The sequence below is a fragment of the Pantoea stewartii genome (genome assembly GCF_011044475.1).
Lineage (GTDB): Bacteria > Pseudomonadota > Gammaproteobacteria > Enterobacterales > Enterobacteriaceae > Pantoea > Pantoea stewartii.
The window spans coordinates 1,842,000-2,303,372 of the sequence record NZ_CP049115.1 but is presented as its reverse complement, the minus strand read 5'-3'; the positions used below and the strand labels follow the sequence as shown (position 1 = coordinate 2,303,372).

The 461,373-nt window shown below is 54.6% G+C and carries 427 protein-coding genes, 12 tRNA genes, 3 rRNA genes, 2 other RNA genes, 4 pseudogenes, 1 riboswitch and 1 other annotated feature (2 of these 450 running past the window's edge); of the genes and pseudogenes, 266 read left to right on the top strand and 182 right to left on the bottom strand.

Annotation, left to right across the window (positions count from 1 at the left end):
- The 3 genes from G5574_RS10910 to G5574_RS10900 all read left to right on the top strand — a co-directional run.
- On the top strand, positions 1-853 hold the 3' portion of the coding sequence (locus G5574_RS10910; RefSeq protein WP_033740001.1) for a DgaE family pyridoxal phosphate-dependent ammonia lyase. The gene continues 263 nt to the left of window position 1, outside the view; 853 of the gene's 1,116 nt are visible here — the last part of the coding sequence; the start codon falls outside the window, past its left edge; its stop codon occupies positions 851-853.
- Positions 853-1,593 carry a 2-dehydro-3-deoxy-phosphogluconate aldolase gene (dagF, locus tag G5574_RS10905; RefSeq protein WP_033740000.1) on the top strand — a complete coding sequence of 247 codons (741 nt, stop codon included), beginning with the start codon at positions 853-855 and terminating at the stop codon, positions 1,591-1,593. Before G5574_RS10910 ends, dagF begins: the two co-directional genes overlap by 1 nt.
- 118 nt (positions 1,594-1,711) lie before the next feature.
- On the top strand, positions 1,712-3,625 hold the full coding sequence (locus G5574_RS10900) for a BglG family transcription antiterminator (protein WP_058702673.1): 1,914 nt from the start codon (positions 1,712-1,714) through the stop codon (positions 3,623-3,625).
- 38 nt (positions 3,626-3,663) lie between these two features.
- Here G5574_RS10900 and G5574_RS10895 read toward each other — a convergent pair whose 3' ends face one another.
- Positions 3,664-4,563 (bottom strand): LysR family transcriptional regulator, encoded by a 900-nt coding sequence (locus G5574_RS10895; protein ID WP_164482608.1) that lies wholly within the window; start codon positions 4,561-4,563, stop codon positions 3,664-3,666.
- Between the two features lie 129 nt (positions 4,564-4,692).
- Here G5574_RS10895 and G5574_RS10890 point away from each other — a divergent pair, with 129 nt between their 5' ends.
- Positions 4,693-5,397 carry a pirin family protein gene (locus G5574_RS10890; protein ID WP_164482607.1) on the top strand — a complete coding sequence of 235 codons (705 nt, stop codon included), beginning with the start codon at positions 4,693-4,695 and terminating at the stop codon, positions 5,395-5,397.
- Positions 5,398-5,600: 203 nt separating this feature from the next.
- On the opposite strand, the gene dolP is transcribed toward G5574_RS10890, so the two are convergent.
- From dolP to G5574_RS10870, 4 genes are read right to left on the bottom strand one after another with little or no spacing between them, the layout of a single operon-like run.
- A complete protein-coding gene (gene dolP / locus G5574_RS10885) occupies positions 5,601-6,173 on the bottom strand; it encodes a division/outer membrane stress-associated lipid-binding lipoprotein (protein WP_006118323.1) in 573 nt (190 codons plus the stop codon).
- A gap of 14 nt (positions 6,174-6,187) precedes the next feature.
- Positions 6,188-6,775 (bottom strand): DnaA initiator-associating protein DiaA, encoded by a 588-nt coding sequence (gene diaA, locus G5574_RS10880; protein ID WP_006118322.1) that lies wholly within the window; start codon positions 6,773-6,775, stop codon positions 6,188-6,190.
- 14 nt (positions 6,776-6,789) lie between these two features.
- Positions 6,790-7,185, bottom strand: a complete 396-nt coding sequence (locus G5574_RS10875) for a YraN family protein (protein ID WP_006118321.1) — start codon at positions 7,183-7,185, stop codon at positions 6,790-6,792.
- Positions 7,143-9,182: a penicillin-binding protein activator gene (locus G5574_RS10870; RefSeq protein WP_039341869.1), complete on the bottom strand. Its 2,040-nt coding sequence runs from the start codon at positions 9,180-9,182 to the stop codon at positions 7,143-7,145. The genes G5574_RS10875 and G5574_RS10870 overlap by 43 nt, the downstream gene beginning before the upstream one ends.
- Positions 9,183-9,244: 62 nt before the next feature.
- Between G5574_RS10870 and rsmI the strand changes: the two genes are divergently transcribed.
- The 5 genes from rsmI (at position 9,245) to tdcC (ending at position 14,526) form a co-directional block, all read left to right on the top strand.
- Positions 9,245-10,105: a 16S rRNA (cytidine(1402)-2'-O)-methyltransferase gene (rsmI, locus tag G5574_RS10865; protein WP_006118319.1), complete on the top strand. Its 861-nt coding sequence runs from the start codon at positions 9,245-9,247 to the stop codon at positions 10,103-10,105.
- A gap of 54 nt (positions 10,106-10,159) precedes the next feature.
- Positions 10,160-10,535: RNase P RNA component class A (rnpB, locus tag G5574_RS10860), an RNA gene on the top strand.
- Between the two features lie 463 nt (positions 10,536-10,998).
- Positions 10,999-12,609 (top strand): OpgD/OpgG family glucan biosynthesis protein, encoded by a 1,611-nt coding sequence (locus G5574_RS10855; protein ID WP_033739994.1) that lies wholly within the window; start codon positions 10,999-11,001, stop codon positions 12,607-12,609.
- A 431-nt stretch (positions 12,610-13,040) separates the two neighbouring features.
- On the top strand, positions 13,041-13,187 hold the full coding sequence (locus G5574_RS10850; protein WP_155550063.1) for a hypothetical protein: 147 nt from the start codon (positions 13,041-13,043) through the stop codon (positions 13,185-13,187).
- A gap of 10 nt (positions 13,188-13,197) precedes the next feature.
- The gene (gene tdcC / locus G5574_RS10845) at positions 13,198-14,526 is read left to right on the top strand and encodes a threonine/serine transporter TdcC (protein ID WP_039341878.1); all 1,329 of its coding nucleotides are present in this window, start codon (positions 13,198-13,200) and stop codon (positions 14,524-14,526) included.
- A gap of 58 nt (positions 14,527-14,584) precedes the next feature.
- Here tdcC and G5574_RS10840 read toward each other — a convergent pair whose 3' ends face one another.
- The gene (locus G5574_RS10840; protein WP_164482606.1) at positions 14,585-15,559 is read right to left on the bottom strand and encodes a glutathione S-transferase family protein; all 975 of its coding nucleotides are present in this window, start codon (positions 15,557-15,559) and stop codon (positions 14,585-14,587) included.
- Positions 15,560-15,814: 255 nt separating this feature from the next.
- Between G5574_RS10840 and G5574_RS10835 the strand changes: the two genes are divergently transcribed.
- Complete coding sequence (locus G5574_RS10835; RefSeq protein ID WP_054633049.1) at positions 15,815-16,735, top strand: formyltransferase family protein; 921 nt, start codon at positions 15,815-15,817, stop codon at positions 16,733-16,735.
- A 26-nt stretch (positions 16,736-16,761) separates the two neighbouring features.
- Here the strand turns inward: G5574_RS10835 and G5574_RS10830 are convergent, their stop codons facing one another.
- From G5574_RS10830 to G5574_RS10780, 11 genes are all read right to left on the bottom strand, one after another.
- A complete protein-coding gene (locus tag G5574_RS10830) occupies positions 16,762-17,454 on the bottom strand; it encodes a VIT1/CCC1 transporter family protein (protein ID WP_006118313.1) in 693 nt (230 codons plus the stop codon).
- Positions 17,427-18,050: a cytochrome b/b6 domain-containing protein gene (locus tag G5574_RS10825; RefSeq protein WP_039341887.1), complete on the bottom strand. Its 624-nt coding sequence runs from the start codon at positions 18,048-18,050 to the stop codon at positions 17,427-17,429. Before G5574_RS10825 ends, G5574_RS10830 begins: the two co-directional genes overlap by 28 nt.
- A 174-nt stretch (positions 18,051-18,224) precedes the next feature.
- The gene (locus tag G5574_RS10820; protein ID WP_033739992.1) at positions 18,225-18,635 is read right to left on the bottom strand and encodes a DoxX family protein; all 411 of its coding nucleotides are present in this window, start codon (positions 18,633-18,635) and stop codon (positions 18,225-18,227) included.
- Between the two features lie 202 nt (positions 18,636-18,837).
- Complete coding sequence (locus tag G5574_RS10815) at positions 18,838-19,122, bottom strand: YqjK-like family protein (RefSeq protein WP_006118310.1); 285 nt, start codon at positions 19,120-19,122, stop codon at positions 18,838-18,840.
- On the bottom strand, positions 19,122-19,517 hold the full coding sequence (locus tag G5574_RS10810; RefSeq protein WP_006118309.1) for a phage holin family protein: 396 nt from the start codon (positions 19,515-19,517) through the stop codon (positions 19,122-19,124). Before G5574_RS10810 ends, G5574_RS10815 begins: the two co-directional genes overlap by 1 nt.
- Positions 19,518-19,519: 2 nt before the next feature.
- On the bottom strand, positions 19,520-19,825 hold the full coding sequence (locus tag G5574_RS10805) for an ElaB/YgaM/YqjD family protein (RefSeq protein ID WP_006118308.1): 306 nt from the start codon (positions 19,823-19,825) through the stop codon (positions 19,520-19,522).
- Between the two features lie 35 nt (positions 19,826-19,860).
- Complete coding sequence (locus G5574_RS10800) at positions 19,861-20,235, bottom strand: DUF1090 domain-containing protein (RefSeq protein WP_033739991.1); 375 nt, start codon at positions 20,233-20,235, stop codon at positions 19,861-19,863.
- Positions 20,236-20,419: 184 nt separating this feature from the next.
- Complete coding sequence (gene mzrA, locus G5574_RS10795; RefSeq protein ID WP_006118306.1) at positions 20,420-20,767, bottom strand: EnvZ/OmpR regulon moderator MzrA; 348 nt, start codon at positions 20,765-20,767, stop codon at positions 20,420-20,422.
- Positions 20,764-21,438, bottom strand: a complete 675-nt coding sequence (locus G5574_RS10790; RefSeq protein ID WP_006118305.1) for a DedA family protein — start codon at positions 21,436-21,438, stop codon at positions 20,764-20,766. The genes mzrA and G5574_RS10790 overlap by 4 nt, the downstream gene beginning before the upstream one ends.
- A gap of 313 nt (positions 21,439-21,751) precedes the next feature.
- Positions 21,752-22,528, bottom strand: coding sequence for a transcriptional regulator ExuR (gene exuR / locus G5574_RS10785; RefSeq protein ID WP_006118304.1), 777 nt, complete (start codon positions 22,526-22,528; stop codon positions 21,752-21,754).
- An 87-nt stretch (positions 22,529-22,615) separates the two neighbouring features.
- The gene (locus G5574_RS10780; RefSeq protein WP_164482605.1) at positions 22,616-23,920 is read right to left on the bottom strand and encodes an MFS transporter; all 1,305 of its coding nucleotides are present in this window, start codon (positions 23,918-23,920) and stop codon (positions 22,616-22,618) included.
- 399 nt (positions 23,921-24,319) lie between these two features.
- On the opposite strand from G5574_RS10780, the gene uxaC reads away from it, so the two are divergent.
- Genes uxaC through G5574_RS10765 form a run of 3 tightly spaced genes read left to right on the top strand, consistent with a single transcriptional unit; the run spans position 24,320 to position 28,679 of the window.
- Positions 24,320-25,735, top strand: a complete 1,416-nt coding sequence (uxaC, locus tag G5574_RS10775; RefSeq protein ID WP_033739988.1) for a glucuronate isomerase — start codon at positions 24,320-24,322, stop codon at positions 25,733-25,735.
- Positions 25,736-25,737: 2 nt separating this feature from the next.
- The gene (locus G5574_RS10770; protein ID WP_164483227.1) at positions 25,738-27,189 is read left to right on the top strand and encodes a tagaturonate reductase; all 1,452 of its coding nucleotides are present in this window, start codon (positions 25,738-25,740) and stop codon (positions 27,187-27,189) included.
- Positions 27,189-28,679 carry a UxaA family hydrolase gene (locus tag G5574_RS10765; RefSeq protein ID WP_164483228.1) on the top strand — a complete coding sequence of 497 codons (1,491 nt, stop codon included), beginning with the start codon at positions 27,189-27,191 and terminating at the stop codon, positions 28,677-28,679. The genes G5574_RS10770 and G5574_RS10765 overlap by 1 nt, the downstream gene beginning before the upstream one ends.
- Positions 28,680-28,734: 55 nt before the next feature.
- Here the strand turns inward: G5574_RS10765 and G5574_RS10760 are convergent, their stop codons facing one another.
- Together G5574_RS10760 and G5574_RS10755 are read right to left on the bottom strand one after the other, a co-directional pair.
- A complete protein-coding gene (locus tag G5574_RS10760) occupies positions 28,735-29,706 on the bottom strand; it encodes a TerC family protein (protein WP_164482604.1) in 972 nt (323 codons plus the stop codon).
- Positions 29,707-29,965: 259 nt separating this feature from the next.
- Positions 29,966-30,946 carry a Gfo/Idh/MocA family protein gene (locus tag G5574_RS10755; RefSeq protein ID WP_162285863.1) on the bottom strand — a complete coding sequence of 327 codons (981 nt, stop codon included), beginning with the start codon at positions 30,944-30,946 and terminating at the stop codon, positions 29,966-29,968.
- A 134-nt stretch (positions 30,947-31,080) separates the two neighbouring features.
- Between G5574_RS10755 and G5574_RS10750 the strand changes: the two genes are divergently transcribed.
- Positions 31,081-32,769, top strand: coding sequence for a chloride channel protein (locus tag G5574_RS10750; RefSeq protein WP_164482603.1), 1,689 nt, complete (start codon positions 31,081-31,083; stop codon positions 32,767-32,769).
- Here the strand turns inward: G5574_RS10750 and G5574_RS10745 are convergent.
- Positions 32,766-33,269 (bottom strand): M48 metallopeptidase family protein, encoded by a 504-nt coding sequence (locus G5574_RS10745; RefSeq protein WP_006118297.1) that lies wholly within the window; start codon positions 33,267-33,269, stop codon positions 32,766-32,768. The genes G5574_RS10750 and G5574_RS10745 overlap by 4 nt on opposite strands.
- A gap of 82 nt (positions 33,270-33,351) precedes the next feature.
- On the opposite strand from G5574_RS10745, the gene rlmG reads away from it, so the two are divergent.
- A complete protein-coding gene (rlmG, locus tag G5574_RS10740; RefSeq protein WP_164482602.1) occupies positions 33,352-34,470 on the top strand; it encodes a 23S rRNA (guanine(1835)-N(2))-methyltransferase RlmG in 1,119 nt (372 codons plus the stop codon).
- On the opposite strand, the gene G5574_RS10735 is transcribed toward rlmG, so the two are convergent.
- Positions 34,471-36,492, bottom strand: coding sequence for an NADPH-dependent 2,4-dienoyl-CoA reductase (locus G5574_RS10735; protein ID WP_110268779.1), 2,022 nt, complete (start codon positions 36,490-36,492; stop codon positions 34,471-34,473).
- A 169-nt stretch (positions 36,493-36,661) separates the two neighbouring features.
- Positions 36,662-37,369, bottom strand: coding sequence for a purine nucleoside phosphorylase YfiH/LACC1 family protein (locus G5574_RS10730; RefSeq protein ID WP_164482601.1), 708 nt, complete (start codon positions 37,367-37,369; stop codon positions 36,662-36,664).
- A 109-nt stretch (positions 37,370-37,478) separates the two neighbouring features.
- Between G5574_RS10730 and G5574_RS10725 the strand changes: the two genes are divergently transcribed.
- From G5574_RS10725 to G5574_RS10710, 4 genes are all read left to right on the top strand, one after another.
- Positions 37,479-38,288, top strand: a complete 810-nt coding sequence (locus G5574_RS10725; protein WP_039341918.1) for a 5'-nucleotidase, lipoprotein e(P4) family — start codon at positions 37,479-37,481, stop codon at positions 38,286-38,288.
- A 571-nt stretch (positions 38,289-38,859) separates the two neighbouring features.
- Positions 38,860-39,492: a carbonic anhydrase gene (locus tag G5574_RS10720; RefSeq protein ID WP_039341920.1), complete on the top strand. Its 633-nt coding sequence runs from the start codon at positions 38,860-38,862 to the stop codon at positions 39,490-39,492.
- On the top strand, positions 39,489-40,964 hold the full coding sequence (locus tag G5574_RS10715; RefSeq protein ID WP_006118229.1) for a SulP family inorganic anion transporter: 1,476 nt from the start codon (positions 39,489-39,491) through the stop codon (positions 40,962-40,964). The genes G5574_RS10720 and G5574_RS10715 overlap by 4 nt, the downstream gene beginning before the upstream one ends.
- 263 nt (positions 40,965-41,227) lie before the next feature.
- Positions 41,228-42,652 (top strand): GGDEF domain-containing protein, encoded by a 1,425-nt coding sequence (locus G5574_RS10710; protein ID WP_033739966.1) that lies wholly within the window; start codon positions 41,228-41,230, stop codon positions 42,650-42,652.
- A gap of 19 nt (positions 42,653-42,671) precedes the next feature.
- Here G5574_RS10710 and ddlA read toward each other — a convergent pair whose 3' ends face one another.
- Positions 42,672-43,769: a D-alanine--D-alanine ligase gene (gene ddlA / locus G5574_RS10705; protein ID WP_164482600.1), complete on the bottom strand. Its 1,098-nt coding sequence runs from the start codon at positions 43,767-43,769 to the stop codon at positions 42,672-42,674.
- Between the two features lie 522 nt (positions 43,770-44,291).
- On the opposite strand from ddlA, the gene G5574_RS10700 reads away from it, so the two are divergent.
- Entirely contained in the window at positions 44,292-45,869 is a 1,578-nt protein-coding gene (locus G5574_RS10700; RefSeq protein ID WP_164483226.1) for a sensor domain-containing diguanylate cyclase, read from the top strand.
- Between the two features lie 27 nt (positions 45,870-45,896).
- On the opposite strand, the gene G5574_RS10695 is transcribed toward G5574_RS10700, so the two are convergent.
- Positions 45,897-47,678 (bottom strand): GGDEF and EAL domain-containing protein, encoded by a 1,782-nt coding sequence (locus tag G5574_RS10695; protein WP_164482599.1) that lies wholly within the window; start codon positions 47,676-47,678, stop codon positions 45,897-45,899.
- Between the two features lie 294 nt (positions 47,679-47,972).
- Between G5574_RS10695 and G5574_RS10690 the strand changes: the two genes are divergently transcribed.
- From G5574_RS10690 to G5574_RS10680, 3 genes are all read left to right on the top strand, one after another.
- Positions 47,973-49,490 carry a methyl-accepting chemotaxis protein gene (locus G5574_RS10690; protein ID WP_483406939.1) on the top strand — a complete coding sequence of 506 codons (1,518 nt, stop codon included), beginning with the start codon at positions 47,973-47,975 and terminating at the stop codon, positions 49,488-49,490.
- Between the two features lie 393 nt (positions 49,491-49,883).
- Positions 49,884-50,123, top strand: coding sequence for a hypothetical protein (locus G5574_RS10685; RefSeq protein WP_033739962.1), 240 nt, complete (start codon positions 49,884-49,886; stop codon positions 50,121-50,123).
- Positions 50,124-50,454: 331 nt separating this feature from the next.
- Positions 50,455-52,554, top strand: coding sequence for a sensor domain-containing phosphodiesterase (locus tag G5574_RS10680; RefSeq protein ID WP_164483225.1), 2,100 nt, complete (start codon positions 50,455-50,457; stop codon positions 52,552-52,554).
- A gap of 607 nt (positions 52,555-53,161) precedes the next feature.
- Here G5574_RS10680 and G5574_RS10675 read toward each other — a convergent pair.
- A complete protein-coding gene (locus G5574_RS10675) occupies positions 53,162-53,404 on the bottom strand; it encodes a biofilm development regulator YmgB/AriR family protein (RefSeq protein WP_033739960.1) in 243 nt (80 codons plus the stop codon).
- Between the two features lie 743 nt (positions 53,405-54,147).
- Here G5574_RS10675 and G5574_RS10670 point away from each other — a divergent pair.
- The 4 genes from G5574_RS10670 to G5574_RS10655 all read left to right on the top strand — a co-directional run bounded on the left by G5574_RS10670 (position 54,148) and on the right by G5574_RS10655 (position 55,778).
- Positions 54,148-54,453, top strand: coding sequence for a hypothetical protein (locus G5574_RS10670; protein WP_164482598.1), 306 nt, complete (start codon positions 54,148-54,150; stop codon positions 54,451-54,453).
- A 277-nt stretch (positions 54,454-54,730) separates the two neighbouring features.
- Positions 54,731-54,970 carry a regulatory protein YcgZ gene (ycgZ, locus tag G5574_RS10665; RefSeq protein WP_033739954.1) on the top strand — a complete coding sequence of 80 codons (240 nt, stop codon included), beginning with the start codon at positions 54,731-54,733 and terminating at the stop codon, positions 54,968-54,970.
- 134 nt (positions 54,971-55,104) lie between these two features.
- A complete protein-coding gene (locus G5574_RS10660; protein ID WP_033739952.1) occupies positions 55,105-55,374 on the top strand; it encodes a hypothetical protein in 270 nt (89 codons plus the stop codon).
- A 131-nt stretch (positions 55,375-55,505) separates the two neighbouring features.
- Positions 55,506-55,778: a biofilm development regulator YmgB/AriR family protein gene (locus G5574_RS10655; RefSeq protein ID WP_054633066.1), complete on the top strand. Its 273-nt coding sequence runs from the start codon at positions 55,506-55,508 to the stop codon at positions 55,776-55,778.
- Positions 55,779-55,883: 105 nt separating this feature from the next.
- Here G5574_RS10655 and G5574_RS10650 read toward each other — a convergent pair whose 3' ends face one another.
- The 3 genes from G5574_RS10650 to G5574_RS10640 all read right to left on the bottom strand — a co-directional run bounded on the left by G5574_RS10650 (position 55,884) and on the right by G5574_RS10640 (position 58,672).
- The gene (locus G5574_RS10650; protein ID WP_033739941.1) at positions 55,884-56,081 is read right to left on the bottom strand and encodes a hypothetical protein; all 198 of its coding nucleotides are present in this window, start codon (positions 56,079-56,081) and stop codon (positions 55,884-55,886) included.
- Positions 56,082-56,206: 125 nt separating this feature from the next.
- On the bottom strand, positions 56,207-56,464 hold the full coding sequence (locus tag G5574_RS10645; RefSeq protein WP_033739939.1) for a hypothetical protein: 258 nt from the start codon (positions 56,462-56,464) through the stop codon (positions 56,207-56,209).
- 279 nt (positions 56,465-56,743) lie between these two features.
- Positions 56,744-58,672, bottom strand: coding sequence for a methyl-accepting chemotaxis protein (locus G5574_RS10640; RefSeq protein WP_058708651.1), 1,929 nt, complete (start codon positions 58,670-58,672; stop codon positions 56,744-56,746).
- Between the two features lie 911 nt (positions 58,673-59,583).
- Here G5574_RS10640 and G5574_RS10635 point away from each other — a divergent pair.
- Positions 59,584-61,128 (top strand): methyl-accepting chemotaxis protein, encoded by a 1,545-nt coding sequence (locus G5574_RS10635; protein ID WP_006118226.1) that lies wholly within the window; start codon positions 59,584-59,586, stop codon positions 61,126-61,128.
- 90 nt (positions 61,129-61,218) lie between these two features.
- Here the strand turns inward: G5574_RS10635 and G5574_RS10630 are convergent, their stop codons facing one another.
- Positions 61,219-61,803 (bottom strand): phage repressor protein CI, encoded by a 585-nt coding sequence (locus tag G5574_RS10630; RefSeq protein ID WP_006118225.1) that lies wholly within the window; start codon positions 61,801-61,803, stop codon positions 61,219-61,221.
- Between the two features lie 426 nt (positions 61,804-62,229).
- On the opposite strand from G5574_RS10630, the gene G5574_RS10625 reads away from it, so the two are divergent.
- The 17 genes from G5574_RS10625 (at position 62,230) to G5574_RS24015 (ending at position 73,307) form a co-directional block, all read left to right on the top strand.
- The gene (locus G5574_RS10625) at positions 62,230-62,598 is read left to right on the top strand and encodes a hypothetical protein (RefSeq protein WP_033739936.1); all 369 of its coding nucleotides are present in this window, start codon (positions 62,230-62,232) and stop codon (positions 62,596-62,598) included.
- 66 nt (positions 62,599-62,664) lie between these two features.
- Complete coding sequence (locus tag G5574_RS10620) at positions 62,665-62,883, top strand: DUF2732 family protein (RefSeq protein ID WP_006118223.1); 219 nt, start codon at positions 62,665-62,667, stop codon at positions 62,881-62,883.
- On the top strand, positions 62,883-63,110 hold the full coding sequence (locus tag G5574_RS10615; RefSeq protein ID WP_006118222.1) for a TraR/DksA C4-type zinc finger protein: 228 nt from the start codon (positions 62,883-62,885) through the stop codon (positions 63,108-63,110). The genes G5574_RS10620 and G5574_RS10615 overlap by 1 nt, the downstream gene beginning before the upstream one ends.
- Positions 63,107-65,188: a replication endonuclease gene (locus G5574_RS10610; protein WP_244964685.1), complete on the top strand. Its 2,082-nt coding sequence runs from the start codon at positions 63,107-63,109 to the stop codon at positions 65,186-65,188. Before G5574_RS10615 ends, G5574_RS10610 begins: the two co-directional genes overlap by 4 nt.
- Positions 65,189-65,526: 338 nt before the next feature.
- Positions 65,527-65,937: a hypothetical protein gene (locus G5574_RS10605; RefSeq protein ID WP_033739934.1), complete on the top strand. Its 411-nt coding sequence runs from the start codon at positions 65,527-65,529 to the stop codon at positions 65,935-65,937.
- Positions 65,938-66,795: 858 nt separating this feature from the next.
- Positions 66,796-66,963: a hypothetical protein gene (locus tag G5574_RS10600; RefSeq protein WP_226374750.1), complete on the top strand. Its 168-nt coding sequence runs from the start codon at positions 66,796-66,798 to the stop codon at positions 66,961-66,963.
- Positions 66,964-67,561: 598 nt separating this feature from the next.
- Positions 67,562-67,765: a tail protein X gene (locus G5574_RS10595; RefSeq protein ID WP_033739932.1), complete on the top strand. Its 204-nt coding sequence runs from the start codon at positions 67,562-67,564 to the stop codon at positions 67,763-67,765.
- A 5-nt stretch (positions 67,766-67,770) separates the two neighbouring features.
- The gene (locus G5574_RS10590) at positions 67,771-67,995 is read left to right on the top strand and encodes an HP1 family phage holin (RefSeq protein WP_033739930.1); all 225 of its coding nucleotides are present in this window, start codon (positions 67,771-67,773) and stop codon (positions 67,993-67,995) included.
- Positions 67,979-68,488, top strand: a complete 510-nt coding sequence (locus G5574_RS10585) for a lysozyme (protein WP_033739928.1) — start codon at positions 67,979-67,981, stop codon at positions 68,486-68,488. The genes G5574_RS10590 and G5574_RS10585 overlap by 17 nt, the downstream gene beginning before the upstream one ends.
- Positions 68,485-68,919 (top strand): Rz-like lysis system protein LysB, encoded by a 435-nt coding sequence (gene lysB, locus G5574_RS23705; RefSeq protein ID WP_033739927.1) that lies wholly within the window; start codon positions 68,485-68,487, stop codon positions 68,917-68,919. The genes G5574_RS10585 and lysB overlap by 4 nt, the downstream gene beginning before the upstream one ends.
- Positions 68,801-69,076 carry an Rz1-like lysis system protein LysC gene (lysC, locus tag G5574_RS23565; protein WP_226374589.1) on the top strand — a complete coding sequence of 92 codons (276 nt, stop codon included), beginning with the start codon at positions 68,801-68,803 and terminating at the stop codon, positions 69,074-69,076. Before lysB ends, lysC begins: the two co-directional genes overlap by 119 nt.
- Entirely contained in the window at positions 69,006-69,476 is a 471-nt protein-coding gene (locus G5574_RS10575) for a phage tail protein (protein WP_133745575.1), read from the top strand. Before lysC ends, G5574_RS10575 begins: the two co-directional genes overlap by 71 nt.
- A 91-nt stretch (positions 69,477-69,567) precedes the next feature.
- The gene (locus G5574_RS10570; protein ID WP_033739923.1) at positions 69,568-70,152 is read left to right on the top strand and encodes a phage baseplate assembly protein V; all 585 of its coding nucleotides are present in this window, start codon (positions 69,568-69,570) and stop codon (positions 70,150-70,152) included.
- A complete protein-coding gene (locus G5574_RS10565; RefSeq protein ID WP_058708656.1) occupies positions 70,149-70,499 on the top strand; it encodes a GPW/gp25 family protein in 351 nt (116 codons plus the stop codon). The genes G5574_RS10570 and G5574_RS10565 overlap by 4 nt, the downstream gene beginning before the upstream one ends.
- A 3-nt stretch (positions 70,500-70,502) precedes the next feature.
- Entirely contained in the window at positions 70,503-71,411 is a 909-nt protein-coding gene (locus G5574_RS10560) for a baseplate assembly protein (RefSeq protein ID WP_033739920.1), read from the top strand.
- Positions 71,404-72,012 carry a phage tail protein I gene (locus G5574_RS10555; RefSeq protein ID WP_164482597.1) on the top strand — a complete coding sequence of 203 codons (609 nt, stop codon included), beginning with the start codon at positions 71,404-71,406 and terminating at the stop codon, positions 72,010-72,012. The genes G5574_RS10560 and G5574_RS10555 overlap by 8 nt, the downstream gene beginning before the upstream one ends.
- The gene (locus tag G5574_RS24015) at positions 72,009-73,307 is read left to right on the top strand and encodes a phage tail protein (RefSeq protein ID WP_425325402.1); all 1,299 of its coding nucleotides are present in this window, start codon (positions 72,009-72,011) and stop codon (positions 73,305-73,307) included. Before G5574_RS10555 ends, G5574_RS24015 begins: the two co-directional genes overlap by 4 nt.
- 282 nt (positions 73,308-73,589) lie before the next feature.
- Here G5574_RS24015 and G5574_RS10545 read toward each other — a convergent pair whose 3' ends face one another.
- The 3 genes from G5574_RS10545 to G5574_RS10535 all read right to left on the bottom strand — a co-directional run bounded on the left by G5574_RS10545 (position 73,590) and on the right by G5574_RS10535 (position 75,088).
- Positions 73,590-73,766, bottom strand: a complete 177-nt coding sequence (locus G5574_RS10545) for a hypothetical protein (protein ID WP_164482596.1) — start codon at positions 73,764-73,766, stop codon at positions 73,590-73,592.
- Positions 73,767-74,086: 320 nt separating this feature from the next.
- Positions 74,087-74,572 (bottom strand): tail fiber assembly protein, encoded by a 486-nt coding sequence (locus tag G5574_RS10540; protein WP_164482595.1) that lies wholly within the window; start codon positions 74,570-74,572, stop codon positions 74,087-74,089.
- A gap of 42 nt (positions 74,573-74,614) precedes the next feature.
- Complete coding sequence (locus G5574_RS10535) at positions 74,615-75,088, bottom strand: hypothetical protein (RefSeq protein ID WP_164482594.1); 474 nt, start codon at positions 75,086-75,088, stop codon at positions 74,615-74,617.
- 61 nt (positions 75,089-75,149) lie between these two features.
- On the opposite strand from G5574_RS10535, the gene G5574_RS10530 reads away from it, so the two are divergent.
- The 10 genes from G5574_RS10530 to G5574_RS10485 all read left to right on the top strand — a co-directional run bounded on the left by G5574_RS10530 (position 75,150) and on the right by G5574_RS10485 (position 82,539).
- Positions 75,150-75,728, top strand: coding sequence for a recombinase family protein (locus G5574_RS10530; protein WP_033739914.1), 579 nt, complete (start codon positions 75,150-75,152; stop codon positions 75,726-75,728).
- Positions 75,729-75,740: 12 nt separating this feature from the next.
- A complete protein-coding gene (locus G5574_RS10525; RefSeq protein WP_164482593.1) occupies positions 75,741-76,034 on the top strand; it encodes a YciI family protein in 294 nt (97 codons plus the stop codon).
- Between the two features lie 101 nt (positions 76,035-76,135).
- Complete coding sequence (locus G5574_RS10520; RefSeq protein ID WP_039341968.1) at positions 76,136-77,305, top strand: phage tail sheath protein; 1,170 nt, start codon at positions 76,136-76,138, stop codon at positions 77,303-77,305.
- A gap of 12 nt (positions 77,306-77,317) precedes the next feature.
- Complete coding sequence (locus tag G5574_RS10515; RefSeq protein ID WP_033739911.1) at positions 77,318-77,830, top strand: phage major tail tube protein; 513 nt, start codon at positions 77,318-77,320, stop codon at positions 77,828-77,830.
- Positions 77,831-77,884: 54 nt separating this feature from the next.
- Positions 77,885-78,181: a phage tail assembly protein gene (locus G5574_RS10510; RefSeq protein WP_033739909.1), complete on the top strand. Its 297-nt coding sequence runs from the start codon at positions 77,885-77,887 to the stop codon at positions 78,179-78,181.
- Positions 78,182-78,213: 32 nt separating this feature from the next.
- Positions 78,214-78,336 (top strand): GpE family phage tail protein, encoded by a 123-nt coding sequence (locus G5574_RS10505; protein ID WP_013027268.1) that lies wholly within the window; start codon positions 78,214-78,216, stop codon positions 78,334-78,336.
- Complete coding sequence (locus tag G5574_RS10500; RefSeq protein ID WP_164482592.1) at positions 78,329-80,575, top strand: phage tail tape measure protein; 2,247 nt, start codon at positions 78,329-78,331, stop codon at positions 80,573-80,575. The genes G5574_RS10505 and G5574_RS10500 overlap by 8 nt, the downstream gene beginning before the upstream one ends.
- A gap of 6 nt (positions 80,576-80,581) precedes the next feature.
- Positions 80,582-81,085 (top strand): phage tail protein, encoded by a 504-nt coding sequence (locus tag G5574_RS10495; protein ID WP_164482591.1) that lies wholly within the window; start codon positions 80,582-80,584, stop codon positions 81,083-81,085.
- A gap of 1 nt (position 81,086) precedes the next feature.
- Positions 81,087-82,244 (top strand): contractile injection system protein, VgrG/Pvc8 family, encoded by a 1,158-nt coding sequence (locus G5574_RS10490; RefSeq protein WP_164482590.1) that lies wholly within the window; start codon positions 81,087-81,089, stop codon positions 82,242-82,244.
- Between the two features lie 73 nt (positions 82,245-82,317).
- A complete protein-coding gene (locus tag G5574_RS10485; RefSeq protein ID WP_033739904.1) occupies positions 82,318-82,539 on the top strand; it encodes an ogr/Delta-like zinc finger family protein in 222 nt (73 codons plus the stop codon).
- 374 nt (positions 82,540-82,913) lie between these two features.
- On the opposite strand, the gene G5574_RS10480 is transcribed toward G5574_RS10485, so the two are convergent.
- A complete protein-coding gene (locus G5574_RS10480) occupies positions 82,914-83,444 on the bottom strand; it encodes a hypothetical protein (RefSeq protein WP_164482589.1) in 531 nt (176 codons plus the stop codon).
- Positions 83,445-83,582: 138 nt separating this feature from the next.
- Here G5574_RS10480 and G5574_RS10475 point away from each other — a divergent pair, with 138 nt between their 5' ends.
- From G5574_RS10475 to G5574_RS10460, 3 genes and pseudogenes are all read left to right on the top strand, one after another.
- On the top strand, positions 83,583-83,774 hold the full coding sequence (locus tag G5574_RS10475; RefSeq protein ID WP_039341980.1) for a toxin-antitoxin system HicB family antitoxin: 192 nt from the start codon (positions 83,583-83,585) through the stop codon (positions 83,772-83,774).
- Positions 83,775-84,323: 549 nt separating this feature from the next.
- Positions 84,324-84,611 (top strand): annotated as a pseudogene (locus G5574_RS24010) (DUF1493 family protein); the annotation flags it as partial.
- Positions 84,612-85,125: 514 nt separating this feature from the next.
- Positions 85,126-85,317 (top strand): tail fiber assembly protein, encoded by a 192-nt coding sequence (locus G5574_RS10460; RefSeq protein ID WP_072209571.1) that lies wholly within the window; start codon positions 85,126-85,128, stop codon positions 85,315-85,317.
- On the opposite strand, the gene G5574_RS10455 is transcribed toward G5574_RS10460, so the two are convergent.
- Together G5574_RS10455 and G5574_RS10450 are read right to left on the bottom strand one after the other, a co-directional pair.
- Positions 85,314-85,754: a WapI family immunity protein gene (locus tag G5574_RS10455; RefSeq protein ID WP_110268417.1), complete on the bottom strand. Its 441-nt coding sequence runs from the start codon at positions 85,752-85,754 to the stop codon at positions 85,314-85,316. The two genes, G5574_RS10460 and G5574_RS10455, sit on opposite strands and share 4 nt — an antisense overlap.
- Before the next feature lie 20 nt (positions 85,755-85,774).
- Complete coding sequence (locus G5574_RS10450; protein WP_244964684.1) at positions 85,775-86,473, bottom strand: hypothetical protein; 699 nt, start codon at positions 86,471-86,473, stop codon at positions 85,775-85,777.
- 128 nt (positions 86,474-86,601) lie between these two features.
- Here G5574_RS10450 and G5574_RS24005 point away from each other — a divergent pair.
- A pseudogene (locus G5574_RS24005) lies at positions 86,602-86,997 on the top strand (phage tail protein); the annotation flags it as partial.
- 262 nt (positions 86,998-87,259) lie between these two features.
- Here G5574_RS24005 and G5574_RS10440 read toward each other — a convergent pair.
- Positions 87,260-87,335, bottom strand: a tRNA-Ile gene (locus G5574_RS10440).
- 303 nt (positions 87,336-87,638) lie between these two features.
- Here G5574_RS10440 and mug point away from each other — a divergent pair.
- Positions 87,639-88,154, top strand: coding sequence for a G/U mismatch-specific DNA glycosylase (gene mug / locus G5574_RS10435; protein WP_164482587.1), 516 nt, complete (start codon positions 87,639-87,641; stop codon positions 88,152-88,154).
- A 72-nt stretch (positions 88,155-88,226) separates the two neighbouring features.
- Here the strand turns inward: mug and rpoD are convergent, their stop codons facing one another.
- The 3 genes from rpoD to rpsU all read right to left on the bottom strand — a co-directional run bounded on the left by rpoD (position 88,227) and on the right by rpsU (position 92,700).
- Positions 88,227-90,071, bottom strand: a complete 1,845-nt coding sequence (rpoD, locus tag G5574_RS10430; protein ID WP_028723590.1) for an RNA polymerase sigma factor RpoD — start codon at positions 90,069-90,071, stop codon at positions 88,227-88,229.
- Positions 90,072-90,622: 551 nt separating this feature from the next.
- Positions 90,623-92,368 (bottom strand): DNA primase, encoded by a 1,746-nt coding sequence (gene dnaG, locus G5574_RS10425; protein ID WP_164482586.1) that lies wholly within the window; start codon positions 92,366-92,368, stop codon positions 90,623-90,625.
- A gap of 116 nt (positions 92,369-92,484) precedes the next feature.
- The gene (gene rpsU, locus G5574_RS10420; protein WP_001144069.1) at positions 92,485-92,700 is read right to left on the bottom strand and encodes a 30S ribosomal protein S21; all 216 of its coding nucleotides are present in this window, start codon (positions 92,698-92,700) and stop codon (positions 92,485-92,487) included.
- Positions 92,701-92,978: 278 nt separating this feature from the next.
- Here rpsU and tsaD point away from each other — a divergent pair, with 278 nt between their 5' ends.
- A complete protein-coding gene (gene tsaD, locus G5574_RS10415; protein ID WP_006118207.1) occupies positions 92,979-93,992 on the top strand; it encodes a tRNA (adenosine(37)-N6)-threonylcarbamoyltransferase complex transferase subunit TsaD in 1,014 nt (337 codons plus the stop codon).
- Positions 93,993-94,026: 34 nt separating this feature from the next.
- On the opposite strand, the gene plsY is transcribed toward tsaD, so the two are convergent.
- Complete coding sequence (gene plsY, locus G5574_RS10410) at positions 94,027-94,626, bottom strand: glycerol-3-phosphate 1-O-acyltransferase PlsY (protein ID WP_006118206.1); 600 nt, start codon at positions 94,624-94,626, stop codon at positions 94,027-94,029.
- Positions 94,627-94,734: 108 nt separating this feature from the next.
- Between plsY and folB the strand changes: the two genes are divergently transcribed.
- On the top strand, positions 94,735-95,094 hold the full coding sequence (folB, locus tag G5574_RS10405) for a bifunctional dihydroneopterin aldolase/7,8-dihydroneopterin epimerase (RefSeq protein ID WP_006118205.1): 360 nt from the start codon (positions 94,735-94,737) through the stop codon (positions 95,092-95,094).
- Between the two features lie 193 nt (positions 95,095-95,287).
- Entirely contained in the window at positions 95,288-96,106 is an 819-nt protein-coding gene (bacA, locus tag G5574_RS10400; RefSeq protein WP_054633121.1) for an undecaprenyl-diphosphate phosphatase, read from the top strand.
- Between the two features lie 28 nt (positions 96,107-96,134).
- On the opposite strand, the gene G5574_RS10395 is transcribed toward bacA, so the two are convergent.
- On the bottom strand, positions 96,135-97,352 hold the full coding sequence (locus tag G5574_RS10395) for a multifunctional CCA addition/repair protein (protein WP_164482585.1): 1,218 nt from the start codon (positions 97,350-97,352) through the stop codon (positions 96,135-96,137).
- A gap of 159 nt (positions 97,353-97,511) precedes the next feature.
- On the bottom strand, positions 97,512-98,132 hold the full coding sequence (locus G5574_RS10390) for a TIGR04211 family SH3 domain-containing protein (protein WP_006118202.1): 621 nt from the start codon (positions 98,130-98,132) through the stop codon (positions 97,512-97,514).
- Positions 98,133-98,396: 264 nt separating this feature from the next.
- Here G5574_RS10390 and G5574_RS10385 point away from each other — a divergent pair, with 264 nt between their 5' ends.
- From G5574_RS10385 to hldE, 3 genes are all read left to right on the top strand, one after another.
- Positions 98,397-99,707: a CYTH domain-containing protein gene (locus G5574_RS10385; RefSeq protein ID WP_164482584.1), complete on the top strand. Its 1,311-nt coding sequence runs from the start codon at positions 98,397-98,399 to the stop codon at positions 99,705-99,707.
- A gap of 29 nt (positions 99,708-99,736) precedes the next feature.
- Positions 99,737-102,589, top strand: a complete 2,853-nt coding sequence (gene glnE / locus G5574_RS10380) for a bifunctional [glutamate--ammonia ligase]-adenylyl-L-tyrosine phosphorylase/[glutamate--ammonia-ligase] adenylyltransferase (protein ID WP_033739826.1) — start codon at positions 99,737-99,739, stop codon at positions 102,587-102,589.
- A gap of 61 nt (positions 102,590-102,650) precedes the next feature.
- A complete protein-coding gene (gene hldE / locus G5574_RS10375) occupies positions 102,651-104,075 on the top strand; it encodes a bifunctional D-glycero-beta-D-manno-heptose-7-phosphate kinase/D-glycero-beta-D-manno-heptose 1-phosphate adenylyltransferase HldE (protein WP_033739825.1) in 1,425 nt (474 codons plus the stop codon).
- Between the two features lie 38 nt (positions 104,076-104,113).
- On the opposite strand, the gene ubiK is transcribed toward hldE, so the two are convergent.
- Positions 104,114-104,452, bottom strand: coding sequence for a ubiquinone biosynthesis accessory factor UbiK (ubiK, locus tag G5574_RS10370; protein ID WP_006118198.1), 339 nt, complete (start codon positions 104,450-104,452; stop codon positions 104,114-104,116).
- Positions 104,453-104,623: 171 nt separating this feature from the next.
- Positions 104,624-104,772: riboswitch (FMN riboswitch) on the top strand.
- Between the two features lie 110 nt (positions 104,773-104,882).
- On the opposite strand from ubiK, the gene ribB reads away from it, so the two are divergent.
- Together ribB and ygiD are read left to right on the top strand one after the other, a co-directional pair.
- The gene (ribB, locus tag G5574_RS10365) at positions 104,883-105,539 is read left to right on the top strand and encodes a 3,4-dihydroxy-2-butanone-4-phosphate synthase (protein WP_006118197.1); all 657 of its coding nucleotides are present in this window, start codon (positions 104,883-104,885) and stop codon (positions 105,537-105,539) included.
- 182 nt (positions 105,540-105,721) lie between these two features.
- Positions 105,722-106,504, top strand: coding sequence for a 4,5-DOPA-extradiol-dioxygenase (gene ygiD, locus G5574_RS10360; protein WP_054687032.1), 783 nt, complete (start codon positions 105,722-105,724; stop codon positions 106,502-106,504).
- 40 nt (positions 106,505-106,544) lie between these two features.
- Here ygiD and G5574_RS10355 read toward each other — a convergent pair whose 3' ends face one another.
- The 3 genes from G5574_RS10355 to tolC form a co-directional block, all read right to left on the bottom strand.
- Positions 106,545-107,705 (bottom strand): glutathionylspermidine synthase family protein, encoded by a 1,161-nt coding sequence (locus G5574_RS10355; RefSeq protein WP_164482583.1) that lies wholly within the window; start codon positions 107,703-107,705, stop codon positions 106,545-106,547.
- 8 nt (positions 107,706-107,713) lie between these two features.
- Positions 107,714-108,382, bottom strand: coding sequence for a DUF1190 family protein (locus tag G5574_RS10350; protein WP_164482582.1), 669 nt, complete (start codon positions 108,380-108,382; stop codon positions 107,714-107,716).
- 142 nt (positions 108,383-108,524) lie between these two features.
- Positions 108,525-109,997, bottom strand: coding sequence for an outer membrane channel protein TolC (gene tolC / locus G5574_RS10345; protein ID WP_006118193.1), 1,473 nt, complete (start codon positions 109,995-109,997; stop codon positions 108,525-108,527).
- Between the two features lie 211 nt (positions 109,998-110,208).
- Between tolC and nudF the strand changes: the two genes are divergently transcribed.
- From nudF to parE, 5 genes are read left to right on the top strand one after another with little or no spacing between them, the layout of a single operon-like run.
- Positions 110,209-110,844, top strand: coding sequence for an ADP-ribose diphosphatase (nudF, locus tag G5574_RS10340; RefSeq protein ID WP_033739821.1), 636 nt, complete (start codon positions 110,209-110,211; stop codon positions 110,842-110,844).
- Positions 110,841-111,266: a DUF1249 family protein gene (locus G5574_RS10335; RefSeq protein ID WP_006118191.1), complete on the top strand. Its 426-nt coding sequence runs from the start codon at positions 110,841-110,843 to the stop codon at positions 111,264-111,266. The genes nudF and G5574_RS10335 overlap by 4 nt, the downstream gene beginning before the upstream one ends.
- A 42-nt stretch (positions 111,267-111,308) precedes the next feature.
- Positions 111,309-112,136: a 3',5'-cyclic-AMP phosphodiesterase gene (gene cpdA, locus G5574_RS10330; RefSeq protein WP_006118190.1), complete on the top strand. Its 828-nt coding sequence runs from the start codon at positions 111,309-111,311 to the stop codon at positions 112,134-112,136.
- A gap of 3 nt (positions 112,137-112,139) precedes the next feature.
- Positions 112,140-112,721 (top strand): esterase YqiA, encoded by a 582-nt coding sequence (yqiA, locus tag G5574_RS10325; protein WP_033739817.1) that lies wholly within the window; start codon positions 112,140-112,142, stop codon positions 112,719-112,721.
- A gap of 48 nt (positions 112,722-112,769) precedes the next feature.
- Complete coding sequence (parE, locus tag G5574_RS10320) at positions 112,770-114,665, top strand: DNA topoisomerase IV subunit B (RefSeq protein ID WP_006118187.1); 1,896 nt, start codon at positions 112,770-112,772, stop codon at positions 114,663-114,665.
- Between the two features lie 65 nt (positions 114,666-114,730).
- Here parE and G5574_RS10315 read toward each other — a convergent pair whose 3' ends face one another.
- A complete protein-coding gene (locus G5574_RS10315; RefSeq protein ID WP_033739815.1) occupies positions 114,731-115,039 on the bottom strand; it encodes a putative quinol monooxygenase in 309 nt (102 codons plus the stop codon).
- A gap of 31 nt (positions 115,040-115,070) precedes the next feature.
- Positions 115,071-115,652 carry an NAD(P)H-dependent oxidoreductase gene (locus tag G5574_RS10310; protein ID WP_033739814.1) on the bottom strand — a complete coding sequence of 194 codons (582 nt, stop codon included), beginning with the start codon at positions 115,650-115,652 and terminating at the stop codon, positions 115,071-115,073.
- A gap of 175 nt (positions 115,653-115,827) precedes the next feature.
- Between G5574_RS10310 and G5574_RS10305 the strand changes: the two genes are divergently transcribed.
- Positions 115,828-116,577, top strand: coding sequence for a transporter substrate-binding domain-containing protein (locus G5574_RS10305; RefSeq protein ID WP_006118186.1), 750 nt, complete (start codon positions 115,828-115,830; stop codon positions 116,575-116,577).
- A 295-nt stretch (positions 116,578-116,872) separates the two neighbouring features.
- Here G5574_RS10305 and G5574_RS10300 read toward each other — a convergent pair whose 3' ends face one another.
- The 6 genes from G5574_RS10300 to G5574_RS10275 all read right to left on the bottom strand — a co-directional run bounded on the left by G5574_RS10300 (position 116,873) and on the right by G5574_RS10275 (position 122,170).
- Positions 116,873-117,733 carry a ketose-bisphosphate aldolase gene (locus G5574_RS10300; RefSeq protein ID WP_006118185.1) on the bottom strand — a complete coding sequence of 287 codons (861 nt, stop codon included), beginning with the start codon at positions 117,731-117,733 and terminating at the stop codon, positions 116,873-116,875.
- A gap of 86 nt (positions 117,734-117,819) precedes the next feature.
- Positions 117,820-118,671: a class II fructose-bisphosphate aldolase gene (locus G5574_RS10295; RefSeq protein WP_033739812.1), complete on the bottom strand. Its 852-nt coding sequence runs from the start codon at positions 118,669-118,671 to the stop codon at positions 117,820-117,822.
- Positions 118,672-118,680: 9 nt separating this feature from the next.
- On the bottom strand, positions 118,681-119,772 hold the full coding sequence (locus G5574_RS10290; RefSeq protein WP_164482581.1) for a PTS fructose transporter subunit IIC: 1,092 nt from the start codon (positions 119,770-119,772) through the stop codon (positions 118,681-118,683).
- A gap of 11 nt (positions 119,773-119,783) precedes the next feature.
- Complete coding sequence (locus G5574_RS10285) at positions 119,784-120,098, bottom strand: PTS fructose transporter subunit IIB (RefSeq protein WP_006118182.1); 315 nt, start codon at positions 120,096-120,098, stop codon at positions 119,784-119,786.
- A gap of 20 nt (positions 120,099-120,118) precedes the next feature.
- Positions 120,119-120,589: a PTS sugar transporter subunit IIA gene (locus tag G5574_RS10280; RefSeq protein WP_164482580.1), complete on the bottom strand. Its 471-nt coding sequence runs from the start codon at positions 120,587-120,589 to the stop codon at positions 120,119-120,121.
- 18 nt (positions 120,590-120,607) lie between these two features.
- Positions 120,608-122,170, bottom strand: coding sequence for a BglG family transcription antiterminator (locus tag G5574_RS10275; protein ID WP_164482579.1), 1,563 nt, complete (start codon positions 122,168-122,170; stop codon positions 120,608-120,610).
- 392 nt (positions 122,171-122,562) lie between these two features.
- Between G5574_RS10275 and parC the strand changes: the two genes are divergently transcribed.
- From parC to ftsP, 3 genes are all read left to right on the top strand, one after another.
- Positions 122,563-124,836 carry a DNA topoisomerase IV subunit A gene (parC, locus tag G5574_RS10270; RefSeq protein WP_033739803.1) on the top strand — a complete coding sequence of 758 codons (2,274 nt, stop codon included), beginning with the start codon at positions 122,563-122,565 and terminating at the stop codon, positions 124,834-124,836.
- A gap of 45 nt (positions 124,837-124,881) precedes the next feature.
- Positions 124,882-125,619, top strand: a complete 738-nt coding sequence (locus G5574_RS10265) for a 1-acylglycerol-3-phosphate O-acyltransferase (protein ID WP_039342149.1) — start codon at positions 124,882-124,884, stop codon at positions 125,617-125,619.
- A 146-nt stretch (positions 125,620-125,765) separates the two neighbouring features.
- Positions 125,766-127,196 (top strand): cell division protein FtsP, encoded by a 1,431-nt coding sequence (gene ftsP / locus G5574_RS10260; RefSeq protein WP_164482578.1) that lies wholly within the window; start codon positions 125,766-125,768, stop codon positions 127,194-127,196.
- Positions 127,197-127,240: 44 nt separating this feature from the next.
- Here the strand turns inward: ftsP and G5574_RS10255 are convergent, their stop codons facing one another.
- Positions 127,241-128,173, bottom strand: a complete 933-nt coding sequence (locus tag G5574_RS10255) for a flagellin N-terminal helical domain-containing protein (protein ID WP_033739799.1) — start codon at positions 128,171-128,173, stop codon at positions 127,241-127,243.
- A gap of 478 nt (positions 128,174-128,651) precedes the next feature.
- On the bottom strand, positions 128,652-129,479 hold the full coding sequence (gene dkgA / locus G5574_RS10250) for a 2,5-didehydrogluconate reductase DkgA (protein ID WP_006118176.1): 828 nt from the start codon (positions 129,477-129,479) through the stop codon (positions 128,652-128,654).
- Positions 129,480-129,672: 193 nt separating this feature from the next.
- On the opposite strand from dkgA, the gene G5574_RS10245 reads away from it, so the two are divergent.
- Positions 129,673-130,581, top strand: coding sequence for an AraC family transcriptional regulator (locus tag G5574_RS10245; protein WP_033739797.1), 909 nt, complete (start codon positions 129,673-129,675; stop codon positions 130,579-130,581).
- A gap of 11 nt (positions 130,582-130,592) precedes the next feature.
- Here the strand turns inward: G5574_RS10245 and G5574_RS10240 are convergent, their stop codons facing one another.
- The 3 genes from G5574_RS10240 to G5574_RS10230 form a co-directional block, all read right to left on the bottom strand.
- A complete protein-coding gene (locus tag G5574_RS10240; RefSeq protein WP_006118175.1) occupies positions 130,593-131,252 on the bottom strand; it encodes a DedA family protein in 660 nt (219 codons plus the stop codon).
- A 218-nt stretch (positions 131,253-131,470) separates the two neighbouring features.
- Positions 131,471-132,661 (bottom strand): cystathionine beta-lyase, encoded by a 1,191-nt coding sequence (metC, locus tag G5574_RS10235; protein WP_164482577.1) that lies wholly within the window; start codon positions 132,659-132,661, stop codon positions 131,471-131,473.
- A 78-nt stretch (positions 132,662-132,739) separates the two neighbouring features.
- On the bottom strand, positions 132,740-133,546 hold the full coding sequence (locus G5574_RS10230) for an IclR family transcriptional regulator domain-containing protein (protein WP_039342159.1): 807 nt from the start codon (positions 133,544-133,546) through the stop codon (positions 132,740-132,742).
- Between the two features lie 186 nt (positions 133,547-133,732).
- Here G5574_RS10230 and G5574_RS10225 point away from each other — a divergent pair, with 186 nt between their 5' ends.
- Genes G5574_RS10225 through pcaDC form a run of 5 tightly spaced genes read left to right on the top strand, consistent with a single transcriptional unit; the run spans position 133,733 to position 138,785 of the window.
- The gene (locus G5574_RS10225; RefSeq protein ID WP_164482576.1) at positions 133,733-134,422 is read left to right on the top strand and encodes a 3-oxoacid CoA-transferase subunit A; all 690 of its coding nucleotides are present in this window, start codon (positions 133,733-133,735) and stop codon (positions 134,420-134,422) included.
- Between the two features lie 10 nt (positions 134,423-134,432).
- Positions 134,433-135,089, top strand: a complete 657-nt coding sequence (locus tag G5574_RS10220; RefSeq protein WP_033739788.1) for a 3-oxoacid CoA-transferase subunit B — start codon at positions 134,433-134,435, stop codon at positions 135,087-135,089.
- A 10-nt stretch (positions 135,090-135,099) separates the two neighbouring features.
- Positions 135,100-136,302: a 3-oxoadipyl-CoA thiolase gene (gene pcaF / locus G5574_RS10215; protein WP_164482575.1), complete on the top strand. Its 1,203-nt coding sequence runs from the start codon at positions 135,100-135,102 to the stop codon at positions 136,300-136,302.
- Positions 136,303-136,305: 3 nt separating this feature from the next.
- Positions 136,306-137,646 (top strand): 3-carboxy-cis,cis-muconate cycloisomerase, encoded by a 1,341-nt coding sequence (locus G5574_RS10210; protein ID WP_039342170.1) that lies wholly within the window; start codon positions 136,306-136,308, stop codon positions 137,644-137,646.
- Positions 137,643-138,785 carry a bifunctional 3-oxoadipate enol-lactonase/4-carboxymuconolactone decarboxylase PcaDC gene (gene pcaDC / locus G5574_RS23695; protein ID WP_033739784.1) on the top strand — a complete coding sequence of 381 codons (1,143 nt, stop codon included), beginning with the start codon at positions 137,643-137,645 and terminating at the stop codon, positions 138,783-138,785. The genes G5574_RS10210 and pcaDC overlap by 4 nt, the downstream gene beginning before the upstream one ends.
- Before the next feature lie 9 nt (positions 138,786-138,794).
- On the opposite strand, the gene G5574_RS10200 is transcribed toward pcaDC, so the two are convergent.
- From G5574_RS10200 to pcaH, 3 genes are read right to left on the bottom strand one after another with little or no spacing between them, the layout of a single operon-like run.
- On the bottom strand, positions 138,795-139,727 hold the full coding sequence (locus tag G5574_RS10200) for a LysR substrate-binding domain-containing protein (protein ID WP_164482574.1): 933 nt from the start codon (positions 139,725-139,727) through the stop codon (positions 138,795-138,797).
- 60 nt (positions 139,728-139,787) lie between these two features.
- Positions 139,788-140,408: a protocatechuate 3,4-dioxygenase subunit alpha gene (gene pcaG / locus G5574_RS10195; RefSeq protein ID WP_033739781.1), complete on the bottom strand. Its 621-nt coding sequence runs from the start codon at positions 140,406-140,408 to the stop codon at positions 139,788-139,790.
- The gene (gene pcaH, locus G5574_RS10190) at positions 140,405-141,145 is read right to left on the bottom strand and encodes a protocatechuate 3,4-dioxygenase subunit beta (protein WP_033739780.1); all 741 of its coding nucleotides are present in this window, start codon (positions 141,143-141,145) and stop codon (positions 140,405-140,407) included. Before pcaH ends, pcaG begins: the two co-directional genes overlap by 4 nt.
- Positions 141,146-141,378: 233 nt before the next feature.
- On the opposite strand from pcaH, the gene G5574_RS10185 reads away from it, so the two are divergent.
- Both G5574_RS10185 and G5574_RS10180 read left to right on the top strand, forming a co-directional pair.
- A complete protein-coding gene (locus tag G5574_RS10185) occupies positions 141,379-143,271 on the top strand; it encodes a bifunctional sugar phosphate isomerase/epimerase/4-hydroxyphenylpyruvate dioxygenase family protein (RefSeq protein ID WP_162285896.1) in 1,893 nt (630 codons plus the stop codon).
- A 279-nt stretch (positions 143,272-143,550) separates the two neighbouring features.
- A complete protein-coding gene (locus G5574_RS10180; protein ID WP_039342179.1) occupies positions 143,551-144,927 on the top strand; it encodes an MFS transporter in 1,377 nt (458 codons plus the stop codon).
- Between the two features lie 15 nt (positions 144,928-144,942).
- On the opposite strand, the gene G5574_RS10175 is transcribed toward G5574_RS10180, so the two are convergent.
- On the bottom strand, positions 144,943-145,458 hold the full coding sequence (locus G5574_RS10175; RefSeq protein ID WP_226375065.1) for a hypothetical protein: 516 nt from the start codon (positions 145,456-145,458) through the stop codon (positions 144,943-144,945).
- Between the two features lie 695 nt (positions 145,459-146,153).
- Between G5574_RS10175 and exbB the strand changes: the two genes are divergently transcribed.
- Positions 146,154-146,879, top strand: coding sequence for a tol-pal system-associated acyl-CoA thioesterase (exbB, locus tag G5574_RS10170; protein WP_172677633.1), 726 nt, complete (start codon positions 146,154-146,156; stop codon positions 146,877-146,879).
- Between the two features lie 5 nt (positions 146,880-146,884).
- Positions 146,885-147,307 carry a TonB system transport protein ExbD gene (gene exbD, locus G5574_RS10165; protein WP_006118163.1) on the top strand — a complete coding sequence of 141 codons (423 nt, stop codon included), beginning with the start codon at positions 146,885-146,887 and terminating at the stop codon, positions 147,305-147,307.
- A 128-nt stretch (positions 147,308-147,435) separates the two neighbouring features.
- On the opposite strand, the gene G5574_RS23880 is transcribed toward exbD, so the two are convergent.
- Positions 147,436-147,570 (bottom strand): hypothetical protein, encoded by a 135-nt coding sequence (locus G5574_RS23880; protein WP_280530487.1) that lies wholly within the window; start codon positions 147,568-147,570, stop codon positions 147,436-147,438.
- A gap of 52 nt (positions 147,571-147,622) precedes the next feature.
- Here G5574_RS23880 and tcuC point away from each other — a divergent pair, with 52 nt between their 5' ends.
- On the top strand, positions 147,623-148,945 hold the full coding sequence (gene tcuC / locus G5574_RS10160; protein WP_006118162.1) for an MFS transporter: 1,323 nt from the start codon (positions 147,623-147,625) through the stop codon (positions 148,943-148,945).
- On the opposite strand, the gene G5574_RS10155 is transcribed toward tcuC, so the two are convergent.
- The 5 genes from G5574_RS10155 to G5574_RS10135 are packed head-to-tail and all read right to left on the bottom strand — an operon-like array spanning position 148,942 to position 154,196.
- Positions 148,942-149,916 carry a Csu type fimbrial protein gene (locus tag G5574_RS10155; protein ID WP_033739775.1) on the bottom strand — a complete coding sequence of 325 codons (975 nt, stop codon included), beginning with the start codon at positions 149,914-149,916 and terminating at the stop codon, positions 148,942-148,944. The two genes, tcuC and G5574_RS10155, sit on opposite strands and share 4 nt — an antisense overlap.
- Complete coding sequence (locus G5574_RS10150; protein ID WP_039342188.1) at positions 149,913-152,360, bottom strand: fimbria/pilus outer membrane usher protein; 2,448 nt, start codon at positions 152,358-152,360, stop codon at positions 149,913-149,915. The genes G5574_RS10155 and G5574_RS10150 overlap by 4 nt, the downstream gene beginning before the upstream one ends.
- 6 nt (positions 152,361-152,366) lie before the next feature.
- On the bottom strand, positions 152,367-153,065 hold the full coding sequence (locus tag G5574_RS10145) for a fimbrial biogenesis chaperone (protein ID WP_006118160.1): 699 nt from the start codon (positions 153,063-153,065) through the stop codon (positions 152,367-152,369).
- Between the two features lie 18 nt (positions 153,066-153,083).
- Positions 153,084-153,605: a Csu type fimbrial protein gene (locus G5574_RS10140; RefSeq protein ID WP_006118159.1), complete on the bottom strand. Its 522-nt coding sequence runs from the start codon at positions 153,603-153,605 to the stop codon at positions 153,084-153,086.
- Positions 153,606-153,629: 24 nt separating this feature from the next.
- Positions 153,630-154,196 carry a spore coat protein U domain-containing protein gene (locus G5574_RS10135; protein WP_006118158.1) on the bottom strand — a complete coding sequence of 189 codons (567 nt, stop codon included), beginning with the start codon at positions 154,194-154,196 and terminating at the stop codon, positions 153,630-153,632.
- Positions 154,197-154,248: 52 nt separating this feature from the next.
- On the opposite strand from G5574_RS10135, the gene G5574_RS10130 reads away from it, so the two are divergent.
- The 3 genes from G5574_RS10130 to G5574_RS10120 all read left to right on the top strand — a co-directional run bounded on the left by G5574_RS10130 (position 154,249) and on the right by G5574_RS10120 (position 158,409).
- Positions 154,249-154,587 carry a hypothetical protein gene (locus G5574_RS10130; RefSeq protein WP_044241456.1) on the top strand — a complete coding sequence of 113 codons (339 nt, stop codon included), beginning with the start codon at positions 154,249-154,251 and terminating at the stop codon, positions 154,585-154,587.
- Between the two features lie 246 nt (positions 154,588-154,833).
- A complete protein-coding gene (locus G5574_RS10125; RefSeq protein WP_006118157.1) occupies positions 154,834-156,930 on the top strand; it encodes a putative bifunctional diguanylate cyclase/phosphodiesterase in 2,097 nt (698 codons plus the stop codon).
- A 72-nt stretch (positions 156,931-157,002) separates the two neighbouring features.
- On the top strand, positions 157,003-158,409 hold the full coding sequence (locus G5574_RS10120) for an aminotransferase-like domain-containing protein (protein ID WP_110268435.1): 1,407 nt from the start codon (positions 157,003-157,005) through the stop codon (positions 158,407-158,409).
- Here G5574_RS10120 and G5574_RS10115 read toward each other — a convergent pair.
- The 3 genes from G5574_RS10115 to G5574_RS10105 all read right to left on the bottom strand — a co-directional run bounded on the left by G5574_RS10115 (position 158,406) and on the right by G5574_RS10105 (position 160,452).
- Positions 158,406-158,888 (bottom strand): YlaC family protein, encoded by a 483-nt coding sequence (locus G5574_RS10115; RefSeq protein ID WP_006118156.1) that lies wholly within the window; start codon positions 158,886-158,888, stop codon positions 158,406-158,408. The two genes, G5574_RS10120 and G5574_RS10115, sit on opposite strands and share 4 nt — an antisense overlap.
- Before the next feature lie 78 nt (positions 158,889-158,966).
- The gene (locus G5574_RS10110) at positions 158,967-160,127 is read right to left on the bottom strand and encodes an amidohydrolase (protein ID WP_164482573.1); all 1,161 of its coding nucleotides are present in this window, start codon (positions 160,125-160,127) and stop codon (positions 158,967-158,969) included.
- Positions 160,128-160,182: 55 nt separating this feature from the next.
- The gene (locus tag G5574_RS10105) at positions 160,183-160,452 is read right to left on the bottom strand and encodes a hypothetical protein (RefSeq protein WP_039342199.1); all 270 of its coding nucleotides are present in this window, start codon (positions 160,450-160,452) and stop codon (positions 160,183-160,185) included.
- Between the two features lie 303 nt (positions 160,453-160,755).
- Between G5574_RS10105 and G5574_RS10100 the strand changes: the two genes are divergently transcribed.
- The 14 genes from G5574_RS10100 (at position 160,756) to G5574_RS10035 (ending at position 176,380) form a co-directional block, all read left to right on the top strand.
- On the top strand, positions 160,756-161,757 hold the full coding sequence (locus G5574_RS10100; protein WP_164482572.1) for an LLM class flavin-dependent oxidoreductase: 1,002 nt from the start codon (positions 160,756-160,758) through the stop codon (positions 161,755-161,757).
- 15 nt (positions 161,758-161,772) lie between these two features.
- Entirely contained in the window at positions 161,773-162,927 is a 1,155-nt protein-coding gene (locus G5574_RS10095) for an amidohydrolase (RefSeq protein WP_174250617.1), read from the top strand.
- A 77-nt stretch (positions 162,928-163,004) separates the two neighbouring features.
- Positions 163,005-164,318 (top strand): LLM class flavin-dependent oxidoreductase, encoded by a 1,314-nt coding sequence (locus G5574_RS10090; RefSeq protein WP_164482570.1) that lies wholly within the window; start codon positions 163,005-163,007, stop codon positions 164,316-164,318.
- A gap of 11 nt (positions 164,319-164,329) precedes the next feature.
- Positions 164,330-165,268 carry an ABC transporter substrate-binding protein gene (locus G5574_RS10085; RefSeq protein ID WP_039342211.1) on the top strand — a complete coding sequence of 313 codons (939 nt, stop codon included), beginning with the start codon at positions 164,330-164,332 and terminating at the stop codon, positions 165,266-165,268.
- Positions 165,269-165,278: 10 nt separating this feature from the next.
- A complete protein-coding gene (locus G5574_RS10080) occupies positions 165,279-165,791 on the top strand; it encodes a GNAT family N-acetyltransferase (protein WP_164482569.1) in 513 nt (170 codons plus the stop codon).
- Between the two features lie 9 nt (positions 165,792-165,800).
- Complete coding sequence (locus tag G5574_RS10075) at positions 165,801-166,727, top strand: amino acid ABC transporter permease (RefSeq protein WP_033739759.1); 927 nt, start codon at positions 165,801-165,803, stop codon at positions 166,725-166,727.
- Positions 166,711-167,505 (top strand): amino acid ABC transporter ATP-binding protein, encoded by a 795-nt coding sequence (locus G5574_RS10070; protein WP_033739758.1) that lies wholly within the window; start codon positions 166,711-166,713, stop codon positions 167,503-167,505. The genes G5574_RS10075 and G5574_RS10070 overlap by 17 nt, the downstream gene beginning before the upstream one ends.
- Positions 167,506-167,514: 9 nt before the next feature.
- Positions 167,515-168,414 carry an ABC transporter substrate-binding protein gene (locus G5574_RS10065; protein WP_164482568.1) on the top strand — a complete coding sequence of 300 codons (900 nt, stop codon included), beginning with the start codon at positions 167,515-167,517 and terminating at the stop codon, positions 168,412-168,414.
- A 375-nt stretch (positions 168,415-168,789) separates the two neighbouring features.
- The gene (locus tag G5574_RS10060) at positions 168,790-169,392 is read left to right on the top strand and encodes a cupin domain-containing protein (protein WP_110268393.1); all 603 of its coding nucleotides are present in this window, start codon (positions 168,790-168,792) and stop codon (positions 169,390-169,392) included.
- A gap of 301 nt (positions 169,393-169,693) precedes the next feature.
- Entirely contained in the window at positions 169,694-171,400 is a 1,707-nt protein-coding gene (gene olsF / locus G5574_RS10055) for a bifunctional ornithine lipid synthase OlsF (RefSeq protein WP_033739756.1), read from the top strand.
- Positions 171,401-171,474: 74 nt separating this feature from the next.
- On the top strand, positions 171,475-172,542 hold the full coding sequence (locus G5574_RS10050) for an ABC transporter ATP-binding protein (protein ID WP_164482567.1): 1,068 nt from the start codon (positions 171,475-171,477) through the stop codon (positions 172,540-172,542).
- 15 nt (positions 172,543-172,557) lie between these two features.
- Positions 172,558-173,559, top strand: coding sequence for an ABC transporter substrate-binding protein (locus G5574_RS10045; protein ID WP_164482566.1), 1,002 nt, complete (start codon positions 172,558-172,560; stop codon positions 173,557-173,559).
- Between the two features lie 2 nt (positions 173,560-173,561).
- Positions 173,562-175,304: an ABC transporter permease gene (locus G5574_RS10040; protein WP_164482565.1), complete on the top strand. Its 1,743-nt coding sequence runs from the start codon at positions 173,562-173,564 to the stop codon at positions 175,302-175,304.
- Positions 175,292-176,380, top strand: a complete 1,089-nt coding sequence (locus G5574_RS10035) for an MBL fold metallo-hydrolase (protein WP_033739751.1) — start codon at positions 175,292-175,294, stop codon at positions 176,378-176,380. The genes G5574_RS10040 and G5574_RS10035 overlap by 13 nt, the downstream gene beginning before the upstream one ends.
- Positions 176,381-176,397: 17 nt before the next feature.
- Here G5574_RS10035 and G5574_RS10030 read toward each other — a convergent pair whose 3' ends face one another.
- Entirely contained in the window at positions 176,398-177,462 is a 1,065-nt protein-coding gene (locus tag G5574_RS10030; RefSeq protein ID WP_039342364.1) for a LacI family DNA-binding transcriptional regulator, read from the bottom strand.
- Positions 177,463-177,679: 217 nt separating this feature from the next.
- Here G5574_RS10030 and G5574_RS10025 point away from each other — a divergent pair, with 217 nt between their 5' ends.
- Together G5574_RS10025 and G5574_RS10020 are read left to right on the top strand one after the other, a co-directional pair.
- Positions 177,680-178,987, top strand: a complete 1,308-nt coding sequence (locus G5574_RS10025) for an MFS transporter (RefSeq protein ID WP_033739750.1) — start codon at positions 177,680-177,682, stop codon at positions 178,985-178,987.
- A 10-nt stretch (positions 178,988-178,997) separates the two neighbouring features.
- Complete coding sequence (locus G5574_RS10020) at positions 178,998-181,361, top strand: glycoside hydrolase family 31 protein (RefSeq protein ID WP_164482564.1); 2,364 nt, start codon at positions 178,998-179,000, stop codon at positions 181,359-181,361.
- 70 nt (positions 181,362-181,431) lie between these two features.
- On the opposite strand, the gene ftnA is transcribed toward G5574_RS10020, so the two are convergent.
- A complete protein-coding gene (gene ftnA / locus G5574_RS10015) occupies positions 181,432-181,938 on the bottom strand; it encodes a non-heme ferritin (RefSeq protein WP_006117595.1) in 507 nt (168 codons plus the stop codon).
- A 423-nt stretch (positions 181,939-182,361) separates the two neighbouring features.
- On the opposite strand from ftnA, the gene G5574_RS10010 reads away from it, so the two are divergent.
- The 11 genes from G5574_RS10010 (at position 182,362) to mrdA (ending at position 194,638) form a co-directional block, all read left to right on the top strand.
- Positions 182,362-182,961: a pentapeptide repeat-containing protein gene (locus G5574_RS10010; protein WP_164483222.1), complete on the top strand. Its 600-nt coding sequence runs from the start codon at positions 182,362-182,364 to the stop codon at positions 182,959-182,961.
- Positions 182,962-183,308: 347 nt separating this feature from the next.
- Positions 183,309-184,895, top strand: a complete 1,587-nt coding sequence (gene prfC / locus G5574_RS10005; RefSeq protein WP_039342235.1) for a peptide chain release factor 3 — start codon at positions 183,309-183,311, stop codon at positions 184,893-184,895.
- Positions 184,896-185,150: 255 nt separating this feature from the next.
- A complete protein-coding gene (gene osmY / locus G5574_RS10000; protein ID WP_006117598.1) occupies positions 185,151-185,765 on the top strand; it encodes a molecular chaperone OsmY in 615 nt (204 codons plus the stop codon).
- Positions 185,766-185,864: 99 nt separating this feature from the next.
- Positions 185,865-186,026: a DUF1328 domain-containing protein gene (locus tag G5574_RS09995; RefSeq protein WP_003848537.1), complete on the top strand. Its 162-nt coding sequence runs from the start codon at positions 185,865-185,867 to the stop codon at positions 186,024-186,026.
- Between the two features lie 239 nt (positions 186,027-186,265).
- Positions 186,266-187,315: a patatin-like phospholipase family protein gene (locus tag G5574_RS09990; RefSeq protein ID WP_164482563.1), complete on the top strand. Its 1,050-nt coding sequence runs from the start codon at positions 186,266-186,268 to the stop codon at positions 187,313-187,315.
- On the top strand, positions 187,312-188,085 hold the full coding sequence (locus G5574_RS09985; protein ID WP_164482562.1) for a TatD family hydrolase: 774 nt from the start codon (positions 187,312-187,314) through the stop codon (positions 188,083-188,085). The genes G5574_RS09990 and G5574_RS09985 overlap by 4 nt, the downstream gene beginning before the upstream one ends.
- Before the next feature lie 231 nt (positions 188,086-188,316).
- A complete protein-coding gene (deoC, locus tag G5574_RS09980) occupies positions 188,317-189,096 on the top strand; it encodes a deoxyribose-phosphate aldolase (RefSeq protein WP_033739743.1) in 780 nt (259 codons plus the stop codon).
- Positions 189,097-189,155: 59 nt separating this feature from the next.
- Positions 189,156-190,484, top strand: a complete 1,329-nt coding sequence (deoA, locus tag G5574_RS09975; RefSeq protein WP_164482561.1) for a thymidine phosphorylase — start codon at positions 189,156-189,158, stop codon at positions 190,482-190,484.
- Positions 190,485-190,578: 94 nt separating this feature from the next.
- Positions 190,579-191,802 carry a phosphopentomutase gene (gene deoB / locus G5574_RS09970; protein ID WP_110268390.1) on the top strand — a complete coding sequence of 408 codons (1,224 nt, stop codon included), beginning with the start codon at positions 190,579-190,581 and terminating at the stop codon, positions 191,800-191,802.
- Between the two features lie 33 nt (positions 191,803-191,835).
- Positions 191,836-192,549 carry a purine-nucleoside phosphorylase gene (gene deoD, locus G5574_RS09965; RefSeq protein WP_054633162.1) on the top strand — a complete coding sequence of 238 codons (714 nt, stop codon included), beginning with the start codon at positions 191,836-191,838 and terminating at the stop codon, positions 192,547-192,549.
- 205 nt (positions 192,550-192,754) lie between these two features.
- Positions 192,755-194,638 (top strand): penicillin-binding protein 2, encoded by a 1,884-nt coding sequence (gene mrdA, locus G5574_RS09960; protein WP_039342248.1) that lies wholly within the window; start codon positions 192,755-192,757, stop codon positions 194,636-194,638.
- Here mrdA and G5574_RS09955 read toward each other — a convergent pair.
- From G5574_RS09955 to G5574_RS09940, 4 genes are read right to left on the bottom strand one after another with little or no spacing between them, the layout of a single operon-like run.
- On the bottom strand, positions 194,635-195,345 hold the full coding sequence (locus G5574_RS09955) for a GGDEF domain-containing protein (RefSeq protein WP_033739733.1): 711 nt from the start codon (positions 195,343-195,345) through the stop codon (positions 194,635-194,637). The genes mrdA and G5574_RS09955 overlap by 4 nt on opposite strands.
- A complete protein-coding gene (locus G5574_RS09950) occupies positions 195,342-195,746 on the bottom strand; it encodes a DUF1987 domain-containing protein (protein ID WP_033739731.1) in 405 nt (134 codons plus the stop codon). Before G5574_RS09950 ends, G5574_RS09955 begins: the two co-directional genes overlap by 4 nt.
- Positions 195,739-196,305: a SiaB family protein kinase gene (locus tag G5574_RS09945; RefSeq protein WP_006118245.1), complete on the bottom strand. Its 567-nt coding sequence runs from the start codon at positions 196,303-196,305 to the stop codon at positions 195,739-195,741. The genes G5574_RS09950 and G5574_RS09945 overlap by 8 nt, the downstream gene beginning before the upstream one ends.
- A 16-nt stretch (positions 196,306-196,321) precedes the next feature.
- A complete protein-coding gene (locus G5574_RS09940; RefSeq protein WP_006118246.1) occupies positions 196,322-197,551 on the bottom strand; it encodes a SpoIIE family protein phosphatase in 1,230 nt (409 codons plus the stop codon).
- A gap of 295 nt (positions 197,552-197,846) precedes the next feature.
- On the opposite strand from G5574_RS09940, the gene G5574_RS09935 reads away from it, so the two are divergent.
- Positions 197,847-197,922, top strand: a tRNA-Phe gene (locus G5574_RS09935).
- A 425-nt stretch (positions 197,923-198,347) separates the two neighbouring features.
- Here G5574_RS09935 and G5574_RS09930 read toward each other — a convergent pair.
- From G5574_RS09930 to G5574_RS09920, 3 genes are all read right to left on the bottom strand, one after another.
- Entirely contained in the window at positions 198,348-199,658 is a 1,311-nt protein-coding gene (locus G5574_RS09930) for a glycosyl hydrolase family 28-related protein (RefSeq protein ID WP_164482560.1), read from the bottom strand.
- A 963-nt stretch (positions 199,659-200,621) separates the two neighbouring features.
- Positions 200,622-201,896, bottom strand: a complete 1,275-nt coding sequence (locus tag G5574_RS09925; RefSeq protein WP_164482559.1) for an MFS transporter — start codon at positions 201,894-201,896, stop codon at positions 200,622-200,624.
- Positions 201,893-203,314, bottom strand: a complete 1,422-nt coding sequence (locus G5574_RS09920; RefSeq protein WP_164482558.1) for a M20 family metallopeptidase — start codon at positions 203,312-203,314, stop codon at positions 201,893-201,895. Before G5574_RS09920 ends, G5574_RS09925 begins: the two co-directional genes overlap by 4 nt.
- 145 nt (positions 203,315-203,459) lie before the next feature.
- Here G5574_RS09920 and G5574_RS09915 point away from each other — a divergent pair, with 145 nt between their 5' ends.
- Positions 203,460-204,374, top strand: a complete 915-nt coding sequence (locus tag G5574_RS09915) for a LysR family transcriptional regulator (protein ID WP_164482557.1) — start codon at positions 203,460-203,462, stop codon at positions 204,372-204,374.
- On the opposite strand, the gene G5574_RS09910 is transcribed toward G5574_RS09915, so the two are convergent.
- Together G5574_RS09910 and G5574_RS09905 are read right to left on the bottom strand one after the other, a co-directional pair.
- Positions 204,321-205,211, bottom strand: a complete 891-nt coding sequence (locus G5574_RS09910) for an EamA family transporter (protein ID WP_164482556.1) — start codon at positions 205,209-205,211, stop codon at positions 204,321-204,323. The genes G5574_RS09915 and G5574_RS09910 overlap by 54 nt on opposite strands.
- The gene (locus tag G5574_RS09905) at positions 205,208-206,341 is read right to left on the bottom strand and encodes an MFS transporter (RefSeq protein WP_164482555.1); all 1,134 of its coding nucleotides are present in this window, start codon (positions 206,339-206,341) and stop codon (positions 205,208-205,210) included. The genes G5574_RS09910 and G5574_RS09905 overlap by 4 nt, the downstream gene beginning before the upstream one ends.
- A 209-nt stretch (positions 206,342-206,550) precedes the next feature.
- Here G5574_RS09905 and G5574_RS09900 point away from each other — a divergent pair, with 209 nt between their 5' ends.
- Complete coding sequence (locus G5574_RS09900) at positions 206,551-207,015, top strand: winged helix-turn-helix transcriptional regulator (RefSeq protein ID WP_164482554.1); 465 nt, start codon at positions 206,551-206,553, stop codon at positions 207,013-207,015.
- A 288-nt stretch (positions 207,016-207,303) separates the two neighbouring features.
- Positions 207,304-207,666 carry a hypothetical protein gene (locus G5574_RS09895; protein ID WP_164482553.1) on the top strand — a complete coding sequence of 121 codons (363 nt, stop codon included), beginning with the start codon at positions 207,304-207,306 and terminating at the stop codon, positions 207,664-207,666.
- A gap of 131 nt (positions 207,667-207,797) precedes the next feature.
- On the opposite strand, the gene G5574_RS09890 is transcribed toward G5574_RS09895, so the two are convergent.
- Positions 207,798-209,006, bottom strand: a complete 1,209-nt coding sequence (locus G5574_RS09890; RefSeq protein WP_164482552.1) for an aldose 1-epimerase family protein — start codon at positions 209,004-209,006, stop codon at positions 207,798-207,800.
- 294 nt (positions 209,007-209,300) lie between these two features.
- Positions 209,301-210,053: a DUF1868 domain-containing protein gene (locus G5574_RS09885; protein ID WP_226374735.1), complete on the bottom strand. Its 753-nt coding sequence runs from the start codon at positions 210,051-210,053 to the stop codon at positions 209,301-209,303.
- Between the two features lie 320 nt (positions 210,054-210,373).
- On the opposite strand from G5574_RS09885, the gene G5574_RS23875 reads away from it, so the two are divergent.
- On the top strand, positions 210,374-210,508 hold the full coding sequence (locus G5574_RS23875) for a hypothetical protein (RefSeq protein ID WP_263757544.1): 135 nt from the start codon (positions 210,374-210,376) through the stop codon (positions 210,506-210,508).
- 11 nt (positions 210,509-210,519) lie between these two features.
- Here the strand turns inward: G5574_RS23875 and G5574_RS09880 are convergent, their stop codons facing one another.
- The 6 genes from G5574_RS09880 to G5574_RS09855 all read right to left on the bottom strand — a co-directional run bounded on the left by G5574_RS09880 (position 210,520) and on the right by G5574_RS09855 (position 217,774).
- Positions 210,520-211,806 (bottom strand): methyl-accepting chemotaxis protein, encoded by a 1,287-nt coding sequence (locus G5574_RS09880; RefSeq protein WP_110268380.1) that lies wholly within the window; start codon positions 211,804-211,806, stop codon positions 210,520-210,522.
- A 761-nt stretch (positions 211,807-212,567) separates the two neighbouring features.
- Positions 212,568-213,863 (bottom strand): methyl-accepting chemotaxis protein, encoded by a 1,296-nt coding sequence (locus G5574_RS09875; protein ID WP_039342283.1) that lies wholly within the window; start codon positions 213,861-213,863, stop codon positions 212,568-212,570.
- A 288-nt stretch (positions 213,864-214,151) separates the two neighbouring features.
- Positions 214,152-214,547 (bottom strand): acyl-CoA thioesterase, encoded by a 396-nt coding sequence (locus G5574_RS09870; protein WP_006118258.1) that lies wholly within the window; start codon positions 214,545-214,547, stop codon positions 214,152-214,154.
- A 187-nt stretch (positions 214,548-214,734) separates the two neighbouring features.
- Positions 214,735-216,312 (bottom strand): methyl-accepting chemotaxis protein, encoded by a 1,578-nt coding sequence (locus tag G5574_RS09865; RefSeq protein WP_039342287.1) that lies wholly within the window; start codon positions 216,310-216,312, stop codon positions 214,735-214,737.
- 441 nt (positions 216,313-216,753) lie between these two features.
- Positions 216,754-217,419 (bottom strand): YfdX family protein, encoded by a 666-nt coding sequence (locus G5574_RS09860; protein ID WP_033739721.1) that lies wholly within the window; start codon positions 217,417-217,419, stop codon positions 216,754-216,756.
- A gap of 112 nt (positions 217,420-217,531) precedes the next feature.
- A complete protein-coding gene (locus G5574_RS09855; RefSeq protein ID WP_033739719.1) occupies positions 217,532-217,774 on the bottom strand; it encodes a hypothetical protein in 243 nt (80 codons plus the stop codon).
- A 442-nt stretch (positions 217,775-218,216) separates the two neighbouring features.
- Here G5574_RS09855 and G5574_RS09850 point away from each other — a divergent pair, with 442 nt between their 5' ends.
- The 5 genes from G5574_RS09850 (at position 218,217) to G5574_RS09830 (ending at position 222,392) form a co-directional block, all read left to right on the top strand.
- Entirely contained in the window at positions 218,217-219,155 is a 939-nt protein-coding gene (locus G5574_RS09850; RefSeq protein WP_039342291.1) for a sensor domain-containing diguanylate cyclase, read from the top strand.
- Positions 219,156-219,295: 140 nt separating this feature from the next.
- Positions 219,296-220,126, top strand: a complete 831-nt coding sequence (locus G5574_RS09845) for an alpha/beta fold hydrolase (protein ID WP_006118263.1) — start codon at positions 219,296-219,298, stop codon at positions 220,124-220,126.
- Positions 220,127-220,722: 596 nt separating this feature from the next.
- The gene (locus G5574_RS09840; RefSeq protein ID WP_006118264.1) at positions 220,723-220,887 is read left to right on the top strand and encodes a con-10 family general stress protein; all 165 of its coding nucleotides are present in this window, start codon (positions 220,723-220,725) and stop codon (positions 220,885-220,887) included.
- Positions 220,888-221,391: 504 nt separating this feature from the next.
- Positions 221,392-221,889, top strand: a complete 498-nt coding sequence (locus G5574_RS09835) for a YciE/YciF ferroxidase family protein (RefSeq protein ID WP_006118265.1) — start codon at positions 221,392-221,394, stop codon at positions 221,887-221,889.
- Positions 221,886-222,392: a ferritin-like domain-containing protein gene (locus G5574_RS09830; RefSeq protein WP_033739715.1), complete on the top strand. Its 507-nt coding sequence runs from the start codon at positions 221,886-221,888 to the stop codon at positions 222,390-222,392. The genes G5574_RS09835 and G5574_RS09830 overlap by 4 nt, the downstream gene beginning before the upstream one ends.
- Before the next feature lie 70 nt (positions 222,393-222,462).
- On the opposite strand, the gene G5574_RS09825 is transcribed toward G5574_RS09830, so the two are convergent.
- A complete protein-coding gene (locus G5574_RS09825; protein ID WP_050504863.1) occupies positions 222,463-224,121 on the bottom strand; it encodes an alpha,alpha-trehalase in 1,659 nt (552 codons plus the stop codon).
- A gap of 317 nt (positions 224,122-224,438) precedes the next feature.
- On the opposite strand from G5574_RS09825, the gene G5574_RS09820 reads away from it, so the two are divergent.
- Complete coding sequence (locus G5574_RS09820) at positions 224,439-224,945, top strand: GNAT family N-acetyltransferase (RefSeq protein ID WP_058702258.1); 507 nt, start codon at positions 224,439-224,441, stop codon at positions 224,943-224,945.
- Positions 224,946-224,994: 49 nt separating this feature from the next.
- On the opposite strand, the gene G5574_RS09815 is transcribed toward G5574_RS09820, so the two are convergent.
- From G5574_RS09815 to G5574_RS09800, 4 genes are all read right to left on the bottom strand, one after another.
- Complete coding sequence (locus G5574_RS09815) at positions 224,995-225,705, bottom strand: ArsR/SmtB family transcription factor (protein ID WP_164482551.1); 711 nt, start codon at positions 225,703-225,705, stop codon at positions 224,995-224,997.
- A 5-nt stretch (positions 225,706-225,710) separates the two neighbouring features.
- Positions 225,711-226,094: an amino acid-binding protein gene (locus G5574_RS09810; protein ID WP_006118271.1), complete on the bottom strand. Its 384-nt coding sequence runs from the start codon at positions 226,092-226,094 to the stop codon at positions 225,711-225,713.
- On the bottom strand, positions 226,087-226,410 hold the full coding sequence (locus G5574_RS09805; protein ID WP_006118272.1) for an antibiotic biosynthesis monooxygenase family protein: 324 nt from the start codon (positions 226,408-226,410) through the stop codon (positions 226,087-226,089). The genes G5574_RS09810 and G5574_RS09805 overlap by 8 nt, the downstream gene beginning before the upstream one ends.
- A gap of 171 nt (positions 226,411-226,581) precedes the next feature.
- Positions 226,582-227,439: an SDR family oxidoreductase gene (locus tag G5574_RS09800; protein WP_164482550.1), complete on the bottom strand. Its 858-nt coding sequence runs from the start codon at positions 227,437-227,439 to the stop codon at positions 226,582-226,584.
- A 103-nt stretch (positions 227,440-227,542) separates the two neighbouring features.
- Here G5574_RS09800 and G5574_RS09795 point away from each other — a divergent pair, with 103 nt between their 5' ends.
- From G5574_RS09795 to G5574_RS09760, 8 genes are all read left to right on the top strand, one after another.
- A complete protein-coding gene (locus tag G5574_RS09795) occupies positions 227,543-227,926 on the top strand; it encodes a winged helix-turn-helix transcriptional regulator (RefSeq protein WP_033739707.1) in 384 nt (127 codons plus the stop codon).
- Between the two features lie 769 nt (positions 227,927-228,695).
- Complete coding sequence (locus G5574_RS09790) at positions 228,696-230,108, top strand: cytochrome ubiquinol oxidase subunit I (protein WP_033739705.1); 1,413 nt, start codon at positions 228,696-228,698, stop codon at positions 230,106-230,108.
- 1 nt (position 230,109) lies between these two features.
- The gene (gene cydB / locus G5574_RS09785; protein ID WP_033739704.1) at positions 230,110-231,114 is read left to right on the top strand and encodes a cytochrome d ubiquinol oxidase subunit II; all 1,005 of its coding nucleotides are present in this window, start codon (positions 230,110-230,112) and stop codon (positions 231,112-231,114) included.
- A gap of 1 nt (position 231,115) precedes the next feature.
- Complete coding sequence (locus G5574_RS09780) at positions 231,116-231,283, top strand: DUF2474 domain-containing protein (RefSeq protein WP_006118277.1); 168 nt, start codon at positions 231,116-231,118, stop codon at positions 231,281-231,283.
- A gap of 223 nt (positions 231,284-231,506) precedes the next feature.
- The gene (locus G5574_RS09775; RefSeq protein ID WP_164482549.1) at positions 231,507-232,373 is read left to right on the top strand and encodes a helix-turn-helix domain-containing protein; all 867 of its coding nucleotides are present in this window, start codon (positions 231,507-231,509) and stop codon (positions 232,371-232,373) included.
- Positions 232,374-232,539: 166 nt separating this feature from the next.
- On the top strand, positions 232,540-232,734 hold the full coding sequence (locus G5574_RS09770; protein WP_006118279.1) for a hypothetical protein: 195 nt from the start codon (positions 232,540-232,542) through the stop codon (positions 232,732-232,734).
- Positions 232,735-232,946: 212 nt separating this feature from the next.
- Positions 232,947-233,729, top strand: a complete 783-nt coding sequence (locus tag G5574_RS09765; RefSeq protein ID WP_044241494.1) for a siderophore-interacting protein — start codon at positions 232,947-232,949, stop codon at positions 233,727-233,729.
- A gap of 79 nt (positions 233,730-233,808) precedes the next feature.
- Positions 233,809-234,342 (top strand): PadR family transcriptional regulator, encoded by a 534-nt coding sequence (locus tag G5574_RS09760; protein ID WP_164482548.1) that lies wholly within the window; start codon positions 233,809-233,811, stop codon positions 234,340-234,342.
- 16 nt (positions 234,343-234,358) lie between these two features.
- Here G5574_RS09760 and G5574_RS09755 read toward each other — a convergent pair whose 3' ends face one another.
- Positions 234,359-234,652 carry an Rdx family protein gene (locus tag G5574_RS09755; protein WP_006118282.1) on the bottom strand — a complete coding sequence of 98 codons (294 nt, stop codon included), beginning with the start codon at positions 234,650-234,652 and terminating at the stop codon, positions 234,359-234,361.
- A 257-nt stretch (positions 234,653-234,909) separates the two neighbouring features.
- Between G5574_RS09755 and G5574_RS09750 the strand changes: the two genes are divergently transcribed.
- Positions 234,910-235,425, top strand: a complete 516-nt coding sequence (locus G5574_RS09750; RefSeq protein WP_054687184.1) for a CinA family protein — start codon at positions 234,910-234,912, stop codon at positions 235,423-235,425.
- Here the strand turns inward: G5574_RS09750 and acuI are convergent.
- Entirely contained in the window at positions 235,422-236,405 is a 984-nt protein-coding gene (gene acuI, locus G5574_RS09745) for an acrylyl-CoA reductase (NADPH) (RefSeq protein ID WP_039342315.1), read from the bottom strand. The genes G5574_RS09750 and acuI overlap by 4 nt on opposite strands.
- 581 nt (positions 236,406-236,986) lie before the next feature.
- Here acuI and G5574_RS09740 point away from each other — a divergent pair.
- On the top strand, positions 236,987-239,137 hold the full coding sequence (locus tag G5574_RS09740; protein WP_039342318.1) for an ornithine decarboxylase: 2,151 nt from the start codon (positions 236,987-236,989) through the stop codon (positions 239,135-239,137).
- A gap of 822 nt (positions 239,138-239,959) precedes the next feature.
- Here the strand turns inward: G5574_RS09740 and mltC are convergent.
- The 5 genes from mltC to melA all read right to left on the bottom strand — a co-directional run bounded on the left by mltC (position 239,960) and on the right by melA (position 245,549).
- Positions 239,960-241,039 (bottom strand): membrane-bound lytic murein transglycosylase MltC, encoded by a 1,080-nt coding sequence (gene mltC, locus G5574_RS09735; protein WP_033739669.1) that lies wholly within the window; start codon positions 241,037-241,039, stop codon positions 239,960-239,962.
- A 52-nt stretch (positions 241,040-241,091) separates the two neighbouring features.
- Positions 241,092-241,364 (bottom strand): oxidative damage protection protein, encoded by a 273-nt coding sequence (locus G5574_RS09730; protein ID WP_006120869.1) that lies wholly within the window; start codon positions 241,362-241,364, stop codon positions 241,092-241,094.
- Positions 241,364-242,449: an A/G-specific adenine glycosylase gene (gene mutY / locus G5574_RS09725; protein ID WP_164482547.1), complete on the bottom strand. Its 1,086-nt coding sequence runs from the start codon at positions 242,447-242,449 to the stop codon at positions 241,364-241,366. The genes G5574_RS09730 and mutY overlap by 1 nt, the downstream gene beginning before the upstream one ends.
- Before the next feature lie 248 nt (positions 242,450-242,697).
- Positions 242,698-244,110, bottom strand: a complete 1,413-nt coding sequence (gene melB, locus G5574_RS09720) for a melibiose:sodium transporter MelB (RefSeq protein ID WP_133745647.1) — start codon at positions 244,108-244,110, stop codon at positions 242,698-242,700.
- A gap of 83 nt (positions 244,111-244,193) precedes the next feature.
- The gene (gene melA / locus G5574_RS09715) at positions 244,194-245,549 is read right to left on the bottom strand and encodes an alpha-glucosidase/alpha-galactosidase (protein WP_110268370.1); all 1,356 of its coding nucleotides are present in this window, start codon (positions 245,547-245,549) and stop codon (positions 244,194-244,196) included.
- Positions 245,550-245,801: 252 nt separating this feature from the next.
- Here melA and melR point away from each other — a divergent pair, with 252 nt between their 5' ends.
- The 4 genes from melR (at position 245,802) to G5574_RS09695 (ending at position 248,717) form a co-directional block, all read left to right on the top strand.
- Complete coding sequence (gene melR, locus G5574_RS09710) at positions 245,802-246,737, top strand: transcriptional regulator MelR (protein WP_006120865.1); 936 nt, start codon at positions 245,802-245,804, stop codon at positions 246,735-246,737.
- A gap of 175 nt (positions 246,738-246,912) precedes the next feature.
- On the top strand, positions 246,913-247,632 hold the full coding sequence (gene trmB / locus G5574_RS09705; RefSeq protein WP_033739664.1) for a tRNA (guanosine(46)-N7)-methyltransferase TrmB: 720 nt from the start codon (positions 246,913-246,915) through the stop codon (positions 247,630-247,632).
- A complete protein-coding gene (locus tag G5574_RS09700) occupies positions 247,632-247,958 on the top strand; it encodes a YggL family protein (protein WP_006120863.1) in 327 nt (108 codons plus the stop codon). Before trmB ends, G5574_RS09700 begins: the two co-directional genes overlap by 1 nt.
- A 42-nt stretch (positions 247,959-248,000) precedes the next feature.
- Complete coding sequence (locus tag G5574_RS09695) at positions 248,001-248,717, top strand: YggN family protein (protein ID WP_006120862.1); 717 nt, start codon at positions 248,001-248,003, stop codon at positions 248,715-248,717.
- A 56-nt stretch (positions 248,718-248,773) separates the two neighbouring features.
- Here G5574_RS09695 and G5574_RS09690 read toward each other — a convergent pair whose 3' ends face one another.
- From G5574_RS09690 to G5574_RS09680, 3 genes are read right to left on the bottom strand one after another with little or no spacing between them, the layout of a single operon-like run.
- Positions 248,774-250,150 carry a PTS ascorbate transporter subunit IIC gene (locus G5574_RS09690; RefSeq protein ID WP_033739662.1) on the bottom strand — a complete coding sequence of 459 codons (1,377 nt, stop codon included), beginning with the start codon at positions 250,148-250,150 and terminating at the stop codon, positions 248,774-248,776.
- 44 nt (positions 250,151-250,194) lie between these two features.
- Entirely contained in the window at positions 250,195-250,464 is a 270-nt protein-coding gene (locus G5574_RS09685; RefSeq protein WP_006120860.1) for a PTS sugar transporter subunit IIB, read from the bottom strand.
- A 25-nt stretch (positions 250,465-250,489) separates the two neighbouring features.
- Positions 250,490-250,951 carry a PTS sugar transporter subunit IIA gene (locus G5574_RS09680; RefSeq protein WP_054633250.1) on the bottom strand — a complete coding sequence of 154 codons (462 nt, stop codon included), beginning with the start codon at positions 250,949-250,951 and terminating at the stop codon, positions 250,490-250,492.
- A gap of 456 nt (positions 250,952-251,407) precedes the next feature.
- On the opposite strand from G5574_RS09680, the gene G5574_RS09675 reads away from it, so the two are divergent.
- Positions 251,408-252,142, top strand: a complete 735-nt coding sequence (locus tag G5574_RS09675; protein WP_039339294.1) for a GntR family transcriptional regulator — start codon at positions 251,408-251,410, stop codon at positions 252,140-252,142.
- A gap of 52 nt (positions 252,143-252,194) precedes the next feature.
- On the opposite strand, the gene hemW is transcribed toward G5574_RS09675, so the two are convergent.
- From hemW to G5574_RS09655, 4 genes are read right to left on the bottom strand one after another with little or no spacing between them, the layout of a single operon-like run.
- The gene (hemW, locus tag G5574_RS09670) at positions 252,195-253,334 is read right to left on the bottom strand and encodes a radical SAM family heme chaperone HemW (protein WP_033739660.1); all 1,140 of its coding nucleotides are present in this window, start codon (positions 253,332-253,334) and stop codon (positions 252,195-252,197) included.
- Complete coding sequence (locus tag G5574_RS09665; RefSeq protein ID WP_133745648.1) at positions 253,327-253,920, bottom strand: XTP/dITP diphosphatase; 594 nt, start codon at positions 253,918-253,920, stop codon at positions 253,327-253,329. The genes hemW and G5574_RS09665 overlap by 8 nt, the downstream gene beginning before the upstream one ends.
- A 21-nt stretch (positions 253,921-253,941) precedes the next feature.
- Positions 253,942-254,496: a YggT family protein gene (locus G5574_RS09660; protein ID WP_006120855.1), complete on the bottom strand. Its 555-nt coding sequence runs from the start codon at positions 254,494-254,496 to the stop codon at positions 253,942-253,944.
- Positions 254,497-254,508: 12 nt separating this feature from the next.
- The gene (locus G5574_RS09655) at positions 254,509-255,216 is read right to left on the bottom strand and encodes a YggS family pyridoxal phosphate-dependent enzyme (protein ID WP_164482546.1); all 708 of its coding nucleotides are present in this window, start codon (positions 255,214-255,216) and stop codon (positions 254,509-254,511) included.
- Between the two features lie 15 nt (positions 255,217-255,231).
- On the opposite strand from G5574_RS09655, the gene G5574_RS09650 reads away from it, so the two are divergent.
- A complete protein-coding gene (locus tag G5574_RS09650; protein WP_164482545.1) occupies positions 255,232-256,227 on the top strand; it encodes a type IV pilus twitching motility protein PilT in 996 nt (331 codons plus the stop codon).
- Here G5574_RS09650 and ruvX read toward each other — a convergent pair.
- The 9 genes and pseudogenes from ruvX to metK form a co-directional block, all read right to left on the bottom strand.
- Positions 256,224-256,640 carry a Holliday junction resolvase RuvX gene (gene ruvX / locus G5574_RS09645; RefSeq protein ID WP_006120852.1) on the bottom strand — a complete coding sequence of 139 codons (417 nt, stop codon included), beginning with the start codon at positions 256,638-256,640 and terminating at the stop codon, positions 256,224-256,226. The genes G5574_RS09650 and ruvX overlap by 4 nt on opposite strands.
- Positions 256,640-257,203, bottom strand: a complete 564-nt coding sequence (locus G5574_RS09640) for a YqgE/AlgH family protein (RefSeq protein WP_033739653.1) — start codon at positions 257,201-257,203, stop codon at positions 256,640-256,642. The genes ruvX and G5574_RS09640 overlap by 1 nt, the downstream gene beginning before the upstream one ends.
- 79 nt (positions 257,204-257,282) lie before the next feature.
- On the bottom strand, positions 257,283-258,233 hold the full coding sequence (gene gshB, locus G5574_RS09635; RefSeq protein WP_033739652.1) for a glutathione synthase: 951 nt from the start codon (positions 258,231-258,233) through the stop codon (positions 257,283-257,285).
- Between the two features lie 112 nt (positions 258,234-258,345).
- Entirely contained in the window at positions 258,346-259,077 is a 732-nt protein-coding gene (gene rsmE, locus G5574_RS09630; protein WP_006120849.1) for a 16S rRNA (uracil(1498)-N(3))-methyltransferase, read from the bottom strand.
- A 74-nt stretch (positions 259,078-259,151) separates the two neighbouring features.
- Positions 259,152-259,859: a deoxyribonuclease I gene (gene endA / locus G5574_RS09625; protein ID WP_039339282.1), complete on the bottom strand. Its 708-nt coding sequence runs from the start codon at positions 259,857-259,859 to the stop codon at positions 259,152-259,154.
- 75 nt (positions 259,860-259,934) lie between these two features.
- Positions 259,935-260,447, bottom strand: a complete 513-nt coding sequence (locus G5574_RS09620; protein WP_006120847.1) for a SprT family zinc-dependent metalloprotease — start codon at positions 260,445-260,447, stop codon at positions 259,935-259,937.
- 95 nt (positions 260,448-260,542) lie between these two features.
- Positions 260,543-262,477, bottom strand: a pseudogene (locus G5574_RS09615) (methyl-accepting chemotaxis protein).
- Between the two features lie 234 nt (positions 262,478-262,711).
- Positions 262,712-264,103: a sugar porter family MFS transporter gene (locus G5574_RS09610; protein WP_006120845.1), complete on the bottom strand. Its 1,392-nt coding sequence runs from the start codon at positions 264,101-264,103 to the stop codon at positions 262,712-262,714.
- A gap of 444 nt (positions 264,104-264,547) precedes the next feature.
- Complete coding sequence (metK, locus tag G5574_RS09605) at positions 264,548-265,699, bottom strand: methionine adenosyltransferase (protein ID WP_110268365.1); 1,152 nt, start codon at positions 265,697-265,699, stop codon at positions 264,548-264,550.
- Positions 265,700-266,500: 801 nt separating this feature from the next.
- On the opposite strand from metK, the gene speA reads away from it, so the two are divergent.
- Positions 266,501-268,480 carry a biosynthetic arginine decarboxylase gene (gene speA, locus G5574_RS09600; RefSeq protein WP_033739647.1) on the top strand — a complete coding sequence of 660 codons (1,980 nt, stop codon included), beginning with the start codon at positions 266,501-266,503 and terminating at the stop codon, positions 268,478-268,480.
- A gap of 159 nt (positions 268,481-268,639) precedes the next feature.
- On the top strand, positions 268,640-269,560 hold the full coding sequence (gene speB / locus G5574_RS09595) for an agmatinase (protein WP_033739645.1): 921 nt from the start codon (positions 268,640-268,642) through the stop codon (positions 269,558-269,560).
- Positions 269,561-269,602: 42 nt separating this feature from the next.
- Here the strand turns inward: speB and loiP are convergent, their stop codons facing one another.
- A complete protein-coding gene (loiP, locus tag G5574_RS09590; protein ID WP_006120841.1) occupies positions 269,603-270,358 on the bottom strand; it encodes a metalloprotease LoiP in 756 nt (251 codons plus the stop codon).
- Positions 270,359-270,627: 269 nt separating this feature from the next.
- On the opposite strand from loiP, the gene tkt reads away from it, so the two are divergent.
- From tkt to G5574_RS09555, 7 genes are all read left to right on the top strand, one after another.
- Positions 270,628-272,622: a transketolase gene (tkt, locus tag G5574_RS09585; protein ID WP_054633204.1), complete on the top strand. Its 1,995-nt coding sequence runs from the start codon at positions 270,628-270,630 to the stop codon at positions 272,620-272,622.
- A 308-nt stretch (positions 272,623-272,930) separates the two neighbouring features.
- On the top strand, positions 272,931-273,950 hold the full coding sequence (gene epd / locus G5574_RS09580; protein ID WP_033739643.1) for an erythrose-4-phosphate dehydrogenase: 1,020 nt from the start codon (positions 272,931-272,933) through the stop codon (positions 273,948-273,950).
- Between the two features lie 51 nt (positions 273,951-274,001).
- On the top strand, positions 274,002-275,165 hold the full coding sequence (pgk, locus tag G5574_RS09575; protein ID WP_033739641.1) for a phosphoglycerate kinase: 1,164 nt from the start codon (positions 274,002-274,004) through the stop codon (positions 275,163-275,165).
- 109 nt (positions 275,166-275,274) lie between these two features.
- Positions 275,275-276,354, top strand: a complete 1,080-nt coding sequence (fbaA, locus tag G5574_RS09570; RefSeq protein WP_039339288.1) for a class II fructose-bisphosphate aldolase — start codon at positions 275,275-275,277, stop codon at positions 276,352-276,354.
- Between the two features lie 362 nt (positions 276,355-276,716).
- Positions 276,717-277,592, top strand: coding sequence for a small-conductance mechanosensitive channel MscS (mscS, locus tag G5574_RS09565; RefSeq protein WP_164482544.1), 876 nt, complete (start codon positions 276,717-276,719; stop codon positions 277,590-277,592).
- A gap of 122 nt (positions 277,593-277,714) precedes the next feature.
- Positions 277,715-278,338 carry an arginine exporter ArgO gene (gene argO, locus G5574_RS09560; RefSeq protein ID WP_164482543.1) on the top strand — a complete coding sequence of 208 codons (624 nt, stop codon included), beginning with the start codon at positions 277,715-277,717 and terminating at the stop codon, positions 278,336-278,338.
- A gap of 141 nt (positions 278,339-278,479) precedes the next feature.
- A complete protein-coding gene (locus G5574_RS09555; RefSeq protein ID WP_006120834.1) occupies positions 278,480-279,211 on the top strand; it encodes an oxidative stress defense protein in 732 nt (243 codons plus the stop codon).
- Positions 279,212-279,667: 456 nt separating this feature from the next.
- Here G5574_RS09555 and G5574_RS09550 read toward each other — a convergent pair whose 3' ends face one another.
- Entirely contained in the window at positions 279,668-280,570 is a 903-nt protein-coding gene (locus tag G5574_RS09550; RefSeq protein WP_006120833.1) for a LysR family transcriptional regulator ArgP, read from the bottom strand.
- A gap of 181 nt (positions 280,571-280,751) precedes the next feature.
- On the opposite strand from G5574_RS09550, the gene rpiA reads away from it, so the two are divergent.
- Both rpiA and serA read left to right on the top strand, forming a co-directional pair.
- Positions 280,752-281,411, top strand: a complete 660-nt coding sequence (rpiA, locus tag G5574_RS09545) for a ribose-5-phosphate isomerase RpiA (RefSeq protein ID WP_164482542.1) — start codon at positions 280,752-280,754, stop codon at positions 281,409-281,411.
- Between the two features lie 279 nt (positions 281,412-281,690).
- On the top strand, positions 281,691-282,929 hold the full coding sequence (gene serA, locus G5574_RS09540; RefSeq protein ID WP_006120831.1) for a phosphoglycerate dehydrogenase: 1,239 nt from the start codon (positions 281,691-281,693) through the stop codon (positions 282,927-282,929).
- Between the two features lie 42 nt (positions 282,930-282,971).
- Here serA and G5574_RS09535 read toward each other — a convergent pair whose 3' ends face one another.
- From G5574_RS09535 to zapA, 3 genes are all read right to left on the bottom strand, one after another.
- Positions 282,972-283,568, bottom strand: a complete 597-nt coding sequence (locus tag G5574_RS09535) for a 5-formyltetrahydrofolate cyclo-ligase (protein WP_033739632.1) — start codon at positions 283,566-283,568, stop codon at positions 282,972-282,974.
- Positions 283,569-283,645: 77 nt separating this feature from the next.
- A non-coding RNA gene (gene ssrS / locus G5574_RS09530) (6S RNA) lies at positions 283,646-283,829 on the bottom strand.
- A gap of 39 nt (positions 283,830-283,868) precedes the next feature.
- Entirely contained in the window at positions 283,869-284,198 is a 330-nt protein-coding gene (gene zapA / locus G5574_RS09525; protein ID WP_006120829.1) for a cell division protein ZapA, read from the bottom strand.
- A 170-nt stretch (positions 284,199-284,368) separates the two neighbouring features.
- Between zapA and G5574_RS09520 the strand changes: the two genes are divergently transcribed.
- From G5574_RS09520 to G5574_RS09485, 8 genes are all read left to right on the top strand, one after another.
- Complete coding sequence (locus tag G5574_RS09520; RefSeq protein ID WP_006120828.1) at positions 284,369-284,947, top strand: YecA/YgfB family protein; 579 nt, start codon at positions 284,369-284,371, stop codon at positions 284,945-284,947.
- 33 nt (positions 284,948-284,980) lie between these two features.
- Positions 284,981-286,303 (top strand): Xaa-Pro aminopeptidase, encoded by a 1,323-nt coding sequence (pepP, locus tag G5574_RS09515; protein ID WP_080752861.1) that lies wholly within the window; start codon positions 284,981-284,983, stop codon positions 286,301-286,303.
- The gene (gene ubiH, locus G5574_RS09510) at positions 286,300-287,478 is read left to right on the top strand and encodes a 2-octaprenyl-6-methoxyphenyl hydroxylase (RefSeq protein ID WP_054633206.1); all 1,179 of its coding nucleotides are present in this window, start codon (positions 286,300-286,302) and stop codon (positions 287,476-287,478) included. The genes pepP and ubiH overlap by 4 nt, the downstream gene beginning before the upstream one ends.
- Positions 287,479-287,491: 13 nt before the next feature.
- A complete protein-coding gene (gene ubiI, locus G5574_RS09505) occupies positions 287,492-288,694 on the top strand; it encodes an FAD-dependent 2-octaprenylphenol hydroxylase (protein ID WP_006120825.1) in 1,203 nt (400 codons plus the stop codon).
- Between the two features lie 431 nt (positions 288,695-289,125).
- A complete protein-coding gene (gene gcvT / locus G5574_RS09500) occupies positions 289,126-290,223 on the top strand; it encodes a glycine cleavage system aminomethyltransferase GcvT (protein ID WP_164482541.1) in 1,098 nt (365 codons plus the stop codon).
- A gap of 24 nt (positions 290,224-290,247) precedes the next feature.
- The gene (gcvH, locus tag G5574_RS09495; RefSeq protein ID WP_033739626.1) at positions 290,248-290,634 is read left to right on the top strand and encodes a glycine cleavage system protein GcvH; all 387 of its coding nucleotides are present in this window, start codon (positions 290,248-290,250) and stop codon (positions 290,632-290,634) included.
- 81 nt (positions 290,635-290,715) lie between these two features.
- A complete protein-coding gene (gcvP, locus tag G5574_RS09490; protein ID WP_164482540.1) occupies positions 290,716-293,589 on the top strand; it encodes an aminomethyl-transferring glycine dehydrogenase in 2,874 nt (957 codons plus the stop codon).
- A 59-nt stretch (positions 293,590-293,648) separates the two neighbouring features.
- Entirely contained in the window at positions 293,649-294,392 is a 744-nt protein-coding gene (locus tag G5574_RS09485) for an SDR family oxidoreductase (RefSeq protein WP_164482539.1), read from the top strand.
- A gap of 34 nt (positions 294,393-294,426) precedes the next feature.
- Here the strand turns inward: G5574_RS09485 and G5574_RS09480 are convergent, their stop codons facing one another.
- Both G5574_RS09480 and G5574_RS09475 read right to left on the bottom strand, forming a co-directional pair.
- Positions 294,427-295,854: a 6-phospho-beta-glucosidase gene (locus G5574_RS09480; protein ID WP_164482538.1), complete on the bottom strand. Its 1,428-nt coding sequence runs from the start codon at positions 295,852-295,854 to the stop codon at positions 294,427-294,429.
- Between the two features lie 114 nt (positions 295,855-295,968).
- The gene (locus tag G5574_RS09475; RefSeq protein WP_033739684.1) at positions 295,969-296,688 is read right to left on the bottom strand and encodes a MurR/RpiR family transcriptional regulator; all 720 of its coding nucleotides are present in this window, start codon (positions 296,686-296,688) and stop codon (positions 295,969-295,971) included.
- 163 nt (positions 296,689-296,851) lie between these two features.
- On the opposite strand from G5574_RS09475, the gene trhA reads away from it, so the two are divergent.
- The gene (gene trhA, locus G5574_RS09470; protein ID WP_033739618.1) at positions 296,852-297,505 is read left to right on the top strand and encodes a PAQR family membrane homeostasis protein TrhA; all 654 of its coding nucleotides are present in this window, start codon (positions 296,852-296,854) and stop codon (positions 297,503-297,505) included.
- A gap of 32 nt (positions 297,506-297,537) precedes the next feature.
- Here the strand turns inward: trhA and ygfZ are convergent, their stop codons facing one another.
- Entirely contained in the window at positions 297,538-298,524 is a 987-nt protein-coding gene (gene ygfZ / locus G5574_RS09465) for a tRNA-modifying protein YgfZ (protein WP_162285990.1), read from the bottom strand.
- 224 nt (positions 298,525-298,748) lie between these two features.
- Between ygfZ and sdhE the strand changes: the two genes are divergently transcribed.
- Both sdhE and G5574_RS09455 read left to right on the top strand, forming a co-directional pair.
- Positions 298,749-299,015: an FAD assembly factor SdhE gene (gene sdhE, locus G5574_RS09460; RefSeq protein WP_006120816.1), complete on the top strand. Its 267-nt coding sequence runs from the start codon at positions 298,749-298,751 to the stop codon at positions 299,013-299,015.
- Positions 298,990-299,406 carry a protein YgfX gene (locus G5574_RS09455; RefSeq protein ID WP_033739615.1) on the top strand — a complete coding sequence of 139 codons (417 nt, stop codon included), beginning with the start codon at positions 298,990-298,992 and terminating at the stop codon, positions 299,404-299,406. The genes sdhE and G5574_RS09455 overlap by 26 nt, the downstream gene beginning before the upstream one ends.
- A gap of 10 nt (positions 299,407-299,416) precedes the next feature.
- Here the strand turns inward: G5574_RS09455 and fldB are convergent, their stop codons facing one another.
- On the bottom strand, positions 299,417-299,935 hold the full coding sequence (fldB, locus tag G5574_RS09450) for a flavodoxin FldB (RefSeq protein WP_006120814.1): 519 nt from the start codon (positions 299,933-299,935) through the stop codon (positions 299,417-299,419).
- Between the two features lie 102 nt (positions 299,936-300,037).
- Here fldB and xerD point away from each other — a divergent pair, with 102 nt between their 5' ends.
- The 6 genes from xerD (at position 300,038) to G5574_RS09420 (ending at position 306,844) form a co-directional block, all read left to right on the top strand.
- Positions 300,038-300,931, top strand: a complete 894-nt coding sequence (xerD, locus tag G5574_RS09445) for a site-specific tyrosine recombinase XerD (protein WP_033739613.1) — start codon at positions 300,038-300,040, stop codon at positions 300,929-300,931.
- Between the two features lie 21 nt (positions 300,932-300,952).
- Positions 300,953-301,666 (top strand): bifunctional protein-disulfide isomerase/oxidoreductase DsbC, encoded by a 714-nt coding sequence (dsbC, locus tag G5574_RS09440; RefSeq protein ID WP_039338429.1) that lies wholly within the window; start codon positions 300,953-300,955, stop codon positions 301,664-301,666.
- A gap of 3 nt (positions 301,667-301,669) precedes the next feature.
- A complete protein-coding gene (gene recJ, locus G5574_RS09435; RefSeq protein ID WP_039338426.1) occupies positions 301,670-303,409 on the top strand; it encodes a single-stranded-DNA-specific exonuclease RecJ in 1,740 nt (579 codons plus the stop codon).
- 190 nt (positions 303,410-303,599) lie between these two features.
- Positions 303,600-304,698, top strand: a protein-coding gene (gene prfB, locus G5574_RS09430) for a peptide chain release factor 2 (protein WP_100208631.1) whose coding sequence is annotated in 2 segments (ribosomal slippage) — positions 303,600-303,674 and positions 303,676-304,698 — 1,098 coding nt in all. Because the reading frame shifts where the segments join, the coding sequence is not laid out codon by codon here.
- Between the two features lie 9 nt (positions 304,699-304,707).
- On the top strand, positions 304,708-306,228 hold the full coding sequence (gene lysS / locus G5574_RS09425) for a lysine--tRNA ligase (RefSeq protein ID WP_033739607.1): 1,521 nt from the start codon (positions 304,708-304,710) through the stop codon (positions 306,226-306,228).
- 124 nt (positions 306,229-306,352) lie between these two features.
- On the top strand, positions 306,353-306,844 hold the full coding sequence (locus tag G5574_RS09420; protein ID WP_039338424.1) for a cupin domain-containing protein: 492 nt from the start codon (positions 306,353-306,355) through the stop codon (positions 306,842-306,844).
- Here the strand turns inward: G5574_RS09420 and G5574_RS09415 are convergent.
- On the bottom strand, positions 306,841-307,467 hold the full coding sequence (locus G5574_RS09415) for a hypothetical protein (protein ID WP_006120808.1): 627 nt from the start codon (positions 307,465-307,467) through the stop codon (positions 306,841-306,843). The genes G5574_RS09420 and G5574_RS09415 overlap by 4 nt on opposite strands.
- 368 nt (positions 307,468-307,835) lie before the next feature.
- On the opposite strand from G5574_RS09415, the gene G5574_RS09410 reads away from it, so the two are divergent.
- Positions 307,836-308,999, top strand: coding sequence for an MFS transporter (locus G5574_RS09410; RefSeq protein WP_006120807.1), 1,164 nt, complete (start codon positions 307,836-307,838; stop codon positions 308,997-308,999).
- Here the strand turns inward: G5574_RS09410 and G5574_RS09405 are convergent.
- Positions 308,996-309,916, bottom strand: a complete 921-nt coding sequence (locus tag G5574_RS09405; protein WP_006120806.1) for a LysR family transcriptional regulator — start codon at positions 309,914-309,916, stop codon at positions 308,996-308,998. The genes G5574_RS09410 and G5574_RS09405 overlap by 4 nt on opposite strands.
- Before the next feature lie 101 nt (positions 309,917-310,017).
- On the opposite strand from G5574_RS09405, the gene lysA reads away from it, so the two are divergent.
- Positions 310,018-311,274: a diaminopimelate decarboxylase gene (gene lysA / locus G5574_RS09400; RefSeq protein ID WP_039338421.1), complete on the top strand. Its 1,257-nt coding sequence runs from the start codon at positions 310,018-310,020 to the stop codon at positions 311,272-311,274.
- Between the two features lie 51 nt (positions 311,275-311,325).
- Here lysA and G5574_RS09395 read toward each other — a convergent pair whose 3' ends face one another.
- From G5574_RS09395 to mutH, 4 genes are all read right to left on the bottom strand, one after another.
- The gene (locus G5574_RS09395) at positions 311,326-312,366 is read right to left on the bottom strand and encodes an NADP(H)-dependent aldo-keto reductase (protein WP_006120804.1); all 1,041 of its coding nucleotides are present in this window, start codon (positions 312,364-312,366) and stop codon (positions 311,326-311,328) included.
- Between the two features lie 139 nt (positions 312,367-312,505).
- Positions 312,506-312,724: a YgdI/YgdR family lipoprotein gene (locus tag G5574_RS09390; protein WP_006120803.1), complete on the bottom strand. Its 219-nt coding sequence runs from the start codon at positions 312,722-312,724 to the stop codon at positions 312,506-312,508.
- 119 nt (positions 312,725-312,843) lie between these two features.
- Positions 312,844-313,554 carry a TerC family protein gene (locus G5574_RS09385; protein ID WP_006120802.1) on the bottom strand — a complete coding sequence of 237 codons (711 nt, stop codon included), beginning with the start codon at positions 313,552-313,554 and terminating at the stop codon, positions 312,844-312,846.
- A 98-nt stretch (positions 313,555-313,652) separates the two neighbouring features.
- Positions 313,653-314,330 (bottom strand): DNA mismatch repair endonuclease MutH, encoded by a 678-nt coding sequence (gene mutH / locus G5574_RS09380; RefSeq protein WP_006120801.1) that lies wholly within the window; start codon positions 314,328-314,330, stop codon positions 313,653-313,655.
- A gap of 685 nt (positions 314,331-315,015) precedes the next feature.
- Between mutH and rppH the strand changes: the two genes are divergently transcribed.
- From rppH to recD, 12 genes are all read left to right on the top strand, one after another.
- The gene (gene rppH / locus G5574_RS09375; RefSeq protein ID WP_006120800.1) at positions 315,016-315,543 is read left to right on the top strand and encodes an RNA pyrophosphohydrolase; all 528 of its coding nucleotides are present in this window, start codon (positions 315,016-315,018) and stop codon (positions 315,541-315,543) included.
- Positions 315,544-315,555: 12 nt separating this feature from the next.
- On the top strand, positions 315,556-317,802 hold the full coding sequence (gene ptsP, locus G5574_RS09370) for a phosphoenolpyruvate--protein phosphotransferase (protein ID WP_006120799.1): 2,247 nt from the start codon (positions 315,556-315,558) through the stop codon (positions 317,800-317,802).
- A 108-nt stretch (positions 317,803-317,910) separates the two neighbouring features.
- Positions 317,911-318,792: a prolipoprotein diacylglyceryl transferase gene (lgt, locus tag G5574_RS09365; RefSeq protein ID WP_033739682.1), complete on the top strand. Its 882-nt coding sequence runs from the start codon at positions 317,911-317,913 to the stop codon at positions 318,790-318,792.
- Positions 318,789-319,583 carry a thymidylate synthase gene (gene thyA, locus G5574_RS09360; RefSeq protein ID WP_164482537.1) on the top strand — a complete coding sequence of 265 codons (795 nt, stop codon included), beginning with the start codon at positions 318,789-318,791 and terminating at the stop codon, positions 319,581-319,583. The genes lgt and thyA overlap by 4 nt, the downstream gene beginning before the upstream one ends.
- A 190-nt stretch (positions 319,584-319,773) precedes the next feature.
- Entirely contained in the window at positions 319,774-320,244 is a 471-nt protein-coding gene (locus G5574_RS09355; protein ID WP_033739681.1) for a prepilin peptidase-dependent protein, read from the top strand.
- On the top strand, positions 320,241-320,768 hold the full coding sequence (locus G5574_RS09350) for a prepilin peptidase-dependent protein (protein WP_174250598.1): 528 nt from the start codon (positions 320,241-320,243) through the stop codon (positions 320,766-320,768). The genes G5574_RS09355 and G5574_RS09350 overlap by 4 nt, the downstream gene beginning before the upstream one ends.
- Entirely contained in the window at positions 320,765-321,169 is a 405-nt protein-coding gene (locus G5574_RS09345; RefSeq protein WP_164482536.1) for a DUF2509 family protein, read from the top strand. The genes G5574_RS09350 and G5574_RS09345 overlap by 4 nt, the downstream gene beginning before the upstream one ends.
- Positions 321,129-321,455 carry a prepilin-type N-terminal cleavage/methylation domain-containing protein gene (locus tag G5574_RS09340; RefSeq protein ID WP_174250597.1) on the top strand — a complete coding sequence of 109 codons (327 nt, stop codon included), beginning with the start codon at positions 321,129-321,131 and terminating at the stop codon, positions 321,453-321,455. The genes G5574_RS09345 and G5574_RS09340 overlap by 41 nt, the downstream gene beginning before the upstream one ends.
- 103 nt (positions 321,456-321,558) lie before the next feature.
- The gene (recC, locus tag G5574_RS09335) at positions 321,559-324,936 is read left to right on the top strand and encodes an exodeoxyribonuclease V subunit gamma (RefSeq protein ID WP_054687109.1); all 3,378 of its coding nucleotides are present in this window, start codon (positions 321,559-321,561) and stop codon (positions 324,934-324,936) included.
- Positions 324,937-325,035: 99 nt separating this feature from the next.
- Positions 325,036-327,924, top strand: coding sequence for a pitrilysin (gene ptrA, locus G5574_RS09330; RefSeq protein WP_039338410.1), 2,889 nt, complete (start codon positions 325,036-325,038; stop codon positions 327,922-327,924).
- Positions 327,921-331,460 carry an exodeoxyribonuclease V subunit beta gene (recB, locus tag G5574_RS09325; RefSeq protein ID WP_164482535.1) on the top strand — a complete coding sequence of 1,180 codons (3,540 nt, stop codon included), beginning with the start codon at positions 327,921-327,923 and terminating at the stop codon, positions 331,458-331,460. The genes ptrA and recB overlap by 4 nt, the downstream gene beginning before the upstream one ends.
- A complete protein-coding gene (gene recD / locus G5574_RS09320; RefSeq protein ID WP_164482534.1) occupies positions 331,457-333,310 on the top strand; it encodes an exodeoxyribonuclease V subunit alpha in 1,854 nt (617 codons plus the stop codon). Before recB ends, recD begins: the two co-directional genes overlap by 4 nt.
- A gap of 34 nt (positions 333,311-333,344) precedes the next feature.
- Here the strand turns inward: recD and argA are convergent, their stop codons facing one another.
- Positions 333,345-334,673 (bottom strand): amino-acid N-acetyltransferase, encoded by a 1,329-nt coding sequence (argA, locus tag G5574_RS09315; protein ID WP_006120790.1) that lies wholly within the window; start codon positions 334,671-334,673, stop codon positions 333,345-333,347.
- Between the two features lie 233 nt (positions 334,674-334,906).
- Between argA and amiC the strand changes: the two genes are divergently transcribed.
- Positions 334,907-336,151, top strand: a complete 1,245-nt coding sequence (gene amiC, locus G5574_RS09310) for an N-acetylmuramoyl-L-alanine amidase AmiC (protein WP_033739588.1) — start codon at positions 334,907-334,909, stop codon at positions 336,149-336,151.
- A gap of 117 nt (positions 336,152-336,268) precedes the next feature.
- Here the strand turns inward: amiC and dsdA are convergent, their stop codons facing one another.
- The 4 genes from dsdA to G5574_RS09290 form a co-directional block, all read right to left on the bottom strand.
- On the bottom strand, positions 336,269-337,597 hold the full coding sequence (dsdA, locus tag G5574_RS09305) for a D-serine ammonia-lyase (protein WP_164482533.1): 1,329 nt from the start codon (positions 337,595-337,597) through the stop codon (positions 336,269-336,271).
- A 176-nt stretch (positions 337,598-337,773) separates the two neighbouring features.
- A tRNA-Met gene (locus G5574_RS09300) sits at positions 337,774-337,850 on the bottom strand.
- Positions 337,851-337,911: 61 nt separating this feature from the next.
- Positions 337,912-337,988: transfer RNA gene (locus tag G5574_RS09295), tRNA-Met, on the bottom strand.
- 62 nt (positions 337,989-338,050) lie between these two features.
- Positions 338,051-338,127 (bottom strand) — tRNA-Met (locus tag G5574_RS09290).
- Positions 338,128-338,331: 204 nt separating this feature from the next.
- Here G5574_RS09290 and mltA point away from each other — a divergent pair.
- Positions 338,332-339,480 (top strand): murein transglycosylase A, encoded by a 1,149-nt coding sequence (gene mltA / locus G5574_RS09285; RefSeq protein WP_039338403.1) that lies wholly within the window; start codon positions 338,332-338,334, stop codon positions 339,478-339,480.
- A 49-nt stretch (positions 339,481-339,529) separates the two neighbouring features.
- Positions 339,530-340,330, top strand: coding sequence for a tRNA cyclic N6-threonylcarbamoyladenosine(37) synthase TcdA (tcdA, locus tag G5574_RS09280; protein WP_164482532.1), 801 nt, complete (start codon positions 339,530-339,532; stop codon positions 340,328-340,330).
- 106 nt (positions 340,331-340,436) lie between these two features.
- On the opposite strand, the gene csdE is transcribed toward tcdA, so the two are convergent.
- Entirely contained in the window at positions 340,437-340,886 is a 450-nt protein-coding gene (gene csdE, locus G5574_RS09275; RefSeq protein WP_164482531.1) for a cysteine desulfurase sulfur acceptor subunit CsdE, read from the bottom strand.
- 2 nt (positions 340,887-340,888) lie between these two features.
- The gene (gene csdA, locus G5574_RS09270; protein WP_164482530.1) at positions 340,889-342,097 is read right to left on the bottom strand and encodes a cysteine desulfurase CsdA; all 1,209 of its coding nucleotides are present in this window, start codon (positions 342,095-342,097) and stop codon (positions 340,889-340,891) included.
- Positions 342,098-342,304: 207 nt separating this feature from the next.
- Here csdA and G5574_RS09265 point away from each other — a divergent pair, with 207 nt between their 5' ends.
- From G5574_RS09265 to rlmM, 4 genes are all read left to right on the top strand, one after another.
- A complete protein-coding gene (locus G5574_RS09265) occupies positions 342,305-342,526 on the top strand; it encodes a YgdI/YgdR family lipoprotein (protein ID WP_006120783.1) in 222 nt (73 codons plus the stop codon).
- 336 nt (positions 342,527-342,862) lie between these two features.
- On the top strand, positions 342,863-343,780 hold the full coding sequence (locus tag G5574_RS09260) for a transcriptional regulator GcvA (RefSeq protein ID WP_006120782.1): 918 nt from the start codon (positions 342,863-342,865) through the stop codon (positions 343,778-343,780).
- Positions 343,781-343,830: 50 nt separating this feature from the next.
- Positions 343,831-344,226 carry a DUF423 domain-containing protein gene (locus tag G5574_RS09255; RefSeq protein ID WP_014605150.1) on the top strand — a complete coding sequence of 132 codons (396 nt, stop codon included), beginning with the start codon at positions 343,831-343,833 and terminating at the stop codon, positions 344,224-344,226.
- Complete coding sequence (rlmM, locus tag G5574_RS09250) at positions 344,219-345,319, top strand: 23S rRNA (cytidine(2498)-2'-O)-methyltransferase RlmM (protein WP_164482529.1); 1,101 nt, start codon at positions 344,219-344,221, stop codon at positions 345,317-345,319. The genes G5574_RS09255 and rlmM overlap by 8 nt, the downstream gene beginning before the upstream one ends.
- Positions 345,320-345,358: 39 nt before the next feature.
- Here rlmM and xni read toward each other — a convergent pair whose 3' ends face one another.
- The 3 genes from xni to queF form a co-directional block, all read right to left on the bottom strand.
- A complete protein-coding gene (gene xni, locus G5574_RS09245; RefSeq protein ID WP_006120779.1) occupies positions 345,359-346,117 on the bottom strand; it encodes a flap endonuclease Xni in 759 nt (252 codons plus the stop codon).
- Positions 346,118-346,150: 33 nt separating this feature from the next.
- Positions 346,151-347,515, bottom strand: a complete 1,365-nt coding sequence (gene ppnN, locus G5574_RS09240; RefSeq protein ID WP_006120778.1) for a nucleotide 5'-monophosphate nucleosidase PpnN — start codon at positions 347,513-347,515, stop codon at positions 346,151-346,153.
- Between the two features lie 169 nt (positions 347,516-347,684).
- A complete protein-coding gene (gene queF, locus G5574_RS09235; protein ID WP_033739575.1) occupies positions 347,685-348,530 on the bottom strand; it encodes an NADPH-dependent 7-cyano-7-deazaguanine reductase QueF in 846 nt (281 codons plus the stop codon).
- A 61-nt stretch (positions 348,531-348,591) separates the two neighbouring features.
- Between queF and syd the strand changes: the two genes are divergently transcribed.
- From syd to G5574_RS09215, 4 genes are all read left to right on the top strand, one after another.
- Complete coding sequence (syd, locus tag G5574_RS09230) at positions 348,592-349,140, top strand: SecY-interacting protein (protein WP_006120776.1); 549 nt, start codon at positions 348,592-348,594, stop codon at positions 349,138-349,140.
- Positions 349,141-349,717: 577 nt separating this feature from the next.
- On the top strand, positions 349,718-350,047 hold the full coding sequence (locus G5574_RS09225) for a YqcC family protein (RefSeq protein WP_006120775.1): 330 nt from the start codon (positions 349,718-349,720) through the stop codon (positions 350,045-350,047).
- Entirely contained in the window at positions 350,047-350,826 is a 780-nt protein-coding gene (gene truC, locus G5574_RS09220) for a tRNA pseudouridine(65) synthase TruC (RefSeq protein ID WP_054633223.1), read from the top strand. Before G5574_RS09225 ends, truC begins: the two co-directional genes overlap by 1 nt.
- Before the next feature lie 12 nt (positions 350,827-350,838).
- The gene (locus G5574_RS09215; protein ID WP_033739574.1) at positions 350,839-351,285 is read left to right on the top strand and encodes a flavodoxin; all 447 of its coding nucleotides are present in this window, start codon (positions 350,839-350,841) and stop codon (positions 351,283-351,285) included.
- Positions 351,286-351,372: 87 nt separating this feature from the next.
- Here the strand turns inward: G5574_RS09215 and garD are convergent, their stop codons facing one another.
- Positions 351,373-352,932: a galactarate dehydratase gene (garD, locus tag G5574_RS09210; protein ID WP_058708952.1), complete on the bottom strand. Its 1,560-nt coding sequence runs from the start codon at positions 352,930-352,932 to the stop codon at positions 351,373-351,375.
- A 510-nt stretch (positions 352,933-353,442) separates the two neighbouring features.
- On the opposite strand from garD, the gene G5574_RS09205 reads away from it, so the two are divergent.
- From G5574_RS09205 to G5574_RS09180, 6 genes are all read left to right on the top strand, one after another.
- Positions 353,443-354,786, top strand: coding sequence for an MFS transporter (locus tag G5574_RS09205; protein WP_164482528.1), 1,344 nt, complete (start codon positions 353,443-353,445; stop codon positions 354,784-354,786).
- Positions 354,787-354,795: 9 nt separating this feature from the next.
- On the top strand, positions 354,796-356,142 hold the full coding sequence (locus G5574_RS09200) for an enolase C-terminal domain-like protein (protein ID WP_054687115.1): 1,347 nt from the start codon (positions 354,796-354,798) through the stop codon (positions 356,140-356,142).
- A gap of 10 nt (positions 356,143-356,152) precedes the next feature.
- A complete protein-coding gene (gudD, locus tag G5574_RS09195; protein WP_033739568.1) occupies positions 356,153-357,484 on the top strand; it encodes a glucarate dehydratase in 1,332 nt (443 codons plus the stop codon).
- Positions 357,485-357,530: 46 nt separating this feature from the next.
- Positions 357,531-358,301: a 2-dehydro-3-deoxyglucarate aldolase gene (gene garL, locus G5574_RS09190; RefSeq protein ID WP_033739566.1), complete on the top strand. Its 771-nt coding sequence runs from the start codon at positions 357,531-357,533 to the stop codon at positions 358,299-358,301.
- An 18-nt stretch (positions 358,302-358,319) separates the two neighbouring features.
- Positions 358,320-359,204 (top strand): 2-hydroxy-3-oxopropionate reductase, encoded by an 885-nt coding sequence (gene garR / locus G5574_RS09185; RefSeq protein WP_162286004.1) that lies wholly within the window; start codon positions 358,320-358,322, stop codon positions 359,202-359,204.
- Between the two features lie 73 nt (positions 359,205-359,277).
- Positions 359,278-360,414, top strand: a complete 1,137-nt coding sequence (locus tag G5574_RS09180) for a glycerate kinase (RefSeq protein WP_006120767.1) — start codon at positions 359,278-359,280, stop codon at positions 360,412-360,414.
- Positions 360,415-360,466: 52 nt separating this feature from the next.
- Here the strand turns inward: G5574_RS09180 and barA are convergent, their stop codons facing one another.
- Positions 360,467-363,196, bottom strand: coding sequence for a two-component sensor histidine kinase BarA (gene barA, locus G5574_RS09175; RefSeq protein ID WP_039338376.1), 2,730 nt, complete (start codon positions 363,194-363,196; stop codon positions 360,467-360,469).
- An 87-nt stretch (positions 363,197-363,283) separates the two neighbouring features.
- On the opposite strand from barA, the gene rlmD reads away from it, so the two are divergent.
- The 7 genes from rlmD to queE all read left to right on the top strand — a co-directional run bounded on the left by rlmD (position 363,284) and on the right by queE (position 373,124).
- Positions 363,284-364,603 carry a 23S rRNA (uracil(1939)-C(5))-methyltransferase RlmD gene (gene rlmD / locus G5574_RS09170; protein WP_164482527.1) on the top strand — a complete coding sequence of 440 codons (1,320 nt, stop codon included), beginning with the start codon at positions 363,284-363,286 and terminating at the stop codon, positions 364,601-364,603.
- 32 nt (positions 364,604-364,635) lie between these two features.
- The gene (gene relA / locus G5574_RS09165) at positions 364,636-366,867 is read left to right on the top strand and encodes a GTP diphosphokinase (protein WP_006120764.1); all 2,232 of its coding nucleotides are present in this window, start codon (positions 364,636-364,638) and stop codon (positions 366,865-366,867) included.
- An 89-nt stretch (positions 366,868-366,956) separates the two neighbouring features.
- Positions 366,957-367,745: a nucleoside triphosphate pyrophosphohydrolase gene (gene mazG, locus G5574_RS09160; RefSeq protein ID WP_033739678.1), complete on the top strand. Its 789-nt coding sequence runs from the start codon at positions 366,957-366,959 to the stop codon at positions 367,743-367,745.
- 229 nt (positions 367,746-367,974) lie between these two features.
- Positions 367,975-369,612 carry a glutamine hydrolyzing CTP synthase gene (pyrG, locus tag G5574_RS09155; protein ID WP_006120762.1) on the top strand — a complete coding sequence of 546 codons (1,638 nt, stop codon included), beginning with the start codon at positions 367,975-367,977 and terminating at the stop codon, positions 369,610-369,612.
- Positions 369,613-369,688: 76 nt separating this feature from the next.
- Positions 369,689-370,984 carry a phosphopyruvate hydratase gene (eno, locus tag G5574_RS09150; RefSeq protein ID WP_006120761.1) on the top strand — a complete coding sequence of 432 codons (1,296 nt, stop codon included), beginning with the start codon at positions 369,689-369,691 and terminating at the stop codon, positions 370,982-370,984.
- Between the two features lie 227 nt (positions 370,985-371,211).
- Positions 371,212-372,327, top strand: coding sequence for an endonuclease/exonuclease/phosphatase family protein (locus G5574_RS09145; RefSeq protein WP_164482526.1), 1,116 nt, complete (start codon positions 371,212-371,214; stop codon positions 372,325-372,327).
- A gap of 125 nt (positions 372,328-372,452) precedes the next feature.
- Positions 372,453-373,124, top strand: coding sequence for a 7-carboxy-7-deazaguanine synthase QueE (gene queE / locus G5574_RS09140; protein WP_006120759.1), 672 nt, complete (start codon positions 372,453-372,455; stop codon positions 373,122-373,124).
- A gap of 33 nt (positions 373,125-373,157) precedes the next feature.
- On the opposite strand, the gene G5574_RS09135 is transcribed toward queE, so the two are convergent.
- The 3 genes from G5574_RS09135 to G5574_RS09125 all read right to left on the bottom strand — a co-directional run bounded on the left by G5574_RS09135 (position 373,158) and on the right by G5574_RS09125 (position 375,237).
- A complete protein-coding gene (locus G5574_RS09135) occupies positions 373,158-373,757 on the bottom strand; it encodes an inorganic diphosphatase (RefSeq protein WP_039338364.1) in 600 nt (199 codons plus the stop codon).
- Between the two features lie 159 nt (positions 373,758-373,916).
- Positions 373,917-374,276 carry a 6-carboxytetrahydropterin synthase QueD gene (gene queD, locus G5574_RS09130; protein WP_006120757.1) on the bottom strand — a complete coding sequence of 120 codons (360 nt, stop codon included), beginning with the start codon at positions 374,274-374,276 and terminating at the stop codon, positions 373,917-373,919.
- 133 nt (positions 374,277-374,409) lie between these two features.
- Positions 374,410-375,237 (bottom strand): arylamine N-acetyltransferase family protein, encoded by an 828-nt coding sequence (locus G5574_RS09125; protein ID WP_058702184.1) that lies wholly within the window; start codon positions 375,235-375,237, stop codon positions 374,410-374,412.
- Between the two features lie 276 nt (positions 375,238-375,513).
- On the opposite strand from G5574_RS09125, the gene cysJ reads away from it, so the two are divergent.
- The 3 genes from cysJ to G5574_RS09110 are packed head-to-tail and all read left to right on the top strand — an operon-like array spanning position 375,514 to position 379,765.
- The gene (gene cysJ, locus G5574_RS09120) at positions 375,514-377,316 is read left to right on the top strand and encodes an NADPH-dependent assimilatory sulfite reductase flavoprotein subunit (protein ID WP_164482525.1); all 1,803 of its coding nucleotides are present in this window, start codon (positions 375,514-375,516) and stop codon (positions 377,314-377,316) included.
- A complete protein-coding gene (gene cysI, locus G5574_RS09115; RefSeq protein ID WP_164482524.1) occupies positions 377,316-379,037 on the top strand; it encodes an assimilatory sulfite reductase (NADPH) hemoprotein subunit in 1,722 nt (573 codons plus the stop codon). The genes cysJ and cysI overlap by 1 nt, the downstream gene beginning before the upstream one ends.
- Complete coding sequence (locus tag G5574_RS09110; protein WP_006120753.1) at positions 379,034-379,765, top strand: phosphoadenylyl-sulfate reductase; 732 nt, start codon at positions 379,034-379,036, stop codon at positions 379,763-379,765. Before cysI ends, G5574_RS09110 begins: the two co-directional genes overlap by 4 nt.
- Before the next feature lie 91 nt (positions 379,766-379,856).
- On the opposite strand, the gene G5574_RS09105 is transcribed toward G5574_RS09110, so the two are convergent.
- The 6 genes from G5574_RS09105 to G5574_RS09080 form a co-directional block, all read right to left on the bottom strand.
- On the bottom strand, positions 379,857-381,128 hold the full coding sequence (locus G5574_RS09105; protein WP_164482523.1) for an alanine racemase: 1,272 nt from the start codon (positions 381,126-381,128) through the stop codon (positions 379,857-379,859).
- Positions 381,129-381,137: 9 nt separating this feature from the next.
- A complete protein-coding gene (locus tag G5574_RS09100) occupies positions 381,138-381,875 on the bottom strand; it encodes an amino acid ABC transporter ATP-binding protein (RefSeq protein WP_033739676.1) in 738 nt (245 codons plus the stop codon).
- Positions 381,875-382,516, bottom strand: coding sequence for an amino acid ABC transporter permease (locus tag G5574_RS09095; RefSeq protein WP_006120747.1), 642 nt, complete (start codon positions 382,514-382,516; stop codon positions 381,875-381,877). Before G5574_RS09095 ends, G5574_RS09100 begins: the two co-directional genes overlap by 1 nt.
- Positions 382,513-383,250 (bottom strand): amino acid ABC transporter permease, encoded by a 738-nt coding sequence (locus G5574_RS09090; protein WP_164482522.1) that lies wholly within the window; start codon positions 383,248-383,250, stop codon positions 382,513-382,515. The genes G5574_RS09095 and G5574_RS09090 overlap by 4 nt, the downstream gene beginning before the upstream one ends.
- Positions 383,251-383,298: 48 nt before the next feature.
- The gene (locus tag G5574_RS09085; RefSeq protein ID WP_039338353.1) at positions 383,299-384,141 is read right to left on the bottom strand and encodes an ABC transporter substrate-binding protein; all 843 of its coding nucleotides are present in this window, start codon (positions 384,139-384,141) and stop codon (positions 383,299-383,301) included.
- Positions 384,142-384,264: 123 nt separating this feature from the next.
- The gene (locus G5574_RS09080) at positions 384,265-384,657 is read right to left on the bottom strand and encodes a RidA family protein (protein WP_033739549.1); all 393 of its coding nucleotides are present in this window, start codon (positions 384,655-384,657) and stop codon (positions 384,265-384,267) included.
- 362 nt (positions 384,658-385,019) lie between these two features.
- Here G5574_RS09080 and G5574_RS09075 point away from each other — a divergent pair, with 362 nt between their 5' ends.
- Positions 385,020-385,772 carry an IclR family transcriptional regulator gene (locus tag G5574_RS09075; RefSeq protein ID WP_033739547.1) on the top strand — a complete coding sequence of 251 codons (753 nt, stop codon included), beginning with the start codon at positions 385,020-385,022 and terminating at the stop codon, positions 385,770-385,772.
- 43 nt (positions 385,773-385,815) lie between these two features.
- Here G5574_RS09075 and G5574_RS09070 read toward each other — a convergent pair whose 3' ends face one another.
- On the bottom strand, positions 385,816-386,100 hold the full coding sequence (locus G5574_RS09070; protein ID WP_033739545.1) for a YciI family protein: 285 nt from the start codon (positions 386,098-386,100) through the stop codon (positions 385,816-385,818).
- A gap of 9 nt (positions 386,101-386,109) precedes the next feature.
- Positions 386,110-387,120 carry an aminopeptidase gene (locus G5574_RS09065; protein ID WP_006120741.1) on the bottom strand — a complete coding sequence of 337 codons (1,011 nt, stop codon included), beginning with the start codon at positions 387,118-387,120 and terminating at the stop codon, positions 386,110-386,112.
- Positions 387,121-387,371: 251 nt separating this feature from the next.
- On the opposite strand from G5574_RS09065, the gene cysG reads away from it, so the two are divergent.
- The 13 genes and pseudogenes from cysG (at position 387,372) to rpoS (ending at position 398,834) form a co-directional block, all read left to right on the top strand.
- Positions 387,372-388,787: a siroheme synthase CysG gene (cysG, locus tag G5574_RS09060; protein ID WP_033739542.1), complete on the top strand. Its 1,416-nt coding sequence runs from the start codon at positions 387,372-387,374 to the stop codon at positions 388,785-388,787.
- An 11-nt stretch (positions 388,788-388,798) separates the two neighbouring features.
- Positions 388,799-389,707, top strand: a complete 909-nt coding sequence (gene cysD / locus G5574_RS09055) for a sulfate adenylyltransferase subunit CysD (RefSeq protein WP_006120739.1) — start codon at positions 388,799-388,801, stop codon at positions 389,705-389,707.
- An 11-nt stretch (positions 389,708-389,718) separates the two neighbouring features.
- Positions 389,719-391,146 carry a sulfate adenylyltransferase subunit CysN gene (gene cysN, locus G5574_RS09050; protein WP_164482521.1) on the top strand — a complete coding sequence of 476 codons (1,428 nt, stop codon included), beginning with the start codon at positions 389,719-389,721 and terminating at the stop codon, positions 391,144-391,146.
- Positions 391,146-391,751: an adenylyl-sulfate kinase gene (gene cysC, locus G5574_RS09045; RefSeq protein WP_033739539.1), complete on the top strand. Its 606-nt coding sequence runs from the start codon at positions 391,146-391,148 to the stop codon at positions 391,749-391,751. The genes cysN and cysC overlap by 1 nt, the downstream gene beginning before the upstream one ends.
- A gap of 55 nt (positions 391,752-391,806) precedes the next feature.
- Positions 391,807-392,127, top strand: a complete 321-nt coding sequence (locus G5574_RS09040; protein WP_006120736.1) for a DUF3561 family protein — start codon at positions 391,807-391,809, stop codon at positions 392,125-392,127.
- A gap of 169 nt (positions 392,128-392,296) precedes the next feature.
- Complete coding sequence (ftsB, locus tag G5574_RS09035) at positions 392,297-392,614, top strand: cell division protein FtsB (protein ID WP_006120735.1); 318 nt, start codon at positions 392,297-392,299, stop codon at positions 392,612-392,614.
- A gap of 3 nt (positions 392,615-392,617) precedes the next feature.
- A complete protein-coding gene (gene ispD / locus G5574_RS09030) occupies positions 392,618-393,334 on the top strand; it encodes a 2-C-methyl-D-erythritol 4-phosphate cytidylyltransferase (RefSeq protein ID WP_006120734.1) in 717 nt (238 codons plus the stop codon).
- Entirely contained in the window at positions 393,334-393,816 is a 483-nt protein-coding gene (gene ispF, locus G5574_RS09025; protein ID WP_006120733.1) for a 2-C-methyl-D-erythritol 2,4-cyclodiphosphate synthase, read from the top strand. Before ispD ends, ispF begins: the two co-directional genes overlap by 1 nt.
- A pseudogene (gene truD / locus G5574_RS09020) lies at positions 393,813-394,852 on the top strand (tRNA pseudouridine(13) synthase TruD). The gene ispF and the pseudogene truD overlap by 4 nt, the downstream one beginning before the upstream one ends.
- A 267-nt stretch (positions 394,853-395,119) precedes the next feature.
- Positions 395,120-395,881 carry a 5'/3'-nucleotidase SurE gene (gene surE, locus G5574_RS09015; RefSeq protein ID WP_006120731.1) on the top strand — a complete coding sequence of 254 codons (762 nt, stop codon included), beginning with the start codon at positions 395,120-395,122 and terminating at the stop codon, positions 395,879-395,881.
- On the top strand, positions 395,875-396,501 hold the full coding sequence (locus tag G5574_RS09010) for a protein-L-isoaspartate(D-aspartate) O-methyltransferase (protein WP_006120730.1): 627 nt from the start codon (positions 395,875-395,877) through the stop codon (positions 396,499-396,501). Before surE ends, G5574_RS09010 begins: the two co-directional genes overlap by 7 nt.
- Before the next feature lie 164 nt (positions 396,502-396,665).
- Positions 396,666-397,790: a murein hydrolase activator NlpD gene (nlpD, locus tag G5574_RS09005; RefSeq protein WP_033739535.1), complete on the top strand. Its 1,125-nt coding sequence runs from the start codon at positions 396,666-396,668 to the stop codon at positions 397,788-397,790.
- Between the two features lie 51 nt (positions 397,791-397,841).
- On the top strand, positions 397,842-398,834 hold the full coding sequence (gene rpoS, locus G5574_RS09000; protein WP_164482520.1) for an RNA polymerase sigma factor RpoS: 993 nt from the start codon (positions 397,842-397,844) through the stop codon (positions 398,832-398,834).
- A gap of 69 nt (positions 398,835-398,903) precedes the next feature.
- On the opposite strand, the gene G5574_RS08995 is transcribed toward rpoS, so the two are convergent.
- The 3 genes from G5574_RS08995 to mutS all read right to left on the bottom strand — a co-directional run bounded on the left by G5574_RS08995 (position 398,904) and on the right by mutS (position 402,946).
- On the bottom strand, positions 398,904-399,635 hold the full coding sequence (locus G5574_RS08995; protein WP_033739532.1) for a 2-phosphosulfolactate phosphatase: 732 nt from the start codon (positions 399,633-399,635) through the stop codon (positions 398,904-398,906).
- A gap of 48 nt (positions 399,636-399,683) precedes the next feature.
- Positions 399,684-400,157 (bottom strand): helix-turn-helix domain-containing protein, encoded by a 474-nt coding sequence (locus G5574_RS08990; protein ID WP_164482519.1) that lies wholly within the window; start codon positions 400,155-400,157, stop codon positions 399,684-399,686.
- A gap of 227 nt (positions 400,158-400,384) precedes the next feature.
- Positions 400,385-402,946, bottom strand: a complete 2,562-nt coding sequence (gene mutS, locus G5574_RS08985) for a DNA mismatch repair protein MutS (protein ID WP_172913447.1) — start codon at positions 402,944-402,946, stop codon at positions 400,385-400,387.
- 335 nt (positions 402,947-403,281) lie between these two features.
- Here mutS and mltB point away from each other — a divergent pair, with 335 nt between their 5' ends.
- The 17 genes from mltB (at position 403,282) to luxS (ending at position 416,450) form a co-directional block, all read left to right on the top strand.
- Positions 403,282-404,370 carry a lytic murein transglycosylase B gene (mltB, locus tag G5574_RS08980; protein ID WP_039338335.1) on the top strand — a complete coding sequence of 363 codons (1,089 nt, stop codon included), beginning with the start codon at positions 403,282-403,284 and terminating at the stop codon, positions 404,368-404,370.
- Between the two features lie 75 nt (positions 404,371-404,445).
- Complete coding sequence (locus G5574_RS08975; RefSeq protein WP_164482518.1) at positions 404,446-404,781, top strand: zinc ribbon domain-containing protein YjdM; 336 nt, start codon at positions 404,446-404,448, stop codon at positions 404,779-404,781.
- Positions 404,782-404,975: 194 nt separating this feature from the next.
- Positions 404,976-405,752: a trans-aconitate 2-methyltransferase gene (gene tam / locus G5574_RS08970; RefSeq protein WP_033739528.1), complete on the top strand. Its 777-nt coding sequence runs from the start codon at positions 404,976-404,978 to the stop codon at positions 405,750-405,752.
- A 105-nt stretch (positions 405,753-405,857) separates the two neighbouring features.
- Positions 405,858-406,352, top strand: coding sequence for a nicotinamide-nucleotide amidase (gene pncC, locus G5574_RS08965; protein ID WP_006120722.1), 495 nt, complete (start codon positions 405,858-405,860; stop codon positions 406,350-406,352).
- Between the two features lie 95 nt (positions 406,353-406,447).
- Positions 406,448-407,518 carry a recombinase RecA gene (gene recA, locus G5574_RS08960; RefSeq protein WP_006120721.1) on the top strand — a complete coding sequence of 357 codons (1,071 nt, stop codon included), beginning with the start codon at positions 406,448-406,450 and terminating at the stop codon, positions 407,516-407,518.
- Positions 407,519-407,632: 114 nt separating this feature from the next.
- Entirely contained in the window at positions 407,633-408,145 is a 513-nt protein-coding gene (locus G5574_RS08955; RefSeq protein ID WP_080752857.1) for a regulatory protein RecX, read from the top strand.
- A gap of 131 nt (positions 408,146-408,276) precedes the next feature.
- Positions 408,277-410,904, top strand: coding sequence for an alanine--tRNA ligase (gene alaS, locus G5574_RS08950; RefSeq protein ID WP_039338333.1), 2,628 nt, complete (start codon positions 408,277-408,279; stop codon positions 410,902-410,904).
- A 249-nt stretch (positions 410,905-411,153) separates the two neighbouring features.
- On the top strand, positions 411,154-411,339 hold the full coding sequence (gene csrA, locus G5574_RS08945; protein ID WP_006120718.1) for a carbon storage regulator CsrA: 186 nt from the start codon (positions 411,154-411,156) through the stop codon (positions 411,337-411,339).
- A gap of 284 nt (positions 411,340-411,623) precedes the next feature.
- Positions 411,624-411,716: transfer RNA gene (locus tag G5574_RS08940), tRNA-Ser, on the top strand.
- Between the two features lie 8 nt (positions 411,717-411,724).
- A tRNA-Arg gene (locus G5574_RS08935) sits at positions 411,725-411,801 on the top strand.
- Between the two features lie 135 nt (positions 411,802-411,936).
- A tRNA-Arg gene (locus G5574_RS08930) sits at positions 411,937-412,013 on the top strand.
- A gap of 188 nt (positions 412,014-412,201) precedes the next feature.
- Positions 412,202-412,278: transfer RNA gene (locus G5574_RS08925), tRNA-Arg, on the top strand.
- Between the two features lie 187 nt (positions 412,279-412,465).
- A tRNA-Arg gene (locus G5574_RS08920) sits at positions 412,466-412,542 on the top strand.
- A 613-nt stretch (positions 412,543-413,155) separates the two neighbouring features.
- The gene (gene yqaB / locus G5574_RS08915; RefSeq protein WP_044242548.1) at positions 413,156-413,722 is read left to right on the top strand and encodes a fructose-1-phosphate/6-phosphogluconate phosphatase; all 567 of its coding nucleotides are present in this window, start codon (positions 413,156-413,158) and stop codon (positions 413,720-413,722) included.
- A complete protein-coding gene (locus G5574_RS08910; protein WP_006120716.1) occupies positions 413,719-414,147 on the top strand; it encodes a YqaA family protein in 429 nt (142 codons plus the stop codon). The genes yqaB and G5574_RS08910 overlap by 4 nt, the downstream gene beginning before the upstream one ends.
- 31 nt (positions 414,148-414,178) lie before the next feature.
- Positions 414,179-415,783, top strand: a complete 1,605-nt coding sequence (gene gshA / locus G5574_RS08905) for a glutamate--cysteine ligase (RefSeq protein ID WP_058702176.1) — start codon at positions 414,179-414,181, stop codon at positions 415,781-415,783.
- 151 nt (positions 415,784-415,934) lie between these two features.
- A complete protein-coding gene (luxS, locus tag G5574_RS08900; protein ID WP_006120714.1) occupies positions 415,935-416,450 on the top strand; it encodes an S-ribosylhomocysteine lyase in 516 nt (171 codons plus the stop codon).
- 126 nt (positions 416,451-416,576) lie between these two features.
- Here the strand turns inward: luxS and G5574_RS08895 are convergent, their stop codons facing one another.
- Both G5574_RS08895 and G5574_RS08890 read right to left on the bottom strand, forming a co-directional pair.
- The gene (locus G5574_RS08895; protein ID WP_033739517.1) at positions 416,577-417,863 is read right to left on the bottom strand and encodes an HlyC/CorC family transporter; all 1,287 of its coding nucleotides are present in this window, start codon (positions 417,861-417,863) and stop codon (positions 416,577-416,579) included.
- Between the two features lie 18 nt (positions 417,864-417,881).
- Positions 417,882-418,679, bottom strand: coding sequence for a cytochrome C assembly family protein (locus G5574_RS08890; protein WP_006120712.1), 798 nt, complete (start codon positions 418,677-418,679; stop codon positions 417,882-417,884).
- Positions 418,680-418,846: 167 nt separating this feature from the next.
- Here G5574_RS08890 and ffh point away from each other — a divergent pair, with 167 nt between their 5' ends.
- The 6 genes from ffh (at position 418,847) to G5574_RS08860 (ending at position 423,306) form a co-directional block, all read left to right on the top strand.
- Positions 418,847-420,208, top strand: a complete 1,362-nt coding sequence (gene ffh / locus G5574_RS08885) for a signal recognition particle protein (protein WP_006120711.1) — start codon at positions 418,847-418,849, stop codon at positions 420,206-420,208.
- Between the two features lie 142 nt (positions 420,209-420,350).
- A complete protein-coding gene (gene rpsP / locus G5574_RS08880) occupies positions 420,351-420,599 on the top strand; it encodes a 30S ribosomal protein S16 (protein WP_033739514.1) in 249 nt (82 codons plus the stop codon).
- 18 nt (positions 420,600-420,617) lie between these two features.
- Positions 420,618-421,166, top strand: a complete 549-nt coding sequence (rimM, locus tag G5574_RS08875) for a ribosome maturation factor RimM (protein ID WP_006120709.1) — start codon at positions 420,618-420,620, stop codon at positions 421,164-421,166.
- A 35-nt stretch (positions 421,167-421,201) separates the two neighbouring features.
- Positions 421,202-421,963: a tRNA (guanosine(37)-N1)-methyltransferase TrmD gene (gene trmD / locus G5574_RS08870; RefSeq protein WP_050504850.1), complete on the top strand. Its 762-nt coding sequence runs from the start codon at positions 421,202-421,204 to the stop codon at positions 421,961-421,963.
- A 42-nt stretch (positions 421,964-422,005) separates the two neighbouring features.
- The gene (rplS, locus tag G5574_RS08865) at positions 422,006-422,353 is read left to right on the top strand and encodes a 50S ribosomal protein L19 (RefSeq protein WP_006120707.1); all 348 of its coding nucleotides are present in this window, start codon (positions 422,006-422,008) and stop codon (positions 422,351-422,353) included.
- Positions 422,354-422,751: 398 nt separating this feature from the next.
- Complete coding sequence (locus G5574_RS08860; RefSeq protein ID WP_033739511.1) at positions 422,752-423,306, top strand: hypothetical protein; 555 nt, start codon at positions 422,752-422,754, stop codon at positions 423,304-423,306.
- 21 nt (positions 423,307-423,327) lie between these two features.
- On the opposite strand, the gene G5574_RS08855 is transcribed toward G5574_RS08860, so the two are convergent.
- Positions 423,328-423,855, bottom strand: a complete 528-nt coding sequence (locus G5574_RS08855; RefSeq protein ID WP_033739509.1) for a GNAT family N-acetyltransferase — start codon at positions 423,853-423,855, stop codon at positions 423,328-423,330.
- A 285-nt stretch (positions 423,856-424,140) separates the two neighbouring features.
- Between G5574_RS08855 and G5574_RS08850 the strand changes: the two genes are divergently transcribed.
- A complete protein-coding gene (locus G5574_RS08850; protein ID WP_033739508.1) occupies positions 424,141-425,220 on the top strand; it encodes a 3-deoxy-7-phosphoheptulonate synthase in 1,080 nt (359 codons plus the stop codon).
- A 6-nt stretch (positions 425,221-425,226) separates the two neighbouring features.
- Positions 425,227-426,348: a bifunctional chorismate mutase/prephenate dehydrogenase gene (tyrA, locus tag G5574_RS08845; protein ID WP_164482517.1), complete on the top strand. Its 1,122-nt coding sequence runs from the start codon at positions 425,227-425,229 to the stop codon at positions 426,346-426,348.
- Between the two features lie 36 nt (positions 426,349-426,384).
- Here the strand turns inward: tyrA and pheA are convergent, their stop codons facing one another.
- The 4 genes from pheA to bamD form a co-directional block, all read right to left on the bottom strand.
- On the bottom strand, positions 426,385-427,548 hold the full coding sequence (gene pheA, locus G5574_RS08840; protein WP_033739505.1) for a bifunctional chorismate mutase/prephenate dehydratase: 1,164 nt from the start codon (positions 427,546-427,548) through the stop codon (positions 426,385-426,387).
- Between the two features lie 22 nt (positions 427,549-427,570).
- Positions 427,571-427,694: a sequence feature (Phe leader region), on the bottom strand.
- Entirely contained in the window at positions 427,646-427,693 is a 48-nt protein-coding gene (locus tag G5574_RS23555; protein WP_193750318.1) for a hypothetical protein, read from the bottom strand. It overlaps the preceding feature by 48 nt.
- Before the next feature lie 99 nt (positions 427,695-427,793).
- The gene (raiA, locus tag G5574_RS08835; RefSeq protein ID WP_006120701.1) at positions 427,794-428,126 is read right to left on the bottom strand and encodes a ribosome-associated translation inhibitor RaiA; all 333 of its coding nucleotides are present in this window, start codon (positions 428,124-428,126) and stop codon (positions 427,794-427,796) included.
- 276 nt (positions 428,127-428,402) lie between these two features.
- Positions 428,403-429,134, bottom strand: coding sequence for an outer membrane protein assembly factor BamD (bamD, locus tag G5574_RS08830; RefSeq protein ID WP_006120700.1), 732 nt, complete (start codon positions 429,132-429,134; stop codon positions 428,403-428,405).
- A gap of 129 nt (positions 429,135-429,263) precedes the next feature.
- Here bamD and rluD point away from each other — a divergent pair, with 129 nt between their 5' ends.
- The 8 genes from rluD to rrf all read left to right on the top strand — a co-directional run bounded on the left by rluD (position 429,264) and on the right by rrf (position 439,502).
- Entirely contained in the window at positions 429,264-430,244 is a 981-nt protein-coding gene (rluD, locus tag G5574_RS08825; RefSeq protein ID WP_006120699.1) for a 23S rRNA pseudouridine(1911/1915/1917) synthase RluD, read from the top strand.
- Positions 430,241-430,972, top strand: a complete 732-nt coding sequence (gene yfiH, locus G5574_RS08820; RefSeq protein WP_164482516.1) for a purine nucleoside phosphorylase YfiH — start codon at positions 430,241-430,243, stop codon at positions 430,970-430,972. The genes rluD and yfiH overlap by 4 nt, the downstream gene beginning before the upstream one ends.
- Positions 430,973-431,097: 125 nt before the next feature.
- A complete protein-coding gene (gene clpB, locus G5574_RS08815; protein WP_033739502.1) occupies positions 431,098-433,671 on the top strand; it encodes an ATP-dependent chaperone ClpB in 2,574 nt (857 codons plus the stop codon).
- 477 nt (positions 433,672-434,148) lie between these two features.
- Positions 434,149-435,682, top strand: a 16S ribosomal RNA gene (locus G5574_RS08810).
- A 73-nt stretch (positions 435,683-435,755) separates the two neighbouring features.
- Positions 435,756-435,832, top strand: a tRNA-Ile gene (locus tag G5574_RS08805).
- Positions 435,833-435,974: 142 nt separating this feature from the next.
- A tRNA-Ala gene (locus G5574_RS08800) sits at positions 435,975-436,050 on the top strand.
- A gap of 340 nt (positions 436,051-436,390) precedes the next feature.
- Positions 436,391-439,283: ribosomal RNA gene (locus G5574_RS08795) — 23S ribosomal RNA — on the top strand.
- A gap of 103 nt (positions 439,284-439,386) precedes the next feature.
- Positions 439,387-439,502: ribosomal RNA gene (rrf, locus tag G5574_RS08790) — 5S ribosomal RNA — on the top strand.
- The 16S, 23S and 5S rRNA genes sit together here with 2 tRNA genes alongside, the layout of an rRNA operon.
- 237 nt (positions 439,503-439,739) lie before the next feature.
- Here rrf and G5574_RS08785 read toward each other — a convergent pair.
- Positions 439,740-440,201 (bottom strand): Lrp/AsnC family transcriptional regulator, encoded by a 462-nt coding sequence (locus G5574_RS08785; RefSeq protein ID WP_244964683.1) that lies wholly within the window; start codon positions 440,199-440,201, stop codon positions 439,740-439,742.
- Between the two features lie 132 nt (positions 440,202-440,333).
- Here G5574_RS08785 and G5574_RS08780 point away from each other — a divergent pair, with 132 nt between their 5' ends.
- Complete coding sequence (locus G5574_RS08780) at positions 440,334-441,374, top strand: zinc-dependent alcohol dehydrogenase family protein (RefSeq protein ID WP_058702295.1); 1,041 nt, start codon at positions 440,334-440,336, stop codon at positions 441,372-441,374.
- A gap of 222 nt (positions 441,375-441,596) precedes the next feature.
- Entirely contained in the window at positions 441,597-442,892 is a 1,296-nt protein-coding gene (locus G5574_RS08775) for an MFS family transporter (RefSeq protein WP_039340130.1), read from the top strand.
- Positions 442,893-442,933: 41 nt separating this feature from the next.
- Here G5574_RS08775 and pssA read toward each other — a convergent pair whose 3' ends face one another.
- The 4 genes from pssA to trxC form a co-directional block, all read right to left on the bottom strand.
- Complete coding sequence (gene pssA / locus G5574_RS08770) at positions 442,934-444,289, bottom strand: CDP-diacylglycerol--serine O-phosphatidyltransferase (protein ID WP_164482514.1); 1,356 nt, start codon at positions 444,287-444,289, stop codon at positions 442,934-442,936.
- A gap of 99 nt (positions 444,290-444,388) precedes the next feature.
- Positions 444,389-447,064, bottom strand: a complete 2,676-nt coding sequence (locus tag G5574_RS08765) for a bifunctional acetate--CoA ligase family protein/GNAT family N-acetyltransferase (RefSeq protein WP_164482513.1) — start codon at positions 447,062-447,064, stop codon at positions 444,389-444,391.
- A gap of 140 nt (positions 447,065-447,204) precedes the next feature.
- On the bottom strand, positions 447,205-447,885 hold the full coding sequence (locus G5574_RS08760) for a tRNA-uridine aminocarboxypropyltransferase (protein ID WP_033739452.1): 681 nt from the start codon (positions 447,883-447,885) through the stop codon (positions 447,205-447,207).
- 82 nt (positions 447,886-447,967) lie between these two features.
- Complete coding sequence (gene trxC / locus G5574_RS08755; RefSeq protein WP_039340125.1) at positions 447,968-448,387, bottom strand: thioredoxin TrxC; 420 nt, start codon at positions 448,385-448,387, stop codon at positions 447,968-447,970.
- Between the two features lie 160 nt (positions 448,388-448,547).
- Between trxC and G5574_RS08750 the strand changes: the two genes are divergently transcribed.
- The gene (locus tag G5574_RS08750; protein WP_006120689.1) at positions 448,548-449,663 is read left to right on the top strand and encodes a tRNA/rRNA methyltransferase; all 1,116 of its coding nucleotides are present in this window, start codon (positions 448,548-448,550) and stop codon (positions 449,661-449,663) included.
- Between the two features lie 66 nt (positions 449,664-449,729).
- Here G5574_RS08750 and G5574_RS08745 read toward each other — a convergent pair whose 3' ends face one another.
- On the bottom strand, positions 449,730-450,122 hold the full coding sequence (locus G5574_RS08745; protein WP_058709006.1) for a winged helix-turn-helix transcriptional regulator: 393 nt from the start codon (positions 450,120-450,122) through the stop codon (positions 449,730-449,732).
- Positions 450,123-450,233: 111 nt separating this feature from the next.
- Here G5574_RS08745 and G5574_RS08740 point away from each other — a divergent pair, with 111 nt between their 5' ends.
- Positions 450,234-451,283 carry an NAD(P)-dependent alcohol dehydrogenase gene (locus tag G5574_RS08740; RefSeq protein ID WP_033739450.1) on the top strand — a complete coding sequence of 350 codons (1,050 nt, stop codon included), beginning with the start codon at positions 450,234-450,236 and terminating at the stop codon, positions 451,281-451,283.
- Positions 451,284-451,341: 58 nt separating this feature from the next.
- Here G5574_RS08740 and emrB read toward each other — a convergent pair whose 3' ends face one another.
- The 9 genes from emrB to G5574_RS08695 all read right to left on the bottom strand — a co-directional run bounded on the left by emrB (position 451,342) and on the right by G5574_RS08695 (position 461,020).
- Positions 451,342-452,877, bottom strand: a complete 1,536-nt coding sequence (gene emrB / locus G5574_RS08735) for a multidrug efflux MFS transporter permease subunit EmrB (protein ID WP_039340119.1) — start codon at positions 452,875-452,877, stop codon at positions 451,342-451,344.
- Positions 452,878-452,893: 16 nt separating this feature from the next.
- Entirely contained in the window at positions 452,894-454,066 is a 1,173-nt protein-coding gene (gene emrA / locus G5574_RS08730; RefSeq protein WP_033739448.1) for a multidrug efflux MFS transporter periplasmic adaptor subunit EmrA, read from the bottom strand.
- A 148-nt stretch (positions 454,067-454,214) separates the two neighbouring features.
- Positions 454,215-454,745, bottom strand: coding sequence for a transcriptional repressor MprA (gene mprA / locus G5574_RS08725; protein WP_033739447.1), 531 nt, complete (start codon positions 454,743-454,745; stop codon positions 454,215-454,217).
- A 270-nt stretch (positions 454,746-455,015) separates the two neighbouring features.
- The gene (locus tag G5574_RS08720; RefSeq protein WP_164482512.1) at positions 455,016-456,215 is read right to left on the bottom strand and encodes an MFS transporter; all 1,200 of its coding nucleotides are present in this window, start codon (positions 456,213-456,215) and stop codon (positions 455,016-455,018) included.
- Between the two features lie 456 nt (positions 456,216-456,671).
- Complete coding sequence (gene nrdF / locus G5574_RS08715) at positions 456,672-457,631, bottom strand: class 1b ribonucleoside-diphosphate reductase subunit beta (protein WP_164482511.1); 960 nt, start codon at positions 457,629-457,631, stop codon at positions 456,672-456,674.
- Between the two features lie 10 nt (positions 457,632-457,641).
- A complete protein-coding gene (nrdE, locus tag G5574_RS08710; RefSeq protein ID WP_072021703.1) occupies positions 457,642-459,780 on the bottom strand; it encodes a class 1b ribonucleoside-diphosphate reductase subunit alpha in 2,139 nt (712 codons plus the stop codon).
- Positions 459,759-460,163, bottom strand: coding sequence for a class Ib ribonucleoside-diphosphate reductase assembly flavoprotein NrdI (nrdI, locus tag G5574_RS08705; protein WP_006120681.1), 405 nt, complete (start codon positions 460,161-460,163; stop codon positions 459,759-459,761). The genes nrdE and nrdI overlap by 22 nt, the downstream gene beginning before the upstream one ends.
- A gap of 4 nt (positions 460,164-460,167) precedes the next feature.
- Entirely contained in the window at positions 460,168-460,410 is a 243-nt protein-coding gene (locus tag G5574_RS08700) for a redoxin NrdH (protein ID WP_006120680.1), read from the bottom strand.
- 292 nt (positions 460,411-460,702) lie between these two features.
- Positions 460,703-461,020, bottom strand: coding sequence for a DUF883 family protein (locus G5574_RS08695; protein ID WP_033739441.1), 318 nt, complete (start codon positions 461,018-461,020; stop codon positions 460,703-460,705).
- A gap of 151 nt (positions 461,021-461,171) precedes the next feature.
- Here G5574_RS08695 and G5574_RS08690 point away from each other — a divergent pair, with 151 nt between their 5' ends.
- Positions 461,172-461,373 carry the 5' portion of a DUF2002 family protein gene (locus G5574_RS08690; RefSeq protein WP_164482510.1) on the top strand. The gene runs 134 nt beyond the window's last position, so 202 of the gene's 336 nt are visible here — the first part of the coding sequence; the start codon lies at positions 461,172-461,174; its stop codon lies off the right edge, out of view.

Here is a 461,373-nt window from a genome sequence, read left to right as displayed (position 1 = left end):
TGACTGGTTGCTGGATAATTTACACAGTGCACCGCTGACCGTGCCGCGCGACATCGTGGTGCCAAAAGGGCATAACGTGAACTACGGTGCGCCGGTGGGCAGCATGATCGCGCTGGGTGGGGGCCGGACGGTTGAAGCGGGTTACAGTAATGAATGCTCGGCTCAGCAGCTTTCCGCCGCGGTGACCGATCAGACGGCCGCCATTCTCTACGTGAAGTCACATCACTGCGTACAAAAGAGCCACCTGAGCGTTGCACAGGCCGCAGAAGTCGCGCGTAAGCATGGTGTGCCACTGATTGTGGATGCCGCCGCCGAAGAGGACTTGCAGTGTTACTACCAGGCCGGTGCCGATCTGGTGATCTACAGCGGCGCCAAAGCGATTGAAGGCCCAACCAGCGGCCTGGTTATCGGTAAGCACCAGCTTGTTGAATGGGTAAAGCGCCAGAGCAACGGCATTGGCCGCACCATGAAAGTGGGCAAAGAGGGGATTCTGGGGCTGACGCAGGCCATTGAGTCCTATCTGACCCAGCCGAAAGTGACTGGCGCACAGATGGTAGAAAAAATGACGCCCTTTATTAACAACCTCAATGGGCTGGACGGCGTAACTGCGCGCGTCGTCTGGGATGCGGCCGGACGCGATATTGCACGCGCCGAAATACACTTTGATGAAGCCAAAATTGCGCGTCAAACCGGCGATCTGGTTCAGGCATTGAAAAACGGTGATATCGCCATTTACTTCCGTGGCTACAAAGCGAATGAAGGCATTATCGAAGCCGACGTGCGTAGCGTCAGCGCTGAGCAGCTGCATATCATTTTTACCCGTATTCAGGCGCTGATAACCGGAGAACACTAATGACGCTTACCCCTGATTTTTATCAAGACCGGCTGTGCCTCAACGTGCTGGCCGGCTCAAAAGAAAATGCGCGCGCTATCTGGCAGGCGGCAGAAGGGCACGTTCTGGTCGGTGTGCTATCGAAGAATTACGCCAGTCATGACGCCGCAATCGCGGATATGCGCGACTATGCTGCGCTGATCAATAATGCGCTCTCGATTGGCCTGGGCGCGGGCGATCCCCGGCAGTCACGCATGGTCAGCGAGCTGGCCGCTGAGCTACAGCCTCAGCATGTTAACCAGGTCTTTACCGGCGTTGGCACCAGCCGGGCGCTGCTTGGCCAGTCGCAAACGGTGGTGAACGGCTTGATCTCGCCGACGGGGACGCCAGGAAAAGTAAAAATTTCGACCGGTCCGCTCAGCTCACAGCGCAACGACGGCATCGTGCCCATTGACACCGCCATCGCCATGCTGATCGATATGGGCGGCAGCTCGGTAAAATATTTCCCCATGGGCGGTCTGGACAGGGTGGAAGAATACCGCGCCGTGGCGGAGGCCTGTGCACAGCAGGATTTTTGGCTGGAGCCGACAGGCGGGATCGATCTGGCAAATTTTAGCGAGATCGTAAAAATTGCGCTGGATGCGGGCGTCAGCAAGGTGATCCCGCATATTTACAGTTCGATCATTGATCAGGCCAGCGGTGAAACCCGCGTGGATGACGTCAAACAGCTTCTGGCAATGAGCAAGTCCTTGCTGGCCTGACGTAGGTTGTGCGCTGGCGCAGAAAACTGTGGCCGGCGTGCCCTTTCCTGGACGTACAGCCGCGTTTCCTGCACTCTGTTAGTGTTGCTCTTTTCTCCATTCAGTCAGGTAAACCGACGTGAGATTTCCTAATCAGCGCCTTGCGCAACTGTTTGACGCTTTGAAAAACGAAACCTTGCCTCAGGACGAGCTGGCCCGGCGCTTTGCCGTGTCAACGCGTACCGTACGCACGGATATCACCGCCCTGAATGCCTTACTGGAAAAGCACGGCGCGCAGTTTGTGTTGAATCGCGGGGCCGGTTATCAGCTTAAAATTGCCGACGCGCAGCGTTTTACTATTCTCCAGCAGCAAACGCGTGCCCCTCTCCGGGTGCCGCGTACCTCTCAGGAGCGGATCCGTTATCTGCTGGTGCGCTTCCTGACCGCCGCCTATTCGCTGAAACTGGAAGCGCTGGCAGAAGAATGGTTTGTCAGCCGCGCGACCTTGCAGAATGACATGGCCGACGTACGTGAATGGCTCGGACGCTACCAACTCAGCATTGAAAGCAAACCGCACCACGGCATGAAACTGTTTGGCAGCGAGGTGGCGATCCGCACCTGCTTAACCGATCTGTTGATCGAGATCGATCAGTCGCAGCCAGACAGCCCGCTGATCACGCCGGAATCCCTGGAAGGTGGCCTGCTGGAAAGTCTGGAACCGTGCCTGCAACGCTGTTTTGCCCAGCACCATATCCGTCTCAGTGACGAAGGTGAACGCTATTTACAGTTTTACTGTGCGGTGGCGGTCCGGCGCATCAGCGAAGGTTATCCGGTTAACGATCCCGCGGACACGGAACAGATGGACGATGCGATACGCGACGCGGCACAAACCCTGATTCATTCGCTGCTGCCGCTTATCGGCAAGCCCGTTTCGCCGGCGGAGGAGAGCTGGCTACAGGTTAATATCGCTGCCCGGCGCATTCAGGACAGCGCACCCAGCACGATCAATGCGGATGACGCGGATGCGCTGGTCGACTATCTGCTCAGCTTTATTAACACACACTACTATTACGATCTGCAGAACGATCCTCAGTTGCGTGCCGATCTGCTCACCCATATTAAAACCATGATCACGCGGGTGCGTTATCAGATCCATATTCCCAATCCCCTGTTAAGTAATATCAAGCAGCACTATCCGATGGCCTATGACGTAACGCTGGCGGCGGTTTCCAGTTGGGGCAAATATTCGCCTTACGTCATCAGTGAGAATGAAATTGGCTTCCTGGTGCTGCATATTGGCGTCGGGCTGGAGCGCCATTACAACGTGGGCTATCAACGTCGCCCTCAGGTGCTACTGGTGTGCGACAGCGGGAATTCCACGCTGCGCATGATTGAAGCGATGCTGCTGCGAAACTATCCCCAGTTGCAGGTAACCCAGTGCCTGTCTCAGCGCGAATACGAAGCGCGTCAACGTATTGAAGAAGACTTTGTCATCTCTACCGCGCGGGTCAGCGAAAAAGAAAAACCGGTGGTGGTGGTGGCGCCGTTCCCGACCGAATTCCAGCTGGAGCAGATTGGTAAGCTGGTGCTGGTGGATCGTACCCGCCCCTATATGTTGGAGAAATTTTTTGATGCCCGGCATTTTCGGATTGTTGATGCGCCCATGAGCCAGTCGGATCTGTTCCGGTTATTGTGCGATCAGCTTGAGGATGAAGGGGTGGTGGATGAGGCTTTCTTTGCATCCGTGGAGGAACGCGAAGCCATTGTCAGTACCATGCTGGGCGAGGGCATTGCGCTACCGCACTCGCTGGGGCTCATGGCCCGGGAAACGGTCGTCTACACCGTGCTGGCTCCACAGGGTATTCCGTGGGGCGACGATACGGCTTACGTGATTTTTCTGCTGGCAATCAGTAAAAGCGAGTATGAAGAAGCCATGGCAATTTATGACCTTTTCGTCACGTTTATGCGTGAGCGGGCGATGACGCGCCTGCGCGACAGCACTGACTTCAGCAGTTTTAAAACCGTGGCGCTGGACTGCCTGAGTCGGCTGTAAGTAGGGGCAAGGTGGGCTGGATAGCGTCCAGCCCGTTATCAGTGTTTCTTTGCTAACAGGCGGGGGATTTCGCGCAGGCACCAGGCTTTCGCTTCGCCCATACTGTCACGACGCCAGGCCATGATGATGTCCACCTCGCGAGAATATTCCGGGCTGACGACCCGTAACCGCCCCTCCGCGATATCCTGCTCTACCATGTTATAGGGCATGGTCGCCACGCCTAAACCGGCCAGAAGCGCACGCCGCTTATCGTCCATTGTACTGACGGTCAGACGTTGCTGTTTATCCAGCAGCTGTACGGTCAACACCGGCCTTTCGCGTGCGGTATCGGCCACGGCAATCCCCCGATATTTTACCCGGGTAATCTCTGAAAGCGGCTCGGGTTCGTTATGAATAGGATGGTCAGGGCTGGCGACATAAACGCTGACGATGCTGTAGAGTTTGCGGGTATTGATCTCAGTTGAGGCGCGAAAGTGCATATCCGGTGCGATAACGATATCTGCCCGTCCCTGTTCCAGCCTTTCCCAGGCACCTGCCAGCACTTCTGTCATAATGGATATCTGGGTGTTAGCCTTGTCAGCCAGCTTTGTAACCAGCGGGAACAGCGCATCGGTAGGGACAAGGGCTTCGGTCACGATGGTCAACTGCGTTTCCCAACCGCGCGCCAGCGCTTCGGCATCGGTCGTGAGTTTGTCAGCGGCTTCCAGCAACACCCGACCGCGCTCAAGCAGCATGCGTCCGACATTCGTAAACTTTGTGCGATGGCCAGAGCGGTCAAACAGCACCACATCCAGCTCCTCTTCCAGTTTCTGCATGGTGTAACTGAGTGCCGAGGGCACGCGCCCTAACTCATCGGCGGCGGCGGCAAAACTGCCCCGGCGATCGATAGCATCCATCACACGTAAAGCTTCAAGGGTTAACGCACGGTCTTTTGCCATCCTGGTTCTCTGTCAGGAAATTTGAATATGCCCGGCAGATTAACTGGCTAACAATCCGGCGTCCAGACTTTTACCATAAGGGAATCATACCCGTCGTCGATTCTTGCCGACGGATGCAGGAGGTAAACAATGATAACCACACGCAGTGCATCCGATTGTGGTCAGGCTGATTATGGCTGGCTACAGGCACGCTATAGTTTCTCTTTTGGCCACTATTTCGATCCCAAATTAATGGGTTATGCCGCTTTACGTGTTTTGAACCAGGAAGTGCTGGCACCCGGCGCGGCGTTTCAGCCGCGCACCTATCCTCAGGTGGACGTGTTGAATATTGTCCTGCAGGGTGAAGCGGAGTACCGCGACAGCGAAGGCAATCACATTACCGTCGGTGAAGGTGAGGCACTGCTGCTCTCTGCCCAGCCGGGCGTGAGCTACAGTGAACTGAATCCCAGTAAAGAGCGCTCACTGACCCGCATGCAGCTCTGGCTGGCGGCCTGCCCGGAACGGGAAAACCCGCGTATGCAGAAAATCAGCCTGACCGCAGGAACGTGCTCGCAACTGGTGGCTTCGCCGGATGGCCGCGACAACAGCTTGCAACTGCGTCAGCAGGTCTGGATCCACCAGCTTGAGCTGGCGGCTGGCGAGCAGCATCTGGTGCCGCTGCATGGCGCGCGCGCCTATCTGCAGTCGATCCATGGTTCGCTTGAAGCCTCTGCAGGGGCATCACATCAGGAAACGCTCGGCTGTGGTGATGGCGCGTTTTTGCAGGAAGAGCAGCAACTGTGGCTGGCTGCCCTCACACCGACGCGGGCGCTGGTAATCGATATCCCTGTCTGACGCGCTTCTGCTGGCGTGGCGTTGTGGCGGTATCACAACAGTGGATATCCGCGCAGAGACGGATAGCCGACAGCGAAGGGCGAAGTGGTTTGCGTCAGCCTGGTCATGGGATCAGACGCCAGAAACGAGAAAAGCCGTCCCTGAAAGGGGACGGCTTTTTTATTCGCGCTATTCAGGCAGGCAAGACCACCCCGACCTCCGCGTTATTTCACCATGGTAAAGGCCGTGGTGACGTGTTTCACCCCGCTTACCCGGCTGGCAATATCCGCAGCGGCTTTCGCTTCTTCCGGCGTGACCAGACCCAACAGGAACACCTCACCGTTTTCAGTGGTCACCTTCACGCTTGATGATTTCACCTGATCGCTGCCCAGCAGCTGCGAGCGGATCTTCGTGGTGATCCAGGTGTCAGCGGAGGACGTACCCAGGCTGACTTTCGGCCCAATCCGAATCTCGTTATAAACTTCGGTGGCACCGTCAACGCCCATGGCGATCTGTTTCGCGCGGTTAGCGACTTCCTGATTCGGTGCCTGGCCGGTCAACAGAACCTTGCCCTGGTAGGCGGTGGCAATGACGCGGGCATCGGTTTTGATTTGCTGATCTTTAGCCAGCGCATTGCTGACGCGTAACTCCAGCGTGCCATCATCAACCTGCGTGCCCACAGAGCGGGGATCGGTGGCGGTTTTGGTCGCGACAGCGGCACTACCGGCCACCACCGCGACGCAGCCTTGCAGCAGCATGGCGGTTAAAACAATGGCTACAGCGTTCAATGCTTTCATGGGTGCTCCTTCCGTCATTCCTGGTGGGGAAACAAGGTGTTATCAATCAGATCGCACAAACAGTTGAGTGTTAACATATGCATCTCCTGAATGCGAGCACTGCGATGTGAAGGAATACGAATTTCCACATCCTGCGGTCCCAGCAATCCGGCTAATTCTCCCCCATCATAACCGGTAAGCGCAACGATCGTCATATCGCGCGTGACGGCGGCCTCGACAGCCTTGACGATGTCACGCGTATTGCCGCGGGTCGAGATGGCGAGCAGCACATCACCGTTTTGCCCGAGGGCGCGCACCTGCTTGGCATAAATCTCATCATGCAGGCGGTCATTACTGATCGCAGTCAGCATGACGTTATCCGCACTTAAAGCCAGCGCAGGCAGGCTGGGGCGTTCGGTTTCAAAACGATTGATCATGCTGGCGGCAAAATGCTGTGCGTTGGCGGATGATGCGCCGTTACCGCAACTCAGTATCTTGTTACCGTTGAGAAGGGACTGCACCATGGTCATTGCTGCACGTGAGATGGCATCAGGTAATGCCTCAGCCGCAGCGATTTGAGTTTGGATACTTTCAGTAAAACACGCTTTAATTCTTTCCTGCACACGACCACCTGGTTCTAAACGTCTGCATTAAAGGCATTGGGCAACCATTCGAGCGCCGGGCCTGTAATGGCGATGATGTCGAAACGGCAATTCACTGTTTCAAAACTGCCGCCGCGTTGCGCCAGCCAGAGAGAGGCAGCACGCAGCAGCTTGTGTTGTTTCTGTCGGGTAATGCTGGCCAGACTGCCGCCGAATCGTGCGTTACGGCGGTAACGCACTTCGACAAACACCCAGCATTGGTTGTCTCGCATTATCAGGTCAAGTTCACCTGCGCGATAGTACACATTGCTGGCGACCCATGTTAACCCCGCCCGCTCAAGATAGCGGCGGGCGCGTTGTTCATATTCGGCACCTGTACGGCGGCGGTTTAGCTGGCCGGTACGATATTGCCCTGACGATACTGGTTCCATGTCAACTTCCTGTTGATCACGCAATCAGGCGTCGCGCTGAGCTTGCCGGTATTGCCATCAAGAGAGAAGCCAGGCACCTGACGCATCTGATTGAAGTGGTTAGCCAGCGTCCAGGCATCCATCCCCATGGCATACAGGCGCACCAGTGAATAATCGTTGTTAAACGACCGGGCGGCCTGCTGCATCAGGCCTGGATTGGCGCCGGACAGCAGAGGGATATCGCTGTACTGCAGGCCTTCCATTTCCAGACGGAAATCCGGGCCTGCGCCAGCCTGAGCACTACGGGAACTGGCGTAGAGCGCGACATTACTGCGGCTGCCGGTGCGCATGCTGATCATCGGTTTAATCAGCTGCAGTTCATCCTGCGTCGACACGATATAGGCCGCATCTACCGCACCCGATTCGCTGGCTGCCGGTGCGCTGGTTTGAGGGGCCGGTATAGTCAGCCCTGCAACGGACACGTTCTGCGGTTGGGACGCAGAAGGGATAACCACCGGCGTCCCGCTCATGCTGATTCCTGCACCGCTGTTGATGCCCTGCTTAAGCTCTGAAACCGAACCGAAACGCTGCTGGAGCACGGTGCCACCGCCCAGTGACTGCCACTCTTTCGCAAAGGCCGTTGCGACGCGATCGCCCAGGCCATTACGCGGGAGCAACAGCAGCGGCTGGCGCTTACCCTGATCCCAGATATGGTGAGCCGCATCGCGCGCTTCATCTTCTGGCGACAGCGCAAAGTAGCACATATTGGGATGGTTCTGGATGTGTTCCGGCTCATTCAGGGCCAGAACGTTCAACGGTGTCTGGCTGTTGGCGACGGTTTCGACGTTGTTTTTCAACAGCGGGCCGACGACCAGTGTCGCGCCATCCTGTTGCGCCTGCTGCATCACCTGGGCGATGGGCTGGCTGCTGGTGTCATAGACTTTAACCTGCGCATTACTGGCCGGTTGCGCCGATGGCTGTTGCTGCTGTTGAGGCTGCTGGGCGGTCGTGGCAGGTTGCTGCGCCGTGCCCGTCTGCGTTGTTGCCGTAGGCGCGGCTGAGGGGCTGACAACCGCGTTGGCATCAGCAGGCTGCTGCTGATTCATCGCGATGGGATCCTGTGCGCTGCCCGGCGTTGCCTGAGGTGCCGCCGGGATAACACCGTTCTTCGCGTCGTTGAAGCCTTTCTGGATGGCGCTGGCAAACATCTGAGCCTGACCGTTGAGTGGCAGCAGCAGCGCGATGGTGCTGGTGGACGCTTTGGTGAAGTTCTGCACCTGGCTCAGCTGCGTCGGCAAGGTTTTGGACGCGGGATTGTCAGGATAGCGCGTCTGCCAGTCTTTAATGGCCGACTTAAGCATGTTGGCATCCTGCGCATTGGCGTGCCAGGCGGTCAGCAGATCCAGCCAGCCCTGCAGAATGTTTTCATCGGCATTGATGACCAGCGCGTTCATGTCTTGCTGTGACAGTTGCGTCAGTGCCTGCCAGGTTGCATCAATGTTCTTCTGACGTGCGTCACCCTTCAGCAACGGTTCCTGGGCAATGTAGGCACGGAGCAGGGCCAGAGAGGTTTTCCCCTGTGCGCTGGCGATCTGCAAATCGTAGTAGCGCGCCAGTTGATCCTGAGACAATTCACTGGTTTTCACCTGGCTCAACAGTTGCTGCGCGTCAGCCACTTTTTGCTGTCCAATCAGCGACTGGGCTTTCAGCAAGCGTAATTCCTGTTGCTGTGTTGAGGACAGTTGATTAGGCAGTTCGCCAATCGCCTGGTCGGCCTGAGGATATTTTCCCTCTTTTAACAAGGCGCGGATTGCGAGTAATTGCCAGTCGGTCTTGCTATCATCGCTGCTTTGCTGCACCTGTTGCAGATAGTAAGCAGAATTATTGGTGGCTGGCCCCTGAATGTCTACGGACTGGCTTTTGGGACCCTGGCCACTACACGCGGCTAAAATCAGACCAGCAAGAAGGACAGGCACAAAGCGTCCTGCTTTATGACGAACGATTTTTGAAGGAAGCATACTGTATCCAGTGATGTTTTTTTCAAGATGCTCAATATTAAATCGGCAATTCGGATGAAACAATGAAACAACTCGATCGGGCAGACATTTCCGCCAGCACGCTTTACATCGTGCCAACCCCAATAGGTAATTTGGCTGACATTACCCAGCGGGCGCTAGCGGTACTTTCCAGCGTCGATCTGGTCGCAGCGGAAGATACACGTCATACCGGACTGTTGCTACAACATTTCGCCATCAATGCGCGACTCTTCGCACTTCATGACCACAACGAACAGCAGAAAGCAGACATCCTGCTCGCCAGGCTGCAACAGGGAGAAAGCATAGCTCTGGTTTCTGATGCTGGCACGCCGTTGATCAACGATCCCGGTTACCACCTGGTTCGCCGCTGCCGGGAGGCCGGTATTCGCATCGTTCCTTTACCGGGTGCCTGTGCAGCGATTACAGCATTAAGCGCAGCGGGATTGCCGTCTGATCGTTTCTGTTACGAAGGGTTTCTGCCAGCCAAAACCAAGGCACGCTGTGATGCGCTGCGGGCCCTTGCCGACGAGCCACGCACCTTAATTTTTTATGAGTCGACTCACCGTCTGTTAGACAGCCTGCAGGACATGGTGACCGAGCTGGGTGCCGATCGTTATGTCGTGCTGGCGCGCGAGCTGACTAAAACCTGGGAAAATCTCAATGGTGCGCCCGTGGCGGAACTGCTGGCCTGGGTCAAAGAGGATGAAAATCGCCGCAAAGGTGAGATGGTGCTGATTGTGGAAGGCCACCAGCCTGATGAAGAGGCTTTGCCAGCGGAGGCCTTGCGCACACTGGCCCTGTTACAGCAGGAATTGCCTCTAAAGAAAGCGGCCGCCCTGACAGCGGAGATCCATGGGGTGAAAAAGAACGCCCTCTATAAATATGCGCTGGATCAGCAGGCGTAAGCATCCTGTTTTGCCTGCGTGACAGCGCCGGCTAAACGCTCTATAATGCGCGCCGAAGCTGACCAGACAGTCGCCGCTTTGTCGTCGTCCCTCTCTGAGGGAGACGGGCAAAGGGGAGGAAAGTCCGGGCTCCATAGGGCAGGGTGCCAGGTAACGCCTGGGGGGGAAACCCACGACCAGTGCAACAGAGAGCAAACCGCCGATGGCCCAGCAATGGGATCAGGTAAGGGTGAAAGGGTGCGGTAAGAGCGCACCGCGCGGCTGGTAACAGTCCGTGGCACGGTAAACTCCACCCGGAGCAAGGCCAAATAGGGGTTCACATGGTACGGCCCGTACTGAACCCGGGTAGGCTGCTTGAGCCAGTAAGCGATTACTGGCCTAGATGAATGACTGTCCACGACAGAACCCGGCTTATCGGTCAGTTTCGACTTATTCATGCAAACCCCGCGCAAGCGGGGTTTTTGCTTTATGGCGCAGCTATGCAGGCTTTGCTGTCTCCATCAGGCACAGGGGAAAGACGCGCACGACGTTGCCACGGGAGCCACTGTTACCAGGCGCGAGTCATACAGGATGGTTTCACGATGCCGTGGTAAAAAAATGCGGCAGGGCGGTTCTGTGCGGGCGTCCGGGCGAAAGAAGGCCATTATACCCTTTGATCGGGGAAGATAAGCGGCCGGTTGCCAGAGGGCGTGTTTCTCAGGCAAATCCCATGCAATTTCTCGCCAATGCCCTATACGCTCATCCGATGTGTTACATGATGGCTTGCCATCTGTTTGGGAGGCAACGATTTCTCTCGTCTATAGTTGAAGGCAGCTCGCCAGACGTCACTGATTTTATGTTTTGCCCCATTGGGCACGCATTCATTGAATGAAGATTAAAAAAACAGGTGGATCATGGTTACAAGAAGGGATTTATTAACGTATTCCGGGGCGTTTGCTGCCTTATCTGCTTTAGGCATTTCTCCCGGCGCGATGGCAGCAGGTGTGCTCAAACTGGGTAACAGCGAAACATTTAATTTTCAGACATTGATTGCCCGGGCTAAAGCGCTGGCAGCCAAACCTTACGAAAAACCCACCGAATTCGATCCGTCATTGTTGTCCAACATCACCTATGACGCCTACATGAAGACCGTGTACAAACCGGAATATGCCCTGTTCAAAAATGCCGGGCGGTTTCCTGTCACCTTTTTCATGGTTAACGGCCTGCACCGCATGCCGGTGAAAATGCACGTAGTGGAAAATAACGCCGCGCGCGAAATCATTCAAAATATTGATTACTTCACCACGACGGATAAAAGCGTCAGGTTGCCGGCGCTGGAAGGAAACGTATTTTCAGGTTTCAGAGTGCTGGCAAGCCAGGACGCGTTAAAAACCAATCCCCAAAATGACTGGATTTCCTTCATGGGGGCGTCCTATTTCCGCGCTATTGGTGAATTAGGGCAGTTTGGTTTGTCCGCTCGCGGTATTGCTCTGAATACCGTCCAGCCCGGTGTGGATGAAGAGTTTCCTGATTTCACGGATTTCTGGTTCGAAGCGCCGAAAGATGACAGCAAAAACCTCACGGTCTATGCCCTGCTCAACGGGCCGAGCATAACGGGTGCCTACAAGTTTATCCTGCATCGTGGCAAAGGCGTGGTGCAGGACGTGGAATGCACGCTTTTCCTGCGTAAGGATATTCAGCGTTTCGGCATCGCGCCTCTGACGTCCATGTACTGGTTCTCAAAAACGGTCAAGGGGGCTGCGACAGACTGGCGTCCCGAAGTGCATGACTCCGATGGTCTGGCAATGTGGACCGGCAGCGGTGAACATCTCTGGCGACCGCTGAACAATCCGTTGCGTGTGGTCACCTCAAGCTTCCACGACGAGAATCCGCGAGGCTTTGGATTACTGCAGAAAGACAGGAATTTCGACAGCTACCTGGATGCTGCGCACTACGAGCGTCGCCCGGACCTGTGGGTCGAACCGCTAGGGAAATGGGGCAAAGGATCGGTACAACTGGTGGAAATACCGACCGATGACGAAATCTACGACAATATCGTCGCCATGTGGGTGCCGGATGCGCCAGCCAAAGCGGGTGATGAACATCATTTCCATTACCGGCTGCACTGGCTGTCCGATGAACCTTATCCCTCAACGTTGGCGCGCTGTGGTGCAACCCGACTGGGACGCGGCGGCGTGCCGGGATCTGACCGTCCGCATGACAGTCGTAAATTCACCGTTGAATTCCACGGTGGCAACCTGAATCACCTGCCGTCAGGCGTTGCGCCGGAAGCCGTGCTGTCCGCGTCGCGCGGGACGTTTGAGAACGTGCTGGTCTCTAAGCTGCCTGATGACTCCGGCAACTGGCTGGCGCAGTTTGATTTGGTGGCGGGGGACGGTGACCCGGTGGAGCTGAAGCTTTATCTGAAAGCGCAGGAAAACGTGGTATCTGAAACCTGGTGTTATCAGTACCATCCGTTTAACTCCCCCGCGAAGCCCTGGCCGGTCGCCTGCGACAAGAAGTAATGTCCTCATCACGCCCACTCACCCAGTGGGCGTTTTTTTCGCGCACTCATCCCCTGTTTTTATCCCTGCTGGCAAGAAAATGCCCAGTATTGCCGGGCAGGGCGCCATCGGTCTGGCGATGCCTGACGAACTTTTCGGTGTCGGTTTCGCCATGGACGGAGGGCCGGTAGGGTGGCTGCCCTGAGATCAAGGAATCCAGCGTTTACCGTCAACGGTGCGCAATCTGTTGATCCTGACGGTATGGCAGCCTCCATTTTTGCTGGTACCATGACGCCCCATTGTTGTACTCGGGTACCCTTGCGGATGGCCGCGATGTCGCCTGTTCGGGTGAACTCACCTTCGCGGTTATGAACGAACAGGTCGATCAGAAGGGGTGACTAAGTGAAGGCGACATTCGTAAGTGTTTGATTGAAAAGACTCAGCGAAACCAGATGGTTACGGAAAGCGTCAGTGCGTTAGCCTGCGCTGCGTCGCTCAGCGGCAACGTGGACCATGACATTCAGGGGCGGAAAACCGTTTACACGCTCTCTGGCGGCAATATTGATTTGTCCCGGGTTTCGGGTCTCGCTGACGCATAAAGGATAAGTTATGAGTAATTCTGAAAATATTCTCAACCGGGAAAAAGCGTCGATCTGGCGTCAGTCCGATACCACATGGACACTGGGGCTTTTTGGTACCGCCATTGGAGCCGGGGTCCTTTTCTTTCCTATCAGAGCGGGCTATGGCGGCCTGATCCCCATTCTGATTATGTTAGTGCTGGCGTATCCGATTGCCTTTTTCTGCCACAGGGCACTGGCTCGCCTGTGCCTGTCCGGCAGTAACGTATCGGGCAATATTACCGACACCGTAGAAGAACACTTCGGTAAAACCGGCGGCGTGGTCATCACCTTCCTCTACTTTTTTGCCATTTGCCCGCTGTTATGGATTTATGGCGTCACCATCACCAACACGTTTATGGCGTTCTGGCAATATCAGCTACTGTTGCCCGCCCTTAATCGTGGCGTCGTCGCGCTGTGTCTGCTGCTGCTGATGGCGTTTGTGATTGGGTTTGGTAAAGATCTGATGGTCAAAGTGATGAGCTGGCTGGTGTTTCCGTTTATTGCCAGTCTGGTGCTGATTTCACTGTCGCTCATCCCGTACTGGAATCGCGCCGTTATCGATCAGGTTCACCTGAACGATCTGGCCTTTACCGGGCATGATGGCATTCTCGTCACGGTATGGCTTGGCATTTCTATCATGGTGTTCTCGTTTAACTTCTCGCCCATTGTGTCTTCTTTCGTGGTGTCGAAACGGGAGGAGTACGAGCCGGAAATGGGCCGGACCTACACAGAAAACAAGTGCAGTCAGATTATCTCCCGCGCCAGCATCCTGATGGTGGCAGTGGTCATGTTCTTTGCCTTTAGCTGTCTGTTTACCTTGTCGCCGCAGGACATGGCGGATGCCAGGGCACAAAATATTCCTGTGCTGTCTTATCTGGCGAATCACTTCTCCAGTATGGCGGGTGAAAAGTCTACCTTTTCCACGGTGCTGGAATACAGCGCGTCGGTCATCGCCCTGGTCGCGATTTTTAAATCCTTCTTTGGCCACTATCTGGGCACGCTGGAAGGGCTGAATGGGTTAATCATCAAGTTCCGCTACCACGGTGATAAAGACGCCGTGTCCCATCGTAAGCTGAACACCGTAAGTATGGTCTTTATTATGGGGTCCACCTGGCTGGTGGCGTATCTCAATCCCAATATTCTTGACCTGATCGAGGCGATGGGTGCGCCCATTATCGCCTCGCTGCTGTGCCTGTTACCGATGTTTGCTATCCGCAGGGTTCCGGCGCTGGCGAAATATAAAGGCCGTGCTGACAACGTTTTCGTGAGCGCGATTGGCGTGCTGACGATTTTGAATATTGCGTATAAGTTTTTCTGACGGGCCGCGCAGCCGTTTTGACCTGACATGTCCCCCATGTCAGGTCTGCGTCATCCTGTTAACCGCGACCGTGAGGTTCATCCCAGTCGAACGCCGGGCCGACAGAGATTACGCCGTGCGGGTTGATGGTTTTATGGCTGCAGTAGTAGTGATGGCGAATATGGGCCAGATTCACGGTCTCAGCAATGCCAGGCATCTGGTAAATATCCCGCAGGAAACCGCTCAGATTCAGGTAGTCACTGATACGGTGACGGTCACATTTAAAGTGGGTGACGTAGACCGGATCGAAGCGCACCAGCGTAGTCCATAAACGTAAATCCGCTTCGGTCAACGTGTCGCCGGTCAGATAACGGTGCTGGCCCAGGATCTGTTCCAGACGGGACAGCGACTGAAAGAGTGCCGTAACCGCTTCATCATAAGCCGCCTGTGACGTGGCAAACCCCGCCTTATACACGCCATTATTGACCGTGTCGTAAATCCAGCCGTTGAGGTCATCAATCTTGTCGCGCAGTGCCGGCGGATAATAGTCGCCCGCACGTGCGCCCACGCCGTCGAAGGCGCTGTTAAACATGCGAATGATATCGGCAGATTCATTACTGACGATGGTATTCTGCTGCTTATCCCATAACACGGGCACGGTCACCCGACCGGTGTAGTCCTTATCCGCGTGCAGATAGAGCTGATAAAGAAATTCATTTTGATGCAGCTTGTCACCGGTTGCCGCCGGGAAGCTGTCATCGAAGGTCCAGCCATTTTCCAGCATCAGCGGATGCACGACTGACACATCGATCATGTTCTCCAGCCCTTTTAACTGACGCATCAGCAAGGTACGGTGTGCCCAGGGACAGGCAAGCGATACATAAAGATGATAGCGATCGCGCTCTGCCGCAAACCCGGCGTTGCCACTCGGGCCGGCGCTGCCATCCGGCGTGACCCAACTGCGCCATGCGGATTCCGAGCGCTTAAAACGCCCGCCGGTTGATTTTGTGTCATACCAGGTGTCATGCCAGACACCATCAATTAACTGGCCCATCTTGTCTCCACTCTCTGTCGTGCAATGAAATGTTCTCGTCTGATTAACCATAGGTGGTGATGCGCGACTGCGACAGCGTTGTGCGCGCATGGCGTCAGACATTTTGTGCCATCGTCTCAACGGCCTCTCACTGAGAGAAGGGTTGATGACGTAAACCGGTAACGATTCCTTTATGATGTCGGACATTCTGCCTGCCCCAGGCATCTCATTCCACCAGCCTGTCCGTGCGGAGAGGCGGAGAAAAAGGAAAGTGCAATGAAAGCCGTCGTCTTTGGATACCATGAAATGGCCTGTACCGGATTACAGGCGCTGCTGGATGCCGGATTCAGTATCAGTGCGTTGTTTACCCATGCCGATCCCGGCAACGCCACACCATTTTATGGTTCCGTTGCTGAGCTGGCGCGTCGTCACGCTATTCCGGTATTCATCACCGAGGAGGTGAATACCGCCGAGTGGCAGGCCCGTATTGCCAGTTTCGACGCGGACTACCTGTTCTGCTTCTCCTACCGTCAGGTCCTGAGCGAGGCCATCCTGTCTTCGGTAACAAAAGGCGCCTATAACGTTCATGCCGCGCTGCTGCCAGCCTACCGTGGCCGCGCCCATCTCAACTGGGTCATTATCAAGGGCGAAACCCGTACAGGCGTTACGCTGCACCGCATGATTAAACGGCCAGATGCCGGTCCCATACTGGCGCAGCAGGCGGTGGATATTCTGCCGGAAGATAATGCTCTGGCCTTGCATACGCGCTTAGTGGCAACGACGGGCAAGATGTTGCCGGGCTGGCTTAAGGCGCTGGTGGCGGGCGAGCTGACAGAAACACCGCAGGATGAACGGGCCGCCAGCTGCTGGGGCAGCCGCAAACCCGAGGACGGCGAGATCCACTGGCAGGACAGTGCCGTCAATATCCACAATCTGGTTCGGGCGCTGGACTTTCCCTGGCCGGGGGCGTTCAGCTTTACCCGCACGCAAAGGTTTACCGTCTGGCAAACCCGGGTGATGAACGGCGATAACAGCGGGCGTGCGGGTGAGGTTGTATCACTATCGCCCCTGATCATTCGCTGTGGACAAGGGCAACTCGAAATCCTGCAAGGGCAGGGCCCGGACGGTGAATCTGTTTCAGGCCGGGTTCTGGCCAGTCAGCTTGGGCTGGTGGTGGGCCAGCCCGTGAATGCCTGATGGGGCTCGTGGACGGCCTTATGCGGCTAGCCCAGTACCTGACCCGTAAGGTAGCCGACGGTCGCCGAAAAGCTCATTGCCAGCAGGCTCCAGAAGCAGATGCGCATGATACTTTTGCGTACGGGCGCATCGCCCGCTTTAGCTGCCAGGGCACCCAGTAGTGCCAGCGCCAGCAGGGCCGACAATGCAATCGCGGGCAGGGCGAAGGGCCCGGTAATGAGCAGGGCGACAGCAAACGGCAGCACGCTGCCGGAGGCAAAGCTGATAGCGGAAAACAGCGCGGCCTGAAGAGGTTTCGCGCTGCTGAAGTCGGTAATGCCCAGCTCGTCCCGGGCATGTGCGGCCAGGGCATCATGGGCCATCAGTTGCTCTGCTACCTGATGAGCCAGGTCAGCAGACAGCCCGCGCGCCTGGTAAATCGCCGTCAGTTCAACGGTTTCCGCCGCAAAGTCAGCCTCCAGCTCGGCTTTTTCTTGCTGCAGAGAGGCCTGTTCGCTATCTGACTGTGAAGACACGGAGACATATTCTCCCGTGGCCATCGACATCGCGCCGCCGACGATTCCCGCCAGCCCGGCGAGCAACACCGTGTGGGGGGCACTACTGGCTGACACCACGCCTGCCAGCAGGCTCGCGGTTGAGACAATCCCGTCATTAGCCCCCAGAACGGCCGCGCGCAGCCAGCCTGCGTGTTCTATTTTATGCGTTTCACTGTGTTGCATTCGTTATCCCTGTGATCAGCGACCCGACGGGTACGCTTATTTTCATAGTGCGAAAGCAGAATATGCAGCACGCCCATTGCACCGTGGCTGTAGAAATAGATTTCGACAAACGTGGTCAGGAACCTGTGCCAGTGCAGCACTGCATGCGTCAGACCCGGCGACGCGAACGATGTGCTGTTAAGTAAAAACCATAGCGCGCCTGAGCAGGCCACCACAAGCAACGCGCTAACGCCCAGCCCCTGTACGGTGGCAGCGATGCCGCCACTGTGCGCGTCGGGTAATTTCATGCGCGCCAGACAGGCGAGATCGTCCCGAATACCGCGGAAATCCAGCGTCAGCCACGAAAAGTACCAGTGTAAGCCGCGCTGCATGCGCATCCAGATCAGCATAGCGAATCCGGCGACAATCAGTAACAGGCCAGACAGGATATGAAACCAGGTGATCACCGTTTCCAGACTGTGCCCGCCCAGCGCTTCACGTTCGGTGAAACCGGAATTGATGATCTGGGAAAGGATGAGGACGGCAACGAAGAGATGGAGCCGTCGAAAAAAAGGCGCATCGTGATGAGGGAGCCACTGCCTGTAAGACATGTTCATAGCAATCCTGAAATGAAAAGAACAGGACACTATATTTTCATGCGTAGATTAGGCTTACCTTAAGCGTTTCTCCGCGGTACCGGAGAAGCGGCGAGACGGCAGGCAGCAAAAAAGCAAAACGCACCGGAAAAAGCAGCCGGTGCGTTCAGCTAAAGCGGGATTGCTGGCGGTGAATTAGCGCGCCAGAACACCCTGTGGCTTTTTACTGATCAGGCGATCGATGCTGTACGCGCCCGGTCCAACCAGACCCAACACCAGGAAACCGCCAGCGATAGACAGGTTTTTCATAAACATCAGCTGGTTCACGCCTTCGGCAAAGTTACTGTGAAACAGGAAGGCGGTCAGAATCGTGAAGCCCGCGGTGAACAGCGCGGTGAAACGGGTCAGGAAGCCAAACATGATCGCCAGACCGCCGCCAAACTCCAGCAGGATAACCAGTGGCAACATGAAGCCGGGGACGCCCATCGCTTCCATGTAGTGCTGTGTACCTGCATAACCGGTAATTTTGCCCCAGCCTGCGGTGATAAACAGAATGGTCATCAGGATACGGGCGGCCAACAAACCACTGTCTTCGAATTTTTTCATCATCTACTCCAACGCTATAAGTTTGCAAGGCAGGAATGCCCGCAGTGAATATTCCCGTTGGCCGCCTGATAGCAAACCGCTGGGCTGATAGCTGGAGATGATAGTCGCGAGGCGTGACAGTTGTAAGCGATATAAACTGTCGATGTTGTTCAGTAAATCTGACAAAAGAAAAAGCCAGTCGCAATGGACTGGCCTGGTGATGTCAGCGCGGGGGGAAGGTTGACTTAACCATGCGCCAGGTGCTCCACAGGCCAAAGCCGCGCTTGGCCCAGCGCAACAGGCGGTTGGGACTGCGGATGGAGTAAATCGCTAACGCGCTGCTGCCAATGGCCAGATAGCGTTTAAGGCTCAAAAAGGTAAACCAGCCACGGTCGTAAGGTGCCGTGATTTCGAGCCAGCCACGCCGCGCCGCGCTGAGATCAAGGCGCTGTTGCTGAACCTGTTTAAGCAACTCTTCTATACGCGCTTCACGTTCGCGGCGGCTCATTAGCGGTTATCCTCAAGCAAATCACGATCGTTGGCCAGCTCTTTACGCGTATGACGCAGCAGCGTCGACTGGCGTGATTTACGCAGTGTCCAGAGCCCAAAAATCAACGCCAGCAGGAACAGTACGCCGGTGGTGATGGCTATCGCCATAAGACGGTACTGCGCATCGACTGCCCAGATAATCAGCACCATCAGGCTCATCAGGCCAAAAGCAGTAAAAAGCATCGTCAGGCCAAGCATCAACAACATCTGTATCAGATTGGCCTTTTCTTCTTCCAGCTCTGCCACTGCCAGACGAACGCGTGTTTCGACCATACTGACCAGCGTCGTAACGATACGCTGACCAATCGTGATCACCCCTTTAGCTGGTCCGTGGTTCTGCTGTGAATCGGTCATGGTTAACGACGCGAGATCAGCATACCGATAGCGACACCGATCGCCGCGCCAATACCGACACCATGCCACGGGTTATCACGTACATAACCGTCTGCTTTTTGTGCCGCTTCGCGCGTAGTGGCTGCCAAGCGCTCGCCGGATTCACCTAAACGCTCGCGGGAGCTGTCCAGCGCCACGCGCGCTTTATGACGCAGTTTATCCAGTTCACTTTTCGATTTTTCTGTGCCGCTGCTCAGCACTTCTTCCAGCGTATCCGCCAGGTTTTTCAGCTCAGCACGCAAATGTTCCGATGATGTGTCTTTAGACATAAAATACTCCTTTAACATCAGTAGAGTGAATCCGATTAATAGGGCTCCGCCTGTAACTTCTTAAGCTCCTGGCGTGCTTCTTCCAGCTTATGTTCGCGTTTTGCTATCTTGTCCTTATCATGACCTTCATCGCGCTCTTCCTTGAGTTCGCGTTCACGCTCAGCCACTTTCTGTTTCTGCGCGTTGATTTTTTCCAGATGTGAAGCTTTCAGCTTTTTGTCCGTGCAGCCCGCGCGCACCTCAGTAAGGGCGCGCTCAAGGCCGTTTACCCGGCGCTGATTGTTATGCTTCTTCGCCATCTCAATTTCGTGCTGTATGTCCTGTTCTTTTTGCTGGCACAGCGATTCCGCCGCCATCAATGAACCTGAAAGCGAAAACAACACGATGCCCAGCAGTAATTTATTTTTCATTAGGCGTAGTACCTTCCATTGTTGCCTGATTTACATCAACGCGGCGCAACCGCTTCACGGTGTGCGTTGAAACCCGCCTTAGTTTAAGCATAGACATCAGGTGGAAAAAGTCCAAAGATCACCGATATACGGGGAAACGTTCAGCGCGCAGTCGATAAACGCTGAACGTATAAAGAAACGCGCATCAGGCGAGAGAGAGGTGAGGCGATTGATCGTGTTGCGCGACGATAAAGCCCTCAGGCAGCAAGCGACGCAACACTTTTTGCGCGGCCAGGCTCTGCTCTTCATTGTCGAAATGAATAACTAGCGCATCACCTGCGGGTGTGATGCTTTTGATGCGAATACCTTGCGCGCTCAACTGCTGGTATAAATAAAAGCCGTCCGGCATCGGGGCTCCCGCGTGCGAAACACGAATCTGTACCACATTTTCATGGCGCATCAGACCGGGTACCAGGCTTATCGCAATCAGCGCGAATGCACCGCCAATCAACCAGGGCCGCCAGTGTTTAGGTATGGCCTGTAATGTTTTCATAAGCCGGTCCCCCGCTGATTTGCACGGCGCTTGCGCCAGAGAACAACCAGCGAACCGATTAATCCCACCACCAGTAACACCAGCGGCAGCATCATCAGAAAGAACATCAGCTCATCTTCATAACGCCGAAAAATAGGGGTTTTACCCAGCGCGAAGCCCAGAACGGTCAGAATCACCACCCACAGGAAGCCACTCATCCAGTTAAAAAACTGGAAACGGGCATTACTTAAACCGGACAGCCCGGCAATCGTGGGCAGTAAGGTGCGGACAAAGGCGATAAAACGGCCAACCAGTAAGGCGGATAATCCGTGGCGATGAAACAGATTATGGGCCCGCTGATGATAGCGGGCGGGAAGGTGCGATAACCAGTTTTGTACGGTGGGCGTATTGCCGAGCCATCGGCCCTGAATATAGCTGACCCAGCAGCCAAGGCTGGCACCTGTTGTTAAGACCAAGATCGTCAGCGGGAAGCTCATTGTGCCCTTGGCAATCAGCACGCCAACCAGAATCAGCAGACTGTCCCCGGGAAGGAAAGCGGCAGGCAGTAAACCGTTTTCCAGAAAAAGAATCATGAATAAAACGCCGTAAATCGCCCACACCAGTGTTGGATCAGAAAGCGTTTCATAATCCTGTTGCCATAAGGCATGCAGCAGCGCTTGCAAAATTTCCATCAATCATTCCCGAACATCATCGTTGAACATGTCCCACTGGGACTAAAGCGCAGACTGACAGTTAGTTATAAATTCTGGGGTGACCGTCTGAGCATGCATGTCTGGATCCTTCCAGAACTGATTGTTAAATCAGCGATTTGATAAGCCCTTAACGCAAAAGGTAAGAAAAGGGTGATAACTGTAACAAAAATCCAGCTTCGGAGACAGAACTACTCCTAAACGAACAGGAGTTTTACCCTCTCCATTACGATGTAAAAAGGAGTTTTACATGTTCTGACACTATTGCAGATTAACTGACTGTTTTTAGGCCAGATTAGCGCTGAATCGTATCGGCATCAGGTAAGACAACCGGATTTTCGCTGAACATGTAGCGGTCGACATTAAATTCAAAATCGTCGGCGGTGGCGTTAAATAACATCTGCTTAGTATTTTCGAGATGTTGCCACATTGCCAGCTTACTGGCGGCAGGATCTTTGCGGATGAGTGCTTTAAGAATCTGATCGTGATCGTCACACCAGCTGAGAATACTGCGCTGATCGATATGCTCGTGCAGTTTGAGCCAGTAGGGATTGTGTAACCGGTGCAGCCACATTTTTTCGACAATGGCCGCGAGGGCACTGTTCTGCGTGGACTGCGCAATACGAACATGGAAGTGCATATCCCATTCTGAGTCCCTGAAATGGTCCTCCTGACGGGCTTTCTCCTGAATCGCCATCAGGTCGACAATATCCTGACGCGTTACCTGCGTGGCGGCGAATTCGGCGACATTACTTTCAATCAGCTGACGCGCCTGAAGGAGTTCAAAGGGACCAAAGGTGGCGAACTCCAACTGACTGCTGGACTCAGCCACACGGGTTTGCTGCTGGCTGGCTATCACATGAATACCCGAGCCTTTGCGCACCTCAACATAGCCTTCTACTTCCAGCATGATGATGGCTTCGCGGACCACTGTGCGACTGACCTGCATTTCTTCGGCAATCAGACGCTCTGCGGGCAGCTTGTCTCCCACCTGATAAACGCCATTTTCAATGCGCCGTTTTAATTCGCTGGCCAGTTGTTGATAAAGTCGACGCGATTCGGTGAGGTCCATAGCACGATCCAAAGTAACAAGCAGATAAGTTGTTATACCACTTTGCTGTAACTGAAGAAAAGGGCTGGCGCAGGCCAGCCCGGGAGATTAGCTGCGAACGGGCGCAGCCTGAGAAGGCGAATGCGGCGTCTGCAGTTCCGACACCGGTTGATTTTTCAGGACGGTCCAGATGACGATGGCGCCCAGCAAATCAAACACGGCCAGCGCAGCGAACAGGGGACTGAAGCCTAACGTATCTGCCAGCGCGCCAACCACCAGCGCAAACAGCGTGCTGGCTGTCCAGGCCGCCATACCGGTTAAACCATTGGCGGTGGCCACTTCATTACGGCCAAAAACGTCAGACGAGAGCGTAATCAACGCGCCAGAGAGCGCCTGATGGGCAAAGCCGCCTACACATAACAACGCGATGGCAACGTACGGGCTGGTGAACAAACCAATGGTGCCCGGGCCTATCATCAATATCGCGCCCATTGTGACCACCATTTTGCGCGACACGATCAGGTTTACGCCAAACCAGCGTTGAAACAGCGGGGACAGGTAGCCACCCAGGATACAGCCAAAGTCAGCAAACAGCATGGGCATCCAGGCAAACAGCGCGATCTCTTTCAGGTTGAAACCGTAAACCTTAAACATAAACAGCGGGATCCAGGCGTTAAAGGTGCCCCACGCAGGTTCGGCCAGGAAACGCGGCAGCGCAATGCCCCAGAACTGGCGGTTACGCAGGATCTGCAGTGCCGACATTTTGGTCGTGTTACCTGTCTGATGCTGCAATTCCTGACCTGAAATGATGTAGTTACGTTCTTCGTCGCTCAGCTTGTTTTGCTGCTTGGGATGCTTGTAGAACACCAGCCAGCACAGCGCCCAAATCATGCTCAGTACGCCTGCGATGATAAACGCCATTTGCCAGCTGTGCGCCACAATAGCCCACACGACCAGCGGCGGCGCGACCATGGCACCAATGGATGAGCCCACATTGAAGTAGCCCACTGCGACGGAGCGCTCTTTTGCCGGGAACCATTCGCTACTGGCTTTGAGCCCGGCGGGGATCATGGCTGCCTCGGCGGCACCGACAGCGCCACGCGCCAGGGCCAGTCCGCCCCAGCTGCCTGCCAGCGCGGTCGCGGCGCAGAATGTGGCCCACAGTACGGCAAAGACCGCATAACCGACTTTGGTGCCTAGCAGGTCGAGCACATAACCCGCAACGGGCTGCATCACGGTATAGCAGGCGGAGTACGCCGCCACAATGTACGAGTATTGCTGGGTGGTGATGTGCAGCTCGGTCTGTAAGGTTGGCGCTGCTACGGCAATAGTGTTACGCGTCAGATAACCCAGTACCGTCCCCAGCGTCACCAGGCCAATCATATACCAGCGTAATCCTTTGATCTTACGCATTCTGTACCTCTTCCAGTTGTGTATGCGGTCAAACCGCTGTTGTTATCTGGAGCGGGACATCTCGTGATACAGCTCTGCTCACGCCCGCCGGCCCTGCCTGAGCGACCGTTATCTGCCTTGCCTTATGTCAGAAGTTTGTTACCTTGCGGTAAAGCGAGAGCCTAACTTGTTATACAACTTTAAAAGTTGAAAGCCATCACAAAAACCCGTAATCGCATGTGGGATACTGCAAACAGATGAGAACACAGCCAGTTAGCGCGCTGCCGGCGGCAAAAAGGTCGCTTTTCGGGGGAAAAATCTCGCTTAAATGTGACCTGAGTCGTAAAAAAAACGGCAGTCAGTGAAAATTGGTATGATAACTTTGAGCCATTCAGGGTGTATCCCATAAGGAAGCTTTTTATGTCGCGTTTCATGACCGAGGATTTTTTGCTGGACACAGAGTTCGCCCGTCGTCTTTACCACGACTACGCCAAAGACCAGCCTGTCTACGACTATCACTGCCATTTACCGCCGCAACAGATCGCTGAAAACTACCGTTTTGCCAATCTCTACGATATCTGGCTGAAAGGGGATCACTATAAATGGCGCGCGATGCGGGCAAACGGCGTGGCTGAGGCACTGTGCACCGGTGATGCCAGCGATCGCGAGAAATTTAATGCCTGGGCACGGACCGTACCGCACACCATCGGCAACCCGCTTTACCACTGGACGCACCTGGAGCTGCGTCGCCCGTTCGGGATTACCGGCGTCCTGTTGTCAGAAAAAACGGCGGATGAGATCTGGCAGCGCTGTAACGATCTGCTGGCTCAGGACGCTTTCACCGCGCGCGGTATCATGCAGCAGATGAATGTGAAAATGGTCGGCACCACCGACGATCCGCTGGACGATCTGGTGCACCATCGTGCGATCGCCGAAGACGGCAGTTTCAACGTTAAGGTGCTGCCAAGCTGGCGTCCGGATAAAGCGTTCAACATCGAAGCGGACACCTTCCTGCCGTGGATTGAAAAGCTGGAAAGCCTTACCGATGTCAGCGTGCAACGCTTCGATGATTTGCGTCAGGCGCTCAGCAAACGGCTGGACCACTTTGCCGCACACGGCTGTAAGATTTCCGATCATGCGCTGGATGTCGTGTGTTATGCCGAGGCCGATGAAACGACGCTGGACAGGATTCTGGCGCACCGTCGCAGTGGTGCCAAACCCGATGCACAGGCGATCGCCCAGTTCAAAACGGCGGTGCTGGTCTGGCTGGGCGGCGAGTACGCCCGACGCGGATGGGTGCAGCAATACCACATTGGTGCGTTACGCAATACCAATCAGCGCCAGTTCCAGCTGTTAGGCGCGGACGTCGGTTTTGACTCCATTAACGATCAGCCTGTGGCAGAACCGCTGGCTCGTTTGCTGGGTGCGCAAAACCTCAATAATGCGCTGCCTAAAACGGTCCTTTATTGCCTGAATCCGCGTGACAACGAAGTGCTGGCAACTATGGCCGGCAACTTCCAGGGAGAAGGCCAGGCCGGGAAAATGCAGTTTGGCTCCGCCTGGTGGTTTAACGATCAACTGGATGGCATGCAGCGTCAGATGACGCAGCTGGCCCAAATCGGTCTGCTGAGCCGTTTCGTGGGCATGTTAACCGACAGCCGAAGCTTCCTCTCGTATACCCGCCACGAGTATTTCCGTCGTCTGCTGTGTCAGATGATTGGTCGTTGGGTGGATCACGGCGAAGCCCCGGCCGATGAAGCCTTGTTAGGACAGATGGTGCAAAACATCTGCTTTAACAATGCGCGCGACTATTTTGGCATTGAGCTGGGAGCCTGATGATGACGCGGCTGAACCGCCACGACTTTCCCGGCGCGGTCTACCACGATCGCGTGATTCAGTTTGGTGAAGGCAATTTTCTGCGTGCTTTTATCGACTGGCAACTGGACTGGCTCAATGAGCATCAGGGAACGGATGCCGGTGTGGTGGTGGTCAGGCCGCGCAATCGCGAAGTCAGCGACACGTTGAATCAGCAGGACGGCCTTTATACGACCCTGGTTCGTGGCCTGAACGCGCAGGGTGAGTCGGTGAGCGAAAGCCGCCTGATCCGCAGTGTGAACCGTGAAATCCAGCCTTACACGCAGTTCGATGCGTTTATGGCGCTGGCGCGCCAGCCCGACATGCGCTTTGTTTTCTCGAATACCACCGAAGCGGGCATCGCGTTTAGCGAAACGGATCGGCTGACCGATTCGCCCGCCGCCAGCTTTCCCGGCAAACTGACGCAGCTGCTTTGGGCGCGTTATCAGCACGTTGCCGGTGACGAAAGCAAAGGCTGGCTTATCGTGCCGTGCGAGTTGGTCGATCATAATGGCGATATGCTGCGCGCGCTGGTACTGCGCTATGCCGAACACTGGCAGTTACCGGACGCCTTTACACGCTGGGTAATGACAAGCTGTGCGTTCTATAACACGCTGGTGGATCGCATCGTCACCGGGTTTCCGGCCGACAGCGCTGCGCTTGAGGCACAACTGGGTTATCAGGATCACTTCCTGGTAGCGGGCGAGGTCTATTATCAGTTCGTTCTGCAAGGCCCCGCCGCGCTGTTTGACGAACTCAGGCTGACGGCGCTGGCACCCAACGTGCGCCGGGTTGAGGATATCGCCCCGTATAAAGCCCAAAAAGTGGCCATTCTGAATGGCGCGCACACCGCAATGGTGCCGGTGGCGTTTCTGGCGGGCCTGGAGAGCGTGGGCGAGGCGATGGAGGATACACAGGTCGCTGGGTATATTGACGATCTCCTGCGCAAAGAGATCATCCCTACGCTCGATCTGCCCGCTGATGAGCTTAACGCCTTCGCCGACGCGGTACTGCGTCGCTTTCGTAACCCCTTTATCCACCATGCGCTGCTGTCTATCGCTCTTAATGGCATGACCAAATTTCGCACACGTTTGCTGCAGCCATTACTGACTGCCCATCAGCAAACCGGCCAGTGGCCAACAAACCTGACGTTTGCGCTTGCCGCCCTGATCGCGTTTTATCGGGGCGAACAGGCAGACAAGCGCTGGACCTTGCAGGACGAGCCGTACTGGTTGCAGCGTTATGCAGAGAGCTGGGTTGCCGTCAGCGCACAACGTCTTTCTCCCGCGGCGTTGGTTCAGCAGGTTTTAGGTGAGGCATCGCACTGGGGACAGGATTTAACTCAGCTACCCGGCCTGACCGAAACGGTCAGCCACCATCTGCAACGCATTCTCGCGCATGGAATACGCGACGCGCTGAGCCACCGGAGATCATGATGCAAGACGCCATAAAAATTCATCCGCAGGACAATGTCGCCGTGGCGTTGCAGGATATCGACATCGGGACGTCAATTGCGCTGGCGGATCACCCCGTGACGTTACGACAGGCCGTGGAGCGGGGGCATAAGTTTGCCTTACGCTCGCTGGAGAAAGGCGAAACGGTCGTGAAATACGGGTTGCCCATCGCGCACGCCACGCAGGCTATCGGGGCCGGAGAACGGGTGCATTCGCACAATGCACGTACCAATCTTAGCGATCTCGACCAGTACGACTACCAGCCAGAGCCGCCAGCCTTAACGCCTCAACCTGGCGATCGCGACGTGCAGCTCTACCGCCGCGCCAACGGTGAGGCAGGCATTCGCAACGAGCTGTGGATCTTACCGACCGTCGGCTGTGTTAACGGAATTGCCCGGCAAATTCTGCAGCGTTTCCTGAAAGAAACCCAGGACGCGGCCGGAACCGACGGGGCGTTTCTTTTCAGCCACACATTTGGCTGTTCACAGTTGGGTCAGGACCATGAGAACACCCGCACCATGTTGCAAAACATGGTGCGTCATCCAAACGCGGGCGCGGTGCTGGTGATTGGCCTGGGCTGTGAGAATAATCAGGTCGATGCCTTTCGTGAAACATTAGGGGCGTTTGAAAGCGACCGCGTTGCGTTTATGGTCTGCCAGCAGCATGACGATGAAATAGAAGTCGGGCTGGAACGCCTGCACGCACTGTACGAAAAAATGCGTCACGATCGCCGTACACCGGGCAAACTCAGCGAGCTGAAATTTGGTCTGGAATGTGGCGGCTCTGATGGCTTCTCAGGCATTACCGCCAATCCGCTGCTGGGGCGTTTTTCTGATCAGATGATCGCCAACGGCGGCACCACGGTGCTGACCGAAGTCCCCGAAATGTTTGGTGCCGAGCGCATTCTGATGGGGCGCTGTCGCGACCGCGCGACCTTCGATAAAACCGTGGCAATGATCAACGATTTCAAACAGTACTTTATCGATCACCATCAACCTATTTATGAAAATCCGTCTCCGGGCAATAAAGCCGGCGGCATCACTACGCTGGAAGAGAAATCGCTCGGTTGCACACAAAAAGCGGGGCAAAGTCAGGTGGTGGACGTACTGAAGTACGGTGAACGCCTGACGGTACCCGGCCTTAATCTGTTAAGCGCACCGGGCAATGATGCAGTGGCGACCAGTGCCCTGGCGGGCGCAGGCTGTCATATGGTGCTGTTCAGCACCGGACGCGGAACCCCTTACGGCGGATTCGTACCGACCGTTAAGCTGGCCACCAATACGCCGCTGGCTGAAAAGAAACCGCACTGGATTGATTTTAATGCCGGAAGGCTGGTTGAGGGCATGAGCATGGAGGCGCTGCTGGCGGATTTCGTGGACACGATTGTGGCCATTGCCAACGGGCAACGCACCCGTAACGAACAAAATGATTTTCGTGAGCTCGCGATTTTCAAGAGCGGTGTGACGCTGTAAATCACAAGGGCGGCACCCATGCCGCCCTTGTTCCGTGTTTTTCCTTGCCGTGCCGTTACGGCTTATTCAGCTTCTTTTTGTCATTCTGATGGTTAACCCAGGCGTTGATCAGCAGCGTCGACGCCAGAATCGTTCCGACGATGCCCAGCGATATCGCTACCGGAATGTGGTAGATATCGACAATCAACATTTTTATACCGATAAAGACCAGCACGACAGCCAGACCATATTTCAGCATTGAGAAACGTTCCGCCACGTTAGACAGCAGGAAGTACATGGCGCGCAGACCCAGAATCGCAAACAGGTTTGAGGTCAGAACGATAAAGGGATCGGTGGTGACGGCAAAGATGGCCGGAATGCTGTCGACGGCAAAAATGACATCGCTCAGTTCGACCATGATCAGTACCAAAAGCAGCGGCGTCGCAAACAGCACGCCGTTTTTCCGCGTAAAGAATTTTTCCCCGTCCAGCGTATCGGTCATGCGCAGATGTTTACGCAGCCAGCGCACAACCGGTTTGTCGCCCACGGCTGCATCGTCCTCTTTCGCCATCGCCATTTTGATACCGGTAAACAGCAGGAAGGCACCGAATACATAGAGGATCCAGCTAAACTGCGTTACCAGCCAGCTACCCGCAAAAATCATGATGGTGCGCAAAACGATAGCGCCCAGTACACCGTAGATCAGGACGCGGCGTTGCAGGTTGGCCGGAACAGAGAAGTAGCTGAACAGCATCAGCCAGACAAAGACGTTGTCTACCGCCAGCGATTTTTCCAGCACGTAACCGGTCAGGAAAGCCAGCGTCTGACTGGTAGCCACGTCACGCCCGGCGGTACCGTCCAGATACCACCAGAACGCCGCACTGAACAGGAGCGAGACGGAGACCCAAATCAGCGACCAGACGGCAGCCTGTTTGAAGGACATGGTTTGCGAACCGCGACGGCCCTGCAGGAACAGGTCAATCGCCAGCATGATAAGTACTACAACCGCAAAACTGCCCCAGAGGAGTGGCGTACCTACAGTTTGCATAATCGTATCCTGTCTGAAATAAAAAAACGGCTGAGGTCAGAAGACGTCAGCCGCTTATTCTGTGTAAGCAAACCTCGCCTTCCGGCAAGGTCTCACTTACAACTCAGGAATGGATTCTGGGTTGCCTGATGACCGGATGCGTACGCAACGTAGTGACGATCAATCAGCTTACAAGTTACTCCCCTTTGCAAGCCGATAAATTACGTGGCTGGCCGTCAGGAATCAATCGTCTGCCCGTCATATTTTGAAATATTTACACTCAGGCACTGTCGGCCGGAAAGACCACGCCGGTCTGACGTCGGATCTCGGTCAGTAATTTTGCAACGCTACGGGAAATGTCCAGCGCCGGATGGCTGACATGGCGCTGTTCCACCAGTCGCACAAAGGTTTCTGCTTCATACAGCAGGGTATTGATGTGTTGAGGCTGGCTTAAATCCTGTTTCTCCCCGACACGCGGAATAAAGGTCACAGATGGACACTCAGAAATACGTGTCACCACCAGCGATCCCGCTTCCCCCTGAATTTCACTGGCCAGTACCGAGTCGCTGACTTTTGAGTGCACTATCGTGACATCAAACTCACCATAATTCAGATTCACGGTGCCGTGGCCGTCCACGCCACTTTCCAGCAGGGTGGCCGAGGCAAGCACCTGCCGGGGCTCGCCCCACAGCGTGACGGCGACCGCCAGGCAATAGTAGCCGATATCCATGATGGATCCGTTGGACCAGCGAGGATCGAAGGTGTTGGGATGTTCGCCGTTCAGGTAACGCGGATAACGGGACGAGTACTGACAATAGTTCAGCAGCGCTTTGCGCACTGTGCCAAGCGCAGGCAGCCCTTGTTGGAGTTGAATAAAGTTGGGTAAGCTGGCGGTCTTAAAGGCTTCGAACAGCACCACCTGATACTGGCGGGCGCAGGCGATCATGGCTTCGACCTCGTGCAGATTCGAGGCCAGAGGTTTCTCGCAAATGACGTGCTTGCCCTGCGACATAAACAGCATGGCCTGCTGACAATGCAGGGCGTTGGGACTGGCGATATAGACGGCATCGATGTCAGGACAGGCGGCCATGGCCGCCAGCGACGTAAAGCGCTGGTCGCAGGGATAGTCATGACAGAATGCCGCCGCCTGCTCCCGGGTACGTGAATAGACGGCACACAGCCTCATCTTGCCGGTTTCGTGTGCCGCCTCGATGAACTGACGCGTTATCCAGTTCGTTCCCACAATGGCAAAGCGAATCACAGTGATCTCCTGCGCAGGTAAAAGTGCAGAGTAGCATCTGGCATCCGGCAGGCAACATCAGACGTTGATCCTGAGATCGCCATTCCAATACTATGTCCGAATACCGCACGTTAAGCACAAGACGGGGAGCGCAGGTGAAAGGAAGCAAACACGCATTAAACTGGACCACATTAGTGATTGCCGTGCCGGTGGGCTGTGCCGCCTCGTTAGTTACTTTGCTGTTCCGTGAAACGATTGAGTTCATCAATTATCTGCTGTTTGGCCGCAGCAACGACATCACCGAATCCATCCATCTCTGGCCCATGCTGTTCTGGCCCGTTCTGGTCGGCGTGGGCGGTCTGCTGGCCGGTTTCTTCCTGCGCTACGCGGTCGCGATAGAGCGGCAGCAAACCGTCAAGACCGACTATCTCGAAGTCATTAATGCCCGCCTTGACGCCGTGCCGACGAAAACCTCCCTTTTCCGGGCGCTGTCTTCGGTTGCCAGTATTGGCAGCGGCGCGTCAATCGGTAAAGAAGGCCCGATGGTTCAACTGGCCGCGCTCTGTGGCAGCATGATCGGCCGCCTGTTGCCGCCTGGCGTGCAGTTAAAAAACAGCGACGTCGTCGCCATGGCCGCCGCAGCTGGTCTTTCCTCGGTCTACCATGCGCCGCTGGCATCGGCCATTTTCGTGGCAGAGATCGCGTTTGGTATCTCCGCCCTGCAACGCCTGATTCCGCTGGTGGTCTCCTCCGCTGTTGCGGTCATGACCATGTGGGCGCTGGGCTTTCGTAATGCGCTTTATCCGCTGGCCGAGGTGAGTTTCACGATGGATGTCAGCAGCCTGCTGATTACCGTCCTGATTGGCTTACTGTCCGGGCTGGCCGGTTTGCTCCTGATTCGCCTGATCGCCCGTGCTAAAACGCTGTTCAGTCGGGTTCGGTCCTTACCGCTACGTCTTGGGGCGGGTGGCTTTGCCGTGGGCCTGCTGGCGCTGGTCTCGACCGATATCCTGGGGAACGGCTATGAAGTCATTGTAAAGGTGATGGCAGGGCATTATGTGTTATCAGGTTTACTGCTGCTGCTGGTCTTAAAAACGCTCGCGACCAGCCTCTCGGTAGGCTCCAATGCGGTGGGCGGGTTGTTTACACCGTCCTTGCTGATCGGGGCGCTGCTGGGTTTGGTCATCGCGTTATGTGGGGTTGCCCTGCATCTTCCCCTGAATAATGTCCTGCTGTTCGCCGCTGTTGGCATGGCGGCCGTCCTGGCGGCCGTCAGTCAGGCGCCGTTAATGGCCATGTTAATGGTGCTGGAAATGACGCTCAACAGCAGCCTGCTGTTTCCGGTGATGATAGCGTCCGTTCTGGCGACAATGGTGGTCTACCGCCTGCAAATGGCCAGTACCTATCCCGTCGTGACGCACCATTTCAACCGTTCTGAAGCCAAATATGACTTCGATAATATGCGCATCAGCGAACTGATCATTCCGGGGGCGGCCCTGCAACCTGAGGCCTCGGTTGGGGAAGCACTGGCGGTGAGTTCGCTTAAGCGTGAGCGCTATGTGTACGTCATCAATGCGCAGGGCGCGTTTCTGGGCGTGGTTTCCATTCACGAAATATCCCGCCGGGTGCTGGCGCAGGAGATTAATCTGGACTCGCCGGTGCAGTGCGTGATGGATGAGGATTTCCCGGTGGCCTATCAAAACCAAAGCCTGCGGGAAGGATGGGAAGCTTTTGCAGCCGTCACGCTGGAACGTCTGCCTGTCCTGAATAATCCCCAGGAGCGCCGTTTTTTAGGCGCGCTGACCAAAACCAGCCTGATTCAGAAAGCGCAGGAGTTTCTCTAAGCCGCATTGCCCTGCAAAGCCTGTTCTGTCATCCACAGGCGGGCGTCGAATTCGAGCTGGTGATAGTCCGGTTCCATATGGCAGCACAGCTGATAAAACGCCTTGTCGTGATTTTTCTCTTTCAGGTGCGCCAGCTCATGTACCACGATCATACGTAAAAAAGGCTCAGGCGCCTGGCGGAAAAACGTGGAAATACGAATCTCCGCTTTGGCCTTCAGGTTGCCGCCCTGCACACGGGAAATGGCCGTGTGCAGGCCCAGCGCGTGCTTCATCACCTTGATTTTGTTATCCCAAATCACCTTATTGATGGGCGGCGCGTTGCGCATGAAGCGGTTTTTCAGTGCCAGCGTAAAGTCATACAGCGCCTTATCACTCATCACATCGTGTCTGTCGGGATAGCGCTGTTGCAGCACCGGGCCCAGACGCTGGCGATCGATGAGCGTTTGCACCTGTTCAAGGATGGACTCAGGATAACCCTGAAGATAGATCAGTGAGGACATTAGAGATTCCCGGCGAAAGACAGTATACTGCGCCCCCTTTTTGGGGCGAAAATCAACCAAAGTGTACCACGCCGGAGAATTCATGAGCCAACTTGAACTGAACGATCGCACACTGATCCTGCACCGTTTCCCGCAGATGCGTGACGAAAGTCCGTTACAAGCCTGGGATGCCGCTGATGAATATCTCCTGCAGCAAAGCCTGCCGTCTGGTCCAGCGTTAATCTTTAACGACAGCTTTGGGGCGTTAACCTGCGCACTGAATACTCGTCCGCTGTGGCATATCAGTGACTCCTGGCTGAGTCAGCAGGCCACGCGTCAGAACCTGCGCCTGAATGCGCTGGACGACAGCGATGTCCAGTTCCTTGACAGCCTGGCACCGTTGCCGGCCGCACCGGCACTGGTCTTGATCAAAATTCCTAAAACCCTGGCGTTGCTGGAGCAGCAACTGCGCGCAGTGCGTCAGGTTATCACGCCAGAAACCGTGATAATGGCGGCGGGGCGTGCGAAAGAGATTCATACCTCCACTCTGCAATTGTTTGAGCAAATCATTGGTGAGACCAAAACCTCACTGGCCGTCAAAAAAGCGCGCGTGATTTACAGCCAGTTCACCCAGCCTGCGCTGCGCGAAAAATCGCCTACCCAGGTCTGGTCGCTGGACGGTACGCCTTATCAGATCCATAACCACGCCAACGTCTTTTCCCGCTCTTCACTGGATATTGGCGCGCGCTTGTTCATGCAGCACCTGCCGGAAAATATTGAAGGCGAGATTGTCGATCTGGGCTGTGGCAACGGCGTGATTGGCTTGATGGCGCTGGCACAAAATCCCGAGGCGGAGGTGCATTTTCTTGATGAGTCATACATGGCGGTGGCGTCCAGCCGGTTAAACGTAGAGATCAACCGCCCGGACGATCTGTCACGCTGTCAGTTCCGGGTCAATAATGTCCTGAGCGGTTATCCTTCCGATACGCTGCATGCGGTCTTGTGTAATCCGCCGTTCCACCAGCAGCACGCGGTGACCGATCACCTGGCCTGGCAGATGTTCCGTGACGCAAAGCGCTGCCTGCAATACGGCGGGGAGCTGCGCATTGTCGGCAACCGTCACCTGGATTATCACCACAAGCTGAAGAAGCTCTTTGGCAACTGCACCCTGGTTGCCTCCAACAAAAAATTTGTGGTGCTGCGTGCAGTGAAAATGCGTTAACTACAGCGTTAACGCCAGCGCGGTGGCCTGGGCTATCGCCCGACGGGCATCCAGCTCCTGCGCGACGTCGGCCCCGCCAATCACCTGCACGGGTTTACCGTTTGCCCGCAGCGCCGCTTCCAGCTCGCGTTGCGGCTCCTGACCGGCACAAATAATCACGTTGTCGACCGGCAGGAGCAGGCGCTCGCCGTCGCGCCGGATATGCAGCCCTTCATCATCAATCGCCAGATACTCAATCCCGCCCCACATTTCAACTCCCCGTGACTGGAGACTGCTGCGATGGATCCAGCCGGTCGTTTTCGCCAGCGTGGCACCGGGCTTGCCGGGCTTGCGCTGAAGCAGCCAGATTTGACGCGGTGAAGGCTGTGGCGCGGGCGCAATCACGCCGCCGCGCTGCGTCAGGCTCTGATCGATGCCCCATTCGCGATAAAAATCCCCGGTGGTTTCGTTTGCGGGCGGTTCAGACAGATATTCAGCCGTATCAAACCCGATCCCGCCCGCGCCAATAATCGCCACGCGTGCACCAACCGGACGCTTATCCGCCAGCACGGCCAGATAGCTCAGGACTTTGGGATGATCAATACCGGGGATATCTGGCGTACGCGGTTTAATGCCGGTCGCCAGGATGACTTCATCGGCGTCTGCCAGCAGGGGAGCGGTGACCCGACAGCCTGTTTTGATTACCACGCCCGCCGCCGGCAAACGATGGCGAAAATAGCGCAGGGTTTCGCGGAATTCCTCTTTCCCTGGGATCTGTCGGGCGATATTGAACTGTCCGCCGATCTCATCGGCCGCCTCATAAAGGGTGACCTGGTGGCCGCGTTCAGCCGCCTGTAAGGCAAACGCCATACCTGCCGGACCGGCCCCTACAACCGCCAGCCGTTTGGGCATGTGCGCCGGTGTCACCGGCATGAGGGATTCGTGGCAGGCACGCGGGTTGACCAGACAGGCGGTGACGTGACCGGCAAAGATCTGATCCAGACAGGCCTGATTACAGGCGATACAGGTGTTGATACTGTCGTCATCCCCCCGTTGCGCCTTGCTGACAAACGCGGCATCGGCCAGGAACGGTCGGGCCATGGAAACCATGTCCGCACAGCCATCCTGCAAAAGCTGTTCTGCCACCTGTGGATGGTTGATTCGATTCGTTGCCACCACGGGCACGGCAACGTGTTGGCGCAAGCGGCGCGTGACCCACGCGAAGGCGGCGCGGGGCACGCAGGTCGCAATGGTCGGAATGCGAGCTTCGTGCCAGCCAATGCCGGTGTTAAACAGCGTCACGCCACAGCGTTCCAGCGCTGTTGCCAGTCGTAGCGTTTCGTCCAGCGTACTGCCTTGCTCAATTAGGTCCAGCATCGACAAGCGGAAGATAATGATAAAACGGTCGCCGGTGGCCTGACGGACCGCGCGGGTGACCGCTAAAGCAAACTGCATGCGCCCGGTAAAATCGCCGCCCCAGCGGTCCTGACGCTGGTTGGTGTGCGGTACCAGAAACTGATTAATCAGGTACCCTTCGGAGCCCATGATTTCTACGCCGTCGTAGCCCGCTTTTTGCGCCAGACGGGCACAGTGCGCGAAGTCGGCAATGGTCTGCTCAACCTCGGCGTCGCTCAGTTCCCGCGGCGTAAAACGGTTAATGGGGGCCTGTATTGCAGAGGGCGCAACCAGATCGCGCTGAAAACTGTAACGGCCAGTATGCAAAATCTGCAGCGCGATTTTTCCCCCGTGCTGATGCACGGCGGCGGTGATTTGCCGGTGCCAGTCACACTGTGAATCCTGGTTCAGCACCGCACCGTGTGCGGCGGTCACGCCCTGAGGATTGGGCGATACGCCGCCCGTCACGATCAGCGCCACGCCTTCCCGTGCCCGTTCGCCATAGAATGCCGCCAGCCTGGCCGCGCCATCTTCACGCTCTTCCAGACCGGTGTGCATAGATCCCATCAAAAAGCGGTTTCTGAGCTGAGTAAACCCCAGATCAAGGGGCGTAAACAACGCCGGGTAGGATGAGGGCAGCACAGTCATAATCACTCACAGATAAAGTGGTCGGATGAGTTAGCTTTAACCATTTTTCTGTTAAAAAAAAGTGAAATGGCATCAGGCTGTGAGAAACATCATAAAAGCGGCCTTAGCCGCCACATAAACGGCCAGGCCGGGAAAATGCAGGGGAAGGCCAGCGGATGTGCGCGCAACCTCAGCGGCGGCGAATCCAGGAATAGCGAGAACGATAGCCACTGCCGTGATGCGTGTTGAAACGGTAGCTGGAGCCCGCCTCGGTAGTGCAATAGGTGCACTGGTGGACAGGGTCAATGTTTTCTGCCGGAATGCCTGCTTTTATCAGCATTTGCGTCGCCAGATACGGTAGATCAAACCAGACACCGCCACGGGTAGCAACGGCCTGGGGGCGCTGAGCGCCGGGATTGTGGGGCTGAACCGCATAATAGCGCAGGGGCAATGGCATGTCGGGCATCTGTTCAATCTCTGCCAGACGTTGACGATCCAGCTCAAAACAGCAGGGAGCCAGCGCCGGGCCAATCGCCACCGTCAGGCTCGCTGGCGTGGCACCGCGTTCGCAAAGATGCGCTACCGCCCGATACAGCACGCCAGCCAGGGTCCCCTGCAGACCCGCATGAACAGCGGCAACCTGTTTCTGCTGGCTGTCGGCAAACAGCACCGGTAAACAGTCGGCCGTGTAAACCGCGACGGGGCGGTGCCCGGTGGCGATCACGCCATCTGCATCACCGCTTTTGGGTGGAATAGTGTGAGTGTCGGTTAACACGACGGCGCTGTGACGCTGATGGGCATAGGCGGCATCATCAGGAGGCGGTTCGCCTGCGGGCTGAAACGCATAATCGACCCAGTCAAGTGCATCAAGCAACGGCGAACGCGGTGTAGCGGGCATCCTCATCTCCTGTTGAAACAGCGTGTAATGTTGCTGCCCTCAGCTTACGTTAACTGCTACATTTTTGAAGCGTTACCCACTTAAATCTTTCACACCTTAGGATAAAACGATGAAACATTCAGTGAATTTCGCGCTGTCGGCGGTGGTTGCGCTGGCACTGGCAGGTTGCGCGCAACCTGCCCGACAGCAGGCACAGCAGCAACTGGGGCAACAATCGGTCCTGGCCCTGAACTGGTTCCAGCAGTCCGGCGAATATCAGGCGCTCTGCTGGCAGGCATTCAACAGCGCCCGTCTGGCCTTTGATCAATCGGCTTCGCTGGCGGGCAAGCCTAAAGCGGTCATTGTCGATTTAGATGAAACTATGCTGGACAACAGTGCCTATAGTGCGTGGCAGGTGAAGAATGGCCAGCCTTTCAGCGACAAAACCTGGTCAGCCTGGACACAGGCGCGGCAGGCAAAAGCGGTGCCCGGCGCGGTGGAATTCGCCCGCTACGTCAACAGCCATGGCGGCACCGTTTTTTACGTTTCCAATCGCGATCAAAAAGACTATGCCGCCACGGTGGCCAACCTGCAGCAGCTTGGCTTCAGCGGAGTCAGTGAGAAAACGGTCAGCCTGAAAACCGACTCCTCAAACAAGCAGGCGCGTTTCGATGCCATTAAAAATGCGGGCTACAATGTCGTTTTATATATCGGTGACAACCTGAATGATTTTGGCGGCGCAACCTGGCATCAGGGTAACGCGCAGCGTCGGGCATTTGTCGACAATAATCACGCGCTTTTCGGTACGCAATTTATTGTTTTACCCAATCCATTGTATGGCGACTGGGAAAGCGGCATGGCGGAAAATTACAATAAGCTGACACCACAACAACAGCTTTCCGTTCGTGAGGCGCGCCTCAACGCCTGGAACGGTAAATAAAATGTCAATATGAAGCGCCTGCACTGGGCGGGCGCCTTCACGTTGGCTCAAATATTTACTTACATCCGTCACTATTTTCACGCAAATTAAATTAACTATCTCTCGCTTTAATTTACCCCTTCATTAAGACGGATTCACTGCCTGCATTAAATAAAGGCGGTTAATCGTGCTATTCATAAATTCTGCATTTAAGACTAATCCTGGTCTGTGGCGTCGCTGTTATTTTAATTACTTAGTTCGCTATGAAAGTTTTGTATTTATTTGTCAATCTATAAATCATGACTTTAATTTTATGTGTATGATTTTAAATGAATAAAATTAAAATAACTGCAAAATTTGGTGGTATGACCTCTTAATCTTATTTACGTTTTGATGACGTTAGTTGAATAAAGTCTTACACAGGCAGGCAGTATTTTGGCGCGTGTAATATTCCAGGTGCATTGAAAATGATAAGCGGCTATAACCTTTTAATGTGATGGAGTTCAGGTTTCATTAGCCCCTCGCCCAAATAAGGTGAGCGGGTTCACTCCGTGGTTCGCCTGGAAATGATATTCCCGGTAGTTAAGAGAAGATGATTGTGACGACACTTAAACCCTTATTAGCGAAAAATCGCAGTTGGGCCTTACAGCGCCGCCAACGTAACCCCGCCTATTTTGAAAAATCGCTCTATCAGCAAAAACCGCATTCATTATGGATTGGCTGCTCAGACAGTCGGGTACCGGCGGAGGTGTTAACGGGTTCCCATCCTGGCGAGCTGTTTGTTCATCGTAATATCGCCAATATGGTCGTGGCGGAAGACGACAATCTGCTGAGTGTTCTGCAATATGCCGTCTTCTTTCTTGGCGTGAAGCGCATTGTATTAAGCGGTCACTATGGTTGCGGCGGCGTTCAGGCGGCTCTGAATCTGCCTGGCAGTCCGTTAGAGACGGAGGATTCTGCACTGGCGCGTCGTATTACCTGTTTGCGCGACGGCCTGGCAAGCCATCTTGGCGACCCGACGGCGCAGGAAACCGAGGGTGAGAAACTGAACCGTCTGGTGGAGGCAAACGTGCGGGTGCAGTTTGCCAGGCTGGTGGCTTCCGACCCTGTCCGTCAGGCCTGGCAATCTGGTCAGGAACTGGATGTGTTTGGCTGTGTTTACGACCTGCAATCGGGTCATCTTAAAGAGTTGATTCAGCAATCTGCAGAGGAGTCTTCACCATGAATCTGGATACGTTACGCCGCGATGTGCCGGCAGGGCTGGTTGTGTTTCTGGTCGCACTCCCGCTCTGCCTCGGTATTGCTCAGGCCAGCGGTTTACCGCCTTTTGCCGGCTTACTGACCGGTGTGATTGGCGGGATAATCGTGACATCACTCAGTCCGTCACGCTTCGCCGTCAGCGGTCCTGCGGCAGGACTGGTCACTATCGTGGTCGCCTCGATGGCCACGCTGGGAAGTTTTTCCGCGTTTCTCACTGCGCTGATCATCGCCGGGCTTTTACAGTGCCTGTTTGGTCTGCTGCGCGCTGGCCGTTTTATTGCACTCGTGCCCGGTAGCGTGATTAAAGGTATGCTGGCGGCGATTGGCCTGCTGCTGATCATGCAGCAAATACCGGTGGCGCTAGGGGCTGGCGGCAGCGTAAAACTGGTGTCGCTGGTAAACGGTGAAATGACCTTTTCGCTCTCGGCGCTGTTGGTGTCGTTGGTGGGCTTGTTCATTTTGTTTGCGTGGACAACCGGCCCCATCAAGCGCATCAAGGCGATAGCCTGGATCCCGGGTCCGCTCTTTGCGGTTCTGTTTGGCTGTGGGGTGACAGTATTGGGGGCGCGACTGTTCCCGTCACTCACCGACGCCTTACCGCGTATTTCACTGCCCGCTTTTGACAGCGTTTCGGCGATGATAGCCGAACTTGAAACGCCGGACTGGATGGCCTGGCAAAATCCGCAGGTGTGGGTTGTCGCGGTGACGCTGGCGCTGGTGGCCAGTCTGGAAACGCTCCTGAGCCAGGAAGCCCTGAAAAAGCTACGTCCGCAAAATCCTGCGCCATCGCCCAACAGAGAAATGTTTGCTCAGGGCATTGGTAACATAACCGCGGGCTTCTTGGGTGCAATGCCCATCACGGCGGTTATTGTTCGCAGCTCAGCAAACGTCAACGCAGGCGCACAAACCAAACTGTCCATTTTGCTTCATGGTGTGATGTTGCTGATTTGCGGTATGTGGTTTAGTGAGATGCTGAATGCCATTCCACTTGCCAGTCTGGCTGCGGTCCTGCTCTATACCGGTTATAAGCTGGCTGCACCGCGACTGTTTATCGAACAGTTTCGTATGGGCGCACAGCAGTACGTCCCGTTCCTGGCGACGATTATCGGAATTATCACGTTGGGAATGCTGGTGGGAATCGGCATAGGTATTGCCACTCAAATTATCTACAGCATCTACAAGAGTCATCGCAACGCCTTGCAGCTTACGCGCTATGACGACCACTATGTGCTGCGTTTTCAGCAAAATTTGACGTTTTTACACAACCCTAAACTTCAGGGACTGCTGGAAAAAATTCCCGAAAATAGCGTGGTAATTGTTGATAACGATAATGCAGAATACATCGATCCGGATGTAAAAGCCGTGTTGAAAGATTTTGGTGAAAATGCTGATAAACGAAACATACGCCTGAGTCAGTGGCCGGTGGCGGTGAAATAACCAGACATCGGTATTCTGGAATTTACAGCAGAAAAATCGGATATCTCGGATATCCGATTTTTTTATTTGTAAGACATAATAGGCAGGGATGTCTGCCAGCCCATTCGTTACCGGTAACCTGTTTCAATACCCTGACGTTCGCCTGTTTACTGTTGTTTTTCTCTGAATGGCGCAGACACGAATCAGGCTTTAATGATGATGATAACGCCACATACTTTGTGGGCGGCGAGATAGTGAGCCTCTTTGTGACAAGGTCCGGACGTATGCGCGCTAAGCTGTTTGAAGAGCATAATGCTAAAAAGAGTGCCTTCTGGCTGTTTATGATTACGCTGATGTTTTGTTTCGTTGGCGGTCATCTGCGCATTCCCCACGATTTATCCCTGTTCTGGCCGGTAAACGTGTTTATTGCCGGTATGATGCTGCGTTATCCCTTCCTTCACCGAACCCGTTTTTATCTTATTTGCTTTAGTGCGATGGTATTTAACGATACGGTCTTTTCGGGCTGGACGTTACCGGCATTTACGCTCAATGTCGCCAATATTCTGTTTATCCTGATATGCGTACTAGTGATGGGAAAACAGTATCAGCATGATTCCAGCAGTGAACGCATCTCAAATGCCTTACGGATCTTCCCCGCCTGCCTGCTGGCGGCGTTCGGTTGCGCCACCTGGGGCGCACTGGCACAGGTAGGCAGTGTCAATGCCGCGTTCGCCGATGCCTGGATGAACTGGTTCAGCGAACAGTTTTCGACCGGCTTAATGCTGTTGCCGTTTCTGTTGACCCCAAACTGGCGCGTGATGTTCTCAGGGCTACGGGTAAAGGTGGGGACGATTCTGCCGCTTATCGCCGTGGGGCTGTCCTTAACGACGGGGGCCTTAATGGGCGGCGCAGGCAGCCTGACGCTGCCGGTGCCGGCGTTAATCTGGTGCGCCATTGTCTTGCCCATCCCGCTCACCAGCCTGGTGACACTGATAACCGGCATCAGCCAGATCATTTTGGTTTCCCATGGCGTCATGCATATCCAGGGCGATTCAAGCCTGCTGCCCATCAGTCATCTGACGTCAGCGCGACTGGGCGTGGCTACGCTTGCCATCAGTCCTCTGATTGTGGCGGTCAGCGTGGATGCTATCCGTCAGCTCAATGAGCGGCTGGCTCTGCGCGCCGATTACGATTTTCTTACCCAGTTATTATCACGCTCCGGCCTGTATGAAAGACTGCGTAACGAGCCCAGCTATGCGCAACGTCAGGTCGGCGTGATCCTGCTGGATGTGGATTACTTTAAATCAGTCAACGACAATTTCGGCCATGATGCGGGCGACAGCGTGCTGGAAGAGATTGCCCGCCGCATTTCGCCGCTGGTTGGCAGCAAAGGGCACATTTGCCGTTTTGGCGGAGAAGAATTTGTGGTGGTGCAGTTCGATCTGTCTCCAGAGAAAATCTATTCGCTGGCGGAGGGGATTCGGCAGAGCATTGTCCGCGAGAAATTTGTGCTGCAGGGCAATGCCGTCACGGTCACGGTGAGCCTGGGCCTGGCAAATGGCGAAGCCCAACCGGGTACGGCCTGGGCTGAGACGATTAACAACCTGATCTCCGCAGCCGACAAAAATCTCTATATTTCCAAGCGAAATGGTCGCAATCAGACATCGCCGGGCAAAGCCCATAATGAAATGACCAGCGACGTTGCCTGAGCAGGTCGCTGGACGCACATTAATGAATACTGGTTTTCAGCAGGGCGCTCTGTTGATGGCGTGCGATAGCCAGTTCAATCAGTCGGGTAATCAGGTCCTGATAGCTCAGGCCCGCCGCCTGCCACAGTTTGGGATACATGCTGATATTGGTGAAACCGGGTAGTGTATTCACTTCGTTGATCACGATTTCGCCTTCCTCGGTATAAAACACGTCGACACGCGCCATGCCAAAGCATTCCAGTGTGGTAAATGCCTTAATCGCAACCTGGCGAATCGCCGCATCGACGTCCGGTGGGATGGCGGCAGGAATCACCGTTTGTGCGCCGGTTTCGCTGATGTACTTTGTGTCGTAGGAATAGAAGCCTTCTTTCACCACCACTTCGCCACATGGGCTGGCCTGTGGCTCTTCGTTACCCAGCACCGCACATTCGATCTCCCGGCCTTTAATGGCTTTTTCAATCAGGGCCTTACGATCGAACGTAAACGCCATTTCCAGCGCGGGCAGGAGCGCTGCGGCATGGGTCACTTTACTTACGCCCACCGAAGAGCCCTGATTGGCAGGCTTAACAAACAGCGGCAGGCCGAAGCGGGCGATGACGGCTTCGGTGTCCAGTTGGTTCAGCTGTGAAGACGTGACGCTCAGCCAGGGGGCAACCTGCAAGCCGGCATCGCGTAACAGGCGCTTGGTGAAATCCTTGTCCATGCTGACCGCCGACCCCAGCACATCCGACCCGACAAAGGGCAGCGACGCCATGCGCAGTAACCCCTGCAGCGCGCCATCTTCGCCTTGCGTACCGTGAACCACCGGAAAAATGACATCCAGCTGTGACAGGGAATGCGCATCGTCACGGGCAATGAGTGGCTGCTCAGGTTCGCCGGGAATCAGGGCAATCTGTTTTGCCGTGCGATTGAGGGCAATCAGTGACGGATTTTCTGCATTCAGCAGGAAGCTGGAGGCGTCATTGAGGTGCCATTGCCCTTGTTTGTCGATACCCAATAGCACGACCTCAAACCGGGTCTTATCAATGGCATCAACGATATTTTTTGCTGACTGCAACGACACTTCATGTTCTGAAGATTTCCCGCCAAAGACGACGCCAACCCGCTGTTTTTTCATCAAAGGTATCCACATAAACGCAAATCACTACCATAGCATGCGCATTGTCATAAAAAACAGCCGGATGAACGGGAGCGCCTTCTGTTGTGCGTCGTGATCAGCTCGCCGGGCAAGGTCGGAGAGAAAAGAGGAGACACGCGATTCAGAATGCTTGCGACGCTTCATTACCTCGCAAGGAGTAGCGCCTGAATTTCCTTCAGCGTACTCCTCAACACGGGGTTAACGAAATGACGTATATTCAAAAAAATCTGTCATCGAATAACTGGCTGATTTTGTTTAAGGAAAAATAATTAACTACTCTTATAACGGTATTGTGTGCGGGGCCACTATGATTGATGCCAGCTCAGATGACGCCTCAACACGGTGAGAATCTGCACACAGGTAAAAAGTGTCGCTTGCTGCCTGCGGATGAATACTGCCACTCATTCAGTACTGTAGAGAACAAAAGTGACGTTTATTCTGCCCTTTGTCTGGCTGATTAGCGTTTACTATCTGCATAATTTATTCTCAGCACATCCCGTTATGTATCGCAGAAAAATCCATCTTCGAACGTTACTCACCGCGTTATCGATAGGAAGTGTCATTGTGACTTCCGGCTTGCTGCTGGGCGCGCTGTTTCTTTTTCAAAAAAGTAATATTGAAGAGTCGCTGCTGGACAGCAATATTGCCTATGCCCGTAAGCTGGCCGACACTACCGATCACTATCTTGCCATTGCCCAACGTGAACTGGCCTGGAGCGCCGGTCAGATCGCTGACCTGAATAACGTTCAGCTGTTACATCGCGAAACTACGCGCCTGTTACAACAGTCAGGTTTTTTCAACTCGGTAGTCGTGCTGGATAACCATTCCATTATCGCCTCCATCTCGCCTGAAAGCCTGTCTCTGCTGGGTGTTAAGGTGGACACCGCTGAAACGGAACAGGCGAATAAGCTACAAAAACCGTTTATTTCTTCGCCTTTTATCTCACCCTCGGGCAACTATGTGGTCTTTATCTCGCATCCCCTGTTTGCGCATGACGGTCATTATCTCGGCTTTATTGGGGGAACGATTTACCTGAAAAAACAGAGTATGTTGAGTGACATCCTGAGCCAGCATTATTACGGTGATGGCACATCGGTCAGTATTGTCAGTGATGATGGCACGATTATTTTCAGTCAGGATCCGACGCGTGTCGGGACGCGCATGGCGTTAAGTCAGCCGTTACAGAAACGCCTGGCGGCCACGATGAGCGGCCAGTTTATGATTCAGGACGCGGGCAAAAAGTACCTTATCGGTTACGCCAGCCTGCAAAAAACGGACTGGAATATCTTTATGTCCGGTACCTCAGAAACGGTAAATGGCCTGATGATGCATACGGCCAGAAATGCCTTCTGGTTTATTCTGATCATCATCGTCCTGACTGCAACCTGCATGGCCTTTCTGGCGTCCCGCATCTCTTATCCGCTGGAAAAACTGGCAGGCATGGTGCGTGACGGGGGAAGTGAGGCCAGCCCGGATCCGCTGTCATCCGTTAACACCTGGTACAACGAAGCTGACAGATTAAGAGAAGCGGTTCAGCATCACCGGCGTGCGGTCGCAGGGCATGTTGCGGACCTGAACGATAAAGCCATGACCGATCCGCTGACCGGATTAAATAACCGTCGCGGTTTCTATGCACAGGCGGCTCAGCACCGCCAGGAGCCTGTGCAGAGTGCGATTGCCATCGATATCGATCACTTTAAAATCATCAACGATCGCTATGGACACGATGCTGGCGACAAAGTCCTGGTGAGCCTGGCGGGTTTGTTAAGAAAGCGCTGCCGTACGCTGGATGTAATCAGCCGGTTCGGCGGCGAAGAGTTTGTGCTGCTGCTGCCGGGCACCTCTATGGGCGACGCGGCCGCAATGGCAGAACGCATCCGTGAGGCCGTCAGTCATACGGTGTTCCCGTTTATCAACAGCATGACGGTTTCCCTCGGCGTCGCTACCTTAAACGGTTTGGGCGACGACGCCTCACTGCTCAGGCGAGCAGATGAAGCGTTGTACGCGGCAAAAGACGAAGGCCGTAACTGCGTCATGGTGAACCATGAGGGGAACATTTCTCGCTATCCTGCCAGGTAACGCCGTGGGTGTGAACCCAACGACGTCTTAACACATTTCGCGGAGTTTCCAGTGCAGCCAGTGGTCCAGTTCGCTGTCTGCCAGGGGACGGGAATAGAAAAAACCCTGGGCCTGATCGCAGCCATATTCCGTTAACGCTTCCACGGTATCGACACATTCCACGCCTTCGGCCAGTACCACATAATCCAGCTCTTTCAGCATGGTAATAATATTACGAGCAATAATGCGTGAGGCCATATCGGATGAAAGCTCACTAATTAGCGAACGGCCCAGCTTGATCACATCCAGCGGCATCCGGCGCAGATAACTGATATTGCTGTAGCCGGTACCAAAATCATCAAGAGAAATGCCAAAGCCGCGCAGTTTCAGCATCTCAAGCCCCCGCATGGACGAGGGGCTCTCAACAATGCGCTCCGTTTCCAGACACTCGATTCCCAGCAGGGAGGTGGGGAGTTTTGCCTTAAGCATTTTCTCTTCCAGACTATCCGCAAAACCGTCAAGCGAGAAATCGCGCTCACTCACATTAATCGTAACAGGCAACTGGATACAGCTGTTGCGCAGGCGCTTCAGGCGGGCGATAACGTTGTCAATCACCCATGATGTCAGGGCAGTAAGGGTTTCGGTCTGCTCAGCAAGCGGGATGAAAGTGGCCGGTGAGAGTTCGCCTCGTTCAGGATGATGCCATCGAATCAGGGCTTCAAGCCCGATGGGTTTACCGCTTTGCAGGCAAATTTTAGGCTGATAAACCAGATAAAGGCCCACATCTTCGCGCAGCGCGCGCGCCAGATCGTTGATTAACGTGAAATCCTGCGTACGTCTGATATCCGTGGCTTCACTAAAGCGTAAAGAGGGTAAACCGCGCCCAATGGCCTCGTGCAAGGCGCTGACCGCCTGGCGCAGGGTTTCATGGGGCGGGAAAATACCGGAGACGAAATCGACCTCGCCGGTGTGGGTGCTGAGCCCCACTGACAGGCCTTCACCCAGGTCGGCGCTGATGCCTTCCATCTGACAGGCGACCCAGTGCGCACTGATGCGGCTGTCCGCACGCGTCAGCACCGCAAAACGCCCGGTGGCAACAGTATAAATAATGTCACTGGCCGCAGGACGCAGCCGAAGGGGCAAAAGGGTAGCGACATCCTTGAGCAGGCTTTCAACGGGCCCCATGCCCATCGACCGGGCCAGTTCATAGGCGCGCGGCATATCAATACAGTCAATCAGGACCAGGCGGCGTAAGGTTGTGTCGCCTGCTGCCGATAAATAATGCATGTCACGAATCAGGCGCTGGCGGTTGGGCAGCCCGGTCACCGGGTCGACAAAGCCCGCAGAATGCCAGGCCTCCAGAAACGACATCACTAATGATGACAGTAACTGAAGCGTCGTAATTTGTGAGGCGCTGAAGGGGTGCGGTTGAACATCCGTGACGCACAGCGTACCCAGGTTTATGCCATCACGGTTTTTCAGTGGGACGCCCGCATAAAACCGAATAAAGGGCGCCCCAACGATCAGGGGATGGGCCGCAAAGCGGCTGTCGAGATAGGTATCAGGCACGACGACGGCGGTGTCACCATCTACCGCATAGCGACAAAGTGAATCCTCCCGGGATGAACGTTCCAGCTTAAAATTGTGTGAGGCACGCACATACTGAAACTCATCATCAATGATAGAAATAAAACTGCCGGGAATGTTCAGTGCCTGACTGGCCAGTCTGACAAATTTTCTCAGTATGTCATCCCGACTTTCATCAGGATGACGAAGTGCCTCAAGGGCACGGATGCGGCGTTCAGGATCGCCGTCGAGACTCATAAGCATGTGTGTCCTCCGCTCCGTACTGATAACGGCGCGAAATTAAAAAGAAAAAGTGTCGGATAGAAGCACCGCAACGCTGGCCAAAGGGCGCGAAAGGAAAAACAGGAAATAATTTTATTTTCACTAAATAATAGGCGTGTTCTGGGTTTATGTCTCTTTTTATTTTCTTTAATAAATTTCTTAGTTATGAACGATGCACACATTTAATCAATTTTTACGTTTTATTTTTTCATTAACACTGCCACAATTATTTTTATAAAGAGTAGCGCGCTATTGTTTTGCCCGCAACTATTAGGCATGAATATTTTTATTGACGTTTTTACACAGCCATACCGGGGAAATACTATGAATATTCTAAAAAATTTTACGATAAGACGTGTCGTCTTATGGATACTCATTATCGCCGTGATCGTCATTGCGCTTGCGGGTGCCTATGGTTCGGTGATTCTCAAAGACATTAATCGGGAAGTTACGCGCAGTAACAGCCTGACAGAGCAGCTTATTTTCCTTAATCGTGCCAGTTTGCAGATGCAGGAGAATGCGACAGCGAATCGTGCTGCGCTGGCGGCAGACGTGCCTGCGGGTGATGAGTGGCAGCGCTACCGTGCCGCGCTGACCAGCGCGCCACAGGATTATCCTGCGGCTGCGCAGGAAAGACTCCGTGCTCTGACGCAGCAGATTTCCAGCAATAACGCGCCGCTGAGCGTAGAGCATCAGAGACTGGTAGAACTCTTTTTGATTACGTTGGCTGCGGTCACGGGGCTGCTTTTCTTTTGTGACCGCTATCTGGTTGTCCATCTTGTTCGCCCCGTAGCAAAACTGCGTAATCACTTCCGCATCATTGCTGACGGCGATCTGACCCAGGAACCCGAAGATCTTGGTCGGAATTGTGTCGGGCAAATGGTGCCGTTACTTAAAGAAATGCAACAAAGTTTGCTGAAGACCGTTCTGGCGATTCGCGACAATGCATCCGTGTTACGGGATGAGGCCAGCGATATCGCTAAAGGCAATGCCGATCTGTCGAACAGGACGGCGACTCAGGCAGCCGCGCTGGAAGAAACGGCGGCCAGCATGGAGCAGTTAACCGCGACCGTGCGCTATAACGCAGAAAACAGCCGTGAAGCGCGCGCGCTGTCAGGCATCACTGCGCAAACCACTCAGCAGGGCGAACAACTGGTGAAAACGGTGGTTGGCGCGATGGAAGGCCTGTCTGTGGGCGCAGAAAAAATACGTCAGTTTACGGCTACCATTAATGGTATTGCGTTCCAGACCAATATTCTGGCGCTCAATGCCGCCGTCGAGGCGGCGCGCGCCGGAGAGCAGGGGCGCGGTTTTGCTGTAGTGGCCAGCGAAGTACGCTCTCTGGCGCAACGCAGTGCCGAAGCGGCGAAAGAGATTGAAGGATTAATTGCGGATACGGTCGCCGGTATCAGTCAAGGACGTGATGCGGCCAACACGGCGGGCAGCACGATGGAAGAGGTGTTACGTAACGTCGGCAGCGTGAACGACCTGATTGGTCAGATTGCTCTGGCTTCCGAAGAACAGAGTAAAGGTATTTCTCAGGTCACACTCGCCGTAGCGGAAATTGACCGGGTTACGCAGCAAAACAGCAGTCTGGTGCAGACTATCTCAGCCTCTGCGGAAAGCATGAGCAGCCAGACTGAGACACTGACCAGCGTCATTACACGTTTTACACTGCCCGTGACAACCTCGTCTGTTGTCCGTTCAGCCAGCCATAAGGCCACGCAACCTCTTCGTCCTTCGGTCTCTGTGGCGACAAAAGATGATGCGGCCTGGATTGCGTTTGGCAAATAAAGATATATAAGCCAGCCGGTGGTCTGTTTTTCAATTGAAAATAACCACTGTGGTTTTCATGCCCCCGCCTTATGGCGGGGGAATTTATTGTTGAACGCCCTGTTTTAAATTTATATTTCCTTACATCTTACGTTACGAAATAAACTCAAATTATTGGTTTTTTTAAAAGTCATGCCGTTTCGCTTAAGGGAAAGTGATATAAGTTGATCAAAGCATAGATTCGGGCCCATAAAATTCCTGCCAGAACGGCCTTCCCTCGATTGACATTTCCCCTGTTAAGATTAAGTATTCTTATGAAATGTGTGCTGCGGCGGTGGCTGATGACCGTGTGAGAGAACCGATACGGGCTGCGCTAAGGCACTGTTACCCTAAGTCAACAACAGGGAGCCTGGTTTGGGAAATTCAATCGTCCGACGGCCCGTGCCCGTCCAGAATAACGTCCGGGAGTTGCGTATTGCGGCAGGTCTGTCACAGGAGGGCGCAGCCGAACGCTTTGATCTCAGCTTACGCGCCTGGCAGACAAAAGAAGCTACGGCGAAAGTCGCGTTACTGAGTCAGGGCGAGTATGAATTGCTGCTGCTGTTAGCAGGCAAGCATCCCTATTATGAACTGGTGCCACAGTCCAAAAAATAGCGATTTTTACCGTTTTACACAGATAAGCAGCCTCAGACTATGAAGTTCATCTCTGAGAGGACGATAACAGTAAAAACGGGGTCGAAGTTAAAGGCGATCCCGTGATCAGAGCAGATGACTGAGATTGGGATTTTTGCTGTACAGGCGGGCCTTTGTTGCGGTTTCAGGTTGGCAGATAACGTTTACCTGGTTCTGTCTGATTGCAGGCGTCCTCTTTTTACTGTGAGATGCCCGGCCACAGTATACGACCTCAGGAGGACATACTCTGAAGCACTCAACCGAAAACGGCGCTGAAGAAGCGCGCTTGCGTGCGCTGGCCCAGTATCACCTGATGGACACGCCGCCGAATGAAGCGTTCGATCGCCTGACGATTCTGGCCGCGCGACTGTTTAGCGTGCCGGTGGCGTTTGTGTCGCTGATTGATGAAAAACGCCAGTTTTTCAAGTCTCGCTATGGTCTGCAGATTACTGAAACCTCGCGGAGCGTGGCGTTCTGCCATCATACGCTTGAGAGTGACTCGATTCTTTGTGTGCCTGACGCGCTCAACGATCCCCGCTTCTGTAACAGCCCGCTGGTGCTGGGTTATCCCTATATTCGATTCTATGCTGGCGTCCCGCTGATTACGCCCGACGGGCACAGAATTGGGACATTATGTCTGACCGACAATCATCCCCGCCCTGCAATGAGCCCAACGGATCGTCAGAACCTGACCGATCTGGCTGCGCTGGTGATGGACCGCATGGAGGTTCATCGTATGGAGGTGCTGCGCCATGCCAGTCAGCAGCGGCTTGAAGCCATATCGGTCACCTCGCCTGATGCCATTATTTGTACCGATCTGAATCGCGGGATTACATTCTGGAACCCTGCCGCGACCAACATGTTTGGCTATGACGCCAGCGAAATGATGGGAAAATATGTCGCCGGACTGATCCCGGAACGCTGCCAGACCGACTACCGCAACGAACTTGATCGGCTTGAGCATGACGATGACGCGATCGCAGTCCCTCGTACTCTGCAGATTTGGGGGAAACGCTGCAACGGTGAAGAGTTTCCGGCAGAAGTTTCTTTCTCGGGCTGGCGCGAAGGGGAGGAACGCTATGTTGGCATGATTATCCGTGATGTTACGCTGCGTTATGAAAGCGAGGCGCGACTGTGTGAGCTGGCGTCACTGGATATGCTGACGCGTCTTGCCAGCCGCAGTGCGTTTATGACCCAACTCAGTAAGCTGACGGAATCCGGCGTACCTTATACCTTGCTGATGACGGATTTAGACAGTTTTAAAGAGGTGAACGATACACTAGGCCATGCCGCAGGCGATGCCTTGCTGTGCCATGTGGCTGAGCAGATTCGCGCGGTTTGTACCCATGCGATTGCGGCAGCCCGACTTGGCGGCGATGAGTTTATTGTCCTGCTACCCAATGGTTGCGATGAGGCCATGGGGATAGCGCACATACTCACTGCGGCCATCCAGATGCCATTTGATTACATGGGATCGGTGCTGACGGTGGGAGCCAGCACCGGTGTGGCCTGTTTTCCCTTAAATGGCACCGACACGTCATCGGTCATGTCAGCCGCCGATTTAGCGCTGTACCGCGCCAAAGCGCGCGGGAAAGGCCAGTCTGTTCTCTTTCAGCCTGAATTTCGTGAGGCGGAACAGGGACGACGCCGTTTTGAGCGTGAACTGGAAGCTGCGGTACGTCAGCATCAGTTCGTTCTGCATTACCAGCCGCGTTTTAATGGGGCCGATGGGACATTGATCGGCTGCGAAGCACTGGTGCGCTGGATGCATCCCGCGCGTGGCATCCTTTTTCCCGCTGAGTTTATTGATATGCTGATTAAAAGTCCGCTGTCAGTCAAACTTGGGGAGTGGATCATTCAGTCCGCTGTCAGTCAAATTAAGCAGTGGCGGCGTCAACACGCGGCCTTGCGTGTCAGTATTAATCTGTTCCCACGTCAGTTGCTGGAAACGGGCCTGGCCGATGTTATCCGTCACTGTGCCGGAGAAGATGCAGGCTTTATCGAACTGGAAATCGATGAACCGCTGCTTACCGACGCCGATGAGACAAAATTACAGGTTCTGGATGCGGTTAAAAATACAGGGGCGTTATTTATCATCGACCATTTTGGTCGCAGCCTGGCCTCGCTCAGCCTGTTGCAGCATCGCTGTGTTGCCGGTCTCAAGATAGATAAATCGCTGACGGGCCAACTTGAGCAGAGCAACAAAGCCCGACTGCTGTTTAACGCGATTGCTTCGTTAGGCAAAAATATGGGCATCACGGTCGCGGCTGAAGGCATTGAGAACCATGCACAGCATGAATTCATTTGTGCTGCGGCATGTGACATTTTACAGGGCAAACAGATGGGGGCACCCGTCAGCGCGCCTCGCTTCGAAAAGCTTTATGTTACGCCGCTCAATTGCCCCCAACCCTGATTTGCTGTTCTTCCGGCGTTAACGCTCAGGGTTCTGAGCGTTAACGAAGATGACGCTGTCCTGACCGATGAGGCAGAAAAAACGGCACCGCGAGGGTGCCGAAATGAGCAACGTTTGTCAGGACAATCATTGTGATAATCAACTCACACTAAGATTATCGGCCCTGTGCCAGGAAGATTGAGCGAACCGATGACACGTTTGTGAAAACGTGACGCGACGCAGGTTTTAAGCGGTCTGAGGGCATTTATCCGCAAAAAAAGAGAGAGGCATTTCAGGTATAGAGAAAATTTATTTGATCCCGGGTGGCGACAATCCAAAGCGTGAACTAGTGTAATAACGCTGTTTGGAAGTCATTTAGGATTTCCCTGAGAACTCCGGCCCGGCCCTTTAACGAGGTTCGGGCATTTTTTTGCACTTTAAACAGCGCCTTGCCTCTCTGTTGCACGTTCAACGCGTCAGGGAAGGCCGTAAATCTGCCTGCAGGCCAGCGCTGACGGAAGCCCGTTTTCTGTGCATAACGACAGAGGACAGAGTAAGAGAAGGAAGGGCATTAACGTCAGCGTGGTAATGGTGAGTCGAGAGGCAGGTAAGCAGGCGCGTGTAACGTTTATTGCCTGAAGAGCAGCGTCAGAAGTTCACGATAATGTGACGCATCGTCCTCATTCGTTGCCGTTTCAAGACAACCAATCAGCTTCAGACAGATGATGCGTCGACTCACAGGCTTATTTTCCCGAAGAATTTCGACTGCGATCCTGCCAAGTGTTTCAAGTTGATGTGGGTGATCAATCTGGCTGAAATAATGGGCCAGATTGCTGGTTTTTCCTGAGGGCGGCAAACCGTCCTGGCGCATAGTGTTCCTTGAAGCTGAGTAGGAATATTTGTGCGCAAGTTAACCGATCCTGGGGGCCGCTGTACAGCAGTATTACCGATTACTGGCGAAAGAAAGGTTGCCAGCCGTCTGGCTTAGATCTGGCAGGGTAAAGCGGCGATATGTAAGGCGGGCACTGGCGCTTCAGCGCTGGCTGACAGCGGCGACAGGCTTCCCATTGTGCGTGAATATTTCAGTCTGTGATAAGAGCATAAACGCCGCTAAATGAACAGGCACAGGCATGGCGCACGTTAATAATAACGTTTTAGTGCGAAGCATTACCGAAGAGAATAACATTATCATTAGCAGGGTTTTATTCATGGGGCGTAAACAGTCGCCAGGAAGTATAACCATCAGCGCCACAACAAAAAATATTAATACTGCTCTTACAAAATGCTGAACGATAATATCTCGACGTTGACGGATATCTGTCTTTACGTGCCTTTGAAAATACACGCATAACGCCGGGCCAGGCCTGGCAAGGCCTGCAGGTGTTGTCAGGCTTACTGTAGATATATTCAGAATAGTCTTTATCAGACAGCATTCAGGCCAGGAATTTAATAAAATTATTGCAATTCATTAAGTTAAAACAGGCATTTCAAAAGTATCATTTTTATCACTTCAGGCTACTATTCTTTCGGCAGAAAAAGGCTTTTGTCATCTGTTTAATTATTACTAGAATGTGAAAAACAATAGTGATTAATTGCCAGATTGAGGAGCGTAAAGTGTTATTTCACGACGATGAGAAAAGTCATGTCATTCTTGGCGAAGCGGTGGTCAATCTTGCCCTTAATGAGAAAGAAATTAGTATTGATACACTCATTGCGGAGCTCAATATGATGGCCGAGTCAGAAACCTGTGATAACAGATTAGCCGACATTTTCTCGGCGCGACGCTGGCTAAAGCAGTTCAGACCTTCACCCGTCAGGAGGGATTCCGGCCTGCGCTGGTTAATGACAGCCAGTCAGGAAGGAAAAACAGATGAAAATGTTATTCGTCTTAATCCGGAAGGGGATGACGACCGTGCATAGCCAAACGTTGGCAAGTTAGTCAAGAAAAGGTAATCAATGACCTCTCTGCCTCTGCTTTACCGCCTCGCCTCTGCCCTGTGGTGTAATCACAACGCTGTAAGACGGTTAGCTTTCTGATATTTACGCAAGTGACTGTTAAGTATGATATAGCACTTTATGCACAATAACCCTGCCAGCCAGTTAAGAGAATTCCTGTACAATTTTCCAGATGTTGTATAAGTTTAGTGAACATTGCGTTGACTAACGTTTATACTATTTCTCATTTGGGAGATTCATGATGCGTCAGAACGAAAATACGTCCAATACGGTTCACGATATTGCCCGTTACTTTGGCAACGACACGCTCCCTTCCGAAAAAGCGACGCTGGGTCAGGTCATCGTGGAGATCCTTCATGCAGGCAAAAGCCTTAACCGTAAGGCCATTTGTAGCGCGCTGATTCGTCGACTGAGTCAGTCGGCCAGTCCGCTTGAAGAGCAACATTATCAGAAACTGATCAGTATGCTTTTTGACCGCTGAACGCTGCGACGCACACGTGCATTCACGTCCCGCAGCAGTAATCTGATTGGTCAAATAAGCAGGTCACCAGAGGCCTGAGCATTTGAGGCTGGTTTGCCCGGTTACAGGGGCACAATGTCATCAGGAATGCGGGTATGCAAAAAGATAAACAAGAGAAACTTATTGAAATTGTCATGGGCGAGGCGATTACCGCGTTGCTTGACAGCAATGACACCATCAGTGGTGCGACACTGGCAAACAGACTTAAGATCATGCTCCGGGATGAAACTCACGACGAGCGGCACGAGGCTATTGAAATGGCGCTCACGGAAGTTCGCAACGAGTTTGCCTCCGCACGTGACCCGATTGATGCCACCGTACTGGCATTTGGTCAGAGCATTCCGGACAACAGTCGTAAGCACTAAGTCTGGGCGGCCTTCAGGGCGATGCATGCAGGGTAAAAACGCAGCGGTTGCTGGTATGCACGCAGGATTGCAGCACTGAACAGTCAGTATGACGTCACTTACCTTCACAGATACAGATTAAGAAGATCATCATGCCGAATACTATCGACATTGAGCAAAACACGACAGAAGCAGAAATACTGCATCTCTTTCGCCGTGCGGGTGACACACTTCAGGCTGAAAATGCAGTGCTGGATGCGGTGATTCGTGACATCGTCATTCAGGGGCAAAAGGTGACCAGTAAGGCCATCATCATACGTCTGATTGCCGAACTGGAATGCACGGAAGATAGCACCGAGTTGGCCGTGTTACGCCATTGCCTGGAAATTGTTGTGGGGCGAACATCCTCCAGGGACGATGCGTAAGATACAGCCTGCGCGGTCTCGCTGAATCTGTCATGGAATAAAAGCGCATCGCCCTGTACTGATAAAGCGGTATCGGCGCCACCGCTAGTCCGGTGCTTCATCATCTTAATGAAACTGTCGGGAAAGCAGGCGTATCGCTTCCTGACACGCTTTCTTTTCAAGCTGCTCTGTGCTCTGTTCACTGTAATTATGCAGTGAACTGACAATATCCTGAAGATGGAGCTCGCCATCGGGTTTAAGCAAACGCGCAACTATCGTACCAATAATGGTATAGATGTCTTGCATGGCGGTGTCATCACTCATTCGACCTCCGTCAGCGAAAACGTGCCTTTATTAATCAGCGCGTCGGTTATGTGAATACCTTTCAAGGCGCTTACTCGTGCAAAGCGTTTTTCAGAAAATGGGGTAAGCCGCTGCCTGGCAGCGACTTAATGAAGGTGATGGATACTGAGATCACCGAGTTCTGTCGTTTGCGATTCAGCCGGACGAGAAATCATCTCCGCACGGATTTCTTCAATGGCCCGCAATGCTGCGCGAATGCGTACCTCATCACTTTCGGTATCCAGAAGCTGTTGCAGCCGCTCAAGGAGAAGGCGCCAGGAAATTGCCGCATCCTCATTCAGTAGCTGCGTCACCATCTCTCCGATGATGATGTCCGTCATTTTTTCGTCAAAAACGTTATTCATATACTCCCCGGAAGGCGGTTCTGAGACCGAAAGATTAGCACAGGTTTTTCCAGTGGGGGTTTGCTCAGCATCAAAATGAGACTGCACGGATGTGCAGGCGGCACTGCAATGGCACCGAAAACCTTTACTGGCTTTTTTTTGCGGGCAACAGAATAAGTTTCTTTGAGCAATCATTCAATTGCACATTGACGTATTTTTCATCTTTGCCAAAGAAACAGCCCGGGCAGTGCCGGGCTCTGGCGGTCATGCTGCTGCATCGCCGGTTAACTGAGCAGGCGGTCAGGCTGTACGAAACACTGAAACCATGTCGCGCAAATCACTGGCCCGTTTTGCCAGTTCATCTGCGGATGACGCCGACTGCTCAACCAGTACTGCATTTTGCTGTGTCACCTGATCCATCTGGTTAACGGCAATATTAATCTGGCTTACGCCGCTGCTCTGCTCTTCAGACGATGATGAGATATCGCGAATCAGCTGAGAGGTTTGCTCTATGGCCTCTACGCTCTGCTTAACTTTGCTGCCCGCATCCTGCGCCAGCGTTAAGCCTTCATTCGACTGAACGACGGATTGCTCTATGAGACCTTTAATCTCTTTCGCGGCACCGGCTGAGCGCTGCGCCAGTGCGCGCACTTCGGCCGCTACTACGGCAAATCCTTTACCCAGTTCGCCGGCGCGAGCCGCTTCAACGGCGGCGTTAAGCGCCAGTATATTGGTCTGAAAGGCGATGCTGTCAATGACGGCGGTGATTTCCTCAATCTGGCTTGAGCTGCCACGAATCTTCTGCATTGTCGCCATGACAGCGTTCATCGCATCACCACTCATTAAGGCCGCATTAGTCGCCGATACGGCCATATCGGAGGCGTAACGTGTGTTATCGGCATTCTGTTTAATAATGGACGACAGTTGCTCCATACTGGCGGCGGTTTCAGCCAGCGAGGCGGCCTGTTCCTCCGTACGCGATGAGAGGTCGTTATTACCCATCGCAATTTCTTCCGACGAGTTGGCAATGGTTGACGCGTTATTTTTAATACTGGTCACTAACAGCGAAAGACGTAGCTGCATCTGCGCCAGGGCATTCAGCAGTTCGGCGATCTCATTATTGCCCGAGACCGTTATTACGGTGGTTAGATCACCCGCTGCAACTTTACTGGCCACTGCCACCGCCTCTTTTACAGGGCGCGTGACCGAACGACTAATCATAAACGCCACAAAGACTGCAATGAGTGCTAACACCAGTAATGCGGCCAGCAGGATATACTGCGAATGACGACGTTGATCGATTTGATCGTTGAGCGTGATTGCCAGTTGCTGGCTGAGTTTGGTGCCAAGATCGTTATAGGCGTTAATCGCCTGGGTAAAGGCTTTTACGTAGTCCAGAGGCGTAATCTGCACGGTTTTCGTGATAAAGACGTTCTCCGCCATCTTAAGCACGCTGGCCGAACGTTGATAGGCGTCCTGCGCCTGCGCGGCAAAGTCAGTTTTCAGTCCTGGCTCCACGGTAAAGGCTTTATTCAGTACATTACTGAATTTCTCCAGTGCATTTCGGCCGCCTTCAAGTTGATATTCCATGGCGCCACGATAGGATTCGTCAGCTTTATCCCCCGCCGCAATGATGGACGTACCACTTGCCCGGATGCGCCCGAGCGTTTCGGTCAGCTCTGGCAGGCGGCCATAAATACTCATGATAAGTTGATAAGTATTCAGGTCGGCATCTAAAGAGAGACTATACAAATCAAGAATGTCTTGATTCGTGTCCAGCAGGTTTTGAATGAGTTGGGCATGATGCGTCAGGCTGCTCGACAGCGTTAACTTCCCCGTTAACACGTCCTGTTGTAGCTGTGACCATGCGGTCTGAACATTTAAAAAACGCTGAGTGGGTTGTGCGCTGGCATCATATTGACGCAATTCAGAGGCTATTTTTTCATACATTGCATCGATCTGAGAAGCCAGCGCTACGCGTGGCGCGTTATCCAGCTTATTTTGGGAAATAGCGATGGCACTTTCCGCACGATGGCGCTGTATCAGGTTAAGTAATGTCAGGATATCTTTTTCGATCGGTACGCCCTGTAACTCTTGTGTTTTTACGTTAATCGCTTCATTACCCGTCTGAATAAATAGATAGGTAGGTAATATAAATAAAACCAGAGCAAAAATACCGAGGATAAGAAATTTTGTCGGCAGGCCGAGTTTGTCGAGAATGTTTTTCATTACTTGCGGTCCAGGTGGAGTGGTGTCTTTTGATAAAATCATCAAAATATAATTATGTTATGTTTTTACTGTAATAGAATGGAAATTTTTCGCTTATTATCAACGATCTGTTTGATTTAACGGCAGGGCGAGGCCCATTTTTCACAGTGAAAGACAGTATAGAGTGCATTCTTCTGTTTATCATGTTAAAGATTCACTAAATTTTCTTTTCAGTGTGGCTAAGCCAAATTATTTTTCTTTTTTAATTTTCATCTAATCATAAATAGGTATATATGGGATGCTTGTTATAAAAAAGCAGCCTCGATCCCAAAGAATGAAAAAAAATTAAAGTTATCCTGAGGGGTGACGATAATGGCGGTCCTTATTTTTTTAGCCAACAATAAAGTCTTCCAGGGGCTTTTACCGGGTAATATTCTGGTCAGATAATTAAAGTCATATGACTTACGATGAGTATCGCCACGTGCTCAGGACCGGTTAAACATACATTCCGCTTACTCCCGCAAGACGCTTCCGAAGCTGAGGGTTGTGTTGCAATCCCTGTGACGCGTTTTGTGTCGCTGCGTGCGTCATCGCCTGCGTGTTTTCCTGCGCTTAAGCACTGTTTACAGTGAAGAAGTGGTGCACGCTCTGACGCCGCAGCGGCAAACGGTGAGTGTTCCCTGTTAACCACGATTGAATATTTTTTTCTTATCGCCAGAAAGTAACCAATACAATGTTTTATTCTCTTTTTCTAAATGAAATTCTTCTCGTTTAGTTTAAGATTTAATATTCGTCAAATTATTTTTGTTTTTATTAAAAAACCATAATTATCAATTGCTTATTATTTTTTTTATTACGGAGCTCTTAATTTTTACTGTGGATTTTACTTTTTTAACCGATACCTGTTTTTCACCATAAGCAGGGAGTCCATAATGAAAATTTCAACGCGTCTGACGATGAGTTTCGGCCTTTTAATTACGCTGTTTATTATCTGCACCTCAGTGGCCTATACCGGTATGAATAATGCCCGTAACGGCATGGATGAAGCCGTAAATGTCAAAATGAAGAAATACCGTGTGGGGATGGACATGTACGGTGGGTTACGTGACATGGCCGTCATTGTGCGTAACCTTGCCCTGATTACGGATCCCGACCAAATGCAGCGAGAGTGGCAACGTATTGTCACGCAAAAAGCGAGCTATATAGAGAACCGTGAGCGTCTGGCTGCAATGGTTGCCAGAGATTCAACGCCAAAGGCCAGAGAGGCCTTTGATAAGATAGTAAGTAGCGAGGGCCCGGTGCTGGCGGCGCTGGAACATGCCGGCCAGCTTGGCTTACAAAACAAGCAGCAGGACGCGACGTCTTATCTGATAAAAACGGTTCGGCCATTGCAAGGGCAATTACTTGAGTCGCTGAAAGAGATGACCAGGCTGCAAATGGAAGACAGTGAAAAGTCCGTTGAAATCACCAGTCAAAATGTGCGCCGGGCCACGCTGATTCTGTTGATTCTTGCCTCTCTGTCGGTGGTCGTTTCCGTCGCAGCGGGGTATATGATTATACGCGTGCTGATGCGTCAGCTCGGTGGTGAACCTGCTCAGGCGCAGGCATTATCTGCGGCGATTGCGGGCGGCAATTTAACCGCACCGGTCACCTTGCGTGCCAACGATTCAACCAGTCTGCTCGCCTCTCTGGCGAATATGCAGACCAGTTTGCGTCGTCTGGTTAGCCAAATCAAAGAGACCGCCGGATCGGTCGCCTCGGCATCCGATGAAATCGCTCAGGGCAATACTGAGCTGTCATCACGTACTGAACAGCAGGCTGCCGCCCTACAGGAAACGGCGGCCAGTATGGAACAGCTCACCGCCACGGTGAAGAGCAATACGGCCAGTGCACAACACACGGCTACCGTTGCCCGCGAGGCTGCAACCCTGGCGCGCAGCGGCGAGTCCGAAGTGCAGCGGATGTCTCATACCATGAATGACATCGCCCTGAGCGCGACAAAAGTACGCGACATCACAGGCGTGATTGAAAGTATTGCGTTTCAGACCAATATCCTGGCGTTAAATGCGGCGGTTGAGGCAGCGCGGGCGGGCGAGGGTGGGCGCGGTTTTGCCGTCGTCGCTGGCGAGGTCAGAATCCTGGCACAGCGTAGCGCCACTGCCGCAAAAGAGATCAAGGAACTGATTGAACATGCGGTGGAACAGGTGGATAGCGGCGTTCATGTCGCCGCCGGGACCGGAGAAAGTATTCTGAAGGTCGTGGGCATGGTCAATGCACTGGCGGGCGCGATGGATGAAATATCAATGGCTTCGTCAGAGCAGATGCAGGGGATCTCGCAGGTCAGCGTTGCCGTCAGTCAGATGGATGGGGTCACCCAGAATAACGCGGCGCTGGTTGAAGAATCCTCATCCGCCTCGCACTCCCTGTCAGAGCAGGCGCACGCCTTACGCGGCATGGTTGAAGCATTTCAGGTTTGATCGCTTAGCAGGGGCGGTAACGCCCCTTTTTTATATCACAGAGTCTGGCTTCCCCAGCCTCACGACAGGACATCCCCGCGATCAGGCCTGTCACTGAATGGTCAGAACAACCCGGCCAATCAGTTTGATGTCATCAATCCCACAATCAAAGGCCACGCCAATCCCGCTGACGTGGACTTTCCTGACCGGAATACGCGTCAGCGTTCTGACGCTGGCTGTGCCTTCGATTTCGACCAACCAGACGCCGTCATGCATATCTTCGAAGTCAGTATCGATGATGTATTGCGTGGTTTCGGCCAACAGTAAAAAAGCGTTGCGCGGTTCCTGCTTCAGGGGCGCATATAAGGCTTTATCCAGCATCACATAACCCGCATCCTCGATTTTTCCGCTGATTAGTTTTTTTCTAATCAGTGTCGGTGTGTCAGGTTTGCTTTCTGAGAACTTACTTCCTTTACCCGTAATCAACCATTGCAAGTCCGCCCCCGTTTCCATAACGCACTGCAAAACGATATCTGACGGAAAAACATCACGTTTATAGCGTGCAGACAGGCTGCTTGCGGCAATTCCAAGGTGATCTGCAAGCTGCATTTTCATGGTAAAGCCATAGGCATCGACAACGCGATCCAGAGCTTCAGCGCTCGAGTTCGGAAATTTGAAATTAGTATAAACGCTCATTTTCATTGACACTTAGATTTAGTCTAAGTATCCTCCGGTTTTAGTTAGCCTTTGATTGATGCAGCAGCAGGCGGCTTTATCAGATAACGAAAGATTTTGCCTGATGAGGCCCATTTTTACAATCGTCATGCCGGAACCTTATCGCGTCGCTCACCTGTCTGCGTGTAACGGTCAGCACCGGTGAGATAAGGCAACAAGGGCGATTGTGTCGGTAAGCGCCGCGATTGCACGCAAGATGTGAGTGAAAGTGGTTTAACGCGTTGTCGTGCTGACACTGAGGCCAGTTTTATTACCGTTTCGCTTAATGCTTAACAAAAGCCAGCGATGAGACAGGCGCGAATCCGTCATCAGGTACAGACACCATGATGTCAGTGACGGTGGCGACTGGTCAGTCAAACCCGATGCAAACTTTATCGGAGGAAAACAATGAGTCGCACCGTCCAGATAAAAAGCCCGCTATCCGCTTCGCATGCTGAAGCGCGTTTTGACAACGGCAGCAGCGAAAAGATGACCTTTGATGAATTTCGTCAGCGCTGGCGTTTGCTGCGCGACAGCAACCGTAACCCTGCGCTGCGGTACTTCAATCACCAAAATGACGATTTCAAATTCTGTGTTTTAACGCTGGTCAATCGTGACTGGCCCGGCAGTTTCAGGCAGGAAGATATTGGCAAACCTTTCGAGTGTTTCGATCAGTTACGTCGTGAACGCATCATCATGGCGATGAACAAGCTGGCGCGCTGGGGAAAGATATTGCCGCGACAGTTCTCAACGGCGGACTGCTTTTTGCCTGAATAAACCACCTAATCGTAACGCAATGACGTAAACCCGTCGGGCATGACTTTGCCCAAAATCTGGAGAGAAATGATGAACAGCGAAACCCATTCACTGAATGACGCCACAACCTTTACCCTCAACAAGCTGCTTGATAACGAAAGAAAAGCCTGCGCACTGGCGGTCGCCAGACGGCTGAATGTTATGGCGGCGCATATTACGCGTCAGACATTAAACGGCATTGAGGCTGCGGAACTGCTGCGCAACGAAGCTGAACGTTATGAAAACGAATCAGGAGCGCTGCGCTGATGGCCGATACCATTGATGTCGCGCAGCAGCGCAGCGAAGAAATCCTGGCGCACAATATTGCCCAGGTCACGCAACGGCCCGTGGCAATCAGCGCTTCGTTTTGTGAAGAGTGTGATGCACCGATTCCCGAAGCGCGCCGTCGCGCCGTTCAGGGTGTCACCCGCTGCCTGTCCTGTCAGGAAGTCTGCGAGTTACGCACACGTCTTCACCACGGACAGGCGCGATGATGACTTTTGCTTACCCGTGGAATGCCCCCCGGCTGGCGATTGCCAGCCCGTATCCCACTTATGACCAGCAGCAACACCGCGATCGCCTGATTGCGGCGTGGCTGCATGGGCAGAAAACCCTTAATGCCCAGGCCAGGATGGTGCAACTGGACGTCCGGCGTCGCATGGCGTTACTTGAAAAGCAACAGGGCACAGCCCGGGCTAATGCGTACTTAGCAAAAACCTTTGTTGAGCGTACATTACCGCGTGTTGAGTCAGTCAACCAGCGCTACCAGTTGCATGCCATGCGTCCCGGCATCGTGGCGCAACTATCCCGAACGCTGTCGTGCCCGCAAGGTGCAGCCAGAGCGGCCGGCACATTGTGGGAACTGATGAAGCGGTTTAACCGCCTGCCGGATATGTCCCGTGCTGATGTTGATTTACTCGCGGGCGATATTGCCAGCTTTATTCATGCAGAACTGGTGCAGTTGCATGCCAGCATCAGTGACAGGACGGATTACCGTTATGTCCATCACCTTTACACAACCGCAGCTATCATCACCCGTGAACTGGGACAAACGCCACCGCTCTGGGAAACGGTCAGTACTCGCTTCTTCTGTCCCGACGATGTTACCGCCGCCATCCTGCGTATGCAGGCAGAGAAATGGTGGAAAGGACAGTTGCGTCGTCTCAGCGCCTTCTGGCGAGAACATCTGCATATTGCCTTAGCCAACGTCAGCAAAAAGCGGTCACCTTATGCCAGCCCGATGGCGGTTGCGGAATGGCGGGAACAGCGTCGATGCACTCGTGACTTCCTGCAGAGTATGGATCTGGAAGATGAGGAGGGGAACCGCATCAGCCTGATCGAAAAATATGACGGCAGTGTGGCCAATCCAGCCATTCGTCGTGCGGAACTCATGACACGCATTCGTGGCTTTGAAACCCTTTGTCAAAATATGGGCTTCCGGGCGGAGTTTTATACTTTAACCGCCCCCTCTCGCTATCACGCCACCTTGCAAACGGGCCACCGCAATGCGAAATGGAACGGGGCCAGCCCGGCGGACACGCAGCGCTATCTTTGCACGCTCTGGCAGCGAGTCCGTGCCAAACTGCATCGAAATAACATCAGTATTTTTGGTCTGCGCGTTGCTGAGCCTCATCACGATGGTACACCGCACTGGCACATGCTGATGTTTATGCGCCCTGAGGACGTCAGTCGGGTAAGTGAGATCCTGCGTGATTATGCCTGCCAGCAGGACAGCGATGAGCTGAACAGCGCCCGCGCACGCAAAGCGCGTTTTCATGCGGAAGCCATTGATCCAGCAAAAGGCAGCGCGACAGGCTATATCGCTAAATACGTAGCAAAAAACATTGATGGCTATGCGCTCGAGGGCGAGCGGGATCATGAAAGCGGAAAGCCGCTGAAGGAAACGGCGATGGCCGTCTCGGCCTGGGCGGCCCGTTGGCGCATCCGCCAGTTTCAGTTTATTGGCGGTGCTCCCGTCACGGTTTATCGCGAACTGCGCCGCCTGGCTGATCTGCAAAGCGCTCATGGTGCGGACGAGGCGTTTGCTGCCGTACATGCTGCGGCTGATGCCGGTCAATGGGCTGCGTACACCGATGCCCAGGGCGGCCCCTTCGTTAAACGTGACGCACTTACCGTGCGTGTCTGGTATCAGCCCGATGAAAATTGTAATGCCTTTGGCGAGGAAACGCAGTCGATTAAAGGTGTTTATGCCACGGCGACAGGGCCCGGCGTGCCCGTGTTGACCCGGCTGAAAACATGGAAAGTTGTGCCTAAACGCGCTGAAGAAGAGGGCGGCCAAAAACCGCAGCCGGCGTTGCGGTCTTGGAGTTCTGTTAATAACTGTACGCATATGCCAGCAATGCCTTTTAATAATTGCCACGGCAGCGGGATTTACACTATCGAATGCCAAAAATTTCAGCAAAAAGGTTTAGATAATGATGAATACTCTTCGTTTTACAGGCTATTCCTGTCCGAGGACTTAACGGGCTTTGAAAAAGCCAGACCGACATTGTTGCTGTATGAAAATAAAGTAGAACTCTCACGAATATCGAAAAGGACTGACTGCTTTTAAATCCTTGCAGCCGAGCCAAGAGATAAAAATTTACATTTATCTTAGCGTGACGTGCTGTTTAGGTATTGCTGAGTAAACGGTATACGATTGCTGTTGAGTCCACGTGACATGAAACTGGATGGGCAATAAGGTATCTCTTTAAATTATCGAAATGTATATGGGGACTTAACGTTTTTTTTAGTGGGACAGCATCGTGACACTAGAACGCGGATGAATTTCCGTATCTTCAAGAGTACTGCTGGTCAATTTTTCGTCTTTTCAAGTCATGTTTATCCAAATGGAATGTATTCAACCGGTACTGGATTTTCTCAATTACATTGTTTTCAGGAGTAAGAATTATGAACGCAAAGAAAACGTTGGTCGCTTTTACTGCTTTTATAGCGCTGTCAAGTCAGGCAGCAACAAGCATTAATATCAATGCACTACAAAACTGCATCACATCGCCTCCGGGAACCGCTGCTGCTGGTAAACCGGCACAGTTTCAGATGCAAAAAGGGACTTATGATGTCTCAATCACGAATAACAATATGAGCTGTTCCAGTAATGATCTGGGCGGTGGCTGCGCTATTGATACTGTTCTGCTTCAGGGGGGCTTAGGATATTCAACTAATCGGTGGGGGCAAAGCATTACATCGACACCGGTTCGCGTTTACGTTGATGTAACTTCAACAATAATTGCCTGGGTTTCTGACGATGGTTGTTACAATAACACGGGGCAAGCTACGCTTGTAATAAATAAAATTCAGTAGCTCTTCCATCAGGCCGACTCCATCTGATGACTTAATAAAGCCTGAAAGGTGAGCCGGTCTTTTGATTAAATATGCAAGATTATAAAATTTTTATAGTATGCATAAAGAATGCAGGCGGAGAATGTTCGGATGGCATTTTTGACTGGGGAATTAAATTACATGGCAGTATCGTTAAAAGAATTATTCGTTTTTAGCTGCCGAGGATGAAACGTATTGATAGATGATTATAGGTGGAATTAAAAGCCATCATGTTGCTGCAGATTAAGGTTTTAAATAATTGAGCCATACTACTTATCATAATTTCAGCTCATTCATTCAAATAAGTAACTGGCAACAACGCTATGTCAGGTATTGGATATCGAGCATGCCAGGATAGCGAAGGGAACGCTGAACATCTTTTCAGTAGGTTTTCCCTCCCGCTTTCACCCTTCGCAGAAGTGCACTGGTGGATAGTTGCGCTGTAGGGGGTATCGCTTACCCATCTCCTTTTGTAAGGACGGCTTTATGGCAATCTTGCCTTTAGACGCATCCGCTCAAAAGTGTGTCTGCATTTATGGCTGGTAGCGCTCTGTGTGGAAGAGCATACATGAAATGCTTTCAAATCCGGACGAAACACACGCCACGTTTTTGGCATCATTTAGAGGAAAATCTATTGATTTTTCTTACGCTTCTGCAGGTCAGTGCCGCAGGTTTGTCTTAAGGGAAGGTTAATAAAAGTTGATGCCTATCAACATGATATAATTTTTTACCAACTATCTTAAAACGCTTCCACAGTTAATCAATGCTATGATACTGTATGTATGTACAGTGTTTATTTTGGGGGAGGGAATTGTGGGAAATGAATTACATGAGCGAGTTATGCTTGAGCGCGTTGAGCTTATCGCCAGGCTCACCAGTGAAGGGGCCTGCGGCGAACGAGACAGGGAAATTGCGTTAAATTTGATTGCTGAACTCGCAGCTAACTACACCCTTTCCGATAACCGATTTTCCGTTGTCTTTTCGGCTACGCCTTTAAAAAAACCATGATGCCGGCGTTCTCACTGTAACGTTAGCGGGGTTGTCCGTCGCCTGAGCCCACCCAAAGGATGATGTGGGTTCAGGCGCGGGCAGCGGTCCGGGCAAACAGACCTTCACTTCGATCGGTCTTTAGCGTTCCTTTCTGTCATGTCAGGCCACAAAAAACGCCAGGCAGTTGTCACGTTCCTTTCCCGTTTCACTGCTTCATCCGGCCGCAGACGCTCATCGTTAAAACACGCACCTTCCTTTCCCGTTTTATTGCCTCTTCCGGTCGTTGAACCTCATCGTTAAAACGCGCGCTTTTCTTCCTTCCTGCCGTTTTTTTAGCCGGATTCATCCCATTTTTACTGCCTTTGCCCGCTCACTGTTGAGCGGGCGCTCCCGCGTTGAGCAATGCGCTGCTGAAGCAGACACTACTCCTGTCGCGCGCTGGCAACGCAGGCCGCGCTGAGCACATACCCCCTGTTTACCGCATGGCCTGAGCTTTATGAAACCTGCTTTTGCGACAGGAGATATGGCCTGGCGATGCGGTGCCGGTAATGCAGGCTACCGCTGACAATATTTCGCCCAGCCAACCATGGTTTTTATGCTCATAAGGGGCCAATCAATGCTGATTTATGCACGACAGGAAGAAACGGTTGATGAGATTTGCTGGCGTTATTACGGACGCACGCAGCAGGCGGTTGAACAGGTTTATGCCGCCAATCCTGGCCTGGCAGAAAAAGGCCCAACCTTACCGCACGGATGCAAAGTGGTCTTACCGGATCTGCCCCAGGCGGCTACTGGTGAGACGCTCAATCTGTGGGATTAGTGCCAATGGAAAAAATCAGTTCTCTGATTAATTACCTCATCGGGATTGTCCTGATGTGGTTTGGACGTCACACACCACAGGATATCGCTTTTATGGTGGGCTCTGGCGTTGCTGTGTTAACGATGTGCATCAATGTCGCAACCTTTTTTATCAACTGGTATTACCGCCGCAAAACCTACGAGCTGCAGCAGCGCAACGTTAAGGGGCTGAATTTTGAGCCAGACCGCTAAGCGATGTGCCGTCGTCGCCGTGCTGGCCATGGCCGCACTGCTACCGCAAATCAAGATGCTAAAAACCTCCGAAGCCGGACTCAGGCTGATTGCTGATGCCGAAGGGTGCCGCACGTCACCTTATCAGTGCAGCGCCGGCGTCTGGACTAATGGCATTGGCCATACGCAGGGCGTTACGCCTGCCAGCGTGGTGAACGAGCGCCAGGCGGCAGTCAACCTGGTTTATGACGTCATGCGCGTTGAGCGCGGCATTGATCAGTGCATGACACGTGACATGCCCTCCGAGGTCTACGACGCGGTGGTGTCCTTTGGCTTTAACGTCGGCGTACATGCCGCCTGTAACTCCACGCTGGCGGGCTTCATTAACCGTGGCCGCTGGCGCGATGCCTGCCTGCAGCTCAGACGCTGGGTCTATGTCAAAGGGACGTATAACGCCGGGCTGGATAACCGTCGCCAGCGTGAAATGGCCTGGTGCCTGAAGGGGGCAGGATGATGCGACTGATGGTGTTTGCGATCGTGACGTTACTTGCGGCACTGGGGGCCGGCGGCTGGCGTCTCAGCGTCATCGAGGCGCGGCTGGACAAGGCACAGCACAAGGCCGCGGCGCTGGCCGCCGACCTGAGCAACCGGGAGAAGGCCATCGATCAACTCAACCGGGACAGTCAGGCCAGCCGAAAACGTGAGGCCGAACTGCGGCTACAGCAAAACCAGGCCAGCGCTCAGGCGCTGAACCGCGAAACGACAATCAGAAGAGAAACCGATGCGAATCCCGCTTTACGTGCCTGGAGTGCGACTGCTTTGCCTGCTGACGTTATCCGGCTGCACAGCCGTCCCGCCTTCAGCAATGCCCGAGATTATCTGGACTGGCTGTCCACGCGTGACCAGTTGCCCCATCCCGGAGAACCGCCTGCAAACGCAGGGTGATTTGGCGGCAGATAACCGCCAGTTAGAGGCTGCGCTCGCATCGTGCGGGTTGCAGGTAGAGATGATTAAAGCGTGCCAGGAGCAGCATGATGTTGAAAGCAACCCAACTCCGTCAGGTGCTGATAAACAGCGTTCCGCTGCTACAGCAAAATCCTGACAACCTGACCATCAATATTCAGTCCGGCAGTCTGGTCTCCACCCTCGCCAGCTCGCTGTCGTTTGAATACCACTTTCAGCTGGCTGTCGTCATTACTCAGTATGCCGACGATATTGATCTGATCATGGTGCCTGTGCTGGCCTGGCTGCGGGAAAACCAGCCCGACATCATGGTGTCGGAGGAAAAACGCCGCACCGGCTTTACCTTCACGCTCGATGCCACGGGCGAGGGGAAGCACACCGTGACGGTCACGCTCCAGCTGACCGAACGTGTCTGGGTTGAGCAGCAGGAGGGCGGATTACACATCACGCATCTGCCGGAACCTGCGCTGCCAGAAAACGATGCGCGGCCCTGGCAGTTGTATATCAAAGGCAAGCTGGTCAGCGAATGGAAGGCATAGCCACTGCCGCTGTTGCTGAGGCGCTGTTTAGTCATTTCTGAGTAAACAGCATTCGATTGCTGCTTTTCTCCTGCAACGTGAAACTATTGCCATGAACGAGCAAATATTAGAAATCAAGCGCTTGCTGCGCAACATGGTCCGCATCGGTACTGTCTCCGACGTCAATCTGGAGGCGGGCACCTGCCGTGTAAAGACCGGTGATAACACCACTGACTGGCTGCACTGGCTGACAGCCCGGGCGGGACGCACCCGTACCTGGAATGCCCCTTCGGTTGGCGAGCAGGTGTTGATCATGAGCCTGGGCGGCGAGCTGAACAGCGGCTTTGTTTTGCCCGGTGTGTTTTCGGATGCCAGCCCGGCGCCATCGGCCTCTGCGGATGCGCTGCACTGCTCCTTTCCCGATGGGGCGGTTATTGAATATGAGCCCCAGACCGGCGCGCTAAAAGCGGAGGGGATCCAGACTGCCACTCTCAAGGCGGCCGTTAAAATCCTGCTGGATACGCCCGAGGTGGAGTGCACAACGTTACTTAAAACCGCCACGCTGGAAGTCACCCAGGGCGGCACGATGAAGGGCGACGTATCGCACAGCGGCGGCAGTTTCGCCTCCAATGGCAAAGTGCTGCATACGCACCAACATCCGGGCGACAGCGGTGGGACAACAGGAGCGCCATTATGACAACAGCACGCTACAGCGGTATGAGCCGCGAAACGGGTACGACGCTGGAAGAGCTGGATCACATCCGACAATCCGTGCGCGACATTTTAACCACGCCACTCGGGTCGCGGGTGATGCGCCGTGATTATGGCTCGCTACTGTCGGCGCTGATTGACCAGCCGCAAAACGACACGCTGCGTCTGCAAATCATGTCGGCCTGTTATATGGCGCTGCTGCAGTGGGAGCCGCGCATCAGCCTGAGCGGCATCAATTTTGAGTCTGCGTTTAACGGCGGGATGGTGGTGGAAATCACCGGCAACCGTGCGGATACCGCGCAGGATTTTTCGTTAACCGTCCCTGTGAGTTGAATCATGCCTACTATCGACCTGAGCCAGCTGCCTGCGCCAAATGTGGTGGAAACGCTGGACTATGAAACGCTGCTTGCGGAACGCAAGGCGACATTGATTTCGCTCTATCCTGCTGACCAACAGGCGTCGGTTGCCCGCGTACTGGCGCTGGAGTCGGATCCGCTGGTGAAGCTCCTGCAAGAGAACGCGTACCGGGAAGTTATCCTGCGCCAGCGCGTTAACGAGGCGGCAAAAGCGGTGATGGTTGCCTGGGCCAACGGTAGCGATCTGGATCAACTGGGCGCGAATAACGGCGTGACGCGGCTGGTACTGACCCCTGCAGATCCCACCGCCACGCCGCCTGTTGAAGCCGTAATGGAGCGCGACGAAGATTTTCGCGCCCGCATTGCTGCCGCCTTTGAGGGGCTGAGTGTGGCAGGGCCATCGGGTGCCTATGAGTTTCATGCGCGCAGTGCCGACGGACGTGTCGCCGATGCTTCTGCCATCAGTCCGTCTCCTGCCAGCGTCACCATTACCGTGCTGTCACGCGAAGGCAATGGCGTGGCGGATAACGATCTGCTGGCAATCGTGGATGCCGCCCTGAACGATGAAGATGTACGGCCGGTCGCCGACCGCGTCACTGTTCAGTCGGCTCAGATTGTGGATTATCGCGTCGAGGCCACGCTGTACCTCTATCCCGGCCCCGAAGCCGAACCTATTCGCGCTGCCTCAGAAGCAAAACTGCAGGCGTTCGTGAACACCCAGGCACGTTTGGGCCGCGATATCCGTAAGTCTGCGCTTTACGCCGCCCTGCACGTCGAAGGCGTACAGCGTGTCGAACTGGCGCAGCCGACTGCGGATGTGGTGCTGGATAAAACCCAGGCGGCGTTCTGCACCGGTTATCAGATCACGGTAGGAGGTTCTGATGAGTAAACGCCTGCTGCCCACCGGATCTTCGGCACTGGAAGTGGCGGCGGCGGAAGCCTGCGCAACGCTGGAGGCCATCCCTGCGCCGATGCGCATGTTGTGGAATGCTCAGACCTGCCCGGTCGAGCTGCTGCCTTATCTGGCCTGGGCCTGGTCGGTTGACCGTTGGGATTCAGGCTGGAGCGAAAGCACCAAGCGCAGCGTGGTTGCCGCATCGGAATACATCCATAAGCACAAGGGAACGATTGGATCGCTGCGCCGTGTGGTGGAGCCGCTTGGCTATCTAATCCGCATCAAGGAATGGTGGAACACCAACGAAGCGCCGGGCACGTTCCGCCTGGACGTGGGCGTGCTGGAAACCGGTATCACTGAGGCCATGTACAACGAGCTGGAGCGATTAATTGCCGATGCCAAGCCGGTCAGCCGTCATCTGACGGGGTTATCCATCAATCTGGACAGCACCGGCACCGTTCCTGTTGCGGCCACCAGTTACAGTGGCGATGAGCTTACCGTTTATCCCTATACACCTGAAGTTATCACCGCAGGCGGTTCCGGTTACACCGGCGCAGCGGTCCATCTTATTGACCTGACGGAAGTGAGAGCATGACAACGAAATATTTTGCCATACTGACCAATCAGGGCGCGGCTAAGCTGGCCAATGCTGCGGCCCTGGGTACCCAACTGCAAATCACCCAAATGGCGGTGGGGGATGGCGGCGGCACTTTGCCCACGCCCGATCCTGCACAGACCAAACTGGTCGGCGAAAAGCGACGCGCCGCGCTGAATTCACTGAAGGTGGATGCGGCGAACGCTAGTCAGATTATTGCTGAGCAGATTATCCCTGAAGGCGAAGGTGGCTTCTGGATCCGCGAAATTGGCCTGTATGACGCCGATGGCGTTATGGTTGCGGTGGCAAACTGCGCTGAGACTTACAAGCCACAACTTCAGGAAGGCAGCGGCCGTACCCAGACCGTGCGCATGATTCTGATCGTGAACAGCATCAGTGCCGTCACATTAAAGATTGATCCTTCGGTGGTACTGGCCACGCGCCAGTATGTGGATGACAAAGTCATCGAAGTGAAAGCCTATACCGACGACGTGATGAAGAAGCATGTCGATGCGGCAAACCCTCATAGCCAGTATCTGCAAACGGCTAAAGCGCTGGCAGAGATTAAAGATGCGGGGCTGGTGGCGGAGGTTCTCAAAAACCTCGGTTTTGTAGAAGCGGTTCAAAATGAAATTTCGCGCTCCCGAGGCGTTAAACAATTCACGAGTAACGGCAAGTTCCAGGTCCCGGATGGCGTAAGCACTGTCTACTTATCCGGATGTGCTGCTGGAGGCGGCGGGGGCGGTGGCGGTTGCCGTACAAACACCAGTGAGTTTGGCGGTGGCGGCGGTGGCGGCGGTGGCGGTGGCGCTGGACAGTCAGTTATTAAGCGCGCCATAACAGTTAAGCCTGGAGAAATGATCGATGTAGTCATCGGGGCTGGTGGTGCCGGTGGAACCACGTCAGTAAACTCCGATGGCAAAGCTGGAGGAGTTGGTGGCAATACTGTTTTTGGCAATTATTTGACCCTCATCGCCGGTCAGGGTGGAGACCCTGGTGGTGGTGGTTCAGCGCAGTATGGTGGGGCTGGCGGGGGAGGTTATCCTCGCGGAAGCACTGGAAATGATGGAGCAGGAACAACGGGCTCGACGATTGGAACAGGTTGCGGCGGCGCAGGCGCATCATGTCCATTCGGTGGAGGCGGTGGCTCCGTTCGCTCATCTTCCGCAGGTAGTGCTGGAGGCCAAAATGGTTACGTTGGCGATGGTTATGGTGCTGGCGGTGCTGGCGGGTCAACAGGAATAAACGGTAAAGGGGCTGTGGGGCAGCCAGGTTTAGTCATAGTCGAATGGTAATTGGGAAAAAACAATTTTTTCTCACAAGAATTTAATAACCCTGAAGAAATAATCCGGCCAGAAATAATTAAAAACATTCAATCTTTCCATGGTTGATTTTTAATTTATATCTTTTTAAGGGTTATTTTTAAAAATATACTTCAGCATAAGTTTATTAACGCAATCCATAACAGTTGAAGCCATAACGTAGAATCATTTACTAATCATTTTATAAGCATCTTTTTGATATTTATGATATTTAAATTAAGACCCGCTGCCGCGGGTCTTTTTCCGACGTGGTGTTCATTTCCTGGGCGGCACGAACATACCTTTTACATACTCCCAACCTTCTTCAGGCTTAACTTCACATTCTGTGATATCAACCCACTGAATAGAAGGGTGGAACAATTCCGTTATATCATCTTCCGTTGAAAATATTTCTCTTACTGTGTTTTTTTCAATTCGCGCATATTTTTTCATGCATATTCCTCAATGATAATAATTCCATCGCCACCGCCTCATTCAAACGCATCAGGATCATCAGAGTCTGCAATTGGTAATTACCTGGAAGATACCGCTAAACTACCGTCTCATACGATTTTTGGTACGGTAGCAAGTGGCAGACGTCACGATAGTTGAACAGAAGAAAACAGTATTATTGGCCGAGGTGACAACGATTATCGCCACCTCTGGTGGATGCTCAGGCAGGAGCTACATTGATGCCAATGTGCCAGGGCTGACAGAATGGCAGCTTTACCGCTACAAATTGACTAAAGTCGATACCAGTAACGCACCAATTATTAACTCGCTTGCTCGACCGAAGGTGTAGGCCATTTGATATCGGGGGCTTTTGATGTATCGATACGCATCAGCAGTACCCGATATTTTTTCCATTCTGTCAGTAGCGTGATTTCTACATCTGTAGCTATACCCAGATCAACGACATCTTGCAGCGGGGATATCGCGTTACCTGCTGCTGATAACAACGTAGTTCTCCGTAGCTCAGCATCAGCTATCAGGTCTATCGACTTTTGTACTGCAGCAGCATCTGTCATAGCCCAAGCCTTACTGGTAATATCCCATGAATAATATTTATCGGGACGCGGTTGAGAAATTTTGAATTCGTCAGCAACTAGATAAACCACGCGGCTACTATTTATTGCATTAAGAAAACTAGCATATTGCCCATCATCTATTGCCTGAACATCTGAGGGTAAATCGTTGACTACTGCGTTTTTCTCGTAATTATCATCGTAGAATGATTGAGTACTAACTGAAAATCTCATGTGATGCCCTCTTTTAATAACCAATTACAAGATATGAGCCAGTCATCGATGCGTTTGGTGTCCGGCATTGAAAACCAAAATTTCCGTGAGTTTTTGACTTAACCATACTGCGCTGAACCACCACCACCGGGTCTCCACCCTGACCGGCGATGAGGTCAAATAATTGCCAAAAACAGTATTGCCACCAACTCCTCCAGCTTTGCCATCGGAGTTTACTGACGTGGTTCCGATGACTACATCGATCATTTCTCCAGGCTTAACTGTTATGGCGCGCTTAATAACTGACTGTCCAGCGCCACCGCCACCGCCGCCACCGCCGCCACCGCCAAACTCACTGGTGTTTGTACGGCAACCGCCACCGCCCCCGCCGCCTCCAGCAGCACATCCGGATAAGTAGACAGTGCTTACGCCATCCGGGACCTGGAACTTGCCGTTACTCGTGAATTGTTTAACGCCTCGGGAGCGCGAAATTTCATTTTGAACCGCTTCTACAAAACCGAGGTTTTCACGAAACAAATCCCTGGCCCCTGTAACCTGCACAATGGCAAACTCCCCACCTTTTACCAGAGGAAAAACGATGCTGATTGGCTATGTCAGGGTGTCAACAAATGACCAAAATACCGATTTACAACGGAATGCCTTGCAGAGTGCAAATTGTGAACAGATTTTTGAGGATAAAATCAGCGGTAAGACCAGCGAACGACCAGGCCTAAAGCGGGCGCTCAGGACGTTAAAAGAAGGCGATACTCTGGTGGTGTGGAAGCTGGATCGGCTTGGCCGCAGCATGCGTCATCTGGTCATGCTCACTGAGGAGCTGCGTGAACGCGGAGTCAATTTCCGTAGCCTGACAGACAGCATCGACACCAGTACGCCGATGGGGCGTTTTTTCTTTCATGTGATGGGCGCCCTGGCGGAAATGGAGCGTGAATTGATCGTTGAACGCACGCGAGCGGGCCTCTCCGCTGCGCGAGAAAAAGGACGCATTGGTGGGCGGCGGCGCATTATGACGCCGGACGTCGTGGAGCGGGCAAAAAGAATGCTGACGAACGGCGCCACACGTTACCAGGTGGCACTGGTGCTGGATATTTCTGTCAAAACCCTGTATCGCTATCTTCCAGTCAACGCCGCTAAACCCACTGATCACAGCAGTAACTAACAGGAATAAGCGATGTCATTTGCCGTGCGTTTTTACGATCGTGCCGACCGGGCTGATATTCGCAAAATCCATATGGACGCTCATCTGCAGTGGCTGGAAAGCGTCAGGTCAGGCGTACTGATTGCGGGCTCCCTCAGAGAGCATGCCACGGCCCATCCCGATGATGCGTTATGGATTGTGGAAGCCGCATCCAAAGAAGCCGTTGAAACCCTCCTGAAGCAGGACCCGTTCTGGCAAGAGGGGCTGCGTCAAAACGTGAATATCCGGCTCTGGAGTAAGGCTTTTGACAGCCCTGTTACCCTGTAAATTATCGCCGCTGTTTAGCCACGCGCCAGCAAACCGCAATCGCATGCATCCTTTCTGCTGACCTGACACTCTGAGCACACCCTCAACACGGAGTGCTACAGATGTCTGATTTTCATCACGGTGTCCGCGTCGTCGAAATTAATGACGGCACACGCACCATCTCGACTGTTTCAACCGCCATTGTTGGCATGATCTGCACCGCAGAAGATGCTGATGCAACGGCGTTCCCTCTTAACACACCTGTTCTGCTGACCAACGTGCAGGCGGCCATCGGCAAAGCCGGTACCCAGGGCACCCTGGCGGCCGCGCTGCAGGCGATTGCTGACCAGGCGAAGCCGGTAACTGTCGTGGTTCGCGTAGCAGAAGGCGCGAGTCAGGCGGAAACCACCTCTAACCTGATTGGCTCGACAGACGCGAACGGTAAATACACCGGCATGAAGGCGCTGCTCAGCGCGCAAACTCAGCTGGGTGTTAAGCCACGTATTCTGGGCGTGCCAGGGCTGGATTCGCTGGAAGTAGCGACCGCGCTGGCCAGCATTGCGCAGCAGCTGCGTGGCTTTGCTTACGTGTCCGCCTGGAACAGCAAAACCATCTCTGATGCCATGAAGTACCGCGAAAACTTCAGCCAGCGTGAGCTGATGGTCATCTGGCCAGACTTTATTGCCTGGAACACCGCGACCAGCAAATCTGAAATGGCTTATGCCACCGCACGTGCGCTGGGCCTGCGCGCCAAAATTGACAACGATACGGGCTGGCATAAAACCCTGTCCAACGTGGGCGTCAATGGCGTAACCGGCATCTCTGCAGACGTTTTCTGGGATCTGCAACAGACTGGCACCGATGCCGATCTGCTGAATGAGAAGTGCGTCACCACGCTAATCCGCAAAGACGGCTTCCGTTTCTGGGGCAACCGCACCTGTAGCGACGATCCGCTTTTCGCGTTTGAGAACTACACCCGTTCAGCGCAGGTGCTGGCCGATACCATGGCGGAAGCGCACATGTGGGCCAACGATAAACCGCTGACGCCAGTGCTGGTACGCGAAATCATCGCTGGCATCAACGCGAAGTTCCGTGAACTGGTCAGCGCTGGTTATCTGCTGGGGGCGAACTGCTGGTACGACGAAAGCGCGAACGATAAAGAGAGCCTTAAGGCGGGCAAACTGTTTATCGATTACGACTACACGCCGGTGCCCCCGCTGGAAGATCTGACGCTGCGTCAGCGCATCACTGATACCTATCTGGCGAACTTCGCCGCATCCGTAAACAGCTAAGGAGCCGGATAAATGGCACTGCCACGTAAACTCAAGGGGTTAAACCTCTTTAATGATTCAAACAGCTATCAGGGCATTGTAACCGCCGTTACGTTGCCGAAGCTGTCACGCAAGCTGGATACCTATCGCGCAGGCGGCATGAACGGCGCCGCGTTTATCGATAACGGCCTGGACGATGCGGCGCTTGATATGGAGTGGACGCTGGGCGGTATGGATGAGCTGGTACTCAGCCAGTGGGGCGCAACGGCCAACGTTCCGTTACGTTTTACCGGTTCTTATCAGCGCGATGACACCGGCGAAGAAATTGCCGTTGAAATTGAAGTGCGCGGTAAGCACCAGGCGTTTGACTTCGGTGAAGCCAAGCAGGGTGAAAACGCCGAAACCAAAGTCACCAGCAAAAATACCTATTTCAAACTGACCTGGAATGGCAAAGAGCTGATTGAAATCGACACCGTCAACATGGTGGAGAAGGTCAACGGCGTCGATCGTCTGGAACAGCGCCGTAAAAATCTCGGCCTGGTGTAATAACAAAGGCCAGCGCGTTCTGCGCTGGCCCCTCTTGATTGAGATGGAGAAAAAATGGAACAGCTGGATAAGCCGGAACAGAAAGACAACCTGGTGGTGCTGGAAAGCCCGATTTCACGCGGTGATGTAGTGATCGCCCAGGTCGAGCTGGTCAAACCGAACGCCGGCGCACTGCGCGGTGTACGACTGGCCGAGCTGGCCTCGTCCGATGTGGATGCGCTGTTGATGGTGCTGCCCCGCATCACGATGCCTTCGCTGACCAAAGCGGAATGCAATGCGCTGGACCCGGTTGACCTGATTGCCCTGGGCGGCAAGGTGATTGGTTTTTTGTCAGCGAAATCGGCCACGTAAGCTGGCCCCGCGATATGACGGTCAATGATCTGATGGCCGATATTGCCAGCGTTTTTCACTGGCCCCCCTCAGAAATGTATCCCATGTCGCTGGAAGAGTTACTCGACTGGCGGCATAGAGTGATGATCCGCAGTGGAGTAACCTCAGATGAGTAACACGCTCAAGCTGCAAGTGCTGCTGGAAGCGGTTGATCGGGCGACGCGCCCGTTCAGTGCCGTGCGTAAAGAAACAGAAAAACTGTCTGCGGATATCCAGGAAACGCAGGACCACCTGGATGCGCTCAACGCTAAATCCGCGCAGATTGAAGGGTTCCGTGCGACGCGCAAAGAACTGACGCTGACCCAGCAAAATCTTAAAAATACCCGGGCAGAAGCGGCAGCACTCGCCATTCAACTTAAAAACACCCAAAACCCCACCGCGGAACAAACGCAGGCGCTGGATAAGCTGCGTCAGTCGGCTAACGCGCTGCAGCAAAAAAATATCCAGCTGCGTCAGTCGGTACAGGAGCAACGCCAGGCGCTGAATGACGCCGGGATTTCCACGCGCCGGTTGAGCAGTGAGCGCCGGAAGCTGAATCAACAAGCCGAGCAGACGACATCCACCCTCAATGCGCAGGGTCAGTCCATGGATCGGCTAAATCAACGTCAGGACAAGCTCAACCGCATACGCGATCGCTACCGTGCCGGCATGGCGCTGGCAGATAACGTGCAAAGTGCCAGTTCGAAGGCCAAAGACTTTGTTGAGAAGGGCCGAAAAGTCATTGATTACCTGTCACCTGCAAATGAGATTGTGCAAGCCCGCGCGGCGATTACGCAATCGGGTGGCTCATCGGGTGAGGCAAAAGCTGCAGCACCGGCAGTAGCTAACCTTGCAAACGCGACGCAACGCAGCATGCAAGAAAGCGCGTCTTTGGTGCTCAATATTAAAAACGCGTTCGGCATTGCAGATGACCAGGTTGGTCAGTTAGGCGACGTGCTCTCATCGACCTTTGCCAATAAAACAACCGATTTTGCCGCGCTTAAGACGGCGATGGTCGCCGTAGGGCCAGCCGCGAAGGACGCCGGTGTAAGCGTCGGTCAGACCGTGGCCATGATGGGCGTGCTGGCAGAAAACGGCATGACGGGCAGCCAGGCCGGTGCTGGCGTCAGCGCCATGTTGACGCATGTTCAGGCACCGGACGCCAGCGCAGACAGCGCACTGAAAGCGTTGAATGTGCAAACCGCTGACGACCAGGGCAACAACCAGCCCATTTTCGCGGTGCTCGGTCAGGTACAGGCGGCGTTTGAGAAAAACAAACTCGACGCAGCTCAACAAGCCTCTTATCTGCAGGCCATTTTTGGTGAACAGGGCGCCGCCCCTGCCGCAGTGCTGATGAAGGGCGCAGCCAGTGGCCGACTGGATCAGCTGTCTCAGGCGCCCGCTGCCCAGCCGCCAGCCGCAGACGCGTCGGTTGATACCAGCCTGCAGGCCATCAGCCAGGATGGCTTGTCCGTTCAGTCCGTCCTGACCGGCGTCATGAATATCAATCCCCAGCTCTCGGACAGCCTGCTGACGCTGGCGGCCGGTGGGCTGACGTTGGTGGATTCCCTGGCCAGCGTGGGGAACATTGCCCGGCCTGTCATTAGCGGGCTGAGCACCATCATGGCGGGTGTGGAGCTGCTGGGCAGCGCGTTTGCCATCATCGGTGGCGCGATTACGGCCACGCTGGGGGCGATTACGCTACCGGTGGTCTTGCTTGGCGCGGCTATCGCGGCGGGCGCCATGTTGGTTTACCAATATTGGGAACCAATTAGCGCTTTTATCAGCGGCGTTGCTGAAGGTTTCAGCGCGGCGATGGGGCCGATCAGCGACGCGTTCGCGCCGCTGAAGCCGGTATTTGACTGGTTCAGTAACAAAGTGTCCGAGCTGGGCGCCTGGTTCTCGAAGCTGCTGGAACCCGTGAAGTTTTCTCAGCAGGAACTGGCTTCAGCAGGGGAGATGGGACAGCGCTTCGGCAACATGCTGGCGACAGCACTGAAATTGCCTGGTGAAGCCCTTAACCAACTGCGGGGCGGCATTGACTGGGTACTGGGCAAACTTGGCATCATCGATGAGAAATCTGACAAGGTGAAAGACAAGCTGCCACCGCCCAAAATGCGCGAGCAGGATGACGAGGATGAGGATAACGCGGATGCCCGTCCGGCTGCCTCTCGCGCCAGCCTTAACAGCACGCTCAATCAGCCTTTGCCCTCGGTTAACAATTCAAACGTGGATAACCGTCAGCACACCGTAACCAACAACATCTATGCGACAGGCGACCCCCAGGCGATTGGACAGGCCGTTGCACAGTATTCCACGGCATCGCCGTGGTCCACGGCTGATAGCAGCTATAACTCCATGTTTAGCCGGGATTAATTCACCATGATGATGATATTAGGCATGATGCCGTTTGTACGGCAAACCCTTCCCTTCGACAATCTGAAGCATGACGTGGGCTATCGCTGGGCGAAAAACAGTCGCGTGGGGCGACGTGAGTCGACCCAGTTTTTGGGTGCCGGTGACGATAAAATCACCCTGTCTGGCGAGCTCCGGCCTGAAATCACCGGCGGCAATGTCACGCTGCTGGCACTGAAGGCGATGGCCGATGAAGGCCTGGCGTGGCCGCTGATTGGCGGCAATGGCATTATTTACGGCATGTTTGTCGTAACAGATTTCTCGGCCACGCATACGGAATTTTACAGCGACGGCAGCGCGCGCAAGATTGGCTTTACCCTCAGCCTGCTGCGGGTTGACGATTCGCTGACCAGCATGTTCGGCGACTTAAAAAGGCAGGCGGAAGAACTGCAAAACCGGGCCAGTGAAGCAGCGCAACGGGTGGGTTCTGTCATCAACAGCGTTACCTCTGCGCTGAGCGGAGGGCGCTGAGATGAGCGATATCGCCCCGATTCCGGTGCCTCTGCGCGTTGCGCCGACGCCGGACTTCAATATCAAAATTGAGACGAAGGATAAAACGGAAGATATTCGCCCACGGCTGATTTCTCTGAAGTTAACGGATAACCGTGGCTTGCAGGCCGATCAACTGGAGCTGACACTGGACGACAGCGACGGCCAGTTGGTCATGCCGCCTTTTGGCGCAAAAGTCGCCCTGGAGATTGGCTGGAAAGGACAGCCGCTTGCAAATAAAGGCATCTACCTCATTGATGAGGTCACCTACCAGGGCGCGCCGGACACGATAACGGTGGTCGCCCGAAGCGCCGATTTTAGCGGTTCGCTCGATGTTAAAATCACTGATTCATATCCAGACATGACGGTTGGCGAGGCCGTGGAGAAAATCGCGAAACGTAACAACCTCAAGTGGAAAGTTTCGCAGGAGATAGCTAAGAAAAAGATTAAGCATCTCGATCAAACGCAGGAAACGGACGGCACATTTATTACTCGTCTGGCTATGCTGGTTGGTGCGGTGGCGACAATTAAAAAAGAAATGCTGCAGTTCTTTGCCCCCGGGCAGGGCGTGACCGTGAGCGGAAAGCCGATTTCACTCCTGAATCTGAACCGACAGGATGGCGATAAGTATGAGTACAAATTGTTTAAGCGCGACGATTACAGTGGCGTAGAAGCAAAATGGTACGATCAGAAAAAGGCGCAGCAGAAAGGGGTAACCGTCAACACGATACCGCCAGCAACACCGGCGGTGAACCCTGTCCATCCCGCGGCCAAAAATATCCCCACAATCGGGCAACAAGACCCGGGAAAAACCTATGTTTTTGGCAGCAATAAGAAGCTGTATGTACTGAATACGCACTTCAGTAGCCAGGAGGAAGCAGAGGAGGCGGCTAAGGCAAAGTGGCAGGAACTGCAACGCAACCGGGCTACGCTGAAGATCCTACTGGCGCTGGGTGCTGCGGAGTTGATTCCTGAAACGCCGGTCAAAGCTCAAGGTTTTAAATCGGTCATCGATAATCAAAAATGGCTGATTACCAATATCGTGCATACCCTCGATATAAGTGGCTTTACCACCCAGTTGAACCTGGAGCTTATGATCGAAAACGTGGACTACATCTTAGTAGAAAATCAAGCTGGTTAGATTAAGTCTAATTATTGTTGCTTTTTGTTTAGCCTTTGGCTAATGTTGCACTATGCCAGAGAGGAGAACAACTATGATGCATTGCCCAAAATGTCAGACCGCCGCCCATACGAAAAGCAGCCGTTACGTTTCGAAAGAGACGAAAGAACGTTATCACCAGTGCCAGAACATTAACTGCAGTTGTACCTTTAAAACCCTGGAGAGCGTATCCGGGATTATCGTCGAACCGGCGCAGATTAATACCGTGCCGGTGATGGCGAAAGGCAGCAATAACCCGTCACCGCAGCTGCTGTAAGCCCAACCCGCGAAAGCGGGTTTTTTTATGGCTGCGGCCTGGATGGGATCGCTGGGAGATCAGGCTGAAGGCCAGCGAGCCTTTGACGTTTAAGGGCGCGACAGCGACCTCTGGGAGTGCTGTTAATAACTGTACGGTGGTGAGGACAGGGGCCCTTGGGGACACTGGCAATTACTGTACGGAATAAAAAGATTTCACTGATATGAGTCAGGCAAAACAGGCTTCCGGTGAAGAGAGAAAAAGCGTGGCGATTTTCGCCATAAGAAAACGTAGGGGTGATAAAGTATTTTGGTACTAAGAGTAAGTCCGTGCTGGGATTTGAATTCGGTATGCGAATTCCCTTCTTCCAAAGGGAAGAAGGGAAAGGGCCGGAATTAATGAACGCTATCTGTAAATTTGCTATCGATCATCACCAGCCCCGACGCTGTTTGCACAAAACGCGGCGCGGTTAAGTCATCAGTCATGATGTTAATCATCTGGAATAACAAGCCGGTGATGTGTTTCTGCAAGTCTGTGGAAGCCGGCTGATTCAGCAACACTAACGTCAATGCGCTGCAATATTGTCGCATCTCTTCCGAATCTATCGAACAACCGCTGCGACAGGCTTTGTCATTACCTTTCTCCAGCGTCAGGCGTTTAATCAGGTGTTCTGGCAGTGGCTGGTCTAACAGAACTTTCAATACTTCCAGTGCAGCGAGCAGACGGCCGCACAGTGCCATACGAGCGGTGATATCGTGACATTCCACCAGGGCATCGACATAGTGGCTACATGCCTCCAGCACCTGAAAGAGATCGTGCGTCGTGCCGAGCGGTGTTTTCAAAAGGGTTGATACTGCCGGTTCGATAACTGGTTGAATGTCCACGATTTCATAATGAGTGGTTGTGTTACTATTGGTATTAGCCATAGCGTTGTTTCCTTTAGAGTGAACGTTGTGGTCAGACGCTCCGGTATGTGTTGCATCACTGCCGGGGCGTTGCTCTCATAAAAGGCCTCATGTTAGTGTGGTCTTTTAAAGGATTAAAATGAGGGAATAGGTCAGTACATGTCAATTATAATGCGTGAAAAAAAACCAAAAGGTGGAGGCAAGTCCCCACAATTTCAAATGCGCATTGATCCCGCCTTGAAAAAACAGCTCGATGCGGTTGCAACCGAAGAAGGAATTAGTCTGGCAAGCTGGCTGAAGAATCTGGCGAGAGAGGCGTTAAAGGCAAGGGGAATTGAGCCGGAGGGGTGAGTTTGTACGTGAAATATTGAGTTAATTATATGTGTGGTAAATGAAAAAAAGCTAAATTTCGCTATTGTGAAGTTTTTAATTTGGCCATTACAAGTTTGATAAAATAGCTGAGGCTTTGATGGAGTTGTGAGTAAATGAAGCTTTTTATTGTATGGTTACTGCAATCTTTTTTCTATCTTGTACCGATTATAGTCAGTGTTGTTGGTGCTTATTTTATTGTGCGATTCGTTCCATTTTACCCAATGGGGTTTGTGGTTGCCTGGGTCGGTTTCGTTGCTTATTTTTATATAAGATACAGTAAGTGGGTTTAACCTCAACCGTATAATCTTTTTCATGGCGATTTTCAAAACACCATGAAGTTTCAATATTTATCTGTAATATGATGTTCAGTGAATCGGGACTTACCCATATTGACTTGCTCAAAGTAAATAATCAGGATGTAAGGTCCTTATAAATGAATGAGCAATCTAAGTTGTACGCTTACAAGATTAGCTATGAGATAACATTCAAATAAAATAAGATTGCCAGAAAGAAGAGCAGACTACGATAATGGACGAGACAGAAAAAGCAGTACTCGATCTTGTTGAGACTTACAATGGTCGAAGCATATTTACCTTTAAGCGGTATCCGCTCAAACATAATACCGATCTTAATGAAGATTTTCGAATGGACCCGTTAGATGCCTATGATTTACTAGAGGAATTCACAGAGAAATTTTCGATTAATTTAGATGAAATAAATTTCACTCGCTATTTTCCTGAAGATAATGGCAAAGCAGAAAAGGCGTTGACCATTCAATTACTGATTGACTCGGCCCGAGCAGGTCACTGGACGGATGAAGAAAAATCAAAAACAGAAAATACCTTACCCTCAAACTCAGACAGGAAAATAATGAAAAAGGGAAAAAATAAGACGATTTATATTTTAGCAGTCATTATATGTTTTCTGATTCTTCCGGAAATAATGGTTCGTACACTAACCCCAGAACAACTCGTCAGACTCAGCGATTTCACAAGCCTGGGCGGGATTTTTAGCCATCTCCTTTCGTTAATGTTTTTTCTCGGTATAACATCGATTTTGCTGGGCATTGTCGCTATCTGTCTGGCAAAAAAAATCTACCGATATTTTGTCAGGTTAAAAAAATAGCATACCTGCTGTACGCTCTGTATGCGTTACCAACGCACTGAGAGCAAAATTTTGCCAAAGCTGAAAACGTTGAGCGAAAGCAATCCAGGAAAGCGTATAGGATCTGCGGACCTGTTTTACAGTGGCTGGTCCGCGCAAACTCATGGGGGAAATGTGAGTAGGTCAAAGTGTGCCATTCTTAGCGTAATGTGAGGTGTAATACGTTATTCCGCCCTTACAGGATGCGGACGAGTTGGGCATCGCCATGGAGAGCGAGAAAGCGCTACTGGAGCAATGGAGAACCTACCGCGTGGAGACCTTAACGGCACCGGATATTAGTTGGCCGGGAAAGCCTAAACAGAAACATCCCCGTTACAGCGGGGACTATCAGGAAAATTTTAGAGGCGGGAAGGCTTAATTTTGCCATTCAATCATCTCATCCAGCCGTTTTAAAATATCTGGGAAGTAGCTCTCATTGATGCCGAAATCACCTTTCACCTGAGCGCTGTCAGCATGCGCTTCAGGACGAAGGTCATATTCAATAATTACACCCTCTTCGCCGGTTACTTTCCTGATTATCATATTCAGTTGATGGCACTGGCTTTGAAACACGAAAGGCTTTATCTCTCTTTGAGCAATTAAAGCGTTATGGTGCGCTGCAAATTGCTCACGTAGTTCCAGTAGCTCACCTACCGTAAATTCAGTTTGAAACTGTGCTTTCAGGCCAGGAACAGAAAATTCAACAAAAGATTTTATCCAGTCCCAGCGATGATGTTCAGGGTCAATGTCGTTATCGACCACTCTTTCAAAAGGAGAAACCGTAAACGTAAATTTCTCGTCTTTAATATCAAACATTGATGCGTTCCTGTCGGTTTTTAAAAATACATAAAGTGGGTGATTGTCCAGTCGGACTCTCTTACCACAACTTCGAGTGTGTATTTTTTATACTCAGTAGTGGCCTTCTTACGATAAAGCTTGTACATCTCAATTTCGTATCTGTACAGGCCTTTAACTTTCCAGGGATCGGCCGTTCGCTTACCAAAACGAATAGCTTTTTCCTGAATATGTAAAGGAACATACCGACCCGTTTCATACATGTGCTTAGCAGCCGTTTCGGTCATTTTCAGGTTGCGTACAGATAAGCCGAGTTTAAACCGGGCGCGCAAAAATGAAATAGTCCCCTGGCCCAGCTTTGCTGTAATCGCTGTTCGCGTACCCGCTTCAAATAAAGCACGGCCAGTGCGGAGAATGCGGAAAACACCAAAAGCAATCAGTGCAATATCAGTGGGATCGAACAACGGCGTTTCAAGCGGAGCCTCTTCAAGCCGGACAAAATGGCCCTGTGCATCATAAATTTGCCAGAGGCCGGGAGCCTGAGCCACGGTGTAGCCGATACACATACCGCTTGTTTCATCAAGCACCGGCTGAGCATTGCGTGGTAGATGTTGTGGCCTGAGCTCAAAAAATTCTCCGGGGGGCAATCTTGACTCAAAAGTGTAATACCGTCCAGGTTCCTGCCTTTCTGCTCTTCCTGAGATCATTCTCGTTCCCTCTTTTTGATGATGGCTGTTCATAGTGCCACAGGAAGACAAAGCGATCATTCCCCAGTAAATGTCTGATCATTCTTCAATAAACCCCAATTGTATAAATGGCATCGCCTGACCTGACACTCTGAGCACATCCATTTTACGGGGGGCATCAGATGTCTGATTACTGTCACGGTGTCTGCATCGTCGAAATCATGGATAGCACGCGCACCATTTCCATCATCTCTACCGCGATTATTGGGCTGGTCTGTACCGCCTGGGACGCCGACACTACCGCTGAATACGCCGGTATTGTTTGCTAACGTGTAGGGTGGTATCGCCAAAGCCGGGGCAAAATGCACGTTAGCAGGCGATTGTCGACCAGGCCAAATCGGTTAATGTCTTGGTGCGCGTTGCCATGGGTGCGACCGAAGCGGAAACCATCTCAAGCATCATCGGTACCACTTACGAAAACGACCAGTACACTGTAATGAAAGTCCGGTTAAGCGCAGAATCAGCTCGGCGTACCGGGCCTTAACTCGCTGGAAGTGGCGATCGCGCTCGCCAGGATCGCGTAGCAGGTGCACCTTCAAAACGTACGAAAGCATAGCGGGGATGCTCATCTCGCCGGGCCAGACTAATAAGGTGCCGATTTTTACGCATAACGACAGAAGGTAATCGTTACTTCACTGAAAGCTCGCGAAAGTATGCTTTTTGTATCTGCGTTCAAAAAGAACGAATAAAGTCATGTGATGCTTTTGTGACGCTGGCCTATAGAAACAAAAAAGCCACCCTCGCGAGGTGGCTTAACTGCATGATTTTAATCACTAAATCTGGTGGCCCCTGCTGGGTTTGAACCAGCGACCAAGCGATTATGAGTCGCCTGCTCTAACCACTGAGCTAAGGGGCCAATGGAGCGGGGATTATAAAGTATCTGTTCGGGGCAATCCAGCGTTGTTCGGCTGGTTGCTGAAATAAGCAGCAATGTTTTACTTGCTGATAACTATGATAAAACCGCCAAAAACGCTACGCTGATACGCAGCGTCGTCGCATGCGCGGTGAAGCGCGATTGTCTTATCGGGCTTAACAGTAGGAAAGACAGCCGCGATCACGACATTGCTCCGCAAATAAGCGTTAACCACTGGCAAGATTATGACGAATACGGATTCTTTGCGTGAGCGGCCCAGGACGCAGCGCAAAGCCAGGAGGCCTCATGAGCGAACACAACATCACCGATATCATTGCACCGGACCTGAACGTCCTCTTCTGCGGCATTAATCCCGGTCAGTCGACCGCGTACACCGGCTATCATTTTGCCCATCCCGGCAATCGCTTCTGGAAGGTGATTCACCTGGCAGGGTTTACGGTGCAGCAACTGAAGCCGGAAGAGGAGCAGCGCTTACTGGAGACCGGCTGTGGTATTACAATGCTGGTCGAGCGCCCGACCATCCAGGCAAATGAACTGGCCAGTGATGAGCTACGTGATGGCGGTCAGCGGCTGATGGACAAGGTTCTATGCTATCAGCCTGCCGCGCTGGCTATCCTGGGCAAAGATGCCTTTAAACGCGCGTTTCGTCAGAGCAAAGTGGAATGGGGCGAGCAGCCGATCTACATGGGGAAAACCCAGGTGTGGGTGTTGCCGAATCCCAGCGGATTAAACCGGGCCTCACTGGAAGAGATGGTGGCGCTATATCGCCAGATGTACGAGGCGTTACAGCTGCGGCGTTAATGGTGGCGGTTTGCGGGAAAAGGGCAGGGCAGCAGACATAAAAAACCCCGGCGAACCGGGGTTTTAAGGGACTTAGTCGTCGAGGAAGCTACGCAGCACTTCCGAGCGGCTCGGGTGGCGCAGTTTACGCAGGGCTTTCGCTTCAATCTGACGAATACGCTCACGGGTAACGTCAAACTGTTTGCCCACTTCTTCTAACGTGTGGTCGGTGTTCATATCGATACCGAAACGCATGCGCAGCACTTTGGCTTCACGCGCGGTCAGGCCAGCCAGCACGTCGTGGGTCGCAGAACGCAGGCTCTCAGAGGTCGCAGAGTCCAGCGGCAGCTCCAGCGTGGTGTCTTCGATAAAATCACCCAGATGTGAATCTTCATCATCACCAATCGGCGTCTCCATAGAGATAGGCTCTTTGGCAATCTTCAGCACTTTGCGGATCTTATCTTCTGGCATCAGCATACGCTCAGCCAGTTCTTCTGGCGTCGGCTCACGGCCCATCTCCTGCAGCATCTGGCGCGAAATACGGTTGAGTTTGTTGATGGTCTCAATCATATGCACCGGAATACGGATGGTACGCGCCTGGTCAGCGATAGAACGGGTAATCGCCTGACGAATCCACCATGTGGCGTAGGTCGAGAACTTGTAGCCGCGACGGTATTCAAACTTATCAACCGCTTTCATCAGACCGATGTTACCTTCCTGAATCAGATCCAGGAACTGCAGACCACGGTTGGTGTATTTCTTGGCGATTGAAATCACCAGACGCAGGTTAGCTTCAACCATCTCTTTCTTCGCGCGGCGGGCTTTCGCTTCACCGATCGACATCCGACGGTTGATGTCTTTCACCTGCTCGATGGTCAGGCCGGTTTCTTCTTCAATCTGTGCCAGCTTCTGCAGCGAACGCATCACGTCATCCTGCACGTCCAGCAGTTTTTCAGACCATGGCTTGTTCATCGCCAGTGCGGCTTTGAACCAGCTCTCGTTGGTCTCGTTACCGGTGAACAGCGTAATGAAGTTTTTCTTCGGCATTTTGCACACTTCAATACACAGCTTCATGATCAGACGCTCCTGGGTACGGACACGTTCCATCATTTCGCGCATGTTGTTCACCAGGTAGTCGAACTGCTTCGGTACCAGGCGGAACTGTTTGAAGACGTCAGACAGGTTCTGGATCTCAGCGACAGAGGCCGCATGGCTGCGTCCTTTGCTCTTGATCACATCGCGCGTCGTTTCGTATTGCGTACGCAGGTCAGAGAACTTCTCGCGCGCCAGTTCCGGGTCGATAGAGTTATCGTCGTCAGAGCTGTCGTCGTCGCTCTCTTCGTCGTCATCGTCGTCGTCATTACGATCTTCTTCGGACAACTCAGAACCGACGTGGGTGGCGGTCGGTGCCAGGTCTTCTTCTGCGTTAGGATCGACAAAGCCAGTGATAAGGTCTGACAGACGCGACTCACCGGCTTCAACACGATCGTACTGATCCAGCAGGTAGGTAATGGCTTCCGGATATTCAGCAACGGAACACTGAACCTGGTTGATACCGTCTTCGATACGCTTCGCGATGTCGATTTCGCCTTCGCGGGTCAGCAGTTCAACGGTACCCATTTCACGCATGTACATGCGAACCGGGTCGGTGGTGCGGCCAATTTCAGATTCAACGCTGGATAATACCTGAGCGGCAGCTTCCGCGGCATCTTCGTCAGTATCGGAGCTGTTTTCATTCAGCATCAGATCGTCGGCGTCCGGGGCTTCTTCAACCACCTGGATGCCCATGTCGTTAATCATCTGGATGATGTCTTCGATCTGATCGGAGTCGACGATATCTTCCGGCAGATGGTCATTGACCTCAGCATAGGTCAGATAGCCTTGCTCCTTACCACGGGTGACAAGAAGCTTGAGCTGTGACTGCGGGTTTTGCTCCATAAGACGGTATCCACACTTCTGTTAATTAGATTGGTGTCGGTCGGCAGCGAGCCAACAATAACATTGAAGGCATTTCGTTCTCGCCGCTGCCTTCGTCGCGGCCTGGGCTTTGCCCATTAGTAATCGGCACTTAAGCCGCAAATTTTATGTCGGGCCTGGCTTACTCGCCATTTTTGCCTCTGACAGTGCTCGTCATCCTCACGTACATCAGTACGCTCCGGTGACTGCACGCTTTCAGCGACAAAACTTGCTTCGACGCCGACGGCCCGAGGGCGGAAGCTGGCTTACTCGCCATTTTTGCCTCTGACAGTGCTCGTCATCCTCACGTACATCAGTACGCTCCGGTGACTGCGCGCTTTCAGCGGCAAAACCTGCTTCAACGCCAATAGCCCGAGGACGGAAGCTGGCTTTCACAACATTTTTGCCACTGGCGGTACTCGTCATCCTTACATAGCGGAGATAACGGTTCGCTTACCGCGGCAAAACCTGCTTCGCCCTGAATAACTAAACCTGCCGCTCCGGTTACGGGCAGCAGCAGGTAGGGTAACCTGTTACTTTTTCGCGAAGGCCTGGCTCAGTGTCCAGAGCTCGCGACGTTCATCGGTGCTGAGTCCATGGGTGCGTTCTCGCGCAATCAGGAACTCCAGTCGTTCTTCCAGAGCCGCGTCATAAATACTGGCCAGGGAATCCTGGAACACCGCTTCGCTCTCTTCATCCACTATCATGTGGTTCCACACGGCCAGTGTTTCAAGCGTTTGGCTAAAATTTGTTCCGCGATATAACTCTAGTAGCTGACCGGTGGTCAATCCAGGATTCTCGTTACAGCGCTTCACTAATTCAATAAATAGCGGTAAACCGGCTATTTTTGACTCGGCCAGCCCATCCAGTGCAGGGACCAGACTTGCCAGTTGTGGATTCTGAATCAGCAACGCCACCAGTACGCGCATTGTGGTGCGTTTCAGCGGCGGAGCAACCGGTGCGCTTGCGCCCTGTGCCTGTTTAGGCATCAGCTTTTCAAGCTGCGCATCATCCAGAATACCGAGTTTGTTTCCCAGTTCCTGACGCAGATAAATGCGTAACGTTTCACCGGGAATCTGCGTGATCAGTGGCAATGCCAGTGTACTTAAACGCGCTTTGCCGTCACGAGAGCTTAAATCGACCTGCGGCAACAGGCTGTCGAACAAAAACGAAGAGAGCGGCATAGCCTGCTCCATCCTCGCTTCGAATGCGACTTTACCTTCTTTGCGAACCAACGTATCCGGGTCTTCGCCGTCAGGTAAAAACATAAAGCGTAGTTGACGACCGTCATTCATGTAAGGCAATGCGGTTTCAAGCGCTCGCCAGGCGGCTTCACGTCCGGCGCGATCGCCGTCGTAACAGCAAATCACGTTATCCGTACTGCGAAACAGCAACTGAATATGTTCAGCCGTGGTCGATGTACCCAGTGAGGCAACCGCGTAGTCCACGCCGTATTGCGCCAGGGCAACGACATCCATATAGCCTTCCACCACTAACAGGCGTTTCGGTTCAGGATGATTTTTTAAGGCTTCATACAGGCCATACAGCTGACGACCTTTATGAAAAACAGGCGTTTCGGGCGAGTTAAGATACTTCGGCGTATCATTACCCAGCACGCGGCCGCCAAAGCCGATAACGCGGCCTCGCTTATCGCGGATGGGAAACATCACGCGCTCGCGAAAGCGATCGTAAACCCGGCCTTTGTCATTACTGACCAGCATGCCCGCTTCCATTAATGACTCGCGATCTTCCGGCTGCTTACCAAAGCGTTTGAGAACATTGTCCCAACCGGCGGGGGCATAACCTATCGCGAAATGATTAATGATATCGGCGCTCAGGCCGCGATGTTGAAGATAATCGCGCGCTGACTGGGCACTGGATTGCTGCAAACTCTGCTGATAAAAACCGTTAAGGTTGTCCATCAGTTGGTACAGGCTCTGGCGCTGATGGCGTTCCATCGGGCTGGGCCCGTTACCCGCTTCGTAAGGGACATCTAACCCGTGAGAAGTGGCTAACTCTTCGATACTTTCAACAAACTCCAGACGATCGTAGTTCATCAGAAAGTCGATGGCATTACCGTGCGCACCACAACCAAAACAGTGATAAAACTGTTTTTCGCCATTTACGGTAAAAGAGGGGGTTTTCTCATTATGAAAAGGACAGCACGCATGATAATTCTTTCCCTGCTTTTTCAGCTTTACGCGAGCATCGATCAACTCCACGATGTCCGTGCGGGCAAGTAAGTCATTGATAAATACGCGTGGAATTCGTCCTGCCATAAGCCCCGTTTTTTCAGCTCATAAACGACAACAAGCCGCGCTTCCTTTCGGAAAGCACGGCCTTTTACTTGACTCGGTCTGCGTTTATCACGCTGTGGAGGCGAACCTCCGGGATATTAGTACAGACGAGTGCGGCGTGCGTTTTCGCGAGCCAGTTTTTTGGCATGACGCTTAACTGCAGATGCTTTAGCGCGCTTACGCTCGGTCGTTGGTTTTTCATAAAACTCACGACGACGAACTTCAGCCAGAACGCCTGCTTTCTCGCAAGAACGCTTAAAGCGACGCAGTGCTACGTCGAACGGCTCGTTTTCACGTACTTTAATTACCGGCATGTAACTCTCACCTCAATAAAATTCGGTTTTTCTGCTGACTGCGGCGCCAGCACATTTCAAAATGGTGCAGCATTTTACTCCAACTCGCGTCGGCTTGTAAAGCACCATGGATAATTAAGAACCAACAGGAGCGTGTGCCTGTGCGGCTGCCGGTTTTTTCCAGGGGCGGGAGTATAGCGCACTCTTTAGGCAGCAGAAAATGACTTTTTGCGTGGATTGAGTCCTCTTTTTGCACAGTGGCTATGCTAAACTGCGCGCCGCAAGAATGAGGTGAAGCAATGCGAATTCTGGGTATTGAAACATCGTGCGATGAAACCGGCATCGCAATCTATGATGACGAGGCTGGCTTAGTCGCGAACCAGCTCTACAGCCAGGTAAAACTGCATGCCGATTACGGCGGCGTGGTACCGGAACTGGCTTCGCGCGATCACGTACGTAAAACGGTGCCCCTGATTCAGGCGGCGCTGAAACAGGCGGATTTAGCGCCGCAGCAAATTGATGCGGTGGCCTATACGGCGGGTCCGGGCCTGGTCGGCGCGTTGCTGGTGGGCGCGACGATTGGGCGCGCGCTGGCCTTTGCGTGGAAGGTGCCTGCGGTACCCGTGCATCATATGGAAGGCCATCTGCTGGCGCCGATGCTGGAAGACAATCCACCCGCCTTCCCGTTTGTGGCCTTGCTGGTTTCTGGCGGCCACACGCAGCTGATCAGCGTTACCGGCATTGGTGAATATGTACTGCTGGGCGAGTCAATTGACGATGCCGCAGGCGAAGCCTTCGATAAAACCGCCAAATTGCTGGGGCTGGATTATCCCGGCGGTCCCATGCTGTCGAAAATGGCGCAGCAGGGCACGGCTGGACGCTTCACGTTCCCGCGTCCGATGACCGATCGTCCGGGGCTGGATTTCAGTTTCTCGGGCCTGAAGACCTTTGCGGCGAATACCATTCGTGGCCATGACGATGACGCGCAAACCCGTGCCGACATCGCCCGTGCGTTTGAAGATGCGGTGGTGGATACGTTGGCCATCAAATGCAAACGCGCCCTGGATGAAACCGGTTTTAAGCGGCTGGTGATTGCGGGCGGCGTAAGTGCCAACCGTACGCTGCGCGAGCAAATGGCGGTCATGATGCAGAAGCGCGGTGGTGAGGTATTTTATGCCCGTCCTGAATTTTGCACCGATAACGGCGCCATGATTGCCTACGCGGGCATGGTGCGTCTGAAAGGCGGTACGCGGGGAGAGCTGGGCGTAAGCGTCAGGCCGCGCTGGCCGCTGGCCGAACTGCCTGCCATCTGACAGAAAAAAGCCGGTCAACCGGCTTTTTTTACGCTTACTGTTTCTTTTTGCGCTTCCAGATTTTACTTTCCTGACGACGCCACAGACGTTGGATGTTGTCATGATGCCGCAGCAAAATCAGGCAGGAGAGCATGGAAACCGGGAACGTAAACTGCGGTTTAAACCACCAGACATAGAACGGCGCAATCAGGGCGCTGACAATCGCCCCAAGCGATGAGTAACCGCTGAGCAGCACGGTCAAGAGCCAGGTGCCGGTCATCAGCCCGGTCAGATCCCAGCCGATAGGCGCGATAGCACCAAACGCGGTCGCCACGCCTTTCCCACCCCTGAAGCGGAAAAACACCGGATAAATATGGCCCAGACAGGCGGCAATGGCGGTTAAGCCCAGATAGAGCGGGGGCACATGAAGCAGGTACGCCAGCCAGACAGGCACCATACCTTTCAGAATATCGAATACCAGCACCGTTGCTGCCGCCGCTTTGCCGCCAAGGCGCAGCACATTGGTGGCACCCGGGTTGCCTGAACCGTGGGTGCGGGGATCGGGTAGCCCGGCGAGTTTGCATACCAGAATCGCACTGGAGATGGACCCACACAGATACGCGAAAATAATCATACCAAGCGCGAAAGCACTCATAACACCGTCCCGTTTCCTTTGGGGTCGTTTTGATCACGTCAACTATGGATAATACGCACAATCTGCCGGAAGTGGTATCCGGCCTGGCCAAAAACAGAGAGCACCGTCATGGATATCGTCTTTATAGAACAACTCACCGTCTTCACTACAATTGGCGTTTACGACTGGGAGCAGGGGATTCAGCAGAAGCTGGTGATCGATATCGAAATGGCCTGGGATAACCGCCAGGCGGCCGCCAGTGACGATGTTAAGGATTGTCTGAGCTACGCCGACGTCTCTGAGGCGATCCTGACACATCTGACGGGCGGACGTTTTGCACTGGTCGAACGCGTTGCCGAAGAAATTGCGGATCTGTTGATGAACCGTTTCAATTCGCCCGGTGTGCGTATAAAGGTAGCAAAACCGGGCGCTGTAGCGCAGGCCGCGCAGGTTGGCGTGCGAATTGAGCGCGGGACTATTCCTAAATAATGATGATGTGATTGCCATCACAATGAAACCAAACCAAATTATGGTCTGTCTCAGCAGGTGCCGTTTCGTTATAACAAACTCAATGGCAAGCGAGCTTAATGTTATATTCAGGCTGGACAGATAAGATTCAAGGCGATAGCGCGGCTGCTAGCGCCTTTTTAATGGTTTTAAAACGGACAGAGGGAATACATTGATGGCAGATATTCATCAGCTGTGGGTAGCTGCAATCCTGGGCGTGGTAGAAGGGCTGACCGAGTTTTTACCGGTCTCTTCCACCGGGCACATGATTATAGTGGGGCATTTGCTTGGCTTTGAGGGTGACAAAGCCGAAACCTTTGAAGTCGTGATTCAGCTAGGCTCCATTCTGGCGGTAGTCGTGATGTTTTGGCGGCGTTTGTTTGGCCTGATCGGCATCCACTTTGGCGAAGTCAAACACGAAGGGACAGGAACCGGTCGCTTAACGCTGATTCATATCCTGCTGGGCATGATTCCTGCTGTCGTGATAGGGCTGGTCTTACACGATCAAATTAAAACGCTGTTTAATCCGATAAATGTTATGTATGCGCTGGTGGTCGGCGGTTTGCTGCTGTTAGCGGCGGAATTCCTGAAGCCAAAACAGCCAAAATCCGTTGGCGTGGATGACATTACTTATCGTCAGGCGTTTATGATCGGCTGCTTCCAGTGTCTGGCGCTGTGGCCGGGCTTCTCGCGTTCAGGTGCCACGATTTCAGGCGGGATGCTGATGGGCGTGAGTCGCTATGCGGCGTCCGAGTTCTCCTTTATCCTCGCCGTACCGATGATGATGGGGGCGACCGGGCTGGATCTGTACAAGAGCCTGGGCTTCCTGAGCATGGCCGACTTCCCGATGTTTGCAGTGGGTTTTATCACTGCCTTTGTCGTCGCGATGATTGCGATCAAAGTGTTCCTGGAGCTGATCAAACGCATCTCTTTCGTATCGTTTGCGGTCTACCGCTTTATCGTAGCGGCTGCGGTTTACATGCTGTTCACGTAAACCCAACGCGGCCAGGTCACTGGCCGCGTTAACCTCTGCCTTCGGCAACGGCGTCGATGCGGCGCCGCGTCAGCTCTTCCCGCACCGCACTCCCTTTAAAGCCCGCCTCAACCACCGCTTTCGATGACACGGCCTGCGCCCGCGCAAATGCGCGTCGCAGATAGTCACCCTGTGGATACGGCATGCTGGCGAGCCCACCGCGCCCACGGGCATCGGCTTCGCTACACAGCGCCAGTTGATGCACGCGTTCAGGCTTACGCCAGGCGTCGAGACGGTCAAATAACGCCACAATCGCCTCAGAAGGCAACTGCTCAATGGTGTGCATCGTGTCGTGGAATTCGGTTACCAGCAGGGCTAAATCGCGAATGGCATTCGGCACGCGCAAACGCTCACAGAGTGCGGCAACCAGCGGCACACCGGCGGGGCCATGACCGCGATGGCTGGGCCACTTTTCAACGGGCGTTAACGCTTTGCCTACATCGTGAAACAGCGTGGCAAAACGTACATCAATGGCCTCACTTAAGGCGGCGGACAGCGTCAATGCCATCAGCGTATGCACGCCCGTGTCAATTTCAGGATGCCATCTGGCGGGGGCGGGGATGCCATAAAGGTTATCGATTTCCGGGAACAGCACCTTCAGGGCACCGCAGTCACGCAGCACCTGAAAATAGACCTGAGGATTATGCGAGGACAGCGCTTTTTCGGTCTCTTTCCACACGCGCTCAGCGGTAAGATCGGCCAGCTCGCCGCTCTCCACCATTTGCCGCATCAGCGCCTGGGTTTCATCGGCAATGCGAAAGTTAAGGTGGGCAAAGCGCGCAGCAAACCGCGCCACGCGCAGCACGCGCAGCGGATCTTCACTAAAGGCTTCTGAAACGTGGCGCAGCAGTCGGTCAGCAATATCCTGTTGCCCCTGGTAGGGATCATAGAGCGTGCCGTTTTCATCGCGGGCGATAGCGTTGATCGTCAGATCGCGGCGTTGTAAATCCTGCTCCAGGGTGACGTCCGGGGCCGACCAGGTGGTAAAACCGGTATAGCCTTTGCCGTTTTTGCGTTCGGTGCGCGCCAGTGCATATTCTTCGCGGCTGTCAGGATGCAGAAACACCGGAAAATCGCGGCCCACCTGCTGATAGCCCTGGTCCAGCATGCTTTCTGGCGTTGCGCCCACGACCACCCAGTCTTTGTCTTTAACCGGCAATTTCAACAACGCATCACGTACCGCACCGCCAACAAGAAACGTCTTCACGCACCACTCCAGAGATAAATAAGCGACCTGCGCGTCTGCGGGCGTCCTGCACCTGAATTCAGACGGGCACAACCCTTATTGTTACACAAATTCGACATATTGCAGACAGGCCAAAAGGGGCATCTTGCGATCCCCTTTTGCAGCGAGCGGTGGAAAAGGTTAGTTCATCCAGCGATCGTTTTTCTTGCGACGCGGCACCATATGCGGCAGCAACAGACCCAGCAGCAGGCCCACGCCGAGCACGCCGCCACCGTACATAAACCACTGCATGATGATCGTGCGCTGTTTGTCATCCAGCTGAACGTTAGCGGCATTGACCTTCTTCTGGGCCACGATCAGTTCGTTCTTCAGCTTCTGATTTTGCTCTTTCAGCCCATTGATAACGCTGTCGCTGCTGGCCACTTTATTCTGCATCTCGGCCGTGCGCTGGTTCCAGCTGTTGTCAATGTTCGCTAACTTAGCCGTCAGGTCTTTAACCTGTTGTTCTAACTGAGGCACCCGGGTGCGCAGGCTGGGATTTTCACTCAACTGCGACAGGGGAATCCAGACGGTGCGGCCTTCCGCATCGCGCACCTGGCCATATTTGGTGGCGTCATTGGTTTGTAGCAGTTCGACCTGTTCACCCGCGTTCAGCTTACCGAGCAGGCGAAACTGGTCGCCGGGGCCGCTGCGAACCCAGGTGGATAATTCGTCAGAAACATAGCGTTTTTGATCGGCATGAGCAGGTGTAAGGGCGCTGAGGGCCAGCAAAGTGATTCCAGCAAGTGTGATTTTTTTCATTCGATTTCGTTTTGTTTAAAAATAAAGATAATTTACCGGCACAGTCTGTAGAGGCTTCGCATAAATCTGAATGAGAACTATCCTGGTCTCATAACAGTGCGAAAAGGCGAGCGAAAGCAGAAAGAAACCAGAGACAGCAAGGCTTCTGTGCATTACTCTTCGCCTGAAAACCCGCATCTTCGGCTCAGTGGATGCAGCAGAAGATAACCTTAAACGGGCAGGGAATATATCCTCAAGTGCCAGCGACGTAGTGAATAAAAAAATATGACCATCGAGATTGAGCTTAAGTTCATTGCAAAACCCAACGCTGCCGGGAAACTGGCAGAGAAGCTGGCGGCTTTTCCGCATCAGCATCAGGCAGCGCGCCAGCTGACCAATATCTATTTTGAAACCGACGATAACCAGTTACGTCGGTGGAACATGGGCTTACGTATTCGCGGCGTGGACCAGCGCTACGAAATGACGCTGAAAACGGCCGGCAGTACGCTGGGCGGTTTACATCAGCGCGGCGAATACAATGTTGACCTGACGGAACCTACGCTGGATATCAGCCGTCTGCCCGCCGACATCTGGCCAGAGGGAACGGATATCGCGGCCTTACAGCAGCGCCTGAACCCGCTGTTCAGCACGCATTTTGACCGTGAAATCTGGCTGGTGACGGCAGGTAAGAGCGAAGTGGAAATCGCGTTCGATAAAGGCGAGGTCACGGCCGGTGAGCATCAGGAAGCGCTGTCAGAAGTCGAACTGGAGTTAAAAAGCGGTGAGCGCAGCGATATGCTGGCGTTTGCGCAGCAGCTGATTGCCGTGGGCGACCTGCGTATGGGCAGCCTGAGCAAAGCGGCACGCGGCTATCAGCTGGCGAAAGGTAACCTTCCACGTGAATTACGTGCTTTTCCGCTTTTGAAAGCCGGGCCGAAGGCGACGGTGGAAGCTGGCATGGTGGCGGCAATGGCCGCTGGCCTGGAGCACTGGCAATATCATGAAGAAGTGTGGTTACGGGGCAATAAGCGCGCGCGGGAATCAGTACGTGAAGCGCTGGACGTGCTGCGCCAGGCCTTTGCGCTCTTTGGTGCGTTAGTGCCGCGTAAGGCCAGTAGCGATCTGCGTCAGAAGCTGACGACGCTGGAAGAAACGCTGCTGAATGAAGACGTGGATGCAGACAGCTTCTGCTTCTCTACTCGCTCCGTAGAAACTCAGTTAGCACTTACTCACTGGCTGGCTGAGGCACAATGGACGCCGTGGATTGATCAGAAGGGGCAAGCCAAGCTGCAAGGTTCCTTCAAGCGTTTCGGCGATATCATGCTGGGCCGCATTAATGCCGATCTGAAAGAAACCTTTGCCACTATTCATCAGGCGAATGAATATCAGGACAAAGCCACGCGTCTCGATCGACAATTACTGGCCGTTCATTTGCTGGCGGGCGCTTACTCGCCGGACGCGGTAGAGCACTGGCTGGCCCCGTGGCAGCAGCTACAGCGCGCCATACACGAAAAGCAGCACGTCAGCTTAGACGGCTTAACCGCGCAGGCAATGAAACAACCGCCGTTCTGGTTAACCAGCGGCTCGCCGCGCTGAATCTAACAGCACGCTATCAGGGAGAGAACATGTTGCCAGCCTTACCTACCGTATTGCGTACTCAGGCCGAGCGGGCGGTCGAACAGTCAGGTCTTACCGGTTCTGCTCTTACGGAAGAGCAACTTGCCGGTCTGGCCTTCAGCGATTTCGTGCTCGACAACCTGCAGCAGAACCCGGACTGGTGGCAGGCGATCGCTGACCGCTCGCCTCAGCCTGAAGAGTGGCGGCACTATGCGCAGTGGCTGAGTGGTGACATGGCGGCGGCAGACAGCGAAGCCAGTCTGATGCGCGTGCTGCGCCTGTTTCGGCGTCGGATGCTGGTGCGCATTGCCTGGATGCAGTGCCTGCATCACGCCAGCACAGAACAGACGTTGCAACAGCTGAGTGTACTGGCGGAGGTCCTGATCAGTGCGGCGCGTGACTGGGTTTATCAGGACTGCTGTCGTGAGTTTGGCACGCCGTGTAATGCCGCGGGTGAGCCTCAGCCGCTGCTGATCCTGGGCATGGGAAAACTGGGCGGCGGCGAGCTGAATTTCTCCTCTGATATCGATTTAATTTTTGTCTGGCCCGAGAACGGCAGTACCCGTGGCGGTCGGCGTGAACTCGACAATGCGCAATTTTTTACCCGTATGGGGCAGCGCCTGATCAAGGTGCTCGATCAGCCCACCGCGGACGGGTTTGTTTACCGGGTGGATATGCGTTTACGGCCCTTTGGCGACAGTGGGCCGCTGGTGATGAGCTTTGCCGCTCTGGAAGATTATTACCAGGAGCAGGGGCGCGACTGGGAACGCTATGCCATGGTGAAAGCCCGGCTGATGGGCGATGATCAGGATCGCTGGAGCCAGGAGTTGCAGCAGATGCTGCGGCCGTTTGTCTATCGCCGCTACATTGATTTCAGCGTGATTCAGTCGTTACGTAACATGAAGGCGATGATCTCACGTGAAGTGCGCCGCCGTGGCCTGAAAAATAACATTAAGCTGGGGGCGGGCGGCATCCGCGAAACGGAGTTTATCGTCCAGGTCTTTCAACTGATTCGTGGTGGACGTGAGCGCTCGCTTCAGCTCAGAGCCTTGCTGCCCACGCTTTCCGCCATTGAATCCCTGGGCTTACTGCCACCGGAGCAGGTTGCTGCACTGCGCGAGGCCTACCTGTTTTTGCGGCGGCTGGAAAACCTGCTGCAAAGCCTGGCCGATGAACAAACGCAAACGCTGCCGGAAGATGCCCTGCACCGCGCCCGACTGGCCTGGGCGATGCAGTGTCAGGACTGGTCAGAACTTAGCGCAAAACTGGATACGCACATGGCCGCCGTGCGGGCAATCTTTGACGAGCTGATTGGTGAAGATTCGCCGGATGTTGGCGATCAACCGGAGCTGGCCGATTTTAATATGCTCTGGCAGGACAGTCTGGAAGACAGCGAGCTGGCCCCGCTGGTTCCTCAACTGGACGCGGAACACTGTCAGGCGCTCAATCAGTCACTGGAAGCGTTTCGTCAGGATATCAGCCGCCGTTCCATTGGTCCGCGCGGCCGTCAGGCACTGGATCAGCTGATGCCGCGCCTGCTGAGCGAAGTCTGTCTGCGCAGCGATGCGGCCGTCACCTTTAGCCGGCTGGCACCGCTGCTGCTCAGCGTGCTGACGCGCAGTACCTATCTGGAGCTGCTGACGGAATATCACGGAGCCCTGCGGCACCTGATCCGTCTGTGTGCAGCCTCGCCGATGGTGGCAAGCCAGCTGGCGCATTATCCGCTGCTGCTGGATGAGCTTCTCGATCCCGCCACGCTGTATCAGCCCACCGCGACGGATGCCTATCGTGATGAACTGCGCCAGTACCTGATGCGCATTCCCGCCGACGATGAAGAGCAACAGCTTGAAGCGTTACGCCAGTTTAAACAGGCGCAGATGTTACGCATCGCGGCCGCCGACATCGCAGGGACGTTGCCGGTGATGAAAGTGAGCGATCACTTAACCTGGCTGGCCGAAGCCATCATTGAATCGGTGGTGCAACAGGCCTGGAATATGATGGTGCAGCGTTACGGTCGGCCTTCGCATCTGGTGCAGGAGCACGAGCGGGGCTTTACCGTGCTGGGCTATGGCAAGCTGGGTGGATGGGAGCTGGGTTACAGCTCCGATCTTGATCTGGTTTTTCTGCACGACTGCCCGCTGGACGCGGTGACCCAGGGCGAACGCAGCATTGACGGCCGACAGTTTTATCTGCGGCTGGCCCAGCGCATCATGCACCTGTTTAGCACCCGCACCTCGTCCGGGATTTTGTACGAAGTGGATGCGCGCCTGCGTCCTTCCGGTGCGGCGGGCATGCTGGTCAGCACGTTCGACGCTTTTGATGACTATCAACGTAACGAAGCCTGGACATGGGAACATCAGGCGCTGGTGCGTGCCCGGGTTGTCTTCGGTGAGCCCGCCCTGAGCGAACGTTTCAACGCCATTCGCCGGGCGATTCTCTGCCTGCCCCGTGAACCGGCGGCGTTGCAAACCGAGGTCAGGGAGATGCGTGATAAAATGCGCGCGCATCTGAGCAATAAGCATAAAGGGCGCTGGGAGATCAAAACCGACGAAGGCGGCATTACCGATATCGAGTTTATTGCCCAATATCTGGTACTGCGCTATGCCGCAGCAGAGCCTGCCTTAACGCGCTGGTCGGACAATGTGCGGATCTTTGAACTGATGGCAAACCATCAAAAAATGGCAGACGACGAAGCGGCGGCGTTAACCCATGCCTATGTCACGCTGCGCGATGCCTTGCACCATCTGGCGCTGCAGGCGCTGCCGGGACACGTCGAACCGGATGCCTTTGCGCAGGAAAGAGCGTCGGTCAACGCCAGCTGGCAGCGGTGGTTGCAGTCAGCAGAATCTCTCACGGCGTGATGCTGATAGCAACTGTGCTATCATCCGCGCACTATTTTGAATGCAGTCTGGAGTGTCTGGAATGAAAGTTACTCTGCCCGCGTTCGGCCAGGCTTCGGTACTGGTCGTTGGCGATGTCATGTTGGATCGTTACTGGTATGGCCCTACCAGCCGTATTTCCCCTGAAGCCCCGGTGCCGGTGGTGAAAGTGGAGACCGTTGAAGAACGCCCTGGCGGCGCCGCTAACGTGGCGATGAATATTGCTGCGCTGGGTGCCGGTTCACGGTTGATCGGGCTGACCGGTGAGGACGATGCGGCTCAGGTCCTGAGTAAAACGCTGAAGGACGTTCGTGTTGACTGCGATTTTGTAACGTTAAAAAGCCATCCGACGATCACCAAACTGCGTGTGCTGTCCCGCAACCAGCAGCTTATCCGCCTGGATTTTGAAGAAGGTTTTGAGCAGGTTGATGCCGCACCGATGCACGAAAAAATGCGCCAGTCGCTGGCCAGCAGTGGCGCGGTGGTGCTGTCGGATTACGGCAAAGGGGCGCTCGACAGCGTTCAGCAGATGATCACTCTGGCGCGTGAAGCCAGTGTGCCCGTCCTGATCGATCCGAAAGGCACCGATTTTGCCCGCTATCGCGGCGCGACGCTGCTGACGCCCAACCTGTCGGAATTTGAAGCTGTTGTCGGTAAATGCAGGACGGAGCAGGAAATTGTTGAACGCGGCATGAAACTGATTGCCGATTGCGACCTTTCCGCGCTGCTGGTCACGCGTTCTGAGAATGGCATGTCGCTGCTACAGCCGGGGAAAGCGCCGCTGCACTTGCCCACGCAGGCACAGGAAGTGTTTGACGTTACCGGCGCCGGGGATACGGTGATTGGTGTGCTTGCTGCTGCTCTGGCGGCGGGGGATTCGCTGGAAGAAGCCTGTTTCCTGGCCAACGCGGCAGCCGGTGTGGTGGTGGGTAAACTGGGAACCTCAACCGTCAGCATCGTGGAACTGGAAAACGCCATTCATGCTCGTCCGGAGCGCGGTTTTGGCATCATGACCGAAGCGGAACTGAAAGAGGCCGTCGCTATGGCCCGTCAGCGCGGCGAAAAAGTGGTCATGACCAATGGCGTCTTCGACATTCTGCATGCCGGTCATGTTTCCTACCTCGCAAACGCCCGTAAACTGGGCGATCGCCTGATTGTGGCGGTAAACAGCGATGCGTCGACGAAACGTCTTAAAGGCGACAGCCGTCCGGTGAATCCGCAGGAAAACCGGATGATCGTGCTGGGTGCGCTGGAAGCCGTAGACTGGGTCGTGCTGTTTGAAGAAGATACGCCGCAGCGTTTGATCGCCAGCATATTACCGGATTTACTGGTGAAAGGCGGGGATTACAAGCCAGAAGACATTGCAGGCAGTAAGGAAGTCTGGGCGAATGGCGGTGACGTGCGGGTGCTGAACTTTGAAGATGGCATTTCAACCACCAATATCATTAAAACCATTCGCGGCAACTGAGTCGTGATGGCGGGAGCCTGCGCTCCCGCCAGCCAGCATCACTCGCCGGATTTATCCGCAGGGTTCGCCGCCGGGACAATCGCCGGTGCCGGGCCTGGCGTGGTGGGCACCGCGGGTGCAGACGATGCGGTCCCGGTTCCTTTGCTTTCCAGCTGGGCCAGACGTTGTTCCAGCGCCGCCAGTTTTTCCCGCGTACGCAGTAAAACCTGAGTCTGTACATCAAACTCTTCACGGTTGACCAGATCCATGCGGGTCAGTTGGGCCTGCAGAGTCTGCCGTATTTTCTTTTCAACATCATCGCCAAATTCACGAACTCCCTTCGGCAGCGCGTCATGAACCTGACGGGCAATTTGTTCAATTTTTTTCGTGTCGATCATGATGATTTCCTGGTTACGGGTTGCTGTGGCAGCATTTTACCAACGCTAGAGTCACTTAAGTGTAATGCCTGAATTGAAAAGGTTAAACCTGAAATCCATAGCGCAAAAAAAGCTAAAGCAATAATGGCTTTGTGGATTGCTGCCCTGACGGGGAAACGTTATAGTTAAAACGCTTATTCTCAGGGCGGGGCGAAATTCCCCACCGGCGGTAAATCAGCCCAGGCTGAAAGCCCGCGAGCGCTTCGCCGTAATGGTGAAGGTCAGCAGATCCGGTGTAATTCCGGGGCCGACGGTTAAAGTCCGGATGGGAGAGGGTAACGACATCTGTCAGGCATTATGTCTGTTTTGCGTCATTGCTACGTCTTTACGACGTCACTCCTAAGCTTGCCCTGATTCTGGTAACCCAACACATTTATAAGGTTTTATTACCATGAATCAGACTCTACTTTCTGAATTTGGCACGCCGAAACAGCGTGTAGAACGTGCTATCGCAGCCTTACGCGAAGGCCGTGGTGTTATGGTTCTCGACGATGAGAATCGCGAAAACGAAGGTGACATGATTTTCGCCGCGGAAACCATGACCGTGGAGCAGATGGCGTTAACCATTCGTCACGGCAGCGGTATCGTTTGTCTGTGCCTGACTGAAGAACGTCGCCAGCAACTGGCGCTGCCGATGATGGTGGAAAACAACACCAGCGCCTACGGCACCGGTTTCACCGTGACGATTGAAGCGGCAAAAGGCGTAACCACCGGCGTATCTGCTCAGGATCGTATCACCACTATCCGTGCCGCGATTGCCGATGACGCAAAACCTGAAGATTTAAACCGTCCGGGTCACGTCTTCCCGCTGCGTGCCCATGATGGCGGCGTTCTGACGCGCGGTGGCCACACCGAAGCCACTATCGATCTGGTGACGCTGGCAGGCTTCAAGCCCGCAGGCGTTCTGTGTGAACTGACCAACGACGACGGTTCCATGGCGCATGCGCCGGAAGTGATCGCGTTCGCGAAACAACACGCCATGCCCGTCGTCACCATCGAAGATTTGGTAGCCTACCGTCGCGAACACGAAACGCGTCAGGCCAGCTAGTTTTCGTCTTAATCAGGCCAGTTCTCTGGCCTGATCGTCTCGCCTTGTCCTGTCTGTGTGCTTCCTCAGTCCCTGCCATTTTTATTCAAAATTTCTGACAGAGAACATCATGCTTATCCGCGTGATCACGCCGGTAAAAAGCGTATCGTGGTGTTCACAGAATGAACACATCAAGGATCACTATGAGTCAGGTTCGCATGCCGGCGCTGTTTTTGGGACACGGCAGCCCAATGAATGCCTTAGAAGAAAACCGCTATACCGCTGCCTGGCGTAAAGCCGGTGAAACCCTGCCACGGCCACGTGCGATTCTGGCGGTTTCGGCTCACTGGTACACACAGGGAACTGCCGTGACGGCGATGGACAATCCACGCACTATTCACGATTTTGGCGGCTTTCCTCAGGCGCTTTTTGATACCCGTTATTCCGCGCCGGGCTCACCCGCACTGGCGGAAGAGATTGCGGAACGGTTATCCCCGGTGCCGGTTCATCTGGATCACGCATGGGGATTGGATCATGGCTCGTGGGGCGTGCTGATTAAGATGTATCCCGACGCAGATATCCCGGTCGTCCAGCTCAGTATCGACAGCGGCAAGCCCGCCGCCTGGCATTTCGGGATGGGAAGAAAGCTGTCTGCGCTGCGCGATCGCGGCGTGATGATCGTCGCCAGCGGTAACGTGGTGCACAACCTGCGTAAAGTTCTCTGGGGCGGTGGCGAAGCTTACAGTTGGGCGACGGGGTTCAATAACTTCGTGCGGGACAATCTGGCGGTGCAGGCCGAGGCGGATGCACATCCGTTGGTGAGTTTTATGCAGCATCCGGATGCGGCCTTATCCAACCCGACGCCGGAACACTTCCTGCCATTGCTGTATGTGCTGGGTTCCCGTCACGCAGATGAGCCAGTGACCGTTCCGGTGGAAGGTATGGAGATGGGCGCAATCAGTATGTTGTCGGTACAGGTCGGTTAACGCGTAAGACAGGCCAGCGAACTGGCCTGGAGATAAAAGGCTATTCAATAAAGGCGTGCGGATAGAAACGCGACAGATCCTGCGTGATCAACTCCCGATCTTCCCGCAGGCCAATACCGGCCGGTTGATCGTCGATGAGCCAACTGCCAATCAGCGTATAACTGTCACCAAATTTTGGCAGCGGATGGAACTGCTGCACAATCACGCCTTCTTCGCCGTATGGACCATCCACCCGGGCGATCTCTTTGCCGTTTTCCACGATACGAATGTTAGCGCCTTCGCGGGAGAACAGCGGTTTGACCACATACTTGTCCATAGGCGGCACGTCGTCTTCAGCAAACCAGGCAGGCAGCAGGTTGGGATGATTGGGAAACATCTGCCACAGCATTGGCAATAACGCTTTGTTTGACAGAATGCTTTTCCAGGCGGGTTCAAGCCACCGCACGCCCGCATCCGCCAGCTTGGTCGAAAACATTTCGCGCAGCATAAATTCCCACGGGTAAAGCTTAAACAGATTACTGATCACCTGATCGTGCGGGTCAGTAAACTGGCCTTTCTCACCCAGCCCTATCTCATCAATATAGAGAAATTCGCTGGGTAAGCCGGCTTCCGTGGCGCAGTCCTGCAGGTATTGCACCGTGCCGCGATCTTCCTCGGTATCCCGGCAGCAGGCAAAGTGCAGCCAGTTAAAGCCGTGCTGCTGATGCAGCACCGTGAAGCGATCGATAAGCTTTTCCTGCAGGCTGTTAAACTGGTCGCTGCCAGGCGGCAACTGGCCCGCATTCAGCTGGTCTTCCAGCCACAGCCACTGGAAAAACGCCGCTTCATACAGCGAGGTCGGTGTATCGGCGTTGTTTTCCAGCAGTTTGGCATCGCCTCGGCCATCCCACGCCAGATCGAGACGGGAATAAAGTGAAGGCTGACGCTGATTCCACGAGTCACGCACGAAATCCCAGGTGTGTTTTGGAATACGGAAGCGGGTAAGCAGGGCTTCACTGTTTACCACTTTTTCCACCACCTGCAGACACATCTGATGAAGTTCGGCGGTCACCTCCTCCAGATAGTCGATTTGCGCCAGGGTAAACTGATAGTAAGCATCTTCGCACCAGTAGGGCTCACCGTGCATGGTGTGAAAACGAAAACCAAACTCTGTGGCTTTTTCCCGCCAGCCCGGACGCTCAGAAATCGCGATACGTTGCATAAACGGTATTAGCCTCCCAGCGAACGGCTGGAGGTGCCGGAAGCACTGCTGCGCTGCATCGCGTTTTGTTTCGCGACCGTTTCGCCAAAACCACCACGTGTGATGGTGGAGGTGGTGGTCGGTTTCGGCGCCAGGGCAGTTTTGGGCACGTTCATGGTCTTACCTGGAGTGGCATTACCGTAGTTACGGCCAGAGGCATCCACGAACTGACCGTTTGCCGGGCTGTTGGGGGTTTTCGGTGAGAACAACGGTTGCTGGGCAAAGCCCGCGCCACCGCCCATCATGCGCCCCATCATGTAGCCTGCCATTAACGGCATCCAGAAGCTGCCACTTTGCTGCGCTTCGGCATTCGTACTGCCTGTGCCCGCCTGTGCCGGTGCCTGCTGACACTGGTTTTCACCAAATTCGGCGACACAGTCTTCACGTGTCGCGTATTTTGGCGCGGTGCGTTCAGCTTCCTTTTTAGCGTTGTTAAACGCGGTGGTGCACTGCGCACTTTGTCCCGAATTGGCTTTTGAACAGTCGTCCGCGTTTTGATAAAGGGTGACGGTTTCGTCGTTTTGCTCACAACCTGCCAGCATAAATACCGCTGAAACAGCGATAGCAACAGGCGTTAAGTGTCTTGCTTGCCAGCTCTTACGAAAGGCGGCATAGCGGATCGTTTTAGTCCGTTTCATTATAAATATCCTGTGCCCAAAGGTAGTGCATAGAATAGGGGATGAGTGGTGAGAAATGAAGCTAACGGCCAAGCAGGACGGGGATCTTTACGTAGTTATACGTTTTGCAGAGAGGCGGGCCGCAAAGCAGCCCGCAACAGGCTTAGTGACTGAACGGATTACGGCTGCTCTTATGTGCGGCCTTATGTACGGGGGCCGGTGCTGGTGCCGTTTCGGAAGTGGAGATGTGATCTTCACCCAGCACCTGCTGTACATTTTGTGGCTGAACCGTTTCCGGCGAGGTTGAGATTTCTTTACCTAACTGACTGTTAAGCACACCCAAACTCTGCTCGTTCAGCGTGCCCAGGGCATAGCTGATATTCAACTGGTTAATCAGATAGCTGTAACGCGCATCCGACAACTGCTGCTTAGCGTTATAAAGCGTTGATGTCGCATTCAGCACGTCAACGATGGTACGGGTTCCCACCTGGTAACCGGCTTCCATCGCGTCTAATGAACTTTGCGCGGACACCACGGCTTGTTTGTAAGCGGCAATGCTACTTGCTGACGCATTGACGTTGTTGTAAGACGAGCGCACGGTCTGCACGGCTGAACGGTGCGCGGCTTCCAACTGCTCACTGGCGCTGACAAAGTTGTATTGCGCCTGTTTCACCTGCGAGGTCACGCTGCCACCGCTGTAAAGCGGCAGGGTAAAGCTCAGGCCCACTTTGTTGTTGCCGGTGATGGAATCTGTCGAGCTGGCATTTTGCTCAGCACGGCTTCCGCCGTATTTGCTGTTGGACAGGCCAGTCGAGGCGGTCAGATCCAGCGTCGGTAAATGGCCCGCCTCCGCTGAACGGATTTGCTCACGGGCTAAGTCCTGGTTCAGACGGGCAGAAAGCAGGTTCAGGTTGCGGCTTTCAGCCTGCTTAAGCAGCGAGTTAACCGCTTCAGGTTTAGTGGTTTTGAAGCGATCAATATCCAGCGACGCCAGCGCCAGGTAATCCATACCGGTAATCTGACGCAGAGACTCCACTGCGTTGTCCAGGTCATTACGCGCGGTCACTTCATTCGCCAGGACACTGTCGTACTGCGCGCGGGCGTTCTGCACGTCGGTGATGGCGACCAGGCCCACGTTGAAGCGCTGGGTCGTTTGATCCAGTTCGCGATAAATCGACATCTTCTGCGCTTCGACGTAAGAAAGCGTATCAATGGCTTTCAGCACATTGAAGTAGGCCGTCGCGGTGTTCAGAATCAGATCCTGCTGGGCGACCTGGTAGGTCACATCCTGAATACCGGCTGCTTTTTCCTGCAGCGTCAGCGCACGCCATTTTGACATATCGAAAATGGTTTGCGTCAATTGCAGCGAGCCACTGGTGGTATTGGAGTGAATACCGCTACTATCACGGTAGCCGTTTGCGTAGGTATAGTCTGCACCCAAACCCAGTTGGGGTAATAAAGGACTGCGCGCTTCGTTAATTTTCTCGAACGCCGCATCACGCGTCGCCGCAGAGCTACGCAGATCAGGGTTGCTTAAACGCGCTTGCTGGTAAACCTGAAGCAGGTTTTCCGCCTGGCTGGCGAAGCTGAAACCGCCCAGGCTCAGCCCAATAAAAAATGGGAGCAGTTTTTTCATTTGCATTCCTTTTGTTGCAGCAAATCGCAGTGACTGTGCCGCCTGTAAGCCAAAAATTATCGCAGATTCTAGCAGAGGGCAACTGTGAGATAAGGTGGCTGAACGTGCCATATTTGTGTGTTTCAGGTAAATAATTCAGTAATAACCCTTTGGATGGCATCTGGGCTTGTGTTTTATCTGTGTTATCCCAATCTGCATAAGGAACTTAATGATGAAGGACAATAAAACATCACCTGTGACTTTCACAAAAAATGATGTAGAAATTATTGCACGAGAAACCGCGTACGAGGGTTTTTTTTCCATTGTGCGTTATCGCTTTCGTCATCGGTTGTTTAATGGCCAAATGAGCCGGGAAGTGACGCGTGAAGTTTTTGAGCGCGGTCATGCCGCTGTGCTGCTACCTTATGATCCCGTCCGTGATGAAGTGGTGCTGATTGAACAGATCCGCATCCCGGCTTTCGATTGCAGTCCCACGCCCTGGCTGCTGGAAATGGTGGCAGGCATTATTGAACCGGGTGAAACCCCGGAGCAGGTGGTGCGCCGTGAAGCCGTCGAAGAAGCGGATCTGACGGTTGGCCGGGTCAAACCGGTGCTGAACTACCTGGCCAGCCCCGGCGGCACCAGCGAACGGTTATCGGTAATGGTCGGAGAAGTGGATGCCAGCCAGGCAAAAGGATGCCATGGTCTGGAGGAAGAGAATGAGGATATTCTTGTCCATGTGGTCAGTCGTGAACAGGCTTACCACTGGGTGGAACAGGGGATTATTGATAACGCGGCATCTGTCATCGCCTTGCAATGGCTGGCACTGCACCATAAAAAACTTCGAGAAGAGTGGACGCAAAAATGAAACAGCGCTATATCCCTGATTTCCCCGAGATGATGAGGCTGTGCGAAACCAATTTCGCCCAGTTACGTCGTCTGCTACCACGTGATGACGCAGCAGGCGCATCGGTGATCTATCAGGTGAGTGGCGCCCGCTACCAGGTAACCGTTGAGGAATCAACGCGTTATACTACCCTGGTCGATATCCGTCAGACGGCCCCAGCCGTAAGTTACTGGAGCCTGCCGTCAATGTCTGTCAGGCTGTATCATGACGCGATGGTGGCTGAAGTGTGTTCGACACAGCAGATCTATCGGTTCAAAGCACGTTATGATTATCCGAATAAAAAAATGAATCAGCGTGATGAGAAGCATCAAATCAATCAGTTTCTTGCTGACTGGTTACGTTATTGCCTGACGCACGGCGCGATGGCAGTACCGGTTTGCTGATGCGTATAATGCACTGAATGGCGTAGAGACGAAGGAAACGCTTTGGATAGCCTGCTAACTCTTCCTGCGACAACAGAATCTGAGGTTCGGATTCTGCAAGTAACGGACACGCATTTGTTCGCAGGAAAACACGAATCCCTGCTGGGGGTGAATACCTGGGCCAGTTATGACGCGGTACTGGATGCGATCATCGCGCAGCAGCGTGATTATGATCTTATCGTTGCCACCGGCGATCTCTCTCAGGATCACTCAGTCGAAGCCTATCAGCATTTTGTTGAGGGCATTTCGCGCCTGCCTAAACCTTGCGTCTGGCTGCCGGGGAATCATGATTTTCAACCTGCGATGGTCGATACGCTGGCAGAGGCCGGCATTAACGCGCATAAGCATGTGCTGTTAGGCGAGCACTGGCAGGTTGTTCTGCTGGACAGCCAGGTCTTCGGCGTGCCCCATGGCATGTTAAGTGACTACCAGCTTGAGTGGCTGAATACCACGCTTGCCCGTTATCCGCAGCGCCATACGCTGGTGCTGTTGCACCATCATCCTTTAGCGTCGGGCTGCACCTGGCTTGATCAACACAGCCTGCGCAATCCGCATCAGTTAGACGCCGTGTTGCAGCACTATCCGCTGGCAAAAACGCTGGTCTGCGGCCATATTCATCAGGAAATGGATGTACCCTGGCAGGGCCGCCGTGTGCTGGCAACGCCGTCGACCTGCGTGCAGTTCAAACCGCACTGTACCAGCTTTACCATCGATACCGTTGCGCCCGGCTGGCGCTGGTTTACGCTGCACAATGACGGTCAGCTTGAGACCGAAGTCAACCGACTCACCACACAGGCTTTTCGCCCCGATCTGGATGCTGAAGGATATTAACGGATGAAGGCGCTGCTTTATCTGCACGGCTTTAACAGCTCACCGCGTTCAGCAAAAGCGACGTTGTTTAAACAGTGGCTGAGCCAGCATCATCCCGATATCGAGATGATTGTGCCGCAGTTGCCCACGTTTCCTGCGGATGCGGCAGCTATGCTGGAAGATATTGTGCTCAGCCACAGCGGACGACAGCTGGGCCTCGTCGGTTCTTCGCTGGGCGGCTACTACGCCACCTGGCTGTCACAATGTTTTATGCTGCCGGCGGTGGTGGTCAATCCCGCCGTTCGCCCGTTTGAGTTGCTGGTGGATTTTTTGGGTGAAAATCAGAATCCCTACACCGGTCAGCAATATGTGTTAGAGTCTCGCCACATTTACGATCTGAAAGTGATGCAAGTTGATCCGCTGGAAGCGCCTGATTTATTGTGGTTGCTGCAACAAACCGGCGATGAAGTGCTCGACTACCGCCAGGCACTCGACTATTACAGCGCGTGCCGTCATACGGTTGAAGAGGGCGGAAATCATGCATTTACTGGATTCGAGCGCCATTTCCCGCAAATTCTGGACTTTCTGGGCCTGAATCACGCTTGAGCAACGTGGAAATCGCAACCATTTTCTTCATCTAATCAGACAGTTACCATGAGTCAATCAAGCTATAATGCGGGTGACATTGAGGTCCTGACTGGCCTTGAGCCGGTTCGCCGTCGCCCGGGAATGTATACCGATACGACGCGCCCTAACCACCTGGGTCAGGAAGTCATTGATAACAGCGTCGATGAGGCACTGGCGGGCCATGCCAAACGGGTAGAGGTGATTTTGCATGCCGATCAGTCGCTGGAAGTCATCGACGACGGGCGCGGCATGCCGGTGGACATCCACCCGGAAGAAGGCGTTCCGGCTGTTGAACTCATTTTGTGCCGGCTGCACGCGGGCGGTAAATTTTCCAATAAAAACTACCAGTTTTCCGGTGGCCTGCACGGCGTCGGGATTTCGGTGGTTAATGCCCTGTCCAAACGCGTTGAAGTGAATGTGCGCCGTAACGGCGAGATCTACACTATCGCCTTTGAAAATGGTGAAAAGGTGCAGGATCTGACCGTCACCGGCACGGTTGCCAAACGCAACACCGGCACCAGCGTCCATTTCTGGCCGGACGAACACTTCTTTGACAGCCCGCGTTTCTCGGTTTCCCGCTTATCTCACCTGCTGAAAGCGAAAGCCGTGTTGTGTCCGGGTGTCGAAATCGTCTTTAAAGACAAGCTCAACAATACCGAGCAGCGCTGGTGTTACGAAGATGGCCTGACAGATTATCTGTGTGAAGCCGTAAACGGCCTGCCGACGCTGCCGGAAAAACCGTTTGTGGGTGCCTTTGCAGGCGATATCGAAGCGGTGGACTGGGCGTTACTGTGGCTGCCGGAAGGCGGTGAGCTGTTGACCGAAAGCTATGTGAACCTGATCCCGACCATGCAGGGTGGGACACACGTTAATGGTCTGCGCCAGGGCCTGCTGGACGCCATGCGTGAGTTTTGCGAATACCGCAATATCCTGCCGCGTGGCGTGAAGCTGTCCGCCGAGGATATCTGGGATCGCTGTGCCTATGTGCTGTCGGTGAAAATGCAGGATCCACAGTTTGCCGGTCAAACCAAAGAGCGCTTATCTTCACGCCAGTGCGCCGCCTTCGTGTCAGCCGTGGTCAAAGATGCCTTCAGCCTGTGGCTGAACCAGAACGTGCAGGCGGCAGAACAGCTGGCAGAGCTGGCGATTTCCAGCGCCCAGCGCCGGATGCGCGCGGCGAAGAAGGTCGTGCGTAAAAAGCTGACCAGCGGCCCGGCGTTGCCCGGAAAACTGGCAGACTGTACAGCACAGGATCTGAATAAAACCGAACTGTTCCTGGTGGAAGGGGATTCGGCGGGCGGTTCAGCCAAGCAGGCACGCGACCGCGAATACCAGGCGATCATGCCGCTTAAAGGCAAGATCCTGAACACCTGGGAAGTCTCGTCGGATGAAGTGCTGGCCTCACAAGAGGTGCACGATATCTCTGTGGCGATCGGTATCGATCCCGACAGCGAAGATCTGACGCAGCTGCGCTACGGTAAGATCTGTATTCTCGCCGATGCCGACTCAGATGGGCTGCACATTGCCACGCTGCTCTGCGCGCTGTTCGTGAAGCACTTCCGCACGCTGGTGAAAAACGGCCACGTTTATGTAGCGATGCCGCCGCTTTATCGTATCGATCTGGGCAAAGAAGTGTATTACGCGCTGGATGAAGACGAGAAAGAGGGCGTACTGGAGCAGTTAAAGCGTAAGAAGGGCAAACCGAACGTTCAGCGCTTTAAAGGTCTGGGTGAAATGAACCCGCTTCAGTTACGTGAAACCACGCTCGATCCGAATACCCGCCGTCTGGTTCAGCTTACCGTCAGTGACGACGATATTGAGCAGACGCTGCGGACGATGGACATGCTGCTGGCGAAGAAGCGTTCTGAAGATCGCCGCAACTGGTTACAGGAAAAAGGCGACAAGGCCGATATCGAAGTCTGAGTCGGTTACCCGCTGCAAAAAGCCCCGGCCTGTACCGGGGCTTTTTCGTGTCAGCGTTGCAGAAATTACTGGCCGGGTTCCAGCACCAGAATTTTTACGTCTGTCACGTATTCTTTAATGGCAGCGCGATGGGCTTCCATATGCGGCATTTGCTGATGCTGGTCGAGATGACGCAGGGTTTCCCACTGCTCCAGCATGAAAATCGAATCGGGTGAGTTGTGTTTCCACGGCACCTGCGCCTGATGATCGACCAGCGCGCTGTACTGATGGCAGCCTTCTTCTTCCAGCACGGTCGGGATCACCTGATGAAACGCCTCCAGTACTTTCTGACGGTAGCCTGGCTTCACACAAATTTCAGCAACGACGGTTAACATTCACGTTTCCTCTTTCGGGGGGAAAGTCTATTTAAGCAAAAATTTCGCTGAGATGCGCCCGATAACGAGCAATATCCCGCGGCACATCAGGCTGCTTGATCACGTCGTTACAGATGAACGTCGGTAAGGCTTCCATTCCAAGGAACTGATTAGCCTTGTGAAAATGCAGGTACAGGCCATCCACGCCGACGCCTTCGAAGAATTGCTCAGGATCGGTAAAGGCTTCCAGCGGAGCGTTCCAGGTCAGGGAAAGCATATATTTTTTGCCCTGAAGCAGGCCGCCAGAACCGTATTTTTTCTCGCTGTCTGAACGTGTGCGACCATCACTGGCATACAGCTTGCCGTGGCCTTCCGTAAAGACTTCGTCAATATAACGTTTCACGGTCCAGGGTTCGCCCATCCACCAGCCTGGCATCTGATAAATCACGACATCGCTGTCGAGATATTTTTGGATCTCATCTGCCACAACATAGTCACTGTCGGCGACGGTAACGGTCACCTCATGGCCCAGATCGCGCAACTGGCTGGCGGCCACGTCGGTCAGCGTATGATTCAGTTCACCTTTAGAATGGGCGAAAGTTTTACCACCATCGATAATTAAAATGTTGCTCATTAAGCGTGTCTCCCGTATGCGTTTATGGGGAGTAGCTTAGGCCGCGACGCGCGGGAGAAAAATGCGAGAATGATCACAACACTTTTGCGATTAGCGCAATAACCCGTAAGGTTATGTCACCATAACGGCGCAAACTCACCTCTGAAAAAAAAGAATGATGAAGAAAACACTCATAATGACTTTACTGCTGGTGGCTGGCGGTGCTCAGGCCCAGTCACGTCTGGACAGCGTGCTCAACACCAAAACCCTGAAAGTGTGTACGACCGGGGACTACAAGCCCTACAGCTTTCTGAAACCCGATGGCCACTATGAAGGGCTGGATATCAGCATGGCGGAGTCGCTGGCGGCGTCACTGGGAGCGAAAGTGCAATGGGTACCTACCACCTGGAAAACCCTGATGCAGGACTTTTTAGCGAAACAGTGTGATATCGCACTGGGTGGCGTATCGGTTACGCTGAAGCGCCAGCAAACGGCCTGGTTTGCTCAGCCGCTTGGCGTGGACGGCAAAATTCCGCTGGTGCGCTGCGCGGATAAAACGAAGTATCAGACGGTTGACCAGTTAAATAAACCCGGCGTCCGGTTAATCGAACCCGCGGGCGGGACGAACGAAGCCTTTGTGCACAGTTATCTTCCTCAGGCGGCGTTAACGCTGTTTCACGATAACGTCACCATTTTCCAGCAGTTGGTGGATAACAAAGCCGATGTGATGATTACCGATGCCTCAGAGGCGCTGTATCAGCAAAAACGCTTCCCTTCCCTGTGCGCACTCAATCCGGATAAACCGCTTCAGTATGGCGAGAAGGCCTATATGCTTCCGCGTGATGATATGAGCTGGAAACAGTATGTCGATCAGTGGCTACACCTGAGCACGGCCACGGGAGAATATGCGAAGATTGCGCAGCAGTGGATGGGCGTGATGAAGTAATCATGTTTTGTGCGCTCAGTTTTTTTGCAGCGCTGTACACGCCATCCGACAGGGTTTCTGAGCGGGCGTCCTCACGTCGCTGTCGCGGTTGCCTTCACGTCGCGCTTCAGCCTGACGGACTGACGGACTGACGGAGACGATACAGCCTGTACCGACTCCGTTTTTTGCCCGCGTCCTGCGGGCTAATCCTGGCTTTATCGCTCTGTTCAGCGCTGCGGATTGCCTGCTCCGACTTTCTGTCAGATGGCTTTGAAACGCCACGGTGCGGTTATCTGAATCAAAAAAGCGAAGATGCTTAATACAACGACGCTTTACCCAGCCCACCAAACAAATTCATCTTGTAGCGAATGACCGCTTTTGCCGCCTCAATCGCTTCGGGATAAATTACGTTCGGATCCCACCAGGTTTCACGGGTTAACACTTCACGCACTTTCTGGAAATAGGCATATTTCATGTCGCTGGAGATGTTGATTTTACCCACGCCCAGCGTCACCGCCTCGGCCACTTCGGCATCGGGATTCGCCGAGCCGCCATGCAGCACCAGTGGAATGGAAACGCGCTGTGAAATGTCGCGCAGGATATGCATTTGCAATTCCGGTTTCATATCTTTGGGATAGATACCATGCGCGGTGCCGATGGCGACCGCTAAGGTATCCACGCCGGTTCGCTGCACAAAGTCTTCGGCCTGAGCCGGGTCGGTGTAGATCACTTTGCTCACGCCGCCTTCCACGGTCGTCCCGGTATCGCCAATCGTCCCCAGTTCGCCCTCAACCGACACGCCCACCGCATGGGCCAGCTTCACCACCTCTTTCGTCAGCGCCACGTTTTCTTCGTAAGGCAGCAGGGAACCGTCAATCATCACCGACGTGAAACCGCACTGAATAGCGCGCAGCACATGGGCCACCGATGCACCGTGATCCAGGTGCAGCGTAAACGGCACGCTGCTTTTCAGTGTGCGCTCCCGCACATAGCCAAAAAATGCATCGGTGACGAATTCCAGTTCACTGGGATGAATCGAGATAATGGCCGGGGTTTGAGTGGCTTCGGCTTCTTCCACGACCGCGCGGATAAAACAGCTGTCAGCGACATTGAAGGCGCCAATCGCAAAGCGATGTTGACGGGTGGGTCTTAACATCTCTTTCATAGAAATCAACATGTTAAATCTTCCTCAGCTTGTTTTATGACAAAGGGTTGCCCTGCGCTGACGTTCAGAGACGCGCACCGGGTTACAGCAGAAAGCCATCAGGCCTGACGGGCGGAGCCAGACCAGCTCAGATAGTCACTGACGACTTCACAACAGGCGGACTCCATCAGGGCGAGTAAGTCCGGCAGTTCGGTGGTGGGAGGGTGTTTAAGCGCCTGGTGCAGCGCCTGTTTACCGGCTTCAAATACCGCCGCGCCAACGTTAATCTTGGCGACGCCGTGCTGACTGACGCGCCGAATATCGTCCGCTGGCGTGCCACTGCCGCCGTGAAGCGCCAGCGGGCGCGATGAGGCCGCGTGCAGGTCTGCCAGACGCTGGAAATCGATTGTCGGCTGCACCCCAGCGGGATAAAGCCCATGCGCGGTGCCAACCGAAACCGCGAGCAGATCGATATGGGTCTGCTCAAGAAACGGCAGGACATCCGCCACCTGGGTCATTTTGACCGCCGCGTCGGCCAGCGCGTAGGTGGGCGCATCGGCGATATGGCCCAGTTCGCCTTCGACGCAAACCCCGGCGGTGTGGGCCATGTCGACCACGCGGGCCGTCTGACGAATGTTTTCGGCCAGCGGCTCCGCCGAAGCATCGATCATCAGCCCGGTAAAGCCTGCGCGAAAGGCCTGGCCAATCAGCGGAAAGGCCTTGCCATGATCGAGCGCCAGCGCGATTGGTACGCTGGCCTCCGCCGCCAGCGCCTGCACCAGCGGCACCGCGATGGCTGGCGGAAAATGACGGCTATGGCCTTGATACACATTCAGTATCAGGGGCGCACGCTGCTGCTCCGCCGCCTTAACCGCCGCCCGGGCACTTTCCAGGTTGAAGCAATTGATGGCCAGAACGGCATATTTTTTCTGCGCAGCCTGGCTTATCAGGTCGTTCATTGCCGCGTACATACTCACTCCTTATTCCAGTGTGAATTTAATGTCGTCGTCGCGAACGGTGTGATCTTCCACGTCGTCAAACTCTTCGTCGGCTTCAGTGACGGGCTTTTTCAGCAGCGAAAGCATGACGCCACAGATCGTGGTGCCGATACCGAGCGCCAGGCAGAACAACCCGGGTTTGGTGAACAGCGGTACGACAAACATGCCGCCGTGAGGCACCGGCGCTTCCACGCCCCAGACCATGATCAGGCCACCAGCAACGGCTGAGGCAACCACACAACTCCCGACGACCCGGAACAGATCGCGTGCGGCAATGGGGATCACACCTTCGGTGATCATGCAGATCCCCATCGGGAAGGCCGCTTTCAGGGCTTCTTTTTCCGCGCGGGTGTACTTATGGCGCGTGAGCAGCCAGGAGAGCGTGATGCCAAAGGGCGGGATCATCGAACCGGCAAATTTGACCGCTTCCGGCCCGTAAATGCCGTCCACCAGCATGCCATCCGCAAACAGCGACATGGTTTTATTGACCGGCCCGCCGAAGTCAAAGGTCGCCATCGCCCCCAGAATCGCCCCCATGATGAACTTAGAGCCCCCCTGCATTGATTCCAGCAGGGCGATCAGCGCCTTTTGCAGCCAGACAATGGGCTGACCGATAAACGTCATCATGAGCAGCCCGGCAATGATGGTGCTCAGTACGGGCAAGACCATGATCGGCATCAGCCCCTGCATCGACTGTGGAAACCGTATACTGCGCCGCAGCAAAATCACCGTGTAACCCACCAGGAAGCCACCCAGGATGCCGCCGATAAAGCCGGTGCCAATCTGTCCGCATATAAACCCGACGATTAAACCCGGCGCGAAGCCCGGCCTGTCGGCAATCGAGTAAGCGATAGCCGCACTGATCAACGGGACGATTAAGCCCATGCCCCAGCCACCGATCTGGTTCAGCATCCAGGCGATCGTACCGGGATGTTTACCCACATCGGGCCCGCCAATCACCTGACCCAGCGCAATGCAGATCCCGGCGGCGACAATCAGCGGGATCATCCAGGAGATCCCGGTTAACAGATGGCCTTTGATCGCTTGCCCGTACTGGCTTTTGTTAGCGTTCATTGTGGATCTCCTCAGGCACGCGCCAGTGAATCCGCCACTTTTTCCAGAAACTTGATGGGCGACTTGATCACCACTTCGGTTTTCACCCGCACGATCGGTTTGCCACGAAAACGTTCCTCGCCGGTGATCTTCACGTCCACCGCCAGGATCACCACGTCGGCTGCCGCTATCGTTTCGGCATCCAGGGCGTTTTCTGTCCCGATGGTGCCCTGCGTTTCCACATGGATGGTGTGGCCAAGGGCGTGAGCGCCTTTGATCATTTTTTCACGCGCAATGTAGGTATGCGCGATGCCCGCCGTACAGGCGGCAACACAGACAATGTTCATGATTACCTCGGATTCCAGGGTTAACAGAGGTCGGTTTCGGCGTACTGACTAAACAGCCGAATGATTTCGCTGGGATCGTTTTCCACCAGCAGCTGCGCAATCACCTCATCATCGGCCAGCGCACTGGCCACCTGTGACAGCAGGCGAATATGGGTCGTGTTTTGATCTTCCAGCCGCACGGCAAACAGGATGATGCAGCGCACCTTGCTGCCATCCAGCGTCTCCCAGGGGATATCCTGCTGGCTGCGCCCGATGGCCAGCGTGGTTTGCTTAACGGCGGAGGACTTACCGTGAGGAATGGCGATATGATTCTCAAACCCGGTCGATCCCTCCGCCTCGCGTAGCCAGACATCACGGATAAAGGCCTCTTTATCGCTAATGGCACCGTCACTGAACAGCAACTCCGTCAGTTCGATAATGGCCGCTTCTTTGCTGCTGGCCTGCAGATTGAGATTGACGCGGCGTGGCATGAGAATGCGAGAAATGTCCATTAATCAGACCTCATTCAGTTAATGTTCTGCCAGTGCGCGCGTTGCGGCCTGTGGCAGTTGGCGACCAATCATGGCGTCCGTCACCCGGCGAATATCGTCGTCGTTAAAAAACGCAGTAACATACACGGTGGGCAAGGTGCTGATATCGAGATGAATGGTGGAGATGACCAGATCCACCGGCTCCTGCTGACAAAAGTCGTCCAGCGTGCTGGCCGAAATAACGCCCACGATAATCCAGTCCGGAAAGGCGCGCAGGATGCGACTTTTCAGCAAATGCGACGTGCCGACGCCGCTGGAACACACCAGCAAAATACGTTTATGGGCGATTTGCCGTTCAAGCGCGGCCTGAAAATGCACGCACAGATAACCGATCTCATCGTCAGCGATTGGCCCATAATGAAACCGCTCGGCCGTTACCTGCATGGCGCGTTGGGTCAGCGTGAAAATATCCTGTAATTCCGCTTTTATGTCATCGAGTAAGGGATTGCGAATCGTAATATGATATTTAAGCCGGTTAAGTAGCGGCTTAATATGGAATAGCAAACCTTCAAATAATAAAGAATCGGTCGACAGATCCTTTTGGATGAATGTGGAAAAGCAATGAATTAATTCGAGCGTAATATTGCGCGATGCTGCATTTGAAAAAGGAGAGTGCGATAGCATGTGGCTGCCGCGTTCTTCGACTACAATGCCCGATGAAATAATATATTGATAAATAAATCCCACTTCATCCGCGGGCGCGGATTGCCCCAGCCGCTGTTCAATCTGTACTACCATCTGGCGGGCAATCTTCAGAATGCGGTTGTCCATTTCTGACGCGCTCAGAGCCAGCGGCAGGGACAAGGCTTTGCCCTGCGCCATACGGTGAATCATGATCAGAATATGGGTGGACAGATTGAGGTAATACGCATCGCTCAAAGGGTAGCCAAGCTGCTGCTCCATTTTCTGCAGTAAGCGCTGCACAAAGGCCACGTCCTCTTCGCCAAAATAGTGGATCAGCGCCTGATAACTGCCGGGGTCGAGCCGTGGCAGGGCCATATTGCTGCCCGTGTTATGCTGCATAACGTCGTTAATCAGCAAAACCATGGCCTGGCGCAGTGCCTGTTCGCTGCCTGCCACATGCGTGCCGCTCTGGCTACGGACCAGCTCCAGCGCCAGCGGCTGCAACCACTCTTCAATCACCTTGAGGTCATTAACAATCGAAGCGTGACTGATGAAATAACGTTCAGATAACTTACTGATCGAGGTTTCACGTGGCGCGTCTCGTAGCAACTGGGACAGGATTTTTACCCGCCGCGCATTGTTGCTTAAGCCCGCAGACCAGTTATCGTCGCTGGCAACATGCTGCTGCAAGCGCAGCCGCTGTTCATGATCGTATGTTTCCAGCGCCACACAGCGGCCAGGCAGCTTCACCAGTTGCGCCTGCCAGCCATGCAGCCAGGGTTCCAGACTTTGTAAATCCCGATAAATACTTTTTTCAGAAACGGTTAACTGTTGGGCTAATTGCGCCAACGCCAGCGGCGTGCCCGCCTGTAACAGTAATTTCAGTAATCGGTGTTGTCGTGAAGTCAGATTTTGCATTCAGTCACCCGTCTATTATTTCGTTAGCGGTGCTTAAGTGGCAATTCGTTAAATCCAACCAGGGCATAAAATAAAACCGGTATATGTCGCTGAAATTGAATTTAGGTGGTGAAAGAAAAAGCAACAATACTAAATGTTGTCCCGGGGACGGGACAGGATTAATACGCTATAAATAAGCTGATAATTAATTGCGAGGAAGGTCACAAACTATTAAAAATAAGCGCACGGGGATTTTTACCGGTGCGGTTTTTTCGGCGACCGGAAAACAGGGAAAAAAGAGTGACCAGCCCGCTCCAGGACTGTGACTAATACCCACGAATAAGGTACTATCCTCGCCAAACAACCGCCGGGTGATCCGCCGTTGCGGGTCACGATGTGAGGATGAGGACTTAATGAGCGAATTGACGCAGGATGGTGCAGAGCGTCTTGCCCTGCATACGTTTACTGAGAATGCGTACTTAAACTACTCCATGTACGTCATCATGGACCGTGCGTTGCCTTACATTGGCGACGGCCTGAAACCCGTCCAGCGCCGCATTGTATATGCCATGTCGGAGCTGGGGCTTAACGCCACCGCCAAATTTAAAAAATCGGCCCGTACCGTGGGTGACGTGCTGGGTAAATACCATCCTCATGGTGACAGCGCCTGTTACGAAGCCATGGTGTTGATGGCACAGCCGTTCTCCTACCGTTATCCGCTGGTCGATGGCCAGGGAAACTGGGGAGCACCTGACGATCCTAAATCTTTCGCCGCCATGCGTTATACCGAGTCTCGCCTGTCGAAGTATGCCGAAGTGCTGCTGGGTGAGCTGGGGCAGGGCACGGCAGACTGGGTGCCAAACTTTGACGGCACGATGCAGGAGCCGAAGATGTTGCCGGCGCGCCTGCCAAACATTCTGCTGAACGGCACCACGGGGATCGCGGTGGGCATGGCAACCGATATTCCGCCGCATAACCTGCGCGAAGTGGCGCAGGCCGCTATCGCCCTGATTGACGATCCGAAAACCAGCCTGGATGCGCTGCTGGAGATTGTGCAAGGGCCGGATTTCCCGACCGAAGCCGAAATCATTACGCCACGCGACGAAATTCGTAAAATCTATCAGAACGGGCGCGGCTCGATTCGCCAGCGTGCGGTGTGGAAAAAAGAGGACGGCGAGGTGGTGATCACCGCGCTGCCGCACCAGGTGTCCGGTGCCCGGGTACTGGAGCAGATTGCCAGCCAGATGCGCAATAAAAAGCTGCCAATGGTCGAGGATTTACGTGATGAGTCCGATCACGAAAACCCGACTCGCCTGGTGATTGTGCCCCGGTCAAACCGTGTCGATCTGGATCAGGTTATGAACCACCTGTTCGCCACGACCGATCTGGAAAAAAGCTACCGTATCAACCTGAATATGATCGGACTGGATAACCGTCCGGCCGTGAAAAACCTGCTGGAAATCCTGTCTGAATGGCTGGTGTTCCGTCGCGATACTGTTCGTCGCCGTCTGAATCATCGTTTAGAACGCGTGCTGCGCCGTCTGCATATCCTGGACGGTTTGCTGGTGGCCTTCCTTAATATTGATGAAGTCATTCACATCATCCGTACCGAGGACGAACCAAAGCCAGTGCTGATGTCGCGCTTTGAGATCAGTGAAACCCAGGCCGAAGCGATTCTTGAACTCAAGCTGCGCCATTTGGCGAAGCTGGAAGAGATGAAGATTCGCGGTGAGCAAAGCGAACTGGAAAAAGAGCGCGATCAGCTGCAGGCGACGCTGGCCTCTGAACGCAAAATGAATACGCTGCTGAAAAAAGAGCTGCAGGCAGACAGCAACAGTTTTGGTGATGATCGCCGTTCGCCTCTGCGTGAACGTGAAGAAGCCAAAGCGCTCAGCGAAACCGAGCTGGTTCCGTCTGAGCCGGTTACGATTGTTCTGTCGCAGATGGGCTGGGTGCGCAGCGCCAAAGGACATGATATCGACCCGGCGGGCCTGAGCTATAAAGCCGGTGACAGCTTCCTGGCGGCGGCACGCGGCAAGAGTAATCAGCCTGTGGCCTTTATCGATTCCACTGGTCGCAGCTATACGCTGGACCCCACCTCGCTGCCGTCGGCACGCGGGCAGGGCGAGCCACTGACCGGTAAACTGACGCCACCACCGGGTGCGGTTGTTGAACAGGTATTGATGGAGCCGGAAGAGCAGCGCCTGCTAATGGCTTCGGATGCCGGATATGGCTTTATCTGCACCTTCAACGATCTGATTTCGCGCAACCGTGCGGGCAAAGCGCTGCTGACTCTGCCGGAGAATGCGCGCGTCATGACGCCGATGGCTGTGCATCATGAAGACGACATGCTGTTAGCGATCACTCAGGCGGGCAGGATGTTGATGTTCCCGGTCGGCGAGTTGCCGCAAATGTCGAAAGGCAAGGGCAACAAGATTATCTCGATTCCGTCGGCAGATGCCGCGGCGGGCACGGATAAACTGGCCTGGCTGATGATTCTGCCACCAGGCAGCGCGATTACGCTGCACGTCGGTAAACGCAAGCTGTTGCTGCGCAGTGAAGAGTTGCAGAAATTCCGTGCCGATCGGGGTCGCCGTGGCACGCTGTTACCGCGCGGTCTGCAAAAAATTGATCGGGTCGAACTGGATGCCCCGGCACGTCCTGACAGCGCTGACAGCGACGCGTAATTCATCCGGCTGGTTCATCGCCAGCCGTGTTACATTGAGGAAGCTATGTTACTGATATTACGCACGATTATTGTGGTAATTTATTCGATTCTGGTCTGTGTATTTGGCTGCATCTGGTGTCTGTTCTCGCCGCGCAATCCGCGTCACGTCGCCACCTTTGGTCATCTGTTTGGCAAATTATCGACGCTGTTTGGTCTGAAGGTTGAACTTCGTCGCCCAGAGGGCGCGGATAATTACGGTAATGCGATTTATATCGCTAATCACCAGAACAACTACGATATGGTGACGGCCGCTAAAATTGTGCAGCCCACCACCGTGACCGTGGGGAAAAAAAGCCTGCTTTGGATACCGTTCTTTGGCCAGCTTTACTGGCTGACCGGGAATCTGCTGATTGACCGTGACAACCGGGCCAAAGCTCACGGCACCATTGGCGAGCTGGTCGAGCAGTTCAATAAAAAACGGATTTCGTTCTGGATGTTTCCTGAAGGTACGCGCAGTCGCGGGCGGGGATTATTACCGTTTAAAACCGGTGCGTTTCACGCTGCGGTGGCGGCCGGCGTCCCGATCATCCCGATTGTAGTCTCCAATACGCACAATAAAATTAACCTCAACCGCCTGAAAAACGGCCTGGTTATTGTGGAAATGCTGCCGCCGGTAGACGTCAAACAATTTGAGTCGTCGTCTGTGCGCAAACTGGCTACCCACTGTCGTGAACTGATGGCGGCGAAGCTGGAAGAGCTTAACGCCGAAGTCGAAGAACGCGAAAAAAACGGTAAAATCTAACCGACAAATCCGTTGTCGGACTATTCTGCATGGATGCCCCACGGCGAGTGACGTCCTGCGTCGCTCGCCGTGAAAGCAGCACAGCAATGACAGCAATAAAAACAGGGTTGGCGTTTCAGCGCCACGCGTAAAAGGTCTGAAATTTCATGTCTTTCAGCAGACGTCAGTTTATCCAGCTTTCTGCCGGTGTGGCGCTCAGTGCCACGGTAATGCCGCATGCGGCACGTGCCGCTTCCTTGCGTGGTGACACGCCGCTTCCCGTTCCGCCGTTGATCGAATCCCGCCGGGGTCAGCCGCTGTTTCTGACCTTACAGCGCAGCCACTGGTCGTTTAACGGTGACAATAACAAGGTGCCGGTCTGGGGCATCAATGGCATGTACCTTGGGCCAACTGTCCGTGTTTACAGCGGCGATGATGTCAAACTGATCTACAGTAACCGCCTCAATGAACCGGTTTCGATGACCATCAGCGGCCTGCAGGTGCCAGGGGCACTGATGGGCGGCGCGCCGCGGATGATGTCAGCGGGCGTCGACTGGGCACCGGTGTTACCGATTCGTCAGAACGCCGCCACCTGCTGGTATCACGCCAACACGCCAAACCGCATGGCACCGCACGTCTATAACGGCCTGGCGGGCATGTGGCTGATCGAGGACGACCTCAGTAAGCAGCTTCCGTTGCCAAAACACTATGGCGTGGATGACTTTCCGCTGATCATTCAGGACAAGCGGCTGGATAATTTTGCGACACCGGTTTATGACCCACCCGCTGACGGCGGTTTCCTGGGCGATACGCTGCTGGTTAATGGCGTACGCAATCCGTTTATTGAGGTATCACGCGGCTGGGTGCGCCTGCGGTTGCTCAATGCCTCCAATGCCCGACGTTACGAACTCAGCATCAGTGATAACCGACCGTTTACGGTCATCGCCAGCGATCAGGGTTTTTTACCGTCGCCGGTAGCGGTACAGCGGTTAACGCTGGCTCCCGGTGAGCGGCGCGAAGTTCTGGTGGATATGTCACAAGGGGATGAGGTCTCCATTACGGCGGGCACCGCGGCTGGCATCATGGATCGCCTGCGCGGTTTCTTCGAGCCTTCGACGATTTTGACCTCAACGCTGGTGCTCACGCTTCGCCCCACTGGCCTGCTGCCGCTGGTGACGGATAATCTGCCAATGCGTTTACTGGCCGATCAGATTCTGGACGGCGCTTCGGTGCGTACCCGGGAGTTTCGTATTGGCGACAGTATGCCCGGCATCAACGGTGCCGTGTGGGATATGAACCGCATTGATACCACCGCGCAGCAGGGCACATTTGAGCGCTGGATTATCCGTGCCGATCGTCCGCAATCGTTGCATATTCAGGGCGTAATGTTCCTCATTAAGAGCGTGAACGGTGCGCAGTCGATGGGGGAAGACCGGGGCTGGAAAGACACCGTCTGGGTGGACGGCGAGGTCGAACTGCTGGTCAACTTTACCCAAAGCTCTTCAGACCATTTCCCGTTTGTCTATTACAGTCAGACGCTGGAGCTGGCGGATCGGGGAACGGCAGGTCAGCTGCTGGTGCAGCCTGCCACGGCATAACGGAGCAGACTGTGCCGGGCAGGGCTTTCAGCTTTTGCGTTTGGCTAGCGCAGAAGCTGCAACATCAGTTGGGGCATCTGATTTGCCTGGGCCAGCATGGCGGTACCGGCCTGCTGTAAAATCTGCGCCTGTGACATCGCCGATACCTCCGCAGCGTAGTCCACGTCCTCTATCCTGCTACGGGCAGAGGTAAGGTTTGTGACCATATTGTTCAGGTTGGCGATAACCGACTGAAAGCGGTTCTCATAGGCACCCAGCATACTACGCTGACTATCAACGGATTTAATCGCCCGATCGAGATCGGCCAAAGGCGTACCGTCTGTCGCGGTTCCACTTGCTCCGCCGGTAACATCCCCTTTTAAAACGTCAAAGCCTTCTGCCGCAACCGTACGGGCCACGCCATTTACGGTATCTCCTGAGGTCATTTGCCGGATATTAAGTGTTGAGCCGGTGGTACCCGCTTTCAGAAGGTTATAGCTGTCGCTGGCATCCAGATCGATCGTGATCGTTTCGCCGTCTTCCGCACCGACCTGAAAGCGATACGCAGCCGAGCCCGAGCCGGTATTCAGCATACTAATGCCGTTAAAATTCGTTTGTGCGGTAATACGGTTAATCTCCTCCATTCGCTGATTCACTTCTGTCTGAATAGAGTCGATATCCGCAGCGGAGTTGCTGCCATTTTGCGCCTGCACCGTCAGGTCACGTATGCGTTGCAGGTTGTCGTTAATCGTGGAGAGCGCCCCTTCAGCGGTTTGTGATAGCGAAATCGCATCATTGGCATTTCTGCCCGCTACCGTCATGCCGTCGATGTTTGAGGTCAAACGATTAGCAATCGCCATTCCCGCCGCATCATCTTTCGCACTGTTAATGCGCAAACCTGAAGACAGGCGCTCAATGGCGGTCGATAAAGCATTTTGAGAGTTATACAGATCGTTTTGAACGATCAACGACACGATATTGGTATTGATAACCGACATGATACGCTCCCTGGTTAAGTCGCTTAACGTTCTGAAAACCGTGAAATGACGCTCAATGGTGGTAGCCGGGATCACGCGACAGGTGTGACAGAAAACAGTATTACCTGCACAACGACGTTTTCACAAAAGCGGAGCGGCTTCGGTGTGTTGCAAAATTTTACCTGTTATAACAAGGTAAGGTGAGGCGATTCGTATTTTAAATTTTTGATTTAAAAGACAAAATACAAGGCCGGATTAAGGTGTCAGCGTTCAGCGCAAAAAATTTGATTTAACAGAGCGGAAAGACAGGGGGATTTCGGTCAGGGAAGGGTTTTTTTGCCCAGTGCCGCGCACAGCCCAGAAAGGCGTTGCGTAATTATTATGCGTTTTGTCATACATTTTAAGGACGTTTAACATTTTGCGTGGGCGCTAACCGTAAAAAAGCCCCTCCCGGAGGAGAGGCCTGCACGAGGCGTGCATCGGGTCCGATGCGCTCGTATTAGCCGTTAAACGTATCCGGGTCAGGACCTAAACGCTTACCGGTATCAAGCTGGGCAATCTCACTCATTTCTGCCTTATCCAGGCGGAAATCGAACACATTGAAGTTTTCTTCGATGCGTGCCGGCGTGACGGATTTCGGGATAACCACCAGCCCGCTGTCCAGATGCCAGCGGATAACGATTTGCGCCGGCGTCTTACCGTATTTTTTGGCCAGAGACTTGATGATTTCCTGATCGAATACGCCTTCGCCGCCCTGAGCCAGGGGACTCCAGGACTCGGTCTGAATCTGGTGCATGGCGTTCCAGGCATGCAGCGTGCGCTGTTGCAGCATCGGATGCAGCTCGATCTGGTTGATCACCGGGGTTACACCGGTTTCTTCCAGCAGACGTTTCAGGTGCGGCTGGTTGAAGTTACAGACGCCGATGCTTTTGACCAGGCCCTGTTGCTGCATCGCAATCATGTTCTTCCAGGCGTCAACATACTGATCTTTCTCCGGGCACGGCCAGTGCATCAGATACAGATCTACCTGCTCCAGCTTGAGTTTTTGCAGACTGGTTTCCAGTGCCTGCTGGACATTTTGCTGGTCAGCATTCCACAGTTTAGTGGTGATAAAAATATCCTCACGCGCGACATCGGTTTCCTGTAACGCCTGACCAATCGCTTCTTCATTTTTGTACGCGGCGGCGGTATCAATTGAACGATAGCCAACGTCCAGCGCTTTCAGCACGGCGTTGCGCGCATCTTCCATGCTGGCTTGCCACACGCCAAGTCCGAGCTGTGGCATCATGTTACCGTCGTGCAGTTTGATAATAGGTTGGTCTGCCATATCCTGCTCCTTACATTTGCAGTAAACCAGGGAATCTTCGCTGTGCTTAAGTCTAGCTAACAATTTTCAGGCTGCCTGCGAACAGGCGAGGATAACCCTGCCTGATCCTGTAAACTTCTTGCCTGATTCTCCATTTTGCTGGCGATTTAACCAGGCGCGCGGCAAACTGCGCTTTTTATTTTCAGGAGTGATGATGCCCCACGACTTACTGTGTCAGCGGCTGGCTCAACAGGTGGTCACGCTGATGACGAACGGACGCGAACAGCTGTGTCCGGTGGAAAATGTCTCACTGATTTATGCGGGGCAGCACCGACCGCGTGAGCCCATCATGTATCAGCCCGGCATTGTCATTTTGTTTCAGGGCAGCAAAACCGGTTATCTGGGCAGTACGGTTTTTCAGTACGACGCCACAAAATACCTGATGCTCACCGTGCCGCTCCCGGTCGAATGTGAAACCTGGGCGTCACCCGAGCAGCCTCTGGCCGGGATGTGCCTGCGCGTGGATACGGCCAGCCTGCAGGATTTGCTGATGGACATCGGTGATGACGAAGGGTTTCAGCCTCAGCCGTTGACCTCGGGCATTCACTCTGCCTTTCTCACGGAGCCGATGCTGTGTGCGGCAGAACGCCTGCTGGATGTGATGACCCAGCCTCGTGATGCAAGGGTGCTGGGGCCACAGATTGTGCGGGAAATTCTTTACTATGTGCTGACCGGGCCGATTGGGGGGGCACTGCTGTCACTGGTGAGTCGTCAGACGCAGTTCAGCCAGATTGCCCGGGCACTGCGCCGTATAGAGAATCACTATGCCGACAACCTCAGCGTGGACACGCTGGCGGCAGAGGTGAACATGAGTGTCTCAGCGTTTCATCATAATTTCAAAGCGGTGACGCAGACGTCGCCGCTGCAGTATCTCAAGCGTTATCGCCTGCATCAGGCGCGTTTACTGATGCTGCAGGATGGCCTGAAAGCCAGCGTCGCGGCGGTGCGCGTCGGTTATGAGAGTCCGTCGCAGTTTTCGCGGGAGTTTAAGCGCTACTTTGGCGTGACGCCGGGTGAGGAAGTGAATCGGGTGCGTCAGACGGTGGCCGAACCGCCCGCCTGACGCACGCGTGGTCAGGCTCTTTGACGACGTTTTTTCCAGATAACCACGATACTGCCAACCAGCCCGACGACCAGCAGCACCATCGGTAATACCATCAGGACAGCCATGACCTGATCTTCGTGCCGTTTAATAAACGGCACCTGGCTGATGCCGTAACCCAGCGTCACCACAATGCCCACCCACAGCAGACCGCTCAGCCAGTTAAACAGCTGAAAACGGCTGTTCTTCAGGCCGGAAATGCCCGCCATTGTTGGCAAAATGGTACGAATAAAGGCCAGAAAACGTCCCACCAGCAGCGCCATCAGGCCATGACGATTAAACATATTCCATGCGCGTTGGTGATATTGTGCCGGAAGCTGCATCAGCCAGCTCTTAACCAGTCGGGTATTACCCAGCCAGCGGCCTTGCAGGTAACTGAGCCAGCAGCCCAGACTGGCGGCGGTGGTCAGGATCAAAAGCGTGGGGAAAAAATCCATCACGCCTTTGGCTACCATCGCGCCAGCCAGCAGCAGCAGACTGTCGCCGGGCAGAAAAGAGGCGGGCAGTAAACCATTTTCCAGGAATAGCGTCATAAACATCACGCTGTAGACGATCCATACCACTTCCGGATTGGCCAGCGCGGCGAAGTCTTGATGCCAAAGCGCGTGCACAATCTCATGTAAAACACCCATTAGCTATCCCATTACGTCACAATCATGCTGAATTATAGTGTTCAGATCGGCCTGACCTCTTGGTTGTCGCCTGCCCCAGAGTGGGCGACAACCTTAACCTGCGGGGGTTCTTCTGCTCGCTGAACACTTTTATATTAAGAGAATTTTAACATCTATCTGGCTGTGGCCTGTCGATATATCACACGGGTCTGTATCTGGTTTATATCAGGTTTACTCTTTTAGCGCGTCAGGCGTGTAAAACCCGCTTCAAGATCAACCAGTAAATCATCCACATGTTCCAGACCGATGTGCAGCCGTACCAGCGTACCGCTGAAATCAACGCCGCCCGCCGGGCGAATAGCCGCCAGCTCTTCGGGTTGACTGGCTAAAATCAGCGACTCATAACCGCCCCATGAGTACGCCATGCTAAAGTGCTGAAAATGATCAAGATACATCGCTAACTGCTCGCGGCTCAGTTTTTCCTTCAGCACAAACGAAAATAATCCGCTGCTGCCGCTGAAGTCGCGTTGCCAGAAGGCGTGACCGGGGCATGCGGGCAGCGCCGGATGATTCACTCTGGCGACCTCCGGGCGGGCGGCCAGCCATTCCGCGACCTGAAGTGCACTTTCTTCATGCTGCCGCAGACGTACGCCCAGCGTACGTAACCCCCGGCTGGCCATGTAGGCGGTATCGGCATCCACCATCTGCCCCATCAGGTAGCTGTTCTCGCGCAGTTGATCCCAGCAGCGGGCATTGGCGACGGCGGTCCCAATCATGGCATCGCTGTGACCAATCAGGTATTTGGTGCCAGCCTGAATCGAAATATCCACGCCCAGCGCAAGAGGACGAAACAGCACGCCCGCCGCCCAGGTGTTGTCGATCATAATAATCGCGTCCGGTGCTTTTGCGCGCACCGCCGCCACAATGGCGGGGACGTCCTGCACTTCCATTGTGATGGAGGCGGGCGACTCCAGGAACACCACGCGCGTGTTGGGCTGAATCAGGGTGGCGATCGCATCGCCGATGCCGTGATCAAACCAGGTGGTGGAGACCTGAAGTTTAGCAAGGATTTTGGTGCAGAAATCCTGGGTTGGTTCATACACCGCGCCGCTCATCAGCACATGATCGCCTGCTTCAACAAACGCCAGAATAGCGTTAGAGACCGCTGCGGCGCCGCAAGGATACAGCACACAGCCCGCGCCGCCTTCCAGCTCTGTCATGGCGTCCTGCAAGGCAAAGTGGGTCAGCGTGCCACGACGACCATAAAACAGTTCGCCCTTTGCCCGCCCTGCGGTCGCGCGTTTTTTCTCCGCAACGGTATCGAAAACCAGCGACGAGGCTCGCTGAATGACCGCATTCACCGAACCCTGGGTATAACGTTTATCGCGTCCTGCGCTGACGAATGTGGTATCAATTTTTTTTGTGGTCATGAACTCCCTGCCTTGCCGCTTGCACCTGAGCCTTCACGTTAGCACGAATTCGGCGATGACGTTGAGGGGCAAAACAGATTATTCGCGCAGCAACAGGGAGATTTCCCGTGCGGCCTCCTGCAGTAGCGGCAAATGGTGTTGACGCAGCGTATCCGCAGAAACCTGTCCGGCATGGACGCCGACGTTCAGCGCGGCCACGATGCGTCCGTCCGCGCCACAAAGCGGCACGGCAAGCGAACGCAGACCGATTTCCAGTTCCTGATCGTTAATGGCGTAACCCTGCTGCCGGACGCGGGTCAGTTCTTCACGCAGTGCGCTGCTGCTGACCAGCGTGTGGCTGGTATAACGCAGCTGGGTCAGCCGCGCCAGATAGTCGTTCAATGGCTCAGCGGCAAGCCCACTCAGCAGCACTCTGCCCATGGAGGTGGTACTGGCGGGCAGACGACTGCCGATATGCAGGTCGATCGTCATGATGCGCGACGCGGACGCGCGGGCGATATAGAGAATGTCATCCCCGTCCAGCACCGCCATTGAGCAGGACTCGTTCAGCGTCTGGCTCAGCTGGCGTAAAACCGGCTGTGAGGCGCTGGCGAGCGGCGTGGCGCCCAGCCAGTTATGACCCAGAGTGAGCACGCGCGGACGCAGTTCAAAGTTTTTACCATCTTCGGCGTAGACAAAACCCAGCTTACTCAGGGTGTACAGACAGCGCCGCACGGCTGCGCGCGGAATACCGGTGCGCTGACTGATTTGCGACACGGACATCACGCGTCGCTGTGGGGTGAATGCCTGCAAGACCTCCAGCCCACGCGCCAGTGAAGCCATAAAGTTCGGATCCCCTTTCCAGGGATCGCTGCTGCCGCGCAGCGTCTGATCGTCATCCATCATGCTTTTCTCCCGAGATTAACAGGATCGTCCTGCAACTGTGCGAACGATCACATTGTGCCATTTGGTTTTGCCAGTGACCGATAATCGCACACTATTTCGATAATCGGTATTGTTTGCACTCACAGAGCGATCTACTTTTTGGCTATTCACTACTAACCGGCTGATGCCGGGCTAAAGGAACAGCTAATGATCAATAAAAGTGTGGCAACACTGGCAGAGGCCGTGGCGGTCATCCCGGACGGGGCCAGCATCATGATTGGCGGATTCGGACCTGCCGGTCAGCCGCTGGAACTGATCGATGCGTTGATCAAAAGCGGCGCTTGCGGGCTGACGGTGATCAGCAATAACGCTGGCAACGGTGACAGCGGCCTGGCCGCGCTGCTTAAGGCAGGCCGCGTTGATAAAATGATTTGTTCATTTCCGCGCCAGGTTGACTCCTGGGTGTTCGATGAGCGCTATCGTCGTGGAGAGATTGAACTGGAGCTGGTGCCACAGGGCAACCTTGCCGCCAGGATGCAGGCCGCAGGCAGCGGTTTAGGCGGCATTTTCACCCCCACCGCCTTTGGCACGCCGCTGGCGGAAGGCAAGGAAACGCGGGAAATCGATGGCCGCCATTACGTGTTCGAAAAACCGCTCAAAGCCGATTTCGCGCTTATCAAAGCCCATCAGGGCGACCGCTGGGGCAACCTGGTGTACCGCAAAGCGGCGCGGAATTTTGGCCCCGTGATGGCGATGGCCGCTACCACGACCATTGCCCAGGTAGCAGAGCTGGTGCTGCTGGGCCAGCTCGATCCTGAAAACGTCGTCACGCCGGGCATTTTTGTCCAGCGCCTGGTGTGCGTTCCCCATCCCGTTACCCTGACCGTTTCAGCCTGAGGAGTCGGCAATGCAAAAACTCACCCGTGACCAACTGGCACAGCGCGTGGCGCGCGATATTCCGGAAGGGGCTTACGTTAACCTGGGGATTGGCCTGCCGACCCGCATTGCGAACTATCTGCCTGCGGACAAAGAAATCTTTTTGCACAGCGAAAACGGACTGCTCGGCATGGGGCCAGCGCCTGCGCCGGAAGACGCCGATCCGGAGCTGATCAATGCCGGAAAAGAGCTGGTAACCCTGCTGCCGGGCGGCTGCTTTTTCCATCATGGCGACTCCTTTGCCATGATGCGTGGCGGGCATCTGGATATCTGCGTCATGGGCGCGTACCAGGTATCCGTCAGCGGCGATCTGGCGAACTGGAGTACCGGTGCGCAGGATGCAATTCCTGCTGTCGGCGGCGCCATGGATCTCGCCATTGGCGCGCGCAAGGTTTACGTGATGATGGACTACCTGACGAAAAAAGGGGAATGCAAGCTGGTGAAGCAGTGCAGCTATCCGCTCACCGGGCTGGGGTGCGTCAGCCGGATCTATACGGATATGGCCGTGATTGATATTACGCCGGACGGTCCGCTGGTGGTCGAGTGCTGCCCCGGACTGAGTTTCGAGGCGCTCCAGGCGGTCACGCCGGTGCGTTTACTGCAACCTGAACTGGCGACCACCGCCTGAGGAACCGCGAATGCAACAGGCTTTTATTTGTGATGCGCTCCGCACGCCATTTGGCCGTTATGGCGGCGCGCTCGCGGGAATTCGGGCAGACGATTTGGCGGCCTTACCGCTGGCGGCGCTGCTTGCCCGTCAGCCTGCTTCTGTCGCGCAGGCGATCGATGATGTGATCTATGGCTGCGCCAATCAGGCAGGCGAAGACAATCGTAACGTGGCGCGTATGGCCCTGTTACTGGCCGGGCTGCCGTCCAGCGTGCCTGGCACGACGATCAATCGTCTTTGCGGTTCGGGGCTGGATGCCATCGGCATGGCGGCCAGGGCAATAAAATGCGGCGAAGCCGAGGTCATGATCGCAGGCGGCGTAGAGAGTATGTCGCGCGCGCCCTTCGTGACCGGAAAAGCAGAAAGCGCGTTTAGTCGCAGCCTGAAAATGGAAGACACCACCATGGGATGGCGTTTCATCAACCCGCAGATGCGCGCCCGCTTTGGCGTTGAAACCATGCCGGAAACGGCGGAAAACGTGGCACGCGATTTTGCTATCAGCCGCGCCGATCAGGATGCCTTTTCGCTACGCAGCCAGCTTCGTACCGCGCGTGCGCAGGAGATGGGCCTGTTCAGTGACGAGCTGATGACCGTCACTCTCCCGCAGCGCAAAGGGGAAGCTATCACTGTTGCCTGCGATGAGCATCCGCGCAGTACCTCCCTGGCGGCGCTGGCGGGATTAAAAGGCGTCGTGACGCCGGACGGCAGCGTGACGGCAGGCAACGCCTCGGGCATCAATGACGGGGCCTGCGCCTTATTACTCGCCAGTGAAAACGCGGTTGCCGCCCACGGCCTCACGCCGCTGGTGCGTGTGGTCGCGATGGCTGCCTGCGGCGTTGAACCGCGTATCATGGGTTATGGTCCCGTACCTGCGGTACGCAAAGTGCTGGCCCAGAGTGGCCTGACGCTGGCACAAATGGACGTAATCGAATTAAATGAAGCGTTTGCTGCCCAGGCGCTGGCTGTGACGCGGGCGCTCGGGCTGGCCGACGATGCCGCGCAGGTGAACCCTAACGGCGGCGCAATAGCGCTGGGCCATCCGCTCGGCGCATCCGGTGGCAGGCTGACCATGACCGCGGCCTATCACCTGCGGCGCACCGGAGGACGTTACGCACTCTGCACCATGTGCGTCGGTGTCGGGCAGGGAATCGCACTTATTCTGGAACGGGTATAATCAATGTCTCTTTACCGCGCCATGTTTATGGCTTCTCCTCTCAGTGAGGGCTTCAGCGATACGGCGCTGCTGCAGGGGATGCTGGATTTTGAAGCTGGCCTGGCACAGGCGCTTGCCAGTGCGGGGCTGATGGACCGCGAATCTGCGCAGATCATTCAGGACTGCTGCCGTGCCGACGCGATCGATGCCGCTGCGCTGACCCAGGCCGCAGGGCTGGCCGGCAACCTGGCGATTCCCCTCGTCAAACAATTGACCGCTTTGGTGGCTGCCCGATCGCCCGAGGCGGCGCGCTATGTCCACTGGGGCGCAACCAGCCAGGACGCAATCGACAGCGGACTGATGCTGCAACTGCGCGCGGCGCTCAGCGGTACGGCTACGCTGTTGGATCGGCTGATTGCCGTGCTGAGCGCGCAGTGCGAACGGCACAGCAAAACGCTGATGGTCGGACGCACGTGGTTGCAACATGCCTTGCCCGTTACCCTTGGGCTGAAGCTGGCAGGCACGCTGGACGCCCTGGTACGCGATCGACAACGCCTCAGGGCGATGCAGACGCGGGTACTGGCGCTGCAGTTTGGCGGGGCGGCAGGCACGCTGGCCTCGCTGGGCGATAAAGGCGAGCAGGTCGAGCAGGCACTGTCCGATGCGCTGAATTTGCCGCGTAGCGCCACGCCCTGGCATGCTCAGCGCGACAGGCTTACCGAGCTGGCAGGCTGGTATGCCGGCCTGACCGGGACGCTGGGCAAGCTGGCGCGGGATATGTCGCTGCTGATGCAGAGCGAGGTAGGGGAGATCAGCGAACCTCAGGCGGCAGGGCGGGGCGGCTCCTCAACCATGCCGCATAAACGTAATCCGGTACTGTGCGCCGCCATTCTCAGCGCGGCCAATCGGGTACCGGCGCTGATGTCCGGTCTGTATGCCGGGATGGTGCAGGAACACGAGCGTGCGCTGGGTGGCTGGCAGGCCGAGTGGCAGAGCCTGCCGCAGCTGATCGTACTGAGCGGCGCGGCGCTGGCCCACAGCACGGAACTGATCGACGGGCTGGAGGTGCATGAAGATGCCATGCAACGTAACCTTGGCCTGACGCAGGGATTAATTATGGCGGAAGCGGTCACGCTGGCGCTGGCGAACGAGATGGGACGCCAGCAGGCGCACCATCATATTGAGCAGTGCTGCCGCCGGGCGCTGGACACACAGCAGAGTTTGTTGTCCGTACTGAGCGCGGATGAAACGGTCAGAACGCGCCTGAGTCATTCAACGCTGGAGGCGCTGCTCGACCCGGCCAATGCCACGGGCAGTGCGGCGCGCTTTATTCAACAGGTTTTAGCGGCGGCGAGGGAATCATGACACTTCATTACATCCTTGAGGGGCCAGACGATGCTCCGGTGGTGTTATTCAGCAACTCCTTAGGAACGGCGGCAGACATGTGGCAGCCCCAGCGCGATGCGCTGATCGGTCATTATCGCATTCTGCGTTACGATGTCCCGGGGCACGGTGCCTCGGCACCGAACGGACAAACCCGTTCGCTGGAACAGCTGGGGAGGGCGGTGCTGTCGCTGCTGGATAAGCTGGCTATCGACAGGGTGCATTTTTGCGGCATTTCGATGGGCGGGCTGACCGGACTCTGGCTGGCCCGTTTCCATCCTCATCGCCTGATCACGCTCACGGTCGCCAACAGCGCCGCGAAGATCGGTGAGTCTGCGGCCTGGCAGCAGCGCGCAGCGCAGGTGCGTCAGTACGGTATGGCGGCGATTGCTGACGGGGCCGCCGCACGCTGGTTTACGCCGGCATTCTGCGAACGGGCACCCGCCACCGTGCAGGCGTTGCTCACGCAACTGCGTGCCTGTGATGCAGAAAGTTATGCGGACTGCTGCGATGCGCTGGCTGCCGCAGATTTACGTCACGAACTGGCGGCCATTCATCTTCCTGTGCTGGTCATTGCGGGGCGGGACGATGCCGTGACGACGGTGGCCGACGCAGAAGCCATGGTGGCGCACATCCACGGCGCGCAGCTGGTGGTGTTGCCTGCGTCGCATCTCTCCAGTGTGGAGGTGTGGCTGGCGTTTAATCGTGCCCTGCAGCCGTTTATTGACGCGCAACTGACGCAGCAGCAGCGTTATCAGCAGGGAATGACGGTGCGCCGCGCGGTACTCGGTGACGCGCATGTGGACCGCACCCTGGAGAATCTGTCCCCTCTGAACGACGAATTTCAACACTTCATCAGTCGTTACGCCTGGGGAGAGATCTGGACCCGGCCCGGATTGTCGCGCCACACGCGCAGCCTGATCACCATCGGTATGCTGATTGCGCTTAACCGTGAAGCCGAACTGAAAATGCATCTGCGGGCCGCATTCAATAACGGGGTCAGTCGGGATGAGATCAAAGAGGTACTGATGCATGCCGCGCTGTATTGTGGCCTGCCTGCGGCGAACGCGGCGTTCCACCTGGCGCAAAGCATTTTCGACGAGCGGGATAGTGCCCGTTAAATCGCGGCGTCAGACCGGGACATCCAGCACCCGCTGACGCAATGCCGCCACCAGATGTTGTTGTTCAGGGGGCGGTGTATGCTGCTGACGGGTCAGGATGCCCACCGCTTCGGCCATGCCCTGGTTCGGCAGCGGCAGAGCCCGAAGCTGATTACTCGTTAAGTCGTCGCGCACCGCGCCGTAGGGCACGAGCCAGACGTAACCGTGGTTTTGCGTCAGCCGCCGCGCCAGCGTCGTTGACAGGGTTTCTACCGCGCCTTCGGGCAGGGTCAGCCCATGGCTGGTCATCAGCGATTCCGCATTTTGACGCGGTACGGTGCCGCGTGGCGAAAGGATCAACGGCCAACTGAGCGCTTCTGCCAGGGTCACGCCCGCATGCAACAAGGGATGGTGCGGGGCCACGACCAGACGCAGTGTTTCCAGATACAACAGTTCAAAGTTCAGACCGTCCATCAGAACCGGTTCCGCCATCCGTCCGATTCCCAGCGTCATTTGCCCCGACTTTATCGCCATCAGCAGCGCGTCGTTCGAAAGCGTAGTGACCTGTATACGCCAGCCCGGATAGTGCTGCTGCAGGCTGGCCAGCACCGGCGCAACCACGCTGCCGATGGCGGTCGGCAAGGCACCGATATGCAGAGGCGCGAGAGGTGGCGCGCTGTCCGGACGCATGACCTGATCGACCAGCGTAAGTGCATCCAGGATGCGAATGGCGTCATGCAGAAAGCGCGTCCCGCTGGCGGTCAGCGCTGTTCCCTGGCGGCTGCGCACCAGCAGTTGTTCACCGGTCAGGTATTCCAGTTCGCTGAGGGTTTTCGATAAGGCGGGCTGAGTAATACCCAGTTGGCGGGCGGCACGGCCCAGCGTCCCTTGCTGCGCGGTGGCAACAAAAGCGTGAAGATGACGCACGCGCACGCGCTGACTGAACCGGGAAACACTATCCATGGCTCATGGTAAGAATTTGCCGCCGCAGTGGCAAGGACAATGTAGCGACTTTGTTAAGCGTCAGACATCAAAAAATACGGTTTCGTTTTCGCCCTGCAGAACGATATCGAAACGGTAAACCGTTTCGCTGCCGCGTTGTTCACGGTGTGCCAGCAGGGTGTTGCGCCGCTTCTCCCACTCAATCAGATTCAGCACCGGATCCCGGGCATTTGCCGCCTGTTCATCGGCAAAATAGAGGCGGGTGTTCAGGCCGATATTGATACCTCGTGCCACAATCCATAAGTTGAGGTGAGGCGCCATGGGACGTCCGTCGCGGCCGGTCACGCTGCCGGGCTTGATGGTTTCAAAACGCCAGATGCCGCTGTCAAAATCGGAGCAGGTGCGCCCCCAGCCGCGAAACGCCGGATCCAGCGGCTTGTCGTGCTGCTGGTCAGCGGGATGCTGGTAGCGCCCGGCGGCATTGGCCTGCCACACTTCTATCAGCACATCGCGCACCGGCGTGCCAGAACCATCGTAAACACAGCCTTCAACGGTAATACGCTCACCGCGCGTTTCCGGCTGCGTGAGCACCTCGCTGAAATTATGTTCAAAGATATCAAAGCCCGCGGCATGCGGTGCCAGGCCAATGTGCACGTAAGGGCCGGCAGTTTGTGAGGCCGTTTCAGGCAGATAGTTTTTCATGATGCGGCTCCCTGAGTGCGGTTTTCGAACCAGGTTGCGCGGTGACCCCGCAATACCAGATCAAAGCGATAGGCCAGACAGTCCAGGGGAATCGCCGAATGCGTATCCAGCTCTGCAATCAGGGTGCGGACGGCTTCTTCGCTGCCTACCGACTGCAGGATAGGACAGCGTCCTACCAGCGGATCGCCCTCAAAATACATCTGCGTAATCAAGCGCTGAGCAAAGGCTTCGCCAGAAAGGGAAAAATGAATATGGGCTGGACGCCAGTCGCTGACCTGGTTACGCCAGGGATAGGGGCCGGGCTTAATGGTCCGAAAGCAGTAGTAGCCATTGTCGTCGGTCAGCATGCGACCACAGCCGCCAAAATTCGGATCGATGGGGGCCAGATACTGATCTTTTTTATGACGATAGCGACCGCCAGCATTGGCCTGCCATACCTCAACCAGGGCATTCCGCACCGGCTGACCAAACGCATCGCGCACGTAGCCATGCACAATGATGCGCTCGCCAATCGGCAGGCCGTCCTTCGCATAATTAAGAATCAGATCGCTGTCCCGGGGGCCCAGCTCCTGACGGGTGAACACCGGTGCGGTGATTTCCGATAAGGAATTTTGCAGCGAAATCAGCGCATTGCGCGGCGAGCGCAGTATGCTGGTTTTGTACAACGGCGCAAGCGCCGGCGGGTGATGGCGGTAATCACGGTGTACCAGTTCACGGGCGGGCCAGTCATTTTTCATCCAGGCATCCTTATTGTTTTGTTTTTCGCGTACAGAGGAACGAGTGTAGGAAGCGTAACTTGTAAAAGAAAAGTGAAAAAACGTAGCTGTACTCATAACCAAAAATCATGACCTGTCACATTGACGAAATGTTCCATCTGGTTCATAACAATTGCCAATCTCCGTTAGCAGAACGCCTCGCTGCTGACTGGCTGCTTTAAGGTCACCCTGTGACCGTTTATCAGGAGGCAATAATGAAACGTTCTGTCGCAACGGTCTCGGTATCGGGCACGCTGCCGGAAAAGCTGCGCGCAATCGCCGCCGCCGGCTTTGATGGTGTCGAAATTTTCGATAACGATTTAGTCTATTATCCCGGCTCACCCGTGGAGATTCGCCAGTTGTGCGAAGAGCTGGGCCTGGAAATTTTACTGTTCCAGCCCTTCCGTGACTTCGAAGGCGGCCCGCGTGACAGGCTGGCACAAAATCTGGCCCGTGCGGCGCGCAAGTTTGAGGTGATGACGCAACTGGGCTGCCAGCGGATGCTGGTATGCAGTAATGTGTCACCCGACTGCAGCGATGATTTCAACACCCAGGTCAGCGATCTGCGTGCGCTGGCGGAGCTGGCCGCGCAGTACGGTATTACCCTCGGTTATGAGGCGCTGGCCTGGGGCCGACATGTCAGCCTGTGGCGTGATGCCTGGGCCCGCGTGGAAGCGGTGGACCATCCCTCCTTTGGCATTGTGCTCGACAGTTTTCATATTTTGTCTCGCGGCGACAGCCTTGACGGCCTGGACATCGTGCCGCCCGAAAAAATAGTGTTCGTGCAACTGGCAGATGCGCCGCTGCTGAAAATGGACGTGCTTTCCTGGAGCCGTCACTTCCGCTGCTTCCCCGGCCAGGGGGAACTGAATCTGACGCAGTTTATGACGCAGCTGTCAGCACATGGCTATCGCGATGCCTGGTCGCTGGAGATTTTTAACGACGGATTCCGCGCTTCACCGGTAGTGCCGACGGCGCAGGACGGCTACCGATCGCTGTTGTGGCTGGAGGAGCAAACCCGCGACTGGCTGGTCAGACAACCGCTGCTGCCCAGCGCGCTGGCTTCACTGGCGGGAGAAGAATTATTTCACTCAGCGCCTCAGCCGCCGCTGCTGGCACTGGAGTTTATTGAATTTGCCGTCAGCCATAACGATGCGCTGGCGTTAGGGCAGTGGCTCACGCAGCTTGGCCTGGTGCACGCGGGCGAGCACCGTTCGAAACAGGTTTCGCTTTATCGCAACGGCAAGGTCAACGTCATTCTGAATGCGCAGCCCGACAGCCAGGCCAGCGGTTACTACCATCAGCATGGTATTTCCCTCTGTGCAGTGGCCTGGCGCGTACGCGGCGTGGAGAACCTGATTCAGCGGGCGCAGGATTATGGCTACGCTATCTGGCAGGGCGAAACCGGCCCAAATGAACGTCAGATACCGGCTTTATGCGCGCCGGATGGCAGCCTGATTTATCTGGTGGAAGACGAGCCCGCCGGTCAGGACGGTTACCACAGTGATTTCAATTTAACGCATCGCAGCGCGCCTCAGCCTGCGATGCAGACCCTGGATCATCTGGCGATCGCGTTGCCGGATGAAACGCGCGACAACTGGATTATGTTCCTGCGCAGCGTACCGGGCTTTGTTCAGGATACCGAATGGGAACTGCCTGATCCGCTTGGGCTGGTGCGCAGCCGCGTTTTACGCAGCCCGAATGATGCTATCCGTCTGCCGTTGAATATGTCGGTCAGCCGGGAAACGCAGATCGCCCGTGCGTTGACGACCTACCAGGGGGCGGGATTACAGCACGTGGCGTTTGGTTGCGACGATCTGTTCAGCGCAGTAAAAGCCGCCCGCGAACGCGGCCTGAAAACTTTGCGCATCCCCGCTAACTATTATCAGGATCTGCTGGCGCGCTTTGACCTCGACCCGGATTTTCTGGCGCAGTTACAGCGCTTTGACGTGATGTATGATCGCGATGAACAGGGCGGAGAGCTGCTTCACGTCTATACGGAACCCTATGAAAAAGGGCGCTTTTTCTTTGAATTACTGGAGCGGCGGCGTCGCTATCACGGCTTCGGTGCGGCAAACGCGCCGGTACGGCTGACCGCCATGCGGTAATTCACAGGGGCCAGGCTGACTGGCCCCGTTACCCCAATCCCGCGTTTTCTCTCTTTCCCTTTGCTGACATCACGCCGATCACGCTCACAATCCTCACCGGACAGTCCAGACAGACTTTCCAGAAAATTCCTTATTTTTAACAAGCCATTAACGCATTTCAGCTGCCCGCACGGGCGCAGGTTGCGCGATAAACGCACAAAATTTCGATTATCGCCATTTCTTGCCCTGCAGCGCCTGCATATAGTAACTGCACATTACTTATTTCACCGGAGAGTCACCGTGGCGGAAAGCAAAGCAATTGATGTTCGGGCGTTAATCGACAGCCGCCCGCTGGGGATGTGGCAAAAGATGGTGGTGCTGTTCGGCTTCTGCATCATCGCGCTTGATGGGTTCGATATCGCCATCATGGGGTTTATTGCCCCTGAATTGAAAGCAGACTGGGGGATCACGAATCGCGAACTGGGGCTGATTATCAGCGCGGCGCTGGTGGGACTGGCGCTGGGGGCGATGCTCTCGGGTCCGCTGTCCGATAAGCTGGGCCGAAAAGTGGTCATCATTAACAGCGTGTTCTTTTTTGGCGCGTGGACGCTGATCACCGCCTTCTCGCAAAATATGGAACAGATGGTCCTGTTTCGCTTTCTCACCGGCCTGGGTTTAGGCGCGGCGATGCCGAATGTGGGGACGCTGGTGGCGGAGTTTGCCCCGGCCAGACGGCGCGCCTTTCTTATCACCGTCGTTTTTTGTGGCTTTACTTTTGGCGCGGCACTGGGCGGTTTCGCCGCCTCCTGGCTGATGCCGCACTTTGGCTGGCATGCTGTGCTGTTGCTGGGCGGTATCCTGCCGATCCTGTTTGTGCCGTTACTGCTGTGGGCGCTGCCGGAGTCGGTCTGCTTTCTGGTGGTCAGGCGCGCGGCCAGCCAAAAAATTCACCGTATCCTGGCGAAACTGGCCCCGGATCTGGATCTGCAACAGTGTACGCTGGCGTTGCCCCCGGTCAGTCGGGCTCACGCGCAACCTGTGAAAGTCGTCCTCAATGACACCTACCGCTTCGGCAGCCTGATGCTGTGGGGCGCCTATTTCACCGCACTGTTTCTGTTTTACACCCTGGGCAGCTGGCTGCCGATGCTGATTAAAGACAACGGCTTTAGCGTGGTTCAGGCGGCGGTTATTACGGCCCTGTTCCAGGCTGGCGGCACCTGCGGTTCTCTGTTTTCCGGCTGGCTGATGGATCGTATTGAATCGCATCGTGCCTTATCGCTGATTTACGGCGCGGGTGGACTGTTTACTGTTTGTATGGGGCTGTCGATGACGCATCCGGTGTTGCTCGGCGGCTGCGCACTGATGATAGGCTTTTGCATTGGTGGCGCGAACACCGGAATGAATGCCCTGTCGGCCAGCTTTTATCCCACCGAGGCGCGGGCAACCGGTTCCAGCTGGATGCACGGCGTCGGGCGCGTTGGCGCAATCCTGAGTGCGCTGGCGGGCGCGGAAATGCTGGCGCTGGGGTGGGGCGTTACCACGATTTTCGCGGTATTAGCGATTCCGGCCTTGCTGACGGTGGCAATGATTGCGGCGAAAGGACGCTATCAGCAGCGTCAGCGCGCGGACAGCGGCACCGTCTCCCGCTGGGGCGTCAGCCCGGGGGATATCCATTAACCTGCCCAGCCGCGGTCAATGCAGACAGGGCAGTAAGCCCGCGTCCATGTCCCGTTGCGGCACAAACAGATTTTGCTGTGCCGCGTTGTCTGCCTGACTCAGGCAGGGCGGCAGCGGTTGCGCAGGGCGCTGACGCAGTAAGGTATCAGGCTGGAACAGGGGGGAGGTTGACGTACTTACCGGTGTTGGCGCTTCCCCGCTGTCTGCACGGAATGGCGGCCGGACGGACTTTTTACCGGCGTGATGCGCATAGTGAAAACGCTTCAGTTTGCCCGGCGGTGCCGCATTGCGTGAAGCATGAATAAAGCGAATGAGCGCGACCGTGCGGAGCTGACGACTGAAACACTTCACCATACCGGATGAGGGCTTACCCGATTCATAGCAGCGCCTGAAGAAGTGCAACGTAATCAAGGTGTTCGTCGCGGCATAGCACGCCCCTGAACAGGGTGAAACCATGCCCGATCCCGGCAACAGCAGTGAGATAAGCAGGAAGACGCGCGACAGCCAGAGAGAGGCTGGGCGTCCCGGCATTTGTGGCGAGTCCTCAGCGCCTGGTACAGATACCAAAGAGGACCGGCGCGCGCCGGCACTCAGTGACGCATCTTCCGGATGGGCCCGGACGGATTGCCGATCAGCGTGGCGATTGCAGGCAGCGATCCTGTTATGTGAAGCACAGCGGCCCTGCTGCTTTATTCGACGAAAAAACGTCATCAGGCTGGCGATAAAGAGGTTACTCATCGGCTGTTTTCATTATGTTTGCGCAACGGCCACTTACAACAGGCAAACCCTGACTGGCGGCCTCAATGTTTTACATGCTGGCTTATCTGACAATGAAAATTCAGATTGATGCTGGACCGGATAAAATTATTTTTCTCGCGCCATTATGACGCCCGATGGCTTATTAAACGCCACAAAACACTTTCCCTGCGTCTGCGGTTAGCGTGCTCAGCAGGGCGGGCTGCGGATCAACTCACTCTCCATGCGCATCAGCCATCGACCAGGCAGTTTCTGACCGCCCTCATCGCTGCGTTGCATACTGTCCGGATACAGGCAACACGGTGCAACAGATACGGCTACGCGTTATCCCTTCTTCCAGCGATATCCAGCTATTTGATTGTAAATACTAATGAGAACCACTATCAATTCGATTGATTTTTGCTATCATTTGCCCTTATTCCGCATCCTGTATATGAAGTTGGAGAAGCAGCGTGGTAGCCAGTGATTTAATGCAAGCGGACCTTTCCGTGTGGGGCATGTATCAGCATGCCGATATTGTGGTGAAGGTTGTCATGATCGGTCTGTTACTGGCCTCGGTCGTGACCTGGGCCATTTTCTTCGGGAAGTACGCTGAGCTGAGCGCCGCCAGACGTCGCCTGAAGCGTGAACAACTGGCATTAGGCGAAGCCCGCAGTCTCAATGATGCCGCGCGCGCGGCCCAGAGCTTCCATGCGGCCAGCCACAGCGCGGTGCTGTTACATGATGCGCAAAACGAGCTGGAACTGTCCGCAGGCGTGGAAGAAACCGGCGGCATTAAAGAACGCACTGCGTTTCGTCTTGAGCGTCGGGTTGCGGCATTCTGCCGTCATGCGGGGCGCGGGAATGGCTTCCTGGCCACGATTGGCTCGGTGGCGCCCTTCGTCGGCCTGTTTGGTACCGTCTGGGGCATCATGAACAGCTTTATCGGTATTGCCAAAACCCAGACGACTAACCTGGCGGTCGTGGCACCGGGTATCGCCGAAGCGCTGCTGGCGACGGCCATTGGTTTAGTCGCGGCGATTCCGGCGGTTGTGATTTATAACGTGTTTGCCCGTATGATCGCTAATTACAAAGCCTCCTTAGGCGACGTTGCCGCGCAGGTCATGCTGCTGCAAAGTCGCGATATCGACCTGGGAAACCTGGCTCAGCCTGAGGTCAGCCGTCCTGCCGCCGCGCAAAAACTGCGTCTGGGGTAAGCGTTATGGCAATGCGATTTAACGACAGCTCAGAAACCGATGGTGAAATGCATGAAATCAACGTCACGCCGTTTATCGACGTGATGCTGGTACTGCTGATTATCTTTATGGTGGCTGCGCCCCTGGCAACGGTGGATGTGCGTGTGAATCTGCCCGCGTCCACCAGTGCGCCGCAACCGCGTCCGGAAAAACCGGTCTATCTCTCGATTAAAGCCGATAAGCAGCTTTACGTAGGTAACGATCAGGTGAACAAGGACGCGCTTATCAACGTGTTGATGCAGCAGACGCAAGGCAACAAAGATACCACCATTTTCTTCCAGGCCGACAAATCGGTCGATTATGAAACCCTGATGAGCGTGATGGATGAACTGCGCACGGCGGGTTATCTCAAGATCGGCCTGATGGGGATGGAAACGGTAAAAAAATAACGCGTCGTTGATGTGCGCAGGCTAAACCCGTCCTGCACAGCCTTGCAGTGAGTGCGTTTCGCCTGTTTCTCCTTCATCCGTTTATCCCTTGTTTTGTAAGACAGCGCGTTCAGCCCGACGCGCTTTTTTTATGCCTGACTTTTTGCCACATCTTGTCTGGCAAATCCTGCGCCGAGCAGGCAGTTATGCTGCTGTAACCCTTCTGTTAATTTCTTGTTACTTAAACCAGAGAGTTTGTAAAGTGCAATGGTGATGGAGGTCACATTAATCTCACCTCTGGCAGGCTAAAAGGGATAAAAAACCAAGGAAGCAGTTATGAGCCAAAGTGAAACTTTACAAAAGCCGCCAAAAGGTGCGGCCAGAACCATTTTCAATGTTACCAGCGGTAACTTCCTTGAAATGTACGATTTTATGGTGTTTGGCTACTACGCCACGGCCATTTCCAAAACCTTTTTCCCCGGAGACGATCCCTTCTCCTCGTTAATGCTGACACTGATGACCTTCGGTGCCGGCTTTCTGATGCGTCCTCTGGGGGCGATTATTCTGGGAGCGTACATTGACCATCATGGCCGTCGTAAAGGACTGCTGTTAACGCTTGGGCTGATGGCGTTAGGCACGCTGACTATCGCACTGGTACCGGGTTATGCCACCCTGGGTGCTGCCGCACCGATACTCATTTTACTTGGTCGCTTATTGCAGGGTTTTTCTGCCGGGGTAGAACTGGGCGGCGTTTCGGTTTATCTGGCCGAAGTGGCACCGAAAGGGCGTAAAGGGTTCTTTGTCAGCTGGCAGTCCGGTAGCCAGCAAATCGCGGTGATCTTCGCGGCTCTGCTGGGGCTGGGGCTGAATCATCTGCTCTCACATGATGAGGTGACCGAATGGGGCTGGCGTATTCCGTTTGTCGTGGGCTGCCTGATCGTCCCTTTCCTGTTCTATATTCGTCGCATGCTGGAAGAGACCGAAGCCTTTAGTCAGCGTAAACACCATCCATCAATGACCGACATTATGCGTTCCGTCGCCAGCAACTGGGCACTGGTGCTGGCCGGTATGCTGATGGTGGTGACCACCACGGTGATGTTTTACATGATCACCGCGTTCACGCCAACCTTCGGCAAGACCGTATTAATGATGAGTGACAAACAGGCCTTTATGGTGACGCTGTTTGTGGGGATTTCCAACCTGTTCTGGCTCCCGGTGATGGGCGCGCTGTCTGACCGCGTAGGTCGTCGTCCGCTGCTGCTGACGTTTACGGTATTGATGATTGCCACCGCCTGGCCTGTGCTGCACTGGATGGTTGGCGCGCCGAGCTTCGGCCACCTGCTGGCGGCGGAGCTCTGGCTCTCCTTCCTCTACGCCAGCTACAACGGCGCGATGGTGGTTTATCTGGCAGAAATTATGCCCGCCGAGGTGCGTGCCGCCGGTTTCTCGCTGGCTTACAGCCTGGCCACGGCGCTGTTCGGTGGCTTCACGCCCGCCGTTTCCAGCTATCTGATCCACGCCAGCGGCGATAAGGCGATGCCCGGCGCGTGGCTGACCTTTGCGGCCATTTGTGGATTAATCGGGACATTACTGATTGGCCGCATGGTGAAACAGTATCGCGCCCGGCATAGCGGAACCCCCGTCAGCGCGCCGCTCTAAAACGCGATATCCACCACGACGCTGTCGGTATAATTCCCTGCAGGCGGCGTATTTTGGGTGGTGAGGACACGCGCAGTGTAGTTGTAGCTGCGCGTCAGCCCATCGGTACTGACGGTATCCGCCGCCGTGCTGCTTACCCGTTCCGTGCCACTCGGTCCCCAGCGATTACTGGTCGTTCCTTTATAAATCTCGTAACTCAGTTGGTTCGTCCCACTCGCCATATTACGTACGCTGCTTACCGCGTTATTGCCGTTGCTTAACCCCACTGTATAGGTGCTGCCTTTACTGCACAGGACATTGATGGTTTGTGACACGCTGCCAAAACTGGCGACCAGCGGTGCGCTGCCAAAGCTGATATTGGGCGCGGTGATGGCGGTACAGTCGTTGCTGAGCACCACGGTAACAGTAATGGGAATGACGCCGCTGCCGGTTTGCGGTGTGAGACACAGGCCAACAGCCGAAACGCTGGTACAGATGTTGTAGGTGACCGTCATATTCAGCGTCACCGTGTAGGTCCCGGCGGCCACGGTTTGCCCGGTGAGGGTGCGCAAATAGACCGGAATGGCAAAGTTGAGACTACCCAGCAATCCCGCCAGGTTGATTAAGGTGGCGGAGTTGTAGACAAACGCAGGTCCGCCAATGGTGAGCTCACTGGCACAGGCGCTGTCGGTACATAACCGCACCGGAATGTTGTCGCTGCCGGTATCGCCGCTCCGTTTGAGGATGCCGCGCGTCCCATTGGCGTTGCTGGCGCTGGTCAGCTGAAAGGTGATCTGGTTATTGCTCAGCAGCGACAGCGCGCTGCCGGCCCCGCAGTTGACGTCAGCATTGGTCGAGGTGCTACTGACCGTGGTGTTAGCCACAAAGGTGGTCACACTGCCAAAGCTGGCGCTGGAGGCGGGCAGGGCACAGGCGGCGTAACTCAGCGAGGGTAACAGCAGCAGGCAAAGCAGCAACATTAGCGTTTTCATGGGGTGATTCCGGCAGTGGCGTTATCGGGATTAGGCACGGATGCGCCTCTGGGGAGCGGCGGCAACGGGCAGGTAAGCGGGCCATACGTTTTGAGTGCCTGCGGCTGACCGCCAGGCAACGTCAGGATCGTTTCGCAGGCGCGACCATCAGGGGCGATCACGCGGATGGGATTGGTGGCACCCAGTTCTTCCATCCAGACAATACCGTCCCAACCCACATAGCCCGTAGCCCGTCCCGGCCGAATCACCTGGCTGGACACGGGCAGCGGCTTATCCTGACCGTCATGCAGTATCACGCTGGCGGCGCGCAACCGCTCGACCGGGAAGTTCAGCAAAAACCCACTTTGCCGTTTAACGGCAAAGCGCTGCTCGACGTTGGGCACCGTCATATCGGCGGGCAGATCGAGCGTATCGATGTCGTATTTAGCGGGATAGTAGCTGCTGATCGACGGCACCAGCAGATAGCCCTGGCGGTCAGTGCGTCCCATCGACTGATTTTCATAGCGCACATTCACGTCAGGGTAATGGGTTTTCACCACCACAAACGCATCGTTAATGGTGTTAGCGGCAAACACCTGGCTGTCCATTAACACCACCGAGCCGGACACATCGGCCCACTGGGTGAGGTTGTCGTCATCGCCGTAGAAGCCGGCAGAGGTATCGATCTTGTTATTGCGGTAACGCAGACTGCCCTGGCGATAGTCGCCACTGTTGCCGCCCTGGTTCGCCCAGGAGGCATCCCAGGCGAATCCGCCATCGCTGGGCATGGCGCGGGATAAATACGCCCGCTGGCTTTGTTGACCCTGTTGATCGCGTTCGACGCTCAGGGAAGCATTACTGTTTTCACCAAACGGAATCACCAGCGAGACTGCGCCGCTCCATTCTCCCTGCTCTCTGTCGCGGCTGGCGGAGACATACAGGCTGGCATTGCCCCACAAATTTTTACTCCAGGAGAGGTTCCACAGGCGGGTACGCTGGTTATCGCCGCTGGCAATGTCGATCCAGGCCGCGCCCAGACTGCCATAGCGATTGAGCGACACGCTGGCGGTGTACTGCGCCGTGCGCCGTGCCAGGCTGTAGCGGTTATCTGCATAGAGGGCATTGCTCTGGCTACTCACCAACGCCAGGTTGCCAAAGCCCGCGCTGCGCACCGTATGCTGAGTGCCCAGGCTGAAACGGCTGGTGTTGTATTGATAACCCCAGCTGTACTGATTGCCCGACTCGCTGTCCAGGTGGCTCTGTGCGGCGGCTCCGTTGATCACGCCCCAACTGCCGACTTTAAACAGGGCACCTGCGCCGCCCATAGCCAAATCGCGGCTCCCTTCACCATGGGTTTCCAGTGTGAGCCAGTCTGTCAGGCCATAGCGCCACGAGCCGCTCATCGCGGCCGCACCGTAATCGGCGTTTTTGATGCCGTAATTTTGCCGAAGCGCACCGGCTGAAAAGGCGTAGTCAGACAGGCCTGGCTTGAGCAAGTTACTGGACACATAGAACGGCAGCGTCGTGACGACCTGACGACCCACCGCATCCGTTGTTGTAATCACGGCGTCACCGGCACCGTTAACGAAAGGCACGTTAGTGAGCGACCAGGGGCCAGGCTGGACATTCGCCTGAGTAGAGCGGTAGCCATTGACAAACAGATCCACCGTTGACGGCACCGCCGCCTGGCCAAAAAAGGCAGGCAAGGGATAGGTGATCAGATCCGGCCGCACGCTAAAGTCGCGGGCAATCTGGATGCCGCCGAGCCGCACGCTGCTGCTCCATGACAGCGCATCGGTAGTCAGATCCCCCACCCGCCAGCTCAGGATGGCGTTTTCATCTTCATTGCTCCACCAGGTGTCGTAGCGAATGTAGCCGTCATTCTGGTAGCGATTCTGTCCTTCCAGCTGCTGCTGTAAAACGCCATTGCTGGAGAAGTGCCCGGCGGGACCAAACACGCGCAGCTCATTAAAGGCGGCCAGACGCGTGCCTGCCACATCGGTGCGCGTGGCATAGAGATCGTAATTGAACAGCGCCCCGGTACTCACACGTCCGGGGAAGCGCGACCCGTTCCTTTCCTCACCAATGGTCTGTTCAGGCAGCCAGCCGGGCGGCACGGTCAGCAACAGGCGCTGACGGCGATCGTCGTACTCCACGTTGACCCCGGCGAGCTGATTCACATCGACCTGCTGTTGCCCCTGAATCTTCTCCGCCGGGATTCCCGCGCGTTGTAAGTCGCCTGCCCGCACCAGGAAGTGGCCGTTTTGTTGCTCCACGGGCACAATATCGCCACGTGACAGCTGATTCACCACCAACTCCAGCATATAGCGCTGGCCCGTGGCCCCGTTGTCAACGGGCGGCGGCGGGGGAAGCGACGTAAACGTTTCTGCCCACACAAACGTGGGCACCAGACAACACAGACTCGCAATGGCGAGCGCAACGGGATGCGGGGAATACGGCTTCATTGCGATTTACTGCGCTGCGGCGCTGCGCCACTGTCCGGTGTTGGTCTCTGCGCGCAGTTCACCGCTGACGGCGGACCTGAGCGGAAAGCGCTGTGTGCTGTTCGCCAGCACATAACCATAGAGGCCGTTGCCGAGCCGCTGGCCGCCAATGGTGACATTGCTGAGTCGGGCATGGCCGTTACCGCGATTCGTCAGTTCCAGGTAGCGCTTACCGCCCGCGTTCACCTGACGCCAGCTCAGGGCGGGTTTTGCATTGTCGCGCACCAGACCGTTGCCATAGACAAAGAGCGGCACCGAATAGCGCATCTGAAAATTGAGCCCGGCCTGATTATCGCCAACGGCACGTGGCGTGGGGATTTCATCCAGCACAACGCGATAGGCCATCTCCTGTCCTGCGGCAGGCGGGATCTGTTTAATCAGACGGACCAGTTGCTTTTGCCCCGGTTCAATGCGCACTAACGGGGGACTGGCAACAATCTGCTGCTGGGTCTGATACTGCTCCTGGTTGTTCGTTTGCTGCCAGGCAAAAATGCGCACCTGCATCAGCGTGGTAGTATTGCCTCGGTTTTCCAGCCACAGTTCACTGGCCTTATCTTCCGGATCGATGGCCGGATCGATGGGCCAAATCATTACGGAATTTGCACCCTGAGCCTGAGGCAACACCAGAAAAGCGAACAGAAAAAACAGGGCACGCAGGGATGGCATGGTAAAGCTCCTTTTTCATCACCAGGTCAGCGTGACGCTGAGGGTGTCAGAATAAACCCCGGCGCTTGTCGGACCGGGTAATTGCAGCAAGCCGTAAATAGGTAACGTAATGTTGTTCGCGTTGCTGTAACTCAATGGCACGGCTGTGTTCACCGGAATCGGCGTGGTGTGTGCAGCATTGCTGTAGAGGTAATAAGGAATCGTGTTGGTATTGTTCGCCAGCTTCAGGTTACGGGCCGTGGTGTAATTGCTGCCGCCGTTGATGGTCATACTCAGCGTCGTACCCGGCGTGCAGGCCAGGTTAATCGTGGAACTTTGTACATAGCTGGCGCTGACGCTGCTACTGGCCAGCCCCGACTGGGTGCCAAAATTGAGCGTGCCGAAGATCCCCGTATTGGTGCCGGAGATCACGCAACCTGCCACGATTGACGCTGAAACCTGGAATGTTGTGGAGCTGGTCGTAATGCTCCACCCATTCATACACACGATCAGCAGCAACCCGCCAGCGGTGAACGAAACAGGTGACCGTCTTACCGTCATCTGCATCTACGCCAACACAGGCACTTAATAGTTCACGGCAACGTTAATCGTGTCGGTATAAGTCCCGGCCGGGATCACCGGATTAAATCCGCCGCCTACCACACGTCCATAGATCGCGTAATTGGTGCCGAGGGTCGGATCGGTCGTCCCGCTGGGCGCAATATTCGTGTTGTTGGCGATGGCGGTCGTGAAGGACGCATCGCTGTAGAGGGTATAAGCGATGCCTTGAGTATTATCGGCGCCCAGCACCAGGTAGCGTGGCGCAGAAGAAACGGTACCGTAGACGGTTCCCGGTGCTGCGTTACTGCTGGTCACCTGAACGTTAAACGTTTGGCCGGTCGTACAGCGCACATAGATGCCGTTACCTGCCGCGCCGACCAGCGTAGCGTTCAACGTACCAAAGGTGGCTGCGCTGCTACCGAAGTTCAACGAACCGAAGTTGACGCCAGAGGTGGCCGACTGGCCGTTCACCAGACATCCCGTGGTTAATGTTAGCGTAGCGTTAATTGCACCCGTGGTAGTGGCAGCAAACGTCGCGGACGGCAGGGTGGTAGCAACACCGGCAGCTAACAGAAAAAGCTTGAATTTCATAACCATTCCTTACTGATTATTTAGGGTCAGTGCTTTTTCACCTGATGGTATAATGCAAAAACCTCGAAAAAATAACATTAAATCGCCAGATAACAGCAACCTGCCGTCACTCTCTCCAGCGCCCCAGAAAAAAGGGGTGCTGATTTATATTAGTTTTTTTTACTATACATCAGCGCAGGCAAAGTGGCGAAACTCATCGATAAATTTTTTATTATTTTGTTACATTGCCTGTCGCAACGGCGAATCGACAGGCGATCACGGGCTGAAGACGCAGAGCCGCAGAACTGTTTTGCCTGTCTGTGGTGTCGCTGTTATGTCTCCGTCAGTTTGGTATGAGAAAGAAGCGCATGCGGGATGTGAGGCTGAAAAGCGGCAGATGCGCTATCTTTGAATAGCTGCTGTCTGCCCGTGCGGTAAAGGTCGTCAGTGCAGGCATAACGTTGTGGTCAGGCAGCAAAACGGCGGCTCATATGCCAGCTAAAAGAATTGATTGAGCCGGACGCTTGCAGGTATCGGAAAGCGCTATTAAAAAAGCCTAATTTAGTCGTTTCCCGCGCCGATAAAAGGGTAACAAGGCGAAAATTCCTTTTCATCATCTCTTTAACAGCGGCGTGTTCGGCGCTATTCGGAAATCACTATGTTAGTGGCCTCATACAACTCATTCATTGTCGTCATTTCGGTCTTAGTGGCGATGCTGGCTTCATTCACCGCGCTGGATATGGCGGGACGGGTTGCGACCTCAACCGGTAAAGTGGCCCTGGCGTGGCTCTTTGGCGGTGGCTTTGCCATGGGGATAGGGATTTGGGCCATGCACTTCATTGGCATGCTGTCCATGGACCTGAACATGATGATGAGTTACGACGCCTCGCTGACGGCGCTGTCCGCCGGCATTGCGGTGTGCGCATCTATCTTCGCCTTGTGGCTGGTTTGCCAGGGCAACCTGCCGCTGTTCCGCTTGCTGGGCGGCGCGATTGTCCTGGGCTGCGGCATTGTCGCGATGCACTACACCGGCATGGCCGCGCTGATGCTTTCACCGGGTATTCGCTGGAACTGGGGCTGGGTCGCGGCTTCAGTCATTGTTGCCCTTGTGGCCTCGGTGGCCGCACTGTGGCTGGCTTTTAAACTGCGCGAAGGCCCACAGGGGCGAATTGCCGCCTTGCGGCTGTGTGCCTCTATCGTAATGGGGGCCGCGATTGCCGGCATGCACTATACCGGCATGATGGCGGCGGAGTTCCCGATGGGGAGCCACACGATGTCATCCGGCGTCAACAGCAACTGGCTGGCGATTGTCGTCACGGTAGTAACCCTCGCCATACTGGGGATTACGCTGCTGGTTTCCATGCTGGATGCCCGTATGCAGGCGCGCACCTCGATCCTGGCCAGCTCGCTGGCTGAAGCCAACCGTGAGCTGGCACAACTGGCGCTGCACGACAACCTGACCCGGTTGCCAAACCGTATTCTGCTCGAAGATCGCCTTGAGCAGGCCATCAATAAAGCGAATCGTGAAAGCACGCAGTTTGCGCTGATGTTTATGGACCTTGATGGCTTCAAGGCCGTAAACGATGCCTTTGGTCACCACATCGGTGACAGCCTGTTGATCAGCGTCACCAAAAGAATGAGTGACCAGATGAAAGGCTACTACACGCTGGCACGTCTGGGCGGCGACGAGTTTGTACTGCTGATTGAAATTACCGAGCCGAATGATGCGGCGGCGGTCGCCGATCAGCTGGTTAAGGCCGTTGACCGCCCGTTCCCCATTTCGCGTTACGATCTGGTGGTGTCACTGAGCATTGGCATTGTTGTCTATCCCGGTGATGGCGAGGATGAGCGCGAGCTGATGTTTAATGCCGATGCCGCGATGTACCACACCAAAAACAATGGCCGAAACGGTTACACCTTTTTCCAGCCTTCTATGAATCTGCTGGCACAGAGCCAGTTACAGTTGAACAACGACCTCTGGCATGCGCTGGACAATGATGAACTGCGCCTGTTTTATCAACCCAAGTACTGCGCACCGCACGGCCCGATTCTGGGCTTCGAAGCGTTGCTGCGCTGGCAGCATCCCCAGCATGGCCTGCTGTCGCCGGATCGCTTTCTGCCGATAGCGGAAAAAACTGGCATGATTGTGAATATTGGGGGATGGGTCATTAACGAAGCCTGTCGCCAGCTGCATCAGTGGCACCTGCAGGGCCATCAGACGTGGTCAGTCGCGGTCAACCTGTCGGCGCTGCAGTTTGAGCAAAGCAATCTGATCGACACCGTCAAGCTGGCACTGGCGACACACCAGATTCCGGCGGAGCTGTTGACGCTGGAGGTGACCGAAACCACCGCCATGCGTAATCCCGATGAAAGCGTGCGGATTCTGACTGAACTGACGCAGTTGGGCGTGAAAGCCTCGATTGATGATTTTGGTACCGGCTATTCCAGCCTGTTGTATCTTAAACGCCTGCCTGCAAGTGAGCTGAAAATTGACCGCGCCTTCGTCAACGAACTGGAGCATCATTCTGAAGATGCCACCATTGTGTCGGCCATTGTGGCGCTGGCGCAGTCATTGCAGTTAAAGGTCGTGGCAGAGGGCGTGGAAACGTCGGAACAGCAAGCGTTTCTGACCCAGCTTGGCTGTAATACGCTGCAGGGCTATTTGCTTGGCAAACCGCTGCCACCCGATCGGATCGATGAGCTGAAGGAGTTTGTCGGCCCGCACGCTACTGAGCCTGCCGCACTGGAAGTGTAAGGCCCGCCAGGGATTTTTGTTAGCGCTGATCAACATGCTAAAGTGGCGCCTCTGCATCAGGAGCGACAGGCCGTGGCGAAATATCAGCGATTAATGGATGACATTCAGCAGCAAATAGAAGCCGGTATCTGGCCGCCGGGTACCCGGCTCCCGTCGCTGCGCCAGCAGGTCGCGCGTCAGGGGCTGAGCCTGATGACGGTGCTGCACGCCTACGAACTGCTGGAAAGTCAGGGCTGGATCGTTTCGCGTCCGCAGTCAGGCTATTACGTCGCGCCCCGTGCCCTTGCCGCCGCGCCGCTCAGCGTTGCCATCAGCGAACGGGTCGATATTAATGACTTCGTGTTCGATGTGTTACAGGCCTCGCGCGATCCCGCCATTGTGCCGTTTGGCTCAGCTTTTCCCGATCCGGCGCTGTTCCCGCAACGTCCGCTGATGCGTTCGCTGGCAAATGTCTCGCATCAGCTCACGCCCACGGATGCGCTGCATAACCTGCCGCCGGGCAACGCGACATTGCGCCAGCTCCTGGCTCAGCGCTATGCCCGCCAGGGCATCACCTTGTCGCCCGACGAAATCGTGATAACCAGCGGCGCACTGGAAGCCCTGAACCTCAGCCTGCAATCGCTCACCGAACCGGGTGACTATGTGGTGATCGAACAGCCCAGTTTTTATGGTGCCCTGCAGGCCATTGAGCGCCTTAAGCTCAAGGCGCTGGCGATCCCGAGCGATACCCAGCACGGCATCGACCTGCAACAGCTTGAAGACGCGCTTCAGCGCTGGCCGGTTAAAGCCTGTTGGTTAATGACCACGCTGCAAAATCCCCTCGGCGTGACCTTAACGCCGGCGCGTAAAGCGCAACTGGTTGCCCTGCTGGAACGCTATCAGGTGCCATTGATTGAAGATGATGTCTACGCAGAGCTATGGGACGACAACAGCACATCGCCGTTGCCCGCTAAAGCCTGGGACAGCCAGGGGAATGTGCTGCACTGCGGTTCCTTTTCGAAATCGCTGGTGGCGGGGTTCCGTGTCGGTTGGGTCGCGGCCGGGCGGCATGCGCAGCGAATTCAGCGCCTGCAACTGATGAGCACACTCTCGACCAGCGCGCCGATGCAGTTAGCGTTAGCCGATTTCCTGGCGACCCGACGTTACGATAATCACCTGAAACGGCTGCGGCAAAGTCTGGCTAAGCGTCAGCAACTGGCGCGCCAGGCACTGATAAAGGTGCTGCCTGCGCAGTCAACGGTCAGTGACGCGGCGGGGGGCTATTTTTTATGGGTGACGTTGCCAGACAGTATTAATACCACACAGCTGTATCAGCGTGCGCTGGCAGAAGGGATCAGTATTGCACCGGGACAGATGTTTGCCGCAGGCGAACAGTTCAGTCACTGTTTTCGGCTTAACACCGCCTGGCCGTGGGATACGCGGGCCGAGGCGGCGGTGGTCACGCTGGGCAGGTTAATGGCAGAGATGGCGCAGGATTAAACCTGAGCGGCCTGACGATGTCCCCAGGTCAGGTAATACACATCGTAAAAGTCCACTTCACCTTTCTGCTTCAGCAAACGGGTAATGCCGCTTTTCACACGCTCTGGCGCATCCGGCAGTGACAGGATGCGGGAGACCGCCTGTTCAGGGACGGGCTCCACGTAATACCATTCGCCGTTGTAGCAAACCCGCAGATCCAGAGCATCAATATCCTCAAAACGGTATTTAGGATTGATGTCCAGCAACATCAGAAAGCTCATCACCAGCACAAATGCCGTCGCAAACCAGAACGCGGGCCAGCCCAGCATATCCGTGGAAAAAATCAGCGCGACGCACAGGCCATAGCACAGGTACATCACTGCCCACAGTCCGGGATGGGTTTTTAAAAACGAGAAGCTGAAACGCGGCAAATTATCGCGGCGTCCTTCACGGTTTAGCGTATTAATTTCGTCGATTAAGATCTGTTTAATGGCGTCCATCGTTCCCCTCACTTTCAACTGATAGCGATTAGAACAGATAACAGTCAACTTGTTCAGACACAGATTACGCCCGTTTTTCTATAACAGTTGCGCCAATGCCTCCTTGCGCGCCGCAATCCGGCGTAGGGCGTGCGGAGCCAACTGACTAAAATAGTCGACAGCCGGTCCCATCAGCGCTTCGTCAGGATTAAAGGCCGGATGATGAAGCCCCGATTCACTGGCACTGCCAATGCTGACAAATGCCCCCGGCACCTGCTGCAGGTAAAAGGCAAAATCCTCACCTCCCATCAGCGGTATTTCAGCCCGTTCGGCGCGATAACCGCTCTGGGCAGCCTGTTGCAGGGCAAAGTCGGCCCATTCCGGGGTATTCAGCAGCGCAGGCGGTCCCGTTATCCAAGCCAGTTCAGCGCGCGCGCCAAAGCCCGACGCGATGCCCTGAATCAGCGCGGTCATGCGTTCAGGCATGTGCTCACGTATGGTCGCATTGTGCGTACGTACCGTACCTTCCAGTTCCACCTGCTCTGGCAGCACATTCCAGGTATTGCCGGCGGTAAAGCGGGTGACGCTTAATACCACCGTGTCCAGCGCGCTAAAGACGCGAGCCGGTAGCGTTTGCAGTGCCGAAACGATATGACTGGCGATCACGATGGCATCAATGCCTTCCTGCGGTCGGGCGGCATGCGCACCTTTACCCAGCACCCGAATGGTGAAGCGGTCAACATTGGCGTAAAACGCGCCGGGGCGGGTGCGCAGCGTACCCAGCGGCAAATCCGGCGCGTTATGCAGACCAAAAATAGCCTGTACGCCCGTCAGTGCACCGGCATCAATCAGCTGTCTGGCGCCGTCGAACGTTTCTTCTGCGGGTTGAAAAAGAATGCGTACCCGGCCAGGCAGGGCGGCTTCCTGCTGTTTCAGCTGATGCGCAACGCCAAGCATGACTGACGTATGAATATCATGTCCGCAGGCGTGCATGACGCCGGGCCGCTGAGATTTCCAGGGCACGTTCACCGCCTCGTCAATGGGAAGGGCGTCAATGTCGGCGCGAAAAGCAATCAGCGGCTCGCCCTGACCAATCTCCACCACCACACCTGTCGTTAACGGCAGGGGCAACAGACGAATATCCGCCTGCTGTAACCAACGGGTAAGACGTTCCGTGGTCGCAAACTCCTGATGAGAGAGCTCGGGATGCTGATGCAGTTCACGCCGCCACTGCACCAGTTTTTCCGTTAAAGAAGTCATGATTCTCCTGATAACACAGACTGAGACCCGGTCAGCAAAAGGGGCCGCGTTGTCTTTAAATATGATTGGGCTGCCAGCGATAATCCGGTAATACCGTGAGGGCACTGTCGTTCCGCGATAATGGCGTTTGGATAAAGGCTTGCTGCACGTTGTTCTTTTCACGCGTCTCAGGCGCAGGAATATTATTCAGGCATGAACCGCTGTCAGAATACGTCTGATTAGATGCGCGGTCTGGCAGGGCAGGCGGGATAGCCGACAGTCTTTTTTTTGAAAAACCACCCGGTTTCAGAACGTTTTCCCGTATCAGGCCAATGATGTTATTCATCCTTATCTTCCTCTTGAAACGCGGTGTTTTTACAATGGTTTCATCATGAAACGTTCTGTCTGACAGATAAAATAAGGAATAGCGCAAAGCTTAGTGAAAATACGCAAATGCCTGAGATATGTTGCCGGTTTTATTTCCACAGGTCGTCTAAACAGGGAGGCGGAAATAACGTTATTCTCTGCTTTTTTTATTCTTTTAAATTCTATTGCCGTTTTTTAACTTCATATTCTCATAATTGTTGTTTTACGAAATATAACGTTCTCGCCACACTAGCTTTCAAAGGAAATAAGCGAGGGCAGGTGAATGGCATATCAGTTAAGTCTGTTAGATAAAGCGCCCGTGGCGGAAGGGGAATCGCCCGGCGCGGCCCTGCAACGTACGCTGCGGCTGGCGCAACAGGCCGAGAAATGGGGCTATCACCGCTTCTGGCTGGCTGAGCATCACAACATTGAACAGCTGGCGAGTCCGTCACCCGAAGTGTTAATCGCCTGGATTGCGGCACAAACGACGCGCATCCGGCTGGGATCGGGTGGCGTGATGCTGCAGCACTACAGCCCTTACAAAGTGGCAGAAAATTTCAATCTACTGGCCTCGCTGGCCCCCGGACGTATCGATCTGGGTATTGGTAAAGCACCGGGCGGCCTGCCGCTTTCCACCCGGGCGCTGCAGCGCGGTGTGCATCAGGATGAAAAAGGCAGCTTTGCGGAACAGCTGCGCCAGTTAGCACACTGGCTGGCACCCGGCGCGGCGCAAGAGAATAAGGACGAAACGTTACGCGCCACGCCGATACCGGCGCGCCCGGCGCAGCGTTTTTTGTTGGGTGGCAGTGAACAGAGCGCACAGCTGGCGGCAGAGCTGGGCTGGCAGTTTGTCTTTGCCGCTCACATCAATGGCGATCGCCCGTTACTTGAGCATGCACTGAAGACCTATTCACATCTGACCCGCGGCAAGCGGGCACTGGTGGCGGTACAGGTTGTGGTGGCGGATTCTCCCGCCCAGGCCGATCTGCTGGTCGCGGGGCTCAAACAGTTCCATGTCCAGGTTAAAGACGGGCCGGGCGTCAATGTTGCCAGTCTGGAACAGGCCGAACGTTATGTCCGTCAGGGTGGATTCACGGACTACCTGATTGAGCCGCGCACGCCCTCGCTGCTGAAAGGCACGGCCTCACAGGTTCACGCGCAGCTTGACGCGCTGCATCAGAACTTCAGCATTGATGAATTCGTTATCGACACGCCGGTTGCCGATGCGCGCGCCCGATACCGGTCTCTGGAATTACTGGCAACCCATCAATGGGTCGCTGCCTGAATCGCCGAGGTCATGATGAGTCTGAACGAAGCACAGCTAATTGAATGGCGACGTGAACTGCATACCTGGCCCGAATTTTCCGGTCAGGAATTTGCCACCACCGCGCGCCTTCGCCAGTGGCTCCAGGCCGCCGGGGTTCGCTTACTGGATTACCCACTGGCAACCGGCGTGGTGGCGGAAATCGGCCAGGGTGAAAATCTGATCGCACTGCGTGCCGATATTGACGCGTTGCCAATCCATGAAGCCAGCGGCGTCAGTTTTCATTCCCGTCAGCCCGGCGTCATGCATGCCTGCGGTCACGATCTCCATACTGCCGTCATGCTGGGCGCTGCCCTTGAGCTGCAGACAAGGGCGCATCAACTACCAGGACGGGTACGTATTTTATTTCAGCCCGCCGAAGAGATCGCACGCGGTGCCAGACAGTTTATTGAGGCCGGCGTGCTGGAGGGCGTTCAGGCAATTTTTGGCATGCATAACGAGCCGGGCCTGCCGAGCGGCACCTTTGCCACGCGCAGCGGTGCGTTTTATGCCAATGCAGACAAGTTCGTCATTCAGGTTACCGGCAAAGGCGCGCATGCGGCGCATCCTGAGCAGGGCGTGGATGCCATTGTGGTGGCCAGCCAGATTATTCAGGCTCTTCAGACGCTGACCAGTCGCAGCTTCAATACGCTCGACAGCCTGGTGCTCAGCGTGACCCGCATTGATGGCGGCAAAACCTGGAATGTATTGCCGGGTTCTGTGGAATTTGGCGGCACTGCCCGCACCCACGACCTGCAACGCCGTGCCGAACTGGAAGACCGTGTGCGCATGCTGGTGGAGCACATCGCCCGGGCCAGCGGCGCGCAGGCCAGTCTGAGCTGGCACGCCGGACCGCCCGTGCTGATCAATGATGCGCAGTGGGCGCAGTTTACCAGCGAAGTAGCGCACGATGTCGGCTATCGGGTACAGACGGCTGACCTGCATCTGGGGGGAGAAGACTTTGCCTTCTACCTGCAGCAGGTGCCCGGTGCCTTCGTCAGCATTGGCAGCGGCAGCGACTTTGGTCTGCACCATGCCGGTTTTACACCCGATGAAGCGTCGATCGCGCCCGCTGCCCACTACTTTGCTCAACTCGCGCAGCAGGCCCTGCGCCATCTTCATGACCGATGTCGTGAACCCGCCCTGAATTAGGTTCCACTTCCTGACGACCTGTGCGGCTTGTCGCGGACAACCGCCTGGCACTGTGACGCAGAAAAAAGAGAGTAATCATGAGCACAAGACAGCTTCGACTGGGTACCCTGTTGCACGGTGCCTCGGGTAACATGTCCGCCTGGCGCCACCCGGCCGCTCAGGCGGATGCCAGCATCAGCTCCGACTATGCCAAAAAAATCGCGCGTAAAGCCGAGCAGGGCAAACTGGACTTTCTGTTTGTCGCCGATGGTCTGTTTATCAATGAAAAATCGATTCCTCACTTCCTGAACCGTTTTGAACCTTTAACGCTGCTCTCGGCGCTGGCCGGCGTTACGGAACATTTAGGGCTGGTGGGCACGGTCTCCACTTCCTATAGCGAACCTTTTACCGTGGCGCGCCAGTTCGCCAGCCTGGATCATCTGAGCGGTGGCCGCGCGGGCTGGAACGTCGTCACCTCGCCACTCGAAGGGTCGGCAAAAAACTTTTCCCGCCAGCAGCACCCGGAACACGCTTTGCGTTACCGCATTGCCGACGAATACCTTCAGGTAGTGAAAGGGCTGTGGGATTCATGGGAAGAGGATGCCTTCGTTCGCAACAAAGAGAGTGGCCAGTTCTTCGATCCCGCCAAACTACACACACTGCATCATCACGGCGATTTCTTTCAGGTACAGGGGCCGCTCAATATTTCACGCACGCCGCAGGGACGGCCTGTCATTTTCCAGGCCGGCGCGTCTGACGACGGTAAAAAGCTGGCGGCGCGACATGCCGATGCCATCTTTACGCACCAGCCGACGCGGGAAGAAGCCCAGGCCTTTTACCGGGATGTGAAGCAGCAGCTGGTGAAAAACGGACGGCAACCGGACGATTTGCATATCTTTCAGGGCGTCAGCGTCATTGTGGGTCGCGATGCAGAGGATGTGGAGCAGCAGTATCAAACTACCGCTGCGCTGGTCTCGATTGATGATGCGCTGAATTATCTCGGCCGCTTCTTCGATCACCATGACTTCTCCCGGTATCCACTCGATGCGCCGTTCCCCGACGTTGGCGACATCGGCCAGAACAGTTTCCGCAGCACCACCGACGAAATTAAACGCAAAGCCCGTGAACAGGGACATTCACTGCGCCAGGCGGCACTGGAAGCCGCCACGCCACGGCCGCTGTTTCATGGCACGCCAGCGCAGGTTGCCGACGGCCTGCAGGCATGGTTTGAGAGCGAGGCTGCAGACGGTTTTATCATCAATGGCGGTACGCCGGATACGTTTGAGCGCTTTGTTGATGAAGTGGTGCCTGTTTTGCAGGCGCGTGGCCTGACAAGACGTGAGTATCCGGGGCGCACACTGCGTGACAGCTTCGCCTTGCCCAAGCCGGTCAATCAGTTCACTTTGCAATAAGGACCTTTGCTATGCAGAAAAAAATCCTGATGGCGCTGATGCTGCTGACGGCCAGCGCTACCAGCCATGCGGAAAGCACCAGCGTCGCGGTAAATGGGCAGCGCGTCAGTCTTGAAGCCAATAAAACGCCTGTCCATACCGTAAAGAATGCGCAGGCCATCGCACAGTTGCCCGCCGGTTATCACTTTGCTGTGCCCGGTTCGTTCACGGTGGCGGTGGCGGCCCTGAACTCGCCGCCGCTCACCGTTTTCTCGGACGACAATACCACGCTGTTGGGGAGCGAAGTCGATATCGCGCGACTGGTCGCAGACAGCCTGGGGTTAAAGCTCAACGTGGTGCCCACCTCGTGGGAGGACTGGCCGCTGGGCGTGGCGTCCGGAAAATATGATGCCGCCATTACCAACATCACCGTGACGAAGGCGCGCAAAGCGAAATTTGATTTTGCTACCTACCGCAAAGATTCGCTGGGGTTCTACGTAAAAACCAGCAGCCCGATTAAATCACTCACTCAAGCCGACGATATCGCCGGGCTGCGCATCATTGTCGGTTCCGGGACCAATCAGGAGGCCATTTTACTGGCCTGGGACAAACAAAATCAGGCCAAAGGGCTTAAACCGTTTACACCCATTTATACCAAAGACGATGCGGCACAGACGCTGGCGCTGCAGGCCGGACGTGCAGATGCCTATTTTGGCCCTAACGTGATTGGCGCCTGGAAAGCCGCGCTCAACGGTAAGACTCGTCTGGTCGGCAGTGTGGATGGCGGCTGGCCCAAGGCGGCGCATATCGCCGTGACGGTGAAGAAAGGCAGCGGCTTAGCGCAACCTGTCAGTACGGCGCTGAACGGCGTCATTCAAAATGGCGCTTACCAGAAGGTACTCGATCGCTGGGGCGAAGGCGTTGAACGCATTGACCATTCCGAAATTAATCCACCCGGTCTGGGTGACTGAGGAGCACACGATGAGTCAACAGCAATTCCGTGAACTGTCACCTGATGCACCAGAGTTAGTGCCCATTCTCACCGGCTTATTTGGTGAATATGCGGCCCGCTATGGCGATTACTTCAGCCGCCACAAGGAGCAGGAAAAAACCGAATGGTATCTGCCACCGCACGGCTTATTCATCGTGCTGGAGCGCGACAAGGAGATTATCGCGATGGGGGCGTACAAACCTTACGACGCGCAGACGGCAGAGCTGAAGCGAATCTGGACGCGTGGCGATCTCCGGCGACAGGGGTTAGCCCTGGTGGTGCTGAAAGAGCTGGAGCGACGGGCCCTGCGCGCCGGTTATCAACGGCTGTTTCTGACTACCGGTTTCCGGCAGCCCGAGGCCGTTCGCTTATATACCGGCCACGGCTATGAGCCGCAGTTCGATCTGAGTGGCGATCTGGAGCGTTACGGGCAGCCACCGCACGATGGCCGCTTACGGTTTATCAAAGTGATCGGCGTGCACAGCGTTGCGCAGGCAAGTTAAGGAGTCAGTATGAACCCTCATCAACATTTACATGTCGTGCCTGCCCGTTATCCTGCCCGCACGCTGGGCGCGGTGGTCGCGCTGTTTATCCTGGCAGGCGTGGTGCAGTCGGTCGCGTTTAATCCACGCTGGGAATGGGGCGTGTTTGCCCGCTGGTTCTTTGATCCCGTCATTCTGCATGGTCTGGGGCAAACGCTGCTGCTAACGCTGTTGGGCACGGTATTCAGCCTGCTTTTAGGCGGGCTACTGGCGCTGGCGCGGCTGTCGTCGTCCTGGCTGCTAAGCAGCCTGGCGTGGGGATACATCTGGCTGTTTCGATCGCTGCCGCTTATCGTGGTGCTGATCATTCTCTATAACTTCTCTTATCTCTACGACACGCTGTCCATTGGCGTACCTTTTACCACGCTGTCCTGGGGCCATTTTCAGACGATTAACGTGCTGGGGCAGTTTCCGGCGGCCGTCATTGGCCTGACCCTGGTCCAGGCGGCCTACAGTGCAGAGATCATCCGGGGTGGTTTTCTGGGCGTTGATCACGGTCAGGTGGAAGCGGCTTCCGCACTCGGGCTGTCTGCCACGCGGCGCACCTTCCGCATTATTCTGCCCCAGGCCCTACGCGCCATTATTCCCACAGCCTTTAACGAAATTATCAGCCTCGCGAAGGGCACGGCAATGGTCTATGTGCTGGCGATGCCGGAACTGTTTTACACCATTCAGATGATCTACAACCGCAACCAGGAGGTGATCCCCTTACTCATGGTCGGTGCGGCCTGGTATCTGATTATCACCACCGTTCTGTCACTGATTCAGCACAGCGTCGAACGCTGGCTGGCGCGTAGCGTCAGCCGTGAACCCCAACCGTCGCGCTGGCGACAATGGCGCAGCCGCGTCACACCGCTCAATCCTGTTGAGGAGATCAGCCATGTCCGAAGCCATTGATTACCGCGTAGCGCATCGTACCGGGGCCATCAGCATTACCGGGGTCAGCAAACGTTTCGGCAAGCTCAAGGCGCTGGACGACGTCTCGCTGGAACTTGAACCCGGTTCTGTGACGGTGATTCTGGGGCCATCCGGTTCAGGAAAGTCTACCCTGCTGCGCACCATCAACCATCTGGAACGCGTGGACGAAGGCTTTATTCAGATCGACGGTGAGTACATCGGTTATCAGCGTCGGGGAAATACACTCTATGAACTGAAGGCGCGAGCGATACTGCGCCAGCGCGTCAACGTTGGCTATGTTTTTCAGAACTTCAATTTGTTTCCTCATCTCACGGTGCTGGAAAATTTAATCGAAGCGCCGATAGCGCACCGGCAGCTCTCAAAACGTGAGGCGATCATCCGGGCTGGCGAGCTACTGGAGACGGTCGGCCTGCGCCATAAAGCGGATGCCTGGCCGCGTCATCTGTCGGGCGGTCAGCAACAACGCATTGCGATTGCCAGGGCCCTGATGCTGCAACCCCGTGTCATGTTGTTTGATGAGCCGACTTCCGCGCTGGATCCTGAACTGGTAGGCGAGGTGCTGGATGTGATTAAAAAACTGGCCCGCTCCGGCACCACCCTGGTTATCGTGACGCACGAGGTTGGCTTTGCCCGTGAAGTTGCCGACAACGTGGTGTTTATGGTGGACGGGAAAATTGTCGAGCAGGGCAGCAGTGCCCAGGTGCTAAACCATCCACGTCATGAACGCACCCGTCGCTTTCTGGCACGCGTATTATAAGGAGCCGATATGAAATACGCGTCTCTCACGCTGTTAGCGGTGTTGGTGAGCGGTGCAGTATGCGCCGAAGAAAGACGGGATGCCGCCCAGAATGAACAGCCCATTCATGCGCCCGTGAACCCGGAAGCGGTGAGAAAAATCCCGGCGAATTTTCCGTTTGTGAAGCCGGGCACCTTGACCGTCGCCACCTCGGCTATCCACTCACCGCCGCTGGCGCTGCTGGCGTCGGATAACGTGACGCGCATTGGCAGCGATCCGGACATTGCCCGCCTGCTGGCAGACAGCCTGGGACTCAAACTGAAACTGGTGCCGGCCTCCTGGGAGGACTGGCCCCTGGGCATTCGCGCAGGCCGCTATGACGTAGCCATGTTTAACATCGCAGTAACCGAAGAGCGAAAGCAGAAATTTGATTTCGCGACCTATCGTGCCGATAACCATGCCTTTTCGGTCAAAGCTGACAGTCCCCTCCGCGCGATCACCTCACCGGCGGACGTGGCAGGGAAACGTATCATCGTGGCCTCGGGGACCAATCAGGAACGCATTCTGCTGAACTGGGACGCACAGAATCGGGCGAAGGGCTTGCCGCCGGTTACGCCGATCTATCTGACCGATGATGCTTCAGCCACGCTGTATCTGCTATCTGGGCGGGCCGATGTGATGTTTGGTCCACATTCTGTGGCGGCCTGGAAAGTCGCCTCACGGGGCCAGACGAAACTGGTGGGCCAGGGGCCGTTTCGCGCCTGGGTTGCCGTCACCACGAAAAAGGGCAATGGCCTGGCGGCGGCGCTGCAAACTGCACTCGATGGCACGATTGCAGGCGGACAATATCAGCAGGTTTTGCAACGCTGGGGTGAGCAGGATGAGGCGATCACCCATTCCACGATTAACCCACCCGGTATTGTGTACTGATTCAGGGCCTGCAGGCGGATTTTCCCCCACAGGCCCTGACAGTCCAGTGCCAGCACGGGCGAATAATCCCGTCTCATCTGACAGAAGAAGGCTGCGCGGTCAGCCTGTTTTCGCTCATCCCTTCCTGATATAAACAGGCTGCATGGCCGGTTGCCCTGGCAGGTTTTCCCGGCCTGCTCAGCGACGGGCGCATTGTGTTGCGCGTTTTACAGATTAATCCTGCCACGATACAAAGCCTTACCGACTTAAGGTGGAATTGTTAACAATTAATTTGGCTTTGGTTAGCGAGTTTGGATGATTGTGTAAATTGTGATGCATGGCGCACGTTACATCACCTGCGACCTTTGTCACACTATAGAAAAAAGGAGACATTGTATGACTGCCCAAACTTCCAGTCTGATGTTGCTGATGTCTTTCGCCGCAGGGACATTTTCAGCTGGTGCATCGAATAACCCGCAACATTTGATGTTCGCCAGCCCGTCTGCTGGCGTGCCCAATAATCCGTTGCCGCTCATCATCTGGCCGCGCGTTGTGCCTGAAGAGGAAGAGGACATCGCGCGCTGGTTTGAGACGACGTTTGAAAAAAATGGCTGGCCTTCGGACTGGCGCGATCAGATCTTCCCCTACATGCACTATCATCCCAACACGCATGAGCTGCTGGGTGTGGCGGAAGGCTGGGCTGAAGTGCTGTTTGGTGGGGACAGCGGCCGTATGATTACCCTGCGGGCGGGCGATGCCGTCCTGATTCCTGCGGGCGTTGGGCACCGTCAGGTGTCGGCCAGCGAAGACTTCATGGCCGTGGGCGCGTATCCCGAGGGCCTGAAGCCCGAGATTCTGCGCGACGAAATCGGTCTGCTCAAACTGTCGCAGGAAAAAGTGAAAAAAGTGCCCCTGCCAACACGCGATCCCTTCACAGGCAAAGCCGGGGCGATGACGGAGATCTGGAATCCCGTTGCCACCATCATGCACCAGCAGTAAGGCAGGGACCCGCTGCACGGTTGCGCTGCCGTTTTTTACGCCGCGCAACCGCCCCTTGTTTCTCCCGGCAAGGGCAAGTGACTGCCACGTCATAGCCGACTTTTCCCCCTTTACGCCGCGTTTCGCTCTGGCGAAATTGTCTTTATTAACCTGCTGTTTTTAGTAAATAAAATCCGTGTTTTCATGCGTTCTCAGCAGACTGTGCTGACAATTTTGCCCTTCGATTTGTCCCGATTCATAAAAGTGCAAACATCGCGACTTACTTTCGCTGTATCTCTGGGACAGGCACGAAAGGTTAACTATGTTTTCAGTCGATCAGGTTATTGAGAGTTTCTGGCCTAACCAGCGTCCTGCCAACTGGCAGAAACGGATGCTGAAGTGGGTGTTGCGTGAAGATGAATTCCAGCGCTTTGCCGCGCGCTATCCCCACCTGAAAGGGCTGGATATGGTGGAGCAGGTACTGGAACACCTTGATGTACGCTGCGAACTCAGCGAGCGCGATCTGGAACAAATTCCGCCGCGCGGCCCGGTCGTGGTAGTGGCGAACCATCCGCTGGGCACGATTGATGGCATGGCACTCCTGCATGCGATCTCCCAGGTGCGCCGTGATGTCAAAATCGTGGCAAACCGGTTGATTATGTTACTGGAGCCGCTCAACAGTCTGATGTTGCCTGTCGACAACATCGGTAACCGTACCAGCCGCCAGCAACTGCAACACATGCAGCAGCACCTCAATAATCAGGGCGTACTGATTATTTTCCCTGCCGGGGAAGTTTCCCGTCTCACCAGCGCGGGCGTTCGCGACCGTGAATGGCATCACAGTTTCCTGCGCCTTGCCGCGAAAGCCCGCGCACCGCTGGTACCGGTGCACGTTGAAGGGCGTAACAGCTCCCTGTTTTACACCACCGCCAAAGTCGCCCCACCGGTGGCGATGCTGATGCTGGTGCGTGAAATGTTTAAGCAGCGCGGCATGCGCATCAAACTGCGCATTGGAGCACAGATTCCGTTCGCGCACTGGCACGATGGTCACACGCCAGGCAAAGAGCTGGCAAAACGTGTGCGTAAACATGTCTATCGCCTGGGGCAGGGGAAAAAGGGGCTCTTCCAGACCGAATCCGCTATCGCCCTGGCGGAAGACCGCGCTGAACTGAAGAAAGCGCTACTGCAAAGCGAGCTGCTGGGAACGACCACCGACGGTAAGCAGATCTATCTGTGGCGACGCAACGGCGCAACCTGGGTGCCAATCCTGCGCGAGCTGGGCCGGTTGCGTGAAATTGCGTTTCGCGCCGTGGGCGAGGGCAGCGGACGTCGTCGTGACCTGGACAGCTACGATGATGACTATTATCACCTGATTCTGTGGGATGACGCCGAACTGGAAATCGTCGGTGCCTACCGGTTTATTCCGGGTGGCGAACAGCTGGAACGGCGCGGAATGGAAGGTCTCTACAGCCACAGCCTGTTCCATTACGATGAACGGATGATCCCAATCCTGCGCCAGGGCATCGAGCTGGGCCGTAGCTTTATTCAGCCAGCCTATTGGGGCAAACGTGGACTGGATTACCTCTGGCTCGGCATTGGTGCCTATGTCGCCAAATATCCCGAAGTACGCTATCTGTTCGGGCCGGTCTCGATTTCAGGCACCATGCCGCTGGCGGCGCGTGATTTGCTGGTGGCGTTCTACCGCATCTACTTCCCCACAGATTTTCCGCTGGCTACCTCACGCTGCCCGTATCCGGCCTCGCTGCCTGACGTGCTGGCACAGTTCAGCGGTAATGATTACAAAGAGGATCTGCAGCGGCTGAAACAACTGCTCAGTAACCTTGGCGCTGCGATTCCGACCCTGTACAAACAGTACTGCGAAGTGTACGAGCCGGGCGGCGTGCAGTTTATTGATTTCGGTAGCGATCCCGATTTTAACAACTGTATCGATGGGCTGGTGCTGGCGGATCTCACCAAAATCAAGCCGTCGCGCTATGAACGTTACGTGGCGGTGCATCTGCCGAAGTAGCGGGATGTCACGGTGCTGTCATCAACGTGTCGTAACGTTTAACGCAGGACGTTTATGGCAAAGGCACAGTAGATATGGCCGCACTCTCTCTCACCGGTCTGCATAAGGCCTTCGCGGCGCAGCCGGTTATCCATGACGTAACGCTGAAGATCCAACAGGGCGAATTTGTCGCCGTGCTGGGTCCGTCCGGCTGCGGCAAGACAACCTTGCTACGCCTGATCGCCGGATTCGAAACCCTGGATCGCGGCGAGATTCGGGTAGACGACACCGTGTTTGCTGCTTCGGATTTTCACCTGCCTCCGGAACGTCGCGATCTTGGCGTGGTGTTTCAAAACTACGCGCTGTGGCCGCACATGACGGTGGCCGAAAACGTGGGCTACAGCCTGAAAGTCACCGGCGTAAACCGAACTGAACGGGCGGATCGCATCCGGCAGGCCTTGACGCTGGTCGATCTGCTGGCGTTTGCCCATAGGCACCCGGCCGATCTCTCCGGGGGCCAGCGTCAGCGCGTGGCGCTGGCGCGTTGTCTGGTGGCCAGGCCACGGCTGGTGCTGCTTGATGAACCCCTGGCTAACCTTGACGTACATCTGCGCGCGGCGATGGAAGACGAATTTCGCCGTTTTCATCGTCACAGCGGCGCGACGCTGATTTACATCACCCACGATCAGCGTGAGGCCATGGCACTGGCCGATCGTATTGTGGTGATGGAGGGGGGTCAGGTGATGCAGTTTGCCTCGCCACAAACCTTGTGGCGCGAACCGGCCAACGAGATGGTTGCCACCTTTATCGATGAAGGACGTGTGCTACCGGTACAGGATATTGAACCCCTGGGGCAGGGCGTGGCATCGGTCATGCTCTGCGGTACGCGACTACGGCTGCGTTGTGCCGCGCAGCAGACAGCCTTACCTTATGGCAAAGCCAGTTTCCATCGCGCCAGTTTCCGCCTGGCCCAGGGCGAAACCGGGCATTTTGCCGCGCAGATCACACGTCTGGTCTACCGTGGCGGTCATTACGACGTCCATCTGTCCCCCTCGGCAGCGCCTGATGTGTCTTTTACCCTGGCCCTCGACGACGTTTCTGCGCTTACGGTTGACGATACCGTCGGCATTATCGTGACTGACGGCTGGATTCTCCCCGCATAAAGGACTTCAGACAGTATGAAAAAGGCTATTTTCACTTCGGTGACCTCGCTGCTGTTTACCGTATTGCTGGCAGGCTCAGCGCTGGCGCAGGCGGCAGACCAGCCCACCGGTAAACTGGTGGTGTACACCTCACAGGCACCGGAAATTGCACAGCAAACGATGGATGCGTTCAAAGCGGCCTATCCCGATATTCAGGTAGAGTGGACGCGCAACGGCACCACGCAGTTAATGAACGTGCTGCATACGGAAATGATGAACGGCAGAGTCAAGCCTGATGTGCTGCTGGTCGCGGATGCCATTAATCTCGGCGCGCTGAAGAAAGAGCAGCAGCTCTATGCCTATCAGGACGCCCCCGTTGCACACCTGAAGCCGTCCTTCTACGATCGTGACAAGACCTTTTTTGGCACCAAGATCATTGCCATGGTCATTGCCTACAACACGCAACGGGCCAAACCGGTCAACAGCTGGAACGCATTGCTCAACGCCGATAACAAAGGGCAAATCGCGATGCCGAGTCCGCTCTATTCCGGGGCGGCCTTGTACAAACTGCATACCGACATCGCCACGCCTGACATCGGCTGGAACTTCTATAAACAGCTGGCGGCGCTGGGCATCGCGCCGCAGGGAGGCAACGGGCCAGCACTGAAAGCCGTGGCGAGCGGGATGGATAAATATGGCGTGATCACCGATGCCGATATTATCCGGGCGAAAAAGCAAGGATCGCCGATCGATCTGGTGTATCCCAAAGAGGGCGTGTCTTACGTCACCGAACCGGTTGCCATTCTGAAATCCGTCCACAACCTGCCCGCTGCGAAAGCCTTTGTGAATTTTTTACTGTCAGAGCAGGGCCAGAAACTGGTGGCCGATCAGGGCAACCGGCCGGTTGACGATCGCGTAGCCGCGCCGGAAGGCTTTGCTCCGGTTGCGCAGATCAAACTGCTGACGCCGGACGTGGAAAAGGCGGTTGCGGATGATGCGCAGGTGCGGGCGCAGTTTACCGCACTGTTCGGAGGCTGAGCATGAGCGTGCTGAGTCACGACAGTCAGCCTCGCTGCTGGCATCTTACACGCGGGCGTTTTCGCGCCGAGCCGTGGGTGCTGGGCGTGCTGGTGTTGATGATTGGGCTGCTGTCGGTGGCGCCTTTTGCCCGGCTTATCTGGACGGCGGTAGCGCCGCAGGGCGTCCCCGATCTGACGCGGCTGGCGCAGTTGCTGGTCAGTCGGCGGGTCCTCAGTGCAACGCTCAATACCTTGAGTATCGGGCTTTGTGCCACACTGTTGTCGCTGCTGCTGGGCACGCTCGCTGCCTGGCTGGTCGCGCTCAGCGATATGCGCGCCAAAGCAGCCTGGGTTTTTGCGTTTATTTTGCCCTTGATGATTCCGCCCCAGGTGACCGCGCTGGCCTGGCTGCAGGCGCGGGCACCGGGTAGCCTGCTGGCCTCACTGTTTCAGTTACTGGGTTTACCCTGGTTCGCGCCGGGCGATCAGCCGCTCTTTTCATGGGGCGGCATCGTACTGCTGCTGGGCCTGCACAGCGCGCCGCTGGTGTTTCTGACGGTACGGGCCGGTCTGCGGCGTTTACCCGCCGAACTGGTGGAAGCGGCGCGTATCAGTGGCGCGTCACATGGGCAGATTCTTCGCACCATCATTTTGCCGCTGGCGCGTCCGGCCCTGTTTGCCGGCGCCGCGCTGGCCTTTGTCGCGGCCGTCGGCAATTTTGGTATTCAGGCCATGCTGGGCATTCCGGCGCGCCTGCCGACGCTTATCACCCTGGTCTATCAACAGCTTAACGCGACAGGTCCGGGTGCGTTGCCGGACACGGCTGTCTATTCGTTGCTGATGGCGCTGATTAGCCTGTCGGGCATGTTGCTGAGCGGCTGGCTGGGCGGACGGCGCGATGTCCGCGTCAGTGGATCCCCGCAGGCGTGGCGACAACCGCTACAGGGCGCACGTTTGCCGACAGAAATTCTGGCCTGGCTGTGGATGGTCGCAACGCTTATCCTGCCCGTCAGTGCGTTGCTGACCAGCGCGTTGACGCGGGGTTTTGGACAGGCTCTGACGTGGCAAACCCTGACGCTGGAAAACTTTTTTCAGGCGCTGTGGGGCTATCCCGCCATCCGCCATGCTTTTGCAACCAGCCTGTGGCTGACCGGGCTGGCGACGCTGATCCTGACCGCCATGGCGCTGTTTCTGGCTTTTTTTCTGAGCTGGCAGCGTACCCGACTGGTTCGCGGCCTGTGGTTCGCCAGCGAGCTGACCTATGCGCTGCCCGGTATTGTCACCGGCGTGGCGGCAATCCTGTTTTTTCTGCCGCCGCTTCCGCTGCTGGACGTGTCGATTTATGGCACGGTCTGGATCATTCTGGCCGCCTATCTGTCCAACTTTCTGGCGCTGGTGTTGCGGCCTGTGCTGGCTGGCTTCGCGCAAATCGAACCTGCGCTTGATGAAGCCGCCCGTCTGTGTGGCGCAGGACTGATGCGCCGTATGCGCGATATCTTACTGCCGCTGGCCGCACCTTCCGCACTGGCAGGCGGTCTGTTGGTGTTTCTTACCGCGTTAAACGAAATTCAGGTATCGGTTCTGCTGGTGACATCGGAAACGCAAACCCTCGGTCCCACGATTATCTTTCTTGATGAAGGCGGATCTGCCCCGCTGGCGGCGGCGGTGGGTTGCCTGATGATACTGGTGGTTCTGACCTTAATGCTGCTGGCGACGCGTTTAACGCGTCGTCTGCCACAGGGTACATTGCCATGGCAAGCCTGACCGTTGTAAGCGGGGTGGGCGGCAAATTGCCCGCGGCGTTCCTGCTGGAGATTCAGGGCTATCGTCTGCTGTGGGACTTGGGTGCCGGGCCGGAGCCGGGCGTCAGACCCGATCTGGCCGCCATCGGTCAGGTTGATGCGATCTGCCTGACCCATTCTCATCGCGATCATACCGGGGCGCTGGACAGCTGGCAGCAACTGGGCTCGCCACCGGTTTACGCGACGGACATCACCTGGCAGCAGTTGGGCGACGGTCCGGTGCCTGCGCGCTGCCGACATGCGCTGCCTTTACAGGGCCAGTGCGCCGTAGGGCCACTGAATCTGTTTACCGGCCGGAGCGGACATTCACCAGGATCCGTGTGGCTTCATCTGCCTGTCGCTGGCGGCATCACCTATATGGGTGACTGGAGCCGCGAGTCATTATTGTTACCGTTTGACCGCCCACCACGGGCGCGCTGGCTGATTACCGATGCGTCCTACGGCGACCGTCATCAGCGTCTGCATCAACAGGTCGACGCGCTGGTGCAGGCGGCCCGACACGGGGCGGTGGTCACGGCACCGTTACATGGCAGAGGGCCAGAGATGGCCCTGCGACTGCGCAGCCAGGGATTACCGGTCAGGCTGTGTCCGCAGGTGCGCGAGGAAGTCTCCCAGTTGCTGGCGCAAAAAACGTTACCGGCCGCCACGGCGCTGGCGTTACTGCCGCTGCTGCGCGAGCCGACACCGGCACGCTGGCAACCTGACAGCGTAATCGTGGCTGCCGATGCGGTCGCCGACAGCGGTCTGGCGGCCACGCTGAGCCACTGCCCTGAGTTTACCCTGATTTTTAGTAGCCACGTCGCCCGCGGGACACGAGCCTTTGAGATGCTGCAAAACGGGCTGGCGCAGTGGCTGCCCTGGAACGTTCATCCGCCGCTGGACGATCAACTGGCCCTGATAAAACACTGCGGAGCCGAGCAGGTGATCCCCGCCTTTGTCGCACCCGAACAGTGTCAGCAGTTGATGGCCCGTGCGGGTAGCACGCTGTGCTGGCAGCGTCACTTCACGCTGTCATCCCGCTGGGAGAGTTTTGTCTGACGCTTTAGCAAACGGCTTCAACTGTAAAGCCCGTACTGCTGGACCGGCGCATGGCCCGGATTATCCCGGATGCGGCGTACCGAATCGCGCACCACCAGTTTGCCGTTCAGCAGCAGGTTACCCGGAGGAAGATCCGGATCTAACCGGAGCGACTGAAGAATTCTCACCGCGGCTTCGCCCAGCTCATCGCGTGGCACCTGTACCGAGGTTAAGGGAATCTCCTGAACGGTCGCCAGGTTAAAACCATCCATGCTCATCACCGACACATCCTCCGGCACCCGCAGGCCCGCCTGCTGTAACGCCTGAACCGCCCCGGCGGCAATATAATCGCCGCTGGCCAGAATGGCCGTGGGCCGCTGCGCCTGAGGGCAATGGCGCAGGTAGTCGCTCAGCCGGTCGCGGGCGTCATTGCTGCTAAAGCTGTTCAGCGTTAGCAGATGCTGACGACTGTCGAAGCGCAGATTCATGGCATGCCAGGCATCACGGACGCCTTGTAGCCGCTGCTCCATCGTGTAGCGCCGCAGGCAGTGCAGCGACAGGATTTGCCGGTGGCCCTGTTCAAACAGATAGCGTGCTGAGAACTCGCCAATCAGATGATGATCGGGGGAGACCGACGGCAGGCGCATCCGGCGGTCGCGGGCATTAATCAGCACGCAGGGCTTGTGCATTTCAGCGGCCAGCTGATGGATATGTTCATCATCAATACCAATCACCAGCGCAGCTTCGGTCTGCTGCATCTTATCGATAAACAGTGCCGCATCGCTGTCGACTTCTTCCAGCGGGCAGTAGCGCACCCGGACATCGTGCGGTTTCACGGCTTCGCTGATCCCCTGGATCACCTTGTAATAGAAAATATCCGTACGGATATCGAAGGCACGCGGCGGCGCAAACACGATCAGGTCATTAAGCAGCAGCCGGCCATGGTGCAGGTTGTCCAGCACACCTTGCTGTTGGGCAATACGCAGTACCTTGTCGCGCGTGGCAGGGCGAATGTTGGCTTTGCCGGCCAGAACGCGTGAAACCGTGCTCACCGACACACCGCTCAGGGCGGCAATTTCGCTCACTTTTAAGCTTTGTTTCATTCTGTGATCGCCCTCAAGTCTGCAAATGAAAAATTTTTCATAAAGTGCTGAATCGTGTCCTTTCTGGTGTGAACGGACATTTTTGTTGTGCTGCAAGCTTGCCATGAAAAGAGTTGCAAAAAATTGGCTGTACCCACGTTTTGCGCTTTTTTAAGGTCGGGGCAGAGAGAAGTTTGTTCACGGCAACGTGATAATCACTGGCTACAGGAGCGTCATCATGAGTCTCGACTCAACCTCTGCCCGCAGCGCATCGCGCCCGCTGCGGATCATAAAAAATCTGCGCTGGTGGATGCTGGGCATGTTTCTGCTTGGCGTGACGGTGAACTACATCACCCGAAACTCCCTGGGCATTCTGGCCCCTGAACTGAAAAACACCCTGAATATGAGCACCGAGCAATATTCCTGGGTCGTTGCCGCCTTCCAGCTGGCCTACACGTTGTTTCAGCCCGTGTGCGGTTGGTTAATCGATGTCATCGGTCTGAAGATGGGCTTTCTGATTTGCGCCGTCATCTGGTCGATCACCTGCCTGCTGCACGCCGGGGCGGGAAGCTGGCTGCATCTGGCGTTGCTGCGCTTTGTGATGGGTGCCTCCGAAGCGGCGGCGACGCCGGCCAACGCCAAGGCCATCGGCGAGTGGTTTCCGAAAAAGGAACGTCCGGTTGCGGCAGGCTGGGCGGGCGTGGGGTTCTCTATTGGCGCGATGCTGGCACCGCCCATCATCTATGTCGCCCATATCTCCTTTGGCTGGCAGGGCGCGTTCCTGCTGACCGGCGGCCTTGGCCTTATCTGGGTCGCGCTCTGGTGGTGGGGTTATCACTCACCGGAACGCCATCCTCGTTTGTCGGATGAAGAGCGGGATTTTATTACGCAGGACAAGGAAGTCATCGGTGAAAAGTTACCGTTCTTTACCGCGCTGAAAGTCATCGGCAAAGAAAAGAAATTCTATGGCATTGCCATTCCGGCCTTTTTAGCCGAACCCGCCTGGGCCGTGCTGAGCTTTTGGGTGCCGCTCTACCTCGCCAATGAACGCGGCATGGATCTGAAACAGATCGTGATGTTTGCCTGGCTGCCCTTCCTGGCGGCAGATATTGGCAGCGTGGCCAGTGGTTATCTGACCAAAATTTATGTGCGCTGGTTTGGCTGCACCCGGGTGAACTCGATCGTCGCCAGTTCGATCACCGGTGCGGTGCTGATGATCTCGCTGGCGTTAATGACGCTGGTTAAAGATCCCTACCTGGCCATCGCGCTGATCTCCATTGGTGGCTTCGGTCATCAGGTGATCTCCTGCATGTTGAGTGCGCTGGTGGTGGAGCGTTTTGATCGCCGTCAGATGGCGACGGTCAACGGCATGCGCGGATCCTGCGCCTGGATCGCCAGCTTTATCTTCTCGCTGATTATCGGCGTCACCGCCGACACGATTGGCTTCAATCCCCTGTTTATTGCCATGGGTTTCTTTGACCTGATTGGCGCGGTTTTCCTGGTGATGTTTATCGCCGAACGCCGCCAGAATATTGCTAAAAATTGAGGATAACCTGATGAAAACGCTTAAGACATGGACGCTCCATCAGCAGGCAGCGCACTTCGTCGAACTGAAAACCGAGCAGCGTCACTTTTTACGTATTTACGTATTGGAAAGCGGGCTGATGCGCGTGTTATTAAAACGCGACGGGGAGCTGGCATTAAACCGGACCTGGAGCATTGCGCCTCAGGATGATGTGCCCTGGCAGGGGCGCGATCGGGAATCGCTGGAAGGCTTTTCGTTGCCCGCATTCACCTTTGAACAGGGGGCGCAGTTTGTTCGCCTGGCCACCGACCGGCTGCGCGTGACGGTGCACTCGCCGTTGTACCTTAGCTGGGAGCATTTCGATGGCACAGAGTGGCAGCCGCTGGCGGCCGATCGTCATACCGGGGCTTATCTGCTGAACATGCATGGCGATGGCGTTGAACATTACCAGCGCCGTCAGCCGCAGGATCGGGTGTATGGCCTGGGCGAAAAGAGCGGGGATCTTAACCGGGTTAATCGCCGCTATGAGATGCGTAATCTGGATGCGATGGGCTATAACGCGGCCAGCACCGATCCGCTCTATAAACATATTCCCTTCACGCTGACCCAGCGCGACGGCGTCAGTTTTGGCCTGTTCTACGATAATCTTTCCAGTAGCTGGCTCGATCTGGGCAATGAGCTGGATAACTACCATCTGCCTTATCGCCGCTATCGTGCAGAGGCGGGCGATCTGGATTACTACATGATGCTGGGGCCGACGCTGCTGGATGTGACCAAGGCGTTTGTGCGCCTGACGGGCCGAACGCTCTTTCAGCCAAAATGGAGCCTGGGCTATAGCGGATCCACCATGCACTACACCGATGCGCCGGATGCGCAACACCAGCTGCTCTCCTTCATCCAGCTGTGCCGTGAGCATGAGATCCCCTGTGATTCGTTCCAGCTGTCATCCGGTTATACCTCGATTAATAACAAGCGCTATGTCTTTAACTGGAACTACGACAAAGTGCCCAATCCCGAGGCGATGACCGCCGCGTTCCATGATGCAGGGATGAAGCTGGCAGCCAATATCAAACCCTGTCTGTTACAGGATCATCCGCGCTATGACGAGGTGGCGGCTCAGGGACTGTTTATCCGTGATTCTGAGCAGGATCAGCCAGAACGCTCCGTGTTCTGGGACGACGAAGGTTCGCATCTGGATTTCACCCATCCCAAAACGGTGGCGTGGTGGCAGGAAAACGTCACGGAGCAGTTGCTGAAAAAAGGCATCGACGCGACCTGGAACGACAACAATGAATATGAAGTCTGGGACGGCGAAGCGCGCTGTCATGGCTTCGGCCAGCCGATTGCCATTAAGCATATTCGTCCGGTCATGCCGTTGCTGATGATGCGCGCCTCGCTGGAAGCCCAACAGCGTTTTGCCCCGGAAAAACGCCCGTACCTGATTTCCCGTTCGGGTTGTGCCGGTATGCAACGCTATGTGCAGACCTGGAGCGGGGATAACCGGACCAACTGGCAGACCCTGCGCTACAACATCCGCATAGGACTGGGGATGAGCCTGTCAGGATTGTTTAACGTGGGGCACGATGTCGGCGGCTTTGCCGGGGATAAACCGGATCCGGAGCTGTTTGTGCGCTGGGTTCAGAATGGTGTTATGCATCCGCGTTTTACCATTCACTCATGGAATGACGATCACACCGTGAATGAGCCGTGGATGTATCCGGAAGCCACGCCAATGATCCGCGAGGCGATTCGCCTGCGTTACCGGCTGATGCCGTATCTGTATACGCTGGCATGGCAGGCCAGCGCGCACGATGAACCGATGCTGCGTCCGACTTTCCTGGACCATGAGAACGATGCACGGACCTATGATGAGTGCGATGACTTTATGCTGGGACGCGACCTGCTGGTCGCCAGCGTTGTGGAGCAGGGCGCGCGTACCCGATCCGTATATCTGCCCGAGAATCCACACGGCTGGTATGACTGGCATAACGGCAACTGGCTGGCGGGCGGACAAACAGTTACGCTGGATGCACCGCTGGATCGCCTGCCGCTGCTGGTGCGCGCAGGTGCCGCGCTTCCGCTTGGCCAGTGTGAAACCACCACCGATGCGCAACGTGACAACGTGCGTGAACTGCAGGTATGGCCTGCGCCGGGCAACGCCACGACCCACGGTGAGCTGTTTGACGATGACGGCGAGTCGCACGGCTGGCGCCAGGGCAATGCACTCTGGCTGAGCTGGACGTTAACCAGTAGCGCGTCGCGGCTGGATCTGACGGTCGGGAAGCGCGGGGATTATCTGCCAGCATGGCGGGAAATGACGGTTATCTTACCGCCGGGTGAGAAACGTACGTTGTGGATCAACGGTGAAATGACGTCATGCTATCGGCTGGCATAAGCCGTAACGTGTCAGACCGGTAGGGTTTGTCACAATAACCACCGGCCCACCTGCGTGGGCCGGTTTGTATTCAGGCTGAGTGCGTTTCAGTGCTCATGCGTCCCAGGTCTTTATCTACCAGGAACAGGCCATTGCCGCCTTCACCGACCATCGCCAGTTTGTCCAGTACGGTTTTAAACAGCTTCTCTTCTTCATGCTGTTCCGCAACGTACCATTGCAGGAAGTTGAAGGTCGAATAGTCCTGGGTGGTCATTGCCGCATGGGCCAGCTCGTTAATCTTACTGGTGATCAGCTTTTCATGATCCAGCGCCTGAATCAGCACTTCGTTCAGTGAATTGTAGGCAACAGGCGGGGCTGCGATGGTACCCAGCACCGGCATCGCACCGGTATCGCTCAGGTAGTTAAACAGGCGCTGCATGTGTTCCATTTCTTCACGTGAGTGCATTTTCAGGAAGGACGCTGCGCCCTCATAGCCTTTATCGCTGCACCACGCACTCATCTGTAAATAGAGATTCGCGGAGAAAAATTCCAGGTTCAGCTGGTCGTTTAAACGCCCAGTCATTTCAGCAGTCAGCATGGCCGCGTCCTTATTTCATTGTAAATAGACAGGTGATAAGTGATGAATTATGCATCAGGCTAATAAGAAATGTGAAGCGTTTTGTTAAAAAAACACCATTTTATCTGATTGATTTAAAAAGAATTATTTCAACTCTTGAATGCGAGCGATTATCATTGTGGTCTGCTTTTCTGCCTGTGTCTGAGCCAGGTTGTGCCGGACGCGCGGGCGTGAAGGCGGTTTATCCAGTCGGCCCGGATCCGTCAGTGGACCGCGTTCTGCGGCGTTCTGCTACTGTCCGGAAACCGCTTTTTCCCGTCCCGGTGATAAGGTAAGGCCATAATCGCGTCAGGAAGCATGAGCAGCATTACACTGGTGTGCCTGGCCGGGGTTTACTATGCGGAGCGGGGCCTGTGTCTTCGCACGAAAGAGGATGGCGTAAAAATGCAATCTTTGGAAAGCAACACTGAATACTATGATGCGTGTTTTACCACCTGCGATCTCAGCGAACGGGTGCTCACGCAGGCGCATTTTGAAGACTGTGAATTTACGCACGTTAACTTTACCTCGGCGCGCTTTTCAGCCTGTAAATTCATTAACTGCGTCTTTACGCACTGTAACCTCAGTCTGGTCGATCCGTCCGGCACCCGCTTCTTTGGCGTTCACTTTAACGACTGCAAGCTGACCGGCATGGACTGGACGAAAGCCTGGTGGCCTGATTTTTACCTGGACCATGAATTGCACTTTTCAACGTGTATCCTGACCAGCGGATCGTTTTTTGGTCTGCGGCTACACGGCGTGAAAATGGAAGGATGCAAACTGATCGAGGTGGATTTCAGAGAGTGCGATTTAACGGGTGCCGCGCTGACCGAGTGTGACATGACGAGCAGCCTGTTTCATCACACCGTGCTGCGCGGGGCCGATCTGACGGAATCCTGGCATTACGCCATCAACATCTTTAACAACACAGTCGAAAAAGCCCGCTTTTCGCGGCTGGAGGCGGTTTGCCTGCTGGAAAGTCTGGGCATTGAGCTGGTGGATTAACCCGCTGGCGAGGCGGCGGGATGAATACCGTAAAGACGGGAGAAAACCCGGCGTCATTTCCCCCGCGTTGGCTTCACCAGCAGCCATCTGCTGCACGGTGACCCGCTGTTTGCCGGTGGCGCGACTTTCTCTTCCGTCCGCTGTAGGCCAATAGCGCAAAATATTGTATGCTATGCCGCCTTAAAGTTGACCAGGTAACCGGAATCACGCCAATGTAACTTTGCGCTCATCCCGCGACGACAGAAAGTCGCATCTGGCACCGTTTACTCGCCGGTAAAATTCTGCCGGCCACCGTGATTTATCTGCTGCGCCTGAGAGTGCGTGGCTACGTTGAGAAGAATTCACTCATGTCTAATCCCTTTTTAGAAGAGGTGGCACGCCGCCGCACCTTCGCGATTATCTCGCACCCGGATGCCGGTAAAACCACCATCACCGAAAAAGTTCTGCTGTTCGGACAGGCTATCCAGACCGCCGGTACGGTAAAAGGCCGTGGCTCTAACCAGCACGCAAAATCCGACTGGATGGAGATGGAAAAGCAGCGTGGTATTTCGATTACTACCTCCGTTATGCAGTTTCCCTATCGTGACAGCCTGGTAAACCTGCTGGATACACCGGGGCACGAAGACTTCTCCGAGGATACCTATCGTACGCTGACGGCGGTCGACTGCTGCCTGATGGTGATCGATGCGGCGAAAGGCGTCGAGGATCGTACCCGTAAGCTGATGGAAGTAACCCGTCTGCGCGATACGCCGATCCTGACCTTTATGAACAAACTTGACCGTGATATCCGCGATCCGATGGAGTTGCTGGATGAAGTGGAAAGTGAGCTAAAAATTGCCTGCGCGCCCATCACCTGGCCGATTGGCTGCGGCAAGCTGTTTAAAGGCGTTTACCATCTCTACAAGGACGAAACCTACCTGTATCAGACCGGTAAAGGTCACACGATTCAGGAAGTCCGCATCGTTAAGGGCCTGAACAACCCTGACCTCGATGCGGCCGTCGGGGAAGAGCTGGCCTCGCAGCTGCGTGACGAGCTGGAGCTGGTGCAGGGCGCATCACACGAATTTGAACTGGACGCGTTTCTCAGCGGTCAGCTGTCGCCGGTGTTCTTCGGAACCGCACTGGGTAACTTCGGCGTAGATCATATGCTGGATGGCCTGGTGGCGTGGGCGCCGCGCCCTATGCCGCGCCAGACCGATACCCGCACCGTTGAAGCCAAAGAAGAGAAATTCACGGGCTTCGTGTTTAAAATTCAGGCCAACATGGACCCGAAACACCGTGACCGCGTGGCCTTTATGCGCGTCGTGTCGGGGCGTTATGAAAAAGGCATGAAGCTGCGTCAGGTCCGTACCGGCAAAGATGTAGTGATTTCGGATGCGTTGACCTTTATGGCGGGCGACCGTTCGCATGTGGAAGAAGCCTATCCGGGCGACATTATCGGCCTGCATAACCACGGCACCATTCAGATCGGCGACACCTTTACGCAGGGTGAAAACATGAAGTTTACCGGGATTCCGAACTTCGCCCCCGAACTGTTCCGCCGTATCCGCCTGCGCGATCCGCTTAAGCAGAAACAGCTGCTGAAAGGATTAGTCCAGCTGTCGGAAGAGGGGGCAGTGCAGGTGTTCCGCCCGGTGCATAACAACGACCTGATTGTCGGTGCGGTCGGTGTGCTGCAGTTTGACGTGGTGGTGGCGCGCCTGAAGAGCGAATACAACGTCGAAGCCATCTATGAGGCGATTAACGTGTCGACGGCGCGCTGGGTTGAATGCAAAGACGCCAAAAAATTTGAAGATTTCCAGCGTAAAAACGAGGTCAACCTCGCGCTGGATGGCGGCGATAATCTGACCTATATCGCCCCAACAATGGTGAACCTGAACATCACTCAGGAGCGCTATCCTGACGTCATTTTCCGCAAAACCCGCGAGCACTAATCGCGTTTTCCGGGCCATTCTCCCTGGGAATGGCCCGGTTTCCCACGATACAGAACCCTCCTAAAACACGCTTTTTCCTCGCTTTTGACGCACGATCAACCAGTTACCCGAGCAAAGTGCCAAATCCCGACTATCCTTATTTCATCGGACGGTTAAAGAGACTTATTTCTCCATGCGTCCTGTGCCGCAGTAGCGTTGTTTGCTGCTCTTGCGCCCACAGTCTGGGGCGAATTAACAGATAGAAGGATGATATCGATGCACACAACTAAGCTTACTAAAACATTAATGGCTGCAATGGTAGGTACCGCACTGTTAAGCGGAAACGTCTTTGCAGAAGAGTCCGCGTCTCAGAAAGCGTCACAAACCGCTGACAGCGCGGGCGCGAAAATCGACAGCTCAATGAAGAAAGTCGGTGGCTTTATGGACGACAGCGCGGTGACCGCGAAAGCGAAAGCGGCGCTGGTGGATGACGACTCGATTAAGAGCACCGATATTTCGGTCAAAACCCACAACGGCGTGGTGACGCTGAGCGGTTTCGTGACTTCACAAGACCAGGCGGAAAAAGCCGTGGCCGTGGTGAAGAAAGTGGAAGGCGTGAAATCCGTTAGTGACAAGCTGCACGTAAAAGACGTGAAAAAGCAGTCCATGAAAGGTTATGCCGGTGACGCTGCTACAACCAGCGAAATTAAAGCTAAGCTATTAGCAGATGACAAGGTTCCTTCACGTAACGTGAAAGTTGAAACCACCGACGGTGTGGTACAGCTCTCAGGTGAAGTGGCGAACCAGGCGCAGTCCGATCGTGCCGAGAGCATCGCGAAAGCTATCGAAGGCGTAAAAAGTGTTAAAAACGACCTGAAGGTCAAGTCTTAACATGACTCCGTGCGGCCTCTGTCCGGGCCGCACAAATAAGAATACCCATCCTGGGATGAAACAAGCAGTTCAATATTAAAAATGGTTAAGGAGAGGCTTATGTTTCGTTGGGGCATTATTTTTCTGGTGATTGCACTGATCGCCGCTGCATTAGGTTTTGGTGGCCTGGCCGGTACCGCAGCATGGGCAGCGAAAGTCGTGTTCGTGGTGGGTATTATTCTGTTCCTCATCAGCTTGTTTACTGGCCGTAAAAAGCTATAGCGATGACCCAGACAGGTTAACGCTGGCATAGTCAGCGTTAAACGGAGACCAGTTATTTGTCGCGAAAGGTAGTGTGAAGCAAAGGATGCTTCATATTCGCAACGAAGTGTTAAAAAGCGCAACGCTAATAGCACAATTAATGGACACTCTGGCTGGTTCTCCGTGCTAGTATCGACCCACAATTAACTCCCTGCATTCTCTTCATTCGTATTTCGGGATCCCACTCTGAGGTCGGTACATTGGGTATACGTATTCCCGTGACGCTCGGGGCCATTGAACCCCTTGCACTCACACCGTTTAAAGCCAACAAGATTGCCTTAGTGTGCGAGGGCGGCGGCCAGCGCGGCATTTTCACAGCAGGCGTTCTGGATGAGTTCCAGCGGGCAAAATTCAATCCCTTTCAGTTGCTGTTAGGCTCTTCTGCTGGTGCGCAGAACCTTTCCGCTTATGTCTGCGGCCAACCGGGCTATGCACGTCGGGTGATTACCCGCTATACCACCAGTAAGCTGTTCTTTGACCCCGTGCGTTTCCTGCGCGGCGGTAATCTTATCGATCTCGACTGGTTAATTGATATCACCCGCAGCGAATTTCCGCTGGCCATGACCAGCGCCGAAACCTTGTTTGCTTCGGGGCGGCAATTTTACATGTGCGCCTGTCGCAGTGATGATTATGCCCCCAGTTACTTTGCCCCCACAGCCAGTAACTGGCTGGATATTATTAAGGCTTCCAGCGCCATTCCGGGCTTTTACCGTCTGGGCGTGGATCTGGAGGGCATAAGCTATCTGGATGGCGGCGTCAGCGATGCGATTCCCGTGCGCGAAGCGGCAAAACGTGGGGCCGATACCATTGTGGTCATCCGTACCGTGCCGTCGCAGATGTTCGATGTGCCCCGTTGGGTGACCCGTATGGAACGCTGGTTCAGCGGCGGGGCGCTGCAGCCAATGATCAAGATTCTGCACCATCACGAGCAGACCTATCGCGAAACCCAGCAGTTTATTGAAAAGCCGCCGGGTGATTTACGTATCATCGAAATCTTCCCGCCGCGCGTGTTAGCCAGTAACGCACTGGGCAGTCGTATTGCCGCGTTGAATCAGGATTACCATCTGGGGCGCCGCTGTGGTCGCTACTTTATTGCCACGCTGGGGCAATGGCTGAGCGATGCCGAGCCCCACACAGGGCTGGATATTGTGGTCCCTTCTGCGCCGGTGGCAAATGAGCCGGGGGATATCGCTCCGGTCATCCCGCTGACCGGCAACGATGGCACTTATGGCGAGGGTTCGATGACATGAGGTTCGTTGATACCCACTGTCACTTTGATTTTCCGCCGTTTGTGGACGCGGCCGACGTCAGTCTGCGCCAGGCTGCGGACGCGGGCGTAGTAAAAATTATTGTGCCATCGGTCGAGGCAGGGCGCTTTGACCTTGTTTGCCAGTTAGCCCGGCAGCACCGCGCGTTATATGCCGCACTCGGCCTGCATCCGATTGTGACGGAGCAGCACGAGGAGCAGCACCTCGCTCAGCTTGAAAGCCTGTTACAACAGCGGCCCCCAAAGCTGGTGGCCCTCGGTGAGATCGGCCTGGATCTGTATCGGGACGATCCGCAGTTTGATAAGCAAACCTTTTTCCTGGATGCGCAACTGAAGCTGGCGAAACGTTACGATCTGCCGGTGATCCTGCATTCGCGCCGCACGCACGATCAGCTGGCACTGCATCTGCGTCGGCAGGCTGTGCCACGGCGCGGCGTCGTACACGGTTTTGCCGGTAGCCTGCAGCAGGCGCAGGCGTTTATTAAGCTCGGCTATGCGATTGGCGTAGGCGGCACGATTACGTATCCCCGCGCCAGTAAAACCCGGCAGACGATTGCCCGTTTACCGCTCTCGTCGCTGCTGCTGGAAACCGATGCGCCTGATATGCCGCTGAACGGCTACCAGGGCCAGCCAAACCGGCCCGAGCGCGCCGTTTTAGTCTGGCAGGTGTTGTGTGAACTGCGTGACGAGCCGCCCGCCGAAATCGCCGACGCGTTATGGCACAACAGTCATGCGCTGTTTTCGCTTGCATAATCCCCGCCGTCACATCGTGTTTTGGTGAAATGTTATAATAGTAACATCCCTGTGGCTGAATTATACTGGCTTCCTTGCGCCATACCTTGCATATAATCTAAATTTTCGCTGAGTGTTTGCAGCCGTTTCATACTTTTATGTGATTTGGTGCACACAAAATGGCCGTTATCATTGTTAATATTATCACATTCAAGGGTGGGCGAACGTTTACCCGATGTTCTGGAGATCACCATGACCGATATTAAACAGCAGGCCCTGCGCGCCCTGAAACTGATGGATTTAACCACGCTGAACGAGGATGACACCGACGAGAAAGTGATCGCGCTCTGTCATCAGGCGAAATCTCCGGTGGGTAACACCGCTGCCATCTGTATTTATCCGCGTTTCATTCCCGTGGCGCGTAAAACGCTGCGTGAGCAGGGTACGCCTGACGTGCGCATTGCCACCGTAACCAACTTCCCTCATGGCAATGACGATATTGAGATTGCGCTGGCCGAAACCCGTGCCGCCATCGCTTACGGCGCTGATGAAGTGGATGTGGTTTTCCCTTATCGCGCGCTGATGGCAGGCAATGCGCAGGTCGGCTTTGATCTGGTCAAGGCCTGCAAAACCGCCTGTGCGGAAGCCGGCGTTTTACTGAAGGTTATTATCGAAACCGGCGAACTGAAGCAGGAAGCGCTGATTCGTCAGGCCTCTGAAATTGCGATTGATGCCGGGGCTGACTTCATCAAAACCTCAACTGGTAAAGTGCCGGTCAACGCCACGCCGGAAGTGGCGCAGATCATGATGAGCGTCATCCGCGACAAAGGTGTGAAAGCGCAGGTTGGCTTCAAACCGGCAGGCGGCGTTCGCACCGCTGAAGATGCCGCTGTCTATCTGCAGCTGGCGGATGACACGCTGGGTGCCGACTGGGCCGATGCCCGCCATTTCCGTTTTGGTGCCTCCAGCCTGCTGGCAAATCTGCTCAACACGCTTGGGCACAGCAGCGACACCAGCAAGTCGGGTTACTGATTCATCCGGGCGGCTCACGGCCGCCTCTTCTCCTCTTTCCCTGACGTAAGGGGGCGACATTGTACCTCGCACAAGAAATCATCCGAAAAAAACGTGACGGCCAGGCGCTGACTGAAGACGAAATTCGTTTCTTCATCAACGGGGTGCGCGATAACAGCGTGTCCGAAGGGCAAATTGCCGCACTGGCAATGACCATCTATTTCCACGATATGTCACTGCCGGAGCGCGTTGCGCTGACCATGGCGATGCGGGATTCCGGCACCGTCCTGAACTGGGCTTCACTGAATCTGAACGGGCCGGTGGTCGGCAAGCACTCCACGGGCGGCGTGGGCGATGTGACCTCGCTGATGCTCGGACCCATGGTGGCGGCCTGTGGCGGCTATATCCCGATGATCTCCGGACGCGGACTGGGCCATACCGGCGGTACGCTGGATAAGCTGGAGGCGATTCCCGGTTTTGACATTTTCCCCAGCGATGACCATTTCCGCCAGACCATCAAGCAGGTTGGTGTGGCCATCATCGGGCAAACTAACTCGCTGGCACCGGCGGATAAACGTTTTTACGCGACCCGCGATATCACCGCCACCGTGGATTCCATTCCGCTGATTACCGCTTCGATCCTGGCAAAAAAACTGGCCGAAGGCCTGGATGCGCTGGTGATGGATGTCAAAGTCGGCTCCGGCGCCTTTATGCCGACCTGGGAAGCCTCTGAGAGTCTGGCGCAGGCCATTGTGGGCGTGGCGAATGGCGCGGGCTGCCGTACCACGGCGCTGCTAACAGATATGAATCAGGTCCTGGCTTCCTCGGCGGGCAATGCCCTGGAAGTGCGCGAAGCCGTGCGCTTCCTGACGGGTGAGCAGCGCAATCCGCGCCTGCTGGACGTGACGCTGGCCCTGTGCAGCGAAATGCTGATTTCCGGCAAACTGGCGGCTAACGAAACCGACGCCCGTGAACAACTTCTCGCCGTGCTGGATAACGGCAAAGCCGCAGAGGTATTTGCCCGCATGGTGGCAGCACAACGTGGCCCAACCGATTTCGTTGAGCGCTACGACAGCTACCTCACAGCCCCTGTGATGAGCAAAGCGGTTTATGCCGATGGCGCAGGTTACGTCACGCAGATGGATACCCGCGCGTTAGGCATGGCGGTGGTTGCGATGGGCGGTGGACGTCAGCGCGCCAGTGACGCCATTGATTACAGCGTGGGCTTAAGCGACATGATCGCGCTGGGCGAGCGGGTGGACGCTTCACGCCCGCTGGCGATTATTCATGCCAGCAGCGAAGCGCACTGGCAGCAGGCCGCCGCCGCTGTCAAAGCGGCCATCACTCTGGGGGACAGCGCCCCGGCGACCACACCGGTGGTTTATCGCCGTGTGACTGAAGCGGGATAACGCGGATAACAGACTGTATACCGGAGACGATTCGGGTATACTGATCTGATCGCTTTTTTTTGACTTGTCGCGCGCGTTAGCGCAGGAGACTGGCATGAAACGTGCTTTTATTATGGTGCTGGATTCCTTTGGAATCGGCGCCAGCAAAGATGCCGACAAATTCGGCGATGCAGGTTCCGATACGTTAGGTCATATCGCAGAAGCCTGTTTTAACGGTAAAGCGGATCAGGGCCGTAAAGGACCGCTGCACTTACCGAATATGACCGCGTTAGGTCTGGGCAAAGCGGCCGAGCTTTCTACCGGGCGTTTCCCGCCGGGACTGGATCCTGACGCTGAGATAAAAGGCGCTTACGCTTACGCCAGCGAACGCTCATCCGGTAAAGATACGCCGTCAGGCCACTGGGAAATCGCCGGTGTGCCTGTTCTGTTCGACTGGGGCTACTTCAGCGATAAAGAGAACAGCTTTCCGCAGGAGCTGCTGGATAAACTGGTTGAGCGGGCGGAGTTGCCGGGTTATCTCGGTAACTGTCACTCATCCGGTACGGTTATTCTCGACCAGTTGGGTGAAGAACACATGGCTTCGGGCAAGCCGATTTTTTACACCTCGGCGGATTCCGTGTTTCAGATTGCCTGCCATGAAGAAACCTTCGGCTTAGATCGCCTGTATGCGCTGTGTGAAATTGCGCGCGAGGAGCTGACGGAAGGCGGTTATAACATTGGCCGCGTGATTGCCCGCCCGTTCGTGGGTGACAAAGCCGGCAGCTTTGAGCGCACCGGTAACCGTCACGATCTGGCCGTGGAGCCACCATCGCCTACCATGCTGAAGAAGCTGGTGGATGAGAAGGGCGGTCATGTGATTTCGGTAGGTAAAATTGCCGACATCTACGCGGAGCAGGGCATCACCAAAAAAGTCAAAGCCACCGGACTGGATGCGCTGTTTGATGCCACCATCCAGGAAATGAAAACCGCGCCGGATCAGGCGATTGTGTTTACCAACTTCGTAGACTTCGACTCTACCTGGGGCCATCGTCGCGATGTGGCAGGCTATGCAGGCGGGCTGGAGCTGTTCGATCGCCGCTTGCCAGAGTTGATGGCGCTGGTCAAAGAGGATGATATTTTGATCCTCACCGCCGACCACGGTTGCGATCCGACCTGGCAAGGCACGGAACATACGCGCGAGCATATTCCGATCTTAATTTACGGCCCGAAGGTCGAGCCGGGATCGCTGGGTTACCGCGATACCTTCGCGGATATCGGCCAGACGATTGCACACTATTTTGACCTGTCCCCCATGGACTACGGCAAGAACATGCTGTAAAAACAGCGAAATTTTTAAAAAGGATAGAGAATCATGGCAACTCCTCACATTAACGCAGAAATGGGTGATTTCGCTGACGTCGTACTGATGCCGGGCGATCCGCTGCGTGCGAAACACATCGCAGAAACCTTTCTGGACGATGCCGTTGAGGTCAACAACGTGCGCGGCATGCTGGGTTACACCGGCACCTATAAAGGCCGCAAAATCTCTGTTATGGGCCACGGCATGGGCATTCCGTCCTGCTCTATCTATGCGAAAGAGCTGATCACCGAGTTCGGTGTGAAGAAAATCATCCGCGTGGGCTCCTGCGGTGCGGTGCGTCCCGATGTGAAACTGCGTGACATCGTGATCGGCATGGGGGCATCCACCGATTCCAAAGTGAACCGTATGCGCTTCAAAGACCATGACTTTGCCGCTATCGCGGACTTCGACATGGTGCGCAACGCGGTGGATGCGGCCAAAAACCTGGGCGTCGAGGCGCGCGTCGGTAACATCTTCTCGGCCGATCTGTTCTATACGCCCGATCCGCAGATGTTCGACGTGATGGAGAAGTACGGCATTCTGGGTGTGGAAATGGAAGCCGCAGGCATCTACGGCGTAGCCGCTGAATTTGGCGCGAAAGCGCTGACCATCTGTACCGTGTCTGACCATATCCGTACCCACGAGCAGACCACGGCCGCAGAACGCCAGACCACCTTTAATGACATGATTAAAATCGCGCTGGAGTCGGTGCTGCTGGGTGATTAATCCCTACGGTGGCTGATCGGCCCCTTTATCCGGCTGCGCATCTGCGGCCGGATGATCCTCTCCCGTTTTCCATTTCGCAACATTCTCACTAAATGACACACTTTTCATCAGGCTTGTGCATCTTCGCGCTGGCACGACGGGCTGATGTCACTATCATGAAGCCGAACAATTAATAACAACACGCCATACAGAAAATACCTGCCTGATGAATTTCCGTGATTTCGACGCTGAAGAGAAGTTGTTTGTCCGCCGTGCCGCTATGGCGTTTGTACTGGTTTGCCTGTGCTTTAGCATCCTGGGTTTTAACCTGTATCGCCTGCAGGTCCGCGACCACAGCTATTATCAGACGCGCTCGAACGAGAATGACATCAAAATGATCCCCATTGCGCCCACGCGCGGACTGATCTTTGACCGCAACGGGATCCCGCTGGTGCGCAACGTGACCTGGTATGACATCACGGTTACCCCGTACAAAGTGGAGGACATGAAGGCGCTGTTGCAAGAACTGACGCCACTGGTTGATCTGACCCCGGAAGATATCGAGCGCTTTCAGCACGATCTGCATCAGACCAGCCGCTATAAGCCCGTCATTCTCAAAGAGGAACTCACAGACGAAGAGGTGGCGCGTTTTTCGGTTAACCAGTTCCGTTTTACCGGCGTCAGCATTGATACCTATCAGGACCGGGAATATCCCTATGGGGCCGATCTCGCGCATGTGATCGGCTATGTTTCCAAAATCAACGATAACGACTACAAGCGGCTGAACGCAGAGGGCATCGCTGAAAACTATGCTGCCGACCATAACATCGGTAAGCAGGGGATTGAGGGCTATTACGAATCCCTGCTGCACGGCAAACCCGGCTATCAGGAAGTGGAAGTGGATAACCACGGGCGCATTGTCCGGGTGCTGAAAGAAGTGCCGCCGGTGGCGGGAAAGAACATTACGCTGACGCTGGATCTGCATCTGCAACAGTACGCGGAAAGCCTGCTGGTCGGGCAGCGCGCCGCGTTACTGGTCGAAGATCCCCATGACGGCTCGGTGCTGGCGATGGTTTCCAGCCCCAGCTACGATCCCAATCCGTTCGTAAAGGGCATCAGCTATCAGGCGTACAAAAAGCTGCTGCAGGATAAAAATTTACCGCTGATCAACCGTGTCACGCAGGGCCTGTATCCGCCGGCCTCAACGGTAAAACCCTATATGGCGATGTCGGCGCTGCTCACGCACGTCATTACGCCACAGACCACCTTTTTTGGCGGGCCCACCTGGACATTACCCGGTACTGACCGCCGCTATCGCGACTGGAAAAAAAGCGGTCACGGTACGCTGGATGTCACTAAAGCGATCGAAGAGTCGGCGGATACCTTCTTCTATCAGGTGGCGTTTATGATGGGCATCGATCGTATTCACACCATGCTCAGTAAATTTGGCTACGGTCAGTCCACCGGCATCGATCTGAATGAAGAGTACAACGGACTGCTGCCCAGCCGTGACTGGAAGATGAAAGTGCATAAGAAACCCTGGTATCAGGGCGATACAGTGTCAGTCGGCATTGGTCAGGGCTACTGGATTGCCACGCCGATCCAGATGGTGAAAGCGCTGGTGGCGCTGATTAACAATGGCAGAGTCATTGCCCCGCATCTGCTGGAGAAATCGCAGCTTGGCAACCACGTGCAGCTTTACCAGCCGAAACTGCCGCAGGCGCAGATTGGCGATCCGCATTCCCCTTACTGGTCGCTGGTGCGTCACGCCATGTTTGGCATGGCTAACGCGCCGAATGGCACAGGCTACAAGTATTTCCACACCGCGCCTTATGGCATTGCGGCCAAGAGTGGAACGTCGCAGGTATTCAGCCTGAAACAAAATCAGACCTACAATGCCAAAATGATCCCGGTGCGGCTGCGCGATCATACGTTTTATACCGCCTTCGCCCCCTTTAACGATCCTAAGGTGGCTGTGGCGTTGATCCTGGAAAATGGGGGCAGCGAAGGCGTGCTGGCCGCGCCGGTAATGCGGCAGCTTCTCGATCATATTTTCCTGCCGCCCACCACGCCACCGCCCGTTGAGGTTGCCCAGCGTCCGGCCCGCTAGCGGAAAAATACCCGGTTACGTCCGTGCTTTTTAGCATCATAGAGTGCGGCGTCAGCATGCGTATAAAGCGCTTCGAAGTGGGAGCCCGCCGCGCCCCAACTCACGCCCAGGCTGGCGGTGACCAGCCGCTCGGGCAACGCATCCAGGGGAGACGCGTTCAGTGAGGCGAGAATCGCCCCGGCGACAATCACCGCTTCCCCAAGGAACGTATCCGGCAGCATAATCGTGAACTCTTCCCCCCCAATGCGCCCGATGCTGGCAATGTCCGGTGTGTTTCGCTGGATACGTTGCACCAGCTCGCAGATCACTTTGTCCCCGGTGGGATGGCCATATTCGTCGTTAATCCGTTTAAAAAAATCGATATCAAGAATGATCAGAGCGGCGGGGGTTCGCGTCAGTGTGTCGCTGATGCGCTGAATAATGGCGCTGCGGTTCCAGACGTTCGTCAGCGGATCGTGAGTGGCTTTGTACTCCAGCTCTCTCGTCAGCTCAATAAGCTGCTCATTCACCCGGTTTAACTCACGCTCGGCTCGATCGCTGCGCGAGATCAGCCGGTAGGTTTCGCGCATCAGCCGCTGATAGTGGTTATTAAGATCGGACAGCGCCTGGCGGTACTCTTCGGCGTGCAGACAGCTCTGCGCCGCCACATGGCTGGCATGGTTCAGCGCCTGGGTTTCTTCCAGAAACAGCTCATTAAGGTGCGTCATTGGCGCTGTTCCGCATGTAATGTGACGGTCAGGGCGGTGAAATCCAGCGACAGCTCCTCGCCAAACTCTTCTGACACGTCATCTTCAGCGTCATAGAACCAGTTCAGCACAATCTCACAGCCGTTCTGCGCCAGCCTGTTGAACTGATCGAACAGCCCAAACAGCATTTTGGTGCTGGAGCTGTTGAAATAGCTCAGGTCGATATTGACTTCAGTCAGCTGGCTGGCCTGCGGTTGCCAGGATTCCAGTGCACTTTGCAGCGGGCGATAAAAGGCGGCCGCATTTTCCGGCCAGGATTCGCCCCGCAGGGAAAATCGCTGGGCCGCAAAATCAAATTCCACGGCGGGCGTGCATTCGGTGGCGGTGAGATGAATGGTTTGCATAGAGGATTCTTTAGTCATGGCAGATTGTCGCCTTTAGCCAAAAGGCAGAGAGCTCGCTGGCTTCCAGTGGCTGGAAGCAGTATTCCAGCGGTTCACTGACGTCGCGGGCAAGGGTAAGTAAGCCGATATTGGCGCCTTTGCTCCAGACAGGACTCTCTGCGCGTAACCGACTGCGGTAGGCTTGTTTAATTTCGTCTGCGTTCATGACCCGTAACGAGTCCAGATCGCCACGCAGTTGAACGCTGGCATCGCTGCCTACCAGATTGGCACTTTCCAGATAGTAGCGCCCACCATCATAGCGCAGGCTCAGCGATCCAAAACGATAGAGCTGATCGTTGTGGCTCAGCGCCCGGCTGTCCTGCGAGTAGCGCAGGATGTTTTGCGCGATCTCGACAAAGCTGGAGAACAGCCGTCGTCGCACTTTCTGTGACTGCTCGTGGTTCTCCAGAAACAGTTTGACCACTTCACCCATTGCTGTGATGTTTTGCGGCGAAAAAAAGCCGGTGTACTGGAGCGCGATAAGACCAGATTGCGATTCGGTGTTGAACGGCAGACCACGGAGTGATTCGTTTTTCATTTTCTTCCCGGTGCAATCAATAGCGAAAGCCAAACCAGGTGACGTCGTCGCGTCGCGCCTGGTTACCTTGCCAGCTTAAATAGTCTTGCTGAAACGCCAGCGATAACTCCGCCATAGGCAAATGCTGATAGCGCATCAGCAGTGACTGAATACGCTTATTGCCAAACATAATATTGCGCTCGCCACCCGGCTGATCGGTGACGCCGTCCGTCAGCACAAACAGCATATCGCCGCGATTAAATGCCAGGCTCTGTTCCGGCCAGTCATAATCCTCCGGCGTATCGGTATACCCCACGCCGACGCGATCCTGGCTGAGCGCGATGATTTCGTTACTGATGTTGCTGAGCATAAATGCCTGGGTTCGGGCGCTGGCCCAACGCAGTTGATGTAGTTCGGTATCGACAGACAGCACGATGGCATCGCAGCCATCGTTAGAGAGCGAGGTTTGCTGAGACGCATTTAACTGTCCCAGGGTTTGTTTAATATGGTGGTTAAGCGCATGCAGAATGCGGGCAGGCGCCTGCAGATCGGCCTCGCGTAGCGCATTTTCCAGCGCAGACTGCAAAATTACCGTCATAAAGGCACCAGGGATGCCGTGGCCTGTACAGTCGGCAATGACCGCCAGCCAGCCGTTATTATGACGGTGAAAGGCGTAATAATCGCCACCCACGCCGTCCCTGGGCTGCCAGTACAGACACCAGTCGTCGAGCAGGGTCGCGATTAGCTGGTTGGATCGGTCCAGCATTGCATCCTGAATCACCCGCGCGTAATCGATGCTTTGTAAAATCTGCTGATGCTGGCGCGCCTGTAAGTCGGAGACGCGGCGGATCAGATCGATCCCTAAACCAATGCCAATATAGTGCCCGTTCTCCGTCAGGATAAAGCCATCAGCGACGGACTTATCGCCATTGGCCACCACCTGCTGCGCCACGCTTTCCAGCGTGTTTTCCACGTCGATCACCAGCGGGAACTTATCCATAAAGGCAATGCAGCTCTTACGGTCATACAGTTCGGGAAAGAAGGGCCGCGCCATCTGCGACAAAAAGATGTGGCGGTTAATCATGCCAAACGGTTTGCCGTTTTCTACCACGGGCAAACCGATGAGATCTTTATGCTCGGCAAACAGCGCCATCACCGCACGGTTATCCGTCTCCGGACTGACAAAAGGGACCTCAATGCATAACACCCGCGCGTCGTAACGACTTGAGGCGGAAACCACAGTATTCACAGAGGCGGGTAACTGCATGATGCGGCTCTTGATTGTCCAGGAATAATCTTAAGAGTAATGAGCGCAGATGACGGATTTATGGCAAAAAAACAGTTAGTAAAAAGAGCGCCGATAAATCGTGGATAAAGCAAAATAGCAGCGAAAAACCGCCAGCCAGGCGGCGTTAGACAGCGTGAAAATCCGGTACCCGAGTTATGCGCCACCGGGACCGGCGGTCAATGTTGCTGCGGTTGATGGAAAAGGCGGCAGTTGATTTCATTTTTGTGAAAAGCGTTTGACGCTGGGGCCTGCATAGGGTTTAATGCGCCCCGTTGCCCGAATAGCTCAGTCGGTAGAGCAGGGGATTGAAAATCCCCGTGTCCCTGGTTCGATTCCGGGTTCGGGCACCAAAATTTGAAACCCTCGCTTCGGCGGGGGTTTTTGCGTTTGGGGGCAAGGCTGTAGTTATCGGGACGGCTAAACGTGCAAAACAGCCTCTTCGTGGCGAGGGACAAGGCGTATGTCGTTTGCCAGCCTGTTACGGCATCTGCCCATAAAAAGGCTGACTGAGCGGTGATAGCACCTCGATCTTCCCTATGTCATGCGCTTCGCCGAAAAGTATGCAGTCCGGTAGCAGAGCAGAAAGACCTCTTATTACCGGAAGCCTGTTATCATCAGCTTAACGGGATCACGTCGCTGACGCCTGCCAGACGCAAGGACTGACATCCAGTTTACTGCTACGGCCTGCTGCCCCATTCGAATTGCGTAAATCAGGCTGTCCAGCCTGGCCCAGGCTAATAATAAACCCCGGACGGTACCGGGGCGAAGCGAGAGGCTACACGGCTGGCATGATCGGCTGAAGATTCAGATAGGGCAACGCATAGTCAGGTAACAGGTCGATGATCGCTGGCAGGGGTATTTCTGCGATGACGCCTGCTACCACCACCCGTTTTCCACTGTCGGCAAAGCGGTTTTCCGCGCAAAGAAAAGCGTCAGGGAACAGGGTGACGCCAGGGCCAGGCGAGCCAATGAGTTGAGAATCTTCGCTGCGATTAATAAACAGATTAGAGAACACCAGATACTTTGAAACGGTGATGTGTTTCTCTGGCGTATCATAAATGTTACTCCAGTAGCTAATCATTCCATCGTTCAAATAATTATTGAATATAAAGGTATCCTGCATGATGCGCCATTGAACGGCTAAATCGTCGTAGGGACGTGCATCAAATGAGATACTTTTTAGATAGTTACCGGCAAATACGAGGCCTCGGGCATTACGGAATTTCAACTGACCGGACGCATCAGCAGGCCAGCCTGAAAAATAGTTCTCAACAACTTCAACCTGGTCGTAGGCTTTAATATAAACAGCATGATCCCGGACAATATCATTTTCACCGCTGGCCGGATTATACAAGCGGGGAGTCGTGCTACCTGAAAAGACATTTTTACGGAAAACCCCTTTTTTCAAATTGCTGGTCGAGTACCAACCGGCAACAAAGTGTCCCTGCTCATCATCAAATGTCATTATCCCCCGTGTGCGTAATGCGATAAGCGTCAGCAGCATCGCTTTTGTGGTTGCATCAATCCACGCTTCAGCAACAGAAATGTCCGTTATTGAACCCAGAAAATTTTGCTCGATTATCAGGCCGGGCGAATTGCCATAGGTATTTATCGCCACGCCGGGATAACCCCGGCCACGCATAAAAACATTGCCCTTAATCAGGTAAGCCTTTGTTGAGCAGGTTAACTGGGCCTCGTTAGTATCGCTCACCGTATTAATAAAAACATTATAGTTAACATTAATGCCGGTTTTTCTTCCGTAAAAATACAGCGTCGCATTCTCAAAGATAATATTCTCTATTGTCAGGTTAGCGACGGTATTGCCATATTGACCGTCACCAAACATGACGGCGCGTTTGTTGTTGATACCGCGAAATACCGTGCCGGTAACATCACCTTTCAGTGAGTTAAACGATTTGAGCTGGATATCCTGCGAGAAAAGGTAGACGCCTGCGGGGAAATAAATGCCTTTTTTCTGTTGCGTGCTGATATTTAATAGCGCAATGAGTTTTTCAGAGAGATCTTCGGATGTATCAGGGTAAATACCCATGTCGGGCGCAAAAATATAGTCATATAACGTATCCATATTCACCTCATTTTTAACGTAAAACCTACTTGATCTGCATGGTGTGTCTGTCCGTATTTAATGTAAATTACGCAGTGTTTCTACTGCATCTTCAGCAAGGGAGGGCCGAATAATGGCAGGTTTGCATGATTGCACGTAATAAAAAACGGGTTTCTGCCTGGGTAGGCAACATTAAGCGTAAGAACATTGAGCGAGATCAAAATGGTTAACAGAGCCGGGATGAGTTAAACAGAATACGGGATAGATTTTACAGTTAAAGCCGATCTGAAATGATTCACAGATCCCTGCCAAATCGCGCAACAGGAAAAAGGCGAACGGGTCGCTGACAAACAGCATATTCAGGCGGAGGAAAGATGGCTCACTGGCCAGGCGAAAAGTCATGGTCTGATAGTTTTAATGCTGCTAAAAAATACTTCCGATATGGGCTGTTCTTAATAACGCTGTAATAACCTTTGCTCGTATTGGTGAACGCATCCTTATTGTTCTGCCGTTCCATCACTGGAATAAAAACGGTGCGTGTTAATTGTTAGTGGGTTCTCCGTAAGTCTTGCTGCTGGAACGCAGCAGAATATGATGGTTCACAGAGCTTCTTTATCGTGACTGGATCATTATTTTTCATTACCGTCAGCTTGCCAGACGGCATAAAGATGATGCCTCATGTGAGTAAGTTAATCTTGTTTACAGTATTAATGCGTCTTTTCTACCGTTCCGTTTTCGGGGTGGCAGACCACACATTGAGCCATTACCGGGTTTTATGAAGACTGTTACATTCTAAAGTGGGTGGGGATGAATATTGTTGAAAGCAATCGGTGGGGTTCTTAGCAAGGTATAAAGAAAGGAAAAATCAGTCAGCTTTCTCAGCCCGACTGATGCTGGGGTTATTGAAGCAAATGAAGCGTTAACAGCCAAACTTCTGCCACCTTGTAAAATCCGTCAGGTGCACAACCCTGTGCACCTGTTCTCCTACTTCACGCGCTTCTGGCTGCGCAGCAGTGCCAGGCCGCTCAGCACCGACATGGCCATCAGGTAATAGCCGGGTGCCAGGCTGGTGCCGGTGGCCGTGATTAACAGCGAACAGATCAGCGGTGCAAATCCGCCAAATACGGTCACTGCGATGTTATAGCTGATCGCCATGCCGCTGGCGCGGGTGCCCATCGGAAACAGATCGGCCATGACCGACGGCACGGTTGAGAAGTAGATCGATTTCAGCAACGCCATCCAGCAGACCAGCGCGACAAGCGTGATGGGCGTGGTGTGACTGACGACCAGCTTAAAGGCGGGATAGATGGTGACGATCAGTAAAATCAGCGAGCCCCACATCAACGGAACCCGGCCGATGCGTTCTGCCCACAGACCCATAACCGGCGTCACCACGGTCAGGATCACACCCGCCATTAACGTCGCGGTAAAGGCCACAGAGCCGGGCAGGTGCAGATTGCGCGTGGCATAAGTCGGTACATAGTTGAGCATGTAGTTAACCGCCGTGGAGATGACCATCAGGCCAATCGCCAGCAATATGAGCTCTTTCTGGCGGCCAAACAGGCGTTTAAGTGGGGCAACATCAGGTTGATGTGTGGCAAAGCTGGCAGGTTCATGCACATGGCGGCGGATATAAATTCCCAGTGGGCCAATCAGCAGACCAAAGGCAAAGGGAATGCGCCAGCCCCAGTCCTGAATCTCGCTTTCCGTCAGGATTTTCGTTAATCCCAGACCAAACGCGGATGCCATCAGCGTACTGGCCCCCTGAGTGGCAAACTGCCAGCTGGCGATAAAGGCTTTGCGCTCGGGAAAATGCTCCACCAGGAACGCCGTCGAGCTGCCAAATTCGCCGCCGGCAGAAAAACCCTGAACCAGCCGCGCCAGCAGGATAAGTACAGGGGCCATCAACCCAATACTGTCGTAACCCGGCATAAACGTAATCACGGCACCGCCCAGCATCATCAGATTGATGGAGAGCAGTAGCGCCTTTTTGCGACCATGGCGGTCAGCATAGTTGCCCAGCACAATCGCGCCCAGCGGCCGGATCAGGAAAGACACACCGAAACTGCCGAACGTAAGCAATATCGACACGGACGGATCGCGGGTCGGGAAAAACGCATGGGCGATATAGCTGGCAAAGAAGCCGTAAACCGCAATATCAAACCACTCCAGCGCATTACCGATGCAGGTGGCAAACAGGGTTTTGTGCAGGCTGGGTTTATTCGCGTGCAGAGATGCGGTGGTATTAAGTGTGCTCATGCGGCACCTCCGGCATGGTGACGATGCTTCGCGACCAGTTCGCGGCCTTGTTCGCCCAAATCCCACAGCAGTCGGGTCATGATCTGCAGGCCTTCGCGCGCAATTGACTTCAGCATATGCTCGTTCACGCCGTGCTGACCGCAGGCGGGATAAGAGTGCGGCACCCACAACGTGGGCAGGCCGAGAATGTCGGAGAACACCTCATTAGGCAGTGAACCGCCCAGGTTCGGCAGCAGTGCCGGCGTTTTGCCGCTGGTTTCGGCCATGCTGGTCAGCACCCAGTCGACTAACGGATCGGTGGGATCCAGCCGCGTGGCAGGCGATCCGCGCATAAACTCGACGTTCACGTTGTCAAAGCCGTGCTGTGAAAGGTGTTTCCTGACGTGCTGCGCCAGATTTTCCCAGTCGGTGCCGACCACAAACCGCAGCTGACATACCGCGGTCGCCTCGCCCGGAATGGCGTTCATGGGGCGGGCAGGATTGCCGGTGAGAAAAGACAGCACCTCCAGCGTGTTCCAGCCATACAGGCGTTCTGTGGGGGTAAGTGCCGGTTCGCCCCAGTCTCTGTCAATCTCGGGATCGCCAGGCATGCCGCCGACGTGAATCTGACGGAGAATATCGCGTACCTGCTGAGTGAGTGAGCTGGGTTTCAGCGCCGCCACCTGAAGCACGCCCTGAGCATTCACCAGCGAGGCAATGGCATTGGCCAGTTGCGTGCCGGGGTTACTCAACAGGCCACCCCAGTTGCCGGAGTGATAGGCGTTGTCGCGAGCCGTGATGGTAAGGCGAAAATTGACGGCGCCGCGCGAGCCCAGGAACAGGGTCGGCTGCACCGCGTTCAGGCGTGGACCGTCTGAGGCGACAAACAGGTCGGCTTTGAGCAGATCGCCGTGCTGCTGGCACAGCTGTGCCAAACCTGGCGAGCTGATCTCTTCGCCCATCTCGAACAGCAGCTTGCAGTTGAAACCCAGCCTGCCGCCGCGCGCCTGAAACACCTGTTCCAGCGCGGCCAGGTTAACGCAGTGCTGACCTTTGTTATCCGCACTGCCGCGGGCATACCAGCGGTCGTCTTCTTCAACAAGCTCCCAGGGCGTTAACCCTGCGCGCCAGTTTTCGTCATCGCCAAACACCACATCGCCATGACCATAGCTCAGCAGGGTGGGTAGGGCGGGATCTTCAATGCGTACCGCCACCAGAAAGGGACGGTGGGCTGCTTCGGCGTTCTCAATAAAGTGCAGAGTAAAGCCCAGCGCGCGCAGCTGCGGCCCAATCTCATCGTGTAAATAGTGATGCAACTCGCCGTCGCGATCCTGGCGCTGGCTCTCGGTGCGCTGCGCCACGCGACGCGCCAGAATGCGTTGAAATTCCCCACTGTCGAACCAGGCGGTGGCCTGTTGTATGGCGTTTTGCGCTGTCATATTTGCGTATCTTTTATGCGTATTATGTTTTCCCATCATTTCCGAAACGCTGCTTTGCCACAATTATCAATTTATCGAGTAAGATTTGCTTTTAAAGCAAAGCTAACCTGCCCGTTTTCGAGGCATGCACCAGCATGAGGCGCGCATGATCAGTAATGAAATCCGCTATTTTCTCGCCGTGGCGAATACGGGCTCGTTAAGTGCGGCGAGCGAACAGTTGTTTATTGCGGTGTCGGCTATCAGCCGTCAGATTCAGCGGCTGGAGACCCAGGTGGGCGTTCCGCTGTTTGAACGTCACGCTCGCGGGATGGTACTGAATGAAGCCGGGGAGATTTTTGCCCACCATGTGCGCAAGAACATGCTGGATATGGACTATGCGCTGGCCGAGATCAAAGGGCTGAAAGCCGTGCGGCGCACGCTGATTCGGCTGGCCTGTACCGACGGGCTGGCCTTTACGTTGCTGCCGCGCATGATTGCCGACTTTCGCGAGACGAATCCCGGCATCCTCTTTGACATTAATGTCGCCAGCCCGCAGGGCGTGTCCGAACGAATACGCAGCGGCGAGTGCGACCTGGCGCTGCAGTTCAGTCTTCATGCCGAAACGGGCGTGGAAATTATCGGCTCCTGGCCTGCGCCGGTGTTGTTAGTGATGCATCAGAGCCACCCACTCGCCAGCGCGCCGCAGGTGACATTGCGTGATATCAGTCCCTATCCGCTGGCACTGCCCCAGCAGAATACCACCGTGCGTCAGCTGTTTGAGCTGGCGAGCCATATGAGTGGCAACCTGATTGAGCCGGTGGTGACCTGCGATAATTTCTCTACCTTATTCCAGTTTCTGCTGCGTACGCCGTTGGCCATGACCATCTGTAGTGCCTTCAGCGTGCTACAGGAAGCCGAAGCGCATGGACTGGTGATGCGATCTGTCGACATCGATCAACTGAGCCAGCGCAATCTGCAACTGCAGGTGCCTTCTGGTCGGCCCCGCAGCGCCGCGCTGGAGATGTTTTTAGCGTTTGCGCGGCAGCAACTGAACACGCTGGACGAGTCGTTGACCATATAACCCCACCGTCAGCCCGATAATAATCAACAGCAGAGCAAGCATTTTTTGCGGTGAGATGTGCTCGCCGAATATCATCATGGAACCTAAAATCCCGAAGACCGGCACCAGTAGTGAAAGCGGTGCTACTGTGGAAACAGGATACTGCTTGAGTAACGAATTCCATATCCAGTAACCGAAAAGGGTATTGGGATAGACCTGGAATAAAACAGACAGCAACGCGCGGTTGTCCATGTGGCTAAACATCTCTGTAAAGCCGTTGCTGCCGTTAACCAGCCAGTCCAGCCCAAAAAGCGGTAGTGGCGAAAACGCGCTCGACCATACCAGAAAGGCGAATACCTGTTTTGTGCCTGCCTTTTTAATAATGATGTTAGCGATGCTCCAGGCAAGCGCACCGGCCATGACCAGCAACATGCCACTCAGTGTAACCGAGCCATCCGTGACAAACACGATGCTTAGTAAACCCGCACAGGCGATAACAAAACCGGTGATTTGATAGCGACTGAGGCGCTCCCGAAATATTAGGCTGCCCAGCAATAAGGTAAAAAAAGCGCTGAACTGCAGCACAAGCGATGCTATCCCGGCAGACAAGCCTGTTTTGATTCCCAGATTGACCAGCCCCCACAGACCGATGCCAAAAATCAGGCCATAACCGATGAGGTAACACCATGGCACATCGGGCTTTTTGATGAAAAACAGGGCAGGCAGGGCACTCAGCGTGAAGCGAATGGCTGCCAGTGTGAAGGGATCGATAGTGTGCAGGCCAAGTTTAATGACGGAAAAGTTTACACCCCAGATTGCGGTAACCAGGATGGCGAGCAGAAGATGCGGATATTTCATGATTGACGGGATCCTGACCAGATAAGAAAAGCACACACGCTGACCGAGGCACCGGCAAGGCAGACGGCCTGCCATCCCCAGTAGGCGTACAGTTGCGTTGCAATGAGGGCGCCTGCTGCGCTGCCCACCGAATAAAAACACATGTAAGCACCGACCAGACGGCTTGCTGCTGCGGGTCTGGCGGCAATGATGAGACTCTGATTGGTGACATGAACGGCCTGCACCGCAAAGTCCAGCGCGATGATGCCCGCCACCAGCCAGCACAAAGAGGTTTCGACATACGCGACGGGCAGCCATGAGAACGTCAATAGCGCCAGCGCTAACCCTGTTGTGCGTTGGGCAAATCCTCTGTCAGCCCACTTGCCCGCGCGTGATGCCGCGAGCACGCCAGCAATTCCGGCTAAGCCAAACATCCCTGTCTGGGTATGTGGCAGGGAAAGTGCCGTAAGTGGCATTACCATGGTTGTCCATAGCATGCTGAAAGCCGCGAAGATCAGCAGCGCAATCATTCCACGTTTTCGCAGTTGAGGTTCCGTAATAAACAACCGAAAAACCGACTTCAGCAGGGAAAGGTAACTTGGCTTACAGGGCAGTGGCGGGGGCGATGGCATCACTTTCCAGACGAAACAGGCAATCAGCAACATCAGGCAGGCAGAGGTGAGATAAACGGCCCGCCAGCCGGCGATATCGGCAATGGCGCCTGAGATAAAACGGGATAACAGAATGCCTGTAACAATTCCGCTGGTCAGGGTGCCAATCGCCTGGCCTCGTTTCTGTGGCGTCGCCAGTCTCGCTGCCCACGCCACGATAAGCTGCACCACCACGGCCATCAGGCCAATCATCAGCACGGCGCAGAGCAGAATCGTGACACTGCGTGATAACCCCGCCACGACTAACGCCACGACGGACAATAGCAACTGCGTCATCACTATGCGTTTAGGATTCATCCAGTCCCCGAGCGGCACCAGAAACAGCAGGCCGATGGCATAGCCCGCCTGTGTGGCAGTGACAACGCTGCCGATCATAGCGGGTGAGACTTTCAGGCTTGTCGCCATCGAATGGAGTAACGGTTGCGCAGAATACACATTGGCTACCGCCAGTGCACAGGTCAATGAAAATAGTATCGTCATTCCTGAACTCAGCGCAGTGACACCGGGCGATGCAGTTTTAGTCCCGTCATCGCGGCACGTACTTGCCTTATCTACCATAAGATGCCTTTATTCTGGTTTTTTTTTAAAACTAGATTACTTATAGAAGTAACAAGAGTGGTTTTTTTTTGCAACTATTAAATGTGGGAATTAAGCTTACATCAGTGGACAGACTGACAGGGAGAACACCGATGGCAAAACAGGAATCGCTCAGAACCAGCGAATGTCCCGTTGCGCGGACGCTGGAATCGATTGGTGAGCGCTGGTGCATGATGATTATCCGCGAGGCATTTGATGATGTGCGGAGATTCAGCGAGTTTCAAAAAAATCTGGGGCTTGCCAAAAACATACTGGCCTCACGTCTGAAACATCTGGTCGATATCGGCGTGTTCGACATATTGCCAGCATCGGATGGCAGCGCCTACAGGGAATACGTCCTGACGGAAAAGGGGCGTTCCGTTTTCCCCATTGTTGTAGCGATGCGGCAATGGGGAGAGCGTTATATGTTTGACCAAGGGGAAACCTATTCTGTCCTGCTTGATAACGAACAGGGTAAGCCGGTTCAGCTTTTGGATGTGCGTTCCTCCCAGGGAAACAAACTGCAACCGGGTGACTGCCACCGCAGGCGCGTCGTTTCTGATAAAACCGCCAGGTGAATTGCTGAAATACCCGCAGGAAAATGATGTGAAGCGCCTGAAGGTTATGGCGCAGCCTTCGATGGCTGACCGCTCGCTCACCAGTGGACTACGCCGCGCCGTGATCACCATGACATCACTCGTTAGGTAGTGTAAAGGACGTAAAAGGCTGTAAAAACGCGCGTTTTTAGCCTGTGACGCGCTTATCATTCCTGCCATACGTCACTGTCACTCAGTCGGAAGTTTGCCGATAAAACAGAAAACAGTGCACATACTGACCTGAACATTCATCTGCAAAGGAGAACCACCATGGATTCTTTCTTTCCTGAGGATGTCATTGATACCCTCAGTAAAACGTTCTGGCAGCGCGTCAGTGCGATGAAAGGGCTTATCGAACGTCACCAGAGTTTTCGTCTGCTGTGGTTCGGCGAGGCGCTGAAACGTAACCACAACTGGACCGATATCAGCGCGGAACAGGCCGTCAACCGCGTGATTAGCGAGAGTCAGGGGCTGCCGCTGGCGGAGGTCAGAAAAATGACCATCGCCCAAAAGTGGGTTGCACTGTCAACGGTGAAAAAGACGCTCTATTCACAACCGGATGGTAAAACGTTTCAGTGGCTGGTGGAGAAGAAGCTGGACGAGCTGGATAATCCCGGCCAGTTTTCAGCGTAACGCCATATTGCGTTCAGCGGCGTAATAAAAAACCTGTCCACGCTGTTCGCGTTAATATCAACTGGCCGGGGTTGCCCCCGGCTCTGTGATGAACAGCGAAACCTTACCGCTTTTGTGGCAGTAAACCGCGCTTATTCATTCGCGATCGGCGTCGAATTTTCCTCGATTTTGGTGTCGCCCTGAATCGCTTTAATCCGCTTCTCTACCGCATTGACCTGATCGCTGTTGTGCAACAGCGTGTAGGTCAGATCAAAGGTTGCACTCGCGCCCGGTGCCAGCTGTTTCACGCGCTTCTGCTCCCGTTCAATCGTGACCGGATAGGCATAGTTGGTGCCGGGCTCAATCCCGGTGACATAGCCTTGTTTAAGCGTGTCGGTATTTTTCCACAAGGTCAGCAGCGGTAACTGCTGAGTATCAAACTGAATGGACGCGCCTTTGTTGCCCGCTTTATTAACCACGGCGGCGACCGTCTGATGATCCTTGTCGGACAGCGGTTTGATGTTAAACACCATTTCATCGAAGTCTTTGGTTGGGCCTTGATAGGTCTGCCAGTTTTTCAGCCCCGCTTTGGCATAGTCATTGAACGGGCTGATGCCCGACATCGGGGCTATAAAGCGAGCACCTTCTTCCAGAATGGGCGTACTGAAGTTGCTGTGATAGATGATCTCGTAATCGTGCGGGTAATCGGAATGGTTGGTCAGCACGTCGTGCAGGCTGAACTGGTTGCTGCCCGGCACATAACGCAATTCCGTCCACGTCTGCAAATCGGCTTTCTTAAACGTGCTCTCTTTGATCAAACCGCGAATACGGATTTCATGCGGGGCCGCATCCGCCACCTCGACTTCAAGCTGCGAGACCGGCGTGTTTCCGGCTTTGCCATGCAGCGTGTAGATACGGCCTTTGTCGTTCACCGGATGGCCGGTCCATTCGTAGCCACAACGCACCATCATTTCGTTGAATCCTTCCAGCCAGCCCAGGCCATTGCGGCTTTCAAGATTGATGAACGCCGGGTTTACCACCTCTTTAACGGGGGAATCCCAGCCCAGGCGGGTGCCGAATCCCTCTACTCGGAGCAGGTTCATACCGCGTGTCGGAATAAGCGTAATAGTCAGGCCATCCTGACTGCGGATGACCAGAAGCTTACTGCCTTCCTGCTTGCCGCCATGCAACACTTTCTGCTCAATGCTGAACGGTTTGCCCTGAATGTTCAGCTCGCTGCTGTTTATCTGCCAGTTTCCTTTGTCGGTGCTTTGTTCAGCACTCGTCAGCACCCAGGTTTTTGCAGATACCGAACCCGAAATCATTACGGCCAGCACCGTCAGTGCGAGTTTCGTCTTCATCGTTTACCTCTCTGGCTGAATCGTTTTTTCATTAGTGAGAGGAATTTACTGATTTGGGCTACGCGGAAACGTGATTTCTCTCACCTGCTGGAAAATCAGGCAGGATTAAGCGTGTTAGTGGGATGTTGCTCACATTTAAAATGCTTATTAATGCTGTTATGTCATCTTTTTATCGGCATAAACGCGAAAGCTGTAAACGTTTCAGCCACCACCGGTAAACCGTGGCTGGCGCGTAAAGTCAGGAATCAAAACAAAGGCGCGAAGCAGAGGCGTCGCGCTGCACAGTGAGGCGGATCAGGTCAGATAAAACTGTCGCTTGAAGGCAAACATATCATTCAGCAGGCAGTACTCGGGATTACCGAGCGTAATAACTGGCGCGCGCTGCGCGATCATCGTTTTCCAGTTCGCCAGTGAACGTCGCCAGGCGGCGTCTTCGTCGTCGGTCAACGGCGCAACCTGATATCCCAGCGTGATATGAAACTGGTAGCGATCGTGGTCTGGTTCGCGAATGCCAGTGACCTCGGACAGCCGATCGCGTAAACGGCGCAACCGCGTCTCTGTCTCCGCATCCGCCGTTAGCAGGCGCAGCGTTAACGGGGTTTCACGCGCAGACGGCGCCTCCGGATTGACGCGCATGCGGTAAGGCGAGGCATCCTCACCCAGTTTATATGTCCGCAGGCGTTCAGCCAGAATCCGGTCGCACTCGTCCATGGGCATGTCCAGCGGCAGCCCGGCAGGCCATAAGGGATAGCGTCTTGCCTTGTCGTTGGCTCCGCCGAAAACAGTCATGTGATAACTGGAGGGCGGCAGTGCGGTAACCTTCCTTGACCAGCTTTCGCCGGGTAATTCACGATAGACATCAAGCAGGGCATCAAAGGGTTCTGAGCCGTCACCTTGCTGCGGCAGATGGCAGATAATCGTGTTTCCTTTAAAGGGAAGAACCCGGCCATCTGCGTCAAACTTACGACCCACGTCGTTGGGGCGGTGTTCCGCACCGATGGCGAGGGAAGCGGCCAGACCGCCCAGGGTGGCAATCGTACCTTTCAACAGCCTTCTCCGTGTTGTCATCGAATAACCTCTGCATTTAGCCGGTTCCGACAAGGTCGGTAACGGGACCGTTCCCCCGCGCAACGCCACCCGTATCTGCGCGTGCTGTATTCCTGAGAAGCTGTTCTCATGCCTGAACGGGCTTAACAGGCAGGGGGGCTGTGATAAGGGGACAATAACGCGCATGCGCAGAAACAAAGAACCCGACGTCATCCTGCACGGTGATCCGCTCAGGGCGCTTCTCAACCGGGGAGCTTAGTGAAGATCTGTGACTAAAAAATGACTGAAGATGTACAACGAGCGAAAGAGGAATATCTGTTATGACTAAGCGGGCCGCAATGGCGCTTGCAGCACGCTTCATAACGCCCGATGCAGCGTCGTCGTGGCTTGTTCATCTGCGCGCTTTTTTCTGCTCGTCTGAGAAAGAAAAAGCCAGCGTTACGCCGCTGGCATGACGTTTTCATGCTTACACATTGAGCCGGTGGATGACCGTCACGAATTCGTTCACCCCGCGATTGATCTCCTGGAAACTGCGCGAGAGGTTGCTGATCTTATCGTTTTCAGTCGTAAGAAAGCGTCTGATTTCATCAAGCTGCCGGGACATGTTTTCAATGAGCGCGGTATTTTCTTCCACAACTTTCGTGATTTTAAGCGTTGCCTGCGACGTCGAAGCCGCCAGTCGCCGGACTTCCTCGGCCACCACGGCAAACCCACGTCCCGCTTCGCCTGCCCGCGCGGCCTCAATCGCCGCGTTTAACGCCAGAATATTGGTTTGTCCGGCGATGGTGTTGATCGTCGAAACAATTTCTTTTATGTCCATGGAAGAATGATTGAGTCTGTCGCCAATGTCTGCTGCCGCACCCACCTGTAACGACATGGATTCCGCATTGCGGATGGTCTCACCCAGGACATCATTGGCATTAAAGGTGATTTGCGACGTCTCTTCCGACGTTGTGACGGCAATGTCAGCGATCCGTTTGGCATTCTCTACGCGGTCGGTGATATCAGACGCCAGTTTAATAACCTTATAAACATGCCCGGAGGCATCTTTGACAGGGTTATAGCTGGCCTCCAGCCAGACGCGTTTTCCAGACGCTGTCACACGTTCAAAACGCCCTGTGAAAGCACGCCCCTGCTGAATCTTTTGCCAAAAATCAGGCTGCTCCTTATAAAATTCATCAAAGCAAAATATGCGATGATGTTTACCTTGAATGGCCTCAAGCTGATAGCCCATTAATTTCAGAAAATTGTTATTGGCGTCAATGACCTCACCCTGCGGTGTAAACTCAATCATGGCCATGGAGTTATTCAACGCGGTAATGATGGCTTCTTTATGCTTTAACGCTTCATGTTTATGCGTAATGTCGTTGGCAATTTTTATGATTTTTTTCACCGCACCGTGGCGATCTTTCACAGGGAAATAGGTGGCGCTCAAATACAGCCGGCTGTGATTTTTACGAAACCGCTCAAAGATACCGCTGAACGAGTGACCTGAGCCGAGTGTTTGCCAAAAGTGCGTATAGTCGCTGGAGTGCACAAATTCATCATCGCAGAACAGGCGATGGTGCTGACCGGCGATCTCATTTAGCGTGTAGCCTGTCAGTTCGAGGAAAGGCGTGTTTGCCGTAATGATGCGACCGTCGGGCGTAAATTCAATCCAGCCGATGTTGGCTTTGATCGCCTGTGTATTGGTCTGGTCGTCCGCTAACCCCAGTGAAGCTTTACCAGGTATAAAACGTGTCAGGGCTAACATACTTCTCTCCATCTGATTCAGTTAAAGGGGGCGTAAAGCGTCGGGCCTCGTGGCGGAGAGTTTGCTGTCTGATGGAAAGTAGAGCGTCCGGCCCGGGTCATTTAACTTATCGGCACAGGCCGGTTCATATTTAGAAATGTATTAAAAAAATTGAAGCTTATCACAGTGGCTGTCAGTGCATACAGATAACGAGCTACGTCTTCTGACAGACTGCCTGTAACAGTGAAAAGATGGCGAAAGCAGAAAAACAGCAGCCATGTGGCGGATTGCTTCCCGCTGCCAGACAGGACGGCAGATAAAAAAAAAGCAGGATGAGCGGGGGCTTTTCCGGGCAGATGTCAGCGGCAACCGCTACAGCCCGGATAAGATTGTTAACCAGAGTTTGTCAAACGAGGTAAAAGAAGACATCAGGAGGGGTTATACAGTCAACATAAAGTGTTTAGGGCTTGTTGCAGTGTAGGGACGTTTTTATGACAGGAAAGCGCGAATCAGCGAGAGCGAAGCCGATGGCAATGGCGTCGCCAGGCGTTTTCATGCACACCCGAGAACGCGCCTGCGATGGCGATGAGCCGGATTTTCTGTCGGGCAGGCATGTCGCCGCTGTGATACCCAGGCGCTGCATCACCACACGGCGGCGTTGACAGGCTGGTGGCAGCAGAAAAGGCTGACGCGTCAAACAATGACGCGCCCGTGTGTGGGGCGTAACCCTGACAATAAAACCGTATGCAGTGCCGTTAATCGCATCAATGCTGCCTGTGCCCTCAGACCTTCAGTCGATGAATCACCGTTACGAATTCGTTTACGCCGCTGAAAATTTCCTGAATGTTGTCGGACAGATGCGTGATTTTGTCGTTTTCTGTGGTGAGAAAGCTGTTAATGCCGTCGAGTTGCTGGTGCATATCGCCAATCAGGCTGGCATTTTCTTCGACCACCTTGCTGATTTTCTGCGTCGCCTGTGAGGTAGAAGCAGCAAGACGTCTGACTTCTTCTGCCACCACGGCAAAACCGCGTCCTGCTTCGCCTGCCCGTGCGGCTTCAATCGCAGCATTGAGCGCCAGGATATTGGTTTGTCCGGCAATGTTATGGATGGTTGAGACAATCTCTTTGATGTCTTTGGCTGAGTAATTCAGTTTGTCGCTGATTCCCGCTGCCGCAGCGACCTGCGAGGCCATCGATTCGGCGTTACGCACCGTCTGACTGAGAACATCATTGGCATTCACGGTGATGTGTGACGTTTTTTCAGACGTGGTCATGGCGATATCCGCCACATCCTGCGCCGTGACGACACGTTCGGTAATATCCGACGCCAGCTTAATCACTTTATAAACGTGTCCCGAGGCATCTTTCACCGGGTTGTAGTTGGCCTCAAGCCAGACGCGTTTTCCTGATGCTGTTACCCGTTCGAAGCGCCCGGTGAACGCGCGCCCCTGTTGAATTCTGTGCCAGAAGTCCGGGTTTTCTTTATAGAACGCGTCAAAACAGAACAGACGGTGATGTTTGCCCTGAATAGCGGCCAGATCGTACTCCATCAGCGTAAGGAAGTTTTTATTGGCATTAATGACCTCGCCCTGTGGCGTAAATTCAATCATGGCCATGGTGTTGTTCAGCGCCGTAATAATCGCTTCTTTATGCGTGAGTTCTTCATGCCGATCGGTAATGTCGTTAGCGATTTTGATAATTTTTTTGACCGTGCCGTGTTTATCTTTCACGGGAAAATAGTTAGCGCTTAAGTAGAGCAGGCTGTTGTCTTTGCGGTAGCGTTCGAAAATGCCGCTGAATGACTGGCCTGAGGCCAGGGTTTCCCAAAACAGGGCATATTCACGGGAGCGCACAAAATCAGGCTTACAGAACAGCCGATGGTGCTGACCGGTGATCTCACTGAGCTGGTAGCCTGTTACGGCAAGGAACGCCGGGTTAGCCGTGAGAATAATGCCCTCGGGCGTGAATTCAATCCAGCCGCTACAGGCCTGGATGGCCTGGATGGCCTGGATATTATTCTGATCATCCGAGGCGCTCCGCGCGTTTTTGCCGCGAAGTAAACGCATAAGGGAAAACATAGATCTCTCCAGATATCGCTGTAATAAGCTCGAAAGGTGATGACCGCGTAGTGGAGAGACAGCGACCCGGTTAAGGGGAAGTCGATCGGCTCGGGTCTACTTCGGTTATCGGCATTGCGCATGTCATATTTAGGTCACATTTCAGCCACGGTGAGCGCACAGTGAGATGCGTCACGTTACAGGTGGTGGGCAAGGCAGGTACATCGACACAGGAGAGGACGTCTCGATCTCAACATGATGAGAATGTCGTGATCGAGCGTCGCGGTAATCAGCCGGAAAGCCGGCGCGTTAGTTTCCGGCGTCAGGTATCGCACTACGTAAAAAAGCCGGAATAACAGGACGCCCTTTTTCCAGACAGGTGCCGGTGAAAACCGCCTCAGCATAAACAACGTTATCAACCAAAATTTGCTGGACGAAATTAACGCGGTTACGCTTTTCGTTTGCCGCGAGTGCGCAGGTCACCTGCATCTCATCGCCTTTTTTCAGGCTCTTTTTAAAGCGAAGCGTATATTCAAGCAGCATATGGATACGGCCTTCGGCAAACTCCGCTTCCAGATCCACGCCAAGGTGCTCTTTCATAAACGCGTGGCGTGTCCATTCCATATAGAAGGGATAGTAAAGTCCGTCTACAACGCCCTGAAAATCGATATGCTTTTCGTCAACCTGATACGTTTTGCTAAACATAGTATGGCCACTGGTAAGTGAGGGAAGGCCCACTTTAGTCGGCATGGCTGTTTTTTTAAACGGCTTTTTTCAGGCGACAGAGGAAGGTGAGTGATTCACGCTAACAGTAAAATCGGCACGCGCCAGAATCATCCAGACACGTGCCGGGTGGGCTTTACGTCATGCCGCAGCTAAACACCGAGGCTGTTTAGCGCAGCACAGCGGCTGGCTGGTGTCGGTCAATACGGAAAATGGACACGGCATTACGTAACAGGGTCGTTTGTTCCACCATGCCCTGGGCCGCAGAAGAGACCTGCTGCACCAGCGCGGCGTTCTGCTGGGTAACCTGGTCCATTTGGCTGACGGCAATGCTGACCTGCCCGATACCGTTGCTTTGCTCATCCGACGCAATGGTGATTTCGCCCATAATGGTCGTCACGCCCTGTACGGATTTCACGATCTCCTCCATCGTGTTACCTGCCTGTTTCGCCAGGCCCGAACCTTTCGCCACGTGTTCAACCGACTGGGTGATCAAATCTTTGATTTCTTTAGCCGCGGTAGAGCTGCGTAAGGCGAGCGAACGCACTTCTCCGGCAACCACCGCAAATCCGCGTCCGCCTTCGCCAGCCCGTGCGGCTTCAACGGCGGCGTTCAGGGCCAGAATATTCGTCTGGAATGCAATCCCTTCAATGACAGAGATAATCTCGGCCACTTTGCCTGAGCTTTCAGAAATAGAGCGCATCGTTTCGACAACCTGTTTCACCACATCTCCCCCCTGCAGGGCCACGTGCGAAGTGGTATCCGCCTGAGAATTTGCCTGACGGGCGTTATCGGTATTTTGACGGACGGTAGCGGTCAGCTCCTCCATACTGGCGGCCGTTTGTTCCAGTGCGGCAGCCTGCTCTTCAGTGCGCTGAGCCAGGTCAATATTGCCCTGGGCGATTTCGCTCGCTGAGTTATTGATCAGTTCCGCAGAGGACTGAATGCCACTCACAATGGTGACCAACTGTTGGCGCATGGCTTCCAGTGAGGCCATCAGGCTGCCCTGGCCTTTAAGCGGCACAGCAATATCTACCGTCAGGTTACCCTGGGCAATCATGCCAGCAATATCGGCAGCCGCTTTGGGTTCGCCGCCCAGTGCGCGAACGATACTGCGTGTAATGATGGTGCCCAGCACCAACGAGAGCAGGATGGTGGTTAACCCGGCCAGACTGAGCGTCATTTTCGTGGCAAAGGCCAGGCTGTTTACGTCGTCAGAGCGCGTAGCCAGCAGCGACGATTCTGCGTTGTTGAAATCGGCGGCGACGGCGCGGTAGCGATCCATAAAGGCTTTATCACGCCCTTCCTGAAAAAAATGCGTCAGGGCATCGAGCGGTTGTTGTCCACCATTAACCTGACGACGCAATGCGATTAGCTGATCGTCAATGGCCTGGACGCTGTTGTGCAGGTCAAGTAATGACGTCAGTCTTTGCTGTTGACTGGCATTGTCTGCCGTCATGGTGCGGAGCTGATTATATTTCTGGTCGAACGCCGTTTTGCCTGCGTTGAACGGTGCCAGGAAGGCTTCATTACCGGAGATGACAAATCCCCGCACGCCCGTTTCCATATTAACCATGTCAGTTAACATGCTGTCGCTCAGACTCATCACCTTATAACTGTGAATATTCCAGCTATTGGCCTGCCGTAGCTTGAGAAAGTTAATAATCGACAAGCTGCTGCCTATTAATGACACAAGAACAATGATGCCGAACGCGAACGCGATTTTGCGGCCTGTTGTGATTTTCATGTTGATTCCCCGTTTAGTAATTTTTTTATTTTTGTAATAACAACCCTTGCTTTTCGAGTATCGGCAACAAAGGAAGGCAGTTTATGAAAGCGAAGCCGTTTTTTAAAAAAAAGTTTAAAAACTATCCTTAAGTTTAGTAAAAAGTTAATTTCCTGAGTTATCTATAGTATTCGATAGAAAGGACGAGATTAGCGTAAGGTGTATAAATAAACTGAAAATAAAAGTGATAATGAAAAGGAGGTGCTGGAGATTTGTGTTAAGTGAGCGTAGTTGCTGGGGTGGGGAGAAAAAAATGGATAATAATCAGGCCGTATCATTGTGCGCTTGATATCTGAACGGATTAAATAAGGTTGACGCTTTCATCTCACCTTATCGATGAAATGAAAGCGGCCTTATTGTTTAACATCGTCATCGTGTATTTAATGTCACGCTTATTGATAATTACGAGCCTTTATTACTCTGTGATGCACTGGCACCGGTCTGTGAGTGATGCAGGGTAGGGCTCACAGGCAGTTCAGAATAAGTTTGCGTATCGTAAATCACGCCTTCTTCTGCGGATTTCAGCAGCATGCCTGCCTGGTAGTATTTATCCTGTTTCATTAAAGCAAGGGCATTTGAAACATCATTTTCTGTTTGTTGTAGCGGCATCAGTTCCTGCGTTTCAGTGACGGCTACGCCAGCCAGCTTCAGCGCATCAAGCGCACCTTGCTTATCACCTGCTTTAATATGCTGATTGGCTTTATCGATCGCGTCATTTTTCTGTTTTGATAGCTGGTAATCTTCCGACACGGATACATCGGAGCCGATGCGAATATAATTATCTCCCGTCATCGGAGCTTTTTTGTCATAGCGAATATACTTTGTCCAGTCCACACTATTATCTTTTAAATAGGTGTCAGCCTGAGTCGCCAGCGCTTTTGCTTGTTGAGTTTGGCCATTAAATAACGCGTTGCGTGAAAGCTGAATATCATTCATGGCCTGCGCGGCCTGGGCCGAAATGACTTCATTATTTAATGTATGGCTGTCTTTAAAGGACTCAGCGGCCGCAGCGCCACCAGTAAACACTAATACGGCTACAATCATTGAGCTAATAATCATCTTTTTCATGATATTTATCCTCTGTATTTATGCATCCGAAAGGTGCTAACGTCATTGATTACATCTGTAGTGTTCATTTACCTGGACTGTCTTTTTTCGAAAAAGCAATAACACTGCGTTGTCAGACAAATGCAACGTCGCTGTTTTTGCTGTTTGGGAAACAGTTATCCAGAATGGCATTCTTCACGCAAAAATAATGAGGTGAAACGGCGTTGAAAACATAATCCGCCTGCGAAATGTCCGGGCTGTTTTTTGAGAAAAACATATCGCCAACAAACAGGGCGTCGGTCAGATGTGAATCCTGGCGTGAATAATCACTTTTACACAGGTTACCGTGGTAAGAAAGCAGAAGGGGCAGAGCCATAATGTTATCTCCTTGATGTCGTCTTGACGTCTTTACTTAACACCCGGAGGATATTTAATTGTAATTATGAGTTTGCAGAAAAATGTCACTGTTACAATTTCATGGTTTTTTATCATTTTAATTCAATGGCTTGCGAATCAGTGTTTGTTACATCTTACCGCTTCTTTAAAAAACCTGAGTTTTCTATAGAAGAAAGCGTACAGGCTGACAGTCGGGTTATAAAAGAAGCCACATCAGCCGCGCCGTCGTTGATCACTCTCTGTGCAAGATAATCATTCAGCGCGCTGTCACTGAGCGTCTGCCGTATGCTGGTTCTGATGCGGCTAAGCGTGGTTAATTCTGAACGGGTTGACTTTATCCCTGTCTCATCGTGTTTTGAACATGTTGCTTTACAGTGCGCATGGCAATGGCAAAATAGCCTTTTCTCTTTCCCGCTATCGATATGTCTGAAGATGCCCTGCGGCAGCAAATTGCGAATTTAAAAAAACACAATGCGCGATTAAGGCGTATTGCGCATGATGCCCGCGATAAATTGGGTGCTGCGCTGGACGGCACGGGCCTGTGCTTGTGGCAACTGGATATTCCCACGGGCAAGTTGGTTATTTTTAACCGCCGATGGGGATCCATGCTGGGTTTTCAGCCTAAAGAAACGGATGCCCATTTTGATGTCTGGAAATCCTGCCTGCATCCTGAGGATGCCGCAGATGTTCTGAAGGCGTTCTATGACCATATCGAGGGCAAAGCACCCTTCTATGAAGCCTTACATCGGATGATTGGTAAAACAGGAAAAATTACGTGGGTGCTGGACCGGGGCCGCGTCAGTGAATGGGACGAGCAGGGCAGACCGATCAAAGTGACGGGCACACACATTGATATGACCAAAGAGAAACAGTACGAAGCGCAACTGGCTTCACTGGCAATGCACGATCCCCTGACGCAATTAACCAACCGGCATGCGTTGATCAATCATTTTCGCGATATGAAGAAAAAGGCATTATGTATTGCCTTTATTGATTTAGATAATTTTAAGCATGTCAACGACACGTTAGGGCATCGCAGTGGCGACGAAGTCCTGATTCAACTTAGTCTGCGCTTTATCGCAGCCTGCCCACCAGGTGTCATTATTGGGCGACTGGGCGGCGATGAGTTTGTTTTACTGATTCCGCTCGCGTTAACCCATCCACTCACGAAGAGGCTCACGCACGCCTGTCTTAATGCTGCCATGCAACCTTTTGAGCTGGCCAACGGTACTGCCGTCATTGGCGCATCCATTGGGGTTGTTCAGGTTGAGGAGCCAGAAAACTTTGACAGTGCGCTGGCCCGTGCTGATGAGGCGATGTACCGCATCAAAAAAAACGGTAAACGCGGTGTAGCGTTGTAAAAACGCGTTTTTTCTGCTTCTGGTTTGACCATCGGTTTCCCTCTGCCATGCTTGACAGTTAGTGCCGCGCGCCGGAACGTCGCTGAGCTTCTCAGACGATGGCCGGAAGCGTCATCACCTTCATCCATAGCGAGGCGTTTATGAGTCTGTTTAAAAGCAAAGATGGATTTAACCTCTACTACAAAGACTGGGGCAAAGGGCAACCGGTACTGTTTAGCCATGGCTGGCCGCTGGACGCGGATATGTGGGATAGCCAGCTCAACTTCCTTGCCGAACGCGGCTATCGGGTTATTGCTTTTGACCGGCGCGGTTTTGGACGTTCCGACCAGCCATGGGAAGGATACGACTACGATACGTTTGCTGACGACATTCATAGCCTGATCACACATTTACAGCTCAAGGATGTCACGCTGGTCGGGTTCTCAATGGGCGGCGGCGACGTATCGCGTTATATTGGAAAATATGGCACGGGCAACGTTAAAGGGCTGGTTCTGTTAGGCGCAGTCACGCCCGTGTTTGGTAAGAAAGACGATCATCCCGAAGGCGTAGAGAAATCGGTTTTCGACGATATCAAACAGGGACTGCTTGACGACAGAGCGCAGTTTATTAAGGATTTTGCCGCCCCCTTTTATGGCACCAATGCTGGCCAGTCAGTATCCGAGGGCGTATTGACGCAGACGTTAAACATGGCCCTGCTGGCATCGCTCAAGGGAACGCTGGACTGTGTTACCGCTTTTTCTGAAACCGACTTCCGCGCGGATCTCGCTCGCGTTGATGTGCCCACCTTAATCATTCATGGCAGCCATGATCAGATCGTCCCGTTCGAGGCGACCGGAAAGCTGGCCCATGAACTGATTACGGGTTCAGAACTCAAGATCTACGATCAGGGGCCTCATGGATTCGCTGTCACGCATCAGGCTCAGCTCAACAACGATTTACTCGCCTTCCTGCAAAACAGCAGGGCAGAATAGTCCGAAAAAAACGCCCGTCAGGGCGTTTTTATTTTTATTGCCGCTTCGCTTACCTGAAATGTGATGAGCGGTATTTCTTCCGCTTGTGAGAAGTGCCATTTTACTAATTGTCGCCTGCCTGGTCATTTTATGATCTTTTCTTTCTCTTCATTCTAATAAACGAGACGTTTACCGCTTCGCTTATTTTTGCATGTTGCAAACCCTGCCGTAATGAATTCGATTTTATCGCGCTTAGTTAAATAGATCATTTATTGATCATATTGACGATAGGCAATGTCACCTGGCCGTCCCTGCGCTGCGATTGAAAATAAAATCAGTGTGGACTTTTTAATAAATAGATCGATTAATAGAGCCTTAGAGGAGCGTTTTCATTAAAGTTTTCGCCAGGAGCGTTAAACTAGAGTTTCCTCGAAAAATAGTTTCATCAATAAAGAATTAACTGGATGTACAAATAAGGTATATGTATCTGCCTTTGTGAGTGTCGTGGCCGTCATGCTTGATTAGGTGATTTTTACAGCTACATTTGTTTGTGCACCCTTTAGTTGATGCAACTTCCACTGTGCTATTTCAATAATTAAACTTGCGGAGAACACAGAATGACTCAATATCGTGGTGGGGCCGGTAATTTCGCTGCAGACAAAGAGAGAGCAGCAGAAGCAGGCCGTAAAGGCGGACAAAACAGCGGTGGGAATTTCAAAAACGATCCCCAGCGAGCTATTGAGGCGGGGCGTAAGGGAGGTAAGGTCAGTCGAAGGAGTTAATTCAATATTAACAAGGGTTTAGCTATTTAAACTGAAACCTTCAGTGAAGCTGACTTCTACTCAATATATAAACTTCGCTGTTTAATCCATGAAATAAACCACCTCTGGTTTAGGATTTGGTCAATCTTGCCGGAAAGGATATTCCTTTCCGGTTTTTTTATTGCTGCTTTTCCGGTCAACGCACGGCTGTCTGAACGAAAAAATGAAATCCGGGTTCACCAGGTGAAACGCCTCTATTTTAACTGAAGGTTAACTTGTACGGTTTTTGCTAATTCTGTACAGGTTTGTCTTAATTGAGGTGAGGCGGAGCATTTATCAAAATAACTCATTTTGAGTAAAGTACTGGTAATTAAGGGAAAAAGGCATTTTCAATGCTACTTTAAAATCTGAATTAAACGGAGCCGAATGCATTCTTCGTTAAATAGTCTAAGGTTAGTGAGTACATTGTCACTGGCGCTGCATTAAAAAATAGTGGCGTAGCCGTTCAATTAATGAGGCTCTTTTATGACTGTCAAAACGTTAAACGATCTCTTTATCCATGACTTGTCCGATGTTTACAGTGCGGAAAAACAAATCGCGAGAGCACTGCCCAAAATGGCGCGTGCGGCAAGTGATGAAAATCTTATCGCTGCGTTTAATCAGCATCTCGAAGAGACACGCGGGCAAATCGAACGTCTGGACGAATTAGTCGACGTTACGCCTGAAGTGAAAATCAAGCGAATGAAATGCCATGCCCTGGAAGGCCTGGTAGAAGAAGCCCAGGAAATTATTGAGTCTGTTGAAAAGGGTGAAGTACGCGATCAGGGATTGATCGGGGCGGCGCAGAAGGTCGAGCATTATGAAATTGCGACCTACGGTACGCTGCACGCGCTGGCCTCAAAGCTGGGTTATACCAAAGCCGCGAAGCTGCTGGCCCAAACCCTTGCGGAGGAAAAGCAGACGGATGAAAAACTGACCAGCGTTGCACAGACCATCAGTTCGGCTGAAGGAGTCGCGAAATGACAGCCATTGAAAACTATCATGACTGGTTGCGTGACGCGCATGCCATGGAGAAGCAGGCCGAGAGCATGTTGAGCAAAATGGCGGGTCGTCTGGAGCATTATCCCGCTCTGGAGCAGCGCCTTGCCCAGCATCTGGATGAAACTAAGCATCAGCTTACTCTGCTTGAACAACTGTTGGATCGCCACGGCATTGACCATTCCATTATGAAAGACGTGATGGGCAAAATGGCCGCCACAGGACAGGCGATTGGCGGCATGTTTACTTCTGACGAAGTCGTCAAAGGCGCGATGAGCGGCTATGTGTTCGAAAACGCGGAAATCGCCAGCTACACCAGCCTGATCGCGGCTGCCGAGCAGGTCGGCGACAGTGATGGCGTCAGAGTCCTGACCGAAATTCGCGATCAGGAAATTGCGATGGCCGAATGGCTGTTCACGCATCTGCCGGAAGTCACTCAGCAGTTCCTGCAGCGCTCTGCGGCGCCAGGCGTTGAAGCGAAAAAGTAAGTTCTCTACAGAGAAATCGCCAGAAAAAAGCCGGGAACGTTTCCCGGCTTTTTTGTGCCTGCGACACAGATTAATCCATCATCATATGGCCATACATCGCCATCAGACGACGGGTTACGCCGTTTGTCCAGCCAAAGCCGTCCTGCAGAGGATATTCACCGCCACCACCGGGACGCGCGCGGTCACCGCTGATATCGTACTTCTCGACCAGTTTATGGTGTAACTGGTAGAAGTTATTCACGGTTGTCAGCCAGTTCACGGCGATTTCGCTCGCCAGGGTTTCTTCGCCGTAGTTATTCAGGCCCACCACCGCCATCCACTGCATAGGCGCCCAGCCGTTAGGTTTATCCCACTGTTCGCCGCTTTCCACCATAGAGGTCAGCAGCCCGCCATTGCTGAGCAGCAGATGGCGCAGCGCGATAGCCTGTAAATGCGCCTGATAAGGCGTTGCCAGTCCGACGAAGAGCGGCACTACCGCAGCGGCGGTGAACGCGCCAAAGCGGGCGCGGCGCCAGTCATAATCCCGGAAAACGCCTGCGGTACTGTCCCACAGGTAACGGGTAATGGCACGTTTGCGGGCGTCCGCCTTATTCTGCCAGGCCAGCGCAGTCAGCTCTTCGCCTTTAACGTGAGACAACGTCGCAATCATCAGCTCAAGCTTGTACAAAAACGCATTGAGATCGATCGGGATAAACTGCGTTGTACGGATGCTCGACAGACGTTTTGGATTACGCAGCCAGCGTGATGAATAGTCCCAGCCTGACGCGGCACCCGCGCGCAGATCGCGGTAAACTTCGCTTGCCGGACGCTTAGAATGACGCGCTGTTTCGATGTCCTCGATCCAGGATTCATCACGTGGTGTGTCGCGGTCGTCCCAGTAACGATTCAGAAGCGAGCCGTTCGGCATCCGGACCACATGGCGATAAGCCTGGTTGGGCATCAGTGAGCCGGCGCCATCCATCCAGAACTGATACTCTTTCATCAGCTGATCCAGATAGCGCTGTGAGCCTTGCACGCCGTCCTCTTCGAACAGTTCCACCATCAGCGCAAACACAGGTGGCTGTGAGCGGCTCAGATAATAAGTGCGGTTCCCGTTCGGAATGTGCCCGTAGTTATCAATCAGCCAGGCAAAGTTGTCGGCCATATGACGTAACAAATCGTCACGCCCTGATTCCGCCAGGCCGAGCATCGTGAAGTACGAGTCCCAGTAATAGGTTTCGCCAAAACGACCACCGGGCACGACATAAGGTTTAGGCAACGGCAGCAACGACGAATGCGGCATATGCTGCTGCGGCATCTTGGTAAGAACCGGCCACAGATCGTCGATGTGCTCGTTAAGCGTTTTGTCAGGGTTCGAAACGTAGAAGCTTTCGTTGATGCCTGGCATATAGAAATGGTCGGCAACGAAACGCGCCAGATCGAAGTCCTTGCTGCGCTTCTGACGGCGGTAACGCATCAGCACATCAAGCGGATCGTATTTGGGCGAGCAGTCGGGGAACGTTTTGCTGTCCTCGAAGATGCCCGACATCTGAACGGCCTCGAAAAGCTCAAGATAGCGATCGGCAGGCGTCAACGCATCCGGCGCAGGCAGACCTTCGATCAGCTCTGGCTCGGGTTCAGAATCCTGCATGCGCTCCAGCTTCAGTTCATGGGGATCGTATTGATACTCAACTTCCGCCCCGGCACGATTCTCTTCGAATGCATTGAGTTGCTGGCGATAAGTATTAATAACGGCCTCCTGAGCGAACGGGGTTGCACAAAAAGGAAATTATAGACCTCTCGCAGGCAGGAACAACAATGCAGATTGTCTATGAACGTAATAAAAATTGTCTATTAATCGTATAGATTGAATAAAACACAGACAATTCAACCGAATATCTCGACTTATGACGTAAATGCATTTCAGATGAATCTCTTACGGCAGGCTTAATAAAATTTTGCCTGGGCCAAAAGGGGCTGTTTTTTCCCTGTGCGGCAGGAAAATGAAGCAAAAGTGGCATGATGTAAGAAAATACCCTCTGGGGTGCCCTGTTAAGGAGAATGATCGTGCGTTCCTTTACTCTGCGACGACTCACCAGCAGCGACAGTGTAGGCTATCGCGCCATTCGGCTGGACGGATTACAACGCCATCCTGAGGCGTTTGGCGCGGATTATGCGCGTGAGCGCTCAGAACCTGACGCGTTTTTTGCGGCTCTGCTGCAAAACAATACTGTGCTGGCCGGATTCGATCCCCAGGGCGAGATCGTGGGCGTGACGGGTTTACGCTTCCATCCCGGCCAGAAACAGCGGCACGTCGCCACGATTTGGGGAATGTATGTGCTGCCTGAGTGGCGGGGAAGCGGCCTGGCGAAGACGCTGCTCATGACCGCAATCGCGCAAGCCCGTGAATGCATCAGCATCCGGCTTGCCGTGAGCGCCACCAATGCAGCAGCAACGGCCCTGTACCGGTCTGCTGGATTTACGACCTACGGAACAGACGTCGCGGCGCTGTATGTCGACGGTGTGTTCCACGATACCGTGCTGATGCGGCTGGACTTAACGGCTATCGGCTGAGGCGCACTGCCAGCATGCCCGCGCGTGGTATAAGGCGAAAAGGAGGCTGTCAGACGAGGCGGAGGTTAAATATGCGCGACAGGCCAGTTTGGCCGCGTGCGGTGACGCCAAGTTCCCGATAGCCGGGCGTCTGCTGTAGCCAGGCTTTTTGTATCATGAAGCGCAGCAAGGCTGCACCGGCCTCGCCACCAAGATGAAAGCGCCTCTCACTCCAGTCCAGGCAGGGGCAACAGGGCTTTCGTCGCGACGGCGAAGTCAGCTCGATGCCTGTTGCGGCAAAATGCGCCTTGCCCTCCATTGTGAGCGCCGTGCCATCCAGCATCAGCCAGCCCGCTGACTGCATAGCATCATAAATACCGACGGCAATCTCACCGGCCAGATGGTCATAACAGGTGCGGGCTCGCCGGAGCCGGTCTGGCGTGGTTGTTTTCAGGACTGAACCGGGCCGGGTCGAAATGCCCATCAGGTTTTCCAGCAGGCCCGCCACCTCATGGCTGGCCAGACGGTAATAACGATGCCGTCCCTGTACCACGCAGGTCAGCAACCCTGTCTCCGTCAGCTTATTCAGATGGCCGCTGGTAGTGGGGGGCGCAACGTCAGCGACCACGCTCAGCTCGGTCGCCGTCCAGGCCCGGCCATCCATCAGGGCACAGAGGATGTGCATGCGCGAGGTATCCGCCAGCGCAGTGGCCACCGTCGCCATGCTGAAGGTCAGAGAAGAGTGTGTGCTGTCATCACACCGGGCCGCCATGCGTGTCATTCTGCTCATCCTTTCCACTGGCGGGTCAGTGCTTCGGCCCGCCTGTCATCATCGGTAATCAGCACCAGCCAGTTGCTGTGATCGCTGTACTGCGCGCGAATATTAATGCCATTTTGCGCCAGGCACTGCGCAATTTCACCCAGTTCACCTGGCCGCTGCTGAGGGAGTTTTCGGCGCAGTGGCCTTCGGACGTCCCTGACATCGAAACCGGCATTCACTAACACCTGCCGGGCGCGCGGGCCATCCTCCACCAGAAAATGAGCGTGACTTTCCTTGCCCGTTGAAAAGACGCCGCCGCCTTCCAGGCCGATGCCATGCTGCCCAAGCAGTGTTCCAAACGCGGCCAGCGACCCCGGTTCGTTCCTGAAGACCACATAAAGATTAAACATGCCGGGTGTTCTCCTCTGGACCAGCATAATCACGCATAACCTTCGCAACGCGCAGGCGGTAATGGCTGAAAATTGTGTTCTGGCCTTCCCGCTGTGCCGACTGATGCAGGCTGTTTTCCCGCCAGTGACGCACCGCCCGTTCATCTTCCCACCACGACAGGGACAATATCTTGCCAGGCTCGCTCAAACTCTGAAAGCGCTCAATCGCGATAAATCCCGGTATCCTGTCCAGTTCGGGCCGAAGTTCGGCCGCCAGTTCAATGTAACGCTGTTGCGCTGCCGGTAAGGCCTCTGCTTCAAAAAGTACGGCAATCATTTCTCTCTCCCTTAAGTCAGCCTGCAGACAGCGTACCCGATGCAAAAGCGGTTACTTCGGTGTGCACCGAATCGTGGCTGATGGAGCATCAGAAAGGGGAGAAAGGGAGTGAGAGAGGATAATCGCTGCGGTTAACCGGCAGGGCTTAACCGCAGCGTAAGCGTGAGTGCGTTATCCCTTTGTCAGCGCCGCGCGGATCACCTCGGCATAAGGCGTGGTGGGGCGAACAAGCAGTTGGCTCAGTGTGCGGGACGCATCGAACAGACCGCCCTGAGCGGCACCCGCATCGGAATCTGCCAGAAGCTCTGCCAGCGGGGCCGGCAAGCCTGCGCTTTTCAGTGCGGCGGCAAAATCTGTCTGTGGCAGATTGACGTATTCCACCTTTTCGCCGCTCTGCGCGGCGATTTCAGCCGCAAACTCCGCCAGCGTATAGCTGTCATCACCGGCCAGCTCGTACACCTTGCCCGCCTGGTCGTCACGCACCATAACTTCCGCTGCCGCGTCGGCATAATCCCGACGCGCCGCAGAAGCGATACGGCCCTGTTCTGCCGCACCGAGAAACGCATGGTGCGCCAGGGCAGGGGCGATGCTCGCCGCGTAGTTTTCGGTGTACCAGCCGTTGCGAAGCAGGGCATAAGGCACGCCAGACGCTGCCAGCAGGGCTTCGGTAGCCCGATGTTCAGCGCCCAGCGACAGCGGAGACTTATCGGCATGGAGGAGGCTGGTATAGGCGATAAATTTCACGCCTGCGGCTTTAGCGGCATCAATGACTGCACGGTGCTGCGCTTCACGCTGGCCCACTTCACTGCCGGAAATCAGCAGGAGTTTGTCGACCCCTTGCAGGGCGGCCGTTAAGGTTTCTGGGCGGTTGTAATCCGCCTCACGTACGTGAACACCACGGGCGGCGATGTCACTCGCTTTCGCCGGCGTGCGTACGGCGGCAACCAGCGTATCTGCGGCTACTTTTTTCAGTAATGCGTCGATAACTAAACGGCCCAGTTGGCCTGTTGCTCCAGTCACTGCGATCATCACATAGCTCCTTTAAGAGGACAGTTGGTCAACAGCAGCCTATGCGATATGCTAACTTTTAGTAAGTACTTACAGAATTGTTAGGATGAAGGGTTTTGTTTAAATGACTGATAAATTAAGCGAAAAATTTATGCGCGGCGAATTGCTGAATGTTAACTGCCCGTCGCGCGATGTGTTAAAGCGCATTACCAGTCGCTGGAGCGTATTAATTTTACTGGCGCTGAAAAATGACACGCTGCGTTTTAGCGAACTCCGGCGTGCAGTCGGCGGCGTCAGCGAACGTATGCTGTCGCAGAGCCTGCGCTATATGGAGGAAGACGGCTTTGTTGAGCGCATCGCTTACGATGTTGTGCCGCCGCATGTTGAATACCGACTGACACCGCTGGGTCTGGAAGTAGGGGAGCAGGTGGTAGGACTGGCCGACTGGCTGGAGATGAATGTAGAACGCATCCTCGCCCACCGGGAGAAACAGTCCGCCGACGCGTAAGACCGTTCATAAGACGGGACCGAAGCGCGCAGAGAAACACTCCCCTCGGCCACCGTAAAAAAATGCCTGTCCGACATAACAGATTCATTCTGCGTCGGGCGGTCTTAATTACTCACAGCATTTCTTTAACATCCTTTTTACCAGGCGACTTTTTCCTGAGGTTTCTGGCTGCGTTAATTATTGCGCGCGATAAAGATGTGATGAGTTATTTACATATTGCATATGATTTTTAACATGCCTGACCGGTTGAGCTTCGTTTTCCTGCCCGGAAATAGCGAAGCCAGAGTGCGAAAAACCGGACGTATTCTAAAAAAAAGCATCATAAAGCGCAGATAAGATAAATATCCTGCTAACAATATAATAAAACACGTGATTCCCCTGTCAGAACGGTACTTTTCTCTGTTTAACGAAGCGCGGAAATGGCGAATGACGCTTAAAAACAGCGAGTTGCGTTATTTTTTAGCGGTAATCTCGCGTGGCCGTTACGGCTCCGTGCAGGGTCTGTTTTAATAACAATAATGTCACATTGCCCCTTTGAAATTAACGTTTTGCTTATCCGTCCTAAATAAGAAAACTTTCAACAAAAAAATGATCTTAATCAAAAAATACTGTTATAGTTTTTACTTATCTGATTGTCTCTGTTTTACCAGGACGAAGCATCTTACATTCGTCATGGCATTTTTCCATGCAATGGAATGACATGCTTTGTGTATAAGTCGTTAATTATAAGTAACTATATGTGGTGCTCTATGTGGCAAAGAGGTAAGCAATGTTTGGATTAGATGCCTTTCATCTCGCCAGGATCCAGTTCGGTTTTACTGTTTCCTTCCATATTATCTTTCCAGCCATCACCATCGGTCTGGCCAGCTTTCTTGCTGTGCTGGAGGGAATGTGGCTCAAAACACGTAATCAAACCTACCGCGATCTCTATCATTTCTGGTCGAAAATTTTTGCGGTGAATTTCGGCATGGGCGTGGTTTCCGGGCTGGTCATGGCGTATCAGTTTGGGACCAACTGGAGTGGTTTCTCCCAGTTTGCCGGCAGTATCACGGGTCCCTTGTTGACCTATGAAGTGTTAACGGCTTTCTTCCTTGAAGCGGGCTTTTTAGGTGTAATGTTATTTGGCTGGAACCGCGTCGGCCCGGGGCTGCACTACTTTGCGACCTGCATGGTGGCACTGGGAACGTTGATTTCCACCTTCTGGATCCTGTCTTCTAACAGCTGGATGCAAACACCGCAGGGCTATCTCATTCAGAATGGCATCGTGGTGCCAGAAAACTGGTTTAAAATTGTCTTTAACCCGTCCTTTCCTTATCGCCTGTTACATATGTCCGTGGCGGCATTTTTGGCCAGTGCGTTCTTTGTCGGATCGTCGGCGGCCTGGCATCTGCTTAAAGGAAATGACAATCCTGCCATCCGTAAAATGTTCTCAATGGCGTTGTGGATGGCGCTGATTGTCGCCCCTGTGCAGGCCATGATTGGTGACGCGCATGGACTGAACACGCTGGAGCATCAACCTGCAAAAATTGCGGCCATCGAAGGCCACTGGGAAAACCCACCCGGTGAAGCCACGCCATTAATACTGTTTGGTTTACCGGATATGGAAGAGGAACGTACTAAATATGCGCTCGAAATCCCGTATCTGGGCAGCCTTATCCTGACGCACAGTCTGGATAAACAGGTCCCGGCGCTGAAATCTTTCCCGAAAGAGGACCGTCCTAACTCCACCATCATTTTCTGGTCATTCCGCGTCATGGTGGCAATGGGACTGTTAATGATCACCCTTGGCGTAGTCAGCCTGTGGCTGCGTTACAAAGGACGCCTGTACCAGTCGCGTCCGTTCCTGTGGTTTGCTTTGCTCATGGGACCCTCCGGCCTGATCGCGATTTTAGCAGGCTGGTTTACTACCGAAATCGGTCGTCAGCCCTGGGTAGTTTATGGCGTTCAGCGAACGATTGATGCGGTATCTCCCCATGGCGAAATGCACATGAGTATCAGCCTGCTCGCCTTTATTCTGGTTTACTCCTCCGTCTTCGGTGTGGGTTATCACTATATGATGCGCTTGATTAAAAAAGGGCCGGTCACCGGCGAAGGCGATACCGTGGAAACAGGTGGCCCCGGACAAATCAAAACGCCAGCGCGCCCGCTCTCTGCGGCCACTCACCATCATGAGGAGCGTTGAGATGATTGATTTTTCTGTTATCTGGTTCGCGATTATCGTTTTTGCTGTCCTGATGTATATCGTCATGGACGGTTTCGACCTGGGCATCGGCCTGCTGTTTCCTTTTAACAAAGACGCAGGCGAGCGCGACATGATGGTCAACACCGTTGCGCCTGTCTGGGACGGCAACGAAACCTGGTTAGTGCTGGGCGGCGCAGGACTGTATGGCGCTTTCCCGCTGGCCTATGCGGTAATAGCGGATGCGCTTTCCGTGCCGTTAACCGCCATGCTGATTGGGCTGATTTTCCGTGGCGTCGCCTTTGAGTTCCGCTTCAAGGCTGTCGAGCACCATCGGGCCTTCTGGGACAAGTCGTTTATTGCCGGTTCACTCCTCGCAACCTTTAGCCAGGGCGTTGCCGTCGGCGCGATGCTGGATGGCATTCCTGTCGAAGGCCGCAGCTTTGCAGGCTCGACGATGGACTGGCTGGCCCCGTTCCCGCTGTTCTGCGGCGTCGGGCTGGTTGTGGCATATGCGCTGCTGGGCTGCACCTGGCTTATCATGAAAACCGAACATGAACTGCACCGTAAAATGTCAGCCCTGGCGACACCGCTGTTGATTGCGCTGTTGTTAATTATTGGCATCATCAGTATCTGGACACCGTTCACGCATCAGAACATTGCACATCGCTGGTTCACCACGCCAAATCTGTTCTTATTCCTGCCGGTGCCTGTACTGGTGCTGCTGTGTGCATGGGGACTGCGCCGCGCAATCAAGCGCGAGGCGCATTATTCGCCTTTCCTGCTGACGCTGGCCCTGATTTTCCTGGGCTTCTCGGGTCTGGGTATCAGTATCTGGCCGAATATTATTCCGCCCTCGGTATCCATCTGGGACGCCGCGTCCCCGCCGCAGAGCCAGGCCTTTATGCTGGTAGGTAGCTTACTGATCATTCCAATGATTCTGGGATATACCTTCTGGAGCTACTACGTGTTCCGTGGAAAAATCAAAGCAGACGAAGGATACCATTGATATGCAGACCCAGGTCAGCAGCAAAGAACGTCAGAATGAAACCCGGTCACCGTGGTGGAAACGCGTGCTGTGGCTGGTGGTCATCTACAGTGCCAGCGTGCTGGCACTCGGTGTGGTCGCGACGCTGTTCAGAATGATGATGACCGCCGCAGGCATGCGTAGCCACTGAGTCCTCCGAACGAGGCAGTGCATTCCTGACTGCCTCCGTTGTTCCCCTCGTCCTTCCATAAGCCAGCCTGTGTGCTGGCTTTTTAAAGTAGTAACCCAGGCAATTAATGCGCTTTTTGCCGCTATCCGGCCCTGGCTGGCCCATGAGTCATGACATCCTGCAACGCTTTTGTTACTATTTTATTACAAATCTTTCCCTCTTTTTTCTTTTCACGTTTTTTAAAATGCTAAGTCAAACCATAAAAAAACAGCATATAAATGATTTAGTCGACTGGATTGAAGCCAACCTGACCAACGACATTTCCATCGATCTGATTACGCTCAAATCGGGCTATTCCAAATGGCATATGCAACGTTTGTTCAAAGAGATGACCGGACAAACGCTGGCGGCCTATACGCGCAAGCGCCGCTTAACCCTTGCCGCTATGGCGTTACGACTGACGCGCATGCCGTTAATTGATATCGCCGTCCGTTTCGGATTTGAAAATCAGCAAAACTTTAACCGCGTGTTTAAAAATCACTTCTCTGTTACGCCGGGCGGTTTTCGCCGTCTTAACGTGCTGCCTGTCCGGTATTTTCACAGCCGTATTGCTCAGCGCGAGCCGGTCATGCCGGTATCGCTTTACCGGCGCGAAGAGGAGTTGCTCCTGCAGGGCGACACGCTGGAATGGGAATGCCCCTATGGCGACTTTATTCGCGACCGGCATCAGCGTATGGCCGGCCTGGTACGCCATTTTGTCCGTACGCAGCAGGGCGACGCGCAAGGATGGCTGGGATTTCAGTATGGCCCCGGCAACGCGTCCGTCGATCAACAGCACATCAGCCTGTTTCGTGGCGTCGCGCTGGCAAACACGGATGCCGGGCCAGACGATCTTCAATGCCGCACGGTGCCTGCGGGGTTTTACGCCCGCCTGGCATGGCGTGGCTCACCGGAAGAACTGACGCGTTTCATCGCGGATATTTACTACCTTTATCTACCGCAGCTGAATGTGGCCTGCCGGCCGGGAATGGATTTGCTCTGTCTGGATTTAACCCGATGCACAGCCGACAACATTGAAGGGGTGTTCTCTATTCCTGTCACGCAGGGATAATGCACATTATGTGCGTCATTGTGTGATAAAGCGCACGATTTTATAAGCAGGCTGGCAGGCAAGGCGTAAAATCCTTACCGAAGCGCTGAGCGCAGCTACGCATACTGTATTTCCTTCTCAGCGCTGGATATTCACCTGCTTTTTACGCCTGAACAGGCAAAATACCATGACCAAAATAACGCAAATAGCCGCCTTTTTTCTGACTGTCGCGCTGTGTGCCGCTCCCGGCCTGGCGACTGCACAACTCACCGATCCCGGCAATGTTCGCACAGGATTACATCCCGGCAGTCAGGCCGGCCACAGCGAGATACTCGGTGACAGCTCGCTGCCGCAAAATAGCGGACAAAATCAGGCGCAGTAACCGCCCGATGACCGACAGTCCTCCTTTAAAAGGCGCGTAAGCGCCTTTTTGCTTTTCAGCGATAAAAGGCCGACAGATGTGCCTGCACCTACTGCCGGACCGCATTTTTAGTCATTGTTCTTAAGATATATCATAGCTATTCTCTCCGACTGACATGAGAATGATTGTTGTTTACTAAGGTTGCGTACAACCCTGTTTTTCGGAGAGCCACTGTGCCTGCATCTTCTTCCCGCCGTTTACCTGAACGTATCCGTAACGCGCTCCGCTTTCGCTGTATTCACGTTGCCACCAAAACCAAAGTGGCTGACCGGTTTTGGCGCATCGAGTTTACGGGCGACGACCTGAAAGGATTTAATTCGCCCGGTTTTGATGACCACATCAAAGTCTTTTTCCCGCCCACCGCTGACACGACGCTGCAACTGCCGACGATGGACGAGGACGGCATTCACTGGAAAGACGGCTTGCGGCCGGCTGCGCGTGACTACACGCCGTTTGACTTTGATGGTGAATCTTCGCTGACAATCGATTTTTACCTGCATGAAAGCGGTGTCGCCAGCGACTGGGCCGCGCAGGCACAGACCGGCGACAGCCTGATTATCGGTGGACCTCGCGGTTCTCTGCTGGTCCCAACGGATTATGCTTTCCAGCTTTATGTCTGTGATGAAACCGGTCTGCCTGCGTTTCAGCGCCGCAGCCGCAGCATTGAAGCCGAAACCCTGCACCTGTTTGCCTTCACCGATGAAAAAACGGGGCGTGACTACTTAGCGGACACCGGCAAGGCAAATGTGGCCTGGCTCGGTAGCCAGCAGATGACGCAGGCGGCTTTGCCAGCCCTGACGGCGGCGCTGGATAAGATAGCGATACCGTCGCATGACGCTTTTATCTGGCTAACGGGAGAAGGGCGCGTCGTTAAACAGCTCGCTGACTACTTCACAACGCAACGCGGCGTGGATGCTGATCTTGTGCGTGCGGTTGCTTACTGGCATCACAAGTGAGTGACCTGCCGTTGATTGAATTTTACCTGGTGGCCCTCTACCATCAGGCTCTTTCTCCTTAAACAGGCAGAGGCGACAGATGGATTCGGCCCATTCAGAACAGGATAACCGCAGCCAGTCTGCGCGGCCTTGCGCAGCGCGGCGGAAGCGCCGGGAAAAGATGCTTGATGCGGGTGAAATGCGCCTGTTGATGCTGCACTTTATCGCTCAGCGCGCCTCGCACGGTTACGAGCTGATTAAATGCGTTGAAGAACTGTCGAAAGGGGAATATTCCCCCAGCCCGGGTATCATTTATCCCAACCTGACCTTGCTTGAGGAAATGGAGGCCATTGAGATTGTCGATCCTCAGGCGGCGAGAAAGGCTTATGTAGTGACCGCAACGGGTCAGGCGATGTTAGAGGCCGAAGCCCAGCGATTGTCGCGTTTGATTACGCGCCTTTCCTCGCTGGCTGTATTAGTCAACAACCGCAGTATTCCCGACATAGAACAGGCGATCTTTCAGTTTAAAAACGCCTTAAATGGCCGTCTGGCACAGCAGGACATCACGGACGAAACACGGCATAAGATTGTGGCTGCGCTGAACGCAGCCGCTGAGCAAATCAGCCGCAGTTAACGCCGGATCGCGCCCGTCAGCTTCCGTCAGTTTTGTTTTTGTCGATGTGTCCCAGTGAACGTTCCGGAAAGCAGATGTCTCTGACACGCTGCTTGAGCACCTGAGCATCGGGAAAGCCGCCGTCACGTTTACGTTCCCACACCAGATGGTCATCTACCGTTACTTCAAATATGCCGCCGCTGCCGGGGCGAAGCGTGACGCTGGCCAGGTCCTGAGCAAAAGTGTGCAACAATTCCTGTGCCATCCAGGCTGAGCGCAGCAGCCAGTTACACTGGGTACAGTAGTGGATCACAACGACAGGTTTTTGCATATTCTTTTCTCCTTTTCCTGAATAAGGGCTGTCAGCGATGTTACGCAATGGCAGACAGGCTACATGAAACATCTACAGGCTGACCGGGACAAACCGGTTCGCGTTGCCAGCCGAAACGGCAGAGAACGATGGGCGACGTGTTAGCCGAAACGGCACAGGCCATTTTCCCGTTTACGCTGATAAAACATCAGATTAGCCGCATCAGATTACTGAGTTTCAGCCATACTTTACCTGTGACAGAAAACAAAGGAAAACTCATGACCATGAAACTCAGTCAGGCTGCTGAACAACTGGGTCAGCAGCTTTTATCCTCTGGTTTGCGTCTGGCAACCGCAGAGTCCTGCACGGCGGGATTGATCAGTATTACGCTGGCGGCGGTCGAAAACAGCGGTGATTTTTTTACCAGCGGCTTCGTCACCTACAGCGAAAGCGCCAAAGTGCGTCTGCTTGGCGTTAACCCGCAAACGCTGGAAAACCACACTGCAGTCAGCAGAGAAACCGTGTGTGAAATGGCGCTGGGGGCGCGTGAACGGTCCGGCGAACCGGTGAGTCTGGCGATAAGCGGCTATGCCGGACCGGACGGCGGCGAAGATGGTACGCCTGCAGGCACTATCTGGGTAGGATGGACATTGCCTGATGGCAAAGTCGTTGCCCGTTGTCAGCACTTTTCTGGCGACCCCAAAGCCGTCATGGAGCAGGGCGCGAGCTGGGCACTGCAGGGGCTAAGCGCGTTACTGATGCAGCAGGATGCGCCGCCCCATAAAGACCGTTAGCGGCAGTCCACCACCAGGCGGCCGCGAACCTTGCCTTCAAGCAGATCCCGCGCGCCCTGACTGGCTTCGCTCAGTGGGATGACCGTGATCATCTGAGACAGTTGCGCATCATTCATCAACTGTCCGAGCCGTTGCCAGGCCTGCTGGCGAAGCGGTTTAGGGCACATCACGCTGTCCACGCCCGCTAGCGTCACGCCGCGTAAAATAAAAGGCGCGACGCTGGTGGGCAGATCCAGCCCCTGAGCCATGCCACAGGCGGCGACAACGCCATCGCGCTGCGTACCCGCCAGAACGTTACTCAGCGTATGGCTGCCCACGCTGTCGACAGCCGCGGCCCAGCGCTCTTTGCCCAAAGGTTTGCCCGGCTGAGACAGTTCAGCGCGATCCATAATCCTTTTCGCGCCCAGCGTGTTGATCAGCCAGTTTTCATCGCTGGCGCGGCCGCTGGAGGCGATCACCTCGTAGCCGAGTTTTGCCAGCAGGCTGACGCTAAAGCTGCCCACGCCACCGCTGGCACCGGTGACCAGCACGGGGCCGCGATCGGGCGTAACGCCCTGTTTTTCTAAAGCCAGCACGCACAGCATGGCGGTAAAACCGGCGGTGCCAATGGCCATCGTATTCAGTGGCGATAAGCCGTCTGGCACGGGCACTAACCAGTCGCCTGCGACACAGGCTTTTTGCGCCAGGCCGCCCCAGTGTTTTTCTCCCACGCCCCAGCCGGTCAAAATAGCGGTGTCGTCCTGCTTCCAGTCGGAATGCTGGCTGGCGACTACGCGACCGACGAAATCAATCCCCGGCACCATGGGAAATTCACGGACAATCGGGCCTTTATTACAGATGGCCAGCGCATCTTTGTAGTTCAGGGTGGAATAGTGCACGTCGAGCGTGACATCCTGGTGGGGCAATTGTGTTTCGGAGAGTTCTTTTAACTCGGTACGGTAACCTTGTTCGTCATTTTCAATGACCAGTGCCTTAAACATACAGCCTCCGTCAGGCGTAAGAATCATCAGGCAAGTCTACGCCCGACAGCCTGAGAGGGCCAGGTACTGGCCCGACAAGTACCCCGCTCTGAGGCATTATCAAACATCCCGGTGGCGGGGCGGCAATGTCCGGACATGGCATAATTTTGCATTGATTACAGAGGTTTAGTCGCTTAAAGATATTGCAACTGAATGATATGTATTGTTTTTTATTTTAAATTTATTGACCTGATATTTAACGTTGTCGGGTTGTCCCTGTCAGTAAAAAATGACATTATTGCCGCCACATTTTTCCCCGCCGCCATCCCAGACAGAGGACGCTATCATGTCCGGATCAATGCGTTTTTGCACTTGTTCCCACTCGCCAGACCTGGCGCGTGACCTGTTTTCCGCCGTCATACCGGTTACACAAATTTCCGTCACTATGCGGTGACGCCAACCTGGTCGTTGCTGTTGGACATGAGTAAGGACTACTCTTTACTGATGTCTATCGGTTTGGCCCGTCAGATATCATTCGCCGGGGAAATTTCCCTATTGCCGTGCCTCAGGCACCCACTCCCTGACTGTTAGGGATTTGTGTTATGACACCACTTAAAATTGCTGCCAGCGCTGCCGTTGCGCCAAGTCTGTCCCTGAATACTGCGCGCGACGTGGTCACGCTGGATAATACTGATTTTACCGATGTGGCGGCTGTGGTCGTCTCGCTTGCGGATACACGCAGTGGCGTGCTGGCCTTATTGCGGCATACCGGTTTTAACTTACCGGTGTTTGTTGCCAATGCCTTTGAAGAAGAGGTCATGCATCTGCCCGGCGTGACGGGTGAGTTGAACGGTGAACCGCAGGACTGGGCGGCACTGGAAACGGCGGCGCAGGCGTATGAAGCTGAGTTGCTGCCCCCGTTCTTTGAAACGCTGACCCGCTATGTCGATATGCAAAACAGTACATTTGCCTGCCCCGGTCATCAGGGCGGTGCCTTTTTTAAAAAGCATCCGGCAGGTAAGCAATTTTATGATTTTTATGGCGAAAACGTTTTTCGCTCAGACATGTGTAACGCTGACGTCAAGCTGGGCGATCTGCTGATCCATGAGGGATCGGCCAAGCATGCACAGAAGTTTGCTGCCAAAGTTTTTAATGCCGATAAAACCTACTTTGTGTTGAACGGCACCTCAAGCGCCAACAAAGTGGTCACGAATGCCTTGCTGACGCGCGGCGATTTAGTGCTGTTTGACCGCAACAACCACAAGTCCAACCACCATGGGGCGCTGATTCAGGCTGGCGCAACGCCCGTTTATCTCGAAGCGGCCCGTAATCCGTTTGGCTTCATTGGCGGCATTGACGCGCACTGTTTTGATGAGGATTATCTGCGTGCTCAGATCGCCAACGTGGCCCCTGAGCGTGCACAGGAAGCACGTCCTTTCCGCCTGGCGATTATCCAGTTAGGCACCTATGACGGCACGGTGTACAACGCGCGTCAGGTGGTGGATCGCATAGGTCATCTGTGTGACTACATCCTGTTTGACTCCGCCTGGCTGGGCTACGAACAGTTTATTCCGCTGATGGAAGGCTGCTCACCGCTGACGCTGTCGTTAAACGAAAACGATCCCGGCATTTTTGTGACGCAGTCGGTACACAAGCAGCTTGCGGGCTTTTCACAGACCTCGCAGATTCATAAAAAAGACAACCATATCCGCGGTCAGAAGCGTTTCTGCCCGCATAAGCGATTGAATAACGCCTTTATGCTGCACGCCTCTACCAGCCCGTTTTATCCGCTGTTTGCCGCACTGGATATTAACGCCAAAATGCACCAGGGCGAGGCGGGACGTCGCATGTGGGACGAGTGCGTCATGCTGGGCATTGAGGCGCGCAAGGCAATCTTTGAGCGCTGCGATATGATCCTGCCTTTTGTTCCTGAAACGGTGAACGGCAAACGCTGGCAGGATGCGCCCACAGAGGAGATCGCGCGGGATCTGCACTATTTCAGCTTCGAACCCAACGCCAAATGGCACGGTTTTGCGGGATACGATCGCGACCAGTACCGCGTCGATCCCTGCAAACTGCTGCTGACCACGCCGGGCATTGACGCGGCAAGCGGCGAATATGCTGACTTTGGGATTCCGGCGACGATCCTGGCCAACTACCTGCGTGAAAACGGCATCGTACCGGAAAAGTGTGACCTTAACTCCATCCTGTTTCTGCTTACGCCAGCGGAAAGTCCGGAGAAAATGGCCAACCTGGTCGCCATGCTGGCGCAGTTTGAGCAGCATGTAAAAGACGACACGTTGCTGGCTGAAGTCCTGCCCACGCTTTACCGTAAGAACGCCAAACGCTACGCCGGATACACGTTGCGCCGCCTGTGCCAGGAGATGCATGACCTGTACGTGAGCTTCAATGTGAAAGATCTGCAACGTCTCATGTTCCGTGAGCAGGGCTTACCTCAGGTCAAAGTGAATCCACAGGACGCACATCAGGCTTATATTCGCGGTGATGTGGAGCTGGTGCCGATTGCGTCAGCAGAAGGGCGCATCGCCGCGGAAGGCGCGCTGCCTTATCCGCCTGGCGTACTCTGTGTTGTTCCCGGTGAAGCCTGGGGTGGGGCGGTACAGCGTTATTTTCTTGCGCTGGAAGCAGGCATCAACCAGCTCCCGGGTTTTTCACCCGAGCTACAGGGCGTTTACACCGAGGAAGATGCCGAGGGACGTAAGTACCTGGTGGCGAACATGATGCAGGGGTAAGTGCTGGGTGGCTGTTTGCACAGCCTGGCTGGAATCAGGGGCCATGGCTGGCCCTGAGAAGGTTTGAGTCGCTGACAGCTTATGAAACACTGAGAGGGTTTCGCTCGCCAGGCGGCCTGGAGTTTCAGTCTGCCCGGTGCGGGCGACCGACAAGGGGCCGCCAGCCGCCGCGGCCCCTTGACCCCGTGCTCCCGTCCTGCCCACCCGCCGCTTCGCGGTGCCTTCGCTGCTTCAGGATTTCTGCGGACCGCCAGGACGCGCCATCCGTGGCGCGGCCCGGCTCTCGCCGACGTCCTGTCGGCTCATCCGGAAATCCCTCATCCGCTCAGCGGGTGGGAAGGCCGCTCCAAACCCCCGCTTCACTATCTCTGTGTTAAAGCCACTTCCATTGTCGCTGTAGGTGACCGGAAAGTCCTACAGTCTGCTGGTTTTGAATCAATGCCTGTTTATAAAAACTTTTTATGAATCCCACTGCACACATTCACTACAGACAACACCCGCTTTTAAAAGAAACCAGGACTGACAGGCGGGGGTTTTTCTGCCGGCATCCGGCGCGCTGAGGAGAGAACGGAGGGCAGGGCGGCGCGGCAGGGATGCCGCGACGAGGACGGCTGCGCCAGGGAGGGCGCATCCGGACGGCCCGTGAGGCCGGAGTGAGAGACGAAGGAACAACGACGGCTGACGGCCGCCGGGATTGTTAAGGGGCTGGCGCGAGCCCCTTAACACGTCCGCCTGCACGGGCAGGCTGAAACTCCCGGTCGCCTGGCGGGCGGAACCCGCTCAGAGCAACCCGCAGCACCTGCTGAGCGGAACCCCGCCAAATCAATACCTGTGATAACTCCGCTGCGCCGAACTCACCTTATACAAATACCGCCGCGATTCCGCCGACGGATGCTGCTTCGACAGCGTCTGATAAACCTGACCCGGCGACATACTGTTAATAATGGTAAAGGCACGATCTTTATCGCTGGAGAACACGCGCAGTACACTACCGGCGCCGCCGTTATAGGCGGTGATAACCGCATAGCGGCGTGAAACCGGATCCTGAATACCGGCCAGATAGTTGCTCTGCAGCAACGACAGATAGGCAGTACCGGCATCAATGTTGTTCTCGGGATCCAGCAGATAGCTGCGGCTCGGTTTGCCCCATTTGCCCTTCATGCGGAATACATCCACACCGGCGGTATGCTGCACTACCTGCATCAGCCCGAGCGCATCAGAATGGCTGACTGCGTAGGGGTTAAAGCTGGATTCGGTCTGCATAATAGCCAGAATCAGAGACGCATCTACACCGTACTCTTCGGCGGCTTTACGCACCATAGGCAGATATTTATGCGCACGCTTATCCAGATGGTTTGGCACCATCGGAATCGTGACCGAGTAGATCACATGCAGGCCGGACGTACGGCGTTGCAGTTTATTGGCAATCAAGTAGTCAGCAAAGGCCTGAGCACGTCCCTGCCAGCGAATCGCCTGACCGGTGTTATCCAGCACCTGTCCGTACAACAACGGCTCTTTACTGATCTGAATGTCGTTAGCATCAGAGTAGAGATCGACATTTCCCGGATCGTCGCCGATCAGTAACGTAGTCACGATCGCCTGACGCAGACTGGCGGCAGGATCGGTACCGGAAATGGTCTCAATGGTGATGTTCCCGCTTTCAAAGTTGATGTGGCTGCGGGTGTAATAATTGTCGGTGTATTTAACGTAGTCTTTCGGTCCGGCGATCAGGACCTCATTGATACCCCAGATGTTCTCAATGTTATGGGCGAATTGCCCCATCAGAATGTCAAATCCGTTGGTATCTTTGACCCATTCCTCTGAATATTCCGGATGTTTTTTACCGGAGCAGGACACCAAAAGGGGGGCAATCACCAGCAGGGCTATCAGCTTTTTATTCATCTAAAATACGTGCCTGACCTGGAAAACGGCCTCAACACGGAGGCCAATAAAGTTATGCTTCGGGTGGCGTGTAGCCTTCAATATGAACGTCTTTACCTTCGAACAGGAAATTAATCATTTCCTTTTCCAGTACCTTGCGATCGTCGGGATTCATCATATTGAGTTTTTTCTCGTTGATCAGCATCGTCTGCTTAGCCATCCATTGCTGCCAGGCTTCTTTCGAGATTTCATTGTAAATGCGTTTTCCCAGATCGCCAGGGTAGAGCTGAAAATCCTGCCCTTCAGCGTCGCGTTGTAAAAAAGTACAAAAAATGGTGCGGCTCATTACTCTTCCTCATTAATCTCACCGTCGCCCACAGGCAACGGCTGGGGATGGCGCAGTTCGTGTAAAAGACGCTCTACAGGTGCGGCTAATCCCACAGATGGCGGCAGCGTTAAGTTATACCAGAGACCGCCAGCTTCATCCATTAATGCCCCGGCAGAAGGCCATGACAGCCACATGGGAACGATATCCAGATGAAAATGGCTGAAGGTGTGACGAAATGCCGTAAGCTGCTGCGGTTTGGCATGGATGCCGCGCGTCGACAGCCAGGCGTTCAGATCGTCTTCGCTGGTGAACTGCGGGAAGCAGAATAAACCGCCCCATAACCCGACCGGCGGGCGCTGTTCAAGCCAGACATTGTCGCCGTTTTGCATCATCAAAAACCAGCCGCTGCGTTCAGGCAACGTCTGCTTAGGTTTTTTGCCCGGATAGTTTGCCCAGCTGTTCGTCGCGCGGGCTTCGCAACCATCGCTGAGCGGGCAGATTTCACATTTCGGGCGCGAGCGGGTGCAAACCATGGCGCCCAGATCCATCATGGCCTGGTTAAACTGACTGACGCCCTCGGCTGGCGTCACGTCTTCACTAATTTGCCACAGCCGTTTTTCAACATCTTTCTTGCCCGGCCAGCCAGCCACTGCGTAACAGCGAGCCAAAACCCGTTTCACGTTACCGTCCAGAATCGGGAAGTGCAGGCCCAGCGATAGCGATAAGATCGCACCCGCTGTCGAGCGGCCTACGCCGGGCAGCGCGGCGACGTCATCGTAGTTGCGCGGGAACGCGCCGCCGTGCATCTCAACCACCTGTTTGGCGGCTTTGTGCAGGTTACGCGCACGCGCGTAGTAACCCAGACCGGTCCAGAGATGCAGCACTTCGTCCAGCGGCGCGGCGGCCAGATCGCTGACGGTCGGAAAGCGCGCCATAAAGCGCTCAAAATAGGGGATAACGGTGGCGACCTGGGTTTGCTGTAACATCACTTCGGACAGCCACACCTTATAAGGTGTTTTCTCCAACTGCCACGGCAGGGTTTTGCGGCCAAAGCGTTGATACCAGTCCAGCACCTGTTGCGCGAACTGCGGGGCTTGCATCATAAAGGGGATATTTCCGTGATTACGCGACATTCAGGCGGGAATTCCAGCATAAGCGCCACTGAGAGTAAACCTGAAGATTGCAAAGGCCTGTTTCTTTCTGGTGGCCACTGACGCCCGGTTGTCAGATAAGGCCGGTTACACACAAGAAGGCGATGGAAATGTTGCTGATAAAACACGGGTTGTTTCTCGTTTTCGGGCATAGCCGAAAGTCAGACTTAAAACAGAAGCCCCGGGTCGGGGCTTCGCGTTTAAATTTTTATCTCTTTGGTTGCTGCGATCGGCACCGCTTCCTTTTCCGGTGGCTTACGGTATTTATCCAGCAGGCGGATGTGAATTTTCCGTAGCATGTCGCCGTTCAGTGTATAGAAACGGAAATAGAGCAGCAGCGTCAGGGCAAAAAAGACAGCGGGCAGCACGATCATAATAAACTGCATGCCAGCAAGGGTTTCCTGCGACTGGTTGATGTTGGGCAGATAGCCAATCATGCCCAGCACGACAGCGATAAAGAAAGCCGCCAGCGCAGAGCCGCCTTTAACGACCATGGTTTGCACCGAATAGGCAATGCTTTCACAGCGCACATGCAGTTTGTATTCGCCATAATCTACGGTATCCGCCACCATAATTACCTGAAGCACCCAGAAAAGCGCCGTTCCGGTATTGAATAAAATCCCGGCAACAACGATTAAGGATGTCGCGTGACTGCCTGCTAATGCCATAGCGAACAGCACACCGCCGCTCAGAATCGGCAGGGCAGACGCCGACGCCCATAGTATCCGGCGTGACAGCAGATTCACTAATTTGGGGAACAGAACCAGTGTTGCCAGGTTCGCCGCGCCAGCATAGGAGAGGTAGTAAGGGAAGAGACTGGCATCGCCGATCACATAGGTAAAATAGTAAATCGCAAAACCGGTAATGATATTCGCCGCAATGTTATAGGCCAGCGCCATACCGAGCAGGCAGGCAAGCTGATCGTTGCGGTAGATAAGGCCGACGATCGCGCTCAGTCCCATCCGGCCGCCGTCCTGGGTCTGCGCGCCGTCTGATGAATAAACCTCATGAACATTACGCAGCGTGATGAGGGTTGCCGCGATGAAAAACACGATCAGGAGCAGGGTAAACATCTGAAAGCCAAAGCCGCGATCGTCGCCCCCGATATAACTGACAAACGGTAGCGCAATGCCGGCCGTGACAAAGGAGGCGAGGCTGGCAAAAAAGCGTGGCCAGGGCACCAGCTCTTCGCGCTCACGTTTGTCCAGCGTAATGGTCGGTACCAGTGACCAGAACGGAATATCCATTATGGTATAGGTCATTCCCCACAGAATGTAGGTGACCCAGACAAAAACCAGCTGTGTCGTCCCTTCAAACAGGTGGGCGCTAAATAACGCGAACAGCACCAGCGAGTTTGTCAGCGTGCCAGTTAAAATCCAGGGTTTAAATTTCCCCCAGCGAGAACGTGTAATGGTAACGATCCATCCCATAATGGGATCGTTAATCGCATCCCAGATTCGGGCGACTAAAAACAGCGTGCCGACCATGCCAACCGATAATCCCACCACGTCGGTGTAGTAATACATCAGGTAGAGGTAAACAATGCCAATCGCGAAGTCTTTTCCAAACGCACCACATCCGTAACTGAGTTTTGTCGTTATCGAAATGCTCATCGGTTGCCGGGTCGCTGTTGCCAGCGCCCGCTCACTGTTATGACGTAGAATCGCGACCGGACATAGCATCCGGCGACAAAGAATTAACGATGAAGCCAGGCGGGCAGCCAACTGCCATGCTCAGTGATGAGTTCGTCCACCAGTGCATAGATCTCATCAAGGCTTAATACCGCTGCCGTATGCGGATCCAGCATGGCGGCGTGATAAACCCGATCGCGGTTTTCAGTCAGAATGGCTTCGGTCAGCAGCGTCTGCACATTGATATTGGTTTGCATCATGGCGGCCAGATGTGACGGAATCGTGCCGACTTTGGTGGGCTGAATCCCATTGGCATCGACCAGACAAGCGACTTCCACGCAGCATCCCTGCGGCAGATTATCGATCAGGCTATCATTACGCACGTTGCCATAAATGACCGCCGGTTCGCCGGTCCAGATAGCGTTCATAATCGTGCTGGCGTACTCACGTGAGGGTTTGCTTTCAATACGTTCGGCGCGACGGTAACGTGCCAGTTCTGCTCGCCATTCCGCCAGTTGTTCTTCACAACGTTTGGGATATTCATCCAGCGGAATCTGATACCGTTCAATAAGATCTTCGCGGCCTGGTTTGATAAACCACGGCGTATATTCTGCGAAGTGCTCTGAGGATTCGGTGACGAAATAGCCCAGCTTTTTGAACATTTCATAGCGCACAATGTTGGGACAGCGCGTATTGCCGTGCAGGTTGGGCTTCGGCACCTGGCCAGCGTTCCAAGCCGCCAGCAGGTCGGGATAGAGATCAACGTAACTGCCGTCAGCGGTTTTACGCTCCAGCGTCAGATAAAACGCCATATGATTAATCCCGGCGCAGCGGTAACGCAGATCGGCAGGATTTAAATTCAGATCGTTGGCCAGTTCCTCCGCCGTTCCCTGTACCGAGTGGCACAGCCCAACCTGTTTGATATGGGGATAGCGCGCATACATTGCCCAGGTGTTCATCGCCATGGGGTTGACGTAATTAAGCAGGGTGGCATGCGGGCAGACTTCCGTCATGTCTTCGCAAATCTGCCACAGGTGCGGGATGGTGCGCAGGGCGCGCATAATGCCGCCGGGGCCCAGCGTATCGGCTATGGTCTGCTCCAGACCATAGCGTTTACAGACCTCAAAATCGGTGACGGTACAGGGCTGATAGCCGCCTATCTGAAAGGCGACCACGACAAAATCCGCATCCGCTAAGGCCGCTTTCTGCTCGCTGTGGCAGGTAATCTGGCCAGCCGCGCCCGCGGAATCCATAAGTTTACTGACGACGGTATAGGATTCTTCAAGCCGGGTTGCATCAATATCCATCAGGGCAATATGGGCCGATTTTAGCGCATCGCGATGGAAAACATCGCCAAGGATATTCTTGACGAAGATAGTGGAACCCGCGCCAATAAAGGTAATTTTGGGTGCAGACATCAGAACGCTCCATGACAGGGTGGGATAATCTCATGGTGGCACGCTGTGCGGGCGAAAACTTCCGTCTTATCGGATGAGCATTCCCAAAAACTCAGATCAGATGCTGGCAACGAACAGATCTGAGTTTTTGGGATAAATTAACGTAAAAAGAAGAGTATCTGGTCTGAAAGAGCGCTTAGTATAGGGAATCCACTGCTGTTTTTGGCCGTCTCCGCGGGTACGCTGGGCGGGGTTCTGATAATTCAGGAGAGAATCATGACGACATTACAGCCCGTTGCCACGCTGCCGCCCGATCCGCATATGTGCAGCAGTGACGAAAAGCAAACCCGCAGCCCGCTGTCGCTCTATTCCGAATATCAACGTATGGATATCGAACTGCGTCGGCCGCTGGCGATGAGCAGCTGTCACTGGCATGGGCAGGTTGAGGTCAATGTGCCGTTCGACGGGGACGTGGAATATTTAATCAATAATGAAGTCGTACAGATTAAGCAGGGCTATATCACGCTGTTTTGGGCCTGTACACCGCACCAGCTTACCCGGCCCGGTAACTGCCAGAACATGGCTATCCTTAATCTGCCGATGCATCTGTTTCTGTCATGGCCGCTCGACCGGGAACTCATCAATCATGTCACACATGGCATGGTGATTAAGTCTGTGGCAAAACAGCAGCTCAGCGCCTTTGAAGTGCAGCGCTGGCAGCAGGAACTGAACAGCCCGGATGAACAGATTCGCCAGCTTGCTGTGGATGAAATTGGCCTGATGCTTAAACGCTTTAGTCTGTCAGGGTGGCAGCCTGTGCTGGTGAACAAAACGTCGCGGACACACAAAAACAGCGTGTCGCGCCATGCGCAGTTTTATGTCAGCCAGATGCTGAGCTATATTGCCGACAATTATGACCAGGCTCTGACAATCAATGACGTCGCAGAGCACGTCAAGCTTAATGCAAACTATGCCATGGGCATCTTTCAACGCGTCATGCAGCTTACGCTAAAACAGTACATTACCGCGATGCGCATTAACCATGTCCGGGCGCTGCTGAGCGATACCGATATTACCGTGCTGGATGTGGCGCTTACGGCCGGCTTCCGTTCCAGTAGTCGCTTTTACAGCACCTTTGCCAGGTATGTCGGCATGTCGCCACAACAGTACCGCAAGCTCAGTCAGCAACGGCGGCAGACCATGACGTTATAATTCTGTTTCCGGCCAGCAGCCTCCCAGGCAATTTTCTTGCATTACTCTACACTCAGGCAGGAAAACGCATGTCAAAACACGCCGGGTGCGCGCGGAAAGTGGCAAAGGCTTGCTTCTGCTTTTGAACTTTGCATAATGCCCGTTTCCCTGAACAGGCTAACCAGCAGGCTTCAACATGATTAATGACGTCATCACCCCAGAATATGATGAAAATGGACGCCCGTTGCGTCGGATTCGTAGTTTTGTGCGCCGCCAGGGCCGCTTAACCAAAGGCCAGCAGCAGGCGCTGGACAACTACTGGCCGGAAATGGGTGTTGAATATCAGCCAGAGCCCATTGATTTGCCCGCGCTGTTTGGGCGCGATGCGCCTGTCACGCTGGAGATCGGTTTTGGTATGGGCGCGTCGCTGGTCACCATGGCGCAAAATAATCCGCATCAAAACTTCCTGGGCATTGAAGTGCATGCGCCCGGCGTGGGAGCCTGCCTGGCGTCGGCGAAAGAGGCCAATGTCAGCAATCTGCGGGTGATGTGTCATGATGCGGTGGAAGTGCTGGAGAAAATGATCCCGGATAATTCACTGCGCATGGTTCAGCTGTTCTTTCCCGATCCGTGGCATAAAGCCCGTCACAACAAACGCCGTATCGTGCAGGTGCCGTTTGCCGAGCTTGTGATGCGTAAACTGAAACTGGGCGGTGTGTTCCATATGGCGACCGACTGGGAAGCCTATGCCGGGCATATGCTTGAGGTGATGAGCAGCATCGCGGGTTACCGAAACCTGTCTGAAGACAATACGTATGTGCCGCGTCCTGAGACGCGTCCACTGACCAAATTTGAGCAGCGCGGGCAGCGTTTGGGCCATGGCGTTTGGGATTTAATGTTTGAGAGGGTGAAATAATGGCCACACAACGCAGCCGTCGTTTACGTAAAAAATTGCATATTGATGAGTTTCAGGAGCTGGGCTTTTCCGTAGCCTGGCGCTTCCCGGACGGCACCTCTGAAGAGGTTATCGACGAAACGCTGAATCAGTTTATTAACGAAGCGATCGATCCCAATGGCCTGGCTTATGACGGCAGCGGCTATCTGGCCTGGGAAGGGCTAATCTGCCTGCAGCAAACCGGTAAATGTACCGAGGAACATCGCGAGCTGGTACGTAAATGGCTGGAAGATCGCCAGTTACTGGATGTGAAGGTGACCGAACTCTTTGACGTCTGGTGGGACTAAGTTACCAGCGATGTCGCTTTCACACCCAGACAGGGAGAACGTATGATTCGTAACGTGCTGGTCGCTGGCCTCTTGCTGGCGGCAACGCAGGCCCAGGCGGCCTGGGAATGCAGCGTTAAACCACAGGATGATGTGGTCATTAGCCCACAAAACGTGCAGGTCGTTGGCGCAAACGGCAATCTTGTGATTTCGCCGCAGGGCGATGTGCAGTTCAACGGGCAAAAAATCACGATGAACGCCGCCAGTCGTCAGCAGGCCATTAATTACCAAAATGCGTTACGTCGCGATCTGCCGTGGATCGATAACGGTGCCACCTCCCGTCTGGAGAAAGGTCGGCTGGCGCTGGATAAGATCATCACTGAGCAGGTAGGGGAATCAAGCCGCTTGCACAGCCGACTGGCCACGCTGAATGCCCAGTTAAAAACCCAGATGAACCGCATTATTGAACATCGCAGTGACGGACTGACGTTCCATCACCAGGCGATCGATCAGGTTCGTGCCGATGGGCAGCAACTGGTGAATCAGGCGATGGGCGGTATCCTGCAGGACAGCATTAATGAGATGGGGACGAAAGCCATGACCAACGGTGGCGGCAGCGGGCTGCAGGGGTTGATGGGTAACCTTGGTGGTCTGCAGAACGCCATTCAGAGCGAATGGAATAATCAGGAAACGGACTTCCAGCAGTTTGGTAAAGACGTCTGTAACCGGGTTATCTCGCTGGAAAAAGACCGTAAAACGCTGGTTAAATCATTTAACTAACCCGTTTTATGTCCTGCCCTGTTAAGAAGGGGCTGAATCATCAGCCCCGTTTTGTCTCAGTCGCTGTTAGCTTCTTTGGTCACGGTCTTGTTACCGGCGACATAGTTATAGATCACCAGCAGCGCAAAGATGCCCGTAATAATCATGGTAATGGTGCCTTTATCGAGGAACCTCGCCATATTACCCAGCAGAATCCCTGTCACGCCAAAGTCCGTATCTGAGAATGTGGTATTCGTCAGACCAATCGCACCCAGCACAGGCAGTAACGCAACCGGCAGGAAGGTAATCAGAATACCGTGTGCAAAGGCGCCAATCATCGCACCCCGCTTGCCGCCCGTCGCATTGCCAAAGACGCCCGCCGTCGCCCCGCAGAAAAAGTGCGGCACCACGCCGGGCAAAATCAGCACCCAGTGCAACTGCCCAAGGATAAACAACCCGACGAGTCCACCGATAAAGCTGGAAATAAAGCCGACCAGAACGGCATTGGGCGCATAGGGAAACACGATAGGGCAGTCCAGAGCAGGACGCGCGCTGGGCACCAGCTTCTCTGAAAACCCGGTAAAGGCCGGTACAATCTCCGCCAGAATTAAGCGCACGCCCTGCAGGATAATAAAGACCCCGGCAGCAAAGGTAATGGCCTGCACAAACGAATACACCAGATAGTTTTGACCATGGCTGAACTGACTTTCAACATACTCTCTGCCCGCCGAGACGGACAAAATAAAATAGATGATCATCATGGTCAGAGAGATGGAGATGGTACTGTCGCGCAAAAAACTCAGGTTTTTGGGCATGTTCATCTCTTCGGTGGACTTTGAACCTTTGCCCACTATAGAGCCTATCCAGCCTGACAGGACATAACCCACCGTGCCGGTATGAGCCAGCGCAACCTGATCGTGACCGATAATTTTACGCATATAGGGCTGAGCCAGGGCCGGGAAAAAGGCCATCAGCATGCCCAGCGTCAGCGAACCGGTATAAATCAGCTGCACACCTTCAAAACCGGCAACGGACAGAATAATGGCAATCATACAGGCCATATAGAAGGTGACGTGGCCAGAGAGATAGATATATTTCAGGCGGGTAAAGCGGGCGACGGTAATGTTTGCCACCATGCCGAACGCCATAATCAGCGTGGTAGGCGCGCCGTATTTCGCCAGCGCGATGGATACCATCGCTTCGTTATTAGGAATAATGCCCTGAACGTTGAATGCGTGCTTAAAAATATCGCCGAGCGGCGTCAGCGAGCCCACCAGAACGGTGGCACCGCCTGCCAGCACTAAAAAGCCCAGAATCGTTTTTACCGTTCCCTTTATCACATCCGGCAACGGCTTGCGCTGCGCGATCAGGCCGAACATCGCGACTAACCCGACCAGAATCGAAGGGACTTTCAGCACATCGACAACTACCAGTAAAAGGTTTTGTATAAACATAATAACCTCAGCGGTAAGTGTTCTTATCAAAGGGGATAACGGTGTTATTTGTTGAAGTAGTCGCGAATTTTCTGCTCAACTTCTTTCAGGTCGATGATGTTGTTGATGATAATGACTTTTTCCGGGGGCAGATTAGCGCTGTAGGCGATGTCTTTTGCCATCACGAATACATCTGCGACGTCCGGCGTCACCGAGCCGAGGTCGGCATGTTCGACCTCCGCCGTCATATCAATCGCTTTAAGCACTTTTTTGATGTTCATTTCCATCATGAAGCTGCTTCCCAGGCCTGAACCACACACTGCCATAATTTTCATAACTACCTCTTCTTATTTGAAATTGTTAACTGATAAGGTCGTCTGCCAGCAGAACCGTGCACAGTTCCTGCTGGCTTTGTGCGTGATAAACGCGTTGCATGATGTCCTCGTCTGTCAGCACTTCAGCCAGCTGCGAAATCATCTCGATATGGCTGTTGCTGTCAGGGGCCGAGAACATAAAAAGGATGTCGACAGGATCGTTTTCATCAGCATCAAAGTTGACAGGGGTTGCCAGTTTCACGACGGACAAGCCCAGTTTCTTCGCGCCCTGTTCAGGACGCGCATGTGGCATCGCGATTCGGGGGGCGATCACGAAGTAGGGGCCGGTCTCTTCTTTGAGCCGGACGATGGTGTCAATGTAATCCTGCGAAATAGCGCCTTCACGGCAGAGAGGATTACCGGTGACCTGAATCGCCTCTTTCCAGTCGGAAACGCGCTCAATGTATTGAATTTTTTCAGCATTCAGCCATTGGGTAAGATTTGCCATACGGTGTCCTGGATAAAAAAGTTGGGCCAGCAGGCAGGCTGCTTGTCATTGCAAGATGTACAGTCAGCTTTTTGCCTTTTTCAGGCGGTCAACCTGTTTGTTTTTCCTGATTCTCTTCCACACACGTCAGGGTAGATAAAAAGTCAAAACCAGTTATTTGATTAGTAATGACTTTTATTGCTAAAGCAGGCGTCAGTTCTGACAATTGCCTGTTGCACAAATTTATTTATACGTATAGACATGTTTAACGTGTCTAGTCATCTTGATGATGCACCTCGACCTGTACAGATACAATATGCAAGAATCAATTCTGGCTGGACAGGCGACACTGGAGTGCAAAATCGTTAGCTGGATCACACTGGTTCCTGTCTCACTCATACGCAGTGACGGAAATCAGGCATACAGGCGATGCGGCGGCGCACCGCAGGCACGGGCTTACTATTCGGGAACAGCGTGATGTTCGATGGCATAACAGAGAAACAAAAAGAGGTTGTCGACTATATTCTGACCAAGATCATGCAGGACGGACTGCTGCCGGGCGACAAGCTGGATACCGAAATTGCGATAGCAAAGAACATCGGTATCACCCGGGCGACGGTACGGGAAGCAACCCGTATTCTGATTGAGCAGCAGCGTATTTATCGCGTGAAGGGGTCGGGACTGTTTGTCGGTTCTATCGGCAAGAGCAATCACGCCGGCCGGTTCCATGCGCTTTCGCCCTTTGATTATCAGGCTCATAAAAAAGGCCATAAAGCGGTCAGGAAGGTGCTCACTGCCAGCATCATCAAGGTGCCCGGACCGGAGATGGCGCAGGCGTTACGTATCAGAAACAGCGATCAGATATACAAAATTCTTCGACTGATGTGCTTTGACGATATTCCCGTGGCGCTGGAATATATCCACCTGCCTGTCAGCCTGTTCAGCAGCATGGAGTTTGGCCGGCTGGAAATCTCGAAATACTCTTACATTGAACAAATCACCGGCAAAAAGATTCAGCGCCGCGACCAGCAGCTTAATGCGATTAACGTGACCGACAGTGAGCAACTCAGACTGCTGAATTTTAGTGCGAATGAGGCGGCGTTGGAGATTAATGAGACGGTTTATCTGGATGATGGCATGCCCTGCGAGGTGAACATTGCCATCATCAATACCCGGTTGTTGCAACTGAGACAGAATACTGAGCGCGGATAAGGATTCGGCCTCCTTCATACAGCCGCAGTTTGCACGCCGAACCCGAAGCGCGTTACTCGTCGGCCAGGAACAGTTCCAGTAGCGAGTTCAGAAACAGTTTGCCCTTCTCGGTAATTTGCCAGATGTCCGCTGTTTCAGTGATGTAACCTGCGGCAATAGCCTGATCGAGCTGTGGACGAATCAGCGCTTCATTCAGCCCGGTATAGCGGCTGAAGTCCGCGCGTGGCGCAGGCTCCAGCAACCGGAAACGGTTCATAAAGAACTCGAACGGCTTGTCACTGTCTGCTACCTCGTACTGTTTATCGAGATAGTTGCCCTTCATAAAACCCCGGGGATGGCGCACTTTGACCGTGCGAACAATACGGCCATCGGGTTGGGTCAGCTTGCCATGGGCACCACAGCCAATCCCAAGATAATCGCCAAAACGCCAGTAATTCAGGTTGTGCTCACAGCGGTATCCCGGTTTGGCATAGGCCGATGTTTCATATTGCTCATAACCGGCAGCGGTCAGCAGCTGATGTCCCTGCTCAAAGATGTCCCACAACGCATCGTCGTCGGGCAATTTAGGCGGACGTGAGCCAAACAACGTATTCGGTTCGATGGTCAGCTGATACCAGGACAAATGCGGAGGATTAAGCGCGATCGCCTGACGCAAATCGTCCAGCGCTTCCGTCAGTGACTGGTCGGGCAAACCGTGCATCAGATCGAGGTTAAAGCTGCGCAGGTTCAGGCCCTGCGCCAGCGCCGCGGCGCGCTTCGCTTCCTCGGGACCATGGATGCGACCGAGGCGTTCCAGCTTCTGCGGGCTAAAGCTTTGTACCCCAATGGAGATGCGGTTAATCCCGGCGCGCTGATAGGCGCTGAAACGGTCGGCTTCCACCGTGCCTGGATTCGCCTCCATCGTAATCTCCGCCCCTTCTGCCAGCGTCAGGCGCGCGCGTACGCCATCCATCAGCATCTGCATCGCGCTACTGCTTAACAGGCTTGGCGTTCCGCCACCGATAAATATCGTGCGTACGTCACGTCCGTGAATCAGCGGCAGATCGTTTTCAAGATCGCGCAGCAGGTGCTGCACATACTCAATGTGCGGCACCTCATCTTTTAACGCGTGAGAATTAAAATCGCAGTAAGGGCATTTCTGGACGCACCAGGGAATATGGATATATAAACTCAGCGGGGGTAAATCAGGCATTACGCATCGCTTCCAGTAACAGCGTCAATGCTTTACCTCGATGAGAGACTTTTCCTTTCTCTGCTTTTGTCAGTTCGGCGGCGGTTTTACCCAATGCCGGAATGTAGAACACCGGGTCGTAGCCGAAGCCGCCTTCACCGGCTGGGGTGCGGGTGATTTCGCCGTCCCAGGCGCCGTGAAACACCAGCGGCGTCGGATCGGCAGCGTGACGTAAATACACCAGCACACAGTGGAACTGGGCCTGACGCTGTCCGTCCGGGGTGCTTTCCAGCGCCTGAAGCAGCTTTTCCAGGTTCTGTTGGTCACTGGCGTCGTCACCGGCATAGCGAGCCGAATAAATGCCCGGTGCGCCGTCCAGCGCGTTGACGGCCAGCCCGGAGTCATCTGCGATAGCGGGCAGCCCGGTCACCTGCGCGGCATGGCGCGCTTTCAGGATGGCGTTTTCAATAAAGGTCAGGCCGGTCTCCTCGGCGGATTCAACGCCGAGGTCGGTTTGCGCCACGATATCCAGACCAAAGGCGGAGAGCAGATCCGCCAGTTCACGGACTTTGCCGGGATTACCGGTGGCAAGAACAACTTTTTGCATAACAGTTCCAGTTTGGTTCATTTACAGCAAATACCAGAGACCCGGGAACAGGTCCATGCCGAGGAAATTCAGGGCATACAGCACCAGAATGACGATCATGGCGGAGAAGTCGATGCCGCCCATCGCGGGCAGAATGCGGCGAATCGGCGCCATTAACGGCTCGGTCAGCTGAATCAGCACATAGTCCATCGGACCGCGGCCCTGGCTGATCCAGCTCATCAGGGAACGGATAATAATGACCCAGAACACCAGATAACCGGCGGATTTCAGTAGCGACAGCAGGCCGACCAGCAAGTTAGCGGGATCGACAGAGAACACGCCGACCTGAATCAGCAGCAGAAGCGGATATTTCAGCGTAGTGAGCACAAACGCCAGCAGCAGAGAAGCCGTATCAATCGGACCCAGCGCAGGCAGAATGCGACGCAACGGTTTTACAATCGGCTGAGTAATCTTCACGACAAACTGGGCAAGCGGATTATAAAAATCGCAACGTGACCACTGCATCCAGATGCGCAGCAACAGCACCATGACGTAGAGATCGATTAGCGTTTTTACCAAAAACGTCATTGTTAACATGAAGTTCCTCAATTATTGTTGTGAAGGCTGTGTGTAATCACGTGCGCCAAATATTGCGGTGCCAATGCGCACCAGGGTGCTGCCTGCGGCAATCGCCGCCTCCATATCATCACTCATTCCCATCGACAGCGTATCAACATCACTATAGTGCTGTTTTAACTGGTGAAATGCATCAGCCATTTGCTGACATACCGCCAGCTGTTTCTGATAATCCTGTTCGGGTGCCGGAATCGCCATCAGCCCGCGCAAACACAAACGCGGCATCGCGGCAATAGCCTGCGCCAGTTCGTCGACGGCCTCCAGCATGATGCCAGATTTGCTGTTTTCGTCACTGATATTTACCTGAATCAGCACATTGAGCGGTGCCAGATGTTCAGGCCGCTGATCGTTAAGCCGCTGTGCAATCTTCAGACGATCAAGGGTGTGGCACCAGGCAAAGTGTTCTGCCACCAGTCGGCTTTTATTGGACTGCAGCGGGCCAATGAAGTGCCATATCAGATTGGGATGTGAGGTCAGCGCCTGAACCTTTTCAACCCCTTCCTGAACGTAATTTTCCCCGAACGCGAGCTGACCCGCAGCCGCCGCTTCTTCGACTGCGCTCGCAGGTTTCGTTTTGCTCACTGCAAGTAGCGTAATTTCTTCGGGAGCCCGGCCGCAACGCGTTGCAGCAGCGGCGATTCGCTGGCGGACTTGCTGTAGGTTGTGCTGGATTGAAGTCATAGTCGGGAGAACACAATGAATCTGGATGAAATCGTGGCGCTTAGTGTAAAGCATAACGCTGCCGATCTGCACCTTTGTAGCGGACATTTGCCGTACTGGCGGCGTCAGGGCAGGCTGGAGCCGCTGCCCGATCGGTCTGCGCTGTCACCTGACTGGATGGCGCAGTTTACGTCGGTGTGGCTGGACAGCGAACAGCAGCAGCAACTTAAGCGGGAAGGGCAACTGGATTTCGCGTTGACCCTGGCGGCGGGACAGCGCCTGCGCGCCAACCTGTTTATGCAGCGTAACGGGCTGTCTCTGGCGCTACGCACCATCGCCAGCGAATGCCCGACGCTGACCGATCTGCGCGTACCGGAAGGGGTGCAGGCGCTACTGAAGAAACGGGACGGACTGATATTAATCACCGGGGCGACGGGCAGCGGTAAGTCGACCACCCTCGCGGCAATGGTGGATGCGATTAACCGGCAGCAGGCCCGCCATATCCTGACCCTGGAGGACCCGATTGAGTTTATCCATCGCAGTCAGCAATCCCTGATTCAACAGCGTGAAGTCGGTATGCACTGCCGGAGTTTCAGCCAGGGCCTGAAAGCCGCACTCAGGGAAGATCCTGACGTTATTATGCTGGGGGAACTGCGCGACAGCGATACCATTCGTCAGGCGCTCACTGCCGCAGAAACCGGCCATCTGGTGCTGGCCACGCTGCACACGCGCGGTGCGGTGCAGGCGGTAGACAGGCTGGTGGATGTGTTTCCTGCGGAAGAAAAAAATCTGGTGCGCACTCAACTGGCAAGCAGCCTCAACGCAGTGATCGCGCAGCAACTGGTGCCAGCCTGTGATGAGAAGAGGACCGGGCTGTTTGAAGTATTGATGGCGACCAGTGCCGTGGTCAATCTGATTCGGGAAGGCAAAATGCATCAGATTCCGGCGCTTCTGCAAACCGGCGCTCGGGCCGGGATGCAGACATTCGAACAGAGCCGCGCAGCCCGTCAAGCTGAAGGGGTCATTCGCTAGTGAGTGTCGAACCAGTCCTGCAGGATAATGGCCGCTGACTGTGAATCGACCGACCCTTTGTTCAGCGCACGGTAACCGCCACGCTCAAACAGGCCCGCACGGGCTTCAACGGTACTGAGGCGTTCGTCCTGCAGCTCCACGCGAATGCCGAAACGCCCGTGTAAGCGGTTGGCAAACTTGCGCGCACGCGCGGTCAGTGGCTGTTCGCTGCCGTCCATATTAAGCGGCAATCCCACCACCACAAAATCAGGCTGCCACTCTTTCAGCAACTTTTCGATTTGCAGCCAGTCAGGCGTACCGTCCTGTGCTTTGAGGGCACTTAACGGACGGGCACTGCCCGTCAGCTGCTGCCCGACGGCAACGCCAATGCTTTTGGTGCCGAAGTCGAAGCCTAACAAGGTTTGATGTGTCATCAGGCGTGACCTGCATCGCTGGCCATATTGTGAATATCCACCCCGATGCTTCGTGCCGCTTCGCGCCAGCGCTCAGCGATGGGCGTCTGAAACAGAATATTGCTGTTTGCGGGGGTGGTCAGCCAGGCGTTTTCCATCAGCTCATTTTCAAGCTGATCTTTTTCCCAGGCGCAATAGCCCAGCGCCACCAGAACATGATCGGGCTGATCGGCGGTACCTATGGCTTCCAGGACATCGCGTGATGTCGTGATCACCGTGTTGTCTGAAACACGGATGCTGGAGGTAAACGTGCGCTGGGCAGAGTGCAGGATAAACCCGCGATCTTCTGCCAGCGGGCCGCCGCTGAATACCGGCTTATCCAGGTTGATTGCCGGATCGCGGTTTTCCTCGGCAATCTTGAGCTTTTTCAAAATGCCTTCAACCGTCAGGTTTTCCATAGGCTTGTTAATAATCAGCCCCATTGCCCCTTCTTCGTTGTGCTCGCAAATGTAGACCACAGAACGTTTGAAAAAGGGATCCTGCAACGCTGGCATGGCAATCAAAAAGTGATGCTGTAAATTCATTCTCACATGCTTTACCAAAGATAACCGGTGCGTAAAGTCAGCACCGGTGTTGGGTTGATCACGGAGCATGGTCCCAGCGTTATGCTGAGCCCAGACGCTTCTCAATGGCATCCATCAGCATACCGGTGATGGACACAGGGAAAGCGGCCTCGATTTCACGAATGCATGTTGGGCTGGTCACGTTAACTTCTGTCAGTCTATCACCAATAATATCGAGTCCGACAAAAATCAAGCCTTTGGCTTTAAGCGTGGGGCCGACTTTGCGGGCGATCGCCCAGTCACTTTCGCTCAGCGGGCGCGCTTCACCGCGTCCACCGGCGGCCAGGTTACCACGGGTTTCACCGCCTTGGGGGATACGCGCCAGGCAATAGGGAACGGGTTCGCCATCGACGACCAGTACGCGTTTGTCGCCCTCTTTGATCGCTGGCAGATAATTTTGCGCCATGCAGTAGCGGCTTTCATGCTCTGTCAGCGTTTCGGCGATTACGCCAAAGTTTGGGTCATCCTGCTTCACGCGAAAGATGGATGCGCCACCCATGCCGTCCAGCGGCTTCATAATCACATCGCCATGCTCCTGCCAGAATGCACGGAGTTGCTGCTTCGAACGGGTCACCAGCGTATCCGGCGTAAATTCGGCAAACCAGGCGGTATAGAGTTTTTCATTGCAGTCGCGCAGGCTTTGCGGCTTGTTAACGATCAGCGTGCCCTGTTCTTCGGCACGTTCCAGAATGTAGGTGCAGTAGATGAATTCGGTATCGAACGGTGGGTCTTTGCGCATCAGGACGACATCAAGATCGGCCAGTTTGATCTGCTGTTCGCTGCCAAACTGGTACCAGCTCGCGGCATTCTGTTCCACGCTGAGCAGGCGCGTGCGGGCAAAGGCCACGCCGCCGCGCAGGGAGAGATCGTTCATCTCCATATAGTGAATTTCGTAGCCCCGGCGCTGGGCTTCCAGCAGCATTGCAAAGCTGGAGTCTTTCTTAATGTTGATGGATGCGATCGGGTCCATCACGATGCCAAGCTTAATCATTATTCTCTCCTGAAGGAGGCGGCACTAACCGTCTCGTTCCGTTCGGGCAAAAGGGGCTGATCTTTCAGGCTGGCGGTGAGGCTGCATGACCTGAACGTGCTAAAAGTATCGCTTAACCCAGGTCGCCAAACCTCACCTGAAGTGCCGTAATGGCCGTCAGCGCGGTGGTTTCGGTGCGTAAAACGCGTGGGCCAAGCAAAATATCCGTAAATCCATGCTGTGCCGTCATGGCAATTTCTTCAGCGGACAGCCCACCTTCCGGGCCAATCAGCAACCTGACGCGCTCGACCGGTTGGGGCAAGGTGTTAATACTGTGGCTGGCGCGCGGATGCAGATTCAGTTTTAACCCACTTTCCGCTTCACTGCACCAGGCTTCCAGCGTCATCGCCGGACGGATTTCCGGTACCCGGTTACGGCCACACTGTTCACAGGCGGCAATCGCAATCTTTTGCCATTGCTGAATTTTTTTCGCCAGACGTTCGGCGTCCAGTTTGACACCACAGCGCTCAGAAAACAGCGGCGTGATGACATTAACGCCCAGTTCGATTGATTTCTGGATGGTAAATTCCATTTTTTCGCCACGCGACATCACCTGGCCGAGATGGAGATAAAGGGGCGATTCACGATCGTCAGTCTGACTCGTTGTGATGGATACTTTTACACGTTTTTTATCAACTTGCGTGATTTCTGCCGCGAAAGTCAGATTACTGCCATCAAACAGTTCCAGATGCTGTCCGCTGGTCATGCGTAATACGCGACCAACATGGTTAGAGGCATCGTCATCCAGTGTAATCTCACTGCCAACATGCAGCGGCTGTGAGTGAAAAATGCGAGGTATGCGCATAAAGTACCTGAGAGCAAAACGCCGCGCGATCCACGCGGCGAGGCCGTAAAGACAGTTAGTTTAGGGCAGGGATTTTAACGCTTGCAAGCTTCGAGCACATAAGGATTATGATTCCCCTGTACCCGTGCGATACGTTGGTCTCGCTCGCATTCCCACTGGCTGACCGGATAGAGCTTGTTCCAGGCCGTAAATAGCTGGGTTTGCTGGCGCGACAAGCGCAGATGATATTGATCGCGCATATAGAAGTAGGTGCGCGCGATGGCACCGCGGGCCCGTTCTGGTGGCTCTGCCTGTTTGTTTTTAAAATCAATGTGCATGCTGCACTGACCATATTGCTTCTCTGTCCCGTTCCACTGGCTGTAAGCAAAGTTACCCCGGTCGCCGTTTACTTCACCTATTGCCGGTTGCAGATTGTGCAGATCGGTCTCCATATGGCGATAGTCGGCATCTTTACTGCAGTTTTTGCGTCCACCATTCTGCCAGCACTGACGTTGATGACCGAACTCCCAGGCAGGCATCACGTGCTCCCACTCGATGCGCGCGGCACGGTTGGCATTTTTACGCGGTTGATAACCGCAGCTGCTCAGATCAGGTTCGCCCTTTTTACCGTGCCAGGTCATTTTGCAGCCGCAATAAAAACTGCCCGGTGCATCGGCGTTAATCTCGGCCGCATAAGCTTTTGCCTGCTGAAAATTATTCTGATGGTAATTATTCAGGTTAAGCGCGGTAGCATGAAAGGAGGCCAGCAGCAGCGCGGCGGTCATGATTATTTTGCGAGACATATTCCAGTTATCACCTTGATCCTAAAAAGGGCGGCAGGGTACCAGAATGCGGGGGCAGGCGGAATGAGAATCCGGTCAGGATGGAAGGAAAAGGCCGGCTTTTAATACGTTGCCGCAATGGACACAGCGGTATTCGCTTTCGCCGCGAATCACGCGATTATGACGCCGTACGGTAAGGTGGTGCTGCTGACACTGACAGCGGTAGGCAAAGGTGCGACTACGGACGGACGCGACTTCAAAACGGTGGGTACGCTGGGCCGGAACACCGAGGACGGTTTCCATCATCCACTTCCACTCTTTCCCGTGCGGTGCCACGCGACCAAAGGTCTTCCACACCAGCAAATGGGCCAGTTCGTGAGGAACGACTTCATCAATAAACGCCTGTTGGTTCTCCAGCAGCAGCACAGGATTGAGGCGAATCTCCCATTTTTCCAGCCAGGCGGTACCGGCGGCGGTGCCCCGTTGCTGATAAACCAGCGTGGGCTCAGGGTAGGTGCGTTCAAGCATGCGATTAGCGCGCTCAAGAGCATCACGCAGGGCGCGCATAACGGCTTGTTGCAGGGCAATCGGAAGACGAGGTGTTTTCATGGCGCTCAGCATAAGCGCCGCAGAGGCGGAACTCAATATGAATGCGCGGGGCAAAGATGGCGATGCCCGTCTGTCACGACGGACATCGCCACGGCTTAATGGAACTGCGCGACGGTTTGTGCCAGCTGGCGGGCCTGATCCTCAAGCGAACTGGAGGCCGCCGACATCTGCTGAACCAGTGCCGCATTTTGCTGAGTCGTGCCGTCCATTTCATTAACGGCAATGGTGACCTGAGCGATACCGCGCGCCTGTTCATCGGATGCGGCAACAATTTCACCGATGATGCGCTGCACGGATGAAACGGCATTTGTCATTTCATGCATGGTTTTGCCCGCATCATTGACCAGCACAACGCCATTCTCGACGCGCAGCGCTGACTCTTCAATCAGGGCGGCGATGTCCTTTACGGCACTGGTGGTGCGCTGCGCCAGGTTACGCACTTCTGAGGCCACCACGGCAAATCCGCGTCCCTGTTCCCCTGCACGTGCCGCTTCAACGGCGGCGTTAAGCGCCAGAATATTGGTCTGGAAAGCAATGCTGTTAATCAGCGTGGTGATATCACCAATTTTCTGCGAGCTTTCATCGATCTTCGCCATGGTTGTCACGACCTGATCCACCAGCGTTTCGCCACGGTTAGCGATACGGGTGGCAGTTTCCGTCAGCCCTGTCGCCTGTTGTGCGTTGTCAGCGTTCATACGAATGGCCGCGCTAATCTGTTCCATGCTGGCCGCAGTTTCCTCCAGGGCGGCAGCCTGCTCCTCAGTTCGGGAGGACAGGTTCAGGTTGGCGCTGGCGATTTCGCCCGCGCCCTGCTGGACAGAGAGGCTGGCATCTTTGATTTGGCCGACCATCGTCCTAAGCTGTGACTGCATGGTATTCAACGCGTAGAACAGACTACGGCTATCGTCGGGCGCAACGCCAATGCTGTTGTTTAACCGCCCCTCAGCCACAGCCAGCGCGATACGCGCAGCCTCTGCCGGTTCACCACCCAGCGGGCGCATCACTTTGCGACTGAACAGCAGCCCCAGCACGGCACCCACCGACAGGATGCTGATGATCATCAGCCCGATTGCCTAGTACAGCTGGCGGTCAGCGGCCGCCATCACCTGACTGACGGGCGCCACGATCCCGACATACCAGGGTTTATCACTCTTCCCAACGCGCACGGGATACCACGTATACATGGCCTGTTCTTTGAGCACCGGATCGTATTGCTCCGTCACGTTGGTACTGGTGCTGTTTACGTTCCCCGGCCATTTCTTGCCCGCTTCACTTGTATCGGGGGAGGAAATCACGTTACCGCTGTTCGAAATCAGCAGCGCGTAACCGGTGCCTTGCCAGGGTTTGATCTGGTTGATTTTTTTCTGGATAGACGACAGCAGAATATCCGAGCTGACGACCAGTTTTAGCTTATCGTTCACCATGACAGGCGTGGCGACTGAGGTTAACCACTCGGGTTTCGCGCCATCATAGGCGAAGCTGTAGGGTTCAATCAGCGTGTCTTTAAGCGTTTCTTTCGGCAGCAGATAGTAATTGCCCGCACCGGGTTGTAAAAAATCCAGCGCCGGATTCATTTTAAAATGCCCGTCTTTATCCCGATCAATATACCAGGCATAGCGCCCCTCGGGTGGCATTCCCTGCTGGCCGGCGAAAGCACTGTCACGACCGTCGAAGGCGTTGGGTTCGAACACCACGGTCATCGATACAAAGTCAGGATTTTTCTGCAGGGCATATTCCATGAGCTTATGGGCAACGTTGCGATCGGTCACGCCGGCCGCTGGCAGCGCGGCAAGGCTTTGCCCCAGGTTTTGTGCCGCGTCCAGTGCATGTGTCAGTTCCTGTTGAATTTGTCCGGCATGGCTGGCAGCAATTTGTTGCAGGTAGTCAGCGGCCAGAGATTTTTGCGCTTTTGAAGACTGCCAGCTGAGCAATCCGATGGTCGCTGCAAAGCCCACGACAATCGTCATTCCCCCTGCCAGCAGCATCTGAGCCCGGGTGCTCATTGTCTTTTTTACGCTGGGGTTGTTCATTGGATTTCCTGATGAAAATAAAGTATGAAAACGGATTTTTATAAGGGAAACGTCAGGTCATTTATCGGCGTATATTTTTTCGACTTTAACGAAAGAAAAGCGAAGCGGGGCGGCGCAAGCCAGGCGTGGCAGGGTTTTAGCGTGAATACGCTGAGCTGTTGGCGTGGGTAAAGGGTTAAAAAAAGCCAGTCAGTTTACACTGACTGGCTTTCACGGACGCGGGCGCGAAGGAATTTACTGGCCGATATCGCGCAGTTTTTTACCCGCCATCAGGTTACGTTCAATATGTTCCAGCGACACGTTTTTGGTCTCCGGAATGAGCATAACGGTGAGCACAATAAAGAACACGTTCAGCAGCGCGTAAACCCAGAAGGTCGGTGCATTACCCAGCGTGTTCAGCATGGTCAGGAAGGTTGCGCCAACGATCATATTGGCAATCCAGTTGGTGGTGGTTGAAACCGTGATACCAAAATCACGCCCTTTCAGCGGCTGAATTTCGGAACACAGTACCCAAATCAACGGACCGGCTGACATGGCGAAGCCCACGATAAACATCAGCAGCATACCAATGGCGAAGTACTGCGCGCCTGGTGTATGGATGCCCATGTGCAGCATAGTGCCCAGGATGCCCATACCGGCAGCCATGACCAGGAAGCCCAGAATCAGCGTAGGCTTACGGCCCCAGCGATCCACCAGGCCAATGGCGATGAAGGTGGCCAGTACGTTAACCAGACCGACAATAACCGTTCCCCACATCTGCTGAGTCGTATTCGCAAAACCGGCGATCTCAAAGATTTTCGGCGCGTAATACATGATGACGTTCATCCCGGTGAACTGCTGCATCACCTGAAGCAGAATGCCGAGGAAGACCGCGCGGCGGAAGTTGGCGTTATTGGTAAACAGACCCCAGCCAGACTGCTTCACTTTCAGGCTTTCGCGGATCTCATCCAGTTCGCGTTTTGCCTGTTCACTGGTGTCACGCAGACGATCCAGAACACGCTGTGCGTCGCGGAAGTTGCCTTTCGCCGCCAGCCAGCGCGGGCTGTTCGGCAGGAAGAACACACCAATCAGCAGCAGAATGGCAGGGATCGTGATCACGCCCAGCATCCAGCGCCAGTTTCCGGTAAAGCTAAATGCGGTATCGGAGAGATACGCACCCAGAATACCGATGGTAATCATCAGCTGGTACAGCGAGATCATGCTGCCGCGGATTTTCTCTGGTGCGATTTCAGAAAGGTAAAGTGGCGCGGTATACGAGGCGACACCCACGGCGAGACCTAACAGGACGCGCGCGCAGATCAACATTTCCGGATTAGGTGCCATCGCTGACCAGAGTGATCCAATGACAAACAGAATCGCACCGGCCATCAGGCTTTTTTTACGGCCCAGACGTGATGACATCCAGCCGCTGCCGATAGCACCAATGGCTGCACCAAACATCATGGAGCTGACAATCCACTCCTGTTGGTGGGCAGTAACATTAAAGTCCTTAGCGATAAAGGGCAGGGCACCTGCGATAACGCCGATATCCAGCCCAAAGAGCAGGCCTGCGAGCGCTGCCAGAAAGCAGACAAATAAGGTCATTGCCTTATTTGAGGTTCTGCTTTTATGTGAGTTGCCAGGCATGGTTGCCTCCAAATTATCCATCATTGTTGTTATCGATGTTAAAAAACCTTATCTGGGTTAAAAGTGAGCCCGATCACATTGATGTAATCGCTTACACATGCTGAAACCCTGAAATCCAGCATTTACAACCCAGAAAGGTCAAGTAACCAGTGAGGTATAGTACCCTCGAAGTTTCTGACAATGTCCTGATTAACGCCTATCAGATGACGCTGAAAATAACGCATTTTTAAAAGAATAACTACGGCGATAAATTCCTAAATAGCCGATATTTAAAGCGTTTCAAATTGTAATCGTTAATACAAGGGCAGGGTACAAACTGAAAGAAAGTGTAGTTGAGTTAAAAAAATGTGCCGCAGGAAAAAAGCGGAGGACGAATGCGGGATAAAGCTCATAAAAAAGCCCCGCCATCGGGCAGGGCTTTCAGGTGCACTTACTCACCAATGCTTACAGACCAGCGGCCTCGCGCAGCTGTGCCGCTTTGTCGGTTTTTTCCCATGGGAAATGTTCGCGACCAAAGTGACCGTAAGCGGCCGTTTCTTTATAGATTGGGTGCAGCAGATCCAGCATCTGAATCAGACCGTATGGACGCAGGTCAAAGAATTCACGGACCAGCAGCGTCAGCTGTTCAGTAGAGACTTTCTCGGTACCAAAGGTTTCCACCATGATAGATGTCGGCTCTGCCACGCCGATGGCGTAGGAAACCTGAATCTCACACCGATCGGCCAGGCCAGCCGCCACGATATTTTTGGCAACATAGCGCGCAGCGTACGCCGCGGAGCGGTCAACTTTTGAGGGATCTTTACCTGAGAATGCGCCGCCACCGTGACGCGCCATCCCGCCGTAGGTATCGACAATGATTTTACGACCGGTCAGGCCACAGTCACCCATTGGACCGCCGATAACAAAACGGCCGGTTGGGTTGATGTGGTATTTGGTGGACGCGTTCAGCCACTCAGAAGGCAGTACCGGCTTGATGATTTCTTCCATCACCGCTTCCTGCAGATCGTGCTGGCTGATGGCTTCGCTGTGCTGAGTCGAGAGCACGACCGCGTCGATGCCTACAATCTTGCCATTGTCATACTGGAAAGTGACCTGGCTTTTCGCATCCGGGCGCAGCCATGGCAGCGTGCCATTTTTGCGGACTTCAGCCTGACGCTGGACCAGACGATGCGCATAGGTTACCGGGGCGGGCATCAGCACGTCGGTTTCGTTGGTCGCGTAGCCGAACATCAGGCCCTGATCGCCTGCACCCTGTTCCAGCGGATCGCTGCGGTCAACGCCCTGGTTGATGTCCTGAGATTGTTTACCGATGGCGCTTAACACGGCGCAGGAATTGGCATCAAAGCCCATATCGGAATGAACATAGCCGATTTCACGTACGGTATTACGGGTGATTTCTTCGATATCAACCCAGGCGCTGGTCGTGATTTCGCCGCCGACCAGAACCATACCGGTCTTTACGTACGTTTCGCAGGCCACGCGCGCTTTAGGATCCTGCTCCAGGATCGCATCAAGCACCGCATCGGAAATCTGGTCAGCGATTTTATCAGGATGTCCTTCTGATACGGACTCGGATGTAAAAAGATGTTTAGCCATTATGTTCTTTACCTTACCAATGGTTTGAGTTCGACTGCGTAGCGCAAGTGAGTGTTAGCTGACTTAACGCCCCTTAAGGCAAAGCCGAGAGCAGTCAGGTAGTGTCAGCACGCCAGGCCAACACCGCCTGGATATTAACCTGTTTAGATGGAAAACCATCTGGACGTCTATTTTAGGTTACGAGATGAGCGAATTACCAGCCCTTTTTTCTGATGCACTGCCGGCCTGGTGCTGAGTAGTGAATAATGCTGCAGGCAGGGCCAGCATTAAGCGAATAATCTCTTTGCATTTTTCAGGCGCAAATTGTATAAAACGCCGCTGCGTTTGCAGCAGAAAAAGGATGACGCGCTATCGCGTCGCGCCCGTCAGACCACTGTCTGGCTTTCACCCTGATGGTTTGCCACATGACGGCGTCATGTGCGGAGGTGATACACGTCATGAGCCTTATCTTCTCCTTCACGGCTTCTTTGCGTGCTGGCTTTGCGTCAGCGTTATCCTGTTTCCCGTCTTTATTTCTTTCCTGCCACCCTTTTATTCGCTTCGGTAATTATCCCGACACAAGCGCTGGCTAACCTCTGACACGTCAACGTGGGCAAGTGGCCCGACCGACGTGGTGTGAATTATTCGCGGCCCTTTTTTCCCCTGTCGTGGCGGAGTGTTTTACACTTAGGTCATGCAAGGGGATTATCTGGGCGCGTGACGCTGACAGAGCATGACGTAATATGTGGCAACGAATTTCCCTACATCCGGCTGTTGAGTCGGATTACAGTATTATCTTTCAACGGAAAATTGAGGTTCGTGATGTCTGACGGCATGAAGAATATCAAGGGTTCGTCAGCTGGCGAACAAGGTGCTCTCCGCTCTATGCAGGAGGTGGCGATGAACGATCAAGACGCCAGCCTGATGCTGCGGACCTATAACATTGCCTGGTGGGGCAATAACTATTATGACGTGAATGAACTGGGTCATATTAGTGTCTGTCCCGACCCGGATCGCCCGGACGTGCGCGTTGATCTGGCAAAACTGGTGAAAGAACGTGAGGCGCAAGGCCAGCGTCTGCCGGCGTTGTTCTGTTTTCCGCAGATCCTTCAGCACCGCCTGCGCTCAATCAACGCCGCGTTCAAACGCGCGCGTGAATCCTATGGCTATACCGGTGACTACTTCCTGGTTTATCCCATCAAGGTTAACCAGCACAAACGCGTGATTGAATCGCTGGTGAACTCCGGTGAGCCGTTGGGCCTTGAAGCCGGATCAAAAGCGGAACTGATGGCGGTGCTGGCGCATGCCGGCCACACCCGCTCAGTGATTGTCTGTAACGGTTATAAAGATCGTGAATACATTCGTCTGGCGCTGATCGGCGAAAAAATGGGGCACAAGGTTTATCTGGTTCTGGAGAAGATGACCGAAGTGCGTCTGGTGCTGGAAGAAGCGGAACGCCTGAATGTGGTGCCGCGCCTCGGCATTCGTGCGCGTCTGGCGTCGCAAGGTTCCGGTAAATGGCAGTCGAGCGGTGGCGAGAAATCCAAATTTGGCCTGTCTGCCACGCAGGTGCTGAAGCTGGTTGAAATCATGCGCGAAGCCGGACGCATTGACAGCCTGCAACTGCTGCACTTCCACCTTGGCTCTCAGATGGCGAATATTCGCGATATCGCCACCGGCGTGCGCGAGTCGGCACGTTTTTACGTGGAGCTGGCGAAGCTGGGCGTCAACATTAAGTGCTTCGACGTCGGCGGCGGCCTGGGCGTGGATTATGAAGGGACGCGTTCACAGTCTGACTGCTCGGTAAACTACGGGCTGAATGAATACGCTAATAATGTTATCTGGGCCATCGGTGCCGCCTGCGACGAACACGGACTTGAACATCCTACCGTCATCACCGAGTCCGGTCGCGCCGTAACGGCGCACCATACGGTGCTGGTCTCTAACATCATTGGTGTTGAGCGGAACGAATTCAGCAAACCTGAAGCGCCCGATATCGATGATGCGCCACGTCCTATCCTGAGCATGTGGGAAACCTGGCAGGAGATGCACGAGCCGAATACGCGCCGCTCTCTGCGTGAATGGCTGCACGACAGCCAGATGGACCTGTTTGATATTCACACCGGCTATTCGTCAGGCATTTACAGCCTTAAGCAGCGCGCCTGGGCTGAACAGCTGTACCTGAGCATTTGCCATTATATTCAGCAGCATCTGGATCCCAGCAACCGCGCACATCGCCCGATTATTGATGAGCTGCAGGAGCGCATGGCGGATAAGATCTATGTGAACTTCTCGCTGTTCCAGTCGATGCCGGACGCGTGGGGCATCGATCAGCTGTTCCCGGTGCTGCCACTGGAAGGCCTGAATAAAAAGCCCGAACGTCGGGCCGTGCTGCTGGATATTACCTGTGACTCCGATGGCACCATCGATCATTACGTGGATGGCGACGGCATCGCGACGACCATGCCGATGCCGGAATATGATGTGGAGAACCCACCGATGCTGGGCTTCTTTATGGTCGGCGCGTACCAGGAAATTCTGGGCAACATGCACAACCTGTTTGGTGATACCGAAGCAGTGGATGTCTTCGCATTCCAGGATGGCGAAGTGGAAGTACAGCTTTCCGATGAAGGCGATACCGTGGCCGACATGTTGCAGTATGTGCAGCTGGACCCCAATGAGCTGATGACGCTGTTCCGTAAACAGATTCAGACCTCTGAACTGGACGAAGACCTGCGTGAGCAGTTCCTGCAGGAGTTTGAAAGCGGTCTCTATGGCTACACGTATTTAGAAGACGAATAACGCCCTGCGAAGCGCTTGCAGCCGGGCGGGACATTGTTGATAATCGGCGGCAACACATCCCTTCCTCGTCGGGCCTAACGACGCGGAGGGGATTTTTTTTATCTCAACCTGAAAGGTGTGCGGGCACGGCCCGGTTCAGACATTAACAGAGGACGACTTATGTACAATACCCTCGGTAATCAGTACGACAATTCACTGGTTTCTAACGCCTTTGGTTTTATGCGTTTTCCAGTCAATTTTCAGCCTTACGACAGCGACGCAGAGTGGGTGATCACCGGCGTTCCGTTTGATGCAGCAACCTCTGGCCGTCCAGGCAGCCGTCTTGGCCCTGGTGCCATCCGTCAGATTTCAACGAATCTGGCCTGGGAAGGCTGTCGCTGGCCGTGGGATTTTGACCTGCGTCAGCGCCTGAATGTCGTCGACTGTGGCGATCTGGTTTATGCCTTTGGCGACTCTCAGGACCTGTCTGACAAGTTGCAGGCTCACGCAGAGAAGCTGCTGGCTAACGGTAAACGTATGATGACGTTTGGCGGCGATCACTACGTCACGCTGCCGCTACTGCGTGCCCACGCGAAGCACTTCGGTAAAATGGCGCTGGTGCACTTCGACGCGCATACCGATACCTATTCTAACGGCCCCACGTTTGACCATGGCACCATGTTCTTTACGGCGCCAAAAGAGGGCCTGATCGATCCGCAGCACTCCGTCCAGATCGGTATCCGTACCGAGTTCGATAAGAGCCTGGGCTTTAACGTGCTGGATGCGGCACAGGTTAACGACCGCAGCGTGGACGATATCCTGGCGGAAATTAAGCGCACCGTTGGCGATCTGCCGGTTTATCTTACCTTTGACATTGACTGCCTGGACCCTGCGCATGCGCCGGGTACCGGTACGCCAGTGATCGGTGGCTTAACGACCGACAAAGCGACCAAGTTGATTCGGGGTTTGCAGGGCATGAATATTGTCGGGATGGATCTGGTGGAAGTGGCCCCGGGCTATGATCACGCCGATCTGACCGCGCTTGCTGCCGCAACGCTGGCACTGGATATGTTACACGTTCAGGCCGCCAACAAAGGCTAATGCCACAGCGGGATAACGCAGCGTTATCCCGCTGATTCAGGCTTACTTGCTGTCTGCCGCGATACGATCGCGAATGTGTTGTGCGCGGGCTTCAGAATCAGGGTGCGAATCGAACATAGAGCTCTGGCGACCCTGTTCCAGTTTCGCCAGTTTTTCAAAGCTGGTCGCTAATCCGACAGGGTCAATTCCCCGTTTTTTAAGCAGATCGTAAGAGTAGTCATCCGCCTGCGTTTCCTGAGTCTGGGAGAACTGCGCATTCACCAGTTTTTCGCCCATATCGCCCAGTTGTGACTGCGACAGCGAGCCAATGATGCCTCCTACGGACGCGGCAGCGGTGCGCGCGGCGGTCGTGGTAAAGGCAACCTGCATCGCTTTACGTGTATGGCCCAGCGCGACGTGACCCATTTCGTGCCCCAGCACCGCCTCCACTTCATTGTCGTTCATCATGTCCATCAGGCCGCTGTAAACGCGTATACAGCCGTTGGCCATCGCCCAGGCATTCACATCTTTGGTCTGGTAGACCTTATAGTTAGCCGGCGTACCGTTAATGTTGTCGCCCAGTGCGGCCGCGATTTTATTCAGACGTTGCTGGTATTCGCTGTTCGCCGGCGCGACCTGATTGTCTTTGTCCATCTGGGCACAGGATTGATCGCTCAACTGCTTCACCTGGGCATCGCTTAATGTGTACGCCTGGAAAGCCTGTGCACCTGACTGCAGCAGGCCGTTGTTATTCATCCCCTCGCAGCCGCTTAACAGCGCGATCATCCCCAAAGCCAGTACCGTTTTCTGAATTTTCATTCCATCTTCCCAATAGTAACAAGATAAAAAACAATCACCTGACGCGGTGGCTGGTGATCGAACATACTGGTTATAGTCGGCGGTAAACCGTTTTGCTAGCAGACATTACCGGAAAAGCCAAACGCGCCGGGCATATTTCGCGTTTTACGACATTACTTTTAGGCCGTTTTTCATGTACATTGTTGTGAAAGTTTCCCCTCGCTTTGCCCGATAACTGATTAATTACAAAAGGTTAAGGCGCAAATCGTTAATCCGAAATGGAGTAGAAGATGCCCTCTCGTAAAGATCTTGCCAATGCCATTCGCGCCTTAAGTATGGATGCAGTGCAAAAAGCTAAATCGGGACATCCGGGTGCCCCTATGGGCATGGCGGATATCGCCGAAGTGTTATGGCGTGGCTACCTGAATCATAATCCAACTAACCCATTGTGGGCTGACCGCGACCGTTTTGTGCTGTCGAATGGTCACGGTTCGATGCTGATCTACAGCCTGCTGCATCTGACCGGTTACGATTTGCCCATCAGCGAACTGGAAAACTTCCGTCAGCTGCACTCTAAAACCCCGGGGCACCCTGAGTACGGCTACACCGTTGGTGTGGAAACCACCACCGGTCCGCTGGGACAGGGCATTGCCAATGCCGTGGGTTTTGCCATTGCTGAGCGCACATTAGCGGCGCAGTTTAACCGTCCGGGTCATGACATCGTAGACCATAACACCTGGGTGTTTATGGGCGATGGTTGCATGATGGAAGGCATCTCACACGAAGTCTGCTCACTGGCCGGTACGCTGAAGCTCGGTAAGCTGGTGGCCTTCTATGACGATAACGGTATTTCAATTGATGGCCATATCGACGGCTGGTTTACCGATGACACCGCTAAGCGTTTTGAAGCCTATGGCTGGCATGTGGTGCGCGGTGTGGATGGGCATAACGCGGATGCGATCGCGAAAGCCATCGAAGAAGCGAAAGCCGTAACCGATAAGCCTTCACTGCTGATGTGCAAAACCGTGATTGGTTTCGGTTCACCAAACAAAGCGGGCACCCATGATTCACATGGCGCGCCACTGGGTGACGACGAAGTGGCCTTGACCCGTAAGCAACTGGGTTGGGAGTATCCGCCATTTGTTATCCCGTCTGAGATTTATGCCGAGTGGGATGCTAAAGAAGCGGGCAAGGCGAAAGAAGCCGCGTGGAATGAAAAATTTGCCGCTTACGCCAAAGCCTTCCCGGAACTGGCTGCCGAATTCAAACGTCGCATGAGCAACGAACTGCCAGCTAACTGGCAGCAAGAGTCGCAAAAATTCATTGAGCAGTTGCAGGCGAACCCGGCGAAAATTGCCAGCCGTAAAGCTTCGCAGAATGCGATTGAAGCGTTTGGTAAGATCCTGCCGGAATATCTGGGCGGTTCAGCGGATCTGGCACCCAGTAACCTGACTATCTGGTCGGGATCTAAGCCAATCAATGAAGATGCTGCGGGTAACTACATCCATTATGGTGTGCGTGAGTTTGGTATGACCGCGATTGCTAACGGTCTGGCCCTGCACGGCGGTTTCCTGCCTTATACCGCAACCTTCCTGATGTTCGTGGAATATGCGCGTAACGCGGCACGTATGGCTGCGCTGATGAAGATCCGTCAGATCATGGTGTATACCCATGATTCAATCGGTCTGGGTGAAGATGGCCCGACGCACCAGCCTGTTGAGCAGATGGCAAGCCTGCGCACGACGCCGAACATGAGCCTGTGGCGTCCGTGTGACCAGGTTGAATCTGCCGTGGCGTGGAAATATGCCATTGAGCGTAAAGACGGCCCAAGCGCCCTGATCTTCTCGCGTCAGAACCTGGCACAGCAGGAGCGTACACCCGAACAACTGGCCAACGTGGCCCGCGGTGGTTATGTCCTCAAAGACAGCGCAGGCACGCCAGAACTGATTCTGATTGCCACCGGTTCCGAAGTGGAACTGGCCGTCGCGGCTTACCAGAAGCTTACCGAAGAAGGTCGCAAGGTGCGCGTGGTGTCTATGCCATCGACCGATGCTTTCGATAAACAGTCCGAAGAATACCGTGAATCTGTTCTGCCAAAAGCCGTTGCGGCGCGCGTCGCTATTGAGGCTGGTATCGCCGATTACTGGTTTAAATACACCGGGCTGAACGGGGCTATTGTTGGGATGACAACCTTTGGTGAGTCGGCTCCTGCTGAGAAGCTGTTCGAAGTGTTCGGTTTCACGCTCGACAACGTTGTCGCAAAAGCAAAAGCGTTGCTGGCGTAATGCCACAATCCTGACGCGTGCCTGCGCGTAAGGATAGCAATAAAAAAGGGGGCGCTTTCTGCCCCCTAACTGACGCAATTATTCCTGGAGTAATCGCTCATTTTTGCTCAATTATGTGATGCAGATCCAAAAATTCGCAGCTCGCTTGATCGCAGTCATTCCTGTTATTCCTCACTTCTATTATTCTCGCTGAACCGTTTCAGTTATGGCGCGTTCACCCTGCATCGGGTAAGAATCTCCTGTACAAAACGTGGTGAAACGCTCAGGCTATCTGCACCTTTTTTTCAGTCTGGTTTGGCAGGAGAAAGATGACCATTCGGGTTGCAATAAACGGCTTTGGTCGCATTGGACGCAACGTGTTGCGTGCACTGTATGAAACGGGACGCCGTGCTGAAATCACCGTGGTGGCGATTAATGAGCTGGCGGAAGCCGCAGGCATGGCGCACTTATTAAAATACGACACCAGTCATGGCCGTTTTGCACTGGATGTTCGCCAGGAGCGGGACCTGCTGTGGGTGGGAGAAGATACTATTCGTATTCTGCACCACGCCGGACTGGACGCGCTGCCCTGGCGCGAACTCAATGTCGATGTGGTACTGGACTGTACCGGCGTTTATGGTTCCCGCCAGGATGGTGAAGCTCATCTGCGCGCTGGCGCTAAAAAAGTCCTGTTTTCCCATCCGGGTGGTCACGATCTTGATGCCACCGTCGTGTACGGTGTTAACGAGCAGGAACTGAAACAAACGGACTGTATTGTCTCGAATGCCTCCTGCACCACCAACTGCATTATTCCCGTGATTAAGCTGCTGGATGATGCGTTTGGGATTGAGTCGGGCACGGTGACGACGATCCATTCGGCGATGCACGATCAACAGGTGATCGATGCTTATCACAGCGATCTGCGCCGCACGCGTGCAGCCAGTCAGTCTATTATTCCGGTGGACACGCGCCTGGCGGCAGGCATTACGCGTATTTTTCCGAAATTTAACGATCGCTTTGAAGCCATTGCAGTGCGTGTGCCGACGATCAACGTGACCGCCATTGATCTCAGCGTTTCTGTGCGTCAGCCGGTTAAGGCCTGTGAGGTTAACGCCTTGTTGCTGAGCGCGGCAGAAGGGGCGTTTCGTGGTATAGTTGACTATACGGAGTTGCCGTTAGTCTCAATAGATTTCAACCATGATCCGCACAGTGCCATTGTGGACGGTACACAAACGCGGGTCAGCGGTCAGCATCTGATCAAAACCCTGGTCTGGTGCGACAACGAATGGGGCTTTGCTAACCGAATGATCGACACGACGTTAGCGATGGCCGCAAGCGGTTTCAGGTAAGACGCGGTTTGCGTCTGGCAAAACTTATGAGAATCAACGAGAGGGTTCACCATGTCCGTAATTAAGATGACCGATCTGGATCTTGCTGGCAAACGCGTTCTAATCCGCGCCGATCTCAACGTGCCGGTAAAAGAAGGGAAAGTGACGTCAGATGCACGTATCCGTGCGTCTCTGCCTACCATCGAAGCAGCCCTGAAGCAGGGCGCTAAAGTGATGGTTACCTCTCACCTGGGTCGTCCGACCGAAGGTGAATACAACGACGAATTCTCACTGCTGCCTGTAGTGAACTACCTGAAAGAAAAACTGAACGGCACCCCGGTAACGCTGGCGAAAGACTACCTTGACGGCGTCGATATCGGCGCGGGCGAGCTGGTTGTGCTGGAAAACGTTCGCTTTAACAAAGGCGAAAAGAAAGACGACGAGGCGCTGGCAAAAAAATACGCAGCACTGTGTGATGTGTTCGTGATGGATGCTTTTGGCACCGCGCACCGCGCCCAGGCCTCTACACACGGCGTGGGTAAATTTGCGCCTGTCGCCTGTGCGGGCCCGCTGCTGTCGGCTGAGCTGGACGCGCTGGGTAAAGTGATGAAAAACCCTGAGCGTCCGCTGGTGGCCGTCGTCGGTGGTTCTAAAGTCTCAACCAAATTTGATGTGCTGCAGTCGCTGGTCAAGATTGCTGACACCGTGATTGTCGGCGGTGGCATTGCGAACACCTTCGTCGCTATCGATAACAAAGTGGGTAAATCGCTGTATGAGCCAGACTTTGTTGAAGCGGCAAAAGGCCTGCGCGATCAGTACGGTATTCCTGTCCCAACCGACTCACGCGTTGGCACGGAATTCTCTGAAACTGCCCCGGCAACCGTGAAAAAGGTTTCGGAAGTGGCAGATAACGAAGAGATTATGGACTTCGGCGACGAAACCGCTCAGGCCATGGCAACCATCCTCAAGAATGCGAAAACCATTCTGTGGAATGGCCCGGTTGGTGTGTTTGAGTTCCCGAACTTCCGTAAAGGCACCGAGATTGTCGCTAACGCGATTGCAGACAGTGACGCGTTCTCTGTTGCAGGTGGCGGTGATACGCTGGCTGCTATCGATCTGTTTGGCATTGAAGACAAAATCTCCTATATCTCGACAGGCGGCGGCGCGTTCCTTGAGTTCGTTGAAGGCAAAAAACTGCCTGCCGTTGCCATGCTGGAAGAGCGTGCGAAGCAGTAATCCTTTGGGGGCGGTGCCTGGCGGCACTGCCTGAAAACTCGCCCGATACCGGGCGTTTAAATCGCTGTCCCCATGTTGGGGATAACCGGTCACGAAACAGGACACAATCATGTCTAAAATTTTTGATTTCGTAAAACCCGGCGTTGTCACTGGTGACGACGTTCAGAAGATCTTCAAAGTAGCGAAAGAGAATAAATTCGCTCTGCCAGCGGTTAACTGCGTCGGTACTGACTCAATTAACGCTGTGCTGGAAGCCGCCGCGAAAGTTAAAGCCCCGGTTATCGTACAGTTCTCTAACGGCGGTGCTGCGTTCATCGCCGGTAAAGGTTTTAAAACCGACAAGCCACAGGGCGCCGCCATTTTCGGTGCGATCTCTGGCGCACAGCACGTGCATCTGATGGCTGAACAGTATGGCGTGCCGGTTATCCTGCACACCGACCACTGTGCCAAAAAACTGCTGCCGTGGATCGACGGTCTGCTTGACGCAGGCGAAGAGCACTTCAAAAAAACCGGCAAGCCGCTGTTCTCTTCTCATATGATCGACCTGTCTGAAGAGTCACTGGAAGAAAACATCGAAATCAGCAGCAAATACCTGGCGCGCATGGCGAAAATCGACATGACCCTGGAAATCGAACTGGGCTGCACCGGCGGTGAAGAAGATGGCGTGGACAACAGCCACATGGACGCTTCCGCCCTGTACACCCAGCCAGAAGACGTGAACTACGCGTACGAAAAACTGAATGCGATCAGCCCGCGTTTCACCATTGCGGCATCCTTCGGTAACGTCCACGGCGTTTACAAACCCGGCAACGTGAAACTGACCCCAACCATCCTGCGTGACTCCCAGAAATTTGTCTGTGAAAAACATGGCCTGCCGCACAATGCGCTGGATTTCGTGTTCCACGGTGGTTCAGGTTCTTCTGCTGCAGAAATCGAAGAGTCTATCAGCTACGGCGTGATCAAGATGAACATCGATACCGATACTCAATGGGCGACCTGGGACGGTATTCTGCAGTACTACAAAAAGAACGAAGGCTATCTGCAGGCGCAGCTGGGTAACCCAGAAGGCGCTGATAAGCCGAACAAGAAATACTACGATCCACGCGTCTGGCTGCGCGCTGCGCAGGCATCCATGGTGGTGCGTCTGGAGCAGGCGTTCAAAGAACTCAACGCCGTTGACGTTCTGTAAGTAGCGTTGCTCAGCGCTGAGGTCGTCAGGACGTCAGCGTGACTGACTCTGTCCCGATCAGCCGATCGGGACTTTTTTTATCCCGCCTTTGCACACCTTTCTCTTTGCGCTTTTGATGAGTCGACGTCCGGTTACAGCGGCATCGCTCACCACCTTTTATGCTCAAAAACTTCTCAACAGGGAAGGGCGAAGCGAGGGGAGTCAAACGCATTGTGGCGACGATTCAGGCTGCCCGTCCTCATTATGGTGCCATGTAATTTGGCACCAGGCTAAATAATTGATTAACCTTAATCCCTGGGTGTCGGATTACATCTGGCAGTTTTTGTTTTTCCCCCTCGGGGATTCATCAACAGGGCTTACAAATGGAAGACTTGAATGTTGTGGATGGTATCAACAGTGCCGGTGGCTGGTTAGTACACAACCAGGCGCTGATTCTGAGTTATGCCGTGAATATCGTTGCGGCTATTGCCATCATTATTGTCGGGATGGTCATCGCCAGAGTGATTTCAAACGCCGTTAATCGTCTGCTCATCGCGCGTCATATTGACGCCACCGTGGCAGACTTTCTTTCCGCGCTGGTTCGTTATGGCGTCATTGCGTTTACTGTGATTGCTGCGCTGGGACGCGTTGGCGTGCAAACCGCGTCGGTCATTGCCGTGCTGGGTGCGGCAGGTCTGGCCGTCGGCCTTGCGCTACAGGGCTCATTGTCCAATCTGGCAGCCGGTGTACTGCTGGTCACGTTCCGTCCTTTCCGTACCGGTGAGTTTGTTGATCTGGGCGGCGTGATGGGCACCGTACTGAATGTGCAGATTTTCTCGACCACACTGCGGTCGGCGGATGGCAAGATTGTGGTGGTGCCCAATGGCAAAATCATCAGCGGGAATATCATCAACTTCTCGCGTGAACCCGTGCGCCGTAATGAATTCATTGTCGGCGTGGCCTATGAAGCCGATGTGGATGAGGTGATTGCCCTGCTGCGTGAAGTGGTGGAAGCCGATCAGCGTGTCTTAAAAGATCGTGGCATCCAGATTGGCCTGAATGAATTGGGCGCTTCATCGCTGAATTTCGTTGTGCGTTGCTGGAGCAACAGTAGCGATCTGCAGGACGTTTACTGGGATCTGCTCAAGAACTTCAAACGTGCGCTGGATAACAAAGGCATTGGTATTCCTTACCCACAGATGGATGTCCATCTGCATCAGGTGAACAAACCTGACGCGGAAACTGCGGTCACCCGTTAAGCCGATGGGCGGCAGCCGCCGCCCATTAAAATGGCTAATGACGTATTAATTTTTTCCATTTCCGCTAATCATATCGGCTTCTCTATAATGCCTGACATCTGACTGATGTAAGGATATTTCCCGTGTTATCGATTTATTTTCAAGGGCTTGCTCTTGGGGCCGCGCTCATTCTGCCGCTGGGGCCGCAAAATGCTTTCGTGCTTAATCAGGGCGTGAAACGGCACTATCATCTGATGACCGCCACGCTCTGCTCGCTGAGCGATGTTGTGCTGATCTGCGCGGGGATTTTCGGGGGAAGTGCGCTCCTGCAGCAGTCGCCACTGCTGCTGACCGTGATTACCTGGGCAGGTGTGGCCTTTTTGCTCTGGTATGGCTGGGGCGCATTACGGACCGCTTTTCGCCGCGAGCTGGCGCTGGCGTCTGGCCTGGATATCCGGCAGAGCCGAGGCCGGATCATTGCCACCCTGCTGGCAGTCACCTGGCTCAATCCCCACGTTTATCTCGATACCTTTGTTGTGCTTGGCAGCCTGGGAAGCCAGTTTCCTGATACCCACGCGCGTCAGTGGTTCGCCCTGGGGACCGTCAGTGCCTCTGTGTTGTGGTTTTTTGGCTTAGCCCTGTTGGCGGCCTGGCTTGCGCCGTTACTGCAGACAACGCGCGCGCAACGCCTCATCAACCTGCTGGTCGGCGCGGTCATGTGGTTTATCGCGTTTCAACTCGCACAGCAGGCTATCACACGATTTTGAGCAAAAGGTAAACGAAAACGGGTTATCCAGACCCGTTTTCCGAACTTTTGTCATTACCTTCACTCCAAGCAAGGCGTAATATGATGCGCGTGCCGGCTTCGGACCCGAAGCCACCGAACTGACCTTTCAAGGAGGACTTTCATGAAACTGAAAGCATTGGCGCTTGTCGCGATGATGAGCGCAGGGGCATTGCCTTTAAGCGCACAGGCTGATGAACTGCCAAACGGACCGCATGTTGTGACGTCAGGCAAAGCGACGGTTGATGCCCGCCCGGATATCGCGACGCTGTCAATTGTGGTGAATGTCTCATCGAAAGATGCCGCAGAGGCAAAGAAACAGGTCGACAGTCGTGTTGCGCAGTATTTTGATTTCCTGCAGAAAAACGGCATCGAGAAAAAGGATATTGAGGCGGCCAACCTGACCACGCAGCCAGAATACGATTATACCAAAGACGGTAAATCACAGCTGAAAGGTTACCGTGCGGTACGTCAGGTTCAGGTGACCGTCCGCCAGCTGGACAAGCTGAATGAGCTGCTTGACGGCGCGCTGAAATCGGGCCTGAACGAAGTTCGCAGCGTCGAGTTAGGCGTCGCCAATCCTGAGCGCTACAAGCAGCAGGCGCTGAAAGCCGCCATCAAAAATGCGACTCAGCAAGCCACAGAACTGGCAGAAGGCTTTAACGCCAAACTGGGGCCAATCTACAGCATTCGCTATCAGGTCGCTAACTACCAGCCTATGCCGATGAATCGCATGTTTAAAGCCTCCGCGGCAGCGGCCGATACTTCCGCGCAGGAAACCTACGACCAGCAAAGCATTAACTTCGATGACCAGGTTGATGTGGTTTTTGAGATGAAACCCAATACGGCACAGTAAGCTTATCGATGCTGTCGTGAAGCCATCAGCGGCCGTGTTTACCAGGTGCGCTTTGCACCGCTGATGCGGTGCCTTCCCATCGCTCAGCAACCTGACGGACTGTCGCAGTCGGCCTGTTCCTTTGCCGGCGGCGCTTTTCCCCCGCATCCCTGCGGGGGGCAATCCCTGGTTGATTCCCGCTTTTCAGCGCCCGGTATCACCTGCTGAAATCACGCCCCTGATGGCCATGGAGCCGTGCTGCTTTTAGCAGGGTACACTCTCACTGCAACGCCTGACGCTTGCTGCGGCACAGGGGATTATTTTCTTTAGTTCAGCAGAAGCCCTGACAGGCTGTCCGGTTCCGGGCGGTTTGTTCGGAGAATAAGCAGGCCGGGAATGCTGCCCGGTAGCGGCAGAGAGTCGCGTTTGACACGCACCGTCCCCAGTTTATCCGACCTTCACTTTCGCCTTTGGCCGCTATTCCATCGTGTCCTGACGCAGAACCCGATGACCATGCGCAATCAGCGCATCGGTGACCCGACGCATCAGTCGGCTTTCCGGTGCAAAACGGTGCCAGTACAACATCCGGCGCTGATACAGCCCCGGTGTCAGATCGATCAGCTCACCGCTCGCCAGTTCGCGCTCAATCTGCAGATGCGGGATCATACAGCAGGTTGAGCCCTGACGGGCCATCTGCACAAAGGCTTCAGAAGAGTTAACGATATGGCAGGGTACGCTGCCCGGCGAAAGATCGAAGTTCTGCTGTAAAAAGGCCTGATGCATATCATCCAGATGGTCAAATGCGACGGCAGGCGCTTTCAGCAACGCGGAACGGGTGACGCCGTTGGGAAAAAAGCGCTCGGCAAAGTCACGAGAAGCCACAAACAGGTAATCCAGGGCGCCCAGTTGATCAACCAGACAACTGGGTAAAGGCTGGGGCTGGATACTGACTGCGCCGACCACTTCGCCACGTCTCAGCCGTTCCTGCGTACGGGTTTCATCTTCAACCTGGAGGTTAAGGCGCACCGGCGAATCGGCCAGCACGTCTTTTAATGCAGGCAACAGCCAGGTGGCCAGACTGTCGGCGTTCACCGCCAGGGAGAGCAGTAACGGCGTCGTACCGCTGATTTCGTCCCCCAGCCACTCTTCCTCCAGCAGTTCAACCTGGTGCAACAGCGCAAGCAGCTTTTGCCCCTGCTCAGTGGGACGAGGGGGCACGGTGCGAACCAACAGCGGCTGACCAAACAGGTTTTCCAGCTGTTTGATGCGTTGCGATACGGCCGACTGGGTGATGCACAGTTTTTGCGCAGCACGTTCAAAGCCACGTTCACGTATCACTGCGTCCAGCGCCTGAAGCGTTCTGTAGTCCGGGCGTTTCATTATTCTTTTCTCTCCTTCAGGGTGGACGTTACGATGCCACAAATGTGCCTGAGCAAAAGTCTGGGGTATTTTTGTGGGCTGGCTTCCAAAGCATTAAATCCGCCCAATGCATCCGAGCATTTTCAGCAAACCTTGCTTTATACTACGCGCATTTTCTTATCGCACAGGTTCTAAACATACCATGACGCAGGATGAACTGAAAAAAGCTGTTGGTTGGGCTGCACTTGATTATGTCCAGCCAGGTACGATCGTCGGCGTGGGAACAGGCTCTACCGCTGCCCATTTTATTGATGCGCTCGGCAGCATCAAACACCAGATTGAAGGTGCCGTGTCCAGCTCTGAAGCCTCCACGCAAAAGCTCAAAAGCCTCGGTATTCAGGTGTTTGATTTGAATGAAATCGATGACCTGGCCATCTATGTTGATGGTGCCGACGAAATTAATCCCCAGATGCAGATGATCAAAGGCGGCGGTGCCGCGCTGACCCGCGAAAAAATCGTCGCGGCCGTGGCTAAAAAGTTTATCTGTATTGCCGATGCATCGAAAGAAGTCGACGTGCTGGGGCATTTTCCGTTGCCCGTTGAAGTGATTCCCATGGCACGCAGCTACGTCGCGCGTGAACTGGTCAGGCTGGGCGGTTTGCCTGAGTATCGCCAGAATGTCGTCACTGACAACGGTAATATCATCCTGGACGTGCATAATCTGCGTATTCTGGATCCCATTGAGCTGGAAAAAACCATTAACGCGTTACCGGGCGTCGTCACCGTCGGGCTTTTCGCCACCCGGGGTGCCGATGTGGCGTTGATTGGCGGACCGGATGGGGTCAAAACGCTGAAAAAATAACGCGACGGGCGCATAATTTGCGCCCGCGTTTTTTAATTAAAAAAAAACTTTTCTCGCCAGGCTGAAATTTGGTGACTTATGTCACATAAGCGTCATCAACAGCGGGTTCATTCTCCCCGATGCGGCCAACCCACGATTTTGTCCGGCAAAGTTTGGCTTCTGAATCCAGCCAGCCAGCCGGTCAGGCAATCGTTTGTATTGCTGCTGGCGTTTTTTTTGATATTTTGACTGCTGGCTGACTGCGTTCAGTCCTCGTTGAATTCTGAATAGGGTTGGGAAATGGCAAAGGTTTCACTGGAAAAAGACAAGATTAAGTTCCTGCTGGTGGAAGGTGTCCACCAGAGCGCGCTGGACAATCTTCGTGCTGCAGGTTACACCAATATTGAATTCCACAAAGGCGCACTGGATAGCGAGTCATTAAAGGCTTCCATCCGTGACGCGCACTTTATCGGTATCCGTTCCCGTTCCCAACTGACTGAAGAGATTTTTGCCGCAGCAGAAAAACTGGTCGCTGTGGGCTGTTTCTGTATCGGTACCAACCAGGTTGATTTAAATGCGGCGGCAAAGCGCGGTATTCCCGTTTTTAACGCCCCGTTTTCTAACACGCGCTCGGTCGCCGAACTGGTGATTGGCGAAATGCTGCTGATGCTGCGTGGCGTGCCAGAAGCGAACGCCAAAGCCCATCGCGGTGTCTGGAATAAGATTGCTAAAGGCTCATTCGAAGCGCGCGGTAAGAAGCTGGGCATTATCGGCTATGGTCACATTGGTATGCAGTTAGGCGTGCTGGCCGAGGGCCTGGGCATGCACGTGTATTTTTATGATATTGAAAATAAACTGCCGCTGGGTAATGCCTCGCAGGTGCGAAGCCTGACGCAGTTGCTGAATATGAGCGATGTCGTCAGTCTGCATGTGCCTGAAACCGCCTCGACACAAAATATGATCTCTGCTGACGAGCTGGCGCAGATGAAACCTGGCGCGCTGTTAATCAACGCCTCACGCGGCACCGTCGTGGATATTCCGGCACTGTGTGACGCGCTGGCCAGCAAGCAGGTCGGGGGCGCGGCCATTGACGTGTTCCCGGTTGAGCCAGCCACAAACAGCGATCCGTTTGTCTCGCCACTGAGTGAGTTCGATAATGTCATTCTGACGCCACACATCGGGGGTTCCACCGAAGAAGCGCAGGAAAACATTGGTATCGAAGTGGCAGGCAAACTGGCGAAATATTCCGATAACGGTTCAACGCTGTCTGCAGTGAACTTCCCTGAAGTGTCCTTGCCGATGCACGGCGTCAGCGCAAGCCGTCTGCTGCACATTCATGAAAACCGTCCGGGTGTGCTGACCGCAATTAACCAGATTTTTGCCGAACAGGGCATCAATATCGCCGCGCAGTACCTGCAAACCTCACCCATGATGGGGTATGTGGTGATTGATATCGATGCCGAGCACGAACTGGCAGAGAAAGCGCTGCAGCTGATGAAGGCTATCCCTGGCACTATCCGCGCCCGTCTCCTCTACTGATTTATCAAAATAATCAACCCAGGCGCACAACAGTGCCTGGGTTTATTCTTCCCACAACCACAACGTTGACGGCGTCAGCACGGCGGGCAAAGGAATATCCCAGGCCGCCACAGGCAGCGAATCGACCAACTGGCAGTCGTGCGCGATGCCAACCGGTAAAAAAGCGTGCTGTTTCCAGTTTTGTAACGTGCGGTCGTAAAAACCGCCCCCCATGCCCAGACGCTGACCACTGCGATCAAAGGCCACCAGCGGCACCATCATCACATCCAGTTCGTCCAGCGTAACCATATGCCGGATATCGAGTGGCGGTTCAGGAATACGTAGCTTGTTCGGGCTCAACGGCGTTTCTGGCGTATAGCGCAGAAAAAGCAGATGACCGGCAGAGAAGGGATGAAGCACAGGAAGATAAACGCGTTTGTTCTGCTGCCATAATTTTGCGATAAGCGGACGCGTATTAATTTCCCCATCGACGGATAAGAACAGCGCGACGTTTTGGGCGTCGGAGACAGGCGCAAAGTTAATCGCGTGTTCCGCAAGCTGTTCGGCGGCAGTATGTTGCTGTTCCGGGGTTAAGGCGCGACGTAAATGACGAACATGCTGACGAATGTCCTGTCGCTGAAGTAAAGAGGGTTCTGACATGGTGTCCCCCAGAAGAAGTCGCCTGAGCGACGCACTATATCATGTCTGGTGGGGGATAATGCAGTACAACCAGAAAGGAGATCTCCGAGATGCCGCCGTAGGCTGTAACCCTTGAACCCTTGGTTCAAGGTGAACATGCCGTCGCAACCATCAGGCTTCTCGGACGGACCGAGCATGCTCACAGGTTGCGGAGCGTCACATTCTGTTGGTATGAAATATCGGCTCAGGGGACTGGCCCACTTGCAAACATCTCAGAGAAAATTGACTTCACCGTCAGTGTAGCACAGTGACCATGAAGTATTATTCGAACTTCGCATCCTGACGATCAGTTATGCGACCTTGCTCAACTAATGCCTGCTCTATCGTCTGCTGTAACATACGGATTCGTTGTTCCATATTAGCAGCATAGTCGCGCGTCTTGTTTTTTTCTTGTGCCAGTTCATGGCAAATGTTTAACGCGGCAATGAACACCAGTTGCTCTGTATTGGTGACTCTAGTGCGAACTTTTAAATCTTGCAACCGTTGATTGAGATCTTCCGCCGCCGCGTTCAGCGCATCTTGCTGTTCAGGCGGACAATTTACTCTCAAAGAACGACCAAAAATTTGTAAATCTACCGGTTGTGCAGACATGCCACCTTCCTGACTGATTACCTGGCTCGCCATTCCCTTAGCCTTCAATGGCCTGGGAGGCGGGCAACTATATAGACCTGAGAAATAAGATACAACCCCTTTTCTGGAAACCTTGAGGCAGCTAGTGGTAGCATACCACGAACTCTTACAGCCAACGACGATGAAAAATGATGTCTTCACAGAACGCAACCCCTGATTACAATGCGCTGGCGGCGGCGCTCTCACAGCACGGCGTCGGAATGACACCTGCCGAAATGCACGGATTACTCAGCGGTATTCTGTGTGGCGGTAATCAGGATACCAGTTGGAAAACGCTGGTCCACGATCTCGCGAATGAAGGCATGGCTTTTTCGCACACGCTGGCCCAGCCGCTGCAGGATTTGCATGCAAATATTACGACGGCGCTTGAAGAAGATGGCTTTCTCTTTCAACTGATGCTGCCCGACGATGATGACATCACCGTGTTTGATCGGGCGGACGCCCTGGCTGGCTGGGTAAACCATTTTTTACTCGGCCTGGGCGTAACTCAGCCTAAACTGGATAAGGTCACCGGCGAAACCGGCGAGGCCATTGATGATCTGCGTACTATCGCGCAGCTTGGCTATGACGAAGACGAAGATCAGGAAGAGCTGGAGCAGTCGCTGGAGGAGGTGATCGAGTACGTCCGCGTCGCGGCGCTACTTTGTCATGATACGTTCACGCGCCCGCAGCCAACCGCACCTGAAGTACAGAAGCCAACGTTACACTAAGCCAGATATCTCAGTTCAACAGGGAGTGCAGACATGATTTCACTGGAGACCTTCCAGCAGCGTCGTCAGGCGCTGTTAGCGAAAATGGTTCCGGGCAGCGCAGCGTTAATTTTTGCGGCGCCTGAAGTAACGCGCAGTAACGACAGCGAATATCCGTTTCGTCAAAACAGTGATTTCTGGTACTTCACAGGTTTTAATGAGCCTGAAGCCTTACTGGTGCTGATCAAAAGTGATGAGAACCACAACCACAGTGTGCTGTTTAATCGTGTCCGCGACCTGACCGCAGAAATCTGGTTTGGTCGCCGTCTGGGCCAGGAGGCGGCACCGGCAAAACTGGGTGTGGATCGCGCACTGCCCTGGAACGATATCGGTGAGCAGCTTCATCTTTTGTTGAACGGTCTGGATGAGGTTTATCACGCGCAAGGGTTATATCCTGAGGCTGATAAGCTGGTGTTCAGTGCACTGGATAAACTACGTCGCGGTTTCCGCCAGAACCTGAGCGCCCCTGCCAGCCTGACAGACTGGCGTCCCTGGGTACATGAGATGCGCCTGTTCAAAAGTCCGGAAGAAATCGCCATTCTGCGCCGTGCAGGTGAGATCAGTGCGCTGGCCCATACGCGCGCTATGCAGGCCTGTCGCCCCGGCCTGTACGAATACCATCTGGAAGGCGAAATTCATCATGAGTTTAACCGCCACGGTGCGCGTTTTCCCTCCTACAACACCATCGTCGGTTCCGGTGAAAATGGATGTATTCTGCACTATACCGAGAATGAATGTGAGCTGCGGGATGGCGACCTTGTGCTGATTGATGCGGGATGTGAATGGCAGGGGTACGCAGGCGATATTACCCGCACCTTCCCGGTAAACGGTAAATTCTCACCTGCTCAACGTGCTGTCTACAACATCGTGCTGAAATCGTTAGAGACGGCATTATCCCGTTTCCGACCTGGCGTCAGTATTCGCGAGGTGAATGATGAGGTGGTGCACATCATGGTGACCGGTCTGGTTGAACTGGGCGTGTTGCAGGGCGAGGTTGACGCGTTAATTGCTGAAGACGCGCATCGCAAATTCTTTATGCATGGCCTGAGCCACTGGCTGGGGCTGGATGTCCATGATGTGGGGCACTACGGCACGCCAAGCCGGGATCGCATTCTGGAACCGGGCATGGTCATTACTATTGAACCAGGCTTATACATTGCCCCCGATGCCGACGTGCCGGTGGAATACCGCGGTATCGGCATTCGCATTGAGGATGACATTGTGATCACTGAAACAGGTAACGAGAATCTCACTGACAGCGTGGTGAAAGATCCGGATGCTATTGAGGCGCTGATGGCGGCGGCACGCGCAGGATGACCGTCCTCATCGCGGGTGGCGGAATGACCGGTGCCACGCTGGCGCTGGCTATTTCGCACCTGACACAGGGCGCGCTGCCCGTCACGCTGATCGAAAGCAGCGAACCTGCCAGCCGCGCGCATCCAGGTTATGACGGCCGTGCCATTGCGCTGTCTGCCGGCACCTGTCAGCAACTGGCCAATATTAATCTCTGGCAGCGCATTGCCCCCTGCGCAACGCCGATCACGACGATCCATGTTTCCGATCGGGGTCATGCGGGTTTTGTCTCACTGACGGCCAGCGACTATGCGATTCCCGCGCTGGGCCAGGTCGTCGAATTGTTCGACGTAGGCCAGCGTTTATTCGCGCAGCTTAAACAGGCTCCCGGCGTCACCCTGCGCTGTCCGGCACGGGTCACCAATGTGAACCGTACTCAGGCGCACGTGAAGGTCACGCTGGATAATGATGAACAGCTGGACGCTGATGTGCTGGTGGCGGCTGATGGCACGCGTTCGGCTGTCGCGGCAGCCTGCGGTATTCAGTGGCAAACCGAAACTTATCAGCAACTGGCACTCATTGCGAATGTCACCAGCGAGATACCGCACCAGGGGCGGGCCTTTGAACGGTTTACTGCGTTCGGCCCGCTCGCCCTGCTGCCGATGTCTGACAACCGTCTGTCGCTGGTGTGGTGTCATTCATTGGATAAGCGCCCGCAGCTTGAGCGCTGGGACGACGAGACGTTTCTCAGCGAACTTCAGCACGCGTTCGGCTGGCGACTGGGGAAATTTACCCACACCGGTAAACGCGATATCTATCCGCTGGCATTGCAACAGGCCGAACCGGTCGTTTCACATCGTGTTGCCACCGTGGGCAACGCAGCCCAGACGCTGCACCCTATTGCCGGGCAGGGATTTAACCTGGGCCTGAGGGATGTCATGTCCTTAGCCGAAACCCTGGCCACCGCGCACCGGCAGCAACAGGACCCTGGCAGCTATGCTGTCATGCAGCATTACCGCCAGCGTCGCCAACAGGATCGGGCCACGACCATCGGTCTCACCGACGGTCTGGTGCGCCTGTTTGCCAACCGCCATGCACCGCTGGTCGTCGGGCGCAACCTTGGCCTGCTGGCAATGGATCATCTGCCGTTGCTGAGAAATCTTCTGGCCGAGCGCACGCTTGGCTGGGTTAAGCGTTAACTGAGAGGCACTGATGCAAACTTATGATGTGGTGATCGCCGGTGGCGGTATGGTAGGACTGGCCGTGGCCTGCGGTCTGCAGGGCAGTGGCTTGCGTATCGCCGTACTCGAACAAGCGCCCGAGCCGCAATTTGATGCCACCGCTTCTCCGTCTGTCCGCGTATCGGCTATCAATGCGGCCAGTGAACGTCTTTTACAAAAACTGGATGTCTGGTCGACGATCCTGTCGCTCAGAGCCAGCCCTTATCAGGCCATGGAAGTCTGGGATCGTGACAGCTTCGGTGCTATCTCATTTGACGGTGAGCAGCAGGGCTTAACCCATCTCGGGCACATTATCGAAAACCCGGTGATTCACTGCGCCTTATGGCAGCGAGCCAGGCAGTGCAGTGACGTGACGTTGCTGCCGTCGTCACATCTTCAGCAGGTGGCATTTGGCGATAACGAAGCCTTCATTACGCTACAGGATGGCGGCATGATGAGCGCACGGCTGATGGTTGCCGCAGACGGTGCCAATTCTTGGCTGCGCAACAAAGCCGATATTCCGCTGACTTTCTGGGATTATGAACACCATGCCCTGGTGGCGAACATCCGTACCTCCATGCCACATGATGGCGTCGCGCGTCAGGTATTCCATGGGGATGGCATTCTGGCGTTTCTGCCGATGCAGGATCCGCATCTGTGCTCCATCGTCTGGTCGCTGTCGCCCCAGGAAGCCACCCGGCTGGAAACGATGCCTGAGGCGCTCTTTAATCAACAGTTGTCGGTGGCGTTTGATATGCGCCTTGGCCTGTGCGAACTGGAAGGCGAACGGAAGGCATTCCCCCTCACGGCACGCTATGCGCGCAGCTTTGCTGCACATCGCCTGGCGCTGGTGGGCGATGCTGCGCATACCATTCATCCGCTGGCCGGGCAGGGTGTCAATCTCGGTTTTATGGATGCCGCAGAGTTGATTGGTGAAGTTCGCCGCCTGCATCAGCAGGGCAAAGATATCGGGCAGCACCTCTATCTGCGCCGCTATGAACGCAGCCGTAAACACAGTGCCGCCATGATGCTCGCGGGCATGCAGGGATTTCGTGAGCTGTTTGCGGGCAATAATCCGGCTAAAAAGCTGCTTCGCGATGTCGGGCTAAAATTGGCCGATAATTTACCGGGCGTGAAACCTGTCATGTTGCGGCAGGCGATGGGCCTGAACGACATTCCCGCCTGGCTTCGCTGACGCGAATCCCTTTCTTAAAGCCAGCGTAATTGCTGGCTTTTTTATTTTAAAAAAGGACTGCACCGTAAAAATGCAGTCCTGCACCGTTGCAGCGCCTCATTTGATTTATTCTAATTTTGCGTGATGTTTCGCATTACTTATTTTTATTCGACGCCATTTTTGCTTCGCTATTTTTTTAACATCTTGCGTGTCGGTACGAATAAAATGGCTGTAAAAAAATGAATAGGTCGTATTTGTTGTGTGTCAAATCACAAAATTACAGTCTTTTGTCCTGCTTTTTCTTTTGCGCGATTAGGCTGTGCGCCTGCGTTCGACCTCGCTTTGCTTATGGTTAATCGACCCGTTCAGTGGTAACGTCATTGCAAAGAGAACGTTTGCGTCGGCTCCCGGCGGCGTGGTTTCAAACTTACTTGTTTCAGCACAGGATAGTTATGACTCAGCACACACCTCTGTTTGACCAGCATCAGGAAAACGGTGCGCGTATGGTGGATTTCCATGGCTGGATGATGCCGCTGCACTATGGCTCCCAACTGGATGAACATCATGCTGTTCGCAACGACGCAGGCATGTTTGATGTTTCGCACATGACCATCGTCGATCTGCACGGTGCACGTACGCGTGAGTTTTTGCGTTTTCTGCTGGCAAACGATGTCGCGAGGCTGACGCAACCCGGCAAAGCGCTTTACACCGGCATGCTGAATGCGTCGGGCGGCGTGATTGACGATCTGATCGTGTATTTCATGGATGAGACGTTTTTCCGCCTGGTCGTGAACTCTGCGACGCGTGAAAAGGATCTGGCATGGATCAATGAGCATGCACAGGGTTATGGCGTGGAAGTCCGGGAGCGTGACGATCTGGCGATGATCGCCGTGCAGGGCCCACAGGCCCAGCAAAAAGCACAAACGCTCTTCCGTGATGCACAGCGTCAGGCTGTACAAGGTATGAAGCCGTTCTTTGGTATCCAGGCCGGGGAGCTGTTTATCGCCACCACCGGTTATACCGGCGAAGCGGGTTACGAGATCGCGCTACCTGCGGCGCAGGCCGTTACATTCTGGCAGCGCCTGCTCGCCGCGGGCGTCAAACCCGCCGGGCTGGGCGCACGCGATACATTGCGTCTGGAAGCGGGCATGAATCTTTACGGTCAGGAAATGGATGAAAGCGTCTCACCGCTGGCCGCCAACATGGGCTGGACCCTGTGCTGGGAACCGGCGGACCGCAATTTTATCGGGCGCGAAGCACTGGAAAGTCAGCGCGAAAAAGGCACTGAAAAACTGGTTGGCCTGATCCTGACAGAAAAAGGCGTACTGCGTAACGGCCTGCCCGTGCGTTTTACGGATAGTCAGGGGCAGATGCAGCAGGGCATTATTACCAGCGGATCTTTCTCACCAACGTTGGGTTACAGCATTGCGCTGGCCCGCGTGCCTGCGGGCATTGGCGAAGACGCTATCGTTGAAATCCGCAACCGTGAAATGCCCGTAAAAGTGACTAAACCCGTTTTCGTTCGCGCCGGCAAGCCGGTTGCGCAGTAAAACATAATTACAGGAGAAAGGGCGATGAGCAATGTGCCAGCTGAGTTGAAATACCGCGACAGTCATGAATGGCTGCGCAAAAATGCGGATGGATCTTACACCGTCGGCATCACCGAACACGCGCAGGAATTACTGGGCGATATGGTCTTTGTGGACCTGCCAGAAGTAGGGGCGACGTTCGCTGCCGGCGAAGAGTGCGCCGTCGCCGAATCCGTAAAAGCGGCTTCCGATATCTATTCTCCTGTCAGTGGCGAAATTATCGCCGTGAACGACGCGCTGAATGATTCCCCAGAGCTGGTTAACAGCGAGCCTTATCAGGACGGCTGGTTATTCCAGATCAAAGCCAGCGATGAGTCAGAACTAGACTCACTGCTGGACGCGGATGCCTACAAAGCATCTATTGACGAGTAATCGTTGCGCGGCCTCCAGATGAGGCCGCCGATATCTGACCAGCACTCTCTGTTCCCCAGCCCGATTCAGGATTTACAGCTCATGACTCAGACTCTCAGCCAGCTTGAACACAACGGTGCGTTTATTGAGCGCCATATTGGTCCGTCGCCAGAACAACAGACCGTTATGCTGGAGGCGATTGGTGCCAGCTCTCTGGCGTCGTTGATTGGTTCTATTGTTCCCGCCGACATTCAGTTGCCCGGTCCGCCCGCCGTTGGCGATGCGGCAACTGAACAGCAGGCGCTGGCAGAGTTAAAAGCGATTGCCGCGCAAAACCTGCGCTACAAATCCTGGATCGGCATGGGATACAGTGCGGTGATAACGCCGCCCGTTATCCTGCGGAACATGCTGGAAAATCCGGGCTGGTACACGGCTTACACGCCGTATCAGCCCGAAGTTTCTCAAGGACGCCTGGAGGCGCTGCTAAACTTCCAGCAGGTCACCATTGATCTGACCGGCATGGATATCGCGTCCGCTTCACTGCTGGATGAAGCCACCGCGGCGGCCGAAGCGATGGCGATGGCAAAACGCATCAGCAAACTGAAAAATGCCAACCGGTTCTTTATCGCTGATGATATCCATCCGCAAACGCTGGATGTGGTACGGACCCGCGCCGAAACCTTTGGTTTTGAACTGATTATCGACAGCGCGGAGAAAGCCCTGGAGCACGATAATCTGTTTGGTGTCCTGCTTCAGCAGGTGGGCACCACGGGCGAGGTCCACGATTACACCAGCCTGATTGCCGAGCTGAAAACCCGTAAGGTGGTCGTCAGCGTGGCCTCGGATTTTATGGCCCTGGTGTTACTTGAATCGCCGGGCAAGCAGGGCGTGGATATTGTGTTCGGTTCCGCTCAGCGCTTTGGTGTACCAATGGGCTATGGCGGTCCTCATGCGGCCTTCTTTGCCAGCCGTGATGAACACAAGCGTTCTATGCCTGGCCGTATTATCGGTGTCTCACGCGACGCCGCTGGCAACACCGCGTTGCGTATGGCGATGCAAACTCGCGAGCAACATATCCGTCGGGAAAAAGCCAACTCCAATATCTGTACCTCTCAGGTGCTGCTGGCCAATATCGCGGGACTGTATGCCGTGTTCCACGGACCTGTTGGGCTGAAACGTATCGCTTCACGTATTCACCGCTTCACCGATATCCTGGCTGCCGGACTGCAACGTGGCGGGCTGAAGCTGCGTCATCACCACTGGTTCGACACGTTGACAGTGGACGTGACCGATAAAGCCGCCGTGTTAAACCGTGCGCTGAGTTTCGGCGTTAACCTGCGTAGTGATATTCATAACGCTGTCGGTATCACGCTGGATGAAACCACATGTCGTGAAGACGTTGCGACATTGTTCGCCATCCTGCTGGGCGATGATCATGGTCTGGATATCGATCAACTTGATAGCCAGGTTGCGGCAGACAGCCAGTCAATCCCTGCAAGCCAGCAGCGCGTCAGCGACATCCTCTCTCACCCTGTGTTCAATCGCCATCACAGTGAGACCGAGATGATGCGCTATATGCACAGCCTGGAGAAAAAAGATCTGGCTCTCAACCAGGCGATGATTCCGCTGGGTTCATGCACGATGAAGCTTAACGCTGCCGCAGAGATGATTCCCATCACCTGGCCTGAATTTGCCGAAATGCATCCGTTCTGCCCGGCAGAACAGGCGGGCGGCTACCTGCAAATGATTGGCCAGCTTTCCCAGTGGCTGGTTCAGCTTACCGGTTACGATGCGCTCTGCATGCAGCCGAACTCCGGTGCACAGGGGGAATACGCGGGGCTGTTAGCGATTCGTCGTTACCATGAAAGTCGTGGTGAAGGTGAACGTCACCTTTGCCTGATTCCCAGCTCAGCACACGGGACCAACCCGGCCTCAGCCCAGATGGCGGGCATGGATGTGGTGGTCGTGGCCTGTGACAAACAGGGTAATATCGATCTGGGCGACCTGCGCGAAAAAGCCGCACAGGCGGGCGATAAACTGTCATGCATCATGGTGACCTACCCATCCACGCACGGCGTGTATGAAGAGACTATTCGTGAAGTGTGCCAGATCGTGCATCAGTACGGCGGCCAGGTGTACCTGGACGGTGCGAACATGAATGCCCAGGTGGGTATTACGACGCCGGGTTATATTGGCGCTGACGTTTCGCACCTTAACCTGCACAAAACTTTCTGTATTCCGCACGGCGGCGGCGGCCCGGGCATGGGACCTATTGGCGTGAAAGCGCATCTGGCACCGTTTGTACCCGGTCACAGCGTGGTGCAGATTGATGGTGTGCTGACACAGCAGGGCGCTGTCTCTGCTGCACCGTTTGGCAGTGCTTCCATTTTACCAATCAGCTGGATGTACATCCGCATGATGGGCGCGGAAGGGCTCAAGCAGGCCAGTTCGGTGGCGATTCTCAATGCCAACTACATCGCCAGCCGTCTGAAATCAGCTTATCCGATTCTGTATACCGGGCGGGATGGTCGTGTGGCGCACGAATGTATTCTGGATATTCGTCCGCTGAAAGAGCAGACCGGGATCAGTGAACTGGATATTGCAAAACGCCTCATCGACTACGGTTTCCATGCGCCAACCATGTCATTCCCGGTCGCGGGCACGCTGATGGTGGAACCTACCGAATCGGAAGGCAAACTGGAGCTGGACCGCTTTATTGATGCCATGCTGGCGATTCGTATGGAAATTGGGCGGGTGGAAAAGGGCGAGTGGCCAATGGATGATAATCCGCTGGTTAACGCGCCTCACACACAAATGGAAGTGACTGGCGAATGGTCGCATCCTTACAGCCGCGAGCTGGCCGTTTTCCCGGCAGGCAGCCACAATAAATACTGGCCAACAGTGAAGCGCCTGGATGATGTTTTTGGTGACCGCAACCTGTTCTGCTCATGTGTACCGATGAGCGACTATGCCTGAGTCGGGTTAACACAACTGTTTTGAGGGCCGGTTTTCGGCCCTTTTTTATGGAGGCTCAGATGAAACTCGCGCTTGTTACTGGCGGTAGTCGCGGCATTGGCCGTGCGACCGCCGTTTTACTGGCGACACGGGGCTACCGTGTGGCCGTGAATTATCGCGCGCGCGAAAGTGAAGCGCAGCGGGTGGTGGATGAGATTGTGCGTAACGGCGGAGAAGCCTTTAGCGTACAGGCCGATATCAGTGACGAGGCGCAGGTCATGGCGCTGTTTCAACGGCTGGATCAGGAGAACCTGCCGCTCTCGCTGCTGGTAAATAACGCCGGTATCCTGTTTCAGCAATGCCGTCTTGAGCAACTGGACGCGGCGCGCATTCAACAGGTTTTTGCCACAAATGTCACGGGCACCTTCCTCTGCTGTCGTGAAGCCGTCCGGCGCATGGGAACGCACCTGGGAGGACTGGGCGGCAGTATCGTGAACGTTTCCTCCGCGGCAGCCCGTACGGGTTCTCCCGGTGAATATGTCGACTATGCCGCATCGAAGGGCGCGATGGATACGCTGACGAAAGGTCTGTCACTGGAGGTCGCGCAACAGGGGATTCGTGTCAATGGTGTGCGGCCCGGTCTGATCTACACCGGGATGCATGCCGATGGCGGGGAGCCCGGCCGGGTCGACCGACTGGCGAGCGGCGTTCCGATGGGACGTGGTGGACATGCCGAAGAAATTGCAGAAGTGGTGATCTGGCTGGCCAGCGATGCGGCCTCTTACATCACCGGCAGCATCATTGATGCCGCCGGCGGGCGGTAAATTCATGCCGCAGCGTGACGCTGCGGCAGCCGACTTACAGCTTTTCACCGTTACTGGCGATAACCTGCTGATACCAGGCAAAGCTTTTCTTTTTCGCGCGTGAGAAATCACCGCTGCCATCGTCGTTTTTGTTAACGTGAATGAAACCGTAGCGCTTGTCGTACTGGCCGGTCGTAAAGGATACACAATCGATGCAGCCCCACGGCGTATATCCCATGAGATCCACACCATCATGAATGACGGCTTTTTTCATCTCTGCGATATGCGCCGCCAGATACGCAATGCGGTAATCATCTTCGATCACGCCCTGCGCATTCGGTTTGTCGATCGCGCCAAAGCCGTTTTCCACGATAAACAGCGGCTTCTGGTAGCGTTCGTACAGATCGTTCAGCACATAACGCAGGCCAACGGGATCGATCTGCCAGCCCCAGTCTGAGGCGCTGACATGCGGGTTTTTGACCACCCCGTCAAAACTGGTAATGGGGTCGTCAACACCGCTGGCGCTGTGCTGCACGGCATTACTCATGTAATAGCTGAAACCGATGTAATCGGCACAGCCCTGACGCAGGGTATCTGCATCCTCTGGTTGCATCTCAATGTGGTAGCCTTTGCGTTCCCACTCTTTCAGCGCGTAGGCAGGGTAGTAACCGCGCATTTGTACATCGCTAAAGACATAGCGTTGATGCATCGCTTCTTTAGCCAGCATGACATCGTCCGGATGGCAGGAGAACGGATAAACCGGCACCATGGCGATCATGCAGCCAATTTTGAAGTCCGGGTTGATCTCGTGTCCGCGCTTCACCACCCGGGCACTGGCAACGAACTGATGGTGCATGACCTGATACATCGCCTGTTCAGGTTTTTCATGGTCGGTGAAAATAACGCCGGAACAGCAGTAGCCAAACAGCGGATATTGCCAGTTACGTTGGTTATTAATTTCGTTAAAGGTCATCCAGTATTTAACTTTATTTTTGTATCGTTCCAGCACGACTTCACTGAAACGCACAAAGAAATCGACGACTTTACGGTTATGCCAGCCGCCATACTCTTTTACCAGGTGGTAGGGCATTTCAAAATGGGAAAGAGTGATTACTGGTTCGATGCCATATTTCAGTAATTCATCAAACAGGTCATCATAAAACTGCAGGCCGGCTTCGTTAGGTTGCTGCTCATCGCCATTAGGGAATATACGCGTCCACGCAATCGAGGTACGGAAGCATTTAAATCCCATCTCCGCAAATAACGCAATATCCTGCTTGTAGTGTGAGTAAAACTCGACGGCCTGATGATTAGGGTAAAATTTTCCGGGCTGAACGCCATCGGTAATGACACGATCCACGCCGTGTGCACCCCCTGTCAGCACGTCAGCGATGCTAATACCTTTTCCACCCTGATCCCACCCGCCTTCAACCTGGTGAGCCGCGACGGCACCGCCCCACAAAAATGTGTCTGGTAAGCTCATTACCCACTCTCCAATACAGATAAAATTGGGCTGAGTGTAGCAAAGCACTTTATAAAGTCACGGTATAACACCGTGCGAAAAAAGGGATTTGTCACAGCTAAAAAACGCTGTGTTTTACTGGCTTAACCGTCGGCCAAGCGATTCGATAATATAAATCGCCGGTACCTGAGTGGTAATATCGCAGTTATCCGCCAGGCGGATAACCGGGACGTGATAGGAAACCGTAAAGTCGCTCATTTTTGCCAGCGAACAGTTTTCACTGTTGGTGACCGCAATAATTTTGCATTTATTCAGGCTAAACTGGCTGGCGATACGCAGCACTTCTTCTGTTTCGCCCGAGACAGAAAGGATGATCGCCAGGGCATTTTCATACAGGCTCGGACTGACGGGATAATAAGGATCATCAATAGCATGACTGAATTTCCCCACATTCGAAAAAAAACGTGCACCGTATTTTCCCAGGCTTCCTGATGTGCCCACACCAATAAAAAAAACCCGCTCAGCCTGCCTGATCATCGCGGCTGCCTGGGTGATGACCTGCTCAAATTCAGCATTATTGATGCTTTTAAAAAAACTCAGCATATCGGCCGGGCCAGAGACCGGTAAAGCTGGGGCCGTGTGTTCCTGGGCCAGCCGCAGACGGATACGAAACTCAGACCAGCCTTCACAGTGCATTTTGCGACAGAAACGCAGCACGGTGGTAGTTGACACGGCGGCCTGCTCCGCCAGTTCACGAATGGTCATGTAACTGACACTTTCACGATGTCTGATGATGTACTGATAAACCTGCAATTCCAGATCGTTGAGCGTGGCAAGATCGTGATGCGCGAACATGAAAAAATCACCAGATAGTTGACCAGTCAGCATTTTAACAGAATTTGAACCGGCGTTGACCGCATTAATTAATTTAAGCTTACACTTGTACACTGAAACTTTTTCTGATTAATTTGTCTGGTGATTAATCTGCAATGGCTCTCACTTTTCAGGCAGGAAGGTTATGACGCATAAACATTTTTCCACGCAGGGCTATCCACTGGCAGAGGAAATTGCCAACAGTATCAGTCACGGGCTGGGTTGCCTCTTTGGAATCGTTGGGTTAGTGCTGCTACTGGTTAAAGCAACAGCGATCCATGCGGATGTCACCACCATTGTCAGCTCAAGCCTGTATGGCGGCAGCATGATCGTGCTGTTTCTGGCGTCCACGCTTTATCACGCTGTCAGTCATCCACGCGCCAAACGCGTGCTGAAAAAAGTGGATCACTGCGCCATCTATCTGTTGATTGCGGGCACTTATACGCCGTTTTTGATGACAGGGCTGCAGTCACCGCTGGCTCACGCATTAATGGCGGTCATCTGGGGACTGGCGCTGCTGGGCATCCTGTTTAAACTGACGATCGCCGAACGCTATAAGGTGCTGTCACTGGTCACGTATCTTTGTATGGGATGGCTGTCGCTGGTGGTGGTCTATCAACTGGCGATGAAACTGTCGCCGGGGGGAATCTGGCTGTTGGCGCTGGGAGGCATCATCTATTCCCTGGGGGTGATCTTTTATGTGGCGCGCCGCGTGCCGTTTAATCACGCCATCTGGCACGGTTTTGTGTTAGGCGGCTGCATCTGTCATTTCTGCGCCATTTATTTCTACGTCATGTAGAAACAGGGCGGGAGATGTTCCCGCCCCGACACTCAGTTTTCGTCCAGCGAATAAGGCAAAGGCTGAATAGTGAGTTTGCCTCCTTCATCCCCTTCGACGCGCAATACGCTGTCTGGCTCCAGATCGTTATTCATCACGACCTGCACCCAGGTCACGCCATCATCAAGCTGCACGGCGGCGAGAACGGTACCTGTGCGACGCCAGCGTTCACCCATCTGCAATTCCAGCGAGTCGTTTGCGGCAGGCAGATGGCTGGCCTGGCCTGACAGCCAGTACAGGGCGCGCTTATTGGCGCCACGGTATTTCGCGCGGGCCACCATCTCCTGCCCGGTGTAGCAGCCTTTTTTGAAGCTGATCGCGTCCAGTGCCTGCAAATTAGTCGCCTGGGGAATAAACTGCGCGCTGGTCGCAGGTTCAATCACCGGAATACCGGCTTCAATGTCCAGGGCCAGCCACTGTGTGCTGTCTGTTAACTGAGCATCCTCGGCCAGCTTCTGTTTCAGTGCTTCTGCCTCAGCAAGCGAGGTGACCAGTAAAAAGCGCTCTGCGGGCTGGGCAAACCACAGCAGGGTGGTTTCGCCCTGGTGCACCACGGGAGTGGTACTGTCAGGAAGGGCTTCAAACCGGTCGGCCAGCGCCGCGCGAGCCTGGAAACCGGCAACGCCCAGTAACACCACATCGTCATCGGCGGCCAGCGTCACTTTAGAGAATACGGCGTATTTTTTTAGCTCCGGCAACTGAGTATCACGCAGTGCCCGGCGCACTAAATAGGCATAACCTTCGCCGCGGTGAAACAGACGCAGATTGCTCCACATTTTGCCTTTCGCATCGCAGTGGGCGGCGGGCAGATGATGGGCGGCATCCAGCGCGGCGACATCCAGCGTCAACTGACCCTGCAAATAGGACGTACTGTCAGGGCCCACTACAGACACCAGAGCCCAGGTATCCAGAGACATTAACGTGAGCGGCAGACGCGATGAGGCCGCAGGTTGACGTGGGGGAAGCGTAAATGTTGGCATTGATAAATCCTGAGTATGAAGGTTCATCCGGAACAATATCTTCAATGGTAAAAGAGCAGACTGGCATTGCAACCTGTTTACTGAACAGGGCGCACAAAACGCGTGATGAACGCCATAAAAAGCGTCATCCTGCGGCGTTGTGCACATGACGAAGTCTGGAGCCTGCAGCCGCTGTTAATCCAGGTTACACTAGTCGCCACGATGTGAAACAGGAAAACTGATGCATGGATATTCATGATAAATCGCGCGTTCAATGGGCCTGCCGTCGTGGCATGCTGGAACTGGATGTCGCTATTATGCCGTTCTTCAAGTACGAATATGACACGTTAAACGATACCGACAAGCAGGTTTTCATTGCCCTGCTGAAAAGTGACGATCCGGACCTTTTCAACTGGATGATGAACCACGGCGAGCCAGCCGATCCCGAGCTGAAACGCATGGTGAAGCTTATTCAGCAGCGTAATCGTGAACGCGGCCCGGTGGCAATGTAACCTTCATCCCTCGTTGCAGGCGCGCACAATCCTTGCCCTGACGCTGGTGGTAACGCTAGCCGGCGTCGGGCTGATGCCCTTGTCTGCGGCAGAGTGGGTGATAAAGCCGGTGCTGTTCGCCCTCATCGTGTGGGAAGGATGGCGGCAGGACAGGCGCTTGTGTCTGCGCTGTGGAGCGCTACGACGCGACAGTGCCCGTGACTGGCACTGGCAGGATGAACACTGGCAAACGCAGCAACCGCTTTACTGGTTACCTGGCGCGGTGTTGCTGGTCATGAAGAACCCTCAAGGCAGGATAACGCGGTTTTGGCTCATGCAGGATAATATGCAGCCTGCTGAATGGCGCGCCTTACGCGCCTGCTGTTTTCGCGACAGACAACGCGCGCGTTAACACCGACAGCCTACAGGCGTTCGGCCGTTTCCGTCAGAATCTGCTCGCACCACTGCTCAACGCGCTCATCCGTCACGTCAAACTGATTGACGTCATCCAGCGCCAGCCCGACAAACTGTTTGCCATCCGCGCTAAGCGGTTTGGGGCTGGTAAATTCATAGCCATCCAGCGGCCAGTAGCCGACAAACTGCACGCCCATGGGTTGCAGCAGGTCGTGCAGCATACCCAGCGCGTCGAGAAACCATTCACCATAGCCAATCTGGTCGCCCATGCCGTAAAGCGCCACTATCTTGTTATGCAGATTGAGGGTGGGCAACTGCGGCCAGATGGCCTCCCAGTCTTCCTGTAGCTCGCCGAAGTCCCAGGTCGGAATGCCCAAAATCAGCAGGTCGTACTCTTCCATCAGACGCGGATCGTCATCTTTCACGTTGTGCAACGTCACTAACTCGTCGCCAATAAAATCCCGAATCTTCTCCGCTACGATTTCGGTGTAGCAGGTACTGGAACCGTAAAAAAGACCTATTTTCATGCAGATAGTGCTCTGTTAATCCAGACTTTGGCGTAATTGTATCAGAAGCAGGGGTGAATCAGGCATAATGAGCACGATTTCAGACTGAACGGCGGGGAAAACGTGCAAGACAGCGAACTGACAGAACAGTTTCTTGACGCGCTGTGGATTGAGCGCAATCTGGCGCAAAATACCTTGTCCTCCTATCGACAGGATCTGCAAACGCTCACCGGCTGGCTGGCGCATCACGGCCTGACGCTGGTGTCATTAAGCCCGCAGGATCTGCAACAGTTTCTCGCAGAGCGACTGGAAGGCGGCTATAAGGCCACCAGCTCAGCGCGTCTGCTCAGCGCTATGCGCCGCCTGTTTCAGTACCTGTACCGTGAAAAGATTCGTGTGGACGATCCCAGCGCCCAACTGGCCGCGCCAAAGCTGCCCCAGCGGCTGCCCAAAGATCTGAGCGAGGCACAGGTCGAGCGTTTACTGCAGGCTCCGGATGTCAACGTGCCGCTGGAACTGCGCGATAAAGCCATGCTGGAATTATTGTATGCCACCGGGCTGCGTGTTTCGGAGCTGGTGGGATTAACCCTGAACGACGTCAGCCTGCGTCAGGGCGTGGTGCGGGTGATCGGTAAGGGCAATAAAGAGCGCCTGGTGCCATTAGGTGAAGAGGCGGTTTACTGGCTGGAATATTATATGGAACATGGTCGTCCGTGGTTGCTCAACGGGCAAACGCTGGATGTGTTCTTCCCCAGTAGCCGCGCGCAGCAAATGACGCGGCAGACGTTCTGGCACCGAATCAAGCACTACGCCACGCTGGCAGGCATTGACAGCGAAAAGCTGTCGCCCCATGTGCTGCGCCACGCCTTTGCCACACATTTGCTGAACCACGGAGCAGACTTGCGTGTCGTACAGATGTTACTGGGACACAGCGATCTCTCCACGACCCAGATTTATACTCACGTCGCCACGGAACGTCTGCGACTGTTACATCAACAGCATCATCCGCGTGCATGACCGACGGATATAAGGAAAACAATGAACAAACATGTTGCCACGCTGGCGCTGCTGGTCAGCGCCTTTTCCGGTTTAACCCACGCTGATGACAGCGCTATTCAGCTTTCCCTGAAAAAGCTGGGTTTACACCAGACCGAGATTCAGCCGTCTCCGCTGCCAGGCTTCAAAACCGTGCTCAGCGAAAGCGGCGTCCTGTATGTGACCGATGATGGTAAGCACATGATCCAGGGTCCCCTTTATGATGTCAGCGGCACGCAACCGGTGAACGTGACCAATACGCTGCTGGATAAAAAGGTCGACGCGCTGGTTCCGGAGATGATCATCTATAAAGCGCCAAAAGAGCAGCATGTGGTCACGGTGTTCACGGACATTACCTGTGGCTATTGTCACAAGCTGCACGAGCAGATGGCCGATTACAATGCGCTGGGCATCACGGTTCGTTATCTTGCTTTCCCACGCGAAGGGATGAACGGTAATGTCGCCAGCGCCATGAAAGCGGTCTGGTGCAGCGCCGATCGTAACAAAGCCTTCGATGACGCGATGAAAGGTGATGCGCCGAAGATGGAGGCGCCTGCGTCATGCAAAACTGACATTGGTCAGCAGTATAAACTCGGCATTCTGTTCGGCATTCAGGGCACGCCCGCCATTCTGACCGATAGCGGAATGATGATCCCGGGCTACCAAAGCCCTCAGGAACTCAAACAGGTACTGGATAATCAAAAGCGTGGTGGTTAAGGCGTGGTAAAGCACGAAGTCGAATTACGTCGTCGTGAGGCGGTACCGGATTTGCCCGGGCTCCCTGCTGATTTGCCGCCGCTTCTGCGTCGGCTTTATTTGCAACGCGGCGTCAGTGATGCCGCTCAGCTTGAAAGAGGCGCGAAAAACCTGCTGCCGTTTAGTGCGCTGAGCGGTATTGATAAGGCCGTCGCCTTGCTGCATGAAGCGCTGCTGGATGGACGCTGTATTATGGTCGTCGGCGATTTTGATGCTGACGGTGCCACCAGTACCGCGCTTACCGTACTGGCTCTGCGCAGCATGGGATGCAGCAATGTTCAGTATCTGGTACCTAACCGGTTTGAGGATGGATACGGCCTCAGTCCTGAGGTTGTCGAACAGGCGAAAGCGCGCGGCGCGGAGATGATCCTCACTGTCGATAACGGTATTTCCTCTCATGCTGGCGTCGCCGTCGCGCATGCGCACGGGATTGCGGTGCTGGTGACCGACCACCATTTACCCGGCGAAACGCTGCCTGACGCGGACGCTATCGTTAACCCAAACCTGCCTGATTGCACTTTCCCGTCGCGTGCGCTGGCAGGCGTTGGTGTGGCCTTTTACCTGATGATGGCGCTGCGTGCCCATCTGCGAACCCAGGGCTGGTTTGGCGTCACGCGGGCAGAACCTAACCTGGCTGACCTGCTCGATCTGGTGGCGCTGGGCACGGTTGCGGATGTCGTGCCGCTGGATGCAAATAACCGTATTTTGGTCTGGCAGGGCCTGAGCCGCATTCGTGCCGGTAAATGCCGACCGGGCATCAAGGCGCTACTGGAAATCGCCAATCGCGATGCGCGCCAGCTGGCCGCCAGCGACCTGGGGTTTGCGCTGGGACCGCGGCTGAATGCGGCCGGAAGGCTCGACGATATGTCAGTCGGCGTCGCGCTGTTACTGACGGACGATCTCAGCCAGTCGCGTATGCTAGCCAGCGAGCTGGATGCGCTCAATCAGATGCGCAAAGAGATTGAACAGGGTATGCAAAGCGAGGCGCTGGCGCTCTGTCAGACGCTGGAGCGTGAGCAAACCGATTTGCCGCTGGGGCTGGCCTTTTATCATCCCGAATGGCATCAGGGCGTGGTAGGTATTCTGGCTTCCCGGCTCAAAGAGCGTTTTCACCGTCCGGTCATCGCCTTTGCGCCTGCGGGCGACGGCATGCTGAAAGGCTCGGGACGTTCGATTGCGGGCCTGCACCTGCGGGATGCCCTGGAACGGCTTGATACGCTCCACCCCGGGCTGATGCAGAAGTTTGGTGGTCACGCCATGGCGGCCGGGCTGTCGCTGGAGGAGGCGCGCTACGAGGAGTTTCGTCAGCGGTTCGCTGAACTGGTCGGCGACTGGCTGGCTGGCGAAGCGCTGCAAGGGGTGATGTGGTCTGATGGCGCGTTACAACCCGCTGAGTTTTCTCTGGAGACCGCCGAAATGCTGCGCGATGCCGGTCCCTGGGGACAGGCCTTTCCGGAGCCTGCGTTTGACGGCAAATTCCGGCTGTTGCAACAGCGGCTGGTGGGGGAACGTCATCTGAAAGTCATGGTGGAGCCACTGGGCGGCGGGCCATTGATCGACGGTATCGCGTTTAACGTAGATACCACGCTGTGGCCTGACAGCAGCGTTCGCGAGGTTGAACTGGCGTACCGGCTGGATATCAATGAATATCGCGGTAACCGCTCAGTGCAGTTGATTATTGAACATCTCTGGCCGCTCAGTTAACGGATGAAGGTGGACGGACGGGAGTCCGTCCGCCAGGCCTTTCTGACGTTGCCTCCCTCCCTTTCAGCACAGCCTGTCCCAAACGTTTACACCCTGCGCATTTTCTCAACGCTACAAACTGTCGCCGGTTTCGGGTAAACTCGCAGGTTACATTTCTTATTCCATCAAACGTTAAAAAGACGCTAAACACATGTTTGAAATTAATCCGGTCAAATACCGTATTCAAGACCTCACCGAGCGCAGCGACGTTCTTCGGGGGTATCTTTGACTACGATGCCAAGAAAGAACGCCTTGAAGAAGTAAACGCAGAACTCGAACAGTCTGACGTCTGGAACGAACCTGAACGCGCCCAGGCGTTGGGTAAAGAGCGCTCCTCTCTCGAAGCAATCGTGAATACGCTGGATCAGATGACGCAGGGGCTGGAAGACGTACAGGGCCTGCTTGATCTGGCTGTGGAAGCCGATGACGAAGAAACCTTTAACGAAGCGGTCGAAGAACTGGACGCGCTGGACGTTAAACTAGGTGAACTCGAATTCCGCCGTATGTTCTCAGGTGAGTACGACAGCGCAGACTGTTATATCGACTTGCAGGCTGGCTCCGGCGGCACCGAGGCGCAGGACTGGGCCAGCATGCTGATGCGTATGTATCTGCGTTGGGCCGAAGCGAAAGGCTTCAAAACCGAGATTATTGAAGAGTCCGAAGGCGAAGTGGCGGGCATTAAATCGGTAACCATTCGCGTGTCGGGCGATTATGCGTTTGGCTGGTTACGCACCGAGACAGGCGTTCATCGCCTTGTTCGTAAGAGTCCGTTTGACTCCGGTGGTCGCCGCCATACCTCATTCAGCTCCGCGTTTATCTACCCGGAAGTCGATGACGATATCGATATCGACATTAACCCGGCAGACCTGCGCATTGACGTTTACCGTGCCTCCGGTGCCGGTGGTCAGCACGTTAACCGGACGGAATCTGCGGTGCGTATCACCCATATTCCGACCGGTACGGTCACGCAGTGTCAAAATGACCGCTCTCAGCACAAAAACAAAGATCAGGCGATGAAGCAGATGAAGGCGAAGCTGTACGAGCTTGAGATGCAGAAAAAAAATGCCGAGAAGCAGGCGCTGGAAGACAATAAGTCGGATATCGGCTGGGGAAGCCAGATCCGTTCTTACGTTCTGGACGACTCACGAATTAAAGATCTGCGTACCGGCGTGGAAACGCGTAATACGCAGGCGGTTCTGGATGGCGATCTGGACCGTTTCATTGAAGCAAGTTTAAAAGCAGGGCTATAAGGAACCGACATGTCTGAACAACAACCGCAGAGCGCTGACGTCGCACTTGAGTTAAATAACGAACTGAAAACGCGTCGCGAGAAACTGAGCGTGCTGCGTGAAAACGGCGTGGCGTTTCCTAACGATTTTCGTCGTGATACCACCTCCGATCGGCTGCACGCCAGCTATGACGAGAAGAGTAACGAAGAGCTGGAAGACTTAGGCATTGAGGTCAGCGTGGCGGGCCGTATGATGACGCGCCGTATTATGGGCAAAGCGTCTTTCATCACCCTGCAGGACGTTGGCGGCCGCATTCAGCTGTACGTAGCACGTGACGATCTGCCTGAAGGCATCTATAACGAGCAGTTCAAAAAGTGGGATCTGGGCGATATCCTCGGCGCACGCGGTAAGTTGTTCAAAACTAAAACCGGCGAGCTGTCTGTTCACTGTTCAGAACTGCGTTTACTGACCAAAGCGCTGCGTCCGTTGCCTGATAAGTTTCACGGCCTGGCCGATCAGGAAACACGTTATCGTCAGCGTTATCTTGATCTCATCGCCAACGATGAATCACGCAACACCTTCAAAATTCGCTCTCAGATTATGGCCGGTATTCGCCAGTTCATGGTCGCTCGCGACTTTATGGAAGTGGAAACGCCAATGATGCAGGTGATCCCGGGTGGCGCATCAGCGCGTCCGTTTATCACGCATCATAATGCGCTGGATATCGATATGTACCTGCGTATTGCGCCAGAGCTGTATCTGAAACGTCTGGTTGTGGGCGGTTTTGACCGCGTGTTTGAGATCAACCGTAACTTCCGTAACGAAGGGATTTCGCCACGTCATAATCCAGAGTTCACCATGATGGAACTCTATATGGCGTATGCGGATTATAAGGATCTGATCGAACTGACCGAAAGCCTGTTCCGCACGCTGGCGCAGGATGTGCTGGGCAGCACCGTCGTGCCTTATGGTGAGCAGGAATTCGATTTCGGCAAGCCGTTTGAAAAGCTCACCATGCGTGAAGCCATCAAAAAATACCGTCCGGAAACCGATCTGGCCGATCTTGACGATTTCGATAAAGCCGTGGCAGTCGCTCAGGCCATCGGCATCAAAGTCGAGAAAAGCTGGGGCTTAGGCCGCGTGGTGACCGAGATTTTTGAGGAAACCGCAGAAGCGCACCTGATTCAGCCTACCTTCATTACCGAATACCCGGCGGAAGTTTCTCCGCTCGCTCGTCGTAACGATGAAAACCCGGAAATCACCGACCGTTTCGAGTTCTTTATCGGCGGACGTGAAATCGGCAACGGCTTCTCTGAGCTTAACGATGCGCAGGATCAGGCTGATCGCTTCCTGCAGCAGGTTAATGCCAAAGACGCGGGCGATGATGAAGCCATGTTCTATGACGAAGACTACGTTACTGCACTGGAACACGGCTTACCGCCAACGGCAGGTTTAGGCATTGGTATCGACCGGATGGTGATGCTGTTTACCAACAGCCATACCATCCGTGACGTGATCCTGTTCCCGGCGCTGCGTCCTGGCGCTAAATAAGTCTTGTTGTTCTGTAAAAAGGCCGGGTTATCCCGGCCTTTTTTCTTTCTGCTGTTCGCGATGCCGTGCTTGAGTCATCCCGCTCCCTCTGCCAGACTGAAATCTCAACAGGGAGCCAACCACGATGACACAACGTCCCGACTGTATTCGCCACTGGCAGACGCTGGAAGGCGACGATAACGAACACTATTCTGACAGCGATGAGCGTATGTCGATTGGCGCGCCACTGGGGCGGTTACTGGGGTTAACCCGCCTCGGCATTCACCATGAAAGGCTGTTGCCCGGACGCCGCATGTCCTATCCGCACGCGGAGAGCGCGGAAGAAGAGTTTATCTTTGTGCTTGAAGGTCATCCTGACGCCTGGATAAACGGTGAGTTGTACCCGCTGTCGCCGGGCGATGCCGTTGCTTTTCCGGCCGGAACCGGCATCTGCCATACCTTTATCAACAACCGCGACCATGAGGCGCGCTTTTTAGTGGTGGGCGAGGTGAGCAAACCCGAAAACCGTATTACTTATCCGCTCAATCCGGACTACGAAGCAACCCGTGAGGACAGGTGGCTGAATCCGCCTGAACAGACGATGGGCAAGCATCCCGGTTTGCCCGACAAAAATTAAGATTTTACGGCGTCATCCAGCCAGTGCTGAAAGCGAGAGTAAGGAACATAGAGGGCGACGTCTTTATACAACGTCTTGCCGCTGTGGTTATCGTTAATGCGCTGGCTGTAGCCGACAATCACGCCAGCCAGTGTGTCGTCAGAAGCATTGTAAACCGCGCCACCAGACATCCCTTTAACTACGCCGGCATTCGCTGCCACCACCACACAGTTAGCTTTGTTCCAGTCATTGGCCAGCGTGGTATTCACCAGATTCTGACCGGTTGAGCTGACCGGCATGGCCGAGATAAAGCTGTACCCGTAAAGGTTCACCTTATCGCCAATGTGGCTGTTACGGAAGGCAGGAGGAAGGTTGGCTTCGCTGTTCTTGTGGTAGACCACCGCCAGGTCGCACTCCGGATGCCAGGCTTTCACCCGGTAAAGCGAATATTTCGCCACGTGGGCCGCCGTGAGGCTGTAGTCCGGGGTCAGGGGAATGGTCGTACCCAGCGTGCCCAGCCCCATGATGGTTGGAATGCCGGTAACGGTCATATCAACCCGCTTTTCAGCTTCTTTACTGTACTCATAGTGACCGACTGAGCAACCCGTTAAGCCCAGTACCAGTAAGAGGGTAAGCCGTTGCATTATTCTCTCTCCGCGTCAGTTGGACTGCATTTCATCTGGCGATTCATAAGAGCTTTATCGGCAACGCTAATACTTTATTGATAACTAAAATCGGTATTAGCTAAAAAACGGCTACTTCGCTGGCAACCTTTCTGCTTGTTTTAAGTGGCGGGCTATCCCTTTCTCCTTAACCTCATGTTTAATAAGCATAGTTCATCTTACTGTCAATTATTGCCTTTCCTGCAATACAGTGTTGCCTCTGTGTGAGTATCCGATGACAGTCAGCTATGGTGTAATACAGAATGTGACAGAGATCATAAATTATAGCCTGTTCATCGCGATGCACGCGGAAGCAACCGCGTCGCAATAATCATATTTGGGAGAGTGTTATGCCTGTGGCATTACTGGCATTGGCGCTGAGTGCGTTCGCAATCGGAACCACTGAGTTCGTTATTATGGGGTTACTGCCGGAAGTGGCAAACGATTTACAGGTGACCATTCCGTCAGCGGGCTGGCTCATCAGCGGCTATGCCCTGGGCGTGGCCATTGGCGCGCCGGTCATGGCACTGTTGACCGCGAAACTGCCACGCAAGAAAACGCTGATTCTGTTAATGGCCATCTTCATCATCGGTAACCTGTTGTGCGCGCTGGCGTACAGCTACAACCTTCTGATGCTGGCGCGGGTGATTACCGCCCTCTGTCACGGTGCGTTTTTTGGCATTGGCGCTGTGGTGGCTGCCAGTCTGGTGGCTGCCGATCGCCAGGCGTCCGCCGTGGCGCTGATGTTTACCGGCCTGACGTTAGCCAACGTATTAGGCGTGCCATTGGGGACCTGGTTTGGTCAGCTGTTTGGCTGGCGTGCCACCTTCTGGGGCGTTGCGGTAATTGGTGTGCTGGCCTTTATTGCGTTGATCACCAGCCTGCCGGGAAATAAAAACGAGAAGCCCGTCAATCTGGCCAGCGAAATCAGCGCGCTGGCAAACGGTAAACTGTGGCTGTCGTTACTGATGACGGTCTGTTTTGCTGCCGCCATGTTTACGCTGTTCAGCTATATTGCGCCGTTGCTGTTGCAGGTCACCGGCATCAGCGATCATGGCGTGAGCTGGACTCTGTTCCTGATTGGGGCGGGGCTGACGGCAGGCAATATTTTGGGCGGCAAACTGGCCGACCGCAATGTGGCGCTCAGCCTGACAGGCAGTTTCCTGCTGATCGCGCTGTTCTCACTACTGTTTAGCTGGACCAGCCATGCGCTGTGGCTGGCGGAAATCACCTTGTTCCTTTGGGCGATGGCTACCTTCGCTACGGTACCCGGCTTGCAGATAAATGTCGTGCGCCACGGTAAGGAGGCACCAAATCTGGTGTCGACCCTGAACATTTCGGCCTTTAATGTCGGGAATGCACTGGGTGCCTGGGTAGGCGGAGCGGTTATCGCCCGGGGCTATGGGCTGACCAGCGTGCCGGTTGCCGCGGCCGCGCTGGCGGCGGTGGGGCTGATCGTCTGCGTGATCACCTTCCGTAAATCAGGCGGCGCGGCGGCCAGCGTTCACGCCTAAACCAGCCTGGCCGCAATCAGCGCCGGAAAACGGGCAATCTGATGTTGAAGGTGCGCCGCAAACGCGTCAACCAGTGCTGAAGCCGGCCGGTGGCGCGGCCGGACCAGACTGACGGTAAAGGGCACCGCCACGCTAAACGGACGCATGACGATCCCGCTGTCAGCATAATCGAGTGCTGTCAGCGGATTAACGACAGAAATACCCACGCCAGCCTGCACCATCGCGCACACCGAGGCTGCGCTATGGGTTTCCATCACCATCCTGCGCGTCACGCCTTGCTCATGAAACAGTGCATCCAGTAACTGCCGATAGCTGTCCGTACGTGACAGGCTGACATAGTTCTCACCCGCAAAATCCTGCGGCGTAAGTAAGTTGCGCTGCGCCAGAGGATGCTGTTTCGGTAAGACACAGACTTCATCGCAGGTCAGTAAAGCCTGGCGATCGGTACCGGCAGGTGCGTGCAGCGTTTCTGTCAGGCCCAAATCATAGCGCTGCGCCGACAGCCACTCTTCCAGCAGCGGTGAATCCTGCGGAATGATGTTCAGGCTGACGTCGGGATAGCGTTGTAAAAACGTCTGACAAATGGGCGGCAGCAACGACTGTGAGAAGGCCGGCAGACAGGCAATCGACAGCTCGCCCTGACGAAACTGCCGCAAACCTTCTGCCGCATCCATAATGCGGTCCAGCCCATACCACGAGCGCTGCACCTCTTCAAACAGGCGTAGTCCCTGCACCGTCGGTTGCAGACGGCCACGCACGCGCTCAAACAGTTGCAGACTCAACTGCCGTTCAAGCCGCGCCAGTTCACGGCTGACCGTGGGCTGTGAGGTTTGCAGCAGCGTGGCGGCCTGGGTGAGGTTGCCGCTGGTCATCACGGCATGAAAGATCTCGATGTGGCGCCAGTTAATCGTGGCCATGGGATATCCCATATCATTTATGCATAGATGCTATTAAAACAGATATTTTTCGGCATGGCACGAATCTGGCTTAATAGGAGGATTGCCACAGGAGACATGCTATGCCGCGTCCGTTAAACACCACAGAAACCGCCCTCAACGTTGATCATCTGCTGCCGCTTGCCCGCCAGTATTCTGGCCCGTTCTGGGCTTATGATGCGCAGGTGATTCAGCAGCGTATTGCACAGCTTCACGCTTTTGATGTGGTGCGCTTTGCTCAAAAAGCCTGTTCAAATACGCACATCCTGCGCCTTATGAAATCGGCCGGGGTTAAAGTGGATTCCGTTTCGCTGGGCGAAATTGAGCGCGCCCTCGTGGCTGGTTTTACGCCCGGCGGTGACGACATCGTGTTTACGGCTGACGTGCTGGATGAACCTACACTCGCCAGAGTTGCAGAACTAAAGGTGCCGGTGAATGCCGGTTCGGTCGATATGCTGCATCAGCTGGGTGCGGTTTCGCCAGGGCACGCGGTCTGGCTGCGTATCAATCCGGGATTTGGTCATGGCCACAGCCAGAAAACCAATACCGGCGGTGAAAACAGTAAACACGGCATCTGGCCGAGTGATTTGCCTGCTGCTCAGGCGGCGATTGAGCAATATGGATTGCGCCTGATCGGCATTCACATGCATATCGGCTCGGGCGTGGACTATGCGCACCTGCAGCAGGTCTGCGATGCCATGGTCGATCTGGTGGTGGCGTTCGGTCAGGATCTGGAGGCGATTTCTGCGGGCGGCGGTTTATCCATTCCCTATCACTATGGGGAGGAAGCGATCGATACCGAACACTATTTTGGCCTGTGGGACGCCGCGCGCCAGCGTATTGCCTCACATCTGGGTCACGCCGTGAAGCTGGAAATTGAACCGGGCCGTTTCCTGGTGGCGGAGTCAGGCGTGCTGGTGTCGCAAGTGAGGGCCGTTAAAGAGATGGGCAGCCGTCACTTTGTGCTGGTGGATGCCGGATTCAGCGATCTCATGCGACCATCGATGTACGGCAGCTATCACCATATCTCCCTGATGGCTGGCGACAACCGACAGATTGATGAACAGGACACGCGTGAAAGCGTTGTCGCGGGGCCACTTTGCGAGTCCGGCGATGTGTTTACTCAGCTTGAAGGGGGCAAAGTGGAAACCCGGGCGATTCCCGACGCGAAAGTCGGCGACTATCTGGTGTTCCACGATACCGGGGCGTACGGTGCGTCCATGTCCTCTAACTACAACAGTCGACCGCTGATTCCGGAAATCCTGTTTGAAAACGGCACGCCACGCGAGATTCGTCGCGCGCAGCGTATCGAGGATCTGCTGGCTCTGGAATTGGGTTAACGCAGGCTGTCAGTCAGAACTGCCAGCCGCACTTGCGGCTGGCACATGGCATCACGGTGCTGGGTAGGTATAACGGCGGTGAATCGCCTCAAGCTCTTCCAGAATCTCACTACTGAGCGTCAGGTTGGCGCTGTCGATATTGATCTTTAACTGATCCAGCGTGGTGGCGCCCAGCAGCGTGCTGGAAACAAACGGCTGCTGGCGAACAAACGCCAGGGCCATTTGCGAGGGATCGATCTGATGCTTGTTTGCCAGCGCCACATATTCTGCGACTGCCAGCTGAGACTGCTCGCCACTGTAGCGGGTAAACCGGCTAAACAAGGTATTACGTGCACCAGCAGGCTGTGCACCGTTCAGGTATTTCCCACTTAGCGTACCAAAAGCCAGGCACGAATAGGCCAGCAGTTCCACGCCTTCATGCTGGCTGATTTCCGCCAGGCCCACCTCAAAACTGCGGTTCAGCAGGCTGTAGGGATTCTGAATAGAAACAATGCGCGGTAACTCATGCTTTTCTGCCAGTTGCAGGTAACGCATCACGCCCCAGGGGGTTTCATTAGAGACGCCGATGTAGCGAATTTTACCGGCCCGCACCTGTTCTGCCAGCGCTTCCAGCGTTTCCAGCAGGGTCACCGGGACGCTGGAAGCGCTGTACTGATAGCCAAGTTTGCCAAAGAAGTTGGTCTGGCGCTGCGGCCAGTGCAGCTGGTACAGGTCGATATAATCGGTATTCAGGCGCTTCAGGCTGGCATCCAGCGCTTCGCGAATGTTCTTACGATCCAGCGCCATATTAGGGCGAATGGAGGCATCGTTGCCGCGGGTCGGCCCTGCGACTTTACTGGCGAGAATGATTTTATCGCGGCTGCCGGTCTTTTTTAACCAACTGCCAATGTACTTTTCGGTCAGGCCCTGGGTTTCCGGGCGAGGCGGCACCGGATACATTTCGGCAGTATCGATCAGGTTGATGCCGGAACTGATCGCAAGATCCAGTTGCGCGTGGGCGTCGGCTTCGCTGTTTTGCTCACCAAACGTCATGGTGCCCAATCCAAGCTGACTCACTTCCAGCGTGCTATGGGGGATACGGTGATAATGCATTGCCGGCTTCCTTTTCTCTGAGGATGGATATTGTGTCTTAAGGGACTATAGCGCGAGGCGTAGCGGCTAAGAAAGGGAAACAACAAGGAGAAACAGCCTGCCGGAGAGGGAAAGGTCGACAGGCCTGCTCGTTTCGCATTTAACGCTCAATGATGGTTGATACTTCATCACTGTTAATCTGTACCGTATGGCCTGACTGATCGGTGTACTGTACCAGTCCGGTCTCCTTATCAATGCTCGGTTTGCCTTCCGTCATAATCATGCGACCGTCTTTTGTCGCCATCACATAATCAGAACTACAACCACCTAATGTCACTGCGGCAACGGCCGCCAATATAATCTTACTCAGCCCTTTCATTGTGCTTATCCTCGCAACGCGTCCACTGTAAAAAAGTGTAGTAATAAATCCTTTTACCGATTGGGTTAATCGTATCAATCTGAAAATAGGTGGGCGGCAGGCCGCCGCCCTTGACAACGCTAGCTGACTTTTTTCTTACTGCGCATCAGGTTAAGGCACTCAACGGCCATCGAGAAGAACATGGCAAAATAAATGTAACCTTTTGGTACATGCACGCCGAAACTCTCCAGAATGAGGGTGAAACCCACCAAAATCAGGAAAGAAAGCGCCAGCATTTTGACCGACGGATGACGGTCAACAAATTCGCCAATACTGCGTGCCGCAAACATCATCATTAAGACGGCAATCACCACGGCGGCCATCATAATAAACAGATGGTCTGAAAGGCCGACGGCTGTAATAACCGAGTCGAGGCTGAAAATAATGTCGAGCAACATAATCTGCACAATCGCTCCCAGGAACGAATGCACATTGGATTTGTGTTCGGTTTCCTCACCTTCGATAGTTTCATGGATTTCCATGCTGGATTTCCAGAGCAGAAATAAGCCACCAAACAGCAGAATAAGATCGCGTGCGGAGAACGGATGATCCATAAGGGTAAACAGGGGATTGGTCAGTTTTGCTACCCAGGCAATCGAGGCCAGCAGTCCCAGCCGCATCAGCATCGCGCCCATCAGACCAATGCGCCGTGCGCGGGCCTGCTGATGTTTAGGCAGTTTTGCCACCACTAATGACAAAAAGATAATGTTATCAATGCCCAGAACCACTTCCAGAATGGTCAGGGTGCCCAACGCCAGCCAGGCGTTAGGATCGGAAATCCACTCGAACATACCTGCACTCGTATCCTAAACGAAAAGTAAACGAAGATTATACGCACCTAATCTGTCGAACTCACATTTAAATAGTGCATGGCCTGGGGAAAGGGGATTCAGAGAAGAAAATGGCGGGCAAGCAGCGGGGCGGTAAAGCTTTTCTTGAGATAAAACCCGCGCGGTAACGTCATAATGGGCTGTCCCTGTTCGCCGATCCCTTCGGTCAGGGCCCGGCTGTTAGCCGCTTTGGGACGAATTTGCAGCCAGGCACCATGACGGGCAGTAATACGTTCCACCTGACCCAGGACAATCATATCCATAAGTTCTTCCCAGTCCTGACGCAGCATGTCTTCTTCTTGTGCCGTCGGGCTCCACAGCAAGGGTGCGCCTACCCGGCGCTCGCCAGGGGGAATATCACGCTCACCCTCAACCGGCATCCATAGTACGCGAGCCAGCTTATGGCGAACATGACTGTTTTCCCATGTCACGCCGCTGTTACCGGTCAGCGGTGCAACGCAGACAAATGTGGTTTCCAGCGGTTTGCCTTCACGATCGACAGGGATGGTTTTCAACTCAATGCCCAGATGCGCAAAATCCTGCTCGGCTTTACTGCCTGCGCTGGCCCCCAAATGCCATTCCAGCAGCATGCCCACCCAGCCTTTATCGCGCTTCAGATTGGCTGGCGTTGGAATGCCGGCCTGTTCTGCCAGACAGTGTAAAGGTAAACCTGCCAGTGCCTGCGCCCGCGCGAACAGTACCGATTCGTTTTCAGGTGGCTCTGGAAGAGTGATCATATGCGTAACCCGATGTGGTTAAAAAATAAGCGCCCTGCGGCCTGTCAGGTTTTCCACAGGAATGAGCAGGGTAAGGTGCGCATAATAACATGAAACATAGTGCTTTTTTAAGAATGCACCGCTTCATGCTGTTAACGACGGGTCAGGTTATCCCAACTTGCTATCAACAATGAACAGGATCTTATGACCAGTTATCCACAGAAAGATGGGATAACCTGGCATCAGACGGGTTACTGGTTCGATTTACAGCCTTGACTTTGCTGTTTTTTAGCAAAAATTAGCCGGTTTGCTGCAAGCTTGAACCGATATCTGTGGATAAAAAGCCGGGTGGTGGATATTTAGCCAATTGTCAGCGACAGGACATTATACAATGTCACTCAGACGAATTTATTCAAACCTCAGCAGAGAAATAGTCTTATATTTCAATAGCTATTTCAGAATGACAGTAAAGCGTATTCAGATTCCTCCCAACGGGTTATTCAGTTAACTCCCGTGTTCTACACAAAGCTATCCACAGAAAACGTGAATAAGATCGATATTTTCTCGGTGCTTTGTTTATAACTTTGCATTCTTCTGTGAGTTATCCCGAGATTACGGTCCCCATTGCCCGTGAATCCAGTGGTTTACCGCCTGTAAGGAGTGTGAAACAATCAGACCATTCAAATTTAGCTTTTGAGGTAGTCCAGTGATCGATGATGATGGCTACCGCCCGAATGTTGGTATCGTAATTTGTAACAGGCAGGGACAAGTGTTATGGGCCAGGCGCTTTGGACAGCACTCCTGGCAATTTCCTCAGGGAGGCATCAATCCCGGTGAAACCGCAGAACAGGCGATGTATCGCGAATTGTTCGAAGAAGTAGGGTTACACAGAAAGGATGTCCGAATACTTGCATCTACCCGTAACTGGTTGCGCTACAAATTGCCAAAACGTTTGGTGCGTTGGGACACAAAACCGGTTTGTATTGGTCAGAAACAAAAGTGGTTTCTTCTGCAGTTGATGTGCAGTGATGCAGATATTAATGTGCAACACAGTAGCACGCCGGAATTCGACGGCTGGCGCTGGGTGAGCTTTTGGTATCCGGTACGTCAGGTTGTCTCTTTTAAACGCGATGTGTACCGTCGGGTGATGAAGGAGTTTGCAGGCGTTGTCATGTCCATGCAGGAGAGTGCGGTGCAGCGAAATCATCCTGCCCATCGACGTAAAAGAGGATAGGCCACGCCCTTTATGCTCACTCAGTTGCGAGAAATTGTTGAAAAGGTGGCGAGTGCGCCCCGTCTGAACGAAGCACTCGACATCCTGGTTAATGAGATCTGTCTGGCTATGGAAACGGAAGTCTGTTCCGTTTATCTGGCCGATCACGATCATCGCTGTTATTACCTGATGGCGACGCGCGGTCTGAAAAAACCGCGTGGCCTGACGGTGAAACTGGCGTTTGATGAAGGGATTGTGGGCCTGGTCGGTCGCCTGGCCGAGCCTATCAACCTGGCTGATGCGCAGAGCCATCCGAGCTTTAAATACATCCCCTCCGTTAAGGAAGAACGCTATCGCTCTTTCCTTGGTGTGCCCATCATCAGTCGCCGCCAGCTTCTGGGTGTGCTGGTGGTGCAGCAGCGCGAGCATCGCCAGTTCGACGAAAGCGAAGAGTCTTTTCTGGTTACGCTCGCCACCCAGCTAGCGGCCCTGCTGTCACAATCGCAGCTGAGCCAGCTGTTTGGTCAGTATCGCCAGGCCCGTGTTCGCGCCATCGCGGCCGCACCGGGTGTGGCGGTTGCGCCGGGCTGGGTGGATGAAACTCAACCCCTGCTCGATCAGGTCTCCGCGGCCTCCACGCTGGATCCACTGCGCGAACGTGAGCGCTTGTCACTGGCGATGAGCGAAGCCGCCAGTGAGTTTCGTCGCTTCAGTAAACGCTTTTCTGCCAGCGCGCAGAAAGAAAGCGCGGCAATCTTCGATCTCTACTCGCACCTGTTAACGGATGCCCGCCTGAAAAAAGATCTCTTCGACGAGATCGAACGCGGATCCGTGGCCGAGTGGGCAGTCAAAACCGTGATTGAAAAGTTTGCCGCGCAGTTTGCCAGCCTGACGGATAGCTATCTGAAAGAGCGCGCGGGCGATCTGCGGGTGCTTGGACAGCGGTTGCTGTTCCACCTTGATGATTCCCTGGTGGGCGTCAACGCCTGGCCCGAACGCTTTGTATTGGTAGCCGATGAGCTGACAGCGACAACGCTCGCCGAGATCCCGCATGATCGCCTGGCCGGTATTGTGGTGCGTGACGGCGCCGCGAATTCGCACGCCGCGATCCTGACCCGCGCCATGGGGATCCCCACGGTGATGGGCGCAGACATTCAGCCCGGCCAGCTCAATAAGCGCCTGCTGATTGTCGATGGCTATCGTGGTGAACTGCTGATCGACCCTGAACCGGTGATCGTGCAGGAGTACCAGCGGTTAATCAATGAAGAAAATGCCCTCAGCAAGATGGCTGAAGGCGGTGTAGACAGACCGGCAGAACTGAGAAGCGGTCAGCGCATACAGGTGATGCTTAATGCGGGACTGAGCCCGGAGCATGAGCAAACGCAGGGCAGTTGGGTTGACGGCATCGGTCTTTACCGCACGGAAATCCCGTTTATGCTGCAAAGCGGATTCCCGTCAGAAGAAGAGCAGGTGGCACAGTATCAGGGCATGTTACAGCTCTTTCACGACAAGCCCGTTACGCTGCGTACGCTGGATATCGGGGCCGATAAACAACTGCCTTACATGCCGATTAGCGAGGAGAACCCGTGTCTGGGCTGGCGCGGGATTCGATTGACGCTCGATCAACCGGAAATTTTTCTGGTGCAGGTGCGCGCGATGCTGCGTGCGAATGCCGCCTCCGGCAACCTGAGCATCTTACTGCCGATGATCAGCCACATTGATGAGATCGACGAGGCCAAACGGCTGATTCAGCGTGCCGGGGCAGAAGTGGAAGAGATGCTTGGCTATGCGATTCCGAAGCCGCGCATCGGCATCATGATTGAAGTGCCCTCCATGCTGTTTATGATCCCGCATCTGGCCTCGCGTGTTGATTTTATCTCGGTAGGCACCAACGATCTGACCCAGTATTTGCTGGCGGTCGATCGTAACAATACGCGCGTGGCGAATCTGTACGATTCCCTCCATCCGGCCATGTTGCGCGCACTGCAGGCCATTTCTGTTGAAGCCCATTTGGCGAATCTGGAATTGTGTTTGTGTGGTGAAATGGCGGGCGATCCGACCTGCGTGGCGCTGTTGGTGGGAATGGGATATCACCACCTCAGTATGAACGGGAAAAACGTCTCGCGTGTTAAATACCTGCTGCGTCATCTGGATTACGAAGAAACGCAGAAGCTCAGCACCCAGGCGCTTAAAGCCTCGTCAGCGACGGAGGTACGCCAGATGATGTCGGCGTTTATGGAACAGCGTGGTCTGGGCGGTCTGATCCGCGGCGGGCGTTAACCCAGGTTACATTTCTGCGACTACGCAAAAAACTGGCTGTGCTATGATGCACAGCCTTAATTTATGTGCATCACGTCCCCTTTCAGGGCAGAAAAAAAACGGTGAATGATGAATAACGGCTACATCGCATTTCCACAGTTTGATCCGGTGATTTTCTCAATCGGACCGCTTTCGCTTCACTGGTACGGGTTGATGTATCTGGTGGGATTTGTGTTCGCCATGTGGCTGGCGGTGCGCCGCGCGAACAAACCCGGCAGCGGCTGGAAAAAAGAGGAAGTCGAAAACCTGTTGTATGCCGGCTTCCTGGGGGTTTTCCTGGGCGGACGCATCGGTTACGTGCTGTTTTATAACCTGCCGCTGTTCCTGGAAAATCCGCTTTACCTGTTCAAAGTCTGGGATGGCGGCATGTCGTTCCACGGCGGTCTGATTGGCGTCATCCTGGTGATGCTGATTTTTGCGCGCCGTACCAAACGTCATTTCTTCCAGGTTGCTGATTTTATTGCCCCTCTGATTCCGTTCGGCCTCGGCGCCGGTCGTCTGGGCAACTTTATCAATGGTGAACTGTGGGGCCGTGTCGATCCCAATTTCCGTTTCGCCATGCTGTTCCCCGGCTCGCGCAGCGAAGATATCGCGCTGGCGGCTAACAATCCACAATATCAGGCACTGCTGAACACCTATGGCGTCCTGCCGCGCCATCCTTCACAGCTCTATGAACTGTTCCTTGAAGGCATTGTGTTGTTCATTATCCTGAACCTGTTTATTCGCAAACCCCGCCCGATGGGCAGCGTGTCCGGCCTGTTCCTGATCGGCTACGGTTGCTTCCGCTTTATTGTTGAGTTCTTCCGTCAGCCCGACGCGCAACTGGGTTTGCTCACCGGCGGCCTGAGCATGGGACAAATACTGTCTCTGCCGATGATCATCGCCGGTGTGATTATGATGATTTGGGCGTACCGTCGACGTCCGCAGCAACAACTTCACGAGGAAAAATGAAACAGTATCTGGACTTAATGCGCTACGTGCTGAACGAAGGCACACCAAAATCTGACCGTACCGGTACAGGCACGCTTTCAATTTTTGGTCACCAGATGCGTTTTAATCTGCAGGATGGCTTTCCCCTGGTCACGACTAAAAAGTGCCATGTTCGCTCCATCATTCATGAGCTGCTGTGGTTTCTGCAAGGGGACACCAACATTGGTTACCTGAAAGAAAACAATGTCTCTATCTGGGATGAGTGGGCAGATGAGCAGGGCAATCTGGGACCGGTATACGGCAAACAGTGGCGTAGCTGGGGCACCGCCCGTGGCGAAGAGATTGATCAGATCACCAAAGTGATTGAACAGATCAAGCGCGATCCGGATTCCCGCCGCATCATTGTCTCGGCGTGGAACGTGGGCGAACTGGATGAAATGGCGCTGGCTCCGTGCCATGCCTTTTTCCAGTTCTACGTCGCGGATGGCAGGCTCTCCTGTCAGCTTTACCAGCGTTCCTGCGACATTTTCCTGGGGCTGCCGTTTAACATCGCCAGCTATGCGCTGCTGGTGCATATGGTCGCGCAACAGTGCGATCTGAAGGTCGGTGACTTTGTCTGGACCGGCGGCGATACGCACCTTTACAGCAACCACCTGGAGCAGGCGCGCCTGCAACTGACGCGCGAACCGCGTCCGTTACCGAAGCTGGTGATTAAACGCAAGCCTGCCTCGCTGTTTGACTATCGCTTCGATGATTTTGAGATTGAAGGTTACGATCCGCATCCCGCCATCAAAGCGCCGGTTGCGGTCTGAACACCCGCCGCCAGCATCCGCCCCGGTCTTGCCACAGCATGCCGGGGCGTTTTTTTTTACAGCGATGTTGCGGCGCGGTGCACACTTGCACTGATCATGTCTTTATCCAGAGGAAAAATTCTGTAGCTTTGCTTCCAACCGGTGGCTTTCGGGCTTGCTGAAGCGCTCGCTGCTGCGGCACTCTGCCGCCATGAAAAGATCACAGTCAAAAGGGTTTACGCTGGCGGAGCTGCTGCTGGTGATGGTAATCGCTGGCATACTCAGCGCCTTTGCCACGCAAGGCTGGCAGCGCTGGCAGCAGCGTCAACAGCTTCGCGATACGGCGCTGCAACTGCAACACTTTCTGTTACGCGTCCGTGCTCAGGCCAATGCGCAAAACCGGGACCTGGTGCTGTGGCACCGCCCCACACAGCCCTGGTGTATCGGCGTGGCAGCACCGCCACAGAATGGCTGCAGTACGGCAAGCCGCCTGCACTTTATCGCGCCGTATGCGGACATCACACTTCACGCCCTGCGTGGCGAGCCGGGTTTTTACGGACGCCGCAACGTGGCCAAAGCGGGCAGCATTGAGCTGCGCAATCGCGCCGGAAAAATACGGGTGATTATTTCTGCACGGGCGCGAATTCGTCTTTGCCGTATTGACGATGCGGACTGCGAATGAAAATGGCCGGGTTTAGTCTGCTGGAAATGCTCATCGCCATGGCGATCAGTGCGGTGCTGATGGTCAGTGCAGGACGCTTTATGCCGCGACTGTTGGCCGAAAACCTCAGGCTGCAACAACAGGTTCAACTGCGTCAGGAGTTACAGCAAATGCTGTCCACGCTGGAAAAAGCGATCCGGCGGGCGGGTTATTGCCACGGGGCGTGCGGAACGGGTGGCCTGATGACAGCCGAAGGCTGTGTGCTGATCCGGTTTGACGAGAACAGCAACGGTCAGTGGGAAGGGGTTACGCACAGTGAGAGCGATTACTACGGTTACCGGCTGCGACAACACCAACTGGAGATGCAGCGTGGTGTGGATAACTGCAACGGCAGTGGATGGGAACGGCTTTCCGATCCGGCTTTCCTTTCGATTGAGGCATTCGACGTGCGCCGTGAAGGCCGGCTGGTCACCGTTGTACTGCAGGGGCGAAGCGGGAACCGAACCGAAACGCTGGAAAGCCGGGTCGAAGGAATGAATCTGTGAACGCCGAGGGCAACAGTGCGCTGGGGATGGTACTCGTCATCCTGCTGACAGGCGGCATCACGCTTCAGGCCAGCCGCGAGATGCTGGCGCAGGGAATGTTTATCGTCGCCGATGAGCAACACGCTATTCAGGGGTTTTGGCAGGCCCAGTCGGCACTGCAATGGGGACTGACATTAACGTGGCCAGCGCAATCACCTGCCACCTGCCAGCGCGAGCCGCAGTATGGCTGGCAGGCGTGCCTGCATCGCGTGGACGATGAGAAAGGATTGCTTAAAGGTGAAACGCAAAAAGGTGATAAGGCGTTATGGCACTGGGTCAGGCTGGAGGGCAGCAAAATCAGTCCCTTGCCACAGGGCTGGATTGATTATTGCCCGCAATCCGCGCCGGAGCAGTGCCTGTGAGTCGGCAGGATTCAGCCTGCCGGAAGCCTTGTTTGCCCTGTTACTGATGGCCGTCAGCACCAGCGCCTTATTACAGTACCACCGGGTGTTAACGCTCGGCTTTAGTCAGCAATGGCAGCAGCGTGAAGCCTGGCGTGTGGCGGAACAGCGGTTGTTGGGGCGCGAGGTGGCGGGCTGGCAAACGCGGTCAGATAAAAAAACGGGGTCGGGCGGCTGCACGCTGGAAACGGTTACGGTGAGCGGTCCGCATCAACGTCAGGCCAGCCTGACGCGATTACACTGCTGAGCGGATGAGAATGGGTTTTCACGGTAGGCTTCAAATGCGATACGCGGTAGAGTGAGTACCGTCTGCCATCACCATGCCGTTTAGTGTTTCCACAGGAGTTTGCATGTTTCACGTTTATCACTCTAATCAGCTTGATCTGCTCAAAAGCCTGGCAGCGAGAGTGATTAAACTGGATCCGCTTGACGATCCCTTTGCGTCAGAAATGGTGCTGGTGCAAAGCCCGGGGATGGCGCAGTGGTTGCAGATGGAACTGGCGCGCACCTTTGGCATTGCGGCAAATATCGAATTCCCGCTCCCGGCCAGCTTTATCTGGGAAATGTTTGTGCGCGTCCTGCCAGACATTCCGCCGGAGAGCGCCTTCAGCAAAGCCAGCATGAGCTGGAAACTGATGCATCGTTTACCCACGTTGCTGCTGCAGGACGAGTTTGCCTCACTGCGCCATTATCTGAGTGACGACGGAGACAGGCGCAAACTTTTTCAGCTCAGTGCCCGCATTGCCGACCTGTTTGACCAGTATCTGGTTTACCGCGCGGACTGGCTTAACAGCTGGGAACGCGGTCAACAGATCGAGGGCCTGGGAGAGGCGCAGGTGTGGCAGGCCGCGTTGTGGCGTGATTTAGTCGATTATACCGACGCGCTGGGCCAGCCCAAATGGCATCGTGCCAACCTCTATGCGCGCTTTATTACCACGCTTGAGCAGGCACAAACCCGACCTGATAACCTGCCGCAGCGGGTGTTTATCTGTGGTATTTCAGCGCTGCCGCCGGTCTATTTACAGGCGTTGCAGGCGCTGGGGCGGCACGTTGATATCTATCTGCTGTTTACCAATCCCTGCCGTGATTACTGGGGCGATATTCAGGACTATGCGTTTCTGGCGAAGCTACAAAGCCGCCAGCGGCGGCGTCATGACCGGGAAGAATATCGCGGTTTATTCAGTGATGTGGCGCGCGCGCCAGCCCTGTTTAGTGAGCAAGGGGAACAACATCTGACTAACCCGCTGCTGGCCTCCTGGGGCAAGTTAGGCCGCGATAACCTCTTCCTGCTCAGCCAGATGGAGCTGAACAGTGAAATCGATGCGTTTGTTGACGTCGAAGAAGACAACCTGCTGCACTGCATGCAGCACGATCTTCTTAATCTGCAGGACAGGGCAATCATTGGCCTGACGGCGGATGAACTGGCTTACAGTGGGCAGAAACGGCGGCTGGACCCGCAGGATCGCTCTGTTGCCATCCAGGTTTGCCACAGTGCGCAGCGCGAAGTTGAAGTGCTACAGGATCATCTTCTGGCATTGATGGAAGCCGATCCTGAGCTGAAAGCGCGGGATATTATCGTCATGGTGGCCGATATTGACGCTTACGCGCCGTTTATTCAGGCCGTGTTTGCAAACGCCCCGGCAGAACGCTATCTGCCGTTTGCCATTTCTGACCGTCGTGCCAGTCAGGCGCATCCTGCTATCGTCGCGTTTCTGCAATTACTGTCACTGCCGGACAGCCGGTTTGTCTCTGAAGATGTGCTGGCGCTGCTGGATGTCCCGGCCTTAGCGAATCATTTCTCGATTGACGAAAGCGGCCTGCGTCTGTTGCGTCGCTGGGTCAGCGAATCAGGCGTGCGCTGGGGGCTGGATGATGCCAGTGTGGAAGCGCTGGCTCTGCCGGTCACCGGTCAGCATACCTGGCGCTTTGGCTTGCAACGTATGCTGCTGGGATATGCAATGGAAAGCCAGCATGGCGACTGGCAAGGTATTCTGCCTTATGACGAATCAAGTGGGCTGGTCGCCGAACTGGCGGGCCATCTGGCCGAACTGCTGTCCCGGCTTAATCACTGGCGACAGGTCTTATCGGAGCCGCGCCCGCTGGAGGCCTGGCTGCCGCTGTGTCGCGAACTGCTGAATGCCTTTTTTACACCGGATACCGAAACAGAAGCGGCATTGCTGCTGGTGGAAGAGCAGTGGAAAACGCTGATTGAGTACGGTATGGACGCGCGTTTCAATGAGGCGATTCCGGTCGTGCTCCTGCGCGACGATCTGCGTGGGCGGCTGGATCAGCAGCGTATCAGTCAACGCTTTCTGGCCGGGCAAATCAATTTTTGTACCCTGATGCCGATGCGCTCGATTCCCTTCAGCGTGGTGTGCTTACTGGGGATGAACGACGGCGTTTATCCGCGCACCTTAGCGCCGCTGGGGTTTGACCTGATGCAGCAGCAGTCGCGCAAAGGTGACCGTAGCCGTCGTGATGACGACCGCTATCTGTTTCTGGAAGCCCTGATTTCCGCTCAGCAACAGCTCTATATCAGCTATATTGGCCGCGCTATTCAGGACAATACCGAACGTTACCCTTCGGTGCTGGTCACCGAATTGCTGGAGTATATCGGGCAAAGTTTTTACCTGCCTGGCGACGAGGACAGGGAACTGGATGACAGCGCACAGCGGGTACGGGCACACCTGGAACATTTACACAGCCGGATGCCGTTTGCGCCGGAAAACTTCCAGCCTGCGTCAGCGGCACACAGCTTTGCTCGTGAATGGCTGCCTGCCGCGCAGGGCACCGGTCAGCCCCAGCCTGATTTTGTTCAGCCGCTGAGCACACCGCCTGTAGAGACATTAGCCTTCGAACAGTTTCTGCGCTTCTGGCGTCATCCGGTTCGGGCCTGGTTTCAGCAGCGCCTGGGGGTCAATTTCTGGCTTGAAGAAAATGAACTGCCCGACAGTGAACCCTTTGCTCTGGACAGCCTGGAGCGCTATCAAATCAATGCGCAGCTACTGAATGCGCTGGTAACAGGAGAGGACACCGATCGCCTTTATGCCCATCACCGCGCCGCCGGCAATTTACCTTATGGGGCGTTTGGCGAGCTGTTCTGGCAGGCTCAGCGCGAAGAGATGCAGGAGGTGGCCGCAGAGGTGATCACTCAGCGCAGTGAGGGTGAAAGTCGGGAGATCAATCTGGCACTGGCGGGCGTCACATTAACCGGCTGGTTAACCCAGGTGCAGAGCGATGGCCTGCTGCGTTGGCGACCGGGTGTGCTGAATATCAATGACGGTTTATTACTGTGGCTGGAACATTTAGTTTATTGTGCACTGGGTGGCGACGGTAAAAGTCGGATGTTTGGCCGACAGCACAGCTACTGGTGCTTCCCTGCCGTGCCGCCGGATGAGGCGACTGATGCGCTGGCGCGCTATATGCAAGGCTATCTGCAGGGCATGCGCGAGCCTTTGATGTTGCTGACCAAAAGCGGTGGTGCCTGGCTTAATGCGTGTTTTGACAAGAAAAATCATCAGTTTATGACAGATGAGGCGACACAGCTCAAAGCCCGTAACGCTCTGCTTGCCGCCTGGGTCGGCGGTTACCAACAGGAAGGTGAGGGAAGCGATCCCTACCTGCAACGGTTATGCAGGGCACTGGATGAACCCCGGATACAGCAGATAACCGACGCGGCTGAATGCTGGTATTTACCGGTACTCCAGGCGCATCAGGACGACCGGTAAGCGACCGCTGCCGGGTAATGAAAACATCAAAAAGTTTGTTGTACTTTCAGCCGTTAATGCGCTCGCAACGCGGCTTTTGGGTAACGTAAGAGGTTTTACATGCGCACACATGCACGCTTGATCGCCGCCATTCTGCTGGGCTTACTGGCGCTGGCGGTACAAGCCGAAACCGGCGCGGGCTGGCAGCCTGTCAACACGCCCATCGGGAAAAGCGAACAGGATCCGCGTCAGTATCAGGCCATCACGCTGAATAATGGCATGACGGTGCTGTTGGTTTCAGATACTCAGGCGCCGAAATCCCTTGCTGCGCTGACATTGCCCATTGGCTCACTGGATGATCCCGCGCAGCAGCCCGGCCTGGCGCACTACCTTGAACATATGGTGCTGATGGGCTCAACGCGTTACCCACAGCCTGACAGCCTTGCCGATTTTCTCAAGAAACACGGTGGCAGCCATAATGCCAGCACCGCCTCCTATCGCACGGCTTATTACCTCGAAGTCGAAAACGATGCGCTTGAGCCTGCCGTCGATCGTCTGGCCGACGCGATTGCTGAACCCTTACTGGATCCGGTCAATGCCGATCGGGAACGCCATGCGGTCAATGCGGAGTTGACCATGGCACGGTCCCGTGACGGTTTGCGCATGGGACAGGTCGGGGCTGAGACGATTAACCCGGCGCACCCGGCCGCGCATTTTTACGGCGGCAATCTGGATACCCTGCGCGATAAGCCCGGCAGTAATCTGCATCAGGCGCTGCTGGACTTTTACCACACGCACTATTCAGCCAATCTGATGAAGGCGGTGATCTACAGTAATAAACCGCTGGCAGAGATGGCGACCATCGCCGTGAATACGTTTGGGCGCGTGGCTAACCACAATGCCAGCGTTCCCGCGATTACCGAGCCGGTCGTCACGGAAGCCCAGCAGGGCATCATTATTCACTATGTGCCGGCGCAGCCGCGTAAGCAGTTAAAAATCGAGTTCCGTATTCCGAATAACAGCGACCGCTTTCGCAGCAAAACGGACACGCTTATCAGCTATGTCATTGGTAACCGGAGCCCCAATACGCTGGCCGACTGGCTGCAAAAACAGGGCCTGGCCGACGGCGTCAGCGCGGGAGCCGATCCGGTGACCGAGCGCACCAGCGGCGTGTTCTCCATCAGCGTGTCATTAACGGACAAAGGTCTGGCACAACGTGATGAGGTCGTCGCGGCTGTTTTTAGCTACCTCGCGATGCTGCGCAAAAACGGTATCGACCAACGCTATTTCGATGAAGTTTCGCATGTGCTGGCGCTGGACTTCCGTTATCCGTCAATCACCCGCGACATGGACTATATTGAGTGGCTGGCGGATACGATGCTGCGTGTTCCGGTTGAGCACACGCTGGATGCGCCTTATCTGGCCGATCGCTACGATCCCGCGGCTATCAATGCTCGTCTGGAAAGCATGACGCCAGCGCAGGCGCGAATCTGGTACATCAGCCCGCAGGAACCGCATAACAAGCTGGCCTATTTTGTGAATGCGCCTTATCAGGTTGATAAGATAACGGCCCAGACGTTGACGCAATGGCAACAGCGTGGCCAGGCGATTCAGCTCGCCATGCCGCGCTTAAATCCCTACATTCCCGATGCGTTTACCCTGGTGTCGACAGACAAAACCTACCGTCATCCGGTTAAGCTCGACAATGATTTCGGGATGCGTATTTACTGGATGCCAAGCCAGTTCTATGCCAGCGAGCCAAAGGCCAGCATCACCGTCGCGCTGCGAAATCAGCAGGCGATCAGTGATGCGCGTCAGCAGGTACTGTTCGGCCTGAATGATTATCTGGCAAGCCTGGCGCTGGATGAACTGAGTTCCCAGGCGTCTATTGGCGGCATCAGTTTTTCAACCAGCGAAAACGATGGTCTGGTCTTTAATGCCAGCGGCTTCACACAACGCCTGCCTGACCTGCTTAAGCAGTTAGTTAATCGCTACAGCACTTTTCAGCCCAGCGAGGCACAGCTACAACAGGCCAAATCCTGGTATCTGGAGCGTCTGGATGCTGCAGAGAAAGGAAAAGCCTTCGAGCAGGCGATCCAGCCTATGCAGCTCTTATCCCAACTGCCTTACACGCAGCGAGACACGCGCCGTAAGCTGGTCAAGGGGATTACACTGAAGGATGTCGTGGCCTATCGCGATGCCTTAATTAAAAATGCCACGCCAGAAATGATGGTGATCGGTAACCTGAGTGCTGACAGTGTGACGCAACTGGGACGCGAGCTGAAACAGCAGATGCAGTGCGACGGTACGCACTACTGGCACAGCAATTACCTCAGTGTCGAAAAGCCGCTTAAGGCGAATCTGGAGCAGCACGGCAGCAGTACGGACTCTGCGCTGGCGGCGCTCTATATTCCCCTGGGTTATGACGAATACCAGAGTATGGCCAACAGCGCGATGCTCAGTCAGATTGTCCAGCCGTGGTTCTATAACCAACTGCGTACCGAGGAGCAGTTAGGTTATGCCGTGTTTGCGTTCAGGATGCCGGTAGGGCGTCAGTGGGGGATTGGCTTTCTGCTGCAAAGTAACAGTAAGCCACCCGCTTATCTGATGCAGCGCTATCAGGCGTTTTATCCCCAGGCGGAACACCGCCTGCGCTCGATGAGTCAGGCCGATTTTGTACAGTATCAGCAGGCCATGATCAACGATTTGAAACAGCGTCCACAAACGCTGAATGAAGAGGCCGATCGTTACAGCCGCGATTTTGATCGGCAGAATTACGATTTTGATACCCGACAAAAGTTGATGGAGCAGGTTCAACAGCTTACCCCTGCCGGACTGGCGGACTTCTTTCACCAGGCCGTCATGCAGAAAAAAGGCATGGCAATGACCTCTCAAATCGCCGGTAGCGGTGAGCATAACATCGCGTTCGCACCGTTACCGGGCTGGCGGACCTGGCCAGAAATCGCCAAATTACAGCAGTCTCTGCCGGTCAAGAGTGAAACACCATGACGGCGTCCAGACCTGAACCGTTAAACCCCCTAACGCTGCCCCTCAACGGCGAGCGGTTAATTGAAGCCTCAGCGGGCACCGGTAAAACCTTTACGATTGGTCTGCTCTACCTGCGTTTGTTATTAGGGCTGGGGGGCGAGAACGCCTGGCGCAGGCCGCTGTCAGTCGAAGAGATCCTGGTGGTGACTTTTACAGAAGCCGCCACGGCGGAGCTGCGCGGCCGTATTCGTGACAATATTCATCAGCTTCGGCTCGCCTGCGTGCGGGGTAAAAGCCATAACACCATGCACCAACAGCTGATTGAACAGATAGCGGATTTGCCCCAGGCGGCCTCGCTGCTGCTGGCGGCTGAGCGGCAAATGGATGAAGCGGCGATTTTTACCATTCATGGTTTTTGCCAGCGCATGCTCAACCTGAATGCCTTTGAGTCAGGCATGTTGTTCGAGCAGGAACTCATCGAAAACGAACAAACGTTACTCCGCCAGGCCGCGGCGGATTTCTGGCGTCGCCAGTGTTATCCCCTGTCACTGGATGTGGCCCGGGTGATCGCGGCGGAGTGGAGCGGCCCGGACAGTTTGTTGACGACGTTACGGCCCTGGCTGCAGGGGGAATCCCCCAGGCTGAAGCGGCCGCCTCGCGCAGACGAAACGCTGGCATCACGTCATACCGCTAACCTGCAACGCATCCAGGCCCTCAAGCAGCAGTGGCAGACTGTCTGTGCCGATATCGAAGGGATGATCGCGGCTTCCGGCGTCGACAAACGCAGCTACAGCAGTAAGCACTTACCTAACTGGGTGGCGAAAGTGACTCAGTGGGCACAGAGCGATACGCTGGATTACCAGTTTCCTAAAGAGCTTGAACGCTTTGGCCAGCAGGTGCTGCACGAAAAAACCAAAAAGGGCGAGGCACCGCAACATGCGCTGTTCGATGCCGTCGATGGCTTTCTTGCCGAACCGCTGACGCTCCGCGATATCATCATCTGGCAGGCGCTGAGCGAGGTGAAAGAAACGGTGCAGCGGGAAAAACGGCAGCGTGCCTTGCTGGGATTTGACGATCTGTTAAGTCGTCTGGATGAAGCGCTTCAGCAGCCGGGCGGGGCGCTGCTGGCCGAAACTATTCGTGGCCGTTTCCCGGTGGCCCTGATTGACGAGTTTCAGGATACCGACCCGCAACAGTACCGAATCTTCCGTACGCTGTATATTCAACAGCCGGATGTGGCGTTGCTGCTCATTGGCGATCCCAAGCAGGCGATCTATGCGTTTCGCGGCGCAGATATTTTTACCTACTTACGCGCCCGTAGTGAAGTTAGTGCTCACTATACGCTGGAGACGAACTGGCGCTCATCGCCCGCGATGGTGAACAGCGTCAACCGCCTGTTTTCACAGGTTGACGCACCCTTTTTATTTTCTTCCATTCCGTTTCTTCCGGTCAGCCCGGCCGCCCCGAATCAGGCGTTAACGCTGGTTTACCATGATCAGCCCCAGCCAGCCTTGCGCTTCTGGCTCCAGCCGGGCGAAGGTGTTGGAGTAAGTGATTACCAACAATTTATGGCCCAGCAGTGTGCGGCCGATATCAGCCGCTGGCTGGCGGCCGGTCAGCAGGGCAAGGCGCGGTTAGGGAAAGGCGATGCACTGCAGCCGGTTAAGGCCTCGGATATCACCGTACTGGTGCGTAGCCGCAATGAAGCCAGTCTGATTCGTGACGCGCTGAATAAGCTGGCCATTCCGTCGGTCTACCTGTCCAGCCGTGACAGCGTTTATACCACGCCTGAAGCGCGCGAGCTGTTATGGCTGTTGCAGGCGGTGCAGTCACCTGAACAGGAGCGACTGCTGCGTAGCGCGCTGGCCACGTCCATCTTTGCTATCGATGCCGCCCAACTTGATGCGCTGGCGCAAAACGAACGTGAGTGGGATGCGCTGGTAGAGCAGTTTGTCAGCTGGCAGCAGATCTGGCAGCAACGTGGCGTACTGCCCATGTTGCGCGATGTAATGATTAAACGGCAACTGGCGGAAAATATGCTGGCTTCCGAAAATGGCGAGCGGCGCTTAACCGATCTGATGCATCTGGGCGAATTACTGCAGGAAGCGGCAACGCAGCTCGACAGCACGCATGCACTGGTGCGTTTCCTGGCACAGCAAATTGCCCGCCCTGACAGCCAGGCCGCCAGTCAGCAGCTGCGTCTGGAAAGCGATCGCCATCTGGTGCAGATCGTCACGATTCACAAATCCAAAGGCCTGCAGTATCCGCTGGTCTGGCTGCCGTTTGCGGCCGGATTTCGCGAAGCGGCCAGCGCCCTGTATCACGACCGTGAAAGTTTTGCTGCCATGCTCGACGTGCAGGGCGATGCACAGAGCCTGACGCTGGCGGAAGAGGAGCGACTGGCCGAGGATTTACGGCTGCTCTATGTCGCGCTGACGCGCTCGGTTTACCACTGCAGCGTGGGTATTGCGCCCCTAATCAAAGGCGCGCGTAAAAAAGAGGGCGACAGCGATCTGCATAAGAGCGCGCTGGGCTACCTGGTACAGCGCGGTGAGAGCGGCGATGCCGCCGTGCTCAGTCACCATCTTGAGGCGCTCGCAGGCGAAGGGATTGAGATGATACGGAGCGAGCTGCAGCCCGGCGCGAAGTGGCAGGACAGCGAACACCGCGAGAACGCGCTGAGCAGTCGGGAAATGACCCGAGCGCTGGCGGACAGCTGGCGCGTCACCAGTTATTCCGGATTACAACAGCACGGCAGTTCCCCCCTGCTGGATGCTTTGCCGAAATTCGATATTGATGCTGCTGGTGAGGCGGCTGAGGATGAAGAGCCCTTGTTAACGCCGCACCACTTCCCCCGCGGTGCGGCTCCCGGCACGTTTCTGCACGGACTGTTTGAGGCCATGGATTTCACTGAGCCGCCGGACGCATTCTGGCTGGAGGATCAGCTTCAGCAACAGGGCTATTCCCTGAACTGGCTGCCCGTGATTCAGCAGTGGATCGCCCGCGTACTGACCACGCCGCTCAACAAAGACGGCTTAACCCTGGACTGCATCCGCAGCGCTGATCGGCTGATTGAGATGGAGTTTTACCTGCCGATCAACCGCCTGCTGACGGCTGCCGATCTGGATGCGCTGATGCGCCGGTACGATCCACTGTCGCAGCGCGCTGCCGCGCTGGATTTCCGTCAGGTGAGAGGCATGTTAAAAGGCTTTATTGATTTGGTATTTCGCTGGCAGGGAAAATATTATCTGCTGGATTACAAATCGAACTGGCTGGGTGACAGCCATACCGCGTATACGCAGGAGGCGATGGCGCAGGCCATGATCGACCATCGCTATGACCTGCAATATCAGCTGTACACACTGGCGCTGCACCGGTATCTGCAGCACCGCCTGGCGGGCTATGATTACCAACAGCATTTTGGCGGCGTCTTTTATGTATTCCTGCGCGGGGTGGATGGCACCTCTGCCGATAACGGCATCTTTACCACTCGTCCCGATCCCGCCTTTATTGAGGAACTGGATGCATTGTTTGGTCATACAGAGGAGAGCTTATGAGTGATATAAACGCCTTGCTGCTTCAGGCAGTCGAAAAGCGTTTACTGCGTCCTCTGGATATTCAGTTTGCCCGCCTGATTGCAGATGAGACGCAACCCTTTCGGTTGCTGGCAGCGGCCTGTGTGAGTGCCGACGCGGGCGAAGGACATGTCTGCCTGCCGCTGGCTAACCTGAATGAGGCTGGACTGTTCTCCGGTCGTCAGCCCGCACTGGCGCAGGCATTGTGGCAGGCCGCAGGCGCGCCCGATGAAGCAGAGCGGCATGCACAGTTGTCCAGTTGGTCAGCGGTGAGCGATGGCCGTGTTGTCACGCCCCTGGTGCTGAGTCACCAGCGTTTATACCTGCACCGGCTCTGGCAAAGTGAAGGCCAGGTTGCCCGGTTTTTCTCATTGCAGCCGGATAGCGGGACGTTTGATTCGCAACAGGCACGAGATGTTCTGCAGACGTTATTTGGCCGTCAACCTGACGACTGGCAAAAAATTGCTGCTGCGGTGGCACTGACCCGTAAAACCGCCGTTATTTCAGGCGGACCCGGTACCGGCAAAACCACGACGGTGGCGAAATTGCTGGCGGCGCTGATTCGCCTGAATCCCGAACCTCTGCGCATACAGCTGGCGGCACCGACAGGGAAAGCGGCAGCCCGTCTGACCGAATCCCTGGGAAAAGCCCTGCAGGGACTGGCGGTGGACGATGACGAGCGTGCGCGTTTTCCTGCTGAAGCGACCACGCTGCATCGCCTGCTTGGCGCACAGCCTGACTCGCAGCGCATGCGCTACCATGCGGGTAACCCGTTACACCTGGATGTGCTGGTGGTTGATGAAGCGTCGATGGTTGATCTGACGATGATGGCAAAACTGATTTCCGCCTTGCCGCCTCACGCCAGAGTGGTGTTTCTGGGCGATCGCGATCAGCTGGCTTCGGTTGAAGCCGGAGCGGTGTTGGGGGACATTTGTCGTTGCAGCGAAACCGGCTTCAGTCCGGCGCGCGCCGCACAACTGGTGACGCTTACCGAATGTGCGCTTACGGGCAGCGATGACGATACCGCGCCTGCCGTTCGCGACAGCATTTGTCTGCTCCGCCAGAGTTACCGCTTTGACGAAAAGTCCGGTATTGGCCAGCTTGCCCGCACCGTCAACCAGGGCGATGCGCGCCAGATGAGTAAGGTGTTCGCCGCCGGACATGCTGACCTGTCTTTTCAGCCGCTGAATGACGGTGAGGCATATCAGACCATGCTGAACGAGGTGGCGCAGGGCTATCAGGACTATCTGGATGCCGTTCAGCGTCAGGCTGCGCCAGAACAGGCCATTGCGGCATTTAGCCGTTATCAGCTTCTGTGTGCCCTGCGTGAAGGGCCATTCGGTGTGCACGGATTAAATCAGCGCATCGAACAGCGTCTGATGCAGCTGCAGCGCATCCGGCGTCCTGCACTGGGCAGCCGCTGGTATCCGGGACGTCCGGTGATGATCACCCGCAACGACAGTGCCCTGGGGCTGTTTAACGGCGATATCGGCATTACGTTGCGTGATGCTGAAGGGCAACTCAGGGTGTTTTTTCCGTTGCCAGACGGCAGCGTGAAAGCGATTCAGCCCAGCCGTTTGCCGTCTCATGAAACGGCATGGGTGATGACGGTGCACAAGTCGCAGGGTTCAGAGTTTGATCATACCGCGCTGGTCATGCCGACGCAGTTTTTGCCGGTCCTGACCCGTGAGCTGGTTTACACGGCCATTACCCGCGCACGCAAACAACTGACCCTTTACAGCGATCGCGCGATATTCGAACGGGCAGTCCAGTTGCAGACGCAGCGGCGAAGTGGCCTGGTGGAAAGGCTGGGGGCGGAAACGCAGGGATAGCAGGTCGGGCGGCAGGATGGCCGCCCGGCTGCCATCAGGTTAAATCGGCCATCAGCACCTTGGAACGGCGCTGGTAGTTGTACATCTCTTTCTTACTCTCCGGCAGCGACTCGATATCCACCGGCGTGAAGCCGCGCTCCTGGAACCAGTGGATACTGCGTGTGGTTAACACAAACAGTTTTTCCAGCCCCATCTGCTTCGCCTGAAGTGCAACGCGTTGCAGCAGCAGCTCTCCGCGTGAGGAGCTGCGGTAATCCGGATGGACCGCAACGCACGCCATTTCGCCAATCTTTTCATCCATAAACGGATAGAGCGCGGCGCAGGCGATGGTCAGGTTATCCCGCTGAATGATGGTGAATTTGTCGATCTCCATTTCCAGCTGTTCGCGTGAACGGCGTACCAGAATCCCTTGCTGCTCCAGCGGACGAATCAGCTCCAGAATGCCACCGATGTCGTTGATCGTGGCCCGACGAATCTGCTCGGCGGACTCCATGACAATCTGCGTACCAATGCCGTCGCGCGAGAAGAGTTCCTGTAACAGGGCGCCGTCTTCCTGATAGCTGATCAGATGGCTGCGACGGACGCCGCTGCGACAGGCTTTAACGGCGCCACGCAGAAAGCGCACCGTGCCAGACAGAAAATCGCCATCGCGTTCCATTTCATCAATGCGTGCCTGAGCGTCATTGGGAAATAACTCCGAGACAATGTTGCCTTCACGATCGATTACGCCCTGTTCCGAGCAGAAGCCAATCATTTTTTCTGCTTTAAGCTTAATTGCCAGCTGCGTGGCCACTTCTTCAGAAGTCAGGTTAAAACTTTCACCGGTCACTGACACGGCCACCGGACCCAGCAGCACAATAGCATCGTTGTCGAGCTGGCGGTGAATAGCCTCTTCATCAATACGACGAATGCGACCGCTGTGACAGTAATCGACGCCATCATCCACGCCGAGCGGCTGGGCAATGATAAAGTTGCCGCTCACCACGTTGATATGCGCGCCCTGTAACGGAGTGTTGTTCAGGCTCATGGAAAGGCGGGCGGTAATATCCAACTGAAGACGGCCTGCGGCCTGCTTTACCAGCTCCAGTGACTGCGCGTCGGTCACGCGGGTATATTTGTGGTAAACCGGTTCCAGCTGGTTTGCGGCGAGGCTGGCATCAATCTGCGGACGTGCGCCGTACACGACGACTAAACGAATGCCAAGGCTGTGAAGCAGGCCAATATCGTTGACGATGCTTGAGAAATTTTCATGCTCAATGGCCTCACCGCCAAGCATGATGACAAATGTCTTATCCCGATGCGCATTGATATAGGGAACGGTATGGCGAAAACCCTGAACCAGTTCAGTACTACGTTCCTTCACGGCTAACCCTCAGTGAATGTTTATTCGTATTTTCTGTATTTTTATGCCTTTGGCGGCCATTTTGCAAGCGCTAATCCTGACGTTTATTTACGTTTTTTCAGGTGATAACGCCGCTAACAGACTGCATTATTTAGAGTTTCCGGGGTGACATCGTCAGCCGGATTGGATAAAGTTTTCGCCGCCATTTTATTTGGTTGCCGTTTTTTTAAACACGATATAACAGCTGGAGTGGCATGTCGGAAGGTCATCCCCTTATTTCACGTAGACGATTATTAAAAGGTACTGGGGCACTGCTGCTGCTCAGCGTAAGCGGTGTGGGCATCGCGGCCACCAGCCATATTATGGCGGTTCGCATCTGGCCCTCTTCAACCTATTCGCGCATGACGCTGGAATCCAATGTTGCCCTTAAGTATAAGCAGTTCGCACTGACGAATCCGGACCGGCTGGTCATCGACATTGAGAACCTGCACCTTAATTCGGTCCTTAAGGGCGTTAACCAGCACGTCAGGGTGGACGATCCTTTTATCAAAAACGCCAGGGTCGGGCAGTTCGATGCCAATACCGTGCGGGTGGTGCTGGAACTGAAACGCAACGTCTCGCCAAAAATCTTCAGCCTTGCACCGGTCTCCAGTATTCAACACCGGCTGGTGGTCGATCTCTACCCCAGCCAGAATACGGTAGAAGATGATCCGCTGCTGGCATTACTGAAAGATTACAACCAGGGCGATCTGGATAAAAATGAAAGCGTTCAGCCGCCGTTACCCGGTAAAGCCGGGCGCGATCGCCCCATCATTATCATGATCGATCCTGGCCATGGCGGGGAAGATCCGGGCGCGCACGGTAAATACAAAACCCGTGAAAAAGACATTGTGTTGAAGATTGGCCGCCGCCTTAAGGCGCTGATTGAGAAAGAACACAATATGAAGGCGTACATGACGCGTAACGAGGATGTGTTTATTCCCCTGCGGGTTCGCGTGGCCAAAGCCCGGAAACAGCGGGCCGATCTGTTCGTCTCCATTCATGCGGATGCGTTCACCAGCCGGGCCGCACGGGGCTCCTCTGTGTTTGCCCTTTCGACCCGGGGGGCGACGTCAGCCGCGGCGCGTTTTCTGGCGCAAACCCAGAATGAATCCGACCTGATTGGCGGCGTCAGCATGAGTGGCGATCGCTATCTGGATCACACCATGTTTGATATGGTGCAGCGCCAGACGATCCATGACAGCCTGAAGTTTGGCAAAGAAGTGCTGCACCGGATGGGGCGGATTAACCATCTGCACAAACGCACTGTGGATCAGGCTGGTTTTGCGGTGCTGAAGGCACCGGATATTCCCTCGATCCTGGTGGAAACCGCGTTCATCAGCAACGTCGAAGAAGAGCGTAAACTCCGCACCACGCGTTATCAACATCAGGTCGCCGAGGCCATTCTGGAAGGCATTAAGGCCTATTTCAAAAACGGGGCGGCGCTGGCACACCGTTAAGCAACCGGGCAGGAAAAATCACCCGCCCGGCCTTATCTGCTGTCAGGGTTTGTCGTCAGAAGAAGAACAGGGACCGGGTTGCGTGGCGTTCCTGTCTCGCCGGCGATGTGCGTCCACTTAGCGGCCTTTTGCCAGGTACTGCGCCATTTCCTGTTCCGGCACCATGCCGCCGCCCGTCGCCCAGACCAGGTGAGTGGCCTGTTGTAACTGTGTTGGGCTGAAGTCGTGCAGCGCGTGATAGTGCGCTGAACCACATACGTGCTGTGGACCGATCATCCCGGCCAGCGCAGAAGGTTCAAGCCGCAGACCTTCTTCCTGCGCCAGCCAGCCGAGCATGTCGTACATGCGCGCATCATCAAGTGTGTAAATGCCATCCAGCAGACGTTGCATGGCTCTGCCCACAAAGCCGGACGCCCGGCCTACCGCCAGACCATCCGCAGCCGTGACATTATCAATACCTATGTCCTGTACGGAAATTCCGTCGTGTAAGCCCGTTGTTATGCCCAGCAACATGCAGGGCGAATGAGTGGGCTCCGTAAACAGACAGTGAACATGGTCACCCCATGCCAGCTTCAGGCCAAACGCGACGCCGCCGGGGCCACCGCCCACGCCGCAGGGCAGGTACACAAATAAGGGATGTTGAGCATCAACCACGCGGCCCTGTTGTTCAAACTGCGCTTTCAGCCGTTGGCCGGCGACCGCATAACCTAAAAACAGTGTGCGGGAGTTTTCATCGTCAATAAAGAAACAGTTGGGGTCCGATGCGGCCGCTTTGCGTCCTTGCCCGACCGCCACGCCGTAATCCTGTTCATATTCCACCACCGTTACGCCATGGCTGCGCAGTTTTGCTTTCTTCCATTCCCGGGCATCCGCCGACATATGAACGGTTACGTTAAAGCCGAGGCGGGCGCTCATGATGCCAATCGACAGCCCGAGATTGCCGGTCGATCCCACGGCAATACGGTACTGGCTAAAAAACTGCCGAAGCGTGGGGGAGAGCAACGTGCGGTAATCCGCCTCCGGGGACAGCAAACCGGCAGCTAATGCCAGTTTCTCGGCATGATTCAGGACTTCATAAATGCCGCCACGCGCTTTGATGGAGCCAGAAATCGGCAGGTGGCTGTCTTTCTTCAGCAGCAGTGTGCCTGCAATTTTCTGGCCGTACGCCTGTTCCAGCCGGGCCTGCATGGCGGGGATCGCGACCACATCCGATTCGATTATACCGCCCGTGGCGGCGGTTTCAGGAAAGGCCTGAGCCAGCAAAGGCGCAAACCGCTTCAGGCGGGCATGGGCGGCTTCAACGTCCTGCTCTGTCAGACCCACAAAGGGCAGGGCGTTGGCGACGGTTGTGGTGGCAGGATTGAACCAGATGGTTTCTTTCAGCGCGATCATATCCGCAACCGGCGGATACTGTGCAGCAAGTGCAGCAATGTTGAAGGTATTCATAACAGACCTTGTCGTGTCCGGATGAATCATAAAAGCAGAAACGGGTTGGCCAGAGCAAGATCTGTTGCGACATTCGCGTGCGGTCTGATCTCACTGCGTGTCTGAGCGGTAAAAAGGAGAGGGGGATTGACTGACGGAGGCCAGAAACAAAAAAACACCTTCTCAGGTGTTTAAAGTGGTTGCGGGGGCCGGATTTGAACCGACGACCTTCGGGTTATGAGCCCGACGAGCTACCAGGCTGCTCCACCCCGCGTCCGATTGCGCATAGCGACTTTCACATTGTCCCTTCTGAGTGAGCATTATCTCAGAAGAATTGGTTGCGGAGGCCGGATTTGAACCGACGACCTTCGGGTTATGAGCCCGACGAGCTACCAGGCTGCTCCACCCCGCGTCCGATTGCGCATAGCGACTTTTCACATTGTTTCTTCTGTCTGAGCAAAACTACAGAAGAACTGGTTGCGGGGGCCGGATTTGAACCGACGACCTTCGGGTTATGAGCCCGACGAGCTACCAGGCTGCTCCACCCCGCGTCCGTGGATGCGCACTATACTCCGCACGATGATTGTTGCAACCCCTTTTTGCCCTAAAAGGCTAAATTTGCTGTTAATTGCTGAAGGATTCCACCAATTGGTGATTTATTGCACCGATATCCGTTATGACGAAAGAGGATGGATTTCATTCTGATGACGGCTTTGCTATCGTCGCGTGGCGAACACTTATAAAAAGAGATGAAGATGAAAGGACGTTGGGCGAAGTACGCACTTACTGGCGCATTTTTAGCGCTTCTGGCGGGCTGTAGTTCTAAGCCGACCGATCGGGGTCAACAATATAAAGACGGAAAACTTGATCAGCCCTTAGCGCTGGTGAATCAACCTAACGCCAAAGGCCGTCCGGTTAACGGCAGAGATTTTGGGCAACAGATTCAGCAAATCCAGGCGGCCGCTTCGGGTTTGTTTGGCCGTAACAACAGCACTTACAGTGCGGTTGAAAACTGGCTGATGGCGGGGGGCGATACACGACAGTTGCGCCAGTTTGGGTTAAATGCGTTTCAGATGGAAGGCACCGATAATTACGGTAACGTCCAGTTCACGGGCTACTACACGCCGGTCGTTCAGGCACGCTACACGCGACAGGGCGAGTTTCAGTACCCTATTTACCGCATGCCGCCGCGCAAACGCGGTCAGAAATTACCCAGCCGCGCATCGATATACAGTGGGGCGTTAGACGATCGCTACGTGATTGCCTGGAGTAACTCACTCATTGATAACTTTATTATGGATGTGCAGGGCAGCGGCTATGTCGATTTTGGTGACGGACGTCCGATGAGCTTTTTTGGTTATGGCGGCAAAAACGGCTGGGGTTATCATAGCATCGGTAAAGAGCTGATCGACCGGGGCGAGGTCAAGCGTGAAGACATGTCAATGCAGGCCATTCGCCAGTGGGCTGAGGAACATTCACCCGAGGAAGTGCGGGCGCTGCTAGAAACTAACCCCTCCTTTGTCTTTTTCAAACCCGAACCTTATGTGCCGGTACGTGGCGCGAGCGCGGTACCGCTGGTGGCGAAAGCCTCTGTGGCATCCGATCGTTCACTGATTCCTGCCGGAACGGTGCTGCTGGCGGAAGTGCCGCAGCTCAATGAAAAGGGCAAATTCAACGGGAAATATGAAATGCGGGTGATGGTGGCGCTGGATGTCGGCGGCGCGATCAAAGGCCAGCACTTCGATATCTATCAGGGCGTAGGGCCAGATGCTGCCCATCTGGCGGGGTTCTATAACCATTATGGTCGTGTGTGGGTGCTGAAATCGGCACCGGGAGCCGGTCAGCCGCTGTTCAGCAACGCGCAGAGCAACAACAACGGCAGCCTGCTGTTAGGCGCTAACTAAATTTTGAAGCGGCGGGCGATCGGGCCCGCGCTCAGTAACAGGTTCAACTATGAAAGTGTTAAACGATGCCTGGCACCAGCGATTTGGTGGCACGGCACGTCTTTATGGGCAGTCGGCGTTGCAGCATTTCGCTGATGCCCACTTCTGCGTGATTGGTATTGGCGGCGTGGGCTCCTGGGCTGCCGAGGCACTGGTAAGAACCGGCATCGGCAGGATTACCCTGATCGATATGGATGATGTCTGTATCACCAACACCAATCGTCAGATACATGCTATGAGCGGCAATGTGGGTAAAGCCAAAACGGACGTGATGGCCGAGCGTCTGCGCGCCATTAATCCTGACTGTGAGGTGATCTGTATTGATGACTTTATCACCCCGGAAAACACGGCGACGCTGCTGACTGCCGATGTCGACTATGTGATTGACGCTATCGACAGTGTGCGACCCAAGGCGGCGCTGATTGCCTGGTGTCGACGCAATAAGATTCCCCTGATCACCACGGGCGGCGCAGGTGGGCAAATCGATCCCACGCAAATCCAGGTGACTGACTTAGCGAAGACCATCCAGGATCCGCTGGCGGCTAAATTACGCGAGCGGCTTAAACAGCTGGGCGTGGTAAAAAACAGCAAAGGCAAGCTGGGCATCGACTGCGTTTTCTCTACAGAGGCGCTGGTTTATCCGCAGGCGGATGGCTCGGTTTGCGCCTCACGCAGCACAGCGGAAGGGCCGAAAAGAATGGATTGTGAATCCGGATTTGGCGCAGCCACGATGGTCACCGCCACCTTTGGCTTTGTCGCCGTTTCGCATGCCCTGAAGAAATTTCTGGCACGGGCCGCGCGCCAGGCGTAATGCTAATCTGCCGTGCAACGCGGTTGTACGGCTTTAGCCCGCGTTTGCCAGGCCGCCAGCCTGACCTGCTTAGCTAAACACTGGCCGACGACTGCGCCATGAGCGGTTAACCCAGCGCCCGTTGCGCATGCTGCTGGACGGCATCGGCCAGCGCTTTCAGGCCGCTACTGCGTGAGGCGCTAAGCTGCGCACGCAGGCCCAGCGATTCAAACAGATCCAGCGGATCGGCCGCCAGTAATTGCGCGGGCGTCTGGCCTTCAACAGCGGTGAGCAGCACGGCCAGCAAACCACGAACGATGCGACCTTCGCTGTCACCGTAAAAATGCAGGGAACCTTCTTCCCGGATCTGGCTGCCCAGCCAGACGCGATTCTCGCAACCACTCAGCTCACTGTCCGGTGTTCTTAATGCGTCAGGTAAGGCCGGCAACTGTCGGCCAAGTAAAATCAGCTGCCGGTAGCGATCCTCCCACTGCCGACAGTGAGAGAAGGTTTCTTTCAGATCCGCAGGCATAATTTCAACACCGAACGGATGCGGGGCAAGCAGGGATGCGTGCATGATTAAAACTCCGATAACAACGCGACAGCGCTGTGCATAGCGCGCAGCAGCGCATCGACGTCCTGTAAATTATTATAGGGGGCAAACGATACGCGCAGCGTCCCCTCAACGCCCAGTGCCGCCATTAACGGTTGGGCACAATGTTGACCCGCACGTAAGGCGATCCCGTGCTCTGCCAGCAGTGTCACGATATCGCTGTGATGAATTCCCTGAATGTCGAAGGCCAGCAGGCTGGCCTGGCCACAACGGAAACTGCGAAAGCCCGGCAGTTCTGCAAGCTGTTCCTCGGCCAGACTGGCTAACTGCTGGCTCCAGATCTCTGCTTTAGACATATTATGCTGTTGCAGCCAGCTCAGCGCGGCACTCAGTCCGGTCACGCCCGCCACGTTTGGCGTACCGGCCTCAAAGCGCCAGGGCACCGGCTGGGGCGTAAAGCCGGTGAAGTCGACCTTCGTCAGCATCTTACCGCCGCCCTGCCAGGGGGCCATCTCTTCCAGCAATTCCGCTTTACCGTACAGCACACCGATGCCCATTGGGCCATAGAGCTTGTGGCCGGAAAAGGCATAGAAATCAATATCCAGCGCCTGTACATCCGGCGGGCAATGTACGACGCCCTGCGCGCCATCGACCATAACTTTTGCCCCTGCCGCATGGGCAAGAGCGATGGCCCGGGATAAATCGGGGCAGCCGCCTGTGACATTGGACATCTGACCCAGCGCGAGCAGACGCGTCCGGTGAGTGATCAGTGAGGGCAGCTCGGCGATATCGGGCAGGCGATCCTCACCGATTGGCCATTTTACCACGCGCGCGCCCGTGGCCTGTGCGACCATGAGCCAGGGAACCAGATTGGCGTGGTGCTCGGCTTCGCTGACGAGGATTTCATCGCCGGGCTGTAAACGCGGGGCTAACCAGCTTTGCGCCACCAGGTTAATGGCTTCGGTGGTACCGCGCGTCCAGACAATCTGCCGGTCGCTGGCGGCATTGAGCCACTGCGCCACCTGGCCCCGCGCCTGCTCATACTGCTCGGTTAACCGGCGAGCCGCTGCAAACTGGCTACGATGAACCGTACCGGCGCTCAGGCTGTAGAACTGCTGAGTCGCCTCGATTACCGCCTGCGGTTTTAGCGTGGTGGCGGCGCTGTCGAGATAAACACCCGCGTCGCTCAGGGCAGGAAACTGCTGCCGGAATGAAGAAGGATTAAAGGCACGCATACATAGCTCGTTGTTAATTATCAGACTCAGGCTGAAAGATGGATGTCTGTCTGGCAAAGCTGGAAAAGCGGGTTATGCTGAATATTGCAAGGTAAAAACTTCACCCGCATGGCGATACGACATTCTGATAGTCGATCCCACTTGACCATTTCTCGGGTCAGCGTAACGCGGGCGGTTTGGTGCAATCAATCTGCAAGGAGATAGAAGATGAAAAAACTCGCCGCAATGCTGGCCGTTTGTACAATGGCCTTTACCCTGGCTGCCTGTTCAAGCAACTACGTAATGCATACCAATGACGGACGCACTATCGTTGCTGAAGGTAAACCAAGAGTCGATACTGATACCGGTATGATTAGCTATAAAGATGCGAATGGCAATGAGCAGCAGATTAACCGTTCAGATGTGAAAGAAATGGTTGAGATGAAGTAATCCGCGCATAAAAAAAGCACCGCAATTTGCGGTGCTACTCAATATCACAATGGACAGACAGGGTAAATCTACAGGAAATAAAAAAGCTTGATCTGTAAAGGTCAGATCAAAATTGCAAACACAACATCACGACCACAAGCCAAAAGCTTTCAGAAAATCTGCGAACTCACTCACAAATCTAAAAACTTTTCGTTCCGGCTCAGGAAGTACCGCAACTATAGGTATTTGCTGGAGCTTCCTCAACGGACAATTTATAATGTCTCGGATTATAAATTCTAATACGTTAAGGCTTTGTATTAGTCCGCGTATTTTTTGCCAGGCTGGCTATGGATAACCATGTCAAAACGTCTTCCTCCCCTGAATGCACTGCGGGTATTTGATGCCGCAGCACGCCATTTAAGCTTTACCAAAGCCGCTGAAGAGCTGTTTGTGACCCAGGCTGCTGTCAGTCACCAGATCAAATCACTGGAAGATTTTCTGGGACTGAAGCTGTTCAGACGGCGAAACCGGTCGCTTTTACTCACCGAGGAAGGCCAAAGTTACTATCTGGATATCAAAGAAATTTTCTCTGCGCTCAACGAGGCGACGCGTAAACTGCAGGCACGCAGCGCCAAAGGGGCGTTGACGGTGAGTTTGCTGCCAAGCTTTGCGATTCAGTGGCTGGTCCCGCGTCTTTCCAGCTTTAATCTGGCTTATCCGGGAATTGACGTCCGCATTCAGGCGGTCGATCGGGATGAAGAGAAGCTGGCCGATGATGTGGACGTGGCCATTTTCTATGGCCGGGGAAACTGGCCAGGCCTGCGGGTCGAAAAACTCTATGCCGAATATTTGCTGCCGGTTTGTTCGCCGTCGCTGATGACGGGGGAAAATCCCCTGAAAACGCCCATGGATCTGGCTCGTTTTACGCTGTTGCATGATGCTTCCCGCCGTGACTGGCAGGCGTATATCCGTCAGTCAGGCGTCCAGCATATCAATGTGCAACAGGGACCCATTTTCAGCCACAGCGCGATGGTGCTGCAGGCGGCCATCCATGGGCAGGGCGTTGCCCTGGCCAATAACGTTATGGCGCAAAGCGAAATCGAAGCGGGACGGTTGATTTGTCCGTTTAATGACGTTTTAGTGAGCAAAAATGCTTTTTATCTGGTTTGTCATGACAGTCAGGCAGAACTGGGTAAAATAGCCGCCTTTCGACAGTGGATCCTCGCCAAAGCGGCTACCGAACAAGAAAAATTCCGCTTTCGTTATGATCAGTAACTTTTTTATTTTTTTGCAGGGACCTGCAAACGCACCTTGAGGATACATTCATGTCCAGACGTGCCATGTTTATTTTTGCGGCCATCAGTGGGTTTTTCCTGGTGGCATTTGGTGCTTTTGGTGCTCATGTGTTGAATAAAACGCTGGGAGCGACTGAAATGGCCTGGATTCATACCGGGCTGGAATACCAGGCTTATCATACGCTGGCTGTGCTGGGACTGGGAGCGGCGATGCTTTATCGCTGTAATATCTGGTTCTACTGGAGCAGCGCCTCTATGGCACTGGGTACCGTATTATTCAGCGGCAGCCTCTATTCCCTGGCGCTGTCGCACTTAACGTTTTTTGTTTTTATCACGCCAGTCGGGGGGCTGTTCTTCCTCGTTGGCTGGCTATTGATGTTGATTGGCGCACTGCGTCTTAAAACCAAGGCAGAACGCCATGAATAAAGTTTTACTGTATTGCCGCGCTGGCTTTGAAAAAGAGTGTGCGGCGGAAATTAGTGCTAAAGCCGCCGAGCGCAATATTTACGGCTTTCCTCGGGTTAAAGAGGATGCAGGTTATGTCCTGTTTGAGTGCTACCAGCAGCCCGATGCGGAGAGACTGATCCGCGAGTTGCCGTTTGAGCAGTTGATTTTTGCCCGTCAGATGCTGGTTGTTGGCGAACTGCTGCGGGATCTGCCCCAGGACGATCGTATTTCCCCCATCGTAGGCATGTTAAGCGGCGTGGTGGAAAAGGGCGGTGAACTGCGTGTTGAAGTGCCGGACACCAACGAAGCCAAAGAGCTCACCAGGTTCTGCCGCAAGTTTACCGTCCCGCTGCGCGCCAGCCTGCGTGAGAGCAAAATCCTGCTCAACTATGAAAGCCCAAAACGCCCGGTCGTGCATGTGTTCTTTATCGCCCCCGGCACCTGCTACGTCGGGTATTCACTGCCGGAGAACAACTCACCCTTTTATATGGGCATTCCGCGTCTTAAGTTCCCGTCTGATGCGCCGAGTCGGTCCACGCTTAAGCTGGAAGAGGCCTTTCACGTTTTTGTTCCGGCCGATGAGTGGGATGAACGTCTGGCCAGTGGAATGTATGCCGTCGATTTGGGGGCCTGTCCAGGCGGCTGGACCTATCAACTGGTACAGCGCAGCATGATGGTTTACGCCGTGGATAACGGGCCGATGGCGCCCAGCCTGATGGAGACTGGCCAGGTTTTTCACGAGCGTGAAGACGGTTTCCGTTTCCGTCCGCCCCGCACCAACATCAGCTGGCTGGTCTGCGACATGGTGGAAAAGCCGGCTCGCGTGGCGAACCTGATGGCGGACTGGCTGGTCAACGGCTGGTGCCGCGAAGCCATATTTAACCTGAAACTGCCCATGAAGAAGCGCTACGAAGAAGTCACGCAGAATCTGGCCATGATCGAGCAGCGACTCAATGAAAATGGCGTTAACGCGCAGATTCGGGCACGTCAGCTTTATCACGATCGTGAAGAAGTGACAGTGCACATTCGTCGCATCTGGGCCGCTGTCGGTGGCCGCCGCGACGAGCGTTAACCCTGCAGACCGGGCGCGATTGTGCCCGGTCTGATATGATTAGCCGCCATGGTAACGCAGTAAATTCAGATTCCCTTCCAGCACCAAATCCTGTTTCAGCCGGGCCACATCGCGGCTGATCAGCGCCATCTCCTGTCCGGCCTGTAACTTATTACGCCATTTGGTCGGCACCTGATCCAACTGCTGATACAGCGATTCCAGCGAACCAAACTGCTGTAGCAGTTCCCGGGCGCTTTTGGGTCCAATGCCTGCGATGCCGGGAATTTTACTGCTGCTGATGCCGCATAATCCCCAGTAGTCAGGCAGCAACGCGGGTGCAACGCCGAATTCGGCTTCAATAAAAGGCACATCCAGCCAGCGCTTTTGAAAATAGTCACGGATGCGAATCGTCGGTGCCAGTAACTGGCAGTAACCTTTGTCGGTTGAAACGATGGTCGCCTGATGACCTGCCTGCGCCATTTTGACCGCCAGCGTCGCCGCCAGATCGTCGGCTTCATCCTGGTCGGCTATCCAGCAACTGACGCCCGCGTTTCGAAAGGCGTCCTTCAGCGCGGGCATTTCGGCCTGCAAATCGTCGGGCATCGGTGGGCGTCCACTTTTATAGTCAGGCAACAACTGATGCCGCCATCCCTGATGGCGGGCTTCACCATCAAACACCGCCACCACGTGCGTCGGCCGCGTGTGCCCCAGAAGCTGACGCAGCGCGCCTACGCAACTGTCGACGCAGGGCGAGCCTTGTACCGCATGCAGGCGACGAATTAAATTGAGGGCGTCAACAATGAGTAAGTGAAGAGACATAAGATATGGGCAGCCCGCAGGCTGCCTCCAGATTTACTTGATGATTTCGTAGCACGGAATATAGGCAGTGCCGGGCAGTTTCATACGTTGCTGCGCCACAAAGCCCTGTAGCAGTTCATCCATGCGGTGCATGATGTCGGCATCGCCGTGCAGTTTGTAAGGACCTTTTTCGCGGATTTCGCGAATGCCCATCTCTTTGACGTTTCCTGCAACAATCCCAGAGAAGGCCCGGCGCAAATCCGCCGCCAGTTTTTCTGGAGCCTGGTTTGTGTAGAGATTGAGGTTGGCCATATTTTCATGCGTTGGCATAAACGGCACCTGCAGATCCTGAGCAATACGCATTGACCAGTTAAAACTGTAGGCGTCACCGGTTTCACGGCGATGCTCTTTCACCTGCGGCATGGCTTTTCTCATCAGACGGGCAACTTCAGCAGCATCGTCAATGATGATCTGATAATGCTTACGTGCCTGCTCGCCGAGCGTGCTGACAATGAAGTCGTCCAGTACGCGGAAATAATCGGCGCTCTCTTTCGGGCCGGTCAGAATAAGCGGCAGAACCTGATGCGCGTTCTGTGGATTCATCAGAATGCCCAACAGATAGAGGAACTCCTCTGCGGTGCCCACGCCGCCCGGGAAGATGATGATGCCGTGCGCGATGCGCACAAAGGCTTCCAGGCGCTTTTCGATATCCGGCATGATGATAAGTTCGTTCACCAGCGGATTCGGTGGCTCAGCCGCGATAATAGACGGCTCAGTTAACCCGATAAAGCGGCTGTCACGATAGCGCTGCTGGGCATGGCCCACGGCGGCACCTTTCATCGGCGCTTCCATCACGCCCGGTCCACAACCGGTACAAATGTTCAGCTCACGCAGCCCCAGTTGCGTGCCCACGTTGCGACAATACTGGTATTCCACCGCGTTGATCGAGTGGCCACCCCAGCAGACAACGGTATTGGGATATTCACCCACATGCAGGGCGCGGGCATTGCGCAAAATGGAAAACACCGTGTTGGTGATGGTGGCTGAGTCGTTGTCCTCTTCGCAGGGTAAACGCCCCGAGCTGGCGAGCTGGCCATTGACAAACAGGATGTCGCGCAAGACGGCAAACAGGTTGGCCTGGAGTGAACGGATGATACGACCGTCGACGAAGGCTTCTTCCGGGGGATTGATCAGTTCCAGCTTAACGCCGCGCTCACGGCGCAGTACGTTGATGTCGAAGTTCTCAAAACGCGACAGCAGTTCATGGCTGCTGTCAGTCTGACTGCCAGAGTTGAGTACGGCGAGCGAGCAGTTACGGAAAAGTTGATACAAATCGCTGCTGGCCGTGCGCTTCAGCATATCTACTTCCAGTTGGGAGAGCAGATCCATAGAGCCAAGAGGGCTGACATGTGTAATCAAATGAACTCCTTTGCACCCGCTGGGGTGATAACTGACACTGCAAATGCAGTGACCAAAATCCCTGGTTGGCAACCCGCAGGTTACCGCCCTGTCCAGAGTAGCCTTGTCGGCAAGGTTTGCTCAAGTGGAACCGTATGCGCGTTTAACAGTCTGAGAAAGGATTCGCAAACTATTGACGAACCAGACGAGAATGGCCCGGCGTAAAGGGCACATTACTGCGCCACGGATTGATATCCAGTCCACCCCGTCGCGTGTAACGTGCGTAGACGGTCAGCTGTGATGGCTGACAAAAGCGCATCAGGTCGTTGAAAATACGCTCCACGCACTGTTCATGAAACTCATTATGCTGACGAAATGAAACGATATAGCGCAGCAGAGCTTCACGATCGATGCGCGGGCCCTGATAGCGAATCATTACCGATCCCCAGTCAGGCTGATTGGTGATCAAACAGTTGGATTTAAGCAGATGGCTGACCAGCGTTTCTTGCACCTGTTCCTGACCGGCGGCGTCGATCAGATAATCGGCATTGAAGCCGTAATCTTCAATCTCGATGTCCTGCTCATCAATGCAGGTGCCCGCAAAGTGGCCGACAGGCTGACCTTCGATCTCCTGTAAGCGAAACAGCGCCACACGGACATCGCCCTCGGCACAGGCGCGCAGGTCCTGCTCCAGCGTCTGGCGTACCTCGGCCCAGTCTGTAAATCGCGTCTGGTTAAAGCTGTTAAGGTAGAGCTTAAAACTCTTTGATTCGATAAGATTACGGCTCCGGGCATCAAGCTCGACTTCGCCCACGGCCACCTGGGGCACGCCTTTGCTGTTGAGCCATGAGAGTTCATAGAGCGTCCAGATATCACTGCCCGAGAACGGCAAATTATCGGGATAAAGGCCCAAAGGCTCGCGATTCATGCTGCGCGGCACGGCCTGTAATAAGCTGTTGTCATAGCGATCGTGATACGCTGTAGGCTTGCCCAGCGTCAGGTTGCTCAGTGCCGGGTCCGGCTGGTAAGAAGACATAACGGTTACCACTAGAGTCATCAAAGTGAGTAAGTGTAACCTATCAGAAGTGAGAATTTGAATGATGCAGCAAACCGCTGAAGCGTTAACGGATTTTACCACGCGCTACTGCCAGCACTGGCAGCAGAGCCGGGGCCATGCGCCAGCCAGTCGCGATCTTTATGGTATTCCTTCCCCCTGTTTGCTGGAAAACCGTGATGAGTGTGCGCTCTGGCAACCGCAACCCTTTACACTACCGCCCTCGCTGGAGGCGGTTGAGCGGGCGCTGGAGATTGCGCTGCAACCGCAGATTACGGCCTTTTATACGCACCAGTTCGCGGGGGACATGCAGGCCATGTGGCAGGACCACAGGCTAACGCTGCTCCAGGTCTGGAGTGAAACCGACTTTGTCCGGCTGCAGGAAAACCTGATCGGGCACCTCGTCATGCAGCGGCGCCTGAAGCAGAATCCAACACTGTTTATTGCCACCACTGCGTCAGAAGAGAACATTATTTCCCTGTGCAATCTGAGCGGTGACATCATCCTTGAAACGCCCGGCCAGAAGAAACGTATTACGCTGGCATCGGATATCTGTACTTTTCTTAATAATTTACAACCGCTTAGTGATTAATTGCAGAGATGTGCCGCTTCGCGTGTGAGAGATCTCTTACATGCCGTGTGAGAGATCGCCATATTAGCGAAACGGTGAAGTAGCGGCCGAGATGTAAAAATATTGTAAATCATTAACTTATTAGCACCGCTGTTCAATCTCTTGAACAGGATCGCGTTATAACGTGTTTTAACACCTTGTGCCCTGAGGCTTTTCTTAAGAGAATAGGTCTCGCTGACAGGACGTCATGGACAGCAGGAACCGTCAGGAAGACGGTAGCCAGGAGGCAGGAACGTAATGCTGTTACGTCACAAGGAAGGCTTCAGGACGAAGCAGGACACTCAGGAATGAGTTAAGGGACACCTCCAGGATGGAGAATGAGAGCCCCTCGGACGAGGCGGTGGGCCAGGAGGCTAAGGAGTGATCAGGATGATTCGCGGAAGGACTACGCACGGGAAAAGTTGTCAAGGATGAGCAGGGAGCATTAACGTAGCAGGAGAGCTGCAAACGAACCGGGAGCACTGTTTAATACAGTGCTCCCTTTTTTTGTGCCTGCGGGTTATCCTTGCCGCCCCTTTTTATTCGTCAGAGGTGAGGCATGACGTCAGAACAGTTTATTATGCAACGGCTTGAACAGCTCGAAGCCGTCATGCGTGAGCACGATCTGTGGCAGGTGGACGCGCCAGACGAACAGGCTTTCGCAAGCCAGCAACCTTTTTTCCTCGACACGATGCAGCCGCTGGAATGGTTGCAGTGGGTCCTGATTCCACGGGTGCAGATGCTGATTCGTGCGGGCCAGGCATTGCCAAAAAATTTTGCGGTTGCCCCCTATTTTGAAATGGCGTTAACGCCGGTTCAGCCGGGGCGCACACTGTTGTTGCTGACCTTACAGCAGCTGGATGCATTGCTGCAGGATGACCCGGTCTGATGCTGGAAATCATTTATCAGGATGCGTGGCTGGTCGCGGTGAATAAGCCCGCAGGCTGGCTGGTGCACCGCAGTTGGCTTGATCGCCATGAAACCCGGTTTGTGATGCAGACGGTACGCGACCAGATAGGCCAGCATGTTTTCACGGCGCATCGGCTGGATCGTCCCACATCAGGCGTGCTGCTGATGGGGCTGTCCAGTGAGGCAGGCCGCCTGCTGTCCCAGCAGTTTGAGCATCACCACATGGAAAAGACCTACCATGCCATTGTGCGCGGCTGGCTTGAAGGCAGTGACAGGCTGGATTATCCGTTGGTGGAAGAGCTGGACAAGATCGCGGACAAATTTGTCAGCGAACCCCGTGCGCCGCAGCCGGCGGTGACCGATTACGCCGCACTGGCAACGGTAGAAATGCCGGTCGCCATCAGTCGCTATCCCACGGCACGTTACAGCCTGGTTGAGCTTAAACCGCAAACCGGGCGGAAACATCAACTCCGTCGGCACATGTCCCATTTGCGTCATCCCATCATCGGCGATTCGGCCCACGGGGATTTACGCCAGAATCGTGGTGCGGCTGCGCACTTTGGGGCCAGCCGTTTGATGCTGCATGCCAGCAGCTTATCCCTTAACCATCCTGTGACGGGCGAACCGCTGCTTATTCGTGCCGGGCTCGATCCTGTCTGGCAACGGGTGATGGAGCAGTTTGGCTGGCAGGCCTGTATTCCTGATGTGCCACGGGTTGAGTTTCTCGCAGGCTCAGGTCAGGATAGCGTTCCGGAATAAAGGGGAAAAGAAATGGCAAAGATTGGGATTTTTGTAGGCACCGTCTATGGGAACGCCTTACTGGTTGCAGAAGAAGCTGAGCCGTTGTTGCAGCAGCAGGGCCATGAGGTAACGATTTTCGAAGATCCGACACTGGCCGACTGGCAACACTATGCCAGTGATGTCGCTCTGATCATCACCTCGACCACCGGTCAGGGCGATTTTCCGGATACGATTTCCGGCCTGTTTCATGCTATGCAGGATAAGCTGGGCCATCAGCCCACGCTGCGTTATGGCGTGATAGCGTTAGGCGACAGCAGTTATGAAAATTTCTGCGGCGCAGGCAAGCGTTTTGATGCATTGCTGCAGGCGCACCAGGCGAAGCGGATCGGTGACGTGTTGCTCATCGACGCCACCGAAAATCCGGAGCCAGAGTCGGTAACGTCTCCCTGGGTTGAGCAGTGGGGCAAACAGCTCTGACTGTACAGGGTGGGGGAAGACGGCACCCGCGTGGCTGACATGCGCGCCACGCGGGTGTCAGCACGGCCTGTCTGCATAAAAACGGCATCAGGTGATCGGTGCGGGATTAAAGACCGCCAGCTGATTGCGGATGCCCCAGCGGTCTGACCAGGTTTGTTTCCGGCCGCTGGCAATGTCCAGAATTAATGTAAACAACCGCCAGCCAACCTGCTCGATGGTTTCTTCGCCCGTGGCAATCGTACCGGCGTTAATATCCATTAAATCATGCCAGCGTTCAGCCAATGCGGTACGGGTCGCCATCTTAATCACCGGAATGGCCGCCAGGCCGTAAGGCGTTCCCCTGCCTGTTGTAAAAACCTGTAAGGTGATGCCTGAGGCCAGCTGCTGCGTGCCGCAGACAAAATCGCTGGCGGGCGTGGCGGCAAAAATCAGCCCTCGTCGTGTTGGCCGCTGTCCCGGCGACAGCACTTCCACAATCGGGCTTCGGCCTGATTTGGCAATCGAGCCTAATGCTTTTTCCACCACGTTGGCCAGTCCGCCTTTCTTGTTGCCGGGCGAGGGATTGGCGCTGCGGTCCGTTTTGCCTTGATCGAGATAGCGATCATACCAGGCCATTTCCTCAATCAGTCGCTGGCCCACGGTCTGGTCAACCACGCGTGGCGTCAGCAAATGAATGGCATCCCGTACCTCCGTGACTTCAGAAAACATTACGGTGGCTCCGCAGCGTACCAGCAGATCAGCGGCGAAGCCGACGGCGGGATTCGCGGTCACGCCCGAAAACGCGTCGCTGCCGCCACACTGCATGCCAACCACCAGTTCAGAGGCCGGGCAGGTTTCGCGCTGGCGTTGATTAAGGCGGCTCAGGTGGCGCTCTGCGACCTGCAAAATGTCATCCACCATGGCACCGAAGCCCACCCGGCTCTCGTCCTGCAAACGCACAATATCCGCATCGTCCAGCGAGATGGGCTGTACGTCAGGCGTGCCGGTCAGCAGGCGTTCGGGTTGTAACTTTTCGCATCCCAGACTGACCACCATGATTTCGCCGCCGAAATTGGCATTCAGGGCCAGATTATGAACGGTTCGGATCGGGATCACCGCCGCGGGGGCATTGATCGCCACGCCACAGCCATAAAGATGATTCAGCGCCACCACGCCATCAACGTTGGGATAGCGGGGCAGTAAATCACGCTCAATGATTTGCACCACATAATCCACCACGCCCGCGACGCAGTGCACGCTGGTGGTGATTCCCAGCAGATTACGGGTGCCCACGCTGCCGTCGGCGTTGCGATAGCCCTCAAACGTATAACCGTCCAGCGGCGGTAACGCCGGCGGCACATTATTCGCTAAAGGTAAATGCGCTAAGTCCGGGGCGTCCGGCAGAGCAATTAGCGATTCGTCGATCCAGCTCCCCTGGGCGATATCACGCATGGCCAGCCCAATCACCTCGCCATAGCGCAGTATGGGCTGCCCATCAGGAATAGCCTGCAGCGCCACCTTGTGTCCCTGGGGGATATGCTCGGTCAGAGTTAAGCCATCACGAAACGTGGTACCGGCAGGCAGTCCCTGGCTGTTAACCACAATGGCCACGTTATCGTTTTCATGAACTTTGATATAGAGCGGTTGTTCGTTTGACAGGGGGATCATCGCTCACCTTCCAGTGCGTCGCGCCTTATTTCTGTGGCGCATTCATTATAAGAAGTCAGATGTCACAGGTTCAGTATTTGCCACCGTCAGTATAAAGAGGGGTTCTCACCTGCACATTGTGCAATTGACCTACATTCAGCCTTCAGAGACGGCCGTTTTCATGTCTTTTTACCAAATCAAGTGAAGATTCTCACAAAGCCGGCGATCGTCGGGCGTAGGAGCTGGCTTTGGGTGAGGAATACCAAAATACGTGAAATGCGCCGCAGTGTTTTATGCAATAGCCCAAAAAAGCACGATTCCTTCTCCTTATTCCAGGGAGATATTCCAATGTCACCGTGAAACCCACTTCTTATACTGATTTCCGTTTCCCCGGTCAGGTTATATGTCACGCCGCGTGAGCAATTTGCCAATAAAAAAATCGCCGTGTTTAACCTACATCTCTCTGATACCCAACGCGATGTGTATGCAGTCAGAGCGAATGTCACTTTCGCTATTTTTCAGGAGTGCATCATGAGTAGTTTTCACCAGACGTCAGAGGCGGTCCAGAAACGGACAAATGCACGCTACTGGATTGTGGTCATGTTGTTTATTGTGACCTCATTCAACTACGGCGACCGGGCGACGTTATCCATCGCTGGCTCCGCGATGGCAAAGGATATTGGCCTCGATCCCGTGGGCATGGGTTACATCTTCTCGGCGTTTTCGTGGGCCTATGTTATTGGACAAATCCCCGGCGGCTGGCTGTTGGATCGCTTTGGGTCCAAACGCGTCTATTTCTGGAGCATCTTCCTCTGGTCGTTATTTACCTTGCTGCAAGGTTTCGTGGACCTGTTCAGTGGTTACACCATCGTGATGGCGCTGTTTATGTTGCGCTTTATGGTGGGGCTGGCAGAAGCACCTTCATTTCCGGGTAACAGCCGGATTGTGGCCGCCTGGTTTCCGGCTCAGGAGCGCGGTACCGCCGTGGCCATTTTCAATTCTGCCCAGTATTTTGCGACCGTGATTTTCGCACCCATCATGGGCTGGCTGACCTCCGCAGTCGGTTGGGCTCATGTCTTCTGGTTCATGGGGGGACTGGGCATCATCCTGAGCCTTATCTGGCTCAAAGTGATTCACGATCCCAGCGATCATCCTAGCGTTAATCAGGCGGAACGGGAATACATGGAGCAGGGCGGTGCGCTAATCAACATGGATCAGAAAAGCGAAAAGCAAAACGTCAGCTTTCGTGACAAGCGGTTCCAGATCAAACAGCTGCTGCAGTCACGCATGATGATCGGTATCTATATTGGCCAGTACTGCATCAACGCACTGACCTATTTCTTTATCACCTGGTTTCCGGTTTATCTGGTTCAGGCGCGCGGAATGTCGATTCTTAAAGCCGGTTTTGTTGCCTCCGTACCGGCACTGTGCGGCTTTATTGGCGGCGTGCTGGGTGGCGTGATCTCCGACTGGCTGATGCGCAAAACCGGTTCCCTGAACATTGCCCGCAAAACGCCCATTGTGCTCGGGATGCTGCTCTCGACCTCTATGGTGATATGTAACTACGTTGAAACCGACTGGGTTGTGGTGCTGTTTATGGCGACGGCCTTTTTTGGCAAAGGCATTGGTGCGTTGGGCTGGGCGGTGATGGCCGATACCGCGCCGAAGGAGATCAGCGGTCTGAGCGGCGGCCTGTTCAATATGTTTGGTAATGCGTCCGGTATTATCACGCCTGTCGCGATTGGCTACATCATTGCCTCGACCGGATCGTATAACGGTGCGCTGGTATACGTGGGTATCCACGCCTTTGTCGCGGTACTCAGTTATCTGGTGCTGGTGGATAACATCAAGCGCATTGAGCTGAAAACCCGCTAAGGAGCCTGTATGAATACGCAATCCACGCCCGTTATCACCGCTATGCAGGTTGTGCCGGTGGCCGGTTACGACAGTATGCTGCTCAACATTGGGGGGGCACACAATGCCAGTTTTACCCGCAACATTGTGATACTGACGGACAGTGCGGGTCATACCGGGCTGGGTGAGGCACCGGGAGGCGAGACCATTTATCAGACCTTGCTGGATGCCGTACCGCAGGTGACAGGTCAGCAGGTCGCCTGCCTGAACCGGCTGGTACAGCAGGTGCATCGGGGCAATCAGTCTGCGGATTTCGAGACCTTTGGCAAGGGCGCCTGGACGTTCGAACTGCGCGTAAATGCGGTTGCGGCGCTGGAGGCCGCGCTGCTGGATCTGCTGGGGCAATGTCTGGGCGTGCCGGTCGCCGAGCTGCTGGGACCGGGTAAACAACGCGATGCGGTCACGGTGTTGGGTTACCTGTTCTATATCGGCGACCGGCGCAAAACCGATCTGCCTTACCTCACTGGTGAGAACGCGCAGCATGACTGGTATCGGCTGCGTCATCAGGAAGCCCTGAGCAGTGAGGCCATCGTCAGGCTGGCGGAAGCGGCTCAGGATAAATACGGATTTCACGATTTTAAACTCAAGGGCGGCGTGCTGCCGGGCGAACAGGAAATCGCGACCGCGCAGGCGTTGAAAAAACGCTTTCCCGCTGCGCGTATCACCGTTGATCCTAACGGCGCATGGCGGCTGGACGAGGCGATCCGGCTGTGTAAAGGCATGCAGGATGTGCTGACCTATGCAGAAGATCCCTGTGGTGCGGAGCAGGGCTATTCCGGGCGTGAGGTGATGGCGGAGTTTCGGCGCGCGACGGGCCTGCCGGTCGCCACCAACATGATCGCCACCAACTGGCGCGAGATGCAGCATGCACTGATGCTCAACGCGATCGATATCCCGCTGGCCGATCCCCATTTCTGGACGCTGAGCGGTGCCGTGCGGGTCGCTCAGCTGTGCGATGAATGGGGACTTACCTGGGGCTGTCACTCCAATAACCACTTTGATATTTCCCTGGCCATGTTTACCCATGTCGGCGCTGCGGCACCCGGTAACCCCACCGCGATAGACACGCACTGGATCTGGCAGGAAGGCGACCAGCGCCTGACGAAAAACCCACTGCCGATTCAGCAGGGAAAAATTGCAGTGCCCACTGCACCGGGCCTGGGCATTGAACTGGACTGGGCGCAACTGCGACGGGCAAACGAACGCTACAAATCACTGCCAGCGGGCGGACGTAATGACGCGACGGCCATGCAGTACCTGGTTCCCGGCTGGACATTTGACCGTAAACGCCCGGCTTTTGGCCGGGCCTCTGCTTAAGGGATAACAGATGAACACGACACCGAAGATCACCGCCATGCAGGTCATTCCGGTCGCCGGCTATGACAGTATGTTACTGAACCTGAGCGGCGCCCATTCACCTTTCTTTACCCGTAATATCGTCATCCTTGAAGATAATGCCGGCAATACGGGCCTGGGAGAAATCCCCGGCGGCGAAAAGATACGCCAGACGCTGGAAGAGGCTGCCGCGCAGGTGGTGGGTAAAACGGTGGGTGAATATAAAAATATCCTGAATCTGGTGCGCACGTCTTATGCCGATCGGGATGCCGGTGGGCGCGGTAATCAGACGTTTGACCTGCGCACCACCATTCACGTCGTCACCGGCATCGAAGCCGCGCTGCTGGATCTGCTGGGACAGCATCTGGGCGTGAATGTCGCCTCACTGTTAGGGGACGGGCAGCAGCGCGACAGCGTCGAGATGCTGGGTTACCTGTTTTACGTCGGCGACCGCCGAAAAACCACCTTGCCTTATCAGAATCAGGACAGCGAGACCTGTGACTGGTATCGCCTGCGTCATGAGGAAGCGCTCACGCCTGAGGCCGTGGTCAGGCTGGCCGAAGCAGCCTATGAAAAATACGGCTTTAACGACTTTAAACTGAAAGGCGGTGTGCTGAACGGCCATGATGAGGCGGAAGCGATCGCTGCGCTGGCGAAGCGTTTCCCCCAGGCGCGTATCACGATCGATCCCAACGGGGCCTGGTCGCTTGAGGAGGCCATCGCGCTAGGTAAACAGCTTAAAGGTGTGCTGGCCTATGCAGAGGATCCCTGTGGCGCAGAGCAGGGCTACTCCGGACGCGAAGTTATGGCCGAATTTCGGCGCGCCACCGGCCTGCCTACCGCCACCAATATGATCGCTACAGACTGGCGTCAGATGGGACACACCTTGTCTTTACAGTCAGTCGATATCCCGCTGGCCGATCCGCACTTCTGGACGATGCAGGGATCCGTGCGCGTGGCGCAAATGTGCCATGAATTTGGCCTGACGTGGGGTTCCCATTCCAACAACCATTTCGATATTTCCCTGGCGATGTTCACGCACGTTGCGGCCGCCGCACCGGGCACCATCACCGCCATTGATACGCACTGGATCTGGCAGGAGGGCAATCAACGGCTCACAAAAGCGCCTTTCCAGATTGAAGGTGGCAGGGTGGCAGTGCCGCAGAAGCCGGGCCTGGGTATTGAGCTGGACAGGGAGCGGGTGATGCAGGCTAATGCGCTTTATCAAAAGCATGGCCTGGGTGCCCGTGATGATGCACAGGCCATGCAGTTTCTGATTCCGCAGTGGACGTTCGATCACAAGCGTCCGTGCCTGGTGCGTTAACGTTTTTGGGCTTCCTGCAGGAAACCCGTTTCACAGGAGTAAAACCATGAGTAATACAGCCTGGCGCAATGAATTTCGCCATCGCCTGCTGGCAGGTGAAACCCTGATTGGCAGTTGGTGTGCCCTGGCGAATCCCCTTTCGACCGAAGTCCTGGGGCTGGCCGGATTTGACTGGCTGGTGCTGGACGGCGAGCACGCGCCTAACGATATCACCACCTTTGTGCCTCAACTGATGGCGCTGAAAGGCAGCAATAGTGCGCCGGTTGTGCGTCCACCCTGTAACGAGCCGGTGATTATTAAACGCCTGCTGGATATTGGTTTTAACAACATTCTGGTGCCCTTCGTCGAGAACGAAGACGAGGCCAGACGTGCGGTCGCCTCGACGCGTTATCCGCCCGCGGGGATTCGCGGCGTATCCGTTTCACATCGCAGCAATATGTACGGCACCATGCCAGCGTACAACAGCACTATCAACGACAACATTACGGTGTTAGTCCAGATAGAAACGCAGCAGGCCGTGGACAACATCGATGCTATCGCGGCCGTTGAGGGCGTGGACGGGATCTTTGTCGGACCGGGCGATCTGTCCGCCGCGCTGGGTTATCTCGGCCAGCCTGCGCACCCGGCGGTATTGCCCGTTATCAAACACATCTTTGAACGGGCAAAAGCTGCCAACAAACCCAGCGGGATTCTGGCGCCGGTCGAGGCCGACGCCCGCCGCTACCTCGAGTGGGGCGCGACCTTTGTTGCTGTGGGTAGCGATCTCGGTGTTTTCCGCAGTGCCACGCAGGCGTTGTGTGACAAATTTAAAACGTAATCATCCAGGAGAGACGCAATGAAAATTGGCTTTATTGGCCTTGGGATTATGGGCAAACCTATGAGTAAAAACCTGCTGAAGGCGGGTTATTCACTGGTCGTGCGGGATCATCATGCCGAAAACGAGGCCGAGCTGGTCGCGCTGGGTGCGACAACGGCCAGCAACGCGAAAGAGATTGCCGGGCAGTGCGATGTGGTCATCACCATGGTGCCGAACTCGCCGCAGGTCAAAGAGGTTTGTCTGGGTGAAAATGGCATTATAAATGGGGCAAAACCCGGTCTGATTGTCATCGATATGAGCTCAATCGCCCCACTGGCAAGCCGGGAAATCCATGATGCGCTGGCGGCAAAACAGATCCGTATGCTGGATGCGCCGGTCAGCGGCGGCGAACCCAAAGCCATCGAAGGCACGTTGTCGGTGATGGTGGGCGGCGATAAAGCGGTGTTTGACCAGTGTTACGACATCATGAAAGCCATGGCGGGCTCGGTCGTGCATACCGGCGATATCGGTGCCGGTAACGTGACCAAGCTGGCCAATCAGGTGATTGTGGCGCTGAATATTGCCGCGATGTCAGAAGCGCTGTCACTGGCGACCAAAGCCGGTGTCAATCCGGAGCTGGTCTATCAGGCTATACGTGGCGGTCTGGCAGGAAGCACCGTGCTGGATGCGAAAGCGCCGATGGTGATGGACCGCAATTTTAAACCCGGCTTTCGTATCGATTTACATATTAAAGATCTGGCTAACGCACTGGATACCTCACATGACATTGGTGCTCCTCTGCCACTGACAGCGGCGGTGATGGAGATGATGCAGGCACTGCGTAACGACGGACAGGGAACCGCCGACCACAGCGCGCTGGCCTGCTATTATGAACAGTTAGCAAACGTCGAAATTTCGCGCTAAGGGTTGCCCGGTATCTGCGGATGCCGGGCGAATGTCCTTCCCTTACCGTCAAACCATACCGCCTGGATTGCTTATGAAAATCGTCATCGCACCGGATTCATATAAAGAAAGTCTCTCTGCCCTGGATGTGGCGTCGGCAATCGAAGCGGGATTTCGCGAGATTTTCCCCGATGCGCATTATGTGAAAATACCGGTCGCTGATGGCGGTGAAGGCACGGTTGAAGCGATGGTCGCTGCAACCCAGGGAAAAAAGATCAGGTTACAGGTGACCGGTCCACTGGGGGAACCTGTGGAGGCGTTCTATGGGGTGTCGGGCAACGACGAGACCGCCTATATCGAGATGGCCGCCGCCAGTGGCCTGGAGCTGGTCCCGGCGGCGCGGCGCGACCCATTGATTACCACTTCGTTTGGCACAGGTGAACTGATCAAAAACGCGCTGGATAAAGGGGTAAAGCACATCATTATTGGCATTGGTGGCAGCGCCACCAATGACGGCGGCGCAGGAATGATGCAGGCGCTGGGGGCGCGTTTGCTGGATAAGCAAGGTGAAGAGATTGGCCCTGGCGGCGGCGCGCTGCCGCATCTGGCCCGCATTGATATTTCCCGCCTGGACAGCCGTATCCGGGCGTGCCGTTTCGAAGTGGCCTGTGATGTGACCAATACGCTGACAGGCGATGACGGTGCGTCGGCGGTCTTTGGCCCGCAAAAGGGCGCAACACCTGAACGGGTGGCACTGCTCGATAAGGCGCTGACGCACTATGCTGCGATGATTCAGCGCGATCTGGGCATGGATGTCCTGCAGGTCAGCGGTGGCGGTGCCGCAGGGGGAATGGGGGCCGCGCTGTATGCATTTTGCCAGGCGGCCCTGCGCCCCGGTATTGAAATCGTTACAGAAGCGCTCGGGCTGGCGGCGCAGTTGCAGGACGCCCAGCTGGTGATTACGGGCGAAGGGCGCATAGACAGTCAGAGTATCAATGGCAAAGTGCCGATTGGCGTCGCGAAAGTTGCAAAGCGGTTTGGTCTTCCGGTGATTGGCATTGCCGGTAGCCTGACGGACGATGTCGGCGTCGTTCATCAACATGGCATTGATGCGGTATTCAGCGTGCTATACCGTATCTGTTCGCTGGATGAAGCGCTGGATGGCGCACGCAACAATGTGCGGCTTACTGCACGCAATGTGGCGGCCACCCTGAAAATCGGGGGTTTTTAAACGCTAATTTGGGGGCCCCTGGCGTTCAGGGGCCTGCTGACTGACCGGCCTTTCACGGCATAGCGAGCACGCGGCGCGCCTGTCTGGCCACATTTTCCATCTCATCCTGCAGCTCCAGCAACTCCGGCTCCAGCGCCTCAATATCACTGGCCTGATGCAGTTCTTTTTCCAGTTTACGACAGAGTTGCTTCATCCGCGGTACGCCGCTGTAACTGGCGCTGCCGTGAAGTTTATGGATAATTTCCCGCAAGGCAACCGCATCGTTTTCAGCCATATACTGTACGATCTTAGCGTGCACTTCCGGCAAAAATTCCAGCAGCATTCGCAATAAATCCCGCGCTAAATCAGGTTTGTTGGCCGCCTGACGTAACGCCAGTTTCCAGTCCAGCGTGGGCAGGATCTGGGGAACCTCAGGCACAGCGCTGGCCGGGCTGGGCATATAACGCGTCAACACCTGACTGAGCTTATTTTCATCAATAGGCTTAGCAAGATAGTCGTTCATGCCGGCCCGGATCAGGTGCTCACGTTCACCATCGATCGCGTGCGCGGTTACAGCGACGATCGGCGTGTTGGCATGGTTTGGCAGCGTGCGGATAATTTCACTGGCGCGAATGCCATCGATGTCGGGCATCTGGATATCCATTAAAATCACGTCCAGTGCTTGCCGGTGGGCGACGTGGATGGCCTGCTCGGCGTTATTGCACAGGATGCTGTGCTCAACCTGTTCTTCCAGCAGTGCGCCGATCAGCTTGAGATTCGCAGGATTATCATCCACCGCCATGACGGTTAACGGCAGACGCGGCGAGGAAGAGGCATCGTTACTGTGGCGGGCATGCAGCTCCAGCAGCATGGGCAGTAAACGCGTTTGTGAGACAGGTTTGGCAATACAGCCGTCAATACCGCGTACTTTTAGCTCATCGGCCAGCAACATCATTGGGCTTGGCAGCGCCATGATGACCTGATCGGCGCGTTCCAGCAGCGAATTGATAAACCGGCTTTCCAGCACCTGCGACTGGCTGGCATCGACAGGCATCGCCATCAGCAACAGGGGATAACGCGGCTGACTCAGGCCTTCCAGCGTTAAGCTGTGCTCTACCTGTAACGGCGTCGCGCCTAAAATCTCGACGACTGCGCTGGCAACATCGGGATTCGCTTCCACATAGGCCATGCGGGTGTTCGATAGTGCGTCAAGGACGCGCGGCATACTCGGTGCATTCGGATTGAGATCAAGTTTCACGCGCACCCAAAAGGTGGAACCGTGATTCTGGCGGCTGACGAAGGTGATCTCCCCGTTCATTTCCCGCACCAGTTTCTGGGTGATCACCAGTCCCAGCCCCGATCCGCCGTGGCGACGGGAAATGCTGGCATCCGCCTGGCGAAAAGCCTGAAACAGCTGCGCCTGCTGTTCTTCGGAAATGCCTATCCCCGTATCACGCACCTGAATCTCCAGCTCAACCTGGGTTGCCGTAAGGGTATGTTGCTCAACCCGTAAATTGATGGTGCCTTTTTCGGTGAACTTAATCGCATTGCCCATCAGGTTAATCAGGATTTGCTGCAGGCGAAGCGCGTCACCGATCACGTTGTCGGGGACGTTGTTATCGCATACCACCGTCAACTCCAGCTTCTTTTCGTGGGCCGATGGGGCCAGCAAAACCAGCGTTTCATCCAGCGTGGCGCGAAGCGGGAAAGGAATGGATTCCAGCATCAGCTTTCCGGCTTCCAGCTTCGAGAAATCCAGTACGTCATTGATAATCGACAGCAGGTTATTGGCCGAACGTTCAATCGTCAGCATATAGTCACGCTGGGTGGTGCGCAGCGGCGTTTTCAGCATCTGACGGGTAAAGCCCAGCACGCCATTCAGCGGCGTGCGCAGTTCATGGGACATGTTCGCCAGGAATTCGGATTTGATGCGGGCAGCTTCCTGGGCACGTTTTTTGGCCAGATCCAGCTCAACGTTTTGAATTTCGAGCTGCTCCAGCGTTTCCCGCAGGTCCCAGGTCGCCTGATCGATGTTGTGCTGCATCTCTTCGTGGTAGGCGGTAAGCGACATCGCCATGGCATTGATCCCATTCTTCAGGATGCTCAGCTCGCCCAACATGTGGCCTTCCACCCGGCTGTCCAGTTGCCCACGGCGAATCCGGTCAACGGTGCTGACCATATTGCGAATGGGGCCGGTAACGTCCCGCATCAGGCGATAGGCAAACAACATGGCAATACACAGGCAGAACAGCAGCATCAGGGTGGCAATAAAGACTTCCCGGTATTGCTGTAAACGCACGGACTGCAAATCCAGCTCTATCGCCACGTAGCCCAGCGGATTCCCGGCGGGCTTGGCATCCTGTCCGGGCAATTCATCCACGGCGTAACGCTCGGAGGTGATGGGTTTGCGCAGGATCAACAGGTTGCCGCTGCCCTCCAGGGAAACATCCTCGGGCAGCGCCTGAATCGCCTGCTTTGTCTTCAGGCTGAGGTTTTGGTTGGTGTTGGAGGTGACGTAGAGCTGGTTATTATCATCAAAAACAGAAATGGCCCGTACAATGCCGGAATGGCGGCGATGGAGTAAACTCACCAGTTCACGCAGCGCATCACGATTGTGCCAGGTCATGCTGTATTCTGTGGAGACCGCCAGCGGTTCAATGATATTTGCCCCCGCCTCAATCACCTGGCGCTGTAATTCATTGTAGCGATGCACCACAAAAAATGAGCTGAGCAGCAAGCCTACCATTAGCGTAGGCGCCAGGATTAAAATCATCATTCGCGCCCGCAGGCTGTATTTAGTCATAATCGTCGCCTGCTGTTTCGGCCTGAACGTCCCTGTGCACGTCGCTTAAATGGATGCACATCGAATTTAAAGAGAAAGAACTACACTATGGCGCAATTTTATTCCGCAAAACAGCGCGTGACGACCCGAAAAAGGCTGACCGTCACTATCGAAGACCTGGATCCTTTCGGTCAGGGCGTGGCCCGGCACAAAGGAAAAACCCTGTTTGTCGCGGGTGCGCTGCCCGGCGAACAGGCGGAAGTCACCCTGCTGGAGGAGAAGCGCCAGTATGCTCGCGCCAAAACAGAGCGTCTGTTGAACCACAGCCCGTCACGGGTTGAACCTCGCTGTCCGCATTTTAGCCGCTGTGGCGGCTGCCAACAGCAACATGTTGATGAGCCGCTACAGCAGCAGAGTAAAGCGCGTGCGCTGGCACGAATGCTTACTCAGGCAGCAAAGCAGCCGATCACGGTGGATGAGATCATCGCCGGTCCTGCCTGGGGCTATCGCCGCCGTGCACGCCTTGGCCTGCAGTGGCACAGCAAAACACAGCAGCTCCAGATGGGCTTTCGCCAGGAAGCCACCAACGATCTGGTCGATATCCAGCAGTGCCCCGTTTTGGCGCCCCAACTTGAGGCGCTGATTATTCCGCTGCGCAATTGTCTCACTACGCTTAATGCTGTCAACCGTTTAGGCCATGTCGAACTGGTGCTGGCTGATAACGGGCCGGTGATGTTATTGCGTCATCTGGATGCATTAACTGCTGACGATATGGCAAAACTGGAACGGTTTTCGCATCAGCATCAGCTCATGCTGTTTTTGGATGATGGCGGCGAGGCACTGCGCGCAATCAGTGAACAACGCCCGTTTTATCATTCACACCAGCTTACGCTAACCTTCAGTCCACAGGATTTTATTCAGGTTAACGATACGGTGAATCAGCAGATGGTCGCCAGGGCAATCGCGTGGCTGGATTTACAGCCTGAGGATCGTGTGCTGGACCTGTTTTGCGGCATGGGAAACTTTACGCTCCCTGTAGGAAAAACGGTACAAAATGCCGTAGGTGTGGAGGGCGTTGCAGCATTAGTCCAGCAGGCAGAGTATAATGCTGAGGTCAATGATCTTAAAAACGTCAGATTTTTTCAGCACAATCTGGAAGACGATGTTTCGCGTCAGCCCTGGGCGACGCAAGGCTTTAATAAGGTGTTACTCGATCCGGCGCGGGCCGGGGCGGCGGGTGTCATGTCCCATGTCGTCAAACTATCACCACAGCGTGTGGTCTATGTGTCGTGTAATCCTGTAACACTCGCGCGTGACAGCGAAACACTGTTGTCGGCGGGCTACCAATTGGAAAGGGTCGCGATGCTGGATATGTTTCCGCATACCCGTCATCTCGAATCCATGGTGCTGTTCAGAAAAAAAACATAAGTGTCCGGCAGGGGCGCTGTGCAGGAGAGGATATGGTTGCGGTCAGAAGTGCACATTTAAATACGGAAGGGGAATTTGCCCTCGACCAGTGGATCGCCAGTCTTGGCGTGGCTAACCCGCAATCATGTGAACGTCTTGCTGAAACCTGGCGCTATTGTGAGGCGCAGACGCAAGGCCATCCCGACCAGTCGCTGCTGCTGTGGCGCGGTATTGAGATGGTGGAAATCCTCTCAATGCTCAGCATGGACATTGAAAGCCTGTGCGCGGCACTGATTTTCCCGCTCGCCAATGACGAAGTGGTCAGCGAAGAAGAGCTGGAAAAAACCGTCGGCAAAGGCATCGTTTCGCTGGTACATGGCGTGCGCGATATGGATGCGATTCGCCAGCTGAAAGCCATTCATAACGATTCAATGGCCTCAGAGCAGGTGGATAACGTGCGCCGCATGCTGCTGGCGATGGTGGAAGATTTCCGCTGCGTGGTGCTCAAGCTGGCAGAGCGCATTATGAACCTGCGCGAGGTGAAGGATGCACCGGAAGACGAACGCGTTCTGGCCGCCAAAGAAAGCACCAATATTTACGCGCCGCTGGCCAACCGGCTGGGCATCGGCCAGCTGAAATGGGAGCTGGAAGATTACTGTTTCCGCTATCTGCATCCCGAAGAATACAAGCGCATTGCGAAACTGTTGCACGAACGTCGTATCGATCGTGAGCAATATATCGATAACTTTGTCGTTAACCTGCGTAAAGAGATGGCGAAAGAGGGCGTTCGTGCCGAAGTATACGGCCGTCCCAAACATATCTACAGTATCTGGCGCAAGATGCAGAAAAAATCGCTCGCCTTTGATGAGCTGTTCGACGTGCGCGCGGTGCGTATTGTGGCTGAGCGTTTACAGGACTGCTATGGCGCGCTGGGTACGGTACATACGCTGTACCGCCATTTGCCCAGTGAATTCGACGATTACGTCGCTAACCCAAAGCCTAACGGCTATCAGTCCATTCATACGGTAGTGCTGGGACCGCAGGGTAAAACCGTTGAGATCCAGATTCGTACGCGTCAGATGCATGAGGACGCGGAACTCGGCGTCGCGGCACACTGGAAATACAAAGAAGGCCCGTCGTCCAGCCATGCCCGTGGGGCGGCAGGCCATGAAGAACGCATTGCCTGGTTACGTAAGTTGATCTCCTGGCAGGAAGAGATGGCCGATTCCGGCGAGCTGCTGGAAGAGGTCCGCAGTCAGGTGTTTGATGACCGCGTCTACGTCTTTACCCCGAAAGGCGATGTGGTCGATTTGCCCGCCGGTTCTACGCCGCTGGACTTTGCCTACCATATCCACAGCGATATTGGCCATCGCTGCATCGGTGCCAAAATCGGTGGGCGCATCGTGCCCTTTACCTATCAGTTGCAGATGGGCGACCAGGTTGAAGTCATCACACAAAAACAGCCGAATCCGAGCCGCGACTGGCTGAACCCGAATTTAGGATTCATCACTACCAGCCGTGGCCGCGCCAAAATTCACAACTGGTTCCGTAAGCAGGATCGCGATAAAAATATTCTTGCCGGTCGCCAGATTCTGGACAACGAGCTGAACCAGATGGATATCAGCCTGCGTGAAGCCGAGAAGCTGCTGCTGCCGCGCTATAACGTCACCTCGCTGGACGAGTTACTGGCCGCCATTGGCGGCGGGGATATTCGTCTGCACCAGATGGTGAATTTCCTGCAGGCCAAACTTAATAAGCCGACGGCGGAAGAACAGGACCGTGAAGCCCTGCGTCAGCTGACGCAAAAATCGCACGCGCCGTCTGCCCGCAAGGAAAGTGGTCGCGTCGTGGTGGAAGGGGTGGGCAACCTCATGCATCATATCGCACGCTGCTGTCAGCCTATCCCGGGCGACGATATCGTCGGCTTTATCACCCACGGACGCGGTATTTCCATTCACCGTGCCGACTGCGATCAGCTGTCGGAGCTGATCTCCAACGCGCCAGAGCGCATCGTCGATGCCGTATGGGGCGAAAGCTACTCCAGCGGCTATTCGCTGGTGGTGCGCGTCACGGCTAACGATCGCAGCGGGCTGTTGCGCGATATCACCACGATTCTCGCCAACGAAAAGGTCAACGTGCTTGGCGTATCGAGCCGCAGCGATACCAAAAAACAGCTCGCCACCATTGATATGGACATCGAGATTTACAATCACCAGGTCCTGGGGCGCGTGCTGTCTCGCCTCAATCAGGTACCTGACATCATCGATGCCCGCCGCCTGCACTAACCTGTCATCAGGCGCACGTTTTGACCGACGTGCGCCTGGCTGCTTTTATCACCGCGTTTATGCCAACGAAACACCGGAAGGATTACCCTATGACGTCAATTGATCGCCTGCTGGGCATTATGAAAACCCTGCGCGATCCGCAACAGGGCTGCCCGTGGGATCGCGAGCAGACCTTTGCCACCATCGCGCCTTATACCCTGGAAGAAACCTACGAAGTGCTGGATGCGATCCAGCGCGAAGACTTCGACGATCTGCGGGGGGAGTTGGGCGATCTGCTGTTTCAGGTGGTGTTTTATGCCCAGATGGCACAGGAGCAGGGGCGCTTTAATTTTGATGATATCTGCCATGCCATCAGTGACAAGCTGGAACGTCGCCATCCGCATATTTTTGCGGAAGGCACCGCCGGGAACAGTGCTGAGGTGTTGAAAAACTGGGAGGCGATAAAAAGCGCGGAACGGGCAGAGAAAGCCCAGCATTCGGCACTGGACGATATTCCAAAAGCGCTGCCTGCGCTGATGCGCGCCCATAAAATTCAAAAGCGTTGCCACAATGTGGGCTTTGACTGGACCACGCTGGGCCCGGTGGTCGACAAGGTGCATGAAGAGATCGATGAGGTGATGCACGAGGCGCAGCAAAGCGTCGTCGACCCGCAAAAGCTGGAAGAAGAGATCGGCGATTTACTGTTTGCGACGGTTAACCTCTCGCGTCACTTGGGCAGCAAAGCCGAAATCGCGCTACAGAAGGCCAACGATAAGTTTGAGCGCCGTTTCCGTGCGGTGGAAGCAATCATTACTGCACAGGGACTGTCTATGCCTGGCGCCACGCTGGAACAAATGGAAGCGGCCTGGCAGCAGGTAAAAGCCGACGAAAAACGCTGATTATTCCAGCGCTGCGCATAAAGTGCGCGTTCGGGCTTACTCGATTCAGCTTCGCGTCAACTTTGTGATGTACGTCAACATTTTGTTAACCGCTATCCGCTAAGGTACGCGCAGCAATGCGTGAGGAGAGGGATGTGATTCATCAATTGTGGCTGATGGCGGTTTCCAGTATACTGTTTTCCCGTCCTGGTTATTCCACCGTCTTTAAACCTAAACTCTCAGGTTCAGCATGACAACGAATTATATTTTTGTGACCGGCGGGGTCGTTTCCTCTCTGGGTAAAGGCATTGCCGCAGCCTCCCTCGCAGCCATTCTCGAAGCGCGTGGTCTGAACGTGACCATCATGAAACTGGATCCGTACATTAACGTCGATCCGGGTACCATGAGCCCGACACAGCACGGTGAAGTATTCGTCACTGATGATGGGGCCGAAACCGATCTGGATTTGGGTCACTATGAGCGCTTCATCCGCACGAAAATGTCGCGCCGCAACAACTTCACCACTGGCCGTATCTACTCGGAAGTCCTGCGCAAAGAGCGCCGTGGCGACTATCTGGGTGCCACGATTCAGGTCATTCCGCATATTACTAATGCGATTAAAGAGCGCATTATCGAAGGTGGCGAAGGTCACGACGTCGTGCTGGTCGAAATCGGCGGTACGGTCGGTGATATCGAATCCCTGCCGTTCCTGGAAGCGATTCGTCAGATGGCCGTCGACGTGGGCCGCGAACATACGATGTACATGCACCTGACGCTGGTGCCTTACATGGCGGCAGCGGGCGAGGTCAAAACCAAGCCGACGCAGCACTCTGTAAAAGAACTGCTCTCTATCGGTATTCAGCCAGATGTCCTGATCTGCCGTTCCGATCGGGCGGTGCCGGCCAACGAGCGTGGCAAAATTGCCCTGTTCTGTAACGTGCCAGAAAAAGCCGTTATTTCGCTGAAAGACGTCGATTCCATCTACAAAATTCCAGGCATGCTGAAATCGCAGGGTCTGGATGACTATATCTGTAAGCGTTTCAATCTGAATGCTCCGGAAGCCAATCTGGCCGAGTGGGAGCAGGTGATTTATGAAGAAGCGAACCCGGGCGGCGAAGTCACCATTGGTATGGTGGGCAAATATGTCGAACTGCCGGATGCGTATAAATCTGTTATTGAAGCCCTGAAGCACGGCGGGCTGAAGAATCGCGTTACCGTCAACATCAAGCTGATCGACTCCCAGGACGTAGAAACCCGCGGTGTCGAGTTGCTGAAGGATTTAGATGCCATTCTGATTCCGGGTGGGTTTGGTTACCGCGGTGTCGAAGGCAAGCTGATGACGGCGAAATATGCCCGCGAAAACAACGTGCCTTATCTCGGCATTTGTCTTGGCATGCAGGTTGCCCTGATGGAGTTCGCGCGCAATGTTGCCGGTATGGAAGGCGCAAACTCCACAGAATTTGTGCCAGACTGTAAGTACCCGGTGGTCGCCTTGATCACCGAATGGCGTGACGAAGAAGGTAACGTTGAAGTCCGTTCTGAGCAGAGCGATCTGGGCGGTACCATGCGTCTTGGCAGCCAGCAGTGCCAGTTGACCCCGGAAAGCAAGGTTCGCCAGCTGTACGGTTCTGACACGATTGTTGAGCGCCATCGTCACCGCTACGAAGTGAATAATATGCTGCTGAAGCAAATTGAAGCAGCGGGTTTACGCGTGGCAGGACGTTCTGGCGACGATCAGTTGGTTGAGATCATTGAGATCCCGAACCATCCATGGTTTATTGCTTGCCAGTTCCACCCTGAGTTCACATCGACGCCACGCGATGGTCATCCGTTGTTTGCCGGGTTTGTGAAGGCAGCACATGAGCATCAGAAGCGTTTAGCGAAATAAGTTTAACGAACAACGCGCGAACTTTTCGCGCGTTGTTTGTCTTAGGATTGACTAACTTGTACTGAGGAAAATCGTAATGGCCAAAATCGTAAAAGTCATCGGTCGCGAAATTATCGACTCACGTGGCAACCCAACTGTTGAAGCTGAAGTGCACCTGGAAGGCGGCTTCGTAGGCCTGGCTGCAGCACCATCAGGTGCCTCTACCGGTTCTCGTGAAGCACTGGAACTGCGTGACGGTGACAAATCTCGCTTCCTGGGCAAAGGCGTAACTAAAGCGGTTGCTGCGGTTAACGGTCCGATTGCTGAAGCGGTAAAAGGCAAAGACGCGAAAGATCAGGCGAACATCGATAAAATCATGATCGACCTGGACGGTACTGAGAACAAATCTAACTTCGGTGCTAACGCCATTCTGGCTGTTTCACTGGCTGCGGCAAAAGCGGCGGCAGCCTCTAAAGGTCAGGCGCTGTATGAGCACATCGCTGAACTGAACGGCACCCCAGGCAAATATTCTATGCCACTGCCTATGATGAACATCATCAACGGTGGTGAGCACGCGGATAACAATGTCGACATTCAGGAATTCATGATTCAGCCTGTCGGCGCATCAAGCGTGAAAGAAGCGATCCGCATGGGTTCAGAAGTGTTCCACAACCTGGCGAAAGTGCTGAAAAGCAAAGGTATGAGCACAGCGGTAGGTGACGAAGGTGGCTATGCGCCAAACCTGGGTTCTAACGCCGAAGCGCTGGCGGTTATCGCGGAAGCGGTAAAAGCAGCAGGCTATGAGCTGGGTAAAGATATCACCCTGGCAATGGACTGTGCGGCATCTGAATTCTACAAAGATGGCAAATACGTGCTGGCCGGTGAAGGCGGTAAGGCCTTCACCTCTGAAGAGTTCACCCACTTCCTGGAAGATCTGACGAAGCAGTATCCGATCGTTTCTATCGAAGATGGCCTGGACGAATCTGACTGGGATGGCTTCGCCTACCAGACCAAAGTGCTGGGCGACAAAATCCAGCTGGTAGGTGACGACCTGTTCGTTACCAACACGAAGATCCTGAAAGAAGGTATCGAGAAAGGCATCGCGAACTCCATCCTGATCAAATTCAACCAGATCGGTTCACTGACCGAAACCCTGGCTGCGATTAAAATGGCGAAAGACGCAGGCTACACCGCTGTGATCTCTCACCGTTCAGGTGAAACCGAAGACGCGACCATCGCTGACCTGGCGGTCGGTACTGCTGCAGGCCAGATCAAAACCGGTTCAATGAGCCGTTCTGACCGTGTTGCGAAGTACAACCAGCTGATCCGTATCGAAGAAGCGCTGGGTTCAAAAGCGCCCTTCAACGGTCTGAAAGAAGTAAAAGGCCAGTAAGTTTACTGACTTCTGACTTCTGATGAAAACCCGCCCACGTGGCGGGTTTTTTTATGCCTTTGCCGTCAGGCTTCCTCACCTTTTTCTGCGACGTCTATGCTGTATACATCTGCGCTTAACACAACACACCGACACTGTATACACGAATCTGACGCATCCTGTTGCTCGCCTGAGGCGCATGAATCACCGCTTTCAGGCAAAGTTTAACTGGCTGAAGGAGAAAACCTGTGAGGCTGGCTTCGTATAACGTTGAAAACCTGTTTGATCGCGCCAGAGCGATGAATCAGAACGAATGGCGTGCAGGAAAACCGGTACTCGAAAAATTCGCCGAGCTGAATGCCCTGCTGGGGCAGGCTGAGTATACCGACGCGATGAAAAAACAGATGGTTGAACTGATGGTGGCGCTGGGACTGCAAAAGTCAGACACCGGGCCTTTTGTTCTCCTGCGGCGCAACCGGGGTAAACTGTTGATCCGACCCACAGACAACAGCGGCATTCGCATTATCGCCAATGGCCGTGCTGACTGGGTCGGATCGCTGGAACTGCGACGTGCGCCGATAGACGAGATTGCTATGGGATTAACGGCGCAGGTCATGACAGATCTCAGGGCGGATATCCTGACGGTCGTGGAAGCAGAAAGCCGCCCCGCGTTGCTGGAATTTAATAACACGATGCTGCCCGCACGCGGCGGCACGCCGTTTAATCATGTGATGGTGATTGATGGCAACGATGAGCGGGGCATTGATGTCGGGCTAATGAGCGCGGCAGACTTTGCTATCGACACAATCCGAAGCCATGTCGATGACAAAGATAAACAGGGCGAGCTGATTTTCTCGCGCGACTGTCCCGAATTCACGATTCCTTTGCCCGACGGTCAAACCCTGCTTGTGCTGGTTAACCATTTTAAAAGCAAAGGGTACGGTGCAAAAGCCAGCTCTGACGCCCGCCGTAAACGGCAGGCGGAGCGGGTCAAAGCGATATATCAGCAACGCATTAAAGACGGGCAAACCCTGATCGCGATCACGGGCGATTTTAACGACACGCCAGACAGCGAGGCCTTATCGCCGTTGCTGAAGGACACCGACCTGAAAGATATCTTTACCCATGAAAAGTTTGATAACGGTGGCTATCCCGGTACCTGGGGCGGTTGCAGCGCCAGTAATAAAATTGACTATATTTTGCTGTCGCCCGCCCTGTGGAAAAAGGTCGAAAAAGGCGGCGTGTGGCGCAAAGGGATGTGGCCCGGTGTTCGCCCGGTAAAATGGGAAACCTATCCCGAACTGAAAAAAGAGGTGAATGCGGCGTCTGATCATGCGGCGGTGTGGGTGGATCTGGCCCTCTGATCCCGCCTGCTGTCCTCCTGTCGCCTGGCGCGTTCACAGCAGATCGCGTCGGTTCAGCATCACCTGACATGATCTCAGCGCTGAGTTCTGCGATAATCGCGTTTTAAAACTTCACAGAGATGATTATGCAGTACCCGATTAACGAAATGTTCCAGACGCTGCAAGGCGAAGGCTATTACACCGGCGTGCCGGCGATTTTCATCCGCTTACAGGGATGTCCGGTAGGATGCAGTTGGTGTGACACCAAACACACCTGGGAAAAACAGGCGGATCGGGAAACAGCATTAGGCGATATTCTGGTTAAAACGGTGGAAAGCGATGCCTGGGGCAACGCGGATGTGCCAATGCTGCTCAGCAGCATCGCGCAACAGGGCTGGACTGCCCGTCACATTGTGATCACCGGCGGAGAACCGGCCATCTACGATTTGCGCCCACTGACCGACGCGCTGGAAGCCGCAGGGTTTCAGTGCCAGATCGAAACCAGCGGGACCCACGAAATCCACTGCTCTGCACAAACCTGGGTGACCGTGTCGCCGAAAGTTAATATGCGCGGCGGTTATGATGTCCTGGCACAGGCGCTGAGCCGTGCAGATGAGATCAAACATCCGGTAGCACGGCAACGTGATGTGGAGGCCTTAGACGATTTACTGGCCGGGATTCAGGACACAAAAGCGCGCATTATTGCGCTGCAGCCGATCAGTCGCAAAGATGATGCGACTAAACTGTGTATCGAAACCTGCATTGCGCGCAACTGGCGCCTGTCGATGCAGACGCATAAATACCTGAATATTGCCTGACAGCAAAAAGGCGGCCCTGGCCGCCTTTTTCATTTACTGTTTCGCTTTCCAGGTTTCATAAGCCTGCTTAATCTCCGCTTTTGCGGCGTTCGCGTCTTCAAACCCTTTCAGCTCAACCTTCTTACGGCCCTCGGGCAGTTCCTTGTAAACGCGAAAAAAAGCCTCCAGCCGCTGCTGCTCCATTTTGGGCAAATCGGCTACCGTCTGAATCGCATCATAGGTTGGATCGACATGACTGGCGGGCACGGCGACAATTTTGTCATCCACTTCGCCGCCGTCGATCATTTTCAGTACGCCAATCGGGCGCAGTTTAATGAGTGTCCCGGGGGCGAGTGGGGCGCGCGTATAGAAGATCACATCCAGCGGATCGTTATCACCGCCCAGTGATTGCGTCAGCGAACCGTAGTTAGCCGGATACGCAACCGGCATGGACTGAAAACGGTCGGCAACGATGAAACCGGTTTTCGCATCGGTTTCATATTTAATGATGCCGCCTGCCGGAATTTCCGTGACGGCATAGAAGGCATCCGGCAGCGTTTCGGGTTGCGGGAAGTTAAGGATGTTTTCCGCCTGAACGGCGGCAGAGGCAGTGATAAAAACGGACAAGGCCAGAAAAGGCTTTCTCAGGTTCATTGTTGATTCTCTTGATCTTTAATGAAGGAGAGAACAGCCTGGTCGGTAAAGATGACAGCGGGATGACAGCCGACGGAACGTTACAATGCACATGTCAGCAACCCTGCCGACTGATCAACCCTGTGCCCGATCAGCCGCCCGTTGGCGAAGGGCGGCCGGTTAGCCGCGGTAGGTACAGCCTGCGGTGCAGGTTTCTTTAATCATGACCGCGCTCAGCAACGGCAGGCGAGGCTTCATATGATCCCAAATCCATTTGGCCAGCACTTCGCTGGTCGGATTCTCCAGTCCCGGAATGTCATTGAGGTAATAATGATCAAGCCGGTCATAAAGGGGTTTAAAGGCCGCTTTCAGTTCGGCAAAATCCATCACCCAGCCGGTATGCGCATCCACTTCGCCGGTGATTTCCAGACGCACCAGGAAGGAGTGACCGTGCAAACGACCGCATTTGTGTCCGGCCGGTACATTAGGTAAATGGTGTGCGGCTTCGAACTGGAACTCTTTAAATAACGTGGTAGACATAATCGCTCTCAGGCATTAAAAACGGGCCGAATTCTACCTGAAAAGCAGCTTTTTCGCACCCGTTAAGCGCAGTTTGCTCAGCCAATCGCCAGAATGGTTAAGCGCATCAGGGCGTTAACCCGGCATAAAGCCGTTAACCGTTGTGCGACACGTCGGCGGGAAGACGCGCCACGATTTCTTCGGCGATACCGAAATGTTCAATTAACAACTGATGTTGTTGTGATTGTGACAGCGGCGTGAAGCTTTCGCTTCCGTCCTGGGCTCTTACTACCTGCTCACCTTTAACGATGCCGGTGAGTGTTTCATGACCTGCCCGACGAATCAGCAGTGCACCGTCAAAGCGACTGGTGTTGCGGCTTTTTTGATGGCGCGCCTGAAAGTCAGCGAAGGGGATATTAAGCGCCAGGAGCTGACAATCCAGCCTTGCCCGACCTAACGGCTTCCAGTTAATCAACCAACTATCGCCCTGCTGATGAACCTGCGTGCCCCAGACGGGATGCGCATACTCTGCTACCTCAAGCGGCAGCGGATGGCCATGAAGCATCGTAGCATCCACCACCAGAGGACGATCGTCGAGGGTGACCAACAGCAGACCATGACCGGGAGAATCGACGGGGGACGGACGCGAGGACAGCATCCTGGAGACACCGAGTTGCGCACGAAATCCCAGTTGCATGAGCAGCGCAAAGAGTGCGCCATGACCGGCCCAGCAGGTGCCGCCGGTGCCGAATTGTAGCCAGTGCGTGAAAAAATCGTCGGCCGTAGTGCCGGGCAACGGTTGGGAAGGAGGATCGTTCGCGAGAATGCGTCGGCGGATATTGTCGAAGGGCACCTTCTGGCACCAGGCGCGATAAAGCGCCTGAAGCCCGGCCGCATCTGGGGCAGGGGAGTGATCCAGGCCCAGTTTATCCAGGATTCGCTCTGTCAGCGCAGGCGATAATGCAGTTACTGTCTCAGGCACCCGATCCTCTCGTATCGTCGCTTTGGCAATTCGTTATGCCACGTATTCAGGGCAATCACCCGCCATTAATCAGAGCGGGAAGGATGATTACCTGAGTCTGTTGATGACCGTCAGGATTACCACTTTTAACGATTAATTGTATCTGAAAAACCATTTAGTCATTTTGGTTATTTGATATGTCGAAGGCGTCTTTAATCGTTAATATAGCTGGCTGTACCCTTCTCTCTCTTCCGCCACTATTCGGTCCGGATTTCTGCTACTGGAATTTTTATCGCGATGACGACTCAGGCACCAGGTTCACTGCTTCCGCTCTCTCCGGAGCAACTTGCCCGTTTAGAGGCAGCAACGACAGATTTTTCCACCACTCAAATGGCGTGGCTCTCAGGCTACTTCTGGGGCAAAGTCAATCATGCGCCTGGTCAGGCGGTGGCCAGCGCTCCGGCACAGCCTGAAGCGCCCGCGATTACGCTGCTTTCCGCCTCGCAAACCGGCAACGCCCGTCGGGTGGCTGAACAGCTCCGCGATGACCTGCAGGCCGCAAAGCTGACCGTGAATCTGGTAAACGCCGGCGACTACAAATTTAAACAAATCGGCCAGGAAAAGCTGCTGATTGTGGTGACCTCCACGCAAGGGGAAGGCGAGCCGCCGGAAGAAGCCGTTGCGCTGCATAAATTCCTGATGTCGAAAAAAGCGCCCAAAATGGACGGTGCGGCTTTTGCCGTACTGGGTCTGGGCGACACTTCCTATGAATTCTTCAGCAAGGCGGGCAAAGATTTCGATACACGGCTGGCTGAGCTGGGGGCGGAACGCCTGCTGGATCGGGTTGATGCCGATGTTGACTATGCTGAGCAGGCCAGCGCCTGGCGCAAGGCGCTCACCGACATTCTGAAAGCACGGGTCCCGACGGCCTCGCCCGCACAGGCGGCGGCAACCGTGGCGGGCAGCGTCAATGAAGTGTCCACCAGCCCCTATTCCAAAACGCAGCCCCTCAGCGCGAGTTTATCGGTCAATCAGAAAATCACCGGCCGCGATTCGGATAAAGACGTCCGCCATATCGAAATTGATTTGGGCGATTCAGGTTTGCGCTACCAGCCCGGCGATGCGCTGGGCGTCTGGTATGAAAACGATGCCGCGTTGGTCAGCGAACTGCTGGAGCTGGTGTGGTTAAAAGGCGATGAGCCAGTTGACGTACAGGGCCAGACGCTGCCGCTGGCAGAGGCGCTGCAGAAACATTTCGAGTTAACGGTCAACACCGCGCAAATTGTGGCGCAGTACGCCACTTTATCCCGCAACGATGAACTGCTGTCGCTGGTGGATGACAAAGCTAAACTTCAACAGTACGCGCAACGTTATCCGATTGTCGATATGGTTCGCCTGGCGCCTGCGCAACTGACGGCTGAGCAGCTGACCGGCCTGCTGCGTCCCTTAACCCCGCGCTTGTATTCGATTGCCTCTTCGCAGGCGGAGACCGATACCGAAGTGCATATCACCGTGGGTGCGGTACGTTTTGATATCGAAGGACGGCAGCGCGGCGGCGGCGCATCAACCTGGCTGGCAGACCGTGTTGAAGAAGACGGCGAAGTCCGGGTGTTTATCGAACATAATGATAACTTCCGCCTGCCGGAGAATCCCGATGCACCTGTGATCATGATTGGTCCGGGCACCGGAATCGCCCCGTTCCGCGCCTTTATGCAACAGCGTGATAACGATGGGGCCAGCGGGAAAAACTGGCTGTTCTTTGGCAATCCGCACTTTACGGATGACTTTCTGTATCAGGTGGAATGGCAGAAATATGTTAAAGACGGCCTGTTAACGCACATCGATCTGGCCTGGTCGCGCGATCAGGCAGAGAAAATATACGTACAAGATAAAATCCGCGCGAAGGGTGCGGAAGTCTGGCGCTGGATTCAGGATGGCGCGCACCTGTATGTCTGCGGCGATGCAAATCGCATGGCAAGAGACGTTGAGCAGGCGTTACTGGATGTGGTGGTCGAGCACGGTGCTATGGATCGTGAAACGGCTGACGAATTTTTAAGTGAGCTGCGCATTGAGCGCCGCTATCAGCGAGACGTTTACTAATGACTGAAAAATACCCTGGACCGCTGGTGGTTGAAGGCAAACTGACGGATGCAGAGCGGTTAAAAAAAGAGAGCAATTACCTGCGTGGGACCATTCTTGACGATCTTGAGGATGGACTGACCGGTGGTTTCAGCGGCGACAACTTCCTGCTGATCCGTTTTCACGGCATGTACCAGCAGGATGATCGCGATATTCGCGCAGAACGCGCCGAGCAAAAGCTGGAACCGCGCCATGCCATGATGCTGCGCTGCCGCCTGCCGGGTGGGATTATCACGCCGACCCAGTGGCTGGCGATCGATAAGTTTGCCACCGAGAAAACGCTCTACGGCAGCATTCGTCTGACGAACCGTCAGACGTTCCAGTTTCACGGCATCCTGAAAAAGAACGTCAAACCTACGCATCAGATGCTGCATGAAGTGGGGCTGGATGCGCTGGCGACGGCGAATGACGTTAACCGTAACGTCCTGTGTACCTCCAACCCGGTGGAATCCGCGTTGCATCAGGAAGCCTACGAATGGGCGAAAAAGCTGTCAGAACATCTGCTGCCGCAAACCCGCGCCTATGCTGAGATCTGGTGGGATCAGGAGAAAGTCGCCACAACCGACGAAGAGCCGATCCTGGGGGAAACCTACCTGCCGCGTAAGTTTAAAACCACGGTGGTGATCCCGCCGCACAATGATGTCGATCTGCACGCTAACGATCTGAACTTTATTGCCATTGCGGAAAACGGCAAGCTGGTCGGCTTTAACCTGCTGGTGGGCGGCGGTTTGTCCATTGAGCACGGTAACAAAGCGACCTATGCCCGTACTGCCAGCGAATTCGGCTATTTTCCGGTAGAGAAGATTCTGGACGTCGCCGCGGCGGTGGTTACCACGCAGCGCGACTGGGGCAACCGTACCGATCGTAAAAACGCCAAAACCAAATACACGCTGGAGCGCGTGGGCGTTGACACCTTTAAGGCCGAAGTTGAGAAGCGCGCCGGTGTGACGTTTGAGCCGACGCGCCCTTACGAATTCACTACACGCGGCGATCGTTTCGGCTGGATCAAAGGTATCGACAACAAATGGCATCTGACGCTGTTCATTGAAAACGGCCGTCTGCTGGATTATACGGGACGTCCGTTAAAAAGCGGCATCGCCGAAATCGCCAAAATCCATCAGGGCGATTTCCGCCTGACCGCCAACCAGAATCTGATCGTGGCGGGCGTGCCAGAAAGCCAGAAAGCGCAGATTGAGGCGATTGCCCGTGAACATGGACTGATGGAAAATGTGACGCCTCAGCGAGAAAACTCAATGGCCTGCGTGGCGTTTCCGACCTGTCCACTGGCTATGGCGGAGGCTGAGCGTTTCCTGCCGTCTTTCGTCACCCGGGTTGAAGCGATCATGCATAATCACGGCGTCGGTGAAGAGCACATCGTGCTACGCGTTACCGGTTGTCCGAACGGCTGTGGCCGTGCAATGCTGGCAGAAGTGGGCCTGGTCGGGAAAGCGCCAGGGCGTTACAACCTGCACATTGGGGGTAACCGTATCGGCACGCGTATCCCACGTATGTATCGTGAAAACATTACCGAACCTGAAATTCTCGCCACAATTGATGAGCTGGTAGGGCGCTGGGCGAAAGAGCGCGAGGCCGCAGAAGGCTTTGGCGACTTCGTGATCCGTGCGGGCATCGTTGCACCGGTGCTGGACCCTGCGCGCGACTTCTGGCAGGAGGCAAAATGAGTATCGATCTTGCAGCACTGAATGCGATGTCGAAGGTCCAGCGCGCGATGGCGCTGGCCGCGACGAATGCCCAACTGGAAAAAGCCTCTGCGGAAGAACGCGTAAGCTGGGCACTGGAAAACCTGCCGGGTGCTTATGTGCTCTCGTCCAGCTTTGGTATTCAGGCTGCCGTATCGCTACATCTGGTCACGCGTGTGCAACCCGATATTCCGGTTATCCTCACGGATACGGGCTATCTGTTTCCGGAAACGTATCGCTTTATAGATGAGCTGGCCGACCAGCTCAATCTCAACCTGAAGGTGTTCCGCGCCGAAACGTCGCCTGCCTGGCAGGAAGCGCGTTATGGCAAGCTGTGGGAACAAGGGGTTGAAGGCATTGAGCAGTACAATCAAATCAACAAAGTTGAGCCGATGAACCGGGCACTGGAAACGCTGGGCGCCCAGACCTGGTTTGCGGGCCTGCGTCGCGATCAGTCAGGCAGTCGTGCCAGTCTGCCGGTGCTGGGCGTTCAGCGCGGTGTGTTTAAAGTGCTGCCGATTATTGACTGGGATAACCGCCAGGTTCATCAGTATCTGCAAACCCATAATCTGAAATACCATCCGTTGTGGGACGAAGGCTACCTGTCGGTGGGAGATACGCACACCACGCGTAAGTGGGAGCCGGGCATGGCGGAAGAAGAAACACGTTTCTTTGGCCTGAAACGCGAGTGCGGCTTGCACGAAGGCTGATGAAGACAGCATAACAAAACGGGCGATTCGGATGAATCGCCCGTTTTGCTATGGGCCGGGTCGCGGCCTCAGCGGTGGAGATTCTCTGCGGTCAGAACGCGGTTTCTACGCTGTCCACGACGCGGTAGTCGTCATCGACCAGCGGAAGATAGCGCCACTTATCAAAAGCGGTACAGGGATGAGAAATACCGCATCCTACCCAGTCGCCCGGCTGAAGGGATTCATCCGCAGGCAGGCGCAGATAGGCATGCTGATCGTTAACCTCGCTGATCGACAGATGTGTGCCGGATCGCGGTGCGCTGCCGTCAGCGGCACGCATCCACAGCGGGACAGGTAAATCCTGATCGAAAGGGACATCGCGTCGGCCAAAGTCCAGCAGCGCCAGTCCCGGTTCCGGACGGGACAGTACGCGTCCCCAGATTTCCAGCGCGGCTTCAAAATGGTGGCCTGAGCCCGGCTGCGCAAAGGGGGCGATACGGGAATAGAGACCGCTGTCGTGTGCCATATACGCACCCGAGCGAATTAAAGGCTGAACCGGTAGCGGCAGCGTGGCCTGGGTAAAGCACGCTGTCACCACATCAAACCAGGCACCCCCACCGGCGCTCAGCAGAATGGTCTCACTCTGAAACAGCTGGCGTTCAGCCAGCAGAGTGGCGGTAGATAACATGACGTTGCAGTAGTGCTGAATTAACGCCACGCCCGCTGCATCACGCGCGGCACCCAGCGCCCCTTCATAGCCCGCGACACCGACAAGCTGCAGGTGACGACTCCGGGCGATGCGTTCAGCTATCCTCAGCACTTCCTCCTCGGTTCGGCATCCTGTTCTGCCGCCGGGAATCGATACTTCAATCAACACGGCAATGGCCGTATCGCCCAAGTTCTCTTCCAGCAACGTGATGCCCGCCAGTGAGTCCACATAACAGAGAAAGCCGTGGTCAGGATGCTGGCGCTGCCATTCACCGATCCAGCGAATACCGGCAGGATCGACTAACTCGTTTGCCAGAAAGACATTGCGGATACCAAAGTGTCGCAGGGCACGGACCTGAGCGGGCGTGGCGGCGCTGATGCCCCATGCACCGCCCTGACTGACAGCTCGCCGTAAGATGGTCGGTGCCATCGACGTTTTACCGTGCGCCGCCAGCATGACACCTTTTTCGCGACAGAATGCCGCGAGTTGCTGCAGGTTATTCTCCAGTGCGGCCTGTTTCATGACCATCACCGGCGAAAACACCGCTGCGCTGCGCAGGACGTCGGTGCCGATCTCAAGCGGCGCCGCGCCGGTACCGGCAACGGATTTAAAACGGGGCGATGGCTGCGCGGCATCCAGCGTGGCATCCGCGTTTAGCGGAAGACGTAAAGACATAGCGGCTCCTTAATGCTCAAGAACGCGTGACAGAAACTGTTGCGTGCGTGGATTCTGGGGATGCCCGAAAATGGCGTCTGGTGTGCCCTGTTCGGCAATCACGCCCTGATCCATAAACACCACCCGGTCGGCGGTTTTGCGGGCAAAGCCCATCTCATGCGTCACCACAACCATGGTCATCCCTTCACGCGCCAGCCCGCGCATGACTTCCATGACTTCGCCGACTAATTCGGGATCGAGTGCGGAGGTCGCTTCGTCGAAAAACATGATTTTGGGCTGTACCGCCAGCGCGCGTGCGATAGCCACACGTTGCTGTTGTCCGCCCGAAAGCTGAGAAGGATAGTGGCCGGCGCGGTCAGCCAGTCCGACGCGTTCCAGCGCGGCCATGCCGCGCGCGTTTGCCTCTGCGACGGAGAGTTTCTGGGCTTTAATCAAGGCCAGCGTGACGTTGCCCAGTGCCGTTTTGTGGGGAAACAGATTGAACTGCTGAAACACCATGCCGACGTGCCCACAGATATCACGACTCCGTTTTTGATCGTGCAGCGGTATGCCGTTAACCCAAATTTCGCCGCCGTCGGCTTTTTCCAGACCGCTCATAATGCGCAGTACCGTACTTTTACCCGAACCGGACGCTCCGATCAGCACCAGAACCTCGCCCGGCGAGACATCCAGACTGATTTCTTTCAGAACCTGAGTCGCGCCGAATGACTTCGTGATCCGGCTCAGGGTAATGGCTGCATTTTTCATCATAACGGGTTCCTGGTTTGCTGGTGTTGCACCCAGCGAGAAAGCGGGTAACAAAGCGCGAAGTAGAGCAGGGCGACCAGACCATAAATCAGCACCGGCTGCCCGATACGATCAACGATGGCCTGGCCCTGATGCATCAGTTCAGACATGCCGATCATGCTGACAATCGAGGTATCTTTGATGAGCGACAGATACTGGCCGACAAGCGGGGGCAAGACGATCCCACGGGTTTGCGGCAGGATAACGCTGGTGAAGGTCTGTCGTCTGGACAGGCCGAGGATCCAGGAAACCTCCCACTGGCCTTTCGGGACCGCCTCAATGCCACCACGAAAGATCTCGGCAATGTATGCGCCCTGATAAATGCTCAGCCCCAAAATGCCCGCGGCAAACAGGTTGATGTCATAGCCAAAATACGCCACGCCAAAGTAGATAAACATCAGCGTGATCAAAACCGGTGTGCCGCGAAACAGCTCGGTATAGATCACCGCAATCTGCCGGGCGACAGGCAGACGGCTGGTCCGCAAGACGGCGGCCAGAAGGCCAAGCAACGTACTGCCGACAATGGCGGCAACCGACAGCAACAACGTAATTATCAGACCGCGCCACAACAATGGCAGGCTGCTGAGAATCAGTTCGCTCATTGGACCGGCTCCTGTTTAGCGGAAGGTGACAGCATTTTTCTGGCCTGTGACCAGAGCGGCCTTTTTACGGCGACGACCAGCGGTGGCATGAACAGCCGACGTCCCGCAACCGTCCCTAACCACGAGAACAGGTTGCTGAGAAACAGGTAGACCAGCGCGACAACGCTAAAGGTCTGGATGTAGAGCAGCGTCCGGGCGTTAATCACGGTGGCTGTGCCCGTCAGTTCCGGTAGCGCAATCGCTGACAGCAGTGAGGTGCCCAGCAACAGCTGAATCAGGTTATTCACGATAGCGGGCCAGACCGCGCGCGCTGCCTGGGGCATGACCACATTGATAAACATCTGGCGGCGGCTGATGCCCAAAATCCAGGCGGCTTCGAGCTGACCTTTAGGAACCGACTGAATCCCGGCCCGGAAAATCTCGGCCAGATAGGCTCCGACGTTAATGCCCAACGCCAGCACACCCGCCGTAAACGCACTCATGGTGATGCCCAGCGAAGGCAGCCCAAAGAACACGATGAATATTTGCAACAGCACGGGCGTGTTACGGATAAATTCAACATAGCCGTTGCTCATCCAGCGAACAGGCGCAAAGCGGGCGGCTTTTGCCACGGCAGCCAGCAATCCCAGCGCCAGCGCCAGCATAAACGCCAGCAGCGTCACCTGAAGCGTCAGCCAGGTCGCGGCGAGAAAGGTGTCGGCATACTGCCAGAGTGTCAGCCATTGATAGCGCATAGGAAGCCTCCTTAACAGGACGCAGGACATCACCTGCGTCCTCTCTGGTCAGAACTGCGGATTCAGCGGATAGCGAGGTTTACTGCCAAACCATTTCTGGTAGAGCTGGGCATTCTCACCGGATGCATTAATTTCAAACAGGAACTCGTTGAGGTAGTTCGTCCAGATCTGATCGCCCTGTTTAACACCAAACGCGTTATATTCCAGCGGGACCAGCGCTTCGTTTGTCACTTCCAGCGTCGGATCGAGCTTGGCCTGGTAGGCGAGGAAGTTGTTATCCTCAATCATCGCATCGGCTTGTCCCTGTTTCACCGCCAGGATAGCGGCCTGAGAAGAGTCATATTCCTGAATCTTCACGTCGATCCCCATGCTGCGTACTTCGTCGCCGTTGGTCGAGCCTTTCACGGTCGCAATGGTTTTGCCCGCCATGTCGTGGGCCGATTTGATCCCGCTCGCTTTACGCACCAGCATGGCTTCACTGGCCACCACGTAGGGCTGAGTAAAGCCAATCTCTTTCGCGCGCGTCAGGTTACGGGTAAAATTACAGAACACGACATCCACTTTGTTGGTTTGCAGATTGGGAATACGGTTAGCGCTGGTGGTATTCACCATTTCCAGTTTGACGCCCATCTCTTTTGCCAGCGCTTTCGCCAGGTCGACATCGTAACCATCCGGATTACCCGCTTTATCGTAAAAACCGAACGGTGCAAAACTCAGGCAATCGCCCACCCGCAATGTGCCGCGCTGAAGAACGGTTTGTAGCGTGGATGGCGGTGCTGCACCTGCGGTTTCGTTTTTATTTTCGGTCGGTGTACAACCGGTCAGCGCCGCGACGGTGAGCAGAGCGGGAAGGAGCCGGACGAATACATTTTGCTGGAAAGTGGTATTCATATTTCTTCTCTCAAATAAAAGAGGGATATCACCAACATTATTAAATAATGTGGCGGGATATTTTTTAATTATGGCTTTTCTGTTGGATGCGTTTATTTTTACCAGGCGAATAAACCGCAGCTATTATTTTCGTCCGGCATTAAAACACGTCATATCGACTTCGACTTTGCAATCCACAACCAGGTCCTGCACGCTGCAGATTCGGGCGGGCGGATGGTCGTGAAAAAGTTCACTAAACACTTTATTAAACGAACTAAAGTACCGGGCATCCGTCAGGACCGCCGTCACATGCACCACGTCCTTAATCTGATAACCCGCTTCCCGCATGATGGTCAGGCAGTTTTCAAAGGCCAGCCGAGTTTGCTCAATGATGCCGCCCTCTACGACTTCACCGCCTGTCATCGGTGTTTGCCCGGAGATATAAAGCCAGCCATCGGCTTCGACCGCACGTGCAAAAGGCAGTTTTTGTCCTCCGGTTCCGACGCCGCCTTCCGTACCGTAACGCTTGATAGTCATACTTATGCCCTTAAAATCGTCACTTCGCTTTGTCTGGTATACCGGAATTCAATCTGCAATACCGGATAGGTCGAGATTTGCACAATGTTAATTATTTTGCAATAGCGAGTAACGGGATTATTTTTTAGCATTAACGTATGGCTCACGAATATTTTTTATTAATGATTAGTTTTTTAAATTAAAAGTGATCGATGTCTCTTTTTTTAATTCAGTGTGCGCGTTTTTGGTGCCCCAATAATTAGCATCAGGAGGAAAAAGAAAAGGATGGTTATTGTGCGCGTACTCAGGTAAAACCGTGTTGGCTGTGTATGATGGCGGCCTGAACCGATTTAACGTGGCGATGCCGGTAGGAGAAAAGTGGTATGCAGGAAGATAAACCCGCCAGAGCGCGCGGCGTGGACCGCGTAATTGATATTTTCCGTCAGCTGCATATTGCCCGCCAGCCGATGGCGATGCGCGAACTGATTGAAGCGACCGGTGCGCCGCGTTCCAGCGTTTATGAACTGGTTAATCTGCTGAGTGAGGCAGGGCTGGTTGAACTGGATGCAGAAGGCAGCGTGTATTTTGGCCGCGAAATGCACTATTACGGTGCGGACTACATGGCGCACAATCCCCTGATTCGCCGCGCGCATCAATTAATGATCGAGATGGTTGCTGAGCATGGCGAAACCGTGCAGCTGTGCATGCTGGAAGGCAATAAATATACGGTGGTGCTGTCAGAGAGCAATGCGCATCCTTTCAAAATCACCTCAGACATCGGCGTTAAAATTCCGATTCCCTGGACCGCAACGGGCCGTCTGCTGTTGAGTAACTGGAGTGATGAGGCGATTCTGGCCCTGATCCCCGAGGAGGATTACCGGCTGGCCAATGGTAACGTCTTAGATAAGCAGGCTTTTCTGACCGATATTCATCGGGCGGGCCATCAGGGCTATTCGATGACGGAAGGGCTGTCTGAAAGTTTTACCTGTTGTATGGCCGCCCCGATTCGCGCCCGAAACGATCTGGCCGTGGCCGCGATTTGTTTTATGGTCAGTCGGGATACGCCCGAGGAGCGACGTCAGATGCTGTTAAAAACGCTTATTAACGCGGGGCAAAAGCTGTCTGACTTTACCTGAACCGACAGAAGAGCCTGCTTCTTCTGTCGGTCACACTGACGCGCTAATAACCTTTGAGGACCGCGACTTCATCGGCTGCGCGCGTAATGTTGACGTTAGTGACCTCGTAATGGGCCACCGCAACAAAAGGATCGTCCGCCAGAATGTGATCTAACCGGGCGCGCGGCATTGCTTTGACCATAATCATGCCGCCGGTACGCGGATCCTTTCGGCCCGCAGCGATAAAGTCGCCGCTGTTAAAATGCTGATCCAGCCACGTAATGTGCGGAGCCAGCAGGGCCTCGACGTCCTCAATCGGGCGGAAATAGTTCAGGTAAACGATGTACATCGTAGCTCCTCACACTTTGGGGTTGGTTAGTTCACTCAGTAACGGCAGCAGGACTTTCACACTGTCATGGGTGCGCAGACTGATACGACCGGGCAGCCAGTGATCCAGGAAATCCAGATTGTCGCGGTCGGTCTGATGCCAGGTGGTACCGTCAGGGAAATGCCGGGAACGGCGGCGCTGTTGGTCGCCGTCTTTGCTGCCTGCGTTCCAGTTTCTGGCGGTGACATCCAGTAAGGGAAAACCTGCCGCATCGAAAGGATTAACACCGTGAAAGTCATTTTTCGTGAGCTGACGACTGGCGGCGGAAATGCCAAAACGACGCGCCAGCAGCAGGGCGCGTTCGCTGGTCTGTTTGCGTACGGCACGCGGCGTGTTCATACCGCTGTTGAAATAGAGGTGGTCGCCCGTAATCAAACTGTTGAGATCGATTACCAGCAGCGTATTCTTCTTCTCTTTCTCGCTCATGCGCGCCACATAATCGTCCATGCCATGCAGATGGGATTCGCTGGCGCTGAGCGCCACAAAGCGCACCCCGTAATGAAGCGGCTTATGGCTTAACTGCTTAGCCAGTTCCAGCATCACGCCTAATCCGGAAGCATTATCATCCACGCCTTGCAAACGCAGGCCACCCAGGCCGCGCGCCTGCTCATTGTCGCTGAGTGGAATCCAGGTATCCAGGCTGGCAATCACCAGAATTTCCTGTGGGGCGCTGCCTTCCCGTGCGGCGATCACCGAGGTCGCGGTAAGCTTGCGCCAGCGCGATGTGCCATCACGTTCCTGCCACGTGTAACCCGTATTGAACTGTCGGGTATTGGTTTCAAACCCCAGGGCCGTAAACTGATGTTGCAGGTATTCCGCCGCCATCAACTCGGCCGGGCTGCCGCTCATGCGACCGGGAAAGTACGTTGAGATATGACGGACCTGCTGTTCGGCGAAGTGTCCTGTGAGGTCGGTCAGGGCCTGAGCGCTGAAGATCACGCTGCCACCAAGCAGTGCGGCCAGGCGGAGAAAGGCAAGCATGTCGGGTTCCTTGTGGCTTATTCCTAAAAAGGAGGGGCATTTTTTGTGGCCTAGTATGAAACTGTGATGCTCATTACACAATTTGAATCGTCCTGAAAGGCCTGTAGGATCATCCGCTAAGCACATTTTGTTCTGAGCTTTTCTTTAGCGTTATTCCATTCGGTAACATCTCATTCCAATTCGTAATTTCATCTCAATTCACCAGGGAACGTATAGTCGCGATAACGCATCGTAACAACACCAGGGTTAACGTGGATTATTTGCCTCTTTTTGCCGATCTCGCGGGTCGACCTGTACTGGTCGTGGGCGGGGGAGATATCGCGGCGCGCAAGATTGAATTGCTGCGTCGGGCGGGGGCGCGCATTCAGATTGCCTCACGCGAGCTGTGCCCGGAGTTACAAACCTTACTGGATGAACAGCAGCTTGAATGGCTGGCGACGGCTTTTGAGCCTGCACAACTAGACAAGGTGTTTCTGGTCATTGCCGCGACCGACGATAACGCGCTGAATGCGCAGGTTTATGACGAGGCCAATGCCCGCCATAAACTGGTCAATGTCGTCGACGATCAGCCGAAATGCAGTTTTATTTTCCCCTCCATCGTAGACCGCTCACCGCTGGTGGTGGCGATCTCCTCCAGCGGGACGGCACCGGTCCTTGCCCGCATGTTACGTGAAAAGCTGGAAACGTTGCTGCCGTCTCATCTGGGCCAGATGGCCGAGCTGGCGGGGCAGTGGCGTGACAAAGTCAAAGCCCGCTTCAGTCGCATGTCCGATCGCCGCCGCTACTGGGAACGGATCTTTAACGGCCGCTTTGCCAGTCAGATGGCAACAGGCGATGTTGAGGCCGCCAAAGCGACGCTGGACAGCGAACTGGGCGATCAGCCGCCCCGGCAGGGCGAGATTATCCTTGTCGGTGCCGGGCCGGGCGACAGCGGTCTGCTGACGCTGCGCGGGCTGCAGGTGATGCAACTGGCCGATGTGGTGCTCTATGACCATCTGGTTAGTGAAGAGGTGCTGGATCTGGTTCGACGCGATGCCGACCGTATCTGCGTGGGCAAGCGTGCCAGCGCGCATCTGTTACCGCAGGACGAAATCAACCAACTGATGGTGCAGCTGGCGCAGAAAGGCAAGCGCGTGGTGCGGTTGAAAGGCGGCGATCCGTTTATCTTCGGCCGCGGCGGCGAAGAGTTACAGGCCGCCCAGCAGGCGGGCATTCCGTTCCAGGTCGTGCCTGGCGTTACCGCTGCCGCTGGCGCAACCGCCTACGCCGGTATCCCGCTGACGCACCGTGATTACGCGCAGAGCGTTCTGTTTATTACCGGTCACTGTCGGCCGGACAGTGATGACATTGACTGGCCGTCCCTGGCGCGCGCGCGACAAACGCTGGCGATTTATATGGGTGCGATGAAGGCCGCCGAAATCAGTCGACAGCTTATTCTCCATGGACGCGCGGCGTCGACGCCGGTGGCGGTAATTGGCCGCGGCACCCGGTCCGACCAACAGGTTCTGACCGGCACGCTTGAACATCTTGAAACGCTGGCAGCGTCAGCGCCTTCCCCGGCCCTGCTGGTGATTGGGGAAGTGGTTAATTTACACGGGCAACTTGCCTGGTTTCAGCATTCGGCACAGCAGGGGGCTCGTGAGTCCGCCGTTGTCAATCTGGCTTGAGAGGAAAAACGATGGATCAAAAACGACTCACTCATCTGCGCCAACTGGAGGCAGAGAGTATCCATATCATCCGTGAAGTGGCAGCCGAATTTGGCAATCCGGTCATGATGTATTCTATCGGCAAGGATTCTTCTGTGATGCTGCATCTGGCACGCAAAGCCTTCTATCCGGGTACGCTGCCCTTCCCGTTGCTGCATGTCGATACCGGCTGGAAGTTTCGTGAGATGTACGAATTCCGCGATCGCACCGTAAAAGCGATGGGGGCCGAACTGCTGGTGCATCGCAACCCGGAAGGCGTGGCGATGGGCATTAATCCCTTTGTGCACGGCAGTGCCAAACACACCGACATCATGAAAACCGAAGGCCTGAAGCAGGCCCTGAACAAATACGGTTTCGATGCGGCCTTTGGTGGCGCGCGCCGTGATGAAGAGAAGTCACGCGCTAAAGAGCGTATCTACTCATTCCGTGACCGTTTTCATCGCTGGGACCCGAAAAACCAGCGCCCGGAACTGTGGCACAACTATAACGGCCAGATTAACAAAGGCGAGAGCATCCGTGTTTTCCCGCTGTCAAACTGGACCGAGCTGGATATCTGGCAGTACATCTTCCTGGAAAACATTGAGATTGTTCCGCTCTATCTTGCCGCGCCGCGTCCGGTACTGGAACGTGACGGCATGCTGATGATGATCGATGACGACCGTATCAACCTTCAGCCAGGTGAAGTGATTAAACAGCGCATGGTGCGTTTCCGTACCCTGGGATGCTGGCCGCTCACCGGTGCGGTGGAATCTGAAGCGCAAACCTTGCCTGAGATTATTGAAGAGATGCTGGTTTCGACCACCAGCGAGCGTCAGGGCCGGGTGATTGACCGCGATCAGTCCGGTTCGATGGAACTGAAAAAACGTCAGGGTTATTTCTAAGGAGACGCCAGATGAATACCTTAATTGCACAACAAATTGCCGAACAGGGCGGCGTTGAAGCCTGGCTGACCGCACAACAATACAAAAGCCTGCTGCGTTTTCTGACCTGCGGCAGCGTGGACGATGGGAAAAGTACGCTGATCGGTCGCCTGCTGCACGACACCCGACAAATCTACGAAGATCAGCTGTCGTCATTACAAAGTGACAGTAAACGTCATGGTACGCAGGGCGAAAAACTGGATCTGGCCCTGCTGGTGGATGGCCTGCAAGCCGAGCGTGAGCAGGGCATCACCATTGACGTCGCTTACCGCTATTTCTCTACCGAGAAGCGCAAATTCATCATTGCCGACACGCCGGGGCATGAGCAGTACACCCGCAATATGGCGACGGGGGCATCGACCTGCGATCTGGCTATTCTGCTGATCGACGCCCGTAAAGGCGTGCTGGACCAGACCCGCCGCCACAGCTTCATTTCCACTCTGCTGGGAATCAAGCATCTGGTCGTGGCGATCAACAAAATGGATCTGGTGGACTATCAGCAGTCTGTGTTCGAGCAGATCAAACAGGATTATCTCGATTTTGCCGGACAACTGCCCGACGACCTGGATATTCGTTTCGTGCCGATGTCGGCGCTGGAAGGCGAAAACGTCGCCTCACAGAGTCAAAGCATGCCTTGGTACACTGGTCCGACCTTACTGGACGTGCTGGAAACGGTGGAGCTGAACGCAGTCGTCGATCATCAGCCGATGCGGTTTCCGGTGCAGTACGTTAACCGTCCCAATCTTGATTTCCGGGGTTATGCCGGTACGCTCGCGTCCGGGACCGTAAAGGTGGGCCAGCGGGTTAAAGTGCTGCCCTCCGGCGTTGAATCGACTGTTGCCCGCATCGTGACCTTTGATGGCGATTTGCAGGAGGCGGGCGCGGGTGAAGCCATTACGCTGGTTCTCAACGATGAGATTGATATCAGTCGTGGCGATCTGCTTGTGGAGGCAAGCGCGGAACTGCGTGCGGTTCAGTCAGCCACCGTCGATGTGGTGTGGATGGCAGAGCAGCCGTTACAGGCCGGGCAAAGTTACGATGTAAAAATTGCGGGCAAAAAAGCGCGCGGTCGTGTTGAAAAGGTCATTCATCAGGTTGAGATTAACTCGCTGGAAAAACGCGAGGCGGACAGCCTGCCGCTGAATGGCATTGGTCTGGTGACGTTTACCTTTGACGAACCGCTGGTGCTCGACAGCTATCAGGATAACCCGGTCACCGGCGGAATGATTATCATCGATCGTCTGAGTAACGTGACCGTCGGGGCTGGGCTTATTCATGAGCCGCTGGCCGATAACCCCCAGCAGCACGGTGAATTTAGTGCGTTTGAACTGGAACTGAATGCGCTGGTTCGTCGTCATTTCCCGCACTGGAATGCACGCGATCTGCTGGGCGGTCAGTAATGGCCCGGCATGATGAAAATGTCGTATGGCATGACCATCCCGTCACGCGCGATGCGCGTGAACAGCAGCACGGCCATCAGGGCGTGGTGCTGTGGTTCACCGGCCTTTCGGGGTCGGGAAAATCCACCGTGGCTGGCGCGCTGGAACAGGCGTTACACCGCATAGGCGTCAGCACCTATCTGCTGGACGGCGACAACGTGCGTCATGGCCTGTGCCGCGATCTGGGCTTTAGCGATGCCGATCGTAAAGAGAATATCCGCCGGGTAGGCGAAGTCGCAAAACTGATGGTGGATGCGGGGTTAGTGGTGCTGACCGCGTTTATCTCACCGCATCGGGCCGAGCGTCAAATGGTGCGTGATCTGCTGGATGAAGGCCGGTTTATTGAGGTTTATGTCGATACACCGTTGGCAGTCTGTGAAGCGCGCGACCCGAAAGGGTTATACAAAAAAGCCCGCGCGGGCGAATTGCGAAATTTCACCGGTATAGACAGCGTTTATGAAGCGCCGGAACAGCCAGAAATCCGGCTTAATGGGGAACAATTGGTTACAAAACTGACGCCCCAATTATTAGATCTGCTGCGCCAGCGCGATATTATCAGTTCCTGAACAGACAGCGGCAGAGCGCATTCCGTTTTGCCGCCTTCGCGTTGACAGGATATTTATGCAGAATATAACCCCCATGCTGGCACGCAAAGACTCACGTACGCCTGATGAACCGCGTTCGGTGTTACCGGGTGGTATCATTGGTTTCGTATGTTACTGGTGTGCGCTGGCCATTCCTTTCCTGTTGTACGGCTCCAGTACGCTGTTTTTCTTTCTCTACACGTGGCCCTTTTTCCTGGCGCTGTTTCCGGTTTCCGTCCTGACGGGCATGGTACTGAGTACCTGGCTGCGTGGGCAATGGATATGGACCTCCCTGATATGCGTTATCGCTGTCGCCCTCCAGTTCTGGATACTGTTCCTGTTTCTGTCACGCTGGTAACGGCGTTGATGTCTAAACGCACCAGCAGGTTACAAAAGTTTTCCGGTCTTGTACCTTCTCGTTCTTCTCCTTTTTTTGCTCAGGCGAACGGCATTAGCAGGCATTTTCGTTGCCAGTGTGGAGTCCTGAGTAAAGTTATGGGATGATTGAGCCGTTTTTAGGGGGCGGGATGGGAAAACTGACGTTACTGCTACTGGTGCTGCTTGGCTGGCTGCAATATTCCTTGTGGTTAGGCAAGAATGGTATCCATGATTTTACGCGCGTCAGCGATGACGTGGCGGTACAAAAGGCGACAAACGCCAAACTTAAAATGCGTAACGATCAACTGTTTGCCGAAATTGACGATCTCAATGGCGGCTCTGAAGCGATCGAGGAACGCGCACGCAGTGAATTAGGCATGATTAAGCCGGGTGAAACCTTCTATCGTCTGGTGCCTGACCAGAACAAACGCAACGCGCAACAAGCTGCGCAAAACCAACAACGATAAAACATGAACAATCAGTCCCACTCTGCGGATGTGATTGCCGTGGTGCCCGCTGCCGGTATCGGCAGCCGCATGCAGGCAACCTGTCCCAAACAGTATCTGACGATTGGTCAGCACACACTTCTGGAACACAGTATTGCGCGTCTGTTCTCCCATCCTGCGGTTTCTCAGGTCATCGTCGCGTTAAGCCCTGACGATAATCACTTTGCCCGTTTGCCGCTGGCCAGCGATCCGCGTGTTGTGCGCGTGACCGGCGGCGAAACGCGTGCCGAGTCGGTGCTGGCGGGATTACAGGCGGCGCAGGGCGCGCACTGGGTGTTAGTGCACGATGCCGCGCGCCCGTGTCTGCATCCGGATGATCTGGACCGCCTGCTGCAGTTACCAGGAAAGAGCAAAACGGGTGGCATTCTGGCGGCACCGGTCTGTGACACCATGAAGCGGGGGGAACCCGGCCAGTCAGCGATTGCGCATACGGTCGAACGTGACCATCTGTGGCATGCCCTGACGCCGCAACTTTTTCCCCACGCGCTCCTTACCGCCTGCCTGACCCGCGCCTTGAACGAGGGCGCGATCATTACCGATGAAGCCTCGGCACTGGAATATTGTGGCTACCATCCTGAACTGGTCACAGGTCGCAGCGATAACATTAAAGTTACCCGCCCGGAAGACTTAGCCCTGGCGGCTTTTTATCTTAGTCAGATTCAGTCAAAGGAGAGCGCATGATGCGTATCGGTCACGGTTTTGACGTTCACGCTTTCGGTGGAGAAGGTCCGCTGGTGATTGGCGGTGTGCGAATTCCATTTGAGTATGGTTTTATCGCCCATTCGGATGGCGACGTGGCACTGCATGCTCTGACCGATGCCTTACTGGGCGCGGTGGCAATGGGCGATATAGGCAAGCTGTTCCCGGATACCGATCCGGCGTTCAAAGGCGCAGACAGCCGCGGTTTGCTGCGGGAAGCCTGGCGCCGTATTGCGGCGAAAGGCTATCGCATCGGTAACGTGGACGTCACGATTATCGCTCAGGCACCTAAAATGCTGCCGCATGTACCCCAGATGCGCATCAATATTGCTGAGGATCTGGGTTGCCATATGGACCAGGTGAACGTTAAAGCCACCACGACGGAAAAGCTCGGGTTCACCGGACGCGGCGAAGGCATTGCCTGTGAAGCGGTCGCGTTGCTGCTGAAAACGGAGTCGGCATGACGTTGCAGTACCTCCACGGTGTGCCTGGCGCGACGGGCGTAATTAAAGCCCGCCCGGAAGACTTCGAGGTGAAGGAAGACCTGGGGTATCGCCCTGACGGTGAAGGTGAGCATGTGCTGGTGCGCATTCGTAAAACGGGTGCCAATACGCGTTTTGTTGCCGAAGCCCTGGCAAAATTTATGAAAATTCCTGCCCGCGACCTCAGTTATGCCGGCATGAAAGACCGCCACGCCGTGACCGAGCAAACACTCTGCTTCCGTGTGCCGGGCAATGCGATGCCCAACCTGACAGGCTTTGCATCAGAAGGCGTCGAAATCCTTGAGGTTGTGCGTCATAAGCGCAAGTTGCGCGTCGGCGCGCTGGCCGGAAACGCCTTTCGGTTGACCATACGACAGGTCAGCCAGCGCGATGACGTCGAGGCCCGCCTTAAGCAGATTCGAGAACGCGGTGTGCCTAATTACTTTGGCGAGCAACGCTTTGGGCGCAACGGCAACAATCTGCAGACGGCGTTGAAACTGTCGCGTCAGGAAATCCAGATACGTGACCGCAATAAACGTGGCCTGATGCTCTCTGCTGCACGCAGTGCGTTATTCAATCAGGTCACCAGTCTGCGTTTGCAGCAGCAGGGTAGCCTGACTCAGGTCATGAACGGGGATGCATTGCAGCTTACCGGGCGTGGCAGTTGGTTTGTCGCCCAGCCCGAGGAAAGGGAGGCGTTGCAGGCGCGCGTGGATCAGCAAGCGCTGCGTATCACGGCACCCTTACCCGGAAAAGGCGAGGCGGGCCACAGGGCGACGCGCTGGCGTTCGAAGAGCACTGTCTGGCGGATGCGGTAGAACTGCGCGCGCTGCTGGTGCGTGAACGGGTGGAGGCCAGCCGGCGTGCCATGCTGGTGGTGCCGCGCGATTTGCACTGGCAGTGGCTGGATGACGCCACCCTGACGTTGCAGTTCTGGTTACCGGCGGGCAGCTTTGCCACCAGCGTGGTCAGAGAGCTGGTCATCACTGACGACACAGCGGATTTACCTGACGAATAAGCCACGTCCTCACCTGGCCAGTCGCGCGGGTGAGGGACGCGCTGGCGTACACGATGGGCTGCGTAGCAGGGGGCCAGCATCGCACGAAATCTTTCCTTTCAAGCAAATGTGTTACCTTTTTCCTGCCTGTGCGTTTTATTTTCGTCTACCACTTCCTCTCGCTCACCGCTAGAATGCAAAAGTCGCTGTCCAGTCATAACCTGTTGCCATGCTTCAAAACAGGTCCTTATTACGGCGACCCGGTTGAACAGAAAAGGTCAGAATTAAATGCGGATATTGCTCAGCAACGATGATGGCATCCATGCGCCTGGTATTCAGACGCTGGCAAAGGCTTTGCGTCAATTTGCCGAGGTGCAGGTGGTGGCACCGGATCGCAATCGCAGTGGTGCCTCCAACTCATTGACGCTGGAAACCCCGTTGCGCACCTTTACCCATGAAAACGGGGACATTGCGGTGCAAATGGGCACGCCCACCGATTGCGTGTATTTGGGCGTAAACGCGCTGATGCAACCCCGACCCGATATTGTGGTCTCGGGGATCAATGCCGGCCCCAATCTGGGTGATGACGTTATCTATTCCGGCACGGTGGCCGCGGCCATGGAGGGACGTCATCTGGGTTTGCCCGCCATTGCGGTTTCGCTCAATGGTCACGAGCACTATGCCACTGCGGCGGCGGTAACCTGTGCGCTGCTAAAAGCGCTGAGTCGTGAGCCGCTGCGCACCGGACGCATACTGAACATCAATGTGCCCGATCTGCCGCTGGCGGAGGTGAAAGGCATTCGCGTGACGCGCTGTGGCAGTCGGCATCCGGCCGATCAGGTGATTGCCCAAACCGATCCGCGCGGCAATCCGCTGTACTGGATAGGACCACCGGGCGAAAAACTGGATGCCGGCCCTGATACTGATTTTGCCGCCGTGGATGAAGGTTATGTGTCCGTCACCGCGCTGCATGTTGATCTCACCGCGCACAAGGCTCAGGACGTGCTGAGTCGCTGGCTGGATAACGCTGAGGTAAACCTGGTATGGTGAGTCGGCGTATCGAGACACTGTTGGCGCAACTGCGTCAACAGGGGATTCATGACGAACACCTGTTAAAAGCCATCGCCGACGTGCCGCGTGAGCGCTTTATCGATGAGGCCTTTGAGCACAAAGCCTGGGATAACATGGCGCTCCCCATCGGCTCAGGCCAGACGATTTCACAGCCCTATATGGTGGCGCGGATGACCGCCCTGCTGGAGCTCGATGTGCACTCGCGTGTTCTGGAAATCGGGACCGGTTCTGGTTATCAGACCGCGATTCTGGCTCATCTGGTTGAGCATGTTTACTCTGTCGAACGCATCAAAGGTCTGCAGTGGCATGCAAAGCGCCGTCTGAAACAGCTCGATTTACATAACGTCTCTACCCGCCACGGTGATGGCTGGCAGGGCTGGCCCTCGCGCGGGCCTTTCGATGCCATTATTGTGACGGCGGCGCCCCCCGAAATTCCGACTGCGCTGATAGCACAACTGGCAGAAGGTGGCATTATGGTGCTACCTGTCGGTGAAGAGCAGCAGGTGCTTAAACGCCTGCGCCGACGTGGCGGTGAAATCACCGAGGAAACGATTGAGCCGGTGCGTTTCGTCCCGCTGGTTCAGGGCGATCTGGCCTGATGACCGTGTTAGCATTTCTTAATAACTGTTTCATGGCACACGGTAGTTGATATTGTTACTATCCAGTCAGTTCAACGAAAATACAGCGTTTAACGTGCCACACAGTGTAATGTGCTGGTGAAAAGAGAAAGTCAGTTTTTAAAGGTTGCCACCACGGGGGATTAATGAGCACGGGAAGCACAATTTTTCAGTTACGCCGTCTGGCGGCGCTTTCACTGGTAAGTTTTTGGCTGGCAGGCTGTAGTTCAGGCGACAATACACAAGCGCCAATAAGTAATATCGGCGACGGCAGCAGCATGAATGATAACGGTAATATGGCCAGCACTGGTACTGCGCCTGTTGCCAGTGGTGTGCCGACGATGCCATCGCAGGGCGGCATGTTAAGCCGAAATACGCCTGTGCCGCAGAATAAGCCGGGAATCATTAGTACCGGTAATAATACAAGTAATGAAGTTGAAACCCAGAACGGGCGAATTGTGTACAACAGAAGTTATCAGAATATTCCTAAAGGAAGCTATTCTGGACAAACGTACACCGTAAAACGCGGCGATACCCTCTTCTATATTGCCTGGATTACCGGCAATGACTTCCGCGATCTGGCGCAGCGCAACAACGTACAGCCACCGTACAGCCTAAATGTTGGGCAAACCTTGCAGGTCGACAACGGCTCCGGCCAGCCTATTACCGGGGGCAACGCGATTACCGCGGCGGATGCATCACAAAGCGGCATCGTCACCGCACCACAAATAAAACAGGCCCCTGTTGCACAGCAGCCTGTTATTACGTATTCTGATGATTCAGGTAACTCGAATGGCAGTAAATTGTTGCCTTCGAAGGGAGCAAATGTTGCAACGACAACAGCTCCAGCCGTTACCGCACCACCGACGGTGAGCAGTACAACAAACAGTTCAACGCCTGTTGGAAGCTGGCGTTGGCCGACCGAAGGTAAGATCATCGATAACTTCTCTGCCACCGAGGGTGGTAACAAAGGGATCGATATCGCAGGTTCGCGCGGACAGCCGGTTGTGGCCACTGCTTCAGGAAGGGTGGTTTATGCAGGCAACGCGCTTCGTGGTTACGGTAATTTAATCATCATCAAACACAATGATGATTACCTGAGTGCCTACGCCCACAACGATACAATGCTGGTCCGGGAACAACAGGAAGTTAAGGCTGGGCAAAAGATCGCTACCATGGGTAGCACCGGAACCAGTTCAGTTAGATTACACTTTGAAATTCGTTACAAGGGGAAATCCGTAAACCCGTTGCGTTATTTACCGCAGCGATAATCCGGCAGAGTCCTCTGGAGTCTGCCTTGGAATCACGGGTAGGAGCCACTTATGAGCCAGAATACGCTGAAAGTAAACGAGTTACATGAGAATGCGGAATTCGAAGAGAATGGAGCAGAAATTTTTGATGAGAAGGCGCTCGTCGAAAATGACTCTGGCGACAATGATGTAGCAGAAGAGGAGTTGCTGGCGCAGGGTGCGACGCAACGTGTCCTTGACGCTACTCAGCTCTATCTTGGGGAGATTGGCTATTCTCCATTGCTGACGGCCGAGGAAGAGGTACTCTTCGCTCGCCGGGCATTACGAGGTGATATTCCTTCTCGTCGCCGCATGATCGAAAGTAACTTACGACTGGTGGTGAAGATTGCACGACGTTACAGCAATCGCGGTCTGGCCCTGCTGGACCTGATTGAGGAAGGTAACCTCGGCTTGATTCGCGCCGTTGAGAAATTTGATCCAGAACGTGGATTCCGTTTCTCAACGTATGCCACCTGGTGGATTCGTCAGACCATTGAACGGGCAATCATGAACCAGACCCGGACAATTCGTTTGCCTATCCACATTGTGAAAGAATTGAACGTTTATCTGCGTACTGCGCGTGAACTTTCTCACAAGCTCGACCACGAGCCGAGTGCGGAAGAGATTGCAGAACAACTGGATAAACAGGTTGATGACGTAAGCCGTATGTTGCGTCTCAACGAACGTATTACCTCAGTTGATACTCCTTTAGGGGGCGATTCTGAGAAAGCGCTGCTGGATATCCTGGCCGATGAAAAAGACAACGGCCCAGAAGATACCACGCAAGACGACGATATGAAGCAAAGTATCGTTAAATGGCTGTTCGAACTGAACGCCAAGCAGCGCGAAGTGCTGGCTCGTCGTTTCGGCCTGTTGGGCTATGAAGCGGCAACGCTTGAGGATGTTGGCCGTGAGATCGGTTTAACCCGCGAGCGTGTGCGCCAGATTCAGGTTGAAGGTTTGCGCCGTCTGCGCGAAATCCTGCAAGGTCAGGGCCTCAGCATTGAAGCACTGTTCCGCGAATAAGCTGAACACGGCACGTCAACAGAAAGCGATGGGTAACCCCCATCGCTTTTTTTTGTCTGTTATTTACGCTTAAGCCTGTCCGGCAAAATACTCCCCTGTCAGAAAACAGGGCTGACGGGCGGCATCTTTTGTCAGGCAAAGTGTCACATCGTCCGGAAAGCCTCTTTGTATCAGCTCGACTGCGGACGCGCAGTGAAACAGTGCCGCGAAATTCTGGGACTGATGAGCGTGCCAGGCGGCGACAGCGGTCTGCGCTTCAGGTGAAAGCGTGCGTTGTGCCAGCGCGGCAATGATTCCCCCCGCTACCACATAATCCTCAATACAGGGGCGTAGGCTCCCGTCTGGCCAACGTTCGCCACAGGGGACAATCAGAATACGGCTGAAGGCGCGGCAGGCTTCGGCCGTTGCGGTCAGGTTTCTCAGGCAGCCTGTCAGCACGGGGACGCCCCGTTCCCGCGCCCTGAAGCAGGTTGCGGAGCCATTAGGGGAGGGCAGCACCAGTTTTTCATCCGGACGAACACTGAGTAACGTTCGCGGTGACAGACTGTAGCCCTCGCCACTGAATCGCCTGTCGCTGTTAGCCGCGATGGCACCGACGGACTGCGCATACTGCGTGACAGAGTGATCTTTCCAGGGATAAGGATAGACGCGCGCCCCGTTCTCCACTGCCACGCTGACACAGGTAGAAAAGGACATCACGTCAATAATCACGATGATATCCACGTCCCCGGCAAGATGATCAATGGCCGGGATCCCCCATTCCAGACGAACAGCAAACGCGTCCTGACGATACCAGTTCATAGGCTTTTCCCGCAGTGTGGTGTAACAGCGATGTGCAACCGGCGGAAGTTAGCCCTGTCTGCGCAATAATTTTTGCAGCCGTTTTTGCTGCCAGCGGCGGATCTCATCCTTAAATATAAACAGACGCAATGCTCTGACGAGCAGTAAGGCGCCCCAAATGGCGGCGACCCAGAGTGACCAGCGGTCATTGGGCGCCGTAAAGTGGTTCAGGACATACAGCAATGCGCATACCACCACAGCGCTAAACAGAGAACGGTAAAACCGGCTCTCGGCAGCCAGCTGCTGGCGGGCGTCAGAAATGTAGCTGTCCAGCGCTTCACCGTTATTCGCAGGGGCATCGGTCAGATCGGTCACGTTAATCTCAAACACGGCCGCCAGTGCGCTCAATGTTTCCAGGCTGGGCGGATCGCCGTTTTCGATGCGCTGTATGGTTCGGGTGCTGAGGCCGGCCATTTCAGCCAGCTGTTCCTGTGACCAGGCACGTGCCAGACGATATTCTCTGACGTTGTTCAGGTTACGCATAATGAGTCTCCGAAAGAGTAAACAATCGGTTTGCAGCATCGCCGGTAAGTGTCGACAGAAACACGATCGCAGCACGACAGGCACACGACAGCATTATGACACCGCTTTATCAGCCTGTAATCGTGTAAAGCGGTAGCAGAAGGATGCGCCAGCAGGGATAAAGAAAGCGGGCGCAGAGAAACGCGTAACGGGAAGTCCGTAGCCGCCCCGCGAAAGGGCGGCCGTCATCAGACCAGTGCTTTAAGGCGGTAAATCCAGTCCAGCGCCTGGCGCGGTGTCAGCGTATCGGGATCCAGTGCTTCCAGCGCTTCTACGGCGGGAGACGTTTCTTCCACCAGCAACGGCAACTGCGAGCCGTCAACGTTTGACGTTGCGGATTGACTGGAAACCGTTTCGAGCTCTTTCAGCTTATTACGCGCGCGTTTAATCACCTCTTTTGGCACGCCAGCCAGCGCGGCCACGGCCAGCCCGTAGCTTTTACTGGCGGCACCGTCCTGCACACTGTGCATGAACGCAATTGTATCGCCATGTTCTACCGCATCCAGGTGAACGTTAACCACGCCTTCCAGTTTCTCAGGCAGGGTCGTCAGTTCAAAGTAGTGCGTTGCAAACAGGGTCATCGCTTTGATTCGGTTCGCCAGATTTTCCGCACAAGCCCAGGCAAGCGACAAGCCGTCATACGTAGAGGTGCCGCGGCCGATTTCATCCATCAGGACCAGGCTGTTTTCTGTCGCGTTGTGCAGAATATTGGCCGTTTCCGTCATTTCGACCATAAATGTCGAGCGGCCGGAGGCCAGATCATCTGCTGCGCCCACACGGGTGAAGATACGATCCAGTGGACCAATGACCACTTCTTCGGCGGGAACGAAACTGCCGATCCAGGCCATCAGCGCGATTAACGCAGCCTGACGCATATAGGTACTTTTACCGCCCATATTCGGGCCTGTGATGATCAACATGCGGCGTTGTGGTGCCAGCGAGAGCGGGTTGGCGATAAAAGGTTCTTTCAGGACCTGCTCCACTACCGGATGGCGGCCGGCGGTGATTTTAATCCCGGGCTTGTCGTGCAGCGTGGGACGGCAGTAGTTTAGCGTCCATGCGCGTTCCGCGAGGTTACTCAGTACATCCAGTTCGGCCAGCGCCGCCGCACTTAACTGTAACGCTTCAAGGTGCGGCAGCAGCAGATCAAACAGGCCTTCATACAGGCTTTTCTCCAGCGCCAGCGCTTTGCCTTTTGACGTCAGGACCTTGTCTTCATACTCCTTCAGCTCGGGAATGATATAGCGTTCAGCATTCTTAAGAGTCTGACGGCGGACATAGTGAATAGGCACCTGATGGCTCTGACCCCGGCTGACCTGAATGTAATAACCGTGCACGCCGTTAAAACCGACTTTCAGGCTGTCCAGACCGAGTTTTTCACGTTCGCGGATCTCCAGGCGATCCAGATAATCCGTCGCGCCATCCGCCAGGGCGCGCCACTCGTCCAGCTCAGCGTGATAACCCGGGGCGATCACCCCGCCATCTCTGATTAATACCGGTGGGGATTCGACAACGGCCTGCTCAAGCAGTGTGCGCAGGTCGCTAAAGTCACCTATCTGGGTACGCAGGGTTTTCAGGTGGGCGGACCCGGCGTTTGCCAGCAGATCGTTGAGTTCCGGCAACTGCTGAAACGCATGGCGCATGCGCGCCAGATCGCGTGGACGCGCCGTGCGTAGCGCCAGGCGGGCCAGAATACGCTCCAAATCACCAACCTGGCGCAGAACGGGCTGAAGCACGTCGCTCAGCGCCTGCAGCTCGGCGATTGATTCCTGTCGTTTCGCGATGACGCTGCTGTCACGCAACGGCATATGCAGCCAGCGTTTTAGCATCCGGCTGCCCATTGGCGTGACGGTTTTATCCAGCACCGCGGCTAAGGTGTTCTCGGTACCGCCCGCAAGGTTTTGGGTAATTTCAAGATTACGTCGGGTGGCGGCATCCATGATGATGCTGTCCTGCTGACGTTCCATGCTGATGGCGCGGATATGTGGCAGGCTGGTCCGTTGGGTATCTTTGACATACTGCAGCAGACAACCCGCCGCGCGCAGGCCAAGATGGGCCTGCTCCACACCAAAACCGTTTAAATCCCGCGTACCAAACTGCAAAGTAAGCTGCTGACGCGCGGTATCAATTTCAAATTCCCACAAGGGACGACGGCGCAGACCACGACGCTGATCGATGAGCGACATCGGCGAAAAATCTTCCGGATAAAGGAGTTCGGCAGGATTGGTTCGCTGCAGTTCGGCCGCCATGGTTTCCAGATCCATGGGCTCACTCAGACGAAACCGGCCTGAACTGATATCCAGCGTGGCATAACCATAGCCGCGCGCACCGTGCACCACAGCGGCCAGCAGGTTATCCTGCCGCTCCTGCAAGAGTGCCTCATCACTGATCGTGCCTGGGGTAACAATGCGGACGACCTTACGTTCGACCGGCCCTTTGCTGAGCGCCGGGTCGCCAATTTGTTCACAGATGGCGACCGACTCACCGAGTTGCACCAGCCTCGCCAGATAATTTTCAACCGCATGATGGGGGACACCGGCCATAGGGATCGGTTCGCCCGCCGAGGCACCGCGCTTGGTTAAGGAAATGTCTAATAACTGAGAGGCGCGTTTCGCATCGTCGTAAAACAGCTCATAGAAATCGCCCATGCGATAAAACAGCAGGATGTCAGGATGCTCGGCCTTGAGGCGTAAATACTGCTGCATCATTGGCGTATGGGTGCTCAAGTCCATTTGCTCTGCTTTTTTCATCTCATCTTTACTCAAGGTTGACTCTTCCTTTTGCCCGTCACGGTCAAGGCGGTGGTTTAACAGAGAGACAGACAGGGATGTCTGTACCGTGCAGGAATCTTACCAGTTTACGGCTTCTGCATCATCAGGGTTGCCACGGCGAGTCATGAACTTAACAAAGCCGCGGGGTGACAGAAAGCGCGTCAGTAAAGGGAGGCCTCAGCGTTCGGGCCACTTCACAAAACGTGCCGATGCAGCGGTAAAAAAAGCGATTTTTTATACGATCACGTTTGTATGTCTTCCTGCTGAACGATTAACATTAACATCCCTGGTCTGGCTTGTTATATGGATATCCAATGCGTTCTAAGCTTGCTCTTCTTCCGCTTTTTGCCCTGCTTGCCGCCTGTAGCAGTAAGCCACACTCTTCGCAGCCGCAGCCTCCTGCGGAACTGATTGCGCCGAAAGGCGGATTTTTACTGGAACCCGCACATGCGGTTCAACCGATGTTTGGTGATTTCGCCAGTAATCCTGTTGCAGAACAATTTATTGATAAAATGGTGGCGAAGCACGGCTTTGACCGTCAGCAACTCCACGCCATCATCGGCCAGGCAAAACGACTGGATTATGTCCTGCGTCTGATGGATCGCCAGGCTCCCTCGTATACACCACCAAGTGGGCCTAACGGGGCCTGGATCCGCTATCGCGATAAGTTTATTACGCCGGATAACGTACAAAATGGCGTGGCGTTCTGGAATCAATATCAGGATGCTCTGCAGCGCGCGCAGCAGGTCTATGGCGTTCCTCCGGAAATTATCGTCGGCATTATTGGCGTCGAAACGCGCTGGGGCCGTGTTATGGGCAAAACCCGTATTCTGGATGCACTGGCTACGCTCTCCTTTGATTATCCACGCCGTTCTGCCTATTTCAGCAGCGAACTGGAAACCTTTTTGCTGATGGCGCGTGATGAAAAAGACGATCCGCTCGATCTCAAAGGATCGTTTGCCGGTGCGATGGGCTATGGCCAGTTCATGCCATCGTCCTACAAAGCTTACGCTGTCGACTTCAATGGTGATGGCCATATTAATTTATGGGATCCGGTCGATGCGATAGGCAGCGTCGCGCACTATTTTCAGCAGAATGGCTGGCGTCCTGGCGAGAATGTGGCCGTGCCGGCCAGCGGCCAGGCACCGATGCTGGAGAATGGCTTTAAGACCCGTTACAGCGTCAGTACGCTGGCCGCATCAGGACTTTCTCCCCAGGGTCCGCTGGACGGCAATGATCAGGTCAGCCTGCTGCGGCTGGATTTAGGCACCAGTTATCAGTACTGGTACGGTTTACCTAACTTCTATGCGATTACGCGTTATAACAACAGCACGCATTATGCGATGGCTGTGTGGCAGTTGGGTGAAGCGGTCAGCAAGGCGCGCAAGGGCTCGCTGTTTTAATACTACCCTTATTAACTGTAAGGCTATATGATGGCGGCCCTGTATTTTGTGCCGCCGTTATTATCTGGAGTCGTTATGTCTTTACCTGCTTGTCCCGTTTGCCAGGCTGATTACACCTGGCAGGATGCTGAGAACCTAAACTGTCCGTCATGTGGTCATATCTGGACGCAAGCTGAAGGCAGCGACAGCGCTCAGGAACAGGTCGTTCGCGATGCTAACGGCAATATACTGGTAGATGGCGACAGCGTAACGGTTGTCAAGGATCTCAAGGTGAAGGGCAGCTCTTCTGTGCTGAAGATTGGCACCCGCGTAAAGAGTATCCGGCTGGTAGAAGGCGACCACAATATCGATTGTAAAATTGACGGATTCGGTCCGATGAAGCTGAAGTCTGAATTTGTCAAAAAGAACTGATGGTATTGGGCGCCCAGCGCGCCCGATTCTACGTGTCCTCACGTCGTCCTGATGCGTTACCGGTACTCACCGGCCCTGCCACAATCCGTTCACAGCTCCCCGGACATTATCCCTTTTGTTGCCTGAACGGGCACTTTATGCGTATTTATACGTCTATGTTCTGTGTGTCCGGAGCGCATGAGAGGTGAAACGTTATGCAAGACTGGGATCCCACGCTGTATCGCAAGTTCGAAGCCGAAAGAACACGACCGGCTCAGGAATTACTGTCCAGAATCAGGGTTGAAGATGTCCGTTTCGTTACCGATCTGGGGTGCGGCCCCGGCAACAGTACCGAACTGCTTGTCGACGCCTGGCCACAGGCGCAGATTACGGGCCTCGACAGTTCTGCTGCCATGCTGGAGCAGGCGCGTGAACGTCTACCACAATGCGCATTTATTCAGGCTGATATCGCCACCTGGCAGGCCGCGATTCCACAGCAGGTTATCTATGCGAATGCCTCGCTACAGTGGCTGGGCGGCCATTCCTCGCTCTTACCACATCTCGTAAATCAGCTGGCACCCGGCGGTACGCTGGCCGTCCAGATGCCTGATAATCTGGATGAGCCTTCACATCAGTTAATGCGAGATGTGGCCACTTCCGGGCCCTGGCGTGACAAAATCAGCGCGCAGGCGGCCGAGCGCAAGCGATTACCTTCAACTGAACACTATTACGATGTGCTGACAACGGCCGGGTGTGCCGTTGATATCTGGCGGACCACCTATTATCACGTTATGGATAATGCCCAGGCCATCATCCACTGGTTGAAAGCCACCGGGCTGCGTCCGTTTCTTGCGCCACTTAGCGTATCTGAACAGGAACAGTTTCTGGCCGCCTATCACCAGTGCCTCATGACCGCGTATCCGGCGCGGCAGGACGGCAAGGTCTTACTGGCGTTTCCCCGGCTTTTCATGGTGGCGACACGTAATCGCTAAAATATCTGGATAGTCACACGCAATTTCTGCATTGCTTTACCCCAGGCGCTTGAAAAAGGGCAGGGCTTGCACCATGTTCAGTACTCGTTGACAGGGAGCGACAAAATGAATGATTCGCAGTTGCAGACGTTGAGTGCGCAGATTGGTGAGGCGCTGAAGCAGCGTAATGCTACGGTGACCTGCGCCGAATCCTGCACCGGCGGCTGGATCGCCAAGGTGTTTACGGACATCAGTGGAAGCTCGGCCTGGTTTGAACGGGGATTCGTGACCTACAGTAATGAAGCCAAGCAGGAATTAGTCGGCGTCAGTGCCGCCTCACTGGCGCAATCTGGCGCGGTCAGTGAAGCCGTAGTGCGCGAAATGGCTGTCGGTGCCCGGCAGCAGGCGCGGGCCGATTACGCCATTTCCGTGAGCGGCATTGCTGGCCCGGAGGGGGGCAGTGAAGACAAACCCGTGGGAACGGTGTGGTTTGGCTTTGCCGGCCCCGACGATATTGTCATGGCTTTTCGCCAGCAGTTTGACGGTGACCGTGATGCGGTGCGCCGTCAGTCGGTTGCCTGGGCGCTGCAGACATTGGCCAGTAAATTTCTGAAAAATTAAACTTGATACTGTATGACTATACAGTATAATTATTCGCAACAAAAAGTGCACAGGCACCATGTGTGCGTGTTTACCCGGCATGATTAGGAGTAGAAATGGCAATTGATGAAAACAAACAGAAGGCTTTAGCTGCCGCGCTCGGCCAGATTGAGAAGCAATTTGGTAAAGGCTCCATCATGCGCTTGGGTGAAGACCGCTCAATGGATGTGGAAACCATCTCAACAGGCTCCCTGTCACTGGATATCGCATTAGGTGCGGGTGGATTGCCGATGGGCCGTATCGTCGAGATCTACGGTCCTGAAGCCTCGGGTAAAACCACGCTGACGCTGCAGGTGATTGCCGCCGCACAGCGTAAAGGTAAAACTTGTGCCTTTATCGATGCTGAACACGCACTGGATCCGGTCTACGCCAAGAAACTGGGCGTTGATATCGATAACCTGCTGTGTTCACAGCCCGATACGGGTGAACAGGCGCTGGAAATCTGTGACGCGCTGGCGCGCTCCGGTGCCGTTGACGTGATTATCGTCGACTCCGTTGCTGCCCTGACACCAAAAGCCGAAATTGAAGGCGAAATCGGTGACTCACATATGGGCCTGGCGGCGCGTATGATGAGCCAGGCGATGCGTAAGCTGGCCGGTAACCTGAAACAGTCGAATACGCTGCTGATCTTCATCAACCAGATTCGTATGAAAATTGGTGTGATGTTCGGTAACCCGGAAACCACTACCGGCGGTAACGCACTGAAGTTCTACGCGTCAGTTCGCCTTGATATCCGCCGTATTGGCGCCATCAAAGAGGGTGATAACGTCGTCGGTAGTGAAACCCGCGTTAAAGTGGTTAAGAACAAAATTGCTGCGCCCTTTAAGCAGGCTGAGTTCCAGATCATGTATGGCGAAGGGATCAACACCTTCGGTGAGCTGGTAGACCTCGGTGTGAAGCACAAGCTGATTGAAAAAGCGGGTGCCTGGTACAGCTATAAAGGCGATAAAATTGGTCAGGGTAAGGCAAACGCCAGCAACTTCCTCAAGGAAAATGCGGCTGTCGCGAACGAAATTGACCTGAAACTGCGCGACATGTTGCTCAACGGCGCTGAGCAAAACGACGCAGCGGACTTCTCCGCTGACGACGTTGAGAATGCAGCCAGCGAAGCAAACGAAGACTATTAATGCCTGAAACGGGAGCAGAGAAATCTGCTCCCGTTTGACGTTAACCTCTCACTTGCCTTTCCTCTTTCCTCCTCTGCCTCCATACTCTCTTTCCGTTTGTTAAAGGTGCGCAGTATGTCTGAACAACCTCAGCCACACGTTATCTCTTTTTCACGCCTGCTCGATCGGGCAATGCGCCTGCTGGGTCAGCGCGATCACAGTCGCGAAGAGCTCAAACAAAAACTGCAGTTATCTGCCCAGCGCAGTGCGTGGATAAAACAAAAAGAACCTGAAATTATCACTCCCGAGCTGTTGGAAAGGGTCATCAACTGGTGCAGCGAAAATGGTTGGCTGAACGATGAGCGCTTCACAGAGCGATTTATTCAGAGCCGCAGCCGTAAAGGCTTTGGCCCACAACGGATCCGGCTGGAGCTGGGGCAAAAGGGCATAAGCCGTGATGCGATTGATCTCGCCATGGAAGAGACGGAGATCGACTGGTCAGCCTGCGCAGCGGAACTGGCAGAAAAGAAATTTGGCCATCCGTTGCCGACCGAATGGAAAGAAAAAGCAAAAGTGCAACGCTATCTGCATGCAAAAGGCTTTCTGAGTGAAGATATACAGCAGGTTTTCAGAAATTTTGACGACTAAAGGCCGATGTGATTTTACTTCCCTCCGAAGAATATTTATCTTACCCCTTTTGGTTCCTTAAGCTTGCTGCCGTGATAACGCGGTACGCCTGATAAAGAAGGACCTTTCGTTAGCGTGATTCCAGGATATATATGAGCAAGAGCACTGCTGAGATCCGTCAAGCGTTTCTCGACTTTTTCAATAGTAAGGGACATCAGGTTGTAGCAAGCAGCTCCCTGGTACCGAACAACGATCCGACGTTACTGTTTACTAACGCCGGAATGAACCAGTTTAAAGATGTGTTTCTCGGTCAGGACAAGCGTGACTATACCCGCGCCACCACGTCGCAGCGTTGCGTTCGTGCGGGCGGGAAGCATAACGACCTTGAAAACGTCGGTTACACCGCACGCCATCACACCTTTTTTGAAATGCTGGGCAACTTCAGCTTCGGCGACTATTTCAAAAAAGAAGCCATTGCCTATGCCTGGGAACTGCTGACCGGTGACCAATGGTTCAGGCTGCCGAAAGAGCGCCTTTGGGTTACTGTCTATGAAACCGATGACGAAGCGTTCGACATCTGGGCCAATGATATTGGTGTTCCGCGCGAACGTATTATCCGTATTGGCGACAACAAAGGCAGTGCTTACGCGTCAGATAACTTCTGGCAGATGGGGGACACGGGTCCTTGTGGTCCCTGCACCGAGATTTTCTACGATCATGGCGATCATATCTGGGGCGGACCGCCAGGCAGTCCTGAAGAGGACGGCGATCGTTACATCGAAATCTGGAACATCGTCTTCATGCAGTTTAACCGTCAGGCGGATGGCACCATGCTGCCATTACCTAAGCCGTCGGTAGATACCGGAATGGGGCTGGAACGCATCACGGCGGTCCTGCAACATGTGAATTCCAACTATGAAATCGATCTGTTCCAGAAGCTGATTAACGCGGTTGCTGAGGTCACTGGTGCGACCGATCTGAGCAATAAGTCGTTGCGCGTTATTGCCGATCATATCCGCTCCTGTGCATTCCTGATTGCGGATGGCGTGATCCCGTCGAACGAAAACCGCGGTTATGTTCTGCGCCGTATCATTCGTCGTGCAGTGCGTCACGGCAACATGTTGGGTGCGAAAGAGGCGTTCTTCTACAAACTGGTTGCGCCACTGATTGAGGTGATGGGGGCGGCTGGCGAAGAGCTGCAGCGCCAACAGGCTCAGGTTGAAAATGTTCTGAAGAGCGAAGAAGAGCAGTTTGCGAAAACGCTGGAGCGTGGCCTGGCCCTGCTTGATGACGAACTGGCTAAACTGAAAGGCGATACGCTGGATGGTGAAACTGTCTTCCGTTTGTACGATACCTTTGGTTTTCCTGCCGATTTAACGGCCGATGTCTGCCGTGAGCGTAATCTCAAAATTGACGAAGCCGGTTTTGAAAAAGCCATGGAACAACAGCGTCAACGGGCCCGTGAAGCCAGCGGCTTCGGCGCTGACTACAGCAATGTCATCCGCACAGATGCGGCCTCATCCTTTAAAGGCTATGACCAACTGGACCTGGCCGCGACGGTGAAAGGGCTGTTCGTCGCAGGTGAAGCGGTTGACGTCGTTTCGGCAGGGCAGGATGCGGTGGTAGTGCTGGATGAAACGCCTTTCTATGGCGAGTCGGGTGGTCAGGTTGGCGATACCGGTGTGCTGAAAGGCAATAACGTTGAATTCCAGGTTCAGGATACGCAGAAATATGGCCAGGCAATTGGGCATATTGGCAAAGTGAGCAGCGGTCAGCTGCGCATTGGCGACCGCGTGGAGGCGGTGGTTGATGAAGCACGTCGTGCACGTATCCGTCTGAATCACTCCGCAACGCACTTAATGCATGCTGCCTTGCGTCAGGTGCTGGGTGAGCACGTCGCACAGAAAGGCTCTCTGGTTAACGATAAATACCTGCGTTTTGACTTCTCTCATTTTGAGGCCATGAAACCTCAGGAGATTCGTCAGGTCGAAGATATTGTGAACGCGCAAATCCGTCGCAACTTACCGGTAGAAACCGACGTGATGGATCTTGAGGCGGCGAAGGCGAAAGGCGCAATGGCGCTGTTTGGCGAAAAATATGACCAACGCGTGCGTGTACTGACCATGGGCGATTTCTCTGTCGAACTCTGTGGTGGTACGCACGCTGCACGTACGGGGGATATTGGTCTGTTCCGTATTCAGGCTGAATCGGGTAGCGCAGCCGGTATTCGCCGCATTGAAGCGGTCACGGGTGAAGCAGCACTTGCGCAGGTTTATGCCCAGAGCAGTCAGTTACAGGACATTGCTCAGTTGGTGAAAGCCAACAGCAGTAACCTGAACGACAAAGTGCGTGGGCTGGTTGATCACGTGCGGTCGCTGGAAAAAGAATTACAGCAGTTGCGCGATCAGCAGGCGGCGCAGGAAAGTGCCCAGCTTGGCAACAACGCCATTGATGTGAAAGGCGCGAAGCTGCTGGTGACAGAGCTCAGTAACACCGATCCGAAAATGTTGCGCACTATGGTTGATGATCTTAAAAATCAGCTGGGTTCAGCCATCATTGTTCTGGCCACTGTCGCTGAGGGCAAAGTGTCATTGATTGCTGGCGTAACAAAAGATCTTACCGACCGCGTAAAAGCGGGAGAGCTGATTGCTGAACTTGCCCCGAAAGTGGGCGGGAAAGGCGGTGGTCGACCTGATATGGCGCAGGCAGGTGGCAGTGATGCTACGGCACTGAAAGGTGCGCTGGCAGGTGTTGAAGGATGGGTTTCGAGCCGTCTGTGATGAAATAAAATAATTCATCGTAGCAAGCGTCAGAACTGGTGTTCCGGCGCTTTTTAATACGGTGTTAAATTTGCTAGTGACAAAGTCGGGTTGATGTAGCGTATTTCGGCTAAACTATTTATCAGCAGAATGTATTGGCGCGTTGATGTGCAATGGTGTATTTCTCATAACCTGTGTACAGCGTTAAGTGATGGATAACGCCGGGAAGCTGTATGAGCCCGACTCTTTTAATCTTTCAAGGAGCAAAGAATGCTTATTCTAACTCGTCGAGTTGGTGAAACCCTCATGATTGGCGATGAGGTGACTGTAACGGTGCTGGGCGTCAAAGGTAACCAGGTCCGTATTGGTGTTAACGCACCCAAAGAAGTGTCTGTGCATCGCGAAGAGATTTACCAGCGCATCCAGGCCGAAAAAACGCAACAAACTAACGTCTGACAGATTCTGCGTCTCGCACCTGTGCGAGACGCTCCCCTTTTTCCTCCCGCCGCTTAATTTCCTTTTTTCTGTTTATCGCCCATTTTTGTTAACTTCATCATCTTTCATTGTTGATTATTCACCCTTTTTGCCGTCATTTTGTCCCAATTGCCTGTCATTTGTGCAAACAGAAAAAACCTTCCGAAAAATTGTTTGACTTATAAGTCCGGGAAAGTAATATGTGCGCCACGCAGTGCCGATGAGCGGAAACAAAGTTCAGAAGCACAGTTCGGAAGAACGCGTAAGGTGAGGTGGCCGAGAGGCTGAAGGCGCTCCCCTGCTAAGGGAGTATACGGTCAAAAGCTGTATCGAGGGTTCGAATCCCTCCCTCACCGCCATTTCCGATGCATCCGTAGCTCAGCTGGATAGAGTACTCGGCTACGAACCGAGCGGTCGGAGGTTCGAATCCTCCCGGATGCACCATATCGTTGAATATGGACACGTTGATGCAAGGCTACGCGCCAGCAGAGAACGGTATCGGAACAGAGTTGTAAAGTGAATTAGCAATTCCTTCATGGTGAGTCGTTAGCACCCTGCGTTGTACAAGAATTTCATAATGCATCCGTAGCTCAGCTGGATAGAGTACTCGGCTACGAACCGAGCGGTCGGAGGTTCGAATCCTCCCGGATGCACCATACTTTCCAGTATGGACGTGTGTTCCTGGTCTGTAAGACATTTAATCTGTCAGTCAGAACCAGGGAGGATAACGTTGCGACAGCAACAGCCCGAAGGGTAAGGCGCCAGCCGAATCATCCTCCCGGATACACCATTCTTCGTATTATCCCCAGGTTGATTTCTGCCGTTCCATAAAAGATTTCTAAATGCATCCGTAGCTCAGCTGGATAGAGTACTCGGCTACGAACCGAGCGGTCGGAGGTTCGAATCCTCCCGGATGCACCATACTTTCCAGTATGGACGTGTGTTCCTGGTCTGTAAGACATTTAATCTGTCAGTCAGAACCAGTGAGGATAACGTTGCAACAGCAACGGCCCGAAGGGTAAGGCGCCAGCCGAATCATCCTCCCGGATGCACCATTCTTCGTATTATCCCCAGACTGGCTTCTGCCGTCCCATAAAGCTTTCTAAATGCATCCGTAGCTCAGCTGGATAGAGTACTCGGCTACGAACCGAGCGGTCGGAGGTTCGAATCCTCCCGGATGCACCATACTTTTCAGTACGAACATGTGTTCCTGGTCTGTAAGCCATTCAGTCTGTCAGTCAGAACCAGCGTTGCGTCAGCAACGGCCCGAAAGGTAAGGCGCGAGCCGAATCATCCTCCTGGTGTATCGCGATTAATCTTCAAACGCCTTCTCTCTGCGCCCCACCTGACAGTCCACACAACCTCGCCACGCGTGCTAAACGCAAAAGCAAGGATTGGCGTCGTGTATTTCATTCAACGCCTTCCTGGTGCAGCAGGTGCGTAACAGCCAGCCTTACCGTCGCAATCCAGAACGCCAACTTAACTGTTTTAGTCATAAACATAGTATTGAATTCCTCTCGATCAGGCTGATTTTGTAAGGAATATCGTGTTTATCGCGACGTAAACTTTCTGTCCCGGATGGCAGGCACTTCGGCTTTCTTAACATAATGCTTACGTTCTGCTTTCCTGCTAAAACCATTGGAAATTCGAAGGGTTACAGGCTTTCCATCACGATCACCTTTATCTGAAAACTAAAATAGCTAATGCTTTCAAAGCATTTGCTGTTCATCCCGCCTGGCGACAACCTACGCACATTCAGCTAAAGTAGTGGCTCATTTGTTGGAGGTCCTCTGTGACAATCTACGATCAATACGACGCCCTGATTTTCGATATGGACGGGACTATTCTTGATACAGAACCGACACATCGAAAAGCGTGGCGTCAGGTGCTGACGCGTTATGGCTTAACGTTTGATGAAGCGCGCATGATGGATTTCAATGGTGCGCCATCATGGCGGCTGGCGCAGCTAATTGTCGAAACCAATAACGCCGATCACGATCCTTATCTGCTTGCCGCAGAAAAAACGGCGGCAGTGAAAGCGATGCTGCTGGAAAATGTCCAGCCGCTTCCGTTAATGGACGTCGTTAAGGCTTATCACGGACGTCGACCACTGGCTGTTGGCACCGGTAGCCAGCACGCCATGGCAGATGCACTTCTTAATCATCTGGGTGTCAGAGATCTCTTCTCGGCGGTGGTTGGGGCGGATGACGTCGAGCATCACAAACCGGAGCCCGAGACGTTCCTGCGCTGTGCGGCATTACTGGGCGTTGAACCGGCGCGTTGTGTGGTATTTGAAGACGCAGATTTTGGCGTACAGGCAGCGAAAGCCGCAGGTATGGCCGTGGTTGATGTCCGTCTGCTGTGAGCGAGACGCTGGCATATCTGTCTTTATTGAGCAGCAGCTTTCTTAGTGCGACGCTACTTCCGGGTAGTTCAGAGGCGCTGTTGGTTGCATTGCTGATCGCGAAAAGCGCATCAGTTTACGGGTTGATTGGAGTCGCATCGTTAGGGAATACCCTGGGTGGCTTGACCAACATAATTTTGGGTCGCTTATTGCCGTTAAAACGTCAGGGGCGATGGCATGAAACAGCAATGGCATGGTTGCAGCGGCTTGGGCCGGCGGCTTTGTTATTGAGTTGGTTGCCGGTAGTGGGTGATTTGCTCTGCGTGCTTGCAGGCTGGTTGCGTTTTGCCTGGCTACCCACTGTGCTGTTTCTGGCGATTGGCAAAACTCTGCGTTACATCGTTATTGCGACCGCCACATTACAGGGCATGGAATGGTGGCATTGATTCGTACAGATTCGGGGCTAGGGTTAACACTATGCTGAACAAAAATAAATTATTCACACAGCCGGAGGTTAATGTGATCCCCGACGTATCAAAAGCGTTATCCTGGCTGGAGGCGCATCCTGATGCATTAAAAGGCATTGGTCGTGGCATCGAACGTGAAACGTTGCGCGTGCAGCCGGATGGACATCTTGCAACGACTGCGCATCCTGCGTCGCTCGGATCGGCGCTTAAGCATGACTGGATCACCACTGACTTTGCTGAGACGCTGTTGGAGTTCATTACCCCAGTCGATCACAGCATTGAGCATATGCTGGCGTTTTTGCGCGATGTCCACCGCCATGTTGCGGATGAGCTCGGTGACGAACGCATGTGGCCTTTCAGCATGCCTTGCCTGATTGAGGACGCCGATAAGATTACGCTGGCGCAGTATGGCACATCGAATATTGGTCGGATGAAAACGCTGTATCGCCAGGGGCTTAAAAACCGCTATGGTGCGCTGATGCAAACCATCTCCGGCATTCACTATAATTTCTCTCTGCCGCTGTCGTTCTGGCAGGCATGGGCAGACGTAAAAGATTACGAAAGTGGTAAAGAGACGATTTCTGCGGGCTATCTGCGCCTGATTCGTAACTATTATCGCTTTGGCTGGGTCATTCCTTATTTGTTTGGCGCATCGCCCGCTATCTGCTCCAGCTTCCTGCAGGGCAAAGAAAGCGCACTGCCGTTTAAACACGATGACAAAGGCACGCTGTGGCTGCCTTACGCGACATCGTTACGTCTGAGCGACCTGGGTTACACCAACAAGTCACAAAGCGCATTGGGCATTACCTTTAATTCCCTTGAGGGTTACGTCAGCGCACTGAAAAAAGCGATTAAAACGCCTTCAGAAGACTTTGTGAAGATGGGCACCCGGGATGCTGAGGGCAACTGGTTACAGCTAAATACCAACGTATTGCAGATTGAAAATGAACTCTATGCGCCGATTCGTCCGAAACGCGTTACCCGTTCCGGAGAAGCTCCATCAGATGCGTTGTTACGGGGTGGCATTGAGTACATTGAAGTGCGTTCCATGGACATTAATCCCTTCTCACCTGTTGGTGTGGATGAGAATCAGGTCCGCTTCCTCGATCTGTTCCTGATCTGGTGCACGCTGGCAGACGCGCCTGAAATGAGCGCTGATGAATTACAATGTAGCCGGCAGAACTGGAACCGCGTGGTGCTAGAAGGACGTAAGCCTGACCTGAAGATTGCGGTAGGATGTGGTGAGGCGGAATATTCACTGCGCGAGGTGGGCAAAACCTTGTTCGCCGACCTGCGCCGCGTCGCAGAAGCGCTGGACAGTAATCAGGGCACCACTGAATATCAGCAGGTCTGCGATGAACTGGTAGCATCCTTTGACGATCCTGAGCTAACCTATTCGGCACGTATTCTGAATGCCATGAAAGAACACGGCGTAACGGGCACGGGGATTATGCTGGCGGAACAGTATCGTCAGCTGCTGGTTAATGAGCCGCTGGAAGTGTTAAAGCCAGAAGACTTTGCGCAACAGGCGCAGGCATCTGTTGCAGCGCAACAGCAGCTCGAAGCGAGTGATACGCTGGATTTTGAAACCTATCTGGCCAGCCGGGAAGGGTAGAAAAGAAAAAGGCCACATCACTGTGGCCAAATTAACATCTCTGTTGTCAGGGATGGATGATAACAAATGCGCGTCTTTCATATATTCAGACGCTGGGCGATCGGAAAAGTTTCATCGTTCATAAAAAATTTTTCAGACTAAGAGGTGACGTATGCCATTACTGGATAGTTTTACTGTAGATCATACCATCATGGCCGCGCCCGCCGTGCGTGTTGCAAAAACCATGAAGACGCCGCATGGCGATACGATTACCGTTTTCGATCTGCGTTTTTGTCGCCCCAATATCGATATTCTGACTGAACGTGGCATCCATACGCTTGAGCATTTGTTTGCAGGTTTTATGCGTAACCACCTCAACGGTGATGGCGTAGAAATTGTCGATATTTCACCTATGGGTTGCCGTACCGGCTTCTACATGAGCCTGATTGGTGCGCCAGATGAGCAACGTGTGGCACAGGCCTGGAAAGGCGCGATGGAAGATGTGCTGAAAGTGAAAGATCAGAACCAGATTCCTGAGCTGAATGAATACCAGTGTGGAAGTTACAAGCTGCATTCGCTGGATGAAGCGCAGCAAATTGCCCGTAATGTGCTGGCACAGGAGATCGGCGTTAACCACAATGACGATCTGAAACTGCCTGCTGAAAAGCTGAAAGAGCTGCACATCTAGTCTGGGCTGTTCTCACAAAAACGCCGCGCATACGCGGCGTTTTTTATTGGGTTACGGCTCGCCGTTTATGCAAAAAGCCGGAGCCAGGCCAATAAAAAGCCGTCCTAAAAGGCGGCTTTATTCTGCTCAGGAGCCTACAGACTGTTTAAGCGGCGTCTGTGGCGTAATGCGCACCTGCTTAATCATATTATCCTGCACATCCAGGATATCGACGTCGTAATGATTCACCCGGACTCGCGTATTAACGGTGGGGATCTCTTCCAGCGCCTCCAGCAGCATGCCGTTAATCGTGCGCGCTTCCTGCTCGGGTAACTGCCAGTTGAAAGCTTTGTTGATCTCACGAATATTGGCGCTGCCTTCAATGAGCACCGAGCCATCGTTTTGCGGCATGACCTCTTCGGCCAGCGACGGAGACATCGAGGTAGTGAAGTCCCCGACAATTTCTTCCAGAATATCCTCGATAGAGATCAACCCTTTAATATCGCCATATTCATCAACGACCAGACCGGTCTTTTTCTTGTTGCGCTGAAACTTCACCAACTGCGTATTAAGCGGAGTGCCTTCCGGGATGTAGTAAATTTCATCAGCGGCACGCAGCAACATCTCTTTAGTGAACTCTTTTTTCTCCGTCATCATGCGCCAGGCTTCACGCACGCGCAGCATGCCCACGCAGTCATCCAGTGAGTCGCGGAACAGTACAATACGACCGTGCGGTGAGTGGCTGAGCTGACGAATCACGGATTTCCAGTCGTCATTGATATTGATGCCGACGATTTCATTGCGTGGCACCATAATATCGTCCACGCTGACCTTTTCCAGGTCCAGTACGGACAGCAACATGTCCTGGTTGCGTCGGGACATGTGCGTACGTGATTCATAAACGATAGTGCGCAGTTCCTCTTTACTTAACGCGGAACTGATAGCTCCTTCTGCCCGAATGCCGACAAGACGCATCAGTAGACGCGTAATGGTATTCAGTAACCAGACCAGCGGCAGCATAACGTACTGCAGCGGGCCCAGCAGAAAGCTACTGGGATAGGCGACTTTTTCTGGATAAAGCGCAGCAACGGTTTTAGGGAGCACCTCTGCAAAAACCAGCACGACAAAGGTCAGAACACCCGTCGCAATCGCCACACCGGCGTCACCATACAGGCGCATTCCCACAATGGTGCCAATGGCGGACGCAAGGATATTGACCAGGTTATTCCCGATGAGCACCAGACTGATAAGGCGATCGGGACGCTTTAACAACTTTTCAACGCGGCGGGCGGCGCGGTGACCATTTTTTGCCTGATGACGCAATTTATACCGATTGAGCGTCATCATGCCGGTCTCAGAACCCGAAAAGTAGGCTGAAACCAACACCATGATGATGAGCGTGACAATCAGGGTCGTGGTCGAAACATGTTCCACCGCAAAACTTCCTTTTGATTAAGAACTGTGAATAAGCAGATGCTGAAGCACGCGACTGCCGAAATAAGCCATCGTCAGCAGCACAGCGCCGCTGCAGTTGAACCACACCACACGGCGACCGCGCCAGCCTTCATGATAGTGGCCCCAGAGCAAAACGATATAGACAAACCAGGCAATAATGGACAGCACGGCTTTATCCACGTTCTCGGCGCTGAACAGATCGTGCATATAGAACAGGCCCGTACACAGCACCAGCGTCAGTAACACCACGCCGACCTGGGTGATGTGGAACATCTTCCGTTCAATGGTCAGCAGCGGTGGCATATCCTGCGTGAAGGCCAGCTTTTTGTTTTTCAACTGGTAGTCAATCCATGCCAGCTGTAACGCATACAACGCCGCAATAATCAGCGTGGCATAGGCAAACAGCGACAGGCCAATGTGGATCATAATGCCTGGCGTTGTTTCAAGATGGGTAATGAATGCGTTCGGTACAAATGTGGCAAAAGCCAGGTTAATTAAGGCAAAGCTGTAGACAATCGGCAGCAGTAACCAGCCACGATTCCGTGAGGCAACAATGGTCATAATGGCACAGATCAGCAGGCTGACCAGCGAACCAATATTCAGCAGGCTGAGGTTTTGCCCGCCATCGACAGCGAAAATTCGTTGCTGCAGGGCGACGGCGTGGGTGACAAGCGCCACACAGGCCGACAACACAGCTAACCGACGCCAGCCGCTTTGACGTTTCAACAGGCTGGGGATGATGAGTGCAAGACTCAGGGAGTAGGCGAACAGCGCCACAATCGCGAAAACGGACATAGTTCCTTTCAGGCATCAGTCAGATAAAGGAAAAGGGCAGTATAGCGCCAGGCGAAGCAGGCTCCAAACGATCTGAGGTGGAATTGAAGAGATCGGCTCGGCTTCGTGTTATAATCCGCCGCATTCTGCCGATATGGCGCCTCGCGATTTTTTTTAAGTGAGAGACAATGTTTGACAATTTAACCGATCGTTTGTCGCAAACCCTGCGCAATATCAGCGGCCGCGGAAGGCTGACTGAAGACAACATCAAAGACACGCTGCGCGAAGTGCGCATGGCATTGCTGGAAGCTGACGTTGCGCTGCCGGTGGTGCGGGATTTCATTAACCGCGTAAAAGAAAGCGCGGTGGGCCATGACGTCAATAAAAGCCTGACGCCGGGGCAGGAATTTATCAAAATCGTCCGCAATGAACTGGTTGCGGCGATGGGCGCAGAAAACAACGCGCTGGATCTGGCCGCGCAGCCGCCGGCTGTCGTGCTGATGGCGGGCCTGCAGGGTGCGGGTAAAACCACCAGTGTGGGTAAGCTGGGTAAATTCCTGCGTGAAAAGCACAAGAAAAAAGTGCTGGTGGTGTCTGCGGATGTTTATCGCCCGGCGGCGATCAAACAGCTGGAAACCTTGGCACAACAGGTGGGGGTGGATTTCTGCCCGTCCGATCTGAGCCAGAAGCCTGTTGATATCGTCAACAACGCGCTGCGTGAAGCCAAACTCAAGTTTTACGATGTATTGCTGGTGGATACCGCAGGTCGTCTGCACGTAGACGAAGCGATGATGGACGAGATTAAACAGGTTCATGCCGCGATTAATCCGGTTGAAACCCTGTTTGTCGTGGATGCCATGACCGGTCAGGATGCGGCGAATACCGCGAAGGCCTTTAATGAAGCGCTGCCGCTGACCGGGGTTATCCTGACGAAAGTGGATGGTGACGCGCGCGGCGGTGCCGCGCTGTCGATTCGCCATATCACGGGCAAGCCAATCAAGTTTATGGGGATGGGCGAGAAGACCGATGCGCTGGAAGCGTTTTATCCGGACCGTATCGCCTCACGCATCCTTGGTATGGGCGACGTCCTCTCGCTTATTGAAGATATCGAGAGCAAAGTTGACCGCGCGCAAGCGGAAAAACTGGCGAAGAAGCTGAAAACCGGCGACGGTTTTGATCTCAATGATTTCCTTGAGCAACTGAAGCAGATGCGCAACATGGGCGGAATGGCGAGCCTGATGGGCAAGCTGCCGGGCATGGGGCAACTGCCTGACAACGTGAAATCGCAGATGGATGACAAAGTGCTGGTCCGCATGGAAGCCATCATCAATTCAATGACGCGCAAAGAGCGCGAAAAACCAGAAATCATCAAAGGCTCACGTAAGCGCCGTATTGCCACCGGCTCCGGTATGCAGGTGCAGGACGTTAACCGCTTATTAAAGCAGTTCGACGACATGCAGCGGATGATGAAGAAAATGAAGAAGGGCGGAATGGCGAAAATGATGCGCGGCATGAAAGGTATGATGCCGCCAGGTTTCCCCGGACGCTAAGGGGTTCCACAAAAAAGCCTGGGAAGGCTCAGTTTAGGTTGCTTTTTGCGCCAAAATGAGTAAAATTTTCGGGCTTTTTATACAGCACCCGGACCCCGTTCCTCGATGGGGGCCGGGTGTTTTATTAACTGAAGAGGATGTTATGGTAACAATTCGTTTGGCACGTCACGGCGCTAAAAAGCGTCCGTTCTATCAGGTCGTCGTTACTGACAGCCGCAATGCACGCAACGGTCGCTTCATCGAGCGCGTAGGTTTCTTCAACCCGATCGCTTCTGGTCAGGCTGAAGCACTGCGTCTGGATCTGGATCGTATCGAGCACTGGGTTGGCCAGGGCGCAACGCTTTCTGATCGCGTTAACGCGCTGATCAAAGAAGCAAAGAAAGCAGCTTAATCTGTCACGGTGGTGAGCATGAGCAGACAACTTGCCGCACAGGCACCTGTTAACCCGATTGTATTGGGCAAAATGGGCGCTGCATACGGCATTCGCGGCTGGCTCAAAGTGTTTTCCTCCACTGAAGACGCTGAAAGCATCTTTGACTACCAACCCTGGTTTATCCAGCGCGCCGGTAAATGGCAGCAGGTGGAACTGGATAGTTGGAAGCACCACAATCAGGACCTGATCATCAAAGTCAAAGGCATTGACGATCGGGATGCGGCGGCACAGTTGACCAATTGCGAAATTCAGGTCGACTCGACGCAACTGCCTGCGCTGGAAAACGGTGAGTACTACTGGAAAGACCTGATGGGTTGCAAGGTGGTCAACGTTGAAGGCTACGAGCTGGGTAAAGTCATCGATATGATGGAAACCGGTTCGAACGACGTTCTCGTCGTGAAGGCAAACCTGAAAGATGCGTTTGGTGTACAGGAGCGGTTAATTCCGTTTCTTGATGAACAGGTTATCAAGAAAGTCGATCTCGCTACTGGCCTTATTGAAGTAGATTGGGATCCTGGTTTTTGATCTCCGAATCAAACGGTAACGTAACGGCGAAAACAATGTGGATTGGTGTAATTAGCCTGTTTCCAGAAATGTTTCGCGCTATTACCGATTACGGGGTAACTGGCCGGGCAGTAAAAAATGGCCTGCTCAGCGTTCAAAGCTGGAGTCCACGTGACTTCACGCACGACCGGCACCGTACTGTGGACGATCGTCCTTATGGTGGCGGACCGGGAATGCTGATGATGGTACAACCTTTACGGGATGCCATCTCCGCAGCGAAAGCAGCGGCGGGAGAGGGTGCCAGGGTGATATATCTTTCACCTCAGGGGCGCAAACTGGACCAACAGGGCGTTTGCGAACTGGCGTCACGCGACAAGTTAATTCTTGTTTGTGGCCGCTATGAAGGGATTGATGAGCGCGTAATCCAGACCGAAATTGATGAAGAATGGTCAATCGGTGATTACGTTCTCAGCGGTGGGGAACTGCCCGCAATGACGATGATTGACGCAGTCGCCCGGTTCATTCCGGGAGTACTCGGCAAGCAGGCGTCAGCCGATGAGGATTCGTTCTCGGAGGGATTGCTGGATTGTCCACACTATACCCGACCTGAAGTGTTAGAAGGGATGGAGGTTCCGCCAGTATTACTGTCGGGCAACCATGCCGATATTCGCCAGTGGCGCCTGAAACAGTCGCTAGGCCGTACCTGGCTGAGAAGACCTGAACTTCTGGAAAACCTGGCTCTGACTGAAGAGCAAGCAAGGTTGCTTAAGGCGTTCCAACAAGAACACCAGCAACAAAACGATGATGCGGAAGAGTAATCTTCCCTGACTATCAGTTTACCCAGGATAAGAGATTTAATTATGAGCAACATTATTAAGCAAATTGAACAAGAGCAGATGAAACAGGACGTACCTTCCTTCCGTCCGGGTGATACCGTGGAAGTGAAAGTATGGGTCGTTGAAGGTTCTAAAAAACGTCTGCAGGCATTCGAGGGCGTGGTTATCGCTATTCGTAACCGCGGTCTGCACTCTGCATTCACTGTTCGCAAAATTTCTAACGGCGAAGGCGTTGAGCGTGTCTTCCAGACTCACTCTCCGGTAATTGACAGCATCGCTGTTAAACGTCGTGGCGCTGTGCGTAAAGCCAAACTGTACTACCTGCGTGAGCGTACTGGTAAGTCTGCTCGTATCAAAGAGCGTCTTAGCTAAGGTATCGCTAACGCGACATCTAAAAGTTAATAGCAAACAAGGGGTTGGCAGCATGCCAGCCCCTTTTTTTATTGCCAGAGAAACGCTTTTACAGAAAAGACTTACCCGATGCAGCCCGCAGTCCGGGTCTGTCGGCCTGACAGGGCTGATTGTCGTTTAGGATGACGAATCCCGGCGTGAAGGACGATCACGATCACTCCCGTCAGCAAGGGATGGCGTCTCTGCCGGTGTTTTCAGGTAACATGTGTCCCGCCGTTCGCGCGTTGAAGACAGGGCCGTACTGCAAAATAAAAGCACGCTGTCATGAGCGGCTGCATAAATACTGCCTCCCCGATTTTCGTCGTCTCGCCCATGAGAGGGGTTGCCCGGGAAGGTGCGCATTATCATAAGGACAGGTTGTGAAGGACGCTCTTTTTTTTCTTTCTGGATTTTTACTTTCCATCGCCTCATTTCGTTCAGCCCGCTATGCGCTGGAAGGCAACAGCAATCTATGGCTTTGCCGCATTCTGACCGTGCTGTGGTCCCTCATGGTGTTCGTGTTGTTTCCCCTGTTTCTCGCCATTGGATTATATGGTCCGGCCCTGATTCTGGTGGCGCTGAACCTCATCATTGTCTGGGCTGGCCGTGAACACAGAAAGGAAATGGCGCGTAAGAAGCAGAAAGCCACGGCAGTTAAGCCGCATATCCCGTTAGTCGATGTGGATATGCCCTGGCTGAACATGAAAGAGATCGGCTTCAGTTATTTTGACTATGAGGGCAAGGTCGTTTACCAACGCGTCGATGTGGAATCCTGCGATGGGCGATTTATTAAAGGTTATAGTCATTTTTACAGAGAGTTACGCGCATTCGAACTGGACCGGATTGAGTACGGTATGGTTATTGTCTGGCGGACAAATGAAAGCATGACCGTTGACGACTGGCTTATCGCTTATGTTGAGGCTTATAGCCTCTGAGAACGCCCGGCTGACCTGACATCAGGGGCGCTGAAAATGATAGATCGCCGCGTTTACTGGCCCGCTGTCCAGGACAATTAAGCCATAACGGTAATCGATAAAGCGCCCACCGCTTTTTTCTGCCACTCGCCGGCTGGCATAGTTGTTCTCCACCGCCAGCAGTTCGATTGTCTGCACATCCGGCCGCGCAAAGCCAAATTCCAGTAATAACTTCACCGCCTGCGTAGCCACGCCCTGGCGCTGTGCATCGCTGCGCACCCAGTAACCGAGGGAACACAACGCGCCCGGCTCGCTGGCAAAACGAAAACCAGCACCGCCTAACAGACGATCCTGCGCATCCACAATCGCAAACTCTTCTGATTCTCGTACCGCCCTTTGTAAGTGGGTAAAGCGAATCCAGCTTTCGGCCTCATGAGGCTGATAGTTTTCGTGTGCCCAGCTCATCCAGGGCAAAAGGGTATCAAGTGAGGCATTTACCGCCGCGGTAAATGCCTCGACATCGTTTAACTGAAAAGGACGTAGCCGGATTGTTGGTGGGATCTGAACCATATTTCTGCCTCTCTGTGGGAATGCGCTTATCTTAACAGGCGATACCGCCACGTAAAATTCTTGTGTGTATAGTAAAATTTACACATTAAGTGGCTTTTGAGTTCATTTGTTTTTTTATTAATATATTGTTTTTATTGCTATTTAATTTATTTTGCCAAGGCTTTTATGGGTAGTGGTAAATAAAGTGTACATCCAGCATTGTTGCGTGTATCAGTTATGGTACAGTAGTGCCACATCCTCTGTGAGGATCCTGTAAACGCATAAATGAGTGTAAAGGACAGCAAGATGCAAAAAGACGCGCTAAACAATGTTCACATTGCGAATGAACAAGTGTTGATCACCCCTGAAGAGCTGAAAACCAAATTTCCGTTAAGCCCTGCGCAGCAGGCGCAAATCGCGGCATCGCGCCAGACCATTGCCGATATCATTGCCGGTCGCGATCCACGCCTGTTAGTGGTGTGCGGTCCTTGCTCTATTCATGACACAGAAGCCGCTCTTGATTATGCGCGTCGTTTAAAAACTCTTTCCGAAACGGTGAGTGATCAACTCTATCTTGTTATGCGCGTCTACTTTGAGAAACCCCGCACAACCGTTGGCTGGAAGGGGTTGATCAACGATCCTTACATGGATAACTCATTTGATATGGAAGCAGGGCTGCACATTGCACGTGAATTGCTGGTTAATCTGGTCGACATGGGCCTGCCTTTAGCTACGGAAGCGCTGGATCCTAACAGCCCACAGTATCTGGGCGATCTCTTCAGCTGGTCGGCGATCGGTGCGCGTACAACGGAATCGCAAACGCACCGTGAGATGGCGTCAGGACTCTCCATGCCGGTTGGCTTCAAAAACGGGACTGATGGCAGCCTGGGCACGGCGATTAATGCCATGCGTGCGGCGGCGATGCCTCACCGGTTTGTCGGGATCAATCAGTCGGGCCAGGTCTGCCTGCTGCAAACGCAGGGTAATCCGGATGGCCACGTCATTTTACGCGGAGGAAAAGCGCCCAACTACAGCCCTGAAGATGTGGCGCAGTGCGAAGCCGCCATGCTAAAAGCGGGACTCCGTCCGGCCTTAATGATAGATTGCAGCCATGGTAACTCCGATAAAGATTACCGCCGTCAGCCCGGTGTAGCGGAATCTGCCGTTGCGCAAATCAAACAAGGTAACCGCTCAATTATTGGCTTGATGCTGGAAAGCCACATCCATGAAGGCAACCAGTCTTCTGAGCAGCCGCGCAGCGAGATGAAGTACGGTGTTTCCGTCACGGATGCCTGCATTAACTGGCAGGTTACCGAAGATTTACTGCGTGGCATGCATCATGAGCTACAAGGGGCGCTGGCGGCGCGTTTTTCACACGAGGTCTGATAGGTAATGGTCGCGGAACTAAACGCATTACGTGAACAAATTGATACGGTAGATAAAGCTTTACTGGTTCTGCTGGCAAAACGTCTGGAACTGGTCGCTGAAGTGGGTGAAGTCAAAAGCCGCCATGGTTTGCCGGTCTATGTCCCTGAACGTGAAGCATCGATGCTGGCGTCGCGTCGTAAAGAAGCTGAGGCCCTCGGTGTTCCTGCGGACTTGATCGAAGACGTATTACGCCGGGTGATGCGTGAATCTTACGCCAGCGAAAACGATAAAGGTTTTAAAACATTGTGTCCTGCGCTTCGCCCAATCGTGATTATCGGCGGTGAAGGGCAGATGGGGCGCCTGTTCAATAAAATGCTGACGTTGTCTGGCTATGCGGTAAAGACGCTGGACAAAGATGACTGGGACAAGGCGGATACATTGCTGGCGGATGCCGGTATGGTGATGATCAGTGTCCCTATTCATCTGACAGAGGCGGTGATTAACCGGCTTCCTCCCTTGCCGGATGACTGCATTCTGGTGGATCTTGCCTCGGTTAAACATCGCCCTTTGCAGGCGATGCTGGCCGCACATCGCGGGCCAGTATTGGGTCTGCATCCAATGTTTGGGCCTGACAGCGGCAGCCTGGCCAAGCAGGTTGTGGTCTGGTGTGATGGGCGACAACCGGAAGCCTACCAGTGGTTTCTGGAGCAGATCCAGGTCTGGGGCGCGCGCCTCCATCGTATCGGTGCGGAAGAGCACGATCAGAACATGGCCTTTATTCAGGCCCTGCGCCATTTTGCGACGTTTGCTTATGGGCTGCATCTGGCGGAAGAGAACGTCAATCTTGACCAACTGCTGGCGTTGTCATCGCCTATCTACCGGCTGGAGCTGGCAATGGTTGGGCGCCTGTTTGCTCAGGATCCCCAGCTCTATGCGGATATCATCATGTCGTCTGAAAATAACCTGAATCTTATCAAGCGGTATTATCAGCGATTTGGCGAAGCGATTGCTTTGCTGGAACAAGGCGATAAGCACGCCTTTATCGCCAGCTTCAATCGGGTTGAGGCCTGGTTTGGCGATCACGCAAAACGCTTTTTGGTTGAAAGCAGAAGCTTACTGCGATCGGCTAACGACAGCCGTCCTTAAAAGCAAAAGGCATCCACCCGGATGCCTTTTTCATTTCTATTGCTTGGGTTCCACAGGAATCACATTCTCACTGGGATAGCAGCCAAGAACTTTCAATGAACGCGTCATGGCGCGAAGTTCTTCCAGTGCCTGCTGCATTTTCTCAGACTGCAAATTACCCTGCACATCCAGATAAAACATCTCTTCCCAGGGATTGCCGTTAATTGGACGGGATTCCAGCTTGCTCATGATGAGATTGTGCTGGCGCAGGACCAAAAGGGCGTCAACCAGTGCACCTGCCTGTTGACCGGTTGCCATGATCAGCGTGGTTTTGGCCGAAATCTGATCGGAGACATCAATAGGTTTGCGTGCCAGAACAATAAAGCGAGTATGGTTCTGCTGCTGGTTAGCCAGATGGCGCTCAAGCACGCGTAACTGATAAAGCTCACCTCCGGCCTCACTGCCGATAGCCGCAACCTTCGGCGAGTTGAGCGCGGCCACTTTTTCCATCGCGGCGGCGGTACTTTCTGTGTAAACAATATTCCAGTGTGGAAAACGGTTGATAAAGTGGCTGGACTGCTGGAAAGGCTGTGGGTGGCTGTAAACCGTTTCGATTTGTTCCAGGTCGCTCGGGCCGCTCACCAGCATGCAGTGCTCAATGGGCAACGTCATTTCACCGACAATCGACAAATTGGTCTGTTGAAGCAGGTCATAAACATCATTGATGGAGCCGGAACTGGTGTTTTCGATGGGCAGGACAGCGTAGTCTGCCGCGTTGTTCTCAACCTGTTTAATAATGTCGTGGAATTTCAGGCAACCGCATTCCACCATGCTGTCGAAATGGCGGGCAGCATACTGTCGCGCAGCCAGATGAGAATAAGAGCCCTTTGGCCCTAAAAACGCGATGCGCGCAGCCTGTGCATGCGGATGGTTCAGGTTCTTTTGCAGCAATGCCTGCTGTGTCAGCACGGAGTCTTCAATGACTAACTGAAACAGACGGGTAATGTAATGCGCATCTAACTGATGCTTTTTGCCCAGCACAATAAGGTGTTCGATCAGCGCGCGCTCACGTTCGATATCACGGACAGGACGATGGGTGGCGAGTTTCGCTTCTGCCACCTCCACAGCCAGCAAACGCCGTTCGGCAAGTAACGTCAGTAGTTTTTCGTCCACGGCGCTGATTTTTTCACGCAGCGCCAGAAGCGGATTGTCCGGGGTCATAAGGCTCACCTGTAAGCTATCCAATAAAAAAGCCTCCCGATTGGGAGGCTTTGTTGTTCGTCTTCGCTTTCTTTTTACACGACGAATGGCCTCCCGTTCAGGGGAAGGTAAAAAAGAAAGCGAAGAAAAACGACAGTATTTTCATGAGGCGTTCCAAAATTGAGCTGACCTGAGAGTAACCGTACTCACGAAAAGCTGTCAACAAAAAACGCGCCCGGAGGCGCGTCAGAAAAGCGGGGATGAGGCTACTCTTCGGCTGCTGGCGTGAAATCTTTCACGCTGCTGGCCGCACGCCGCGCTTCAGGTTTGTGTTGGACTTTATTGAGTTGGCGCTCAAGTTTGCCGATCAAATCATTGATAGCGGTGTACATGTCGTCATGTTTGGCACTGGCGACCAGGGTACCGTTTGGTGTGTTGATGGTCGCGTCCGCCACAAACTCTTTGGACTCTTTCGACAGGACGATATGCGGATTAATCAGGTCAGTTTGCCATTTCTCAAGCTTGGCAAGGCGGTCTTCGACGTGTTCACGGATGGCTGGAGTAATTTCCATTTGCTTACTGGTAATGTTCACGATCATTATGCTTACCTCTCTGTGATTGCCGTCGGAATAGATCCAGCATAGCGCGATAATTCTGTATTTGTGTGATTTTGATCACAAAAAAATGTCACTTTTTGTCAACCAGGGCAAATTGTGAGAAAGGGCGAGAATGTGGTCGAAAAGGCTTGAAGCCAGGGCATTAACAAGGCATTGTTGACAGGTTAGCTCAGCGGCAACGTGTCAATATTGCCTGTTCTGTGCGCAAAAAAAAGCAGCCTCAGGGCTGCTTTTTTTGTTTCGGGAAAGGAAGGCTGATTAACCGTTATTGGCGGCGATAATTTTTGCCACTTTATCGGCCTCTGCATTCAACTGCAGTTGACGGTAGGCATTTTCCATCAGCGGAAGCGCGTCGTGGGTCGCCTGCGTATCAGGATAATCGCGCATCATGCCTTCAACACGGTTAACGACCGCGACATAAGCCCCGCGCTTGGTATAGAATTGCGCCACCGAGAGTTCATATTTAGCCAGACGATCTTTCAGGAAGACCTGACGCTTGTAAGCATCAGCGGCATACTGGCTGTTCGGGTAACTGCGCAGCAGCTGTGCAAAGTCGCGGAAAGCATCGCGCGCATGCGTAGGATCACGGTCCGAACGGTCAATGCCAAAAAAGCCCTGCAATGCTGAATCGTCCAGCGCCATATCCGTCAGACCTTTCATATAGATGACGTAATCGATATTAGGGTGCGTAGGATTCAAACGCATAAAGCGACTGATCGCCGCCTGCGCCATGGGCAGATCGGCATTTTTATAGTACGCGTAGATCAAATCCAACTGAACCTGCTGCGAATAGGGACCGAACGGGTAACGATTATCCAGCGCTTCCAGTTGCTTAATCGCCGCTTTAAAGTTACCGTCCTGCAGCTTTTGTTGCGCTGTAGCATAGATTTCAGAAGGCGGGTTGTCCGGTACCGCGTCATTTGAGCCGGAACAACCAACAAGTGCCAGGCTCAGTGTGGCTGCAGCCACCAGATATTTCATACGCGTCATGACGAAGTGATTATCCTCAAAATGTTATGGCGGAAGCTGTCCGTATAGCTCCCGGTAATGACCAGGTACGATAGCACATTATATTAAACGGCATCGCCGTAAAACCCAACGTTAACGAAGAAGCTGTATATGGCACAACAAGTTCAACTCACCGCAACGGTATCCGAGTCACAACTCGGACAACGTTTAGATCAGACTTTGGCGGAATTGTTCCCTGATTATTCACGTTCCCGCATAAAAGAGTGGATTCTCAACCAGCGCGTCAGTGTTAACGGCACTGTCATTGATAAGCCGAAAGAGAAAGTGCTTGGCGGCGAGCGCGTCACGATTGATGCAGAGATCGAAGAGGAGCAGCGCTGGGAACCCCAGGACATCCCGCTGGATATCGTATACGAAGACGAAGATATTATCGTCATCAATAAACCACGTGACCTGGTTGTTCATCCTGGGGCGGGAAATCCTGACGGTACGGTACTGAATGCACTACTGCATCACTATCCCGCCATTGTGGACGTTCCGCGTGCGGGGATTGTCCATCGTCTGGATAAAGACACCACCGGTTTGATGGTGGTGGCGAAGACCGTACCGGCGCAGACGCATTTAGTTGATGCCCTGCAGCGTCGTGAAATTACGCGTGAATATGAGGCGGTGGCCATTGGCACCATGACGGCGGGGGGAACGGTGGATGAACCGATTAGCCGTCACTCGACGAAACGTACGCATATGTCCGTGCATCCAATGGGTAAACCCGCTGTGACCCATTATCGCATTATGGAGCATTTCCGCGCCCATACGCGGCTTCGTCTGCGACTGGAAACCGGCCGTACGCACCAGATTCGCGTGCATATGTCGCATATTAATCATCCGCTGGTGGGCGATCCGCTCTACGGTGGCCGGCCGCGTCCGCCAAAAGGCGCGTCTGAAGAATTTATCGCGACCTTACGCGGTTTTGATCGTCAGGCACTGCACGCCACGATGCTCCGTCTTTATCATCCCATCTCGGGTATTGAGATGGAGTTTCATGCGGCCATTCCGCAGGATATGATCGATCTGATTGACGCGCTGAAAGCCGACACAGAGATGTTCAAGGATCAACTGGACTGGTTATGAGTCTGATTATCCCACAATGGCCTGCGCCAGCGCAGGTGCGAGCTGTCTCGACATTACGCCACGGTGGCGTCAGTGAGGGAAACTGGTGCTCGCTGAATCTCGGGGGCCATGTCGGTGATAAAGCAGAACATGTTCGTGCTAACCGTGAGCGACTGGTCTCGCTTGCGGCGTTGCCCGCGATGCCGCAATGGCTGAATCAGGTGCATTCAACTGACGTTGAACATCTCTCTGCCCGTATGGATCCTCAGCCGCGGCAAGCCGATGCCTGCATAACGCGTGAGCCGGGCGTAGTTTGTGCTGTGATGACCGCTGACTGCCTGCCCGTGCTGTTTTGTTCTGACGATGGGCGTGAAGTGGCCGCTGCACATGCCGGATGGCGTGGGCTTTGTGGCGGCGTGCTGGAAAATACGCTGGCGCAGTTTCAGGCGCCGCCCGACAGAATCCATGCCTGGCTGGGGCCGGCGATCGGTCCTGATGCTTTTGAAGTCGGCGCGGAGGTTCGTCGTGCATTCATGGACATTGATCCGCGTGCGGCGGATGCATTCCGCCCCGTCGGAGATAAATTTTTTGCCGATATCTGGCATCTGGCCCGACAACGCCTGCAGGCCGCAGGGGTCCAGTCTGTCAGTGCAGATTCACGCTGCACCTTCAGTGAACCCGACAATTTCTTCTCCTACCGCCGGGACGGGATCACCGGGCGTATGGCAACTTTAATTTGGCTGTTATAGTCTTACGCCATAAGACGATCCAGGCAGTGCATTTTTTACTCATATCTCAGGTCATTATCCTTGAAAACTTGAGGGATGACCTCATTTTAATCTCCAGTAGCATTTGACCTGTAATGGGAGGAATTATGCGTCTGGATCGTCTTACTAATAAATTTCAACTTGCTCTCTCCGACGCGCAGTCTCTGGCATTGGGACACGACAACCAGTTTATCGAACCTTTGCATCTGATGAGCGCACTGCTCAAACAGGAAGGGGGATCGGTCGCTCCGCTGTTGTCCTCTACCGGCATAGACGTGGCCTCTCTGCGTACGCAGATTGACCAGGCTATCGATCGTCTGCCCCAGGTGGAAGGCAGCGACGGCGACGTGCAACCTTCTGCCGACCTGATCAGAGTGCTTAATCTGTGCGACAAGCTGGCACAGAAGCGCAATGACAACTTTATCTCATCTGAATTATTTGTTTTGGCAGCCCTGGATTCACGTGGCTCGCTGGCAGACATTCTGAAGTCTGCGGGTGCCACTAACGACAAGCTCACCAAAGCGATAGAACAACTTCGTGGAGGTGACAACGTGAACGATCAGGGTGCTGAAGATCAGCGTCAGGCGTTAAAGAAATACACAATCGATCTCACTGAGCGTGCCGAGAAAGGCAAGCTGGATCCGGTGATTGGTCGTGATGAGGAAATTCGCCGTACCATTCAGGTATTGCAGCGCCGTACTAAAAATAACCCTGTGTTAATCGGTGAGCCCGGCGTAGGTAAGACCGCCATCGTTGAAGGGCTGGCCCAACGCATTATCAATGGCGAGGTGCCGGAAGGGCTGAAAGGTCGCCGTGTACTGGCGCTGGATATGGGCGCGCTGGTGGCGGGGGCAAAATACCGGGGTGAATTCGAGGAGCGTCTGAAAGGCGTACTCAGCGACCTGGCCAAACAGGAAGGCAACGTCATCCTGTTTATCGATGAGTTACATACCATGGTGGGCGCGGGCAAAGCGGACGGCGCAATGGATGCCGGTAATATGCTGAAGCCGGCACTGGCACGTGGTGAGCTGCACTGCGTCGGTGCCACCACGCTGGATGAATATCGCCAGTACATCGAGAAGGATGCGGCACTGGAGCGTCGTTTCCAGAAAGTGTTTGTCGCAGAGCCAAGCGTTGAAGATACCATCGCCATTTTGCGCGGGTTAAAAGAGCGCTATGAGTTGCACCATCATGTACAGATTACTGACCCGGCTATCGTTGCGGCGGCCACGCTTTCTCACCGCTATATCGCCGATCGTCAGTTACCCGATAAGGCGATTGACCTGATCGATGAAGCGGCATCCAGCATTCGTATGCAGATTGACTCCAAACCAGAGGCACTGGATCGACTGGAGCGGCGCATTATTCAGTTGAAACTCGAACAGCAGGCGCTGAAGAAAGAGTCTGATGATGCCAGCGTGAAACGTCTGGAGATGCTCGAAGCGGAGCTGAATCAGAAAGAGCGTGAATATGCTGAGCTGGAAGAAGAGTGGAAAGCGGAAAAAGCCTCATTAACCGGTACGCAGAATATTAAAGCGGAGCTGGAACAGGCACGCCTCCAGCTTGAGCAGGCGCGTCGCTCTGGTGATTTGGCGCAGATGTCTGAGCTGCAGTACGGCAAAATCCCGGCGCTGGAAAAACAACTGGCTTCTGCCACCCAGTCTGAAGGCAAAACCATGAAGCTGCTGCGCAATCGCGTGACAGATGTGGAAATTGCCGATGTGCTGGCGCGCTGGACCGGTATTCCGGTTGCCCGCATGATGGAAGGGGAGCGAGACAAACTGCTGCGAATGGAACAGGAGCTTCACTCGCGCGTTATCGGACAGGATGAAGCCGTCGAGGCGGTGTCCAATGCCATTCGTCGTAGCCGTGCGGGTCTGGCCGATCCAAACCGTCCTGTCGGGTCATTCCTGTTCCTCGGCCCAACGGGTGTGGGTAAAACCGAGTTGTGTAAATCGCTGGCTAACTTCCTGTTTGACAGTGACGATGCGATGGTCCGTATCGACATGTCTGAATTTATGGAGAAACACTCGGTATCGCGGCTGGTGGGGGCACCTCCGGGCTACGTTGGCTATGAAGAGGGCGGCTATCTGACCGAGGCGGTTCGCCGTCGTCCGTATTCGGTGATTCTGCTGGATGAGATAGAGAAGGCGCATCCCGATGTCTTCAATATCCTGCTGCAGGTGCTGGATGATGGCCGGTTAACGGATGGGCAAGGTCGCACCGTTGATTTCCGCAACACGGTGGTAATCATGACCTCGAACCTGGGCTCCGATCTGATTCAGGAACGTTTCGGCAATCTGAACTACGCCGAAATGAAGGGGGTTGTCATGGGTGTGGTAGGACAGCACTTCCGTCCTGAATTTGTTAACCGTATTGATGAGGTGGTGGTGTTCCATCCTCTGGGTGAAAAACACATTGCCTCTATCGCACAGATTCAGCTGCAACGGTTGTACAAACGTCTGGAGGATCGCGGTTATCAGCTGCATATCTCTGATGCCGCGATCAAGCTGCTGGGTGAGAACGGTTATGATCCGGTGTACGGTGCGCGTCCACTGAAACGCGCTATCCAGCAACAGATAGAGAATCCGCTGGCACAGCAGATCCTTTCCGGACAACTGGTTCCGGGAAAAGTGATAGAAATGGATGTCAAAGACGACGTCATTACGGCACATCAGTAAGGTTGTCTCTGTTAAAAACGGGCGTAATGCCCGTTTTTTGTTTCTGAAACGGGCCGGATTGGTGGTTTCTGCGACGGTTTGCCTGGAAAGTGAGCGGTTGAGAAGTTTCTTTGAATTACCCCCTTGCCAGCCCAAAATATTTGCCTATAATGCGCCTCCACTGACACGGCACAACGGCTTACGTAACGCGGTGTTCAGCAGAAAACTCCCCGGAGTTTTCGCCGGAGAAAAACTTCTGAAAAAGAGGTTGACTCTGAAGGAGGAAAGCGTAATATACGCCACCTCGCAACAGACGGTTAACCCGCTGGTTGCACTGCTCTTTAACAATTTATCAGACAATCTGTGTGGGCACTCGCAGGATTGATATCCGCGTCTCCGGACGCAAAAAATATCAAGTCTTAAGAGTGAACACGTATTGAAATTCATTACGACGTTTTCCTTGAGCATCGCTGCACTGGTTGCAGCAAATCAAACTTTAAATTGAAGAGTTTGATCATGGCTCAGATTGAACGCTGGCGGCAGGCCTAACACATGCAAGTCGGACGGTAGCACAGAGGAGCTTGCTCCTCGGGTGACGAGTGGCGGACGGGTGAGTAATGTCTGGGAAACTGCCCGATGGAGGGGATAACTACTGGAAACGGTAGCTAATACCGCATAACGTCGCAAGACCAAAGTGGGGACCTTCGGGCCTCACACCATCGGATGTGCCCAGATGGGATTAGCTGGTAGGCGGGGTAACGGCCCACCTAGGCGACGATCCTAGCTGGTCTGAGAGGATGACCGGCCACACTGGGACTGAGACACGGCCCAGACTCCTACGGGAGGCAGCAGTAGGGAATATTGCACAATGGGCGCAAGCCTGATGCAGCCATGCCGCGTGTATGAAGAAGGCCTTCGGGTTGTAAAGTACTTTCAGCGGGAGGAAGGTGCTGAGGTTAATAACCTCAGCAATTGACGTTACCCGCAGAAGAAGCACCGGCTAACTACGTGCCAGCAGCCGCGGTAATACGTAGGTGGCAAGCGTTATCCGGAATTATTGGGCGTAAAGCGCACGCAGGCGGTCTGTTAAGTCAGATGTGAAATCCCCGGGCTTAACACGGGAACTGCATTTGAAACTGGCAGGCTTGAGTCTCGTAGAGGGGGTAGAATTCGTGTAGCGGTGAAATGCGTAGAGATCTGGAGGAATACCGGTGGCGAAGGCGGCCCCCTGGACGAAGACTGACGCTCAGGTGCGAAAGCGTGGGGAGCAAACAGGATTAGATACCCTGGTAGTCCACGCCGTAAACGATGTCGACTTGGAGGTTGTTCCCTTGAGGAGTGGCTTCCGGAGCTAACGCGTTAAGTCGACCGCCTGGGGAGTACGGCCGCAAGGTTAAAACTCAAATGAATTGACGGGGGCCCGCACAAGCGGTGGAGCATGTGGTTTAATTCGATGCAACGCGAAGAACCTTACCTACTCTTGACATCCAGCGAACTTGGCAGAGATGCCTTGGTGCCTTCGGGAACGCTGAGACAGGTGCTGCATGGCTGTCGTCAGCTCGTGTTGTGAAATGTTGGGTTAAGTCCCGCAACGAGCGCAACCCTTATCCTTTGTTGCCAGCGATTCGGTCGGGAACTCAAAGGAGACTGCCGGTGATAAACCGGAGGAAGGTGGGGATGACGTCAAGTCATCATGGCCCTTACGAGTAGGGCTACACACGTGCTACAATGGCGCATACAAAGAGAAGCGACCTCGCGAGAGCAAGCGGACCTCATAAAGTGCGTCGTAGTCCGGATCGGAGTCTGCAACTCGACTCCGTGAAGTCGGAATCGCTAGTAATCGTGGATCAGAATGCCACGGTGAATACGTTCCCGGGCCTTGTACACACCGCCCGTCACACCATGGGAGTGGGTTGCAAAAGAAGTAGGTAGCTTAACCTCCGGGAGGGCGCTTACCACTTTGTGATTCATGACTGGGGTGAAGTCGTAACAAGGTAACCGTAGGGGAACCTGCGGTTGGATCACCTCCTTACCTGAAGATACCTTCGTGCGAAGTGCTCACACAGATTGTCTGATAGAAAGTCACGAGCAGAAAAAACCTCTACAGGCTTGTAGCTCAGGTGGTTAGAGCGCACCCCTGATAAGGGTGAGGTCGGTGGTTCAAGTCCACTCAGGCCTACCAACTTCGCACTCATGCTGCGTTATGTCTCCGGCTCGCATAGTTCACTATGCTTCGCGGACACACGCCTTGCCTGAGCACGAAGTGCATTTCTCATGAAGTGCACGCAGTTGAGTGGTGGTAGTGGTCTCTGCAGTAACTGTATGGGGCTATAGCTCAGCTGGGAGAGCGCCTGCCTTGCACGCAGGAGGTCAGCGGTTCGATCCCGCTTAGCTCCACCATACTTGCTGTTTTTTCTGACAATACTTCAGAGCGTACCGGCGACGGTGTGCTGCGAAGTATTATGCTCTTTAACAATCCGGAACAAGCTGAAAATTTGAAACGACGCACGTCGTGTTCCTCCGTAATAAGGAACACAGCACGATGCGTTCGGGTCTCTCAAAAGCTTACAGCTTACAAGCAACTGTTATGCAGTAGCGCGTGAGCAGTAAAGAAAGCAAGGCGCGTCGGCGCACAGCCAGCGGAGCGTACTGAAGTACGTGAGCATGGCGGGCACCGCGCAACGATGCATTCTTTACGCGCAGCCGTTACGGTAAACAGATAAACGCCTGTGGGTTGTGAGGTTAAGCGACCAAGCGTACACGGTGGATGCCCTGGCAGTCAGAGGCGATGAAGGGCGTGCTAATCTGCGATAAGCGCCGGTAAGGTGATATGAACCGCTATAACCGGCGATACCCGAATGGGGAAACCCAGTGTGATTCGTCACACTATCATGCAGTGAATACATAGCGGCATGAGGCGAACCGGGGAACTGAAACATCTAAGTACCCCGAGGAAAAGAAATCAACCGAGATTCCCCAGTAGCGGCGAGCGAACGGGGAGGAGCCCAGAACCTGCATCAGCTTGTGCATCAGTGGAAGCGTCTGGAAAGTCGCAGGGTACAGGGTGATACTCCCGTACACAAAGGTGCACAGGCTGTGAGTTCGATGAGTAAGGCGGGACACGTGGTATCCTGTCTGAATATGGGGGGACCATCCTCCAAGGCTAAATACTCCTGACTGACCGATAGTGAACCAGTACCGTGAGGGAAAGGCGAAAAGAACCCCGGCGAGGGGAGTGAAACAGAACCTGAAACCGTGTACGTACAAGCAGTGGGAGCACCTTCGTGGTGTGACTGCGTACCTTTTGTATAATGGGTCAGCGACTTATATTCTGTAGCAAGGTTAACCGTATAGGGGAGCCGCAGGGAAACCGAGTCTTAACTGGGCGTTAAGTTGCAGGGTATAGACCCGAAACCCGGTGATCTAGCCATGGGCAGGTTGAAGGTTGGGTAACACTAACTGGAGGACCGAACCGACTAATGTTGAAAAATTAGCGGATGACCTGTGGCTGGGGGTGAAAGGCCAATCAAACCGGGAGATAGCTGGTTCTCCCCGAAAGCTATTTAGGTAGCGCCTCGTGAACTCATCTCCGGGGGTAGAGCACTGTTTCGGCTAGGGGCCATCCCGGCTTACCAACCCGATGCAAACTGCGAATACCGGAGAATGTTATCACGGGAGACACACGGCGGGTGCTAACGTCCGTCGTGAAGAGGGAAACAGCCCAGACCGCCAGCTAAGGTCCCAAAGTCATGGTTAAGTGGGAAACGATGTGGGAAGGCACAGACAGCGGATGTTGGCTTAGAAGCAGCCATCATTTAAAGAAAGCGTAATAGCTCACTGGTCGAGTCGGCCTGCGCGGAAGATGTAACGGGGCTAAACCATGCACCGAAGCTGCGGCAGCGACGCGTAAGCGTTGTTGGGTAGGGGAGCGTTCTGTAAGCCGTCGAAGGTGTGCTGTGAGGCATGCTGGAGGTATCAGAAGTGCGAATGCTGACATAAGTAACGATAAACAAGGTGAAAAACCTTGTCGCCGGAAGACCAAGGGTTCCTGTTCAACGTTAATCGGAGCAGGGTGAGTCGACCCCTAAGGCGAGGCCGAAAGGCGTAGTCGATGGGAAACAGGTTAATATTCCTGTACTTGGTGTTACTGCGAAGGGGGGACGGAGAAGGCTATATCGGCCGGGCGACGGTTGTCCCGGTTTAAGCGTGTAGGTGTGTGCGCCGCAAATCCGGTGCACTTTACACTGAGGCGTGACGACGAGGCACTACGGTGCTGAAGTGATAAATGCCCTGCTTCGGAAAAGCCTCTAAGCATCAGGTAACACGAAATCGTACCCCAAACCGACACAGGTGGTCAGGTAGAGAATACCGGCGCTTGAGAGAACTCGGGTGAAGGAACTAGGCAAAATGGTGCCGTAACTTCGGGAGAAGGCACGCTGGCGCGTAGGTGAGGGGACTTGCTCCCGGAGCCGAGGCCAGTCGAAGATACCAGCTGGCTGCAACTGTTTATTAAAAACACAGCACTGTGCAAACACGAAAGTGGACGTATACGGTGTGACGCCTGCCCGGTGCCGGAAGGTTAATTGATGGGGTTATCCGTAAGGAGAAGCTCTTGATCGAAGCCCCGGTAAACGGCGGCCGTAACTATAACGGTCCTAAGGTAGCGAAATTCCTTGTCGGGTAAGTTCCGACCTGCACGAATGGCGTAATGATGGCCAGGCTGTCTCCACCCGAGACTCAGTGAAATTGAAATCGCTGTGAAGATGCAGGTTACCCGCGACAGGACGGAAAGACCCCGTGAACCTTTACTACAGCTTGACACTGAACACTGAGCCTTGATGTGTAGGATAGGTGGGAGGCTTTGAAGCGTGGACGCCAGTCTGCGTGGAGCCGTCCTTGAAATACCACCCTTTAATGTTTGGTGTTCTAACGTGGGCCCGTGATCCGGGCTGCGGACAGTGTCAGGTGGGCAGTTTGACTGGGGCGGTCGCCTCCTAAAGTGTAACGGAGGCGCACGAAGGTTGGCTAATCCTGGTCGGACATCAGGAGGTTAGTGCAATGGCATAAGCCAGCTTGACTGCGAGTGACGGCTCGAGCAGGTGCGAAAGCAGGTCATAGTGATCCGGTGGTTCCGCATGGAAGGGCCATCGCTCAACGGATAAAAGCTACCCCGGGGATAACAGGCTTATCTCCCCCAAGAGTCCACATCGACGGGGAGGTTTGGCACCTCGATGTCGGCTCATCGCATCCTGGGGCTGTAGTCGGTCCCAAGGGTTGGGCTGTTCGCCCATTAAAGCGGTACGCGAGCTGGGTTCAGAACGTCGTGAGACAGTTCGGTCCCTATCCGTCGTGGGCGTAGGAAATTTGAGAGGAGCTGTCCTTAGTACGAGAGGACCGGGATGGACGCACCGCTGGTGTACCAGTTGTTCTGCCAAGGGCATAGCTGGGTAGCTATGTGCGGAAGGGATAAGTGCTGAAAGCATCTAAGCACGAAACTTGCCCCGAGATGAGTTCTCCCTGAGGCTCCGAGCCTCCTGAAGGGACGTTGAAGACGACGACGTTGATAGGCCGGGTGTGTAAGCGCAGCGATGCGTTGAGCTTACCGGTACTAATGACCCGTGAGGCTTAACCTTACAACGCCAGAGGCGTTTTGGTTGAGAGACAGAAAGAATTTTCAGCCTTGTTTACCGGATAACGCCGTGCGGCCCGAGAGGGCGGTGCGGCAGACAGAATCTGCCTGGCGGCTGTAGCGCGGTGGTCCCACCTGACCCCATGCCGAACTCAGAAGTGAAACGCCGTAGCGCCGATGGTAGTGTGGGGTCTCCCCATGCGAGAGTAGGGAACTGCCAGGCATCAATCAGGTGAAGAAGCCCCGTACGGAAGTACGGGGCTTTTTTACGTCCGCAAATCATGGTTCAGCAGGCAGCCGGGCAGAATCTTATGGCCGTTTAAAGCCTCTTGAGCCCGATATCCTACGCTGCTGTTTGCACTGAACCGGCTGGCAAGACTCCTTCCATCGTCGCCTGGTACCGTTTCTTTGTATAAATTCTCCAGGCCCGCCATCCTGGGTCAGAAAGTAAACCGTACCCTCAGACCGGCAGGGGATGGCTTTTCTTCACTTCCCTGAGCGAAATCGAAGAATTAATGCTCAGGATCCCCGGCAGCTTGCGCAGTTCCTTTTCAATAAACAGGCTGTAATGATCTAAATCCCGCGCAACCACCTGCAAAAGGAAGTCGGCCTCGCCAGTGATATTGTGGCATGACAGGATATAAGGATTCGCATTGATCCGCTCTTCAAAGTCTCGTGTTGCCGCCTCACTGTGTTGGCTGCAGACCAGACGCACGAATGCCATCACGCCAAACCCCATCTTTCGACGATTCACTACCGCCTGATAACCTTCAATGAAGGCTTCGTCCTCAAGCCGCTTCAGGCGCCGCCATGTTGACGCCGGGCTCATATCCAAATCCTGAGACAGCTTAAGACTCGATACTCTGCCGTCCTTTTGCAGATAGCGCAGTAACGCCACATCTTTCTTATCAAGAATGCTCACTGAAATATCCACTCAGCCTTACTATCATTAATGAAAGATAATTTCATAAACCATGATCCGCCTGCAATACACGAAAAGTAATTTCACGGCCTGTCAGTATACTTTTAGTAAACCATACATGAGGGTTTACTGATGAAAGCGGTCATATACGAATCATTTCTGTCCCCGCCTGTCCTGAAAACGCTGCCGGATCCCACACCGGAACCCCATGGCGTTGTGATTCGGGTTAAAGCAACTGGGGTTTGCCGAAGCGACTGGCATGGCTGGGTCGGCCACGATCCTGATATCCCGTTACCCCACGTGCCGGGGCATGAATTCGCCGGCACGATTGAAGCGGTCGGCAGCGCGGTGACGAAATGGCGCCCGGGCGATAATGTCACCGTGCCCTTTGTCTCGGGATGCGGTTTATGCCATGAGTGCCATTCAGGCAATCAACAGGTCTGCGATCATCAGTTTCAGCCAGGCTTTACCCACTGGGGATCCTTCGCAGAATATGTCGCCATACAGCAGGCGGATCTGAACCTCATTGCTCTACCGGATACGCTGAATTTCACCACTGCGGCCAGTCTGGGATGTCGCTTCATCACCTCTTTCAGGGCCGTTGTTGATCAGGGGAAAACGTCCGCAGGGCAGTGGCTTGCTGTGCACGGCTGTGGTGGCGTAGGCCTTTCCGCCATCATGATTGCCAATGCACTTGGCGCCAATGTCATAGCGGTGGATATCTCGGATGAAAAGCTGCAACTGGCGCGTGAGCTGGGCGCTGTTGCCATCGTAAATGCCACGCAGGTCGCCGACGTAGCGGAAGCGGTCAGAGAGTTCACCCACGGCGGGGCGCACGTTTCAATCGATGCGCTGGGTCATACGGCAACCTGTGTCAACGCTATCAACTCGTTAAGAAAAAGAGGCAGGCACGTTCAGGTTGGCCTGATGGCAGGTGAACACAGCGCACCGCCCATTCCTATGGCGCGGGTCATTGCTAATGAACTGGAAATTATTGGCAGCCACGGCATGCAGGCCCATCGCTATGATGTGATGATGAACATGATTCATGCAGGAAAACTTTGTCCGGAAAAACTGATCGGCAGAACCATTAACCTGGAGCAATCCATAGAGGCGTTAATGAATATGGATAAGTTTGAATCGCCCGGTGTTACGGTGATCACCGCATTTTAACGGTCTCTCTGTGCGCATGTCAGTGCTTCCAGGATGTCATCGTGAGGCGCTGACGCAGCGTTATCGGTAAATGCCGCCTGATATATCACGCAATGATTTCAGTAAATTAGCAACACAGGTCACATTTTATAGGCTCGGGGCAACACCTCTTTCCGTTTTATTGCCGTCCATGCTTTACTCAACGCTTTAACGCTGCTTATCAGCAAGGAGCCGAGGCATAGCATGTCAGACATGAACAGCACTCCCCACACGCAGGCGATCGACAGAAAAAAACGTATCTGGGCCATCGTAGGCGCGTCCTCAGGTAATCTCGTCGAATGGTTCGACTTTTATGTGTACTCGTTTTTCTCACTCTACTTTGCCCATATTTTCTTCCCCCAGGGCGACACCACAACCCAACTGCTGCAGACCGCAGGCGTCTTTGCGGCGGGCTTCTTAATGCGGCCGATTGGCGGCTGGTTATTTGGCTACATTGGCGACCGCCACGGCCGCAAAAAATCCATGCTGATCTCGGTCTGCATGATGTGTTTCGGATCGCTGGTGATCGCCTGCCTGCCGGGCTACGAAAGTATTGGCATCGCCGCGCCCGCACTGCTTTTGCTGGCGCGTATGTTTCAGGGACTGTCAGTAGGCGGTGAATACGGCACAAGCGCCACCTATATGAGTGAAGTCGCGCTGGAAGGACGAAAAGGGTTTTATGCCTCATTCCAGTATGTCACCTTAATCGGCGGCCAACTGGCTGCGGTACTGACGGTCGTGGTGCTGCAGTTTCTGTTAACCGATCATGAGCTACGAACCTGGGGCTGGCGTATCCCGTTCTTTTTAGGCGCCGCGTTGGCTGTTGTGGCGTTATGGCTGCGCCGCTCGCTGGATGAGACCTCGGATAAACAAACCCGTGAACACCGCGATGCGGGCAGCGTCATCGGCTTATTGCGAAATCATACTAAGCCGTTTCTGATGGTACTGGGCTTTACCGCGGGCGGATCGCTGAGTTTCTATACCTTTACCACCTATATGCAAAAGTACCTGGTCAATACGTCAGGCATGGATGCGAAAACGGCCAGCGGATTAATGACCGGCGCGTTACTGGTTTATATGCTGCTGCAGCCGATTATCGGTGGTTTGTCGGATAAAATCGGCCGCCGCACGTCCATGATGATCTTTGGGGCTGGGGCAGCAATCTGTACTGTGCCCATTCTGACACTTTTGCAAAACGTTCAGAGTCCGGGCATGGCATTTATTCTGATTATGCTGGCGCTGCTGATCACCAGTTTTTACACCTCGATCAGTGGGATTTTAAAAGCAGAGATGTTTCCACCGCAGGTCAGGACGCTCGGTGTCGGGCTTTCCTATGCGGTGGCGAATGCCATTTTTGGTGGATCGGCAGAGTATGTTGCGTTGCTGATGAAACACCACGACATGGAAACCACGTTCTTCTGGTATGTTTCTGGGATGGGGGCACTGGCCTTCGTGGTATCGCTGTTGCTGCACCGGCAGGGTAAGGGCATGACGCTTTAATCGGTCAGCATGCCGCAGTCAGTCTGCGGCATGCTGAAAAACTAGAGGATACGACTGATCAGGCGGTCAATACGGATACGACGCAGGCGTCGTATCAGTTTACGGACTTTAGCCGGGTAGTCAGCAATACTTTCCAGCTCACGGAAATGCTTAACCACAGTGGTATGTTGGCGAATCAGCATCAGTTCGTGCTGGCGCTGATCGGCCAGCTGCTGATGCGGATCGTGGATCAGTACCGCATTTTCCAGATCCAGCCGCCAGGCGCGCGGATTCAGGTTGTTGCCTGTAATAAGCTGCCATTCATCATCGACCCACATCCCTTTCAGGTGATAGCTGTTCTCACCCTCTTTCCATAAGCGCACGATCAGCTGTCCGTTACTGACGTAATACTGCAGGCGACTCAAAAAGCGACGCAGATTAATTTCGTAGAGATAGGGCAGTGCACCGATGATCTTGAACGGCTCATCGGGTGCAATATAGAAGTCATTCGCCGTCTTATCACCCACAATGATCTCGACATCTTTGCCCTGACGTAACAGGGCAATGATATTGCGCACCAGCAAGGCGGGCAGGTTGAAATAGGGGGTGCAGATAGTGAGTTTTTTCTCTGCGCAGGGCATCAGATGGAAAATGGTCTTGTTCAGCAGGCTGTGTTTGCCTAAGCCTACTAAAGGCGTTACGGCCAGTTCATCGTTGCCAGCGTTGCCTTCAAACTGATAGTTAAAACCGCGCAGGTCCTGACGAAACTGCCGGGTTTCGTTTTTAATTTCCGGGCTGGAAGGCCGCTCTGCATAGTCCAGACGATTCACCGCCTCCGCCTCTTTCAAATGGTGATTAATCCATTCGAACATGGTGTCAGCCAGGGCGGGGTTACGGATGAGCTGATAGCGGTCGTAGCGGTATTTATCATGCTGGTGCAGGTAGACGTCATTAATGCTGGCACCGCTGTAAAGCAGCATGTCATCAATAATGAAACCTTTCAGGTGCAGTACGCCCAGCGCTTCACGCGTATTAACCGGGATGCCGTACACCGGAATCACGCTGTCGGGATGTTGCTGGGCCATCTCACAATACCAGTCGGCGTTAGTGACGCCGCGCGCGGCACCAATGCGCCCGCGCTGGGCGCGGTGCCAGTCAACTAAAATACTGATATCCAGCTGTGGACGCGCGATTTTTGCCGCATAGAGTGCGTTCATGACGGCGCGGCCCGCATCGTCATTTTCCAGATAAAGGGCGACGATACAAATGCGCGATTGCGCTGACGCAATCTTTTCCAAAAGCGTCTCACGGAATTCGCTAGGCGAATAAAGCGTCGACACATCCGCAACAGATTGTGACAGTTTAGGCAGCTGTGCGAGGTGTTGTTGGTGTTTATTGCGCTTAAATTTAGACAACATCACAGTGCACTTCTTCTCGGTTCATTGTATGGCCTTTTGCCACCAAATCAGGGTCATAACGCTAAATAATAACATCAACCCGGGCTGACCGGGCGATTTTTACTTTTCTGTACACGGTAAATTGACATTATCCTGTAACAAAAGCTTAAGGCTGACGATACCATCGTCCATCTGCACATCCACGTTAAAATTGAGTTTTTTCGCCAGCGTGACCATGCCACGGTTGCCCGGCATGGTGATGCCGTTCAGTTGTTGCAGGCCATGGGCGCGGGTGTAACGAATCATTTTTTCGAGTAACCGCCGCCCCATTCCCAGACCTTTCAGATCGGAACGTACCAGCACGGAGAACTCTGCATCAATGTTGTCGGCATCCGAAATGGCGCGGGTGACGCCGATGATCTCCGGCTGTCCCTGGTGCTGACGCACCGCGACGATCGCCATTTCCCGGTCATAGTCGATCTGCGTCATATTGGCCAGATCGTCATGTGTGAATTCGTTAATTTCGCTGAAATAGCGGTAGTAGAGATCTTCTTTGGTTACCTGACTGATGAAGTCACGCAGCAGCGGTTCATCTTCAGGTAAGATCGGGCGGAACAGGCAATGCTGACCATCTTTCAGCTCCACCTCCTCTTCCAGGTGCTGAGGATAAGGACGAATCGCCAGGCGGGTTTCGCTGTCACCGTCAAAGGGGGCCAACGACAGGGTGACGTCCAGCAGCGTGAAATCACTGCCCGCCGCCAACAGCGGATGAATATCCAGGCGCGCTATTTCCGGGCAATCCACCACCAGGTTAGACACCTGTACCAGTAACTGGCTCAGCGCGGCAACATCAAGAGGGATGAGCGCACTGCGGCTGCGGATCTTACCGCCTTTGATCGCCTGTATAACCAGATAGCGCGCCAGCGTCATATTGAGCGGCGGCAACGCTACGGCAGCCTGTTTCTCAGCCTGCCATTCCACGCCACCTTCACCCAGCATGATGATCGGGCCAAACAGCGGATCCTGTTCCACGACTATGCGCAGCTCCTGTGCTCCGGCACGATTTGCCATGCTCTGCACGACCAGCCCTTCGATTCGGGCGCTGGGTAACGTCTGTTTTACGCGGTCGATAATGGCGTCTGCCGCGCGCCGCACTTCAGCAGCATTGCGCAGATACAGCATCACGCCCTGAACGTCGGATTTATGCGCCACGTCCGGGGAGCGCAGTTTTAGCGCAACCGGGTAACCGATTTGTTCGGCAATCGTGACCGCATCATCGCTGTCTTTCGCAATCCAGGTGGGCAGAGTGGCCAGTCCGTAGGCTTTGAGCACCGGCTGCACCTCATGCGTATCCAGCGATAACACACCCTGATTTAATGCCTGAGATAAGATCTGGTGCGCCTGCGCACTGTCCTGAGTCAGACTGGCCGGCAGCGCGGGGGTTTCCCGCAGTAACTTCTGATTACGCCGGTATTCCACCTGGTGCATAAAGGCGGTAACGGTACCTTCCGGCGTGCGCCAGGTAGGAATGCCCGCCTGCGTAAAAGCCCGGCGCGCCGCCTGAGAAGAGTATTCCCCGCACCAGTTCGTCAACAGCGTAAGCTGTTTACCGCGCGGATGCTGTTGCACCAGCTGAATAATTTTCTCTGCGGTTTCGGTGGCGGGGGCAACGGCACTGGGGGCATGAATCAGCATCAACGCATCTAAATCATGGCTGTCGAGCAGCACGCTAATACAGTCAAGATAACGCGCCGGTGTGGCATCGTCTTTTAAATCAAGCGGATTGCCATGTCCGACGCCCTCCGGCAGGACAGCATTGAGCTGCTGCACGGTCTCGTCGCTCAGCACGGCCAGCTTACCGTTGCGGGCATAGAGTTCATCCAGCGCCAGTGCGGCGGGCGCGGCACCATTGCTGACGATCATCAGGCGATGACCACGCGGCGGGCGCATATGGCTTAAGGATTCCACTGCGGTAAACAGCTCGTGGGTATCCTGTACCCGCAGTAACCCCGCGCGCTGAATGGCGGCATCCCAGGCGGCATCCAGACCACTGTGCGTTCCCAGCAACGCCTGTGCCTGACGGCTGCGCCCACTTTTGATGATCAGGATGGGCTTATTACGTGAGGCGCTTCGCGAAGCCGAGACAAAACGGCGTGCATCACTAAGATGTTCAAGATAAAGCAGAATCGCGCTGGTTTTGCCATCGCGGGCAAGAAAATCCAGCAGGTCATCCACGTCGGTATCCAAACTGTCTCCCAGCGCGATAAACCAGGAGAAGCCCAGGTTACGCTGCTGTGCCCAGTCGAGAATGGTATTAGAGACGGCGGATGACTGCGAAATAAACGCAATGCGGCCCTTAGCAATGGGTACGGGCGAAAAGCTGGCATTCAGTCCCTGCCACGGTGCCAGCAGGCCCAGACTGTTAGGGCCGAGCAGACGGATCTGCCAGCGGCTGGCGCACTGTTTTAATTCGGGAAGCTGGCTGGTGGGCGCAGAAAGAATGATGCAGGCTTTACAGCCTTTCTCGCCAAGCTGCTGCAGCAGTTCCAGATTCCTTTTGTGATGGGTGCAAATGACCGCCAAATCCGGGGCGAAAGGCAGACTGTGAATATCAGGCCAGGCCAGCACGCCGCTGACGGCTTTGTATTTTGGCGTAACCGGCAACACCGGTCCGCTAAAGCCGCCGGCCAGCAGGTTGCGCATCATGAAATAGCCTGCGCGTCCCGGTTTGATCGAGGCGCCGATAACCGCAATGGATTTCGGCCTTAACAGCGCTTCCAGTCCGCGTTGACTCATCACGTACTCCATTCATCAGGATTTAGGTGATTGTAAACGTATTTGCCCCGTTTTACCGCCGGGCAGATCGCAGGCTGAAGAAGGGCGTACATCAGCGCGCCCGGGACACTATTCGTCACGCATGTACGTGACCGCTAACGTTATCGGTTCTGACCGGGATGGTGCGGTTTACCGGCCAGGTAAGCCTGGCGAAACTGCTCGAAATGCCGGGATAAAGCCTGCGCTGCGTCGCTGTCGCCCGCCTGCTGCAGTAATGCCGCTGCAATTTCTGCCGTACAGTGCTGGCCTTCGCCATGTGCTTCACGCAGCGTGTAGCGGGAAGGGGACGTTACATTGAGCGACAGCACCGGGAAACGATCAAGCCAGGGGCTTTTGCGAAACATCTTCCGCGCCTCATTCCAGGTACCGTCCAGCATAATAAACAGCGGCGGTTTGCCCGACAGCGGCGGCGCGTGGAGAACCTCGCGACCGTCATCCGCATAGGAGGCAGGAAAAACCACCATCGGCTGATAAGCCCCATCGGCCACCGCCGCCAGTAACAGCGGATCGGGCTCCGTGCGTGACCAGCCAAAGGCCTGCGTATTTGGCAACACATCCGCAATCAACCGGCCGGTATTGCTTGGCTTCATCGGCTCGGTATCAAACATCACCAGGCAAAAGCGGCTCCGGGCGGACTGTGTAACGATGCTGTCGCACAGGCACTGTTTTTCCGGCAACAGACAGCCCTGACAGCGAAGCACACGATTTCCGCGGGCTAAAAAAGGACGCGTAGCACGCGCCAGACGTTGGCTGCGTAAACGTAAAACGGCGTTATCAGACATGATTCTTCAGGACAGGAAAAAGCGTAGTGTAATCGAAGCGTCGGACAAAAGGAAAAGGCCAGCAGATGCTGGCCTCAGGGACTTACAGGGATTCGTCGAGCCACTCATTAAAGGGGGCTTTCGGCATCGCGCCGTTCAGCACATCCACCATCTCGCCTTTTTTAAACACCATGATGGTCGGGATACTGCGAATGCGGAAACGGCTGCTCAGGGCGGGCTCGGCTTCGGTATTCACCTTCAGAAAGCGAACCTTACCGCTACGCTCCTGCGCGACGTCTTTATAAACGGGCGCAAAGTTGACACAAGGGCCGCACCAGGGTGCCCAAAAATCCACGACGACAGGCAGGTCATCCTGCAGATAGCTGTCCAGCGTGGCGGCAGTGGCGTTGATCACGTCACCCGAAAACAGGCTTTCGCCACAACGACCACATTTGGCACCATCGGCAAGCCGTTCTTCGGGAACGCGATTGGTTGCCTGACAAGACGTGCATACCGTATTCATAAAAAACCTCTGATAATGATGTAGAGCGCTTTGCTCAATATTGTCCATTATGAAAGGGTGATAAGATCCGCTCAATGTGGATTGCTCTATAGGTTCAATAGTTGATAGCTAAGCGCAGTCACATCAGGTAATCTTCGCGCTCTCAATGCAGGAGGAAGAAATGAACGACGAATTTAAAGGCAAAAGTGGTAAGGTCAAAGTCATGTATGTGCGTGGCGAAGATGAGCAAAGCGCGCGTGCGCCCAATCCTCGTACAGGCAAAGGTGGCCGTCCTGCTGCTCGCCGTGAAGACACTCGTCGTTCATCCGGCCCACGTACTGAGCGCAGTGAAGAAGGCGGACGCAGTACAGGTCGTCGCAGCGACAGCGCGCCACGCCGCAATGACAGTGCACCTCGCCGCAACGATCGCAGCAGCGATAACCGCGACGCTTACGGCAGCAGTGATTCGCCCTGGCGCACCGTTTCCCGTGCACCGGTCGATGAGCCCAAATCGGATAACCCGGGCATCAGCGGTAAAGGTGTCGTGGACGTAGAGCAGATCCGCCGCCAGCGCCTGGAAGAAACCCGGGTTTATGGCGAAAACGCCTGTCAGGCGCTGTTCCAGAGCCGTCCCGAAAGCATCGTGCGTGCCTGGTTTGTGCAGAGCGTTACGCCGCGTTTTCGCGACGCGCTGCGCTGGCTGGCAGCGAACCGTAAAGCCTACCACGTGGTAGATGACGCTGAGATCACCAAAGCCTCCGGCACCGAACACCATGGCGGTGTGTGCTTCCTGATTAAAAAGCGCATGGGCATGGATGTGGCGGCGTGGCTGGAGAAGGCCGAAAGCAAAGACTGCGTGCTGGCCCTTGAAGATGTCAGTAACCCACATAACCTTGGCGCTATCATGCGTAGCTGTGCACATTTCGGTGTGAAAGGGCTGCTGGTGAATGATGCCTCGTTGCTGGAATCCGGCGCGGCAGTTCGTACCGCGGAAGGCGGGGCGGAACACGTTCAGGCCATCAGCGGCACAACCTTTACGCAAGGCCTCGACGCGTTCCGTAAAGCGGGTTACACCATCGTAACCACATCCAGCCATCAGGGTACGCCGCTGTCTGAAGCCGAGCTGCCTGCCAAAATGGTCCTGGTGTTAGGGCAGGAACGTGAAGGCTTGTCCGACAGTACGTTCCAGCAGGGCGATATGAGCCTGTCAATTGGCGGCACCGGTAATGTGGAAAGTCTGAATGTGTCGGTCGCGACCGGTGTGCTGTTAGCCGAATGGTGGCGTCAGAACGCATAATCTGTGCGAGCAAAACGATGGCGCGGCCAAGGCGCCATCATGCTCTATGCCGTTCGTTATCGCGCTTTACTCTCCCTCAGGCTTTGATCGTTGATAATGCGCATCCATCTCATCAAGTACCCGTTGATTCTCCAGTCCCCATTGATAGAGCTGTTCCACCGGTTCCGCAAAGGTTCTGCCCAGCGCCGTTAACTGATATTCCACTTTAGGCGGCACCACGTCATAAACATGGCGGGAAATTAATCCGCGTTGCTCCAGCTCTTTTAGCGTCTGAAACAACATCTTTTTCGATATTCCCTGCAGGCTTCGCTGCAGTTCCCCCGTGCGCGCGCGGCCACCAGGCCAGTGAAACAGCGCGTGCAGCACCATTGTGCTCCACTTCACCGAAAACAGATCCATCAGGCGGCGCGGTGGCGAATCCACATAAAAAACCAGTTTTCCGTCAACCCAGGCTGGCATAGTGTCCTTCCTTTCTATGGTCACCAAAAGGTGACTACTATCAATAATGAACCCATTTGAGTAGAGTTTGCCGCCTTCCGTTAAATAACGCCAGATACGATGAGAGGCACAATGAAAATCAATGCACTGATCGCCCACGATGCGACACAACCCCTGACGCCCGGCCAGATAGCGCTGCGTCCGCTTCAGCCCAGTGATGTCAGAATCGAAATTCTTTACTGTGGCGTTTGCCACTCCGATTTGCACATGGCCCGCAATGAGTGGGCGGTGAGCCACTATCCATTAGTACCCGGTCATGAAATTGTGGGCCGGGTTATTGAAACCGGCGGAAAGGCCAGCCGTTTTGCCCCCGGCGATCTTGTCGGTGTGGGCGTGATGGTGGATGCCTGCCGCACCTGTCGTTTTTGTCAGCAGCAGGAAGAGCAGTATTGCGAAGCTGGCTTCACCGCGACCTATAACGGCACAGATAAATATACCGGGGAGCGCACCCGGGGCGGTTATGCGGAACACGTTGTCGTCGATCAGGATTTTGTCGTATCGGTTCCTTCGCACTTGCCGCTGGCAGGCGTGGCCCCGCTATTGTGTGCGGGCGTCACTGTGTGGTCACCGCTCCGTCACTTTGATGTCAAAGCGGGCGACAAGGTTGGCGTCATTGGCCTGGGTGGCCTGGGGCACATGGCGGTAAAACTGGCGAGCGCACTGGGTGCGGACGTCACGCTGTTCACCACCTCTCCCGACAAAGCGGAAGATGCGCGCCGACTTGGTGCCCGTCATGTCGTGGTATCACGCCATGCAGCAGAGATGCAGGCCTGTCAGCAGTCGCTGGATCTGATCGTGGACTGCGTTGCCGCGCCTCACGATCTGGATCCCTATCTGGCCACGCTTAAAACCAATGGCCGTCTGGTGCTGGTGGGCATTCCCGACAGCCCGCACGCCTCACCGGATATCACGCCTATGGTATTCCGCCGTTTAAGCATCAGCGGCTCTTCTATTGGCAGCATCAAAGAAACGCAGGACATGCTGGACTTCTGCGGTGAGAACAATATTACGGCTGACATTGAATTGATTCGCGGAGAGCAGACAGAAGAGGCATTTGCGCGGATGCTGAAAGGGGAGGTGAAATACCGGTTCGTGATTGATATAAAAGCGACGCGTTGGTAAGGACGTTCTGGCGTACCGGGCAGGTACGCCAGAACCGGCGAAGACAGTGCGGCAGCCGCTAGTGCGCGCCGCCGCCTCCACCGCCTGCGCCGAACGGTGGACGGGCAAACCAGATCAGGACCAGCAAGACGAGGAACACGCCCGCCGAGGCCCAGAAAATCTCATTGGCAGAGATAATCAGCCCCTGATTGGTGATCTGCTGGGCGATGTAGGCCGACGCCTGCTGATGCGACATGCCCATCCCTTCAAGCTGGCTGTACATCTGCTGCGCATTGATGTTGTACGGCGTCACCGATTCGGTGAGGTTGCTGTGGTGCATTGCCTCACGATCCGTCCACATTGTCGTGGTAATGGAAGTGCCAATCGAGCCCGCCAGCGTACGCACAAAGTTAGACAGGCTGGATGCCGCGGCCATGCGCTCCGGTGGCAGACCGGAAAGCGTGATTGTCGTCAATGGCATAAAGAAGCAGGCCACCGCGAAGCCCTGAATAAACTGAGGCCAGGCGGAGGCCGCAAAGTCCATCTCGGGCTCAAAGGTGTAAGCTCGCCAGTAAAAACAAATGGCATACATAATGAAGCTAAACGTTACCAGTTGCCGCATGTCTATCTTATGCGAGAAACGCCCAATAATCGGCGACAGGATAACCGGGATAATCCCCACCGGTGCCGACGCCAGCCCGGCCCAGGTTGCGGTATAGCCGTAGACCTCCTGCAGCAACTGCGGCAACAGGACAATCGAGCCAAAATAGAGCATGTAGGCCAGGCTAATCGACAAACAGCCTATGGTGAAATTACGCGATTTGAACAGCGACAGATCGACTATCGGATGCTCATCCGTCAACTCCCATATCAGCAACATCACGAGCGCCACCACGGCGACAATGGTCAGAACGATGATTTCCGTCGAACTAAACCAGTCCAGCTCTTTACCCCGATCCAGCATGACCTGCAGCGAACCGACTCCGACAATCAGCAGGACCAGGCCGACGGTATCGATCGGTCGAATCTGTGTCTGGGTTTCACGACCACGCAGGGTTTGCAGCGTCAGCATAATGACGACAACCCCGATAGGAACGTTGATAAAGAAGATCCAGCCCCAGTGGTAGTTATCGCTGATCCAGCCGCCGAGGATCGGTCCACATATCGGGGCCACGATCACCGTCATCGCCCAGAGCGACAGGGCGATACTGCGCTTGGCCGGGGGATAGTTGTTCAGCAACAGGCTTTGCGACAGCGGAATCAACGGACCGGCCACGATCCCCTGAATGACGCGGAAGAAAATCAGCATCTCCAGGCTTTCTGACATACCGCAGGCCCAGGAGGCCAGCGCAAACAGGATAGTGGACCAGGTAAAGAGTTTGACTTCACCGATGCGCCTGGCGAGCCAGCCGGTAATCGGAATCGAGATAGCATTGGCCACCCCGAATGAGGTGATGACCCAGGTTCCCTGGGAGTTGGACGCCCCCAGGTTACCGGCAATCGTCGGAATCGCAACGTTCGCAATGGTAGAGTCCAGAACCTGCATGAACGTCGCCAGCGATAACGCAATGGTCATTAAGACCAGCGGCATCCCTTTAAGCGGTGTTTGTGCCATTACAGCCTCCGGCTCATCATCCGGCGTTCGCGTGGACGATATCGGTGATCAGCGTATTAACCGGTGCCAGGTCAATGGCCAGCGCGTTAGTGCTGTAGGCTGCCTGCTGACGTACGCTGGTAGCCAGTACGCTACCGTCTTTATTGTCGGTATCAATTTTGACCAACGTTGACAGGCCAATACGCAGTGGGTGCTTCGCGACTTCGTCCTGGTTCAGCTCAATGCGCACTGGCAGGCGCTGAACGACTTTAATCCAGTTGCCCGTGGCGTTCTGTGCAGGTAACAGGGAAAACGCGCTGCCTGTGCCCATATCCAGCCCCACCACTTTGCCGTGATAGACCACATCATCGCCGTAGATATCTGCCACAACGGTGGCCGGTTGACCAATACGCACGCCTGCCAGTTGGGTTTCTTTGAAGTTTGCATCCACCCACAAATCCGTCGCCGGGACGACAGCCATCAGCGGGGTACTGGTGCTGATTTGCGATCCGACCTGGACGCTACGACGCGAGACATAACCGTCCATCGGGCTGCGAATATCGGTACGTTGCAGTGCCAGCCAGGCGTCACGCAACTGCGCGGCGCTCTGTTTTACGGCAGGCTGGTTTTCCAGTGAGGTGTTCAGGATCATCGCCTGGTTGGCGTTGTATTGCTGAATCGCCACATCCAGCTCTGCTTTCGCCGAGGCCACGGCATCGCGCGCATGTTGCAGTTCTTCACGGCCAATCAGGTTGGACGCACCCAACGGTTCGCGGCGTTTCAGATCGGCCTGCGCCTGATCCAACGCCGTCTGACGGAGTGCAATGGTGGCCTGATACTGTTTCGCATTAATCATCTGTTGGTGCACCTGACGAACGCTGGTAGCCAGCTCCGTCTGCGCTTTTTCAAAGGCCTGCTGTGCGTCAGTTTTATCCAGCGACACCAGCACATCCCCTTTTTTGACATAGTCCGTATCGTCAAACCAGACTTTGTTCACGCTGCCTGATACCTGGGCCATGATCTGCACCTGATTACCCGCAACATAGGCATCATCCGTTTCCTGAAAATGACGCAACACTAAAAACCAGTATACGCCCCACGCAATGCCGAGCAGTACGACCACCAGCGCCAGTAAAATCAGTGCGCCTTTGCGCTTTTTCTTTTTGTTGTTCACAGGCTGATGCGGGCTTTGCGCCTCTGATGCACTCATGTATTTCTCCACGTTTTCCACTATGTCGGCGAGGTCAAGTCCGTTTTCGCCTTCGCCCGAGCCAAAAAAGCCAGCGACTAAGCGCTGGCCGGATGAAAGAGGGTTAAAATAACGATTTCGTCAGGTGATTGTGTCGCAGATCTTGCTATTACCGTGATAACGAGGCAGACAGTTTGTCTTCTTCCATTTTATCCAGTCGGGTAAGCAACTTACGGGTGATGCTTTCGAGCTGCGACTTTTCGTCAGCGGTCAGAGCGGACCACAGATATTGCAGGCTCTGATGCTGCGGCGGCAGAACCTGCTGCAGGAAGGCATTACCTTTGTCGGTCAGATGCAGATGCAGACAGCGGCGATCCTGCGCACTTTCACGGCGCTCAATCCAGCCGCGTTTTTCCAGCTCATCAGCGATGCGCGTGGCGTTGGTACGTGATGAACCCAGCGCGGTGCTCAGTTCAGAAGGCTGAATGCTCTGATCTTCCTGCGCATCCAGGGTCAGCAATGCCATAAACAGGGTTTCATTGATGCCCTGTTCTTTCAGCATTTTATTACGATTATCCAGCAGCTTACCTTGCATATGCATGCAGAGTCGCGTCAGAAGAATCTCCTGAAAGGGGAAATCCGCATGACGATTGGCGCGGATGTTTAACATTTGCTCAATGGGAGTAAACGAACTTTCCATTAGAAAAACCTCACTAATTTCAACTTTTATAGTAACCACGGCGACAGCATGACTGTTGAGTCACCGGACACAGAAGCGGTGTTCTCGGGCTGTTCCACTGTGGTGATTCAAGATCTGTCCTTGACCCCAGGGTGAAGGTGGTGCGCATCGATATCACAGGCGTTGGTCGTAGAGCGAAACGGTACGACATCAAATGATTTCGAAAGAAAAAATAACCGACGTGAATAACTTTGGGGCCAACCATAGCAAACTCACACTCGGCTGAACAGGCTAAATCACACTATTCTGGCTATTCGGTTGCTCTAAGCGGTGATTCCTCCACCAGACAAGTAAATTCAGTAACGTCAGTGTTGCACCGGCTGCGCAAACCCCATGCCAGCCACCCAGATGATAGGCATTGGCAGACAGCAGCGAACCCAGCGCACCGCCGATAAAGTAGCTGGTCATATAGCCGGCATTCAGGCGGTTACGGGCATCAGGCTGACGCGCGTAAATCACGCTCTGATTGGTGATATGCACGCCCTGTACCGCCAGATCCAGCAGCAAAATGCCGATAATCAGAGCTGCAAGATGCTGCGTGCCCCAGGCGGTCGCGCTCCATGACAGCAGCATAATCAGCAAGCCCATGCTGGTGGTCAGTTTCGCTTTACCTTTGTCCGCCAGCGCCCCGGCTTTTCTGGCCGCCAGCGCGCCAGCGGCACCCACCAGCCCCAGTAAGCCGATCTTCCCTTCCGAATAACCGTAGGGCGCGGAAGAGAGCAGAAAGGCCATTGAGGTCCACAGGATGCTGAAATTGGCAAACGTCAGGCAACCGGTAAAGGCCCGGGTGCGCAGAACAGCGTCGGCCGCATACAGCCTGAAAATGGAAACCAGCAGCTGCGGATAATTTAACGAGACCGAGGGGGTAATACGCGGCAGCGCGCGCCACAGCGCCAGCGCCATCAACAGCATTAAGACGCTGGCGACCCAGTAGACGGTTTGCCAGCCGCCCAACTGAGCCAGGCCGCCCGCCACGGTGCGCGCCAGCAAAATACCCAACAGCAAGCCACTCATGACGGTGCCGGTCACTTTGCCCCGTGTTTCCGGGTGGGCCAGGGTGGCCGCCAGCGGTACCAGAATTTGCGCCGCGACAGAAAAGAGCCCGGTAAGTACCGTTCCCAGTAACAACACAGGAAAAGAGGAGGAAAGGGCAATGATCACCATACCAAGCGCCGCCAGCACCATCATGGCAACAATCAGTCCACGCCGTTCCAGCATATCGCCAAGTGGGACCAGCAACAGCAGACCGCAGGCATAGCCGAGTTGCGCGCTGGTCACGATAAACCCGGCGAATGCGACGGATAAGTGAAAGTGAAGGGCGATAGTATGCAGCAGAGGCTGAATATAATAATTACTGGCGACGCACAGTCCCGTGGCAACGGACATCAGTCCCACCAGCGCGGAAGATAAACCAGGGTGAGACGTTGTCATAGGTCGTCAGTAGCAAAGATGAATAATAATGTGGCGTTAATAATAACCTAAAAAATAATTTGATAGCTATGTTTATGTGATAGTCGGGTAACAGTAAAGATCGACAGCCGTTTACGTCGGGTTTGTTGGTCGCGATTTCTCGGGTTGTGGCAGGCACAGACTTATCCCTCTGTCAGATTGGATCCGGGTACGGCGCCCCGTTTTGGCGTCGGAATAAACGGGTTTCTCAACGCCATGCCAAAGGCAGCGCGATGCTGAGAGCGGTCAGTGCGTGAGCAGTGATATCGGTCTGGTTAACCCTGGCAACGGCGGCCAAATCGTTACCGTCATTTATTGTGGCGCGATCGGCACCCGTTCCGCGGACGGAGAGGGAAGGTTCAGCGCGCTGTGAAAATGCCGCGCGCCTGTCCCTTCGCTAAGGGGAAACGTGCCGTTGACAGCACGGCACACAACGTCTTAAAAATTCCAGTCTTCGTCTTCGGTTTCGACCGCTTTCCCCATCACGTAAGACGATCCTGAGCCCGAGAAGAAATCATGGTTCTCATCCGCATTGGGTGACAGTGCCGCCAGAATGGCCGGATTGACCTGCGTGAGCTCCGCCGGGAACAGAGCCTCGTAGCCCAGATTCATCAACGCTTTATTGGCGTTGTAATGCAGGAAGGTCTTCACCTCGTCTGCCCAGCCTGTTTCGCCGTACAGCGCTTCTGTATAGGCCACTTCATTTTCATACAGCGCCAGCAGCAGATCGATGGCGAACTGCTGTAAGGCTTCGCGGCGGCCCTCATCGACCTGCTCAAGCGCTTTCTGATATTTATAGCCGATATAGTAGCCGTGTACCGCCTCATCGCGGATGATTAAACGAATCAGATCCGCCGTATTGGTCAGCTTGCCGCGGCTGGACCAGTACATCGGCAGCCAGAAGCCCGAATAAAACAGAAACGACTCCAGAAAGACGCTGGCGATTTTTTTCTTTAACGGATCGTCAGCGCGGTAATGGGTCAGGATAATCCCGGCTTTATTTTGCAGGGCCTGGTTCTCTTCACTCCACTGGTACGCCGCATCCACATCGCTGGTATTGCATAAGGTCGAAAAAATCGAGCTGTAGGAGCGGGCATGCACCGCCTCCATAAAGCTGATATTCGACAGCACCGCCTCCTCATGCGGCGTCAGCGCGTCAGGCATTAACCCCGGTGCGCCCAGCACATTCTGAATGGTGTCCAGCAGCGTCAGGCCGGAAAAGACGCGAATGGTGAGCTGCTGTTGTGACTTGTCCAGCGTCTGCCAGGCTGGCAAATCATTGGACAGCGGGATTTTTTCCGGCAACCAGAAGTTGCTGGTCAGACGGTTCCAGACCTCAAGATCTTTCTCATCCTGAATCCGGTTCCAGTTAATCGCGTGAATATGTCGAAGTTGCATAACAGGTTTCTCACAGTGCACAGGAGACGCAGCCCTGCACTTCGGTGCCTTGCAGGGCCATCTGGCGCAGTCGAATGTAATAGAGCGTTTTGATACCTTTCTTCCAGGCGTATATCTGCGCTTTATTGATGTCGCGCGTGGTCACGTCGTCCCGGAAGAACAGGGTCAGTGACAGGCCCTGATCCACATGTCGGGTTGCCTCAGCGTAGGTATCAATAATGGCCTCCGGCCCAATCTGGTAGGCATCTTCATAGAACGCCAGATTGTCATTGGTCATGAAGGGGGCGGGATAGTATACGCGACCGGTTTTACCCTCTTTGCGGATCTCAATACGCGACACAATCGGATGAATACTGGAGGTGGCGTGATTGATGTAGGAGATCGACCCCGTGGGCGGGATAGCCTGCAGATTCTGATTGTATAAACCTGAGGTCATCACCGCTTCACGCAGCGCCAGCCAGTCTTCACGTCCGGGCAGCGTAATGCCCGCTTTGGCAAACAGGGCGGCAATACGGGCAGTGCGCGGCTGCCAGTCAGCGTTCAAATACTTGTCAAAGTAAGCGCCGGTGGCATAGGTCGAGGACTCAAAACCCTCGAAGGTTTGCTGGCGTGCTTTTGCCAGCTGATTCGAGGCGCGCAGCGCATAATAGGTCACACAGTAAAAATAGAGATTAGTGAAATCCAGTGCTTCCGGGGAACCATAGACGATGCCTTCCCGTGCCAGATAGCCATGCAGGTTCATCTGGCCCAGGCCGATCGCATGGGAACGCCGGTTACCTTCTGCAACGGAAGGCACGGACGCAATATCACTCATCTCTGATACCGCCGTCAGGGCGCGGATTGCCGTATCCACCGTCTGTGCGAGATTGCCCGAGTCCATCGCATGCGCGATATTCAGGGAACCCAGATTACAGGAAATGTCTTTTCCCACGCGGCGGTAGCTCAGGTCTTCATTAAACTCGCTGGCGCTGTTCACCTGCAAAATCTCTGAACAGAGGTTGCTCATATTAATGCGACCGGCAACAGGGTTATCGCGGTTGACGCTGTCCTCATACATGATGTAGGGATAACCCGATTCAAACTGAATTTCCGCCAGCGTCTGGAAGAAATCGCGCGGCTGAATATAGGTTTTACGAATGCGATCATCCGCCAGCATCTCGTGATATTTCTCACTGACGCTGATATCACCAAACGCCTGACCGTAGATCCGCTCCACATCGTAGGGCGAGAACAGCGCCATCGGCTGATTCTCTTTGGCAAGCTGGAAGGTGATGTCCGGGATCACCACGCCCAGCGACAAGGTTTTAATGCGGATTTTCTCGTCGGCGTTTTCGCGCTTGGTATCCAGAAAACGTAAAATGTCAGGATGGTGAGCACTGAGCCAGACTGCGCCCGCTCCCTGACGTGCGCCCAACTGGTTAGCATAGGAGAACGCATCTTCCAGCATTTTCATGACCGGAATGACGCCGGAAGACTGGTTTTCAATGCGCTTAATCGGCGCACCGGCCTCCCGCAGGTTCGACAACAGGAACGCCACGCCGCCGCCGCGTTTGGACAGCTGCAGGGCGGAATTCACCGCCCGGCCAATCGATTCCATATTGTCTTCAATACGCAACAGGAAGCAGGAAACCAGCTCGCCGCGCTGTTGCTTGCCGCAGTTAAGGAACGTCGGCGTGGCAGGCTGAAAACGGCCACTGAGGATTTCCGCCAGCACTGCGCGTGCCAGGCTTTCGTCGCCCCGTGCCAGCGTCAGTGCCACCATACAGGCACGCTGCGCAAAGGTTTCCAGATAACGCTTGCCGTCAAATGTCTTCAGCGTGTAGCTGGTGTAGTACTTCCACGCGCCTAAAAAGGTTTTGAACTCAAAACCCCATGCGTCGGCTTCATCGTGCAGGGCACACAGGAAGTCAAAATCGTACTGATTCAGCACGTCCGCTTCATAGTAGCCTTCTGCAACCAGATAGCGCAGGCGCTCGGCTACGCTGGCAAAGTGCAGCGTATTGGGTTGCACGTGCTGAATAAGGAACTGTCGCGCCGCCTGCTGATCCTTTTCAAACTGAATACGGCCATCGGCGTCGTACAGATTCAGCATGGCGTTCAGCGCATGGTAGTCCAGCGCAACGTTGTTCAGAGTGTCTGTTGTTGCCAAAATTGGGTTACTCCCGCTTTTACATTGGCGATATCGTCCGGCGTTCCCATCAGTTCAAACCGATACAGGTAGGGAACCTGGCATTTCTTAGCAATGATGTCGCCCGCCAGGCAGTAGCCTTCACCGAAGTTACGGTTACCGGCCGCGATCACGCCGCGCAGACCGCGACGATTGGCTTCATCATTAAGAAACTGAATCACCTGTCTGGGCACGGCGCCGCGATGACTGCCACCGCCATAGCTCGGCACCACCAGAATATAAGGCTGGTGAATATGCAGCGGTTGCTTGCTCTCAATCGGTATGCGGTGCGCGGGCAGGCCCAGACGGGTAATAAACCGATGGGTGTTTTCCGACTGGCTGGAAAAATAGACCAGTGGGAACATGTGACTACCCGCCGATGGTCGTGGTTTGGGTTAAACGGGCTATCTTGTCAGGACGAAAGCCACTCCAGTGATCGTCATGGGTCATCACCACGGGCACCTGGCGATAGCCCAGCGCTTTCAGGCTGTCGATTGCGTCCGGCTGGGTATCCAGATTGATCAGTTGGTAATCAATGCCGTGGCGATCCAGTGCATTCTTCGTGGCATTACACTGGACACAGTGGTTTTTAGTGTAAATAATAATGCGCATGATTCGTATTCCTCTTTCATTGCGGTCCTGCTGCGAATAACGACGTGTATATCCCTGAATCAGGCTTCGTTCGTGCAAACATCTTGTGGGCTGACAATGAAATGAATACTAGATGTAGTATTTGTGGCGGTCAATAGCACCATATGTATGGTTAATCGCGATTATCGCGGCAAGCCAGGCCTGGCGCGCTCTGCCACCCGAAAAATAAATTTGTAAAGCTGGTTGCTCAAAAAACAGGCATAAAAAAGCCCCACTCAGTGAGCGAGGCGGATGATAACGGGGTGGAACAGCGTTAGCGGCGTGAAACCAGTAGTGCGCCTAACACAATGCCGACGGCCGCGCCGATACCGACACCGTACCAGGGTTTGTCATGGACATACGCGTCAACCTGATAGCCGGCATCGCGGGCCACCTGCGTGACACGGTTACCGCCGCCGTTCAGTTTTGCCCGGGTTTGCTTAAGCAGGGCTTCAGCCTGACTGCGCGCAGAATTGACTTCGTCTTTGGCCTCGCTGCCGTAAGACTTCAGCAGGGCTTCAAGTGAATCTGCCAACTCATTAACATCCTGATTGATATCAATGTCATCGTTTTTTTGCGTTCGATTAAACATTTTTGGCTCCCTTGTCATTAACACGTAATACTCAGTGTAGACCACGTTTTGCTTAACGAGGCGCGGGACGACCCTTTAGGGAAAATTCCGAATGCCCGTACAGCCACGCTGATGTAAGGTTGCGTGGCTTTTGAAGAGGAGAGGATCAAGCATGTATTTACGACCAGATGAGGTAGCGCGCGTCCTGGAAAAAGTGGGCTTTGAAGTCGATGAAATTACCCCCCGTGCGTACGGCTATCGTCGTGGCGACAACTATGTTTACGTCAATCGCGAAGCGCGCATGGGGCGCACGGCGCTGGTCATCCACCCGACGTTAAAAGAAAAAAGTCAGCCTTTCGCCGAACCGGCCTCAG

Coding starts and splice junctions, on each gene's coding strand:
- G5574_RS08990 (WP_164482519.1), bottom strand. CDS start 400,157: ATGCGTAACCTGAACAACGTCAGAGAATATCGTCTGGCACGTGCCTGG.
- G5574_RS09810 (WP_006118271.1), bottom strand. CDS start 226,094: ATGTTTAATCTTTATGTGGTCTTCAGGAACGAACCGGGGTCGCTGGCC.
- G5574_RS09100 (WP_033739676.1), bottom strand. CDS start 381,875: ATGAAAAATGCAGCCATTACCCTGAGCCGGATCACGAAGTCATTCGGC.
- ftsP (WP_164482578.1), top strand. CDS start 125,766: ATGTCTTTCAGCAGACGTCAGTTTATCCAGCTTTCTGCCGGTGTGGCG.
- G5574_RS23875 (WP_263757544.1), top strand. CDS start 210,374: ATGACTAAGCGGGCCGCAATGGCGCTTGCAGCACGCTTCATAACGCCC.
- fbaA (WP_039339288.1), top strand. CDS start 275,275: ATGTCTAAAATTTTTGATTTCGTAAAACCCGGCGTTGTCACTGGTGAC.
- G5574_RS08780 (WP_058702295.1), top strand. CDS start 440,334: ATGAAAGCGGTCATATACGAATCATTTCTGTCCCCGCCTGTCCTGAAA.
- G5574_RS10695 (WP_164482599.1), bottom strand. CDS start 47,678: ATGCTTATGAGTCTCGACGGCGATCCTGAACGCCGCATCCGTGCCCTT.
- epd (WP_033739643.1), top strand. CDS start 272,931: ATGACCATTCGGGTTGCAATAAACGGCTTTGGTCGCATTGGACGCAAC.
- G5574_RS10745 (WP_006118297.1), bottom strand. CDS start 33,269: ATGTCCTCACTGATCTATCTTCAGGGTTATCCTGAGTCCATCCTTGAA.
- G5574_RS10515 (WP_033739911.1), top strand. CDS start 77,318: ATGGCACTGCCACGTAAACTCAAGGGGTTAAACCTCTTTAATGATTCA.
- olsF (WP_033739756.1), top strand. CDS start 169,694: ATGTTTTCAGTCGATCAGGTTATTGAGAGTTTCTGGCCTAACCAGCGT.
- clpB (WP_033739502.1), top strand. CDS start 431,098: ATGCGTCTGGATCGTCTTACTAATAAATTTCAACTTGCTCTCTCCGAC.
- G5574_RS10870 (WP_039341869.1), bottom strand. CDS start 9,182: ATGCTTCCTTCAAAAATCGTTCGTCATAAAGCAGGACGCTTTGTGCCT.
- G5574_RS09180 (WP_006120767.1), top strand. CDS start 359,278: ATGAAAATCGTCATCGCACCGGATTCATATAAAGAAAGTCTCTCTGCC.
- G5574_RS10730 (WP_164482601.1), bottom strand. CDS start 37,369: ATGCCCGCTACACCGCGTTCGCCGTTGCTTGATGCACTTGACTGGGTC.
- G5574_RS09550 (WP_006120833.1), bottom strand. CDS start 280,570: ATGAAACGCCCGGACTACAGAACGCTTCAGGCGCTGGACGCAGTGATA.
- G5574_RS10150 (WP_039342188.1), bottom strand. CDS start 152,360: ATGAAGCCGTATTCCCCGCATCCCGTTGCGCTCGCCATTGCGAGTCTG.
- garL (WP_033739566.1), top strand. CDS start 357,531: ATGAGTAATACAGCCTGGCGCAATGAATTTCGCCATCGCCTGCTGGCA.
- trmD (WP_050504850.1), top strand. CDS start 421,202: ATGTGGATTGGTGTAATTAGCCTGTTTCCAGAAATGTTTCGCGCTATT.
- G5574_RS09010 (WP_006120730.1), top strand. CDS start 395,875: ATGGTGAGTCGGCGTATCGAGACACTGTTGGCGCAACTGCGTCAACAG.
- G5574_RS09485 (WP_164482539.1), top strand. CDS start 293,649: ATGAAACTCGCGCTTGTTACTGGCGGTAGTCGCGGCATTGGCCGTGCG.
- rpoS (WP_164482520.1), top strand. CDS start 397,842: ATGAGCCAGAATACGCTGAAAGTAAACGAGTTACATGAGAATGCGGAA.
- G5574_RS10825 (WP_039341887.1), bottom strand. CDS start 18,050: ATGAACATGTCTTACAGGCAGTGGCTCCCTCATCACGATGCGCCTTTT.
- alaS (WP_039338333.1), top strand. CDS start 408,277: ATGAGCAAGAGCACTGCTGAGATCCGTCAAGCGTTTCTCGACTTTTTC.
- G5574_RS10280 (WP_164482580.1), bottom strand. CDS start 120,589: ATGGACATTTCTCGCATTCTCATGCCACGCCGCGTCAATCTCAATCTG.
- G5574_RS09405 (WP_006120806.1), bottom strand. CDS start 309,916: ATGGCCACGATTAACTGGCGCCACATCGAGATCTTTCATGCCGTGATG.
- G5574_RS09135 (WP_039338364.1), bottom strand. CDS start 373,757: ATGAACCTGAGAAAGCCTTTTCTGGCCTTGTCCGTTTTTATCACTGCC.
- G5574_RS10855 (WP_033739994.1), top strand. CDS start 10,999: ATGGTTACAAGAAGGGATTTATTAACGTATTCCGGGGCGTTTGCTGCC.
- G5574_RS09690 (WP_033739662.1), bottom strand. CDS start 250,150: ATGTTTATACAAAACCTTTTACTGGTAGTTGTCGATGTGCTGAAAGTC.
- rluD (WP_006120699.1), top strand. CDS start 429,264: ATGGCACAACAAGTTCAACTCACCGCAACGGTATCCGAGTCACAACTC.
- G5574_RS10350 (WP_164482582.1), bottom strand. CDS start 108,382: ATGAAACGGACTAAAACGATCCGCTATGCCGCCTTTCGTAAGAGCTGG.
- pncC (WP_006120722.1), top strand. CDS start 405,858: ATGAATGATTCGCAGTTGCAGACGTTGAGTGCGCAGATTGGTGAGGCG.
- G5574_RS10840 (WP_164482606.1), bottom strand. CDS start 15,559: ATGGGCCAGTTAATTGATGGTGTCTGGCATGACACCTGGTATGACACA.
- G5574_RS10700 (WP_164483226.1), top strand. CDS start 44,292: ATGTATCGCAGAAAAATCCATCTTCGAACGTTACTCACCGCGTTATCG.
- G5574_RS10820 (WP_033739992.1), bottom strand. CDS start 18,635: ATGAAAAAATTCGAAGACAGTGGTTTGTTGGCCGCCCGTATCCTGATG.
- recD (WP_164482534.1), top strand. CDS start 331,457: ATGAGTGATATAAACGCCTTGCTGCTTCAGGCAGTCGAAAAGCGTTTA.
- G5574_RS09090 (WP_164482522.1), bottom strand. CDS start 383,250: ATGCGCTATCAATGGCTGACACTCTGGCAGTATGCCGACACCTTTCTC.
- G5574_RS10060 (WP_110268393.1), top strand. CDS start 168,790: ATGACTGCCCAAACTTCCAGTCTGATGTTGCTGATGTCTTTCGCCGCA.
- G5574_RS10675 (WP_033739960.1), bottom strand. CDS start 53,404: ATGCGCCAGGACGGTTTGCCGCCCTCAGGAAAAACCAGCAATCTGGCC.
- pyrG (WP_006120762.1), top strand. CDS start 367,975: ATGACAACGAATTATATTTTTGTGACCGGCGGGGTCGTTTCCTCTCTG.
- trhA (WP_033739618.1), top strand. CDS start 296,852: ATGACGCATAAACATTTTTCCACGCAGGGCTATCCACTGGCAGAGGAA.
- surE (WP_006120731.1), top strand. CDS start 395,120: ATGCGGATATTGCTCAGCAACGATGATGGCATCCATGCGCCTGGTATT.
- mzrA (WP_006118306.1), bottom strand. CDS start 20,767: ATGAAAACATTACAGGCCATACCTAAACACTGGCGGCCCTGGTTGATT.
- G5574_RS09835 (WP_006118265.1), top strand. CDS start 221,392: ATGACTGTCAAAACGTTAAACGATCTCTTTATCCATGACTTGTCCGAT.
- G5574_RS10335 (WP_006118191.1), top strand. CDS start 110,841: ATGAAACAGCGCTATATCCCTGATTTCCCCGAGATGATGAGGCTGTGC.
- xni (WP_006120779.1), bottom strand. CDS start 346,117: ATGTCTCTTCACTTACTCATTGTTGACGCCCTCAATTTAATTCGTCGC.
- G5574_RS10520 (WP_039341968.1), top strand. CDS start 76,136: ATGTCTGATTTTCATCACGGTGTCCGCGTCGTCGAAATTAATGACGGC.
- dagF (WP_033740000.1), top strand. CDS start 853: ATGACGCTTACCCCTGATTTTTATCAAGACCGGCTGTGCCTCAACGTG.
- tyrA (WP_164482517.1), top strand. CDS start 425,227: ATGGTCGCGGAACTAAACGCATTACGTGAACAAATTGATACGGTAGAT.
- G5574_RS10315 (WP_033739815.1), bottom strand. CDS start 115,039: ATGTTAACCGTCGTTGCTGAAATTTGTGTGAAGCCAGGCTACCGTCAG.
- sdhE (WP_006120816.1), top strand. CDS start 298,749: ATGGATATTCATGATAAATCGCGCGTTCAATGGGCCTGCCGTCGTGGC.
- G5574_RS09900 (WP_164482554.1), top strand. CDS start 206,551: ATGGCAAAACAGGAATCGCTCAGAACCAGCGAATGTCCCGTTGCGCGG.
- nrdF (WP_164482511.1), bottom strand. CDS start 457,631: ATGCAACTTCGACATATTCACGCGATTAACTGGAACCGGATTCAGGAT.
- G5574_RS09890 (WP_164482552.1), bottom strand. CDS start 209,006: ATGAAGACGAAACTCGCACTGACGGTGCTGGCCGTAATGATTTCGGGT.
- gudD (WP_033739568.1), top strand. CDS start 356,153: ATGAACACGACACCGAAGATCACCGCCATGCAGGTCATTCCGGTCGCC.
- G5574_RS10125 (WP_006118157.1), top strand. CDS start 154,834: ATGTTAGTGGCCTCATACAACTCATTCATTGTCGTCATTTCGGTCTTA.
- mutY (WP_164482547.1), bottom strand. CDS start 242,449: ATGATGCAAGCCCCGCAGTTCGCGCAACAGGTGCTGGACTGGTATCAA.
- G5574_RS10630 (WP_006118225.1), bottom strand. CDS start 61,803: ATGAGCGTTTATACTAATTTCAAATTTCCGAACTCGAGCGCTGAAGCT.
- glnE (WP_033739826.1), top strand. CDS start 99,737: ATGTTGCCAGCCTTACCTACCGTATTGCGTACTCAGGCCGAGCGGGCG.
- acuI (WP_039342315.1), bottom strand. CDS start 236,405: ATGTTTAAGGCACTGGTCATTGAAAATGACGAACAAGGTTACCGTACC.
- G5574_RS10210 (WP_039342170.1), top strand. CDS start 136,306: ATGTCTCTTTACCGCGCCATGTTTATGGCTTCTCCTCTCAGTGAGGGC.
- G5574_RS10680 (WP_164483225.1), top strand. CDS start 50,455: ATGGACACGCCGCCGAATGAAGCGTTCGATCGCCTGACGATTCTGGCC.
- G5574_RS09790 (WP_033739705.1), top strand. CDS start 228,696: ATGTTTGGATTAGATGCCTTTCATCTCGCCAGGATCCAGTTCGGTTTT.
- bacA (WP_054633121.1), top strand. CDS start 95,288: ATGGCAGATATTCATCAGCTGTGGGTAGCTGCAATCCTGGGCGTGGTA.
- dkgA (WP_006118176.1), bottom strand. CDS start 129,479: ATGGCAGACCAACCTATTATCAAACTGCACGACGGTAACATGATGCCA.
- thyA (WP_164482537.1), top strand. CDS start 318,789: ATGAAACAGTATCTGGACTTAATGCGCTACGTGCTGAACGAAGGCACA.
- mug (WP_164482587.1), top strand. CDS start 87,639: ATGAGCGAACACAACATCACCGATATCATTGCACCGGACCTGAACGTC.
- G5574_RS09415 (WP_006120808.1), bottom strand. CDS start 307,467: ATGCAACGGCTTACCCTCTTACTGGTACTGGGCTTAACGGGTTGCTCA.
- G5574_RS10025 (WP_033739750.1), top strand. CDS start 177,680: ATGAGTCTCGACTCAACCTCTGCCCGCAGCGCATCGCGCCCGCTGCGG.
- G5574_RS10030 (WP_039342364.1), bottom strand. CDS start 177,462: ATGAAACAAAGCTTAAAAGTGAGCGAAATTGCCGCCCTGAGCGGTGTG.
- eno (WP_006120761.1), top strand. CDS start 369,689: ATGGCCAAAATCGTAAAAGTCATCGGTCGCGAAATTATCGACTCACGT.
- G5574_RS09105 (WP_164482523.1), bottom strand. CDS start 381,128: ATGTCTTTACGTCTTCCGCTAAACGCGGATGCCACGCTGGATGCCGCG.
- ddlA (WP_164482600.1), bottom strand. CDS start 43,769: ATGAAAAAACAGCGGGTTGGCGTCGTCTTTGGCGGGAAATCTTCAGAA.
- G5574_RS10725 (WP_039341918.1), top strand. CDS start 37,479: ATGAAACATTCAGTGAATTTCGCGCTGTCGGCGGTGGTTGCGCTGGCA.
- G5574_RS10850 (WP_155550063.1), top strand. CDS start 13,041: ATGGTTACGGAAAGCGTCAGTGCGTTAGCCTGCGCTGCGTCGCTCAGC.
- G5574_RS10110 (WP_164482573.1), bottom strand. CDS start 160,127: ATGACTTCTTTAACGGAAAAACTGGTGCAGTGGCGGCGTGAACTGCAT.
- G5574_RS09800 (WP_164482550.1), bottom strand. CDS start 227,439: ATGATCGCAGTGACTGGAGCAACAGGCCAACTGGGCCGTTTAGTTATC.
- rsmE (WP_006120849.1), bottom strand. CDS start 259,077: ATGCGCATACCTCGCATTTTTCACTCACAGCCGCTGCATGTTGGCAGT.
- G5574_RS10295 (WP_033739812.1), bottom strand. CDS start 118,671: ATGTACGCGGCAATGAACGACCTGATAAGCCAGGCTGCGCAGAAAAAA.
- rlmD (WP_164482527.1), top strand. CDS start 363,284: ATGGCGCAATTTTATTCCGCAAAACAGCGCGTGACGACCCGAAAAAGG.
- G5574_RS09940 (WP_006118246.1), bottom strand. CDS start 197,551: ATGCAGTTACCCGCCTCTGTGAATACTGTGGTTTCCGCCTCAAGTCGT.
- ribB (WP_006118197.1), top strand. CDS start 104,883: ATGAATCAGACTCTACTTTCTGAATTTGGCACGCCGAAACAGCGTGTA.
- yfiH (WP_164482516.1), top strand. CDS start 430,241: ATGAGTCTGATTATCCCACAATGGCCTGCGCCAGCGCAGGTGCGAGCT.
- ftsB (WP_006120735.1), top strand. CDS start 392,297: ATGGGAAAACTGACGTTACTGCTACTGGTGCTGCTTGGCTGGCTGCAA.
- ubiK (WP_006118198.1), bottom strand. CDS start 104,452: ATGATCGACACGAAAAAAATTGAACAAATTGCCCGTCAGGTTCATGAC.
- uxaC (WP_033739988.1), top strand. CDS start 24,320: ATGTCGCGTTTCATGACCGAGGATTTTTTGCTGGACACAGAGTTCGCC.
- dnaG (WP_164482586.1), bottom strand. CDS start 92,368: ATGGCAGGACGAATTCCACGCGTATTTATCAATGACTTACTTGCCCGC.
- mutH (WP_006120801.1), bottom strand. CDS start 314,330: ATGATCACTCTTCCAGAGCCACCTGAAAACGAATCGGTACTGTTCGCG.
- luxS (WP_006120714.1), top strand. CDS start 415,935: ATGCCATTACTGGATAGTTTTACTGTAGATCATACCATCATGGCCGCG.
- G5574_RS09040 (WP_006120736.1), top strand. CDS start 391,807: ATGCAGAATATAACCCCCATGCTGGCACGCAAAGACTCACGTACGCCT.
- G5574_RS08890 (WP_006120712.1), bottom strand. CDS start 418,679: ATGTCCGTTTTCGCGATTGTGGCGCTGTTCGCCTACTCCCTGAGTCTT.
- G5574_RS08695 (WP_033739441.1), bottom strand. CDS start 461,020: ATGTTTAATCGAACGCAAAAAAACGATGACATTGATATCAATCAGGAT.
- G5574_RS09770 (WP_006118279.1), top strand. CDS start 232,540: ATGACCAAAATAACGCAAATAGCCGCCTTTTTTCTGACTGTCGCGCTG.
- G5574_RS09700 (WP_006120863.1), top strand. CDS start 247,632: ATGGCCACACAACGCAGCCGTCGTTTACGTAAAAAATTGCATATTGAT.
- G5574_RS09200 (WP_054687115.1), top strand. CDS start 354,796: ATGAATACGCAATCCACGCCCGTTATCACCGCTATGCAGGTTGTGCCG.
- G5574_RS10510 (WP_033739909.1), top strand. CDS start 77,885: ATGGAACAGCTGGATAAGCCGGAACAGAAAGACAACCTGGTGGTGCTG.
- cysJ (WP_164482525.1), top strand. CDS start 375,514: ATGACGACTCAGGCACCAGGTTCACTGCTTCCGCTCTCTCCGGAGCAA.
- nlpD (WP_033739535.1), top strand. CDS start 396,666: ATGAGCACGGGAAGCACAATTTTTCAGTTACGCCGTCTGGCGGCGCTT.
- pcaG (WP_033739781.1), bottom strand. CDS start 140,408: ATGAAAAACTATCTGCCTGAAACGGCCTCACAAACTGCCGGCCCTTAC.
- G5574_RS10780 (WP_164482605.1), bottom strand. CDS start 23,920: ATGCGTAAGATCAAAGGATTACGCTGGTATATGATTGGCCTGGTGACG.
- G5574_RS09865 (WP_039342287.1), bottom strand. CDS start 216,312: ATGAAAATCACAACAGGCCGCAAAATCGCGTTCGCGTTCGGCATCATT.
- G5574_RS10475 (WP_039341980.1), top strand. CDS start 83,583: ATGTCAATTATAATGCGTGAAAAAAAACCAAAAGGTGGAGGCAAGTCC.
- G5574_RS10635 (WP_006118226.1), top strand. CDS start 59,584: ATGAAAATTTCAACGCGTCTGACGATGAGTTTCGGCCTTTTAATTACG.
- G5574_RS09910 (WP_164482556.1), bottom strand. CDS start 205,211: ATGAAATATCCGCATCTTCTGCTCGCCATCCTGGTTACCGCAATCTGG.
- G5574_RS10105 (WP_039342199.1), bottom strand. CDS start 160,452: ATGAATAACATCATTGGCCTGATACGGGAAAACGTTCTGAAACCGGGT.
- pcaH (WP_033739780.1), bottom strand. CDS start 141,145: ATGAAAAATGACTGGCCCGCCCGTGAACTGGTACACCGTGATTACCGC.
- fldB (WP_006120814.1), bottom strand. CDS start 299,935: ATGAAAATAGGTCTTTTTTACGGTTCCAGTACCTGCTACACCGAAATC.
- G5574_RS09895 (WP_164482553.1), top strand. CDS start 207,304: ATGGATTCTTTCTTTCCTGAGGATGTCATTGATACCCTCAGTAAAACG.
- recA (WP_006120721.1), top strand. CDS start 406,448: ATGGCAATTGATGAAAACAAACAGAAGGCTTTAGCTGCCGCGCTCGGC.
- G5574_RS10175 (WP_226375065.1), bottom strand. CDS start 145,458: ATGCCGGGACGCCCAGCCTCTCTCTGGCTGTCGCGCGTCTTCCTGCTT.
- pcaDC (WP_033739784.1), top strand. CDS start 137,643: ATGACACTTCATTACATCCTTGAGGGGCCAGACGATGCTCCGGTGGTG.
- G5574_RS10890 (WP_164482607.1), top strand. CDS start 4,693: ATGATAACCACACGCAGTGCATCCGATTGTGGTCAGGCTGATTATGGC.
- G5574_RS10490 (WP_164482590.1), top strand. CDS start 81,087: ATGAGCGATATCGCCCCGATTCCGGTGCCTCTGCGCGTTGCGCCGACG.
- G5574_RS09610 (WP_006120845.1), bottom strand. CDS start 264,103: ATGCCTGGCAACTCACATAAAAGCAGAACCTCAAATAAGGCAATGACC.
- ubiH (WP_054633206.1), top strand. CDS start 286,300: ATGACCGTCCTCATCGCGGGTGGCGGAATGACCGGTGCCACGCTGGCG.
- G5574_RS10655 (WP_054633066.1), top strand. CDS start 55,506: ATGCCGAATACTATCGACATTGAGCAAAACACGACAGAAGCAGAAATA.
- G5574_RS10560 (WP_033739920.1), top strand. CDS start 70,503: ATGCCTACTATCGACCTGAGCCAGCTGCCTGCGCCAAATGTGGTGGAA.
- G5574_RS09410 (WP_006120807.1), top strand. CDS start 307,836: ATGCCTGTGGCATTACTGGCATTGGCGCTGAGTGCGTTCGCAATCGGA.
- G5574_RS09775 (WP_164482549.1), top strand. CDS start 231,507: ATGCTAAGTCAAACCATAAAAAAACAGCATATAAATGATTTAGTCGAC.
- G5574_RS08855 (WP_033739509.1), bottom strand. CDS start 423,855: ATGGTTCAGATCCCACCAACAATCCGGCTACGTCCTTTTCAGTTAAAC.
- G5574_RS09385 (WP_006120802.1), bottom strand. CDS start 313,554: ATGTTCGAGTGGATTTCCGATCCTAACGCCTGGCTGGCGTTGGGCACC.
- G5574_RS09520 (WP_006120828.1), top strand. CDS start 284,369: ATGTCTTCACAGAACGCAACCCCTGATTACAATGCGCTGGCGGCGGCG.
- melB (WP_133745647.1), bottom strand. CDS start 244,110: ATGAGCATTTCGATAACGACAAAACTCAGTTACGGATGTGGTGCGTTT.
- G5574_RS09920 (WP_164482558.1), bottom strand. CDS start 203,314: ATGACAGCGCAAAACGCCATACAACAGGCCACCGCCTGGTTCGACAGT.
- G5574_RS10790 (WP_006118305.1), bottom strand. CDS start 21,438: ATGGAAATTTTGCAAGCGCTGCTGCATGCCTTATGGCAACAGGATTAT.
- G5574_RS09855 (WP_033739719.1), bottom strand. CDS start 217,774: ATGGCTCTGCCCCTTCTGCTTTCTTACCACGGTAACCTGTGTAAAAGT.
- G5574_RS09945 (WP_006118245.1), bottom strand. CDS start 196,305: ATGAAAAACGAATCACTCCGTGGTCTGCCGTTCAACACCGAATCGCAA.
- mltC (WP_033739669.1), bottom strand. CDS start 241,039: ATGAATAAAAAGCTGATAGCCCTGCTGGTGATTGCCCCCCTTTTGGTG.
- G5574_RS10135 (WP_006118158.1), bottom strand. CDS start 154,196: ATGAAATTCAAGCTTTTTCTGTTAGCTGCCGGTGTTGCTACCACCCTG.
- G5574_RS09205 (WP_164482528.1), top strand. CDS start 353,443: ATGAGTAGTTTTCACCAGACGTCAGAGGCGGTCCAGAAACGGACAAAT.
- metK (WP_110268365.1), bottom strand. CDS start 265,699: ATGGCTAAACATCTTTTTACATCCGAGTCCGTATCAGAAGGACATCCT.
- G5574_RS09070 (WP_033739545.1), bottom strand. CDS start 386,100: ATGTACATCGTTTACCTGAACTATTTCCGCCCGATTGAGGACGTCGAG.
- G5574_RS10240 (WP_006118175.1), bottom strand. CDS start 131,252: ATGGGTGTTTTACATGAGATTGTGCACGCGCTTTGGCATCAAGACTTC.
- G5574_RS10770 (WP_164483227.1), top strand. CDS start 25,738: ATGACGCGGCTGAACCGCCACGACTTTCCCGGCGCGGTCTACCACGAT.
- G5574_RS09955 (WP_033739733.1), bottom strand. CDS start 195,345: ATGACGCACCTTAATGAGCTGTTTCTGGAAGAAACCCAGGCGCTGAAC.
- G5574_RS09950 (WP_033739731.1), bottom strand. CDS start 195,746: ATGACTAAAGAATCCTCTATGCAAACCATTCATCTCACCGCCACCGAA.
- G5574_RS08720 (WP_164482512.1), bottom strand. CDS start 456,215: ATGACAACGTCTCACCCTGGTTTATCTTCCGCGCTGGTGGGACTGATG.
- G5574_RS09095 (WP_006120747.1), bottom strand. CDS start 382,516: ATGAGCGAACTGATTCTCAGCAGCCTGCCATTGTTGTGGCGCGGTCTG.
- G5574_RS10660 (WP_033739952.1), top strand. CDS start 55,105: ATGCAAAAAGATAAACAAGAGAAACTTATTGAAATTGTCATGGGCGAG.
- ycgZ (WP_033739954.1), top strand. CDS start 54,731: ATGCGTCAGAACGAAAATACGTCCAATACGGTTCACGATATTGCCCGT.
- dolP (WP_006118323.1), bottom strand. CDS start 6,173: ATGAAAGCATTGAACGCTGTAGCCATTGTTTTAACCGCCATGCTGCTG.
- G5574_RS10765 (WP_164483228.1), top strand. CDS start 27,189: ATGCAAGACGCCATAAAAATTCATCCGCAGGACAATGTCGCCGTGGCG.
- mltA (WP_039338403.1), top strand. CDS start 338,332: ATGAAAGGACGTTGGGCGAAGTACGCACTTACTGGCGCATTTTTAGCG.
- pssA (WP_164482514.1), bottom strand. CDS start 444,289: ATGTTGTCTAAATTTAAGCGCAATAAACACCAACAACACCTCGCACAG.
- gcvP (WP_164482540.1), top strand. CDS start 290,716: ATGACTCAGACTCTCAGCCAGCTTGAACACAACGGTGCGTTTATTGAG.
- gcvH (WP_033739626.1), top strand. CDS start 290,248: ATGAGCAATGTGCCAGCTGAGTTGAAATACCGCGACAGTCATGAATGG.
- G5574_RS10070 (WP_033739758.1), top strand. CDS start 166,711: ATGTCCGAAGCCATTGATTACCGCGTAGCGCATCGTACCGGGGCCATC.
- G5574_RS09840 (WP_006118264.1), top strand. CDS start 220,723: ATGACTCAATATCGTGGTGGGGCCGGTAATTTCGCTGCAGACAAAGAG.
- G5574_RS09260 (WP_006120782.1), top strand. CDS start 342,863: ATGTCAAAACGTCTTCCTCCCCTGAATGCACTGCGGGTATTTGATGCC.
- queD (WP_006120757.1), bottom strand. CDS start 374,276: ATGTCTACCACGTTATTTAAAGAGTTCCAGTTCGAAGCCGCACACCAT.
- folB (WP_006118205.1), top strand. CDS start 94,735: ATGGATATCGTCTTTATAGAACAACTCACCGTCTTCACTACAATTGGC.
- G5574_RS10200 (WP_164482574.1), bottom strand. CDS start 139,727: ATGGATAGTGTTTCCCGGTTCAGTCAGCGCGTGCGCGTGCGTCATCTT.
- G5574_RS09080 (WP_033739549.1), bottom strand. CDS start 384,657: ATGACTATCAAGCGTTACGGTACGGAAGGCGGCGTCGGAACCGGAGGA.
- G5574_RS08765 (WP_164482513.1), bottom strand. CDS start 447,064: ATGAGTCAACGCGGACTGGAAGCGCTGTTAAGGCCGAAATCCATTGCG.
- G5574_RS09225 (WP_006120775.1), top strand. CDS start 349,718: ATGACGTCAGAACAGTTTATTATGCAACGGCTTGAACAGCTCGAAGCC.
- G5574_RS10835 (WP_054633049.1), top strand. CDS start 15,815: ATGAAAGCCGTCGTCTTTGGATACCATGAAATGGCCTGTACCGGATTA.
- G5574_RS10530 (WP_033739914.1), top strand. CDS start 75,150: ATGCTGATTGGCTATGTCAGGGTGTCAACAAATGACCAAAATACCGAT.
- G5574_RS09680 (WP_054633250.1), bottom strand. CDS start 250,951: ATGGCAAATCTTACCCAATGGCTGAATGCTGAAAAAATTCAATACATT.
- pepP (WP_080752861.1), top strand. CDS start 284,981: ATGATTTCACTGGAGACCTTCCAGCAGCGTCGTCAGGCGCTGTTAGCG.
- G5574_RS09655 (WP_164482546.1), bottom strand. CDS start 255,216: ATGACTTCAATCCAGCACAACCTACAGCAAGTCCGCCAGCGAATCGCC.
- tkt (WP_054633204.1), top strand. CDS start 270,628: ATGCCCTCTCGTAAAGATCTTGCCAATGCCATTCGCGCCTTAAGTATG.
- G5574_RS09075 (WP_033739547.1), top strand. CDS start 385,020: ATGCAGGAAGATAAACCCGCCAGAGCGCGCGGCGTGGACCGCGTAATT.
- tdcC (WP_039341878.1), top strand. CDS start 13,198: ATGAGTAATTCTGAAAATATTCTCAACCGGGAAAAAGCGTCGATCTGG.
- garR (WP_162286004.1), top strand. CDS start 358,320: ATGAAAATTGGCTTTATTGGCCTTGGGATTATGGGCAAACCTATGAGT.
- tam (WP_033739528.1), top strand. CDS start 404,976: ATGCAAGACTGGGATCCCACGCTGTATCGCAAGTTCGAAGCCGAAAGA.
- G5574_RS10085 (WP_039342211.1), top strand. CDS start 164,330: ATGCAGAAAAAAATCCTGATGGCGCTGATGCTGCTGACGGCCAGCGCT.
- G5574_RS10615 (WP_006118222.1), top strand. CDS start 62,883: ATGGCCGATACCATTGATGTCGCGCAGCAGCGCAGCGAAGAAATCCTG.
- G5574_RS10265 (WP_039342149.1), top strand. CDS start 124,882: ATGTTACTGATATTACGCACGATTATTGTGGTAATTTATTCGATTCTG.
- G5574_RS08955 (WP_080752857.1), top strand. CDS start 407,633: ATGTCTGAACAACCTCAGCCACACGTTATCTCTTTTTCACGCCTGCTC.
- G5574_RS10605 (WP_033739934.1), top strand. CDS start 65,527: ATGAACGCAAAGAAAACGTTGGTCGCTTTTACTGCTTTTATAGCGCTG.
- rlmG (WP_164482602.1), top strand. CDS start 33,352: ATGAGCCAACTTGAACTGAACGATCGCACACTGATCCTGCACCGTTTC.
- cysC (WP_033739539.1), top strand. CDS start 391,146: ATGGCCCGGCATGATGAAAATGTCGTATGGCATGACCATCCCGTCACG.
- ptrA (WP_039338410.1), top strand. CDS start 325,036: ATGCGCACACATGCACGCTTGATCGCCGCCATTCTGCTGGGCTTACTG.
- gcvT (WP_164482541.1), top strand. CDS start 289,126: ATGACTCAGCACACACCTCTGTTTGACCAGCATCAGGAAAACGGTGCG.
- tolC (WP_006118193.1), bottom strand. CDS start 109,997: ATGAAAAAACTGCTCCCATTTTTTATTGGGCTGAGCCTGGGCGGTTTC.
- pgk (WP_033739641.1), top strand. CDS start 274,002: ATGTCCGTAATTAAGATGACCGATCTGGATCTTGCTGGCAAACGCGTT.
- G5574_RS08995 (WP_033739532.1), bottom strand. CDS start 399,635: ATGAACTGGTATCGTCAGGACGCGTTTGCTGTTCGTCTGGAATGGGGG.
- exbD (WP_006118163.1), top strand. CDS start 146,885: ATGGCAATGCGATTTAACGACAGCTCAGAAACCGATGGTGAAATGCAT.
- G5574_RS10115 (WP_006118156.1), bottom strand. CDS start 158,888: ATGGACGCCATTAAACAGATCTTAATCGACGAAATTAATACGCTAAAC.
- raiA (WP_006120701.1), bottom strand. CDS start 428,126: ATGATCGTGAACATTACCAGTAAGCAAATGGAAATTACTCCAGCCATC.
- gshB (WP_033739652.1), bottom strand. CDS start 258,233: ATGATTAAGCTTGGCATCGTGATGGACCCGATCGCATCCATCAACATT.
- G5574_RS09620 (WP_006120847.1), bottom strand. CDS start 260,447: ATGAAAACACCTCGTCTTCCGATTGCCCTGCAACAAGCCGTTATGCGC.
- queE (WP_006120759.1), top strand. CDS start 372,453: ATGCAGTACCCGATTAACGAAATGTTCCAGACGCTGCAAGGCGAAGGC.
- G5574_RS10690 (WP_483406939.1), top strand. CDS start 47,973: ATGAATATTTTTATTGACGTTTTTACACAGCCATACCGGGGAAATACT.
- G5574_RS09350 (WP_174250598.1), top strand. CDS start 320,241: ATGAAAATGGCCGGGTTTAGTCTGCTGGAAATGCTCATCGCCATGGCG.
- G5574_RS09640 (WP_033739653.1), bottom strand. CDS start 257,203: ATGAATTTACAGCATCACTTTTTGATTGCCATGCCAGCGTTGCAGGAT.
- G5574_RS09650 (WP_164482545.1), top strand. CDS start 255,232: ATGAATCTGGATGAAATCGTGGCGCTTAGTGTAAAGCATAACGCTGCC.
- mscS (WP_164482544.1), top strand. CDS start 276,717: ATGGAAGACTTGAATGTTGTGGATGGTATCAACAGTGCCGGTGGCTGG.
- G5574_RS09665 (WP_133745648.1), bottom strand. CDS start 253,920: ATGCAAAAAGTTGTTCTTGCCACCGGTAATCCCGGCAAAGTCCGTGAA.
- dsbC (WP_039338429.1), top strand. CDS start 300,953: ATGAACAAACATGTTGCCACGCTGGCGCTGCTGGTCAGCGCCTTTTCC.
- deoC (WP_033739743.1), top strand. CDS start 188,317: ATGACCGATATTAAACAGCAGGCCCTGCGCGCCCTGAAACTGATGGAT.
- G5574_RS10040 (WP_164482565.1), top strand. CDS start 173,562: ATGAGCGTGCTGAGTCACGACAGTCAGCCTCGCTGCTGGCATCTTACA.
- G5574_RS10390 (WP_006118202.1), bottom strand. CDS start 98,132: ATGAAAAAAATCACACTTGCTGGAATCACTTTGCTGGCCCTCAGCGCC.
- ubiI (WP_006120825.1), top strand. CDS start 287,492: ATGCAAACTTATGATGTGGTGATCGCCGGTGGCGGTATGGTAGGACTG.
- yqiA (WP_033739817.1), top strand. CDS start 112,140: ATGAAGGCGCTGCTTTATCTGCACGGCTTTAACAGCTCACCGCGTTCA.
- zapA (WP_006120829.1), bottom strand. CDS start 284,198: ATGTCTGCACAACCGGTAGATTTACAAATTTTTGGTCGTTCTTTGAGA.
- relA (WP_006120764.1), top strand. CDS start 364,636: ATGGTTGCGGTCAGAAGTGCACATTTAAATACGGAAGGGGAATTTGCC.
- pcaF (WP_164482575.1), top strand. CDS start 135,100: ATGCAACAGGCTTTTATTTGTGATGCGCTCCGCACGCCATTTGGCCGT.
- G5574_RS10045 (WP_164482566.1), top strand. CDS start 172,558: ATGAAAAAGGCTATTTTCACTTCGGTGACCTCGCTGCTGTTTACCGTA.
- exuR (WP_006118304.1), bottom strand. CDS start 22,528: ATGGACCTCACCGAATCGCGTCGACTTTATCAACAACTGGCCAGCGAA.
- G5574_RS10155 (WP_033739775.1), bottom strand. CDS start 149,916: ATGAAAACGCTAATGTTGCTGCTTTGCCTGCTGCTGTTACCCTCGCTG.
- G5574_RS10895 (WP_164482608.1), bottom strand. CDS start 4,563: ATGGCAAAAGACCGTGCGTTAACCCTTGAAGCTTTACGTGTGATGGAT.
- G5574_RS10100 (WP_164482572.1), top strand. CDS start 160,756: ATGGCATATCAGTTAAGTCTGTTAGATAAAGCGCCCGTGGCGGAAGGG.
- G5574_RS09905 (WP_164482555.1), bottom strand. CDS start 206,341: ATGACGATACTATTTTCATTGACCTGTGCACTGGCGGTAGCCAATGTG.
- prfC (WP_039342235.1), top strand. CDS start 183,309: ATGTCTAATCCCTTTTTAGAAGAGGTGGCACGCCGCCGCACCTTCGCG.
- G5574_RS10505 (WP_013027268.1), top strand. CDS start 78,214: ATGGCCGATATTGCCAGCGTTTTTCACTGGCCCCCCTCAGAAATGTAT.
- trmB (WP_033739664.1), top strand. CDS start 246,913: ATGATTAATGACGTCATCACCCCAGAATATGATGAAAATGGACGCCCG.
- recC (WP_054687109.1), top strand. CDS start 321,559: ATGTTTCACGTTTATCACTCTAATCAGCTTGATCTGCTCAAAAGCCTG.
- G5574_RS10275 (WP_164482579.1), bottom strand. CDS start 122,170: ATGCAAAATCTGACTTCACGACAACACCGATTACTGAAATTACTGTTA.
- cydB (WP_033739704.1), top strand. CDS start 230,110: ATGATTGATTTTTCTGTTATCTGGTTCGCGATTATCGTTTTTGCTGTC.
- endA (WP_039339282.1), bottom strand. CDS start 259,859: ATGTCTCGCAAAATAATCATGACCGCCGCGCTGCTGCTGGCCTCCTTT.
- hldE (WP_033739825.1), top strand. CDS start 102,651: ATGAAAGTTACTCTGCCCGCGTTCGGCCAGGCTTCGGTACTGGTCGTT.
- G5574_RS09475 (WP_033739684.1), bottom strand. CDS start 296,688: ATGTTCGCGCATCACGATCTTGCCACGCTCAACGATCTGGAATTGCAG.
- osmY (WP_006117598.1), top strand. CDS start 185,151: ATGCACACAACTAAGCTTACTAAAACATTAATGGCTGCAATGGTAGGT.
- rimM (WP_006120709.1), top strand. CDS start 420,618: ATGAGCAGACAACTTGCCGCACAGGCACCTGTTAACCCGATTGTATTG.
- G5574_RS10355 (WP_164482583.1), bottom strand. CDS start 107,705: ATGCAACGTATCGCGATTTCTGAGCGTCCGGGCTGGCGGGAAAAAGCC.
- G5574_RS09875 (WP_039342283.1), bottom strand. CDS start 213,863: ATGTTTTCCCTTATGCGTTTACTTCGCGGCAAAAACGCGCGGAGCGCC.
- G5574_RS10185 (WP_162285896.1), top strand. CDS start 141,379: ATGAAACGTTCTGTCGCAACGGTCTCGGTATCGGGCACGCTGCCGGAA.
- G5574_RS10720 (WP_039341920.1), top strand. CDS start 38,860: ATGATTGTGACGACACTTAAACCCTTATTAGCGAAAAATCGCAGTTGG.
- G5574_RS10230 (WP_039342159.1), bottom strand. CDS start 133,546: ATGATGGATGACGATCAGACGCTGCGCGGCAGCAGCGATCCCTGGAAA.
- G5574_RS10595 (WP_033739932.1), top strand. CDS start 67,562: ATGCTGATTTATGCACGACAGGAAGAAACGGTTGATGAGATTTGCTGG.
- G5574_RS09860 (WP_033739721.1), bottom strand. CDS start 217,419: ATGAAAAAGATGATTATTAGCTCAATGATTGTAGCCGTATTAGTGTTT.
- G5574_RS10385 (WP_164482584.1), top strand. CDS start 98,397: ATGACCATCGAGATTGAGCTTAAGTTCATTGCAAAACCCAACGCTGCC.
- lysA (WP_039338421.1), top strand. CDS start 310,018: ATGCCGCGTCCGTTAAACACCACAGAAACCGCCCTCAACGTTGATCAT.
- serA (WP_006120831.1), top strand. CDS start 281,691: ATGGCAAAGGTTTCACTGGAAAAAGACAAGATTAAGTTCCTGCTGGTG.
- G5574_RS09685 (WP_006120860.1), bottom strand. CDS start 250,464: ATGAAAATTATGGCAGTGTGTGGTTCAGGCCTGGGAAGCAGCTTCATG.
- amiC (WP_033739588.1), top strand. CDS start 334,907: ATGTCGGAAGGTCATCCCCTTATTTCACGTAGACGATTATTAAAAGGT.
- G5574_RS09915 (WP_164482557.1), top strand. CDS start 203,460: ATGATCAGTAATGAAATCCGCTATTTTCTCGCCGTGGCGAATACGGGC.
- G5574_RS09930 (WP_164482560.1), bottom strand. CDS start 199,658: ATGGATACGTTATATGACTATATTTTTGCGCCCGACATGGGTATTTAC.
- G5574_RS10555 (WP_164482597.1), top strand. CDS start 71,404: ATGAGTAAACGCCTGCTGCCCACCGGATCTTCGGCACTGGAAGTGGCG.
- G5574_RS09695 (WP_006120862.1), top strand. CDS start 248,001: ATGATTCGTAACGTGCTGGTCGCTGGCCTCTTGCTGGCGGCAACGCAG.
- G5574_RS08750 (WP_006120689.1), top strand. CDS start 448,548: ATGAACGACGAATTTAAAGGCAAAAGTGGTAAGGTCAAAGTCATGTAT.
- parE (WP_006118187.1), top strand. CDS start 112,770: ATGAGTCAATCAAGCTATAATGCGGGTGACATTGAGGTCCTGACTGGC.
- G5574_RS09815 (WP_164482551.1), bottom strand. CDS start 225,705: ATGACACGCATGGCGGCCCGGTGTGATGACAGCACACACTCTTCTCTG.
- plsY (WP_006118206.1), bottom strand. CDS start 94,626: ATGAGTGCTTTCGCGCTTGGTATGATTATTTTCGCGTATCTGTGTGGG.
- G5574_RS09480 (WP_164482538.1), bottom strand. CDS start 295,854: ATGAGCTTACCAGACACATTTTTGTGGGGCGGTGCCGTCGCGGCTCAC.
- tcdA (WP_164482532.1), top strand. CDS start 339,530: ATGAAAGTGTTAAACGATGCCTGGCACCAGCGATTTGGTGGCACGGCA.
- garD (WP_058708952.1), bottom strand. CDS start 352,932: ATGATCCCCCTGTCAAACGAACAACCGCTCTATATCAAAGTTCATGAA.
- deoB (WP_110268390.1), top strand. CDS start 190,579: ATGAAACGTGCTTTTATTATGGTGCTGGATTCCTTTGGAATCGGCGCC.
- ptsP (WP_006120799.1), top strand. CDS start 315,556: ATGCTCACTCAGTTGCGAGAAATTGTTGAAAAGGTGGCGAGTGCGCCC.
- G5574_RS08740 (WP_033739450.1), top strand. CDS start 450,234: ATGAAAATCAATGCACTGATCGCCCACGATGCGACACAACCCCTGACG.
- cysD (WP_006120739.1), top strand. CDS start 388,799: ATGGATCAAAAACGACTCACTCATCTGCGCCAACTGGAGGCAGAGAGT.
- tsaD (WP_006118207.1), top strand. CDS start 92,979: ATGCGAATTCTGGGTATTGAAACATCGTGCGATGAAACCGGCATCGCA.
- ruvX (WP_006120852.1), bottom strand. CDS start 256,640: ATGACACATCAAACCTTGTTAGGCTTCGACTTCGGCACCAAAAGCATT.
- rplS (WP_006120707.1), top strand. CDS start 422,006: ATGAGCAACATTATTAAGCAAATTGAACAAGAGCAGATGAAACAGGAC.
- G5574_RS09750 (WP_054687184.1), top strand. CDS start 234,910: ATGACCATGAAACTCAGTCAGGCTGCTGAACAACTGGGTCAGCAGCTT.
- G5574_RS10610 (WP_244964685.1), top strand. CDS start 63,107: ATGATGACTTTTGCTTACCCGTGGAATGCCCCCCGGCTGGCGATTGCC.
- emrA (WP_033739448.1), bottom strand. CDS start 454,066: ATGAGTGCATCAGAGGCGCAAAGCCCGCATCAGCCTGTGAACAACAAA.
- G5574_RS08760 (WP_033739452.1), bottom strand. CDS start 447,885: ATGTCTGATAACGCCGTTTTACGTTTACGCAGCCAACGTCTGGCGCGT.
- G5574_RS09660 (WP_006120855.1), bottom strand. CDS start 254,496: ATGTTAACAATGACGTTTTTGGTAAAAACGCTAATCGATCTCTACGTC.
- G5574_RS10710 (WP_033739966.1), top strand. CDS start 41,228: ATGCGCGCTAAGCTGTTTGAAGAGCATAATGCTAAAAAGAGTGCCTTC.
- csdA (WP_164482530.1), bottom strand. CDS start 342,097: ATGCGTGCCTTTAATCCTTCTTCATTCCGGCAGCAGTTTCCTGCCCTG.
- G5574_RS10815 (WP_006118310.1), bottom strand. CDS start 19,122: ATGAGCCGCCGCGAACGTGAAGCGCGTATAGAAGAGTTGCTTAAACAG.
- recB (WP_164482535.1), top strand. CDS start 327,921: ATGACGGCGTCCAGACCTGAACCGTTAAACCCCCTAACGCTGCCCCTC.
- G5574_RS24015 (WP_425325402.1), top strand. CDS start 72,009: ATGACAACGAAATATTTTGCCATACTGACCAATCAGGGCGCGGCTAAG.
- G5574_RS08975 (WP_164482518.1), top strand. CDS start 404,446: ATGTCTTTACCTGCTTGTCCCGTTTGCCAGGCTGATTACACCTGGCAG.
- rpoD (WP_028723590.1), bottom strand. CDS start 90,071: ATGGAGCAAAACCCGCAGTCACAGCTCAAGCTTCTTGTCACCCGTGGT.
- cysI (WP_164482524.1), top strand. CDS start 377,316: ATGACTGAAAAATACCCTGGACCGCTGGTGGTTGAAGGCAAACTGACG.
- barA (WP_039338376.1), bottom strand. CDS start 363,196: ATGACTAAATACAGCCTGCGGGCGCGAATGATGATTTTAATCCTGGCG.
- rsmI (WP_006118319.1), top strand. CDS start 9,245: ATGAAACAACTCGATCGGGCAGACATTTCCGCCAGCACGCTTTACATC.
- G5574_RS08700 (WP_006120680.1), bottom strand. CDS start 460,410: ATGCGCATTATTATTTACACTAAAAACCACTGTGTCCAGTGTAATGCC.
- G5574_RS10830 (WP_006118313.1), bottom strand. CDS start 17,454: ATGCAACACAGTGAAACGCATAAAATAGAACACGCAGGCTGGCTGCGC.
- G5574_RS10650 (WP_033739941.1), bottom strand. CDS start 56,081: ATGAGTGATGACACCGCCATGCAAGACATCTATACCATTATTGGTACG.
- deoD (WP_054633162.1), top strand. CDS start 191,836: ATGGCAACTCCTCACATTAACGCAGAAATGGGTGATTTCGCTGACGTC.
- hemW (WP_033739660.1), bottom strand. CDS start 253,334: ATGCCTGATTTACCCCCGCTGAGTTTATATATCCATATTCCCTGGTGC.
- G5574_RS10245 (WP_033739797.1), top strand. CDS start 129,673: ATGCCCCACGACTTACTGTGTCAGCGGCTGGCTCAACAGGTGGTCACG.
- pheA (WP_033739505.1), bottom strand. CDS start 427,548: ATGACCCCGGACAATCCGCTTCTGGCGCTGCGTGAAAAAATCAGCGCC.
- G5574_RS10305 (WP_006118186.1), top strand. CDS start 115,828: ATGACTTTACTGCTGGTGGCTGGCGGTGCTCAGGCCCAGTCACGTCTG.
- G5574_RS10625 (WP_033739936.1), top strand. CDS start 62,230: ATGAGTCGCACCGTCCAGATAAAAAGCCCGCTATCCGCTTCGCATGCT.
- G5574_RS10575 (WP_133745575.1), top strand. CDS start 69,006: ATGATGTTGAAAGCAACCCAACTCCGTCAGGTGCTGATAAACAGCGTT.
- G5574_RS09880 (WP_110268380.1), bottom strand. CDS start 211,806: ATGTTAGCCCTGACACGTTTTATACCTGGTAAAGCTTCACTGGGGTTA.
- G5574_RS10480 (WP_164482589.1), bottom strand. CDS start 83,444: ATGGCTAATACCAATAGTAACACAACCACTCATTATGAAATCGTGGAC.
- queF (WP_033739575.1), bottom strand. CDS start 348,530: ATGTCTTCTTACCAGCCGGACCCGGCACTGAGCAACCTGACGCTGGGC.
- emrB (WP_039340119.1), bottom strand. CDS start 452,877: ATGGCACAAACACCGCTTAAAGGGATGCCGCTGGTCTTAATGACCATT.
- mazG (WP_033739678.1), top strand. CDS start 366,957: ATGACGTCAATTGATCGCCTGCTGGGCATTATGAAAACCCTGCGCGAT.
- G5574_RS09830 (WP_033739715.1), top strand. CDS start 221,886: ATGACAGCCATTGAAAACTATCATGACTGGTTGCGTGACGCGCATGCC.
- rpiA (WP_164482542.1), top strand. CDS start 280,752: ATGACGCAGGATGAACTGAAAAAAGCTGTTGGTTGGGCTGCACTTGAT.
- lysB (WP_033739927.1), top strand. CDS start 68,485: ATGATGCGACTGATGGTGTTTGCGATCGTGACGTTACTTGCGGCACTG.
- G5574_RS09065 (WP_006120741.1), bottom strand. CDS start 387,120: ATGCTTGCCTTTCTCCGCCTGGCCGCACTGCTTGGTGGCAGCGTGATC.
- G5574_RS10620 (WP_006118223.1), top strand. CDS start 62,665: ATGATGAACAGCGAAACCCATTCACTGAATGACGCCACAACCTTTACC.
- G5574_RS09740 (WP_039342318.1), top strand. CDS start 236,987: ATGACACCACTTAAAATTGCTGCCAGCGCTGCCGTTGCGCCAAGTCTG.
- G5574_RS09925 (WP_164482559.1), bottom strand. CDS start 201,896: ATGAGCACACTTAATACCACCGCATCTCTGCACGCGAATAAACCCAGC.
- G5574_RS10010 (WP_164483222.1), top strand. CDS start 182,362: ATGCAATCTTTGGAAAGCAACACTGAATACTATGATGCGTGTTTTACC.
- G5574_RS10565 (WP_058708656.1), top strand. CDS start 70,149: ATGACAACAGCACGCTACAGCGGTATGAGCCGCGAAACGGGTACGACG.
- nudF (WP_033739821.1), top strand. CDS start 110,209: ATGAAGGACAATAAAACATCACCTGTGACTTTCACAAAAAATGATGTA.
- speB (WP_033739645.1), top strand. CDS start 268,640: ATGTACAATACCCTCGGTAATCAGTACGACAATTCACTGGTTTCTAAC.
- G5574_RS10715 (WP_006118229.1), top strand. CDS start 39,489: ATGAATCTGGATACGTTACGCCGCGATGTGCCGGCAGGGCTGGTTGTG.
- G5574_RS10805 (WP_006118308.1), bottom strand. CDS start 19,825: ATGTCTAAAGACACATCATCGGAACATTTGCGTGCTGAGCTGAAAAAC.
- mprA (WP_033739447.1), bottom strand. CDS start 454,745: ATGGAAAGTTCGTTTACTCCCATTGAGCAAATGTTAAACATCCGCGCC.
- G5574_RS09760 (WP_164482548.1), top strand. CDS start 233,809: ATGGATTCGGCCCATTCAGAACAGGATAACCGCAGCCAGTCTGCGCGG.
- G5574_RS10875 (WP_006118321.1), bottom strand. CDS start 7,185: ATGGAACCAGTATCGTCAGGGCAATATCGTACCGGCCAGCTAAACCGC.
- G5574_RS10455 (WP_110268417.1), bottom strand. CDS start 85,754: ATGTTTGATATTAAAGACGAGAAATTTACGTTTACGGTTTCTCCTTTT.
- G5574_RS09215 (WP_033739574.1), top strand. CDS start 350,839: ATGGCAAAGATTGGGATTTTTGTAGGCACCGTCTATGGGAACGCCTTA.
- csrA (WP_006120718.1), top strand. CDS start 411,154: ATGCTTATTCTAACTCGTCGAGTTGGTGAAACCCTCATGATTGGCGAT.
- G5574_RS09795 (WP_033739707.1), top strand. CDS start 227,543: ATGACTGATAAATTAAGCGAAAAATTTATGCGCGGCGAATTGCTGAAT.
- G5574_RS09555 (WP_006120834.1), top strand. CDS start 278,480: ATGAAACTGAAAGCATTGGCGCTTGTCGCGATGATGAGCGCAGGGGCA.
- gshA (WP_058702176.1), top strand. CDS start 414,179: ATGCTGAACAAAAATAAATTATTCACACAGCCGGAGGTTAATGTGATC.
- G5574_RS10570 (WP_033739923.1), top strand. CDS start 69,568: ATGAACGAGCAAATATTAGAAATCAAGCGCTTGCTGCGCAACATGGTC.
- G5574_RS10525 (WP_164482593.1), top strand. CDS start 75,741: ATGTCATTTGCCGTGCGTTTTTACGATCGTGCCGACCGGGCTGATATT.
- G5574_RS10255 (WP_033739799.1), bottom strand. CDS start 128,173: ATGTCGGTTATCAATACCAATATCGTGTCGTTGATCGTTCAAAACGAT.
- G5574_RS09675 (WP_039339294.1), top strand. CDS start 251,408: ATGTTCGATGGCATAACAGAGAAACAAAAAGAGGTTGTCGACTATATT.
- G5574_RS10600 (WP_226374750.1), top strand. CDS start 66,796: ATGCTTGAGCGCGTTGAGCTTATCGCCAGGCTCACCAGTGAAGGGGCC.
- G5574_RS09390 (WP_006120803.1), bottom strand. CDS start 312,724: ATGAAAGGGCTGAGTAAGATTATATTGGCGGCCGTTGCCGCAGTGACA.
- G5574_RS09845 (WP_006118263.1), top strand. CDS start 219,296: ATGAGTCTGTTTAAAAGCAAAGATGGATTTAACCTCTACTACAAAGAC.
- G5574_RS09355 (WP_033739681.1), top strand. CDS start 319,774: ATGAAAAGATCACAGTCAAAAGGGTTTACGCTGGCGGAGCTGCTGCTG.
- G5574_RS10590 (WP_033739930.1), top strand. CDS start 67,771: ATGGAAAAAATCAGTTCTCTGATTAATTACCTCATCGGGATTGTCCTG.
- G5574_RS10140 (WP_006118159.1), bottom strand. CDS start 153,605: ATGACGGTAAGACGGTCACCTGTTTCGTTCACCGCTGGCGGGTTGCTG.
- G5574_RS10760 (WP_164482604.1), bottom strand. CDS start 29,706: ATGCAAACTGTAGGTACGCCACTCCTCTGGGGCAGTTTTGCGGTTGTA.
- loiP (WP_006120841.1), bottom strand. CDS start 270,358: ATGAAAATTCAGAAAACGGTACTGGCTTTGGGGATGATCGCGCTGTTA.
- nrdI (WP_006120681.1), bottom strand. CDS start 460,163: ATGTTCCCACTGGTCTATTTTTCCAGCCAGTCGGAAAACACCCATCGG.
- G5574_RS10640 (WP_058708651.1), bottom strand. CDS start 58,672: ATGAAAAACATTCTCGACAAACTCGGCCTGCCGACAAAATTTCTTATC.
- speA (WP_033739647.1), top strand. CDS start 266,501: ATGTCTGACGGCATGAAGAATATCAAGGGTTCGTCAGCTGGCGAACAA.
- ygfZ (WP_162285990.1), bottom strand. CDS start 298,524: ATGCCAACATTTACGCTTCCCCCACGTCAACCTGCGGCCTCATCGCGT.
- G5574_RS08745 (WP_058709006.1), bottom strand. CDS start 450,122: ATGCCAGCCTGGGTTGACGGAAAACTGGTTTTTTATGTGGATTCGCCA.
- G5574_RS10300 (WP_006118185.1), bottom strand. CDS start 117,733: ATGTTGATTTCTATGAAAGAGATGTTAAGACCCACCCGTCAACATCGC.
- exbB (WP_172677633.1), top strand. CDS start 146,154: ATGCAAGCGGACCTTTCCGTGTGGGGCATGTATCAGCATGCCGATATT.
- mltB (WP_039338335.1), top strand. CDS start 403,282: ATGCGTTCTAAGCTTGCTCTTCTTCCGCTTTTTGCCCTGCTTGCCGCC.
- mrdA (WP_039342248.1), top strand. CDS start 192,755: ATGAATTTCCGTGATTTCGACGCTGAAGAGAAGTTGTTTGTCCGCCGT.
- ftnA (WP_006117595.1), bottom strand. CDS start 181,938: ATGCTGACTGCTGAAATGACTGGGCGTTTAAACGACCAGCTGAACCTG.
- G5574_RS10290 (WP_164482581.1), bottom strand. CDS start 119,772: ATGAACGCTAACAAAAGCCAGTACGGGCAAGCGATCAAAGGCCATCTG.
- G5574_RS10035 (WP_033739751.1), top strand. CDS start 175,292: ATGGCAAGCCTGACCGTTGTAAGCGGGGTGGGCGGCAAATTGCCCGCG.
- G5574_RS10225 (WP_164482576.1), top strand. CDS start 133,733: ATGATCAATAAAAGTGTGGCAACACTGGCAGAGGCCGTGGCGGTCATC.
- syd (WP_006120776.1), top strand. CDS start 348,592: ATGATGCAGCAAACCGCTGAAGCGTTAACGGATTTTACCACGCGCTAC.
- G5574_RS10450 (WP_244964684.1), bottom strand. CDS start 86,473: ATGAACAGCCATCATCAAAAAGAGGGAACGAGAATGATCTCAGGAAGA.
- parC (WP_033739803.1), top strand. CDS start 122,563: ATGAGCGAATTGACGCAGGATGGTGCAGAGCGTCTTGCCCTGCATACG.
- G5574_RS10645 (WP_033739939.1), bottom strand. CDS start 56,464: ATGAATAACGTTTTTGACGAAAAAATGACGGACATCATCATCGGAGAG.
- truC (WP_054633223.1), top strand. CDS start 350,047: ATGCTGGAAATCATTTATCAGGATGCGTGGCTGGTCGCGGTGAATAAG.
- G5574_RS10285 (WP_006118182.1), bottom strand. CDS start 120,098: ATGAACATTGTCTGTGTTGCCGCCTGTACGGCGGGCATCGCGCATACC.
- rpsU (WP_001144069.1), bottom strand. CDS start 92,700: ATGCCGGTAATTAAAGTACGTGAAAACGAGCCGTTCGACGTAGCACTG.
- G5574_RS10800 (WP_033739991.1), bottom strand. CDS start 20,235: ATGAAAAATAAATTACTGCTGGGCATCGTGTTGTTTTCGCTTTCAGGT.
- tcuC (WP_006118162.1), top strand. CDS start 147,623: ATGAGCCAAAGTGAAACTTTACAAAAGCCGCCAAAAGGTGCGGCCAGA.
- G5574_RS10495 (WP_164482591.1), top strand. CDS start 80,582: ATGATGATGATATTAGGCATGATGCCGTTTGTACGGCAAACCCTTCCC.
- G5574_RS09535 (WP_033739632.1), bottom strand. CDS start 283,568: ATGTCAGAACCCTCTTTACTTCAGCGACAGGACATTCGTCAGCATGTT.
- melR (WP_006120865.1), top strand. CDS start 245,802: ATGACGACATTACAGCCCGTTGCCACGCTGCCGCCCGATCCGCATATG.
- G5574_RS10020 (WP_164482564.1), top strand. CDS start 178,998: ATGAAAACGCTTAAGACATGGACGCTCCATCAGCAGGCAGCGCACTTC.
- G5574_RS09755 (WP_006118282.1), bottom strand. CDS start 234,652: ATGCAAAAACCTGTCGTTGTGATCCACTACTGTACCCAGTGTAACTGG.
- G5574_RS09265 (WP_006120783.1), top strand. CDS start 342,305: ATGAAAAAACTCGCCGCAATGCTGGCCGTTTGTACAATGGCCTTTACC.
- G5574_RS09780 (WP_006118277.1), top strand. CDS start 231,116: ATGCAGACCCAGGTCAGCAGCAAAGAACGTCAGAATGAAACCCGGTCA.
- csdE (WP_164482531.1), bottom strand. CDS start 340,886: ATGCACGCATCCCTGCTTGCCCCGCATCCGTTCGGTGTTGAAATTATG.
- G5574_RS10310 (WP_033739814.1), bottom strand. CDS start 115,652: ATGAGCAACATTTTAATTATCGATGGTGGTAAAACTTTCGCCCATTCT.
- rpsP (WP_033739514.1), top strand. CDS start 420,351: ATGGTAACAATTCGTTTGGCACGTCACGGCGCTAAAAAGCGTCCGTTC.
- G5574_RS10220 (WP_033739788.1), top strand. CDS start 134,433: ATGCAAAAACTCACCCGTGACCAACTGGCACAGCGCGTGGCGCGCGAT.
- G5574_RS09420 (WP_039338424.1), top strand. CDS start 306,353: ATGACACAACGTCCCGACTGTATTCGCCACTGGCAGACGCTGGAAGGC.
- G5574_RS09085 (WP_039338353.1), bottom strand. CDS start 384,141: ATGAATACCACTTTCCAGCAAAATGTATTCGTCCGGCTCCTTCCCGCT.
- G5574_RS09395 (WP_006120804.1), bottom strand. CDS start 312,366: ATGCATTATCACCGTATCCCCCATAGCACGCTGGAAGTGAGTCAGCTT.
- rlmM (WP_164482529.1), top strand. CDS start 344,219: ATGAATAAAGTTTTACTGTATTGCCGCGCTGGCTTTGAAAAAGAGTGT.
- G5574_RS10145 (WP_006118160.1), bottom strand. CDS start 153,065: ATGCCATCCCTGCGTGCCCTGTTTTTTCTGTTCGCTTTTCTGGTGTTG.
- dsdA (WP_164482533.1), bottom strand. CDS start 337,597: ATGAATACCTTCAACATTGCTGCACTTGCTGCACAGTATCCGCCGGTT.
- G5574_RS10130 (WP_044241456.1), top strand. CDS start 154,249: ATGCAAAAACCTCGAAAAAATAACATTAAATCGCCAGATAACAGCAAC.
- G5574_RS10540 (WP_164482595.1), bottom strand. CDS start 74,572: ATGAGATTTTCAGTTAGTACTCAATCATTCTACGATGATAATTACGAG.
- G5574_RS09985 (WP_164482562.1), top strand. CDS start 187,312: ATGAGGTTCGTTGATACCCACTGTCACTTTGATTTTCCGCCGTTTGTG.
- G5574_RS09110 (WP_006120753.1), top strand. CDS start 379,034: ATGAGTATCGATCTTGCAGCACTGAATGCGATGTCGAAGGTCCAGCGC.
- ffh (WP_006120711.1), top strand. CDS start 418,847: ATGTTTGACAATTTAACCGATCGTTTGTCGCAAACCCTGCGCAATATC.
- bamD (WP_006120700.1), bottom strand. CDS start 429,134: ATGACGCGTATGAAATATCTGGTGGCTGCAGCCACACTGAGCCTGGCA.
- G5574_RS08850 (WP_033739508.1), top strand. CDS start 424,141: ATGCAAAAAGACGCGCTAAACAATGTTCACATTGCGAATGAACAAGTG.
- lgt (WP_033739682.1), top strand. CDS start 317,911: ATGAATAACGGCTACATCGCATTTCCACAGTTTGATCCGGTGATTTTC.
- ygiD (WP_054687032.1), top strand. CDS start 105,722: ATGAGTCAGGTTCGCATGCCGGCGCTGTTTTTGGGACACGGCAGCCCA.
- G5574_RS10500 (WP_164482592.1), top strand. CDS start 78,329: ATGAGTAACACGCTCAAGCTGCAAGTGCTGCTGGAAGCGGTTGATCGG.
- G5574_RS10090 (WP_164482570.1), top strand. CDS start 163,005: ATGAGCACAAGACAGCTTCGACTGGGTACCCTGTTGCACGGTGCCTCG.
- G5574_RS09995 (WP_003848537.1), top strand. CDS start 185,865: ATGTTTCGTTGGGGCATTATTTTTCTGGTGATTGCACTGATCGCCGCT.
- cysN (WP_164482521.1), top strand. CDS start 389,719: ATGAATACCTTAATTGCACAACAAATTGCCGAACAGGGCGGCGTTGAA.
- mutS (WP_172913447.1), bottom strand. CDS start 402,946: ATGAAAAAAGCAGAGCAAATGGACTTGAGCACCCATACGCCAATGATG.
- G5574_RS10810 (WP_006118309.1), bottom strand. CDS start 19,517: ATGACCGATTCACAGCAGAACCACGGACCAGCTAAAGGGGTGATCACG.
- G5574_RS10075 (WP_033739759.1), top strand. CDS start 165,801: ATGAACCCTCATCAACATTTACATGTCGTGCCTGCCCGTTATCCTGCC.
- G5574_RS10735 (WP_110268779.1), bottom strand. CDS start 36,492: ATGACTGTGCTGCCCTCATCCTACCCGGCGTTGTTTACGCCCCTTGAT.
- G5574_RS09870 (WP_006118258.1), bottom strand. CDS start 214,547: ATGTTTAGCAAAACGTATCAGGTTGACGAAAAGCATATCGATTTTCAG.
- G5574_RS10050 (WP_164482567.1), top strand. CDS start 171,475: ATGGCCGCACTCTCTCTCACCGGTCTGCATAAGGCCTTCGCGGCGCAG.
- lysS (WP_033739607.1), top strand. CDS start 304,708: ATGTCTGAACAACAACCGCAGAGCGCTGACGTCGCACTTGAGTTAAAT.
- G5574_RS10065 (WP_164482568.1), top strand. CDS start 167,515: ATGAAATACGCGTCTCTCACGCTGTTAGCGGTGTTGGTGAGCGGTGCA.
- metC (WP_164482577.1), bottom strand. CDS start 132,661: ATGACCACAAAAAAAATTGATACCACATTCGTCAGCGCAGGACGCGAT.
- G5574_RS10485 (WP_033739904.1), top strand. CDS start 82,318: ATGATGCATTGCCCAAAATGTCAGACCGCCGCCCATACGAAAAGCAGC.
- trxC (WP_039340125.1), bottom strand. CDS start 448,387: ATGAATACGGTATGCACGTCTTGTCAGGCAACCAATCGCGTTCCCGAA.
- G5574_RS10095 (WP_174250617.1), top strand. CDS start 161,773: ATGAGTCTGAACGAAGCACAGCTAATTGAATGGCGACGTGAACTGCAT.
- G5574_RS09850 (WP_039342291.1), top strand. CDS start 218,217: ATGTCTGAAGATGCCCTGCGGCAGCAAATTGCGAATTTAAAAAAACAC.
- G5574_RS10080 (WP_164482569.1), top strand. CDS start 165,279: ATGAGTCAACAGCAATTCCGTGAACTGTCACCTGATGCACCAGAGTTA.
- G5574_RS10545 (WP_164482596.1), bottom strand. CDS start 73,766: ATGAAAAAATATGCGCGAATTGAAAAAAACACAGTAAGAGAAATATTT.
- G5574_RS09805 (WP_006118272.1), bottom strand. CDS start 226,410: ATGATTGCCGTACTTTTTGAAGCAGAGGCCTTACCGGCAGCGCAACAG.
- G5574_RS08775 (WP_039340130.1), top strand. CDS start 441,597: ATGTCAGACATGAACAGCACTCCCCACACGCAGGCGATCGACAGAAAA.
- G5574_RS09730 (WP_006120869.1), bottom strand. CDS start 241,364: ATGAGCCGCACCATTTTTTGTACTTTTTTACAACGCGACGCTGAAGGG.
- ispF (WP_006120733.1), top strand. CDS start 393,334: ATGCGTATCGGTCACGGTTTTGACGTTCACGCTTTCGGTGGAGAAGGT.
- G5574_RS09255 (WP_014605150.1), top strand. CDS start 343,831: ATGTCCAGACGTGCCATGTTTATTTTTGCGGCCATCAGTGGGTTTTTC.
- ispD (WP_006120734.1), top strand. CDS start 392,618: ATGAACAATCAGTCCCACTCTGCGGATGTGATTGCCGTGGTGCCCGCT.